Annotated in this window: 421 protein-coding genes, 2 tRNA genes, 1 other RNA gene and 1 pseudogene (1 of these 425 cut by a window edge); 240 read left to right on the forward strand and 185 right to left on the reverse strand. The window is 65.1% G+C overall.

The features are described from left to right. Nucleotides 1–26: 26 nt before the first annotated feature. Nucleotides 27–824, reverse strand: coding sequence for an RHS repeat-associated core domain-containing protein (locus HU735_RS27365; protein ID WP_346655342.1), 798 nt, complete (start codon nt 822–824; stop codon nt 27–29). Nucleotides 825–1,155: 331 nt separating this feature from the next. Then, the gene (locus HU735_RS00210) at nt 1,156–1,593 is read right to left on the reverse strand and encodes a hypothetical protein (protein ID WP_186711969.1); all 438 of its coding nucleotides are present in this window, start codon (nt 1,591–1,593) and stop codon (nt 1,156–1,158) included. Here HU735_RS00210 and trmL point away from each other — a divergent pair. Beyond that, nucleotides 1,592–2,047: a tRNA (uridine(34)/cytosine(34)/5-carboxymethylaminomethyluridine(34)-2'-O)-methyltransferase TrmL gene (gene trmL, locus HU735_RS00215; protein ID WP_050707297.1), complete on the forward strand. Its 456-nt coding sequence runs from the start codon at nt 1,592–1,594 to the stop codon at nt 2,045–2,047. The two genes, HU735_RS00210 and trmL, sit on opposite strands and share 2 nt — an antisense overlap. A 122-nt stretch (nt 2,048–2,169) precedes the next feature. On the opposite strand, the gene secB is transcribed toward trmL, so the two are convergent. Genes secB through HU735_RS00230 form a run of 3 tightly spaced genes read right to left on the reverse strand, consistent with a single transcriptional unit; the run spans nt 2,170 to nt 3,361 of the window. Continuing rightward, a complete protein-coding gene (secB, locus tag HU735_RS00220) occupies nt 2,170–2,652 on the reverse strand; it encodes a protein-export chaperone SecB (RefSeq protein WP_050707298.1) in 483 nt (160 codons plus the stop codon). A 39-nt stretch (nt 2,653–2,691) separates the two neighbouring features. Continuing rightward, a complete protein-coding gene (gene grxC, locus HU735_RS00225; RefSeq protein ID WP_003249204.1) occupies nt 2,692–2,946 on the reverse strand; it encodes a glutaredoxin 3 in 255 nt (84 codons plus the stop codon). A 1-nt stretch (nt 2,947) separates the two neighbouring features. Next, nucleotides 2,948–3,361, reverse strand: coding sequence for a rhodanese-like domain-containing protein (locus HU735_RS00230; protein WP_028688411.1), 414 nt, complete (start codon nt 3,359–3,361; stop codon nt 2,948–2,950). A gap of 206 nt (nt 3,362–3,567) precedes the next feature. Here HU735_RS00230 and gpmI point away from each other — a divergent pair, with 206 nt between their 5' ends. From gpmI to HU735_RS00255, 5 genes are all read left to right on the forward strand, one after another. Continuing rightward, nucleotides 3,568–5,103 (forward strand): 2,3-bisphosphoglycerate-independent phosphoglycerate mutase, encoded by a 1,536-nt coding sequence (gene gpmI / locus HU735_RS00235; protein ID WP_186711970.1) that lies wholly within the window; start codon nt 3,568–3,570, stop codon nt 5,101–5,103. Nucleotides 5,104–5,289: 186 nt separating this feature from the next. After that, entirely contained in the window at nt 5,290–6,588 is a 1,299-nt protein-coding gene (locus HU735_RS00240; protein ID WP_186711971.1) for a murein hydrolase activator EnvC, read from the forward strand. 87 nt (nt 6,589–6,675) lie between these two features. Next, a complete protein-coding gene (locus tag HU735_RS00245; RefSeq protein WP_062572581.1) occupies nt 6,676–8,004 on the forward strand; it encodes a S41 family peptidase in 1,329 nt (442 codons plus the stop codon). A gap of 9 nt (nt 8,005–8,013) precedes the next feature. Further along, nucleotides 8,014–8,778, forward strand: coding sequence for a divergent polysaccharide deacetylase family protein (locus tag HU735_RS00250; protein WP_186711972.1), 765 nt, complete (start codon nt 8,014–8,016; stop codon nt 8,776–8,778). A gap of 202 nt (nt 8,779–8,980) precedes the next feature. Next, complete coding sequence (locus HU735_RS00255; protein WP_186711973.1) at nt 8,981–10,375, forward strand: serine protease; 1,395 nt, start codon at nt 8,981–8,983, stop codon at nt 10,373–10,375. Between the two features lie 37 nt (nt 10,376–10,412). Here the strand turns inward: HU735_RS00255 and HU735_RS00260 are convergent, their stop codons facing one another. Beyond that, a complete protein-coding gene (locus HU735_RS00260; RefSeq protein WP_186711974.1) occupies nt 10,413–15,065 on the reverse strand; it encodes a DUF6543 domain-containing protein in 4,653 nt (1,550 codons plus the stop codon). Between the two features lie 134 nt (nt 15,066–15,199). Beyond that, nucleotides 15,200–17,146: a BCCT family transporter gene (locus tag HU735_RS00265; RefSeq protein WP_256206037.1), complete on the reverse strand. Its 1,947-nt coding sequence runs from the start codon at nt 17,144–17,146 to the stop codon at nt 15,200–15,202. Between the two features lie 535 nt (nt 17,147–17,681). On the opposite strand from HU735_RS00265, the gene betI reads away from it, so the two are divergent. The 7 genes from betI to trxC all read left to right on the forward strand — a co-directional run bounded on the left by betI (nt 17,682) and on the right by trxC (nt 29,020). Continuing rightward, a complete protein-coding gene (betI, locus tag HU735_RS00270) occupies nt 17,682–18,338 on the forward strand; it encodes a transcriptional regulator BetI (protein ID WP_110735256.1) in 657 nt (218 codons plus the stop codon). A gap of 38 nt (nt 18,339–18,376) precedes the next feature. Then, nucleotides 18,377–19,849 carry a betaine-aldehyde dehydrogenase gene (gene betB / locus HU735_RS00275; protein WP_186711975.1) on the forward strand — a complete coding sequence of 491 codons (1,473 nt, stop codon included), beginning with the start codon at nt 18,377–18,379 and terminating at the stop codon, nt 19,847–19,849. Nucleotides 19,850–19,925: 76 nt separating this feature from the next. Further along, nucleotides 19,926–21,623, forward strand: a complete 1,698-nt coding sequence (gene betA / locus HU735_RS00280) for a choline dehydrogenase (protein ID WP_186711976.1) — start codon at nt 19,926–19,928, stop codon at nt 21,621–21,623. A gap of 254 nt (nt 21,624–21,877) precedes the next feature. Continuing rightward, on the forward strand, nt 21,878–23,620 hold the full coding sequence (locus HU735_RS00285; protein WP_186711977.1) for a potassium/proton antiporter: 1,743 nt from the start codon (nt 21,878–21,880) through the stop codon (nt 23,618–23,620). A 35-nt stretch (nt 23,621–23,655) separates the two neighbouring features. Beyond that, nucleotides 23,656–26,949 carry a mechanosensitive channel MscK gene (gene mscK / locus HU735_RS00290; protein ID WP_186711978.1) on the forward strand — a complete coding sequence of 1,098 codons (3,294 nt, stop codon included), beginning with the start codon at nt 23,656–23,658 and terminating at the stop codon, nt 26,947–26,949. Between the two features lie 120 nt (nt 26,950–27,069). Further along, nucleotides 27,070–28,530: a protein adenylyltransferase SelO gene (locus HU735_RS00295; protein WP_186711979.1), complete on the forward strand. Its 1,461-nt coding sequence runs from the start codon at nt 27,070–27,072 to the stop codon at nt 28,528–28,530. A gap of 55 nt (nt 28,531–28,585) precedes the next feature. Further along, nucleotides 28,586–29,020, forward strand: a complete 435-nt coding sequence (gene trxC / locus HU735_RS00300; RefSeq protein WP_186711980.1) for a thioredoxin TrxC — start codon at nt 28,586–28,588, stop codon at nt 29,018–29,020. On the opposite strand, the gene HU735_RS00305 is transcribed toward trxC, so the two are convergent. Further along, the gene (locus tag HU735_RS00305) at nt 29,017–29,790 is read right to left on the reverse strand and encodes a ParA family protein (protein WP_186711981.1); all 774 of its coding nucleotides are present in this window, start codon (nt 29,788–29,790) and stop codon (nt 29,017–29,019) included. The genes trxC and HU735_RS00305 overlap by 4 nt on opposite strands. A gap of 317 nt (nt 29,791–30,107) precedes the next feature. On the opposite strand from HU735_RS00305, the gene HU735_RS00310 reads away from it, so the two are divergent. Genes HU735_RS00310 through HU735_RS00410 form a run of 21 tightly spaced genes read left to right on the forward strand, consistent with a single transcriptional unit; the run spans nt 30,108 to nt 48,523 of the window. After that, the gene (locus HU735_RS00310) at nt 30,108–30,830 is read left to right on the forward strand and encodes a beta-ketoacyl synthase chain length factor (protein ID WP_346655343.1); all 723 of its coding nucleotides are present in this window, start codon (nt 30,108–30,110) and stop codon (nt 30,828–30,830) included. Continuing rightward, nucleotides 30,806–31,624 carry a lysophospholipid acyltransferase family protein gene (locus HU735_RS00315; protein WP_186711982.1) on the forward strand — a complete coding sequence of 273 codons (819 nt, stop codon included), beginning with the start codon at nt 30,806–30,808 and terminating at the stop codon, nt 31,622–31,624. Before HU735_RS00310 ends, HU735_RS00315 begins: the two co-directional genes overlap by 25 nt. Further along, nucleotides 31,593–31,865 carry a phosphopantetheine-binding protein gene (locus tag HU735_RS00320; protein WP_186711983.1) on the forward strand — a complete coding sequence of 91 codons (273 nt, stop codon included), beginning with the start codon at nt 31,593–31,595 and terminating at the stop codon, nt 31,863–31,865. The genes HU735_RS00315 and HU735_RS00320 overlap by 32 nt, the downstream gene beginning before the upstream one ends. A gap of 9 nt (nt 31,866–31,874) precedes the next feature. Continuing rightward, complete coding sequence (locus HU735_RS00325) at nt 31,875–32,129, forward strand: acyl carrier protein (protein ID WP_050707319.1); 255 nt, start codon at nt 31,875–31,877, stop codon at nt 32,127–32,129. Then, a complete protein-coding gene (locus tag HU735_RS00330) occupies nt 32,126–32,671 on the forward strand; it encodes a hypothetical protein (RefSeq protein ID WP_186711984.1) in 546 nt (181 codons plus the stop codon). Before HU735_RS00325 ends, HU735_RS00330 begins: the two co-directional genes overlap by 4 nt. After that, nucleotides 32,668–34,338, forward strand: coding sequence for an acyl-CoA synthetase family protein (locus HU735_RS00335; protein ID WP_186711985.1), 1,671 nt, complete (start codon nt 32,668–32,670; stop codon nt 34,336–34,338). The genes HU735_RS00330 and HU735_RS00335 overlap by 4 nt, the downstream gene beginning before the upstream one ends. Then, on the forward strand, nt 34,331–35,065 hold the full coding sequence (locus HU735_RS00340; RefSeq protein WP_186711986.1) for a glycosyltransferase: 735 nt from the start codon (nt 34,331–34,333) through the stop codon (nt 35,063–35,065). The genes HU735_RS00335 and HU735_RS00340 overlap by 8 nt, the downstream gene beginning before the upstream one ends. After that, nucleotides 35,062–36,000 carry a glycosyl transferase gene (locus HU735_RS00345; RefSeq protein ID WP_050707323.1) on the forward strand — a complete coding sequence of 313 codons (939 nt, stop codon included), beginning with the start codon at nt 35,062–35,064 and terminating at the stop codon, nt 35,998–36,000. The genes HU735_RS00340 and HU735_RS00345 overlap by 4 nt, the downstream gene beginning before the upstream one ends. Further along, the gene (locus HU735_RS00350) at nt 35,981–37,525 is read left to right on the forward strand and encodes an aromatic amino acid ammonia-lyase (RefSeq protein ID WP_186711987.1); all 1,545 of its coding nucleotides are present in this window, start codon (nt 35,981–35,983) and stop codon (nt 37,523–37,525) included. The genes HU735_RS00345 and HU735_RS00350 overlap by 20 nt, the downstream gene beginning before the upstream one ends. After that, complete coding sequence (locus HU735_RS00355) at nt 37,518–37,943, forward strand: acyl-CoA thioesterase (protein ID WP_186711988.1); 426 nt, start codon at nt 37,518–37,520, stop codon at nt 37,941–37,943. Before HU735_RS00350 ends, HU735_RS00355 begins: the two co-directional genes overlap by 8 nt. Then, nucleotides 37,940–38,548, forward strand: a complete 609-nt coding sequence (locus HU735_RS00360) for an outer membrane lipoprotein carrier protein LolA (protein ID WP_186711989.1) — start codon at nt 37,940–37,942, stop codon at nt 38,546–38,548. Before HU735_RS00355 ends, HU735_RS00360 begins: the two co-directional genes overlap by 4 nt. Next, the gene (locus tag HU735_RS00365) at nt 38,538–40,853 is read left to right on the forward strand and encodes a hypothetical protein (RefSeq protein ID WP_186711990.1); all 2,316 of its coding nucleotides are present in this window, start codon (nt 38,538–38,540) and stop codon (nt 40,851–40,853) included. Before HU735_RS00360 ends, HU735_RS00365 begins: the two co-directional genes overlap by 11 nt. A 2-nt stretch (nt 40,854–40,855) precedes the next feature. After that, nucleotides 40,856–42,013, forward strand: coding sequence for a sodium:proton antiporter (locus tag HU735_RS00370; RefSeq protein WP_186711991.1), 1,158 nt, complete (start codon nt 40,856–40,858; stop codon nt 42,011–42,013). Further along, nucleotides 42,000–43,247 carry an NAD(P)/FAD-dependent oxidoreductase gene (locus HU735_RS00375; RefSeq protein WP_186711992.1) on the forward strand — a complete coding sequence of 416 codons (1,248 nt, stop codon included), beginning with the start codon at nt 42,000–42,002 and terminating at the stop codon, nt 43,245–43,247. Before HU735_RS00370 ends, HU735_RS00375 begins: the two co-directional genes overlap by 14 nt. Then, a complete protein-coding gene (locus HU735_RS00380; RefSeq protein WP_186711993.1) occupies nt 43,244–43,975 on the forward strand; it encodes a class I SAM-dependent methyltransferase in 732 nt (243 codons plus the stop codon). The genes HU735_RS00375 and HU735_RS00380 overlap by 4 nt, the downstream gene beginning before the upstream one ends. Continuing rightward, a complete protein-coding gene (locus HU735_RS00385) occupies nt 43,972–44,457 on the forward strand; it encodes a hypothetical protein (RefSeq protein ID WP_186711994.1) in 486 nt (161 codons plus the stop codon). Before HU735_RS00380 ends, HU735_RS00385 begins: the two co-directional genes overlap by 4 nt. Then, nucleotides 44,454–45,647 (forward strand): beta-ketoacyl-[acyl-carrier-protein] synthase family protein, encoded by a 1,194-nt coding sequence (locus tag HU735_RS00390; protein ID WP_186711995.1) that lies wholly within the window; start codon nt 44,454–44,456, stop codon nt 45,645–45,647. Before HU735_RS00385 ends, HU735_RS00390 begins: the two co-directional genes overlap by 4 nt. Continuing rightward, on the forward strand, nt 45,644–46,114 hold the full coding sequence (locus HU735_RS00395; protein WP_050707332.1) for a hotdog family protein: 471 nt from the start codon (nt 45,644–45,646) through the stop codon (nt 46,112–46,114). The genes HU735_RS00390 and HU735_RS00395 overlap by 4 nt, the downstream gene beginning before the upstream one ends. Further along, the gene (fabG, locus tag HU735_RS00400) at nt 46,107–46,835 is read left to right on the forward strand and encodes a 3-oxoacyl-ACP reductase FabG (protein ID WP_186711996.1); all 729 of its coding nucleotides are present in this window, start codon (nt 46,107–46,109) and stop codon (nt 46,833–46,835) included. Before HU735_RS00395 ends, fabG begins: the two co-directional genes overlap by 8 nt. After that, nucleotides 46,835–48,061, forward strand: coding sequence for a beta-ketoacyl-ACP synthase (locus tag HU735_RS00405; RefSeq protein WP_186711997.1), 1,227 nt, complete (start codon nt 46,835–46,837; stop codon nt 48,059–48,061). The genes fabG and HU735_RS00405 overlap by 1 nt, the downstream gene beginning before the upstream one ends. Before the next feature lie 27 nt (nt 48,062–48,088). Continuing rightward, complete coding sequence (locus tag HU735_RS00410; RefSeq protein WP_050707335.1) at nt 48,089–48,523, forward strand: hypothetical protein; 435 nt, start codon at nt 48,089–48,091, stop codon at nt 48,521–48,523. 40 nt (nt 48,524–48,563) lie between these two features. Here HU735_RS00410 and HU735_RS00415 read toward each other — a convergent pair whose 3' ends face one another. Beyond that, complete coding sequence (locus HU735_RS00415; RefSeq protein ID WP_186711998.1) at nt 48,564–49,469, reverse strand: LysR family transcriptional regulator; 906 nt, start codon at nt 49,467–49,469, stop codon at nt 48,564–48,566. A gap of 122 nt (nt 49,470–49,591) precedes the next feature. On the opposite strand from HU735_RS00415, the gene HU735_RS00420 reads away from it, so the two are divergent. Then, nucleotides 49,592–50,833 (forward strand): MFS transporter, encoded by a 1,242-nt coding sequence (locus HU735_RS00420; protein WP_186711999.1) that lies wholly within the window; start codon nt 49,592–49,594, stop codon nt 50,831–50,833. A gap of 115 nt (nt 50,834–50,948) precedes the next feature. Here HU735_RS00420 and HU735_RS00425 read toward each other — a convergent pair whose 3' ends face one another. The 11 genes from HU735_RS00425 to pilM form a co-directional block, all read right to left on the reverse strand. Beyond that, complete coding sequence (locus HU735_RS00425; RefSeq protein ID WP_186712000.1) at nt 50,949–51,296, reverse strand: NirD/YgiW/YdeI family stress tolerance protein; 348 nt, start codon at nt 51,294–51,296, stop codon at nt 50,949–50,951. 115 nt (nt 51,297–51,411) lie between these two features. Continuing rightward, nucleotides 51,412–52,476 carry a uroporphyrinogen decarboxylase gene (gene hemE / locus HU735_RS00430; RefSeq protein ID WP_186712001.1) on the reverse strand — a complete coding sequence of 355 codons (1,065 nt, stop codon included), beginning with the start codon at nt 52,474–52,476 and terminating at the stop codon, nt 51,412–51,414. 193 nt (nt 52,477–52,669) lie between these two features. Further along, complete coding sequence (locus tag HU735_RS00435) at nt 52,670–54,088, reverse strand: FAD-dependent oxidoreductase (RefSeq protein WP_050707339.1); 1,419 nt, start codon at nt 54,086–54,088, stop codon at nt 52,670–52,672. 106 nt (nt 54,089–54,194) lie between these two features. After that, entirely contained in the window at nt 54,195–58,640 is a 4,446-nt protein-coding gene (gene gltB, locus HU735_RS00440; protein WP_186712002.1) for a glutamate synthase large subunit, read from the reverse strand. Between the two features lie 374 nt (nt 58,641–59,014). After that, nucleotides 59,015–60,637, reverse strand: coding sequence for an AAA family ATPase (locus HU735_RS00445; protein ID WP_186712003.1), 1,623 nt, complete (start codon nt 60,635–60,637; stop codon nt 59,015–59,017). Nucleotides 60,638–60,652: 15 nt separating this feature from the next. Further along, nucleotides 60,653–61,750: a 3-dehydroquinate synthase gene (gene aroB / locus HU735_RS00450; protein ID WP_186712004.1), complete on the reverse strand. Its 1,098-nt coding sequence runs from the start codon at nt 61,748–61,750 to the stop codon at nt 60,653–60,655. A gap of 95 nt (nt 61,751–61,845) precedes the next feature. Further along, a complete protein-coding gene (aroK, locus tag HU735_RS00455) occupies nt 61,846–62,364 on the reverse strand; it encodes a shikimate kinase AroK (protein WP_186712005.1) in 519 nt (172 codons plus the stop codon). 4 nt (nt 62,365–62,368) lie between these two features. After that, a complete protein-coding gene (gene pilQ, locus HU735_RS00460) occupies nt 62,369–63,592 on the reverse strand; it encodes a type IV pilus secretin PilQ (RefSeq protein ID WP_186712320.1) in 1,224 nt (407 codons plus the stop codon). Beyond that, entirely contained in the window at nt 63,549–64,562 is a 1,014-nt protein-coding gene (locus tag HU735_RS00465; protein WP_186712006.1) for a pilus assembly protein PilP, read from the reverse strand. The genes pilQ and HU735_RS00465 overlap by 44 nt, the downstream gene beginning before the upstream one ends. Then, complete coding sequence (locus tag HU735_RS00470; protein ID WP_186712007.1) at nt 64,559–65,026, reverse strand: PilN domain-containing protein; 468 nt, start codon at nt 65,024–65,026, stop codon at nt 64,559–64,561. Before HU735_RS00470 ends, HU735_RS00465 begins: the two co-directional genes overlap by 4 nt. A 68-nt stretch (nt 65,027–65,094) precedes the next feature. Continuing rightward, the gene (gene pilM / locus HU735_RS00475) at nt 65,095–65,991 is read right to left on the reverse strand and encodes a pilus assembly protein PilM (RefSeq protein WP_186712008.1); all 897 of its coding nucleotides are present in this window, start codon (nt 65,989–65,991) and stop codon (nt 65,095–65,097) included. Between the two features lie 166 nt (nt 65,992–66,157). On the opposite strand from pilM, the gene HU735_RS00480 reads away from it, so the two are divergent. Continuing rightward, nucleotides 66,158–68,611 carry a penicillin-binding protein 1A gene (locus HU735_RS00480; RefSeq protein ID WP_186712009.1) on the forward strand — a complete coding sequence of 818 codons (2,454 nt, stop codon included), beginning with the start codon at nt 66,158–66,160 and terminating at the stop codon, nt 68,609–68,611. Between the two features lie 188 nt (nt 68,612–68,799). Here HU735_RS00480 and HU735_RS00485 read toward each other — a convergent pair whose 3' ends face one another. The 3 genes from HU735_RS00485 to rpmE all read right to left on the reverse strand — a co-directional run bounded on the left by HU735_RS00485 (nt 68,800) and on the right by rpmE (nt 71,287). Then, entirely contained in the window at nt 68,800–70,068 is a 1,269-nt protein-coding gene (locus tag HU735_RS00485; RefSeq protein WP_186712010.1) for a malic enzyme-like NAD(P)-binding protein, read from the reverse strand. 179 nt (nt 70,069–70,247) lie between these two features. Then, nucleotides 70,248–71,069 carry a thermonuclease family protein gene (locus tag HU735_RS00490; RefSeq protein WP_186712011.1) on the reverse strand — a complete coding sequence of 274 codons (822 nt, stop codon included), beginning with the start codon at nt 71,067–71,069 and terminating at the stop codon, nt 70,248–70,250. Between the two features lie 2 nt (nt 71,070–71,071). Then, nucleotides 71,072–71,287, reverse strand: a complete 216-nt coding sequence (gene rpmE, locus HU735_RS00495; protein ID WP_011531746.1) for a 50S ribosomal protein L31 — start codon at nt 71,285–71,287, stop codon at nt 71,072–71,074. Nucleotides 71,288–71,456: 169 nt separating this feature from the next. Between rpmE and HU735_RS00500 the strand changes: the two genes are divergently transcribed. From HU735_RS00500 to HU735_RS00510, 3 genes are all read left to right on the forward strand, one after another. After that, nucleotides 71,457–73,676 (forward strand): primosomal protein N', encoded by a 2,220-nt coding sequence (locus tag HU735_RS00500; RefSeq protein ID WP_186712012.1) that lies wholly within the window; start codon nt 71,457–71,459, stop codon nt 73,674–73,676. 140 nt (nt 73,677–73,816) lie between these two features. Further along, nucleotides 73,817–75,553 (forward strand): arginine--tRNA ligase, encoded by a 1,737-nt coding sequence (gene argS, locus HU735_RS00505; RefSeq protein WP_186712013.1) that lies wholly within the window; start codon nt 73,817–73,819, stop codon nt 75,551–75,553. A 1-nt stretch (nt 75,554) separates the two neighbouring features. Beyond that, nucleotides 75,555–76,253 carry an SPOR domain-containing protein gene (locus tag HU735_RS00510; RefSeq protein WP_186712014.1) on the forward strand — a complete coding sequence of 233 codons (699 nt, stop codon included), beginning with the start codon at nt 75,555–75,557 and terminating at the stop codon, nt 76,251–76,253. A gap of 39 nt (nt 76,254–76,292) precedes the next feature. On the opposite strand, the gene HU735_RS00515 is transcribed toward HU735_RS00510, so the two are convergent. Beyond that, nucleotides 76,293–76,718: a TM2 domain-containing protein gene (locus tag HU735_RS00515; protein ID WP_023630210.1), complete on the reverse strand. Its 426-nt coding sequence runs from the start codon at nt 76,716–76,718 to the stop codon at nt 76,293–76,295. Between the two features lie 158 nt (nt 76,719–76,876). On the opposite strand from HU735_RS00515, the gene HU735_RS00520 reads away from it, so the two are divergent. After that, nucleotides 76,877–77,527, forward strand: coding sequence for an NlpC/P60 family protein (locus HU735_RS00520; RefSeq protein ID WP_186712015.1), 651 nt, complete (start codon nt 76,877–76,879; stop codon nt 77,525–77,527). A 183-nt stretch (nt 77,528–77,710) separates the two neighbouring features. On the opposite strand, the gene HU735_RS00525 is transcribed toward HU735_RS00520, so the two are convergent. Further along, complete coding sequence (locus HU735_RS00525; protein ID WP_186712016.1) at nt 77,711–78,706, reverse strand: PilT/PilU family type 4a pilus ATPase; 996 nt, start codon at nt 78,704–78,706, stop codon at nt 77,711–77,713. A 65-nt stretch (nt 78,707–78,771) separates the two neighbouring features. Here HU735_RS00525 and HU735_RS00530 point away from each other — a divergent pair, with 65 nt between their 5' ends. The 9 genes from HU735_RS00530 (at nt 78,772) to HU735_RS00570 (ending at nt 85,336) form a co-directional block, all read left to right on the forward strand. Next, on the forward strand, nt 78,772–79,458 hold the full coding sequence (locus HU735_RS00530; protein WP_186712017.1) for a YggS family pyridoxal phosphate-dependent enzyme: 687 nt from the start codon (nt 78,772–78,774) through the stop codon (nt 79,456–79,458). A 38-nt stretch (nt 79,459–79,496) separates the two neighbouring features. After that, nucleotides 79,497–80,315 carry a pyrroline-5-carboxylate reductase gene (gene proC / locus HU735_RS00535; RefSeq protein ID WP_238349726.1) on the forward strand — a complete coding sequence of 273 codons (819 nt, stop codon included), beginning with the start codon at nt 79,497–79,499 and terminating at the stop codon, nt 80,313–80,315. A 10-nt stretch (nt 80,316–80,325) separates the two neighbouring features. After that, nucleotides 80,326–80,916, forward strand: coding sequence for a YggT family protein (locus tag HU735_RS00540; protein WP_050707358.1), 591 nt, complete (start codon nt 80,326–80,328; stop codon nt 80,914–80,916). Between the two features lie 88 nt (nt 80,917–81,004). Continuing rightward, nucleotides 81,005–82,144, forward strand: a complete 1,140-nt coding sequence (locus HU735_RS00545) for a homoserine O-acetyltransferase (RefSeq protein ID WP_186712018.1) — start codon at nt 81,005–81,007, stop codon at nt 82,142–82,144. A 7-nt stretch (nt 82,145–82,151) separates the two neighbouring features. Then, complete coding sequence (gene metW, locus HU735_RS00550; protein WP_011531735.1) at nt 82,152–82,772, forward strand: methionine biosynthesis protein MetW; 621 nt, start codon at nt 82,152–82,154, stop codon at nt 82,770–82,772. 25 nt (nt 82,773–82,797) lie between these two features. Next, nucleotides 82,798–83,232 (forward strand): DUF4426 domain-containing protein, encoded by a 435-nt coding sequence (locus tag HU735_RS00555; RefSeq protein ID WP_186712019.1) that lies wholly within the window; start codon nt 82,798–82,800, stop codon nt 83,230–83,232. Then, the gene (gene rdgB, locus HU735_RS00560; protein ID WP_186712020.1) at nt 83,229–83,825 is read left to right on the forward strand and encodes an RdgB/HAM1 family non-canonical purine NTP pyrophosphatase; all 597 of its coding nucleotides are present in this window, start codon (nt 83,229–83,231) and stop codon (nt 83,823–83,825) included. The genes HU735_RS00555 and rdgB overlap by 4 nt, the downstream gene beginning before the upstream one ends. Beyond that, nucleotides 83,822–85,000, forward strand: a complete 1,179-nt coding sequence (gene hemW, locus HU735_RS00565; RefSeq protein ID WP_186712021.1) for a radical SAM family heme chaperone HemW — start codon at nt 83,822–83,824, stop codon at nt 84,998–85,000. Before rdgB ends, hemW begins: the two co-directional genes overlap by 4 nt. A 9-nt stretch (nt 85,001–85,009) precedes the next feature. Beyond that, on the forward strand, nt 85,010–85,336 hold the full coding sequence (locus tag HU735_RS00570; protein WP_011531731.1) for a DUF3392 family protein: 327 nt from the start codon (nt 85,010–85,012) through the stop codon (nt 85,334–85,336). 1,291 nt (nt 85,337–86,627) lie between these two features. Here the strand turns inward: HU735_RS00570 and trmB are convergent. The 4 genes from trmB to HU735_RS00590 form a co-directional block, all read right to left on the reverse strand. Further along, nucleotides 86,628–87,350: a tRNA (guanosine(46)-N7)-methyltransferase TrmB gene (gene trmB / locus HU735_RS00575; RefSeq protein WP_028689129.1), complete on the reverse strand. Its 723-nt coding sequence runs from the start codon at nt 87,348–87,350 to the stop codon at nt 86,628–86,630. Nucleotides 87,351–87,359: 9 nt separating this feature from the next. After that, nucleotides 87,360–88,172, reverse strand: a complete 813-nt coding sequence (locus tag HU735_RS00580) for a thiazole synthase (RefSeq protein ID WP_028689130.1) — start codon at nt 88,170–88,172, stop codon at nt 87,360–87,362. Nucleotides 88,173–88,224: 52 nt separating this feature from the next. Beyond that, the gene (gene thiS, locus HU735_RS00585) at nt 88,225–88,425 is read right to left on the reverse strand and encodes a sulfur carrier protein ThiS (RefSeq protein ID WP_050707401.1); all 201 of its coding nucleotides are present in this window, start codon (nt 88,423–88,425) and stop codon (nt 88,225–88,227) included. A 102-nt stretch (nt 88,426–88,527) separates the two neighbouring features. Continuing rightward, the gene (locus HU735_RS00590; protein ID WP_186712022.1) at nt 88,528–88,899 is read right to left on the reverse strand and encodes a DUF423 domain-containing protein; all 372 of its coding nucleotides are present in this window, start codon (nt 88,897–88,899) and stop codon (nt 88,528–88,530) included. Between the two features lie 64 nt (nt 88,900–88,963). Here HU735_RS00590 and mtgA point away from each other — a divergent pair, with 64 nt between their 5' ends. Continuing rightward, the gene (gene mtgA / locus HU735_RS00595; RefSeq protein WP_186712023.1) at nt 88,964–89,674 is read left to right on the forward strand and encodes a monofunctional biosynthetic peptidoglycan transglycosylase; all 711 of its coding nucleotides are present in this window, start codon (nt 88,964–88,966) and stop codon (nt 89,672–89,674) included. A 165-nt stretch (nt 89,675–89,839) separates the two neighbouring features. Here mtgA and rpoH read toward each other — a convergent pair whose 3' ends face one another. The 4 genes from rpoH to ftsY form a co-directional block, all read right to left on the reverse strand. After that, the gene (gene rpoH, locus HU735_RS00600) at nt 89,840–90,694 is read right to left on the reverse strand and encodes an RNA polymerase sigma factor RpoH (protein ID WP_050707365.1); all 855 of its coding nucleotides are present in this window, start codon (nt 90,692–90,694) and stop codon (nt 89,840–89,842) included. 111 nt (nt 90,695–90,805) lie between these two features. Continuing rightward, complete coding sequence (gene ftsX / locus HU735_RS00605) at nt 90,806–91,834, reverse strand: permease-like cell division protein FtsX (protein WP_186712024.1); 1,029 nt, start codon at nt 91,832–91,834, stop codon at nt 90,806–90,808. Beyond that, complete coding sequence (gene ftsE, locus HU735_RS00610; RefSeq protein ID WP_011531723.1) at nt 91,831–92,502, reverse strand: cell division ATP-binding protein FtsE; 672 nt, start codon at nt 92,500–92,502, stop codon at nt 91,831–91,833. Before ftsE ends, ftsX begins: the two co-directional genes overlap by 4 nt. After that, complete coding sequence (ftsY, locus tag HU735_RS00615; protein ID WP_186712025.1) at nt 92,499–94,091, reverse strand: signal recognition particle-docking protein FtsY; 1,593 nt, start codon at nt 94,089–94,091, stop codon at nt 92,499–92,501. Before ftsY ends, ftsE begins: the two co-directional genes overlap by 4 nt. Before the next feature lie 234 nt (nt 94,092–94,325). Between ftsY and HU735_RS00620 the strand changes: the two genes are divergently transcribed. From HU735_RS00620 to HU735_RS00650, 6 genes and pseudogenes are all read left to right on the forward strand, one after another. After that, nucleotides 94,326–95,681 (forward strand): pitrilysin family protein, encoded by a 1,356-nt coding sequence (locus HU735_RS00620; protein ID WP_186712026.1) that lies wholly within the window; start codon nt 94,326–94,328, stop codon nt 95,679–95,681. After that, entirely contained in the window at nt 95,674–97,167 is a 1,494-nt protein-coding gene (locus tag HU735_RS00625) for a pitrilysin family protein (protein ID WP_186712027.1), read from the forward strand. The genes HU735_RS00620 and HU735_RS00625 overlap by 8 nt, the downstream gene beginning before the upstream one ends. Further along, entirely contained in the window at nt 97,167–97,769 is a 603-nt protein-coding gene (gene rsmD, locus HU735_RS00630; RefSeq protein WP_186712028.1) for a 16S rRNA (guanine(966)-N(2))-methyltransferase RsmD, read from the forward strand. Before HU735_RS00625 ends, rsmD begins: the two co-directional genes overlap by 1 nt. Before the next feature lie 84 nt (nt 97,770–97,853). Then, on the forward strand, nt 97,854–99,191 hold the full coding sequence (locus HU735_RS00635) for a pitrilysin family protein (protein ID WP_186712029.1): 1,338 nt from the start codon (nt 97,854–97,856) through the stop codon (nt 99,189–99,191). Nucleotides 99,192–99,388: 197 nt separating this feature from the next. Then, nucleotides 99,389–100,592, forward strand: a pseudogene (locus HU735_RS27370) (pitrilysin family protein). 60 nt (nt 100,593–100,652) lie between these two features. Next, nucleotides 100,653–101,645 (forward strand): hydrolase, encoded by a 993-nt coding sequence (locus HU735_RS00650; protein ID WP_186712032.1) that lies wholly within the window; start codon nt 100,653–100,655, stop codon nt 101,643–101,645. Nucleotides 101,646–101,694: 49 nt separating this feature from the next. Here HU735_RS00650 and HU735_RS00655 read toward each other — a convergent pair whose 3' ends face one another. Together HU735_RS00655 and HU735_RS00660 are read right to left on the reverse strand one after the other, a co-directional pair. Then, on the reverse strand, nt 101,695–102,549 hold the full coding sequence (locus tag HU735_RS00655; RefSeq protein WP_186712033.1) for a sulfurtransferase: 855 nt from the start codon (nt 102,547–102,549) through the stop codon (nt 101,695–101,697). A 35-nt stretch (nt 102,550–102,584) separates the two neighbouring features. Further along, on the reverse strand, nt 102,585–103,250 hold the full coding sequence (locus HU735_RS00660) for a TetR/AcrR family transcriptional regulator (RefSeq protein ID WP_050707373.1): 666 nt from the start codon (nt 103,248–103,250) through the stop codon (nt 102,585–102,587). Nucleotides 103,251–103,394: 144 nt separating this feature from the next. On the opposite strand from HU735_RS00660, the gene HU735_RS00665 reads away from it, so the two are divergent. From HU735_RS00665 to ggt, 6 genes are all read left to right on the forward strand, one after another. Then, nucleotides 103,395–104,825 (forward strand): coniferyl aldehyde dehydrogenase, encoded by a 1,431-nt coding sequence (locus HU735_RS00665; protein WP_186712034.1) that lies wholly within the window; start codon nt 103,395–103,397, stop codon nt 104,823–104,825. 12 nt (nt 104,826–104,837) lie between these two features. Continuing rightward, nucleotides 104,838–105,323 (forward strand): twin-arginine translocation pathway signal protein, encoded by a 486-nt coding sequence (locus HU735_RS00670; protein ID WP_186712035.1) that lies wholly within the window; start codon nt 104,838–104,840, stop codon nt 105,321–105,323. 23 nt (nt 105,324–105,346) lie between these two features. Next, complete coding sequence (locus HU735_RS00675) at nt 105,347–106,945, forward strand: GMC family oxidoreductase (RefSeq protein ID WP_186712036.1); 1,599 nt, start codon at nt 105,347–105,349, stop codon at nt 106,943–106,945. A gap of 111 nt (nt 106,946–107,056) precedes the next feature. Then, the gene (gene coaD, locus HU735_RS00680) at nt 107,057–107,536 is read left to right on the forward strand and encodes a pantetheine-phosphate adenylyltransferase (RefSeq protein WP_028689146.1); all 480 of its coding nucleotides are present in this window, start codon (nt 107,057–107,059) and stop codon (nt 107,534–107,536) included. A gap of 109 nt (nt 107,537–107,645) precedes the next feature. Then, the gene (locus HU735_RS00685; RefSeq protein ID WP_011531711.1) at nt 107,646–107,897 is read left to right on the forward strand and encodes a YfhL family 4Fe-4S dicluster ferredoxin; all 252 of its coding nucleotides are present in this window, start codon (nt 107,646–107,648) and stop codon (nt 107,895–107,897) included. Then, nucleotides 107,897–109,579 (forward strand): gamma-glutamyltransferase, encoded by a 1,683-nt coding sequence (ggt, locus tag HU735_RS00690; protein ID WP_186712037.1) that lies wholly within the window; start codon nt 107,897–107,899, stop codon nt 109,577–109,579. The genes HU735_RS00685 and ggt overlap by 1 nt, the downstream gene beginning before the upstream one ends. Before the next feature lie 27 nt (nt 109,580–109,606). Here the strand turns inward: ggt and mutM are convergent, their stop codons facing one another. Together mutM and HU735_RS00700 are read right to left on the reverse strand one after the other, a co-directional pair. Then, nucleotides 109,607–110,419: a bifunctional DNA-formamidopyrimidine glycosylase/DNA-(apurinic or apyrimidinic site) lyase gene (gene mutM / locus HU735_RS00695; protein WP_186712038.1), complete on the reverse strand. Its 813-nt coding sequence runs from the start codon at nt 110,417–110,419 to the stop codon at nt 109,607–109,609. Between the two features lie 3 nt (nt 110,420–110,422). Continuing rightward, on the reverse strand, nt 110,423–111,241 hold the full coding sequence (locus HU735_RS00700) for an HDOD domain-containing protein (protein WP_186712322.1): 819 nt from the start codon (nt 111,239–111,241) through the stop codon (nt 110,423–110,425). Nucleotides 111,242–111,493: 252 nt separating this feature from the next. On the opposite strand from HU735_RS00700, the gene HU735_RS00705 reads away from it, so the two are divergent. Beyond that, complete coding sequence (locus HU735_RS00705; protein ID WP_050707380.1) at nt 111,494–112,690, forward strand: class I SAM-dependent rRNA methyltransferase; 1,197 nt, start codon at nt 111,494–111,496, stop codon at nt 112,688–112,690. A 70-nt stretch (nt 112,691–112,760) separates the two neighbouring features. Here HU735_RS00705 and HU735_RS00710 read toward each other — a convergent pair whose 3' ends face one another. Then, a complete protein-coding gene (locus HU735_RS00710; protein WP_186712039.1) occupies nt 112,761–114,437 on the reverse strand; it encodes a DUF4153 domain-containing protein in 1,677 nt (558 codons plus the stop codon). 316 nt (nt 114,438–114,753) lie between these two features. Here HU735_RS00710 and ilvD point away from each other — a divergent pair, with 316 nt between their 5' ends. Beyond that, nucleotides 114,754–116,595 (forward strand): dihydroxy-acid dehydratase, encoded by a 1,842-nt coding sequence (ilvD, locus tag HU735_RS00715; RefSeq protein ID WP_186712040.1) that lies wholly within the window; start codon nt 114,754–114,756, stop codon nt 116,593–116,595. Between the two features lie 80 nt (nt 116,596–116,675). Here the strand turns inward: ilvD and HU735_RS00720 are convergent, their stop codons facing one another. From HU735_RS00720 to serA, 4 genes are all read right to left on the reverse strand, one after another. Beyond that, nucleotides 116,676–117,698 carry a putative 2-aminoethylphosphonate ABC transporter substrate-binding protein gene (locus HU735_RS00720; RefSeq protein ID WP_050707383.1) on the reverse strand — a complete coding sequence of 341 codons (1,023 nt, stop codon included), beginning with the start codon at nt 117,696–117,698 and terminating at the stop codon, nt 116,676–116,678. 30 nt (nt 117,699–117,728) lie between these two features. Beyond that, nucleotides 117,729–119,453 carry a putative 2-aminoethylphosphonate ABC transporter permease subunit gene (locus HU735_RS00725; protein WP_186712041.1) on the reverse strand — a complete coding sequence of 575 codons (1,725 nt, stop codon included), beginning with the start codon at nt 119,451–119,453 and terminating at the stop codon, nt 117,729–117,731. Nucleotide 119,454: 1 nt separating this feature from the next. Next, nucleotides 119,455–120,513: a putative 2-aminoethylphosphonate ABC transporter ATP-binding protein gene (locus HU735_RS00730; protein WP_186712042.1), complete on the reverse strand. Its 1,059-nt coding sequence runs from the start codon at nt 120,511–120,513 to the stop codon at nt 119,455–119,457. A gap of 183 nt (nt 120,514–120,696) precedes the next feature. Then, the gene (gene serA, locus HU735_RS00735; protein WP_050707386.1) at nt 120,697–121,926 is read right to left on the reverse strand and encodes a phosphoglycerate dehydrogenase; all 1,230 of its coding nucleotides are present in this window, start codon (nt 121,924–121,926) and stop codon (nt 120,697–120,699) included. A gap of 170 nt (nt 121,927–122,096) precedes the next feature. Between serA and HU735_RS00740 the strand changes: the two genes are divergently transcribed. The 4 genes from HU735_RS00740 to HU735_RS00755 all read left to right on the forward strand — a co-directional run bounded on the left by HU735_RS00740 (nt 122,097) and on the right by HU735_RS00755 (nt 126,248). Next, nucleotides 122,097–123,494 (forward strand): FAD-binding oxidoreductase, encoded by a 1,398-nt coding sequence (locus HU735_RS00740; protein ID WP_186712043.1) that lies wholly within the window; start codon nt 122,097–122,099, stop codon nt 123,492–123,494. 25 nt (nt 123,495–123,519) lie between these two features. Further along, nucleotides 123,520–124,185, forward strand: coding sequence for a fumarylacetoacetate hydrolase family protein (locus tag HU735_RS00745; protein ID WP_050707388.1), 666 nt, complete (start codon nt 123,520–123,522; stop codon nt 124,183–124,185). Between the two features lie 150 nt (nt 124,186–124,335). After that, entirely contained in the window at nt 124,336–125,256 is a 921-nt protein-coding gene (locus HU735_RS00750) for an SdiA-regulated domain-containing protein (RefSeq protein ID WP_186712044.1), read from the forward strand. A gap of 86 nt (nt 125,257–125,342) precedes the next feature. Then, a complete protein-coding gene (locus HU735_RS00755) occupies nt 125,343–126,248 on the forward strand; it encodes an SdiA-regulated domain-containing protein (protein ID WP_186712045.1) in 906 nt (301 codons plus the stop codon). Nucleotides 126,249–126,319: 71 nt separating this feature from the next. Here the strand turns inward: HU735_RS00755 and rpiA are convergent, their stop codons facing one another. Next, nucleotides 126,320–126,994: a ribose-5-phosphate isomerase RpiA gene (gene rpiA / locus HU735_RS00760; protein ID WP_011536226.1), complete on the reverse strand. Its 675-nt coding sequence runs from the start codon at nt 126,992–126,994 to the stop codon at nt 126,320–126,322. Between the two features lie 133 nt (nt 126,995–127,127). On the opposite strand from rpiA, the gene ilvA reads away from it, so the two are divergent. Together ilvA and HU735_RS00770 are read left to right on the forward strand one after the other, a co-directional pair. Continuing rightward, nucleotides 127,128–128,642: a threonine ammonia-lyase, biosynthetic gene (gene ilvA / locus HU735_RS00765; protein WP_028688495.1), complete on the forward strand. Its 1,515-nt coding sequence runs from the start codon at nt 127,128–127,130 to the stop codon at nt 128,640–128,642. Between the two features lie 72 nt (nt 128,643–128,714). Next, nucleotides 128,715–129,140, forward strand: coding sequence for a DUF2269 domain-containing protein (locus tag HU735_RS00770; RefSeq protein WP_186712046.1), 426 nt, complete (start codon nt 128,715–128,717; stop codon nt 129,138–129,140). Nucleotides 129,141–129,260: 120 nt separating this feature from the next. Here the strand turns inward: HU735_RS00770 and HU735_RS00775 are convergent, their stop codons facing one another. Then, on the reverse strand, nt 129,261–129,917 hold the full coding sequence (locus tag HU735_RS00775; protein ID WP_186712047.1) for an HAD family hydrolase: 657 nt from the start codon (nt 129,915–129,917) through the stop codon (nt 129,261–129,263). A 141-nt stretch (nt 129,918–130,058) separates the two neighbouring features. On the opposite strand from HU735_RS00775, the gene HU735_RS00780 reads away from it, so the two are divergent. The 3 genes from HU735_RS00780 to HU735_RS00790 all read left to right on the forward strand — a co-directional run bounded on the left by HU735_RS00780 (nt 130,059) and on the right by HU735_RS00790 (nt 133,415). Further along, nucleotides 130,059–130,538 (forward strand): RNA pyrophosphohydrolase, encoded by a 480-nt coding sequence (locus tag HU735_RS00780; protein WP_028688498.1) that lies wholly within the window; start codon nt 130,059–130,061, stop codon nt 130,536–130,538. A 22-nt stretch (nt 130,539–130,560) separates the two neighbouring features. Next, the gene (gene ptsP / locus HU735_RS00785) at nt 130,561–132,834 is read left to right on the forward strand and encodes a phosphoenolpyruvate--protein phosphotransferase (RefSeq protein ID WP_186712048.1); all 2,274 of its coding nucleotides are present in this window, start codon (nt 130,561–130,563) and stop codon (nt 132,832–132,834) included. 137 nt (nt 132,835–132,971) lie between these two features. Further along, nucleotides 132,972–133,415 (forward strand): hypothetical protein, encoded by a 444-nt coding sequence (locus tag HU735_RS00790; protein ID WP_050703401.1) that lies wholly within the window; start codon nt 132,972–132,974, stop codon nt 133,413–133,415. Between the two features lie 81 nt (nt 133,416–133,496). Here HU735_RS00790 and gabP read toward each other — a convergent pair whose 3' ends face one another. After that, a complete protein-coding gene (gene gabP / locus HU735_RS00795; RefSeq protein ID WP_186712049.1) occupies nt 133,497–134,882 on the reverse strand; it encodes a GABA permease in 1,386 nt (461 codons plus the stop codon). Between the two features lie 606 nt (nt 134,883–135,488). Between gabP and HU735_RS00800 the strand changes: the two genes are divergently transcribed. The 5 genes from HU735_RS00800 (at nt 135,489) to HU735_RS00820 (ending at nt 139,796) form a co-directional block, all read left to right on the forward strand. Continuing rightward, the gene (locus HU735_RS00800) at nt 135,489–136,262 is read left to right on the forward strand and encodes an ABC transporter ATP-binding protein (protein ID WP_050703399.1); all 774 of its coding nucleotides are present in this window, start codon (nt 135,489–135,491) and stop codon (nt 136,260–136,262) included. A gap of 11 nt (nt 136,263–136,273) precedes the next feature. Beyond that, entirely contained in the window at nt 136,274–137,035 is a 762-nt protein-coding gene (locus HU735_RS00805; RefSeq protein WP_186712050.1) for an ABC transporter substrate-binding protein, read from the forward strand. 57 nt (nt 137,036–137,092) lie between these two features. Further along, a complete protein-coding gene (locus HU735_RS00810; RefSeq protein ID WP_186712051.1) occupies nt 137,093–137,785 on the forward strand; it encodes an ABC transporter permease in 693 nt (230 codons plus the stop codon). Next, complete coding sequence (locus HU735_RS00815; protein WP_028688474.1) at nt 137,786–138,475, forward strand: ABC transporter permease; 690 nt, start codon at nt 137,786–137,788, stop codon at nt 138,473–138,475. Between the two features lie 94 nt (nt 138,476–138,569). After that, nucleotides 138,570–139,796, forward strand: a complete 1,227-nt coding sequence (locus HU735_RS00820) for a methyltransferase (RefSeq protein WP_186712052.1) — start codon at nt 138,570–138,572, stop codon at nt 139,794–139,796. A gap of 225 nt (nt 139,797–140,021) precedes the next feature. On the opposite strand, the gene mdtI is transcribed toward HU735_RS00820, so the two are convergent. Next, nucleotides 140,022–140,339: a multidrug/spermidine efflux SMR transporter subunit MdtI gene (gene mdtI / locus HU735_RS00825; protein ID WP_186712053.1), complete on the reverse strand. Its 318-nt coding sequence runs from the start codon at nt 140,337–140,339 to the stop codon at nt 140,022–140,024. Further along, nucleotides 140,333–140,692: a multidrug/spermidine efflux SMR transporter subunit MdtJ gene (locus HU735_RS00830; RefSeq protein ID WP_028688477.1), complete on the reverse strand. Its 360-nt coding sequence runs from the start codon at nt 140,690–140,692 to the stop codon at nt 140,333–140,335. Before HU735_RS00830 ends, mdtI begins: the two co-directional genes overlap by 7 nt. Nucleotides 140,693–141,219: 527 nt before the next feature. Here HU735_RS00830 and HU735_RS00835 point away from each other — a divergent pair. From HU735_RS00835 to HU735_RS00875, 9 genes are all read left to right on the forward strand, one after another. Further along, nucleotides 141,220–141,798, forward strand: coding sequence for a hypothetical protein (locus HU735_RS00835; RefSeq protein ID WP_186712054.1), 579 nt, complete (start codon nt 141,220–141,222; stop codon nt 141,796–141,798). Between the two features lie 9 nt (nt 141,799–141,807). Further along, nucleotides 141,808–142,014, forward strand: a complete 207-nt coding sequence (locus HU735_RS00840) for a helix-turn-helix transcriptional regulator (RefSeq protein ID WP_023629980.1) — start codon at nt 141,808–141,810, stop codon at nt 142,012–142,014. A gap of 18 nt (nt 142,015–142,032) precedes the next feature. Next, nucleotides 142,033–142,419 carry a hypothetical protein gene (locus tag HU735_RS00845; RefSeq protein ID WP_050703393.1) on the forward strand — a complete coding sequence of 129 codons (387 nt, stop codon included), beginning with the start codon at nt 142,033–142,035 and terminating at the stop codon, nt 142,417–142,419. Between the two features lie 22 nt (nt 142,420–142,441). Next, nucleotides 142,442–142,693, forward strand: a complete 252-nt coding sequence (locus HU735_RS00850; RefSeq protein ID WP_186712055.1) for a hypothetical protein — start codon at nt 142,442–142,444, stop codon at nt 142,691–142,693. Nucleotides 142,694–142,791: 98 nt separating this feature from the next. Then, nucleotides 142,792–142,867: transfer RNA gene (locus HU735_RS00855), tRNA-Thr, on the forward strand. Nucleotides 142,868–143,022: 155 nt separating this feature from the next. Continuing rightward, nucleotides 143,023–144,168, forward strand: coding sequence for a copper-containing nitrite reductase (gene nirK, locus HU735_RS00860; protein WP_186712056.1), 1,146 nt, complete (start codon nt 143,023–143,025; stop codon nt 144,166–144,168). A 77-nt stretch (nt 144,169–144,245) separates the two neighbouring features. Then, nucleotides 144,246–144,458, forward strand: a complete 213-nt coding sequence (locus HU735_RS00865; protein WP_186712057.1) for a DUF3079 domain-containing protein — start codon at nt 144,246–144,248, stop codon at nt 144,456–144,458. 79 nt (nt 144,459–144,537) lie between these two features. Beyond that, on the forward strand, nt 144,538–144,786 hold the full coding sequence (locus HU735_RS00870) for a type II toxin-antitoxin system Phd/YefM family antitoxin (protein WP_186712058.1): 249 nt from the start codon (nt 144,538–144,540) through the stop codon (nt 144,784–144,786). Nucleotides 144,787–144,796: 10 nt separating this feature from the next. Next, complete coding sequence (locus tag HU735_RS00875) at nt 144,797–145,144, forward strand: type II toxin-antitoxin system RelE/ParE family toxin (RefSeq protein ID WP_186712059.1); 348 nt, start codon at nt 144,797–144,799, stop codon at nt 145,142–145,144. A gap of 202 nt (nt 145,145–145,346) precedes the next feature. Here HU735_RS00875 and HU735_RS00880 read toward each other — a convergent pair whose 3' ends face one another. From HU735_RS00880 to HU735_RS00895, 4 genes are all read right to left on the reverse strand, one after another. Further along, nucleotides 145,347–145,760: a type II toxin-antitoxin system HicB family antitoxin gene (locus tag HU735_RS00880; RefSeq protein ID WP_050703389.1), complete on the reverse strand. Its 414-nt coding sequence runs from the start codon at nt 145,758–145,760 to the stop codon at nt 145,347–145,349. Between the two features lie 17 nt (nt 145,761–145,777). After that, nucleotides 145,778–145,969 (reverse strand): type II toxin-antitoxin system HicA family toxin, encoded by a 192-nt coding sequence (locus HU735_RS00885; protein ID WP_186712060.1) that lies wholly within the window; start codon nt 145,967–145,969, stop codon nt 145,778–145,780. A gap of 176 nt (nt 145,970–146,145) precedes the next feature. Continuing rightward, nucleotides 146,146–146,691 carry a phosphonate degradation HD-domain oxygenase gene (locus tag HU735_RS00890; protein ID WP_186712061.1) on the reverse strand — a complete coding sequence of 182 codons (546 nt, stop codon included), beginning with the start codon at nt 146,689–146,691 and terminating at the stop codon, nt 146,146–146,148. Between the two features lie 72 nt (nt 146,692–146,763). Beyond that, the gene (locus tag HU735_RS00895; RefSeq protein ID WP_186712062.1) at nt 146,764–147,822 is read right to left on the reverse strand and encodes a haloacid dehalogenase-like hydrolase; all 1,059 of its coding nucleotides are present in this window, start codon (nt 147,820–147,822) and stop codon (nt 146,764–146,766) included. A 244-nt stretch (nt 147,823–148,066) separates the two neighbouring features. On the opposite strand from HU735_RS00895, the gene HU735_RS00900 reads away from it, so the two are divergent. Next, nucleotides 148,067–149,458: an L-cystine transporter gene (locus HU735_RS00900; RefSeq protein WP_186712063.1), complete on the forward strand. Its 1,392-nt coding sequence runs from the start codon at nt 148,067–148,069 to the stop codon at nt 149,456–149,458. A 40-nt stretch (nt 149,459–149,498) separates the two neighbouring features. Here the strand turns inward: HU735_RS00900 and HU735_RS00905 are convergent, their stop codons facing one another. The 4 genes from HU735_RS00905 to HU735_RS00920 form a co-directional block, all read right to left on the reverse strand. Continuing rightward, a complete protein-coding gene (locus tag HU735_RS00905) occupies nt 149,499–151,886 on the reverse strand; it encodes a TonB-dependent receptor (RefSeq protein ID WP_186712064.1) in 2,388 nt (795 codons plus the stop codon). Between the two features lie 123 nt (nt 151,887–152,009). Continuing rightward, the gene (locus HU735_RS00910; protein ID WP_238349727.1) at nt 152,010–152,993 is read right to left on the reverse strand and encodes a FecR family protein; all 984 of its coding nucleotides are present in this window, start codon (nt 152,991–152,993) and stop codon (nt 152,010–152,012) included. Further along, nucleotides 152,990–153,523, reverse strand: a complete 534-nt coding sequence (locus HU735_RS00915; protein WP_186712065.1) for a sigma-70 family RNA polymerase sigma factor — start codon at nt 153,521–153,523, stop codon at nt 152,990–152,992. The genes HU735_RS00910 and HU735_RS00915 overlap by 4 nt, the downstream gene beginning before the upstream one ends. Nucleotides 153,524–153,670: 147 nt before the next feature. Next, nucleotides 153,671–154,189 (reverse strand): dihydrofolate reductase, encoded by a 519-nt coding sequence (locus tag HU735_RS00920; protein WP_186712066.1) that lies wholly within the window; start codon nt 154,187–154,189, stop codon nt 153,671–153,673. A gap of 54 nt (nt 154,190–154,243) precedes the next feature. On the opposite strand from HU735_RS00920, the gene HU735_RS00925 reads away from it, so the two are divergent. Then, nucleotides 154,244–155,635, forward strand: coding sequence for a DUF2868 domain-containing protein (locus HU735_RS00925; RefSeq protein WP_186712067.1), 1,392 nt, complete (start codon nt 154,244–154,246; stop codon nt 155,633–155,635). Continuing rightward, nucleotides 155,628–156,992 carry a GTPase/DUF3482 domain-containing protein gene (locus tag HU735_RS00930; RefSeq protein ID WP_186712068.1) on the forward strand — a complete coding sequence of 455 codons (1,365 nt, stop codon included), beginning with the start codon at nt 155,628–155,630 and terminating at the stop codon, nt 156,990–156,992. Before HU735_RS00925 ends, HU735_RS00930 begins: the two co-directional genes overlap by 8 nt. Before the next feature lie 31 nt (nt 156,993–157,023). Here HU735_RS00930 and HU735_RS00935 read toward each other — a convergent pair whose 3' ends face one another. The 15 genes from HU735_RS00935 to tagH form a co-directional block, all read right to left on the reverse strand. Continuing rightward, entirely contained in the window at nt 157,024–157,437 is a 414-nt protein-coding gene (locus tag HU735_RS00935; RefSeq protein WP_186712069.1) for a hypothetical protein, read from the reverse strand. A 4-nt stretch (nt 157,438–157,441) separates the two neighbouring features. After that, nucleotides 157,442–157,855, reverse strand: a complete 414-nt coding sequence (locus tag HU735_RS00940) for a hypothetical protein (protein ID WP_186712070.1) — start codon at nt 157,853–157,855, stop codon at nt 157,442–157,444. A gap of 2 nt (nt 157,856–157,857) precedes the next feature. Then, the gene (locus HU735_RS00945) at nt 157,858–158,760 is read right to left on the reverse strand and encodes an NAD synthetase (RefSeq protein ID WP_186712071.1); all 903 of its coding nucleotides are present in this window, start codon (nt 158,758–158,760) and stop codon (nt 157,858–157,860) included. A 118-nt stretch (nt 158,761–158,878) separates the two neighbouring features. Next, nucleotides 158,879–159,808, reverse strand: a complete 930-nt coding sequence (gene tagQ, locus HU735_RS00950; RefSeq protein ID WP_110735426.1) for a type VI secretion system-associated lipoprotein TagQ — start codon at nt 159,806–159,808, stop codon at nt 158,879–158,881. A 78-nt stretch (nt 159,809–159,886) separates the two neighbouring features. Further along, nucleotides 159,887–161,653, reverse strand: a complete 1,767-nt coding sequence (locus tag HU735_RS00955) for an SUMF1/EgtB/PvdO family nonheme iron enzyme (protein ID WP_186712072.1) — start codon at nt 161,651–161,653, stop codon at nt 159,887–159,889. After that, a complete protein-coding gene (locus HU735_RS00960) occupies nt 161,646–162,848 on the reverse strand; it encodes an FtsX-like permease family protein (RefSeq protein WP_186712073.1) in 1,203 nt (400 codons plus the stop codon). Before HU735_RS00960 ends, HU735_RS00955 begins: the two co-directional genes overlap by 8 nt. Continuing rightward, nucleotides 162,848–163,552 carry an ATP-binding cassette domain-containing protein gene (locus HU735_RS00965; protein ID WP_186712074.1) on the reverse strand — a complete coding sequence of 235 codons (705 nt, stop codon included), beginning with the start codon at nt 163,550–163,552 and terminating at the stop codon, nt 162,848–162,850. Before HU735_RS00965 ends, HU735_RS00960 begins: the two co-directional genes overlap by 1 nt. Beyond that, on the reverse strand, nt 163,552–166,554 hold the full coding sequence (locus HU735_RS00970; protein WP_186712075.1) for a serine/threonine-protein kinase: 3,003 nt from the start codon (nt 166,552–166,554) through the stop codon (nt 163,552–163,554). The genes HU735_RS00965 and HU735_RS00970 overlap by 1 nt, the downstream gene beginning before the upstream one ends. 7 nt (nt 166,555–166,561) lie before the next feature. Beyond that, nucleotides 166,562–167,281, reverse strand: a complete 720-nt coding sequence (locus HU735_RS00975) for a protein phosphatase 2C domain-containing protein (protein WP_050703375.1) — start codon at nt 167,279–167,281, stop codon at nt 166,562–166,564. Next, nucleotides 167,278–167,934: a type VI secretion system-associated protein TagF gene (gene tagF / locus HU735_RS00980; protein ID WP_186712076.1), complete on the reverse strand. Its 657-nt coding sequence runs from the start codon at nt 167,932–167,934 to the stop codon at nt 167,278–167,280. Before tagF ends, HU735_RS00975 begins: the two co-directional genes overlap by 4 nt. Beyond that, complete coding sequence (tssM, locus tag HU735_RS00985) at nt 167,931–171,437, reverse strand: type VI secretion system membrane subunit TssM (RefSeq protein ID WP_186712077.1); 3,507 nt, start codon at nt 171,435–171,437, stop codon at nt 167,931–167,933. The genes tagF and tssM overlap by 4 nt, the downstream gene beginning before the upstream one ends. Next, nucleotides 171,434–172,750, reverse strand: a complete 1,317-nt coding sequence (locus HU735_RS00990; protein ID WP_050703372.1) for a DotU family type VI secretion system protein — start codon at nt 172,748–172,750, stop codon at nt 171,434–171,436. The genes tssM and HU735_RS00990 overlap by 4 nt, the downstream gene beginning before the upstream one ends. Nucleotides 172,751–172,756: 6 nt before the next feature. Further along, nucleotides 172,757–174,091, reverse strand: coding sequence for a type VI secretion system baseplate subunit TssK (gene tssK, locus HU735_RS00995; protein ID WP_186712078.1), 1,335 nt, complete (start codon nt 174,089–174,091; stop codon nt 172,757–172,759). A 15-nt stretch (nt 174,092–174,106) separates the two neighbouring features. Beyond that, the gene (gene tssJ / locus HU735_RS01000; RefSeq protein WP_186712079.1) at nt 174,107–174,607 is read right to left on the reverse strand and encodes a type VI secretion system lipoprotein TssJ; all 501 of its coding nucleotides are present in this window, start codon (nt 174,605–174,607) and stop codon (nt 174,107–174,109) included. Nucleotides 174,608–174,656: 49 nt separating this feature from the next. Further along, nucleotides 174,657–176,036 carry a type VI secretion system-associated FHA domain protein TagH gene (tagH, locus tag HU735_RS01005; RefSeq protein WP_186712080.1) on the reverse strand — a complete coding sequence of 460 codons (1,380 nt, stop codon included), beginning with the start codon at nt 176,034–176,036 and terminating at the stop codon, nt 174,657–174,659. Between the two features lie 397 nt (nt 176,037–176,433). Here tagH and tssA point away from each other — a divergent pair, with 397 nt between their 5' ends. The 18 genes from tssA to HU735_RS01095 all read left to right on the forward strand — a co-directional run bounded on the left by tssA (nt 176,434) and on the right by HU735_RS01095 (nt 199,758). Further along, nucleotides 176,434–177,468: a type VI secretion system protein TssA gene (gene tssA / locus HU735_RS01010; RefSeq protein ID WP_186712081.1), complete on the forward strand. Its 1,035-nt coding sequence runs from the start codon at nt 176,434–176,436 to the stop codon at nt 177,466–177,468. Between the two features lie 73 nt (nt 177,469–177,541). Then, on the forward strand, nt 177,542–178,057 hold the full coding sequence (tssB, locus tag HU735_RS01015; RefSeq protein ID WP_050703367.1) for a type VI secretion system contractile sheath small subunit: 516 nt from the start codon (nt 177,542–177,544) through the stop codon (nt 178,055–178,057). A gap of 11 nt (nt 178,058–178,068) precedes the next feature. Further along, nucleotides 178,069–179,562 (forward strand): type VI secretion system contractile sheath large subunit, encoded by a 1,494-nt coding sequence (tssC, locus tag HU735_RS01020; RefSeq protein WP_046857484.1) that lies wholly within the window; start codon nt 178,069–178,071, stop codon nt 179,560–179,562. A gap of 148 nt (nt 179,563–179,710) precedes the next feature. Then, nucleotides 179,711–180,199: a type VI secretion system tube protein Hcp gene (locus tag HU735_RS01025; RefSeq protein ID WP_050703365.1), complete on the forward strand. Its 489-nt coding sequence runs from the start codon at nt 179,711–179,713 to the stop codon at nt 180,197–180,199. Between the two features lie 72 nt (nt 180,200–180,271). Further along, the gene (locus tag HU735_RS01030) at nt 180,272–180,706 is read left to right on the forward strand and encodes a type VI secretion system amidase effector protein Tae4 (RefSeq protein ID WP_028689174.1); all 435 of its coding nucleotides are present in this window, start codon (nt 180,272–180,274) and stop codon (nt 180,704–180,706) included. Further along, the gene (locus tag HU735_RS26970) at nt 180,703–181,113 is read left to right on the forward strand and encodes a hypothetical protein (protein WP_186712082.1); all 411 of its coding nucleotides are present in this window, start codon (nt 180,703–180,705) and stop codon (nt 181,111–181,113) included. Before HU735_RS01030 ends, HU735_RS26970 begins: the two co-directional genes overlap by 4 nt. Beyond that, nucleotides 181,107–181,622, forward strand: a complete 516-nt coding sequence (tssE, locus tag HU735_RS01040; RefSeq protein ID WP_038707176.1) for a type VI secretion system baseplate subunit TssE — start codon at nt 181,107–181,109, stop codon at nt 181,620–181,622. Before HU735_RS26970 ends, tssE begins: the two co-directional genes overlap by 7 nt. Beyond that, nucleotides 181,619–183,481, forward strand: coding sequence for a type VI secretion system baseplate subunit TssF (gene tssF / locus HU735_RS01045; protein ID WP_186712083.1), 1,863 nt, complete (start codon nt 181,619–181,621; stop codon nt 183,479–183,481). Before tssE ends, tssF begins: the two co-directional genes overlap by 4 nt. Further along, on the forward strand, nt 183,445–184,494 hold the full coding sequence (tssG, locus tag HU735_RS01050; RefSeq protein WP_186712324.1) for a type VI secretion system baseplate subunit TssG: 1,050 nt from the start codon (nt 183,445–183,447) through the stop codon (nt 184,492–184,494). Before tssF ends, tssG begins: the two co-directional genes overlap by 37 nt. Further along, nucleotides 184,487–187,162, forward strand: coding sequence for a type VI secretion system ATPase TssH (gene tssH, locus HU735_RS01055; RefSeq protein WP_186712084.1), 2,676 nt, complete (start codon nt 184,487–184,489; stop codon nt 187,160–187,162). Before tssG ends, tssH begins: the two co-directional genes overlap by 8 nt. Nucleotides 187,163–187,173: 11 nt before the next feature. Then, nucleotides 187,174–189,111: a type VI secretion system tip protein VgrG gene (locus HU735_RS01060; protein ID WP_186712085.1), complete on the forward strand. Its 1,938-nt coding sequence runs from the start codon at nt 187,174–187,176 to the stop codon at nt 189,109–189,111. A gap of 12 nt (nt 189,112–189,123) precedes the next feature. Beyond that, nucleotides 189,124–189,558: a DcrB-related protein gene (locus HU735_RS01065; RefSeq protein ID WP_050703360.1), complete on the forward strand. Its 435-nt coding sequence runs from the start codon at nt 189,124–189,126 to the stop codon at nt 189,556–189,558. 8 nt (nt 189,559–189,566) lie between these two features. Then, a complete protein-coding gene (locus HU735_RS01070; RefSeq protein WP_186712086.1) occupies nt 189,567–193,973 on the forward strand; it encodes an RHS repeat-associated core domain-containing protein in 4,407 nt (1,468 codons plus the stop codon). A 2-nt stretch (nt 193,974–193,975) separates the two neighbouring features. Next, entirely contained in the window at nt 193,976–194,761 is a 786-nt protein-coding gene (locus HU735_RS01075) for a hypothetical protein (RefSeq protein ID WP_186712087.1), read from the forward strand. A gap of 4 nt (nt 194,762–194,765) precedes the next feature. Next, entirely contained in the window at nt 194,766–195,488 is a 723-nt protein-coding gene (locus HU735_RS01080; RefSeq protein ID WP_186712088.1) for a hypothetical protein, read from the forward strand. A 69-nt stretch (nt 195,489–195,557) separates the two neighbouring features. Further along, a complete protein-coding gene (locus HU735_RS01085) occupies nt 195,558–196,700 on the forward strand; it encodes an ankyrin repeat domain-containing protein (RefSeq protein WP_186712089.1) in 1,143 nt (380 codons plus the stop codon). 471 nt (nt 196,701–197,171) lie between these two features. Then, complete coding sequence (locus HU735_RS01090; RefSeq protein ID WP_186712090.1) at nt 197,172–197,957, forward strand: hypothetical protein; 786 nt, start codon at nt 197,172–197,174, stop codon at nt 197,955–197,957. A gap of 136 nt (nt 197,958–198,093) precedes the next feature. After that, nucleotides 198,094–199,758, forward strand: a complete 1,665-nt coding sequence (locus HU735_RS01095) for an FMN-binding glutamate synthase family protein (protein WP_186712091.1) — start codon at nt 198,094–198,096, stop codon at nt 199,756–199,758. Nucleotides 199,759–199,788: 30 nt separating this feature from the next. Here HU735_RS01095 and HU735_RS01100 read toward each other — a convergent pair whose 3' ends face one another. Then, complete coding sequence (locus tag HU735_RS01100) at nt 199,789–201,111, reverse strand: OprD family porin (protein ID WP_186712092.1); 1,323 nt, start codon at nt 201,109–201,111, stop codon at nt 199,789–199,791. 655 nt (nt 201,112–201,766) lie between these two features. On the opposite strand from HU735_RS01100, the gene HU735_RS01105 reads away from it, so the two are divergent. After that, nucleotides 201,767–203,857 carry a TonB-dependent siderophore receptor gene (locus HU735_RS01105; protein WP_186712093.1) on the forward strand — a complete coding sequence of 697 codons (2,091 nt, stop codon included), beginning with the start codon at nt 201,767–201,769 and terminating at the stop codon, nt 203,855–203,857. A 167-nt stretch (nt 203,858–204,024) separates the two neighbouring features. Here the strand turns inward: HU735_RS01105 and HU735_RS26975 are convergent, their stop codons facing one another. The 3 genes from HU735_RS26975 to HU735_RS01115 form a co-directional block, all read right to left on the reverse strand. Next, nucleotides 204,025–204,222, reverse strand: coding sequence for a hypothetical protein (locus tag HU735_RS26975; RefSeq protein ID WP_232854837.1), 198 nt, complete (start codon nt 204,220–204,222; stop codon nt 204,025–204,027). Nucleotides 204,223–204,405: 183 nt separating this feature from the next. After that, nucleotides 204,406–205,512, reverse strand: a complete 1,107-nt coding sequence (gene aguA / locus HU735_RS01110; protein ID WP_050703352.1) for an agmatine deiminase — start codon at nt 205,510–205,512, stop codon at nt 204,406–204,408. Between the two features lie 204 nt (nt 205,513–205,716). Then, nucleotides 205,717–208,617 carry an aminotransferase gene (locus HU735_RS01115; RefSeq protein WP_186712094.1) on the reverse strand — a complete coding sequence of 967 codons (2,901 nt, stop codon included), beginning with the start codon at nt 208,615–208,617 and terminating at the stop codon, nt 205,717–205,719. A gap of 188 nt (nt 208,618–208,805) precedes the next feature. Here HU735_RS01115 and rfbB point away from each other — a divergent pair, with 188 nt between their 5' ends. From rfbB to HU735_RS01150, 7 genes are read left to right on the forward strand one after another with little or no spacing between them, the layout of a single operon-like run. Next, nucleotides 208,806–209,888, forward strand: a complete 1,083-nt coding sequence (gene rfbB / locus HU735_RS01120; RefSeq protein ID WP_186712095.1) for a dTDP-glucose 4,6-dehydratase — start codon at nt 208,806–208,808, stop codon at nt 209,886–209,888. Next, nucleotides 209,885–210,760, forward strand: coding sequence for a glucose-1-phosphate thymidylyltransferase RfbA (gene rfbA / locus HU735_RS01125; protein ID WP_186712096.1), 876 nt, complete (start codon nt 209,885–209,887; stop codon nt 210,758–210,760). Before rfbB ends, rfbA begins: the two co-directional genes overlap by 4 nt. Continuing rightward, complete coding sequence (gene rfbC / locus HU735_RS01130) at nt 210,757–211,302, forward strand: dTDP-4-dehydrorhamnose 3,5-epimerase (protein WP_186712097.1); 546 nt, start codon at nt 210,757–210,759, stop codon at nt 211,300–211,302. The genes rfbA and rfbC overlap by 4 nt, the downstream gene beginning before the upstream one ends. Next, nucleotides 211,299–212,159 carry a dTDP-4-dehydrorhamnose reductase gene (rfbD, locus tag HU735_RS01135; protein ID WP_186712098.1) on the forward strand — a complete coding sequence of 287 codons (861 nt, stop codon included), beginning with the start codon at nt 211,299–211,301 and terminating at the stop codon, nt 212,157–212,159. The genes rfbC and rfbD overlap by 4 nt, the downstream gene beginning before the upstream one ends. Nucleotides 212,160–212,198: 39 nt before the next feature. Next, entirely contained in the window at nt 212,199–214,013 is a 1,815-nt protein-coding gene (locus HU735_RS01140; protein ID WP_186712099.1) for an ATP-binding protein, read from the forward strand. Then, on the forward strand, nt 214,010–215,416 hold the full coding sequence (locus HU735_RS01145; protein ID WP_050703347.1) for a sigma-54 dependent transcriptional regulator: 1,407 nt from the start codon (nt 214,010–214,012) through the stop codon (nt 215,414–215,416). Before HU735_RS01140 ends, HU735_RS01145 begins: the two co-directional genes overlap by 4 nt. Beyond that, entirely contained in the window at nt 215,413–215,868 is a 456-nt protein-coding gene (locus HU735_RS01150; protein ID WP_186712100.1) for a YiiD C-terminal domain-containing protein, read from the forward strand. Before HU735_RS01145 ends, HU735_RS01150 begins: the two co-directional genes overlap by 4 nt. Here HU735_RS01150 and HU735_RS01155 read toward each other — a convergent pair. From HU735_RS01155 to nudE, 4 genes are read right to left on the reverse strand one after another with little or no spacing between them, the layout of a single operon-like run. Beyond that, on the reverse strand, nt 215,857–216,549 hold the full coding sequence (locus tag HU735_RS01155) for a hypothetical protein (protein ID WP_186712101.1): 693 nt from the start codon (nt 216,547–216,549) through the stop codon (nt 215,857–215,859). The two genes, HU735_RS01150 and HU735_RS01155, sit on opposite strands and share 12 nt — an antisense overlap. Then, the gene (locus tag HU735_RS01160; protein WP_186712102.1) at nt 216,485–217,156 is read right to left on the reverse strand and encodes a biosynthetic peptidoglycan transglycosylase; all 672 of its coding nucleotides are present in this window, start codon (nt 217,154–217,156) and stop codon (nt 216,485–216,487) included. Before HU735_RS01160 ends, HU735_RS01155 begins: the two co-directional genes overlap by 65 nt. A 15-nt stretch (nt 217,157–217,171) precedes the next feature. After that, a complete protein-coding gene (cysQ, locus tag HU735_RS01165; RefSeq protein ID WP_186712103.1) occupies nt 217,172–217,984 on the reverse strand; it encodes a 3'(2'),5'-bisphosphate nucleotidase CysQ in 813 nt (270 codons plus the stop codon). Next, entirely contained in the window at nt 217,981–218,547 is a 567-nt protein-coding gene (gene nudE, locus HU735_RS01170) for an ADP compounds hydrolase NudE (protein ID WP_050703344.1), read from the reverse strand. The genes cysQ and nudE overlap by 4 nt, the downstream gene beginning before the upstream one ends. Before the next feature lie 64 nt (nt 218,548–218,611). Between nudE and yrfG the strand changes: the two genes are divergently transcribed. After that, entirely contained in the window at nt 218,612–219,274 is a 663-nt protein-coding gene (yrfG, locus tag HU735_RS01175) for a GMP/IMP nucleotidase (RefSeq protein WP_186712104.1), read from the forward strand. 65 nt (nt 219,275–219,339) lie between these two features. On the opposite strand, the gene lysM is transcribed toward yrfG, so the two are convergent. Then, the gene (lysM, locus tag HU735_RS01180; protein ID WP_186712105.1) at nt 219,340–219,780 is read right to left on the reverse strand and encodes a peptidoglycan-binding protein LysM; all 441 of its coding nucleotides are present in this window, start codon (nt 219,778–219,780) and stop codon (nt 219,340–219,342) included. A gap of 175 nt (nt 219,781–219,955) precedes the next feature. On the opposite strand from lysM, the gene fdhD reads away from it, so the two are divergent. From fdhD to HU735_RS01205, 5 genes are all read left to right on the forward strand, one after another. Then, nucleotides 219,956–220,783, forward strand: coding sequence for a formate dehydrogenase accessory sulfurtransferase FdhD (gene fdhD / locus HU735_RS01185; protein WP_186712106.1), 828 nt, complete (start codon nt 219,956–219,958; stop codon nt 220,781–220,783). A gap of 8 nt (nt 220,784–220,791) precedes the next feature. After that, nucleotides 220,792–223,137, forward strand: coding sequence for an FdhF/YdeP family oxidoreductase (locus tag HU735_RS01190; protein ID WP_186712107.1), 2,346 nt, complete (start codon nt 220,792–220,794; stop codon nt 223,135–223,137). Nucleotides 223,138–223,381: 244 nt separating this feature from the next. Further along, on the forward strand, nt 223,382–223,861 hold the full coding sequence (locus HU735_RS01195; RefSeq protein WP_050703337.1) for a glycine zipper domain-containing protein: 480 nt from the start codon (nt 223,382–223,384) through the stop codon (nt 223,859–223,861). A 209-nt stretch (nt 223,862–224,070) separates the two neighbouring features. Beyond that, on the forward strand, nt 224,071–224,880 hold the full coding sequence (locus HU735_RS01200) for a CheR family methyltransferase (RefSeq protein WP_186712108.1): 810 nt from the start codon (nt 224,071–224,073) through the stop codon (nt 224,878–224,880). 118 nt (nt 224,881–224,998) lie between these two features. After that, nucleotides 224,999–225,655 (forward strand): response regulator transcription factor, encoded by a 657-nt coding sequence (locus HU735_RS01205; protein WP_186712109.1) that lies wholly within the window; start codon nt 224,999–225,001, stop codon nt 225,653–225,655. Here HU735_RS01205 and HU735_RS01210 read toward each other — a convergent pair. Continuing rightward, nucleotides 225,645–226,079 carry a thioesterase family protein gene (locus tag HU735_RS01210; protein WP_186712110.1) on the reverse strand — a complete coding sequence of 145 codons (435 nt, stop codon included), beginning with the start codon at nt 226,077–226,079 and terminating at the stop codon, nt 225,645–225,647. The two genes, HU735_RS01205 and HU735_RS01210, sit on opposite strands and share 11 nt — an antisense overlap. 105 nt (nt 226,080–226,184) lie before the next feature. On the opposite strand from HU735_RS01210, the gene HU735_RS01215 reads away from it, so the two are divergent. Next, on the forward strand, nt 226,185–226,649 hold the full coding sequence (locus HU735_RS01215; RefSeq protein WP_189656852.1) for a hypothetical protein: 465 nt from the start codon (nt 226,185–226,187) through the stop codon (nt 226,647–226,649). After that, nucleotides 226,649–226,921 carry a type II toxin-antitoxin system RelE/ParE family toxin gene (locus HU735_RS01220; RefSeq protein ID WP_186712111.1) on the forward strand — a complete coding sequence of 91 codons (273 nt, stop codon included), beginning with the start codon at nt 226,649–226,651 and terminating at the stop codon, nt 226,919–226,921. The genes HU735_RS01215 and HU735_RS01220 overlap by 1 nt, the downstream gene beginning before the upstream one ends. A 57-nt stretch (nt 226,922–226,978) precedes the next feature. On the opposite strand, the gene HU735_RS01225 is transcribed toward HU735_RS01220, so the two are convergent. Together HU735_RS01225 and hslO are read right to left on the reverse strand one after the other, a co-directional pair. Next, complete coding sequence (locus tag HU735_RS01225) at nt 226,979–228,520, reverse strand: phosphoenolpyruvate carboxykinase (RefSeq protein WP_186712112.1); 1,542 nt, start codon at nt 228,518–228,520, stop codon at nt 226,979–226,981. Between the two features lie 179 nt (nt 228,521–228,699). Next, entirely contained in the window at nt 228,700–229,602 is a 903-nt protein-coding gene (hslO, locus tag HU735_RS01230) for an Hsp33 family molecular chaperone HslO (protein WP_186712113.1), read from the reverse strand. A 109-nt stretch (nt 229,603–229,711) separates the two neighbouring features. On the opposite strand from hslO, the gene HU735_RS01235 reads away from it, so the two are divergent. Next, nucleotides 229,712–230,512 (forward strand): phosphatase PAP2 family protein, encoded by an 801-nt coding sequence (locus HU735_RS01235; protein WP_186712114.1) that lies wholly within the window; start codon nt 229,712–229,714, stop codon nt 230,510–230,512. 34 nt (nt 230,513–230,546) lie between these two features. Here HU735_RS01235 and HU735_RS01240 read toward each other — a convergent pair whose 3' ends face one another. The 5 genes from HU735_RS01240 to HU735_RS01260 are packed head-to-tail and all read right to left on the reverse strand — an operon-like array spanning nt 230,547 to nt 235,359. Beyond that, nucleotides 230,547–231,764: a 2-octaprenyl-3-methyl-6-methoxy-1,4-benzoquinol hydroxylase gene (locus HU735_RS01240; RefSeq protein ID WP_177330811.1), complete on the reverse strand. Its 1,218-nt coding sequence runs from the start codon at nt 231,762–231,764 to the stop codon at nt 230,547–230,549. Nucleotides 231,765–231,773: 9 nt separating this feature from the next. Then, on the reverse strand, nt 231,774–232,256 hold the full coding sequence (locus HU735_RS01245; RefSeq protein ID WP_186712115.1) for a DUF4442 domain-containing protein: 483 nt from the start codon (nt 232,254–232,256) through the stop codon (nt 231,774–231,776). Next, nucleotides 232,253–233,452 carry a 2-octaprenyl-6-methoxyphenyl hydroxylase gene (gene ubiH / locus HU735_RS01250; RefSeq protein WP_186712116.1) on the reverse strand — a complete coding sequence of 400 codons (1,200 nt, stop codon included), beginning with the start codon at nt 233,450–233,452 and terminating at the stop codon, nt 232,253–232,255. Before ubiH ends, HU735_RS01245 begins: the two co-directional genes overlap by 4 nt. Next, on the reverse strand, nt 233,449–234,783 hold the full coding sequence (gene pepP / locus HU735_RS01255; RefSeq protein WP_186712117.1) for a Xaa-Pro aminopeptidase: 1,335 nt from the start codon (nt 234,781–234,783) through the stop codon (nt 233,449–233,451). Before pepP ends, ubiH begins: the two co-directional genes overlap by 4 nt. Nucleotides 234,784–234,804: 21 nt before the next feature. Beyond that, nucleotides 234,805–235,359 carry a YecA family protein gene (locus HU735_RS01260; RefSeq protein WP_050703324.1) on the reverse strand — a complete coding sequence of 185 codons (555 nt, stop codon included), beginning with the start codon at nt 235,357–235,359 and terminating at the stop codon, nt 234,805–234,807. A gap of 146 nt (nt 235,360–235,505) precedes the next feature. Here HU735_RS01260 and HU735_RS01265 point away from each other — a divergent pair, with 146 nt between their 5' ends. The 4 genes from HU735_RS01265 to HU735_RS01280 all read left to right on the forward strand — a co-directional run bounded on the left by HU735_RS01265 (nt 235,506) and on the right by HU735_RS01280 (nt 236,926). Continuing rightward, nucleotides 235,506–235,715 (forward strand): TIGR02449 family protein, encoded by a 210-nt coding sequence (locus tag HU735_RS01265; RefSeq protein WP_023631616.1) that lies wholly within the window; start codon nt 235,506–235,508, stop codon nt 235,713–235,715. After that, nucleotides 235,712–236,029 carry a cell division protein ZapA gene (locus HU735_RS01270; RefSeq protein ID WP_028688562.1) on the forward strand — a complete coding sequence of 106 codons (318 nt, stop codon included), beginning with the start codon at nt 235,712–235,714 and terminating at the stop codon, nt 236,027–236,029. Before HU735_RS01265 ends, HU735_RS01270 begins: the two co-directional genes overlap by 4 nt. Before the next feature lie 17 nt (nt 236,030–236,046). Beyond that, a non-coding RNA gene (gene ssrS / locus HU735_RS01275) (6S RNA) lies at nt 236,047–236,226 on the forward strand. Between the two features lie 61 nt (nt 236,227–236,287). Further along, nucleotides 236,288–236,926 carry a 5-formyltetrahydrofolate cyclo-ligase gene (locus HU735_RS01280; protein ID WP_186712118.1) on the forward strand — a complete coding sequence of 213 codons (639 nt, stop codon included), beginning with the start codon at nt 236,288–236,290 and terminating at the stop codon, nt 236,924–236,926. Between the two features lie 16 nt (nt 236,927–236,942). Here the strand turns inward: HU735_RS01280 and HU735_RS01285 are convergent, their stop codons facing one another. Continuing rightward, entirely contained in the window at nt 236,943–237,098 is a 156-nt protein-coding gene (locus HU735_RS01285; RefSeq protein WP_011536298.1) for a hypothetical protein, read from the reverse strand. A gap of 176 nt (nt 237,099–237,274) precedes the next feature. Here HU735_RS01285 and HU735_RS01290 point away from each other — a divergent pair, with 176 nt between their 5' ends. The 4 genes from HU735_RS01290 to HU735_RS01305 all read left to right on the forward strand — a co-directional run bounded on the left by HU735_RS01290 (nt 237,275) and on the right by HU735_RS01305 (nt 242,608). After that, nucleotides 237,275–237,724, forward strand: a complete 450-nt coding sequence (locus tag HU735_RS01290) for an EVE domain-containing protein (RefSeq protein ID WP_186712119.1) — start codon at nt 237,275–237,277, stop codon at nt 237,722–237,724. Between the two features lie 93 nt (nt 237,725–237,817). Further along, entirely contained in the window at nt 237,818–238,777 is a 960-nt protein-coding gene (locus HU735_RS01295; RefSeq protein WP_050703321.1) for an HlyD family efflux transporter periplasmic adaptor subunit, read from the forward strand. Further along, the gene (rbbA, locus tag HU735_RS01300) at nt 238,774–241,497 is read left to right on the forward strand and encodes a ribosome-associated ATPase/putative transporter RbbA (protein WP_186712120.1); all 2,724 of its coding nucleotides are present in this window, start codon (nt 238,774–238,776) and stop codon (nt 241,495–241,497) included. The genes HU735_RS01295 and rbbA overlap by 4 nt, the downstream gene beginning before the upstream one ends. 1 nt (nt 241,498) lies before the next feature. Continuing rightward, complete coding sequence (locus tag HU735_RS01305; RefSeq protein ID WP_186712121.1) at nt 241,499–242,608, forward strand: ABC transporter permease; 1,110 nt, start codon at nt 241,499–241,501, stop codon at nt 242,606–242,608. Here HU735_RS01305 and HU735_RS01310 read toward each other — a convergent pair whose 3' ends face one another. Next, nucleotides 242,609–243,010 (reverse strand): flagellar basal body-associated FliL family protein, encoded by a 402-nt coding sequence (locus HU735_RS01310; protein WP_186712122.1) that lies wholly within the window; start codon nt 243,008–243,010, stop codon nt 242,609–242,611. 157 nt (nt 243,011–243,167) lie between these two features. Here HU735_RS01310 and HU735_RS01315 point away from each other — a divergent pair, with 157 nt between their 5' ends. The 7 genes from HU735_RS01315 to HU735_RS01345 all read left to right on the forward strand — a co-directional run bounded on the left by HU735_RS01315 (nt 243,168) and on the right by HU735_RS01345 (nt 250,887). Then, nucleotides 243,168–244,145: an NADPH:quinone oxidoreductase family protein gene (locus HU735_RS01315; RefSeq protein WP_186712123.1), complete on the forward strand. Its 978-nt coding sequence runs from the start codon at nt 243,168–243,170 to the stop codon at nt 244,143–244,145. A 307-nt stretch (nt 244,146–244,452) separates the two neighbouring features. After that, complete coding sequence (locus HU735_RS01320) at nt 244,453–245,694, forward strand: SfnB family sulfur acquisition oxidoreductase (protein WP_186712124.1); 1,242 nt, start codon at nt 244,453–244,455, stop codon at nt 245,692–245,694. A gap of 82 nt (nt 245,695–245,776) precedes the next feature. Then, entirely contained in the window at nt 245,777–246,958 is a 1,182-nt protein-coding gene (locus tag HU735_RS01325) for an SfnB family sulfur acquisition oxidoreductase (protein ID WP_186712125.1), read from the forward strand. Beyond that, on the forward strand, nt 246,958–248,349 hold the full coding sequence (locus tag HU735_RS01330; RefSeq protein ID WP_186712126.1) for an LLM class flavin-dependent oxidoreductase: 1,392 nt from the start codon (nt 246,958–246,960) through the stop codon (nt 248,347–248,349). Before HU735_RS01325 ends, HU735_RS01330 begins: the two co-directional genes overlap by 1 nt. Further along, nucleotides 248,342–249,142 (forward strand): MetQ/NlpA family ABC transporter substrate-binding protein, encoded by an 801-nt coding sequence (locus HU735_RS01335; RefSeq protein ID WP_050703313.1) that lies wholly within the window; start codon nt 248,342–248,344, stop codon nt 249,140–249,142. Before HU735_RS01330 ends, HU735_RS01335 begins: the two co-directional genes overlap by 8 nt. Before the next feature lies 1 nt (nt 249,143). Continuing rightward, nucleotides 249,144–250,253, forward strand: a complete 1,110-nt coding sequence (locus tag HU735_RS01340; RefSeq protein ID WP_186712127.1) for a methionine ABC transporter ATP-binding protein — start codon at nt 249,144–249,146, stop codon at nt 250,251–250,253. Next, nucleotides 250,243–250,887, forward strand: coding sequence for a methionine ABC transporter permease (locus HU735_RS01345; protein ID WP_125466000.1), 645 nt, complete (start codon nt 250,243–250,245; stop codon nt 250,885–250,887). The genes HU735_RS01340 and HU735_RS01345 overlap by 11 nt, the downstream gene beginning before the upstream one ends. Nucleotides 250,888–250,953: 66 nt before the next feature. On the opposite strand, the gene dibA is transcribed toward HU735_RS01345, so the two are convergent. After that, a complete protein-coding gene (gene dibA, locus HU735_RS01350; RefSeq protein ID WP_186712128.1) occupies nt 250,954–252,849 on the reverse strand; it encodes a phosphodiesterase DibA in 1,896 nt (631 codons plus the stop codon). 150 nt (nt 252,850–252,999) lie between these two features. Here dibA and desA point away from each other — a divergent pair, with 150 nt between their 5' ends. The 3 genes from desA (at nt 253,000) to HU735_RS01365 (ending at nt 255,916) form a co-directional block, all read left to right on the forward strand. Next, nucleotides 253,000–254,184, forward strand: a complete 1,185-nt coding sequence (desA, locus tag HU735_RS01355; protein ID WP_050703307.1) for a delta-9 fatty acid desaturase DesA — start codon at nt 253,000–253,002, stop codon at nt 254,182–254,184. Between the two features lie 140 nt (nt 254,185–254,324). Continuing rightward, the gene (locus HU735_RS01360; protein WP_186712129.1) at nt 254,325–255,314 is read left to right on the forward strand and encodes a sensor domain-containing diguanylate cyclase; all 990 of its coding nucleotides are present in this window, start codon (nt 254,325–254,327) and stop codon (nt 255,312–255,314) included. Between the two features lie 149 nt (nt 255,315–255,463). Then, on the forward strand, nt 255,464–255,916 hold the full coding sequence (locus HU735_RS01365) for a type II toxin-antitoxin system PemK/MazF family toxin (protein WP_186712130.1): 453 nt from the start codon (nt 255,464–255,466) through the stop codon (nt 255,914–255,916). 113 nt (nt 255,917–256,029) lie between these two features. Here HU735_RS01365 and HU735_RS01370 read toward each other — a convergent pair whose 3' ends face one another. The 5 genes from HU735_RS01370 to HU735_RS01390 form a co-directional block, all read right to left on the reverse strand. Further along, a complete protein-coding gene (locus HU735_RS01370; protein WP_238349728.1) occupies nt 256,030–257,355 on the reverse strand; it encodes a response regulator in 1,326 nt (441 codons plus the stop codon). A gap of 137 nt (nt 257,356–257,492) precedes the next feature. Next, nucleotides 257,493–258,770: a 4-aminobutyrate--2-oxoglutarate transaminase gene (gene gabT, locus HU735_RS01375; protein ID WP_050703304.1), complete on the reverse strand. Its 1,278-nt coding sequence runs from the start codon at nt 258,768–258,770 to the stop codon at nt 257,493–257,495. 183 nt (nt 258,771–258,953) lie between these two features. Then, a complete protein-coding gene (gene gabD, locus HU735_RS01380) occupies nt 258,954–260,396 on the reverse strand; it encodes an NADP-dependent succinate-semialdehyde dehydrogenase (protein ID WP_028688580.1) in 1,443 nt (480 codons plus the stop codon). A 300-nt stretch (nt 260,397–260,696) separates the two neighbouring features. Continuing rightward, nucleotides 260,697–262,370 carry an aryl-sulfate sulfotransferase gene (locus HU735_RS01385; RefSeq protein ID WP_186712131.1) on the reverse strand — a complete coding sequence of 558 codons (1,674 nt, stop codon included), beginning with the start codon at nt 262,368–262,370 and terminating at the stop codon, nt 260,697–260,699. A 17-nt stretch (nt 262,371–262,387) separates the two neighbouring features. Further along, on the reverse strand, nt 262,388–264,724 hold the full coding sequence (locus HU735_RS01390; RefSeq protein ID WP_186712132.1) for a TonB-dependent receptor: 2,337 nt from the start codon (nt 264,722–264,724) through the stop codon (nt 262,388–262,390). Between the two features lie 192 nt (nt 264,725–264,916). On the opposite strand from HU735_RS01390, the gene HU735_RS01395 reads away from it, so the two are divergent. Beyond that, complete coding sequence (locus HU735_RS01395) at nt 264,917–265,831, forward strand: LysR family transcriptional regulator (RefSeq protein ID WP_186712133.1); 915 nt, start codon at nt 264,917–264,919, stop codon at nt 265,829–265,831. A 46-nt stretch (nt 265,832–265,877) separates the two neighbouring features. Here the strand turns inward: HU735_RS01395 and HU735_RS01400 are convergent, their stop codons facing one another. Together HU735_RS01400 and HU735_RS01405 are read right to left on the reverse strand one after the other, a co-directional pair. Then, nucleotides 265,878–266,783, reverse strand: a complete 906-nt coding sequence (locus tag HU735_RS01400; protein WP_062359903.1) for a TauD/TfdA family dioxygenase — start codon at nt 266,781–266,783, stop codon at nt 265,878–265,880. 28 nt (nt 266,784–266,811) lie between these two features. After that, entirely contained in the window at nt 266,812–267,852 is a 1,041-nt protein-coding gene (locus tag HU735_RS01405) for an ABC transporter substrate-binding protein (RefSeq protein ID WP_186712134.1), read from the reverse strand. A gap of 299 nt (nt 267,853–268,151) precedes the next feature. Here HU735_RS01405 and HU735_RS01410 point away from each other — a divergent pair, with 299 nt between their 5' ends. The 3 genes from HU735_RS01410 to HU735_RS01420 all read left to right on the forward strand — a co-directional run bounded on the left by HU735_RS01410 (nt 268,152) and on the right by HU735_RS01420 (nt 270,758). Further along, nucleotides 268,152–269,735: an ABC transporter permease gene (locus HU735_RS01410; protein ID WP_186712135.1), complete on the forward strand. Its 1,584-nt coding sequence runs from the start codon at nt 268,152–268,154 to the stop codon at nt 269,733–269,735. Continuing rightward, complete coding sequence (locus tag HU735_RS01415) at nt 269,732–270,595, forward strand: ABC transporter ATP-binding protein (protein ID WP_186712136.1); 864 nt, start codon at nt 269,732–269,734, stop codon at nt 270,593–270,595. The genes HU735_RS01410 and HU735_RS01415 overlap by 4 nt, the downstream gene beginning before the upstream one ends. Nucleotides 270,596–270,681: 86 nt before the next feature. Beyond that, nucleotides 270,682–270,758: transfer RNA gene (locus tag HU735_RS01420), tRNA-Arg, on the forward strand. Nucleotides 270,759–270,850: 92 nt separating this feature from the next. Here the strand turns inward: HU735_RS01420 and HU735_RS01425 are convergent. Then, nucleotides 270,851–272,695 (reverse strand): DUF3857 and transglutaminase domain-containing protein, encoded by a 1,845-nt coding sequence (locus tag HU735_RS01425; RefSeq protein WP_186712137.1) that lies wholly within the window; start codon nt 272,693–272,695, stop codon nt 270,851–270,853. Nucleotides 272,696–272,922: 227 nt separating this feature from the next. On the opposite strand from HU735_RS01425, the gene HU735_RS01430 reads away from it, so the two are divergent. Both HU735_RS01430 and HU735_RS01435 read left to right on the forward strand, forming a co-directional pair. Next, entirely contained in the window at nt 272,923–274,653 is a 1,731-nt protein-coding gene (locus HU735_RS01430) for a dipeptidase (protein WP_186712138.1), read from the forward strand. 146 nt (nt 274,654–274,799) lie between these two features. Continuing rightward, nucleotides 274,800–275,237, forward strand: a complete 438-nt coding sequence (locus HU735_RS01435; RefSeq protein ID WP_050703295.1) for a CBS domain-containing protein — start codon at nt 274,800–274,802, stop codon at nt 275,235–275,237. A 6-nt stretch (nt 275,238–275,243) separates the two neighbouring features. Here the strand turns inward: HU735_RS01435 and HU735_RS01440 are convergent, their stop codons facing one another. The 3 genes from HU735_RS01440 to HU735_RS01450 form a co-directional block, all read right to left on the reverse strand. After that, entirely contained in the window at nt 275,244–275,882 is a 639-nt protein-coding gene (locus HU735_RS01440) for a hypothetical protein (protein WP_028688591.1), read from the reverse strand. A 70-nt stretch (nt 275,883–275,952) separates the two neighbouring features. Next, nucleotides 275,953–276,195 (reverse strand): DUF2789 domain-containing protein, encoded by a 243-nt coding sequence (locus tag HU735_RS01445; protein ID WP_028688592.1) that lies wholly within the window; start codon nt 276,193–276,195, stop codon nt 275,953–275,955. 60 nt (nt 276,196–276,255) lie between these two features. Further along, complete coding sequence (locus HU735_RS01450) at nt 276,256–276,714, reverse strand: YbaK/EbsC family protein (RefSeq protein ID WP_028688593.1); 459 nt, start codon at nt 276,712–276,714, stop codon at nt 276,256–276,258. 96 nt (nt 276,715–276,810) lie between these two features. Here HU735_RS01450 and HU735_RS01455 point away from each other — a divergent pair, with 96 nt between their 5' ends. Both HU735_RS01455 and HU735_RS01460 read left to right on the forward strand, forming a co-directional pair. Next, the gene (locus tag HU735_RS01455; RefSeq protein WP_186712139.1) at nt 276,811–278,154 is read left to right on the forward strand and encodes a nodulation protein NfeD; all 1,344 of its coding nucleotides are present in this window, start codon (nt 276,811–276,813) and stop codon (nt 278,152–278,154) included. Between the two features lie 3 nt (nt 278,155–278,157). Next, complete coding sequence (locus HU735_RS01460) at nt 278,158–278,910, forward strand: slipin family protein (RefSeq protein WP_186712140.1); 753 nt, start codon at nt 278,158–278,160, stop codon at nt 278,908–278,910. Between the two features lie 57 nt (nt 278,911–278,967). Here the strand turns inward: HU735_RS01460 and HU735_RS01465 are convergent, their stop codons facing one another. From HU735_RS01465 to HU735_RS01475, 3 genes are all read right to left on the reverse strand, one after another. Continuing rightward, nucleotides 278,968–279,600 carry a LysE family transporter gene (locus tag HU735_RS01465; RefSeq protein ID WP_186712141.1) on the reverse strand — a complete coding sequence of 211 codons (633 nt, stop codon included), beginning with the start codon at nt 279,598–279,600 and terminating at the stop codon, nt 278,968–278,970. Nucleotides 279,601–279,777: 177 nt separating this feature from the next. Next, nucleotides 279,778–280,365, reverse strand: a complete 588-nt coding sequence (locus HU735_RS01470) for a mechanosensitive ion channel family protein (RefSeq protein ID WP_186712142.1) — start codon at nt 280,363–280,365, stop codon at nt 279,778–279,780. Further along, on the reverse strand, nt 280,365–282,275 hold the full coding sequence (locus HU735_RS01475) for an ATP-binding cassette domain-containing protein (RefSeq protein WP_186712143.1): 1,911 nt from the start codon (nt 282,273–282,275) through the stop codon (nt 280,365–280,367). Before HU735_RS01475 ends, HU735_RS01470 begins: the two co-directional genes overlap by 1 nt. Before the next feature lie 50 nt (nt 282,276–282,325). Between HU735_RS01475 and HU735_RS01480 the strand changes: the two genes are divergently transcribed. Further along, the gene (locus tag HU735_RS01480; protein ID WP_186712144.1) at nt 282,326–282,805 is read left to right on the forward strand and encodes a TIGR02444 family protein; all 480 of its coding nucleotides are present in this window, start codon (nt 282,326–282,328) and stop codon (nt 282,803–282,805) included. Here HU735_RS01480 and HU735_RS01485 read toward each other — a convergent pair. Continuing rightward, nucleotides 282,781–283,863, reverse strand: a complete 1,083-nt coding sequence (locus tag HU735_RS01485; RefSeq protein ID WP_186712145.1) for an AlgP family protein — start codon at nt 283,861–283,863, stop codon at nt 282,781–282,783. The two genes, HU735_RS01480 and HU735_RS01485, sit on opposite strands and share 25 nt — an antisense overlap. Before the next feature lie 224 nt (nt 283,864–284,087). On the opposite strand from HU735_RS01485, the gene HU735_RS01490 reads away from it, so the two are divergent. Then, a complete protein-coding gene (locus HU735_RS01490; RefSeq protein WP_186712146.1) occupies nt 284,088–284,753 on the forward strand; it encodes an FKBP-type peptidyl-prolyl cis-trans isomerase in 666 nt (221 codons plus the stop codon). 1 nt (nt 284,754) lies between these two features. On the opposite strand, the gene HU735_RS01495 is transcribed toward HU735_RS01490, so the two are convergent. From HU735_RS01495 to HU735_RS01525, 7 genes are all read right to left on the reverse strand, one after another. Next, nucleotides 284,755–285,225 (reverse strand): Rsd/AlgQ family anti-sigma factor, encoded by a 471-nt coding sequence (locus tag HU735_RS01495; RefSeq protein WP_050703285.1) that lies wholly within the window; start codon nt 285,223–285,225, stop codon nt 284,755–284,757. 230 nt (nt 285,226–285,455) lie between these two features. Further along, the gene (locus HU735_RS01500) at nt 285,456–285,953 is read right to left on the reverse strand and encodes a disulfide bond formation protein B (protein ID WP_186712147.1); all 498 of its coding nucleotides are present in this window, start codon (nt 285,951–285,953) and stop codon (nt 285,456–285,458) included. 481 nt (nt 285,954–286,434) lie between these two features. After that, a complete protein-coding gene (locus tag HU735_RS01505; protein ID WP_186712148.1) occupies nt 286,435–287,673 on the reverse strand; it encodes a heme biosynthesis protein HemY in 1,239 nt (412 codons plus the stop codon). After that, nucleotides 287,670–288,770 carry a uroporphyrinogen-III C-methyltransferase gene (locus tag HU735_RS01510; protein ID WP_186712149.1) on the reverse strand — a complete coding sequence of 367 codons (1,101 nt, stop codon included), beginning with the start codon at nt 288,768–288,770 and terminating at the stop codon, nt 287,670–287,672. Before HU735_RS01510 ends, HU735_RS01505 begins: the two co-directional genes overlap by 4 nt. Nucleotides 288,771–288,816: 46 nt before the next feature. Next, complete coding sequence (locus HU735_RS01515) at nt 288,817–289,584, reverse strand: uroporphyrinogen-III synthase (RefSeq protein WP_186712150.1); 768 nt, start codon at nt 289,582–289,584, stop codon at nt 288,817–288,819. After that, on the reverse strand, nt 289,581–290,522 hold the full coding sequence (gene hemC / locus HU735_RS01520) for a hydroxymethylbilane synthase (protein ID WP_186712151.1): 942 nt from the start codon (nt 290,520–290,522) through the stop codon (nt 289,581–289,583). Before hemC ends, HU735_RS01515 begins: the two co-directional genes overlap by 4 nt. A 200-nt stretch (nt 290,523–290,722) precedes the next feature. Continuing rightward, nucleotides 290,723–291,472 (reverse strand): LytTR family DNA-binding domain-containing protein, encoded by a 750-nt coding sequence (locus HU735_RS01525; protein WP_050703278.1) that lies wholly within the window; start codon nt 291,470–291,472, stop codon nt 290,723–290,725. Between the two features lie 297 nt (nt 291,473–291,769). Here HU735_RS01525 and argH point away from each other — a divergent pair, with 297 nt between their 5' ends. Next, on the forward strand, nt 291,770–293,164 hold the full coding sequence (gene argH / locus HU735_RS01530) for an argininosuccinate lyase (protein WP_186712152.1): 1,395 nt from the start codon (nt 291,770–291,772) through the stop codon (nt 293,162–293,164). A 56-nt stretch (nt 293,165–293,220) separates the two neighbouring features. Here argH and HU735_RS01535 read toward each other — a convergent pair whose 3' ends face one another. Next, complete coding sequence (locus tag HU735_RS01535) at nt 293,221–293,880, reverse strand: glutathione S-transferase (protein ID WP_186712153.1); 660 nt, start codon at nt 293,878–293,880, stop codon at nt 293,221–293,223. A 146-nt stretch (nt 293,881–294,026) separates the two neighbouring features. Here HU735_RS01535 and HU735_RS01540 point away from each other — a divergent pair, with 146 nt between their 5' ends. The 3 genes from HU735_RS01540 to HU735_RS01550 all read left to right on the forward strand — a co-directional run bounded on the left by HU735_RS01540 (nt 294,027) and on the right by HU735_RS01550 (nt 297,651). Next, nucleotides 294,027–294,329 (forward strand): hypothetical protein, encoded by a 303-nt coding sequence (locus HU735_RS01540; RefSeq protein WP_186712154.1) that lies wholly within the window; start codon nt 294,027–294,029, stop codon nt 294,327–294,329. 51 nt (nt 294,330–294,380) lie between these two features. Continuing rightward, nucleotides 294,381–294,626, forward strand: a complete 246-nt coding sequence (locus HU735_RS01545; RefSeq protein ID WP_110697049.1) for a TIGR02647 family protein — start codon at nt 294,381–294,383, stop codon at nt 294,624–294,626. A gap of 160 nt (nt 294,627–294,786) precedes the next feature. Continuing rightward, nucleotides 294,787–297,651: a class I adenylate cyclase gene (locus tag HU735_RS01550; RefSeq protein ID WP_186712155.1), complete on the forward strand. Its 2,865-nt coding sequence runs from the start codon at nt 294,787–294,789 to the stop codon at nt 297,649–297,651. Nucleotides 297,652–297,687: 36 nt separating this feature from the next. Here the strand turns inward: HU735_RS01550 and rnk are convergent, their stop codons facing one another. From rnk to cyaY, 3 genes are all read right to left on the reverse strand, one after another. Then, nucleotides 297,688–298,098: a nucleoside diphosphate kinase regulator gene (gene rnk, locus HU735_RS01555; protein WP_186712156.1), complete on the reverse strand. Its 411-nt coding sequence runs from the start codon at nt 298,096–298,098 to the stop codon at nt 297,688–297,690. A gap of 156 nt (nt 298,099–298,254) precedes the next feature. Beyond that, nucleotides 298,255–298,473 (reverse strand): DUF1289 domain-containing protein, encoded by a 219-nt coding sequence (locus HU735_RS01560; protein ID WP_186712157.1) that lies wholly within the window; start codon nt 298,471–298,473, stop codon nt 298,255–298,257. A 1-nt stretch (nt 298,474) separates the two neighbouring features. After that, nucleotides 298,475–298,807 (reverse strand): iron donor protein CyaY, encoded by a 333-nt coding sequence (gene cyaY / locus HU735_RS01565; protein WP_028688616.1) that lies wholly within the window; start codon nt 298,805–298,807, stop codon nt 298,475–298,477. A 207-nt stretch (nt 298,808–299,014) separates the two neighbouring features. On the opposite strand from cyaY, the gene HU735_RS01570 reads away from it, so the two are divergent. From HU735_RS01570 to HU735_RS01595, 6 genes are read left to right on the forward strand one after another with little or no spacing between them, the layout of a single operon-like run. After that, nucleotides 299,015–299,221, forward strand: coding sequence for a lipoprotein (locus HU735_RS01570; protein ID WP_050703271.1), 207 nt, complete (start codon nt 299,015–299,017; stop codon nt 299,219–299,221). Between the two features lie 9 nt (nt 299,222–299,230). Next, a complete protein-coding gene (lysA, locus tag HU735_RS01575; protein ID WP_186712158.1) occupies nt 299,231–300,478 on the forward strand; it encodes a diaminopimelate decarboxylase in 1,248 nt (415 codons plus the stop codon). A gap of 4 nt (nt 300,479–300,482) precedes the next feature. Further along, on the forward strand, nt 300,483–301,313 hold the full coding sequence (gene dapF, locus HU735_RS01580; protein ID WP_186712159.1) for a diaminopimelate epimerase: 831 nt from the start codon (nt 300,483–300,485) through the stop codon (nt 301,311–301,313). 13 nt (nt 301,314–301,326) lie between these two features. After that, nucleotides 301,327–302,037, forward strand: coding sequence for a DUF484 family protein (locus tag HU735_RS01585; RefSeq protein WP_028688619.1), 711 nt, complete (start codon nt 301,327–301,329; stop codon nt 302,035–302,037). After that, entirely contained in the window at nt 302,037–302,936 is a 900-nt protein-coding gene (gene xerC, locus HU735_RS01590) for a tyrosine recombinase XerC (protein WP_186712160.1), read from the forward strand. The genes HU735_RS01585 and xerC overlap by 1 nt, the downstream gene beginning before the upstream one ends. Beyond that, entirely contained in the window at nt 302,933–303,628 is a 696-nt protein-coding gene (locus HU735_RS01595) for an HAD family hydrolase (RefSeq protein WP_186712161.1), read from the forward strand. Before xerC ends, HU735_RS01595 begins: the two co-directional genes overlap by 4 nt. Before the next feature lie 115 nt (nt 303,629–303,743). On the opposite strand, the gene HU735_RS01600 is transcribed toward HU735_RS01595, so the two are convergent. The 5 genes from HU735_RS01600 to glnK all read right to left on the reverse strand — a co-directional run bounded on the left by HU735_RS01600 (nt 303,744) and on the right by glnK (nt 307,500). After that, the gene (locus tag HU735_RS01600) at nt 303,744–304,193 is read right to left on the reverse strand and encodes a hypothetical protein (protein ID WP_186712162.1); all 450 of its coding nucleotides are present in this window, start codon (nt 304,191–304,193) and stop codon (nt 303,744–303,746) included. Then, nucleotides 304,183–304,866 (reverse strand): hypothetical protein, encoded by a 684-nt coding sequence (locus HU735_RS01605; RefSeq protein WP_186712163.1) that lies wholly within the window; start codon nt 304,864–304,866, stop codon nt 304,183–304,185. The genes HU735_RS01600 and HU735_RS01605 overlap by 11 nt, the downstream gene beginning before the upstream one ends. Before the next feature lie 152 nt (nt 304,867–305,018). Continuing rightward, a complete protein-coding gene (sutA, locus tag HU735_RS01610; RefSeq protein ID WP_110734080.1) occupies nt 305,019–305,348 on the reverse strand; it encodes a transcriptional regulator SutA in 330 nt (109 codons plus the stop codon). A gap of 431 nt (nt 305,349–305,779) precedes the next feature. Then, the gene (locus HU735_RS01615; RefSeq protein WP_186712164.1) at nt 305,780–307,114 is read right to left on the reverse strand and encodes an ammonium transporter; all 1,335 of its coding nucleotides are present in this window, start codon (nt 307,112–307,114) and stop codon (nt 305,780–305,782) included. A gap of 47 nt (nt 307,115–307,161) precedes the next feature. Further along, nucleotides 307,162–307,500 carry a P-II family nitrogen regulator gene (gene glnK / locus HU735_RS01620; RefSeq protein ID WP_002555808.1) on the reverse strand — a complete coding sequence of 113 codons (339 nt, stop codon included), beginning with the start codon at nt 307,498–307,500 and terminating at the stop codon, nt 307,162–307,164. 406 nt (nt 307,501–307,906) lie between these two features. Between glnK and HU735_RS01625 the strand changes: the two genes are divergently transcribed. The 8 genes from HU735_RS01625 (at nt 307,907) to HU735_RS01660 (ending at nt 317,155) form a co-directional block, all read left to right on the forward strand. Then, complete coding sequence (locus tag HU735_RS01625) at nt 307,907–308,170, forward strand: accessory factor UbiK family protein (RefSeq protein ID WP_186712165.1); 264 nt, start codon at nt 307,907–307,909, stop codon at nt 308,168–308,170. A gap of 3 nt (nt 308,171–308,173) precedes the next feature. Further along, on the forward strand, nt 308,174–308,527 hold the full coding sequence (locus HU735_RS01630) for a gamma-glutamylcyclotransferase family protein (RefSeq protein WP_186712166.1): 354 nt from the start codon (nt 308,174–308,176) through the stop codon (nt 308,525–308,527). 41 nt (nt 308,528–308,568) lie between these two features. Further along, nucleotides 308,569–308,997, forward strand: coding sequence for a TOBE domain-containing protein (locus tag HU735_RS01635; RefSeq protein ID WP_186712167.1), 429 nt, complete (start codon nt 308,569–308,571; stop codon nt 308,995–308,997). A gap of 799 nt (nt 308,998–309,796) precedes the next feature. Then, entirely contained in the window at nt 309,797–312,508 is a 2,712-nt protein-coding gene (gene mgtA, locus HU735_RS01640) for a magnesium-translocating P-type ATPase (RefSeq protein ID WP_186712168.1), read from the forward strand. A 10-nt stretch (nt 312,509–312,518) separates the two neighbouring features. Next, nucleotides 312,519–312,878, forward strand: a complete 360-nt coding sequence (locus HU735_RS01645) for a DUF2493 domain-containing protein (RefSeq protein ID WP_028688625.1) — start codon at nt 312,519–312,521, stop codon at nt 312,876–312,878. Nucleotides 312,879–313,139: 261 nt separating this feature from the next. Beyond that, the gene (locus tag HU735_RS01650; protein WP_186712326.1) at nt 313,140–313,622 is read left to right on the forward strand and encodes a sigma-70 family RNA polymerase sigma factor; all 483 of its coding nucleotides are present in this window, start codon (nt 313,140–313,142) and stop codon (nt 313,620–313,622) included. Then, nucleotides 313,619–314,560, forward strand: a complete 942-nt coding sequence (locus tag HU735_RS01655; RefSeq protein WP_186712169.1) for a FecR domain-containing protein — start codon at nt 313,619–313,621, stop codon at nt 314,558–314,560. Before HU735_RS01650 ends, HU735_RS01655 begins: the two co-directional genes overlap by 4 nt. 81 nt (nt 314,561–314,641) lie before the next feature. After that, nucleotides 314,642–317,155 (forward strand): TonB-dependent siderophore receptor, encoded by a 2,514-nt coding sequence (locus HU735_RS01660; protein WP_186712170.1) that lies wholly within the window; start codon nt 314,642–314,644, stop codon nt 317,153–317,155. Between the two features lie 271 nt (nt 317,156–317,426). On the opposite strand, the gene HU735_RS01665 is transcribed toward HU735_RS01660, so the two are convergent. Beyond that, a complete protein-coding gene (locus HU735_RS01665) occupies nt 317,427–317,693 on the reverse strand; it encodes a type II toxin-antitoxin system RelB/DinJ family antitoxin (RefSeq protein ID WP_186662005.1) in 267 nt (88 codons plus the stop codon). Nucleotides 317,694–317,892: 199 nt separating this feature from the next. Here HU735_RS01665 and HU735_RS01670 point away from each other — a divergent pair, with 199 nt between their 5' ends. The 4 genes from HU735_RS01670 (at nt 317,893) to HU735_RS01685 (ending at nt 322,851) form a co-directional block, all read left to right on the forward strand. Continuing rightward, nucleotides 317,893–319,380, forward strand: coding sequence for a YifB family Mg chelatase-like AAA ATPase (locus tag HU735_RS01670; RefSeq protein WP_186712171.1), 1,488 nt, complete (start codon nt 317,893–317,895; stop codon nt 319,378–319,380). A gap of 152 nt (nt 319,381–319,532) precedes the next feature. Next, nucleotides 319,533–319,784: a DUF2790 domain-containing protein gene (locus HU735_RS01675; RefSeq protein ID WP_084941019.1), complete on the forward strand. Its 252-nt coding sequence runs from the start codon at nt 319,533–319,535 to the stop codon at nt 319,782–319,784. 31 nt (nt 319,785–319,815) lie between these two features. Continuing rightward, nucleotides 319,816–320,832, forward strand: coding sequence for an alpha/beta hydrolase (locus HU735_RS01680; protein WP_186712172.1), 1,017 nt, complete (start codon nt 319,816–319,818; stop codon nt 320,830–320,832). Between the two features lie 231 nt (nt 320,833–321,063). Then, on the forward strand, nt 321,064–322,851 hold the full coding sequence (locus HU735_RS01685; protein ID WP_186712173.1) for a monovalent cation:proton antiporter-2 (CPA2) family protein: 1,788 nt from the start codon (nt 321,064–321,066) through the stop codon (nt 322,849–322,851). Nucleotides 322,852–322,854: 3 nt separating this feature from the next. On the opposite strand, the gene HU735_RS01690 is transcribed toward HU735_RS01685, so the two are convergent. Then, entirely contained in the window at nt 322,855–323,133 is a 279-nt protein-coding gene (locus HU735_RS01690) for a HigA family addiction module antitoxin (RefSeq protein ID WP_186712174.1), read from the reverse strand. Nucleotides 323,134–323,698: 565 nt separating this feature from the next. On the opposite strand from HU735_RS01690, the gene HU735_RS01695 reads away from it, so the two are divergent. Both HU735_RS01695 and HU735_RS01700 read left to right on the forward strand, forming a co-directional pair. After that, the gene (locus tag HU735_RS01695; protein WP_028688634.1) at nt 323,699–323,983 is read left to right on the forward strand and encodes a DUF3077 domain-containing protein; all 285 of its coding nucleotides are present in this window, start codon (nt 323,699–323,701) and stop codon (nt 323,981–323,983) included. Nucleotides 323,984–324,073: 90 nt separating this feature from the next. After that, nucleotides 324,074–324,985 (forward strand): LysR substrate-binding domain-containing protein, encoded by a 912-nt coding sequence (locus HU735_RS01700; RefSeq protein WP_050703240.1) that lies wholly within the window; start codon nt 324,074–324,076, stop codon nt 324,983–324,985. A gap of 93 nt (nt 324,986–325,078) precedes the next feature. On the opposite strand, the gene HU735_RS01705 is transcribed toward HU735_RS01700, so the two are convergent. From HU735_RS01705 to ycaC, 3 genes are all read right to left on the reverse strand, one after another. Next, nucleotides 325,079–327,049, reverse strand: coding sequence for an amidohydrolase (locus tag HU735_RS01705; protein WP_186712175.1), 1,971 nt, complete (start codon nt 327,047–327,049; stop codon nt 325,079–325,081). Nucleotides 327,050–327,115: 66 nt separating this feature from the next. Next, nucleotides 327,116–327,682 carry an antibiotic biosynthesis monooxygenase gene (locus HU735_RS01710; RefSeq protein ID WP_082120339.1) on the reverse strand — a complete coding sequence of 189 codons (567 nt, stop codon included), beginning with the start codon at nt 327,680–327,682 and terminating at the stop codon, nt 327,116–327,118. A gap of 118 nt (nt 327,683–327,800) precedes the next feature. Further along, nucleotides 327,801–328,430: an isochorismate family cysteine hydrolase YcaC gene (gene ycaC / locus HU735_RS01715; RefSeq protein WP_110735958.1), complete on the reverse strand. Its 630-nt coding sequence runs from the start codon at nt 328,428–328,430 to the stop codon at nt 327,801–327,803. A gap of 258 nt (nt 328,431–328,688) precedes the next feature. Here ycaC and HU735_RS01720 point away from each other — a divergent pair, with 258 nt between their 5' ends. Next, on the forward strand, nt 328,689–330,116 hold the full coding sequence (locus HU735_RS01720; RefSeq protein WP_186712176.1) for a mechanosensitive ion channel family protein: 1,428 nt from the start codon (nt 328,689–328,691) through the stop codon (nt 330,114–330,116). A gap of 98 nt (nt 330,117–330,214) precedes the next feature. Here the strand turns inward: HU735_RS01720 and HU735_RS01725 are convergent, their stop codons facing one another. Both HU735_RS01725 and HU735_RS01730 read right to left on the reverse strand, forming a co-directional pair. After that, nucleotides 330,215–331,501: an FAD-binding oxidoreductase gene (locus HU735_RS01725; RefSeq protein WP_186712177.1), complete on the reverse strand. Its 1,287-nt coding sequence runs from the start codon at nt 331,499–331,501 to the stop codon at nt 330,215–330,217. 132 nt (nt 331,502–331,633) lie between these two features. Beyond that, nucleotides 331,634–333,124, reverse strand: coding sequence for an aldehyde dehydrogenase family protein (locus HU735_RS01730; protein WP_186712178.1), 1,491 nt, complete (start codon nt 333,122–333,124; stop codon nt 331,634–331,636). Between the two features lie 135 nt (nt 333,125–333,259). On the opposite strand from HU735_RS01730, the gene HU735_RS01735 reads away from it, so the two are divergent. Continuing rightward, nucleotides 333,260–334,159, forward strand: coding sequence for a LysR family transcriptional regulator (locus tag HU735_RS01735; RefSeq protein ID WP_186712179.1), 900 nt, complete (start codon nt 333,260–333,262; stop codon nt 334,157–334,159). Between the two features lie 173 nt (nt 334,160–334,332). Further along, complete coding sequence (locus HU735_RS01740) at nt 334,333–335,718, forward strand: VOC family protein (RefSeq protein ID WP_186712180.1); 1,386 nt, start codon at nt 334,333–334,335, stop codon at nt 335,716–335,718. A 108-nt stretch (nt 335,719–335,826) separates the two neighbouring features. Here HU735_RS01740 and HU735_RS01745 read toward each other — a convergent pair whose 3' ends face one another. Both HU735_RS01745 and HU735_RS01750 read right to left on the reverse strand, forming a co-directional pair. Continuing rightward, nucleotides 335,827–337,806, reverse strand: coding sequence for a methyl-accepting chemotaxis protein (locus HU735_RS01745; protein ID WP_186712181.1), 1,980 nt, complete (start codon nt 337,804–337,806; stop codon nt 335,827–335,829). A 213-nt stretch (nt 337,807–338,019) separates the two neighbouring features. Continuing rightward, complete coding sequence (locus tag HU735_RS01750; protein WP_050703227.1) at nt 338,020–338,949, reverse strand: LysR substrate-binding domain-containing protein; 930 nt, start codon at nt 338,947–338,949, stop codon at nt 338,020–338,022. Between the two features lie 157 nt (nt 338,950–339,106). Between HU735_RS01750 and HU735_RS01755 the strand changes: the two genes are divergently transcribed. From HU735_RS01755 to HU735_RS01780, 6 genes are all read left to right on the forward strand, one after another. Continuing rightward, on the forward strand, nt 339,107–340,495 hold the full coding sequence (locus HU735_RS01755) for a NorM family multidrug efflux MATE transporter (RefSeq protein WP_050703226.1): 1,389 nt from the start codon (nt 339,107–339,109) through the stop codon (nt 340,493–340,495). Between the two features lie 393 nt (nt 340,496–340,888). After that, nucleotides 340,889–341,101, forward strand: a complete 213-nt coding sequence (locus tag HU735_RS01760; protein WP_011531561.1) for a DUF1127 domain-containing protein — start codon at nt 340,889–340,891, stop codon at nt 341,099–341,101. A 297-nt stretch (nt 341,102–341,398) separates the two neighbouring features. Further along, a complete protein-coding gene (locus HU735_RS01765; protein ID WP_050703225.1) occupies nt 341,399–341,716 on the forward strand; it encodes a DUF2388 domain-containing protein in 318 nt (105 codons plus the stop codon). 81 nt (nt 341,717–341,797) lie between these two features. Further along, complete coding sequence (locus HU735_RS01770; protein WP_186712182.1) at nt 341,798–342,091, forward strand: DUF2388 domain-containing protein; 294 nt, start codon at nt 341,798–341,800, stop codon at nt 342,089–342,091. A 36-nt stretch (nt 342,092–342,127) separates the two neighbouring features. Continuing rightward, nucleotides 342,128–342,448 (forward strand): DUF2388 domain-containing protein, encoded by a 321-nt coding sequence (locus tag HU735_RS01775; RefSeq protein WP_011531558.1) that lies wholly within the window; start codon nt 342,128–342,130, stop codon nt 342,446–342,448. Continuing rightward, nucleotides 342,445–344,403, forward strand: a complete 1,959-nt coding sequence (locus HU735_RS01780; protein ID WP_186712183.1) for a DUF4105 domain-containing protein — start codon at nt 342,445–342,447, stop codon at nt 344,401–344,403. Before HU735_RS01775 ends, HU735_RS01780 begins: the two co-directional genes overlap by 4 nt. Before the next feature lie 40 nt (nt 344,404–344,443). Here HU735_RS01780 and HU735_RS01785 read toward each other — a convergent pair whose 3' ends face one another. Beyond that, on the reverse strand, nt 344,444–344,845 hold the full coding sequence (locus HU735_RS01785) for a GFA family protein (protein WP_028688651.1): 402 nt from the start codon (nt 344,843–344,845) through the stop codon (nt 344,444–344,446). A gap of 267 nt (nt 344,846–345,112) precedes the next feature. Here HU735_RS01785 and HU735_RS01790 point away from each other — a divergent pair, with 267 nt between their 5' ends. The 9 genes from HU735_RS01790 to HU735_RS01830 all read left to right on the forward strand — a co-directional run bounded on the left by HU735_RS01790 (nt 345,113) and on the right by HU735_RS01830 (nt 355,256). Beyond that, nucleotides 345,113–346,420, forward strand: a complete 1,308-nt coding sequence (locus HU735_RS01790) for a CitMHS family transporter (RefSeq protein ID WP_186712184.1) — start codon at nt 345,113–345,115, stop codon at nt 346,418–346,420. 72 nt (nt 346,421–346,492) lie between these two features. Then, nucleotides 346,493–347,263, forward strand: coding sequence for a TerC family protein (locus HU735_RS01795; RefSeq protein ID WP_186712185.1), 771 nt, complete (start codon nt 346,493–346,495; stop codon nt 347,261–347,263). Nucleotides 347,264–347,488: 225 nt separating this feature from the next. Continuing rightward, nucleotides 347,489–349,147 carry a Na/Pi cotransporter family protein gene (locus HU735_RS01800; protein WP_186712186.1) on the forward strand — a complete coding sequence of 553 codons (1,659 nt, stop codon included), beginning with the start codon at nt 347,489–347,491 and terminating at the stop codon, nt 349,145–349,147. A gap of 31 nt (nt 349,148–349,178) precedes the next feature. Further along, nucleotides 349,179–350,585, forward strand: a complete 1,407-nt coding sequence (locus HU735_RS01805; protein WP_186712187.1) for a pitrilysin family protein — start codon at nt 349,179–349,181, stop codon at nt 350,583–350,585. 122 nt (nt 350,586–350,707) lie between these two features. Continuing rightward, nucleotides 350,708–351,727, forward strand: coding sequence for a DUF5924 family protein (locus HU735_RS01810; RefSeq protein ID WP_186712188.1), 1,020 nt, complete (start codon nt 350,708–350,710; stop codon nt 351,725–351,727). Nucleotides 351,728–351,787: 60 nt separating this feature from the next. Beyond that, the gene (locus tag HU735_RS01815) at nt 351,788–352,921 is read left to right on the forward strand and encodes an MlaE family lipid ABC transporter permease subunit (protein ID WP_050703217.1); all 1,134 of its coding nucleotides are present in this window, start codon (nt 351,788–351,790) and stop codon (nt 352,919–352,921) included. Then, on the forward strand, nt 352,915–353,703 hold the full coding sequence (locus tag HU735_RS01820; RefSeq protein WP_181427802.1) for an ABC transporter ATP-binding protein: 789 nt from the start codon (nt 352,915–352,917) through the stop codon (nt 353,701–353,703). The genes HU735_RS01815 and HU735_RS01820 overlap by 7 nt, the downstream gene beginning before the upstream one ends. 3 nt (nt 353,704–353,706) lie before the next feature. Further along, complete coding sequence (locus HU735_RS01825; RefSeq protein WP_186712189.1) at nt 353,707–354,645, forward strand: MlaD family protein; 939 nt, start codon at nt 353,707–353,709, stop codon at nt 354,643–354,645. Continuing rightward, nucleotides 354,642–355,256, forward strand: coding sequence for an ABC-type transport auxiliary lipoprotein family protein (locus HU735_RS01830; protein ID WP_050703214.1), 615 nt, complete (start codon nt 354,642–354,644; stop codon nt 355,254–355,256). The genes HU735_RS01825 and HU735_RS01830 overlap by 4 nt, the downstream gene beginning before the upstream one ends. Here the strand turns inward: HU735_RS01830 and HU735_RS01835 are convergent. From HU735_RS01835 to HU735_RS01855, 5 genes are all read right to left on the reverse strand, one after another. Continuing rightward, nucleotides 355,238–356,467 carry a spore maturation protein gene (locus HU735_RS01835; protein ID WP_186712190.1) on the reverse strand — a complete coding sequence of 410 codons (1,230 nt, stop codon included), beginning with the start codon at nt 356,465–356,467 and terminating at the stop codon, nt 355,238–355,240. The genes HU735_RS01830 and HU735_RS01835 overlap by 19 nt on opposite strands. Nucleotides 356,468–356,604: 137 nt before the next feature. Next, nucleotides 356,605–357,939, reverse strand: coding sequence for a glutamate/aspartate:proton symporter GltP (gene gltP / locus HU735_RS01840; RefSeq protein ID WP_050703212.1), 1,335 nt, complete (start codon nt 357,937–357,939; stop codon nt 356,605–356,607). 730 nt (nt 357,940–358,669) lie between these two features. Further along, nucleotides 358,670–359,140, reverse strand: coding sequence for an inhibitor of vertebrate lysozyme family protein (locus HU735_RS01845; protein WP_186712191.1), 471 nt, complete (start codon nt 359,138–359,140; stop codon nt 358,670–358,672). Between the two features lie 5 nt (nt 359,141–359,145). Then, nucleotides 359,146–359,307: a DUF1328 domain-containing protein gene (locus HU735_RS01850; protein WP_008092060.1), complete on the reverse strand. Its 162-nt coding sequence runs from the start codon at nt 359,305–359,307 to the stop codon at nt 359,146–359,148. 39 nt (nt 359,308–359,346) lie between these two features. Then, on the reverse strand, nt 359,347–359,631 hold the full coding sequence (locus HU735_RS01855; protein WP_186712192.1) for a hypothetical protein: 285 nt from the start codon (nt 359,629–359,631) through the stop codon (nt 359,347–359,349). A gap of 390 nt (nt 359,632–360,021) precedes the next feature. On the opposite strand from HU735_RS01855, the gene algB reads away from it, so the two are divergent. Then, nucleotides 360,022–361,368 (forward strand): sigma-54-dependent response regulator transcription factor AlgB, encoded by a 1,347-nt coding sequence (algB, locus tag HU735_RS01860; RefSeq protein WP_186712193.1) that lies wholly within the window; start codon nt 360,022–360,024, stop codon nt 361,366–361,368. After that, nucleotides 361,365–363,143: a KinB sensor domain-containing domain gene (locus HU735_RS01865; RefSeq protein ID WP_186712194.1), complete on the forward strand. Its 1,779-nt coding sequence runs from the start codon at nt 361,365–361,367 to the stop codon at nt 363,141–363,143. Before algB ends, HU735_RS01865 begins: the two co-directional genes overlap by 4 nt. Nucleotides 363,144–363,201: 58 nt before the next feature. Here HU735_RS01865 and HU735_RS01870 read toward each other — a convergent pair whose 3' ends face one another. The 7 genes from HU735_RS01870 to HU735_RS01900 form a co-directional block, all read right to left on the reverse strand. Then, nucleotides 363,202–364,821 carry an EAL domain-containing protein gene (locus tag HU735_RS01870; RefSeq protein ID WP_186712195.1) on the reverse strand — a complete coding sequence of 540 codons (1,620 nt, stop codon included), beginning with the start codon at nt 364,819–364,821 and terminating at the stop codon, nt 363,202–363,204. 245 nt (nt 364,822–365,066) lie between these two features. After that, nucleotides 365,067–365,843: an N-acetylmuramoyl-L-alanine amidase gene (locus HU735_RS01875; RefSeq protein ID WP_186712196.1), complete on the reverse strand. Its 777-nt coding sequence runs from the start codon at nt 365,841–365,843 to the stop codon at nt 365,067–365,069. Between the two features lie 80 nt (nt 365,844–365,923). Further along, complete coding sequence (locus HU735_RS01880) at nt 365,924–367,930, reverse strand: GGDEF domain-containing protein (protein WP_186712197.1); 2,007 nt, start codon at nt 367,928–367,930, stop codon at nt 365,924–365,926. A gap of 96 nt (nt 367,931–368,026) precedes the next feature. After that, entirely contained in the window at nt 368,027–368,878 is an 852-nt protein-coding gene (locus HU735_RS01885) for an endonuclease/exonuclease/phosphatase family protein (RefSeq protein ID WP_050703204.1), read from the reverse strand. A 12-nt stretch (nt 368,879–368,890) separates the two neighbouring features. Continuing rightward, on the reverse strand, nt 368,891–369,526 hold the full coding sequence (gene dsbA / locus HU735_RS01890) for a thiol:disulfide interchange protein DsbA (protein WP_050703203.1): 636 nt from the start codon (nt 369,524–369,526) through the stop codon (nt 368,891–368,893). A gap of 165 nt (nt 369,527–369,691) precedes the next feature. After that, nucleotides 369,692–370,309, reverse strand: coding sequence for a c-type cytochrome (locus HU735_RS01895; RefSeq protein WP_186712198.1), 618 nt, complete (start codon nt 370,307–370,309; stop codon nt 369,692–369,694). Nucleotides 370,310–370,340: 31 nt separating this feature from the next. Then, nucleotides 370,341–370,643: a c-type cytochrome gene (locus HU735_RS01900; protein ID WP_050703202.1), complete on the reverse strand. Its 303-nt coding sequence runs from the start codon at nt 370,641–370,643 to the stop codon at nt 370,341–370,343. Nucleotides 370,644–370,851: 208 nt separating this feature from the next. Between HU735_RS01900 and yihA the strand changes: the two genes are divergently transcribed. Continuing rightward, on the forward strand, nt 370,852–371,484 hold the full coding sequence (gene yihA, locus HU735_RS01905; RefSeq protein WP_110736025.1) for a ribosome biogenesis GTP-binding protein YihA/YsxC: 633 nt from the start codon (nt 370,852–370,854) through the stop codon (nt 371,482–371,484). Between the two features lie 439 nt (nt 371,485–371,923). On the opposite strand, the gene polA is transcribed toward yihA, so the two are convergent. Further along, nucleotides 371,924–374,674 carry a DNA polymerase I gene (gene polA / locus HU735_RS01910; RefSeq protein ID WP_186712199.1) on the reverse strand — a complete coding sequence of 917 codons (2,751 nt, stop codon included), beginning with the start codon at nt 374,672–374,674 and terminating at the stop codon, nt 371,924–371,926. Between the two features lie 74 nt (nt 374,675–374,748). Between polA and HU735_RS01915 the strand changes: the two genes are divergently transcribed. Beyond that, on the forward strand, nt 374,749–375,036 hold the full coding sequence (locus tag HU735_RS01915; protein WP_050703199.1) for a DUF2782 domain-containing protein: 288 nt from the start codon (nt 374,749–374,751) through the stop codon (nt 375,034–375,036). A gap of 71 nt (nt 375,037–375,107) precedes the next feature. Next, nucleotides 375,108–376,058, forward strand: a complete 951-nt coding sequence (locus HU735_RS01920; RefSeq protein WP_186712200.1) for a homoserine kinase — start codon at nt 375,108–375,110, stop codon at nt 376,056–376,058. 104 nt (nt 376,059–376,162) lie between these two features. Here HU735_RS01920 and HU735_RS01925 read toward each other — a convergent pair whose 3' ends face one another. Beyond that, complete coding sequence (locus tag HU735_RS01925) at nt 376,163–377,119, reverse strand: zinc ABC transporter substrate-binding protein (protein WP_186712201.1); 957 nt, start codon at nt 377,117–377,119, stop codon at nt 376,163–376,165. An 18-nt stretch (nt 377,120–377,137) separates the two neighbouring features. On the opposite strand from HU735_RS01925, the gene zur reads away from it, so the two are divergent. From zur to HU735_RS01945, 4 genes are all read left to right on the forward strand, one after another. Further along, the gene (zur, locus tag HU735_RS01930) at nt 377,138–377,623 is read left to right on the forward strand and encodes a zinc uptake transcriptional repressor Zur (protein WP_050703196.1); all 486 of its coding nucleotides are present in this window, start codon (nt 377,138–377,140) and stop codon (nt 377,621–377,623) included. Beyond that, entirely contained in the window at nt 377,620–378,393 is a 774-nt protein-coding gene (gene znuC, locus HU735_RS01935) for a zinc ABC transporter ATP-binding protein ZnuC (RefSeq protein WP_186712202.1), read from the forward strand. The genes zur and znuC overlap by 4 nt, the downstream gene beginning before the upstream one ends. Beyond that, nucleotides 378,386–379,168, forward strand: a complete 783-nt coding sequence (gene znuB, locus HU735_RS01940; protein WP_050703194.1) for a zinc ABC transporter permease subunit ZnuB — start codon at nt 378,386–378,388, stop codon at nt 379,166–379,168. The genes znuC and znuB overlap by 8 nt, the downstream gene beginning before the upstream one ends. Nucleotides 379,169–379,297: 129 nt before the next feature. Next, a complete protein-coding gene (locus HU735_RS01945) occupies nt 379,298–380,005 on the forward strand; it encodes a PA5502 family lipoprotein (protein ID WP_186712203.1) in 708 nt (235 codons plus the stop codon). Between the two features lie 137 nt (nt 380,006–380,142). On the opposite strand, the gene katE is transcribed toward HU735_RS01945, so the two are convergent. After that, on the reverse strand, nt 380,143–382,287 hold the full coding sequence (gene katE, locus HU735_RS01950; RefSeq protein WP_186712204.1) for a catalase HPII: 2,145 nt from the start codon (nt 382,285–382,287) through the stop codon (nt 380,143–380,145). A gap of 211 nt (nt 382,288–382,498) precedes the next feature. Between katE and HU735_RS01955 the strand changes: the two genes are divergently transcribed. The 3 genes from HU735_RS01955 to HU735_RS01965 all read left to right on the forward strand — a co-directional run bounded on the left by HU735_RS01955 (nt 382,499) and on the right by HU735_RS01965 (nt 385,012). Then, nucleotides 382,499–383,506 carry a methionine ABC transporter ATP-binding protein gene (locus HU735_RS01955; RefSeq protein ID WP_050703191.1) on the forward strand — a complete coding sequence of 336 codons (1,008 nt, stop codon included), beginning with the start codon at nt 382,499–382,501 and terminating at the stop codon, nt 383,504–383,506. Continuing rightward, complete coding sequence (locus HU735_RS01960) at nt 383,506–384,177, forward strand: methionine ABC transporter permease (RefSeq protein ID WP_050703190.1); 672 nt, start codon at nt 383,506–383,508, stop codon at nt 384,175–384,177. The genes HU735_RS01955 and HU735_RS01960 overlap by 1 nt, the downstream gene beginning before the upstream one ends. 64 nt (nt 384,178–384,241) lie before the next feature. Next, entirely contained in the window at nt 384,242–385,012 is a 771-nt protein-coding gene (locus HU735_RS01965; protein ID WP_050703189.1) for a MetQ/NlpA family ABC transporter substrate-binding protein, read from the forward strand. Between the two features lie 137 nt (nt 385,013–385,149). Here the strand turns inward: HU735_RS01965 and HU735_RS01970 are convergent, their stop codons facing one another. The 5 genes from HU735_RS01970 to HU735_RS01990 are packed head-to-tail and all read right to left on the reverse strand — an operon-like array spanning nt 385,150 to nt 389,033. Beyond that, nucleotides 385,150–385,782, reverse strand: a complete 633-nt coding sequence (locus HU735_RS01970; protein ID WP_028688687.1) for an SCO family protein — start codon at nt 385,780–385,782, stop codon at nt 385,150–385,152. Next, entirely contained in the window at nt 385,779–386,678 is a 900-nt protein-coding gene (cyoE, locus tag HU735_RS01975) for a heme o synthase (protein ID WP_186712205.1), read from the reverse strand. The genes HU735_RS01970 and cyoE overlap by 4 nt, the downstream gene beginning before the upstream one ends. After that, nucleotides 386,663–387,736, reverse strand: a complete 1,074-nt coding sequence (locus HU735_RS01980) for a COX15/CtaA family protein (protein ID WP_186712206.1) — start codon at nt 387,734–387,736, stop codon at nt 386,663–386,665. The genes cyoE and HU735_RS01980 overlap by 16 nt, the downstream gene beginning before the upstream one ends. Before the next feature lie 9 nt (nt 387,737–387,745). After that, nucleotides 387,746–388,324, reverse strand: a complete 579-nt coding sequence (locus tag HU735_RS01985) for a hypothetical protein (RefSeq protein WP_050703186.1) — start codon at nt 388,322–388,324, stop codon at nt 387,746–387,748. Further along, a complete protein-coding gene (locus HU735_RS01990) occupies nt 388,290–389,033 on the reverse strand; it encodes an SURF1 family protein (RefSeq protein WP_186712207.1) in 744 nt (247 codons plus the stop codon). Before HU735_RS01990 ends, HU735_RS01985 begins: the two co-directional genes overlap by 35 nt. Before the next feature lie 63 nt (nt 389,034–389,096). Between HU735_RS01990 and HU735_RS01995 the strand changes: the two genes are divergently transcribed. Continuing rightward, a complete protein-coding gene (locus tag HU735_RS01995; RefSeq protein ID WP_023628968.1) occupies nt 389,097–389,300 on the forward strand; it encodes a twin transmembrane helix small protein in 204 nt (67 codons plus the stop codon). Between the two features lie 84 nt (nt 389,301–389,384). On the opposite strand, the gene HU735_RS02000 is transcribed toward HU735_RS01995, so the two are convergent. From HU735_RS02000 to coxB, 4 genes are read right to left on the reverse strand one after another with little or no spacing between them, the layout of a single operon-like run. Then, nucleotides 389,385–390,272, reverse strand: coding sequence for a cytochrome c oxidase subunit 3 (locus tag HU735_RS02000; RefSeq protein ID WP_050703184.1), 888 nt, complete (start codon nt 390,270–390,272; stop codon nt 389,385–389,387). Between the two features lie 16 nt (nt 390,273–390,288). Beyond that, on the reverse strand, nt 390,289–390,846 hold the full coding sequence (locus HU735_RS02005; protein WP_050703183.1) for a cytochrome c oxidase assembly protein: 558 nt from the start codon (nt 390,844–390,846) through the stop codon (nt 390,289–390,291). Nucleotides 390,847–390,856: 10 nt separating this feature from the next. Further along, entirely contained in the window at nt 390,857–392,446 is a 1,590-nt protein-coding gene (ctaD, locus tag HU735_RS02010) for a cytochrome c oxidase subunit I (RefSeq protein WP_050703182.1), read from the reverse strand. Nucleotides 392,447–392,477: 31 nt separating this feature from the next. Continuing rightward, nucleotides 392,478–393,605, reverse strand: a complete 1,128-nt coding sequence (coxB, locus tag HU735_RS02015; protein WP_186712208.1) for a cytochrome c oxidase subunit II — start codon at nt 393,603–393,605, stop codon at nt 392,478–392,480. 381 nt (nt 393,606–393,986) lie between these two features. Here coxB and HU735_RS02020 point away from each other — a divergent pair, with 381 nt between their 5' ends. After that, nucleotides 393,987–394,628, forward strand: a complete 642-nt coding sequence (locus HU735_RS02020; RefSeq protein WP_186712209.1) for a hypothetical protein — start codon at nt 393,987–393,989, stop codon at nt 394,626–394,628. A gap of 99 nt (nt 394,629–394,727) precedes the next feature. Here the strand turns inward: HU735_RS02020 and HU735_RS02025 are convergent, their stop codons facing one another. The 5 genes from HU735_RS02025 to prlC all read right to left on the reverse strand — a co-directional run bounded on the left by HU735_RS02025 (nt 394,728) and on the right by prlC (nt 400,965). Next, nucleotides 394,728–396,260, reverse strand: coding sequence for a SulP family inorganic anion transporter (locus HU735_RS02025; protein ID WP_186712210.1), 1,533 nt, complete (start codon nt 396,258–396,260; stop codon nt 394,728–394,730). Nucleotides 396,261–396,451: 191 nt separating this feature from the next. Further along, the gene (locus HU735_RS02030; protein ID WP_050703179.1) at nt 396,452–397,171 is read right to left on the reverse strand and encodes a carbonic anhydrase; all 720 of its coding nucleotides are present in this window, start codon (nt 397,169–397,171) and stop codon (nt 396,452–396,454) included. Nucleotides 397,172–397,468: 297 nt separating this feature from the next. Then, nucleotides 397,469–398,527: a PA0069 family radical SAM protein gene (locus tag HU735_RS02035; RefSeq protein WP_186712327.1), complete on the reverse strand. Its 1,059-nt coding sequence runs from the start codon at nt 398,525–398,527 to the stop codon at nt 397,469–397,471. Nucleotides 398,528–398,635: 108 nt separating this feature from the next. Then, the gene (locus HU735_RS02040; protein ID WP_050703177.1) at nt 398,636–398,917 is read right to left on the reverse strand and encodes a YheV family putative zinc ribbon protein; all 282 of its coding nucleotides are present in this window, start codon (nt 398,915–398,917) and stop codon (nt 398,636–398,638) included. After that, the gene (gene prlC, locus HU735_RS02045) at nt 398,914–400,965 is read right to left on the reverse strand and encodes an oligopeptidase A (RefSeq protein WP_346655344.1); all 2,052 of its coding nucleotides are present in this window, start codon (nt 400,963–400,965) and stop codon (nt 398,914–398,916) included. Before prlC ends, HU735_RS02040 begins: the two co-directional genes overlap by 4 nt. 102 nt (nt 400,966–401,067) lie before the next feature. Here prlC and HU735_RS02050 point away from each other — a divergent pair, with 102 nt between their 5' ends. Together HU735_RS02050 and HU735_RS02055 are read left to right on the forward strand one after the other, a co-directional pair. Continuing rightward, nucleotides 401,068–401,616: a gamma carbonic anhydrase family protein gene (locus tag HU735_RS02050; RefSeq protein ID WP_186712212.1), complete on the forward strand. Its 549-nt coding sequence runs from the start codon at nt 401,068–401,070 to the stop codon at nt 401,614–401,616. A gap of 102 nt (nt 401,617–401,718) precedes the next feature. Continuing rightward, complete coding sequence (locus HU735_RS02055; protein WP_186712213.1) at nt 401,719–402,366, forward strand: HAD family hydrolase; 648 nt, start codon at nt 401,719–401,721, stop codon at nt 402,364–402,366. Nucleotides 402,367–402,368: 2 nt separating this feature from the next. On the opposite strand, the gene HU735_RS02060 is transcribed toward HU735_RS02055, so the two are convergent. Then, nucleotides 402,369–403,499 (reverse strand): aminopeptidase, encoded by a 1,131-nt coding sequence (locus tag HU735_RS02060; RefSeq protein WP_186712214.1) that lies wholly within the window; start codon nt 403,497–403,499, stop codon nt 402,369–402,371. Nucleotides 403,500–403,587: 88 nt separating this feature from the next. On the opposite strand from HU735_RS02060, the gene HU735_RS02065 reads away from it, so the two are divergent. Then, complete coding sequence (locus tag HU735_RS02065) at nt 403,588–404,007, forward strand: hypothetical protein (RefSeq protein WP_186712215.1); 420 nt, start codon at nt 403,588–403,590, stop codon at nt 404,005–404,007. Nucleotides 404,008–404,062: 55 nt separating this feature from the next. After that, nucleotides 404,063–404,476, forward strand: a complete 414-nt coding sequence (locus tag HU735_RS02070; RefSeq protein ID WP_186712216.1) for a hypothetical protein — start codon at nt 404,063–404,065, stop codon at nt 404,474–404,476. A gap of 40 nt (nt 404,477–404,516) precedes the next feature. On the opposite strand, the gene HU735_RS02075 is transcribed toward HU735_RS02070, so the two are convergent. Further along, nucleotides 404,517–404,750 carry a DUF1161 domain-containing protein gene (locus HU735_RS02075; RefSeq protein ID WP_186712217.1) on the reverse strand — a complete coding sequence of 78 codons (234 nt, stop codon included), beginning with the start codon at nt 404,748–404,750 and terminating at the stop codon, nt 404,517–404,519. A 166-nt stretch (nt 404,751–404,916) separates the two neighbouring features. Here HU735_RS02075 and HU735_RS02080 point away from each other — a divergent pair, with 166 nt between their 5' ends. Beyond that, nucleotides 404,917–405,921: an LLM class flavin-dependent oxidoreductase gene (locus tag HU735_RS02080; protein WP_186712218.1), complete on the forward strand. Its 1,005-nt coding sequence runs from the start codon at nt 404,917–404,919 to the stop codon at nt 405,919–405,921. Between the two features lie 72 nt (nt 405,922–405,993). Here the strand turns inward: HU735_RS02080 and HU735_RS02085 are convergent, their stop codons facing one another. Both HU735_RS02085 and HU735_RS02090 read right to left on the reverse strand, forming a co-directional pair. Further along, on the reverse strand, nt 405,994–406,215 hold the full coding sequence (locus tag HU735_RS02085) for a DUF1161 domain-containing protein (protein ID WP_110736077.1): 222 nt from the start codon (nt 406,213–406,215) through the stop codon (nt 405,994–405,996). 102 nt (nt 406,216–406,317) lie between these two features. Then, nucleotides 406,318–406,533, reverse strand: a complete 216-nt coding sequence (locus tag HU735_RS02090) for a dodecin (protein WP_011531496.1) — start codon at nt 406,531–406,533, stop codon at nt 406,318–406,320. Between the two features lie 150 nt (nt 406,534–406,683). Here HU735_RS02090 and HU735_RS02095 point away from each other — a divergent pair, with 150 nt between their 5' ends. Then, on the forward strand, nt 406,684–407,007 hold the full coding sequence (locus tag HU735_RS02095; RefSeq protein ID WP_186712219.1) for a DUF883 family protein: 324 nt from the start codon (nt 406,684–406,686) through the stop codon (nt 407,005–407,007). Here the strand turns inward: HU735_RS02095 and HU735_RS02100 are convergent. Continuing rightward, nucleotides 407,004–407,900 (reverse strand): LysR family transcriptional regulator, encoded by an 897-nt coding sequence (locus HU735_RS02100; protein ID WP_186712220.1) that lies wholly within the window; start codon nt 407,898–407,900, stop codon nt 407,004–407,006. The two genes, HU735_RS02095 and HU735_RS02100, sit on opposite strands and share 4 nt — an antisense overlap. Nucleotides 407,901–408,010: 110 nt before the next feature. Here HU735_RS02100 and trpB point away from each other — a divergent pair, with 110 nt between their 5' ends. After that, on the forward strand, nt 408,011–409,228 hold the full coding sequence (gene trpB / locus HU735_RS02105; RefSeq protein WP_011531493.1) for a tryptophan synthase subunit beta: 1,218 nt from the start codon (nt 408,011–408,013) through the stop codon (nt 409,226–409,228). After that, nucleotides 409,225–410,034 (forward strand): tryptophan synthase subunit alpha, encoded by an 810-nt coding sequence (trpA, locus tag HU735_RS02110; protein ID WP_186712221.1) that lies wholly within the window; start codon nt 409,225–409,227, stop codon nt 410,032–410,034. Before trpB ends, trpA begins: the two co-directional genes overlap by 4 nt. Nucleotides 410,035–410,132: 98 nt before the next feature. Here trpA and HU735_RS02115 read toward each other — a convergent pair whose 3' ends face one another. Both HU735_RS02115 and HU735_RS02120 read right to left on the reverse strand, forming a co-directional pair. Then, a complete protein-coding gene (locus HU735_RS02115; protein WP_028688720.1) occupies nt 410,133–410,465 on the reverse strand; it encodes a DOPA 4,5-dioxygenase family protein in 333 nt (110 codons plus the stop codon). Nucleotides 410,466–410,503: 38 nt separating this feature from the next. Further along, nucleotides 410,504–411,412, reverse strand: a complete 909-nt coding sequence (locus tag HU735_RS02120; RefSeq protein ID WP_186712222.1) for a LysR family transcriptional regulator — start codon at nt 411,410–411,412, stop codon at nt 410,504–410,506. 109 nt (nt 411,413–411,521) lie between these two features. Here HU735_RS02120 and betC point away from each other — a divergent pair, with 109 nt between their 5' ends. The 3 genes from betC to HU735_RS02135 all read left to right on the forward strand — a co-directional run bounded on the left by betC (nt 411,522) and on the right by HU735_RS02135 (nt 415,706). Then, nucleotides 411,522–413,039, forward strand: a complete 1,518-nt coding sequence (gene betC / locus HU735_RS02125) for a choline-sulfatase (protein ID WP_186712223.1) — start codon at nt 411,522–411,524, stop codon at nt 413,037–413,039. 14 nt (nt 413,040–413,053) lie between these two features. Then, nucleotides 413,054–413,977, forward strand: coding sequence for a choline ABC transporter substrate-binding protein (gene choX / locus HU735_RS02130; protein WP_186712224.1), 924 nt, complete (start codon nt 413,054–413,056; stop codon nt 413,975–413,977). A 163-nt stretch (nt 413,978–414,140) separates the two neighbouring features. Beyond that, nucleotides 414,141–415,706, forward strand: coding sequence for a SulP family inorganic anion transporter (locus tag HU735_RS02135; protein WP_186712225.1), 1,566 nt, complete (start codon nt 414,141–414,143; stop codon nt 415,704–415,706). Between the two features lie 39 nt (nt 415,707–415,745). On the opposite strand, the gene aroE is transcribed toward HU735_RS02135, so the two are convergent. After that, complete coding sequence (gene aroE / locus HU735_RS02140; protein WP_186712226.1) at nt 415,746–416,570, reverse strand: shikimate dehydrogenase; 825 nt, start codon at nt 416,568–416,570, stop codon at nt 415,746–415,748. Between the two features lie 25 nt (nt 416,571–416,595). Further along, the gene (hemF, locus tag HU735_RS02145) at nt 416,596–417,507 is read right to left on the reverse strand and encodes an oxygen-dependent coproporphyrinogen oxidase (RefSeq protein ID WP_011531485.1); all 912 of its coding nucleotides are present in this window, start codon (nt 417,505–417,507) and stop codon (nt 416,596–416,598) included. A 132-nt stretch (nt 417,508–417,639) separates the two neighbouring features. On the opposite strand from hemF, the gene HU735_RS02150 reads away from it, so the two are divergent. Further along, nucleotides 417,640–418,617 (forward strand): NADPH:quinone reductase, encoded by a 978-nt coding sequence (locus HU735_RS02150; protein ID WP_186712227.1) that lies wholly within the window; start codon nt 417,640–417,642, stop codon nt 418,615–418,617. A gap of 81 nt (nt 418,618–418,698) precedes the next feature. On the opposite strand, the gene HU735_RS02155 is transcribed toward HU735_RS02150, so the two are convergent. From HU735_RS02155 to dprA, 5 genes are all read right to left on the reverse strand, one after another. Next, a complete protein-coding gene (locus HU735_RS02155; RefSeq protein ID WP_082337593.1) occupies nt 418,699–419,004 on the reverse strand; it encodes a Txe/YoeB family addiction module toxin in 306 nt (101 codons plus the stop codon). Then, the gene (locus HU735_RS02160; protein WP_046853585.1) at nt 418,970–419,254 is read right to left on the reverse strand and encodes a type II toxin-antitoxin system prevent-host-death family antitoxin; all 285 of its coding nucleotides are present in this window, start codon (nt 419,252–419,254) and stop codon (nt 418,970–418,972) included. The genes HU735_RS02155 and HU735_RS02160 overlap by 35 nt, the downstream gene beginning before the upstream one ends. 279 nt (nt 419,255–419,533) lie before the next feature. Continuing rightward, complete coding sequence (locus tag HU735_RS02165; RefSeq protein ID WP_186712228.1) at nt 419,534–419,845, reverse strand: hypothetical protein; 312 nt, start codon at nt 419,843–419,845, stop codon at nt 419,534–419,536. A 466-nt stretch (nt 419,846–420,311) separates the two neighbouring features. Then, entirely contained in the window at nt 420,312–420,869 is a 558-nt protein-coding gene (locus HU735_RS02170; RefSeq protein WP_028690052.1) for an L-threonylcarbamoyladenylate synthase, read from the reverse strand. A gap of 39 nt (nt 420,870–420,908) precedes the next feature. Beyond that, entirely contained in the window at nt 420,909–422,006 is a 1,098-nt protein-coding gene (dprA, locus tag HU735_RS02175) for a DNA-processing protein DprA (RefSeq protein WP_186712229.1), read from the reverse strand. A 208-nt stretch (nt 422,007–422,214) separates the two neighbouring features. On the opposite strand from dprA, the gene def reads away from it, so the two are divergent. The 5 genes from def (at nt 422,215) to HU735_RS02200 (ending at nt 426,743) form a co-directional block, all read left to right on the forward strand. Further along, nucleotides 422,215–422,721: a peptide deformylase gene (def, locus tag HU735_RS02180; RefSeq protein ID WP_028690050.1), complete on the forward strand. Its 507-nt coding sequence runs from the start codon at nt 422,215–422,217 to the stop codon at nt 422,719–422,721. Between the two features lie 62 nt (nt 422,722–422,783). After that, entirely contained in the window at nt 422,784–423,716 is a 933-nt protein-coding gene (fmt, locus tag HU735_RS02185) for a methionyl-tRNA formyltransferase (RefSeq protein WP_186712230.1), read from the forward strand. Continuing rightward, nucleotides 423,713–425,023 (forward strand): 16S rRNA (cytosine(967)-C(5))-methyltransferase RsmB, encoded by a 1,311-nt coding sequence (gene rsmB / locus HU735_RS02190; RefSeq protein ID WP_186712231.1) that lies wholly within the window; start codon nt 423,713–423,715, stop codon nt 425,021–425,023. The genes fmt and rsmB overlap by 4 nt, the downstream gene beginning before the upstream one ends. A gap of 26 nt (nt 425,024–425,049) precedes the next feature. Continuing rightward, on the forward strand, nt 425,050–426,423 hold the full coding sequence (trkA, locus tag HU735_RS02195; protein ID WP_186712232.1) for a Trk system potassium transporter TrkA: 1,374 nt from the start codon (nt 425,050–425,052) through the stop codon (nt 426,421–426,423). Nucleotides 426,424–426,434: 11 nt separating this feature from the next. Further along, a complete protein-coding gene (locus HU735_RS02200; RefSeq protein ID WP_186712233.1) occupies nt 426,435–426,743 on the forward strand; it encodes a tetratricopeptide repeat protein in 309 nt (102 codons plus the stop codon). 115 nt (nt 426,744–426,858) lie between these two features. Here the strand turns inward: HU735_RS02200 and HU735_RS02205 are convergent, their stop codons facing one another. Together HU735_RS02205 and HU735_RS02210 are read right to left on the reverse strand one after the other, a co-directional pair. Then, on the reverse strand, nt 426,859–427,746 hold the full coding sequence (locus HU735_RS02205) for a lysophospholipid acyltransferase (protein ID WP_186712234.1): 888 nt from the start codon (nt 427,744–427,746) through the stop codon (nt 426,859–426,861). Between the two features lie 41 nt (nt 427,747–427,787). Next, nucleotides 427,788–428,339, reverse strand: a complete 552-nt coding sequence (locus HU735_RS02210; RefSeq protein ID WP_186712235.1) for a DNA-3-methyladenine glycosylase I — start codon at nt 428,337–428,339, stop codon at nt 427,788–427,790. An 83-nt stretch (nt 428,340–428,422) separates the two neighbouring features. Between HU735_RS02210 and glyQ the strand changes: the two genes are divergently transcribed. The 4 genes from glyQ (at nt 428,423) to HU735_RS02230 (ending at nt 432,789) form a co-directional block, all read left to right on the forward strand. Beyond that, nucleotides 428,423–429,370, forward strand: a complete 948-nt coding sequence (gene glyQ / locus HU735_RS02215) for a glycine--tRNA ligase subunit alpha (protein ID WP_011531473.1) — start codon at nt 428,423–428,425, stop codon at nt 429,368–429,370. Beyond that, entirely contained in the window at nt 429,367–431,421 is a 2,055-nt protein-coding gene (gene glyS, locus HU735_RS02220; protein ID WP_186712236.1) for a glycine--tRNA ligase subunit beta, read from the forward strand. Before glyQ ends, glyS begins: the two co-directional genes overlap by 4 nt. A gap of 4 nt (nt 431,422–431,425) precedes the next feature. Further along, nucleotides 431,426–431,953, forward strand: a complete 528-nt coding sequence (gene gmhB, locus HU735_RS02225; RefSeq protein ID WP_062572332.1) for a D-glycero-beta-D-manno-heptose 1,7-bisphosphate 7-phosphatase — start codon at nt 431,426–431,428, stop codon at nt 431,951–431,953. 65 nt (nt 431,954–432,018) lie between these two features. After that, nucleotides 432,019–432,789: a lysophospholipid acyltransferase family protein gene (locus tag HU735_RS02230; protein WP_028690041.1), complete on the forward strand. Its 771-nt coding sequence runs from the start codon at nt 432,019–432,021 to the stop codon at nt 432,787–432,789. 293 nt (nt 432,790–433,082) lie between these two features. Here HU735_RS02230 and HU735_RS02235 read toward each other — a convergent pair whose 3' ends face one another. Both HU735_RS02235 and HU735_RS02240 read right to left on the reverse strand, forming a co-directional pair. Then, entirely contained in the window at nt 433,083–434,702 is a 1,620-nt protein-coding gene (locus HU735_RS02235; RefSeq protein ID WP_186712237.1) for an MFS transporter, read from the reverse strand. A gap of 97 nt (nt 434,703–434,799) precedes the next feature. Beyond that, nucleotides 434,800–436,449 (reverse strand): GMC family oxidoreductase, encoded by a 1,650-nt coding sequence (locus HU735_RS02240; protein ID WP_186712238.1) that lies wholly within the window; start codon nt 436,447–436,449, stop codon nt 434,800–434,802. Between the two features lie 297 nt (nt 436,450–436,746). On the opposite strand from HU735_RS02240, the gene HU735_RS02245 reads away from it, so the two are divergent. Continuing rightward, nucleotides 436,747–437,634 carry a LysR family transcriptional regulator gene (locus HU735_RS02245; RefSeq protein ID WP_050707612.1) on the forward strand — a complete coding sequence of 296 codons (888 nt, stop codon included), beginning with the start codon at nt 436,747–436,749 and terminating at the stop codon, nt 437,632–437,634. On the opposite strand, the gene HU735_RS02250 is transcribed toward HU735_RS02245, so the two are convergent. The 3 genes from HU735_RS02250 to HU735_RS02260 are packed head-to-tail and all read right to left on the reverse strand — an operon-like array spanning nt 437,623 to nt 440,644. Further along, nucleotides 437,623–438,441: a sulfite exporter TauE/SafE family protein gene (locus HU735_RS02250; protein WP_186712239.1), complete on the reverse strand. Its 819-nt coding sequence runs from the start codon at nt 438,439–438,441 to the stop codon at nt 437,623–437,625. The two genes, HU735_RS02245 and HU735_RS02250, sit on opposite strands and share 12 nt — an antisense overlap. Further along, on the reverse strand, nt 438,438–439,718 hold the full coding sequence (locus tag HU735_RS02255; RefSeq protein WP_186712240.1) for an FAD/NAD(P)-binding oxidoreductase: 1,281 nt from the start codon (nt 439,716–439,718) through the stop codon (nt 438,438–438,440). The genes HU735_RS02250 and HU735_RS02255 overlap by 4 nt, the downstream gene beginning before the upstream one ends. Before the next feature lie 41 nt (nt 439,719–439,759). Then, nucleotides 439,760–440,644 carry an MBL fold metallo-hydrolase gene (locus HU735_RS02260; protein WP_186712241.1) on the reverse strand — a complete coding sequence of 295 codons (885 nt, stop codon included), beginning with the start codon at nt 440,642–440,644 and terminating at the stop codon, nt 439,760–439,762. A 247-nt stretch (nt 440,645–440,891) separates the two neighbouring features. Here HU735_RS02260 and HU735_RS02265 point away from each other — a divergent pair, with 247 nt between their 5' ends. Further along, a complete protein-coding gene (locus HU735_RS02265; RefSeq protein ID WP_186712242.1) occupies nt 440,892–442,190 on the forward strand; it encodes a sigma 54-interacting transcriptional regulator in 1,299 nt (432 codons plus the stop codon). Between the two features lie 104 nt (nt 442,191–442,294). Next, nucleotides 442,295–442,963 carry a hypothetical protein gene (locus tag HU735_RS02270; protein WP_186712243.1) on the forward strand — a complete coding sequence of 223 codons (669 nt, stop codon included), beginning with the start codon at nt 442,295–442,297 and terminating at the stop codon, nt 442,961–442,963. An 82-nt stretch (nt 442,964–443,045) separates the two neighbouring features. On the opposite strand, the gene gyrB is transcribed toward HU735_RS02270, so the two are convergent. From gyrB to dnaA, 4 genes are read right to left on the reverse strand one after another with little or no spacing between them, the layout of a single operon-like run. Next, nucleotides 443,046–445,466, reverse strand: a complete 2,421-nt coding sequence (gene gyrB / locus HU735_RS02275) for a DNA topoisomerase (ATP-hydrolyzing) subunit B (RefSeq protein ID WP_186712244.1) — start codon at nt 445,464–445,466, stop codon at nt 443,046–443,048. Between the two features lie 4 nt (nt 445,467–445,470). Continuing rightward, the gene (gene recF / locus HU735_RS02280; protein ID WP_186712245.1) at nt 445,471–446,574 is read right to left on the reverse strand and encodes a DNA replication/repair protein RecF; all 1,104 of its coding nucleotides are present in this window, start codon (nt 446,572–446,574) and stop codon (nt 445,471–445,473) included. 15 nt (nt 446,575–446,589) lie between these two features. Beyond that, complete coding sequence (gene dnaN, locus HU735_RS02285; RefSeq protein WP_050707605.1) at nt 446,590–447,693, reverse strand: DNA polymerase III subunit beta; 1,104 nt, start codon at nt 447,691–447,693, stop codon at nt 446,590–446,592. 40 nt (nt 447,694–447,733) lie between these two features. Further along, nucleotides 447,734–449,260, reverse strand: a complete 1,527-nt coding sequence (gene dnaA / locus HU735_RS02290; RefSeq protein WP_186712246.1) for a chromosomal replication initiator protein DnaA — start codon at nt 449,258–449,260, stop codon at nt 447,734–447,736. 581 nt (nt 449,261–449,841) lie between these two features. Here dnaA and rpmH point away from each other — a divergent pair. The 7 genes from rpmH to rsmG all read left to right on the forward strand — a co-directional run. Continuing rightward, nucleotides 449,842–449,976, forward strand: a complete 135-nt coding sequence (gene rpmH / locus HU735_RS02295; RefSeq protein ID WP_003253163.1) for a 50S ribosomal protein L34 — start codon at nt 449,842–449,844, stop codon at nt 449,974–449,976. Nucleotides 449,977–449,989: 13 nt separating this feature from the next. Then, a complete protein-coding gene (gene rnpA, locus HU735_RS02300) occupies nt 449,990–450,391 on the forward strand; it encodes a ribonuclease P protein component (RefSeq protein WP_011536515.1) in 402 nt (133 codons plus the stop codon). Next, on the forward strand, nt 450,384–450,629 hold the full coding sequence (yidD, locus tag HU735_RS02305) for a membrane protein insertion efficiency factor YidD (protein WP_011536514.1): 246 nt from the start codon (nt 450,384–450,386) through the stop codon (nt 450,627–450,629). Before rnpA ends, yidD begins: the two co-directional genes overlap by 8 nt. A 2-nt stretch (nt 450,630–450,631) precedes the next feature. Beyond that, nucleotides 450,632–452,314 carry a membrane protein insertase YidC gene (yidC, locus tag HU735_RS02310; RefSeq protein WP_186712247.1) on the forward strand — a complete coding sequence of 561 codons (1,683 nt, stop codon included), beginning with the start codon at nt 450,632–450,634 and terminating at the stop codon, nt 452,312–452,314. A gap of 87 nt (nt 452,315–452,401) precedes the next feature. Continuing rightward, a complete protein-coding gene (gene mnmE, locus HU735_RS02315) occupies nt 452,402–453,772 on the forward strand; it encodes a tRNA uridine-5-carboxymethylaminomethyl(34) synthesis GTPase MnmE (RefSeq protein ID WP_186712248.1) in 1,371 nt (456 codons plus the stop codon). Between the two features lie 527 nt (nt 453,773–454,299). Continuing rightward, nucleotides 454,300–456,192, forward strand: coding sequence for a tRNA uridine-5-carboxymethylaminomethyl(34) synthesis enzyme MnmG (gene mnmG / locus HU735_RS02320; protein ID WP_186712249.1), 1,893 nt, complete (start codon nt 454,300–454,302; stop codon nt 456,190–456,192). Beyond that, nucleotides 456,189–456,804, forward strand: the 5' portion of a protein-coding gene (rsmG, locus tag HU735_RS02325) for a 16S rRNA (guanine(527)-N(7))-methyltransferase RsmG (RefSeq protein WP_062360051.1). It continues 35 nt past the right edge of the window; the window shows 616 of its 651 coding nt (coding positions 1–616); its start codon is at nt 456,189–456,191; its stop codon lies beyond the right edge, outside the window. The genes mnmG and rsmG overlap by 4 nt, the downstream gene beginning before the upstream one ends.

Here is a 456,804-nt window from a genome sequence, read left to right on the forward strand (position 1 = left end):
AAACCTGTAGAGGCCATTTCCGCGCATTAGACTAAAGGCTCATTCGCAGATTCCCTTTGTTCCCTTACATGGTCTTCGACTGCCCAAGCGACCTTTTTTCTACGCTCGGCGTAGTCATACCTCAAACCGCCTGCAACCTCGTTTATAGCCACATTGGAAAAAAGAATAGTTACTTCAGCCACTTCTTTCATTCCAGCCGCTACATATGCTGAGCCTAGATCCTCTACATTCTCTGAGGGAATAACCCCGTCTAAGCCATCTGCGATTTTTTTAACGTTTTTCTTGGCTATCCCTACCGATACAATGCCTATCCCCACCCCCGCAGCAGCTGCAGCGGCATGCCTCTTTGAAGTGGGCCCCGGTAGTTTTATTTCCTTCACACCAGCTTTAATCGCTTGCCGTCTGTCCCAAGTGTAATTAGCCATGTTGAACAAGGCCATGCCATGGTCAATGATCTTCGGCCCAAACAATGCCCCAAACATAACCTTAAGAGTCTCAAACGAAGTGCCGCGCGGATCTGCATAGTTGACTGGATTGCCTTGACAGTACATATATGCATTCACCCCACCTTTACCAAATGGACTCAAATGGTCAGGGGAGGAAAATCGCATCAACGCCGGGTTGTATCCACGATGACCATTACCCAACAGATACCAATTCAGCTCTGACTCACATATCTGACCAGTAAACCCGGTCTTGGCATTATCATCACGCCCTGGGCGCCAACCGAAGGGTGTATAGCAGGTAGTTTTCCGTTGATCGGATACCAGAGACTGTAAAGCGCTTCTTGACCAGTCAGTCGCCAGCAACATTTGCGTAGCCATTGCGCCACTCCACCTTTGAGAGTCGGTATGAAACATACCAAAGCGGTGCGGACTATGACCCTGACAGAAATGCCAGGTGCGCCCGGCTGGTCATGGGCAGGCCCTGGAAAACATTCGCCCCCAGCACCGGACAACTACAAGTAATCGCTTGCCCTTGCACCGATGCAGTGCCTAACGCACCGCCATAACGCAAATTTGCCCTCAAAAACCCTCGAAAAATGACCAAAACACCGCATTCCCGGGCCTACTAAACCTGGCACGCTTCCTGCTAAGTACCCAGTACCTCCAGTTTTGGGGACCTCGGTACAGGCAGGCCGGGAAATCCCCTCTTTTATTCGTGCAGCCTCACCTGCACCCGCCAGCGCCCCGCCTCCTCCGTCGCGTTCCACTCGCCGCGCAGGGGGCGGGCGGCAACCACGGTCAGCACCAGCCCCTCTTCGCTTTTCTGCAGGCGCCAGCCCACCGGCTTGCCCTGCAGGCTCAGCTGGCCACGCTGGACCTTGCCCTGGGCCTCGAACACGATGGCCACGGTGCCCTGGACGTTCTCGCCATGCAGCCTGGGCTCTTCGTTGAACCACAGGTCCAGGCCATCCTGCACCACCTGCACCTGCTCGAGCACCCGTTCCTCCGGGGTGGTCAGGCGCCCGATCATCATGCCGACCATCAGCCCGACGATGGCCAGCGACAGGATCACCCGCGGGAAGGCCTTCGAACGCGGGTCGGGTTCGGGGGTAGAATGCCCGTCATCTTCATGCTTGGAGCCGTGCATGTTTCACGTCATCCTTTTTCAACCAGAAATTCCGCCGAATACCGGCAACATCATCCGCCTGTGCGCCAACAGCGGCTGCGACCTGCACCTGATCGAGCCGATCGGCTTCGAACTGGACGACAAGCGCCTGCGTCGGGCAGGGCTGGACTACCACGAGTATGCCACGCTCAAGCGTCACCAAAGCCTGGCCGACTGCCTGGAAAGCCTGAATCAGCCAAGGCTGTTCGCCTTCACCACCAAGGGCTCGCACCCGTTCCATGAGGTCGAGTACCAGCCAGGCGACGCTTTCCTGTTCGGGCCTGAAAGCCGTGGCCTGCCGGCCGAGGTGCTGGACAGCCTGGCCCCCGAGCAGCGCTTGCGCCTGCCGATGCGGCCGGGGTGCCGGAGCCTGAACCTGTCCAATACCGTGGCGGTGACGGTGTACGAGGCGTGGCGGCAGCAGGGGTTTGCCTGAAAGGGCCTATCGCGGGGCCCCCACGCCTGAAGAGGTTTCGTGGGAGCGGGCTTGCCCCGCGATGCCTGACACACCGACGAACAAAAAAGGGCGACCGAAGTCGCCCTTTTTTGTTACAGCGATTACTGCACGGTCGGCACTTCGCCGGCTTCCTGCATGCGCTGCATTTCTTGCGCGTACAGGGCGTCGAAGTTGACCGGCGACAGCATCAGCGCCGGGAACGAGCCACGGGTCACCAGGCTGTCCAGGGTCTCGCGGGCGTACGGGAACAGGATGTTCGGGCAGAACGCGCCGAGGGTATGGCTCATCGAGGAGGCGTCCAGATTGGCGATCAGGAAGATGCCGGCCTGCTGCACTTCGGCGATGAAGGCCACTTCGTCACCGTTCTTGACGGTCACCGACAGGGTCAGCACGACTTCGTGGAAGTCGCCTTCCAGGGCTTTCTGGCGGGTGTTCAGGTCCAGCGAGACGCTCGGCTCCCACTGCTGGCGGAAGATCTGCGGGCTTTTCGGGGCCTCGAACGACAGATCGCGCACGTAGATGCGCTGCAGGGAAAATTGTGGGGCGTTGGCGTCAGTGGCGCCGTTGGTCTGTTGCTCGGTCATGGCAGATCCTTTTCCTAATGTTCTTGAATGCAGTGCGAATCAGGCCGCCAGCAGCGCGTCGAGCTTGCCCGCGCGCTCCAGGGCATAGAGGTCATCGCATCCACCGACGTGCGTGCTGCCGATCCAGATCTGCGGCACCGAGGTACGGCCGGCCTTCTGGCTCATTTCGGCGCGAACCTGGGGCTTGCCGTCGACCTTGATCTCCTCGAACGCCACGCCCTTGCTCTCGAGCAGGTACTTGGCGCGCATGCAGTAGGGGCAGTAGTCGCTGGAATAGACGATGACGGGCTTCATATCACTTCACCAGGGGCAGGTTATCGGCTTTCCAGCTGGAAACGCCACCGCTGAGCTTGGCGGCGGTGTAACCAGCCTTGAGCAGTTCGCGGCACAGGGTGCCGGACTGCTGGCCCATCGCGTCGACGACGATCAGGGTCTTCTCTTTGTGTTTTTCCAGCTCGCTCATGCGGCCGGCGACTTTGTCCTGGGGAATGTTCAGCGCACCGACGATATGCCCGGCCGAGTATTCCTTGGCGGTACGGATATCGATCACCACGGCCTTGTCGGCGTTGACCAGGGCGGTCAGCTGGCCGTTGCTCAGGCTCTGGCCGCCACGGCGGACTTCGTTGATCAGCAGCAGGACCAGCAGGACGACGAAAATGGCCACCAGGATGTAGTGATCTGTCGCGAATTGAATCAGGTGAGCAACCATCAGGGGTGTTCCAGGCGATTGAAAATGGCGGCCAGTATACACAGCGCCCCATGACCGCCAAAGCCCACTGGGCTTGCGGCAAACGCGTCTTCATGTTGCATGCCTGACCGCGCCTGTCGGGCAAGGGGAGGAATATTCGCCGTCGCTGGCGGATTTGCCCTAAAATGCGTGTCTTTATCATCTTTGAACAACCGTGAGTTTGATTGATGACGAGTACGCCTAAACCCCTGGTCCTGATCATCCTGGATGGCTTCGGTCACAGCGAAAGCCCCGAATACAACGCCATCTTCGCTGCCAACACACCGGTCTACGACCGCCTGCGCGCCACCCAGCCGCATGGCCTGATCTCCGGTTCCGGCATGGACGTGGGGCTGCCCGACGGGCAGATGGGCAACTCCGAAGTCGGTCACATGAACCTCGGCGCCGGCCGCGTGGTGTACCAGGACTTCACCCGGGTGACCAAGGCCATCCGTGACGGCGAGTTCTTCGAGAACCCCGTGCTCGGCGGCGCGGTGGACAAGGCCGTCGGCGCCGGCAAGGCCGTGCACATCCTCGGCCTGCTCTCCGACGGCGGCGTGCACAGCCACCAGGATCACCTGATCGCCATGGCCGAGCTGGCCGCGCAGCGTGGCGCCGAGAAGATCTACCTGCACGCCTTCCTCGACGGCCGCGACACCCCGCCGCGCAGCGCCCAGTCGTCGATCGAACTGCTCGACGCCACCTTCGCCCGCCTCGGCAAGGGCCGCATCGCCAGCCTGATCGGCCGCTACTACGCCATGGACCGCGACAACCGCTGGGACCGCGTCAGCGCCGCCTACAACCTGATCGTCGACAGCGCCGCCGAATACACCGCCGACAGCGCCCTTGCCGGCCTGCAAGCCGCCTACGCCCGCGAGGAGAACGACGAGTTCGTCAAAGCCACGCGCATTGGTGAAGCCGTCAAGGTCGAGGATGGCGACGCGGTCATCTTCATGAACTTCCGCGCCGACCGCGCCCGCGAGCTGTCCCGTGCGTTCGTCGAAGCGGACTTCAACGAATTCCCACGCGCACGCCTGCCCAAGCTGGCGGCGTACATCGGCCTGACCCAGTACTCGGCGAAAATTCCGGCGCCAGCCGCCTTTGCCCCGTCCAGCCTGGACAATGTCCTGGGCGAATACCTGGCGAAAAACGGCAAGACCCAACTGCGTATCGCCGAGACCGAGAAGTACGCCCATGTCACCTTCTTCTTCTCCGGCGGTCGTGAAGAGCCGTTCGAAGGCGAAGAACGCATCCTGATCCCGTCGCCGAAGGTCGCCACCTACGACCTGCAGCCGGAAATGAACGCTCCCGAGGTCACCGACCGCATCGTCGAGGCCATCGAGCAGCAGCGTTATGACGTGATCGTGGTCAACTATGCCAACGGCGACATGGTCGGCCATACCGGCGTGTTCGAAGCGGCGGTCAAGGCCGTCGAGGCCCTGGACGTCTGCGTCGGCCGTATCGTCGAGGCCCTGGACAAGGTCGGCGGCGAAGCGCTGATCACCGCCGACCACGGCAACGTCGAGCAGATGGAAGACGAGTGCACCGGCCAGGCGCACACCGCCCATACCAGCGAGCCGGTACCGTTCATCTATGTCGGCAAGCGTCAGGTCAAGGTCCGCGAAGGCGGCGTGCTGGCCGATGTGGCGCCAACCATGCTCAAGCTGCTGGGGCTGGAGAAGCCGGTCGAGATGACCGGCACCTCGATCCTGGTCGACCTGTAATCACTGCGTAGGAGCGGGCTTGCCCCGCGAATTCGATCGCGGGGCAAGCCCGCTCCCACGCGTGTTGCGACGACATTTACCCATGATTTCCAGACCAACGCCCCGCCGCCCACGCCGCGGGGCGTTTTTTTTGCAGGCCCGCAAGGGCATACTAGGCCAGTCTCCATCCCCGGTACGCCAAACCCCATGCTCCGCGCCCTCTTCTTACTAGCCCTGTCATGCCTGCTCACCCCGGCCTTCGCCGACGAGCGCGCGCAGACCCAGCAGCAGCTGGACGCCACCCGCCAGGACATCGCCGAGCTGAAGAAGATGCTGGGCAAGCTCCAGGAGGAGAAAGCCGGCGTGCAGAAAGACCTCAAGTCCACCGAGACCGACATCGGCACCCTCGAGAAACAGGTGGAGGCACTGCAGCAAGAACTAAAAAAGACCGAGGGCGAGCTGGAGCGCCTTGATCACGAGAAAAAAAAACTCCAGAGCGCCCGCGTTGAACAGCAACGCCTGATTGCCATCCAGGCCCGTTCGGCCTACCAGAACAATGGCCGCGAAGAATATCTGAAGCTGCTGCTGAACCAGCAGAACCCCGAGAAGTTCGCCCGCACCCTCACCTATTACGACTACCTCAGCAAGGCGCGCATGGACCAGTTGCGCGCCTTCAACGAGACGCTGCGCCAGTTGGCCAACGTCGAGCAGGACATCGCCCGCCAGCAGGAACAGCTGCTGACCCAACGCGCCGACCTCGACGGCCGCCGCCAGGCGCTGGTGGCCGAGCGCGACAAGCGCCAGCAGGTGCTGGCCAAGCTCAACAGCGACATGAAAGAGCGCGACCAGAAGCTGCAGAGCCGCGAGCAGGACCAGGCCGACCTGGGCAAGGTGCTCAAGACCATCGAGGAAACCCTGGCCCGCCAGGCCCGCGAGGCCGAGGAAGCACGCCAGCGCGCCCTGCTGGCCAGGCAGGAAGAAGAGAAACGCCGCAAGGAGCAGGCCCTGGCCGCCGCGGCCCGTGCCCAGGAGCCTGAGGAGGCGCCGAAAAAGGCCCGCACCACCCTTGGCCCGGTGGTTTCCAGCGATGGCGCCAGCTACGGCGGCGCTTTTTCTGCGGCCCGGGGCAAACTTCCATGGCCGGTCAATGGTCGATTGCTGGCACGCTTCGGCGATACCCGCGGCGGCGATGCCCGGGCCAAGTGGGACGGGGTGATGATCGGCGCCAGCGCCGGCACCCAGGTGCGCGCCGTGCACGGCGGGCGCGTGGTGTTCGCCGACTGGTTGCGCGGCGCAGGACTTCTGGTCATTCTCGATCATGGCAATGGCTACCTGAGCCTGTACGGCCACAACCAGAGCCTGCTCAAGAGCGCCGGCGACATCGTCAAGGCCGGTGATGCCATCTCCACCGTCGGCGACAGCGGTGGCCAGGACAACGCCGGTCTGTACTTCGCGATTCGCCAGCAGGGCCGGCCCACCGACCCTGCGCAATGGTGCCGAGGCTAGATAATGCTACTTTTACGGCGCTGCCCAAGAAATGGCGGCGCCGATGCTCCCGACGGGAGCACCAACAGGATCAGGAGTTCGTTCGACATGCTGCACTCGCCTCGCCTCACCCAGCTGGCCCTGACCATTGCCCTGGTCATCGGCGCGCCCCTGGCCGTTGCTGCCGAGCCGGCCAAGCCAGCGGCCAAGCCGGCCGCGGTGCCGGCCACCGAGGTGACCGCCAAGGCGCCCCTGCCGCTGGAAGAACTGCGCACCTTCGCCGAGGTCATGGACCGCATCAAGGCCGCCTATGTGGAGCCTGTCGACGACAAGACCCTGCTGGAGAACGCCATCAAGGGCATGCTCAGCAACCTTGACCCGCACTCGGCCTACCTTGGCCCCGAGGACTTCCAGGAACTGCAGGAAAGCACCAGCGGCGAGTTCGGCGGCCTGGGCATCGAAGTGGGCATGGAAGACGGCTTCGTCAAGGTGGTCTCGCCCATCGACGACACCCCGGCCTCCCGCGCCGGCATCGAGGCCGGTGACTTGATCGTCAAGATCAACGGCGCGCCGACCCGTGGCCAGACCATGACCGAGGCCGTGGACAAGATGCGCGGCAAGATCGGCGAGAAGATCACCCTGACCCTGGTGCGCGACGGCGGCACGCCGTTCGACGTGACGCTGGCCCGCGCGGTGATCCAGGTCAAGAGCGTCAAGAGCCAGCTGCTGGAGAACGACTACGGCTACATCCGCATCACCCAGTTCCAGGTCAAGACCGGCGACGAGGTGGGCAAGGCCCTGGCCAAGCTGCGCAAGGACAACGGCAAGAAACTGCGCGGCGTGGTCCTGGACCTTCGCAACAACCCCGGCGGCGTGCTGCAGTCGGCGGTGGAAGTGGCCGACCACTTCTTGACCAAGGGCCTGATCGTCTACACCAAGGGCCGCATCGCCAACTCCGAGCTGCGCTACTCCGCCGACCCGGCCGACGCCAGCGAAGGCGTGCCGCTGGTAGTGCTGATCAATGGCGGCAGCGCCTCGGCCTCGGAAATCGTCGCCGGCGCCCTGCAGGACCAGAAGCGCGCCGTGCTGATGGGTACCGACAGCTTCGGCAAGGGCTCGGTGCAGACCGTGCTGCCGCTGGCCAACGACCGTGCGCTGAAGCTCACCACCGCGCTGTACTTCACCCCCAACGGCCGCTCGATCCAGGCCCAGGGTATCGTCCCGGACATCGAGGTGCGTCCGGCCAAGCTCACCGCCGAGGCCGACAACGACAACTTCAAGGAAGCCGACCTGCAGGGCCACCTGGGCAACGGCAACGGCGGCGCCGACCGTCCGAGCGGCAGCAGCAAGCGCAAGGATCGCCCACAGGACAACGACTTCCAGCTCAGCCAGGCCCTCAGCCTGCTCAAGGGCCTGAACATCACCAAGGGCGACTGACCGGATCCCATGCGTTACCTGCTGTTCACGCTGTTCTGCCTGATGCTCGGCACCGCCCAGGCGGCGCCGGGCAAGGCCTACCTGAGCATCATCATCGACGACCTGGGGCAGAGCAGCGAGCGTGACAGCCGCACCCTCGCCCTGCCTGGGCCGGTGACCATGGCAATCATGCCCGACACCCCGCACGCCACCGACTTCGCCCGCCAGGCCCACAAGGCCGGGCGCACGGTGATCCTGCACATGCCCATGGACCCGGCCACCGGCCCCTACGCCTGGCACCCCGGTACGCCGATCGAGGAGCTGGCCCGGCGCCTGGACGCCGCCTTGGCCAAGGTGCCCTTCGCCGCCGGCATCAACAACCACATGGGCAGCCGCATGACCGCCCAGCGTGAACCAATGCGCTGGCTGATGGAGGAACTGCAACGCCGCCACCTGTTCTTCGTCGACAGCCGCACCAGCGCCGCCACCGTAGCGGCGGCCGAGGCCCAGGCGGTTGGCCTGGCCCATGTTTCAAGGGATGTATTCCTCGATGACGTGCGCACCACGGAGGCGATAAGCGGACAGCTTCAGCTAGGCATCGCCCAGGCCCGCAAGCAAGGCTCTGCGGTGCTGATCGGCCACCCCTATCCGCAGACGCTGGAGGTGCTGGCTCGTGAAATCCCCCGACTCAAGGCCCAGGGCATCGAGTTGATCGGTCTGCCGCAGATGATCGCCGAACGCGGCAACCAGGCCATGCCCGCCCATGGCCACCAGGGCCGCTACAGCAATCGCTGAAGCGTCGCCCGATCCAGACCAACGTGGGAGCGGGCTAGCCCCGCGATCACCGGCGAAGCCGGTGCTGGCAGGGCATCGCGGGCCAAGCCCGCTCCCTCGCTGGTGATACCCATGCCGCCTATCACGCATATCCATAAGCACCACCTGACGCCCCATCCCCCTAGGCACGCTCGCATCGGTCATCCCTACAGGAGCTCAACCGATGCCAACGTTAACCACCACTCTCCTTGCCCTGGCCATGCCCTGGGCCATAACCACAACACTCGCAGACACCACCGATACGCCGACACTGCTGGACAATGCCCACGGCGAGCACACCCACTGGAGTGGCATCGGCCGTCTGAACCTGGCGAATGGCGACCAATGCATCGCCACACTGATCGATAGCGGCGGCACCGAACCCACCAAGACAGGTCCCGCCTACCTGCTGACCAGCGGCCACTGCCTGGACACCCGCAATGGCCGGATCATCCACGATCAGCCGGCCCAGGGCACCATCACCTTCAACTACTTCGCCGACACCCCGGACACACGCCCAGGTTTCGCACTCAAGCGCACGCTCTGGAGCAGCATGCAGGGCAGCGACCTGGCGCTGGTGGAACTGGACGCCAGCCTCGCCCAGGTGATGGCCGCAGGTATCCAGCCGCTGACAATGGGTCCCAGCTCAGCCCCAGGCAGCGCGGTCGTGATGGTAGGTGAGGCCAGCAACCCAGACTCAGGACTGCGCGCGGCCCAGTGCACAGAGCGGGACCAGGCCAGTGTGACCGAGTTTCCCTGGGTTTGGCGCGACCTCAAGGTGAACGACTGCCCAAGCAGCGGAAAAGGCGCCTCGGGCAGCGCGGTGATCGACCAGGCGAGCGGACGCCTGGTCAGCATCGTCAACAGCGTGCCCTTCGGTGCAACACAGAACAACTACGCCATCCCGGTCCAGCGTGTGCTCGGGTGCTTTCACCAGGGCTACGCCGACCTGAGCCTCGAACAATGCGCCCTGCTACCCGGCTTCCAGATCACCCAGCAAGGACCGGCCCGCCTGCTCAGGCGACTTGGCAACGACTTATCGGCCGCCACCTGGGACCTGACCCTCAAGATCGATACCCCGCGCTACCGCTACAAGCAGGTGCGCGACGCGCTCGAGTGCGAGGACGCGGTTGGCTACAGCGGCACGATCTCCGCCAGCGAACGGCGCATCGACGACCCGATCGGCAGCGAGCCTGGCCGCTACTACCTGTGCCTGGTCGGCGTGCAATCGCCTGAGCAGCGTCCCTTCCCGGCGCTGCTGGCCAACGCCCTGAGCTTGCCCGTCGAAGTGATTCCGGCGGGACTTCCAGAGGTCCGCTACACCCTTGATCGTCACGAGCAGGGCCACGTCATGCTCAATTGGCAATCCGAGCAGCCGTACCTGAGCCATTACCTGGTGAAGTACGGCGCCGCGGACCGGATGGACTGCGACAACGCCTTCGGTTACCGCCGCGCCCTGCTACCTGCCCAGGTCATCCAGGCCTCCCGGCTGCCAGCCATGCTCTGCAGCCGCGCCATCGACCTCGACGGGCAGGTGGCGTCGACTCACCGCGAGCTGTTGTCCGCACAGGAGCAGTGACCCAGAGCCCTGCCTGTGCGCGGGCAGGGCCAGGCCATCAGCTCAGGGGGATGATTCCCGCCACATCGGCCGAGGTCAGCCGCCCCCTGTGCACCCGCTCGCCACTGACCGTTTCGTACTGCCGCCCCATGAAGCGCTGGCTCCAGACCTTCAGATGCCCATGGGTGAACGCATCCAACGGTGCGGACTGTGATGCCAGATGGAAATGCGCCGCCCAGAGGCTACGGCCCTTCGCTGCTCCAGGGGCATCCAGACGAGTGATCCTGAACTCGTCGAAGGGACTGGTAGCAACCGACGTGTCTCGCCTGACGTAATCCACCTTGATCAGCCCCTGATCATGGAGGAAGCGCAACCCCTGTGCGGTCGGGTAGCGGGTCTTGCCATTCAGCTCAGTCAGCAGGCGAATACGCTGTACCTCGAGATCGGTCACAGCGGCGCTCAGAGGTGCGGTCCGCACCTCACTCACGCCCTGCTCGGCCAGCACGGCAGCCGTTTCCTGCAATTTGTCGATCTGGCGCTTCAACAAGCGCTCCAGAGCCTGGCCGTTGACGTCATCCCTCACATAGGCCTCGGCGATGGCGAGCACATCCTCGTTATCCTGGAGCAATGACGACAAGAGCCCTTCGATATCCTCCGCCTCGCCCTCGACTGGCGATACCTCGGCTGTCTCCTCACGCTGGTGCCATTCACCATCCGTCAGTTCAAACACCTGTAGCGCTTTCTTGCTGAGCGGGTCCTGAACCTCCCACGCCGCCTGTCCCTCCACCTGCGTGGCAACGACCAACAGACCGTCGTTATTGCGCAACGCCCGCTGGGGAACCGCCGCCCTCGGATAAGGCACTCTCCTGGGCGCTGTCAGTGCCCCATCCTGCTCGGCGAGCGCATCCACCAGCCGGCGCCCGGCATCATCCTTGAGCAACTGCATGTGGGTCCGGTAACGCTGGAGCCTGTCAACCTCGACCAAGGCACCGCCCGTGCGTTCCAGGTGCAGCGCATTGATGATCGCTGCCGCATAGGCATCCCAGGCTTGCTGGAGAATGCTGATCCTGTCGGCTACGCCCAGGTTCGACATCAGTGACTCACCGTGAGCGGTGGCCGCCCCTCGAAGCGTGTCGGCCGCCAGGTCTTCCCGGTACCTGAACAACTGGCGCTGACCGCCATCCAGGTGCAACGCGAGGTCGGCCAGGTTCAAGGCGTGGTGAAAGCGCAGGTCGATGGTGGTGAAACTGCGCTTGGCGATCACTTGGCCAACCGTCCACTGCATGCCGCCCAGGCCGAGATTCAGTTCGTCCGGCACGCTGGCAAGCAGCTCGTCCAGAGCACCTTGGGCGACGAGCATGCGCTCCTGAATCTCTATGACCTTTGCAAGCTCTGCACGAAATTGCCTGTACTGCTCTCGCACATGCGCTCCCACGCCTCCGTCGAACTGCGCGGCCAATTCATTCATCCGCGGAAAATTCGCCAGGTGCTGCAACTCACTGAGAATGAAATCGCTGTTACGGATCAGCCCGGCGACCAGCGTGCCCCTTTGCAACTGGATCGTCTGCGCAAATCCCTCACGGCGATAGCTGCCGTACTTGGGCTCGAGCATGGACTGCAGGATGTCGCACTGTTCACGATCGAGCAGCACCATCCGCTCGGCCTGAGCGACGGCTTGCAGGCGCTGTTGGTCCTGCTCCATGTCGAGCGCGGCATATCGCTGCTCGTAGGAGGCCATGATCCTGTCGGAGCTGGCCATGTCGAATGTGTCGTCCTGGTGCTGCTCGGCCTCCAGCCGACGACGCGCTTCGTCATCCTTCAGCCTACCCAAGTGCCTGATCCGCTCTTCGGCCTTGATAACTTCACCTGTGAGCCGATGGAATTCCTTCATTTCGAAATTGGCCTTGGCGGTCAGCCCATCGATGGTCAATTTCAACTTGGCAAACTGAAACCCCAGACGTTCCATCGGCATGCCAGCACCTAAGCGCAAGCGGGTGTCGATTCGCCAGGCACCGTGTTCAAACAACAGCCACGGCCCCAGCTTCTGGGTCGTATCGATGACCCTGACTTCTCCACCGGCCAGTTGCACGGCGAACACCTCACCGAGCATGGCCACATACCGATGTCCTCCGACCTCGTACAAACCTGCGTCCGACGGCACCACCCCCTCCAATACAATGCTCGATCGCATCGCCATCAAGATCTTGCGCTGCTCCGGAGCCAGTTTGTTGAAACCCTGGTTGCTCCGCCAGGACAGGTCGACCGCCAAACTTTGCGAAGTGACAAACGGCCCCGGTACGCCAATCTTGCCTTGCTTCGGCTCGACCCTGGCTGCCGCATGGCCACCCTCCTGCGCCGGTCGCCCGTCGAACTCCTTGGCGTCGAGCGCAGAAATCGTCCCCATCACTTCTGCGCGTGGCAGCCGAGCATGCAGCAACGTCATGCCCAGGTTGAGAAGCAGATCGACGGTGGCCGCCTCCCGCTCGAACTCACTGCCCTGTTCCACGGCCTGCCCATCGCCCTGCAAGCTGGCAAGGGTCTGCACCAGCCAGGCCACCGTGGCCACTGGCCCCCGGACCAGCAAGGTGGCCACGTCAAACAGCAGCCAGGCGCCTTTTCCGAGGGTCGCCCAACGCTGCTCGGCATTGGATGTGCTCTGGCGATCGGCAAGGGTCACCAGCAACGCCCGGTTCGCTGCGTAGAGTTTCTCGTCGATATCACTCAACCAAAGGCGCGCGTCGAATCGAGCCGGCCCTGGCCGCTCGGGCAATTGATAAGGGTCGATACCGACTTGGGTAATGTGTGGCTCGGCAAATCCACCGTTGTCATAGACCGGGCGAACCTCCGGGTCCATCCAGGTCAGGATGCTCTGCTGCAACGTATCCGATGTGCGAATCGCCGCCATCATCGCGTCGATATCGGCATACTGACGCAGCGGATCGGCCTGGTAGAGCGGGCGGTAGAGCAGCACCAGTGAAGGCGCCGTGGAAAACAGCACGTACATCCCCTGCACCAGATCGTAGCGAACCGACGACTGCTGCCGCTTGAAGGCGAGCGGTATCAACCCGCCGGATTGCGTCGCCGCGTCGAAGCTACCTTTGCACAGGTCAAGGACGCACCGCAGGCCTGCTTCGGTAATCTTGCGATCGAGTTTTGCCTGCAGGGCGGTGAACCGCAGGGACTGACGCCATTCCCGGGCGAGACGCCGGGTACGTTCGGAGCGGCTCGCCGGATCGTCCAGTGCATTGACCACGTATGCTGGATAACGGCCACCGATGTCGACAGCCTGCACGAGCCTCTTCAGGTACGCGGCGTTCATCCAGGACGTGATCAATTGATCGTTGGCGTGCCTGATACGCGTGATGGTGGCATCGCCCAGGGCGCCGAGATTGGCAATGGCGAACTCGGTCAGGGTCATCTCGCCCGCCGGCACCAAAGGTTCTCCACCACCGCTGCCAACGCCTGCACCACCCGGCATGCCTTTGCCGACCTGCAGCTCCAGGACCAGCTCATCGGGGAAATAGTTGGCCTCCACCGGATAGTCCTCGAGCATCTGCTTGCGCAGTTGCTGACGAGCATAGGCCCCCAGGTCGAGTATGCCCTCCAGGGCCGCCACACCTTCTGCGTCAGCCTGGTCCAGGGCCAGGTCCAACAACCCCGACTGACAGGCGAAGCTGTCGCTCGCCGACGCAAGGCCTATGCCTGGCGGCACCGCAGGCGAACTGTCCTCTTCGACGAAGTAGCCGTCCACGAACCACTGCGCAGGGTCGCTCAGATCCGCGAACAGGTCTTCCAGCCGGGCCAGGGTCAATCCCTGCAAGCGCAGTTGCCCGATACGCTCGAGCATATGCCCGAGCAGCAATGCGCTTAACTGGGCGAAAACATTGCCTTCGAGCTCGTGACGATCCCAGGTCATGGCGGTGAACCGGTAACGCAATGCAAGCTCGTCACGCAACGCCAGGGCGAAATCATCCAGCGCCGCGAAAGCCCTGACCTGGCTCGACGGCGCGCACCACAGCACGACCTCACGCTCATCCCACTCTCCCGCCAACAGCAAACCAGGCTGCATCAGCGGGTACTGCTGTCCATCCGCGGTCAGCTTCGCTTCCACGACGAACACCGAAGGTTGTTCATCACCCCCGCGGATCAATCCTCGGACACAGGCTTGCTGCTGGTCGTCCAGCCCATGCAGGGGCAGATTGCGCAACAACGCCATTTTCAGCACCAGCTGGAACCAGCTGTCGCGGCTTTTGCCTGAACTGCCCGGCTCGCGCCAGTAGTCGACCTGAGCCTGACAGAAGTGCTTGATCAGTTGTGGCAGCAAGGCGTTGAGTGCCGGAGAAATACCCGTGAGGCGACGCGTGTCCAGTGCATTGTGCGAGCCGGGGAAACGGTGCAGCCCCGCCAGGCCGAGGTTGTGATGGCGCCCGTCGAGAGCCTCCAGGTCCAACGGTGTGCCGTCGAGCATCGCCTGCAACACGACATCCACCAACGGGGCGGTGGTCCAGTACTCGGTCTCGGGATCGGGGCTGTCCAGGATCAGCGGATCGGCTGATTCCAACGCTGGCTCGACGAAAGCCAGCCAGGGCAGCTCCGTCAGCAGTACTTGCAGCAGTTGCCGGCTGACAACCTGACGCAGGGTCGGGCGGTCTGCGAACTGCCTGGCAACGGCGCGCTTGAAGTCGAAGATCTGGGTCGAGGTATTGCTCATGCAAGGGCTCCGCTCATGGATGAGCCACCACCATGCCCCCGCCCCCGCACGGAGCAGGCACTACATATTGCCCACCCGAAACGACAAGGGGCCCGACGCTTGCGCGCCGGGCCCCTCGCTCACTTCAGCCGTGATCAGCTGTACACACGCCCCAGCAGCTGGCGGTGGCTTTCGAACTGATCGAGCACGTCACGCACGATCTGCTCGCGGGTGAAGCCCATCAGGTCGTACTCCTGGCTGCCGTCGTGCAGGTACACCTCGGCACGGTAGAAGCGCTGGCGCACTTCCGGCTCGCCCTCGACCGGCGCCTCGCTCGGCGCGGCCATGTAGCCGTCCAGGCTGGCTTCGTAGACGAACGGGTTGCCCTCTTCCATCATCACCCGCAGGCCCATCATGTTGCGCGACTGGCCAACACGGGTCTCGACCTCGAAGCCCAGGGTGCGCAGCTGCTCGGCGGCCTCTTTCAGCGCCGGGCTGACCTGCTTGTCCATGAAGCGTTGCACCACGGCCTGGGTCGGTTGCAGGTCCAGCTGGCTCAGGCGCTCGCTGAAGCCGCGACGGCCACGGGCGGCCAGTTCGGCGCGCTCGCTCTCGACCGCGACGTCCTGCTTCATGGCCTTCATCAGGCCGAACATGAACAGCACCAGGACCACCGAGAACGGCAGGCCGGCCAGCACCACCATGGTCTGCATGGCTTCGAAGTTACCGGCGAACAGCAGGCCGATGGTGACCAGGGTGATGACCACCGACCAGAACACCACCATCCAGTGCGGGGCGTCTTCGTCGACCTTGCCGCCTTTACACGACAGGTTGGCCATCATCACCGCGCCGGAGTCGGCCGGGGTCAGGAACAGCACGAAGCCGACGAACACCGCCACACCGATGACGATCTTGGCGGCCGGGAAGAATTCCAGCAGCTGGTAGATCGACATCGACGGTTGTTCGAGCGCCGTCTTGCCCAGCTCCACGGCGCCCTGGTTGATCACCAGGTCCAGCGCGGTGTTGCCGAAGATCGACAGCCAGGCCAGGGTGAAGCCCAGCGGGATCAGCAGCACGCCGCTGACCAGCTGGCGCACGGTACGGCCCTTGGAGATACGGGCGATGAACATGCCGACGAACGGGCCCCAGGAGATCCACCAGGCCCAGTAGAACACGGTCCACAGGCCCAGCCAGCGCTCGGACTTGTCGTTGTCGCCTTCATAGACGTAGAGGTCGAAGGTCTTGAGCACGACACCGTTGAGGTAGTCACCGATGTTCTGCACGAAGCCGTTGAGCAGGTGCAGGGTGTTGCCGGCCAGCAGCACGAAGATCAGCAGGCCGCTGAACAGCAGGATGTTCAGGTTGGACAGGCGACGGATGCCGTTCTCCACACCCGACACCGCGGCCACGGTGGCAACGCCGGCCATGACCAGGATCACCACCAGCAGGTTGGTCTTGCTGTGGTCCATGCCGAACAGGTACTCGAGGCCCGAAGCCACCTGCATCGAACCGATACCGAGGTTGGTCACCAGGCCCAGCAGGGTCACGAACATGCCGAAGATGTCCACGGCATGACCCGCGCCACCCTTGACCCAACGCTCACCGACCAGCGGGTACAGCGCCGAACGCAGTGCCAGCGGCTGGTTGTGACGGTAGGCGAAGTAACCCACGGCAAGACCGACCAGGGCGTAGATCGCCCAACCGTGCAGGCCCCAGTGCAGGAAGGTCAGCTGCAGGCCCTGGCGCGCGGCCTCGAGGCTGGCAGGGGTGCCCTCGGGTGGGTTGAAGTAGTGGTCCAGCGGCTCGGAGGCGCCGAAGTACAGCAGCGAGATACCGATGCCCGAGGAGAACAGCATGCCGGCCCAGGCGCCGTAGCTGAAGTCGGGGGTGTCGTCCTTGCCGCCAAGCTTGAGCTTGCCGTAGTCGGAGAAGGCCAGGTAGACGACGAACAGCAGGTAACCGCAGATCACCAGCATGTAGTACCAGCCGAAGGTACGGGTCAGCCATTTCTGGGCGACGCCCAGCGCCTGGCCAGCGGCTTCGGGGACAGCGATCAGCAGGGCAGTCAGAACGAGGATCATCAGCGCCGAGGTGTAGAACACCACGCGGTTGACCCGTACCCGCTCGGCGGGGGGGGTTGTCAGGGAGGCAGAACTCATTGCACGAATGCTCCGGGCAGTGCGGCAGTGGAGGCTAAACAGTTATGTCCCGCGCAATTGGTGCAATAGCCCTACTGCGCAAGGTGTTATAAAAGGCACCTGGAAACCGTGATCCCGAATCGAAACGCTGCAAAAAAAACAGACCGGCCGCCTGTCGCCTTGCCACGCACTCAGCAGAAGGTGCGCGCATTCGCCACAGACCACCTGGCCCGCTCCAAGGGCCGACCGCGCAGTCCGTGACCGCTCGGCAGAATCTGTCCTTTGCATCGCTCATGCCCGTCAACGCCTTGTATTCCGGGGGTTACACGATTTCCTGGGGTGTCGATTCGTGCCCCTTTGACGGCCTGAAAAACTGTCAATGGCACAAATTGTCGCAGAGCTTATTCTTTATTGATTGAACGTTCAATCAAAACAAAATAGACTGGCCTCGCCGAGGCAGCCGCTCGTCGTCTGCCCGCAGGCCTGAGGAGATAGCAAGATGCCCAAGGTCGGTATGCAACCCATCCGCCGCCAGCAGTTGATCGAAGCCACATTGCAGGCGGTCGATCAGGTCGGACTGGGCGATGCCAGCATTGCGCTGATTGCCCGTTTGGCCGGTGTGTCGAACGGCATCATCAGTCACTACTTTCAGGACAAGAACGGCCTGATCGCAGCGACGATGCGCTACATCATGAACATGCTCAACGAGGGTGTGATCGCGCGTCGTCAGGCACTCACGGACGACAGCCCGCGTGCCCACCTGAAGGTGATCATCGAAGGCAACTTCGATGCGAGCCAGGTGAATGGCCCGGCAATGAAAACCTGGTTGGCCTTCTGGGCCTCCAGCATGCACCAGCCGTCTTTGCACAGGTTGCAGCGGATCAACGATCACCGTCTGTATTCCAACCTGTGCTGTCAGTTCCGCCGCGTCCTGCCGCTCTACCATGCGCGCAAGGCTGCCCGCGGGCTGGCAGCCCTGATCGACGGCCTGTGGTTGCGTGGCGCCCTGTCGGGGGATGCATTCGACACCGACCAGGCGATACGCATCGCTTACGAATACATGGATCTACAACTGGCGAAACAGCAGTCCCTGGGCACAACCGACCAGGCCTCTGAACAGCCGCGCGCAGCGACCAGCCAACCGGCAGGAGCGTGACGCGGCAGCCAACCACACACTGCACTTGCGAGGACACTATGGCCCGTTTCGGAACGCAAAAACTCTACATTGATGGCGCTTACGTCGACGCTGGCAGCGACGCCACCTTCGAAGCCATCAACCCGGCCACCGGCGAAGTCCTCGCCCATGTGCAGCGCGCGACCCAGGCCGACGTCGAAAAAGCCGTCGAAAGCGCCGAGCGCGGCCAGAAAGTCTGGGCGGCGATGACCGCCATGCAGCGTTCGCGCATCCTGCGCTGCGCCGTCGACATCCTGCGCGAGCGCAACGACGAGCTGGCCATGCTGGAAACCCTGGACACCGGCAAGTCGTACTCCGAGACCCGCTACGTCGACATCGTCACCGGCGCCGACGTGCTGGAATACTACGCAGGCCTGGTACCGGCCATCGAAGGCGAGCAGATCCCGCTGCGCGAATCGTCCTTCGTCTACACCCGCCGCGAGCCGCTGGGCGTGACCGTCGGTATCGGCGCCTGGAACTACCCGATCCAGATCGCCCTGTGGAAATCCGCCCCGGCCCTGGCCGCCGGCAACGCGATGATCTTCAAGCCGTCGGAAGTCACCTCGCTGACCACCCTGAAACTGGCTGAGATCTTCACCGAAGCCGGCCTGCCGAACGGCGTGTTCAACGTCCTGACCGGCAGCGGCCGCGAAGTCGGCACCTGGCTGACCGAGCACCCGCGCATCGAGAAAGTCTCCTTCACCGGCGGCACCACCACCGGCAAGAAAGTCATGGCCAGCGCCTCCAGCTCCTCGCTGAAGGAAGTGACCATGGAACTGGGCGGCAAGTCGCCGCTGATCATCTGCGACGACGCCGACCTGGACAAGGCCGCCGACATCGCCATGATGGCCAACTTCTACAGCTCCGGTCAGGTCTGCACCAACGGCACCCGCGTGTTCATCCCTGCCGCGATGAAAGCCGCCTTCGAAGCCAAGATCGCCGAGCGCGTTGCCCGCATCCGTGCCGGCAACCCGGAAGACGAGAACACCAACTTCGGCCCGCTGGTCAGCTTCCAGCACATGGAAAGCGTGCTGTCGTACATCGCCAAGGGTAAAGAAGAAGGCGCCCGCGTACTGTGCGGCGGTGAGCGTCTGCTGGACGGCGACTTCGCCAAGGGCGCGTTCGTGGCCCCGACCGTGTTCACCGACTGCAGCGACGACATGACCATCGTCAAGGAAGAGATCTTCGGCCCGGTGATGAGCATCCTCAGCTACGAGACCGAGGAAGAAGTCATCCGTCGCGCCAACGACACCGAATACGGCCTGGCCGCCGGCGTCTGCACCAACGACATCAGCCGCGCCCACCGCATCATCCACAAGCTCGAAGCGGGCATCTGCTGGATCAACGCCTGGGGTGAGTCGCCGGCCGAAATGCCGGTTGGCGGTTACAAGCAGTCGGGCGTCGGCCGTGAGAACGGTGTCAGCTCGCTGGCTCAATACACTCGCATCAAGTCGGTCCAGGTCGAGCTGGGCGGCTACAACTCGGTTTTCTAAACCCCGTTTAGCCACGCCCGTGCCTTCGCGCACGGGCATTTGCGCTCCCTGACCACCGCCAACGAGGGTACTTTTCATGTCCCAAGAATTCGATTACATCATCGTCGGTGCCGGCTCGGCCGGTAACACCCTGGCCACCCGCCTGACCGAAGACGCCAGCGTCACCGTTCTGCTGCTGGAAGCCGGTGGCCCCGACTACCGCTTCGACTTCCGCACCCAGATGCCAGCCGCCCTGGCCTTCCCGCTGCAGGGTCGCCGCTACAACTGGGCCTACGAGACCGATCCGGAGCCGCACATGGACGGTCGCCGCATGGAATGTGGCCGCGGCAAGGGCCTGGGTGGCTCGTCGCTGATCAACGGCATGTGCTACATCCGTGGCAACGCCATGGACTTCGACGGCTGGGCGGAACTGCCAGGCCTGGAAGACTGGACCTACCTGGACTGCCTGCCGTACTTCCGTAAAGCCGAAACCCGCGACATCGGCCCGAACGACTACCACGGCGGCGAAGGCCCGGTCAGCGTGGCCACGCCGAAAGCCGGCAACAACCCGCTGTTCCACGCCATGGTCGAGGCCGGCGTGCAGGCCGGCTACCCGCGCACCGAAGACCTCAACGGCTACCAGCAGGAAGGCTTCGGCCCGATGGACCGTTCGGTCACCAAGAACGGCCGTCGCTCCAGCACCGCCCGCGGCTACCTGGACCAGGCCAAGAAGCGCCCGAACCTGACCATCGTCACCCACGCCCTGAGCGACCGCGTGCTGTTCGACAACAAGCGTGCCGTTGGTGTGACCTACCTGGTGGGTGACAGCGAAGAGCGCGTCGAAGCCCGTGCCCGCAAGGAAGTCATCGTTTCCTCCGGTGCCATCGCCTCGCCGCAGCTGCTGCAGCGTTCCGGCGTCGGCCCGCGCGCCCTGCTGGAAAGCCTCGACATCCCGGTGGTCCACGACCTGCCGGGCGTCGGCGAGAACCTGCAGGACCACCTGGAACTGTACCTGCAGTACGCCTGCACCCAACCGGTGTCGCTGTACCCGTCGCTGCTGTGGTGGAACCAGCCGAAAATCGGCGCCGAGTGGCTGTTCAACGGCACCGGCATCGGCGCCAGCAACCAGTTCGAGGCCGGCGGTTTCATCCGCACCCGTCCTGAGTTCAAGTGGCCGAACATCCAGTACCACTTCCTGCCGGTCGCGATTAACTACAACGGCTCCAACGGCGTGAAAGAGCACGGCTTCCAGGCGCACATGGGCTCCATGCGCTCGCCGGCCCGTGGTCGCATCCAGGCCAAGTCGAAGAACCCGCGCCAGCACCCGAGCATCCTGTTCAACTACATGTCCACCGAGCAGGACTGGCAGGAATTCCGCGACGGCATCCGCCTGACCCGTGAAATCATGGCCCAGCCGGCGCTGGACGCGTTCCGTGGTCGCGAGATCAGCCCAGGCGCCCACGTGCAGACCGATGAAGAGCTGGACAAGTTCATCCGCGAGCACGCCGAAACCGCCTTCCACCCGTCCTGCTCGTGCAAGATGGGCACCGACGACATGGCAGTGGTCGACGGCGAAGGTCGCGTGCACGGCATGCAGGGCCTGCGTGTGGTCGACGCCTCGATCATGCCGCTGATCATCACCGGCAACCTGAACGCCACCACGATCATGATCGCCGAGAAGATCTCGGACAAGATCCGTGGCCGCAAGCCGCTGCCGCGCAGCACCGCCAAGTACTACGTGGCGGGCGATGCACCAGTGAAGGGCAAGCCGATGCGTGAAGTGAAGCAGGCCTGACCGGCACCTGTGGGAGCGGGCCTTGCCCCGCGATAGCGTAGGATCTGGCGACGCCACTGTCCTGACGGGCGCCATCGCGGGGCAAGCCCACCCACAGCTTCACGCAACACCTGAAAAGGCACCTCTCGAGGTGCCTTTTTTCATATGCAGAAACGCTTTACAGCCTGCCAATTCATCAGGTTAGAATCGATTGGCACGTGACCTGCTAGTTCATGCTGCAAGTCTTATTTCCCGCTGTCCCGGAGTACCTGCCTTTGGATGCGAGCACCATAAACAGTCTGTTCCTGATCGGCGCGCTGCTGGTCGGGGCCAGTATCCTGGTCAGCTCGCTGTCATCGCGCCTGGGCATCCCCATTCTGGTCATCATCCTCGCGGTCGGCATGCTCGCCGGGGTCGATGGTGGCGGCATCATCTTCAACAACTACCCGACCGCCTACCTGGTGGGCAACCTGGCGCTCGCCGTGATCCTGCTCGACGGCGGCCTGCGCACCCGGGTGGCGAGCTTCCGCGTGGCGCTGTGGCCGGCCCTGTCGCTGGCCACGGTCGGCGTCTTGATCACCACCGGCCTGACCGGCATGGTCGCCGCCTGGCTGTTCGACCTGAGCCTGATCCAGGGCCTGCTGATCGGCGCCATCGTCGGCTCCACCGATGCCGCGGCAGTGTTCTCGCTGCTCGGCGGCAAGGGCCTGAACGAACGGGTCACCGCCACCCTGGAGATCGAGTCGGGCAGCAACGACCCGATGGCGGTGTTCCTCACCGTCACCCTGATCGACATGATCGCCAGCGGCCAGACCGGCCTGCACTGGAGCCTGCTCACCCACCTGCTGCGCGAGTTCGGCATCGGCGGGCTGATGGGCCTGGGCGGCGGCTGGCTGATGCTGCAACTGGTCAACCGCATCAACCTGGCCAGCGGCCTGTACCCGATCCTGGTGGTGGCCGGCGGCCTGGCGGTGTTCTCCCTGACCAACGCCCTGCACGGCAGCGGCTTCCTCGCCGTGTACCTGTGCGGCCTGGTGCTGGGCAACCGGCCGATCCGCAGCCGCCACGGCATCCTGCACATGCTCGACGGCATGGCCTGGCTGGCGCAGATCGGCATGTTCCTGGTGCTCGGCCTGCTGGTCACGCCCCATGACCTGCTGCCCATCGCCCTGCCGGCCCTGGGCCTGGCGCTGTGGATGATCCTGGTGGCCCGGCCGCTGTCGGTGGTGGCCGCCCTGCTGCCGTTCAAGGCCTTCCATGGCCGCGAGAAAGGCTTTATCAGCTGGGTCGGTCTGCGTGGCGCGGTGCCGATCATCCTGGCGGTGTTCCCGCTGATGGCGGGGCTGCCCCAGGCCCAGCTGTTCTTCAACCTGGCCTTCTTCATCGTGCTGGTGTCGCTGCTGGTGCAGGGCACCAGCCTGCCGTGGATGGCCAAGCTGCTGAAGGTCACGGTACCGCCGGACCCGGCGCCGATTTCCCGCTCCGCGCTCGAAGTGCACGTCACCAGCGAGTGGGAGCTGTTCGTCTACCGCCTGGGCGCCGAGAAATGGTGCATCGGTGCCGCCCTGCGCGAGCTGAAGATGCCCGAGGGCACGCGCATCGCCGCGCTGTTTCGCGGCGAGCAACTGCTGCACCCGTCGGGCAGCACCGTGCTGGAAGTCGGCGACATGCTCTGCGTGATCGGCCACGAACATAACCTGCCGGCGCTGGGCAAGCTGTTCAGCCAGGCACCGCAGCGTGGCCTGGACCTGCGTTTCTTCGGCGATTTCGTCCTCGAAGGCGATGCCGAGCTGGGCGCGGTGGCCGCGCTGTACGGCCTGAAACTCGATGGCCTGGACGCGAAAATGCCGCTGGCGCAGTTCATCCGACAGAAGGTCGGAGGCGCTCCAGTAGTAGGTGACCAGATCGAATGGCACGGCACGATCTGGACCGTCGCGGTCATGGACGGGAACAAGATCCAGAAAGTGGGCGTCAGATTCCCCGAAGGTACCCGCCCCGGACCCGGGCTGTTCCTCTAAACTCCGATTTGCCGCGTAACACAAGAACTCTGCCTATGTCCCTGCGTGACCATTGCCGCGCAGCCCTGCTGGGGCTGTGCCTGACCTTCTCGTTCGCCGCCGGCGCGGTGGAAATCCCGACCACCCCGGGCATCCAGAGCAGCCTGAGCAAGATCGCCGAGCGCAAGCTGCCGGAAACCGAGCAGAAAGCCGTGCAGCAGGTGCTGGAGCAGACCCTGGCGCTGCTCAACGCCCGCGACGACAGCGAAAAGAAGCTCGAAGCCCTCAAGCAGCAGCTGGCTAGCGCGCCCCAAGAGATCCGCGACAGCCAGCGCGAGCTGATCAAGCTAAAGGCCAGCCCCGCGCTGCCGGTGGCGCAGCGCTATGCCAACCTGACGGTGCCGCAGCTCGAGCAGATGCTCAGCGAGCGCAGCACCCAGCAGGGTGACCTGCAGAAGGCGCTGTCCGAAGCCAACAGCCTGATCATCAATTCACAGACCCGCCCTGAACGCGCCCAGGCCGAGATCAGCAGCAACCAGGTGCGCGTCCAGCAGATCAACAACAGCCTCAAGAGCGGCAAGGACAACGGCAAGTCGATCAACGCCGACCAGCGCAACCAGCTCAACGCCGAACTGGCCTCGCTCAACGCCCTGACCCTGCTGCGCCGCCAGGAGCTGGCCGGCAACAGCGTGCTGCAGGACCTGGGCAATGCCCGCCACGACCTGCTGATCGAGCGTGCCACCCGCCTGGAACAGGAAATCCAGGACCTGCAGACGCTGATCAACGAAAAGCGCCTGGCCCAGTCGCAACAGACCGTCACCCGCCAGTCGATCGAGGCGCAGAAGGCCGGCGGCAGCAACCTGCTGGCCACCGAAAGCACCGCCAACCTGCAGCTGTCCGACTACCTGCTGCGCAGCACCGACCGTCTCAACGAGGTAACCCAGCAGAACCTGCGCACCAAGCAGCAGCTCGACAGCCTCACCCAGGCCGACCAGGCCCTGGACGAGCAGATCAACGTACTCAAGGGCAGCCTGCTGCTGTCGAAGATCCTCTACAAACAGAAGCAGGCCCTGCCGCACCTGAAGGTCGACCGCGACCTGGCCGACCAGATCGCCGATATCCGCCTCTACCAGTTCGAGGTCAACCAGCAGCGCGAACAGATGAGCAGCCCGTCCAACTACGTGGACAAGCTGCTGGCCAGCCAGCCCGAGGAAGACGTCACCCCGCAACTGCGCAAGGCCCTGCTGGAAGTGGCGATCACCCGCGGCGACCTGCTCGAGCGACTGAACCGCGAACTGTCGGCGCTGCTCAACGAGTGCATCACCCTGCAGCTGAACCAGAAGCAGCTGCTGAGCACCGCCCAGAACCTGCGCACCACGCTGGAAGAGCAGATGTTCTGGATCCCCAGCAACAAGCCGCTGGACTGGCAGTGGCTGCGCGAAGTGCCCGAGCGCCTGACCTACCAGGTGGCCAGCCTGCCGTGGGGCGCCGGCATCAAGGAGCTGGGCGACGGCCTGGTGCAGCAGCCGCTGCTGTTCCTGCCGCTGATCCTGGTGATCGGCGCCCTGCTGTGGCGGCGCAAGGCGCTGTACCGACGGCTGGGCAAGGTCCACCAGGACATTGGCCACTTCAAGCGCGACAGCCAATGGCACACGCCCCAGGCGATCCTGATCAACATCCTCCTGGCCCTGCCGGTGGCCCTGGCCCTGACCCTGGGCAGCTACGCCCTGCAACTCGACGCCCGTGGGCAGAACGCCAACCTCGGCGCCGCCTTGTGGCAAATCGCCCAGGCCTGGCTGGTGTTCTACACCGCCTACCGCATCCTCGCCCCGGGCGGCGTGGCCGAGATCCACTTCCGCTGGCACAAGCCGCAGGTCGAGTTCCTGCGCGGCTGGGTACGCCGGCTCGGTACCGTGGTACTGGCCCTAGTTGGCGTGGTGGCGGTGGCCGAGCACCAGCCGTCGGCCCTGGCCGACGACGTGCTGGGCATCGGCGTGGTACTGACCTGCTATGCGCTGATGGCCTGGCTGCTCAGCCGCCTGCTGCTGAGCAGCCCGGCGCACCAGAACACCTCGCTGTTCCGCAAGGCCGTCGGGGTGGCCTTCACCGCCCTGCCCATCGCGCTGTTCGTGGCGGTGTGCTTCGGCTATTACTACACCGCCCTCAAGCTCACCGACCGGCTGATCTACACCCTCTACCTGCTGCTGTTCTGGCTGGTGATCGAGGCCGCGTTCGTGCGTGGCCTGTCGGTGGCGGCGCGGCGCCTGGCCTACCAGCGCGCCCTGAGCAAGCGCCAGGCGGCCAAGGAAGGGCTCGACGGTGAGGTGGTGGTCGAGGAGCCGACCCTGGACATCGAGCAGGTCAACCAGCAGTCCCTGCGCCTGATCCGCCTGGCCCTGCTCGGCGGCTTCATCGGCGGGCTGTACTGGGTATGGGCGGACCTGATCACGGTGTTCGCCTACCTCAACAACATCACCCTCTACGAGTACAGCAGCGGCACCGGCGCGGCGGCCAGCATGGTGCCGATCAGCCTCGGCGACCTGCTCGGCGCCATGGTCATCGCCGGCATCGCCGTGGCCCTGGCCAGCAACCTGCCGGGCCTGCTCGAAGTGCTGGTGCTGTCGCGCCTGAACCTTGCCCAGGGCAGCGCCTACGCCATCACCACGCTGCTGTCCTACGTGATCGCCGGTGTCGGCATCGTCAGCACCCTGGCCACCCTCGGGGTCAGCTGGGACAAGCTGCAATGGCTGGTGGCGGCACTGTCGCTGGGCCTGGGCTTCGGCATGCAGGAGATCTTCGCCAACTTCATCTCCGGCATCATGATCCTGTTCGAGCGCCCGGTGCGCATCGGCGACACCATCACCATCGGCAACCTGTCCGGCACGGTGAGCAAGATCCGCATCCGCGCCACCACCATCACCGACTTCGACCGCAAGGACATCATCGTCCCCAACAAGACCTTCATCACCGGCCAGCTGATCAACTGGTCGCTGACCGACACGGTCACCCGGGTGACGCTGAAGCTGGGCATCGACTACGGCTCGGACCTGGACCTGGTGCGCGACCTGCTGCTCAAGGGCGCCCACGAGAACCCGCGGGTGCTCAAGGACCCGGAGCCGCTGGTGTACTTCCTCAACTTCGGCGAAAGCTCGCTGGACCACGAGCTGCGCATGCACGTGCGCGACCTGGGCGACCGCAACCCGACGCTGGACGAACTGAACCGCTATATCAACCGCGAGTTCAAGGCGCACAACATCAAGATCTCGGTGCGCCAGGTGGAGGTGTTCCTGATGGATAAGCAGCAATTGATCCCGATGGAACGCAAGCCGGACAGCACGCCGCCGAGTTGAGTGGACGCCAAGGGGCATGCACCCTGACAATGTCCTACCGCATCGCGGGGCAAACCCGCTTCCACACTGCTGCGTGGGAGCGGGCTTGCCCCGCGATCATTCCAATCGCGGAGCCGGCCTGTGAGAACCCTTGACCACCTGACCTTCGACAACCGCTTCGCCCAACTCGGCGATGCCTTCTCCACCCAGGTCCTGCCCGACCCGATCGCCGATCCACGCCTGGTCGTCGCCAGCCAATCGGCCATGGCCCTGCTCGACCTCGACCCGGCCCAGGCCGAACTGCCGGTGTTCGCCGAGCTGTTCAGCGGCCACAAGCTCTGGGAAGAGGCCGACCCACGGGCAATGGTGTATTCCGGCCACCAGTTCGGCTCGTACAACCCGCGCCTGGGTGATGGTCGTGGCCTGCTGCTGGGCGAAGTCCTCAACGAGGCCGGCGAGCACTGGGACCTGCACCTCAAGGGCGCCGGCCAGACGCCTTATTCGCGCATGGGCGACGGTCGCGCCGTGCTGCGCTCGTCGATCCGCGAATTCCTCGCCTCCGAGACCCTGCACGCCCTGGGCATTCCCAGCAGCCGCGCATTGTGCGTGATCGGCTCGAGCACCCCGGTATGGCGCGAGACCCGCGAGAGCGCCGCCATGCTCCTGCGCATGGCCCAAAGCCACGTGCGCTTCGGCCACTTCGAATACTTCTACTACACCAAGCAACCGGAACAACAGCGGGTGCTGATCGACCACGTGCTGGAGCAGCACTACCCCGAGTGCCGCGACGCCGAGCAGCCCTACCTGGCCATGTTCCGCACCATCGTCGAGCGCAACGCCGAGCTGATCGCCCGCTGGCAGGCCTATGGCTTCTGCCACGGGGTGATGAACACCGACAACATGTCGATCCTCGGCATCACCTTCGACTTCGGCCCCTACGCCTTCCTCGACGACTTCGACGCCAACTTCATCTGCAACCATTCCGATGACCGGGGCCGCTACAGCTACGCCAACCAGGTGCCGATCGCCCACTGGAACCTCAGCGCGCTGGCCCAGGCCCTGACCACGGTGATCGAGGTCGAGCCGCTGAAGGAGGCACTGGGGCTGTTCCTGCCGCTGTACCAGGCGCACTACCTGGACCTGATGCGCCGCCGCCTGGGCCTGACCACTGCCGAGGACGACGACATGGCACTGGTCGAGCGCCTGCTGCAGTGCATGCAGCGGGGCGGCGTGGACTACACCCTGTTCTTCCGCCACCTGGGCGAGCAGCCCGTGGCCGAGGCCCTGCAGCTGGTACGGGAAGATTTCATCGACCTGGCCGGTTTCGACGCCTGGGGCGCCGAGTACCAGGCGCGCTGCGCGCGCGAAGCGGGCAATGCAGAAGGGCGCCGCGAGCGCATGCATGCGGTCAACCCGCTCTATGTGCTGCGCAACTACCTGGCGCAGAAGGCCATCGAAGCCGCCGAGGCGGGCGATTACAGTGAAGTGCGGCGGCTGCACCAGGTGCTGGGCAAGCCGTTCGAGGAGCAGCCCGGGATGCAGGCCTATGCCGAGCGTCCGCCGGAGTGGGGCAAGCACCTGGAGATCAGCTGTTCGTCATGAACCCCGGGGCGGCCCTTTCGCGGCACAGCAGCCCCAGCAATATCAAGGAGATAAAATGTCCGAACCCCTGGTAATCCCCTGCCCCCACTGCAACGGCCTCAGCCGCCTGCCCGCCGAGCGCCTGGGCGACAGCCCCAAATGCGGCCGCTGCAAGCAGGACGTGCTGCTCGCTCAGCCCTTCGAACTGAATGAGGGTGCCTACGCCGCCCAGATCAAGGGCGACCTGCCGCTGCTGCTGGATGTCTGGGCCGACTGGTGCGGCCCCTGCAAGAGCTTCGCCCCGGTGTTCGAACAGGCCGCGCGCCAGCTCGCTGGTCGCTGCCGCCTGGCCAAGCTAGACAGCGAGGCCAACCGCAATCTCGCCGGCCAGCTCGGCATCCGCTCGATCCCCAGCCTGATCCTGTTCAGGAACGGCCGCGAAGTGGCTCGCCAAGCCGGCGCGTTTCCACTGCAGTCGCTGCTGGAATGGCTACGGACTCAGGGGATCTAGGCGCTGCGCTCAAGCAGATCGTGCAGTTCAACGAACTGCTGGGTCAGCTTGTGCCGTGGCTCCAGGTGGATCAGCGGCAGGCTGGCATGGTGGGATTCGCGCATCTTCACCGAACTGCCCAGGTACACCGGCAGCACCGGCAGGCCTTCAGCGAGCAGCTCGTCGAGCATCTGCTGGGGCAGGCTGGCCCGTGACTGGAACTGGTTGACCACGATGCCCTCGACCACCAGCTCGTCGTTGTGGTCTTCCTTGAGTTCGTCGATCTCGGCCAGCAGGCCGTACAGCGCCTGGCGCGAGAAGCTGTCGCAATCGAAGGGAATCAGCACGCGATCGGCAGCGATCAGTGCGGAAACTGCATAGAAATTCAACGCTGGCGGCGTGTCGATGTAGATCCGCTCGTAGTCTTCGTCCAGCTCGTCGAGCAGTTTGCGCAGCTTGTTGATCTTGTGCTTGGCCTCGAGCTTGGGCTGCAGGTCGGCCAGCTCCGAGGTGGCGGTCACCACGTGGAGGTTGTCGAAGGGGGTTTCATAGATGTCGACCTTGTTCTTCTTGGCGAACGGCCCACTGGACAGCGACTGCTTGAAGAAGTCGGCGATACCCATGGGGATGTCGTCGCCGGTCAGGCCGGTGAGGTACTGGGTCGAGTTGGCCTGGGCATCCAGGTCGATCAGCAGGGTCCGATAGCCTTCACTGGCACTGACCGCCGCAAGATTGCAGGCAATGCTCGACTTGCCCACGCCACCTTTCTGATTGAACACCACGCGCCGCATGACAGACCTCCGTGTATCAACGAATGCCCGAGTATGTGGCGCCGCACCGCTAATGGCCAGCACTTCGCTCAAGTTGGGCGGCCAGCGACCGACAACCTGTCACTGACCAGCCGTCGGAAAACACTTACGCAGCAGATCCGATTCGATACTTCTGCGCAAATGCAATGTCTGACTGACAGGAATGTAACGACTAATTGCTACACACCTCCGTCACCGGGATAATGCGCGCCACTCGGCAAAGCGCCACCCTGCAAGGTCTGTGTTCCGAGTCATCCCCAAGGCAAGGAAGTCCCACAGGGCGGGAAGTAACAAGCACCGTGATCACCTTTGATATCAGCCAATGGCGCGCCTGGGCGCCCGGCCTGCAGACGCCCGACGACTGGCAGTCCTGGGCCGACCATGACCTGCACCCATGCGCCGCGGAGCAGGTGCCGGACGTCTCGTTCCTGCCCGCCATGCAACGCCGCCGCCTGAGCCCGCTCGCACGCATGGCGTTCGCCGTGGGCTGGCCACTGGCCGAGGGTTGCGAACCGATGCCACTGGTGTTCGTCTCGCGCCACGGCGAAACGCCGCGCACCTTGTCGATCCTCAGCGACCTGGCCGCACAGCAGCCGCTGTCACCCACCCAGTTCAGTCTCTCGGTGCACAATGCCGTGATCGGCCTGTGGTCGATCCTGCGCGGCGAGACGTGCGAGATGACCGCCCTGGCCGCGGCCGGCGACGGTTTCGAGCAAGGCCTGCTGGAAGCCGCGGCCTTGCTGCGCGAAGGGGCGCCGGCGGTGCTGCTGATCATCGCCGAGGAACAACCGCCGTCGGTCTACGGCCCCTGGATCGACGATGTGCCGTTTGGCTACGCGCTGGCATTGCGCCTCACGCCTGGGCGACAATGGCAGCTGGCACTAGGCCACCCCTCATCGCCCGATGCTCCCCGCCCCGCGCTGCCCCACGCCTTGAGCTGGCTGCAAGCCACGCTGGGTGGTGCCCGAACCCTTTCCCATACCTGGAACCGCCGCACATGGAACTGGCAACGACAGCCATAGAGCGCCCCCGGGACGCCTACCTGTGGCGCCTGCTGGCAACCGCCCTGAGCTTTGGCCTGTTCGGCCTGGGTGGCCTGTGCCTGCGTCTTTTGGTATTCCCCCTGCTCGCCTGCCTGCCGGGTGACCCCGCGCGCCACCGCCAGCGCGCCCGGCGCACCATCGGCTGGCTGTTCTGGCGCTTCATCCGTTTCATGCAGGTGGCCGGCGTGCTCACCTACGAGATCAAGGGCGCCGAGCGCCTGGGCCGCCCCGGGCAGATGATCATCGCCAACCACCCCTCTTTGATCGACGTGGTGTTCCTCATCGGCCTGGTGCGCCAGGCCAACTGCGTGGTCAAGCACAGCCTGTTCGCCAACCCGTTCACCCGCGGCCCGGTGAGCGAGGCCCAGTACATCGGCAACGACGGCAGCATGGACATGCTCGACAGCGCCGTCGCCGCCTTGCAGCAAGGCCAGCCGCTGATCATCTTCCCCGAAGGCACGCGCACCGCGCCCGGCCATGTCCCCGCCTTTCATCGCGGCGCCGCGGCCATCGCCCTCAGGGGTGCGAAGATCATCACGCCCGTGACCATCCGGGTCAGCCCCACCACCCTGACCAAGAACGAGCCCTGGTACCGCATTCCCTGGCGCCGCGTGCATTTCTGCTTCAGCGTCGGCGCCGACATCGACCCCCAGGCTTTCGCCGCCATGGGCCCGGCGCCGATCGCGTCGCGCCGACTCAACGATTTCCTGCACCAGCACTATACAAAGGAGCTCGCCGCCGATGAGCGATCCACAGCAAGACCTGAACCGTGACCTCAAGCAACTGATCATCGACGCCCTGGGCCTGGAAGACATCAGCGTGCAGGACATCGACGACCAGCAGACCCTGTTCGGTGAAGGCCTGGGCCTGGACTCGGTGGACGCCCTCGAGCTCGGCCTGGCGATCCAGAAGCGCTATGGCATCAAGATCGACGCCGATGCCAAGGACACCCGCAACCATTTCAGCAACGTCGCCACCCTCGCGGCGTTCGTCACCGCTCGTCAGGCAGCCTGAGACCGCACCATGCAAACCCGTGAAGACATCTTCAACATCCTGCGCGACGCCCTGGTCGAGCTGTTCGAACTGGAATCCGAGCGCGTGACCCTGGACGCCAACCTGTACCAGGACCTGGAAATCGACAGCATCGATGCCGTCGACCTGATCGACCACATCAAGCGCCAGACCGGCAAGAAGATCGCCGCCGACGACTTCAAGTCGGTACGCACCGTCGGTGACGTGGTCGAGGCGGTGCACCGCCTGGTCAACCCGGCGGCATGAAACGCCTGATCGGCCTCGGCCTGCTGCTGGCCGGGCTGCTGTACCCCTTCGCGGTGCACTTCGGCATGGCCCATTTCGCCCCCTGGCAATTCGGCCTGCTGCTCGGCGGCCTGTGGCTGGCCCGTGCCCTGACCACGCCGCGCCGCCCAGGCAGCCTGTGGATGGCGCTGGCGGCGCTGGCGTTCTGCGCCCTGCTGGGGCTGTCCGACAGTCCGCATCTGCTGCGCTGGTACCCGGTGCTGATCAGCGCCTTCATGCTGGCCCTGTTCGGCACCAGCCTGCTGCGCGGCATGCCGGTGGCCGAACGCCTGGCGCGCCTGCGCGACCCCGATCTGCCGCCCCATGCGGTGCGCTACACGCGGCGGGTGACGCAGGTGTGGTGCCTGTTCTTCCTGGTCAATGGCCTGGTCGCCGCGGGCCTGACCCTGTGGGCGCCGCTGGCCTGGTGGACCCTGTACAACGGCCTGATCGCCTATGCCGCGATGGGCCTGCTGTTCGCCGTCGAATGGCTGATAAGACAACGTGTGCGAGGACGCTCATGAACTGGATCAACCTCGAACACCTGCTGCGCCCGCTGGACGCACCGCGCCGGGTGACCCACGCACCATCCCTGGACCACGCCCAGCTCAGCCTGCAGGCCCTGCGCCTGGCCGGCGGCCTGCGTGAGCGCGGGATCCGCCGCCTGGCCGTGCACCTGGAAGACGCCGCGTCGCTGGCCATCGCCCTGCTCGGCGCCTGGCGCGCTGGCGCCGAAGTGCTGCTGCCCGCCGACCTGCAGCCCGCCACCCGGGAACGCTGGCAGGCCCAGGTCGACCTGTGGCTGACCACCGACCAGCAGCTCGACGACCTGCTGGGAGAGGCCCTCGCCCCCTCCGATCTCGACCTCGACACCTGCCGCATCAGCCTGTGCACCTCCGGCTCCAGCGGCGAGCCCAAGCGCATCGACAAGCAGCTGCGCCAGCTGGCCAACGAGGTCAATGCCCTGGAGCAGCTCTGGGGCAAGGACCTCGGCACGGCCTGGATCATCGGCAGTGTCGCCACCCAGCACATCTATGGCCTGCTGTTCCGCGTCCTCTGGCCACTGTGTGCCGGGCGCGGCTTCGAGCGCCGCCAACTGCCATTTCCCGAAGACCTGCAACGCGCCAGCCGCGAGCACCCGGCGTTCGCCTGGGTGGCCAGCCCGGCACTGCTCAAGCGCATGGGCGACAACCTCGACTGGCCGGCCCTGGGCCCGGTGCGCAGGGTGTTCTCCTCCGGCGGCGAACTGCCGTCGGTCGCCGCCGAAAGCCTGCAACAGCGCCTGGGACAATGGCCCACCGAGATCCTCGGCAGCTCCGAGACCGGCGGTATCGCCTGGCGCCAGGGCGAGCCGCTGTGGCAACCCTTTGCCGACGTGCAGTTGAGCCAGGATGACCAGGGCGCCCTGCGCATCGCTTCGCCCTACCTGCCCGCCGGTCACGTCGAACAGAGCGCCGACGCCGCCGAGTTCAGCGACGACGGGCGCTTCCGCCTGCTCGGTAGACTGGACCGCATCGTCAAGCTCGAGGAAAAGCGCATCTCGCTGCCCATGCTCGAACAGGCCCTGTGCGCCCATGCCTGGGTCGCCGAAGCACGCCTGGGGGTGATCGAGGAAGGCCGCGCCTACCTCGGCGCCCTGGTAGCCCTGACCCCGGCCGGGCTGCACGCCCTGCGCAACCAGGGCCGCCGCGCCGTGATCGACGGCCTGCGCCAGCACCTGGCCGGCCATTGCGAGGCGCTGGCCCTGCCACGGCGCTGGCGCCTGGCCCGGCAGTTGCCGCTCAACTCCCAGGGCAAGCTGCCCCAGGCCGAGCTGCAGGCCCTGCTGCTGGCCCCGCGCAGCATGGCACCAGAGGTGCTGGCGCAGACGCAGCAAGGCGAAGAACTGCATCTGCGCCTGGCCATCCCCCTGGACCTCGCTTGCTTCCCCGGGCACTTCCCACAAACGCCCGTGCTCCCGGGTGTGGTCCAGATCGATTGGGCAATCGCCCTGGCTGCCTCGCGCCTGCAACTGGCCCAGCGCTTCGCCGGCATGGAAGTGCTCAAGTTCCAGCAACTGGTGCGCCCGGGCGACGAACTGCTGCTGACCCTGCGTTTCGACGCCACGCGCGGCAAGCTCTACTTCGCCTACACCTGCTCCGGACAACCCTGCTCCAGTGGCCGCATCGTGCTGGAGGCAGCCTGTGCATAAGCCTTGCGCGGTGATCCCGGTGTACAACCACGAGCAGGCGCTGCCCAAGGTGGTCGACGACCTGCTGCGCGCCGGCCTGCCTTGCGTGCTGGTCGACGACGCCAGCCACGCGGCCTGCGCCCGGGTACTGGGCCAGCTGGCCGAGCGCGACGACGTTCACCTGGTCACCCTGGCAGTCAACCAGGGCAAGGGCGGCGCGGTGATGGCCGGCCTGCGCGAAGCTGCGCGACTGGGCTTCAGCCACGCCCTGCAAGTGGACGCCGATGGCCAGCACGACCTGGCCGATGTCAGCCTCTTCCTGACCCAGTCGCAGGCTTATCCACAGGCGCTGGTGTGCGGTTATCCACAGTACGATGCCAGCGTGCCCAAGGGCCGCCTGTATGCCCGCTACCTGACCCACGTGTGGGTGTGGATCAACAGCCTGTCGCTGCGCATCCCCGATTCGATGTGCGGATTTCGTGTCTACCCGCTGCCCGCGACCCTGGCGCTGATCGACAGCGTCAGCCTCGGCCGGCGCATGGATTTCGACCCGGAGATCCTGGTGCGCCTGGCGTGGCGCAACCAGCCGATGCGCTGGTTGCCGACCAAGGTCCACTATCCCCAGGACGGCCTGTCGCACTTTCGCCTGCTCCACGACAACGCACTGATCTCGAAGATGCACGCCAAGCTGTTCTTCGGCATGCTCGTGCGCGCCCCGCTGATCCTCTGGCGCAGGTGGCACGCATGAGCGAGCGTCCGCAACACTGGGCCGAGCACCAGGAACGCGGCAGCTTCTGGCTGATGAAGCTCACCGCCACCCTGGCCCGCCTGCTCGGGCGGCGCGTGCTCAGCCCGCTGATCCATGTGATCGTCGCCTATTTCTTCGTCTTCGGCGGCCGCGCCCGGCGCAGCGCCTGGCAGTACCAGCAGCGCCTGCACCGCTGGAGCGCCGGCCAGGTCCAGGCGCCCGGCCAGTGGCGCGTGTTCCGCCAGTTCATGTCATTTGCCGAAGCCCTGCTGGACAAGCTCGACGTATGGAACGGTCGGCTGGCGCTTTCGCAGATCGACATCGTCGACCCGGCCAACCTGCGCCAGCAGTTGCGCGGCGAACGCGGGCAAATGCTGGTGGGCGCGCACCTGGGCAACCTGGAAGTGTGCCGGGCCCTGGCCGAGATCGGCGAAAAAGTGACCATGAACGTGCTGGTGCATACCCGCCATGCCGAACACTTCAACCGCCTGCTGGGCGAAGCCGGCGCCAGCCACCTGCGGCTGATCCAGGTCAGCGAGCTGGACCCGGCAGTGATGCTGCAACTGTCCGAGCGTCTCGAGCGTGGCGAGTGGCTGGCGATTGCCGGCGACCGCGTGCCGCTGCATGGCGGTCGCACCGTGGAGGTGGACTTCCTCGGCCACCCGGCGGCGTTCCCCCAGGGGCCGTGGCTGCTGGCCGGGCTGCTCGGCTGCCCGCTCAACCTGCTGTTCTGCCTCAAGCTTCAGGGCCGCTACCAGGTCACCCTCGAGCCGTTCGTCGAGCGCCTGCAGTGGCGCCGTGGCCAACGCGACGCGGTGATCGCCGAATGGACCGCCCGCTACGCCGAACGCCTGGGCCACTACTGCGCCCAGGCACCGCTGCAATGGTTCAATTTCTACCCCTTCTGGAAGACCGATGACGATGCATCCGCATGAGCCTGTAACCTTCGGCGAAGCGCCGCTGGCGATCGAAGACGTCCTGGCCCTGGCCGAGCGCCGCGCGCCGTCGCGCCTGCAGGCTGACGCCGCCTACCGCGAGCGCATTGCCCGTGGCGCGCGCTTCCTCGACACCTTGCTGGACAAGGAAGGGGTGATCTACGGCGTGACCACCGGCTACGGCGACTCCTGCGTGGTGGCCGTGCCGCTGGAGCGCGTCGAGGCCCTGCCCCGCCACCTCTACACCTTCCACGGCTGCGGCCTGGGCCGGCTGCTCGACGCGCCGGCGACCCGCGCCGTGCTGGCGGCGCGCCTGCGCTCGCTGAGCCATGGCGTGTCCGGCGTGCGCCTGGAGCTGCTGGAACGCCTGCAGGCGTTCATCGAGCACGACATCCTGCCGCTGATCCCGGAAGAAGGCTCGGTTGGCGCCAGCGGCGACCTGACACCGCTTTCCTACGTGGCCGCGGCCCTGTCGGGCGAGCGCGAAGTCATGTACCAGGGCGAGCGCCGCAGCAGCGCCGACGTGCACCGCGAACTCGGCTGGCAGCCCCTGGTGCTGCGCCCCAAGGAAGCGCTGGCGCTGATGAACGGTACCGCGGTAATGACCGGCCTGGCCTGCCTGGCCTTCGCCCGCGCCGACTACCTGCTCAAGCTGGCCACGCGCATCACCGCGCTCAATGTCGTCGCCCTGCAGGGCAACCCCGAGCACTTCGACGAGCGCCTGTTCGCCGCCAAGCCACACCCGGGGCAGACCCAGGTCGCCGCCTGGCTGCGCCAGGACCTGGCCATCGAAGCCCCGCTGCCGCCGCTGCATCGCCTGCAGGACCGCTACTCGCTGCGCTGCGCGCCCCATGTGCTGGGCGTGCTGGCCGATAGCCTGGGCTGGCTGCGCGGGTTCATCGAAACCGAGCTCAACAGCGCCAACGACAACCCGATCATCGACGGTGATGCCGAGCGCGTGCTGCACGGCGGGCATTTCTATGGCGGGCACATCGCCTTCGCCATGGACAGCCTGAAGAACCTGGTGGCCAACGTCGCCGACCTGCTCGACCGCCAGCTCGCCCTGCTGGTGGACGTGCGCTACAACCACGGCCTGCCGAGCAACCTCTCGGGCGCCCCCGCCGAGCGCGCCATGCTCAACCACGGTTTCAAGGCCGTGCAGATTGGCGCCAGCGCCTGGACCGCCGAGGCGCTCAAGCAGACCATGCCCGCCAGCGTGTTCTCCCGCTCCACCGAATGCCACAACCAGGACAAGGTGAGCATGGGCACCATCGCCGCCCGCGACGCCCTGCGCGTGCTGGAGCTGACCGAACAGGTTGCCGCCGCCACCCTGCTGGCCGCCAACCAGGGGGTCTGGCTGCGCCAGCGCCTGGCCGACGCGCACGCTTTGCCGCCGGCCCTGGCGCAGATGCACGCAGCCTTGCTGGAGGACTTCGCCCCAGTCATCGAGGACCGCGCCCTGGAGCAGGACCTGCGCCTGTGCCTGGCCCGTATCGGCCAGCGCCACTGGAGGCTGCATGCGTAATCCCGGGGTGTTCCACGTCGACAGCGAGATCGTCGTGCCATTCTTCGACGTCGACAGCATGCACATCGTCTGGCACGGCCACTATGTGAAGTACCTGGAAGTCGCCCGCTGCGCGCTGCTCGACCGCCTGGAGCACGACTATCTGCGGATGCAGGCCAGCGGCTATGCGTGGCCTGTGATCGATCTGCAGCTGCGCTACATCCGCGGCGCCACCTTCGGCCAGCGCCTGACCGTGCGCGCCAGCCTGGTGGAATGGGAAAACCGCCTGAAGATCCACTACCTGATCAGTGACGCCGCCAGCGGCGAGCGTATGACCCGCGCCAGCACCGTGCAGGTGGCCGTGCACATCGAAAGCGGCGAAATGCAGCTGGCCTCGCCCCAGGCGATGCTCGATGCCGTCGCCAAGGTGCTGCCATGAGCGCCGCACGCTCCCACAGGGTCCTGATAACTATCGTTCTGCTGCTTATCAGCCCCCTGACCCTGGCTTTCACCCTCGACGACCTGCAAAAGCAGCTCAGCGAACCCGCCGTGGTCAGCGGCCCGTTCATCCAGGAAAAGCACCTGCGCGCCCTGCCCCAGCCGCTGACCAGCAAGGGCCGCTTCGTCCTGGCCCGCGACCACGGCCTGCTCTGGCTGCTGCAGTCCCCGTTGCGCCAGGACTACCGAATCGACGCCCAAGGCATCGCCCGCCGCGACCCGAGCGGCTGGCAAACCCTGCCCGCGCGCAGTGCCGGCGCCGAGCAGAACCGCCTGTTCTTCGCCGTGCTGCAAGGCGACAGCAGCGGCCTGCAACGCGATTTCGAACTGGCGCTTTCAGGCGACGCCGCGCACTGGCAATTGCGCCTGACCCCACGTTCGCTGCTGCTCAAGCAAGTCTTCACCCGCATCGACATCACCGGCGGGCGCTACGTCGAGCGCATCGAGCTGAGCGAAACCCAGGGCGACAGCACCGTGCTGCGCATGCCCGAAAGCCGTGGCGCCAGCGCCCTCAGCGACGCGGAGCGCAGCGATTTTGCCAACTGAACGCCTGCTGCCGCGTCTGTTCGCGGGCCTGCTGCTGATCATGCTTGCCGTGGCCGGCTGGCAATGGCATCGCGGCGCGCCGCTGTCGGCCGACCTGATGACCCTGGTGCCCGGCGCCACCCAGGACCCGCTGGTCAAGCAGGCCGAGCAGCGCATGCAGGAGCCGCTCAACCGCGAGCTGCTGGTGCTGGTCGGCCATTCCCAACGCGAGCAGGCCGTCGCCCTGGCCCAACGCCTGGCCGGGCAATGGCAGGCCAGCGGCCTGTTCGAGAAGGTGCAATGGAGCCTGCAGACCGACCTGCAAGCGCTACGCAGCCAGTTGCTGCAGGGCCGCGTGGCCATGCTCTCGACCCACGACCGGCAACTGCTGGCCGAGCAGCCCGACACCTTTGTCGAGCAACGCCTGCAAAGCCTGTTCGACCCCTTCGCCGGCTTCAGCCTGGTGGCAAGCCAGGATGACTGGCTCGGCCTGACCGGCCGCATCCAGCAGAGCCAGCCCAAGCCGGTCAACGTGCAGCTGGACACCGCCAGCGGCGCCCTGGTGGCCGAAGCCGACGGCCAGCAGTGGGTGCTGCTGCGCGCCCGCACCCTGGGCAACGCCTTCGACATGCACCTGCCCTTGCAGGTGGCCGACCTGCTGGCCCGCGCCCGCGACGACGCCGGCCAGCAAGGTGCCCGACTGCTGGCGGCCAGCGGCCTGCTGCATGCCGCGGCCGGCCAGCAACAGGCCAGCCGCGAGATCACCTGGGTCGGCGGCGGCGCCACCGCGGGCATCCTGCTGCTGTTGCTGCTTGCCTTCCGTCGCTGGCGTGTGCTGCTGGCCTTCGTGCCGGTGCTGGTGGGCATGCTGTTCGGCTCGGTGGTGTGCGTGGCGTTGTTCGGGCAGATGCACGTGATGACCTTGGTACTCGGCTCCAGCCTGATTGGCGTGGCCGTGGACTACCCGTTGCACTACCTGTCCAAGAGCTGGAGCCTGCAACCCTGGCGCAGTTGGCCGGCCGTGCGCCTGACCCTGCCAGGGCTGAGCCTGAGCCTGGCGACCAGCTGCATTGGCTACCTGGCCCTGGCCTTCACGCCGTTCCCCGCGCTGACCCAGATCGCCGCGTTCTCGGCCGCCGGCCTGGTCGGCGCCTACCTCAGCGCCGTGTGCCTGCTGCCGGCGTTGCTCGGCGGTGTCGAGCTGCGCCCGGCGCAGTGGCCACTGCGCGTCGCGCAATGGCTGACCGAACTGCGCGCCGGCCTGCTGCGCCGTGTCCCCAGCGCCGCGCTGCTGGCCCTGCTGGTGCTGTTCTGCGCTGCCGGACTGTGGCGCCTGGACAGCCGCAACGACGTGCGCCAGTGGGTCGGCAGCCCGCCGCACCTGCTGGAAGAAGCCCAGGCCGTGGCACGCATCACCGGCTACCAACCCACCAGCCAGTTCTACCTGGTGCGCGGCGCCGATCCACAGCAACTGCTGGAACGCCTGGCGGCGCTGTCGGAAAAACTCGACGAGCTGGTCGACCTGGGCAAGCTCAAGGGCTACATGTCCCTCGATCGGCTGGTCGCCAGCCCCGTCGAGCAGGCGCGCACGCTGCAGGCGCTGGATCGCCTGCCCGGACACTGGCAAGCGCTGCTGGCCCAGGGCGTTCCGCAAACCGCGCTGCTGGCCGAACTCAAGCAATTGCACCAGCTGCCGATCCAGTCCATCGACGATGTCCTCGCCGGCCCCATGGGCGAAGCCTGGCGCCCCTTGTGGCTGGGCCAGGTGGATCAGGGCGTGGCCGCCATCGTCAGCCTCCAGGGGCTGAACGATACCGCCTTGCTGCGCCTGCAGTCCGAGGGTCTGCCTGGCGTGCAATTGGTGGACCGGCTGGGTGAGCTGAACCAACTGTTCGCCGCCACCCAGGTCAGCGCCGCCGAGCTCAAGCTGCTGTCGTGCGTGTTGATCCTGGTACTGCTGGTGCTGCCGTTCGGCCTGCGCGGTGCCTTGCGCATCGTCGCCCTGCCGCTGCTCGCCGCGCTGTGCAGCCTGGCCCTGCTGGGCTGGCTCGGGCAGCCGCTGACGCTGTTCAGTCTATTCGGCCTGCTGCTGGTGACCGCCATCGGCGTCGACTACGCGATCCTCATGCACGAGCGCGTCGGCGGTGAGGCGGTGAGCCTGCTGGGCACCCTGCTGGCAGCGCTGACCACCTGGCTGTCGTTCGGCCTGCTGGCACTGTCGAGCACCCCGGCGGTGAGCAATTTCGGCCTGGCAGTAAGCCTGGGCCTGGCAATGAGCTTCATCCTGGCCCCCTGGGCCGCGTCGCGCGAAGGAGCGCACAGCTGATCATGAGCGTGTTGTTGTTCTGGGCCCTGGCCCTGTTGCTGTTCGCCCTGGCCTGCGCGCTGGGCAAGCGCATGGGGCTGATCCCGATCGTCAGCCAGCTGCTGCTGGCGACCCTGGTACTGCCACTGCTGATGCTGCTGTGGGTCGAGCCGCACTGGCAGCTCGACGGCGCCGCGCTGGTCGCGCCGAGCTGGTTGAAGACCCTCTACGGCTGCAGTTTCGCTTTGCTGCTCGGGCACATCCTCGCTGACGTCGCCGAGCTGCGCGTGGACCGCGAGGCTTTGAAGCTCGCCGTGCCCAGCTTCCTGGTGCCCTTTACCTGCGGCCTGGCCTGCGCGCTGTGGCTGCTGGACCAGGGCGGCCTTACCGCGCTGGCCCTGGGCCTGGTGTTCGCCATCACCGCGATCCCGGTGCTGTACCTGTACCTGCGCGCCATCAACTATCCACCCGCGGCCAGCCGACGGCTGCTGCAGGCGGCGATCCTCATCGACCTGGCCTGCTGGCTGCTGCTGGGTCTCGGCCAGGGCAGCCTGCAACCGGGCAGCCTGGCCTGGCCGCTGCTGGCGGCGGCCCTGCCCGTGCCGCTGCACATCGCCGGCCTGCGGGCCCCCAGGGTATATGGCGCGCTGTTCCTGGCGCTGCTGTTCGTCGCCGAGCACTACCGGCTCAATGCCCTGGTCTTCGGCATCGGCTACCTGGCTTGCCTGGCCTGGCTCAAGGTCCCGGTGCGCATGCCGCTGTCCGAGGCCTGGAGCCGCCGCCTGCAGCAAGGCGTGGCGGTCCCGCTGATCCTGACCTACGGCGTGGTGCAGATCGACGTGCACCATGCCCTGCAAGGCTTCGATGCGCTGCAACTGGCCGCCCTGCTGGCCCTGCCGATCGCCAGCAAGCTGCTGGGCAACTGGCTGGGCCTGTGCTGGGCCGCGCCATCGTTCCCCGGCGCGAGCAAATGGCGCGAGAGCCTGCTGCTGAACATTCGCGGCCTGAGCGAAATCGTCTTTCTCAACCTGCTGCTGCAGCAGGGCCTGATCGGCCCGGAGCTGTACTTCGCCCTGATGCTGATGAGCCTGGTTGCCACCCTGATGCCGGCGATGGCCGGCCTGCACCGGATTCCCCTGAATACTGTCCCGACGCCAAGGAGGCCTCATGCCGAACTGTGAACTGCAACAACGCCAGGTGCTGGTGATCGGCGCAGGGCCTTCCGGCGCCATCGCCGCCGCCCTGCTCAAGCGCAAGGGCCACGATGTACTGGTAATCGAGCGCCAGCGTTTCCCGCGCTTCTCCATTGGCGAGAGCCTGCTGTCCCACTGCCTGGACTTCGTCGAGGAGGCCGGGATGCTCGAAGCCGTCGAGGCCGCGGGCTTCCAGCACAAGAACGGCGCCGCCTTCGCCTGGGGCGAGGAATACAGCGCGTTCGACTTCGGCCTGACCTTCTCCCAGGGCAAACCAAGTACCTTCCAGGTGCAACGTGCGCAGTTCGACCAGTTGCTTGCCGACCAGGCCCAGGCCCAGGGCGTGGAGATCCGCTACGAGCACGAGATCGTCAGCGTCGACATGGGCGGTGACTGCCCGCGCGTGCGGGTGCGCCGCCCCGAGGGTGACGAATACGAGGTGGAAAGCGCCTTCGTGCTCGACGCCAGCGGCTACGGCCGCGTGCTGCCACGCCTGCTGGAGCTGGAAGCACCGTCGAACTTCCCGGTGCGCCAGGCGGTGTTCACCCATATCGAAGACCGCATCGACCACCCCGGCTTCGACCGCGACAAGATCCTCATCACCACCCACCCCGAGCACCGTGACATCTGGTTCTGGACCATCCCGTTCAGCAACGGTCGCACCTCCCTGGGCGTGGTCGCCGCCGCCGAGCGCTTCGCCGAGGCGCCGGCCGACCTGGACGCCTGCCTCAAGTACTTCGTGGCACAGACCCCGAGCCTGTCCAAGGTGCTGGCCAATGCCGTCTGGGATACCCCGGCCCGCACCATCGGTGGCTACTCGGCCAACGTCAGCACCCTGCACGGCCCGGGTTTCGCCCTGCTGGGCAACGCCGCCGAATTCCTCGATCCGGTATTTTCCTCGGGGGTGACCATTGCCATGCGCTCGGCGAGCATGGCCGCCAACCTGCTGCACCGTCAGCTGGAGGGCGAGGCGGTGGACTGGCAGGCCGAGTTCGCCACGCCGCTCAAGCGCGGCGTCGACACCTTCCGCGCCTATGTCGAAGGCTGGTACGACGGCAGCTTCCAGGACGTGATCTACCACCCCGGCAGCTCGCCGGAGATCCGCGCCATGATCAGCTCGATCCTCGCCGGCTATGCCTGGGACCTGCGCAATCCGTTCGTCGCGGAACCCAAGCGCCGCCTGCGCACCCTGGCCGAGCTGTGCGCGAGGACGCCGGCATGAGCCAGCAACCTTACCTGAGCGACACCTACGTCGAAGAGACCCGCATCGGCTTCTGGTTCCTGCGCAGCCACACCTGGCAGCACCATGTGCTGCGCGTGGCCATCAATGACCTGCGCCGGCTGTTCGACGGCGAGCCACCCCAGGCGCCGGTGCTGCTCGATGCCGGCTGCGGCCAGGGCAAGTCGTTCAAGCACCTGCTGCAGGTGTTCGCCCCGTCGCGCCTGCTGGGCACCGACGCCGACCCGCACAGCCTGGCGCTGAGCGCCGCCGAGGCGCAGCGGCTGGGTGTCGAGGTGGAGCTGCACGGCAGCGATTGCGCGGCGCTGCAGTTCCCCGACGCCAGCGTTGACATCCTGTTCTGCCACCAGACTTTCCACCACCTGGTGGAACAGGAGAAAGCCCTGGCTGAGTTCTACCGTGTACTCAAGCCAGGCGGCTACCTGCTGTTCGCCGAGTCCACCGAGGCCTACATCGACACCTGGGTGATCCGCTGGCTGTTCCGCCACCCCATGCACGTGCAGAAAAGCGCCGAGGGCTACCTGCAGATGCTGCGCGACCAGGGCTTCGAGTTCGCCGCGCGCAACGTGTCCTACCCTTATCTGTGGTGGAGCCGCTCAAAGGACTTCGGCCTGCTCGAACGCCTGGGACTGCGCAAGCCGCCACCGGTTGGCCAGCGCGAGGAAACCCTGGTCAACGTGGTGGCGCGCAAGCCCCTGGAGCAACCATGAAACACCTGCTGGCGCTGTGCCTGTGCCTGTTGCTCGGCGCCTGCGCCGTGCGCCCGCCCCTGCCCGAGGCGCTACCCACGCTGACACTGCCGCGCCAGTTGCACGTGCAACGCGAGCAGGACGGCCAACGCCAGGACTGGCTGCTGGTGATCCAGAACGAAAATCACCGTCTGCGCTGGTCGCTGCTCGACCTGCTGGGCATCCCCCAGGCCCGCCAGTTGCTCGATGGCAGGCAATGGCAGGCCGACGGCCTGCTGCCGCCCAACCCGGCGGCACGCGAACTGTTCGCCGCCGTGCTGTTCGCCCTGACGCCGTCCGAGCAACTGCAGCGTCTTTATCCACAGGCCCGCCAACAGGAACAGCAACGCTGGCTGGGCGACCGCTGGCAGGTCAACTATCGGGCCAGCGAGCATTTCACCTTGAACCTGGGCCAGGGCCTGCGTTATGAAGTCAGCCCATTGCCCAGCGAGAACACACCATGACCGCCTATCTCAACGCCCTGGGCCTGGTCTGCGCCCTTGGCCGCGGCCAGGCCGAGGTGGCCGCTCGCCTGTTCGCCGGTGACTGCTCCGGCATGCTGCCCCAGGAGGGCTGGGTGCAGGACCGACGTCCTGTGGTGGGCGCGGTCAGTGGCGAACTGCCCGCCGTGCCCCTGCCTGAACAGCACAGCCGCAACAACCAGCTGCTCTACTGCGCGGCCTTGCAGATCGAAACAGCGATCCGCCAGGCAATTTCCGATTTCGGTCCGCAGCGGGTGGGCGTGGTGCTGGGCACCAGCACCTCGGGGATTGCCGAGGCCAGCGCCGACATTGCCCACTACCTGCACGAAGGCGTGCTGCCCCACAGCTACCGCTACGACCAGCAGGCACTGAGCGCGCCCGCCGAATTCCTGGCCGACTGGCTGCAACTGAGCGGCCCGGCCTACGTGATCTCCACCGCCTGCACCTCCAGTGGCCGGGCGCTGCTGAGCGCACGCCGCCTGCTCGACCTGGGCCTGTGCGACGCCGTGCTGTGCGGGGGCGTCGACAGCCTGTGCAGGCTGACCCTCAACGGTTTCAGCGCCCTGGACGCGGTCAGCGAACAACGCTGCAACCCGTTCTCGGTAAACCGCAACGGCATCAACATCGGCGAAGGCGCCGCACTGTTCGTCATGAGCCGAACTCGCCCGGCACAGGGGCCTGCCATCGCCCTGCTTGGCGCCGGCGCCAGTTCCGACGCCCACCATATCTCGGCACCCGACCCCACCGGCAACGGCGCCTTGCAAGCCATGGCCAAGGCCCTGGACAATGCCGGCCTGGCCGCGGCGCAGATCGACTACCTGAACCTGCACGGCACCGCCACCCAGCACAACGACGCCATGGAAAGCCTGGCCGTGCATGCCCTGTTCGGCGCCAGCACAGCGTGCTCATCCAGCAAGCCGATGACCGGCCACACCCTGGGCGCGGCCGGGGCGCTGGAGGCGGCCTTCTGCTGGCTGGCCCTGAGCGAACACAACCCGCACGGGCGGCTGCCACCCCATGTCTGGGACGGCCAGCGCGACCCGCAACTGGCGGAGCTGGCCCTGGCAGACGCCGGCCAGCAGTTGCCCCAGGGCCGCCCGCGCCGACTGATGAGCAATTCGTTCGCCTTCGGCGGCAACAACGTGAGCCTGATTCTCGGAGACACCCCATGATTGCCTGGCCATTGGCCGAACTGCTGCCGCATGCCGGCGACATGATCCTGATCGATCAGGTCGACAGCTGCGACGAGGAGCAGATCCACACCCGCGTGACCGTCCGCCCCGGCGGGCTGTTCAACCGCGAGGACGGCAGCCTGCCGGCCTGGCTGGGCCTGGAGCTGATGGCCCAGAGCGTGGCCGCCTACGCCGGCTGCCGCGCGCGCCGCCTGGGCCAGCCAGTGGAGCTGGGCTTCCTGCTCGGCACCCGCAAGTACGAATGCGATGTCGAACATTTCCCCGCCGGCGCCGAGCTGCGCATCCACGCGCTGCGCTCGCTGGAGGACGACAACGGCATGGGTGTGTTCGAATGTCACCTGCGCGGCCCCGGCATCAACGCCAGTGCCCGCCTGAATGTCTACCGCCCGCCGCAAGTGGCCAGCTACCTGGCCGAGGCGGGCCCTGAGGAGTCACCCCATGACTGACACCATCCTGGTCACCGGCTCCAGCCGGGGCATCGGCCGGGCCATCGCCCTGCGCCTGGCGCGCGCCGGCTTCGACCTGGTCCTGCACTGCCGCAGCGGCCGCGCCGAAGCCGACACCGTCGCCGCCGAGGTCCAGGCCCTGGGCCAGCAGGCGCGGGTGCTGCAGTTCGATGTCGCCGACCGCGAAGCCTGCAAGGCCATCCTGGAAGCCGATGTGGAGACCCACGGTGCCTACTACGGCGTGGTATGCAACGCCGGCCTGACCCGCGACGGCGCCTTCCCGGCGCTGACCGAGGACGATTGGGACCAGGTCATGCGTACCAACCTGGACGGTTTCTACAATGTCCTGCACCCACTGACGATGCCGATGATCCGCCGCCGCGCACCGGGCCGCATCGTCTGTATCACCTCGGTGTCCGGCCTGATCGGCAACCGTGGCCAAGTCAACTACAGCGCCTCCAAGGCCGGTCTGATCGGTGCCGCCAAGGCCCTGGCGATCGAGCTGGGCAAGCGCCGGATCACGGTCAACTGCGTGGCCCCCGGGCTGATCGATACCGCCATGCTCGACGAACACGTGCCGGTGGACGAGCTGCTGAAGATGATCCCCGCCGGGCGCATGGGCACGCCGGAGGAAGTGGCCGGCGCGGTGAATTTCCTGATGTCGCCCGAGGCGGCCTACATCACCCGCCAGGTGCTGGCGGTCAACGGAGGGCTGTGCTGATGCGCCGCGTCGTCGTCACCGGCATGGCCGGCATCACCGCCCTGGGCAACGACTGGGCGAGCATCGCCGGGCATTTCGCCCAGCAACGCAGCGGCATCCGGCGCATGGACGAGTGGGACCGCTTTGAAGAGCTCAACACCCGCCTGGCCGGCCCCATCGATGACTTCAAGGTGCCCGGCCACTGGACCCGCAAGCAGTTGCGCAGCATGGGCCGGGTGTCGCGCCTGGCGGTCGCCGCCGCCGAACGCGCCCTGGCCGACGCCGGCCTGCTGGACGATGCGAGCATCCGCGACGGGCGCATGGGCGTGGCCTGCGGCTCGTCCACCGGCAGCACCGACGAGATCAAGGCCTTTGGCAACATGCTGCTCAACTCGGTGGCAGACGGCCTCAATGCCAACTCCTACGTACGCATGATGCCCCACACCACGGCGGCCAACATCAGCATCTTCTTCGGCCTCACCGGGCGCCTGATTCCCACCTCCAGCGCCTGCACCAGCGGCAGCCAGGGCATCGGCTACGCCTACGAGGCGATCAAGTACGGGCGCCTGCCGATGATGCTCGCCGGCGGCGCCGAAGAACTGTGCCCCACCGAGGCCATGGTGTTCGACGCGCTCTACGCCACCAGCCTGAAGAACGACACCCCGCACCTGAGCCCGCGCCCCTACGACATCGACCGCGATGGCCTGGTGATCGGCGAAGGCGGCGGCATGCTGGTGCTCGAGGAGCTGGAACACGCCCTGGCCCGTGGCGCACGGATCCACGCCGAGATCGTCGGCTTCGGCAGCAACGCCGATGGCCAGCACACCACCCGTCCGGAGCAGGCCACCATGCGCCGGGCCATGGAACTGGCGCTGGAGGACGCGGGCCTTGCCTGCGAGGCGATCGGCTACGTCAACGGCCACGGTACCGCCACCGAGCAGGGCGACATCGCCGAGACCCAGGCCACCAGCAGCCTGTTCGGCCCACGCATGCCGATCAGCTCGCAGAAGAGCTTCCTCGGCCATACCCTGGGCGCCTGCGGCGCGCTGGAGTCGTGGTTCAGCATCGAGATGATGAACAGCGACCGCTATGTGCCCACCCTCAACCTCGACCACGTCGACCCGCGCTGCGGCGAGCTGGACTACCTGCGCGGCGAGTTCCGCGCGATGAACAATGAGCATGTGATGAACAACAACTTCGCCTTCGGCGGGGTCAACACGTCGTTGATCTTCCGTCGCTGGCCCTGACACCCCCACCCTACTGGAGAGAATGGAATGTCCCCATTGATCCGTGCCGCGGCCCTGGGCCTGGCACTGACCGGCCTGGCCGGCTGCACCTCGAAACCCGTGCTCAACCCGGCCGAGCAACTGACCGCCGGGCACAACTACAGCCAGGCACAGGTCCAGCAGGCGATCCTCAAGGCCGTCGCCGAGCGCGGCTGGACCGCGCGCAACGTCGGCGCCAGCGTGATCCAGGCCGATATCACCGTGCGCAACACCTTCTTCGCGGCGGTCGATATCCACTACAGCCCCAGCCAGTTCCGCATCGCCTACCGCGACAGCCGTGAGCTGGGCTACAAGGACGGCCAGATCCACCGCAACTACAACCGCTGGGTCTACAACCTCGACCGCAGCATCCTGCGTGAGCTGAACGCCCTGAACACCCAGCGCATCCTGCAGCAGCAAGGCAACGCCAGCGTCTCCAACTGAACCTGCGCCTGGGCACCGGGGCCGCCAGCGGCACCGGCGCTCAGGGGCGGGCTTGGCTGCCTGCCTGGCCTGTCAGCAGCGCGGCAAATGCCCTGGCCATTGCCGATCCGCCGCGCTCGCGCTGCACCAGCCACACTGCCGTGACCGCCTCTTCGTCCAGCAAGGTGCGGTACACCACCCCGTCGATGCGCATGCGCTGGAACGACGCTGGCAATACCGAAACCCCGAGCCCCGCCGAAACCAGCCCGATGATGGTCATCGCCTCGCCCGCCTCCTGGGCGAAATGCGGGCTGAAACCCGCCTGGCGCGCCAGGCTCAGCAACTGCGCATGCAAGCCGCTGCCATAGCTGCGTGGAAAGAACACGAATGGCTCGTGGGCCAGCGCCTGCATGTAAAGCCCCTGCTCGCTGCCCTTGGCCAGCGGATGGGAGGCGTTGATCACCGCGACCAAGGGTTCGCGCAACAGCTCGGTGGCCACCAACCCCTCCGGTAACGGCATCGGCCGCATCAGGCCCACTTCGATGGATTCGTCGAACACCCCTTCGGCCACCTCACGGCTGCTCATTTCCTTGAGGTTCAGGTGCACCGCCGGGAACTGCTGGCGGAACGTGTACAGGGCCTTGGGAATCTTCGAGGTGAAAGGCGCCGAGGAGGTGAAACCGATCTTCATCTCGCCCAATTCCCCCAACTGCGCCCGCCGCGCCACGTCGGCGGCTTTCTCCACCTGGGCCAGCACCTGGCGCGCTTCCTCGAGGAACAGGCGCCCGGCCTCGCTCAACTCGACCCGGCGGTTGGTGCGCTCGAACAGGCGCGCCCCCAGCTCCTGCTCCAGGGCCTGGATCTGCTGGCTCAACGGGGGCTGGGAGATACCCAGCTGCTGGGCGGCACGACCAAAATGCAGCTCCTCGGCCACGGCAATGAAATAGCGCAGGTGACGCAGCTCCATGATCGACTCCAAACAGGTCGTAAAACGTCTTAAACAGGTCGAACAATATATTGGATCTAATCATTAGCCAGCTATATGCTTTTTCCATCGCAGCACCGGCCCCAGTGCCCGAGGTACCCTCCGTGAGATCCGCCGTAGTCCCCCTGCCTGCCGAACCCGAGCCTGTCGTCAACGATATCTGGATCGAGAAAGGCTCCCCCGCCTTCATGAAGACCGTGCTGGCCCTGTTCAGCGGTGGCTTCGCCACCTTCGCCCTGCTGTACTGCGTGCAGCCGATGATGCCGCTGCTGTCCCAGGAATTTTCCATCAACGCCGCGCAGAGCAGCCTGGTGCTGTCGGTGTCCACCGCCATGCTGGCGTTCGGGCTGCTGGTCACCGGGCCGATCTCCGACCGTATCGGGCGCAAGCCGGTGATGGTCTTCGCCCTGCTCTGCGCCGCCCTGTCGACCCTGGCCAGCGCGGTGATGCCGAGCTGGGAACTGGTGCTGGCGACGCGCGCCCTGGTGGGCCTGTCGTTGAGCGGCCTGGCGGCGGTGGCGATGACTTACCTGAGCGAAGAAATCCACCCGCAGCACATCGGCCTGGCCATGGGCCTGTACATTGGCGGCAACGCCATTGGCGGCATGAGCGGGCGCCTGATCACCGGCGTGCTGATCGACTTCGTCAGCTGGCACACGGCGATGCTCGCCATCGGCGGCCTGGCCCTGGTAGCGGCGCTGGTGTTCTGGAAGGTGCTGCCCGACTCGCGCAACTTCCGGCCCCAAACGCTGAATCCGCGCAGCCTGCTCGACGGCTTCGTCATGCACTTCAGGGATGCCGGGCTGCCTTGGCTGTTCCTCGAGGCCTTCCTGCTGATGGGCGCCTTCGTCACCCTGTTCAACTACATCGGCTACCGCCTGCTGGCCGGGCCCTATCACATGAACCAGGCGCTGGTCGGGTTGCTGTCGGTGGTGTACCTGTCGGGGATCTACAGCTCGGCGCAGGTCGGCGCCCTGGCCGACAAGCTGGGCCGGCGCAAGGTGTTCTGGGCCAGCATCGTGGTAATGGCCGGTGGCCTGCTGATGACCCTGGCCAACCCGCTGGCGATGATCATTGTCGGCATGCTGGTGTTTACCTTCGGCTTCTTCGGCGCGCACTCGGTGGCCAGCAGCTGGATCGGACGCCGGGCGCTCAAGGCCAAGGGGCAGGCTTCGTCGTTGTACCTGTTCTGTTACTACGCGGGGTCGAGCGTGGCGGGGACGGCGGGCGGGGTGTTCTGGCACCAGTGGGGCTGGAACGGCATCGGGCTGTTCATCGGCAGCCTGCTGGCGGTGGCGTTGCTGGTGGCGGTGCATCTGAGCAAGCTGCCACCGAAAACGGCCTGATATCGTGGGAGCGGGCTTGCCCCGCGATGGCGTCCTATCAGGCAACGAGGCTTGCACTGGCTGGCGCTATCGCGGGGCAAGCCCGCTCCCACGCATTGAAGCGTGAAGCTTCGGATCAGTTGATGATCTCGACGATATCCACATCCACCTCACGGCTCATCAGGTGTTTCTCCACCTCGCCGGTCAGCTTGACCTTGGTCTTGTCGTTGAACGGCGTCGGCGGCAGGTCTTCGTCGTCGATCTCGACGGTGATGGTGCCGGTGTTGTCCTTGAACTCGTACTTGTCGTCGCTGTTGATCTTCTTGGTCACGTAGCCCTGCAGCACCACCGGGGTGTCGTCGGCGGCATCGTTGGCGGCGGCGACCGTGGTCACGGCCTGGGCACCGGGGCCGGTGTAGCCGGCGGCCAGGGCGGCGGTGCTGAACAGCGGGGCGAGGATCAGGGGCAGGTAACGGGCTTTCATGGTGATCGGGTCCTGTTTGCGTTTTGATGGCCCCAGATTACCGACGATCGCTGAATTGAAACTTAATACAACAAAAAGCCCGGCACTTGGCCGGGCTTCTCGCGTTGCACACCGATTACTGGTGGTACTGCGCCGACAGCTCATGCACGGCGTTGATGAACACGCCGGCGTGCTCCGGATCAACCTCGGGGGTGATGCCATGCCCCAGGTTGAACACATGGCCGCTGCCCTTACCATAGCTGGCGAGGATGCGCGCCACTTCCTTGCGGATCGCCTCGGGCTTGGCGTACAGCACGGTCGGGTCCATGTTGCCCTGCAGCGCCACCTTGTCGCCGACGCGGCGGCGGGCGTCGCCGATTTCGCAGGTCCAGTCCAGGCCCAGGGCATCGGCACCGGCCTCGGCGATGCTTTCCAGCCACAGGCCGCCGTTCTTGGTGAACAGGATCACCGGTATCTTGCGCCCTTCGTGCTCGCGGATCAGGCCGCTGACGATCTTGCGCATGTAGGCCAGGGAGAACTCCTGGTAGGCCGCCGCCGACAGGTTGCCGCCCCAGGTGTCGAAGATCTGCACGGCCTGGGCGCCGGCCAGGATCTGGCCATTGAGGTAGCTGGTGACCGACTGCGCCAGCTTGTCCAGCAGCAGGTGCAGGGCTTGCGGGTTGTCGTAGGCCATGGCCTTGGTCTTGCGGAAGTCCTTCGACGAGCCGCCTTCGACCATGTAGGTGGCCAGGGTCCACGGGCTGCCGGAGAAGCCGATCAGCGGCACGCGGCCGTTGAGCTCGCGGCGGATGGTGCTGACCGCGTCCATCACATAGCCCAGGTCCTTTTGCGGGTCGGGAATCGGCAGCGCCTCGATGTCCGCCAGGGTGCTGATGACCTTCTTGAAACGCGGGCCTTCGCCGGTCTCGAAGTACAGGCCCTGGCCCATGGCGTCGGGAATGGTGAGGATGTCCGAGAAGAGGATCGCCGCGTCCAGCGGGTAGCGGTCCAGCGGCTGCAAGGTGACCTCGCAGGCGAACTGCGGGTTCATGCACAGGCTCATGAAGTCGCCGGCCTTGGCGCGGCTGGCGCGGTACTCCGGCAGGTAGCGGCCGGCCTGGCGCATCATCCATACCGGGGTGACGTCTACGGGTTGCTTGAGCAGTGCACGCAGGAAACGATCGTTCTTCAGGGCAGTCATGTCGGCATCCGGAAAAAAAGTGCGGGCATTTTCTCAGACGCGGACGCAAAAGGCACGGCCATGGCCATGCGTTTTGTCTATTGGGTGCCGTGGATCAAGCATTTTTGTATACAAAAAGCATCGCGGGGCAAGCCCGCTCCCACGCTATACATGTTCTAGCGTGGGAGCGGGCTTACCCCGCGAATAGACCGGATCAGACTTCGAGATAATCCAGGATGCCTTCGGCAGCGGTGCGGCCTTCGAAGATCGCCGTCACCACCAGATCCGACCCCCGCACCATGTCGCCACCGGCAAACACTTTCGGATTGCTGGTCTGGTGCTTGAACTTGCCCTTCTCCGGCGCCACCACGCGGCCCTGGCTGTCCAGCTGGATACCATGCTGCTCGAACCACGGCGCCGGGCTCGGGCGGAAGCCGAAGGCGATCACCACGGCATCGGCCGGCAGGATCTCCTCGGAGCCCGGGATCGGCTCGGGGCTGCGGCGGCCACGGGCATCCGGCTCGCCGAGACGGGTCTCGACCACCTTCACGCCTTCGACCTTGTCCTCGCCGACGATGGCGATGGGCTGGCGGTTGTAGAGGAACTTCACGCCCTCTTCCTTGGCGTTCTTCACCTCTTTGCGCGAACCCGGCATGTTGGCTTCGTCACGACGATAGGCGCAGGTCACCGCCTTGGCGCCCTGGCGGATCGAGGTGCGGTTGCAGTCCATCGCGGTGTCGCCACCGCCCAGGACCACGACCTTCTTGCCCTGCATGTCGACGAAGTCTTCCGGCGACTTCTCGAAGCCGAGGTTGCGGTTGACGTTGGCGATCAGGAAGTCCAGCGCGTCATGCACGCCCGGCAGGTCCTCGCCCGGGAAGCCGCCCTTCATGTAGGTGTAAGTGCCCATGCCCATGAACACCGCATCGTACTCGGCGAGCAGCTGCTCCATGCTGATGTCCTTGCCCACCTCGGTGTTCAGGCGGAACTCGATGCCCATGCCGGTGAAGACTTCGCGGCGATTGCTCAACACGGTCTTTTCCAGCTTGAACTCGGGGATGCCGAAGGTCAGCAGGCCGCCGATCTCGGGGTTCTTGTCGAACACCACCGGGGTCACGCCCGCGCGCACCAGCACGTCGGCGCAGCCCAGGCCAGCAGGGCCGGCACCGATGATGGCAACGCGCTTGCCAGTGGGCTTGACCTTGGACATGTCCGGGCGCCAGCCCATGGCGAAGGCGGTGTCGGTGATGTACTTCTCCACCGAGCCGATGGTCACCGCGCCGAAGCCGTCGTTCAGGGTGCAGGCCCCTTCGCACAGACGGTCCTGCGGGCACACGCGGCCGCACACTTCCGGCAGGGTGTTGGTCTGGTGCGACAGTTCAGCCGCGGCCAGGATGTTGCCTTCGGAGACCAGCTTCAACCAGTTGGGAATGAAGTTGTGCACCGGGCACTTCCATTCGCAATACGGGTTGCCGCAGCCCAGGCAGCGGTGCGCCTGCTCCACGGACTGCTGCGGCTTGAAGGGTTCGTAGATCTCGACGAACTCCTTCTTGCGCTGGCGCAGCAATTTTTTCTTCGGGTCCTTGCGGCCCACTTCGATGAACTGGAAGTCGTTGCTCAGACGTTCAGCCATTTTTCAAAACCTCTTTACCGCAGTTGCAGGCCTTGGACCGCAAGCTGCAAGACAATCACTTGAGCAGGACGGGCCCCGCGCACGGGGCCGTCACTTGCAGCTGTTCTTACTGCGGGTTGGCACGGGTGCTGGACAGCAGTTGCTTGAGGTTGGCCGCCTTCGGCTTGACCAGCCAGAAGCGCCGCACGTAGTCGTCCAGGTTCTCGGAGAGCTCACGCCCCCACTCGCTGCCGGTTTCTTCCACGTACTCGCCCAGGACCCGCGCCAGATGGCTGCGGTAAGCCTCCATCGCCTCACCACTGATTCGCTGGATTTCCACCAGCTCGTGGTTGAGCTTGTCGACGAAGCTATTGTCCATGTCGAGCACGTAGGCGAAGCCGCCCGTCATGCCAGAACCGAAGTTGTAACCGGTCTTGCCCAGGACGCAGACAAAGCCGCCGGTCATGTATTCACAGCAGTGATCGCCGGTGCCCTCGACCACAGCGTGGGCACCGGAGTTACGCACAGCGAAGCGCTCGCCCGCGGTGCCGGCGGCGAACAGCTTGCCGCCGGTGGCACCGTACAGGCAGGTGTTGCCGACAATGGCGCTGTGCTGGGTTTCGAACGGGCTGCCGGCTGGCGGCACGATGGTCAGCTTGCCACCGGTCATGCCTTTGCCGACGTAGTCGTTGGCGTCGCCTTCCAGGTGCAGGTTCAGGCCACCGGCGTTCCAAACGCCGAAGCTCTGGCCGGCGGTGCCCTTGAAGCGGAAGGTGATCGGCGCCGCGGCCATGCCCTGGTTGCCGTGCAGCCTGGCGATCTCGCCGGAGATGCGCGCACCGATGGAACGGTCGCAGTTGCAGATGTCGAGGCTGAACTCGCCACCGGCCTGGTCGCGGATCGCCGGCAGGGCCATGGCGACCATCTTCTCGGCCAGCTCGCCCTTGTCGAACGGCGGGTTCCTGTCCACTTCGCAGAACTGCGGCTTGTCGGCCGGGATGTGCGAGCTACCCAGCAGCGGCGACAGGTCGAGGTGATGCTGGCGCTCGGTGTCGCCCGGCAGCACGTCGAGCAGGTCGGTGCGGCCGATCAGCTCGCCCAGGCTGCGCACGCCCAGCTTGGCCAGCCACTCACGGGTCTCTTCGGCGACGAAGGTGAAGAAGTTGATCACCATGTCGACGGTGCCGATGTAGTGGTCCTTGCGCAGCTTGTCGTTCTGGGTGGCCACGCCCGTGGCGCAGTTGTTCAGGTGACAGATGCGCAGGTACTTGCAGCCCAGGGCGATCATCGGCGCGGTGCCGAAGCCGAAGCTCTCGGCGCCGAGGATGGCGGCCTTGATCACGTCCAGGCCGGTTTTCAGGCCGCCGTCGGTCTGCACCCGCACCTTGCCGCGCAGGTCGTTGCCGCGCAGGGTCTGGTGGGTTTCGGCCAGGCCCAGCTCCCACGGCGCGCCGGCGTACTTGATCGAGGTCAGCGGCGAAGCACCGGTGCCACCGTCGTAGCCGGAGATGGTGATCAGGTCGGCGTAGGCCTTGGCCACGCCGGCGGCGATGGTGCCGACGCCGGCTTCCGCCACCAGCTTGACCGACACCAGGGCCTGCGGGTTGACCTGCTTGAGGTCGTAGATCAGCTGGGCCAGGTCTTCGATCGAATAGATGTCATGGTGCGGCGGCGGCGAGATCAGGGTCACGCCCGGCACCGCGTAGCGCAGCCGCGCGATCAGGCCGTTGACCTTGCCGCCCGGCAGCTGGCCGCCCTCGCCGGGCTTGGCGCCCTGGGCCACCTTGATCTGCAGCACCTCGGCATTGACCAGGTACTCAGGGGTCACGCCGAAGCGGCCGGTGGCCACCTGCTTGATCTTCGAGCTCTTGATGGTGCCGTAGCGGGCCGGGTCTTCACCGCCCTCGCCGGAGTTGGAGCGCGCGCCCAGGCGGTTCATGGCCTCGGCCAGGGCCTCGTGGGCCTCCGGCGACAGCGCGCCCAGGGAGATGCCGGCGGAGTCGAAGCGCTTGAGGATGTCCTCCAGCGGCTCGACCTGCTCCAGCGCCAGCGGCTGCTCGGCGACCTTGACCTTGAGCAGGTCGCGGATCATCGACACCGGCCGCTGGTCGACCAGCGTGGTGTATTCCTTGAACTTGGCGTAGTCGCCCTGCTGCACGGCGGCCTGCAGGGTGTTGACCACATCCGGGTTGTAGGCGTGGTATTCGCCGCCGTGGACGAACTTGAGCAGACCACCCTGCTGGATCGGCTTGCGCGCGCTCCAGGCCTCGGCGGCCAGCAGCTTCTGGTCGCCTTCGAGGTCGACGAAACGCGCGCCCTTGATGCGGCTCGACACACCCTTGAAGCTCAGGCCGACCACTTCCTCGGCCAGGCCCACGGCTTCGAACAGCTGGGCGCCACGGTACGAGGCGATGGTGGAGATGCCCATCTTCGACAGGATCTTCAGCAGGCCCTTGGAGATGCCCTTGCGGTAGTACTTGAAGACTTCGTCCAGGTCCCCCAGCACTTCGCCGGTGCGGATCAGGTCGGCCAGCACTTCGTAGGCCAGGTACGGGTAGACGGCCGAGGCACCGAAGCCCAGCAGCACGGCGAAGTGGTGCGGGTCACGGGCGGTGGCGGTCTCGACCAGGATGTTGCTGTCGCAGCGCAGGCCCTGTTCGGTCAGGCGGTGGTGCACCGCGCCAACGGCCAGCGAGGCGTGCACCGGCAGCTTGCCCGGGGCGATGTAGCGGTCGCTCAGCACCAGCTGGGTCTTGCCACCGCGCACGGCCTCTTCGGCCTGGTCGGCGATGTTGCGGATGGCCGCTTCCAGGCCGACACTCTCTTCATAGTTGAGGTCGATCAGCTGGCGGTCGAAGCCTTCGCGCTCCAGGTTCATCAGCGAACGCCACTTGGCGGGCGAGATGACCGGCGAGCTGAGGATCACCCGCGAGGCATGCTCGGGGGACTCCTGGAAGATGTTGCGCTCGGCGCCCAGGCAGATTTCCAGGGACATGACGATCGCCTCGCGCAGCGGGTCGATCGGCGGGTTGGTCACCTGGGCGAACTGCTGGCGGAAGAAATCGTACGGCGAGCGCACGCGCTGCGACAGCACGGCCATCGGTGTGTCGTCGCCCATCGAGCCGACCGCTTCCTGGCCTTGTTCGCCGAGCGGACGCAGCACTTGGTCACGCTCCTCGAAGGTGACCTGGAACATCTTCATGTACTGCTTGAGCTGGTCGGCGTCGTAGCTGGCCACGCCCTGGTCGTCGCTCAGCGTCGCCTGGATGCGCGTGGCGTGCTGGCGCAGCCAGCGCTTGTACGGGTGGCGCGACTTCAGGCGGTTGTCGATGGCGTCGGTGTCGAGGATCTGCCCGGTCTCGGTGTCCACGGCGAGGATCTGGCCCGGGCCGACACGGCCCTTGGCCAGGACTTCCTCCGGCTGGTAGCCCCATACGCCGATTTCCGAGGCGATGGTGATGTAGCCGTTGGTGGTGGTCACCCAGCGCGCCGGGCGCAGGCCGTTGCGGTCGAGCAGGCACACCGCGTGGCGGCCTTCGGTCATGACGATGCCGGCCGGGCCGTCCCACGGCTCCATGTGCATGGAGTTGTATTCGTAGAAGGCGCGCAGGTCGGCGTCCATGGTCTCGACGTTCTGCCAGGCTGGCGGCACCAGCATGCGCACGCCACGGAACAGGTCGATGCCGCCGGTGACCATCAGCTCGAGCATGTTGTCCATGCTCGAGGAGTCGGAGCCGACACGGTTGACCAGCGGGCCGAGCTCTTCGAGGTCGGGGATCAGGTCGTTGGCGAACTTGGTGCGACGGGCCATGGCCCAGTTGCGGTTGCCGGTGATGGTGTTGATCTCGCCGTTGTGGGCGAGGAAGCGGAAGGGCTGGGCCAGCGGCCACTTCGGCAGGGTGTTGGTGGAGAAGCGCTGGTGGAACACGCAGATCGCGGTCTGCAGGCGCTCGTCGCCCAGGTCCGGATAGAACGCCGCGAGATCGCGCGGCATCATCAGGCCTTTGTAGATGATGGTCTTGTGCGAGAAGCTGCAGATGTAGTGGTCGGCGTCGTGGGCGTTGGCCACGGACGAGCGGCGACGGGCACTGAACAGCTTGATGGCGAATTCCTGGTCACTCAGGCCTTCTCCGCCGATGAACACCTGCTCGATCTGCGGCAGGCGCTCCAGGGCCAGGCGGCCGAGGACGCTGGTGTCGATCGGCACCTTGCGCCAGCCGACCAGCTTGAGGCCGGCGTTGACGATCTCGCGGTCCATGTTGGCGCGGGCAGCCTGGGCTTTGACCGGGTCCTGGTTGAAGAACACCATGCCGACGGCGTACTGCCTGGGCAGCTCGACGGCGAAGTGCTCCTGGGCCACGGCACGCAGGAATTGATCAGGCTTCTGCATGAGCAGACCACAACCGTCGCCGGTCTTGCCGTCGGCGTTGATGCCGCCGCGGTGGGTCATGCAGGTCAGCGCCTGCATGGCGGTTTGCAGAAGGTGGTGACTCGGCTGCCCCGTCATATGGGCGATCAGGCCGAAACCACAGTTGTCCTTGAATTCTTCGGGATGGTACAGACCTGTTTTCATAGACACTTTCTCACCAGGTTCACCTCTCAACCGGAGGCAAATCTCTTTTTTAACAACCACTTACCATCCACGCCGATCAAACGCCAGCTTTTTTGCGGTGGTCATGGAAAACCATTGTTGCACAGCGACAGCGACGCCCACAAATTTTCATGTCTCACCATTGAAAATTTATGTCGCAATTTTGAATGTTTTTACGCCATGCGCCGTGATAGCGGCTTGGCTAGAGTCTGAAGCGTTTCAGCCATGACTGCAACACAGGGCTTGTGGCCGGCAGTCTGGGACAGAAAAGCCTGCCGCGCTCGGGCGCAGCAGGCTGATCGAAAGCTAGAAGTCGCTCAGCAACTGGGCGGCGGGGTGGTGCCGCCCGGAAGGTATCAGCGGGCCGTGGCCAGCTCTTGTTGGACGCTGCCGACGGTACGTGGCCAAGGTTTACCAGCCTGGACCTTGGCTGGCAAGTTCTTGATTGCCGCAGCAGCGGCATCGCGGCTGGCGAAGTTGCCGTAGGTGACGACGAACAGCGGCTTGCCCTGCAGGTTTTTCTTGAAGTAGCGATAGTCGCCACCCTGGGCCTTGACGAACGACTGGGCCGACGCCTCGGAGCTGGTGCCGAAGATCTGCACCACGTAATTGTTCGGTTTCTGACCGGCATACCAGCTGCTGTTGCCGGTACCGCCTGCGGCTGGTTTCTCGGCAGGCTTGCTGGCGGGCTTGGCGCTGGCGACCTGGGTCGGTGCCGGAGCCGGCTTGGCAGGTGCAACCGGTTTTACCGGCTGGGTTGCTACAGGCTTCGGCGCAGGCGCAACCGGCTGTACTGGAGCGGTGGTCACCGGCTGGGCAGGGGCCGGTGCCGGGCTGGCGGTGGCACCTTGCGGCGGCGCGATGGTGGTCACGGTCGGCGGCACGGCGGCCGACGGCGCGGCAGGCTGCAGGGCGGTATCACCCGCAGGCCCACCCTCTTCGCCCTCGCCCATGCCGGCGGCCTGGGCCAGCGGCTCGCGCATCACCGGCTGCGACTGGCCGACCAGCGGCAGCGGCATCGGCTGCGAGGAACCGGAGAACTCGATAGCGGGCGCGCCACCGTTGCCGCCCTGCCCCAGTGGCAGTTGCGCCTGGGCGGCCGGTGCTTCGGTCGGAGCCTTGTCGCCCTTCTTGGGCATCAGGACCGCCGCACCAACGGCGACCACGACCACAGCGGACAACGCGAGCACGTGTTTCTTAGGCATTTTGAACCCCATGGATGGTCGCTTGACCGTGGTACGGCTGGCGATCATGGCTTCGATCAAGGTATCGCGGGCGACCTGGTTGATGTTCCCAGGCCAACCGTCGGAGTTTTCGTGGATGTCGACGATCTGCTCGGCGCTGAACACCTCGATGCCCCGGCCTGCGCCTTCCAGGCGCTGTTCCAGGTACTCGCGGGTCTCTTCCTCGCTGTACGGGGCCAACTCGATGACATGGAAGCGTTCGCCATCGGTATTGAGTTCTTCCAGCCCGGCAATCAGCGAAGGTTCGCCGAACAGGAACACATGCGGACGCCCTTCGGCCACGCCTGCCGCCAACTCCAGCAACGCTTGGAGTGCCGACTCGTCGAGTTGTTCCGCATCGTCCACCAGCAGATAGACTTCCTGGCCAGTCAGCGCCAGCTGCACCACCTGCGACAGGATCGCCTGCACCTCCGGCTGCGCCACGTTCAGCGACTGCGCCACCTGGCCCAGCACGCTGGCCGCGTCACTGGCGCCACGCGCGGACACCACCACGCTCTGCACCGACTGCTTGTTGGTGCTGGCCACCAGGGCCTGGCGCAGCAGGGTCTTGCCGCTGCCCACCGGGCCGCTGACCACCAGCATCAGCTGGCTGTAGCGCGCCAGGTGGTGCAGCTGGCCGAGCACGGGTTTGCGCTGGGCGGGGAAGAACTTGAAGCCGGGCACTCGCGGTGCGAACGGATCGTGGCTCAACTGGTAATGGTCGAGGAACGCCTCATCGGCATGCAGACTGGTCATTGCGTTGTCACAACCTCAAAGCTGGGCCACGATCGCGCGGTAATCCGCCGCCAGGGTGGCCTGTAGAATCTCTGTCGAATAGTCGTCGGTGACGACGGCCTCGCCCAGCTGGCGCAGCAGCACCAGGCGCAGGCGCCCGTCGAGCACTTTCTTGTCGACCGCCATGTGCTCCATGAAATGCGCCGGGGTCATTTCCTGTGGTGGCACCACCGGCAATCCTGCGTCCTGCAGCAGGCGAATTCCGCGATCACGCGCCGGCTGGTCGATCCAGCCCAGGCGCATGGACATTTCCAGGGCCATGACCGTGCCCGCCGCCACGGCTTCGCCGTGCAGCCAGACGCCATAGCCCATGTGTGTTTCGATGGCATGGCCGAAGGTATGACCAAGGTTGAGCGTGGCACGCACGCCCGATTCGCGCTCATCGGCGCCGACCACGGCGGCCTTGGCCGCGCAGGAGCGGCGGATGGCCTCGGTCAGTGCGACGGAATCCAGGGCGCGCAGCGCCTGCATATTGTCTTCGAGCCAGGCGAGGAACGGCTTGTCGCAGATCAGGCCGTACTTGATGACTTCGGCCAGGCCCGCGGACAGCTCGCGCTCGGGCAGGGTCTTCAGGCTGGTGGTGTCGATCAGCACCGCGTTGGGCTGATAGAAGGCACCGACCATGTTCTTGCCCAGCGGGTGGTTGATGCCGGTCTTGCCGCCCACCGACGAGTCCACCTGGGACAGCAGCGTGGTCGGTACCTGGATGAAGTCGACGCCGCGCTGGTAGCAGGCCGCGGCAAAGCCAGCCATGTCGCCGATCACGCCGCCACCGAGGGCGACCACGGTGGTGCGACGGTCATGGCGGGCGGTGAGCAGGGCGTCGAAGATCAGTTGCAGGGTTTCCCAGTTCTTGTGGGCCTCGCCGTCGGGCAACACCACGGGCAGCACCGAGTAGGCGCCCAGGGTCTTGCTCAGGCGTTCGAGGTACAGGGGCGCGACGGTCTCGTTGGAGACGATGGCGACCTGCCGCCCGGCAATGTGCGGCGCCAGCAGCTCGGGCTGGTCCAGCAGGCCTTCGCCAATGTAGATCGGGTAGCTACGTTCGCCCAGGTCGACCTTTAGTGTCTGCATGTATCCCCACAATATGCTTGGACGCGGCGGCGGTGCGGCCCCGCGCGGTGACGTTCAGCCCCGTCTCGGCGTTGGTCGCCGAGGATAGACCCCGCTCAGCGGGGCGGCAACTTCTGCAGACGCTCGAGGATGTCGAGCACCACCATGCGCGGTGGCCGTTCGTCGGTTTCCACCACCAGGTCAGCGATTTCGCGATAAAGCGGGTCGCGCGTTTCCAGCAGGGCGCGCAACGTGGCCTCCGGGTTGGCGGTGCGCAACAGCGGCCGGTTGCGGTCACGTGAGGTACGTCCCACCTGCTGCTCCACCGAGGCGTGCAGGTAGACCACCCGTCCGCCGGCACGCAGCGCCGCACGGTTGGCGTCGCGCATCACCGCACCGCCGCCGGTGGCCAGGACCACGCCATCGAGCGCGCTGAGCTCGGCGATCATCGCCTGCTCGCGGTCACGAAAGCCCGGTTCGCCTTCCTTGTCGAAGATCCACGGGATGTTGGCGCCGGTTCGCAGTTCGATTTCCTTGTCGGAATCCTTGAACAGCAGGCGCAGCTCTTTGGCCAACAGGCGCCCGATGGTGCTTTTACCAGCGCCCATGGGCCCCACAAGTATCAAATTTCGCACAGAATCAACGACTCACAGCAATCGCCTGGTCACTCATGATACGCGGAGTCAGGAAGACCAGCAGCTCGGATTTTTTCTCTTGTAATGCATCGCGTCGAAACAGCCGCCCAACATACGGCAGATCGCCAAAAAATGGCACCTTGTCGACCACTTTGTTCTGCGACGTCGAGTACACGCCACCAATCACAATGGTCTGCCCATCGGTCACCCGCACCTTGGCGTTGACCTCGTTCTTGCGGATCGGCGGCACATCGTTGAGGGCATTGATGAAGTCCGGCTCATCCTTGGTCACCCGCACCGCCATGATCACCTTGCCGTCCGGCGTGATCTGCGGGGTCACCTCCAACGACAGGGACGCCTCACGGAAGGAGACCGACGTGGCGCCGCTGCGGGTGGTTTCCTGGTAAGGCACTTCGGTGCCCTTGAGTATGCGCGCGGTTTCCTTGTCGGCCGTGACCACCTTGGGCTGGGAGATGATCTCGCCATTGCCGCTTTTTTCCATGGCGCTGAGCTCCAGGTCGAGCAGGATATCGCTGCGCAGCAGCCCCACCCCGAGTCCGGCAGCGGCGCGTTCGACGCCGAGATCGACGAACAGGTCGTTGCCCAACTGGCGATCCGTGCCATACAGAGGGCCACCCCAGCGCACGCCCAGGGCCTTTTCGTAATCGACATTGGCCTCGACGATCCGCGCCTCGATCATGACCTGGCGCACCGGCTCGTCCAACTGCGCGACCAGCCTGCGCAGTTCGGCAAGCCGGGCGGCAGGCTGGGTGGCAACCAGGGTATTGGTGCGGGTGTCCACACTGAGGCTGCCACGCCCGGCCAGGGCACCGTCATCGGCCAGGCTCGACAACAGCAGCTCCGCCAGCTCGCCGGCCTTGGCATGGAAGACAGGGATCAACTCACGCTGCAGTGGCTCTAGCAATACCTCCTGACGCATGTCCTGGGCTTGCCCGGCGAGCTCGGCCACGGGAGCGACCAGCAGCACATTCCCCTCCTGGCGCCTGCCCAGCCCCTTGCTGCGCAGCACCAGGTCAAGCGCCTGATCCCAGGGCACGTCCTCCAGACGCAGGGTTATCCGCCCCTGCACCGAGTCGCCCGCCACCAGGTTGATGCCCGCGTGGTCGGCCATGACCTGAAGCACCGAACGCAATTCGATGTCCTGGAAATTGAGCGACATCGGCTCACCCTGAAACGTCCCGGCCTGCGCCATCTGCAGCCCCAGCATCAATAGCGGGCCGCTCCACCATCGCCTCGGTCTCATCCCTGACCTCTCCTTGCTCACGCGTTCCAAGAACCAGATACCTGGGTCGCGCCTGCCAGCGACCATCGATGTAGATCCGCTCGTGGACCTCCACCCGATCGACCTCGATGGCCACCACGACACCCCCTTCGAGCCCCAGCCGCTCGCCTTCGGCGATCCGATACAGGCGACCCGCGGAGCGCAGCAATGCCTGTCGCCGCCCTGCCTGGGAGAGGCTGCCGACCATCTCCAGCCGTGCCAAAGGAATATGCGACGGCCCACCGCCCTCTTTCGGGAGCGACCAGGCCCGGAACGGATCGAATGCCGTCCTCGACAAGCCTGCCTGGGCCGGTTCATCCGCCAATGACGCCGGAACCGGCAGCTCTTCCCCAGGGTGGTAGGCATGCAGTCGTAACAGAGCATCAACTCGCCCGGCACCCTCATCCTTCAGGGCCAGCCTGAGCCGTTCCACGCTCAACAGACGCAATTGCCGCAGCCATTGCTCCAGCCACAGGCGCAGCGCCGGATACTGTCCCGACACCGTGATTTCCAGCGGTTGCACTCGATACACTGAAGCCTGTTGGGCCTCCTGCACCTCGACTCGCTCGAATACCAGGCCATGCTCATGCCCCGATAACGCCAGCTGGTCGAGCAGCTCGCTCATGCCCTCTCCCGCGGCCAGCCGCCATCGCGCCGCCTGCAAAAGCGTCCGCGTATGCTCGAGCGCCTGCTGCTCGACACCCAGTTCGACGAGGCGCGTCCTGCGTTCCTCCAGCTCGTTCTGTAGCTGAAGCTGCAACCGGACAGACTCGGCATGCCCCTGAACCGGGTCACGCAGACGAACCAGGTAGCCAACGCAAGCAACCATGAGCACGAGCGCCAGGCACACCATGGCCCTCACCACTCCCGACCGGCCAGCCAGCGCCTGCCAGTCAAGGGGCCAGAGGCGGTTCACGACTCGCCCGCCAGCAATCGCGCCGCCAGCAGGAACTCGTCCCCCTGGACATGGCGCCTGAGGTGAACGAGCTCGAGGTTCCGCACCATGCCCACTTGCTCCAGATCGCGCATGAACCGGGCGACCACCGACGCAGAGACTGCCAGACCGCCCAGGCGCAAACGCCCTGCCTCGACATCCACCTCCGTCAAGCGAGCCCCTTCTGGCAGGGCCTGTTCAAGGGCGAGGAACAGGCCAGGCATCTGCGACCGCCCGGCCTCCAGAGCGGACACTGCGGCATACTCGGCCTGCAGCGCCTCCCGCCTGCCGCGCAGCTGATCGACCTCCCTCAAGGTGGCATCGAGCCGCTCAAGCTCCGCCTGATGCGAGGCGACGACCAGTGATTGCCTGGCCAGACGCGACCGCGCCATCTGATCGAGCCATATGACCCCACACAGTGCCACTACCAGGGCGACAACCAGCATGATCTGAAATCGTCGCACAACCCTGGCCCTACGCTGCTCGCGCCAAGGCATCAGGTTCAGTCTCGCCATCATGCCCGGCCTCCCATGGCCAGCCCGCAGGCCAGGACCATCGAAGCTGCGCGCAGGCCATCCCTCTCCAGCAGGCCGGCCAGAGGGAGTGGGCAACCCACCTGGCATTTCACACCCAAGTGCTCTCGCAAATACGCCGCCCGGTCCTCATCAGCAGCGCAGCCGAACAGGACAACTTCCTCTACGGGCGCCCGTTCACCCAACCGCCAGAGATCATCGACAGCCTCACTCCATTGCGCCGGCGAGCCCAGGGCGATCCGCTGTCGTTGCGGCGCGGGACTGCCGTGCCAGCGGTGCATGACCACTTCGCCCGGCTCCAATTGCAGCAGTACCGCTCCACGAGCCGGCACCTCAGGCAGCAACGCTCGCCGTAGCGCGAAGCTGTCTACCTCCACGGCCTCAAGCTGCAATCCGGCCCTGGCGAACACCCGCTCCAGCGGATCAAGCTGACTTTGACGGCAGGCCACTACCAGTACCTCGAACTGTCCAGGATCGTCGGCGCATGCACCCTGCACCCAGAAGTCCAGGGCCAGATCCTCCAGCGGGAAGGGAAAGAGTTGCTCGGCCTGTGCCAGCACGGCGGCCTCGGCATCAAGGTCGGCCAGCCCGACAGGTAACCGGCACACCTTGCAGATGACCTGGGAGGCGGGCAATGCCAAGGCGACCCGGAACTGCCTTGTCCGACATTGAACATGGGCCCGACGCAATCCCAGGACCAGCCGCTCGGTTTCGTCGGACTCGGCGCAGCCGCTTGGCGCAGGCTCGAAGCGCTCCCGCGCCCACCCCTGCACACGCCAACCGCCGCGCTGACGGTGCAGATGCAGCATTCGTATGGAATCGGAGGCAATTTCCACCCCCAGCAGTGAACCGGCGTCCCTACCAAAGCGTCCAAGCATGGCTGTTCCTTCCTGGTCATCGGCAGCCCGCGCCGTTGCGGCGCGAGCGGTCGTCCCGCGCCCCGGGCGGTCACCCGGTGGGACGAAAAATGCTTATAATGGCCAGCGTTTTTCTGTCCGCCGGCCCCGCGCGCAATCCACTCCTCAACCTGGACACCCAAAAGCCTTGATACGTCTGCTGAAGTTCTTCTGGTGGTCTCTCGTCGCCGTCATCTGCGCGCTCGTGCTCGGTGTGAGCGGTGCGTTTCTGTATCTTAGCCCCAGCCTGCCCTCGGTCGACTCGCTCAGAAGCGTCCAGTTGCAAATCCCCCTGAGGGTGTACAGCAGCGACGGTAAGCTGATTGCCGAGTTCGGCGAAATGCGGCGCTCGCCGATCAAGTTCCAGGAAATTCCCCCACAGTTCATCCAGGCGCTTCTGTCCGCCGAAGACGACAATTTCCTCAACCATTACGGGGTCGATCCGAGCAGCCTGATGCGCGCGGCATCGCAGCTGCTCAAGTCCGGACACATCCAGACCGGCGGCAGCACCATCACCATGCAGGTGGCGAAGAACTTCTTCCTCACCAGCGAGCGCAGTTTCTCGCGCAAGACCAACGAGATCCTGCTGGCCCTGCAGATCGAGCGCGAGCTGACCAAGGACGAGATCCTCGAGCTCTACGTCAACAAGATCTACCTGGGCAACCGCGCCTACGGCATCGATGCCGCGGCGCAGGTGTACTACGGCAAGTCGATCCGCGACGTGAGCCTGGCGCAGATGGCGATGATCGCCGGCCTGCCCAAGGCGCCATCGCGCTTCAACCCGCTGGCCAACCCGGTACGCGCCAAGGAGCGCCGCGACTGGATCCTCGGGCGCATGTACAAGCTCGGCAAGATCGACGAAGCCAGCTACCAGGCGGCCCTGGCCGAACCGCTGAACGCCAGCTACCACGTGCCGACCCCGGAAGTGAACGCCCCCTACGTCGCCGAGATGGCCCGCGCCGAGATGGTCGGCCGTTACGGCAGCGACGCCTATACCGAAGGCTTCCGCGTCACCACCACGGTACCGAGCGACATGCAGCAGATGGCCAACAGCGCGGTGCTCAACGGCCTCAGCGAGTACGACGAGCGCCACGGTTACCGCGGCCCCGAGGCACGCTTCCCGGGCAAGACCCGTGCGGCCTGGCTGCAGGAACTGGGCAAGCAGCGCACCCTCGGCGGCCTGGAGCCGGCCATCGTCACCCAGGTCGAGAAGACCGGCCTGAAGGTGATGACCCGCGGCGGCCTGGAAGAGAATGTGGCCTGGGACACCATGAAGTGGGCGCGCCCGTACCTCAACAGCAACTCGCAGGGGCGCTCCCCGCAATCGCCGGCCGATGTAGCCCAGGTCGGCGACCTGGTGCGCCTGCAGCGCCTGGAGGACGGCAAGATCAAGTTCAGCCAGGTGCCCGGCGCCCAGAGCGCCCTGGTCACCCTCGACCCTTACAACGGCGCCATCCGCGCCCTGGTCGGCGGCTTCTCCTTCGAGCAGAGCAACTACAACCGCGCCATGCAGGCCAAGCGCCAGCCGGGCTCGAGCTTCAAGCCCTTCGTCTACAGCGCTGCGCTGGACAACGGCTACACCGCCGCCAGCCTGGTCAACGACGCGCCGATCGTGTTCGTCGACGAGTACCTGGACAAGGTCTGGCGCCCGAAGAACGACACCAACACCTTCCTTGGCCCGATTCGCATGCGCGAGGCGTTGTACAAGTCGCGCAACCTGGTTTCGATCCGCCTGCTGCAGGCCATGGGCGTGGACCGCACCATCGACTACATCGCCAAATTCGGCTTCAACAAGCAGGACCTGCCGCGCAACCTGTCGCTGGCACTGGGCACCGCGACCCTGACACCGATGGAGATCGCCACCGGCTGGAGCACCTTCGCCAACGGCGGCTACAAGATCAGCCCCTATCTGATCGAGCGCGTCGAAAGCCGCAACGGCGAAACCCTGTTCACCGCCAACCCGGCACGGGTGCCCCAGGGCAGCCAGGACCAGGCCGGCCTCGCCGCCCCCGAACAGGCGATCAGCGTCGCGCCGATGCCGGGCGAAGCACCGTCGGCCCTTGGCCAGGTCGCCCCGGCACCACAGGTACCCGCCGTGGCCGAGCAGATCATCGACGGCCGCACCTCGTACATTCTCACCAGCATGCTGCAGGATGTGATCAAGCGCGGCACCGGCCGTCGCGCCCTGGCCCTCGGCCGTGCGGACCTGGCGGGCAAGACTGGTACCACCAACGAGTCCAAGGACGCCTGGTTCTCGGGCTACAACGCCGACTACGTCACCACCGTCTGGGTCGGCTTCGACCAGCCGGAAACCCTGGGCCGACGCGAGTACGGCGGCACCGTGGCGCTGCCGATCTGGATGAGTTTCATGGGTGCGGCGCTGAAGGACAAGCCTGAGCACGCGCCGGCCGAACCTGAAGGCATTCTCAGCCTGCGCGTCGACCCGGTCAGCGGCCGCGCCGCCACGCCGAGCACGCCGAATGCCTACTTCGAGCTGTTCAAGGCCGAGGACTCGCCACCTTCGGTGGACGAGCTGGGCAATGGCGCCGCACCTGGCAGCCCGCTGCCGGCGGATGAAGCGGCGCCGATGGATCTGTTCTGACCAGGTAAAAGACAAACCTCAAAGGCAACTTCGATTCTGTGGGAGCGGGTTTACCCGCGAAGGCTTCAGCGAAGCCAACGATGCTTTCGCGGGTAAACCCGCTCCCACAATGGCTTCGGTGAATCCAAAAGCAAACAAAAAGCCCCAGCTCTCACGAGCCGGGGCTTTTTCATGACACTACGACCGGATCAGCCGTTGAACACGTCATCCACGCTTTTCAGCGGGTAGTGCTTCGGATACGGCAGGGTGGCCACGCCGGATTCGATGGCGGCCTTGGCCACGGCATCGGAAACCACGGTGATCAGACGGGCATCCAGCGGCTTCGGAATGATGTACTCGCGACCGAATTCCAGGGCCTGTACGCCGTAGGCGTCGCAGACTTCCTTCGGTACCGGCTGCTTGGCCAGGTCCTTCAGGGCGATGGCGGCGGCGATCTTCATCTCTTCGTTGATGCGCTTGGCGCGAACGTCCAGGGCACCGCGGAAGATGAACGGGAAGCCCAGTACGTTGTTGACCTGGTTCGGGTAGTCGGAACGACCGGTGGCCATGATCACGTCGCTGCGGGTGGCGTGAGCCAGCTCCGGGGCGATTTCCGGATCCGGGTTCGAGCAGGCGAACACGATCGGGTTGGCGGCCATCGACTTCAGGCCTTCGGCGCTCAGCAGGTTCGGACCGGACAGGCCGACGAACACATCGGCGCCGTTCAGGGCGTCAGCCAGGGTGCGCTTGTCGGTGGCGTGGGCGAACTGGGCCTTGTACTGGTTCAGGTCGTCGCGGCCAGCGTGGATCACGCCGCTGCGGTCGATCATGAAGATGTTCTCGACCTTGGCGCCCATGCTCACCAGCAGCTTCATGCAGGAGATGGCGGCGGCACCGGCGCCCAGGCAGACGATCTTCGCCTCCTCGAGCTTCTTGCCGGCGATTTCCAGGGCGTTGATCATGCCGGCGGCGGTAACGATGGCGGTACCGTGCTGGTCATCGTGGAAGACGGGAATGTCGCACTGCTCGATCAGGGTGCGCTCGATCTCGAAGCACTCAGGTGCCTTGATATCTTCCAGGTTGATGCCGCCGAAGGTGATGGAGATGCGGCGAACGGTGTCGATGAAGGCCTGCGGGCTCTCCGACTCGACTTCGATATCGAACACGTCGATACCGGCGAAACGCTTGAACAGAACACCCTTGCCTTCCATTACCGGCTTGGAGGCCAGCGGGCCGAGGTCGCCCAGACCGAGGATGGCGGTGCCATCGGAGATCACCGCAACCAGGTTGCCCTTGCCGGTGTACTTGTAGGCCAGCTCCGGATCACGGCCGATCTCGCGCACGGGCTCGGCGACGCCTGGGCTGTAGGCCAGGGCGAGGTCACGGGCGGTGGCGGTGGGCTTGGAGAGCTCGACGCTCAGTTTCCCCGGACGGGGCTGGGCGTGGTATTCGAGAGCGGCGGTTTTCAGGTCTGACATGATGGGCATTCCGCTGTTTACTGTTCTGACGGACCGCCGAGGATACGCAAAGAGCCGGGGGGCGACAAGACTGCCCGGTCACTATGTGTCAAGGCCTTTGGCCTACGACTTTACGCTATAACCCACGGGGCTTACGGAAGTCAGTGTGTACAATCCAATAGCAAAATGTCTACAACTATTTACCCCGGGACAACCGCCAGCATGCTCGGATCGGTCAATGGCAACAGCCAGCGTCGCTGCCCGGGCTTGAGCCCTCCCTTGCGGGATCGATCCAGCACCCAGCCACGCGCCTCGACCTGGCGCCCCTTGAGGTTAGCGAAGAAGCTGGCGGGGAAGCGCTGCTGCAGACGAGCGGGGACCTGCAGCACCACGGCATCGTCGAGCTCCAGCCAGATACCGCCACGGTTGCGCTCGATCCCCTTGATCTGGCCGCCGATCACGGCAAAACCGGACTGCCTGACCTCCCCCGCACGTACCACCGGCGACTGGCGCCACAGCCCGGCTCCGGCGTTGCGCGCCTGCTGCTCGGCCTGTTGCTGACACCCCGACAAGGCCACGTTGGGGGCGATGGCGACCCGGTAGCCGAGGCCTTCACTGAGCAGTTGTGCTTCGAGATTGTCGCCAGTACGGCTATAGATGTGCGCCAGGGTACGACCGTACTTGTCCTTGGGTTCCACGCCCGGGACCAGGCCGACGCGACCATCGCTGGCCTCGACCAGCGCCTGCAGACGCCGTTTCGCAGCCTCGGCGTAGGGCTCGCTGGTGCGCCCCTTGCGGCCGATCTCGGGCGCATTGATGCCGATCAGCCGCACATTGCGGCCATCACCCAGGCGCAAGGTGTCGCCGTCGACCACCTGGTGCACCGTCACCTGCTGCGGCTGCTCGGGCAACGGACAGAAGGCCAGGGCCGGAAAATGCCAGATCGCGCCCACAAAAAAGGCGCCCACGAGGGGCGCCTTCTTTTGCAGCAACGCGAACCTCGAGAGATTCGCCATGCGCATGATTACTTCTTGGTACCGAACATACCGAAGCGATCGGCGAACTTCTGTACGCGACCACCGGTGTCCAGGACTTTCTGCTTACCGGTGTAGAACGGGTGGCACAGGTTGCAAACGTCGATCGCCAGGACGCTGCCCAGGGTCGAACGGGTTTCAAACTTGTTGCCGCAGCTGCAGGTGACTGCAACTACTTCGTAGTTCGGATGAATATCTGCTTTCATGGTCACTTCCTCGAGCTGCGTGCCGCCACCCAACACCTATTGTTGAATACCGCACGTAATTAGGCGGCGAATAATACCAGAGCGCGGGCGCAGCGCAAGTTGTCGCTTGCACCGACCGTCGTCTGCTAGGCTCGCCTGATTTGTGAAACGCCCTCCAGAGACCTTCCGCGTGTCCGACGTCATCCTGCGCCTTGCCCTGCCTTCGCCCCTGCGTCGCCTGTTCGACTACCGGGCGCCCGCGAGCATGGCGCGCCAGGCACTGACGCCCGGCATGCGTATCCGTGTGCCGTTCGGCCGCCGCGAGATGATCGGCGTGCTGGTGGAGGTCGCCACGCACAGCGAAGTCCCCGCCGACAAGCTCAAGCCGGCCAGCGCCCTGCTCGACCCGGTTTCGCCCGTGCCGCCCGCCTTGTTCAAGCTGTGCCTGTGGACGGCGCAGTACTACCAGCACAGCCTGGGCGACACCTTGAGCTGGGCACTGCCGACCCTGCTGCGCCAGGGCGAGCCGGCCGAGGTGCGTCAGGAGCGCTTCTGGCACGTCGCCCCCGGGGCACGCCTGGAGGACCCGCGCATCGCCCGCGCCCCGCGCCAGCGCGATGCCCTCAAGACCCTGTCGCAGCACCCCCACGGCGTTGCCCACAGCCTGTTGAGCAAGCTCGGCCTGAACAAGGACAGCCTCGACCTGCTGCTGGCCAAGGAGCTGGTGAACGTCGAGGTCCGCCGTCACCTGCCCACCGCACGCCACGAACACTGGCTGGCCCAGCCGGAGCTGCCGCTCAACGAGGAGCAACGCGCGGCGTTCGAGGCGGTGCGCGCAGGCTTCGGCGCCTTTTACGCCTACCTGCTGGCCGGGGTCACCGGCAGCGGCAAGACCGAGGTGTACCTGCAGCTGATCCGCGAAACCCTCGAGGCCGGCAAGCAGGCGCTGATCCTGATCCCCGAGATCAACCTCGGCCCGCAGACCCTGCAACGCTTCGAGCAGCGCTTCAACGCCCGCATCGCCCTGCTGCACTCGGCGGTGGGCGACCGCGAGCGCCTGGATGCCTGGCTGGCGGCCCGCGATGGCGACGCCGACATCATCATCGGCACCCGCTCGGCGCTGTTCACGCCAATGAAGAACCCGGGCCTGATCATCATCGACGAGGAGCACGACGGCTCCTATAAACAGCAGGAAGGCCTGCGCTACCATGCCCGCGACCTGGCCGTGGTCCGCGCCCACCAGGAGAACATCCCGATCCTGCTGGGCTCGGCCACGCCGTCACTGGAAAGCCTGCACAACGCCCACAGCGGGCGCTACGGCCTGCTGCGCATGAACCAGCGTGCCGGCGGCGCCAAGGCACCGCGTTTCCTGCGCCTGGACGTACGCAGCCTGCCGTTGGACAGCGGCATCAGCGGCCCGCTGCAACAGGCCATCCGCCAGACCCTGGAGGCTGGCCAGCAGGTGCTGGTGTTCCTCAACCGCCGCGGTTTCGCCCCGACGCTGCTGTGCCACGACTGCGGCTGGCTCTCCGAGTGCCCGCGCTGCGATGCGCGCATGACCGTGCACCAGCGTTCCGCCGTGCTGCGCTGCCACCATTGCGGCTACGACGAACGCCTGCCGTTGCAGTGCCCGCAGTGCGCCCACGTCGACCTGCGTCCGGTAGGGGCCGGCACCGAGCGTGCCGAAGAGCGGCTAAAGGTGCTGTTCCCCGATTACCCGATCCTGCGCGTGGACCGCGACAGCACCTCGCGCAAGGACGCCATGCACAACCTGTTCGCCACCATCCAGCGCGGTCAGCCGAGCATCCTGGTCGGCACCCAGATGCTGGCCAAGGGGCACCACTTCCCCCGCGTCACCCTGGTGGCGATTCTCGATGCCGACGGCGGACTGTTCTCCGGCGACTTTCGCGCCAGCGAGCGCATGGCCCAGCTGATCGTCCAGGTTGCCGGTCGCGCCGGGCGCGCCGAGGAACCGGGCAAGGTCATCGTGCAGACCCACCTGGCCGACCATCCGCTGCTGGTGCAACTGACCGAGCAGGGCTACTTCGCCTTCGCCGAGCAAGCCCTGAGCGAACGTCGCGCCGCCGGCCTGCCGCCGTTCGCCCACCTGGCCCTGCTGCGTGCGGATGCGCACAAGCCGGGCCAGGCCGAGAGTTTCCTCGACGAAGCCTGCGCCGCCGCCGAGCGGGTCATGGCCGAACAGGGCCTGCACGGCATCGAGCTGCTGGGGCCGGTCCCGGCACCCATGGAACGACGGGCGGGCCGCTTCCGCGCGCAACTATTGCTCCAGGCCAATGCCCGGGCTCAGTTGCATCGACTGATCAGTGCCTGGTTGCTAGTGTTGGAGCAGATGCCATCGGGGCGGCAGGTGCGCTGGTCGCTGGATGTCGATCCGGTCGACCTTTACTGACTGTTTCAGGGTTGTCGTGGGAGCGGACAATGGCTTGTGCCCCAAAAGGTTGGCAACCCGCCCCCGGCAACGGATAATGCCCAGTTTTTCCACCTGCGCATCGAAGCGCTCACCGCGCTTGCGGTCGAAAAGAGAATCCCATGAAAGACACCATTCGCCAGCTGATCCAGCAAGCCCTCACCCAACTCGTCGCCGACGGTGTGCTGCCTGAAGGGCTGACGCCGGCGATCCAGGTGGAAAACGCCCGGGACAAGACCCACGGCGACTTCGCCAGCAACATCGCCATGATGCTGGCCAAGCCGGCCGGCATGAAGCCCCGCGACCTGGCCGAAAAACTCATCGCCAGCCTGCCGGTCAGCCCCGACATCACCAAGGTCGAGATCGCCGGCCCCGGCTTCCTGAACTTCTTCCAGAACACCCAGGCCCTGGCCAACCGCCTCGACGCCGCCCTGGCCGATGAGCACCTGGGCGTGTGCAAGGCCGGCCCGGCCGAGAAGGTGGTGATCGACATGTCGGCGCCGAACCTGGCCAAGGAGATGCACGTCGGCCACCTGCGCTCGACCATCATCGGCGACAGCGTCGCGCGCGTGCTGGAATTCCTCGGCGATGACGTCATCCGCCAGAACCACGTGGGCGACTGGGGCACCCAGTTCGGCATGCTGCTGGCCTACCTGGAAGAAAACCCGATCACCAGCGACGAGCTGTCGGACCTGGAAAACTTCTACCGCGCCGCCAAGAAGCGCTTCGACGAGTCCGAAGCGTTCGCCACCCGCGCCCGCGGCCTGGTGGTCAAGCTGCAGGCCGGCGACCCTGAGTGCATGGCCCTGTGGACGCGCTTCAAGGACATCTCGCTGTCGCACTGCCAGAAGACCTACGAGCTGCTCAACGTCAAGCTGACCATGGCCGACGTGATGGGCGAGAGCGCCTACAACGCCGACCTGGCCAACGTGGTCGCCGACCTCAAGAGCAAGGGCCTGCTGGTCGAGGACCAGGGCGCCCAGTGCGTGTTCCTCGAGGAGTTCAAGAACGCCGAGGGCGATCCGCTGCCGGTGATCGTGCAGAAGGCCGACGGCGGCTACCTGTACGCCACCACCGACCTGGCCGCCGTGCGCTACCGCAGCAACACGCTGCAGGCCGACCGCGCCCTGTACTTCGTCGACCAGCGCCAGGCCCTGCACTTCAACCAGGTGTTCGAAGTGGCCCGCCGCGCCGGTTTCGTCGGCCACCCGATGAAGATGGAACACATGGGCTTCGGCACCATGAACGGCGCCGATGGCCGCCCGTTCAAGACCCGTGATGGCGGCACCGTCAAGCTGATCGACCTGCTCACCGAGGCCAAGGACCGCGCCTACGCGCTGGTCAAGGAGAAGAACCCGTCGCTGGCCGAGGACGAACTGCGCCACATCGGTGAGGTGGTCGGCATCGGCGCGGTCAAGTACGCCGACCTGTCCAAGCACCGCACCAGCGACTACAGCTTCAACTTCGAGCTGATGCTCAACTTCGAAGGCAACACCGCGCCGTACCTGCTGTACGCCTACACCCGCGTGGCCGGCGTGTTCCGCAAGCTCGGCAAGGGCTTTGACGAAGTCGACGGCAGCATCGTCCTGCAGGCAGCGCACGAGCAGGACCTGGCCGCGCGCCTGGCGCAGTTCGGCGAGATCCTCAACAACGTCGCCGAAAAAGGCACGCCGCACGTGCTGTGCAGCTACCTGTACGACCTCGCCGGCCTGTTCTCCAGCTTCTACGAGAACTGCCCGATCCTTTCCGCCGAAACCGCCGAACAGCAGCAGAGCCGCCTGCGCCTGGCTGCCCTGACCGGCCGCACCCTCAAGCAGGGCCTGGAACTGCTCGGCCTGGAAACCCTGGAGCGCATGTAAGTTGGCTGCAAAGAAGAAACCCGCACCCAAGCGCGGCGCCAGCCGCTCCCAGCCGCCTGCCAGCAAGCAGCCGATCCCGGGCTGGGTGTGGCTGGCGGTCGGCCTGACGGTCGGCGCCTTCATCGTCTTCCTGATGAAGCTCGAGCCGGGCGGCGACGACATCAAGCGCGCCAAGCCCGAGCAACAGAAGCCAGTTGCCGAGGCAAGCAAGACCACCACGCCGACACCACAGCAGCCGGTGAAGCCGAAGTACGACTTCTATACCCTGCTGCCGGAGTCGGAAGTGATCGTGCCGCCCGAGGCCGTGCCGGAGAAGACCCCGCCGGTACCGGCGCAGCCGCCCGTGCCGAGCACACCGGTCACCCCGGCAGAAGCGGCGAAGATCGACACCGCCCGCGCCCAGGCCGCGCTGCTGGGGCAGACGCCGCCACCAGCGCCACCGGTGATCAAGCCGGCGGCCACCACCCAGTTCTTCCTGCAGGCCGGCTCGTTCCGCAAGCAGGCGGACGCCGACAAGGTCCGCGCGCAGATCATCCTGCTCGGCCAGGCGGTCAGGGTGGAGTCGGGCACGGTCAAGGAAGAGACCTGGTACCGTGTGATGGTCGGCCCGTTCAGCAACCGTGAACAGCTGACCGTGGCGCAGAAGCAACTGGCCGGGGCAGGCTTCAGCAACCTGCTGCTGCAACAGCGGCGCCAGTAACGAAAAAGGCCTTGCCGCACTCAGCGACAAGGCCTTTTTTCATACCCGGCGACGCTCGGCGTTGACCTGGGAGATCTGGCTGTTGAGCGTCCAGAAGTCATACAGCACGCCCAGCAGGAACAGACCGCCGGTGAACAGGTAGATCAAGGCACTGATCCACTTGCCCTGGTACAGCCGGTGCACGCCGAAGATGCCCAGGAAGGTCAGCAGGATCCACGCCAGGTTGTAATCCACCCCGCCCGATTCGAAGCGCATGTCCGCCTCGCGGTCCATCGACGGGATCAGGAACAGGTCGATCAGCCAGCCGATACCCAGCAGCCCGAGGGTGAAGAACCAGATGGTCCCGGTGATCGGCTTGCCGTAGTAGAAACGGTGCGAGCCGGTGAAACCGAAGATCCACAGCAGATAGCCGAGGACCTTGCTGTGGGTGTCGTGCGAAGGGGCACCCTGTTGATAACCATTCATTCGAAGCCCTCGTGGGATAGCCGAAAATTTTCTAACGAAAAATGTGACTTTTTCGTTTTGACCCGACATATGGTACGTGGCTGAGCGACCAACGGATCAGAATTTGATCAAAAAGCTGTTATAAAGTTGCGCGCCAACACTTATAAAGAGCTTCATCTATGCCACCTTTCTTCAAGACATGGCTGACCCTCTGCCTTTTATTGCCCCTGGCCGCCCACGCCACCAACCGTGAGCAACGTCTTCCGAGCGGATTCACCGGTTACACGACCAACGCCGATACCACGGTGAAACGCGCCCCGATCCAGTACCGCAACACGACCAGCCTGCGCGCCCGCCCGGCCAACGCCGCCAAGCAGCACGCCGTGGGCATGCAAGCGGTGGCGATGTCGCCGAAGCAGAGCAGCGAAGTGCTCAGCCGTGCGGTGAACGTGCTCGGCACGCCCTATCGCTGGGGTGGCAGCAGCCCGAAGAAGGGCTTCGACTGCAGCGGCCTGGTCAAGTATGCGTTCAACGATGTGGCAGATGTCGACCTGCCGCGCACTTCCAACGCCATGGCCCAGGGCCAGGGCGTCAAGGTGGCCAAGGGCGACCTCAAGCCAGGCGACCTGATCTTCTTCAACATCAAGAGCCGTCGGGTCAACCACGTCGCCATCTACCTGGGCAACGACCGCTTCATCCACGCACCGCGCACCGGCAAGCGGGTGAGCATCGACAGCCTGGAGAAGCCTTACTGGCAGAAGCACTACGTGGTGGCCAAGCGCGTGCTGCCCAAGCAGCAGCAACAGGCGCTGAGCCTGGCCAAACGCTGAAACGCCCAGCAGTCCCTGCGGGAGATCGCAGGGAACCATGATTGCGCGACCAGCGCGCACCCTGTGGGAGCGGCTTTAGCCGCGAAGCAAGCGACGCGGTGGATGGCACCGACTTCGCCGGTGTTCTCGGCTAAAGCCGCTCCCACAGGGACTGCGGTGCACTTTCAGTCTCTGTGGACGTTCCTAACCCACTATCAAACCCCGCGCCTCCAGCGCCCGCAGCGCCCCCTCCATCGTGCACATACCCACCGCCGCACCGGCCTGCATCAGCGAATGAATCTGCGCCAGGCGCCCCTCGCGTATCAGGTTGCGCACCGCAGGCGTCGCCACCAGCACCTCCCGCGCCGCGACACGCCCGCCGCCTGACCGCCGAACCAGCAACTGCGCAACCACCAACCGCAGGGAGTCGGCCAGCATGCTGCGCACCAGCGGTTTTTCCTCCGCCGCGAACACCTCTACCAGTCGGTCGATGCTGCTCACCGCCGACCGCGTATGCACCGTGGCCAGCACCAGATGCCCGGTCTCCGCGGCGCGCAACGCCAGGCGAATGCTGTGCAGGTCGCGCAGCTCGCCGATCATGATCACGTCCGGGTCCTGACGCAGGGCACTGCGCAGGGCCTGGGCAAATTCACGGCTATGCAGGCCGACCTCACGCTGGCTGACCAGGCTTCGCTGGTTGGCATGGATGAACTCGATCGGCTCTTCAAGCGTGACGATATGCAATGCGTATTCGCGATTAAGCCCATCGATTAGTGCCGCCAAGGTACTCGACTTACCGCTGCCGGTGGCCCCACCCACCAGGACCAGGCCATCCCGATACCGGGAGATGATTTGAAACACTTCCGTCAGTTCAAGCGCCTCCAGACAGGGCACGCTTGCAGGGATCAAACGCACGCTGGCGCTCGGGCCATTGCGCTGGCGGAACAGGTTCAGCCGAAAGCGTCCCAGCCCGCCCAGACTCACCGCCAGGTCCAGCTCATCGCCGGCAGCCCACTGTCGCCGCTGCTCATCGTCTAGCAAGACAGCCATCCCATCTTCCAGCGCTCCTGCCGTCAGCAGCGGGAGGTCCAGGCGCTGCAACACCCCATCCACGCGCAGCAGCGGCCGCTCGCCCGCGGCCAGGTGCAGGTCGCTGGCACCGGCAGCCAGGGCCCGGCCCAACAGGTCGGTCACATCCATGAGACTCCCCAACGGCGATCAAGCAGGTAGAATGCCGCAGACCCCAAAGCCTTCGGCGACGAACCATGTCCACCCTAGCAGACAACATTGGCGCCATTGCCACCCGCATCGACAGCGCGGCCAGGGCCGCCGGACGCGACCCGGCCAGCATCCATCTGCTGGCAGTGAGCAAGACCAAGCCCGCCAGCGCGATTCGCGAGGCCTACGCCGCCGGGCTGCGCGATGTGGGCGAGAACTACCTTCAGGAAGCCCTGACAAAACAACAGGCGCTTTCCGACCTGCCCTTGATCTGGCACTTCATCGGCCCCATCCAGTCGAACAAGACCAAGGCCATCGCCGAGCATTTCGACTGGGTACATTCCGTGGACCGCCTGAAGATCGCCCAACGCCTCTCCGAGCAGCGCCCTGCCGGCCTGGCGCCGCTGAACGTCTGCCTGCAGGTGAACGTCAGCGGCGAGGACAGCAAGTCCGGCTGCGCGCCCGCCGAGCTGCCGGCCCTGGCCCAGGCGGTGAACGCCCTGCCCGGTCTGCGCCTGCGCGGACTGATGGCGATTCCGGAGCCGACCGAGGACCGCGCCAAGCAGGAAGCCGCCTTTGCCATCCTGCGCCAGCTCCAGGCGCAGCTGAACCTCGGCCTGGACACCCTGTCGATGGGCATGAGCCACGACCTGGAAGCCGCCATCGCCCAAGGTGCGACCTGGGTCCGCATCGGCACCGCCCTGTTCGGCGCCCGCGACTACGGACAGCCCTGAATCCATGCTTAACTCACTCTTTCCTTCAAGGACCTGACATGAGCAAGACTCGTATTGCCTTTATCGGCGCCGGCAACATGGCCGCCAGCCTGATCGGCGGCCTGCGTGCCCAGGGCCTGGACGCCGCGCAGATCCGCGCCAGCGACCCGGGTGCCGAGACCCGCGCGCGGATCCAGGCCGAGCACGGCATCGAAGCCTTCGAAAGCAACGCCCAGGCCATCGAGGGCGTGGACGTGATCGTGCTGGCGATCAAACCGCAGGTCATGAAGGCGGTCTGCGAAACACTGAAGCCGAACCTGAAGTCCGGCCAGCTGGTGGTGTCCATCGCCGCCGGCATCACCTGCGCCAGCCTGCAGACCTGGCTGGGCGCGATCCCGGTGGTGCGCTGCATGCCCAACACCCCGGCGCTGCTGCGCCAGGGCGTCAGCGGCCTGTACGCCACCGGGGAAGTGTCCGCCGAGCAGCGCCAGCAGGCTGAACAACTGCTGTCGGCCGTCGGCACCGCCTTGTGGCTGGACAAAGAACAACAGCTGGATGCCGTCACCGCCGTCTCCGGCAGCGGCCCGGCCTATTTCTTCCTGCTGATCGAAGCCATGACCGCCGCCGGCGAGAAACTCGGCCTGCCGCGTGAAACCGCCTCGCAACTCACCTTGCAGACCGCCCTGGGCGCCGCCCGCATGGCGGTTGCCAACGATGTCGACGCCGCCGAGCTGCGCCGCCGCGTGACCTCGCCGGCCGGCACCACGGAAGCGGCGATCAAGTCGTTCCAGGCCAGCGGTTTCGAGGCGATCGTCGAGCAGGCACTTCAGGCCGCGGCGAAGCGTTCCGCCGAACTGGCCGAACAACTGGGCAAATAAGGAGCCATTGATGAATGCATTGTCCGGCGCCGCGATCTTCGTGGTGCAAACCCTGGTCAGCCTGTACCTGGTGATCGTCCTGCTGCGCTTCGTGCTGCAACTGGTCAAGGCCGACTTCTACAACCCGCTGAGCCAGTTCGCCGTGCGCGCCACCCAGCCGCTGCTCAAGCCGCTGCGCCGGGTGGTCCCCAGCATCGCCGGCCTGGATACCTCCTCGCTGCTGCTGTCGATCCTGATCCAGGCGTTGCTGATGGCCTTCGTGCTGATGGTCACCTACGGTACCTTCGGCGACATCCTGCACCTGCTGATGTGGTCGATCCTGGGCATCACCTCGCTGTTCCTGAAGATCTTCTGGGTGGCGATGATCGTCATGGTCATCGTCTCGTGGGTCGCGCCGAACAGCCACAACCCGGCCGCCGAGCTGGCCTACCAGATCAGCGAGCCGGTGCTGGCGCCGTTCCGCCGCCTGGTGCCGAACCTCGGCGGCATGGACATTTCGCCGATCTTCGCCTTCATCGCCATCCAGGTGATCCAGTCGTTCCTGATGCCCCAGCTGGCGGCCTACGCCGGTATGCCGCAAGAGCTGTGGCGGATGATCTGACCCGCACTGCATCCAGCGGCAAGCCTTTGCTTGCCGCTGGGGGTAGCGCTCTTTAGACTTACGCCTCCGTCAAGCGTGAGCAGGGTCGATGTCCACTGTCCTTCCCGAAGATTCCGTCGGTCTGGTAACACCGCAGATTGCCCGGTTCGATGAACCGCTGGCCCTGGCTTGTGGCCGCTCCCTGGCCTCGTACGAGCTCATCTACGAAACCTATGGCACCCTCAACGCCGCCGCCAGCAATGCCGTGCTGATCTGCCATGCGTTGTCCGGCCATCACCATGCCGCCGGCTACCATGCCGCCACCGACCGCAAGCCGGGCTGGTGGGACAGCTGCATCGGCCCCGGCAAGCCGATCGACACCAACCGCTTCTTCGTGGTCAGCCTGAACAACCTCGGCGGCTGCAATGGCAGCACCGGCCCCAGCAGCCTCAACCCGGCCACCGGCAAGCCCTACGGCGCCGACTTCCCGGTGCTGACCGTGGAGGACTGGGTGCACAGCCAGGCGCGCCTGGCCGACCGCTTAGGTGTACAGACCTGGGCCGCCATCGTCGGTGGCAGCCTCGGCGGCATGCAGGCCCTGCAGTGGACCATCACCTACCCGGACCGTGTGCGCCACTGCGTGGATATCGCCTCGGCGCCCAGGCTGTCGGCGCAGAACATCGCCTTCAACGAAGTGGCGCGCCAGGCCATCCTCACCGACCCCGAGTTCCACGGCGGCTCGTTCCAGGACCAGGGCGTGATCCCCAAGCGCGGCCTGATGCTGGCGCGCATGGTCGGCCACATCACCTACCTGTCCGACGACTCGATGGGCGAGAAATTCGGCCGCGAGCTCAAGAGCGACAAGCTCAACTACGACTTCCACAGCGTCGAGTTCCAGGTCGAGAGCTACCTGCGCTACCAGGGCGAGGAGTTCTCCGGCCGCTTCGACGCCAACACCTACCTGCTGATGACCAAGGCGCTGGACTACTTCGACCCGGCCGCGGCCCATGGCGGCGACCTGGCGGCAACCCTGGCCCATGTCTCGGCGGACTACTGCATCATGTCGTTCACCACCGACTGGCGCTTCTCGCCGGCCCGCTCGCGGGAGATCGTCGACGCCCTGATGGCCGCGCGCAAGAACGTCTGCTACCTGGACATCGACTCGCCCTATGGCCACGACGCCTTCCTCATCCCGACGCCCCGCTACATGCAGGGCTTCGCGAACTACATGAACCGCATCGCCCTCTGAGGACCGCATGAGAGCCGACCTGGAAATCATCCAAGACTGGATCCCCGCCGGCAGCCGGGTCCTCGACCTGGGCTGCGGCAACGGCGAACTGCTGGCCTCCTTGCGCGAGCGCAAGAATGTCACCGGCTATGGCCTGGAGATCGACGCCGACAACATCGCCGCCTGCGTGGCCAAGGGCGTCAACGTCATCGAGCAGGACCTGGACAAGGGCCTGGGCAACTTCGCCAGCAACAGTTTCGACGTGGTGGTCATGACCCAGGCCCTGCAGGCCGTGGAATATCCCGACCGGATCCTCGACGAGATGCTGCGGGTGGGTCGCCAGTGCATCATCACCTTCCCCAACTTCGGCCACTGGCGCTGCCGCTGGTACCTGGCGACCAAGGGTCGCATGCCGGTTTCGGACTTCATGCCGTATACCTGGTACAACACGCCGAACATCCACTTCTGCACCTTCGAGGACTTCGAGAACCTGTGCCATGAGCGCCACGCCAAGGTCCTCGACCGCCTGGCCGTCGACCGTCTGCACCGTAACGGGTTGGGCGGGCGGCTATGGCCTAATCTTCTAGGTGAGATCGGTATCTATCGGGTCAGCAGCCCGGGCCTGCAGGAGCATCAGCTCGCGGTCTGACCCTCGCGAACGGAGGAATGGGATCATGCGTCGACTAGCACTGTTTCTGATCAGCCTGTGCCTGGCCTTGCCGGTACTGGCTGCCGATGCCGCCAAGCCGGAGCGCAAGGAAGTGTTCGGCGATGTGACGGTCCACTACAGCGCCTTCACCTCGAGCATGCTGCAACCGGATATCGCCGCCGCCACGGGCCTGACCCGCAGCAAGAACCAGGGCGTGCTCAACATCGCCGTGCTCAAGGCCGAGAAGCCTGCAACGGCGGTGGTCAGCGGCACGGTGAAGGACCTGACCGGGCGCAGCAACCCGCTGTCGTTCAAGCAGATCACCGATCAGGGCGCGGTCTACTACATCGCCCAGTTCAAGATCGACCAGGCCGAGACCGTCACCTTCGATATCAACGTCGAAACCGGTGGCGTCAGCCATAAACTCAGCTTCAACCAGGAAGTGTTCCCAGGCGAATGATGAATCTTACGCAACTCGTATTGGCCAGCCACAACGCCGGCAAGCTCAAGGAACTGCAGGCCATGCTCGGCGAGTCCGTGCACCTGCGTTCGATCGGCGAATTCAGCCAGGTGGAGCCGGAAGAGACCGGCCTGTCGTTCGTCGAGAACGCCATCCTCAAGGCGCGCAACGCCGCACGCATCTCCGGCCTGCCGGCCCTGGCCGACGACTCAGGCCTGGCGGTGGACTTCCTCGGCGGCGCGCCGGGCATCTACTCGGCGCGCTACGCCGACGGCAAGGGCGACACGGCGAACAACGCCAAGCTGCTCGAAGCGCTCAAGGACGTGCCTGCAGACCAGCGCGGCGCGCAGTTCGTCTGCGTCCTGGCCCTGGTGCGGCATGCCGACGATCCGCTGCCGATCCTCTGCGAAGGCCTGTGGCACGGCAGCATCCTGTTCGAGGCCAGCGGTGAGCACGGCTTCGGCTACGACCCGCTGTTCTGGGTCCCGGAGCGCAACTGCTCCAGCGCCGACCTCGCCCCGGTCGACAAGAACCAGCTCAGCCACCGCGCCCGCGCCATGGCCCTGCTGCGTCAACGTCTGGGCCTGGCATGACCGAAAAGCTGTTCGTGCAACCGGCGGGCCTGATCCTTCCCGAACTCCCGCCGCTGTCGCTGTACATCCATATTCCCTGGTGCGTGCGCAAGTGCCCGTACTGCGACTTCAACTCGCACCAGGCCGGTCCGGCGCTGCCGGAAGCCGAATACATCGACGCCCTGCTGGCCGATCTCGACCAGGAGCTGCCTGCCGTCCAGGGCCGCTCGATCAGCACGATCTTCTTCGGAGGCGGCACCCCCAGCCTGTTCAGCGCTGATGCGCTGGGTCGTCTGCTGCGCGGAGTCGAGCAACGCATCCCGTTCGCCCCGGACATCGAGATCACCCTCGAGGCCAACCCAGGCACCTTCGAGCAGGAGAAGTTCAAGGCCTACCGGCAGACCGGCATCAACCGCCTGTCCATCGGCGTGCAGAGTTTCCAGCCAGCCAAGCTCGAGAAGCTCGGGCGCATCCACAATGGTGCCGAAGCGGTGCGCGCCGCAGACATGGCCCGTGCGGCAGGCTTCGACAACTTCAACATGGACCTGATGCACGGCTTGCCGGACCAGTCGCTCGGCGACGCCCTGGGCGACCTGCGCCAGGCCATCGAACTGGCGCCGACGCACCTGTCCTGGTACCAGCTGACGGTAGAGCCGAACACGGTGTTCTGGAACCAGCCGCCCGAGCTGCCCGAGGACGATATCCTTTGGGATATCCAGGAAGCCGGCCAGGCGTTGATGGCCGAGCACGGTTACCGCCAGTACGAAGTCTCGGCCTACGCCCAGGCCGGTCGTGCCGCGCGGCACAACCTGAACTACTGGCGCTTCGGCGACTTCATCGGCATCGGTGCCGGTGCCCATGGCAAGCTGTCGTTCCCCGACGGACGCATCCTGCGCACCTGGAAGACCCGCCTGCCCAAGGACTACCTGAACCCGGCCAAGCCGTTCAAGGCGGGCGAGAAGCTGCTGCCGGCCGATGAGCTACCCTTCGAGTTCCTGATGAACGCCCTGCGCCTCACCGACGGGGTGGAAGCCGAACTGTTCAGCCTGCGCACCGGTCTGCCCCTGGCGCAACTGGCCGAAGCCCGCCGTGAAGCCGAACAAAAAGGCCTTTTGCGGGTCGAACCGGATCGGCTGGCAGCCACTCCGCGTGGCCAGCTGTTCCTCAACGACCTGCTGCAGTACTTCTTGAATTAAGGATGACCCATGGACCTGGTACTTGACCTGCTCTCGACCGTTTCCCGTTGGAGCCGCAGCAACCTGTCAGAAATCTCGCTGGCCCTGGTGGGCTGCCTGCTGGTGCTGTTCGGCACCGATATCAAGGGCTGGGTGGAAGGCCGCCTGGGTGGCCTGGCCGGCGCCCTGCGGGTGCCGTTCATGGCGCTGCTGGTGATGATCGGCAGCGGCGCGGCACTGATCTATGCGACGCCGTGGATCGTGAAGGGGCTGGGGCAGTTCAACAACTATGCGCTGGCACCAGTGCTGCTGGTGGTGCTGGTATTGATTGGCGTGGTGGCCGATCGGCGGGGCTGAGGGTTTGCTAAAAGCCGCCCTGGCGAGCCAGGACGGCTTCTCACCCGACTAACCCTTAGCGGGCATCGTCAAAGTGATCGCGCAGGAAGTCCCTGGCGGTCCTGAAAACGATCAGGATCCGAACCAGCGTCCAGACACGGCTCAGCGTATTCAGCAAACGCTTCATATGCCTTGGCCTCCGTGTTGGCTGGGCCAATCTTCCAGCGTCTGACCGGCACTTCGACGCCTTCGGAGATCATTGGGGGTGGTCTCCAGTGAAGTGGCCGGGTAGATGGCCCTTCGAAACTCTGCCGGCGCGGTTCGTAGGCCGCGTCGAAGGGGCCGAGACAGCAGAACGAATTCGCTTCCCGGCCCGCCACTGGAATTTCCCCCATGAGAGCGGGGCAATCTTACGACAGCGAAAGGTTCAAGGCTGTTACCTGCTCAGTCGCACTTGATGCCTGATATTTCCGTGATTGACGCACTCCACGAGTACTCCTAGTATCGCGTTTGTGGGTGGTCTCCAGTGACGCTTGAACTGCGCAGGCTGAGGATTCGTAACCCGAAGCCCGCATAAAAAAACCGCCTTTAGCTAGGCGGTTTTTTTTGGCTGCAGGCAGACCTGGCTGACGCCCTGCCGATGTCTTCCAAGGTGCTGGTGTTGATTGGCGGGGCGGCTGATCGGCGGGGCTGAGCACTTGCTAAAAGCCGCCCTGGCGAGCCAGGACGGCTTCTCACCCGACTAACCCTTAGCGGGCATCGTCAAAGTGATCGCGCAGGAAGTCCCTGACAGACCTGAACACAATCAGGATCCGAACCAGTTTCCAGACGCGGCTCAGCGTATTCAGCAAACGCTTCATATGCCTTGGCCTCCGTGTTGGCTGGGCCAATCTTCCAGCGTCTAACCGGCACTTCGACACCTTCGGAGAGCATGTGACTGTCTCCAGTGAAGTGGCCAGGTGGGTGGCCCTTCGATAAGTATCACCGGCGCGAGTCGTAGGTCACGTCGAAGGGGCCGAGAAAGCGTTTGGCTTCCAGGCCCGTCACCGGATGAAATCACATGCGAGCAAAACGATCTTACGTGAACCTCCCTACCAGAGCTGTTACCTGCCCTGTCACACGTAATGCCGGATATTTCCTTGGTTGACCTGTATTCGAGGCCATCCTAAGATCCAGTTGTGACTGTCTCCAGTGATGTTCGTGGGCTAGGCTTCGTAACCCGAGGCCCACATAAAAAAACCGCCCTTCTCAAGGCGGTTTTTTTGTACCTGCAATCTCGCAGGCTTGAAGGACAGCGCCGAACGAATCCGGCTCAGCTCACCTTCTCGAACTTCAGATCCCACACCCCATGCCCAAGGCGCTCACCACGGCGCTCGAACTTGGTGATCGGCCGTTCTTCCGGGCGTGGCACGTAGGCGCCATCAGCCGCCTGGTTGCGATAGCCGGGCGCTGCGCTCATCACTTCCAGCATGTATTCGGCATAGGGCTCCCAGTCGGTCGCCATGTGGAACACACCACCGGGCTTGAGCTTGCGGCGCACCAGCTCGGCAAACTCCAGCTGGACGATCCGGCGCTTGTGGTGACGCGCCTTGTGCCAAGGGTCCGGGAAGAACAGCATCAGGCGATCGAGGCTGTTGTCGGCCACGCAGCGGTTGAGCACTTCGATGGCATCACAGTCGTACACCCGCAGGTTCTTCAGGCCCTGGGTCAGCACGCCGTTGAGCAGTGCGCCGACACCCGGACGGTGCACTTCGACACCGATGAAGTCCAGCTCGGGCGAGGCGGCGGCCATTTCCAGCAGCGAGTGCCCCATGCCGAAGCCGATCTCCAGGGTACGCGGCGCCGAGCGGCCGAACACCTGGTCGTAGTCCACCGGGCTGTCGGTCAACGGCAGGATGAACAGCGGACCGCCCTGCTCCAGGCCGCGTTGCTGGCCTTCGGTCATGCGCCCGGCACGCATCACGAAACTCTTGATGCGGCGGTGCGGGCGGGCTTCGCCGTCTTCGGTGATCGGCGTTTCTTGCGATTCAGTCATCTGGGGCTCTTACTTGATCAGACCTTCCAGCGGCGAGGACGCGCTGGCATAGAGTTTCTTCGGCATGCGCCCGGCGAGATACGCCATGCGGCCGGCAAGGATGGCGTGCTTCATGGCCTCGGCCATCAGCACCGGCTGCTGGGCGTGGGCGATGGCCGAGTTCATCAGCACCGCCTCGCAGCCCATCTCCATGGCGATGGTGGCGTCGGAGGCGGTCCCCACGCCGGCATCGACCAGCACCGGCACCTTGGATTCCTCGAGGATGATCTGCAGGTTGTAGGGGTTGCAGATACCCAGGCCGGTGCCGATCAGGCCGGCCAGCGGCATGACGGCGATGCAGCCGGCTTCGGCCAGCTGGCGGGCGATGATCGGGTCATCGCTGGTGTAGACCATCACATCGAAACCGTCCTTGACCAGTACTTCGGCGGCCTTGAGGGTTTCGATCACGTTGGGGAACAGGGTCTTCTGGTCGGCCAGCACTTCCAGCTTCACCAGCGTCCGCTCCTCGTGGGACTTGTGGCCGTCGAGCAGTTCACGGGCCAGGCGGCAGGTACGCACCGCCTCGACCGCGTCGAAGCAGCCCGCGGTGTTCGGCAGGATGGTGTACTTGTCGGGCGACAGCACATCGAGCAGGTTCGGCTCGCCCGCGTTCTGGCCGAGGTTGGTGCGACGCACGGCCACGGTGACGATCTCGGCACCCGAGGCCTCGGTGGCCAGGCGGGTTTCTTCCATGTCACGGTACTTGCCGGTGCCGACCAGCAGGCGCGACTGGAAAGTGCGCCCGGCCAGGACGAAAGGCTTGTCGCTGCGAACGTTGCTCATCGATGTTCCTCAGGAAAGGTTACGGGGCTTTGGATGAATCGGCGGGATGCGCTCAACCACCGCCAATGGCATGAACCACTTCGACCTGGTCGCCTTCGCTCAATCGCGTGCTCTCGTGCTGGCTGCGCGGCACGATGTCCAGGTTCAGTTCCACCGCCACCCGGCGACCGGCCAGCTCCAGCCGGCCCAGCAGCGCCGCGACGCTCTCGCCCTCGGGCAGTTCGTAAGGTTCACCGTTCAATTGAATGCGCATGCGCACGGCCACCATTGTTCTTTGGGGCCCGCATTCTAGCCCCGATCCACCCCGCAACCCAAGGGCGATGCGCGCCATTAGTCGCGATTGTGGACCGTTCGGTCAGCCCAGGCGCCAGGCGGCCAGGCCCAGGCACAGCCAGCCAGCGAGGAAGCACAAGCCACCCAGCGGAGTGATCATGCCGAGCTTGCCCAGGCCGCTCAGGGTCAGTACGTAGAGGCTACCGGAGAACAGCACGATACCCACGGCGAACAGACCGCCGGCCCAGCCGACCAGGCGCCCCGGCAGGTGCGCCGAGAGCACCGCCACCGCGAGGATCGCCAGGGCGTGCACCAGCTGGTAGGTCACGCCGGTATGGAAGATCGCCAGGTAGTCGGCGCTGAGACGGCTCTTCAGGCCATGGGCGGCGAAGGCGCCGAGGGCGACGCCGGTAAAGCCGAAGAACGCGGCGAGCATCAGGAAGCTGCGAAGCATGGGACGACTCCTCGGGAGGGGTCTGTATAATGGCCCGTTCCAACGGTCCGGCCAAGCCATCACCATGCTGTCATCTCTCCTGCGCCGCCTCTCCCGCGCCCTGCTCTGGTTCGCAGCCGGCAGCGCCGCCGTGGTCCTGTTGCTGCGCTGGGTTCCACCGCCCGGCACCGCGCTGATGGTCGAGCGCAAGGTGGAGTCGTGGTTCAGCGGCGAGCCCATCGACCTGCAACGCGACTGGACGCCCTGGGAGGGCATCTCCGACGAGCTCAAGGTCGCGGTCATTGCCGGCGAGGACCAGAAGTTCGCCAGCCACTGGGGCTTCGACATCCCGGCGATCCAGGCGGCGCTGGCCTACAACGAGCGCGGCGGCAAGGTGCGTGGCGCCAGCACCCTGACCCAGCAGGTGGCCAAGAACCTGTTCCTGTGGTCAGGGCGCAGCTGGCTGCGCAAGGGGCTGGAGGCCTGGTTCACCGCGCTGATCGAGCTGTTCTGGTCCAAGGAGCGGATTCTCGAGGTCTATCTGAACAGCGCCGAATGGGGCAAGGGCGTGTTCGGAGCCCAGGCCGCGGCACGCTACCACTTCGGCGTGGACGCCAGCCGCCTGACGCGACAACAGGCCGCACAGCTCGCGGCGGTGCTGCCGAGCCCGATCAAGTGGAGTGCCAGCCGGCCAAGCGCGTATGTGGCGAGTCGGGCGGGCTGGATTCGCCGGCAGATGAGCCAGCTGGGCGGGCCGAGCTACCTGATGCAGCTGGATACTTCGCGCAGGCTTTGAGACCTGGCTTTCGTGGGAGCGGGGTTGCCCCGCGATAGCCGATTCATTCGCAACATCGCCATCGCGGGGCAAGCCCACTCCCACGCCCCGCCACATTCTCGGCGGACAAAAAAAGCCGCTGTCTCTTGCGAGAACAGCGGCTTTTTCACTCCAGCCAGGCGCCGATCAGATCGCGATCAGTGCCTTGACCTTGTTCATCGCGTTCTTCTCGAGCTGGCGAATTCGCTCGGCCGAAACGCTGTATTTCTCCGCCAGTTCATGCAGCGTGGCTTTTTCCTCGGCCAGCCAGCGCTGGTAGAGGATATCGCGACTGCGATCGTCCAGGCCTTGCAGCGCTTCATGCAGGTTGCTGGTGGAGTTGTCGCTCCAATCAGCGTCCTCCAACTGCACGGCCGGGTCGTAGCGGTGGTCTTCCAGGTAATGCGCGGGCGACTGGAAGGCGCTGTCGTCGTCGGCTTCGGCCGCCGGGTCGAAAGCCATGTCCTGGCCGCTCAGACGGCTTTCCATCTCGCGCACTTCACGGGGCTCGACGCCGAGGCTTTCGGCCACGCGATGCACTTCGTCGTTGTTCAGCCAGGCCAGACGCTTCTTCTGGCTGCGCAGGTTGAAGAACAGCTTGCGCTGGGCCTTGGTGGTGGCCACCTTGACGATGCGCCAGTTGCGCAGGATGAACTCGTGGATCTCGGCCTTGATCCAGTGCACCGCAAAGGACACCAGACGCACGCCCATTTCCGGGTTGAAACGCTTGACCGCCTTCATCAGGCCGACGTTGCCTTCCTGGATCAGGTCGGCCTGGGCCAACCCGTAGCCGGCGTAGCTACGGGCGATGTGTACGACGAAACGCAGGTGGGCCATCACCATTTGACGAGCGGCCTCGAGATCCTGCTCATAGTAGAGACGCTCGCCCAGATCACGCTCCTGCTCCGGCGACAGCAAGGGGATGCTGTTGACCGTGTGCACGTAGGCTTCCAGGTTTGCACCGGGAACCAGGGCATAGGCAGGTTGCAACGATGTGGTCATTCAAGTACCTCCGGCTTACAGACTCGTGCCTTGTGGGCACTGCCAGCATAGACAAGGAACCGTTGTACAAGTTCCAGGATGAAAAATTTGTCAATACTGGCCATGAAACATTTATCGCGGTGCCAGCTCGTTCAAGTGCCGAGCGACGGCGATCCATGCACCGATATACCCTAACAGCACCGCCCCGATCAAGAGTGAAAGGCCATCCGAGGCCGGCACGCCACCCAGGGCGAAATCACTGCCATACAGGCCGGACAGCCCGACCACCGCGTCATTCAGCCAGTTCAGGCCAAACGCCAGGATACCCCAGGCCAGCACGCCCGCACCCAGGCCGTACAGCGCGCCCATGTACAGGAAAGGCCGGCGCACGTAGCTGTCGGTACCGCCGACGAGCTTGATCACTTCGATCTCGACCCGGCGGTTTTCGATATGTAGACGAATTGTGTTACCGATTACTAACAGCAGAGCGGAAATCAGCATCACCGCCAGGCCGAAGACGAAGCGGTCACCCAGCTTGAGAATCGCCGCCAGACGCTCGACCCACACCAGGTCCAGCTGCGCCGCTTCCACCCGAGGCAGCTCGGACAGGCGCTGGCGCAAGGCTTCCAGGGCGGGTTTGTCGACCTCGGTCGGCGTTACCACCACCACGCCAGGCAGCGGATTGTCCGGCAACTCGCGCAGCGCCTCGCCCAGGCCCGACTGCTGCTGGAACTCTTCCAGCGCCTGCTCGCGGCTGACGTACTGAGCCTCGGCGACGCCCGGCATGCCCTTGATCTCGTCACGCAGGGCCTCGCCGTCACGGCTGCTGGCATCGAGCTTGAGGTAGAGCGAGATCTGCGCCGCGCGCTGCCAGGAACCACCGAGTTTCTCGACGTTCTTCAGCAGCAGCGACAGGCCCATGGGCATGCTCAGCGCCACGGCCATCACCAGGCAGGTGAAGAAACTGCCGATCGGTTGCTTGGCCAGGCGGCGCAGGCTGTCGGCCAGGCTGGCGCGATGGCTTTCCAGCCAGGCGTGCAGCAGGGTGCTGAAGTCCGGGCCATCGTCGTCGTGATCGCCACGCTTTTTCTTCGTCGGTTGCGGATCGGCGGCTTTCGGCGCCACGCGCTCGGAAACCTTTGGTGTACGTGTGGTGCTCATTGCCCGGCCTCCCCATCGCCGATCAAGCGGCCGCGTTGCAGCGTCAGCATGCGGTGGCGCATGCGCGCGATCAGCGCCAGGTCGTGACTGGCGATCAGTACCGTGGTGCCCAGGCGGTTGATGTCCTCGAACACGCCCATGATCTCGGCGGCCAGGCGCGGGTCGAGGTTACCGGTGGGCTCGTCCGCCAGCAGCAGGGCCGGTTGGTGGACGATGGCGCGGGCAATGCCCACGCGCTGCTGCTGGCCAGTGGACAGGTCGGCCGGGAACAGCTCGCCCTTGTCGCTCAGCGACACGCGCTCCAGCGCCGAATCCACGCGCTTGGCGATCTCGGCCTTGGACAGCCCGAGGATCTGCAGCGGCAGGGCGATGTTGTTGAACACCGTGCGATCGAACAGCAGCTGGTGGTTCTGGAACACCACGCCGATCTGCCGGCGCAGGAACGGGATCTGCGCGTTGCTGATCTGGCCCAGGTCCTGCCCGGCCAGCAGCAGCTTGCCGCTGGTCGGACGCTCCATGGCCAGCAGCAGGCGCAGCAGGGTGCTCTTGCCGGCGCCGGAGTGGCCGGTGACGAACAGGAACTCGCCACGACGCGCCCGGAAGCTCAGTTCGTGCAGGCCGACGTGGCCGTTGGGATAGCGCTTGGCTACCTGTTCGAATCGGATCATGAAGGTTCCCGCTCGGCGAACAGCGCCTTGACGAAGGGTTCGGCCTCGAAGGTGCGCAGGTCGTCGATACCCTCGCCCACACCGATGAAGCGGATCGGGATGTTGAACTGCTTGGCCAGGGCGAAGATGACGCCGCCCTTGGCGGTGCCGTCCAGCTTGGTCAGGGCCAGGCCGGTCAGCTCGACGCTCTGGTTGAAGTACTTGGCCTGGCTGATGGCGTTCTGCCCGGTACCGGCGTCGAGCACCAGCAGCACCTCGTGGGGCGCCTCGGCGTCGAGCTTGCCGATCACCCGACGGACCTTCTTCAGCTCTTCCATCAGGTTGTCCTTGGTGTGCAGGCGGCCGGCGGTGTCGGCGATCAGCACATCGACGCCCCGGGCCTTGGCGGCCTGCACCGCGTCGAAGATCACCGAGGCCGAGTCGGCGCCGGTGTGCTGGGCGATTACCGGGATCTGATTGCGCTCGCCCCACACCTGCAACTGCTCCACCGCTGCGGCGCGGAAGGTGTCGCCGGCGGCGAGCATGACCTTCTTGCCTTCGAGCTGCAGCTTCTTGGCCAGCTTGCCGATGGTGGTGGTCTTGCCGGCGCCGTTCACGCCGACTACCAGGATCACGTAGGGCTTGCTCTGCGCCTCGATCTTCAGCGGCTGCTCGACCGGACGCAGCAAGGCGGCCAGTTCGTCCTGCAGCGACTTGTACAGGGCGTCGGCGTCGGCCAGCTGTTTGCGGGCGACCTTCTGTGTCAGGTTCTGGACGATGGTCGAGGTGGCCTCGACGCCGACGTCGGCGGTCAGCAGGCGGGTCTCGATCTCGTCGAGCAGGTCGTCGTCGATGACCTTCTTGCCCAGGAACAGGCTGGCCATGCCTTCGCCAATGCTGGCGCTGGTCTTCGACAGGCCCTGCTTGAGGCGGGCGAAGAAGCCGGGTTTGGCGGGTTCGGCGGCGACTGGCGCAGGTTCCACGGCAGCCGGAGCGGGAGCGACAGACGCTACCGGCTCGGGCTCGGGCACAGGGGCTGGTTCGGCCACCACTACCTCAGGGGCATGGCGCTCAGGGATAGCGGGCGGGGCCTTGGGTTCGAGATCTGGCACCAGCGCCACCGGCTCTTCCGCGACTGGCAGCACCAAATTGCTTACTGGCGCAGGCGGTGTTGGCTCGGGCACAACCGTTGACAGGTCCGACGCATTCGCAGGCAAGCCCGCTCCCACAGGGGGCTGCGGCGCCTGAGGCACAGCGACAGGCTCAGGCTCGGCCACCAAGGCAGGCTCGGCCGGGACCTCTGCCGGCACAGACCGGGGTGCTTCGAGCACTACAGCGGGCTGCGGCGCCTGAGGCGCAGCGGCAGGCTCAGGTTCGGCCGCCTGGACAGGCTCGAGCGGGACTTCCACCGGCACAGGCTGGGGTGCCTCGGCCAGCGGAGCGGGCTGCTCGGCAGGAGGCTGCTGTACCACCGGCGCCTCGACGGGCGGTTGGGGGGCTTGCGGCTGTTCGGCGACAGGTTGCTCCGGCTTCTTGCGGAACCAGCTGAACAGGCCTTTCTTCTCGCCAGCCGCGGCCGGCGCTTTTTTGTCGTCGTTGGAACCAAACATGGAAGACGGCTATCTCAGGGTAGCGATGCGCCAGCAGTGGCGCATCGGGAATTCTTGAGTCACGCAGAACAGACTACTGTGAAGCCAGCGGGTTCATGCGCAACGTTTTGTCGTAAGGGCCTGTGGGCCAGAACGGCGACAGGCATGGTCGCCAGGCAACCGGATCAGTATCCTAGCACCTCCTGGCCCGCCGACGCTAAACCCAAGCGGGCCGCCGAACAGGTTGAACACCGTATGAATGCTCTAGCCCGCCGCGCCGCTGGCCTGTTGCTCGGCACGCTGTGCCTGCCGCTGGCGGCCTTCGCCGCCGATGTGCAACCCACCCACGAATTCATCCTCGACAACGGCCTGAAGGTGGTCGTGCGCGAGGACCACCGTGCGCCGGTGGTGGTTTCGCAGATCTGGTACAAGGTCGGCTCCAGCTACGAGACGCCGGGCCAGACCGGTCTGTCCCACGCCCTGGAGCACATGATGTTCAAGGGCAGCGCCAAGCTCGGCCCCGGCGAGGCCTCGCGCATCCTGCGCGATCTCGGCGCCGAGGAGAACGCCTTCACCAGCGACGACTACACCGCCTACTACCAGGTGCTGGCCCGTGACCGCCTGCCGGTGGCCTTCGAGCTGGAGGCGGACCGCCTGGCCAGCCTGCGCCTGCCGGCCGACGAGTTCAGCCGCGAAATCGAGGTGATCAAGGAAGAACGCCGCCTGCGCACCGACGACCAGCCCAACGCCAAGGCCTTCGAGCTGTTCCGCGCCATGGCCTACCCGGCCAGCGGCTACCACACCCCGACCATCGGCTGGATGGCCGACCTCGAACGCATGAAGGTCGAGGAACTGCGCCACTGGTACGAGTCCTGGTACGCGCCGAACAACGCCACCCTGGTGGTGGTCGGCGACGTCAAGCCCGACGAGGTGAAGGCCCTCGCGCAGAAGTACTTCGGCCCCATCCCCAAGCGCGCCGTGCCGCCGAGCAAGCTGCCGCTGGAGCTGGCCGAGCCGGGCCTGCGCCAGCTTACCCTGCACCTGCGCACGCAACTGCCCAGCCTGGTCTACGGCTTCAACGTACCGGCCCTGGCCACGGCCAAGGACCCGCGCGGCGTCAACGCCCTGCGCCTGATCTCGGCCCTGCTCGACGGCGGCTACAGCGCCCGCATGCCGGCGCGCCTGGAACGCGGCCAGGAACTGGTGGCCGGCGCCTCGTCCAGCTACAACGCCTTCACCCGCGGCGACAGCCTGTTCATGATCTCGGCCACGCCCAACGTGCAGAAGCAAAAGACCCTGGCCGAAGTGGAAAAAGGCATCTGGCAGTTGCTCGACGAGCTCAAGACCACGCCGCCGACCGCCGAGGAACTCGAACGCGTGCGCGCCCAGGTGATCGCCGGCCTGGTCTACGACCGCGACTCCATCAGCAGCCAGGCCACTACCATCGGCCAGCTGGAGACCGTCGGCCTGTCCTGGAAGCTGATCGACAGCGAGCTCGACGACCTCAAGCGCGTGACCCCGGAGGACATCCAGGCCGCCGCCCGCACCTATTTCACCCGCGAACGCCTGAGCGTTGCCCATGTACTGCCCGAGGAGTCCGCCCATGAGTGATCGCAGCGCACCGCGCTACACCCTGTTCGGCCTGGCGATCATCGTGCTGGTGGTGGCCGTCGCCGCGCTGCTGGCGCGCCCGGCCCAGTCCGACAACCAAGGCAAGGCAGACACCGCGGCCCGCCCGGCCAACACCCTGCAATCGCTGGCCGAACTGGACGGCAAGGCCCCCAGCCGGCGCCAGCTGAACATCCAGCACTGGTCCACCGCCGAAGGCGCCCGCGTGCTGTTCGTCGAGGCCCGCGAGCTGCCGATGTTCGACCTGCGCGTGACCTTCGCCGCCGGCAGCAGCCAGGACAGCGGCACCCCGGGCCTGGCCACCCTGACCAACGCCATGCTCAACGAGGGCGTGGCCGGCAAGGACGTTACCGCCATCGCCGAGGGCTTCGAAGGCCTGGGCGCCGACTTCGGCAACGGTTCGTACCGCGACATGGCCGTGGCGTCGCTGCGCAGCCTCAGCGCCAGCGACAAGCGCGAGCCGGCGCTGAAGCTGTTCACCGAGGTGGTGGGCCAGCCGACCTTCCCCGAGGATGCCCTCAAGCGCATCAAGAACCAGCTGCTGGCCGGTTTCGAGTACGAGAAGCAGAACCCGGGCAAGATCGCCGGCAAGACCCTGTTCGCCAACCTCTACGGCAAACACCCCTACGCCAGCCCCAGCGACGGCACCGCCGAAACCATCCCGGGCATTACCCTGGAACAGCTGCGCGGCTTCCACGCCAAGGCCTACTCGGCCGGCAACGCGGTGATCGCCCTGGTCGGCGACCTCAGCCGCGCAGAAGCCGAAGCCATTGCCGCCCAGGTCTCCGCCGGCCTGCCCAAGGGCCCGGCCCTGGCCAAGCCCGAGCAGCCGGTCGAACCCAAGCCGGGCGCGACCCATGTCGACTTCCCGTCCAAGCAGACCCACCTGATGCTGGCCGAGCTGGGCATCGACCGTAACGATCCGGACTGGCCGGCCCTGTCGCTGGGCAACCAGATCCTCGGTGGCGGCGCCTTCGGTACCCGCCTGATGAGCGAAGTGCGCGAGAAACGCGGCCTGACCTATGGCGTGTACTCGGTGTTCAGCCCGATGCAGGTGCGCGGCCCGTTCATGATCAACCTGCAGACCCGCGCCGAGCTTAGCGAAGGCACCCTCAAGCTGGTCCAGGACATCCTCGCCGACTACTTGAAAAATGGCCCGACTCAACAAGAACTGGACGACGCCAAGCGCGAACTGGCCGGCAGCTTCCCGCTGTCCAACGCCAGCAATGCCAGCATCGTCGGCCAGCTGGGCGCGATCGGCTTCTACAACCTGCCGCTGAGCTGGCTGGAAGACTTCATGCAGCAGTCCCAGGCGCTGACCGTCGAGCAGGTCAAGGCCGCCATGAACAACCATCTGGCGGCGGACAAGCTGGTGATCGTCACCGTCGGCCCTAAGGTGGCCCAGCAGCCCCTGCCAGCCCCCACTGACAAACCCGCCGAGCAGCCGCTCGGCGTACCGGAGCACTAATGGCAAGACCCAATACCCCAGCACGCCCGGCACCGGGCGCCAGCAAGGGCCCCGGCCAACTGCGCATCATCGCCGGCGAGTGGCGCAGCCGCCGCCTGGCCGTGCCGGAAGGCGATGGCCTGCGACCGACGCCTGACCGCGTGCGCGAGACCCTGTTCAACTGGCTGGCGCCGCACATCGAAGGCGCACTGGTGCTCGATGCCTTCACCGGCAGCGGCGCGCTGGTGCTGGAGGCCTTGTCTCGCGGCGCCGAGAACGCGGTTGCACTGGACAGCAACCCAGCGGCCATCGCCAATCTCAAGAACAACCTCGAGCTGCTGCGCTGCCCGCGTGGGCAGATCCTGCAGACCGACGCTCTGCGCTACCTGCAAGGCCCGGCCAAACAGCAGTTCGACGTGGTCTTCCTCGACCCGCCGTTCCACCAGGACCTGCTGGCCAACACCTGCAACCTGCTGGAGCAGGGCCAGTGGCTGCGCGAGCAGGCGTGGATCTACACCGAAAGCGAAGCCGTGCCCTCCTCGCTGCCGATGCCGGGCAACTGGCGCCTGCACCGCGAGAAGAAGACCGGCCAGGTGCACTACGCGTTGTGGCAGCGCAGTTGAGAAAGCCCTAACTATGTAGTGCTGGCAGACGCGCATTTTTGCTGAAGCTGCTCCGGTTCGCCACCAACCAGGAGCACTTCGGCCATGTCATCGCCTCCCCTTCTCGACGACGCAGTGGTCTCTGCCGGCCTAACAGCCATCGCAGCCGCACCATCGGCAGCGTTACAGCACTTCACGCTGGACAACGGTTTGACCGTCTACCTGCGAGAGGACCACCGCACCCCACTGGCAGCGGTTCAACTCTGGTACCACGTGGGTGCCAGCGATGAACCGGCGGGCCAAACCAACCTTTCGCACCTTCTGGAACACCTGATCTTCGATGGCAGCAGCAAACTCGCCAAAGGTCAGTACCTACAAGTGATCGCACGCCTGGGTGGCAAAGCCAATGGCACCACCACAGACGACGCGACGGCTTTCGATATTCAACTACCCGCGATACGCCTGCCGATCGCCCTCGAAATCATGGCTGATGCCATGACCACTGCAACCTTCGGCCAGCCTGAAATGGACCTGGCGATAAAAACGGTCGAAGACGAGCGCCGGCTGAAAATCGATAACGCACCCTTGCAGCAAGCAAGTCATCAGCACTTGAAGCTCGCACATGCGAGCAGTCCTTACGGCAACCCCACCTTCGGCCTCGCCAGTGACCTGAACAACCTGACGCTCGACACGCTGCGCAGTTGGTACGACCAATGGTACGCACCAGGTAACGCCACGCTCGTGGTAGTAGGCGCCGTCGACCTCACAACGCTCAAGCAGTACGTGGCCCGGTATTTTGCAGACCTGCCTGTAGCAGCCACAACGCCGCGCCCCGTCCCACGCCACGAAATACCGTTAAAGGCACGAAGCCAGGCTGTAAGCCTGCCTATGGGACGTGAGGGGTTGTTCATGTCATTCAACGTGCCAAGCCTGGCAACTGCGCCCCAGGTAACCACAGGCCCAGCACTGAAACTGCTCGGCGAGCTGCTCGGCAAAGGCTTCAGCTCAAGGCTGTACAGCCGTTTGGTGCGCGACAGGAACGTACTGAAGGGGGTTGTGCTCTCCTACGACCCGTTGCTTCGCGGCGACACCCTGCTGACGATTTCTGCGTACGTGAATACCGACAACTGCACCCCTCACGACGCTGCCGAAGAAATCTACAGATTGGTAGATGAACTGCGCCACACACCGCTCACTCAAGAAGAACTGGATCGCACAAAACTGCGCCTGCTTGCCCGCTACCTGTTCAACCAGGAAAGCATCACCTGGCAAGCCAGACTTATTGGACAAGCAGCCGCCTCAGGCCTGGGGCCTTCGTTGATCGACCAACAGGCCAACATCGTCCGACACCTCGACAGCGCAACCGTACGCCAAGTCGCATTCGACTACCTGAGCCGCGAGAGGCTGACTGTTACCTACCTGCAGCCCGGAGATCCAGCATGAATCAAGCAGCCAGTACCCTCTCCACGCCGCTGATCTGCAGCGGCCCTGCCACCGATGCAGCGGTCGCCGCCATGTCCGGTTTGAACGCTGCCCAAGGCATTGATCTGACGCAACTGCAACCGTTGGCGGTCAAGGTCCAGCAGTGGGTCACTCCCGAAGGTGCCCGGGTCAGCTTCACGCCGGCCCACGAACGGCCGATGTTCGACCTGGCGCTTCGCTTCCGTGCCGGTAGCGTGCTCGATGGCGACAACCCAGGCCTAGCCGCCCTTGTCTTGTACAGCCTCGACCAAGGTACCAAACAACTCGATAGCGCTCGGTTTGCCCAGTTTCTCGAAGGCCATGGCGCAATCATGAACAGAAGCATCAACCACGATGAAGCCGTGGTTACCCTGCGCTGCCTGAGCCTGCCCGCACTACGGGCCAGTGTTCTGTCGCTGTTCACGCAAATGCTCGCCCAACCGGCATTGCGCCCGGACGACGTTGCGCGCATTCGCGAGCGACTGGCCATCGCCCAGCGAGCACGAGCATGGTACCCCTCGACAAGAAAGTCGGACGCCACCATGGCCCACGTGTTCGCCGATCATCCCTATGCCATCCCTGTGACAGGCACGGCCGAAGGACTTGATGGCATTACGGACCAACAGCTGCGGGCCTTTCACCAGCGCGCCTACTCGGCCAACAACGTCGATATCGGCCTGGTGGGCGACCTGTCACCTGCAGAGGCGCACCAACTGGTTGCCGACCTCGTTCAGGCGCTACCGCAAAACTGGGCGGCACAGCTGCCAGACCCCTCTCCAGCGCCGAACGCACACACAACGTCTTGAAAGGGCAGGAACCTCGACCTCGGTCATGCTCACAGTGCCGGTCAACGTATCGCCAGGGAGCCCATGGCATCCCGCACTGGTCATGCTGGATGAAATTCTCGGGGGTGGCTTCGAATCGAGGCTGGCTCAGGAGCTGCGGGTCAAACGCGCCCTGACCTACGGCGCCAGCTCATCGCTGCAACCGTTCGATGCCGCCAACCTGCTGCAAATCGAGTGGGATATTGCTCCTGAGTATCGCGACGCCTCATGCATGCTGGTCGCAAACATGCTGGCATGCCTGGGTACGCATGGACCGACCCAGGTTGAATGCGACGTGGCCTCGAGCCAACTTGTCGGCAAGCTGCAGCATACCCTGGCAAGCAATGAGGACCTGGCCAAGTGCCTGGCGACGTTCAGCCATCAGGAGCTGCCTGCGGACCACCTGGCGACCTACTCCGACAAACTGGCAGCGCTGACCCCGGCAGACATCCGCGAGGCCACAAGGACACTGCTGGCCAAAGCCCCACAAGTAGTCATAAGCCTGGGCCCGGACGTAGAACAGTTGCCCTTGCCACCTCCGCCGGATGCCGACCAATAGCGCAGGTACAGCGGCGGTGTTTCATGGCACTCTAGGCAGGCACACCACGAGTCGCCCAGCATGCCCAGTCTCACCGCCACCTTCCGCCCGGCCACCGGCCTGTCCAACCCCCACCTGCAGACACTGTGGGGGCCTCTCTGGCGCAAGCTCCCGGACCTGCCGCGCAACCGCGAGCGCCTGTGGCTGGCCGACGGCGACTTCCTCGACCTCGACTGGCACGGACCACATCAGCCCGACACGCCGCTGGTGCTGGTGCTCCACGGCCTCACCGGCTCATCCAACTCGCCCTATGTCAAAGGCCTGCAACTGGCCTTGCAGGGGCGTGGCTGGGCCAGCGTCGCGGTGAACTGGCGCGGCTGCTCGGGCGAGCCCAACCTGCTGGCGCGCAGCTACCACTCCGGCGCCAGCGAAGACCTGGCCGAGACCATCCGCCACCTGCGAGCACAGCGGCCGCTGGCGCCGCTGTATGCCGTGGGCTACTCGCTGGGCGGCAATGTGCTGCTCAAATACCTGGGGGAAAGTGGCTCGGCCAGTCAACTTGAGGCGGCAGTGGCGGTGTCGGTGCCGTTTCGCCTGGACCAGTGCGCCGACCGCATCGGCCTGGGATTCTCGAAGATCTACCAGGCGCATTTCATGCGCGCGATGCTGGCATACGTGCAGGAAAAGCAGCGGCACTTTCGGGACAAGGGGCACCATGAAGGGCTGGCGACCCTCGAACGCCTGGGGCCGTTGCATGACCTGCGCACCTTCTGGGACTTCGATGGCAAGGTAACCGCGCCGCTCAATGGCTTCAGCGATGCCCATGACTACTACCGCCGGGCGTCCAGCCGCTACTACCTGGGGAAGAACCGCACGCCGACGCTGATCATCCATGCCAGCGATGATCCGTTCGTGTTCGGCCACAGCCTGCCGACTGCCGACGAACTGGCGCCACTGACGCAGTTCGAACTGCACAATCGCGGTGGCCATGTCGGGTTCGTCGAGGGCAGCCTGCGCAATCCGGGGTATTACCTGGAACGGCGGATTCCGCAATGGCTGATGGACGGGCGCTAGCCCTCATCCAGGAATATGGCTAAGGGCAAGCCCGCTCCAACGCTACGAATTACTCGCCAGTGGCCACGCCGCGCTGCGGATCGTTGATCCACTCACTCCACGACCCGGCATACAGCCGCCCCAGCGGATACCCCGCCAGCGCCAGGGCAAACAGGTTGTGACAGGCGGTCACGCCAGAGCCGCAATAAGCCACCAGGTCCTCCGGCGAACGGCCGGCCAGCTTCTCGGCAAAACGCTGCTTCAGCGTGTCGGCCGGCAGGAAACGCCCGTCGGCGCCGAGGTTGTCGGTGAACGCCGCGCACTGGGCGCCCGGAATGTGCCCGGCCACCGGGTCGATTGGCTCCACCTCGCCACGAAAACGCGGCAGCCCGCGGGCATCGATCAGGGTCAGCGCCGGATCGTCCAGGCGCTTGCCCAGGTGCGTGGCGTCGATCTGCAGCTTCATGTCCGGCTCACCACTGAACGTCCCCTCGCGGCGCACCGGCGAATCCAGGCTCAATGGCAAGTGGGCGGCGTGCCAGGCCTTGAGGCCGCCGTCGAGAATGAACACCGCCTCGCGTTTTCCCAGCCAGGCCAGTAGCCACCAGGCGCGCGCGGCATAGGCGCCGGGACCGTCGTCGTAGAGCACCACCTGGCTGTCGTTGTCCACGCCCCACTCGCGCAGACGCTCCACCAGCCGCTGCGGATCGGGCAACGGGTGACGCCCCGTGCGGCCCTTGACCACCGGCCCGCTCAGGTCACGCTCGAGGTCGGCGAAATGCGCCCCGGCGATATGCCCCTCGGCATAGCTGCGTTGGCCGTAGTCGACGTCCTCCAGGGCAAAGCGGCAATCGAGGATCACCAGGCCGGGCGCGTCCAGGCGTTCGGCCAGCTGTTGCGGGGTGATCAGTTGCGCAAGGGGCATGACAATCTCCTGATGAATGGCTCGAAGACCCCGGATCACTGCTCCAGGGCCTGGTTGAACGGAACGTGGAACTCATCGCACAACGCCTGCACCGCGGCACGCGAGCCTGGGGTGACATACCCCAGTTCCAGCACCACCACCTGATAGACGCCGCGCATGAACGCTTCTTCACCCAGGTGCGCGCAATGCTCGCGGGTGGTGCTGAGAAAACGCACCCAGGAGGTCAGCACGATCCACGCGTTGATGGTCAGCGACTCGATCTGCGGGCCGTCCATGCTCAGGATGCCGGCCTCGACGAAGCCCCGGTAGATCGCCTGCCCCTGCAGCAGGCAGCGCCGCGAGAAGCGCCGATAACGGGCCGCCAGTTCCGGGTCGCTGTCGAGCAGGTGCTCCAGGTCGCGGTGCAGGAAACGGTAGTTCCACATCGCCGCCAGCAGCGCCTTGAGGTAGAAGCGCTTGTCCTCGACGGTGGCGATGCGGCCCTGGGGCGGGCGCAGGAAGCTGTCGACCAGCTCTTCGTACTGGTTGAACAGCACGGCAATGATCGCCTGCTTGTTGGGGAAGTGGTAGTACAGGTTGCCGGGCGAGATCTCCATGTGCGCGGCTATGTGGTTGGTGCTGACGCAACGCTCGCCCTGCTGGTTGAACAGCTCCAGGCTGCTCTGCACGATGCGCTCTCGGGTCTTCATGCGCGGGGCCATGCTCAGCTCCAGTCTCCAGCTTGATTGATCGGGCCATCTTACGGCTTCCCGCAGGTCGGGTGCACCGCCGGCCAGGTGAAAAAGAGTGCACCATCGTACCAATTAGAGTATATGCTCTATTCACTTATCACCCCCGGAGCCGCCATGACCTCTCCTGCCGTCCTCCCCCCAGTGCAATCCGACCTCGACCTGCAAGCGACGTTCGACGCCCTGCGTCGGGCCTTCGCCGACAACCCGATGCCCCCGGCCGCGCAGCGTCGGCAGTGGCTGAAAAGCCTGCGCGAGGCGCTACTGGCCGAGCAGGAGACGCTGATTGCGACCATTGACGCCGATTTCAGCGGCCGCAGCCGCGACGAGACGCTGATCGCCGAGCTGATGCCGTCGGTCCTCGGCCTGCGCGACGCGGAAAAACAGCTGGGGCGCTGGATGCGCGCCTCGCGGCGCAAGGTCGGCCTGGCCTTCCAGCCCGCCAGCGCGCGGATCGAGTACCAGCCACTGGGGGTGGTGGGGATCATCGTGCCGTGGAACTACCCGCTGTTCCTCGCCATCGGCCCGCTAACCGGTGCCCTGGCCGCCGGCAACCGGGTGATGCTCAAGCTCAGCGAGTCCACGCCCGCCAGCGGGCAGGCCATCAAGGACCTGCTTGGGCGTGTATTCCCCAGCGACCTGGTCAGTGTAGTACTGGGCGAGGTGGAGGTCGGCCAGGCCTTCGCCCGCCTGCCGTTCGACCACCTGCTGTTCACCGGGGCCACCAGCGTCGGCCGCCATGTGATGCTGGCCGCCGCGCAGAACCTCACCCCAGTGACCCTGGAACTGGGCGGCAAGTCGCCGGCCATCGTCTCGACCGACGTGCCCCTGGACACCGCCGCCGAACGCATTGCCTTCGGCAAGACCCTCAATGCCGGGCAGACCTGCGTCGCCCCCGACTACGTGCTGGTGCCCCGCGAGCGCCTGGACGCCTTCGCCGACGCCTACCGGCGCGCCGTGCAGCGCTTCTACCCACGCCTGACCGACAACCCCGACTACAGCGCGATCATCAACGAGCGCCAGCTCGGTCGCCTCAATCGCCTGCTGGACGATGCCCGCGAGCAAGGCGCCCAGGTGGTCGACCTCTACCCCGACGAGCCCCGCCAAGGCCGCCATCTGCCGCCACACCTGCTGCTGCAGGTGCACGACGGCATGCAGGTGATGCAGGACGAGATCTTCGGCCCATTGCTGCCCCTGGTGCCCTACGACCGCCTGGACGACGCACTGGCCTACATCAACCAGCGTCCTCGGCCCCTGGCGCTCTACTACTTCGGCTACGACAAGGGTGAACAGGCACGGGTACTGCGCAACACCCACTCCGGTGGCGTTTGCCTCAACGACACCCTGCTGCATGTGGCCCAGGACGACCTGCCGTTCGGCGGCGTCGGCCCGTCCGGCATGGGCCACTACCATGGCCACGACGGCTTCCTGACCTTCAGCAAGGCCAAGGCCGTGCTGGCCAAGCAGCGTATCAATGCCGCCAAGACGATTTACCCGCCCTATGGCAAGGCCTTGCAGCGCCTGGTCTACAAGCTGTTCATCCGCTGAGCGCCGGCGCGTATGCATCGCCGCGACCTGTTCAGGTTCAGCTTCGGCGCCAGCCTGTTCCTGGGTGCCACCAGCCTGGTCGGCTGCTCGCCGCAGACGGCCTCGCCCGGTTATCAGGTCCTGCGCGATGACGACCTGCCTCTGTTGCAGGCCCTGGTACCCGTCGTGCTGGCGGGTACCCAGGCGTCCACCGAATGGGTGCTGCACAGCCTCGACCACAAGCTGGCGGCGCTGTCGCCCGCCATGCTCAAGCTGACCCGGCAACTGTTCGACGTGCTCACCCTGCCGCTTACCCGAGGGCCGCTGACCGGCATCTGGGGCGCCTGGGCCGACGCCACGCAGAACGAGCTGGAGCGCTTTCTCGAACGCTGGCGGGACAGCTCGCTGAACCTGCTGCGCCAGGGTCATGCCTCGCTGCTGCAACTGCTGCTCATGGCCTGGTACGAACGCCCCGAGGCCTGGGCGGCCTGCGGCTATCCAGGACCGCCGAAGATCTGACCCACTGACAAGAGCATCGCCAAATGCCCGTCCCCGACCCGTTTCGCCAAGGCCTCGCTCGAGGCTGGATCACCCACGATGGCTCGCGCCTGGAGCAGGACCTGAGCCTCGAAGCCGACGTCGCCGTGATCGGCAGCGGCGCGGGCGGCGCCACAACCGCCGAACGGCTGAGCGCGGCCGGGCTGAAGGTGCTGCTGATCGAGGAAGGCCCACTGAAGACCAGCAGCGACTTCCACCTACTTGAGCATGAGGCCTATGCCGATCTCTACCAGGAGGGCCTGGGCCGCCTGAGCAAGGATGGCGCCATCACCATCCTGCAGGGCCGGGCGGTAGGCGGCACCACCCTGGTCAACTGGACCTCGAGTTTCCGCACGCCGCCACAGACCCTGGAACACTGGGCCCGCGAACATGGGGTCAAGGGCCTGGACAGCGACAGCCTGAAACCCTGGTTCGAACGCATGGAGCAGCAACTGGGCATCAGCCCCTGGATGATGCCGCCCAATGCCAACAACGATGTGTTGCGTCGCGGCTGCGAAGCACTCGGCCTGCGCTGGGCGGTGATCCCGCGCAACGTGCGCGGCTGCTGGAACCTGGGCTACTGCGGCATGGGCTGCCCGGTCAACGCCAAACAGTCGATGCTGGTCACCAGCATTCCGGCCACCCTCGAGCAAGGCGGCGAATTGCTTTACCTGGCCCGCGCCGAGCGCTTCAGCCACGACGGCCAACGCATCGATCACCTGCAATGCCAGGCCCTGGACGCTCAGGGGATTCAGCCCACGGGCCGCCAGGTGCGGGTGCGCGCCCGTCATTACGTACTGGCCGGCGGCGGCATCAACAGCCCGGCGCTACTGCTGCGCTCAGACGCACCCGACCCCCACCAGCGCCTGGGCAAACGCACCTTCCTGCACCTGGTCAACTTCAGCGCCGCGCAGTTCGAGGCGAAGATCGACCCGTACTACGGCGCGCCGCAGTCGATCTACAGCGACCAGTTCCAGTGGCAGGACGGCGTCGCCGGCCCGGTCGGCTACAAGCTCGAGGTCCCGCCACTGCACCCGGCCCTCGCCAGTACCCTGCTCGGCGGCCATGGCCAGGACAATGCCCTGCGCATGGCCGAGCTGCCCCACACTCACGTGATGCTGGCGCTGCTGCGCGATGGTTTCCACCCGGACAGCCCCGGCGGCCAGGTGGAGTTGCGTGGCGATGGCTCGCCGGTGCTCGACTACCCGGTCAACGACTACCTGCGCGACGGGCTGCGCCGGGCTTGGCACAGCATGGCGCAGATCCAGTTCGCCGCCGGGGCTCGCCGAGTGCTGCCGGTGCATGGCGATGCCCGGTATGTCGATAACCCGGAACACGCCAAGGCATTGATCGACAACCTGTCCCTGGAACTGTTTCGCATGCGCCTGGGCAGCGCCCACGTCATGGGCGGCTGCGCCCTGGGCGAGGATCCGCGCCAGGCGGTGTGCGACAGCCTGGGCCGGCATCACCAGCTGGAAAACCTGTCGGTCCACGACGGTTCGCTGTTCCCCACCAGCATCGGCGCCAACCCGCAGCTGTCGGTCTATGCCCTGACCGCCCTGCTCAGCGAAGCGCTGGCCGGCCGCCTGGCACCCGGCGCATGACAGCCAATAGCCATGCTGTCTATAGTGCCATCGACCAGCCACGCGACTTGGCCGGGCGCAATCGCTGCGCTACCATCCGACTCCCCAACGCACTCCAGCCAGGATGACGCGATGAACCGAGTGTTGTACCCGGGTACTTTCGACCCCATTACCAAAGGCCATGGCGACCTGGTCGAGCGCGCCTCGCGCCTGTTCGACCACGTGATCATCGCCGTGGCGGCCAGCCCCAAGAAGAACCCCCTGTTCCCCCTGGAACAGCGGGTAGCGCTGGCCCGCGAGGTCACCAAGCACCTGCCCAATGTCGAAGTCATCGGCTTCTCCTCGCTACTGGCGCATTTCGCCAAGGAGCAGAACGCCAATGTCTTCCTACGCGGCCTGCGCGCGGTGTCCGACTTCGAGTACGAGTTCCAGCTGGCCAACATGAACCGCCAGCTGGCGCCGGACGTCGAGAGCCTGTTCCTCACGCCGTCCGAGCGCTATTCGTTCATTTCCTCGACGTTGGTCCGGGAAATCGCCGCGTTGGGCGGTGATATCAGCAAGTTCGTCCATCCTGCCGTGGCCGACGCGCTGACCGAGCGCTTCCGCAAGTAAGCCTCGCGGTCACGATGTCGCGCCCGCGTGCACTGCGGGCGCGAATCCGGCACAATTGTGCCCATCGCTTTGAAACATGCCCGGGCCCAACGCCCCGGCCGGAGTCCCCATGTCCCTGATCATCACCGACGATTGCATCAACTGCGACGTCTGCGAACCCGAGTGCCCGAACGCCGCCATCTCGCAAGGCGAAGAGATCTACGTGATCGACCCGAACCTGTGCACCCAGTGCGTCGGCCACTACGACGAGCCCCAGTGCCAGCAGGTCTGCCCGGTGGACTGCATCCCCTTGGATGAAGCCCACCCGGAAACCGAAGACGAACTGATGGCCAAGTACCGCCGGATCACTGGCAAGGCCTGATGCCGTTCGTCGCCGCGCTTCGCCACGCAGCCCTCGGCGCCCTCCTGGCGCTACTGGCCCATGGCGCCCTGGCCGCCGGGCCAGGCCAGGCGGCGATCGCCAGCCCGCACGCTGAAGCCACCGCGGCGGCAAGGCAGATCCTGCAGCAGGGCGGCAACGCCTTCGATGCCGCCGTGGCCATCGGCGCCACGCTGGCCGTTGTCGAACCCTATGGCTCCGGCCTTGGCGGTGGCGGGTTCTTCCTGCTGCGCGAGAGTGCTGACAGCCCACGCTATGCCTTCCTCGACGCCCGCGAGCGCGCCCCGGCCGCCGCCCGGGCCGACATGTACCTCAAGGACGGCCAGGTGCAGCCGGGCCTGTCGGTCAATGGCCCGTTGGCCGCGGCTATCCCCGGCCTGCCCCAGGCGCTGGCCGACCTGGCCGCGACCCACGGCAGGCTGCCGCTCAAGGACAGCCTGGCCCCGGCCATCCGCCTGGCCAACCAGGGCTTTGCCGTCGACCGCATCTACCGCGACCGCGCGACCATGCGCTTGAGTGCCCTGCGCGACAATGCCGAAAGCGCCCGGCTGTTCCTCGCTGGCAACGACGTACCGGCACTCGGCACGGTGATTCGCCAGCCGGAACTGGCCGCGACCCTGCTGGCGTTGGCCGAGCATGGGCGCGACGGTTTCTACCGTGGCCCGACGGCCCACCGGCTGGTCGATGGCGTGCGCCAGGCCGGCGGTGTCTGGACCCTTGATGACCTCGCCGGCTACCACACCGCCTGGCGCGAGCCGCTGCGTTATCCACTGGCCGAGCAGCGCGAGCTGATCAGCAGTCCACCGCCCTCGGCCGGTGGCGTGGCCCTGGCCCAGAGCCTGGCCATGCTCCAGCGCCTGCCCTGGCAGAGCGCCGAGCCCATGCAGCGCAGCCATTATGTGATCGAAGTGCTGCGCCGGGCCTACCGCGACCGCGGGCTGCTGGGCGATCCGGACTACGTGGCCAACCCCATCAATCGCCTGCTGGCGCGCCAGTACCTGACCGGCCTGGCCGACAGCATCGACGTGCACCAGGCCACCCCCAGCAGCGCCCTGCCCCCCTCACCGGCCTGGCGCGAGGGCGATCACACCACCCATTTCGCGGTGATCGACGCCGACGGCAATGCGGTGTCCGCCACGCTGTCGGTCAACCTGCCGTTCGGCGCGGCGTTCAGCGTGCCCGGCACCGGCGTGGTGCTGAACAACGAGATGGACGACTTTGCCGCCGATCCCTCCGGCAGCAACAGCTATGGCCTGGCCGGCAGCCAGGCCAACGCGGTGGCGGCGGGCAAGCGGCCCTTGTCGAGCATGAGCCCGACCTTCATCGAAAGCCCCAACCAGTTCGCCAGCTTCGGCACACCAGGCGGCAGCCGGATTCCGAGCATGGTGCTGCTGTCGGTGCTGGGCTTCCTCGAAGGGCGGCCGGTGGCCGAGTGGCCGGCGACGCCGCGCTACCATCATCAGTACCTGCCGGACGTGGTGGAGCATGAGCCGGGGACGTTCAGTGCCGGGCAGAAAGCCGAGCTTGAAGGGCGTGGGTATCGGCTGAAGGATGTCGGGCGCCAATACGGGAATCAGCAGGTGCTGTACTGGGACAAGGCTGGCGGGACCGTGGAGGCGGCCAGTGACCCCAGGGGTGTAGGGCAGGCGGCGGTAGTCGACTGATCCGGCCCCACGATAGGGCCTGAGGCATCAGCGCTGGCATTTTGGGCAGAACACGCTCGCCCGCTGCCCCAGCTTCACTTCACGCAACTCGGTGCCACACACCTTGCACGGCTGCCCACCGCGCCCATAGACGAACAATTCCTGCTGGAAATACCCCGGCTGGCCATCGCCACCGATGAAGTCGCGCAAAGTGGTCCCGCCCTGCTCGATGGCCGCCGCCAGCACCCGTTTGATCTCGATAGCCAGCTTCATGTAGCGCGCCCGGGAGATCCCGCCCGCCTCGCGGCGCGGGTCGATCCCGGCGGCGAACAGCGCTTCGGTGGCGTAGATGTTACCCACCCCCACCACCACCGCGTTGTCCATGATGAACGGTTTGACCGCCATCGACCGGCCACGGGACAGCTGGAACAACCGTTCGCCGTCGAACAGGTCGGTCAACGGCTCCGGCCCCAGGCGAATCAGCAGTTCGTGGTTGAGCGGATCGAGGCTCCAGAGCATGGCGCCGAAGCGGCGCGGGTCGGTGTAGCGCAGCATCAGCCCCGACTCGAGCTCGATATCCACATGTTCGTGCTTGGCCGCCGGCAAGCCCAGTTCGACCAGGCGCAGGTTGCCCGACATGCCCAGGTGGCTGATCAAGGTGCCGACCTCGGCGTTGATCAACAGGTACTTGGCGCGGCGCTCGACGCTGACGATGCGCTGCCCCGACAGGCGCACGTCGAGGTCTTCCGGGATCGGCCAGCGCAGGCGTCGGTCGCGCACCACCACGCGGCTGACCCGCTGCCCTTCCAGGTGGGGCGCGATGCCGCGCCGCGTCGTCTCGACCTCTGGCAGTTCCGGCATGGCTCAGTGCCCGCCCAATTCGCGGATGTTCTGCTTGAGCTGCTCGAAGTCGTATTCGGTCAGGCCGATGTAGTCCAGCACCAGCGGGCCAACCATGTTCCACTCGTGGTCGACGCTCTGGTTGCCCAGCACGCGGTAGGAGGCGCAGATGTGCTCGGACATCTTCAGCACTGCCAGCAGGTTCTTCAGCTGGGTCTGGGTATTGCGCGAGGACTCGTCGCGGAAAACCGCCAGGGCGTTGTGGTGGTTGGCGATGGCGGCGCTGATGTGCTCCGGCAGGCGCCAGGACTTGGCGGTGAAATAGCCGACCACCGAGTGATTGGTGTTGAACACACGGTTCTCGGTGTCCACCACGCGGACCTCGTCATTGGCCTTGGCGTAGGACTCCTCCAGCACTTCCATGTAGTTGGGGAAGCGCTTGTGCATCAGCGGCACGCCGCAGTCGTGGAACAGGCCCAGGGTGTAGGCCTCGTCCACCGCCTGGATGCCGGTGCGCTTGGCCAGGGTCAGGCAGGTCATGGCCACGTCCTGGGCGGTGTCCCAGAACGGGTTGAGGGTGACGATGGTCTCGTCGGTCATTTCACCCCTGATCGACTGGGCGTTGATCAGGTTGATGATCGAACGGCTGCCCAACAGGTTCACGGCGCGCTGGATCGAACCGATCTTGTTCGCCAGGCCGAACTGCGCCGAGTTGACCAGCTTCAGCAGGGCACCGGACAGACCCGGGTCCTGGCTGATCAGCTTGGCGATGGTCTCAAGGTCCGGGTCGGGCATGTACTGCTCGAACTGCAGGTCGACCATGATCTGCGGCTGCGGCGGGATGGTGATGCCCTGCAGGGCTTGCTGGATCTGTTCGGCGGTAAGTTCCTGGGACATTCGTGCATTCTCGCTGGGGACGGGGGATTCTAACCCTGTACGCCGGCAGGGTAACTATCAGTGGATCGTTGGATCCAAGAATTTCTTTAGCCTGCCGGAGCCGGCCGGCCCCAAGACGAGGCTCGCGCTTGGTCGCGCCCACCAGCGCAGCCGAGGCCAACACGGTATACTCCCGCTCTTTTTTCCCGGAGCGACGTCATGTCCCTGCCCAGCCTTCGCCTCAAAGCCAATGCCGACCGCCGCCTGCGCGCCGGCCACCTGTGGGTCTACAGCAATGAAGTCGACGTCGCCGCGACCCCGCTGCAGGGCCTGAAGGCCGGCCAGCAGGCCATCCTCGAAGCCGCCAACGGCAAGCCCCTGGGCGTGGTGGCCATGAGCCCGAACAACCTGATCTGCGCCCGCCTGCTGTCGCGCGACGTCAAGCTGCCGCTGGACAAGTCGCTGCTGGTGCACCGCCTGAACGTGGCCCTGTCGCTGCGCGAGCGCCTGTTCGACAAGCCGTGCTACCGCCTGGTCTACGGCGACTCCGACCTGCTGCCGGGCCTGGTGGTCGACCGCTTCTTCGACATCCTCGTGGTACAGCTGGCCTCGGCCACCATGGAAGCGCACAAGGACGACGTCATCGCCGCCCTGGTCCAGGTCCTCAAGCCAAGCGGCATCCTGTTCAAGAACGACTCCGCCGCCCGTGACGCCGAAGGCCTCGGCCGCTATGTCGAGACCGTCTACGGCGAAGTGCCGGACTGGGTCGCGCTGGAAGAGAACGGCGTGAAGTTCGAGGCCCCGGTGCGCGAAGGCCAGAAGACCGGCTGGTTCTACGACCACCGCATGAACCGCGCCCGCCTGGCCCCCTACGTCAAGGGCAAGCGCGTGCTCGACCTGTTCAGCTATATAGGCGGCTGGGGCGTGCAGGCCGGCGCATTCGGCGCCAGCGAAGTATTCTGCGTGGACGCCTCGGGCTTCGCCCTCGACGGTGTTGAGCGCAACGCCGCGCTGAACGGCATCAGCGAGAAGCTGACCTGCATCGAAGGCGACGTGTTCGAGGCCCTGCGCGAACTGAAGGCCGCCGAAGAGCGTTTCGACGTGATCATTGCCGACCCGCCCGCCTTCATCAAGCGCAAGAAGGACCTGAAGAACGGCGAGGCCGCCTACCGCCGCCTCAACGAACAGGCCATGCGCATGCTCACCAAGGACGGCATCCTGGTCAGCGCCTCGTGCTCGATGCACCTGCCCGAGGACGACCTGAACAACATCCTGCTGACCAGCGCCCGCCACCTGGACCGCAACCTGCAAATGCTCGAGCGCGGCGGCCAGGGCCCGGACCACCCGGTGCACCCGGCGATCGCCGAGACCCGCTACATCAAGAGCATCACCTGCCGGTTGCTGCCCAACAGCTAAGCGGTGCTTGCTCCGGGGCCGCTCTGCGGCCCCGGCTCCTTCAAACGCTCACTCTCATGCCCGCCAACCGCTACCGCCTGAAGTCCGGCACCAGTTCCTGGCCATCGATGCTGAGCGTCTTGTAACGCGGCGCCACCAGTTTCACCGCGCCCTCGCGAATGCCCTTGGCCAGGCCCTCGAGGTTTTCCATCTTGCCGCTCAGGCTGCCCACCTCACGCCACTCCCGCTCCTCCCAGGTGAACACGAACACACTCGATGCATAGGTGTGCCGGGGGATCATCAACACTTCATTGTGCCCATCACCATCCAGATCGACCGCCCACAAGTAGCATCCCTTGCCACCGCACTGGCTTTGAGCAAGCGTCGAATCGGCCAGTGACTCGCTGGTGGACTGCTCTGGCCCCAGCCACTCGAACTTCGGACCATACGTTTCGACCACCTCAGGCCGACGTACCTGCGCCATCAACGCCAGCAATTGCTCGCGGCGACCCGCATCGAACAGTTCATCCGTTTCCAACCGCTTCTCCAGTTGCTCGAAGGCGGCACGCCCAGGCTGACCGAGGTCGCGGTACAAGGTCCCGACATCGAACTCGGTGATCGGCGTGCGTCCACCGAGCAGGCGCTCGACCTGACTCTTCGCACTCAACACCTGCGGGTCGAGCAACGGTGTGTAGAACAGCACTATCAGCACCGCACTGAGCAAGGCGATCAACGGGTTGCTCAGCCGCAGGCTATTCAGCCAGGCCCGCCGTGAGCTCACCACCGCCCACACCGCCGCCAGGCCGTGCGCCAGCATCACACCCACCAACAAAATGGCCATGATCCGCGATGGGGTCAGGCCGTACTGGTCAATGCGCATCCAGCTGGCATAAGCCGCCAGGCCCACCAGTACCGGCAGGCAGAGCAGGCTGGCCTCGACCAAGCGTTTGAGCGGCGCAGGATAGGCATTGCCCTGATGGCCGTCCTGAAACACGCCATTGGCCAGGAACAGGTTGATACCTGCCAGCACCAACAGCAGAGCGGTCGAATAGCCCGTGTCCCACACGGGCTGCAGGCCGCTGAAGGGCAGTGTCAGGGTGAACACCACGGCGATCAGCGCACTCAACGGCAACAGGAAGCGACAGAGTGTCAACAGGATGCCGCGCAACAACCCAATGACCTTCTCGTTGTCCCGCCCCATGCGCATCCCCAGGGAGAACACCACCGGCAGCACCAGCCAGAGAAACACCGGGGACTCCACCACATCCGTGACCTGCGGTATGCCGAGCATGCCGAACAGCAACGCACACAACCACAGCAACTGCCAGAACAGGCCAGTCAACAGTTGCGCCAGGAAAAGGATGAACACGTTGTTCCAGGCATGCCGGAACAGGTCTTCATAGCGCGGCCGCCCATTTTCGCGGGTCGGCCAGGCAAGAATGAACGCGGTGCCGATATAGCCCAGCACGATGGCGGCCAGGAACCAGGTCTGCTGCAGCCAGCCCATGCGCTCGCTATCCAGGACCCAGGCACTGATCCCGCTGATCAGCAGGGTCAGGCCCAGCACCAGCCAGCCGGTACCACGCTGGCGCACCGCGTTGCCGAGCAGTTGCAGGTTCACGCCGGCCACGACCACTGCGGCGCACAGGGCTACCGACAGGTTGAAGCCAAGCAGCTCGCCTTGCCCCTTCACGGTGGTGAGCAGCACCAGGCCCTGGATCAGGCCGATGACGACGTAGAACAATAAGGAGCGACTTGGCGCTGGCATTGCAAATCCTTTTGGCCAGTAGAACAGGAAGCGCGCAAGTCTACCCAAACCCGCCCGGACCACGCCAAGGCCTTTACCTTGCGGGCTGGCGACAGCCAATTGTCACAACGCCATTCCCTCACGGGCGCGGCGGTGTAGAATCGAGCCATTCATCGCCAGACATCCCCGGCGGGTTTATGAGCTCTGGTCGAGCCTGCGGCGATCCCGCGCGGTCCTTCGACCCCCATCCGTGCCAGCGGCAACCGGCCCAGGCGTTCAGGACAAAAGAAGCTCACTCCCCTAGTTAGAGACCTGATTAAGCCGCCAGGAGCGCTCCATGCCTGATTATCGTTCCAAGACTTCCACCCAAGGCCGCAACATGGCCGGCGCCCGTGCCCTGTGGCGCGCCACCGGGATGAAGGACGAAGACTTCAAGAAACCGATCATCGCCATCGCCAACTCGTTCACCCAGTTCGTCCCGGGGCATGTGCACCTGAAGGACCTGGGCCAGCTGGTCGCCCGCGAGATCGAACGCGCCGGTGGCGTGGCGAAAGAGTTCAACACCATCGCCGTGGACGACGGCATCGCCATGGGCCATGACGGCATGCTGTACTCGCTGCCCAGCCGCGAGATCATCGCCGACGCCGTCGAGTACATGGTCAACGCCCACTGCGCCGATGCCATCGTCTGCATCTCCAACTGCGACAAGATCACCCCCGGCATGCTGATGGCCGCCCTGCGCCTGAACATCCCGGTGATCTTCGTCTCCGGCGGCCCGATGGAAGCCGGCAAGACCAAGCTGGCCAGCCACGGCCTGGACCTGGTCGACGCCATGGTCATCGCCGCCGACTCCTCGGCCTCGGACGAAAAAGTCGCCGAGTACGAGCGCAGCGCCTGCCCGACCTGCGGTTCGTGCTCCGGCATGTTCACCGCCAACTCGATGAACTGCCTGACCGAGGCCCTGGGTCTCGCCCTGCCGGGCAACGGCTCGACCCTGGCCACCCACTCGGACCGCGAGCAGCTGTTCCTCACCGCCGGGCGCACCATCGTCGAGCTGTGCAAGCGCTACTACGGCGAGAACGATACGTCGGTACTGCCGCGCAGCATCGCCAACTTCAAGGCGTTCGAGAACGCCATGATGCTCGACATCGCCATGGGCGGCTCGACCAACACCATCCTGCACCTGCTGGCCGCGGCACAGGAGGCGGAAGTCGACTTCGACTTGCGCGACATCGATCGCCTGTCGCGCAAGGTGCCGCAGCTGTGCAAGGTGGCGCCGAACATCCAGAAGTACCACATGGAAGACGTGCACCGCGCTGGCGGCATCTTCAGCATCCTCGGCTCGCTGGCCCGTGGCGGCCTGCTGCACACCGACCTGCCGACCGTGCACAGCCCAAGCATGGAAGAGGCCATCGCCAAGTGGGACATCACCCAGACCGATGACGAAGCCGTGCACACCTTCTTCAAGGCAGGCCCGGCCGGCATCCCGACGCAGACCGCCTTCAGCCAGTCGACCCGCTGGGAAACCCTGGACGACGACCGCGAGAACGGCTGCATCCGCAGCTTCGAGCACGCCTACTCGCAGGAAGGCGGCCTGGCCGTGCTGTACGGCAACATCGCCCTGGACGGCTGCGTGGTGAAGACCGCCGGCGTCGATGAGTCGATCCACGTGTTCGAAGGCACCGCGAAGATCTTCGAGAGCCAGGACAGCGCCGTGCGTGGCATCCTCGCCGACGAAGTGCAGGCCGGCGACATCGTCATCATCCGCTACGAAGGTCCGAAAGGTGGCCCAGGCATGCAAGAGATGCTGTACCCGACCTCGTACCTGAAGTCCAAGGGCCTGGGCAAGGCCTGCGCCCTGCTCACCGACGGTCGTTTCTCCGGCGGCACCTCGGGCCTGTCGATCGGCCACGCCTCGCCGGAAGCGGCAGCGGGCGGCGCCATCGGCCTGGTGCGCGATGGCGACAAGGTGCTGATCGACATCCCCAACCGTTCGATCAACCTGCTGGTCAGCGACGAAGAGCTGGCCGAACGTCGCGTCGAGCAGGACAAGAAGGGCTGGAAGCCGGCCGAGGTACGTCCACGCAAGGTGACCACCGCGCTCAAGGCTTACGCCCTGCTGGCCACCAGCGCCGACAAGGGTGCAGTGCGCAACAAGGCAATGCTCGAAGGGCTGTGAGGCTCTGATGGCATAAAAAACCGGCGCCTGGTGCGCCGGTTTTTTTATGCCCGTGAACGAAGCCGCAGGCCTTGCCTGACTTACTGTTGCGCAACCTTTTCCGACTTGCCGTCATAGCGCTTGCGCCACTCGCTGAGGATCTCGTCGCGGTTCTTCGAGGCCCAGGCGAAGTCGTTCTTGATCAGGCGCTGCTCGTAGTCCGCCGGCAACTCGGTCTGCGGCTTGGCGATGCCCGGCGCGGCGAGCACGGCGAAGTTCTCCTTGTACAGCTCCATGGCCGCGGGGCTGGCGGAGAAGTCGGCCAGGCGCCTGGCGGCATCGGCCTTCGGCGAGCCCTTGATCACTGCGGTGGCTTCGATCTCCCAACCCAGGCCTTCCTTGGGCAGCACGATATCCAGCGGCGCGCCCTGGCGCTTGAGCTGCACGGCCGGGTATTCGAACGAGATGCCGATCGGGAATTCACCGGCGGCCGCCAGCTTGCACGGCTTGGAGCCGGAATGAACGTACTGGCCGATGTTCTGGTGCAGCGCATCCATGTAGGCCCAGCCCTGCGGCTCGCCGAAGGTCTGCAGCCAGGCGCTCACATCCAGGAAGCCGGTGCCGGACGAGGCCGGGTTGGGCATGACGATCTTGCCCTTGTACTCAGGCTTGGTCAGGTCCTGCCAGCTCACCGGCTTGCTCAGGCCCTGCTTCTCGGCCTCGACGGTGTTGAAGCAGATGGTCGCGGCCCACACGTCCATGCCCACCCAGGCCGGCGGGTTGGCGGCGTCGCGATAGTTGGGCGAGATCTTGCCCAGGTCTTTCGGCGCATAGGCTTCGAGCATGCCGTTCTGGTCGAGGATAGCCAGGCTGGAGGCGGCCAGGCCCCACACCGCGTCGGCCTGCGGACGGTCCTTCTCGGCCAGCAGCTTGGCGGTGATGATGCCGGTGGAGTCGCGCACCCACTTGATCTCGATGTCGGGGTTGGCCTTTTCGAAAGCCTGCTTGTAGCTCTTGAGCTGCTCGGCCTCGAGGGCGGTGTAGACGGTCAGCTGGGTCGCGGCCGAGGCCTGCAGGCTGAAGACGGCGGATACGGCAGCGGCAAGTGCGAGGGGCTTGAACATGATGCGGTTCCTATCAGTGTGGGCAGTCGGTCAATGGCCTGGGGCGCGCTGGCGCCAGGCCTGGGAGCGGCGCAGCAGGCCGCGTGAGGCACCGGCCAGCAGCAAGGATGCGGCGGCGCTGGTGAGCAGGATCAGGGTCGACATGGCGGCGGCGCCGCCGACGTTGCCGGCGTCGTCCATGTTCAGCACGGCGACGGCGGCGAGGATGGTGTCGGGGCTGTACAGGAAGATCGCCGCCGACACGGTGGTCATCGCCGAGACGAACAGGTAGCGGATGATGTCCAGCAGCGCCGGCAGGCAGATCGGCACGGTGACCCGCATGAAATGCTTGTACAGCGGCGCCTTGAGCGACAGCGCGGCGGCCTCGAACTCGCCATCGAGCTGGCGCAGGGCGGTGGTGGCGGTCATCTGGGCGGTGGTCAGGTAGTGGGCGATGGTGCACACCACCAGCAGCGCCATGCTGCCGTAGAACACATGCAGCGGGTTGCCGTTGAGGTTGAAGAAGAACACGTAGCCCAGGCCCAGCACCAGGCCAGGCACCGCCATCGGGATGAAGCTCAGCAAGCGCAGCAGCTGGTTGAGCAGGCGCTGCTCCTGGGTCTTCTCCATCAGGTAGGCGCCGGTGAAGATCACCACGCTGCCGATCAGCGCGGTGCCGATGGCCATGGTCACGCTGTTGCGGTAGGCCAGCCAGCCGCCACCGGCGGTGTCCTCGAACATGTAGTGCTTGAGCGACAGCGACAGGTTGTACGGCCAGAACTTGACCAGCGACGAGTACACCGCCATGCCGATCACCGCCAGCAGTGCCGCGCACACCAGCAGCACGATGGCCAGGAAGCAGCCATCGCGCAGCCGCGACGGCTTGGGCTCGAACACCTGGGCGCGGCCGCTCATGGCCTCGCCCTGGCGACGGCGCAACCAGGCATCGACGGCGAAGCTGAGCAGGGCCGGCACCAGCAGCACCATGCCGATCAGCGCGCCACGACCGAACTGTTGCTGGCCGACCACGGCCTTGTAGGCTTCCAGAGCCAGCACCTGGTAATCCCCACCTACCACGACGGGCACGCCGAAGTCGGTGATGGTCAGGGTGAACACCAGGCAGAACGCGGCGAACACCGCCTGGCGCGTGGCCGGCCAGGTAATGCTGAAGAATGCCCGCGCCGGGCCGGCCCCCATGCTCGAGGCGGCGTCGAACAACCGCGCGTCGGCCAGCGAAAGCGCCGAAAGCAGGATCATCAGGGCGTGAGGGAAGGTGTAGATGGCCTCGCCGAGGACGATGCCCCAGAAGCCGTAGATATTGTCGCTGAGCAGCCCGCGCAGCAGGCCCTGGTTGCCGAACAGGTACACCAGGGCGATGGCCGGCAGCATCGACGGCGCCAGCAGCGGCAGCAGCGAGATGCCGCGCCACAGGCCCTTGACCGGGATCAGCGTGCGTTGCAGGGCATAGGCGAACAGATAGGCCAGTGGCACGACAATGGCGGCGACGGTGAAGGCCACCGACAGGCTGTTGCCGAGCAGCCAGTGGAAGTTCTCGCTGGCGAACAACTCACGGGCAGCCGGCAGGCCGCCGCCCTGCCCGGCTTCAGCGCTGAAACCGCGCCAGAAGATCGCCAGCAGCGGCATCAGCACCGCCAGCACCAGCAGGATCAGCAACAGGCTCTTGCCACCGACCACGAACAGACGGTCCCCCAGGGCGACACCATTGCGAGGTGCGGCCTTGGCGGCGGTGAGCGGCAGGGTCATGGGCGCGGCCATCTCAGGCAAACACCTGCAGGCTCTGCGGCGGCAGCGCCACCCAGATGTCCTGCGAACCCAGGCGCGGCATCGCCTCTGGCGCCAGCTCCGCGAGCAACGCGTGGCCCGGCAGGGCCTTGAACTCGAAGCTCATGCGGCAGCGGTTGCCGAGGAAGGTGATCTCGCGGACCTTCGCCGGGAACAGGTTTTCCTCGTGGACAACCGGGTTGACGGTGATCGCCTCGGGCCGGCAGAACAGCCGGCCGCTGCTGGCACCGGCGGCATTGGCCGCCAGGCGCATGTGCAGGCCGCCGACCTGGGCATGGCTGTCGCCGCTGCGCTGGAACGGCAGCCAGTTGCCTTGGCCGACGAATTCGGCGACGAACGGCGTGGCCGGCTGGTCGTAGATTTCCTGGGGCGTGGCGTACTGCTCGACCTGGCCGTTGTTCATCACGGCGATGCGGTCGGCCATCAGCATGGCCTCGTCCTGGTTATGGGTGACCATCAGCGTGGTGATACCCAGCTGGCGCTGCAACTGGCGCAGCTCGGTACACAGGTGCTCGCGCACACGGGCGTCCAGCGCCGACATCGGCTCGTCGAGCAGCAGCAGCGATGGCGACGGCGCCAGGGCGCGGGCCAGGGCCACGCGCTGTTGCTGGCCGCCGGACAGCTGGCCGGGGTACTTCTTCTCGCTGCCGGCAAGGCCGACCAGTTCGAGCATTTCACCGACCCGCTGACGCGAGGCCTCGCGGTTGCTGCCGGTCAGGCCGTAGGCGATGTTGGCTTCGACGGTGAGGTTGGGGAACAGGGCGTAGGACTGGAACAGGATGCCGTAGTCGCGGGCCTGGGGTGGCAGCTCGGAGATGTCACGGTCGCCGATGTACAGCGTGCCACGGTCCTGGCGCTCGAGCCCGGCGATGCAGCGCAGCAGGGTGGTCTTGCCACAGCCTGACGGGCCGAGCAGGCACACCAGCTCGCCGGCGGCGATGTCGAGGGAGACGTCGTTGAGTGCGGTGAAGGCGCCAAAGCGCTTGTGGATACCGCGCACTTTCATCTGTGCGCATGGAGTGGCGTTGTTCATGGCAAGGCCTCATCGAAGAGATGGGGCCATGCTAGGAAGGCTGTGAGACGGTTGTGTGGCGAGGGGGCAAAAACGAGTGATAGTGGTATTGGTGGATTTTTGTAGTGGCCATCCGGTTTTCAGGCGTTAGCCGAATAAAAAAGGGAGGCCACCAGGGCCTCCCTTTTCATGACGCAGTGAAACTCAGAACAGTACGCGCGAGCGGATGGTGCCCTTCACGTGCTGCAGTTTCTCCTGGGCCAGGTCCGAGTACTCGGCGTCGACGTCGATCACCACGTAGCCCACCTTCTCGTTGGTCTGCAGGAACTGACCGGAGATGTTGATGGCGTTTTCGGCGAACACCTTGTTGATCTCGCTGAGCACGCCCGGGATGTTTTCGTGGATGTGCAGCAGGCGGTGCTTGCCTGGGTGGGCCGGCAGGGCCACTTCCGGGAAGTTGACCGACGACACGGAGGTACCGTTGTCGCTGTACTTGACCAGTTTCTCGGCCACTTCCAGGCCGATGTTGGCCTGGGCCTCGGCGGTGGAACCACCGATGTGCGGGGTCAGGATCACGTTGTCCAGGCCGCGCAGCGGGCTTTCGAACTCTTCGTCGTTGGAGCGTGGCTCGACCGGGAACACATCGATGGCGGCGCCGATCAGGTGCTTGTCCTTGATCGCGGCGGCCAGGTGGTCCAGCTCGACCACGGTGCCGCGGGCGGCGTTGATCAGGATCGAGCCCTTCTTCATCGCGCGGATTTCCTTCTCGCCGATCATCCACTGGGTGGACGGCAGCTCAGGCACGTGCAGCGAGACGATGTCGGCCAGGCCCAGCAGCTCGTGCAGGCTGGTGACCTGTACCGCGTTGCCCAGCGGCAGCTTGGTCAGCGGGTCGAAGAAGTACACCTGCATGCCCAGGCTCTCGGCCAGGACCGACAGCTGGGTGCCGATCGAGCCGTAGCCGACGATACCCAGCTTCTTGCCACGGATTTCGAAGGAGTTGGCCGCGCTCTTGATCCAGCCGCCACGGTGGCAGGAAGCGTTCTTCTCGGGGATGCCACGCAGCAGCAGGATGGCTTCGGCCAGCACCAGCTCGGCCACCGAACGGGTGTTCGAGTAGGGGGCGTTGAACACGGCGATACCGCGCTCCCGGGCCGCTTCCAGGTCGACCTGGTTGGTGCCGATGCAGAAGCAGCCGACCGCGACCAGTTTCTTCGCGCAGTCGAAGATCTCTTCGGTCAGTTGGGTGCGCGAACGGATGCCGATGAAGTGGGCATCGGCGATCTTTTCCTTCAGCTCGGCTTCCGGCAGCGAACCAGTGAGGTATTCGATGTTGGTGTAGCCGGCAGCCTTGAGGGTATCGACCGCGTTCTGGTGCACACCTTCAAGAAGAAGGAACCTGATCTTGCTCTTGTCGAGAGAAGTCTTGCTCATCTGCGTAAACCTGTATCCCGGAGAAAAATGGCGAGGAGAGTGGAGCGGCGCGGCGTCGGCCTTAGCACGAACGGCGGGAGGGCTATGCTAGCATACGCGACACAACCTGAGCTTATCCCGACAGGTGAAGCGTGCTCAGGGTGACTATGAATAAGTCGAGAGTTCCAGCGATGACCCCGTCCGTGGTAATTGATGAGCTGATGACCCTGGTCGACCCTGGCAAGGTCCTCACCGACCCGGCCTCGCTCGAGGCCTACGGCAAGGACTGGACCAAGCACTACCCGCCGGCGCCGAGCGCCATCGTCTTCCCCAAGTCCGTCGAGCAGGTGCAGGCCATCGTGCGCTGGGCCAACCGGCACAAGGTCGCCCTGGTGCCGTCGGGCGGACGAACCGGGCTGTCGGGCGCCGCCGTGGCCGCCCATGGCGAGGTGGTGGTGGCCTTCGACTACATGAACCAGATCCTCGCCTTCAACGAATTCGACCGTACCGTGGTCTGCCAGCCGGGGGTCGTCACCCGCCAGTTGCAGCAGTTCGCCGAGGACCAGGGCCTTTATTACCCGGTGGACTTCGCCTCGAGCGGCTCCAGCCAGATCGGCGGCAATATCGGTACCAACGCCGGCGGGATCAAGGTGATTCGCTACGGCATGACCCGCAACTGGGTGGCCGGGCTGAAGGTGGTCACCGGTAAGGGCGAGCTGCTCGAGCTGAACAAGGACCTGATCAAGAACGCCACCGGCTACGACCTGCGCCAGCTGTTCATCGGCGCCGAAGGCACCCTGGGCTTCGTGGTCGAGGCGACCATGCGCCTGGACCGCGCGCCGCGCAACCTCACCGCCATGGTGCTGGGCACGCCCGATTTCGACGCGATCATGCCGGTGCTGCACGCCTTCCAGGGCAAACTCGACCTGACGGCCTTCGAGTTCTTCTCCGACAAGGGCCTGGCCAAGATCCTCGCCCGGGGCGATGTGCCCGCGCCGTTCGAAACCGACTGCCCGTTCTATGCCCTGCTGGAGTTCGAAGCCAGCACCGAGGAGGTGGCCAACGAGGCCCTGGCCACCTTCGAGCACTGCGTCGAGCAGGGCTGGGTGCTCGATGGCGTGATGAGCCAGAGCGAAACCCAGCTGAAGAACCTGTGGAAGCTGCGCGAGTACCTGTCCGAGACCATCTCGCACTGGACACCGTACAAGAACGACATCTCGGTCACCGTATCGAAGGTGCCGGCCTTCCTGCGCGATATCGACGCCATCGTCGGCGAGCACTACCCGGACTACGAAGTGGTCTGGTATGGCCATATCGGCGACGGCAACCTGCACCTGAACATCCTCAAGCCCGACCACATGAGCAAGGACGACTTCTTCGCCTCCTGCGCCAAGGTCAACAAGTGGGTGTTCGAGATCGTCGAGCGCTACAACGGCTCGATCTCCGCCGAGCATGGCGTGGGCATGACCAAGCGCGACTACCTGGGCTACAGCCGCTCACCGGAGGAGATCGCCTGCATGAAGGCGATCAAGGCGGTGTTCGACCCGAACGGCATCATGAATCCGGGTAAGATCTTCGCTCCCGAATAAAAAGCAGTATTCACAGGAGTCGGCCATGAGTTACCAGCACCAGTACGTAGACGGCACGCGCATCCACTTCCCGCTGGGCAAGGTGGTGTGCATCGGCCGCAACTACGCCGAGCATGCCAAGGAACTGGACAACCCCATCCCCAGCGAGCCGCTGTTGTTTATCAAGCCCGGCAGCTGCGTGGTGCCCCTGGAAGGCGGCTTCAAGATCCCGACCGAGCGCGGTTCGGTGCACTACGAGGCGGAGATCGCCGTGCTGCTGGGCAAACCCCTGTCCACCCACCCTTCCGAGGAAGAGGTGCTCGACGCCATCTCCGGCTTTGCCCCGGCGCTGGACCTGACCCTGCGCGATGTGCAGGCGAAACTGAAGGAAAAGGGCCTGCCCTGGGAGCTGGCCAAGTGCTTTGACGGCGCCTGCGTGCTGCCGCCGTTCGTGTCGGCCGGCACCTTCGAGGACCTGACCGACATCGGCATCCGCCTGACCATCAACGGCGAAGTGCGCCAGGACGGCAACAGCGCGCTGATGCTCAACCCGATCGTACCGATGATCCAGCACATGGCCACGCACTTCTCCCTGCAGGCCGGCGATGTCATCCTCACCGGCACCCCGGCGGGCGTGGGGCCGTTCAATGTCGGCGATGAGCTGGTTCTGGAACTTCCCGGCGCAAGCCGGTTCGAAGGCCGGGTGCTTTGACTCCGGGCGACGACGGTGCAATGCCGTCGTCGCTGACTGTTCCGGTAGGATTTGTCGTTTTTTTCACAATTGATCCGGATAATTCATCTATTAACTTCATTTGCCGACAGTGGCGACCACGCTGCCGCCGACTTTCAGGATCTCCACTCGATGACCAACCCTTCCAGCGCATCCCTTCCGCCAAAGCGACGCCTGATCACCCGCTGGTCGCTGTGGCTGCTTGCGCTGGCGATCATCGCCTATGGCCTGGTGGTGGCCATGCACTGGGATGACCGTGGCCTTTTGTGGATAAAGGAAGGCTTCGAAAGCCAGGCCGAGCGCCAGGAAAGCATCTGGCTGCCGGACTACGTGGCCGACATCGATGCCAAGCCGCTGCCGGGCATGGAACGTGACGAGGCGTCGGACCTGGCGTTCAATCCGCACACCCGCACCTTGTTCGCGGTCATGGGCAAGCACCCGTTCCTGGTCGAGCTCAACCTCGACGGTGACGTGCTGCGCAAGATGCCTCTGGTGGGCTGGTCCAATCCGGAAGGCGTGGCGGTACTCGAGAATGGCCAGATCGCCATTGTCGACGAGCGCAACCATGACCTGACGCTGGTCAAGGTGGATGCCGCCACGACGTCGCTGAACCGCGCCGACTACCAGCCCCATGACCTGGGCGATACCGAGGATGGCAACAAGGGCTTCGAAGCCATTGCCTGGGACCAGATCCGCCAGCGACTGATCATCGGCGCCGAGCGGCCACCGAAGATGTTCATCTGGAGCACCGATGGCCACGGCCCGCTCAAGGGTGAGAAGCAGGCGCTGCCCAGCGACGAACTGGACCTGCGCAACCTGTCCGCGCTGGGCATCGACCCGCGCACCGGGCATCTGCTGGCACTGTCGGCGGACTCCAACATGCTGCTCGAGCTGGATGAGAAAGGTGAGCAGGTCAGCTTCATGACCTTGTTGGGCGGTTTCAATGGCTTGGCTGATACCATCCCCCGGGCCGAAGGCGTGGCGATGGATGACCAGGGCAACCTGTACATCGTCAGCGAGCCCAACCTGTTCTATCGCTTCAGGAAGCACTGATCGATCAGAAACTTCTGATGGTGGCATTAAGCTTTGCTTCAGTTGATAGTGGTTAGATACGTGCTCCTTTCGCCGAGTCCGACCGCATGCGCCGCCACCTTCGCCTGATCTTCGCCTTCATCGTGCTTGTTGCCCTGCTCGTCCTGGGCGCCGCCGGGCATGAGTTCCGCCTGTTCGAACGGGGCTGGTTCAACCTCAAGACCTGGTGGCAGCCGGCCGAGCAGAGCATCGGCCTGGACCGCTACCAGGTGGCGATCGAAGCGCAGCCCATCGTCGGGCTGGACGACGACATTTCAGCGCTAACCTACGACCCCGACCGCAAGAGCCTGTTCACCGTCACCAATGCCCGCTCGGAACTGATCGAACTGTCGCTGGACGGCCGCATCCTGCGCCGCGTGCCGTTGACCGGCTTCGGCGACCCCGAGGCGGTGGAATATGTGGGGCCGAACAGCTACGTGATCACCGACGAGCGCCAGCAGCGGCTGATTCGCGTGCGCCTGGACGACGACACCCTGTTCCTCGACGCCAACGATGCCGAGCAGCTGTCACTGGGCATCGGCCTCAATGGCAACAAGGGTTTCGAGGGACTGGCCTACGACTCGGCGGGCAAGCGCCTGTTCGTGGCCAAGGAGCGGGACCCGATGATGATCTACGAGGTGCATGGCTTTCCCCATGACAATCCCGACAAACCCTATGCCGTGCATGTGGTGCAGGATCGCAAGCGTGACCGGCGGCTGTTCGTGAGGGACCTGTCGAGCCTGCAGTTCGACGAACGCAGCGGGCACCTGCTGGCGCTGTCGGACGAGTCGCGACTGGTGCTGGAGCTGGATGTGAAGGGCAGGCCACTTAGCACGCTGTCGCTGCGCAAGGGATTCCAGGGTTTGAAACAGACCGTGCCGCAGGCGGAGGGTATTGCGATGGACGACGCCGGGACCATCTACCTGGTCAGCGAGCCGAACCTGTTCTATGTGTTCAAGCAGCCGGCTGATTGATTGCCTGGGCTGACGCTATCGCGGGGCAAGCCCGCTCCCACCGTGGGAGCGGGCTTGCCCCGCGATGAGGCTTACTCGGCCTTGAGGGTCTTCACGCCTTCAGCGGTGCCCAGCAACAGCACATCCGCCGGACGCGCCGCGAACAGGCCATTGGTGACCACGCCGACGATGGCGTTGATCTGGCTCTCCAGCTCCACCGGGTTGGTGATCTGCAGGTTGTGCACATCCAGGATGACGTTGCCGTTGTCGGTCACCACACCTTCACGGTAGACCGGGTCGCCGCCCAGCTTGACCAGCTGGCGCGCCACATGGCTGCGGGCCATCGGAATCACCTCGACCGGCAGCGGGAAGGCGCCCAGCACCGGCACCAGCTTGCTGGCGTCGGCGATGCAGATGAAGGTCTTGGCCACCGCCGCGACGATCTTCTCGCGGGTCAGGGCCGCGCCGCCGCCCTTGATCAGGTTCAGGTGGGCGTCGCTCTCGTCGGCGCCGTCGACATAGAACTCCAGCTCGCTGACGCTGTTCAGCTCGTAGACCGGGATGCCATGGCCCTTCAGGCGCTGGGCGGTGGCCTCGGAGCTGGCGACGGCGCCGTCGAAGGCGGTCTTGTGCTGGGCCAGGGCGTCGATGAAGAAGTTGGCAGTCGAACCGGTACCGACGCCGACGACGCTTTTCTCATCCAGTTTCGGCAGGATGAGATCGACGGCGGCCTGGGCGACGGCCTGTTTGAGTTGGTCCTGGGTCATGCGGGCTCCGGGAGGGGCTGGGCGGATTTCAAAGTTGCCTAGTATAACGGCTCCCGCGGCTTTGCTGTGGTCGCCCGACGTGACGCTGCGGTAGACTCCCAGCCCTTGTCCCGCGGCCCAGTGATGCTTTCCGATGCTCGAACAGTACGTCAAGAAGATCCTCACCTCGCGCGTCTACGACGTTGCCGTCGAAACCCCGTTGCATAGCGCCGGGCAGCTGAGCAAGCGCCTGGGCAACACGGTGCTGCTCAAGCGCGAGGACCTGCAGCCGGTGTTCTCGTTCAAGATCCGCGGGGCCTACAACAAACTCGCGCAACTGAGCGCCGAGGAACTGGCCCGCGGCGTGGTCACCGCCTCCGCCGGCAACCACGCCCAGGGCCTGGCCCTGGCGGCGCGGGAGCTGGGGATCAAGGCGACCATCGTCATGCCCAAGACCACCCCGGAGATCAAGATCGAAGGCGTGCGCTCCCGGGGCGGCAAGGTGGTGCTGCACGGTGACACCTTCCCCGAGGCGCTGGCCTACTCGCTGAAGCTGGTGGAGGAGAAGGGCTTCGTCTACATCCACCCCTACGACGATCCGCACACCATTGCCGGGCAAGGCACGGTGGCCATGGAAATCCTGCGCCAGCACCCGGGCCAGCTGGACGCGATCTTCGTGCCGGTCGGCGGGGGCGGGCTGATCGCCGGCATCGCCGCCTACGTGAAGTACCTGCGCCCCGAGATCAAGGTGATCGGCGTCGAGCCGGACGACTCCAACTGCCTGCAGGCCGCCATGGCCGCGGGTGAGCGCGTGGTGCTGCCGCAGGTCGGGCTGTTCGCCGATGGCGTGGCGGTGGCGCAGATCGGCCAGCACACCTTCGACATCTGCCGTCACCATGTAGACGAGGTGATCACCGTCAGCACCGACGAGATCTGCGCGGCGATCAAGGATATCTACGACGATACCCGCTCGATCACCGAACCTGCTGGCGCATTGGGCGTGGCCGGCATCAAGAAGTACGTCGAACTAAAGGGCGTTGCCGGGCAGACCCTGGTGGCCATCGACTCGGGTGCCAACGTCAACTTCGACCGCCTGCGCCATGTGGCCGAGCGCGCCGAGCTGGGCGAGAAGCGCGAGGCGATCATCGCCGTGACCATCCCGGAACGCCCGGGCAGCTTCAAGGCCTTCTGCGAGGCCATCGGCAAGCGTCAGATCACCGAATTCAATTACCGCAAGCACACCTCGGATGAAGCGCATATCTTCGTCGGTGTGCAGACCCACCCGGAAACCGACCCTCGTGCGGCGCTGGTCCAGCAGTTGACCGAGCAAGGCTTCCCGGTCACCGACCTGACCGACAACGAGCTGGCCAAGCTGCACATCCGCCACATGGTCGGTGGCCACTCGGCTGGGGCCAGCGACGAAATGGTGCTGCGCTTCGAGTTCCCCGAGCGCCCGGGCGCGCTGTTCAACTTCCTCAACAAGCTGGGCGGGCGCTGGAACATCTCGATGTTCCACTACCGCAACCACGGCGCCGCCGATGGCCGCGTGGTCGCGGGCCTGCAGGTACCAGAGGAGGAGCGCCACCTGGTGCCGGCGGCGCTGGCCAAGATCGGCTATCCGTACTGGGACGAGACCGAGAATCCGGCCTACCAGCTATTCTTGGGCTGAACACGCCAAACGGACCTCGTGGGAGCGGGCTAGCCCCGCGATGAAGCCGCCAGCAAGAAGGACGATCACGAAATGGAACACCTGACCACCCTGAAGACCCTGCATATCCTCGCCACCGCCCTGTTGCTGCTGGGCGGCCTGGGCCTGGCGATCTGGACTGTCCGCGCCCGCCGCCAGGGCGATGCCGAGGCCTACGGCAAGCTGTTGCGCCGACCGCTGGTGTTCGTCTGGCTGCTGATGGGGTTGTGCCTGGTGAGCATGCCGTTCACCGGCTGGTGGCTGGTGCACCTGGTCGGCTGGCCGCTGGGGCAGACCTGGGTGCTGGCGTCCAGCGTCATCTATACGCTGGGCGCGTTTGCCGTGTGGTGGCTGGTGGTGCGGTTGAACCGGATGCGCAAGGCTGAAACCGTGGGGTTGAAGTTCACCTTGGCATTGGCGCTGTTCAGTGGTGTCTGCTTCCTGTCCATCGCGGGCCTGATGGGCGCCAAGCCGATCTGAAGCATCGCGGGGCAAGCCCGCTCCCACGCCAGATCGAGTTGCGCCCAAGATATTGGACATTGATCCAACGCCCGGAAGCAGTTCAGATCGTGGGAGCGGGCTTGCCCCGCGATCAGGCCTTCAATCGCGCAACGAAATGACCGGCCACCCCCGCCGCTCGGCCTCAGCCCGCAGCTTAGGATCCGGATCCACCGCCACCGGGTTCGCCACCACCTCCAGCAACGGCACATCGTTCAGCGAGTCACTGTAGAAGTAGCTGTCCTCCAGGTCGAACCCGTTCTCCAGCATCCAGCGCGCAAGCCGCGTCACCTTGCCTTCACGGAAACAGGGTATATCGGTGCTACGCCCGGTGTAGCGACCCTCGCGCACCTCGCACTCGGTCGCCAGCAAGGTACGCACGCCCAGGCGGCGGGCGATGGGCGCGGTGACGAAGCGGTTGGTGGCGGTGATGATCACCAGCTGGTCGCCCGCCTCGCGGTGCTGCTGCAGCAACGCCAGGGCCCTGGGCAGGATGATCGGCTCGATGCAGTCACGCATGAACTCGCGGTGCCACTGCTCCAGCTGCGCGGGCTCGCTGACCGCGAGGATTTCCATGGAGAAGGCCAGGTAGGCCTGCATGTCCAGGGTGCCGTTGAGGTAGTCCTGGTAGAAGGCATCGTTGCGTTGCTTGTAGGCGACCGGGTCGAGAATGCCCCGCTCGCACAGGTAGTCACCCCAGGCGTGGTCGCTGTCGCCACCGAGGAGGGTATTGTCCAGGTCGAATAAAGCCAGGCGCATCGCGGTCACTCGCATCAGCCACGGAAGAGTCCCGCAGAATACGGAGTTTTCACCTCGCTGCACATAAGCTTGGCGGGCGCGTTGCTGCGCGCTCGGGCTTTGTGGAACAATGCGTTGACATGCGTTTGCGAGGTTGCTGCCGTGATCGACCCGGATGGTTTTCGCCCCAATGTCGGGATCATTCTCACGAATGATGCCGGGCAGGTGCTATGGGCTCGGCGGATCAACCAGGATGCCTGGCAGTTTCCCCAGGGTGGCATCAACCCTGACGAGACGCCGGAAGATGCCCTGTACCGCGAGCTGAACGAAGAAGTGGGCCTGGAACGCCAGGACGTGGAAATTCTTGCCTGCACCCGTGGCTGGTTGCGTTATCGTTTACCCCAGCGCCTGGTGCGCACCCATAGCCAGCCGCTGTGTATCGGCCAGAAACAGAAGTGGTTCCTGCTGCGCCTTGTGAGCAACGAGCAACGGGTGCGCATGGACCTCACCGGCAAACCGGAATTCGATGGCTGGCGCTGGGTCAGCTACTGGTATCCGCTGGGCCAGGTGGTGACATTCAAGCGCGAGGTATACCGCCGCGCCCTGAAAGAGCTAGCCCCGCGCCTGCTGACGCGCGACTGACGACGGAGTCCGACCCCGAGCCATGCTCAATACGCTGCGCAAGATCGTCCAGGAAGTGAACTCCGCCAAAGATCTCAAGACGGCGTTGGGTATCATTGTCTTGCGCGTCAAGGAGGCGATGGGCAGCCAGGTCTGCTCGGTCTACCTGCTCGACCCGGACAGCAACCGCTTCGTGCTGATGGCCACCGAGGGCCTGAACAAGCGCTCCATCGGCAAGGTCAGCATGGCCCCCAACGAGGGCCTGGTCGGCCTGGTCGGCACCCGCGAGGAGCCGCTGAACCTCGAGAACGCCGCCGACCACCCCCGCTACCGCTACTTCGCCGAAACTGGCGAAGAGAAATTCGCCTCCTTCCTCGGCGCGCCGATCATCCACCACCGCCGCGTGGTGGGGGTACTGGTCATCCAGCAGAAGGAGCGCCGCCAGTTCGACGAAGGCGAAGAGGCCTTCCTGGTCACCATGAGCGCCCAGCTCGCCGGGGTTATCGCCCACGCCGAGGCGACCGGTTCGATCCGCGGCCTGGGCCGCCAGGGCAAGGGTATCCAGGAGGCCCGCTTCGTCGGCGTGCCAGGCTCCCCGGGCGCCGCTGTCGGCCGCTCGGTGGTGATGCTGCCGCCCGCCGACCTCGAGGTGGTGCCGGACCGCACCGTCGAGGACATCGACAACGAACTCAAGCTGTTCAGCAACGCCCTTGAAGGCGTGCGCGAGGACATGCGCAAGCTGTCGGCCAAGCTCGCCACCCAGCTGCGCCCCGAAGAGCGCGCATTGTTCGACGTGTACCTGATGATGCTCGAGGACGCCGCCCTCGGTGGCGAGGTGGTCGAGGTCATCAAGACCGGCCAGTGGGCCCAGGGCGCCCTGCGCCAGGTAGTCGGCGAGCACGTCAACCGCTTCGAGCTGATGGACGACGACTACCTGCGCGAGCGCGCCTCGGACGTCAAGGACCTGGGCCGGCGCCTGCTGGCCTACCTGCAGGAAGCCCGTTCGCAGTCGCTGGTCTACCAGGACAACACCATCCTGGTCAGCGAGGAGCTGACCCCGGCCATGCTCGGCGAGGTGCCGGAGGGCAAGCTGGTGGGCCTGGTCTCGGTACTGGGCTCGGGCAACTCCCATGTGGCGATTCTAGCCCGTGCCATGGGCATCCCGACCGTCATGGGCGTGGTCGACCTGCCGTACTCGAAGGCCGACGGCATCGAGATGATCGTCGACGGCTACAAGGGCGAGGTGTTCACCAACCCCGGCGAGGTGCTGCGCAAGCAGTACAGCGACGTGGTCGAGGAGGAGCGCCAGCTGGCCCGTGGCCTCGACGCCCTGCGCGAGCTGCCGTGCATCACCCCGGACGGCCATCGCATGCCGCTGTGGGTCAACACCGGCCTGCTCGCCGATGTGGCCCGCGCCCAGCAGCGCGGCGCCGAGGGCGTCGGCCTGTACCGCACCGAAGTGCCGTTCATGATCAACCAGCGCTTCCCCAGCGAGAAGGAACAGCTGGCGATCTACCGCGAACAGCTGCAGGCGTTCCACCCGCTGCCGGTGACCATGCGCAGCCTCGACATCGGCGGCGACAAGTCGCTGTCGTACTTCCCGATCAAGGAAGAAAACCCGTTCCTCGGCTGGCGCGGCATCCGCGTCACCCTCGACCACCCGGAAATCTTCCTGGTGCAGACCCGCGCCATGCTCAAGGCCAGCGAGGGCCTGAACAACCTGCGCATCCTGCTGCCGATGATTTCCGGCATCCACGAGTTGGAAGAAGCCCAGCACCTGATCCACCGTGCCTGGGGCGAGGTGCGCGACGAAGGCACCGACGTGCCGATGCCGCCGGTGGGGGTGATGGTGGAGATTCCCGCCGCCGTGTATCAGACCCGAGAACTGGCGCGCCAGGTCGACTTCCTCTCGGTCGGTTCCAACGACCTGACCCAGTACCTGCTGGCGGTCGACCGCAACAACCCGCGGGTCGCCGACCTGTACGACTACCTGCACCCGGCGGTGCTGCAGGCGTTGCAGACCGTGGTCAGCGTCGCCCATGAGGAAGGCAAGCCGGTGAGCATCTGCGGCGAGATGGCCGGTGACCCGGCCGCGGCGATCCTGCTGATGGCCATGGGCTTCGACAGCCTGTCGATGAACGCCACCAACCTGCCGAAGGTGAAGTGGATGCTGCGCCAGATCAACCTGGGCAAAGCCAAGGAACTGCTGGCCGACGCCATGAGCCATGACAACCCGCAGGTTATCCACAGCTCGCTGCAACTGGCGCTGAAGAACCTTGGCCTGGCGCGGATGATCGGGCCGAACAAGACCCTCTGACGTCCTGGGCCCGCTTTGCGGGCCTTGTATTGCGAAAAGGGCGCAGAGCCCCCCGGCGATCTCGAATACCTGCTTGGGTTTCCCTGGCAACTACGCTTCAATACGCGCCTTTACCAGTCGTCCAAGGATCCGCCCCCATGGCCACCAACACCAAACAACAGAAACGCGCCAAACGCGCCGCCACCAAGGCCAAGCAGAACCGCATGGTACGCAGCGGCCAGGCGGTCAAGGCCAGCGCCGGTGACAGCGCCAGTGTCGAGCAGGTGTTCAACAAGGCCATGGAGTCGGGCAGCTACAACAGCCTGTTCGAAAAGATGAAGGAAGCCCAGGAAAACGGCCTGGTGCCGATGATCTCGGTATTCCTGGTCGATCCGCTGCTGGCGCTGGTGCTCAAGGGCCACAAGGAAGAACACGCCACCGACTACATCGTCCTGGTGTTCACCGCCTACCGCAAATGGCTCGACGGCGCCGACGAGGACGCAACCATGGCCTGGCTGGAGAGCGACGAGTTCCAGGACGCCTATGTCACCGCCTCGGAGGTCGTGGCCAGGCAGCAGCAACAGCAGAAACAGTTCGGCTGAGTCGCTCCCACAATCCGCACCAGGCAAACAAAAAGGCCGCGCCCCTCACAGGACGCGGCCTTTGCATTTCATGCCAGCGGATCAGCTATCCAGCGCCACCCGCGCAGCAGCGCCGCGCTTGCGATGCAGCAACAGGCCTGCCGCCACCACACCAATGCTCAGGATCGCCGTGGCGATGATCTCGGCACGGTGGTCTTCACGCAGGGCCATCACCACCAGGATGGCGATGATGAAGGCGATGGTCGCCCAGGTCAGGCCCGGGAACATCCACATCTTGAACGAGATCTTCTCGCCCTTGGCCTCACGCTGGGCACGCATGCGCAGTTGCGACACGGCGATCACCAGGTACACCAGCAGGGCGATGGCGCCGGAGCTGGCCAGCAGGAACTCGAACACCGCGGCCGGGGCCAGGAAGTTGGCGAACACGCACAGGAAGGCGGCGGCGGTGGACAGCAGCACGGCCCAGTGCGGGGTGCCCGCCTTGGTGGTGCGCTGGGCGATGGCCGGGGCGTCGCCACGCTTGCTCAGGGAGAACAGCATGCGCGAGGAGGTGTACAGCGCCGAGTTCAGGCAGCTGGTCACGGCAATCAGCACGACGATGTCGACGATCAGCTTGGCATTCGGCACGCCGATCAGGCTGAGGACGGTCTGGTAGGAGCCTTTCTCGGCCAGGGCCGGATCGTTCCACGGCACCATGGCCACGACCAAGAAAATCGACACCAGGTAGAACAGGCAGATACGCCAGATCACCGAGTTGGTGGCCTTGCTGATCTGCTTGCCCGGGTCTTTCGACTCGGCGGCTGCGATGGTGACGATCTCGGTACCCATGAACGAGAACATGGTGGTCAGCATCGCGGCCAGCACCGCGCCCAGGCCGTTGGGCATGAAGCCCTGGGTATCGAACAGGTGGCTGATGCCGCTGACCTGGCTGCTCGGCACCATGCCGAACATGGCCGCGCAACCGACGACGATGAAGCCGATGATCGCCAGCACCTTGAGCAGGGCGAACCAGAACTCGAACTCACCGTAGTTCTTCACGCTGAACAGGTTGGTGACGGTCAGCGCCAGGGTGATGATCAGGGAGAACGCCCACAGGTCCACCGACGGGAACCAGGCATGCAGGATGGCGGCGGCGGCGTTGGCCTCCAGCGGGATCACCAGGACCCAGAACCACCAGTACAGCCAGCCGATGGTGAAACCGGCCCAGCGCCCGATGGCGCGGTCGGCGTAGGTGGAGAAGGAACCGGTGTCAGGCGAGGCAACCGCCATTTCGCCGAGCATGCGCATCACCAGCACCACCAGGGTACCGGCAGCGGCGTAGGCCAGCAGCACGGCAGGGCCGGCGGCAGCGATGGCATGACCGGAGCCGACGAACAGGCCGGCGCCGATCACGCCGGCAATCGACAGCATGGTCACATGCCGTTGCTTGAGCCCCTGAGCGAGGTCATTGGAATTGTTACCGCTCATAAAACTACCTTTGTAAGGAGGTGGACTACACGAATGACTGGCCAGCGCGCCGGGGTGTGAGTGGGCGTCGCTGCATTCAGTAGTTTCGGGATGGCAATAAGCGGGCCAGCTGAGAATGGCTTTCGTCTGAAATGTTTCTGTAACCAATAACGACGCGGCTTGCAGGGCATTGTGCCAAGCTTTGACCGAAAGGTCGTCAAATCCCCATGCCAAGTTGGGATTACTGAAATACCCACTTACAAACGCACCAAAGGTGCCCCTCGGTAACACCTGGGCACACATTCAGGGCAGGGCAAAGCGCAACCTCAAGGCGCAACCGCGCACTCGCATAACCCGCGACACAGTGCCACCCAGCCAAAAACGGCTTCCCAGACCGGAACAAAGCTGGCACCATCGCGCCTTTTTTCATCAAAGCTCCGGTGCTGGGCAAAACGCCATTGCGGATATCCTGGCGACAGTCCACTGCAGCGATGCGACAAACTGTCCCACCAGCGACCCGAGCTCCCCGCGACCCGGTTGGCCGCCGTTGCGCCGCTATGCTAGCGTGGCGCTCGCCAGGAAGGCCGCCAACAGCTGGGAACGCACCCGAACACATGAGGACCGCACATGGCCCAGGCCACGCCCGCGCTGGAAATCCGCAACCTGCACAAACGCTATGGCGAGCAGGAAATTCTCAAGGGCATTTCGCTGACCGCGCGCGACGGTGACGTGATCTCCATCCTCGGCTCGTCCGGCTCTGGCAAGTCCACCCTGCTGCGCTGCATCAACCTGCTGGAGAACCCGCACCAGGGCGAAATCATCGTCGCCGGCGAGACCCTCAAGCTCAAGGCGCAGAAGAACGGCGACCTGATCGCCGCCGACAACCGCCAGATCAACCGCCTGCGCAGCGAGATCGGCTTTGTCTTCCAGAATTTCAACCTGTGGCCGCACATGTCGATCCTCGACAACATCATCGAGGCGCCGCGCCGCGTGCTCGGCCAGAGCAAGGCCGAGGCCACCGAGCACGCCGAGGCGCTGCTGAACAAGGTCGGCATCTTCGACAAGCGCCACAGCTACCCCGCACAGCTTTCCGGTGGCCAGCAACAGCGCGCCGCCATCGCCCGTACCCTGGCCATGAAGCCCAAGGTCATCCTGTTCGACGAGCCGACCTCGGCGCTCGATCCGGAAATGGTCCAGGAAGTGCTTAACGTCATCCGCGCATTGGCCGAAGAAGGCCGTACCATGCTGCTGGTGACGCACGAGATGAACTTTGCCCGCCAGGTGTCCAGTGAAGTGGTCTTCCTGCACCAGGGCCTGGTCGAAGAGCAGGGATCGCCGCAGCAGGTCTTCGAGAACCCGACCTCGGCGCGTTGCAAGCAATTCATGTCCAGCCACCGCTAACGGAGCACTACATGCAGACCTATAAGAAGTTCCTCCTGGCAGCTGCTGCCACGCTGGTGATGTCGGCCAACGCCATGGCCGCCGAGAAACTGCGCATGGGTATCGAAGCCGCCTACCCACCGTTCAACAACAAGGATGCCAGCGGCCAGGTCGTCGGCTTCGACAAGGACATCGGCGACGCCCTGTGCGCCAAGATGAAGGTCGAGTGCGAAGTGGTCACTTCCGACTGGGACGGCATCATCCCGGCGTTGAACGCCAAGAAGTTCGACTTCATCGTCTCGTCGTTGTCGATCACCGACGAGCGCAAGCAAGCCGTCGACTTCACCGATCCCTACTACTCGAACAAGCAGCAGTTCATCGCGCCGAAGAACGTCGACTTCAAGACCGACCGCGCCTCGCTCAAGGGCAAGACCATCGGTACCCAGCGCGCCACCCAGGCCGCAACCTGGCTGGATGACAACGGCGGCATGGACGGCGAGTTCAAGGTCAACCTCTACGACGGCCAGGAAAACGCCTACCTGGACCTGACCTCCGGCCGTGTCGACGCCATCCTCGCCGACAAGTACGCCAACTACGACTGGCTGAAATCCGAAGCCGGCAAGAACTACGAGTTCAAGGGCGATCCGGTCAACGAAAGCGACAAGGTCGGCATCGCCGTACGCAAGGGCGACAACGAACTGCGTAACAAGCTCAATGCCGCGCTGAAGGAAATCGTCGCCGACGGCACCTACAAGAAGATCAACGACAAGTACTTCCCGTTCAGCATCTATTGATTCGCCCCGACAGGCATCGCCGCCATGGCGGTGCCTGTCCCTTGAACAAACTTACCCATGACTATCGACCTGCACGGATTCGGCCCGGCCATGATGGCCGGTACCCTGATGACCGTAAAACTGGCGCTCTGCGCCTTGCTGCTGGGGCTGGCCCTGGGCCTGCTCGGCGCCTTGGCCAAGACTTCGTCGGTCAAGCCGCTGCAATGGCTTGGCGGCACCTATTCCACGTTGGTGCGCGGCGTACCTGAATTGCTTTGGGTGCTGCTCATCTACTTCGGCACCGTCGGGCTGATGAACAGCCTTGGCGCCGCCCTGAACATACCGGGCCTTGAGCTCAGCGCCTTCGCGGCTGGCGTCATCGCCCTCGGCCTGTGCTTCGGCGCCTATGCCACGGAAGTGTTCCGCGGCGCGATCCTGGCCATTCCCAAGGGGCACCGTGAAGCGGGCCTGGCGCTGGGCCTGTCCAAGGGCCGCATCCTCTCGCGGATCATCCTCCCGCAGATGTGGCGCATCGCCCTGCCGGGCCTGGGCAACCTGTTCATGATCCTGATGAAGGACACCGCGCTGGTGTCGGTGATCGGCCTTGAAGAAATCATGCGCCACGCGCAGATCGGCGTGACCGTGACCAAGGAGCCGTTCACCTTCTACGCGGTTGCCGCCTGCATCTACCTGGGCCTGACCATCATCGCGATGATCGGCATGCACTTCCTGGAAAAGCGCGCCGCTCGCGGCTTCGTGAGGGCCGAGTAAATGAACTGGGAAGTCATCATCAAGTGGCTGCCACGCCTGGCCCAGGGCGCGACCCTGACCCTGGAGCTGGTGGCCATCGCCGTCATCGCCGGCCTGATCCTGGCCATTCCGCTGGGGGTGGCGCGCTCTTCGCGGCACTGGTACGTGCGCGCCCTGCCCTACGGCTACATCTTCTTCTTCCGCGGCACGCCGCTGCTGGTGCAGCTGTTCCTGGTCTACTACGGCCTGGCCCAGTTCGAAGTGGTGCGCAACAGTTCGCTGTGGCCGTACCTGCGCGATCCGTTCTGGTGCACGGTGCTGACCATGACCCTGCACACTGCCGCCTATATCGCCGAGATCCTGCGCGGCGCCCTGCAGGCGATCCCCAAGGGCGAGATCGAGGCAGCCCGGGCACTGGGCATGTCGCGGGGCAAGACGCTGTTCTACATCATGCTGCCGCGCGCCACGCGCATCGGCCTGCCGGCCTACAGCAACGAAGTGATCCTGATGCTCAAGGCCAGCGCCCTGGCCAGCACCGTGACGCTGCTGGAGCTGACCGGCATGGCGCGGACCATCATTGCCCGGACCTACCTGCCGGTGGAGATCTTCTTTGCCGCCGGGGTGTTCTACCTGGTGATCTCGTTCGTGCTGGTGCAGGGCTTCAAGGTGCTGGAGCGCTGGCTGCGCGTGGATGCCTGCCAGGGACGTTGACCCCGGGGCCGCACGCGGCCCCCTCTCTGTAGGAGCGGCCTTGTGCCGCGATGGGCTGCACAGCAGCCCCTCTCGCTAGCGCCCCGGTGCTCGAATGACCACATCCCCCATCCTGCAAACCGACCAGCTCTTCGAGCGCTTCCAGGCCCTCGACCGCTTCCTCACACAGCACCAGCCCCTGTGGCACCCACGCCCGTTCACCCACCTGCACCTGGCGTGGGAAGACGAGCACTCGGCACTGTCCCATTGGCTGCGCCAACGCACTCTCGAGCAAGCCGAATCCCCCGACGATACACCTGAGGCCCCAGCCCCCTTCCCACAACTGGCCGCCGAAGCCGCGCAGCTGTCCGCCGTCGGCGAGCTGCCCGACGCCGGCCTGCATCCCGCCGGCCACCGCCTCGATGTCGGTGTGCCCGGCCGCAAGTGGCAGCAGATCGAGGCCTTCAGCCGTCGCCTGGCGTTCAGCCAACCCGCCCGGCACTGGCTCGACTGGTGTTCCGGCAAAGGCCACCTGGGCCGTCGCCTGTTGCAGACCGACCAGCAACTGACCTGCCTGGAGTACGACGCTGAACTGGTCAGCGCCGGCAAGGCCCTGAGCGAGCATCACCACCTGCCCGCCACCCACGTGCACCAGGACGTCATGGCCGCCGACAGCGCCCGCCACCTGGACGCCGACAAGAGCGCGGTCGCCCTGCACGCCTGCGGCGACCTGCATGTTCGGCTCATGCAGCTGGCAAGCCAGCAGGGTTGCCGGCAGATCGCCGTTGCGCCCTGCTGCTACAACCGCATCCAGGGCAAGGCCTATCAGCCGCTCTCCAGCGCCGCCCGGGCCTCGGCGCTGGCGTTGACCCAGGAAGACCTGGGCCTGCCGTTGAGCGAGGCGGTCACCTCCAGCCTGCGCACCCGCCGCCAGCGCGACACCTCAATGGCCCGCCGCCTGGGCTTCGACCTCTTGCAGCGCCAGCAACGTGGCATCGACGACTACCTGCCCACGCCATCGCTGCCGGTCAGCTGGCTGGCAAAGCCCTTCGAGCAGTACTGCCGCGACTTGGCCGAACTCAAGCAGGTCACGATCAACGGCAACCCCGACTGGGCCGCCCTGGAAGCCGCCGGCCAGCGACGCCTGGCCGAGGTACGCAACCTCGAGCGGGTACGCAATCTCTTCCGCCGCCCCCTGGAAATGTGGCTAGTGCTCGACCGTGCCCTGTTCCTTCAGGAGCAGGGGTATGCGGTTCGGGTCGGCGTGTTCTGCGATTACCCGCTGACGCCGCGCAATCTGCTGCTGCTGGGCGAGCGTGACACAGCGCCGCAGCGCGGTTGACAGCCTGTGGATAACTCTGTGAACAAGCTTGTGATGAAAATCACCAAATCTTGGATCCAGAGGCTATTTGCGCTGCTTTGCTTATTCCACGGCTGGCGTCAACGCCAGTAAATACAAGCCTTTGCGCAAAGACCGATGGTAGCGCCGGCCGGCATGCCTTTCGCGCAAGCGATCAATGCCCATTGTGCATAAACCATTCGGCCAAGCGCTTTGGCAGGGGTCTTGTCAAGCCAGTTTGAGCAAGCTCATGCCTACCAGCAGCAGCACCAGACCGAGCCAGCCGCGCCCGGCCAGTCGCTGACCGAACAGGGCCCAGCCCATGGCCACGGTGGCGAGAATCCCAAAGCCACCCCAGATCGCGTAGGCCAGCGACAGGTCGATGTCCTTGACCGCCTGGGCCAGCGCAGTGAACGCCGCCAGCACACACAGGATCGAGGCCACGCCCAGGCCCTTGCGGCGGAAACCGTCGGAATACTTAAGCAGCAGGTTGGCCAGAACTTCCAGCACGATGGCCAGGCCCAGCCAGGCAAATGGAATCAGCATGGCACGGCCTCCCCTTCACGTTCGACAGCCTTGGCCCGGGTGCCGGCCTTGACCAGCAGGATGCCGGCGATCATCACCGCCAGGCCCAGGGCCTTGGTCCAGCCCAGGCTTTCGCCGAGCCAGAGCACGCTGATCAAGGTGATCAGCACGATACCGAACCCTTCCCACAGCGCGTAGGCGACACCCACCGGCACGCGCTTGACCGCCAGGGCCAGGAAGAAATACGACAGACAGATCATGACGTACATGACGGCATGCCCCAGCACGGGGAAATGGGTGGCGGCGAGTTTCATCGACGCCGTGCCGATCACCTCGAAGGTGATGGCGACGATCAGGTAGATCCAGGAACGCATGATGCCCTCCCATGGGCGACAGCAGCCGAGCGCACAGGCATCGGCACCAGACAGAGACGTTTACGGCTGTAAAGGGAGGGTGGCGCTAGAGGTCGCCGGTCCAGTGACGCTCACGGGAAACCAGGCGGGAGGAAGAGAGGAGCTTGAAAGCTTTACTGTTCAACATAATGAACACAAGATTAGCTGAGCTGATCGATTAAGTCAAAACGATAGGCTGAGACTAAATATTTCTCGCGAAAAATTGCGCGTCTCCAGATTTATCCCCTTAAAGCCTGCTGAAAGCTTCGTAAATTATATTCCCCACACTCGTTCCTATGGAGATGACCCTACGACTGCCCTAAAGCGTAGGCAGGTATCCTCAGCGTGGGAGCGGGCTGGCCCCGCGATCACCGGCAAGGCCGGTGCCATGCCTACTCCCTCCTCCTGCGACAAAGCGTCGCCACAGTCCAAAACACAAAATTAATTATTGTTTTACGATAATTATTCAAGAATAATCCGCCCCGTTCATCACTGTACGGAGGCACCCCATGAACAGTAGATCCGTGGCCTATGCGCGTTCGCGCCTACGCACCATCGGCACATTTGCCGCCTACCTGGCCTGGACGACCGCGATCGTCGAGTTGGCGGCCATCCCGTTGCTCTGCATCTTCGACTTCCCTGAAATGCTCAACGGCTACCTGCAGGCCTATGGCGACCAGATGCCCCTGCTGCTGGAACCCGGCTACATGGCATCTCCCCTGGCCATCGGCCTGGTACTGGCCGTGGACATGATCCCGACGATGATTTCCGTCATCGCCCTCTGCCTGACCGGCCTGTTCTTCCACCGGCTGTCCCGTGGCCAGACCTGGACCTCGGATAATATCAAGCTGCTGTGGTGGGTCGGCCTGCTGTGCATCTTCACCCCGTTGCTGTGGCCGGTGACCTACACCTTGCAAGGCCTGGCCCTGGCCATCGACCTGCCGGCCGGCGAAAGGAGCTTCAGCTTCTCGATCGGTGTATCATCGCAGGCTGTCTACGAGATCATGAAAGGCATCCTGCTGTGTGCCTTCTCGCTGCTCATGCGTGACGCCAAGACCATCAGCGATGAACACAACTGTTATGTCTGACTGCTTCCTATGCCGATAATCATCCGCCTCGACGTCGTCATGGCCCGGAACAAGATGCGTTCCAAGGACCTGGCGGAAATCATCGGTATCACGGAAGCGAACCTGTCGCTGCTGAAGAACGGCAAGATCAAGGGTTTCAAGATCGAGACCCTGGAGAAGCTGTGTCGCGCCCTGAACTGCCAGCCCGGCGATCTGCTGGAGTTCAGCGACGAATGATCAAGGACTGCAACACCCATGGCACTTTTCCACAACAGTTTGGCCGCCCTCGTGCTGGCCTGCCTGGCCTTGGCCCTGGCCGGCTGCGGCCCGAGCTACACCTATAGATACTCGCCACCGCCCAGCGCGCATGGCATGAATTGCATCAACAGCTGTTCGACGCAGCGCAACCACTGCCAGCAGATGGCGCGCCTGCAGGAGAACAGCGAACGTGCGTTGCACCAGGCCGAGATGAGGGCCTACCAGTACTGCCAGAACGGCAAGAGCAAGAAGGAAGCGCGTCACAGTTGCTACTACCCGAGCTACCCCTCCTACACGGGGAGCAGCTACAGTTGCGGCAATGACTACGATTCCTGCTACATGGCCTGCGGCGGCACCATCCAGCGCATCCTGAACAAAGACTGATCCCGGAACGGACTCGAACATCGTGAAACACGCCAAACCCTTCGCCCTGCTGACCCTCGCCCTGGCCATGACCGGCTGCGCCAGCGGCACGCCCTCGAGCAAGCCCGCCCCGCTGAACTGGAACATGCCCGGCATGCAACTGGGCGGCGACCGCGGCCTGCCCCTGCACAACGCCGACGGCACCTGCCGCAAGCGCGGCTGCGACAACGGCAAGCTGTTCTTCAACCCGGGCCAGCCCGAGCCGAGCGTCAACTCGATCCACCGCGGCTGGTAGGAAAATTCTCCTTTGTGCGCGGTGACTTAGGGGAATGTGCGATGGATGCAACGAAGTGGTTTACAGCGGCAAATCCATCGCTATAATGACGCCCCTGTGCCGGTATAGCTCAGATGGTAGAGCAACTGACTTGTAATCAGTAGGTCCCGGGTTCGATTCCTGGTGCCGGCACCATCCTCAAAAGCCTCGACGAACGTCGGGGCTTTTTCGTTTCAGCCCCTGCGACACATTGCCCACCCTCTCCACTTCTTGTTCTCCCTCAATAAACCCTACATTCAAAGCGGCTATTCCTGTGCCCGACGGCTTTCGTCGACTTAAGGAGAAGTCCCATGAACGAGCAACAAGGCGTGTCCCTGACCCGGCGTGGCATGCTGGCCGGTTCCGTGATGCTGGGCGTCGGCGCCTCGGCGCTGGGCAGTGGCCTGGCAAAGGCCACGACCGCAGTGCCGGGCCAGGACCCGGCGGTTGACCTGGCAAAACTGCAGCGCGTCAGCGTCGAGCTGGTGGCGCCGCCTCAAGTCCACCCTCACACCCAGCGTGCCGAGGGCAAGCCGCGGATCGTCGAGTTCCGCATGGTCATCGAAGAGAAGGAGCTGGCCATCGACACCGCCGGCGCCTACATCCACGCCATGACTTTCAACGGCTCGGTTCCTGGCCCGCTGATGGTGGTGCACGAGGGCGACTACGTGGAGCTCACCCTGGTCAACCCGTCCAGCAACAGCATGATGCACAACATCGACTTCCACGCATCCACCGGCGCCCTCGGCGGCGGCGAGCTGACCCACGTGAAGCCCGGCGAGCAAGTGATATTACGCTTCAAGGCCGACCGTGCCGGGGTGTTCGTGTATCACTGCGCGCCGGGTGGGGCGATGATTCCCTGGCATGTGGTGTGCGGCATGAACGGCGCGATCATGGTCCTGCCCCGCGACGGCCTGAAGGACCCCGAGGGCCGGCCGTTGCACTACGACAAGGTCTGGTACATCGGCGAGCAGGACTACTACATCCCCCGCGACAAGGACGGCAAGTACAAGCGCTACGCCAACCCCATGGCCAGCTTCGGCGACATGAGCCAGCTGATGAAGGGGTTGGTGCCCAGCCATGTGGTGTTCAACGGCAGCGTCGGCGCCCTGACCGGCAAGCAGGCGCTCACCGCCAAGGTCGGCGAGACCGTGCTGATCGTTCACTCCCAGGCCAACCGCGACACGCGCCCGCACCTGATCGGCGGCCACGGCGACTATGTCTGGGCCTCGGGCAAGTTCGCCAACCCGCCGCAACGCAACCTGGAAACCTGGTTCATCCCCGGCGGCGCGGCGGGCGCGGCGCTGTACACCTTCCGCCAGCCCGGGTTGTACACCTACCTCAACCACAACCTGATCGAAGCGGTGATGCTCGGCGCCGCCGCGCATGTACAGGTCGAGGGCCAGTGGAACGACGACCTGATGAAACAGGTTCAGGCGCCCGGGCCGATCAGCTAGCGGCATTGACTCCGATCAAGCCCCTTGGCCATGCGCGGCATAGCCTGAGCGCAGGCATTCACTTCATGGAGGGAGACATGGCCAAGCGATTTCCCAACAACCCCAGCCATCCCGAGCGGATCTGCTGGGGCTGCGACCTGTACTGCCCGGCCAAGGCGCTGGCATGCGGCAACGGCGCGGACCGGACCATGCATCCGGTGGAGTTGTTCGGGGAGGATTGGAACCAACTGGATGATCACCTCGACAGGCCAGTCGACAGCCATGTGGATCGCCCATTGAATACTGGCTGACGCTGCTTGCCAGACCTACGGTCTTGATTCAGTCTGAATTTGGACTACGATGCATCCCACTGCACTCGAGGACACTCAGATGAGAGTCGAAACTATCAGCTACCTGAAGCGCCATGCCGCAGACCTCGACCTGGAAGAGCCCATGGTGGTCACCCAGAATGGCACACCCGCGTATGTGATTGAATCCTATGCAGATCGCAAGCGTCGCGACGAAGCCATCGCCCTGGTCAAGCTTCTGGCCATGGGCTCACGCGAGTACGCTCAAGGCAAACACAGCTCTGCGGGCGATCTCAAGGCGCGTCTTGCCAGGAAGTTCGCCGAGGACTAAGCGATAACGCATGGCCAAGCCAAGTATTCGTTTCACCGACTCCGCGTCACAAAGCCTTGAGGACCAGGTTCATCATCTGGCGGTCTACAACGGCGCCGCAGCAGCACTTGACACGATCACCAACCTGATCGATGCCATTGAGCACAAGCTCTCGATGGCCCCCGCCGCCTATCCCATCAGTCCTCAGGCCAGCGAGCTGGGCGTGGCGCACTACCGGGAACTGAATCTTGCGGGTTACCGTGTGTTCTACGAGATCGTCGAGGACGGGCGAGTGGTGGCCGTGGAGCTGGTCGTGAGGCAGAAGCAAAGCATCGAGCAGGCGCTTGTCCGTTACTGCCTCATCTATCCCCTGGCCTGACACATGTAGTCACTTGATCGCCAGTTGAAGCTGTCACAGGTGTCGCCGGTCAATGGGTACTTGGCCAAGGCGTTGCAGATCACATAGTCCGACCAGTTCGGGTTGGGGCTGAGCATCACCTAGATTATCGCGGCCAATCCTGGCAGCGAGCTGCTGCTGGAGTACCGACAGTGTGCGACTGCCCTTGGATGCAAGCCGCTGATCACTTGCAATCCCCCTGCAAAATCCTCAGCGCCGCCTCGGCCAGGAAACCCGAGCGACTCTTGTGCTCCGGGTGGTTCTGCACGTACGAGTCGATGCGGGTGAGCAGGTACGCCGGTAGCGTGATGTTAAGTTTCTCGGCCTTGCCCAGGTAACGGGTGATGTCGATATCGATCAGCGCCCAGGTACAGCCGGCATAGGACGGATTGGCCGCGTGTACGCTGACCAGGCTGGCCTTGGGGATCTCCTGCTGGTCCTGGGCCAGCAGTTCGAGGTGGCCTTCGATGGCTTCGCGGGCCATCGCGATGGCGTTGTCGAGGTCTTCGCCGGCCGAGAAACAGCCCGGGATGTCAGGGACTTCCACACCCCAGGCGTGTTGATCGTCACCGGGGAGAATCGCAATGGGGAACAACATGGTGATGGGTCTCCTCGTCAGCTGGCATAGCCGATCCGCGCCTGGCGCAGGATGCTGGCCGCAGTGGCCGGCAGCAGGTCTTTCTTCGGGTGCGGGATGGTGACCAGGCCTGCCTTTTCGGGATGCTTGAAGTGATGGTGGCTGCCTTTCGAACGCACCAGGTACCAACCATCCGCTTCGATCACTGAAATCATTTCACGGCTGTTCATGAACCCATTCCTTGGGCCGGCCGCTTGGTGGTTAGTATAACCACCAAGCGGCATTTATCAACACCATACCCACTATTGCGACGAGTGGGCTGCCAGGAAGGGAAGTATGGTAAGAGGCACAGCATGAGTACTTGGAGAAGTGATGCGGGATCTTGCGATGAGGGATAATGAATCGATCAAAGTACCGCCAGCGCCTTTTTCTTCAGTACCTCCAGGTCCATCACCGGCACCCCGGTCAGCTTCGCCATCTCGTCCCACTCGCGCAGGCGCAGACTCACCCGGAATAGAGGGTCGGCCTCGAACGCATCGGCTTCGCTGTCGCTCATCACCCCGCCCTGATACGCCAGCGTGCGCCGGCTGGCCTCGCTCAGGCGATCGTAGTAACCGGGCTGGCGCAAGGTCAGGTAGCGCTTGGCCTCGACGTGATACTGCACCAGCCGCGCCAGGCGCTCGCTGAAGCCGCAGCGGCGCAGGTACTCGGCACCGATACGTTCATGGCTGACGATGCCATAGCCGCCCATGTCCTCGCCCTCGCACAGGTGGCCGATGTCGTGGAAGAAGGCGGCAAGGACCACTTCGTCGTCGTAGCCCTCCTCCATCGCCAGCTGGGCGGCCTGGGACATATGCTCGATCTGGGTGATGGCTTCACCGATGTAGTCGGCACTGCCGTGGCGCTCGTAGAGGGCGAAGGTGTCGCTGATGATCTGGGTGGGCGTGGACATTGTGCCTAATCCTGACTGACCTGGCCTGTCGCTATCGCGGGGCAAGCCCCGCGACAGGACCATGACGACTTGTTACTGAATCTGCTCCGGGGTCACGATCACCCAGTTCTTGTCCGCGGTAACCGGCAACCCTTCCCTGGCCTGGGCCGCCGCGTTCTTCGCGATCATGCCGTTGAGCTGATCCATGTACTTGGCCTTGCGGTTTATCCACAGGTGGATGCCGCCCTTGCCCACATCCACGCCATGGAACTGCATGTAGCCATCGCTGGTCGGGGTGTCGCCGCCTACCAGCACCGGTTTCTTCCACTCATCGATATAAGTCAGGATCGCCGCCTGCTTGCCAGCCATCCAGGTGGCCGGGGTCCACAGGTAAGGCGTCAGTTCCAGGCCTTCATTGGCCTTGGGATCGTACTGCCCGGCAGTGATCTGCTTGCGCGCCGTGGTCAGCTGGCCACTGGCGCGGTCCTTGAGCAGCAGGCTCACGCCGATCACGTTCTGCGGTTTGACGTTGTAACCGTACTTGGGATCGGAGGCGACCATGCGCACCAGCTCTTCGGAGGCCGCGGAAATCACGTAGACCTCGATGCCGTTCTCCATCAGCTTGTTGTACAGCTCGGCCTGGCCGGTGAACACTTTCGGCGGTTGCACCTCGATGGTCTTGACCTGATCCCCCTCGAAATACGTACTGGGGATCGGCTTGCCCGAGGCCATCAGCTCGTCGACCTGCTGCTTCAGCTCCTTGAGGGTGAAGCCCGAGAACACCTGGGCCACCCAGGGGTAGCAGACCATGTCGTCGAGCTCGCACAGGCGGTAGTAGTAGCTGAACAGGCTCTCCTTGTGCTCGGCGGTGTCCTTGAACGGGATCAACTTGAGCGAGGGGTCGAGCTTGTCACGGCTCAGCAGGCCCTTGTTTTCCATGAACGGCAGCAGCGCTTCCTCGAGGTCGAAGCGGTAGCTGGTGTTGTCCATGTCGAATACCGCGTAATTACCCTTGTTGGCATTGGCGGCAATCATCGCATCGAGCTTCTGCGCGGCCGCGGCCGGCCAGTGCTTGAGCTCGGTGGCCGCCCAGCTGCTGGCGCTCAGCAACAGGGCCAGGCCGCCGGCAAGGATTCTCGGAGCAGACATCATGTGCGGTTCTCCAAAAGACGTGGCCGCTCAACCCTAGACCTGAATTGTGACAAACAGGCATGCGTGAGCGACCCCGAGACAACCGCAAACGCCATGTTCATTGCCAAAAACGACCAGGCGTTATTCCATAAACGACTATGCAAATTACTTTTAGGTATAAATTCGTTTGTTTTCAGGCTGTTAGCATTTCCGTTCGTAATCGCTCACAGAGGCGATGCCTCTTCCGCCTTTTCCTGGAGCTTCAATGAACCTGCCGCTGTCACTCAACCTGCTGGCGTTCCTGGCCCTGTTGCTGGGCCTGGCGCAAACCCGCCGCACCGACTGGAGCCTGGCCAAGAAAGTGCTGCTGGGCCTGGTGCTGGGCGTGGTGTTCGGCCTGGTCCTGCACACGATCTATGGCGCCGGCCACCCGGTGCTCAAGGCCACCCTCGGCTGGCTCGACCTGGTCGGCAACGGCTATGTCGGCCTGCTGCAGATGATCGTCATGCCGCTGATCTTCGCCTCGATCCTCAGCGCCGTGGCGCGCCTGCACAACGCCTCGAGCCTGGGCCGGATCAGCGTGCTGAGCATTGGCGCCCTGCTGCTGACCACCGCCATCGCCGCGCTGATCGGCATCGTCCTGACCAACCTGTTCGGCCTGAACGCCGAGGGGCTGGTCGCCGGCGCCCAGGAAAGCGCCCGCCTGCAGGCCATCCACAACGACTACGCGGGCAAGGTCGCCGACCTCAACATCCCGCAGCTGCTGTTGTCGTTCATCCCGACCAACCCGGTGGGCGACCTGGCCCGAGCCAAGCCGACCTCGATCATCAGCGTGGTGATCTTCGCCGTGTTCCTGGGCCTGGCCGCGCTGCAACTGATCAAGGACGACAAGGACAAGGGCGAGCGCGCCCTGTCGGCCATCGACGTGCTGCAGGCCTGGGTGATGCGCCTGGTGCGCCTGGTGATGAAACTCACCCCTTATGGTGTGCTGGCCTTGATGACCAAGGTGGTGGCCAGCTCCAACCTCGAGGATATCCTCAAGCTGGGCAGCTTCGTGGTGGTGTCGTACATCGGCCTGGGCCTGATGTTCGTGGTCCACGGGGTGATCCTGGCGCTGACCGGCGTCAGCCCGCTGCGCTTCCTGCGCAAGGTGTGGCCGGTGCTGACCTTCGCCTTTACCAGCCGCTCCAGCGCCGCCAGCATTCCGCTGAACATCGAGGCGCAGACGCAACGCCTGGGTGTGCCGCAGTCGATCGCCAGCTTCAGCGCCTCGTTCGGCGCGACCATCGGCCAGAACGGCTGCGCCGGGCTGTACCCGGCGATGCTCGCGGTGATGGTTGCCCCGGCCGTGGGTATCGATACTTTCGACCCGCTGTGGATCGCCACCCTGGTGGCCATCGTCACCCTGAGTTCGGCCGGTGTGGCCGGCGTGGGTGGCGGCGCGACCTTCGCCGCGCTGATCGTGCTGCCGGCCATGGGCCTGCCAGTGGAGCTGGTGGCCTTGCTGATCTCGGTGGAGCCGCTGATCGACATGGGGCGTACGGCGCTGAACGTGAATGGTTCGATGATGGCGGGGGTGGTTACCAGCCAGTTGCTCAAGCAGACCGATCAGCAGGTGCTGAGCGGGGATGAGCATGCTGAGTTGAGTCATTCCTGATAGATCGCTGGGGCTGCTGCGCAGCCCCGGCGATTCAGGCTCAGTACGTCGCCCGCATCGACAACGTGAAGTTGCGCGGCTCGCCATAGAAGTTCGAGCCCCAGGCACTGTCCACACGCTCGTAGTACACCCGGTCGAACAGGTTGTTGGCGGTCAGCGTCGCCGACAGGTGCTTGTTGAAGCGATACCCCACCTGCGCCGTGGCCACGCTATAGCCGCCCTGGACGAAGTCCACGCCATTGCGCGTGTAGTAGGTGGAACTGACCACCCGCACGCCGCCACCGACACTGAACCCTTCCAGCGGCCCATCGGCGAACGCATAGCGCGTCCACACGTTGAAGTTGTGCTTGGGCGTGATGCTGATGCCCTGGTAATCGGCCTGACGCCCCGACTCCAGCCGCGTGAAGGCGTAGCCGGTGCTGACGCTCCAGTTGTCGGTCAGGTTGCCGGACAGCTCGGTTTCCCAACCCTGGCTGCGCACCTTGGCCTGGGCCTCGTAGAACGGCGTCTGGCCGATCTGCTGGGCGCGGTTCTCGTCGTAGATGCGAAACACCGACACGCTGCCGTTCAGGCGACCGTCGAAGAACTCCCGCTTCAGGCCCAATTCATACTGCTTGCCCTCGCGCGGCTCCACCGTGCTGTTGCCGCCAGCCATCTGCGTCTGTGGCTTGTAAACGGTCGTGTAACTGGCATACGCCGACAGCTCTGGAGTGAGCTTGGCGACCAGCGCACCGTAGGGGATCACCTTGCGGCGCACGCTGCTGTGAGGGTCGGAGAATTCGTTGAAGAACGGGTTGGCGTTGTGGCCGTCGCTGTCGAACCAGATCACCCGGCTGCCGAGGATCACGTCCAGCCAGTCGTTGGCGCTGACCTTGGTGCGCGCATACAGCCCGTACTGGTTCGACTTGGACGCGTTGCCGTTGTCCATCACGTAGTCGATTCTGGGAATATTGATACTGCCCGGGTCGAACACGTTGATATCGAAGTACTCCCGGCCACCGTAGCGAAAATCCTTGTCCACATGCTGATAGTCGGCGCCCACCGTCAGCTCATGGGTACGCCCGAACGCCTCGAACGGCCGCGTCACGAAGCTGTCCAGGCCCAGGGTCTTGATATGGGTGTAGTAGTTGTAGGCCACCGCCGAACTGGCGCCGGTCTCGGGATTCACCGAACCGTCGGTCCAGGTGAAGTCGCGCGTCGGCGTCTCGGCGTCGCGGTAGGTCAGCGAGGTCTTGAACTGGCCACCGTCGTCCAGCGCATGGTCGACCTCGAAGAAGCTTTCCCAGACCCGCTCGTCCAGTTCGTTCCACTTGGCGTCGACGAACGTCGAGCGCTTGACGTCGAGCAGCTTGCCGCTGTCGTAGGCCGGCAGGCCGAACGCGGGCACCGACTTGTTGCGCTGGTAGGCGCCGCCCAGGGTCAGGGTGGTGGCCGGCGACAGGTCGTATTCCAGGCGCCCGTACATCATCGGGCGCTCGTTCTGGGCATGGTCGACGAAGGCCTGGTTGTTCTCGTAGGCGGTGACGAAGCGCCCGCGCAGGCTGCCGTCGCTGTTCAGCGGCCCGGTGACATCCACCGTGGAGTGGTAGCGGTCATAGGTGCCCGCCGACAGCTCGCCGGACAGGGCGAACTGCCCCAGCGCCCGCTTGCGCACCAGGTTGATGGTGCCGCCGGGCTCGCCCGCGCCCTGGTACAGGCCGGACGGCCCGCGCAGCACTTCGACGCGGTCGTACATGGCCAGGTCGAAGGCCGTGGCCATGTCGCCCTGCCCGGTGGGCTGGGTGACGCCATCGACCTGCACCATGTCGACCGGGAAGCCGCGCATGTACACGTCGTTGAGGTTGGAGCCGGTGTTGTAGCTCTTGATCGTGGTGCCGGTTACCTGGCGCATGGCGTCCTGCAGACTGTTCATGTTCTGGTCGTCCAGGCGCTTGCGGGTCATCACCGAGACCGACTGCGGGATGTCCTTGAGCTTCTGCTCACCCTTGCCGATGGTCAGCGAACCGGTGGTGTAAGAGTTGGTGCCTTCGGTGGTGGCGCCCAACTGGCTGCTGTCGATCTTCACCGCGCCCAGTTGCATCGCGCTGTCGCCCGCGGCGCGCCGGCGCTCCAGGGTGACGCTGTCACCGTCGATGTAGGCGGCGCTCAGGCCGGTGCCCTGGAGCAGGCGGGCCAGCGCCTGGTCCTGTGGATAACTGCCGCTCAGACCCGCCGAGCGCAGGCCCTGGGTGAACTCGCCCGGCACCAGTACCTGGATCCGGGTGACCGCACTGAAGGCCGCCAGGGCCGAGTCCAGCGACTGCGCCGGAATGTCGAAACGGTAGACCTGCGCCTGGACGGCGGCCTGGGCTTGTCCAGGACCGGCCAGCGCGGCGCTGCCAAGCGCGATGGCCAGGCCGAGCGCGGCCCGAGTGGCGGTGGTTTTCATCAGTGGGGCTCCCCGAGATCGTTCAAGTCGTCGACTGGCGCGGCACTGTCTGAGAGTGCTTATTATTTGCGCCTACTAAATCAAGGACGTCGGTCGAGCGGGAATCCCCGAAAATATTTTCAGTCAGCCTTCACGAAGGATGCGCAGGTAGGCCGTGTACTGGTCGGCGCGCACGCCCAGGGTGTGGGTCAACGCCTTGAGCACGGCGTCCGGCTTGTCGATGTCGAACACCCCGGAAACCTTGCGCTGGCGCAGGCCATCGCCCAGCACCAGGGTCTGTCCGGGCCAGTAACGGTTGAGCTCGGCGACCACCTCGCCTAAAGGCTGCTGGCTGAACACCAGTTGCCGCTCGCGCCAGGCGAAGGCACGGCCAGGCTCGAAGCCATGCACAGCACCCGGCCCACTGGCCGCGTATTCCACCGCCTGTCCAGGTTCGAGGAACACGCCCTGGCCGGTGCCAGCACGAACCTCGACCTTGCCCTGGGCCAGCTGCACGCGGGTCTGCCCATGCACCTCGGCGACGCTGAACCGCGTGCCGACCACCCGCACCCAGCCCTCGCCGGCCCGCACCACAAACGGCCGGGCCGGGTCGCGAGTCACCTCGAACCAGGCCTCGCCGCGCAGCAGCCGGACACGCCGCTCATCCGCGCCCAGCTCGACCTGCAAGGCGCTGTCGGTGTTGAGTTGGATCCGCGAGCCATCCTCCAGCTGCAAGCTGCGCGTTTCCCCCGTGGTGGTGGCGTAGTCAGCGCGCCAGCGGTCGAGCCAGGGCGTCTGGCCGATCAGCACACCCAACAACAGCACGGCCGCTGCAGCACTCGCCACCCTGGGCCAGATGCGCCGCCGGGGGGCGCGCCAAGCGGCCTGCTGCTGCTCGCGCAGACGCCTGGCCGGGCCTTGCAAGGCGCCCAGTAGATCGAGCACTTCCTCCCAGGCCTTGGCATGGGACCGCCCCTGCGCCCGCCAGACGGCGAACGCCTGGCGTTCGGCCAGGGTGACGTCCTCGGCATGCAGGCGGTAATACCAGGCCGTGGCTTCGGCGAACAGGCGCTCGCTTTCGGGCAGGTCGCTCATGGGATCGGTCGCATTCTCGGGGTGACGGCTCATGGACGTTGCTCCCTCGCGTCACCGGCCAGCCGTGCCTGGATGAAGGCACGGCAATCGAGCAAGGCCCGCCGCAGCTGGTACTCGACGCTGCGCGGCGTGACCTGCAGGCGCTCGCCGATCTCGCGGTAGGTGCAACCGTCAACATGATAGAGCAGGAAGATGTGCCGGGTCGCCTCGGGCAGCGACTGGATCGCCGCCTGCATCAGCGCCTGCTCCTGCTGCGCGGCCAGCTGGTCGTCGGCGCCGGGGGCTTCGCTGGCCAGCTCCTCGCTGGGCTCGCCGCCATCCAGGCGCTCACGGCGAATGGCCTGGCGCTGATGATCGCGCACCAGGTTGCTGGCAATCGTGAAGAGGAAGGCCGGGAGGTTGTCGATCTGCTTGTCGGCAGGCAGTCGCGCCAGACGCAGGAAGGACTCCTGGGTCAGGTCAGCGGCTACCTGGGTGCTGCCGGTGCGCCGTGCGACGAATGCCTCGAGGGCCTTCTTGTGCTCGGTGAACAACCGGGCGATCTGCTTGTTCCACGAAGACACGGCACATCCTGGCTCTGAGTCTCAAGAGGAGCGAACGCTAGCAGAAGATGATATTTGTTCGCAATTGTAACGACCGCGCTGCAACACGCCACAGAACCTGTAGGAGCGGGCTTGCCCCGCAAAGGGCTGCGCAGCAGCCCCAGGTTTTCAGACCTTGTCCCAGACTTCGAAGTGATAAACCGGCCCCTGCCCCTCGGCAGGTTGCGGCTCACTCGAGCTCAGTTGCCACTGTCCGCGATCGAACGCTGGGAACCAGGCATCACCCTCCGGCGACAGCTCAACCCGGGTCAGGTACATGCGCTTCACCAGCCCTTTCTCCAACGCCTGCCCATACAGCTGCGCGCCACCGATCAGCATCAGCTCGCCGACGCCCTGCTCCCGCGCCCACTGCTCGGCGCGCACCAGTGCCTCTTCCAGCGAAGCGAACACCTCGGCCCCGGCCAGTTGCAGGCCCGGCTGACGGCTGACGACGATATTCAACCGCCCCGGCAACGGCCGGCCCAGCGAATCCCAGGTCTTGCGGCCCATGATGATCGGCTTGCCCAGGGTGGTGGCCTTGAAGTACTTGAAATCCCCCGGCAGGTGCCAGGGCATGGAGTTGTCGATGCCGATCACACGGTTCTCGGCGAGCGCCGCGATCAGGCTGAGGGGGAGTGATGTGTTCATGCCGGCGAGGATAGCATCGGGCACGTGGGTTATGCTTGCGCCCTGACCTGTGCAATGGAAGAGCTTGTGACGGCACCGACTCCACTCGACAAGCGCTGGCTAACCGAAGCGGTACGCCTGCGCGAGGAACACGCCGGGCCCCTTGAGGACCAGGAAGCCAACCGTCGCGCCCGCCAGCAAGGTGGCGACCTGGCCACGCGCATCGAGGCCCGCGCCCTGTGGCTGGCCGAACGCGACGGCATGGACACGGCACTGCGCCACTGGAAGCAGGGCGCGCGCCTGGCATTGCTGGCGCTGATGCTCCTGGCCGTGCTCAGCGGCGCCGGCCTGGGCCTGGCGGCCCTGGGCGACGGGCAGCGCCCGGTGAACGTATTCTGGGCCCTGGGCAGCTTGCTTGGGCTTAACCTCATACTGCTCTTCGGCTGGGCGGTGGGCTTCTTTTTCGCCGGCGAGCAAGGCGCGGCGCTGGGCCGCCTGTGGCTGTGGCTGAGCGAGCGCCTGGCCCGCGACGCCAAGGCCGCGCAACTGGCCCCGGCGCTGCTGGTGCTGCTGCAGCGCCAGCGCCTGAACCGCTGGTTGCTCGGCTTGCTGGTACATGGCTTGTGGCTGCTGGCGATGCTCGCCGCGCTGGGCATGCTCCTGGCCCTGCTGGCGACCCGGCGCTACGGGTTCGTCTGGGAAACCACGCTGCTCGCCGCAGAACCGTTCATCACCCTGACCCAGGCCCTTGGCGCCCTGCCCTCGCTGCTCGGTTTCGCCGTGCCGGACGAGGCGATGATCCGCGCCAGCGGCGACACCCTGCCGGCACTCGACCTGGCGCGCCAGGTCTGGGCCAGCTGGCTGCTCGGGGTGCTGCTGGTCTACGGCCTGCTGCCGCGCCTGGCACTGGCCGCGCTGTGCCTGTGGCGCTGGCGCCAGGGCCGCGAGCGCCTGGCGCTGGACCTCGACCTGCCCGGCTACGCCCAGTTGCGCGACGCGCTGATGCCGCGCAGCGAACGCATCGGCGTGCAGGACCCCGCCCCCCACACCCTGCCGCGCTTCGAAGCCGGCCAGTTGGAGAGCGGCAGTAGCGGCGCCTTGCTGGTCGGCCTGGAGCTGGACGACCAGCGCCCATGGCCTCCCGCCCTGCCCCGGTCGGTCACCCACGCCGGCGTGCTCGACAGCCGCGAGTCACGCAACAAGCTGCTCGAGCAACTGAGCCGCTTCCCCCCGGCGCGCCTGGCAATCGCCTGCGACCCGCGCCGCTCGCCGGATCGCGGCAGCCTGGCGTTGCTCGCCGAGCTGGCGCGCAATGCCGGCGCCACCCGGATCTGGCTGCTGCAGGCGCAACCGGGCCAGGCCCTGGACGCGGCACGCCTGGGCGACTGGCACGAAGCCCTCGACCGCCTGGGCCTGGCCCACGCCGACACTTCGCCCGTGACCTGGCTGGAGCATGGCCATGACTGAGCCGCTGAAACTGGCCGTGGTCGGCCACACCAACGTCGGCAAGACCTCGCTGCTGCGCACCCTCACCCGCGACGTCGGCTTCGGCGAGGTCTCGCACCGCCCCAGCACCACCCGGCACGTGGAAGGCGCACGCCTGTCGGTGGACGGCGAACCGTTGCTGGAGCTGTACGACACCCCAGGCCTGGAAGACGCCATCGCCCTGCTCGACTACCTGGAGCGCCTCGAACGCCCGGGCGAGCGCCTGGACGGCCCCGCCCGCCTGGAACGCTTCCTCCAGGGCAGCGAGGCGCGCCAGCGTTTCGAACAGGAAGCCAAGGTGCTGCGTCAGCTGCTGGCGAGCAACGCCGGCCTGTATGTGATCGACGCCCGCGAACCGGTGCTGGCCAAGTACCGCGACGAACTGGAGGTATTGGCCGGTTGCGGCAAGCCGCTGCTGCCGGTGCTCAACTTCGTCGCCAGCAGCCAGCACCGCGAACCGGAATGGCGCGAGGCCCTGGCGCGCCTGGGCCTGCATGCGCTGGTGCGTTTCGACAGCGTGGCTCCACCCGAGGACGGCGAGCGCCGCCTCTACGAAAGCCTCGCGCTGCTGCTGGAAGATGCCCGCCCGGCGCTGCAACGGCTGATCGACGACCAGCAGGCCCAGCGCCTGGCCCGCCGCCACAGCGGCAAGCGCCTGATCGCCGAGCTGCTGCTCGATTGCGCCGCCTGCCGGCGCAGCGTCGAGGCGGAGCCTGCCGCCGAGGCACGGGCCATCGAAGCCCTACGCCAGGATGTGCGCCAGCGCGAACAGCGCTGTGTCGAGGCGCTGCTCAAGCTGTATGCGTTCCGCCGCGAGGACGCCAATGCCGGTGACCTGCCGCTGCTCGACGGCCGCTGGGGCGACGACCTGTTCAACCCGGAGACCCTGAAGCTGCTCGGTGTGCGCCTGGGCAGTGGCGTGGCGGCCGGTGCCGCGGCGGGCGCGGGCGTGGACCTGCTGGTGGGCGGCCTGACCCTGGGCGCCGCCGCGCTCGCCGGCGCCATCGCCGGCGGCGCCTTGCAGACCGCGCGCAACTACGGCTTGCGGCTGATGGGCAAGCTCAAGGGCCAGCGTGAATTGACGGTGGATGACGCCGTGCTGCGCCTGCTGGCACTGCGTCAGCAGCAGTTGATCACAGCCCTGGAAGGACGAGGACACGCGGCGCAGGACAGCATTCGCCTGACGCCCGCGGACGACAAGGGCTGGCGCGAGGGCAAGCTGCCCGAGGCACTGCGCAAGGCCCGTGCGCATCCGCAGTGGTCCACGCTCAATACCGGGGCGCGAGTCAGCCAGGCCGAGCGACAGGAGCAGGTGGAAGCCCTGGTGGCAGAGCTGTAGCGCCGTTCGCGGCGCGAACCCGCGATGATGGCTAGTGATTAGCCTTACGCCTCTGCTCCCGGTACTGCGCCAGGAGAACGCGCATTTCTCTGTATCTATTGCTATTGAGCAACAGCAAAGCAACCAGGGCTGCCAGAAGGCTGCTCGTGTAGATGAACATGTTGGGTCGGTACCCAAAAGTCGGCAGCGCGATCACCAGACTGGCCAGACACATCCCCGCCACGAGCCACGTCCCCCATGCCCGCCCTCGAACCACAGCGCCATGGGCCAACATGAAGACTGCCAGCATCAGGAACAGGCTCGAAGCGAAGACTCCGTCCCTTGGACAGCTCCGACAGTACGTGCTCCACACCAACGCAAACGTCCAGGCCAAGGCAATGATCGACGAGAAGTAGGCGCCGATGAATACACCGAAGTAACGCTTCAGAAACGGCTTGAGCGTCATTGCACTAACGCCGCACCCTGCGCAGTTCCACCAACCGCTGCCGCATCTCCCGATGCCGCTGGCTGTTGAACACCAGCAGCGCGAGTAATGGCAGCGCCAGCAGGATCGCCAGCAAGACAGCATTCACACCACTACCGAGCAAGCTCAACGCCATCAGCAAAGCCACAGTCGGTACAGGGAGCACCACCCATACGGCCCAAGTGAAGCCCCGGACCATCGCGAAATGCCCGGCGCACAGCAGCAAGACCAGCACTGCACTGGATATCATGGTGAACGACGGATTGTCTGGATGATTGCGCCAGTGACTGTCAATCCACAGGGTCGCTGACAACGCCGCCGATATGAGGCAAATGAAAAAGCCCAGCAAGAACGTCGGAAAGTAACGTCGCATGAAGGTCTGGAACGCTGCAGGCTTCATCGTTACTCGACCTCCTCATAAAGCCCCACGGCGATGCTCTGTACCGTGGCACTGCCAGCCAGGCCGAAGGTAGCGCCGAGCGAGTCACGCATCAGGGTCTTCGTGGCGTGGCTGATCTCGGTCGGGGTGTAGCGCTTGGTCATGGTCCCTGCCGCCTGCCGCAACTTGATCTGCTTGGCCGTCAGGCTCGGATGCCTGATAGACAGCAGCTCGTCGGTCAGCGCCTTGCGCTGCTGACGGCTGAGACTCCTGGACAACTCCAGCCAGCTACGCCCGGTCGCGGCCTTGTGCACCTGCAGGTACTTCAACGTGCTCAGGCCCGACGCGCCGACACCCAGCAGCGAGACGCCATCCAGCACCTTCGAGGCGGCCTGGTACCACTCGCTTTCATCGAGGGCATCGTTGGCCGCCGGATTGGTCACTTCGCGTACCGTGCGCATCACACCGATACCGCACTGAATGCTGCTGGCGGTGGCTGCGGCGCCACCGATGTAGGTCAGCACCAGGCTGGTGCCACCGGAAAAGGGCGCGGCAATAGTGCCACTGAACACCACGAACCAGCCGATCACCGCGCCTGCACAAGAGAGCGTCGTGTTGACCGCCTCCTTGACCACCCGCGACTCGCGCGGATTGTGCTGCAATTGCTGGGTGTACTGGTCAGGGGTCTGGTATTTCTTGATCTCGCGCAGGATCACGCGCTTGGGACGGATGCTGCAGATCGGCTGGAACTCACGCAGGGTGACGACGTTGTAGTCGGCGTCGATGTACACCACACCAGCACCGACGATACGCGGATCAGCGTCGATGGCCGCGAACATCTGCGGCAGGTTGATCCGCCCCTGGATGCGCTGGCGTGCGAGGAACTGGGAGTTGTTGGCCAGGGAGTTGACCAGAAAATCTGTCACGGGGTGGTTTCCTTACACAAATAGCAGCACACCTGTGGGAGCGGGTTCACCCGCGAATACGATGGCGCATGCACCAAAGGATTCGCGGATGAACCCGCTCCCACAAACGCTCAAAGCATCACACGTTCGGGCACGGCACCGGCGCCCAGTCACCCATGTCCGGGTTGCGGCACATGGCGTTGACCTGGTCGGTACCGGCCTTGGCCACTTGCTGGGCCTCGGCTTTCTTGCCGTTGGCATTCTGCAGGGTCTTCTCGGTGGCCACGGCTTCCTGCGGCACGTCCTTGGTCACCTTCTTGGCCGGCTGGACCTTCTTCACCTCCTTCTTCTTGCCGGTGGTCGCCACTTTCGGCGGCTCGGCCACGGCGACCACGTCGGTGCGTGCGACGCCGACCTGCTTGAGGTCCTGCTCGTAGGCCTGGGTGTAGTTGTTCAGGTTTTCACCCAGACGCCCGTTCACAGTGGTCAGCAGGTTGTTCGACTCCTGCAGGCCAGCGACGATCTCGGCCAGGCGCTTGCGCCCCTCGGTGTCGTTGATGCGGCCAGACTTGCGGTTCTGGATCAGGCTGGCGAACTCGCGCTGGTAGCAGGACTGCGACGACTTGGCGTAGGCCGTGGTGCGGTCCAGGTCGGCGGCGCTCTTGTCGATATCGGTGGCGTACGAGGCGATGCGCTGCTTGTCGTCGCTGATCTGCTTCTGACGCTCGGTGTAGTAGCCGGCCGCGCCACCGACCAGGGCGCCACCGGCGGCGCCGATGGCGGCATTGCGGCCGCGGTTTTCCTTGTCGACCAGGGCGCCGGTCAGGGCACCACCGACCGCGCCGAGCAGCGCGCCGGTGGCGACCGAGCGGGTCATGTCACCGTCGGTGGAGCGCAGGTGCTGCACCGGCTCGTAGCAGTTGGGGTAGTACTCGACCTTGGTCGTGGCGCCGACCTTGGACACGGGCGAGCTGGCGCAGCCGCTCAACAGCACGGTGCTGAACCCGGCTGCCAGCAGCAGCGCGGTACGGGCCTGGGATGCAGTGATCAGGGGTTTGCGGGTGAACATGGTCTGGTTTCTCTTCTTGGGTTTCTCGGTATCCGGGGGCTTCGTGCCTCCCGGGAGTCCTTTCTGTCGAAGCTGTCCTTAGGGTCGCGGGGCGGCCGATGCCAGCAGCTCCTTGAGGATCGTCGCCGGATCGGCCCGCCGGTTCTGGCGGTACTCCCCGACGTGGCGGACGAACAGGGTGGCGCGGGTCACCAGGCTGTTGCCCAGGACCGGCTTGCGATTGAGTTCTTCCTTGACCCGCTGGAACTGCGCCTGGATCACCGCGTCGGTGTAGCGCGTGCCGCTGGACAGGTTGTCGATGTAGATCGCCACGGCGCCGTCGAGGGCGGCGCGGCCATTGGCGATGGCGGCGCCGTACATGCGCGCGCTGGTCTGGTCGCCCGAGGCCTCGGCTTTGGCCTGGGTGGCCTGCAGGTTGGTCAGGCGGATGTTGTAGTTATTGACGGTCTCGGCCACCAGGGCGGCGGACTGGATCAGGTTGCCAGCGGCCTCTTCACGCTGGCGGGCGATCAGCGAGACGTTGCGCTTGAGCTCTTCGTTGACCAGGCCGAGCTCGGCCTGCTGGCGCGGGTCGGTGGCGGCGGCGATGATGCTGTCCAGGCGCTTGGTCGGGTCCTGGGCGGCGTCGATGTCGTCGGTCAGGCCGGCCAGTCGGCCTTCCTTTTGCCACTGCTCGAACAGTTCCTGGTAACGCGAACGCGGCGCCGACAGGGCGCCGATGGCCACGCGAAAGCCGGTGGTCTCGTTGCGCTGCTCGGAGCCGTCGGCGCCGAACAGCGGATACTCGCGGCGCATGCCGGTGAACAGGGTGCCCTCGCCCTCGAGGTAGTTGCCACCCTTGACCACGAAGCCACCGTAGGCGCCCTGCAGGCGCCCGGCGTTGACCAGCTGGAACGACTCCTGGACCATCTCGGCGGCGTTGCCGATCACGTCGAACAACCCCAGCGGGTTGGGCTGCTTGGTGCCGATCGGCATCAGCCGCGCCGCCTGCCCGGTGCCACCGGCAACCTGGTTGAACACCGCGAAGTCGGCCAGCGGCCCTTCACTGTCGGCGCCTTCGACCTTGCGCGGGAACAACCGTCCTTCCAGTTCCTGGCGGCTGACCGCCGAGCCGCCACGGGCGGCGAACTCCCACTCCACTTCGGTGGGCAGGCGCACGAAACCGGTGCCACCGTCCTCGGCCTTGCTGCCACGGCCACTGACCGGCAGCAGGTCGCGATGGTGCTTCATCAGCCAGGCGCTGTAGACGGCGGCGAAACGTTCGGCCTCAAAGCGCGACAGCTTGACCTTGGGCAGGCGCCCCGCCGCGTCGTTGTTCGCCTCACAGGCCGGCGCCGCGTCGCCGCCGGCCAGCGATGGCGCCTGGGCCATCACCTGGGCGTACTGGCGGGCAGTCACTTCATACTTGCCGATGAAGTACATCATCGGCGTGAGCGGGCTGCCTTTGTCGACCTTCGGCAGGCTCGGGCCGACCGCCTTCTGCCACTGCGGCGCCAAGTCCTGCAGGCTGAACTGGCCGTTGATGAAGTCGCGCCGGTAACCGGAGATGAACGACTGCTTGTAGCCGGCCTCGCCTTCGCTGAACGGGTAGCCGAGGTTGACCTCGCGGTCGTCGAGGCTGCCCTGGGCCAATACGTAGACGCTGCGCAGCACCAACTCGCCGCCGCAGGGCAGCGGCAGGCTGATATCGCCCGGCAACGGCTTGGGGTTGTCGAACTTGCTATCGGCCCCGGCCTGGGACTGCGCGGCCGGCTTGGCCTTGTCGTCGCCATCGGCCGGGGAGCAGGCCCCCAGGCTCAGCGCGGTGAGGATCAGGGCGGCAGCCCCGAGACGGCGATCAGACATCACGTATTCCTTGGCAGGCCTCGATGCGCGCCACCCGCCAGCCGCCCAGGGCGGCGGCGGCAGTGCTGGCCAGCAGCACGGCACACAACGCAACGAGGTAGTGCATGGGCAGCAGGTGGCTGGCGAACTCGCCGGGCACCTGCATGAAAAGTCGGTTCAGGCCGTGTTCGGCCAGCAGGTACAGCAGTCCCGCCACGGCGGCGGCCAAAAGGCCGCTGTAGAGCGCCTGGAGCACCACGAACAACAGCAGCGCGGCAGTACCGAAGCCCAGCAGGCGCAGCACCGCCAGTTCGCGCTGCTTGCGGTCCACCGCCGCCACCGCGCCCGCGGCGATGGCCGCCACGGCGCCGGCCACGGCCAGGCTGGCGATGATCCAGAACACCAGGTCGAGGTTGCGACCGAGCGACTGCACCTGGGCGATCTGAGCGGCCTGGGTCGAGACCAGCAGCTTGCGTTCGGCGAAGAACTGGCGCAGCGGCTCGACATCGGTCAGTTCGCGGGCATACAGGCGAAATGCCGGGTACACCCGCTGCTGCGCGCTTCCCTGCTCCTCGCCCTGCCAACCCAGTGTCGGCACCGCGCGACCATCGCGGTAATCCTCGACAGCCTCGAGCAACTGCAACGACGCGAACAGGCCATCGCGCTCGAACGCCGCCAGGGGCAACACGCTGGTGACCTGCAGACGCGTCTGCCGCCATTGCATCTGTCCGGCCTGTCGGCGGCTGAAACTGGCCTGCAGCTCGTCTCCGGCCCTGGCACCGAGCTTTTCCGCAGCGGTAAAGCTCAGCACCACCTGTTGCAGCCCCGTCGGGGGAACGACCTGCACCAACAAGGGGTCGCCCTCGGCGGTGGGCAGCATCTCAACCGTCAGGCCACGTCCGTGGGCGGGCAGGAGCAGTTCGGCGGTGGCGGCGATCTGCCGGGTCCGGGGGATGGCGAAGGCCACCCCCGGGCGTTGCGCCAGTTCCTCGATGAACTCGGCGCGAAAGCGTCCACCGCCCAGGGGAATAATCTCGCGCACCCCCGGATCACGCTGCAGGCGCTCGGTCAGGCTGCCGACCAGGCCGAACTTCAGGCCGAACAGCACCAGCAGCGGCGCGATCACCGCCACCAGCGCCAGCACGCCGCACGCCGACAGCCGCGCATCGTTGCGGTAGTCCTGCCAGGCCAGCCCGGCGATCAGCAGCGGGCGCATCAGGCAGCCCGCTCCAGCGTTGCCGTGACGCCACCGTCGACCTCACGCCGACAGGCCATGCGCAGCACCGTCAGCCCGGCCTGGCGGGCCAGGGCTTCGTCGTGGGTGGCGACCACGCAGGTCACCTGGCGCGCCTCGGCCTCGCGCAGCAACAGCTGCATCACCCGCTCGGCGTTGACCGGGTCCAGCGCGGCGGTTGGTTCGTCGGCCAGCAGCAGCGTCGGGGCATGGGCCAGGGCGCGGGCGCAGCTGACCCGCTGACGCTGGCCGAGGGACAGGGCGGCGGGCTTCTTGCTCAGTTGATCGTGCACATCCAGCGCTTCGGCCAGGCGCTCGACGCTGCCGTCATCGCCGAGCCCCAGCAGCTGGCGTGGCAGACGGATATTGCCGCGCACATCGAGAAAGCCCAGCAGCCCACCCGCCTGCAGCACATAACCAAGGTGGCGGCTGCGCCAGCTGGCCAGGCGATCAAGCTGCCGGCCGCGCCACAGCCCGGCGACATCCTCGTCGCCGAGGATGAAGCCCTCTGCCACATCCGGTGCCAGCACCAGCGCCAGCAGGTCGAGCAAGGTACTCTTGCCGCAGCCACTGGGGCCGACCAGCGCCACCCGTGCGCCCACGGCCAGGTGCAGCCGGTCGACCTGCAGGCTGTAGCGCTGGGCACCCTGCCCGCGCGTCTTGCGCACCCCGTCCAGGCGGATCATCACGGCAGCGTCGACAGCGGAACACGGTACAGGGCGTCACCCGGCTCGGCTTTTCCGAAGCGCACCCAGTTGGCCATGTCATTGTGGAAGGTCTCGTACAGACGGATCTTCGAGTCCAGCTCGTCGATGAAATCCTCCTGTTCGGCCACCGACAGCGACAGCCACAGGTCCTGGCTCATGCTCAGGGACTTGCTGCGGTACGGCAGGCCATCGAGGTACTCGCCGAGCACCCCGCCCTGGGCCAGGTTGGCGCCCTTGCGCAGGGCGCCGGGGTCGCGGCTCATGTAGGCACTGGCGCTGGCGATCTCGTTGAAGAAATCGCCCGGCGAGCTGCGGGTCTTGCGCGCGGCATCGACGATCAGCTTGAGCGACTGCTGCAGGTCGTTGAGTTGCAGCTTGGTGAGCATCACGCACACCTGCAGGGTGGGCAGCGTCGGGTTGGTCAGGTCGCGGTCGGCGGTCCAGGCGCTGACCAGCTGCGGCGCCTGGCTGGCGCCATGGCGGCCGAGGAAGTCCATGTGCATGGCATAGCCGATGGCCTGGGACTTGGCCGCCAGCCCCGAGGCCGAAGTCAGCAGCGGCACCGCCTGTGGTTGCTGGTTGCGCACCTGGTGCACCAGCTCGGCGAAGGTCGAGCCGATCTCGCGCACACGCTCGCCGAACACGCCGACCTCGCCCCCCGGCACGCCGACGTAGAGGTCGCCGATCTGCGGGTTGCTGTCGGCGGTGAGCACGCGGTACTGGCTTTCGGCCGCGCCGTGGTTCTTCACCCCGGCCGGGGTGCGCAGGTGCAGGGCGTAGATCTTGATCTGCTTGCTCAGCGCCGCCTGGCGCACTTCGGCCTCGTTCATCTGGGTGCTGCTGAACGGGTCGTTCTTGCGCAGTGCGCCGGCATCGCTGACCAGCAGGATGAGGCGCCCGCCATAGCCGGACCAGTCCATGCCCTCGACAGCCTGCATCACCCCGGCGAAGGCGTCCTCGTTGAACGAATGGCTGGAAACGCTGGTGGCCCTGACCTGCGAGGCGGCCTTGAGGAAGCGCGCAGGATCGCGGCCCTCCTCCAGGCTGACCAGGGTCTTGCTCAGGTACTCGAGGCCCGGGGTGCGCTTGACGTTGTTGCGGAAACCCACCAGGCCGAAGCTGACGCTGTCCAGCTCGCCCCGGGCCGCCAGTTGCTGCTGCAGCTCGCTGACCACCTGGCGCACCCGGTCGATATAGGGCTGCATGGACACCGAGGTGTCCACCACCAGGACGATACCGGTGCGGAAGCTGTTGTCGCCGACCGCCGCCACGCCGGCCGCCTTGGGCGCGCTGTCGCGGGTGCTGGCGCCGGGGTCGATCGAGGCGATGTTGAGCAGCTGTACCGGCTGGCCGCCGGCGTCGAAGCTTTCGCGGTAGTCGAAGATCGGCATCAGGTAGAACTGGTTCTGCGGCACGGCGCTGGCCGCCGGTTCCAGGGCCATCACCTGCGGCACCTGGTCGGGGTGGTTCTGTGCCTTGAGCAGGCTGTCGCGGGCCTGGGCGGTGTCGTCGAGCAAGTGCTGCACATCGTCCACCTGACGCATGAACATCACCGGCGAGCGGCCCGAGCGCTCGGTGAACTTGAGCACCAGGCTCTGTTTCCAGTCGCTGGTCTGCGCGGCCGGCAGCCAGCCCTCGCGCTGGCCGTCGCTGGCGGCGCCGACCTGGACCCAGGCCTGGCCGCCGACGTCCTTGCGCTGGTAGACGTAGAGCACGGAGAAGGCCGGCAGTTTCTCGCCCGAGGCATCGCCGGGCTGGGCCACTAGCTGGGCGTCGGGCTTGGTCAGCACACGCTGGAACAGGGTCTTCTTGCCGGGCATCAGCAGTGGGCGGCCATCATCTGAAGCGGCAACAGGCATGATCTTGGGTTCGGCGGGAGCTACGCTGTCGGCGGGCGTCTGCGCCACCGGTGCTTCTGGCGCGGGTGCGTCACTGCCGCCGAGCAGCCAGAAGAACGCGCCACCCAAACCCAGCGCCGCCGCGATCGCCACCGCCAGCACGGCCTTGGCCGGTATGTTCGATCCGGACTTCACGGCGGGAGCGGGCTTGGGTTCGGGCCGCCGGGCGGGCTCGCTCACGGGAGCGGCAACGGCCTGCGGAATGTCGATGGACACCGGTTGCGGGGTGGTCGGCGGCGGGATCGGCAGCGGACGCACCAATGTGCTGTCGTTGTCCTCGACCGGCGCCTGGACCGTCAGGCGGTCCAGCGCGGCCAGCAACGCCGCCGCGTCGGCGAAGCGCTCATTGGGATCCTTGGCCAGCAGGCCCCGCAGGATGTCCTGGTAGCGGCCATGCTCGATGGGCAGTTCCGGCAGCGGCTCGGTCAGGTGCGCCAGCGCCGTGGACAGCGCGTCGGTGCCGCTGTACGGCAGCTTGCCGACCAGGATCTCGTAGAGCACCACGCCCAGCGCATACAGGTCGGCGCGGCCGTCGATCTCCATGCCGCGCGCCTGCTCCGGACTCATGTAGCTCGGCGTGCCGACGGCGAAGCCGGCCTGGGTGAACTGGGTGCGGTCATCCAGCGACTTGGCGATGCCGAAGTCCGACAGCACCGCAGTGCCGTCGGCGCGGAACAGGATGTTGGCCGGCTTGACGTCGCGGTGCACCAGGCCCTGGGCATGGGCATAACCCAGCGCCTGGGCGATCTGGCGCACGTAGGCGAGGCCCTGCTCGGGCGTCAGCCCATCGGCGATGCGCTCCTTGAGCGTGCCGCTGGGCAGGTACTCCATGGCCATGTAGTACAGCTCGCCGACATTGCCAATGTCGTGGATGGTGGCGATGTTCGGGTGCGCCAGCCGCGCCAGGGTGCGCCCTTCGCGCAGGAAGCGCTCGCAGAAGGTCGGGTCGGCGGCCAGGCTCGCCGCCATGATTTTCAGCGCCACCTTGCGTTCCAGGGAACGCTGGGTGGCGAGGTACACGCTGGCCATGGCGCCTTGGCCGAGCTCGCGATCGATGTCGAATCCGGGGATCTGCATGTCCATGATGTCTTCAGTTCACCTTGACGACCACTGCGGTGATGTTGTCCGGCGCGCCACGGGTCAGCCCCAGGTGCACCAGGCTGCGGACCACCTCGTAGGGGTCGGCGTGGCCGAGCACTTCGGCGATCTCGTGGTCCTCGGCGGTCTTGTTCAGGCCATCGCTGCACAGCAGGTAGGTGTCGCCAGGCCGCACCTGCAGGGCCACGGCCTGCAGGTCGAGGTCATCCTCGACGCCGATGGCGCGGGTGACGATGTTGCCGCGCGGATGCACCCGCGCCTCGGCCTCGTTGAGCAGGCCACTGTCCTGCAGCTCCTGGACGTAGCTGTGGTCGTGGCTGAGGCGCTCGATGCGACCATCGCGCAGGCGGTACAGGCGACTGTCGCCGGCCCACAGGCCGATGGCCTGGTCGCCACGCGCCGCCAGCACCACCACCGTGCTGCCCATCATCGCCACGCCACGGCGCACGGTTTCCTCACGCACGATGCCATTGACCCAGGCCAGGCCGTCACGGACCTCGCCGCTGAAGTCGTCGAGCGAGTCGAGCATCGGCAGGCTGCGCAGGCTGTCCATGGCCAGGCTGCTGACATAGTCGCCCGCCGCATGCCCGCCCATGCCGTCGGCCACCGCCCACAGACCCGCCCAGGTCAACTCCAGGCAGGCGTCCTCGTTGATCTTGCGCACCATGCCGACATGGCTGTAACTGGCCGCTGTGTACTGCATGTCGGTCATTCGCTGCGCGCCTCGCTACCCAAGAGAAACCCGGCGAAGTCCTCGCTGCGCGGCAGGCCCGCGCAGCGCATCAACCCCGGGGCGATACGTTCGGAACCCCTGCCCCACCAAAGGCTCATGCCCTCACAGGCGCATTCGGCCAAGGCCAGTGCCCGTCCCTGCGGCGTGGTCGCATCCAACCGCTGCAACCCACCGACAGTCACCTGAGGTCCCTGTAGGAGCGGCCTCGCGCCGCGAAAAGGCTGCAAAGCAGCCTCGAATTCTTCAAAGGCAGCACCCGGCTCAAGCGTCGCCAACAACGCCACCTCCACCGCTTCGAACCACTCCTCGGCCCCCGCCACCACAGGCGCCAACAGCTGCCCCGGCTCCAGCACCTGGGCCACGGTCAGCGGAAAATACCGCCCGACCCGGTCGATGCTCGGCATCAGCACGCCGATGACCGCCTCGGGCCCGCACAACCCCGGCGCCAGGGCGAAACGCCACAACGGGCTGACCAGGTAGGCCTCGAGCCAACGCTCGCCCAGCGCCTGCTGGCTGGCCTGCATCCCCGCTGCCAGCCACTGGTCCCAGGGCTGGATGAAGCTGTGTGGCAAACCACGGCTGACGAAGTCGCCGCGGCTGGCCAGTTTTCCGTAGAAACCCACGTCGTTCACAGGTGCTCCGGCAGGCTGAAACCGCTGAGCACTCGGCTGCGGAACGGGTTGAAGGCGCTGCTGGCGCGCAGCTCGTAGGACACGCTGGCGCCATCGACGCGCAGGCGCAGGTTGAAGCGCTCCGGCGAGCTGCCGGCCACCAGGTCGGACTGGTCGAGCAGGCGGAACCAGGCCCAGGGGCCTTCCACGGTCAGGCCGGAACGGCCGGTGGCCGAGGGCGGCGAGATCGACAGGCGCACCACGCCGATGCTGTTGGGGTTCGGCCACTGCAACGCCACCGGCCGGCTCGGTCCGTGGTCGTAGCTGACCTGCTGGCCATCGAGGTCAAGCAGGAACTGGGTGATGGTCGCGTCCATCGCCACCGGCTTGAGCTCGAAACGCACGCCCGGCTGCACGCCGTTGCTGTTGCGGAAGAACGCGTCACGGATGCTCGCCGCGCGCTGGAAGGTGTACAGCACGTTGCTGTTGATCCCCAGCTTCTGCGCCGCGCCCGGCTGCCAGCTCCACGGCGTGCTCGAGGTATTGACGTAGGGTTGCAGGTACTTGCGGAAGTAGTTGTCCATCACCCCGCCGACGCCGAAGAACAGGCCGAAGTCCTCCAGGGTGGCGTCCCGCGTGCTGCCGGCCACCAGCGGGTAGCGGCCGCTGAGGGACTGGCGGTAGACGTTCACCACCTCGCTGGTCCAGGCGGCGTTGAGCTGGTTGCGCACGCCGCCCATGACGATGTTATGGGTCGAACCAAGCACCGCCCCCACCAGGTTCTGCACCACCTTGGGCTGGCGCGCGGCGCCCAGGGCGACACGCTGCGCGGCGGCCTGGGCCTGGTTCTTGGCCTCGCCCAGCAGCGCGTCGCCGCTGGCGCCGACCATGGCGCTGACCTGCACGTACAGGGCATTGAGGTCGGTGAGCAGGCCGTCGATGGCCGCAGGCTGTCCTTCGCCGGTTTCCACCAGCGCGGCCAGCTCGGCGAAGTGCGCGGTCACCGGGTCCACCTCACGGGCAGCCGGGTTGTCGCTGGGCAACGGCGCATCACCGAGCAGGCCGCCGAGGCGCTGGCGCAGCTGATCGACGCCGGCCTGCTCGGCCTTGGCCTGGACCTTGTCGAGGGTGGTCGGCTGCGCCAGGTTGGTCTCCTTGGCGACCGCCTGCAGCAGTTTCTTCATCGGCGAGGTCGGCCCGGACAGCACCCGCAGCACATCGGCGGCCTGGCCGACGCTGGTGATCGGCACGAAGTCCAGGTCCGCCAGCAGCGCATCCCAATGGCGGATGTAGTCCTGGTAGTACAGCTGCAGCACATCGTCGGCCAGGCGCTTGGCATCGCCCGACTCGCTGGCCTCGCGGCCCAGCACCCAGCGCTCCTCGGCCAGGGTCTCGCTGTGGGCCAGGCTGGCGGCGAGGAACGCCTTGCGGTAGCCCTCGACGGTGAAGATGCCCGGCAGCGGCTCGCTCAGCGGCTTGCCGTTCTTGAAGCGGAACACCAGCGCGGCGTCGCGGCCGGCGGCGTCGCTGACCCGGAAGTCGCCAACCCCGGCCGGCAGTTTCTGGCGTTTGACCCGGTCGTAGACGCGCTGGGCCACCGGCAGCTGTTGCAGCTGGCGGCGGGTGTCGTCGATCAGACGCTGGTCGAGACGGGCATTGGGCGGGCGCTTGTCGAACAGCGCCGCCAGGTGCTGCTCCAGGGCCTGACGCAGGTCCGGCGCCAGATCGCGAGGCAGGCTGCGCTCCCAGTCGAGGGTAACCCAGGCCTTGATGAACTCGGCGTCGTAGTGTTCGCCGTCGGCCAGCATCAGGTAGGCCTTGAGCCCCTCGTAGAGGTAGTCGGACGGGCCACCGGCATACAGCTGCTCTTCGATGCGGGTGACCAGGCGCGGGGCGAAGATGGCGATCAGCAGCTTGCGGTAGACGCTGTCCGACTCACCTTCGAGCATGTCGCCCTGGTACAACCCGAGGCCCTCGGCCCAGCCGGGCGGATCCTCGGCCAGGCGACGCACGCCGTTGAGCAACGGCAGCACGTCGACCACGTTGCGCTGGGCCGGGCTCAGCTCCTGCACGCTCTTGCCCAACGGTTTGAGGCGGCCGTCGACCTCGGCGATGTACTGCTGGTTGGCGCGGTAGCTCAGGGTCCACAGGGTGCCGACCACCAGCACCAGGGCCACGCTCAGCGCCAGGGCGCCGCGGGCGATCCACTTGCGCCGCTGCTCGACCTTGGGGTTGCTGCCGACCAGGCCGCGCTCGGCGAAGGCCACGGCACTGAACAGCTTCTCGATGAAGTAGCTGCGCCCGGTACCGTTCTGCCGCGCCAAATGGGCACGGTCCAGGCCCATGCTCTGGGCCATGCTGCCGATCAGGCGGTCGATGGGGCTGCCTTCCTGGGTGCCGCTGGTGAAGTACACGCCGCGCAGCAGGGCGCGGGCTTCGAAGGCGTTGGGCTTGAAGATGCCGTCGAGGAAGGTCTTGAGATTGCCGCGCAAGGCAGCGAACTGCTGGACGAAGCCGTAGACCAGATCGCGCCGCGCCGGGTCGCGTTCCTGTTGCAGGCGCTCCACCAGACGCTGGTTGAGACGCTGCTCGAGCAAGGCGAACTCGCTGCCGAACTGGGCCAGCGGGCCATCGCCGTGCTGGCCGTCATCCAGGGGGAAGGTCATGCCCCACACCTGGGCACGCTCTTCCTTGCTCAGGTTGTCGAAGAACTCCATGAAGCCCGGCACCAGGTCGAGCTTGGTCAGCATCAGGTAGATCGGGAAACGCACGCCCAGCTGGCTGTACAGTTCCTGGATACGGGTGCGGATCGCCGCCGCGTGGGCGGCGCGCTCGGCGTCGCTGCCCAGCAGCAGGTCGGACAGGCTGATGGCGATGAAGGCGCCGTCGATGGGCCGGCGCGAACGCTGGGTCTTGAGCAGGTCGAGGAAGCCCAGCCAGGCCGCCTTGTCCACCTGGGCATGGCTGTCCTGGGTGGTGTAGCGGCCGGCGGTGTCCAGCAGCACGGCCTGGTCGGTGAACCACCAGTCGCAGTTGCGCGTGCCGCCCACGCCACGAATGGCGCCCTCGCCCAGCTGCGCCGCCAACGGGAAGTGCAGGCCGGAATTGACCAGCGCGGTGGTTTTGCCCGAACCGGGCGGGCCGATGATCACGTACCACGGCAGCTCATACAGGTTGCGTCGCTCGTCACCGCCCAGGCGCGCTTTCTTCAGCAGCACCAGGGCCTCATCCATGCGCTGGCGCAGGGTCGCCAGCTCTTCGGCGGTGGCCACACCGGCAGGGTCCGGCGCGGTCTCGGCAGCCAGGCTCTGCATCACCTTGGCCGCCTGACGCCGGGCCTGGACGATGCGCCACACGCGGTAGGCGATCCACACCGCGAACAGCAGGACGATCAGCACCAGACGTGGCGCGACCGGCACCAGCGCATCGAGCAGCGGACCGAGGAACCAGATGATCAGGCTGAGGGCGAGCAGGCCCAGCACCGGGACCACCCAGTGAATGACAAAACTGAAAAACGCCTTCACTCGACGCCCTCCGCCAGAACGGTGATTTCAACCCGGCGATTCTTCGCCCGGCCCTGCGCGCTGTCGTTCGACGCCAGCGGCTCGGTGTCGCTCAGGCCCTGGGCGCTGAAACGCCCGGGCTGGCCGGTGCGGGCGGCGAGCAGGTTCTTCACCTCCTCGGCACGGGCCTGGGACAACGCCCAGTTGGACGGGAAGCGCAGCGTGGCGATGCGCTGGTTGTCGCTGTGGCCGGTGACCTTCACGTTGCCCTTGACCTTGGCGACGGCTTCGGCAATGCGCAGCATCAGCGGCTCGAAGTCACCCTTGATGCTGGCGCTGGCCGAGGCGAACAGCTCGTCGCCGCGGATGGTCACCACCGAGCGGTCCACCGCATCCTCCACGGCGACCCGCCCGGCCTTGATGTCCTCGGCCAGGAAACCAGCCAGGCGTGGACGTTCCACCGGCTTGGGCTGCACCACCGGGCGGTCCATGGCCTGCACCGGGATCTCGCCCAGGGCATGGATGCCACGGAACACCGGCTCGGCGTCGGCGGCCAGCTTCAGGCGCAGGCCGAACAGCACCAGTAACAGCAGCGCCAGGGCCAGGGCCAGGCCGACCCAGGGCGGCACGAACTGCGCCAGGCGGTCACGGGTCACGGTGACGCCGCGCCAGTGCGGCGACAGCTCGCGCTCGATATCGCCACGGGCACTGCGGATGGTCGCGGCAGTGCGCTCGCGCAGGGCCTCGAGCTGGGCACGGCCACCGTTCATCACCCGGTAGCGGCCTTCGAAACCGAGGCTGGTGCACAGGTACAACAGCTCCAGCAGATGCAGGCGCTCACGCGGGCTCTGCAGGCAGTGCTCCATCAGCTGGAACACCTTCTCGCCGCCCCAGGCCTCGTTGTGCACGGTGATCAGCAGGCTCTGCTTGCCCCAGTCACTGGCGCTGCCCCACGGCGTGCTGAGCACTGCCTCGTCGAGCGCGGTGCACAGTGCGTAGCGCGCCAGCAGCACCTCGTTGCGCGCGACTCCGGCGGCCTCGGCGCGCTCCTCGAACTGGCGCAGGTAGGCCAGCAGCTGCGCTCGCAGGCTGGCCGGCGCCGGGTGGGCGATGGTGTTGCGCAGGCGGGTGAGCAACGCCAGCAGCGGGCCGGCCGCCTGTTCCAGCGGGTTCAAACCCGCCGCCTGGCCCGGCGCCAGTGGTTCGGCCGGCACGTTCAGAGGCGGTGGCGGCGCCGCCTGCGCAGGTCCCGGCGCGGCCGGTTGCGGGCCTCGGCCACCGGGGCGCGGCATGAACTGGGTGCGGTCATTGGCGAGCGGATCGTCCGATTGCATCGCGGCTTATCCTCGAATGGCCCAGAAGGCCAGGTTCAGGCCGGGGAACTCGCCGGCGACGTAGAAGGCGAAACCACCGGAATGCTGCAGCTGCTTCCAGTGCTCACTACCCCGGTCGAGTTCGAAGTAGGTGGAGCCGGCATGGAACGGAATCTGCCGTGGCGCCACCGGCAGCGGCAGCAGGCCGATGCCCGGCAACTGCAGGTTGACCAGGTCACGGATGTGCTCCACCGCGCCGATCTTGCTCTGCTGGCCGAAGCGGCTGCGCAGGGTCTCGCTGGGCACGTCGGCGCGCACCACCAGGACGAAGCTGGCGCTGTCGAGCAGGCTGCGGTCGGCCAGCATGCCGACATGGATGCCGTAGGCCTTCTCGACCAGCGGGATGGCCACGGCCTTGCTGTCGATCAGCATCGACAGGGCCTCGCGCAGGGCCACCAGCACCGGGGCGAAGGTGGCCGCCAGATCATCGTGCTGGTACACCGGATATGCCTCGGGGCGGCGACCTTCACGGGTGAAGGTGGCGAACTCGCCGGCCAGGGCCACCAGCTCGCTGTACAGCCGCTCGGGGTGCAGCGGCGTCAGCTGGTTGAGGTGTTCGACCAGTGGCTGGGCGCGGTTGACCAGTTGCAGCAGCATGAAATCGGCGATCTCCGAGGCACCGCCGTTGGCCGAGGCCACCACGCGCCCGGCCAGGGCCTCGCCGCGCTGGTGCAGCAGGCCGAGCAGCTCGCCACGGAAACCCGACAGCAGGTTGCTGGCGGTCACGTCGAGCAGTGGCGGGATGTAACCGTCATCCAGCACCAGGGCACGGTCGGCGCGCTTTTCCCGGATGCGCACCACGCCCAGCGCGGCATAGTCGCTCAGACCGTCTTCGGCGCGCAGCAACCGCAGGGCGCGACTGCCCAGGGCCAACGGCGCGCGGTTCTCGAACGGGGCGTTGTCGTCACGGACTTCGCTGATACGGCTGACATAGCGCGCGCCGTCAGGCGTTTCACCGTCGTCGACGGTATCGCGGGCACCGGCGCGCTTGAGCGGCAGGCCCAGGTAGATCACGCCGTTGCGCAGGTCGTCGGGAATTTCCAGCGGCGCGGGCGGCAGGTCGTCACGCGGGATGTCGAACGGCGTGCCGTCCGGCAGCAGGCCACGGCCGCTGAGGATCGCCAGCTTGCCCTGGGCCAGCAGGCCCTGGTCGACCAGCAGTTCGGAAAAACCCCAGGCGGCGGCGCTGAGCGGCCGGTTGCGGGCGTCGACGAAGTTTTCCAGGTAGCGGTCGTGCTGCTGGAAGTGCTGGGTGGTGATGAACATCCCTTCCGACCAGACCACGCGATTGTTCCAGGACATGGGTTCTCCGATTGCCTAGCGGGCAGGCTCAGGTTGTGGGGTGGCCACGGCGCTGCGCACGGCGCGCACATCGAGGCTGATCTGATAGTCACGGGGTGGCACCGGCAGCACGCTGCGCCACTGGGCCTGGTCGACCTCGCGGTAGCCGACCACCAGGCCGACCTGGCGCGTGGCCGGGTCGAGCGGACGCTCCAGGCGCAGCTGCTCGCCGGGTTGGAGCAGGACTTCGTCCTGGTCGATCAGGTCGGCGGCCAGGGTGGCCTGGGCACGCTCGGCCAGGGCGAAATAGTCGGCGCGGGCGAAGGCGGCGCTGTTCTTCAACTCGTAGATGCGTACCCGCACCGGCGCGGGCGTGCCGCCGGCGCCGGGGTTGAGCCCGGCCGCGGCGCTGAAATACAGGGTGATGCCCGTGGCCGCCGGCGCCGCGTCGGTAACGGCGGGCTCGACCGGGCTGTCCTTGCTGCAGGCACTGAGCAGCACCATGGCCAGGGCTGCGATCAGTCTTGTTGCACTCATCCTCGTCCTCATGACGTCCTGTGTTCTTCCTGTGCTCCGGGCGTTGGCCTCAGGAGCGTTGAATGCGTTGGCTATGGGCCTCGTAGGCGCGACTGAACTCGCGACCGAACAGGTCCTGGAAGTCGTCTTCGGCTTCCCGGGAAATCTGGCTGTAGAGCTCGGTGAACTGCTGCCAGCAGTGGGCCTGGCGCGAACCGCCGAACAGCTTGGCCAACCCGGCTGCGGGTGCCAGGCGCTGCTCCAGGCGGGCAGGCTCGAAGCGCTCGAGCAGGTGCTTGATGGCCGCCTCGACACCCGCCATCACCGCCAGCTGGTGGGCGCGCAGGTCGTCGAAACTGTCGCGCACCGCCTGGTCCGGGGCCATGAACGCCTGGTTGCCCTCGCGCAGCAGCAACAGCAGCGCTTCGTCGGCGTTGGGGGCGAACTTCAGCGGGTTGTTGCGCACCGGGGCGATGGTGGTCTGCTGCATGCGGAACTCGCCCTTCAGGCTGCTGCGCGCGCGCAGCACATCGATCAGGCCTTCGACCATCAGGCGGTAGCTGCGCCCGACCGCCTCCATCTGCGCGGCGGCATCGGCCGCGTCGATGCGCAGGTGCTCGATGCCCGCGCCACGCAGGAAGGCCTGCAGCAAGGCATCGCCGGCACCAGCCGGGGCGGGTGCAGGTGCCGACACGGCGGTGGGTGGCGGCGCAGGCGTGACGACCGGTGCCACCGGCGCTACCGGCTCTGGCAGGGGTGGCGCGATGACAGGCGCAGGCTGGGGAGCAACGACGGAGGTTTCGTCGAACAAGTTCCAGTCGTCGGGGATCATGCCGGGTGCGGCGGGCATGGCGGCCTGCACCGGCGCGAGCGCGGGCGGCGGCGCCACCGGCGTGGGTGGGCGGAAGTCATGCTGTTGGGCGGGGACATGATCCGGCTGGCTGGCCGGGGGCACGCAGGAAGGGCCGAGAAAATCGAACAGGTCCGGCAGGGTGTCGTGGCTCGAGGCCCCCTGCAGGAACGCGGCCGGCGCGCCGACGATGGGCGCGCTCGGGGCGGCCACCTGGTTGGCCATCAGGGCTTCGAAACTGTGGGCTTGCGGCTGCCCGGCAACCGGGATCGACAGGCCTGCGTCGATGCGCGCCTGGATCTCGTAATCGCCAATTCGAATAACTTCACCGTCCATCAACGGTTCGCTGTTACCGCGACGCAGGCGAATACCCGCATGCACCAGTTCCACGCCGTTGGTGCTGTTATCGGTCAAGTAATAGCGGCCATCCTTGAACTGGATCACACAATGTTTCGAAGAAACAAGGCGTTCCGGATCTGGAAGTACCCAGTCATTATCCGCCGCACGACCTACGCTGATGGCACCGTTTTCCAGCAACTTCTCCGGGCATTGCCCAGGGGTGATCTTGTGATAACTGGTAATGGTCAGGCAAAGTGCCATCACGCCTCCTTGCATATATATGAAACACTCACACATCCATTTGAGTGGATTCGCGAGCCCGACCTCGCTTTCCGGCTAAACCCTTGTAAATACTGGGCCTCACACCGAAATTCGCTTCCCGGAAAGGTCGTATTAAACCCTATCGGCAAGGCACTTTGATGGCACCTGACCAATGGACACGAATACCTGCCAACTGGTTCACAGTCACCCTTCGCGGCGCGTAGCTTACCTTGACAGCAATTTGGAAATAAACCATAAATGCGCAACTTAAGAGTGCCAAAGTGATATCACGGTGATATCAACTTCGCATTCTTTGACAAGTTTGTGCGCCAATTCACATTTGCAACTTGGCGCAAACGACGCCCTCACCAAGGGCCGATATGGAGATCGATTTCTGGTGAACTCACCGCAGCTGCTCGCCGCTGTTTCCGCAGACTTTCCGTGCGGCGACGACCTCGAATACGATGCCGATTTCCTGCAACTGGAACGTGACGCCCAGGGCCGCCCCGAGCGCGTGATGGGCGACGCCGTGCAAGCGGCCGAGCCGCCGCAGTGGCGTGACATCGAGCAGTCCTGCACCAGCCTGCTGCAACGCAGCAAGGACCTGCGCATCACCCACTTCCTGGTCCAGGCCAACCTGGCCCTGCATGGCCTGCCGGGCCTGGCCGCGAGCCTCGAGCTGATCCGCGACCTGCTGGGCGAATACTGGCTGCACCTGCACCCGCAGCTGGACGCCGCCGACGACAACGACCCCACCGTGCGGGTCAATGCCCTGGCCGGGCTCACCTGCGACACCAACATCGCCCTGCTGCGCGACGCCGTGCTGGTGCGTTCGCGCACCTTTGGCCCGGTCACCCTGCGCGCCGCCCTGCATGCGGCGGGCGTGCAGCACTTCGCCAGCGAGCAGCTGAGCGCCGAGGAACTGGCCGCCGCCCTGCGCGACGCCGACCCCGAGCAGCTCGCGCAATGCCACCAGGCCCTGCAACTGGCCCGCGAGTCCCTGGACACCATCGAGAGCCGGGTCAACGACCAGGTCGGTTCGGCCAGCGGCGTCGACCTGTCCGCCCTGCGCCAGCCGCTTCGCCAGGTCCAGCAGGTGCTGGCCGACTACAGCCCGGAAGGCTCGGCGCCGGTCAGCGCGAGCATGGACGAAGTGACGGCGCACGGCGTCCCTGACGACCCGCAGCCCGCCGCCGTCGCCGCGCCACGTGTCGCCGCGCGCCCCGGCGAGGTGAACAGCCGCGACGACGTGCTGCAGAGCCTCGAGCGCCTGCTCCAGTACTACGCCCGCCACGAGCCCTCCAGCCCGCTGCCGGTGCTGCTGCGCCGGGCGAAGAAGCTGGTCGACGCCGACTTCGCGACCATCGTCCGCGACCTGATCCCCGATGGCATGTCGCAATTCGAGAACCTGCGTGGCCCGGAACACGACTGACGTCGTTCCGGCCGCCTAAACACCGACGCCCGCAACAAGCAGAGCCGCCGTACCGGCGACCAGGAGGAACAACGTGGCGAAAGACAGCTCCCAGAAATTCATCGCGCGCAACCGTGCGCCGCGGGTACAGATCGAATATGACGTCGAGCTGTACGGCGCCGAGAAGAAGGTCCAGCTGCCCTTCGTCATGGGCGTGCTCTCGGACCTCGCCGGCAAGCCCGCCGAGCCGCTGCCGGCCGTGGCCGACCGCAAGTTCCTGGAGATCGACGTCGACAACTTCGACTCGCGCCTGAAGGCCATGAAGCCCCGCGTGGCGTTCAACGTGCCCAACGAGCTGACCGGTGAAGGCAACCTGAGCCTGGACATCACCTTCGAGAGCATGGACGACTTCAGCCCCGCCGCCGTGGCGCGCAAGGTCGATGCCCTGAACCAGCTGCTCGAGGCCCGCACCCAGCTGGCCAACCTGCTGACCTACATGGACGGCAAGACCGGCGCCGAGGACATCATCCTCAAGGCCATCAAGGACCCGGCCCTGCTCCAGGCCCTGGCCAGCGCGCCGAAACCTGCCGACAACGAGCCGAAGGCCTGAGGAGACCGACCATGAACGATCCGTTGCGCGACAGCCAGGCCCCCCAGGCGGCCACCCAGGACCCGAGCGAGTTCGCCAGCCTCCTGCTGCAGGAATTCAAGCCCAAGACCGAGCGGGCCAAGGAAGCCGTCGAGAGCGCCGTGCGCACCCTCGCCGAGCAGGCCCTGGCACAGACCAGCCTGGTCTCCAACGATGCCATCGGCTCGATCGAGCAGATCATCGCCGCCATCGACGCCAAGCTCACCGCCCAGGTCAACCAGATCATCCACCACGATGACTTCCAGAAGCTGGAAAGCGCCTGGCGCGGCTTGCACTACCTGGTCAACAACACCGAGAGCGACGAGCAGCTGAAGATCCGCGTGCTCAACATCTCGAAGAACGACCTGCACAAGACCCTGAAGAAGTTCAAGGGCACCGCCTGGGACCAGAGCCCGGTGTTCAAGAAGCTCTACGAAGAGGAATACGGCCAGTTCGGTGGCGAGCCCTACGGCTGCCTGGTGGGCGACTACTACTTCGACCAGTCGCCACCCGATGTCGAGCTGCTGGGCGAAGTGTCCAAGGTCTGCGCCTCGATGCACGCGCCGTTCATCTCCGCCGCCTCGCCGACGGTGATGGGCATGGGCTCGTGGCAGGAGCTGTCCAACCCGCGCGACCTGACCAAGATCTTCACCACCCCGGAATACGCCGGCTGGCGCTCGCTGCGTGAATCGGAAGACTCGCGCTACATCGGCCTGACCATGCCGCGCTTCCTGGCGCGCCTGCCCTACGGCGCCAAGACCGACCCGGTGGAGGCCTTTGCCTTCGAGGAAGACACCGACGGCGCCGACAGCAGCAAGTACACCTGGGCCAACGCCGCCTACGCCATGGCGGTGAACATCAACCGTTCGTTCAAGCACTACGGCTGGTGCTCGCGCATCCGCGGCGTGGAGTCCGGCGGTGAAGTCGAGGGCCTGCCGGCGCACACATTCCCCACCGACGACGGTGGCGTTGACATGAAGTGCCCGACCGAAATCGCCATCTCGGATCGCCGCGAGGCGGAGCTGGCCAAGAACGGCTTCATGCCGCTGCTGCACAAGAAGAACACCGACTTCGCCGCCTTCATCGGCGCGCAGTCGCTGCAGAAGCCGGCCGAGTACGACGACCCGGACGCCACCGCCAACGCCAACCTGGCCGCGCGCCTGCCGTACCTGTTCGCCACCTGCCGCTTCGCCCATTACCTGAAGTGCATCGTTCGCGACAAGATCGGCTCGTTCAAGGAAAAGGACGAGATGCAGCGCTGGCTGCAGGACTGGATCCTCAACTACGTCGACGGCGACCCGGCGCACTCCACCGAGACCACCAAGGCCCAGCACCCGCTGGCGGCCGCCGAAGTGGTGGTCGAGGAAGTCGAAGGCAACCCGGGTTACTACAACTCGCGCTTCTACCTGCGCCCGCACTACCAGCTCGAAGGGCTGACCGTGTCGCTGCGCCTGGTGTCGAAGCTGCCTTCGGCCAAAGGGGCCTAAGCCTGAACGGGGCCGCTACGCGCCCCATCGCGGGACAAGCCCGCTCCTACAAAGGCTGCACAAATCCTGTAGGAGCGGGCTTGTCCCGCGATGGGCTGCACAGCAGCCCCAATAGCACCGCCAACCGACTGGAAATCCCGAGGACATCATGGCTGTAGATATTTTCATCAAGATCGGCGACATCAAGGGCGAGTCCCACGACAAGGCCCACAAGGACGAAATCGACGTGCTCAACTGGAGCTGGGGCATGTCCCAGTCCGGCAACATGCACATGGGCAGCGGCGGCGGTTCGGGCAAGGTCAACATCCAGGACCTGTCGATCACCAAGTACATCGACAAGTCCAGCCCCAACCTGATGGCCCACTGCTCCAGCGGCAAGCACATCGACAAGGTCAAGCTGACCGTGCGCAAGGCCGGCGGTGAAAGCCAGGTCGAGTACCTGATCATCAACCTCGAAGAGGTGATCGTCAGCTCGCTGAGCACCGGCGGCTCGGGCAGCGACGACCGCCTGACCGAGAACGTGACCCTGAACTTCGCCAAGGTCACCGTCGACTACCAGCCGCAGAAGGCCGACGGCACCAAGGAAGGCGGCCCGATCAAGTACGGCTGGAACATCCGCTCCAACGTCAAGATGTGACCGACCACGCCCGTGCCGCCCCAGGCGGCGCGGGCGCCCTTCTCCACGCCTCACCCGCCCACGGTGAACATCATGGCCAAGCCTTCTTTCATCAACCTGTGGAATGCCTATCCGAAAGTGTCCTCGCCCTGCGATGGTCCGTGGGACAACCAGTGCGCCATCCGCATGAGCATCGCGCTCAACGGCGAGATGAGCCTCAAGGTCAACAAATCGACCTATACCGAACCCAAGTGCGCCCATGGCCATGCCCGTGGCGCCGAATCCCTGGCCAACTGGCTGGAGCGCCAGCTGGGACGCCCGCAGCGCATCGGCGGCAGCGCCCAGGAGCGCGACAAGCTCAAGGCCAAGACCGGGATCATCTTCTACAAGGACTGCTTCGCCCGCACCGGGCAAAGCCAGGAAAACCGCACGGGCGACCATATCGACCTGTGGAACCGCGGCCTGACCAAAGGCTTCTCCGATCAGAACTACCAGTCGAAGCAGGTCTGGTTCTGGGAGCTGACATGAAGCGCGTGGCCTTGGCCGGCGCCCTGCTGCTGGCCCTGAGCGCCTGCGCCGACGCCGAACTGCTGGACCAGGCGAACCTGGGCGGGCAGACCGTGAAGCTGACCGAGAACGCCGGTCAGTGCGTGCTCGATCGCGGCGAACAGCGCCTGGCGCTGGACATGCCATGGCCCTGCGGCCTGAGCCCCGATCGCGCCGGCAAGGCCCGGGTCGAGCAGTTCGACGGTGTGCCGATCGTGCTGGTGACCCATGTACAGCCACACCCGACGCTCAAGGGCGAATGCCTGAAGACCTCGCGCGCCGTGCGCCTGACCCCGGCCGGCCTGGAAGCCTCCACGCCAGCGCCGAGCGCGTCCTGCGACACCGGTTTCGAAGACCAGAAAATGTTCACAGGGATGTTCCAGTGGTAGCCGAGATCGCCACCCGCGACCGCCTGCAGCCCTCGCTGCTGGATCGCCTGACCGACGACGACCCGGGCAACCCGCAGGAAGCCCCCGACAAGCGCGTGCTCAGCCTGCAGCAGCTCAAGGCCTCGGTGCTGCGCGACCTGGCCTGGCTGCTCAACACCACCTCGCTGCTCGACACCGGCGCCACGCTGAATTCCCCGGCCGGCGCCTCGGTGATCAACTACGGCCTGCCGGCCCTGGCCGGCAACAGCGCGTCGAACATCGACCTCAACGCGCTCGAGCGCATCATCCACCAGGCCATCGCCACCTACGAGCCGCGCATCCTCGCCCATACCCTGAAGGTGCGCGCCCAGGCCGCGCCGGGCGAGATGAACGCCAACGCCCTGAGCTTCGAGATCGAAGGTGACCTGTGGGCCCAGCCGGCGGCCCTGCCGCTGCTGTTGCAGACCGACGTGGACCTGGAGTCCGGGCACGTGCGCGTGGCCCCCGCCGACCGCCGGAGACGCGCATGAACCCGCGCCTGCTCGAACTGTACAACCAGGAACTGCAGCACATCCGCGAGGGTGCCGCCGAGTTCGCCAAGGAATACCCGAAGATCGCCGGGCGCCTGACGCTGTCCGGGATCGAATGCGCCGATCCCTATGTCGAGCGCCTGCTGGAAGGCTTCGCCTACCTCACCGCGCGGGTGCAGCTGAAACTCGACGCCGAGTACCCGACCTTCACCCACAACCTGCTGGAAATCGCCTACCCGCACTACCTGGCGCCGACCCCGTCGATGACCGTGGTGCAACTGCAGACCGACCCCGACGAGGGCTCGCTGGCCGCTGGTTTCCAACTGCCCCGCGACAGCGTGCTGCGCGCCAACCTTGGCCGCAACTCGCAGACACCGTGCGAATTCCGCAGCACCCAGGATGTGACCCTGTGGCCGCTGCAGGTGGCCCGCGCCGAATACTTCGGCAACCCCGGCGCCGTGCTCGGGCGCCTGGCCGCCAGCGAACCGAAGGCCCGTGCCGGCCTGCGCCTGAGCTTGCGCAGCGGCGCGGAAATCCCCTTCAACAGCCTGCCGCTGACGCACCTGCCGCTGTACCTCAATGGCGCCGACGAAACCCCATTCCGCTTGTACGAGCAACTGCTGGGCAGCGCCTGCGCGGTGTTCGTGCGCCAGCCCGGGGCCGACTGGGTCGAGCGCATCCCGGTCGAGCAGGCCTTGCTGCCGTGCGGCTTCGACGACCGCGAAGCGGCGTTGCCGGTGGTCCCCCAGGCGTTCCAGGGCTATCGCCTGTTGCAGGAGTACTTCGCCCTGCCGCAGCGTTTCCTGTTCGTCGATTTCGCCGGACTGGAGCGCGCGGTCAAACGTTGCGATGGCCAGGAACTGGAGCTGCTGGTGCTGTTCGAGCGCTTCGACCCCGCACTGGAAAGCAGCGTGGGCAGCGCGCAGTTCGTGCCGTTCTGCACCCCGGCGATCAACCTGTTCCCGCGCCGGGTCGACCGTATCCACCTGACCGACCGGGTCCACGAGCACCATGTGATCGCCGACCGCACCCGGCCCACCGATTTCGAGATCCACTCATTGCAGCAGGTCAGCGGCCACGGCTCCGGGCCGGACCAGGCGTTCCTGCCGTTCTATGCCGTGCGCGACCCGTCGCGCTACGGCCGCGACCAGGCCTACTACATCGTCCGCCGCGAGCCACGGGTGCTGTCCAGCGAGCAGCGACGCAACGGCACGCGCTCCAGCTACATGGGCAGCGAGACCTTCGTCAGCCTGGTCGACGGCCACCAGGCGCCGTACCGCCACGACCTGCGCCAGTTGGGCATCAGCGCGCTGTGCAGCAACCGCGACCTGCCGCTGTTCATGAACGTCGGCGACGGGCGCAGCGACTTCAGCCTGGCCGACAGCGCGCCGGTGTCCGCCGTGCGCTGCCTGGCCGGCCCCAGTCGACCGAAGGCCAGCCATGCCCACGACAACCGGGCCTGGCGCCTGATCAGCCAACTGTCGCTGAACTACCTGTCCCTGGCCGAACAGGGCCAGGGCGCCGCCGCCCTGCGCGAACTGCTGCGCCTGTACGGCGACCAGCAGGACAGTGCCCTGCAACTGCAGATCGACGGCCTGCGCGAGGTCAGCTGCAAGCCCTGCACCCGGCGTCTGCCGATGCCCGGGCCGATCGTCTTCGGCCGCGGCCTGGAGATCACCCTGACGTTCGACGAAAACGCCTTCCGCGGCACCGGCGTGTTTCTCCTGGGCGCAGTATTCGAGCGTTTCCTGACCCGCTACGTGTCGATCAACAGCTTCACCGAAACCGTGCTGCGCACCAGCGAACGTGGCGAGATCATGCGCTGGAACGCCAAGCCCGGGCGCAGGCCGACCCTGTGAGCACGCTACAGGCCATGCAGGCGCAGCCCTGGGAGTACGATTTCTTCCAGGCCTTGCGCCGCCTCGAGGCGGAAAACCCCGAGCTGCCGCGCTTCGGCCATTCGCTGCGCCTGGCCGACGAACCGGTGCGCCTGGGCCAGCGCCTGGATTGCAGCTTCGCCCCGGCGACGCTGGCCTCGGTCACGGCCAACGACGATCAGCCGGCGCGCCTGGAGCAATTCTTCTTCGGCCTCGGCGGCCCCAATGGTCCGCTGCCGCTACACCTGACCGAGTACATGCGCGAGCGCCAGCGCAACCACGCCGACCCGACCAGCAAGCGCTTCCTCGACATCTTCCACCACCGCCTGCTGAGCCTGTTCTACCGCGCCTGGGCCGAGGCCCGGCCGACCGTCAGCCACGACCGCCCCGGCGACGACTACTGGGCCGCGCGCCTGGCAGCCCTCAGCGGCCGCGGCCAGCCGGAACTGCAAGGCCAGGGGCCGCTGGCCGACAGCGCCAAGCTGCACTGGTCCGGCCACCTGGCGGCGCAGACCCGCTACCCGGACGGCCTGTGCAGCATCCTGTCGAGCTATTTCGGCGTGCCGGTAAAGCTCGAGGAGTACGTCGGCCAGTGGCTGGAGCTGCCCGAGCGCAGCCAGCTCGGCGTACGCGCCAACCGCCTGGGCGTCGACCTGTGCCTGGGCCGCTACGTCTGGGACCGCCAGCACAAGTTCCGCCTGTGCCTGGGCCCGCTGACCCTCGACCAGTACCACGCCCTGCTCCCCGGCGGGCAGGCGTTCGTCGAGCTGGCGGCCTGGGTCGCCGAGTACCTGGGCCAGGAACTGGACTGGGACCTCAACCTCATCCTCGCGCAGGGCCAGGTGCCCGCGCTGCAACTCAATGCCGGTCAGCGCCTGGGGTTCGACACCTGGCTCGGCCGCCCCTCGCACGATGCACGCGACCTGAAGCTGGCCCGGTACTACGCCGACCAGCCAGTCGCCGCCCCCCTCACAAGGAGTCAGGACCATGGGTGAAATCAGCCGCGCCGCGCTGTTCGGCAAACTCAACAGCGTCGCCTACAAGGCCATCGAGGCCGCCACGGTGTTCTGCAAGCTGCGGGGCAACCCCTATGTCGAGCTGGCGCACTGGCTGCACCAGCTGCTGCAACTGCAGGACAGCGACCTGCACCGCATCATCCGCCAGTTCAATGTCGAGCCGGCGCGCCTGGCCCGCGACCTGACCGACGCCCTGGACCGCCTGCCACGGGGCTCGACCTCGATCACCGACCTGTCCTCCCAGGTGGAAGAGGCCGTCGAGCGCGGCTGGGTCTACGGCAGCCTGATGTTCGGCGAAAGCCAGGTGCGCACCGGCTACCTGCTGGTCGGCATCCTCAAGACCCCGAGCCTGCGCAACGCGCTGCTGGGACTGTCCAGCGAGTTCGCCAAGCTGAAGATCGAAGCCCTGAGCGAGCGTTTCGACGAATACGTTGGCGACTCGCCGGAAAACAACCTGGCCGCCAGCGACGGTTTCAGCGCCGCCGCGCCGGGCGAGGCCAGTGGCGCCGTGGCCCCGGCGGCGATGGGCAAGCAGGAGGCGCTCAAGCGCTTCACCGTCGACCTCACCGAGCAGGCCCGCAGCGGCAAGCTCGACCCCATCGTCGGCCGTGACGAGGAGATCCGCCAGCTGGTCGACATCCTCATGCGCCGCCGCCAGAACAACCCGATCCTCACCGGCGAGGCCGGCGTCGGCAAGACCGCCGTGGTCGAAGGCTTCGCCCTGCGCATCGTCGCCGGCGACGTGCCGCCGGCACTGAAGGACGTCGAGCTGCGCAGCCTGGACGTCGGCCTGCTGCAGGCCGGCGCCAGCATGAAGGGCGAGTTCGAACAGCGCCTGCGCCAGGTGATCGAGGACGTGCAAGCCTCGCCCAAGCCGATCATCCTGTTCATCGACGAAGCCCACACCCTGGTCGGCGCCGGCGGCGCGGCTGGCACCGGTGACGCCGCCAACCTGCTCAAGCCGGCCCTGGCCCGTGGCAGCCTGCGCACCGTGGCCGCGACCACCTGGGCCGAGTACAAGAAACACATCGAGAAGGACCCGGCCCTGACCCGCCGCTTCCAGGTAGTCCAGGTCGACGAGCCGAGCGAGGCCAAGGCACTGCTGATGATGCGCGGCGTGGCCTCGACCATGGAGAAGCACCACCAGGTGCAGATCCTCGACGAAGCGTTGGAAGCCGCCGTGAAGCTGTCGCACCGCTACATCCCGGCGCGCCAGCTGCCGGACAAGTCGGTGAGCCTGCTCGACACCGCCTGCGCCCGCGTCGCCATCAGCCTGCACGCGGTGCCGGCCGAGGTGGACGACAGCCGTCGGCGCATCGAGGCGCTGGAGGTGGAACTGCAGATCATTGCCCGCGAAGCCGCCATCGGCGTCAAGACCGAGCAGCGCCAGGCCCAGGCCGACAACCTGCTGACCGAGGAACGCGAGCGCCTGGCCGCCCTCGAGAGCCGCTGGGCCGAAGAGAAAGCCCTGGTCGACGAGCTGCTGGCCACCCGCGCGCAACTACGTGAACAGGTCGGCGTGGTCGATCAGGAAGTGGACGTGCAGGGCAGCCATGAACTGCGCGAAAAACTCGTCGACCTGCAGCAGCGTCTGAGCCAGCTGCAAGGCGAAAGCCCGCTGATCCTGCCGACCGTGGACTACCAGGCGGTGGCCTCGGTGGTCGCCGACTGGACCGGCATCCCGGTGGGCCGCATGGCGCGCAACGAGATCGAGACCGTGCTCAACCTCGACAGCCACCTGGCCAAGCGCATCATCGGCCAGGACCACGCGCTGAAGATGATCGCCAAGCGCATCCAGACCTCCCGCGCCGGCCTCGACAACCCGAACAAGCCGATCGGCGTGTTCATGCTCGCCGGCACCTCCGGGGTGGGCAAGACCGAGACCGCGCTGGCCCTGGCCGAGGCCATGTACGGCGGCGAACAGAACCTGATCACCATCAACATGAGCGAGTTCCAGGAAGCCCACACCGTCTCCACCCTCAAGGGCGCGCCACCCGGCTACGTCGGCTACGGCGAGGGCGGCGTGCTGACCGAAGCGGTGCGCCGTCGCCCGTACAGCGTGGTGCTGCTGGACGAGGTGGAGAAAGCCCACCCCGACGTGCACGAGATCTTCTTCCAGGTGTTCGACAAGGGCGTGATGGAAGACGGCGAAGGTCGCCAGATCGATTTTCGCAACACCCTGATCCTGCTCACCACCAACGCCGGCACCGAGCTGATCGCCAACATCTGCAAGGACCCGCAGGCCCTGCCCAACCCTGAGGCCGTGGCCACCTCGCTGCGCAAGCCGCTGCTGGAGATCTTCCCGCCGGCGCTGCTCGGCCGCCTGGTGACCATCCCCTACTACCCGCTCAGCGACGCCATGCTCAAGGCCATCACCCGCCTGCAGCTGGAGCGCATCCGCAAGCGCGTGGAAGGCACCCACAAAGTCGGCTTCGCCTACGACGACGGCGTGGTCGAACTGATCGTCTCGCGCTGCACCGAGACCGAAAGCGGTGGCCGCATGATCGACGCCATCCTCACCAACGGCCTGCTGCCGGACATGAGCCGCGAGTTCCTGACCCGCCTGCTCGAGGGCAAGCAGCTGGCCAGCGTCAGCATCAGCCGCCGCGACAACGACCTGCACTATGACTTCGGCGCCGCCGACTGACAGGACCGACCATGCTGTTCAAGCAGTTCACGCGCCTGGCGCAGATCAACAGCCCCCTGGGGCCGGACAAGCTGATCCTTGCCGAGATGGGCGGCAGCGAGGAGCTCGGCCGCCTGTTCGACTACGAGCTGCAGCTGACCAGCGACGACCCGGCCATCGACCTCAACCAGCTGCTGGGCAAGCCCATGAGCCTGAGCGTGCAGCAGAGCGTCGGCAGCTCGCGGCACTTCCACGGCATCGTCGCCCGCTGCAGCCAGTCGGTGGACCAGGGTCAGTTCGCCGCCTACCGGGTCACCCTGCGTCCGTGGCTGTGGCTGCTGACGCGCACCAGCGACTGCCGGATCTTCCAGCACCTGAGCGCGCCGCAGATCATCAAGCAGGTGTTTCGCGACCTGGGCTTCTCGGATTTCGAGGACCTGCTCAGCCGCAACTACCGCGAGCGCGAGTACTGCGTGCAGTACCGCGAGACCAGCTTCGACTTCGTCAGCCGCCTGATGGAGGAGGAAGGCATCTACTACTTCTTCCGCCACGAACAGGAGCGCCACGTGCTGGTGCTGGCCGACGCCTACGGCGCGCACCAGAAGGCGCCGGGCTACGAGACCGTGCCCTACTACCCGCCGGACGGCCAGCACCGCGAGCGCGACCATATCAACGACTGGCACCTGGCCCAGGAAGTCCAGCCGGGCTCCCTGGAGCTCAACGACTATGACTTCCAGCGCCCCAGCGCGCGCATCGACGTGCGCTCGGCCATGCCGCGCCCGCACCAGGCCGGCGACTACCCGCTGTACGACTACCCCGGTGCCTACGAGCAGACCCAGGACGGCGAGCACTACGCCCGCACCCGCCTGGAGTCGCTGCAGAGCCTGCACGAGCGGGTCGAGCTGCGCGGCAATGCCCGGGGCCTGGGCAGTGGGCACCTGTTCAGCCTGAGCAACTTCAGCCGCCAGGATCAGAACCGCGAGTACCTGATCGTCGCCGCCCGCTACTACGTGCACCAGGAGCGCCTGGAAAGCGGTGGCGGCAGCGGCGCGGCGCAGTTCGAGAGCAACCTCAGTTGCATCGACGCGCAGCAGAGCTACCGCCCGGTGGGCAGCACCCTGCGGCCGATCGTCAAGGGGCCGCAGACCGCCGTGGTGGTCGGCCCGTCCGGCGAGGAGATCTGGACCGACCAGTACGGCCGGGTCAAGGTGCACTTCCACTGGGACCGCCACGACCAGTCCAACGAGAACAGCTCGTGCTGGATCCGCGTATCGCAAGCCACGGCGGGCAAGAACTGGGGCTCGATCCAGGTGCCGCGGATCGGCCAGGAGGTCATCGTCAGCTTCCTCGAAGGCGACCCCGACCGGCCGATCATCACCGGGCGGGTGTACAACGCCGAACAGGCGGTGCCCTACGACCTGCCCGGCAGCGCCACGCAAAGCGGCATGAAGAGCCGTTCGAGCAAGGGCGGCAGCCCGGCCAACTTCAATGAAATCCGCATGGAGGACAAGAAGGGCGCCGAACAGCTGTACGTGCACGCCGAGCGCAACATGGACACCGTGGTCGAGCAGAGCGAGACGCTGTCGGTGGGCATCAACCGCAACCAGACCGTCGGCATGCTCGAGACCATCACCATCGGCCAGGACCGCATCCGCGCCGTGCGCCGCGACGACATGCTGCTGGTCGGCGCCAGCAAGACCGACAGCGTCAGCACCAGCTACCTGATCGAAGTCGGCGAGAACCTGCGCCTGGTCTGCGGCAAGAGCGTGATCGAGCTCAACGCCAGCGGGCAGATCAACATCAGCTGCGAGCAGTTCAGCTTCCACGCCAACGCCGACGCCGAGATCAACACCGGCGGCACCCTTGACCTGAACGTGGGCAGCGGCGCGCAGACCGCCCCGAACAACCAGGGCGTGAAAACGGCCATCGACGGCGCGGTGAAGGCCCTCTTCCCCGCCGCCGGCAAGTAACGAGACCGAACCATGAGCTACCGCCTCAACGAATTCCGCTTCGCCCTGCCCGACGCGCAGGTGCGCGACACCAGTATCAACATCCTGCGCTTCGAGGCCCTGGGCACCTCGCTGATCGTCAGCCGCAGCCTGCTAGAAGAGGGCGAGACCCTGCAGAGCAACTTCGACGGCCAGCTGCAGCGCCTGCAGCAGCAGGTCAAGGACCTGCAGTTCCAGCCGGCCCGCGCCACCCAGGTGGGCGCGGCCCAGCCGATCGAGGCGATCGAGCTGAGCAGCCAGTTCAGCAAGGGCCAGGAGAAGGTCTACCAGTACCAGCTGGCGCTGGTGCTGCCGGGTACGCGCAAGATGTTCGCCCTGAGCTACGTCAAGCCGACCCCGCTGGGCGAGGCCGAGGCGACGCACTGGGCGGCGCTCAAGCAGTCCCTCGCCTTCGACAACCTGGGCTGACGTAGCGGATGTCCGACGCACTCTGGGCTGCCCGCGAAGGCGATGCGCTGCTGCACACCTCGGTGATGGCCGACATCATCGGCGGCGTGCTGGAAGTGGCCGCCAACGTCGCCATCGGCGCCCTGGCCACCGCCGCGGTGGCCGCGGCACTGGGCATTACCGTGGTCACCGGCGGCCTGGGCTGCTTCGTGCTCGGCGCGGTGGTGGGCCTGGTGGTCGGCGTGGTCATGGCCAAGACCGGCGCGGACACCGGGCTCAGTCGATTATGCGAGGGCATCGGCAACGCCCTGTTCCCGCCGACCGTGCAGGCCACCATCGTCAGTGGCTCGCCCAACACCAAGACCAACGGCAAGCGCGCCGCGCGCGCGGCCGGGGTGGTGACCGCCCCCTCGGCCCCGGCCAGTGGCGGGGGCGGTGGCGAGCAGGCCGAGGAACAGGAAGAGACCTTCCTCGACATGGCCAAGGGCTTCTTCTCGCAGATGTGGCGGCCGACCGTCGCCAGCCCCGCGCCCAACACTCAGGAAGCCCCCGACGACAAGGTGCTGTGCACCAAGCACCCGCCAATGCCGCCGCAGTACCTGGCCGAGGGCTCGAGCAAGGTGCTGATCAACGGCCACCCGGCCTGTCGCAGCGGCGATCGCAGCACCTGCGAGGCGGTGATCGTCGATGGCGGGCTGGTGTCGAACAACGTGCGCATCGGCGGCGGGCCGATCGTGGTGCGCGAGATCCGCAGCGGCAAGACGCCGGGGATCGGCCTGGCGATTACGGCGTTGATGATGTTGCGCGGGCGCGGGGGGAAGTTTTATAGCAAGTTTGGGTGCATGCTCGTCGGAGGCGTGGTCAGTTTTGCCAGCAGCCAGGTGACCGCCGCCCTGACTTCGGCCATCGTCGGCTCGCCAAACCCTGTACACGCGCCTACTGGCGCGAAGATCCTGAGCGACGAACACGACCTCGACTTCACCCTCCAGGCCATGATCCCACTGGACTGGCAGCGCTACTACAACAGTCGCGACGAACGTCGCGAGGGTCTGTTCGGTGCCGGCTGGAGCGTCCCCTATGAAGTGTCTGTGAGGGTCGAGCACGACCGCCTGCTGTATACAGACGAGCAAGCTCGCGTCATCGACATGGGCATGATCGCCCTCGGCGACGCCGTCTTCAGCGCTGGCGAAGGCATCAGCGTGCGACGCGCCCTTGATGGCGAGCTGCTGATCGAAGACATCAGCAGCGGCCTCTATCGTTTGTTCGAACCCAGTCCACAGGACGCCAACCACCTCCGTCTGGCGAAACTGGGAGATCGCAACGACAACCGCATCCACCTGGACTATGACGATCTCGGGCGCCTGATGTGGCTGCGCGACACCTTTGACCGCGTGCGGATCAAGCTGCACTACAGCGGCGCTTGGCCACGTCGAATCAGCCATATCGAACGGGTGTTCGTCGATGACGATGCTGAAACGCTCGCCAGCTATCGCTACGACGCCGCTGGCGATCTGGCCGAGGTCCACGATGCACTGGGGCAATTGCAGCGTCGATTCATGTATGACGAAGGTCGGCGCATGGTCGGGCATCAAACAGCCAATGGCCTGCTTTGCCATTACCAGTGGCAGAAACTGGACGACTGGCGGGTGATCCGGCACTGGACCAACGCCGGCGACGAGTATCACTTCGAATACGATATCGAGGCTGGCATCACCTGCATCACCGACCCGCTGCTACGCACCAGTGTGCGGCGCTGGAACGCGCAGTTCCAGATCATCGAGTCAAGCAACGCGCTGGACCAGACCTGGCGCTTCCACTGGAACGATGAACGCCAGCTGCTTGCCGCAACCGATCCTGAAGGCGGTGAATGGCGCTTCAGCTACGACGAATCCGGCAACCTGTGCGAAACCATCGATCCGTTGGGACGCAGTGAATCGACCCAGTGGCTCGAGCATTGGGCGTTGCCTCGCAGTGAAACCAATGCCGCCGGGGCAACCTGGACCTATCGCTACGACCAGCACGGCAACTGTATTCGCGAAACCGACCCCTTGGGCGAGGTGACGCGCTACCGCCATGACGAACATGGCCTACCGCTGGAAACCATCGACGCCACGGGCAAGCGCCAACGTCAGCGCTGGAACGAACAAGGTCTGCTGATCGAGCAGGTGGACTGCTCAGGCTACGCCACACGGTTGCGCTACGACCGGCGCGGCCATTTGCAGAGTCTGACCAACGCCCTCGGCCAGACCAGCCACTTCCAACACGATGCCTTGGGACGTCGGATAAGCCAGGAGCTGGCGGATGGGCGCATTGTCCAGTACCGGTACACCGCCTCGGGCCTGCTCGAATGCTTCATCGATCCACTCGGCAACGCCGAGCATTTTCGCTATGACCTGAATGGCCAGCTCATCGAGCAGCGGGACAACCTCGGCCGTCCGACACTGTTTACCTATGACCGTTGCACACGGCTGGTGGCACTGACCAACAGCAACGGTGAGTCCTATCGTTTTAACTGGGATGAGGCGAACCGCCTGGCCGCGCATGAAAATCTGGATGGCAGTCGCAAGGCCTACCAGTACGATGGACTCGGCCAGATCATCGCCATGGACTTCATTCCGGCGCCGGGCGCCGGAGAGGCGCCGATCCATCACCGCCTTCGACGTGACGCCGCCGGCAGGCTGGTTGCGTTGCTTACCGAGGACGACAGCACTACCTACAGTCTCGATCCGATGGACCGGTTGATGGAGGTGATCAGCGAGGATCGTCAGGGGAATGTGCAACGCGTCGCGTTCGAGCATGATGCCTGCGGACGCCGCACTGCCGAAAGCAACAGTGCCGGAAGGCTGGAGCACACCTACGACGCACTGGACAATCGCTTGCAGACGCGGCTGCCCGATGGCCGCCAACTGAACCGCCTGGTGTATGGCTCGGGACACCTCCATCAGATCAACATCGACGGACAGGTGATCTGCGATTTCGAGCGCGATCGCCTGCACCGTGAGGTCTCGCGAACCCAGGGACGGCTGCTGACCCGTAGCCAATATGACCTCAGTGGCCGGCCGAGCGCCCGTCTGCGCTGGGACACCGACCACAACGAACACCTGCCCGCGCCCTGGCAGCAGCGCTTCGACTTCGATGATCGCGACAATCTGGTGCGCTACCTGCGCCAGCAACCCGATCATCAACATCAGCTGCTGATGCATTACGACGCAACGGATCGCCTGCTTGCCAACCAGGGACCGCTGCCAGGCCAAAACGAACAGTACCGCTATGACGCGGCGGCAAACCGTGTGCCCGACGCTGGGCAAGTCGCCCGTCATGACCAGTTGCTACAGCTGGAAGATCGCCACTACCGCTATGACGGTTTCGGACGCCTCTCGGAAAAACGCAGCACGCTGTATGGCGAACAGCATATGAGCTACGACCAGCATCATCGCCTTGTTCAGGTGCGCTCTGTGCGCGGCGGGCGCGAACGCATCGTCAAGCTGCACTATGACCCTCTCGGGCGCCGCATCGGCAAGACCGAGCACGACAATCAGGGCAATCTGCTGGGCAGCACCGACTTTGGCTGGGACGGTCTCAAATTGCTGCAAGAGCGCTGCAACGGCCATCTCACTTTGTATGTCCATGAACCGGGCTATAGAGTCCTGGCACGTGTCGACGGTCAAGGTGCGCATCAACGCACGCTCCATTACCACAACGCCTTCAACGGTCTGCCCGAGCAACTGACCGACAGTGACGGCACGCTGGCTTGGGAGGGCGAATGCTCCGCCTGGGGCATGACCTTGCGCGAGTGGAGGACTGACGACTTCATCGAACAGCAGAACCTGCGCTTTCAAGGTCAGTACCTGGACCGTGAGACAGGCCTGCACTACAACCTGTTCCGCTACTATGACCCACAGAGCGGCCGCTTCACTCAGCCCGACCCTATTGGCCTGGAAGGCGGCATCAACCTGTACCGCTACGCGCCGAACCCTGTCGGCGGGATAGATCCGCACGGGTTGGACTGGAGCTATTTCCTTTCCGACGAGAAAGGCAACCCGTATTACAACGGGCGAGCCTCGGACAACGATACGCTCGAAGGCGTGGTACGCCGACATATGGAAACCAAGGGCGCAGACGGCCCACGCCTCAAGGAAGGTGACCGCATCAACCGCGTGACACCGATTGGGACCGACTACGACACGATACGCGGCATCGAGGACTCAGGGATCCGCGAGCGAGAAGTGCTCGGCAGGAAGAACCCGAACGTGCGAGGCAACAAGATCTACGGCATCTCCGACGCCAAGGCGAAAACAGACCCTGGCCTCGAGCGAATAGCGCTCGCCAACGACTTCCTGAAGGCACGCGGTGTCAGCAAAGTCACGCAACTGCCCGTGCTCGACAGCCGTGGCGCCCTGCCCCCCAAGGCCAACAAAAGCTCCTGCGGGAAATGAACATGACTGCAACTCCTGAACAACTTTGCAAGATCCTCAAGGCCCAGCATCCCAGCGAGCCACCAAGCTCGGCGCTGGTAGCCACAGGCCTGGCGACCGAGACCCGCAGAATGAGCCATGACCAGGTGCTTACCTGGCTGTTCAAGGAGCGAGAGACCGTGGTGAAGAAAGAGGTGGTCGCCAACTTTCTCACCGGTGTCGAGCGCAACCAGGCCTACCTGCGCGCGGCCCTGTCGGCCTATGCTTGCGCGACACACCTGCCGCAACACGCCTTCACGGCGCAGGACCAACTGAACTGTCAGGTCTGCAGTTTCTTCAAGGAGCGCGAAGTCAACTTCATTGCCCTCAACAGGGTGCGTTTTCTGATCGGCGCAGCGCTTTTCGGCAGCCCCTCCAATATCGCGTTCCAGTTGCAGGAGCATAACGTCGGGCCGAAAGAAGGGCCGGGTGACCTGGACCTGATGGTGTCGATTCTGGACCTGATCCGTAACGTGCCTGCCGTGACCAAACCCAAGGACCTGCTCAAACTGCTGCGTAAACTACCCGGTATCAAGATGAGCGAAGAAGAAGGCCGGGGGTTCCTCGACCTGCTGGGACACTGCGGAATACTGCAGACGCCAGAGCATCCAGGCCTGCTGTACCGCTACACCAACCTCGGCCTGGCGCCACGTAGCGCGCGCTCGTCGGATTGGAGCTACCCGATGGACTTCTGGCGCGGTGAGCATGGTCTCAATCAGGATGCCCTGGACTATTGGTTCAGTGACTATCCAGAGCTGCTCAAGGTTTAAGTCCTTGGCAGCCAATCTGCTCGCTGGGCGCCGCATGGGCAATACAACTGTTGCGCGGCCCCCTCATGGCAATGGCTCCATGAAAGACGTTGCGACCAGAACAGCAAGAGCCGTGAAGCCTGATATGAACATCTATTTTGTCAGCAACGCACAAACACCCTGGGGCGATTGGGGTGAAGTACTAGCCTACGGCATGATCGCCTGGGACGAAGACACCGACATTGACAGCATCGAGCGTACCGGTCCCTACACACCGCCCGCCTACATCCGCTCTGGCCTGCTGGTACTGACCGAGCCGACAAAGGAGGCGTTGGAGAAATCTGGCCTGAAAGGTATCAGCCGCTTCGAGCATCTGGAAAAGACCCATATTGTCGAACTCGACTGGCAGCAATGGGACGCAGCCAAGGACATCAGCGTCTACCTGGAGCTGGAAGGCGAGCCCGAATCGATCATCGAGTCACGCCCCCATGACCCTCAACTGTCAGCACGCATGCCGGCGTTCTGGTGCGCCTACGTCGCTGGCAAGCTCGCCTTACGCATGGACGAGAGTGAAAAGAGCAACGATCCCTCTCATTACCTGCAGGTAGTCCGTGCTGATGAGCGCGTCGACTTCTTCAAGGCCGATGTGCACGGCGGCTATTTCGTCAGTGAACGGGCAAAGAACTGGCTCGAGCAGCACTGCCCGGAAGCATTCCAGTTCGCCTTGATCCCCCTCCCGCGCAAGTGATATTTCCGTGGGACTGACAAGGGTCTTACTTAACCTGAACCAGACCCTCGGACGGGAAACCGCTATTTGATGATCGGTTGGCAACAACTCTACGAAAAGCATGAGACCAAGCTCGACCGCCTCTACGACGATGTAGAAGAAGGCAAGCTGGAGCGGCTACGTGCGTTCGCACAGAAATACCCCGAACTGCTGGTGCTGCCCCGCTATGGCGAGGCCGACGAGGAGGGGCTGCTGCACATGGCCGCCCGAGCCGGACAGGCGGCGAGCTGTGGCCTGCTCCTGGAGCTGGGCCTGGCGCCGAACCAGCCGTATGTAGACGAGGGTCATGCCAGTGCTCTTGAACTGGCAGCCAGCGAAGGGCACCTTGAAACCTGCGTTTGCCTGCTCGATGCCGGTGCCTGGGTCGACGGCCTGCCACTCAGCGTCTGCCCACCGCTATACGCAGCGGCCCAGTCGGGCCACATCGAGGTCGTTGCACTGCTGCTGACACAAGGCGCACAGGTCAATCGCCTGCACCGACGCGCCAATGACAGCGCACTGGACGCTGCGCGCGAATGGGGGCATCAGCGCACGGTCGATCTGCTGCTCGAACACGGCGCACGCAGCATCAACGATGTCGAGGGCGCCGATGCCGAAGGCGCCGGTCAGGCCATTGTCACCTTCGTGCACAATACCGCTGGGTGGGCCCTGCCCACCGCGTTCTGCCCTCCCAGTGAAGACCCTCGCAGCAAGCTGCATGTCAGCCTGATCGATAGCAAGACCGACTACAAGCTGCTGTTCACCACCGGCCTGTACCAGGTTGCCCCGATGACCGAGTTGCTCCTCTGCCTGCCAGGTGACTGGGCACTGCCCCAGGCCGGATTGCCGGTGCCAGACGCCTGGTGTTTTCCAGTAGGAATGCTGGCACGCCTCGCCGCCAGAACCTTCGAGCACGGCCCTGTGGCCGAGGGCATGCTGTTCCAGCGTGACGATCCACAGTTTGCCGACCTGCACTGGCCTTGCGCGGTGGATGCGCTGTTGGCGGTGGACAAGCCCTGGAACAAGCATGGTGATGGCGAGCGGATTCCCGAAAGTGAGAAGGTCACCCTGCTGACCCTGGCACCGGTGAGGTTCACCGGCAAGGGTACTCCGACCGCCAAGGCCCTGGCCGCGCTCATCGAGCGTAAACGCAAGGCGAGCTGGAAGGTCCTGGCGCTGGAGACGCCGGCTTGAAGCAGCACTGCTCGCACACGCTGGCAGCAGGAGCCAGCAGTGGGCACGTAACGTCGCGTGTCTGGAAGTGACCTGATGGAAACCATCGCATTCAATGTCGACATCCACTGGCGAGACGAAGCCGAGGGCGGGAAAGCCCGACTGCCTCTCGACCAGACCTACTATGTCACTACCAGCCCACTGAGCGGACCGGACGGGACACCGGTTACCTGGAGCCTGGTACTTCAGGTCAGTTACAACCGCACAGTTAAAGGACATCGAGTAGGCGCAGGCAGTGTCCGGTTCCTTGTACCAAACGCGCCCAAAGATCTACTCCACTCCGGCAGAAGGCTCGAGGTATTTGAAGGGCGACGCCCTGTTGGATGGCTGGAGATACAAGCGCGCCATGAACGAGGCCATCGCACTGACAGTAATGGCTCTCCAGCAAGCGCCATCGACAAAGACCAAGGCAAGTAGCTGCGGAGGATGAACATGTATGAGAACACTGCCGAACTACGCAAGGCCCTGAAGGCCCAGAACCCTCTGGAATCACCCAGCGAGAGATTACTTGCAACAGGCCTGGCGACCGGGCGCTGTCATCAAGGACACGACCAGGTGCTTAACTGGCTGTTCACCGAGCACACCAACGCACGTAAAAGCGAGATCGTCGGCAACTTTCTTGTGGGTGTCGAACGTAATGAAGCGAGTCTGCGCGCGGCACTGTCGGCCTTCGCATGCGCCACACACCTGCCCAAACATCCCTTTACGGTGCACGATCAACTGACCTGCCAGGTTTGCAGCGCGTTCGAGCAGATCGATGTCAACTTCATGCAACTGAACCGGGTTCGTTTTTTCGTCGGTGCCGTATTAGGTGGCGATATCCTGCACATCGCGTTCATGCTGCAAGAACACAACGCTGCGCCGAAGCTACGACCGGAAAACTTCGACTTGATGGTCTCTATCATCGATCTTATCCGTAATGTTCCGGCCCCAACGAAACCCAAGGAACTGCTCAAGCTGCTGCGCAAACTGCCCGGTATCAAGATGAGCGAAGAAGAGGGCCGGGGTTTCCTCGACCTGCTTGGACACTGCGGGATACTGCAGACGCCGGAGCATCCAGGCCTGCTGTACCGCTACACCAACCTCGGTCTGGCACCACGCAGCGCACGCTCGTCGGACTGGAGCTACCCGATGGACTTCTGGCGCGGTGAGCATGGCCTCAACCAGGACGCCCTGTACTATTGGTTCGGCGACTATCCCGAGTTGCTCAAGACGTAGCCGATATCGGTCATCTCCTTAGGCAATACGCCGAATTCAACCCGCGTGTAGGTAAGAGTGTTTTACCGAAACCCCAGGTTTTCCCCCCGCAGCCTTTGCCTATCCTAGGCCGGGTCATCCCGCCTGCGATGGACCCATGAAAGACTCGCTCCCCAGCCGCTATGCCTGCCTGTTTCTGTGCCTGGTCTTCACGATCGCCAGCGTCCCGTTCCTGCTTGCGCACACCTGGCTCTGGCCCTTCACCGTCATCAGCGCCCTGCTCAGCCTGGTCGGCCTCAACGACCTGCGCCAACGCCACCACGCCGTGCGCCGCAACTATCCGATCCTGGGCAACATCCGCTACCTGATCGAGACCATCCGCCCGGAAATCCGCCAGTACCTGATCGAGGGCGATGACGACAAGCTGCCGTTCTCCCGCGCCCAGCGTTCGCTGGTCTACGCCCGGGCCAAGAACGAAAGCGCCGAGAAAGCCTTCGGCACCCTGAACGATGCCTACAAGCCGGGCTTCGAGTTCATCAGCCATTCGATGCTGCCGGTGCCGATGCCCGACCCGGCCTCGTTCCGCATCCGCATCGGCGGCCCGCAGTGCCGCCAGCCGTACTCGGCGTCGATCTTCAATATCTCGGCCATGAGCTTCGGCGCCCTCAGCGCCAACGCCATCGCCGCGCTGAACAAGGGTGCGCGCCTGGGACGCTTCGCCCATGACACCGGCGAGGGCAGCATCAGCCCCTACCACCGCGAACACGGCGGCGACCTGATCTGGGAAATCGGCAGCGGTTATTTCGGCTGCCGTACCGAGGACGGCCACTTCGACCCCGATCGCTTCGCCGAGCAGGCCCGTTCGGCCCAGGTGAAGATGATCGAGATCAAGCTCAGCCAGGGCGCCAAGCCGGGCCATGGCGGGATTTTGCCGGGGCACAAGGTCAGCGCCGAGATCGCCGCCACCCGCGGCGTGCGCGAGGGCGAGGACTGCATCTCGCCGGCCGCCCACAGTGCCTTCAGCACACCGCGGGAGCTGCTGCAGTTCGTCGCCCGTCTGCGCGAGCTGTCCGGCGGCAAGCCGGTGGGTTTCAAGTTCTGCCTGGGCCACCCGTGGGAGTTCATGGGCATCGCCAAGGCCATGCTGGCCACCGGCATCACCCCGGACTTCATCGTCGTCGACGGCAAGGAAGGCGGCACTGGCGCGGCGCCCCGGGAGTTCTCCGACAACATGGGCGTGCCGCTGCGCGAGGGCCTGATGTTCGTGCACAACACCCTGGTGGGGCTGAACCTGCGCGAGCGCATCCGCATCGGTGCGGCGGGCAAACTGGTCAGCGCCTTCGACATCGCCAGTGTGCTGGCCATTGGCGCGGACTGGGTGAACTCGGCGCGGGGCTTCATGTTCGCCATCGGCTGCATCCAGTCGCAGAGCTGCCACACCAACAAGTGCCCCACCGGGGTGGCGACCCAGGACCCGCTGCGCCAGCGCGCGCTGGTGGTGCCGGAGAAAGCCGAGCGGGTCGCCAGCTTCCACCGCAATACCTTGCATGCCTTGGCCGAGATGCTTGCCGCCGCCGGCCTGGACCATCCCAGCGAACTCAAGCCCAAGCACCTGGCGCGGCGTATCAGCGCCAGCGAGATCAGCCTGTTTTCCCAGCTGCACACCTTCCTCAAGCCGGGCGAGCTGCTCAGCGGCGCGATCGACAGCGAGTTCTATGCGCGGATGTGGCGGATGGCCCGCAGTGACAGCTTCGCGCCGGAGACGGGGGAGATCGAGGTGGCGGCGGCCAGCGTGCGCCGGAAAGAAACAGCCCCGGCATAGGCCGGGGCTGCGGGTGACGCAAGATCAGGATCAGAAGATGCTGATCGGGTACTCGACGAATACGCGGACTTCGTTGCCGTCGTCGGTGTAGTTGTCGGCATAACGAACGGCGTTGTTGGTACGCAGGAAGGAACTACGCAGCTTGATCGACAGATCCTTGGCCGGGCCTTCCTGAACCACGTAGCGAACCTGGTTGAAGATTTCGCGCTCTTTACCTTCACCGTAACCATCAGGCTTGCCGACGGTGCGAGTGTTGATGTTGTCACCCACCACGTAGGCGAGCTTGTAGGTCAGGCCAGGGATACCAAAGGCACCGAAGTCCAGGCCGTAACCCAACTGCCAGGAGCGCTCGTCCTCGGCGTTGAAATCGGACCAGTAGGAGTTCGCCAGGTAGATGGTCGAACCACCATCACCCACGCCACCCGCGTTCTGATACCAGCCATACTGATAGCCGGTGCTGCCGGTGCTGCGCTGGTGCGCCAGGGTGAACGAGTGCGGGCCGTAGGCGTAGGTCGCCGCCAGGCTCCAGATGGTGTTGGAGTCGCCGTTGAGATTGGCCGCACGCACGTACTTGTTGTCGATGTCCGACTTGTAGCCGTTGAAGTCCAGGGTCAGGGACTGGTCGCTGGCGATCGGGAAGACGTAATTCAGGCCCAGGTAGTGCTTCTTCATCACGTCTTCGTTGTCGGCGGTGTACAGCGACGCGGTGAAGTTATCGGTGAACTTGTAGCTGCCGCCGAGCACGTTGATCGACTTCAGGCCGCCGCCATCGCGACGTTCGGCACTCTTGCGCGCTTCCTGGGTGAAGCGACCGGCATTCAGCTCCAGGCCTTTGATTTCCTTGGAGGTAATCAACGTACCGGTGAAGCTTTCCGGCAGCAGACGACCATCGTCGTACTGCAGCACTGGCAGGGTAGGCATCTGGTCACCGTATTTGAGCACGGTGTTGGAGATGCGGAACTTCACGGCTGCGCCTGCGCGGGCCAGGTCATGCGGCCCACTGGCGTTGCCATCGGCGTTCGTGGAGTTGTGCGGTTTGAAGAAATCGACACCCGCACCACCGTTGTGACCCTTGCCGCCATCCAGACGCACGGCGTACAGGCCGAAGGCATCGACACCAACACCTACGGTGCCCTGGGTGAAACCGGAGGAGAAGTTGGCGATGAAGCCTTGGCCCCACTCGATCTGGTCGTCGGTACCGTGCTTCTTGTCACGGTTGATGTAAGCGTTGCGCAGCAGGACGTTGGCGTGGCTGTCCTCGATGAAGCCCTTGCTTTCGGCCTGCTCATTGGCCTGTGCCTGGGTCGCGGCGATCATCGCCAGGGCGACCAGGCTGATCCTGGTTTTCAACATGTTATTTTCCTTATTTCGTATTCAAAAACGCTCTGCATTAGAACGCCAGGAACCAACGCCCCTTCGTAGGTTCGACGCTATGCGGATCCAAGCCGAAAGGCCCGCCAATGGTCTGCAACGGGCCTTGCAGCCGCATGGCCAGATCATGGCCAGCAGGCGTAGAGCCCGAATCCTAGCCCTGCCTGCTTATACATGTCAAAAAAACGTGAAATGCAGGTTGATATAACCAAAAACAAGGTCAGCGCTGGGGTATTTCCATGCATATCTGCCTTGGGTCAGCGCAAATTTGTCTCTTTTGTGGAAAACGGGCGAAATCCATAAAAACGTCATACGGCCATGCTCCCGCAGGCCTCCCGATACCCTGTCGGAAATTGCACTGAGCAGCGTGGGAGCGGCGGTGCGACTTGCCCCGCAATAGGGTCGGCAATGCCCTCAACAGCGTCCAGCCAGGGCGCCATCGCGGGACAAGCCCGCTCCTACAGGTCATCCCCGTGCGCATCTGTATGAATATCAAGACAATTCAAAATCAATCCGAATAGATAGCAACATTTTGAAACATATGTAAAGACAACCCTTTACAAATGTCGATGCAACAGTAAATAGCAAGCATTACCATTCGCGCCCAATTTCTCACTCCCTTCCTTGGACGCCTTCGATGCCTGCCCCCTGCCGCCTTTCCCCCCTGACCCTGGGCCTGTCGCTGCTGTTCAGCGCCGGCCTGGCCAGTGCCGCCACCACGACCCTGCCGGAAACCTCGGTGACCGCCGACAGCACCCGCGAAGAGGACAACCCGCGGGTCAAGGACGTGACCACCGCGACCCGCACCTCGACCCCGGCGCGCTATGTGCCGCAGGCCATCGACTCGGTGAAGACCCGCAACGTGCTGGACTACGGCAGCAGCAACCTGGGCAAGGCGCTGGAAGGTATCCCCAACGTCAGCAGCGGCGCCGACACCCGCTTCGACAGCCTGCGCATCCGCGGCTTCGACGCCAGCAACGACTTCTATCTGGACGGCATCCGCGACGACAGCCAGTACACCCGCGACCTGCACAACATCGAGCGGGTCGAGGTGCTCAAGGGCCCGGCGGCGGTGCTCTATGGCCGTGGCAGCCAGGGCGGCATCGTCAACCGGGTGAGCAAGGCGCCGGAGCACGGCCGCCGCTCGACCATCGAGGCCCAGGGCGGCAGCCAGGACCTGCGCAGCCTGTACGCCGACCTCAGCGCCGACCCCAGCGACACCCTCAGCCTGCGCCTGAACCTGGGCAACGAGGACAAGAACAGCTTCCGCGACGGCATCGACGGCAACCACCGCCAACTGTTCGCCCCGTCCATGAGCTGGCAGATCACCCCCGAGCTGAACTGGCTGGTGCAGTACGAGTACAGCCGCTACGACCGCACCCCCGATCGCGGCATCCCCGGCAACCCGCTCACTGGGCGCCCGGCCGACGTCAGCCGCAAGACCACCTACGGCGACACCCAGCGCGACTACATCAATGACCGCGCCGAGTCGCTGCGCTCGCGCCTGAACTACGAGCTGAACGACCAGTGGCAACTGCGCCACACCCTCAGCCTGTTCACCCTGGAAAGCGACTTCGACAACACCTACCTGACCGCCTACCGCCCCGCCGCGGGGTTGGTGGACCGCCAGCGCTGGCAGCAGGACCTGAGCACCCGCAACCTCTACAACACCATCGAACTGGAAGGCCATGTCGAGACATTCAGTCTCGAGCACACCCTGCTGGTAGGCCTGGAAATGGGCGAACAGCGCCGCAACTCGCTGCTGCACCAGGGCGTCGGCGTGCCTTCGGTACCCGTGCAGGGCTCGACGGCCAGCCAGCAGCACAACGGCACGATGCGGGTGTCCAGCAACAACCACACCGACGTCGAGAGCACCGGTATCTACCTGCAGGACCAGATCCGCCTCAACGACCAGTGGCAGCTGCTGGCCGGCGTGCGCTTCGACCAGTTCGAGGTGGACACCACCAACAAGCTGCGCGACATCTCGGAAAAACAGAAGGACAACAGTTTCAGCCCGCGCATCGGCGTGGTGTACACGCCTTGGCAGGACCACTCCTTCTATGCGTCCTGGAGCAAGACCTACTCTCCGGTCGGTGGCGGCCTGATCGGCATCACCCCAGGCGCTGCCGGCAACACCAACCAGACCGACCCGGAACAGACCCGGCAGAAGGAGATCGGGGTCAAGAGCGAGTGGTTCGACGAGCGTCTGAGCACCACCCTCGCGATCTACGAACTGGAACTTTACAACCGCCGTACCCGCGACCCGATCAACCCCGAGCTGATCCAGCTCAGCGGCCTGCAACGCTCGCGCGGCATCGAGCTGACCGCTACCGGCAACGTGGTGGGCAACTGGTATGTGCGCGGCGGCATCGGCCTGCAGGACGCGACCATCGTCAAGGACAACAACGGCCAACAGGGCAACCGCATCAACGACGTGGCCAAGCGCAACGCCAGCCTGTTCGTCACCTGGAAACCGGAGCTGGGCTGGTATGCCGAAACCGGCCTGACCCTGGTCGGCGACCGCTACGCCGACAACCAGAACACCGTGATCCTGCCGGGCTATGGCCGCTGGGACGCGCTGGCGGGCTACCGCACCCATGACTGGGATGTACGCGCGGCGCTGAGCAACATCACCGACAAGACCTACTACAGCTCGGCCACCAGCGCGGCGCAGATCCAGGTGGGCGATCCGCGTAGCCTGGTGGTGACCGGGACCTACAGCTTCTGATCACCAGAGGCCATACGCGGTCCCTGTAGGAGCGGCCTTGCGGCCCTTTTGCGACACAAGGCCGCTCCTACAGGGGGAATGCGAATCCCGGCCGGACAGCATGCCCCCAAACGAAAACGCCACCGCAAATGCGGTGGCGTTTTTTTCTGCGACGGGTTCCTTCCCGGTCAATGCCAGACAGCCAGCAGAGCTTCGAGCTCTTCCTCGCTGATCAGGCCTTGAGGGTATCGCCCATCCAGCAGGCGGCGTGGGTCGGTCGTCCTGACCCGATTGTCTCCGTGACGTTTCAACCACTGAGCCAGGATTCTGAGCGATCGGTGGCTGGCTGCCGCTGGGGGCAAAGCCGACTCACTTGCTGCGTTCATTTCCTCACGTACTCCCCGGGCCTAGTGAGCGGCTAAGGTACTTCAGGCGCGTTACAGAATGGCGTAGGTCCATTCGTCTGAAGCACGAGGAAAAATCAATACAATTGCTGTGCCATGCCGCCCGACCGACTATCGCGAGCATAAAAAACCCGTCATCCGACGGGTTTTTCATTCATTGGCCGATCAACGTTTTACCGGTGCCGGCTGCTGCTGGGTCAGGCAGTGGATGTTGCCACCACCAAGCAGCAGCTCACGTCCCGGGATCATCACTACTTCGTGGTCCGGGAAGACCTTGGCCAGGATCGCTCTGGCCTGGGCATCGGCCGGGTCGTCGAAGCTCGGGGCGATGATGCCGCCATTGACGATCAGGAAGTTCACGTAGGAACCGGCCAGGCGCACAGAAGGGTCGCGCTCCTGGCTGCCCACCACATGGTCGACGCCGTCGCATTCCGCCTGGGTGGCATACAGCGGCCCCGGGATCGGCATCTTGTGCACCACGAACTCGCGCCCTTTGGCGTCACGGGTGTTTTTCAGCACCTCGTAGGCGGCGTGGCAACGCGCGTAGTTGGGGTCATTGGAATCATCGGTCCAGGCCAGTAACACTTCGCCGGGGCTGACGTAACAGCAGAAGTTGTCGACGTGGCCATCGGTCTCGTCGTTGTACAGGCCGTCCGGCAGCCAGACGATGGTCTCGACCGCCAGGTGCTCGCGCAGGATCTCCTCGATCTGCTCGCGGTTCAGGTGCGGGTTACGGTTGCGGTTGAGCAGGCACTCCTCGGTGGTGATCAGGGTGCCTTCACCGTCGACGTGGATCGAGCCGCCCTCGAGCACGAAGCCTTCGGTGTGGTAGCGCTGCACGCGCTCCATCTCCATAACCTTGGCGGCCAGCTCTTCGTCGCGGTTCCAGGGGGCGTACAGGCCGCCATCGAAGCCGCCCCAGGCATTGAAGCCCCAGTCCACGCCACGTACCTCGCCGTGATCGTTGATGACGAAGGTCGGCCCGGTATCACGCACCCAGGCGTCGTCGTTGCTGATTTCGACCACGCGAATGTTGGGCAGGTCGAGCTGGCGACGGGCATTCTCGTACTGGCCGGCGGACACCGCCACGGTGACCGGCTCGAAACGGGCGATGGCCTTGGCCAGGGTCACGTGCGCGGCCTGCGCCGGCTTGCCACCCAGGCGCCAGTTGTCCGGGCGCTCCGGCCAGACCATCCACACCTGGGTCTGCGGGGCCCACTCGGCGGGCATGTGGAAACCGTCGGCGCGGGGAGTCGAGTTGAGGGTCTTCATGGGTAACCTCTGCGAAGGCCCGGTGCCAGGGGCGCCAGGTCGGTGATCGAGAAAGGTGCAGGCTCGCCAGTATAGGCAGCGTGATGATGGACCGATATTACAACCGATAAATATCGACTTTAAATAGATAAAGACAAAATATTTAGGCATAAAAAAGCCTGGCAAACCGATAACAATCGATTTGCCAGGCCTGGATGCCGTGATTCAAAGCCCTTCGTCGAGGATCCGCTCCACGCTGTCGACAAAGTAGTCCACGCTGGCCCGCGTGGTGCACATCGGCGGCTTGATCTTGAGGATGTTCAGGTAGTCGCCGGTAGGCTGCATGAAGATCCCCAGGTCGCGCAGGCGATCGCACAGGATCATGGTCTCCTCGGTGGCCGGTTCCAGGGTCTGGCGATCGCGTACCAGTTCCAGCCCCAGGTAGAACCCGGAACCGTGGGCGGCACCAGCTAGCGGATGTTTATCGACCAACGCCTGCAGGCGCGCCTTGAAGTGGCGGCCGACGTCACGGGCGTTGTCCCACAGTCCTTCGTCGCGCATCACATCCAGCACCGCCATGCCGATACGGCAACTGACCGGGCTGCCCCCGGCCGAGGAGAAGAAATAGCCCTCGGCCTCCAGCGCCTCGGCGATCTCGCGCCGGGTGATCACCGCGCCCAGCGGCTGGCCGTTGCCCATGCCCTTGGCCATGGTGATGATGTCCGGCACCACGCCCTGCTCCTCGAAACCCCAGAAATACTCGCCCAGGCGCCCGTAGCCGACCTGCACCTCGTCGGCGATGCACACCCCGCCGCGCTGGCGCACCTTGGCATAGGCCTCGCGCAGGTAGCCCGGCGGCAACGAGATGCCCCCGGCGTTGCCGTACACCGGCTCGCAGATCATGCCGGCCAGCTGGCGGCCACGGGCGTCGAGGTCGGCCAGCTTGGCATCGACATCACGCAGGTAGTCGGCGGCGCTGTCGGCGCCCCGGTAGCGCCCGCGGAACGTGTTCGGCGCCTCCACCGGGTGCACCCAGTCCGGGCGGGTCTCCAGGGCCTGGGGGTTGTCGGCGATGGAGGTGGAGATCGCGTCGGTGGCCACCGACCAACCGTGGTAGGCCTCCAGCACGCTCAGCAGGTCGCGCCCGCCGCTGTAGGCCCAGGCCAGGCGGATCGCCAGGTCGTTGGCCTCGGTGCCGCTGTTGACCAGGAACACCCGGTCGAAGCCTTCCGGGGCTACCTCCAGCAGTCGCTCGGAGAACTCGGCGATGGCCGCGTAGTGGAAGCGCGAGTTGGTGTTGAGCAGCGACCACTGGCGCGCCGACTCGGCGACCATGCGCGGATGGCCATGGCCAAGCACCGCGACGTTGTTGAGCATGTCCAGGTACGAACGGCCCTGCATGTCGATCAGGTAGTTGCGCCAGCCGCGCTCGATGTGTGGCGGCTGGGCGTAGTAATGCTTCTGCGAGCGGGCGAAGCTGGCATCGCGACGGGCCAGCAGGGCCTGCGGGTCGGCCAGCGGTTCGGCATCGCAGTCAAAGCCCAGCAGGGTGCGCGGTGACGGGCACAGGGCCAGCCAGGCGGAGGCGTGGGACGGGGTGGCGAAGAACGGTGGGCGGGTATCGGCATCCAGGCACAACTGCACGCTGAGGAAGCCACAGGTCGCCCCCAGCGCCTGCCCCTTGAGCAGCGTCTGGCCATCGGCCGGCGTCTCTTCCAGGCCAGCGAGCCACAGGCTCCAGTGTGTGGTTCGCAGGCAGCCGCGGCCCTCTCCGGTGTGCAGCCAGACACCAGCCTCGGGGGCTTGCAGCGGGCTGCCTGGCAACAGGTTCAGCTCCACGCCCAAGGCACAGGTGGCCGGCTCTTCTGGCCGATCGATATGGGTTTGCGACAGGCGGTACTGCCCATGGAGGCTGCACGCCGGACCCGGCTGGGCGGCGAGCAAGCGCTGGTCGAAGCCCGGCTGCTCCCAGTTGCCTGCCTCGCAGAGGGGGCTGAGCACGCCCAGGTCGACCCGGGCGACCGGCTGCCCGGCAAGACTCGGCAGCAACGCGGCGCAACCGCTGATGTCCGGCATCACGGGCACCTGGCCCGCCGCCTGCAGGATCGCCGCCTCCATCATCGCGGCGGGTACGGAGCAGGCAGTGTCGAAGATCTCCCATTCATGGGCAATGTTGTCGCGGGTGTACTGGTTGCCCGGGTCGATCGCCAGCTGCTGCTCGCTACTGAGCACCAGCACCGCGGCGCGATTCAGCACCAGCGGCCACAAGGCGCGCAGCTCAACCTCCTGCAACGGGTTCGCCGCGTGATAGGCGCTGACCGCTGGCAGGATGCGCAACGGGTCGCCCTCGGCGTGGTGCAGCAGGGCCGCGCAGGTCACCGACAGGTCGGCGATACGCCAGGTGCGCAGCAGGTCGCCGAAGTCGATGACGCCCTGCACCTGCCACTGCCGCTGATCGTCGCGGGCCCAGACCACGTTGTCGTCGGTGATGTCCAGGTGCACGGCCTGAACCGGTAACTGCTCGACCAACGGTTGCAGGCGAGCGGCCGCCAACCGTGCGACCTGTGCCACCTGCTCGCGACGCTGGGCATCCTGCAACACCGGCAACAGGTGCTGGATCAGCGCTTGAGCGTGCCGCGGGTCCCACTGCAGGGTGCGCTCCAGCCCCGGGTGATCGAAGTCGGCCAAGGCCCTGTCGACTTCGGCACAGAGCGCTCCCATCCCGGCCATCAGCCGCGGCGCCATGTGCTTGAGGCGGGTCAGCGGCTGACCGTCGATATAATCGAGCACGCGCACGCGTAGAGCCTGGCCGTCGATATCCAGCGCCAACAGATCCTGGCCGTCGATGGCCCTCCGGACCGCAGGTACCGGCAATGCGCGTTCGCGCAAATGACCCAACGCGGCATGCTGGGCCTCCAGCTCCACCTTGGCGTAGCTGCCGTGACAGACCTTGAGCACATAACGCGCACCGCGGCCATCGACCTGGAAGTTCAGGTCCTGCTGGCTGCCCAGCGACTGCAGGTCACCCTCAAGATCGTAATGCGCCCGCAGCAAGGCATGGGCCCGGGCCTCGCTGAGCGAAGGAGCCGGCAAGCTGGAACGCTGGATCAGGGTGGAAAGCGGCATGGCGAAAAACCTCGTTTTTTCTTGTATGACGCCACCAGGCAGGCAAATTGGCAAGCTGGCAGCGTACAATTGGCGTTTCGTCGCGCCAGACCCGCAACCCGGCGCATTCAACTTGCCTCCCGCCTTGTCAGCCGACAAGCTGTGAGCCCGCTAGCCACCGTCATTATTGGAAGGAAAGGGAATCCGACATGCGTATTCTCATTACCGGGGGAGCCGGTTTCATCGGATCCGCCCTGGTACGCCACCTCATCAGCAATACCGAGCATGAAGTCCTCAATCTCGACAAGCTGACTTATGCAGGCAACCTGGAATCACTGTCGAGCATCGCCAGCAATTCGCGCTATGAGTTCGCCCAGGTCGATATCGTCGACCAGGCCGCCGTCAGTGCGGTGCTCGCCCGGTTCCAGCCACACGCCATCATGCACCTGGCAGCGGAATCGCATGTGGATCGCTCCATCGACGGTCCTTCGGACTTCATCCAGACCAACATCGTTGGCACCTACAGCCTGCTGGAGGCCGCCCGGGGTTACTGGAATACGCTGGGCGAGGAGGAGCGCAAGGCATTCCGCTTCCATCACATTTCCACCGATGAGGTCTACGGTGACCTTCACGGGGTCGACGACCTGTTCACCGAAACCACGCCCTACGCCCCCAGTTCGCCCTATTCGGCGAGCAAAGCGGCCTCCGACCACCTGGTCCGCGCCTGGCACCGTACCTACGGATTGCCGGTGCTGCTGACCAACTGCTCCAACAACTACGGGCCGTTCCATTTCCCTGAAAAGCTCATCCCGCTGGTCATTCTCAACGCCCTCGAAGGCAAGCCGCTGCCGGTCTATGGCGATGGCCTGCAAGTGCGTGACTGGTTGTTCGTCGAGGATCACGCCCGCGCGCTGTTCAAGGTGGTGAGCGAAGGCGAGGTCGGCGAAACCTACAATATCGGTGGCCACAACGAGCAGAAGAACATCGATGTGGTGCGCGGCATCTGTGCCCTGCTCGAGGAACTGGCCCCGCAACACCCAGCGGGAATTGCGAACTACGCTGACCTGATCACCTTCGTCAAGGACCGCCCGGGCCACGACCAGCGCTATGCCATCGACGCCAGCAAGATCGAACGCGAGCTGGGCTGGGTTCCCGAGGAAACCTTCGAGACAGGCCTGCGCAAGACCGTCCAGTGGTACCTGGACAACCTTGAGTGGTGCCGCCACGTCCAGGATGGCAGCTATCAGCGTGAACGACTGGGCAACAACGATTACAAGGATTCGATCGCATGACCAAGGGCATCATCCTCGCCGGCGGCTCCGGCACTCGCCTGCACCCGATCACACTGGCCACCTCCAAGCAGCTGCTGCCCATCTACGACAAGCCGATGATCTACTATCCGGTCTCTGTCCTGATGCTGGCGGGTATCCGCGATATCCTCCTGATCTCCACGCCCGCCGACCTCCCACAGTACCGCCAGCTGTTCGGTGACGGCAGCCAGTTCGGCATCAACCTCAGCTATGCCGAGCAACCGTCGCCCGACGGCCTGGCCCAGGCCTTCCTGATTGGCGAGGAGTTCATCGGCAACGACTCGGTATGCCTGATCCTGGGCGACAACATCTTCCATGGCCAAGGCTTCAGCGAACAGCTCCAGCGCGCGGTCAAGCACCAGGCCGGCGCCACGGTGTTCGGCTACTGGGTCAAGGATCCCGAGCGCTTCGGCGTGGTCGAGTTCGACGGCAATGGCCGGGCCTTGTCGATTGAAGAAAAGCCAGCCAAACCAAGGTCCAGCTACGCGGTTACCGGCCTGTACTTCTACGACAACGATGTGGTGAAGATTGCCAAGGGGGTCAAACCCTCCCCACGCGGCGAACTGGAGATCACCGACATCAACAACGCCTACCTGAAGCGTGGCGACCTGCGCGTGGAACGCCTGGGGCGCGGCCTTGCATGGCTCGACACCGGCACCCACGACAGTCTCCTGGAAGCTTCCCAGTATGTGCGGACCATCGAGCACCTGCAGGGACTGAAAATCGCTTGCCTGGAAGAGATCGCCTATCAGAAAGGCTGGATCAGCCGTCAAGAATTGCAGAAGAAGGCCGAAGAACTTAAGAAGACGGGGTACGGACAGTACCTCAGTAAATTGATAGAAGAGACCCCATGAATATCATCGCCACGGCCATCCCGGATGTTCTGATCATCGAACCGAAGATTTTTGGTGATAGCCGTGGCTTCTTCTTCGAAAGCTTCAACGCACGGGATTTTGCCGACAAGGCTGGTGTTGACGTGAACTTCGTGCAGGACAACCACTCACGCTCGCAAAAGGGCGTGCTGCGCGGCCTGCACTACCAGATCGACAATCCCCAGGGGAAACTGGTGCGGGTCATGCAGGGCGAGGTCCTCGACGTCGCCGTGGACCTGCGTCAAAGCTCACCTACCTGTGGAAAGTGGGTCGCGACGCGGCTGAGCGCCGTGGAGCACCGTCAATTCTGGATACCACCAGGATTTGCCCATGGCTTCCTGGTGCTGAGCGAGTCGGCCGACTTCCTCTATAAAACTACCGATTACTACACCCCGAGCGCCGAACGCTGCATCCGCTGGGATGACCCTCAGCTGGCGATCGACTGGGGCCTGCTGGAAGCACCGATCCTGTCCGCCAAGGACCAGGCCGGCAAATTGTTCAAGGATGCGGAGCTGTTCCCGTGAAAATCCTTGTCTGCGGTCACAATGGCCAGGTTGCCCAGGCGTTGCAGGGCGCCCTGGCCGGACTGGGCGAGGTGTGCCTGGTTGGCCGCGACCAGTTCGACATGGCCCGACCGGAACAGCTGCGCGAACCACTGCGCCGACAGCCCCCCGACCTGATCATCAATGCGGCAGCACACACTGCGGTGGATCAGGCCGAGAACGAGCCGGAACTGGCCTTCGCCATCAATGCCGAGGCGCCAGGGATATTGGCCGAGGAAGCCGCACGCCTTGGCGTGCCACTGATCCACTACTCCACCGACTATGTCTTCGACGGCAGCAAGGCCACGCCATACGACGAGGACGACGCGCCCAGCCCCCTGGGAGTCTACGGACGCAGCAAGCTGGCCGGAGAACAGGCGATCCGCGCAGCAGGCGCAGAACACCTGATCCTGCGCACCAGCTGGGTCTATTCGCTGCATGGGCGCAATTTCCTGCTGACCATGCAGCGCCTGCTTCAGGAACGCGCTCAACTGAAAGTGGTGGACGACCAGATCGGCGCCCCGACCTGGGCAGCCACAATTGCCGCCAGTACGCGTGCATTGATCGAGCGCTGGCAGAACGGCCAGGCCGGCGCCTGGGGCACCTACCACCTGACCGCCCAGGGTGAAACCTCCTGGTTCGGCTTCGCCCAGGCCATCGGCGAACAGCTCAAGATCCGTGGCATGCCCTGCGCCGAACTGCTGCCGATCCCTTCCAGCGACTACCCGACACCGGCAAAGCGACCGCTCAACTCGCGCCTGGACTGCTCGCGCCTTGCCCGCGAATGGCAGGTCAGCCAGCCGCACTGGCACGATGCACTCATCGACTGCCTCAAGTAGCGCATAATTGCGCCAGATCCTACTGGCGCCCTTATCGCAATGATCCCAAGACCCACGCCTCCCCGCCGCCCCCGCTGGCGCAGCCTGGCCCTGCTGGCGCTGTGCCTGGCCCCGCTGCTGTGGCCGCTGCACCACCTGGCCGAACGCTACTACCAGGACGAGCTGGCTTCGCAGAACCGCCAGACCCTCGACCTCTACGTCGCCAACCTGCTGGGCACCCTGCACCGTTACGAGACCCTGCCGCAGATCCTCGGCGACCTGCCGGCGCTGCGTGGCGTGCTGGCCGACCCCTTCCGCCTCGAGGCGGTGACCAATGCCAACCGCCTGCTCAAGCACATCACCCAGCAGACCGGCGCCGAGGTGATGTACCTGATGGATGTCAGCGGCAACACCCTGGCTGCTTCCAACTGGGACAAGCAGGACAGTTTCGTCGGCCGCAACTTCTCTTTCCGCCCCTACTTCATCGAAGCGATGGAGGGCCGCCTGGGGCGCTTCTTCGGCCAGGGCACCACCTCGGCCAAGCGCGGCTACTTCTTCGCCGCCGCCGTGCACGACCGCGACAAGGTGATCGGCGTGCTGGTGGTCAAGGTCGACCTCGACCATACCGAGACCCTCTGGGGCCGCACCCCGGAACAACTGCTGCTGACCGACCAGAACGGCGTGGTGGTGCTCACCTCGCGCCCGGACTGGCGGTTCCGCGCCACCCGCGAGCTGACCGCGGCCGAGCGCCAGGCCATCGTCGCCATCCAGCCCTACCCGACCCAGGCGCCGCAGCCGCTGACCCTCGACCAGGCAGCCTGGCTGATCCAGACCCGCGACATCAAGGAAACCGGCTGGCAGGTGAGCATCCTCGCTCCGCGCCTGCTGGTCGACCGCTCGGTGCAGACGGTCATGGCCATCGGCGGCGGCGCGCTGCTGGTGACCATGCTCCTGGCCGGCCTGGTGATGCAACGCCGCCGCCACTACATCGACCGCATCGACTTCGAGGCCCGTGCCCGCCAGGAGCTGGAAAAGCGCGTGGTCGAGCGCACCGCCGACCTCGAAGGCCTCAACACCCGGCTCAAAAGTGCCGTGCTCGAGCGCGAAAGCGCCCAGCAGGAGCTGGTGCGCGCCCAGGACGAGCTGGTCCAGGCCGGCAAGCTGTCGGTGCTCGGCACCATGTCGGCGAGCATCAGCCACGAGCTGAACCAGCCGCTGGCGGCCATCCGCAGCTACGCCGAGAACGCCGAGATCCTGCTCGATCACCAGCGCACCGAGGACGTGCGCGGCAACCTCAAGCTGATCGGCGAGCTGACCGGGCGCATGGCCTCGATCATCGCCCACCTGCGCGCCTTCGCCCGCCGCGACCAGCACGCCCCGGAAAGCGTGGCCCTGCAACCGGCCCTGGACGACGCCCTCGCGCTGCTGGCCAAGCGCCGCCGGGCCATGGCGGTGGAGCTGGTGCGCGACCTGCCCGAAGCCACCCTTTGGGTGCAGGCCGGCGAGACCCGCCTGCGCCAGGTGCTGGGCAACCTGCTGGCCAACGCCCTCGATGCCCTCACCGAGAAGGCCAACCCGCGCCGGCTGTGGCTGAGTGCCGAACGCCAGGATGACTGCGTCTACCTGTACATCCGCGACAATGGCCCCGGCTTCAGCCGCCAGGCCCTGGAGCACGCCAAGGAGCCGTTCTTCACCACCAAGACCCGCACCCAGGGCCTGGGACTGGGGCTGGCCATCTGCGAAAGCCTGATGCATGCGCTGGGCGGCGAGCTGCTGCTGGGCAACCACCCGGAAGGCGGCGCCCTGCTGACGCTGAAACTGCGCGTGGCCAAGCCCGGCGCCAACCTGCAATCTTCGGAGGACACCTCGGCATGACCGAGACACTGATCGACAGCCGCGCCCAGGTGCTCCTGGTCGACGACGACCCACACCTGCGCCAGGCCCTGAGCCAGACCCTGGACCTGGCCGGGCTCAAGGTGGTGGCCCTGGCCGACGCCCAGGGCCTGGCCGGGCGCATCGAGGAAGACTGGCCGGGGGTGGTGGTCAGCGACATCCGCATGCCCGGCATCGATGGCCTGCAACTGCTGGAACAACTGCATGCCCGCGACAGCGAGCTGCCGGTGCTGCTGATCACCGGCCACGGCGATGTGCCGCTGGCGGTGCAGGCCATGCGCGCCGGGGCCTACGACTTCCTCGAAAAGCCCTTCGCCAGCGACGCCCTGCTCGACAGCGTGCGCCGCGCCCTGGCCCTGCGCCGCCTGGTGCTGGACAACCGCAGCCTGCGCCTGGCCCTGAGCGACCGCCAGCAGCTGGCCACGCGTCTGGTCGGCCAGTCGCCGGGCATGCAGCGCCTGCGCGAGCAGATCGGAGCCCTCGCCGGGACTCGCGCCGACGTGCTGATCCTCGGTGAGACCGGTGCCGGCAAGGAGGTGGTGGCCCGCGCCCTGCATGACTTGTCGAGCCGCCGCGACGGCCCGTTCGTGGCGATCAACGCCGGCGCCCTGGCCGAGTCGGTAGTCGAGAGCGAGCTGTTCGGCCACGAGCCCGGGGCCTTCACCGGGGCGCAGAAACGCCGGATCGGCAAGTTCGAGTTCGCCAACGGCGGCACGCTGTTCCTCGACGAGATCGAGAGCATGAGCCTGGACGTGCAGGTCAAGCTGCTGCGCCTGCTGCAGGAACGGGTGGTCGAACGCCTGGGCGGCAACCAGCTGATTCCGCTGGATATCCGCATCATCGCCGCGACCAAGGAAGACCTGCGCCAGGCCGCCGACCAGGGACGTTTCCGCGCCGACCTGTACTACCGCCTGAATGTCGCGCCGCTGCGCATCCCCGCGTTGCGCGAGCGCGGCGACGACATCCTCGTGCTGTTCCAGCACTTTGCCGACGCCGCCAGCGAGCGCCACGGCCTGCCGCCCCACAGCCTGCAACCGGCGCAGCGCGCCGTGCTCCTGCGCCACGACTGGCCGGGCAACGTGCGCGAGCTGCAGAACGCCGCCGAACGCTTCGCCCTGGGCCTGGAGCTGGCCCTCGATGGCCAGGTGCCTGCGGCGGCCCATGACATCCAGGTGCCCGTGCCGACCGGCAACCTCAGCGAGCAGGTCGAGCAGTTCGAGCGCTCGTTGATCGCCGCCGAACTGGGTCAACCGCACAACTCGATGCGCAGCCTCGCCGAAGCCCTCGGCATCCCGCGCAAGACCCTGCACGACAAGCTGCGCAAGCACGGCCTGAGCTTCGACGGCGGTGGCGGGCACGACGACCAGGAGGACAACCGTCCATGAGCACCGACAGCCAGTACCTGCAATCGGTATTGCACAGTGATATTCCGCTGACCCGCGAGATGGGGATGGAAGTCCTCGATTGGCAGCGGCACTGCCTGCGCCTGAAGCTGCCGCTGGCTCCCAACGTCAACCACAAGAGCACCATGTTCGGCGGCAGCCTGTACTGCGGCGCGGTGCTGGTGGGCTGGGGCTGGCTGCACCTGCGCCTGCGCGAGCTGGGGATCGATGACGGACATATCGTCATCCAGGAAGGGCAGATCAGTTATCCGCTGCCGGTCACCGGTACGGCGGTGGCACAGTGCCCGGCGCCGGACGAGAAAACCTGGGAGCGGTTCCTGACGATGTACCAGCGTCGCGGGCGGGCGCGGTTGACGCTGGAGACGGTGGTGAGCAACGAGGGTAACGACGAACCTGCGGTGAGGTTCAGTGGCCAGTACGTGCTACATAGGTAGCTTGACCTTCAACTCCGATAAATTTGTAGCAACACGATCGACAAGATCGTCCCAGCTCCTGTAAAGTCTTGCGTTCAAACTAGTGAACTGAGGAACACCCGGGGTTACTTTCAACTTTTCCCCTGCCCGATACATTGTATCTTTTATCTTTAAAATTGTTGGTGTATAGTCCTTGAGCGATGGAGCCTGAAAAGTATTTATATAACCAAGTCTTATAAGATTATCCAAACGCTTACAAAAATCCACCCGATGCACCTTTGCCTTCGCTGCGCTTTCTATCCTTCCTGACTCAAATGCCTTCTTAAAATCCTGTAACTCATCCCCACACCGGTCAAAAAGACCTTTATCAACAATACTCAAATCAAAATCAGAAGAGTCACCAAACGTATTCCCAAATTTGTGAGGCGCCATTGAAAAACCTATTCGACCACTACCTTGCAGAGTAACATCAACACTACTGACGCCTAAAACACTAGCAATCCAAAAACGCATTTCATCATAAACACCTGCTTGCTCCTTGAAAGCAAATGGTATCCCTTCGCTTAGCCATAATCTAGCCAGCGACTCAAAATCATATTTAGATGAAGTTTCTATTATACTTTTGAACTCATGAGACTCAGGATGATGCGCTAGCTTCCTCAACTTCGGGTTTGACTGGTCGAATGGCTGCCAAGAAGTCATAATACCCCATCTCCTTATGTTTAGCATAAAGCCTAATAATATGAAGCTCTCTATTGAGTATCTTAGCTCTTTTACGCTCACTCATCTTCAATGGCTCTGGATATTTTAATCTAGCGACCACCATTGCGGCTTCTTTAATAGATAAAATATCTCCATGCAGCCCAAGGCGCTTACAAACCGCAGAATACCCTACCACTCCAGTCCCAAAGTAAGCTACACTCAAGTACACGGGCGGAAACACACTTCTTTCTAGCCGTGCAGAAATCAAGCATGACAACACAATTTCCTTAAATTTTCTCCTTAATGTACGTTCATAACTAGAATTTAAGACACGCACGAGCTGCTGAATTATGGTACTACCACCTTCAGTGCCAATACCCAGCATCTTTTTTACGCAAGCTCTGACTATTGACACAACATCAAAACCAGGATGCTTATATGCTCTATGATCCTCGGCCGAGACTAAAGCGCATTGAACCATAAACGAAGGCCGGCATACTTCACAATCTAACCCCTCATGTATTTTCAAAATATCCTGAGAAAGCCGATCTGCCTCACTACCATACAGTCGTTCAAAAAGCAGCCTGACCAAAAAACCCAGAAACATCCTACATCTCCATAATCATTTTCTTATCAATTTCTCCCAATCGAAACCATGAGGAAAAGCTAGAAAATACGGATTCAAATTATCAATAACAGGACTGTACCTCAACCTCTCCCCCAGCATATTAACAACAGCACCTCCCGCCCCCTCTAACACTCCCTGAGCGGCAGCCGTATCCCATTGACAAGTAGGTGCTAAGCGCGGGTAAAAGTCAGCCTTTCCCTCGGCTAGCAAGCAGAATTTGAGCGAACTGCCGATACTGGCTAATTTCAACTCGCCCACGACACTGCTGAGCCCTGCCAAAAGCGCATCCTGTTCCGAGCTGGAATGTCGGCGGCTTGCAACCACAGTGAAGCAGCCATCTAGCGGAGGTCCATTGCGCACCCGAATCATCCGCGCCTCTTCATCGAGCTCCAATTTCCAGGCACCTAATGCACGGCCACCGAAGTAACAATAGCCATTGGTCGGCATCGCCACCACCCCGAACACCACCTCGCCGTTCTCGATCAGCGCGATATTGACGGTGAACTCCTCGCTGCCAGCGATGAATTCCTTGGTGCCATCCAGCGGGTCGACCAGCCACCAGCGCTGCCAGCCTTGGCGGGTGGCCAGCGGAATCTCGCAGTCTTCCTCGGACAGCACCGGGATCTGCGGTGCCAGCGCCTGCAACCCATCCGCGATCACTCGATGAGCCGCCAGGTCGGCAGCGGTCACCGGCGAATCGTCGGCCTTGCTGGTCACCGCCACATCGGCGCGCCAGAACGGCAGGATCGCCTCGCCGGCCAAGCGGGCGAGGGTCACCACATCCTGCATCAATTGCCGATCGCTCATACGCTCAGCACCCCACGCTGGATCAACAGGTCACGGGCCAGGTACAACGCCGCCAGCGCCCGGCCTTCGGTGAACTGTGGGTGCATGGCCAGCGCCGAAAGCTCACGCAGGTTGACCTTGTCGACCCGCATCGGCTCGGGCTCGTCGCCCTCCAGGCGTTCTTCGTACAGGTCCGAGGCCAGCACCACCTGGATCTTCTGGCTCATGTAGCCGGGCGACAGCGACAGCTCGGTCAGGTGCTCCAGTTGGCGTGCGCCGAACCCGGCCTCTTCCTTGAGCTCCCGGTCGGCGGCAGCCAGCACGTCCTCGCCCGGCTCGATCAGCCCCTTGGGCAGGGAAAGCTCGTACTCATCGGTGCCGCCGCAGTACTCCTCGACCAGCACCGCGTGCTCGGCATCGAGCATGGCCACGATCATCACCGCGCCATAACCGTTGCCACGACCGACCAATCGCTCGTAAGTGCGCTCGGTGCCGTTGGAAAAGCGCAACTGCACGGCTTCGACCCGGAACAGGCGGCTGCTGGCGACGATTTCGCGGCTGAGGACGGTGGGTTTCTGGCGCATGGGGCGGCTCCTTGGCGTGAACGGGTTACTATACCGTGGCTTGCCGACTGATCGAGAATTTCCCATGCCCGTTCTTCCCTGGTCCGCCATCGATACCGTCCTGCTGGACATGGACGGCACCCTGCTCGACCTGCACTACGACAACCGCTTCTGGCTGGACCACCTGCCCCAGCGCTACGCCGAGCTGCATGGCGTGAGCCGGGCCATGGCCGAGCTCGAGCTGCGCCCGCTGTTCGAGCAGCATGCCGGCACGCTCAACTGGTACTGCCTGGACTTCTGGAGCCGCGAACTGCGCCTGCCGATCCGCGAGCTGAAACAGGAGATCGCCGACCTCATCGCCCTCAAGCCAGATGCCGACACCTTTCTCGCGGCCGTGCGCAAGGCGGGCAAGCGGGTGGTGATGATCACCAATGCGCACCGCGATTCGCTGTCGCTGAAACTGGAGCGGGTGGAACTGGCGCCGTACTTCGAACGGCTGATCAGCTCGCATGACTATGGGTATCCGAAAGAGAGCCCGCAGTTCTGGGATGCGTTGCAGGCGGATATCGGCTTCGAACCGGCGCGCAGCCTGTTCATCGATGACACCCTGGCGATTCTGCGCAGTGCCCGGCGGTTCGGGGTGGGGCATCTGCTGGCGGTGCGCCAGCCGGATAGCCGGGCTGAACCTCGGGATACCCAGGAGTTTGCGGCGGTGGAGGATTATCGGGATTTGTTGACTGGGCTGTAGGCCCTATCGCGGGGCAAGCCCGCTCCCACGAGTGCTTCGTAGTGGGAGCGGGCCTCGCGATGACGTCAGTCGGGAATACGCAGCACCTGCCCCCGATAGATCTTGTCCGGATGCTTGAGCATCGGCTTGTTCGCCTCGAAGATCTTGTTGTACTTGTTGGCGTCGCCATAGACCCGCTTGGAGATGGCACTCAGCGTGTCGCCTTTCTCGACCTCAACGAACCGGGCCGCCTGGGCCACCGGCCCGGTAACGGTGATCTGGTCATCCACCGACGCCACCCCCGCAATATTGCCAGCCGCCAGGATGATCTTCTCCTTCTCCTCCTGGCTGGCAACCTCGCCCTTGAGAATGACCTTGTCGCCCTCTACAGTGGCCGAGATGTTCGGGTTGCCCAGGCCAACGTCCTGGACGTGTTTCTTCAACTGTTCCTCGGCATTGGCATTACCCGGCGTCAGCAGGTCGATCAATTCCTCGCCGGCTTCCTTCACGAAACTGAACAGGCTCATGTGGCGCTCCTTTGATGGTGAATCCATGGAAGCAGGAGTCTAGGCCAGGATCACCCATCCCGCCCCGCTGCGACCAATCGACGCGCTCTATCACGACATAGACGCTAGCGATTAGACGCCATCGGCACAGGGGCCTAGGCTTGTGGGGTCAAACTGCCAGCCGGTATTCGCCCCGATGAACAGCAAGCCACCGGTCTGCGCGGCGTCCACGCCTTTTGCCCTGCCCGCCGCCAGCAACACCTACGACTACGTCCAGCTCACCGACACGGCCCCCGACAGCACGCCGCTGGCCGAGGAAGTGGCGCTGGCCATCGTCTACAACGGCCTGAACCAGGCGGTGATGCTGGTCAGCCCGACCGACCTGGAAGACTTCGCCGTCGGCTTCAGCGTGGGCAGCGGCATCGTCGCCGGTACCGAGGAAATCTACGACGTGAAGCTCTCCGGCAGCGGCTCGGCGCTGTATGCCGACCTGGAGATCTCCAGCCGTGCTTTCTGGAACCTGAAGAACCAGCGCCGCCAGCTGGCCGGCACCAGCGGCTGCGGCCTGTGCGGCGTCGAGGCCCTGGAGCAGGCATTGCCCGAGCTGGACGTGCTGCCCGGCGCGCCGCTGCCGCCCGCGCACTGGCTGAAGGACCTGCGTCAGCGCATCGATGCCTTCCAGCCCCTCGGCCAGCATTGCGGCGCGGTGCACGCGGCGCTGTTCATGGACCGCGACGGCCAGTTGCTACTGGGCCGCGAAGACATCGGCCGGCACAACGCCCTGGACAAGCTGATCGGCGCCCTGCTGCGCCAGCGCATCGACACCACCGGCGGCCTGGCCATCGTCACCAGCCGCTGCAGCCTGGAACTGATCCAGAAAGTCCTGCGCGCCGGCATCCAGACCCTGGTCAGCCTCTCCGCGCCCACGGGCCTGGCCCTGCAATGGGCGCGCAAACACAACCTCAACCTTATCCATCTGCCCAAACACAGCGCACCGCGGGTGTTCAGCCCAGCGGCGGAGTAGCAACAGCCGTGACCTCCTACGAAAAACTGCCAGACAACGCCCCCGCCTCCACCCCTCGCTACAAGCCCTACCCCGGCCCCGCCGGCGGTTGGGGGGCGCTGCGCAGCGTGGCCAAGGCCTGGGTGGGCAGCCACAACGCCCTGAAGAACATCCGCGCCCTGCTCAAGACCAACCAGAACGGCGGTTTCGACTGCCCCGGCTGCGCCTGGGGCGACTCGCCCGAAAGCGGCATGGTCAAGTTCTGCGAGAACGGCGCCAAGGCGGTCAACTGGGAGGCCACCAAGCGTCGCGTCGATGCGGCGTTCTTCGCCCGCTACAGCGTCAGCGCGCTGCTCGAGCAGAGCGACTACTGGCTCGAATACCAGGGACGCCTGACCGAGCCGATGGTCTACGACCCGGTCACCGACCGTTACCGGCCGATCGACTGGGACGCGGCCTTCGCCCTGATCGCCCGCCATCTGAACAACCTGTCCAGCCCTGACCAGGCGGAGTTCTACACCTCCGGCCGGGCCAGCAACGAGGCGGCGTACCTGTACCAGCTGTTCGTGCGCGCCTACGGCACCAACAACTTCCCCGACTGCTCGAACATGTGTCACGAGGCCAGCGGCGTGGCCCTGGGCCAGAGCGTGGGGGTGGGCAAAGGCACGGTCACCTACGACGACTTCGAGCACGCCGACGCGATCTTCGTCTGGGGCCAGAACCCCGGCACCAACCACCCGCGCATGCTCGACCCGCTGCGTGACGCGGTGAAGCGCGGCGCCCAGGTGGTCTGCGTCAACCCGCTCAAAGAGCGTGGCCTGGAACGTTTCCAGCATCCGCAGAACCCGCTGGAGATGCTGACCAACACCGATCGCCCGACCAACACGGCGTTCTTCCGACCGGCCCTGGGCGGCGATATGGCGCTGCTACGCGGCATGGCCAAGTTCCTGCTGCAGTGGGAGCGCGAAGCCCAGGCCAAAGGCGAGCCGGCGATCTTCGACCACGCCTTCATCGCCGAGCACGGCCATGGCGTGGACGAGTACCTGGCGGTGGTCGATGCCACTCCATGGGAGCAGATCCAGGCACAATCGGGCCTGACCCTGGCCGATATCGAGCTGTCGGCGCGCATGTACTGCAAGGGCAAGCGGGTGATCATGTGCTGGGCCATGGGCATCACCCAGCATCGCCACTCGGTGCCGACCATCCAGGAAATCGTCAACCTGATGCTGCTGCGCGGCAACCTGGGGGTGCCGGGCGCCGGCCTGTGCCCGGTGCGCGGCCACAGCAACGTGCAGGGTGACCGCACCATGGGCATCAACGAACGCCCGCCGGTGTTCCTGCTCGATGCCCTCGAAAAACGCTTCGGCTTCCCGGTGCCACGCCACAACGGCCACAACACCGTCGAGGCGATCCACGCCATGCTCGAAGGCCGGGCCAAGGTGTTCATCGGCTTGGGCGGCAACTTTGCCCAGGCCACGCCAGACACCGAGCGCACAGCACAAGCACTGCGCAACTGCGAGCTGACCGTGCATATCAGCACCAAGCTCAACCGCAGCCACCTCGTCCACGGCAAGCAGGCGCTGATCCTGCCGTGCCTGGGCCGCACCGATATCGACCTGCAGGGCGAAGGCCCGCAGGCGGTGACGGTGGAGGACTCGTTCAGCATGGTCCACGCCTCCAACGGCCAGCTCAAGCCGTTGTCCCGACAGATGCGCTCGGAGCCGGCCGTGGTCGCCGGCATCGCCGCCGCTACCTTGGGTAAGCAACCGGTGGACTGGCACTGGTTGGTGGCCGACTACGACCGCATCCGCGACCTGATCGCCGACACCATCCCCGGCTTTGCCGACTTCAATGAACGCCTGCGCCTGCCCGGCGGCTTCTACCTGGGCAACAGCGCCGGCAGCCGCCAGTGGAAGACCGCCAGCGGCCGCGCCAACTTCAAGGCCAACCTGCTGCCCGACAGCCTGCTCGACGAGCGCGTGCGCGCCAGCGGCCAGTTGCCGGACCTGATCATGCAGTCGATGCGTTCGCACGATCAGTACAACACCACCATCTATGGCATGGACGACCGCTACCGCGGCGTGCGCGGCCAGCGCGACGTGCTGTTCGTCAACGAAGCCGACATCGTTCGCCTGGGCTTCCAACCGGGGCAGAAGGTCGACATCGTGTCGCTGTGGGGCGATGAGCATGTGCGCCGGGTGCATGGCTTCACCCTGCTGGCGTTCGACATTCCCGCCGGCCAGGCGGCGGCGTACTACCCCGAGGTAAACCCGCTGGTGCCGCTGGAAAGCATCGGCGATGGCAGCCATACGCCGACGTCGAAGTTCATCGCCATCAAGCTGGAGCGGGCGCGGGACGACCGACGCATCATCTGATGCCCTGCGCCGCTCCTACAGGGGGCAAGCGCAGATCCCGACAATTGCCCACAAAAAAGCCCTGTTCCGCAACGGTTCAGGGCTTTGTCATAAATAGCTCAGACAACCGAAAATCGCGAAAGTTTCATACATAATTCAATAACTTAGAGAATTGTGTACAACTCGTGCTACTCGTCGGATTCCGATTGCCAGGCGCCTCGGCGAGCCTCAAATTCCGCTTCGTCATCCCTCTGAGGCTCTCTTGATGAAGAAGTACTCCTCGATTCTGTTGTTGTCTTTTGGTCTGCTCAGCGGCGTTGCCATGGCAGGCGGCACCACCGAAGCCGGCATTGGCGGCGCATTGGGTGGGGTACTGGGCTCCGTGGTGGGCAACTCCATCGGCGGTAGCACCGGCGGCGCCATCGGTGCCGGCCTGGGCGGCGCGGCCGGCGGCGCCCTGGGTGCCGACAAGCGCCAACGCGGCGAAGCCGCCATCGGTGGCGCGCTGGGCGCCGCGGGCGGCAACGTGGTGGGTCGCTCCGTGGGCGGCACCACCGGCAGCTACATCGGCGCGGCCGCCGGTGGTGGCGCCGGTGGTGCACTGGGCAACTACATGGGCAACAAGGCCGACGAAGACGAACGCCACGAGCGTCGCTACCGTCGCGACTACGACGATCGCCGCTATTACGACCGTGGCCACCACTACGGCCATCGCAAGCACAAGCGCCACTGGCGCCATGACTGATCGTCTGGCTTACGCCTGAGGCCTAAGGCCCTGCCCTCATCGGCAGGGCCTTTTCGTTTGCATACCCGCCAGAGGATTAGGGGCTGCCCCGATATGGAGGCCACTAGCCACTAGTTATCATCGCTGTTTCGATCAAGCACAGGACGCAGGGAATGCGCACGATCATCACCGACCCCGTCTGTCTGCCTCGGGCCAGGAGAGGCTGAAGGATGCCCGGTCGTCGCCCGCCACTGCTCGGCGAAGCCAGCTTTGCGTCGATTCGCCAGCGGGTCGTACAGGCCACCGGCGTGCAACTGGCCGACGACCGCCGCGCCGTGGTCGCGGCGCGCCTGCACAAACGCCTGAAGGCCTTGGGCCTGGCGGATTTCGAGCGTTACCTTGCCTTTCTCGACAGCCCCCTGGGCGTGAACGAACACGAGCACCTGCTGCGCCTGCTGGTCGCCCGTGACAGCTACTTCTTTCGCGAGCATCGCCACTTCGAATGCCTGGCCCGCTGGCTGGCCGAGCTCGACCACCCCGCACGCCTGTGGAGCGCCGCCTGCGCCACCGGGGAGGAAGCCTGGAGCCTGGCCATGGTCGCCGCCGAAAACGCCCGCCATCCCGGCTGGCAGGTGCTGGCCAGCGACTTCGACCCAAAACTGCTGGAGACCGCCGCTGCCGGCATCTACGACATCGCCCAGGCACGCTACTTCCCCGAAGGCTGGCTGGCCCGCCACTGCCTGTGCGGCATCGACGAGATGGCCGGCCGGCTGCGGGTCACGGCGGCCCTGCGTGAACAGGTGCGCTTCGAGGCGCTCAACCTGATCCAGCCCCTGCCCGAACAGCTCGGCAGCTTCGACGTCATCCTGTTGCGCAACCTGTTGTCGAACCTGGCGCCACGGTACAAGAACGAGGTATTCCAGCGTCTGCTGGCACACCTGCGCCCCGGTGGCCTGTTGATCATCGGTCACAGCGAGAGCGTCCACGCCCTGGGCCTGCCCCTGCGTCCACTACTGCCGTCGGTGTTCGAACGCCTATGATAAGAGGCACTGCCGCGCCCATCGGCAGACAAGGACTGATCGCGCAACCGCGCGGCAGTGCGCTTTCGGATCGAGCAGGCCTGCCGCCCCCCTTCCCTTGCGAAACAGGCCCTTATCCATGCCCTGCCGAATCCTGCTTGCCGATCACTCGCCGCTCTTCCGCGCCGGCCTGCGTGCCCTGCTTGAACAGAAGAAAGACTTCGTCGTGGTGGGCGACACCGGCGATGCCATGACGGCTGTGAGCCTTGCGGAAAAACTCAAGCCGGACATCGTGGTACTCGACATGAGCGGCGAGCTGGACAGCCAGCAGGCCCTGCAGGAACTGTTCATCCGCGCCCCCGCCTGCCGGGTGCTGATGTTCTCGCCACGCTCGGAGCTCGAGCATGTGATGAGCTGCCTGCAGCTGGGCGCCCATGGCTTCCTGCTCAAGAACGCCACGGTGAGCGAACTGGAGCAGGCCCTGCAGACCCTGCGCGGTGGCGGTCAGTTCCTGTCGTCGGCGGTACTGCCGATGGTCATCGGCCAGGCCCTGAAGCACAGCCGCAAGCGCGTCGTCAGCCAGGTCCAGACACCGCCGCTGACCACCCGCCAGCTGGAGATCCTGCGCCTGATCGCCCGTGGCGAAACCACCCGCTCCATCGCCGACGGCCTGGGCCTGAGCATCAAGACCGTCGAGGCTCACCGCTCGCAGATCATGCACCGCCTGCAGATCCACGACGTGCCCGGCCTGGTGCTGTTCGCCGTGCGCGAGGGGATCATTCGCCTCAACGATTGAGCGACAGTCCGGCGAGGATCAGCTGCAGCGTTTCCGGCAGCGCCACCGGACGGCCCGAGGCCCGCTCGATGAACACCTGCACCACACTCCCCGCCGCGCAGGCCTCGGCCTCGCCCGGGCGGAACAGCGCCAGGCGGAACTCCACGGTGCTGCCCGCCAGGCGCGTCACGCCCAGGCCCACCTCGAGCACGTCGGGAAAGCCCGGCAAAGCGAAGAAGTCCGCCGCCGAGCTGACGACGAAGCCGGCCAGCTCACCGTCGCGCAGGTCCAGTTCGGCCTGTTCGACCAGGAAGGCCTGGATGGCTGTTTCGAAGAAGGCATGCACGGTGGCGCCAGCGAGGTGACCGTTGTGGTCGTTGTCCTGCGGGCGGGTGAGGATGGGGTGGAAATGGGAGAAGGCGGAGCGTTGGGGGGATTCTGTCATGAGTACAACCTGTTTTCCTTTGCATGTCAGCGAAGCTTCCCACATCGACTTGGGAACGCCTATAGTCGCAATCAACAGTAGATTGCATAAGATGGTACGCGTCCCATGAAGCCGAGACATACACCCGTGCCGACCCTGCAACTGGATCATGCCCACCTCAGCCGCCTGGCTGAACGCCGTCGAATCAACGCCACACACATCGTTGGACAACCCGGAGGCTGGGCAGTCCAGGTGGATGTCGACGATCAGGAGCACGTACTCACCGCACAGCGTAGCGGCAACGTCCGGCTGTTCAAGAAGCTCGAGACACTGGTCAGCTACCTGCATGATCTGGGTATCGACCATTTCGAAGTCGACAGCTCGATCTGGGATCCGCGACAGACCGCCACCTACCAGCGGCCGGATCGCGCCCAGGCACTCAAAAGGGCCCATGAGGCGGCAGCCTACGACGCCTGGTTCAGCGAACAGGTCGACGCCAGCCGTCGCGATCCATCCCCCACGCTGGATGACGAAGAAGTCGAGAAGTTCTTTGCCGCCCGCCGAGCCGAGCTGAGAGCCAAAAACCGCTGATGCGCCTTGTCTGGTCGGCAATGGCTCGCAACGATCGCCTGCGCATCATGACCGTCGTTGCGCAAGACAACCCGGCAGCGGCAGTAGCGCTGGATGAGGCCTTCAGGGACAAGGCCAGACGCGCCGCTCGCAACCCGCGCCTGTACAAGCCCGGCAGATGCATCGAAACACACGAAATCGTGGTAACGCCCAACTACGTGATGATCTACCAGGTACAGGAGGACGAAGTCGAAATCCTCCGGATCCTGCATGCACGGCAACAATGGCCTTGATCTCAAAAACGAAAAAGCCGCCCCGAAGGGCGGCTTTTCATCCGAACCGGCTGCAGCTTACAGCTGCGGACCAGCGGCCTTGATGGCGTCGGAAACGTCGAACTTCTTGAAGTTCTCGGTGAACAGCGTGGCCAGGCCCTTGGCGGCTTCGTCGTAGGCAGCCTTGTCAGCCCAGGTGTTGCGCGGGTTGAGCAGCTCGGTCTCGACGCCCGGAACAGCCTTCGGCACGTCCAGGTTGATGATGTCCAGGTGCTCGGTCTCGGCACCGACCAGAGCGCCGCTCTGGATGGCAGCGATCACGCCACGGGTGGTCGGGATGCTGAAGCGCTTGCCGACGCCGTAGCCACCACCGGTCCAGCCGGTGTTGACAAGGTAGACCTTGGAACCGAACGCCTTGATACGCTTGATCAGCAGTTCGGCGTATACGCCGGCCGGACGCGGGAAGAACGGTGCGCCGAAGCAGGTGGAGAAGGTCGACTTGATGCCGCCGCCCGAACCCATTTCGGTGGAACCGACCAGCGCGGTGTAGCCGGACAGGAAGTGATAGGCCGCCTGCTCGTTGTTCAGGATCGACACCGGAGGCAGTACGCCGGTCAGGTCGCAGGTCAGGAAGATGACCGCGTTCGGCTCGCCGCCCAGGTTCTCTGCCGAGACCTTCTCGACGTGCGCCAGTGGATAGGCGGCACGACTGTTCTGGGTCAGGCTCACGTCGGCATAGTCGGCGTGCTTGTTGGCGTCGATCACGACGTTTTCCAGCACCGCGCCGTGCTTGATGGCTTTCCAGATGACCGGTTCGTTCTTCTCGGAGAGGTCGATGCACTTGGCATAGCAACCGCCTTCGATGTTGAACACCACGCCCTCACCCCAGCCGTGCTCGTCGTCACCGATCAGGTAACGGCTTTCGTCGGCCGACAGGGTGGTCTTGCCGGTGCCGGACAGGCCGAAGAACAGGGTGACATCACCCTCTTCGCCGATGTTGGCGGCGCAGTGCATCGGCAGCACGTCGGCGGCCGGCAGCAGGAAGTTCTGCACCGAGAACATGGCTTTCTTCATTTCACCGGCGTAACGCATGCCGGCGATCAGCACCTTCTTCTGGGCGAAGTTGATGATCACGCAGCCATCGGAGTTGGTGCCGTCACGCTCAGGCACGCACTCGAAGTTGGCGACGTTGAGGATCTGCCACTCACCACGGCCAGCCGGGTTGTACTGCTCGGGGTTGATGAACAGGCAACGGCCGAACAGGTTCTGCCAGGCGGTCTGGGTGGTCATCTTGACCGGCAGGTAGTGCTCGGCCGCAGCGCCTACGTGAACGTAGGAAACGAAGTGATCCTGGGCGTTGTTGAACGCCTCGACGCGGTCCCACAGGGCATCGAACTTGTCGGCCGGGAACTTGCGGTTGATCGGGCCCCAGCCAATCTGGTCCTGGGTGGACGGTTCTTCGACGATGAAACGGTCAGCCGGCGAACGGCCGGTGCGGTGACCGGTTTCCACCACCAGCGCGCCAGTATCGGCCAGCACGCCTTCACCGCGGGACAGCGCTTCTTTTACCAGCTCATCGACGCTCAGGTCGGTGTACACGGTGTTGTTGGCTTGCGTCATGAGATACCCCATCCGGCCCGAGGCCGAGTGCTCCAAACGTTTTGTAGTCGTCTCGAAAAAACTACTACAGCGAAAAAAGTGGCCGGATTATGCCAGAAACGCCCAAAAAAAGTAGGCCCCTCCTGTCAGAACTGCGTTTTTGCGCAATTCGACAGGAGATTATCTTGTAGTGAACCGTTTCAGTGCTGAGTTTCTGACGGTGCCTCGGTGCCGCCACCGGCAAACAATTGCGCGACATCGCTCGCATCGAAGAGATAGCGCTCGTTGCAGAACTGGCAATCGATCTCGACCTGGCCGCCGCACTCGGCCACCAGCGCCTTGGCATCCTGCTCGCCGAGGCTGACCAGGGCGTTGCCGGAGCGCTCGCGCGAGCAGCTGCAACGGAAGCGTAGCGGCTGGATATCGAACAGGCGAACCGCGTCCTCGTGGTACAGGCGGTGCAGCACGGTTTCATTGTCCAGGCCGAGCAGTTCCTCGGTCTTCACGGTGTTTGCCAGGGCCTTGACGTGGGCCCAGCTTTCCTCGCGCTCCTCGCTGTCCTTGTGGATCTCGGCCGGCAGCTGCTGCACCAGCAGGCCACGGGCGCGGGCGCCATCGGCGGCCAGGGAGATGCAGGTATTCACCTGCTGCGACATGACGAAGTAGTTGGTGAAGCACTCCGACAGATCCTTGCCGTCCAGCTCGACGGTGCCCTGGTAACGCTGGCCGTTGACCGGAATGATGGTCAGCACCAGATGACCGCCCGGCATCAGGTCGGCAAGGCCGGCATCCGCCTGGATCTGCTCGGCCTCGTAGCGCGCCAGGCCACGGATGTCGTGCTCGCTGGTGTACTCGATGGCCAGCAGCGGCACCGGGCCCTGGGACTGCGCCTGGAGCACCAGCAACCCGTCGAACTTCAGGGTGCCGACCAGCAGCGCGGCGGCGGCCATGAGCTCACCCAGCAGATGCTGTACCGGCTGCGGATAGTCGTGCTTGGCCAGCACCTCGGCGTAGCTGCGTTCCAGCGCGACCATCTCGCCGCGGGCGTCGCGGTCGTCGAACAGGAAGCGTTGGGTGAAATCGGTATCTGGCAAGTCGCTCATGGTTGTCTGGCTTTCTAAAAATGATTACAAAATAATTACAGGAGACCGAAAGGTCCGTCGTAGAGCGCTCTACGAGGCGCTCAAATCCTGCTGGATATCGAGGTATTTTATGGACAATCGACCACTGTTCCAAGCAAGGTGGTCCTGGGGACCCTTGGCAGCCTGCACCCTGCTACCCATCGCACTACTGTGTTTCTGGTTGTGGCCCGTTGGCCAGATCCTGTGCCTGACTTTCGACGAGTGGCTGTTCCACAGCCTCAATGCACCCCTGGCCGACAACCTGGTCTGGCGGTCGATCTGGGCGGTCGGCAGCCTGCGTCCCTTCGACATCCTGGTCGGCCTGATCATGCTGTCGCTGCTGATCCGCGGCGATTGGGTATTCAAGGCCACCCAGGTACGCCAGGCGTTCTTCGGCTTCCTGGTCACCCTACTCCTCTTAGTGGTGATTCGCGCGCTGTTTTCCAAGTGGGTCAGCGCAATGGGCTGGCAACACAACAGCCCGTCGATGGTGTTCGACAACGCCGTGCACCTGAGCGACTTCTATCCGCACATGGAAGCGAAGTGGGAATTGAAGGACCGTTCCAGCCAGAGCTTCCCGGGTGACCACGCCTCGGTGCTGCTGATCTGGGCGCTGTTCATGAGCCTGTTCAGCCGCCGCCTGGTACAGCACCTGGTGATCTGGGCACTGGCCTTGCTGTTCATGCTGCCGCGCCTGGTGGCCGGCGCCCATTGGGGGCAGGACGACTACATCGGCGGCCTGCTGATGGCGCTGCTGGCGCTGGGCTGGAGTTGCCACACGCCCCTGGCGGCCAAGGCCAGCGCGGCGCTGGTGCGCTGGACGGCGCCGCTGTTCGACCTGCTCGGCAAGCTGCCGTTGGTCGGGCGCATGAGCGTGATGCGCACCGCCTGATCCATTGCCGGGGCCGCCTGGCGGCCCCCGGCACTCACGCTCTGGCCAGCTCCGGCAGGTCCCCGGACAACCCCAGCGCCTGGCGCACGAACAGCGCCTTGGCCTCGGGCATCTGCTCCACCAGCTTCAAGCCGCTGTTGCGCAGCCAGCGCAGGGGCAGCGGATTGGCCTGGAACAGGCGCTCGAAGCCCTCCATCGCCGCCATCAACGCCAGGTTGTGCGGCATGCGTCGCCGCTCGAAGCGGCTCAGCACCTTCACATCGGCCAGGCGCTCGCCACGCTCGCAGGCGCGGACCAGCTCCTCGGCCAGCACCGCGGCGTCGAGAAAGCCCAGGTTGACCCCCTGCCCGGCCAACGGGTGGATGGTATGGGCCGCATCGCCGATCAGCGCCAAGCCCTCCTCAACGTAGCGTTTGGCATGGCGCTGGCGCAGCGGCACGCAGACCCGCGGATCCGCCTCCAGCACATCGCCCAGACGCCCCTCGAAAGCCCGTTCCAGCGCTTGGCGGAAGGTCGCGTCATCCATCGCCATGGCCTGCTCGGCCTGCTCCGGGGTGGTCGACCAGACGATCGAACACCAGTCCTGGCGGCCATCGCGGCTCAGCGGCAGGAACGCCAGCGGGCCTTCGTCGGTGAAACGCTGCCAGGCCGTTGCCCGGTGCGCCTCGCTGCAGCGCACGCTGGTGACGATGGCATGATGCAGGTAATCCCACTCACGGGTCGCGCAGCCGGCCAGGCGGCGTACCGCCGAGTTCGCGCCATCGGCGGCGATCACCAGTGGCGCGCGCAGCTTGCGGCCATCGGCCAGGGTCAGCAGCCACTCATCGCCGGAGCGGCGCAGCTGCTCCAGGCGAGCGTTGGCCAGCAGCCCGACATCGCTATCGTGCAGACGCTCCAGCAGGCCATCCTGGACCACGCGGTTCTCGACGATATGACCCAGCACCTCGGCATGCACGCTGGCCGCGGAGAAATGGATCTCGCCGGTGCCGCTGCCGTCCCAGACATGCATGTCCGAGTACGGCGAGACGCGCCGCCGGGCGATACCGTCCCAGGCCCCGAGGCGCTCGAGAATGCGCTGGCTGGCCGCCGACAGGGCACTGACCCGCGGCTCGAAAGGTGCCTCGCCGTCAAACGGCTTGACCGTCATCGGCCCGCCGTCAAGCAGGAGCACCTCCAGGCCACTGTGGCGCAGGGCCAGGGCCAGGGCGCTGCCGACCATACCGGCACCGACAATCAACAGATCTGCGCGCATTTCCATGCCTTACGCCTGCCTCGCTTGCGGCTTGAGCCGCACGTATAGGGTTTTGTCGACCCGCGCCACCAGCTCGCCGGCACCGTCGCGGATCTCCACCTGCAACCGGGGCAGGTATTTCTTGCCGCTGGCGGTCTGCTGGCGGATCTCGTCCAGCAGCGCGTCGTCGACGTGGAATTCGGCATACACCGGGCCCTTGCCCGGCGAGATGAAATCGATGCTGGCGGCCTTGTCCCAGACGATGTATTCACGGCCCAGCTGCTCGATCAGCAGCAGCATGTAGAACGGGTCGACCATCGCGTACAGGCTGCCGCCGAACTGGGTGCCGACGTAGTTGCGATTCCACCGCGTCAGCTTCATGCGCACCTTGACGCTGCGCATGTCCGGGCTGATTTCCTGGATGTGGATACCGGCGCCCAGGTAGGGCGGGTAGAAGTTCAGCAGCCAGCGCAGCATCCGCGCCCGCCGTGCGAGCCTGTGCGCATCGCTCATGGGCGGCCTCGCGGATCGGGGCGGGTGCCCAGGCCCATGGCCTGGCGGGCAAACCAGCTTTTCGCCGGCGGCAGCAGGTCCAGGCCGAGCAGGCCAAGGTTGCGCCCGGCAGCCAGCAGCGGCTGGCTGCTGCCAAACAGGCGGGTGACCTGGTCGGAGAAGCCGATGGTCAGGGCCTGGTCGAGGCGCTGGCGCTGGTGATAGGCCTGCAGCGTGGCCAGGTCACCCGGCAGCGCCGGGCCGGCCAGCAGGGCGTCCGCCAGCGACTGCACGTCGCGCAGCGACAGGTTGAAGCCCTGGCCGGCGATCGGGTGCAGGCTGTGGGCGGCGTTGCCCAGCACCACCAGGTGCGGGCGTACCTGCTCCTCGGCCTCGACCAGCGACAGCGGATAGAGATGGCGGGCACCGACCTGGCGCAGGGCGCCGAGGCGGTAGCCGAAGGCCTCCTGCAGCTCGCGCAGGAAGCTGCGCTCGTCGAGCTCGGCCAGGCGCCTGGCGTCCATCCCCTGGCGGGTCCAGACCAGCGCGCAGCGGTTGTCCGCCAGCGGCAGCAAGGCCATCGGGCCTTGCTCGGTGAAGCGTTCGAAAGCCTGGCCAGCGTGGGCTTCGCCCGGGGTAATATTGGCGATCAACGCGCTCTGGTCATAGGGCGTATTGCGCACATGGATGCCCAGTTGCTCGCGCAGGCCCGAACGACCGCCGTCGGCCAGCACCGCCAGGTCGCATTCCAGTGAAGTGTCGTCGTCCAGCTGCAGGCGATAACCGCCGGCGATGGCCTGCATCGCCTGCACCTGCGCCGGGCAGCGCCAGCTGATCACCTCGTTGTCGATGGCCTGCCACAGGCACTGGCCGAGCCAGGCGTTCTCGACCACGTAGCCGAGAGCCGGCACGCCTTCTTCCAGGGCGTCCAGGCGGGTACCGCCGAAGCGGCCGCGGTCGGACACCTGGATCTGCCGGATCGGCTCGGCGCGGCGGCTGATGGTCTGCCACAACCCCAGGCGCTCGTAGATCTGCCGGGTGCCGTAGGACAGCGCCGAGGAACGTGCGTCATAGCTGGGCTGGAAGCTGTCGCCGGGCGCGAATGGCTCGATCAGCAGGATCTTCCAGCCACGGGCCTTGGCCGCGGCCTGCAGCGTCAGGGCCAGGCTCGCACCCACCAGGCCGCCACCGATGATCGCCAGGTTGACCCGGTTCATGCGACGTCCTTGCGGGCGTCGCACATCAGCGCCTCGATCTCGGCGACCGTGCGCGGCACGCCTGAAGTCAGGATTTCACAACCTTGTCTGGTCACCACCACGTCATCCTCGATCCTTACCCCGATGCCGCGCCACTTCTTCGCCACCGCCTGGTTGTCGACGGCGATGTAGATGCCGGGTTCGACGGTCAGCGCCATGCCCGGTTCGAGCACGCGCCACTGGCCACCGACCTTGTATTCGCCCACGTCGTGCACATCCATGCCCAGCCAGTGTCCGGCACGGTGCATGTAGAAGGCACGGTAGGCCTCGCTGTCGATCAATGCCTGTACCTCGCCCTTGAGCAGCCCCAGCACCACCAGCCCTTCGGTGATCACCCGCACGGTCGCCTCGTGGGCGTGATTCCAGTGCTTGCCCGGGGCGATCTCGGCGAACGCCGCGGCCTGGGCCGCGAGCACCAGCTCGTAGATGGCTTTCTGTTCCGGCGAGAACCGCCCGTTGACCGGGAAGGTGCGGGTGATATCGCTGGCGTAGCAGTCGATCTCGCAACCGGCGTCGATCAGGACCAGGTCGCCGTTCTTGAGCGGCGCGTCGTTCTGCTGGTAGTGCAGGATGCAGCCATTGCGCCCGGCGGCGACGATCGAGCCGTAGGCCGGCATCTTCGCCCCGCCCTTGCGGAACTCGTAGTCCAGCTCGGCTTCCAGGCTGTACTCGTGCAGCCCGGCACGGCAGGCCTGCATGGCGCGCACGTGGGCCCGGGCGGAAATCGCCGCGGCCTCGCGCATGACCTTCACTTCCGCCGCCGATTTATACAGGCGCATGTCGTGCAGCAGATGATCCAGGGCAACGAACTCGTTCGGCGGCTGGGCGCCGAGGCGGGCCTTGGAGCGGATGACGTTGATCCACTCCATCAGCCGGCGGTCGAACTCGGGGTTGCTGCCCATGTTGCTGTAGACCCGCTCGCGCCCTTCGATCAGGCCCGGCAGGATCTCGTCGATATCGCTGATGGGGAAGGCGTCGTCGGCGCCGAAATCGCCCACCGCGCCCTCCTGGCCGGCGCGCAGGCCGTCCCACTGCTCGCGCTCGGGGTTGCGCTCGCGGCAGAACAATACGTACTCGCCATGCTCGCGCCCCGGAATCAGGGCGATCACCGCCTCGGGCTCGGGGAAGCCGCTCAGGTACTGGAAATCGCTGTCCTGGCGGTAGACATGCTCGACGTCGCGGTTGCGGATGGCAACCGCGGCCGCCGGCAGGATGGCGATGCTGTTGGGGACCATCTGCGCCATCAGCGCCTTGCGCCGACGGGCGTACTCCGCCTTGGGTATGTGGCTCATGGGCAAACGACCCCGTTCAGATCAGTGCAGCGATGGCTTTGGCGCGGGTGCTTGCGGCTTGGCCAGCTCCGTGTACAGCAGCAGCGGGGCGACGCGCAGGTACTCCATGACCTCCATGTAGTCGCTCTCGCCGTCCTCGGACTCTTCCAGCGCTTCCTGGACCTGGGAAATGGCCACCAGGTCCTGGAGCACTTCCTTGGCATCGGTGGACAGGTCCTTGCCACCGGCGTTCAGGCCGAAGCCGGTGATGAAGCCCTGGCACCACTGGCCCAGCGCGGTGGCGCGGTCGCTGAGTGCGGCATCATCGGAAGGCAGCAGCAGGACGATGGCGACGTCCTCGCCGGTCAGCTCAGCCTTGACCATCTCTTGCAGGCCGACCAGGGCGTTGCGCACCGAGTCGCCGGGCTCGGTCTCGAGCAACTGGGCGGCGTCGGCCAGCCAGGCATCGGCATCGAAGCCGGCGCCGGCGCAGCTGCGGCCGATCAGCAGGCCATGCAGCTCGGCGGGGGTGACGGGGTGGCCATTGCTCGAAAGCAACATGGCGAAGGCGATGTAGGGCGATTGGGTATTGGGCATGGGCAGCTAGGCGCCAGACGGCGCAATGACTAGAATGGAGACCTTGTATCCTAGCACCGGCAGGCGCGCCAAGACCATCGGCACTGGCCGTCGCGCCCTTGGGGCAGGCATGATCGCCAGGCGAGTGAAGGAATCGAGTGCAACCCATGCAAGAGAACGACCTGCAAGCGCTGATGAGCCGGTTCGAGTTGCTGATCGAACGGGTCGAGCAACTAAAGCGGCAAAACGCACTCTTAGTAGCTCAGGAACGATCCTGGCGCGAGGAGCGCGCCCACCTGATCGAAAAGAACGAGATCGCCAAACGCAAGATCGAATCGATGATCCTGCGCCTCAAGGCCCTGGAGCAAGACTCATGAGTTCAAGCAATAGCGTCACCGTCCAGATCCTCGACAAGGAATACTCGATCATCTGCCCGCCCGAGGAGCGCAACAACCTGGTCGGCGCCGCCCGTTACCTGGACGGCAAGATGCGCGAGATCCGCAGCAGCGGCAAGGTGATCGGCGCCGACCGCATCGCCGTGATGGCCGCGCTGAACATCACCCACGAGCTGCTGCACCGCCAGGAACGCCCCGAAGTGACCAGCGGCGGTACCACCCGCGAGCAGGTGCGTGACCTGCTGGAGCGGGTCGACCAGGCCCTGTCCGACGATCCGGTTAGCAAAAACGACTGAGATTGGTATACTGGCGCCACTCCCTGGGGGATGCGCCAGTCGGTTATGTCCCTGAGCCGATACGCACAACCACGGGGGTTGCACGCTGGGGCAGGTGTGCATGTCCGCCCGACGGAAAGCCTTAACGCCCCCTGCAATCTCCACCTTGAACTTTCGGGTTCAAGGGCTACACCGATAGCGGTCTTGTCGGGGAGCCTGCATTCAGAACTGCCCGCCTCCAACGGCGGGCTTTTCGTTTCTTCTGGGATCGCCCGTGCCATGACCGACACCGCGCCGCTTACCCGCCCCCAGCTTACCCGCCCCCAGCTTACCCGCCCCCAGCTTCGCCGCCTCCTGCGCAACGCCCGCCGCGCCCTCACGCCTGCCCAGCAACGCCAGGCCGCCGAAGGCCTGTATCGCCAACTGGCGCAGGATCCGCTGTTCCGCCGTGCCCGGCATATCGCCCTGTACCTGCCCAATGACGGCGAAATCGACCCGCGCCTGCTGCTGCGCGAAGCGCACAAGCGCGGCAAGCGCGTCTACCTGCCGGTGCTGCACGCCTGGCCACGCACGCGCATGGTGTTCCAGCGCTTCGAGGCCGGCGAGGCACTGCGCCCCAACCGCTTTCGCATCCTGGAGCCGGTGATCGAACGCAAGCGGCAACGGCCGATCTGGGCGCTGGACCTGATCCTGCTGCCGCTGGTCGGTTTCGACGAGGTAGGGGGGCGCCTGGGCATGGGCGGTGGCTTCTATGACCGCAGCCTGGCCTACCAGGGCCGGCGCAAGGCGTGGAAAAAACCGCTGCTGCTGGGGCTGGCGCACGAATGCCAGAAAGTGGAGCGGCTCAACCAGGCGAGCTGGGATGTACCGTTGCAAGGCACGGTCTCGGACCGTGGTTGGTACCTGGCACCCAAGTGAGGTGCGCGAAGGGGGATCAGCGGTGCTGTTGCTGCGCCGGATCAACAGGCGCCTGCTGGTAGGCGGCATCCAGCTTGCGTTCCCACAAGCCTTGCGCGTAACCGGTGGTGACCACGCCCAGCCCGAAAATGAAGGCCAGGATCCAGAGCAGGTCCGGTTTACGTTGTTTCATTGATCGTCCCCCAAGAACAACTGTCCAGGCTCGGCGGCTTTCTTGATGGCGGCCGGAGCGTATAGCTTAAAATCGGCGCATTTTCCGACAACATGAGTCGCCAGGCAAACGTTGACGCCAACCGACTGTCGGTTTCATGCAACGAGTTATTTCAAACTCTTTCAGGAGCAGCATCCATGGCCTACTGGCTGATGAAATCCGAGCCCGACGAGCTCTCCATCGAAGCCTTGGCACACCTGGGCAGCGCCCGCTGGGACGGGGTGCGCAACTACCAGGCGCGCAATTTCCTGCGGGCCATGAGCGTCGGCGACGAATTCTTCTTCTACCACTCCAGCTGCCCGCAACCGGGTATCGCCGGCATCGCCCGAATCAGCGCCGCCGCCTACCCGGATCCGACCGCCCTGGATCCGCACAGCCACTACCACGACGCCAAGGCCAGCGCCGAGAAGAACCCGTGGAGCGCGGTGGATGTCGAGCATGTGCAGACCTTCCGCCAAGTGCTCGGCCTGGGCCTGCTCAAGCAGCAGGCGGCGCTCGAGGAACTGCCTCTGGTGCAGAAGGGCAGCCGCCTGTCGGTGATGCCGGTGACCGCAGAACAATGGGCGGCGATCCTCGCGCTGAGCTGATTGTGCGGCTATTGTCAGGGGTTTGACCAATATCAACGCGCAAGGAAGCGCGTCGCGCCAGGATAAGGCGTGCCAGCCGCAGGATGCAGACCGATGAATCGAAAAGCCCCCAGAATCTTCGCCTCCGCCCTGGTATTGCTGTTGCTGGCGGCAGGCGGGCTGGGCTACTGGAAGTCCCTTCACGACCGCCTGCCCGAAGGCCTGAGCATGGGCAACGGGCGCCTCGAGTCCACCGAGGTGCAGATCGCCAGCAAGATCCCCGGGCGCCTGGCCGAGGTGCTGGTCGACGAAGGCGACAAGGTCACCCGCGGCCAGTTGCTGGCGCGCATCGACACCCGCACGATGGAGGCTCAGCGCAGCCAGGCCGAGGCCGAAGTGCTGCGCGCCCGCGAGAACTACGCCGCCGCCCAGGCCAGCGTACAGCTGCGCCAGAGCGAACTGTTGCTGGCCAGCCAGGAGCTCAAGCGGGTACGCGAGATCTACCAGCGCAAGTTCGCCAGCCAGCAGCTGCTCGACCAGCAGCAGGCCCGCTACGACACCGCCACCGCGGCCGTGGTCGCGGCCCGAGCCCAGCTGGCGGCGATCAAGGCCGCCATCGGCGCCGCCGAGGCCCAGGTCGCCCAGCTCACCAGCGAAATCGACGACAGCAGCCTGCGCGCGCCCATCGACGGCATCATCCAGCTGCGCTTGGCCGAACCCGGCGAAGTGCTCGGCGCCGGTGGCCGGGTGCTGATGCTGATCGACCCCAGCGACCAGTACATGAACCTCTACCTGCCCGCCGCCACCACCGGCCGCCTGACCGTCGGCGACCAGGCGCGGATCGTGCTCGACGCCCTGCCGGACAAGGCCCTGCCGGCCAAGGTGGCGTTCGTCGCGGCCAAGGCGCAGTTCACCCCGAAACAGGTCGAGACCCGTGATGAGCGGCAAAAATTGGTGTTCCGGGTCAAGCTGCGCCTGACCGAACCGAGCGCCGTGCCCCAGGCCAAGCCGGGCATGCCCGGCGCCGGGTACGTGCGCACTGCCGACGTGGGTTGGCCGGCCAACCTGCAATGAACGCGGCGATCGCCCTGCGGGCCGAGGGTGTCAGCCATCGCTATGGCGACCTGCAGGCCCTGCACAGCCTCGCGCTCAGCCTGCCAGCCGGGACCCGCTGCGGCTTGATCGGCCCGGACGGCGCCGGCAAGTCGACCCTGCTCGGGCTGATCGCCGGGGTCAAGCGCCTGCAACAGGGCGAGCTGCAGGTGCTCGGTGGCTCGATCCGCCAGCGCCGCCACCGCACCGCGCTGTATCCCAAGGTCGCCTTCATGCCCCAGGGCCTGGGCAACAACCTGTATCCGGAGCTGTCGATCCGCGAGAACATCCGTTTCTTCGCCACCCTGTTCGGCCTGGGCCGCGCCGAATGCGAGCAACGCATGACCAGCCTGCTGCGCGCCACCGACCTGGAGCGCTTCGCCGAACGCCCGGCCGGCAAGCTCTCGGGCGGCATGAAGCAGAAGCTCGGGTTGTGCTGCGCGCTGATCCACGAGCCGGACCTGCTGATCCTCGACGAGCCGACCACCGGCGTCGACCCGCTGTCACGGCGGCGCTTCTGGGAGCTGGTCGAGCAGGTGCGCGCCCAGCGCCCGCAACTGACCCTGCTGGTGGCCACCGCCTACATGGAGGAAGCCGAGCAGTTCGAGCATTGCCTGATGCTCGACGCTGGCCGCCTGCTGGCCGCCGGCCTCAGCCGCGAACTGGCGGCGGCCACGCCCAGCGGCAAGCTGGACGACGCCTTCACCCACTTCCAGGGTGCCGGCCGACCACAGCCCGAGCCCCTGCGCATCCCGCCACGCCAGGCCGACGACGGGCCGATCGCCATCGAGGCCCACGACCTGACCCTGCGCTTCGGCGACTTCACCGCGGTGAACAAGGTCAGCTTCGCCATCGGCCGCGGCGAGATCTTCGGTTTCCTCGGCTCCAACGGCTGCGGCAAGACCACCACCATGAAGGTGCTCACCGGCCTGATGCCGGCCAGCGAGGGCAGCGCCAGCCTGCTCGGCCGACCGGTGGATGCCGGCGACCTGGCCACGCGCAAGCGGGTCGGCTTCATGTCCCAGAGCTATTCGCTGTATGGCGAGCTGAGTGCCCGACAGAACCTCGAACTGCACGCCCGCCTGTTCGACCTGGCCAAGGCCGACAGCGCGCCGCGCATCGCCGAGCTCATCGAGCGCTTCGACCTCGGCGCCATCGCCGACCAGCCGTCCGGCGCCCTGCCCCTGGGCCTGCGCCAGCGCCTGTCGCTGGCCGTGGCGGTATTGCACCGCCCGGAAGTGCTGATCCTCGACGAGCCGACCTCGGGCGTCGACCCGGCGGCCCGCGACGACTTCTGGCGTCTGCTGGTGGAGTTGTCCCGCGAGCAGGGCGTGACCATCTTCCTGTCCACCCACTTCATGAACGAGGCCCTGCGCTGCGACCGCATCTCGCTGATGCACGCCGGCCGGGTGCTGGCCTGCGACACCCCGCAGGCCCTGCAGCGCCAGTTCGGCGGCGAAACCCTGGAAGACGCCTTCGTGCGCTGCCTCGAACAGGCCCAGGACGCGCCCATCCAGGCGCAGGCCGATGCAGGGCTGGAACAGGCCGCCGCCCCGGCGCCTGCCTTGCGCCAGGCCTTCAGCCTGCGCCGCCTGCTGGCGGTGGCCAGCCGCGAAGGCAAGGAACTGCTGCGCGACAAGGTGCGCCTGGCCTTCGCCCTGCTTGGCGCGCTGTTCATGATGGTGATCTTTGGCTACGGCATCTCGCTGGATGTGGAGAACCTCGCCTTCGCCGTGTACGACCAGGACCAGAGCCCGCAAAGCCGCGCCTACCTCGAGGCCTTCAGGGGTTCGCGCTATTTCGCCGAGCAGGCGCCGATCCGCGATGCCCGCCAGTTGCACCAGCGCCTGCAACGCTCGGAAATCAAGCTGGCCCTGGAAATCCCGCCGGGCTTCGGTCGCGACCTGCATGCCGGGCGCCAGCCGGTGGTGGCCGCCTGGCTCGATGGCGGCATGCCGTTCCGCGCCGAGACCAGCCGCAACTATGTCGAAGCCGTGCACCAGGCCAACCTGGAGCAGTTGGCCGCCCTCGGCCCGCACCCGGTGGCGCGCCAGCAGCCGGTACGCCTGGAAACGCGCTTTCGCTACAACCAGGATGTGGTCAGCGTGAACGCCATCGGCCCCGGCGTCATGGCGCTGATCCTGGCCTTCATCCCGGCCATGCTCACTGCGCTGGGCATCGTCCGGGAAAAGGAACTGGGCTCGATCACCAACTTCTACGCAACGCCCCTGACCCGCCTGGAATTCCTGCTCGGCAAGCAGGTGCCCTACCTCGCGGTAAGCCTGGTCAACCTGGCACTGCTGGTGGCGATGAACCGCTGGCTGTTCGGCGTGCCGCTCAAGGGCAGCCCGCTGGCCCTGGCCTGCGGCGGCCTGGCCTACCTGCTGGCGACCACCAGCCTGGGCCTGCTGATCTCGGCGTTCACCCGCACGCAGATCGCGGCGATCCTCGGCACCATGATCATCACCAGCCTGCCGACCATCCAGTTCTCCGGCCTGATCGTGCCGCGCTCGTCGCTGGACGGCGCGGCGGCGCTGATGGGCCAGCTGTTCCCGGCCGGCTACTTCCTCGACATCGCCGTCGGCACCTTCACCAAGGCCCTGGGCCTGCGCGAACTGTGGCCGCAGTGTCTGACGCTGCTGGGCTTCTTCGCCGCCTTCACCGGGCTGAGCCTGGCCATGCTGAAAAAACAGGAGGCCTGAGATGAGCCGCCTCTCCCACACCCTGCGCCTGGGCCTGAAGGAACTCACCAGCCTGCGCCACGACAGCGTGTTGCTGCTGTTCCTGCTGTACGCCTTCAGCGTGGCGATCTACATGCCCGCCGCAGGCTCGGTGATCGGCGTGCACAACGCCAGTGTCGCGGTGGTCGACGAAGACCACGGCGCCGTTTCGCGCAAGCTCGCCGAGTCGCTGCAGCCGCCCGAATTCCAGCCTGCCGTGGCACTGTCCGCAGATGGCCTGGACCAGGCCATGGACAGCGGGCAATACACCTTCGTGATCAACGTGCCGGTGAACTTCCAGGCCGACCTGCTGGCCGGACGCTCGCCGGAACTGCAGGTCAACGTCGATGCCACGGCCATGAGCCAGGCCTTCATGGGGGCCGGCTACATCGGCCGGATCTTCGAGCGCGAACTGCTGGAGTACGCAGGCCGCGGCACCAGCAGCCCGGCCCTGCTCAACCCGAAAGCGCTGTTCAACCCCAACCTGGAAGGCGGTTGGTTCCTGGCGGTGATCCAGATCGTCAACAACATCACCATCCTGGCCATCGTCCTCACCGGCACCGCGCTGCTGCGCGAGCGTGAGCACGGCACCCTCGATCACCTGCTGGTACTGCCGCTGACCGCGCTGGAAATCATGCTGGCGAAGATCGCCAGCAACGCCCTGGTGGTGGTGGCCTGTACCTGGATTTCGCTGGAAGTGGTGGTCAAGGGCGCCCTGGGCGTGCCGCTGGCGGGCTCCATGGGGCTGTTCCTGGGGGTGACCGCGCTGTACCTGTTCGCCAGCACGGCGCTGGGCATCTTCCTCGCCACCCTGGCGCGCTCGACGCCGCAGTTCGGCCTGCTGGCGATCCCGGTGATCATCCCGATGCTGCTGCTCTCGGGCGGCAGCACGCCGCTGGACAGCATGCCGCAGTGGCTGCAGTGGGTCATGCAGGGCTCGCCCTCGACCCACTTCGTCAGCCTCGGCGCGGCGATCCTGTTCCGCGACGCCGGGCTGAACGTGGTGTGGCCGGACGTAGCGGCCCTGGCCGCGATCGGCCTGGTGTTCTTCGGCGTGGCCCTGGCGCGTTTTCGCCGCAGCCTCGCCGCCTGATCACTGCACGATCAGGTTGTTGAACAGCAGGTCCTCGACGATTGGCTTGCCCTCTTCGGACTCCATCACCTGCTGCACCTGCTTCAGGGCTTCCTGGCGCAGTTTTTCCTTGGCCTCGACGTTGCTCATGCTGTCCACGCCCTGCTGGGTGAACAGCGCCACCAGCTGGTTGCGGATCAGCGGCTCGTGGTGCTTGACCGCGGTGGCGGCGGCATCGCCGGTCACGCGCAGGGCGACATCGGCCTTGAACACGCGCAGCTTGGGGCCGCCGTCAAGGGCGTAGTTGCCGACGAAGGGCGGGCTGAGGCTGATGTAGGCGACCTTGGGCTCGCCTTCCTTTTCCTCGGCCATCGCCGCCACTGGCAGCATCAGGGCCAGCACCATCAAGATCCACGCTTTCACGAATTCGCTCCTCAATACAGTTGGCGCCAGCTTACCCAGCGCGCCGGCCAAACCCAAGCCCGGGCTTATGCCGGCTCATCAGGGCCGGCCATGCTCGTTGACCCTCGGGACGGCCCTCCTACACTTATCGGCCACCACACGCAAAGGAATAGCCCTGATGAAAGCCTTGTTGTGCAAAGCCCTGGGCCCGGCGCGGGACCTGGTCCTGGAAGAGGTCGCCAGCCCCACGCCGAAGAAGAACGAGATCCTCCTCGACGTGCACGCCGCCGGGGTCAACTTCCCCGACACCCTGATCATCGAGGGCAAGTACCAGTTCCAGCCGCCGCTGCCGTTCGCCCCGGGTGGCGAGGCGGCCGGCGTGGTGGCCGCGGTCGGCGAGAAGGCCGGCGCATTCAAGGTCGGCGACCGGGTCATGGCCCTGACCGGCTGGGGCGCCTTCGCCGAGCAGGTGGCGGTGCCGTTCTACAACGTGCTGCCGATACCGGCGGGCATGGATTTCACCACCGCCGCCGCGTTCGGCATGACCTACGGCACCTCGATGCACGCCCTGACCCAGCGCGGCCAGCTCAAGGCCGGCGAAACCCTGCTGGTGCTCGGCGCCTCGGGCGGCGTGGGGCTGGCCGCGGTGGAGATCGGCAAGGCCCTGGGCGCGCGGGTGATCGCCGCAGCCAGCAGCGCCGAGAAACTGGCGATCGCCCAGGCGGCCGGGGCCGACGAACTGATCGACTACAGCCAGGCCAGCCTCAAGGACGAGATCAAGCGCCTGACCGGCGGCCAGGGCGTGGACGTGATCTACGACCCGGTCGGCGGCGCGCTGTTCGACCAGGCCGTGCGCGGGCTGGCATGGAACGGGCGGTTGCTGGTGGTGGGCTTTGCCAGCGGCACGATCCCGCAACTGCCGGTGAACCTGACCCTGCTCAAGGGCGCGGCGGTGCTCGGGGTGTTCTGGGGCGCCTTCGCCCAGCGCCAGCCGGAAGACAACGCGGCCAACTTCCGCCAGCTGTTCGCCTGGCACGCCGAAGGCAAGTTGAAGCCGCTGGTGTCGCAGACCTTTGCACTGGCCGAGGGTGGCGCGGCAATCGAGCGCCTGGCGCAGCGCCAGGCGGTGGGCAAGCTGGTGGTGACGATCCGGTAACGCCATACAACGTGGGAGCGGGCTTGCCCCGCGAACACCGGCGAAGCCGGTGCCATTCACCGCATCGCCTGAATCGCGGGGCTAGCCCGCTCCCACGACAGGTACACTTCTATCCATATTCCTAAACGGTAGTTCATAAACTTTTTCTAAACGAATAGGGTATATCGACCGGACCACCGGACCAGCAAACGTCTGTCGCCATCAGCTGAGGCGACGCTTTCAACTTTGTGAGGTTAGGAATGGTCAGGATCACAATCACCCCAGTGCATAACGCCAGGGCATTGAGTGCAGCCAAGGAGCGGTACTGATGTCCAGCCAACCAACTACCCGATTCCACAGCGATCTCGACAGCTCGCCGCTGCTGCTGCCGGCCACGGTGCTGCGCAACGACGAAGAGGCCCTGCAGGCCGCCCGCGAACTGGCCGAGGTGGCCCGTCAGCAGGCCGCCAAACGTGACCAGCAGCGCAAGCTGCCATGGGCCGAGATCGAACAGTTCACCCGCAGCGGCCTGGGCAGCATCAGCGTGCCCAAGGCCTTCGGCGGCCCCGAGGTGTCCTTCGCCACCATCGCCGAAGTGTTCCGCCTGATCAGTGCCGCCGACCCGGCGCTGGGGCAGATTCCGCAGAACCAGTTCGGCATCCTGCAACTGGTCCGCCTGACCGCCACCCAGGCCCAGCAGGAACTGATCTTCCGCTCGGTGCTCGACGGCTGGCGCATCGGCAATGCCGGCCCCGAGCGCGGAACCAAGGACACCTTGACGCTCAAGGCGCGCCTTACCCGTGATGGCGACGGCTATCGCATCAGCGGCGAGAAGTTCTATTCCACCGGCGCCCTGTACGCCCACTGGGTGGCGGTCAAGGCGCTGGACGACGATGGCCGCCAGCGCCTGGCGTTCGTCCGTCGCGGCAGCCCGGGGCTGCGCATCGTCGACGACTGGTCCGGCTTCGGCCAGCGCACCACCGCCAGCGGCACCGTGCTGCTCGACCAGGTGCCGGTGGACGCCGACCTGGTGGTGGACAACTGGCGCCTGCGTGAGGAGCCCAGCATCCAGGGCGCCGCCTCGCAGCTGATCCAGGCGGCGATCGACGCCGGCATCGCCGAGGCGGCCATCGAGGACACGATCCAGTTCGTTCGGGAGAAGTCCCGGCCGTGGATCGAAGCCAAGGTCGAACGCAACAGCGACGATCCCTATGTGATCGCCGACATCGGTCGCCTGAAGCTCGAACTGCACGCCGCCGAGGCCCTGCTGCGCAAGGCCGCCAAGGTGCTCGACGAGGTGAGCGCCGGCGTGATCGATGCTGCCGCCGCGGCCCGTGCCTCGATTGCCGTGGCCGAAGCCAAGGTGCTCACCACCGAGATCTCGCTGCAGGCCAGCGAGAAGCTGTTCGAGCTGGCCGGCAGCCGCGCCAGCCTGGCCGAGTTCAACCTCGACCGGCATTGGCGCAACGCCCGGGTCCACACCCTGCACGACCCGGTGCGCTGGAAGTACCACGCCGTCGGCGCCTACCACCTCAACGGCACCCTGCCTGCCCGCCATTCCTGGATCTGATATCGGCCCATCGCGGGGCAAGCCCGCTCCCACACATGCCTGTGGGGGCGGGCGTGCTCCGCGATGGGACCTGGAGAGCACAATGACTGCATCCATCATCACCACCGACGCCCAGGCCCTGGCCGTCGCCGACGAACTCGCCCAACACCTGCGCCAGGACAGCGCCCTGCGCGACCGCGAGCGCCGCCTGCCCCATGCCGAACTCGAACGCTTCGTGCAGTCCGGCCTGTGGGGCATCAGCGTGCCCAAGGCCTTCGGCGGCGCCGGGGTGTCCAACGTCACCCTGGCCAAGGTCATCGCCCGCATTGCCCAGGCCGACGCCTCGCTCGGGCAGATCCCGCAGAACCACTTCTACGCCCTGGAAGTGCTGCGGGTGAACGGCAGCCCCGAACAGCAGCGACGTCTCTACGCCGAAGTGCTCGCCGGCCGCCGTTTCGGCAACGCGCTGGCCGAGCTCGGCACCAAGAACGCCCACGAACGCACCACCCGCCTGAGCCGCGACGGCGACCATTTCCGCATCGACGGCCGCAAGTTCTACTGCACCGGCGCGATCTACGCCCAGCGCATCCCGACCCTGGTGATCGACGAGCAGGATGTGTCGCACCTGGCCTTCGTGCCCGCCGACAGCCAGGGCATCGAGGTGATCGACGACTGGAGCGGCTTCGGCCAGCGCACCACCGGCAGCGGCTCGGTGGTGTTCAACCACGTGGCGGTCCGCGCCGAGGACGTGGTGCCATTCCAGAGCGCCTTCGAACGCCCGACCACGGTCGGCCCGCTGGCGCAGATCCTCCATGCCGCCATCGATACCGGCATCGCCCGCGCCGCCTACGAGGATGCCCTGCACTTCGTGCGCACCCGCAGCCGACCGTGGATCGACTCCGGCCTCGACAAGGCCAGCGACGACCCGCTGACCCTGAAGAGCTTCGGCCACCTGGCGATCCGCCTGCACGCCACCGAGGCGCTGCTCGAGCGCGCCGGGGAAATCCTCGACATCGCCCAGGCCGACAGCAACGCCGAGACCCTGGCCGCCGCCTCCATCGCCGTGGCCGAGGCCCGGGCGATCAGCACCGAGATCTCCCTGGCCGCCGGCACCACGCTGTTCGAGCTGGCCGGTAGCCAGGCCACCCTGGCCGAGCACAACCTCGACCGCCACTGGCGCAACGCCCGGGTACACACCCTGCACGACCCGGTGCGCTGGAAGTACCACGCCATCGGCAACTACTACCTCAACGACGAGAAACCGCCGCGCCGGGGGACCATCTGATGGCGAAGCAGATCCTGCTCAATGCCTTCAACATGAACTGCATCGGGCACATCAACCACGGCCTGTGGACCCACCCGCGGGACACCTCCACGCGCTACAAGACCCTCGAGTACTGGACCGACCTGGCCCGCCTGCTCGAACGCGGGCTGTTCGACGGTCTGTTCATCGCCGATATCGTCGGCACCTACGACGTCTATGGCCAGTCGGTCGACGTGACGCTCAAGGAGTCGATCCAGCTGCCGGTCAACGACCCGTTGCTGCTGGTCTCGGCCATGGCGGCGGTGACCAGGCACCTGGGCTTCGGCCTCACCGCCAACCTGACCTACGAGGCGCCCTACCTGTTCGCCCGGCGCCTTTCCACCCTCGACCACCTGAGCAACGGCCGGGTCGGCTGGAACATCGTCACTGGCTACCTCGACAGCGCCGCCCGGGCCATGGGCCTGGAGCAGCAACCCGAGCACGACCGCCGCTACGACCAGGCCGACGAGTACCTGCAGGTGCTGTACAAGCTGCTCGAAGGCAGCTGGGCCGACGATGCCGTGGTCGCCGACCGCGAGCAGCGGGTCTATGCCCGCCCCGACAGGGTGCGCAAGGTCGAGCACCACGGCGAGTTCTACAAGGTCGAGGGCTACCACCTGTGCGAGCCTTCACCGCAGCGCACGCCGGTGCTGTTCCAGGCCGGCAGCTCGCCACGCGGGCTGGCCTTCGCCGGCAACCATGCCGAGTGCGTGTTCATCAGCGGCCAGGACAAGGCCGCCACCCGCGCCCAGGTCGACAAGGTGCGCGCCGCGGCCAAGGCGGCCGGGCGTGACCCACAGGCGGTCAAGGTGTTCATGGGCATCACCGTGATCGTCGCGCCGACCGAGGCACAGGCACAGGCCAAGCACGCCGAGTACCTGCGCTACGCCAGCGCCGAGGCCGGGGTCGCGCACTTCGCCAGTTCCACCGGTATCGACTTCTCGCGCTACGAACTGGACGAGCCCATCGGCTTCGCCAAGGGCAACGCCATCCAGTCCGCCACCCGCCAGTTGCAGGAAAGCGCCTGGACCCGCCGCCGCCTGCTCGAGCAGCACGCCCTGGGCGGTCGCTACGTGACCCTGGTCGGCGACGCCGAGCAGGTGGCCGAGCAACTGATCGCCTGGATCGACGAAACCGGCCTGGACGGCTTCAACCTGACCCGCACCGTCACCCCGGAAAGCTACGAGGACTTCATCGAACTGGTGGTCCCCGCCCTGCAACGCCGCGGTCGCTACAAGACCGCCTACGCCGAGGGCACCCTGCGCGAGAAGCTGTTTGCCAGCAGCGAGCCGCGCCTGCCCGCCGGACACCCCGGCGCCCGCTACCGCAACACCCCCGAACCTGCCCCGACTGGAGCCCTGCACCATGCTTGAGAAACTGTTCCGGCCCGTCGCGGCCATTGCCTTGGGCCTCGGCCTGTCCGCCGCCGCCTTGGCCGCCGAACCGCTGAAGATCGGCACCACCGCCGCCTTCGCCATCCCCCTGGAGGCGGCGGTGGAAGAGGCCCATAAACAAGGCCTGGAAGTGAAGCTGATCGAGTTCAGCGACTGGATCGCGCCCAATGTCAGCCTCAACAGCGGCGATATCGACGTGAACTACTTCCAGCACATCCCGTTCCTGGAAAACGCCAAGGCCGCCGCCGGCTTCGACCTGGTGCCCTACGCGCCGGGGATCATCAACAACGTCGGCCTGTACTCGAAGAAGTACAAAAGCTTCGCCGAGCTGCCCGAGGGCGCCAGCGTGGCCATTGCCAACGACCCGATCAACAGTGGCCGTGGCCTGCAATTGCTGGCCAAGGCCGGGCTGATCACCCTCAAGCCAGGCGTGGGCTACAAGGCCACCGAGGACGACATCGTCGCCAACCCGAAGAAGATCCGAATTCTCCAGGTCGAAGCCGTGCAACTGGTACGCGCCTATGACGACGCCGACCTGGTCCAGGGCTACCCGGCCTACATCCGCCTGGCCAACAGCTTCGACGCCACCTCGGCGCTGCTGTTCGACGGCCTGGAGAACAAGGAGTACGTGATCCAGTTCGTCATCCGCCCGCAGGAGAAGAACGACCCGCGCCTGGCCAAGTTCATCGATATCTATCAACACTCGCCGGTCGTGCGCGCCGCCCTGGACAAGGCCCATGGCAAGCTCTACCAGGCCGGCTGGGAAGGCTGACATGGCCCAGGCCAGCGCCCTCAGGGCGCCCGTCCCGCCCGCTGAACCGCTCAAGGCCGAGGAAACCGCCCTGCGCCCGGAGGTGAACCAGGCGCACATCCGCTTCATCGGCCTGGGCAAGACCTATCCGGGCCAGGGCCAGCCGGCGCTGCAAGGCATCGACCTGAACATCCGCCGGGGCGAGATCTTCGGCATCATCGGCCGCAGCGGCGCCGGCAAGTCCTCGCTGCTGCGCACCATCAATCGCCTGGAGCAACCCAGCCAGGGCCGGGTGCTGATCGACCAGGTGGATATCGCGCCGTTCGACGAGGACCGCCTGGTGGCCTTGCGCCGGCGCATCGGCATGATCTTCCAGCACTTCAACCTGATGTCGGCCAAGACCGTGTGGCAGAACGTCGAGCTGCCGCTGAAGGTGGCCGGGGTAGCCAAGGCCGAGCGCCAGCGCAAGGTGCGCGAGCTGCTGGAACTGGTCGGCCTGGCGGAGAAGCATCATGTCTACCCGGCGCAGCTGTCCGGCGGGCAGAAGCAGCGCGTCGGCATCGCCCGGGCTCTGGTGCATGACCCCAAGATCCTGCTGTGCGACGAGGCCACCTCGGCGCTGGACCCGGAAACCACCGCCTCGATCCTCGAACTGCTGCGCGACATCAACCGGCGCCTGGGCCTGACCGTGGTGCTGATCACCCACGAGATGGCGGTGATCCGCGACATCTGCCAGCGCGTGGTGGTGCTCGAACGTGGCGAGATCGTCGAGCAGGGCGAGGTCTGGCAGGTGTTCGGCGCGCCGCGCCACGACGTCACCCGCATCCTGCTCGCACCGCTGCAGACCAAGCTGCCGGCAGCCTTGCAGGCCAGCCTGCGCGCCCAGCCGGTCAGCCGCGACGCGGCCGTGGTGCTCAGGCTCGACCTGGTCGGTGAGCCGGAGCTGAGCGCCCTGTTCAACGACCTGGGCGGGCGCGTGCGGCTGCTCCAGGGCGGCGTCGAGAGCATCGGCGAGCAGGCCCTGGGGCAGTTGATCCTGTCCGTGCGCGGCTCGCCATTGGACACCCACCAATTGCTCGAACGCGCCCGCCGCTGGGCCGCGGATGTGGAGGTACTCGGCCATGTGGATTGATCGCCTGCTGCAAGGCCTGCTCGACACCCTGCTGATGGTCGGCGTGTCCTCGCTGGTCGCGCTGCTCGTCGGGGTGCCGATGGCGGTGCTGCTGGTCACCAGCGACAAGGGCGGGATCTTCGAGGCCCCGGCGCTGAACCGGGTGCTGGGCGCCATCGTCAACCTGTTCCGCTCGATCCCGTTCCTGATCCTGATGGTCGCGCTGATCCCCTTCACCCGCCTGGTGGTCGGCACCACCTATGGCGTGTGGGCAGCCGTGGTGCCGCTGACCATCGCCGCCACGCCGTTCTTCGCGCGGATCGCCGAGGTCAGCCTGCGCGAGGTCGACCACGGCCTGATCGAAGCCGCCCAGGCCATGGGCTGCCGGCGCTGGCACATTGTCTGGCACGTACTGTTGCCCGAGGCCCTGCCGGGCATCGTCGGCGGCTTCACCATCACCCTGGTGACGCTGATCAACTCCTCGGCCATGGCCGGGGCGATCGGCGCCGGGGGTCTGGGGGATATCGCATATCGGTACGGATACCAACGCTTCGACAGCCAGATCATGCTGACCGTGATCGTGATGCTGGTGGCATTGGTGGCGGTGATCCAGCTGGGCGGGGACCGTTTGGCTAAAGGTTTGAACAAGCGTTGAGCCCATCGCGGGGCAAGCCCGCTCCCACGACCCACCGTGGGAGCGGGCTTGCCCCGCGATACGATCTCAGCCCCAGTGCAGCTCCGCCGCCGGCACCGGCCGCCCGAACCAGTACCCCTGCCCCAGCTGGCATTGCTGCTCCAGCAGGAACCGCGCCTGCTCCGCCTGCTCGACCCCTTCGGCGTGCACCTGCATGCCCATGCTCCGCGCCAGGGCGATGATCACCCGCACGATGGCGATGTCGTCCTCGTCATGGGGCAGGCCCGCGACGAAGCCCTGGTCGATCTTGAGCTTCTGCACGGGCATTCGCTTGAGTCGCAGCAATGACGAATACCCCGTGCCGAAGTCGTCGATGGCCAGTGTCACGCCCAGCTCGCGCAGGCGGTGAAGCTGCTCCAGGGCAACCTCAGGGTCTTCCATCACCGCGCTCTCGGTCACTTCGAGCTCGAGCAGCGCTGGGTCCAGCCCGGTGTCGTGCAATGCATCGGCCACCTGCCGGTACAGGTCGCGCTGGCTGAACAGGCGGCTGGAAATGTTCACCGCGACGAATGCCAACTGCCGCCCCTCGGTCTGCCACTGCACCATCTGCCGGCAGGCCTGGTGCAGCACCCAGGCGTCGATCTCGGCGATCAGCCCGGTGCGCTCGGCGATGGGGATGAACTCCCCGGGCGGGACCAGGCCGCGCTGCGGATGCTGCCAGCGTACCAGTGCCTCGACGCCGATCATCCGGGCGGTGAACAGGTCGTGCACCGGCTGGAAGAACACCCGCAGCTCCTGCTGCTCCAGCGCCCGGCGCAACTCGCCGGCGGTCTCGACCCGCTGCTGGGCATGGGCGGTGAGCTCCTCGGTGTACAGCGCGTAGCAGGCTCGGCCGTTGCTCTTGGCCTTGAACAGCGCCGAGTCGGCGTTGCGCAGCAACTGCTCGGCGCTCAGCGCATCGCTGGGGAACAGGCTGATGCCGATGCTGACGCTGATGAACAGGCGGTTGCCTTCGAAGCAGAACGGTTCCTTCAAACGCTCGATGATCGATTGCGCCAGCTTGCCGGCCTGGCCGACCTGCTGGCAGTTCTCGGCCAGCACACCGAACTCGTCGCCGCCCAGCCGGGCCAGGGTCACGCCGCTGCCCAGCACCTCGCGCAGACGCTCGCCGACCAGCTTGAGCAACTGGTCGCCGATGGTGTGGCCGAGGCCGTCGTTGATGCTCTGGAAATGGTCAAGGTCGAGCAGCAGCAGGGCGCAGCCGCGCTTGTTGGCCTGGGCCGCGGCCATGGCCTGCATGGCGCGGTCATTGAACAGCAGGCGGTTGGGCAGGCCGGTCAGCGGGTCATGATGGACGAGATAGGCCAGTTCTTCCTCGGTGTGCTTGATCGCGCTGATGTCGCTGAAGACCGCGACGTAATGGCTGAGCGCGCCGCTGTCATCGCGAATGGCGCAGATCGTCTGCCATTGCGGGTAGATCTCGCCGCTTTTGCGGCGGTTCCAGATCTCCCCGCTCCACTCGCCCTGCTCCGCCAGGGCGGCGTAGATCTGCTGGTAGAACGGTGCGCCATGCCGACCGGACTTGAACTTGCTCGGGCGCTGGCCGATGACTTCTTCCTGCTGGTAGCCGGTGATGCGCATGAAGGCCCGGTTGACGTGCACGATCAGGCCGTTGCGGTCGGTCACCAGCACACCCTCCAGGGTGCTGTCGAACACCGCCGCGGCCATGCGCAGGCGCTCGCGGTCTTCACTGCGCAGGCGGGCGCCGATGCCGATGAAATTCAGCAGGCGGGCACGGGAGACGAAGATCAACAAGGCGCTGAGCAGCACCCAGACCACCACGTTGATCTGCCGGCCCACGGTCAGCGCCAACGGGTCGTCGGTCATGCCACGCAGAACCAGCTCGGACAGCACCAGCCAGAGGATCGAAAGCACCACGTAGAGCCCGGCCATGCGCAAGGCGTCGCGAACGGAAACTGACATGTCGGGTGGAGGAGCCCATGAAAAAGGAAGGGGCATTATAAGGGCTGAAACACCCTGTGACCTCCTATCTAAAAGGGCGACTGGTTTTATTTCCCCGCCCAGGGATAATGCGAGCGCTGTTCCCCTGAGTTTTCGAGGGTCTTTCCCGTTATGTGGTACTACGGTCTACTCGACTTGTCGGCCTGGCAACTGGTCGCCGTCACCCTGCTGATGACCCACCTGACCATCGTCAGCGTCACCATCTACCTGCACCGCTACTCGGCGCACCGCGCCCTGGAGCTGAATGCGGGGCTCAAGCATTTCTTCCGTTTCTGGCTGTGGCTCACCACCGCGCAGAACACCCGCGAGTGGACCGCCATCCATCGCAAGCACCACGCCAAGTGCGAAACCCCGGACGACCCCCACAGCCCGGTGCACAAGGGCCTGGGCACCGTGCTGCGCAAGGGCGCCGAGCTGTACCGTGAAGAGGCGCGCAACGAGGAAACGCTGCGCATCTACGGCAAGAACTGCCCGGACGACTGGATCGAGCGCAACCTCTACACCCGCTACAAGCTCGGCGGCATCGCCCTGATGGCGGTCATCGACCTGCTGCTGTTCGGCACCATCGGCATCACCATCTGGGCGATCCAGATGATGTGGATCCCGTTCTGGGCCGCCGGCGTGGTCAACGGCCTGGGCCATGCCGTGGGCTACCGCAACTTCGAGTGCCGCGACGCCGCCACCAACCTGGTGCCGTGGGGCATCATCATTGGCGGCGAAGAGCTGCACAACAACCACCACACCTACCCCAACTCGGCGAAGCTGTCGGTGCGCCGCTGGGAATTCGACATGGGCTGGATGTGGATCCGCCTGCTGAGCCTGCTGCGCCTGGCCAAGGTGCAGCGCGTCGCCCCCATCGCCCATCGCGTGGAGGGCAAGGCGTCGCTGGACATGGACACCGCCATGGCCATCCTCAACAACCGCTTCCAGATCATGGCCCAGTACCGCAAGCTGGTGATCGGCCCGCTGGTCAAGCAAGAGCTGGACAAGGTCGACGCCTCGGTGCGCCACCGTTTCCGCCGTGCCAAGCGCCTGCTCTCGCGGGAAACCAGCCTGCTACAGGACCGCCACCACGTGCGCATCGAGTCGATGCTGGCCCACAGCCAGGCACTCAAGACCATCTACGAAAAGCGCCTGGCGCTGCAGCAGATCTGGGCGCGCACCAGCGCCAACGGCCACGACATGCTCGCCGCGATGAAGGATTGGGTACATGAGGCCGAGGCCAGTGGCATCCACTCGCTACGTGACTTCGCCGCCCAACTCAAGACCTACTCGCTGCGCCCCAACGGCGCCTGAGCACCGTTGATCGGCATGCCCCGTAGCGGGGCATGCCGACCGGAACTTCCCCCCCGCAAATCGACTCAAACCCGGCATATCGCCCGCGTGGCGGGCCGGACCGTGGCCGCACGCCCATCGTCGAGAAACGTTCCGTGCTCATGGCCAAAGACCTCCCACCCACACCTGCCGGCACTCCCCGCCCAGAAGCCGCCCAGACCCTGCTGGCCCTGCTCCACGCCCAAGGCGAAGTGGCTCGCCTGAGCGAACGCGAGCAGCTGTACAGCTCGCTGCTCGACAGCGTCAACGCCGTGCTCTGGGCCTTTGACTGGGAAACCCGCCAGGTGCTCTACGTCAGCCCTGCCTACGAGCGCATTTTCGGCCGCCCGGCCAGCCTGGTACTGGCCGACTACAACGAATGGCGCGACGCCATCTACCCGGACGACCTGGAATACGCCGAGCGCAGCCTGGCCCAGGTACTGGTCAAGGGCACCGTCGAGGACCGCGAGTACCGCATCCTCAATGCCGCCGGCGAGGTGCGCTGGCTCAGCGACAAGTGCTACATCAACCAGCAGCGCGAGGGCGACCAGCGGGTGATCATCGTCGGCATCGCCGAGGACATCACCGAAAAGAAACAGCTCGAAGGCGAGCTGCAACGCCTGGCCACCACCGATGTGCTCACCCAGAGCAGCAACCGCCGGCACTTCTTCGAATGCGCCCAGCAGGTCTTCGACAGCGCCCGCGAGGACGGCACGCCGATGGCTTTCCTGCTGCTGGACATCGACGATTTCAAGCATATCAACGACACCTACGGCCACCAGGAAGGCGACCAGGTGCTACAGCGCATCGCCGACAGCGGCAAGGCCGTGCTGCGCCGTGGCGATCAGTTCGGGCGTATCGGTGGCGAGGAGTTTGCGGCAGTGTTCCCCGGCTGCACCGCACAGGTGGCCGAACAGATTGCCGAGCGTCTGCAGCGGGAGATCCAGCGGTTGAGCTTCAGCCATGGGGAGCAGACCTACGGTGTGACGGTGAGCCAGGGGCTGACCGGGCTGACCGACGAAGACGACACCCTCGACAGCCTGTTCGCCCGGGCCGATGCGGCGATGTACAGGGCCAAGCGTCAGGGCAAAAACCAAATTGTCCGCGGATGATCCTTACCTGCAGAGCGGTGAATAGCCTGACAGAGGCTCTCTTCTACCGCCCAGGACCCAGGTACGAACTTTCTCTTTTGCCTGTGCGGCCACGTTTCTAGAATCTGAGGATGTCATCCTGAATCCCTGGAACTGTACCAGGGTGGTGTATGGCAATCAGATTCGAGCCTAGGATCGGGCAGCTGCTGGAATGCAACTTCGGTGATTATCGTCTTGGTCAGGGCGGTACCTGCTCAAGCCGCTTTGACTTCCGATTGCGACCGGAGATGGTCAAGCACCGCCTTGTCGTGGTGATCAACAGCAAGATCAATTCGAACGCCTGCATTGTCGTGCCACTGTCTACCACGAAAGATATACACAAGTCTGGTCGAGGTTGGCATGTCCACCTTCCTGCCGACCTGATTCAAGACCTTCCATACTTCAAGCAGCAAGAGCGCTGGGCCAAAGCAGATCTGGTCGCACAGGTAAGTCGTGAGCGCCTGTTCAAACCACGCGCTCTGAACCGGGGGTACCTGGATCAGGTTCTGGACCGTGAGATCATCGAGCGGATTCAGCGCGCCATGGTGAAAGTCATGAATGCTGGAAGTCTGCTCAAAAATTGACAGATTCCACCGTTTTACCTATCGTGAAGCGCGTAGCCCTTAGAGGCACTCTGCGTCTTATCCCCCTTGAGGGACCTGCAAAAAACCCAGCCCACGCTGGGTTTTTTGCCGTCTCAAATCTGTTTTTCCTCTCCAGCGCCTTCATCTGCGGTCGCCATTGGCACGACCTCCAATTCGCTTTCGGCAGCCAGTGCCTCCTGACGCTCGGCCTCCTCCCGCGCCTGCGCCTCAGGGTCCACCTTGCGCAACCGCGTCAGCTCCGGCAACCCAAGCTTGAGCAGGCGCGCCGTCTTGCTGCTGGCGACCTTCTCCAGCCCTTCGCTGGGCTTGAGCCGCGACAGCTGTCCGGCCAGGTTCATCGCCAGGATTTCCCGGGAGTAGACGCCGCCGCCCAGCTGGTACACCGCGGCGATCAACTCGCGCAGGTCCAGCGGCAGGCGCCAGCGGGTGCGCAGCGCCGAGCCGAACGGCGCGCCGAACTCGTTGAGCGACAGCTCCACCTGGTCCTCGTCCAGCTCGCCACCGGCCAGGCGCCACTCCTGCAAGGTGCGCAGCACCGCCAGGTCACCCAGGCAGTGCAGCAGCCCCGCGCAGTAGCAGCGCGCTTCGTCCACCTCGAGCATGCGCGCCAGGGTGCGGCCGTACTCGGCGGTGTGCAGCGACAGGTTCCAGTAATGGGTGGCGTGCCGCGTCAGCAGCGGGTCGCTCAAACGGGCGCTGCGCTTGAGCGTAAGCCCGAGGATGAGGTTCATGCTCTGGGTGCTGCCGAGCTTGTTCAGCGCCTGCAGCAGGGTCTGTACCGGCGCTTCGCGGTGCAGGGCGGCACTGTTGGCGGCGGCGATGAGCACGCCGGTGATCTGCGGGTCGTTGCGCACCTCTTCCTCGAGCACCTTGAGGTTGAGGCCGTGGGGATTGAGGGCCCGCTTGACCGCCACCTGCACATCGGCGAACAAAGGGCCGCCATCGGCGGTGGCCCGGCGCTGCTCCAGGTAGGCCGGCAGCTGCGCGCCCGGCTGCAGCGGCGGCACAGGACAGGCGATCTGCTCGCCCACTGCCAGCAGCAGGTTCTCCAGGCGCTTGCGCAGGTTGTCCAGGTCGAGCGGTTTGCTCAGGTAGGCGGTCGGGTGCAACGGCAGCGCCTCGCGCACACTGGCGCTGTCGGTGCGGTCACTCATGAGGATGAACGGCAAGCCGGGCTTGTCGCCCTTGGCGCGTACCTTGCGCAGCAAATCGAGACCGTCGAACCCTGAGAGTTCACGGGCGGCGATGATCAGGTCGGGTTTGGCCGCCAGCGCGCTCAGCGCCTCGGAACCATCGGCACAGACCTGCAGGCGGGCGTCGCAGCGCACGCTGAGCAGCATTTCGCTGAGCATGTCGCGCACCCAGGGATCGCCTTCGGCAATCAGCACGCAGGGGGGGACGGGGTCGACAGCGCTCATGGGCTATTCTCCAGGCTATGACGCGCGATCCATCGCAGCTTCCACGGAATCCTCGTACAACCTTAGCGCCTGATGCCGGCAAACGGCACAAAAAAAACCCGCCGAGGCGGGTTTTTTTCTGAAGCGTGTCACATTTTTCAGGCCAGTTCGGCGAAGCACTCTTCGATGATGGCCAGGCCTTTGTCCAGCAGCGCGTCTTCGGCGGTCAGCGGAACCAGGATCCGCAGGACGTTGCCGTAGGTGCCGCAGGACAGCAGGATCAGGCCCTTGTCACGAGCCTTGGCGACCACCTGGGCAACAGCGGCGGCGTTCGGGGTGTGGGTGCCTTTCTCGAAGACTTCCACGGCGATCATCGAGCCCAGACCACGGACATCGCCGATGATCGGGTGCTTCTTCTGGATTTCACGCAGGCCGGCGGTCAGGCGCTCGCCGACTGCCTTGCTGCGGTCCAGCAGTTTCTCTTCCTCGAACACTTCGATCACGGCCAGGGCCGCGGCGCAGGCGATCGGCGAACCGGCATAGGTGCCGCCCAGGCCGCCCGGGGCGATGGCGTCCATGTACTCGGCCTTGCCGCACACACCGGCCAGCGGGAAGCCGCCGGCGATCGACTTGGCGAAGGTGGTCAGGTCAGGCGCGACGCCCATCTGCTCCATGGCGAAGAAGGTGCCGGTACGGCCGGCGCCAGTCTGCACTTCGTCGGCGATCAGCAGGATGCCGTGCTGGTCGCACAGGGCGCGCAGGCGCTTCATCAGCTCTTTCGGCGCTGGCAGGAAACCGCCTTCGCCTTGTACCGGCTCGAGGATGATCGCGGCGATGTCGCGCGGCTCGGCGTCGTTCTTGAAGATGCGCTCGACCGAAGCGATGGCGTCGTCGACGCTGATGCCGTGCAGTTCGCTCGGGAACAGCGCGCGGAAGATGCCGCCTGGCATCAGGCCCATGCCGGCGGAGTACGGTACGACCTTGCCGGTCAGGCCCAGGGTCATCATGGTGCGGCCGTGGTAGCCGCCGGTGAAGGCGATCACGCCGGCACGGCCGGTGGCGGCACGGGCGATCTTCACGGCGTTTTCAACGGCTTCGGAGCCGGTGGTGACCAGCAGGGTCTTCTTGTCGAAGTTGCCTGGGACCAGCTTGTTGATCTTCTCGCACAGCTCGACGTAAGGCTCGTAGGCCAGCACCTGGAAGCAGGTGTGGCTGACCTTGGTCAGCTGCTCTTGCACGGCGGCGACCACTTTCGGGTGCAGGTGGCCGGTGTTCAGTACCGCGATGCCGCCGGCGAAGTCGATCAGTTCGCGGCCTTCGACGTCGATCACCGTCGAGTTCTTCGCGGTATCGACGAAGATCGGGTGGATCTGGCCGACGCCACGTGGGACGGCGGCGACACGGCGTTGCATCAGGGATTCGTTGGTCTTGCTCATAGTGCCCTCAATTGCGCCGGTTCTGCGGCGCTTTTATTCGGGGGTGGCTGGATGCAGGCGTGCACAGTATTCGTTGATCGACTGCCACACATGCCCTGGCCACCAGGTACCGCTATGTCAAAAAGGCCAGCGAGACGTCGCTCTCGCGCCCCGCTGGCAGAGGTAAAAGCTTTTACCTGGCGATCAGACGCTGATGCACAGGTATTTGATCTCGAGGTAGTCCTCGATACCGTACTTGGAACCTTCACGGCCCAGGCCCGAGGCCTTGATGCCGCCGAACGGCGCCACTTCGTTGGAGATCAGGCCGGTGTTGATACCCACCATGCCGTATTCCAGGGCCTCGGCGACGCGGAACACGCGGCTCATGTCGCGGGCGTAGAAGTACGAGGCCAGGCCGAACTCGGTGTCGTTGGACATGGCGATGACTTCGGCCTCGTCCTTGAAGCGGAACAGCGGCGCCAGCGGGCCGAAGGTCTCTTCCTTGGCAACGGCGGCGGTCTTCGGCACGTCGACCAGGATGGTCGGCTCGAAGAAGTTGCCTTCGATGATCTTGCCACCGGACAGCACCTTGGCGCCCTTGGCGACGGCGTCCTCGATGTGCTCCTGGACCTTGGCGACAGCCTTGCCGTCGATCAGCGGGCCAGTGGTGGTGCCTTCTTCCAGGCCGTTACCGATCTTCAGCTTGGCGACAGCAGCCTTGAGCTTCTCGGCGAAGGCGTCGTAGACACCGTCCTGCACGTAGATACGGTTGGCGCAGACGCAGGTCTGACCGTTGTTACGGTACTTGGAGATGATCGCGCCCTCGACCGCCTTGTCCAGGTCGGCGTCGTCGAACACGATGAACGGCGCGTTGCCGCCCAGTTCCAGGGAAACTTTCTTGATGTCCTTGGCGCATTCTTCCATCAGCTGGCGACCGATTTCGGTCGAGCCGGTGAAGGACAGCTTGCGTACCAGCGAGTTGCCGGTCAGTTCGCTACCGACTTCGCCGGCGCTGCCGGTGATCACGCTCAGCACGCCAGCCGGGATGCCGGCACGGGTGGCCAGTTCGACCAGGGCCAGGGCGGAGTACGGGGTCTGCGAAGCGGGCTTGAGCACCATGGTGCAACCGGCGGCCAGGGCCGGGCCGGCTTTGCGGGTGATCATCGCGGCCGGGAAGTTCCACGGGGTGATGGCGGCGGTGACGCCGATCGGCTGCTTGATGACGATCAGGCGCTTGTCCGGCTGGTGGCCAGGGATGACGTCGCCGTACACACGCTTGGCTTCTTCGGCGAACCACTCGATGAACGAGGCGGCATAGGCGATCTCGCCCTTGGCCTCGGCCAGTGGCTTGCCCTGCTCGGTGGTCATCAGGCGGGCCAGGTCGTCCTGGTGCTCGATCATCAGCTCGAACCAGCGACGCAGCTTGCCGGCACGCTCTTTGGCAGTCAGTGCGCGCCAGGCCGGCAGGGCCTTGTCGGCGGCCTCGATGGCGCGGCGGGTCTCGGCGGCGCCCATCTTCGGCACGGTACCGATCACCTCACCGGTGGCCGGGTTGGTCACCTTGATGGTCTGACCGCTGTCCGCATCCAGCCATTCACCGTTGATGAAGGCCTGCTGGCGGAACAACTGAGCGTCTTTGAGCTGCATGTCGGCTTCCCTTTACTGCGAATTATTGATTGTTGAAAAGGCGCCCCCGAGAAGGGGGCGGCCGTCACAAATTCGTGCACCAGGGTGTTCGACGCCTGGGTGCCGAGCGTTTGAAATCTCAAACGGAATGCTAAGCGGGGGTTGGGGTGTTGGACAATAGGCTGTTCGAAAAAAAGAACGAATGGTCGGAATTCAGATCAGTGGAAATGCATCGCGGGGCAAGCCCGCTCCCACCCAGCCCTTGCGCGGACTGCGTGGGAGCGGGCTTGCCCCGCGATAGTTCCGTGGAAGGTTAGCCCATCAGAACGCCTTGTCGAGGTCGACCACCAGCGCGCGGTAACCCACGCTGCCCGGCTGGCGACTGTGCACTTTCAGCTCCACCGCCACCTCCTGGGTGCCGCGACGCACTTCATTGAGCACGCTGGTCGTCAGCTTCTCGGGCGTCAGGAAATTCACCGAAGCCGAGTAGATGAACTGGGTATCAGTCTCCGCCCGGTACGCCACTACCGAGGTGATCGGGCTGTACCACTCGTCACCGCGCTCCTTGCCGTACTGCCACACCTGCTCGACCGTGCCCTTGGCCTCGTCGATGCGGTATTCCACCGCCCGGCTGTAGTTTCCGCTCAGTTTCGTCGGCCCGAAGTCCCGGCCCCAGCCGTTGTCGAACACGTTCAGCGTGCCACGCCCGGTCAGCCAGGCGGTGTGCTGGGTCCAGGACCACTCGAAGCCCTCGCCCACCGGTTTGAGCACTTTGTCCTGCAAACGTGCCGGCCAGCCTTGCGGCGCAGCGAGAATCCACTTCACCTGCTTGTCGCGACCGATCTTTACCACGCCCTGGTGTCGTGCTGAAACGATGATGCTGTCGTCATCGGCATCGTAGTCGATGGCATTGACGTGGGCCCAGTTGCGCCCGGTACCGACGCCGGGCGTATCGCCGAACGGCAGGTCGCCTTCAGCCAATTCGTTGGCCAGCCGGTCATCCTGTTTTTGCACACCGTCCGGCAGCTGGATCGCGGCCTTGCCCAGGGTTTCCAGCAGCTCGCCGCGGTACGGGTCGAGGATCTGGTTCAGGTCCCAGAAGTCCAGCACGTCGCCGGCTTCGTTGACTTCGATGATATGGTCGCGGATCGAGCGCACGCGCTTGCCGTCCGGGCGACGGTAGTCGCTGGTGCCGACCCGCAGCAGGTAGCTGCCGTTCACCGTTTCGCGGATCTCGTGGGAGAAATCGGCGAACTTGTCCGGCAGGTTGCGCTGCCACACCTTGCGCCCCAGCAGGTCGTACTTGGAGTAGGTCTGGCCCTGGCCCCAGATCAGCTTGCCGTCGCGGGTCTGGTGGAAGCCCATGGTGCCGCCCAGGCCGTCGCGGTGGTTGGAATCGTGGATCTGCTCGATGTCCAGGTACCAGCGCACGTCACCGTTGCTGTCGGCGATCCAGTTGTTGCCCACCGAGTCCCACTCGGCGGCGCCACCCAGGCCGTTCCACTTGAAAGCACGCCCACCGGGGATCTCGGCCAGCAGGTGGTTGAACAGGTACAGGCGCTGCTCGAAACCGGGCGCGACCTTGACCGGCTCCACCTCGGGCAGCGCGGCAGTCTGCTTCGCCACCACCGGCAGGCGCACCGCCGGGGCGTAGATTTGGTAACGCTCGCGGATGCGTTCGCCATCGAGCTTGTAGCTCACCTCGACCTGGTTGACGTGGTCGGGGTACAGGCCGAACACCGGGATGCCGCCGTAGGTCCACAGCGAGCGGTCGGACACGTCGTAGACGATATCGACACCGCGCTCGCCGCGGCCCAGCACCCGCACATGGGCGGCACTCAGGGTGCGTCCGCCGTCACGAATGATCGCGGTCAGCGGCGCCAAGCGGTACGGGTTGACCACCACGTCGCCGAGCAGGGCTTGGTCGCGGTCGGGCACCTTGGCGGTGAGGCAGGCGCCTTCGGGCAGGTCGTGCGGTTGGGTCTTGGCATTCATGGCAAAGCTCCTTGTGCTCAGAAGTCGTAACGGGCGGTGGCGCCCACGGTGCGCGGGGTGCCCAGCACGCCGGCATAGCCGCCGTTGGCGGAGTTCCACAGGCTGGTGAAGTAGGTCTTGTCGCCGGCGTTCTTCACCCACAGCGATAGGTCGAGCACGCCGTCGCCCTGGTCCAGGCGCACGCCGGTGGACAGGTTGACGATGCCGTAGCTGGGGATCTGGCCGTAGTCGGAATCGTCGATGGTGCCGACGGCCTTGGAGCGGAACGCATAGCTGGCGGTGACGTAGGGCTCGATGCGTTCGCTGAGCTGCCACTTGTACTGGCCGTTGAGGTTGGCGATGTACTTGGAAGCACCAACCACCTGGTGACCGGACAGGTCGCAGGTGGCCGCAGGGTTGGCCAGGCTCACCTCGGGTGGGCACGGCGCATCCTTGTAGTCGGTGTAGCGCACGTCGTTCCATGAACCGTTGAAGTTCACCGTCAGGCCTCGGATCGGCAGGGCCGTGGCTTCGAACTCCAGGCCGCGAGAACGCACGCTGCCGGCGTTGGCCAGGTACTGCACACGGTTGGCTTCGTCGTATACGTTGGCCTGGTAGCCGTGAACTTCAGTCCAGAACAAGTTGGTGTTCAGTTGCAGGCGGTTGTCGAACAGGGTGCTCTTGAGCCCGAGTTCGGCGTTGTTGGCCCGCTCGGTACCCACCAGCAGCGAATCGGTGCCCAAGCGTGGGGCGGCACCGACGGTCAGGTTGACACCCCCGGACTTCTCGCCGTGGGACAGGCTGGCATAGCCCAGCACGTCGTCGCTGAAGCGGTAGCTCAGGCTGAGCAGCCCGGAAGGTGAGAAGCTGTACTGGTTGAGGTCACCTGAATCGTAGGCGCCCACCCGGCCCTGACGGGCGGCGGCCGCCGCACCGGTGACGGGCGCGCCACCGGACGGCGCATCGCGGGTAACCCAGGCGCTTTTCTCCTCGTAGGTGCCACGCACCCCGGCGGTGAAGTCCAGGCGTTCGGTCAGGTGCCAGGTACCCTGGGCGAACAGGGCGTAGCTGTCGGTGTCGATGTGGCCATTGCCGATGGTGTTCACGTTGGCCAGGGCGCCGGCCGGGGTCAGGTTCCAGACATCGGCCTGCGGCCCGTAGTAAGTGAACGATTTATTGTCCAGGTCCTGCTTGAAGTAGTACGCGCCCAGTACGTAATCGAAGAAGCCGCCGGTGGGTGAGGCCAGCCGAATCTCCTGCGAGTACTGCTTGTCCCGCACCGAAACCCCGGCACTGTAGAACACCGGCACGTTGAGGCCGTCGTCGTTGCGCGGAGTGAAATCCCACCAGCGGTAGGCGCTGATCGAGGTGAGGGTGAAGTCGTTGGGCAGGGTCCAGTTGGCCTCCACCGAGGTGCCGCCCTGGAACACCTTGACCATCTGGTCGGCGTCGAAGTTGACCTTGCGGTCCTTGCCCGACACCAGGGTGGCGCCGGCCTGGGCGGCCAGGCTTTCGTAGCGGTTCACGCCATTGATGGTCGGGCCGGTGCTGTAGAGGCTGAGGATGCCGTTATCGGAATCTTCTTCGTTGTACTCGCCGATCCAGCGCAGGTTGAAGGTTTCGCTGGGCTTGAACAGCAACTGGGTACGAAAGCCCTGGCGCTTGCCGCCATTGAGGTCGTGGCCGTTGTAGATGTTCTTAACATAGCCGTCGTCCTCGGTGTGGTAGGCGCTGATGCGCCCGGCGAGGGTGTCGGTCAGGGGGCCGGAGAAGCTGCCCTGGGTCTGCCAGTAGCCATCCTCGCCCAGCGACGACTGCACGCTGCCCTCCTGGTGGAAGGTCGGCTTGCGGGTGGTGATGTTGAGCACCCCGGCGGTGGTGTTCTTGCCGAACAGCGTGCCTTGCGGCCCGCGCAGCACCTCCAGCTGCTCGACATCGAGCAGGTCGAACACCGCCATCCCCGGGCGCCCCAGGTAGACGTTGTCCAGATAAACGCCGACGCTGCCTTCCAGGCCATCACTGGCCGGGTTGTTGCCCAGCCCACGGATGGAGATGCTCGACTGCCTGGCGTGCACATAGGCGACGTTGGTGCTCGGCACCAGCTGTTGCAGGTCCTGCACGCGATAGATGCGCTGGGTCTCCAGGGTCTCGCTGCCCAGCACGCTGATCGGCGTGGGCACGCTCTGGGCGGTCTCCTCACGGCGCCGGGCATTGACGGTGACGGTGCCAAGCTTGGCTTCCTGCTCGACGGCCGGTGCAGCCGGGCGCGGTTCTTCGGCGAAGCTGTTGCCGGCGGCGGCCAGCAGCACGCCAGCGGCCAAGGGTTGCAGAGCGAATACCGACGCGCGCGCCGGCCAACGGGAAAGTCGGGACATGCAGATGCTCCTTGGAGGCACAGGCCCTGGCGAGCATTTCCGTTGGCGGAACCGAATCGCGATCAGATGGGCTTTATTCTTTTAAGAGATATAAATATTTATATTTCATATTTTGTGGAATAAGTAACTCCCTTTATAAGGTTCCCAACCCTTCCCAGCAATTGCATTCCACCGAAAGTTTCCATGTAGAAAATGCATATCGACCTGCGCCAGCTCCGCCACTTCATCGCCCTTGTCGAGCACCGCAGCTTCGTTGCCGCCGCGGCGGCGGTGAACCTCTCGCAATCGGCCTTCAGCCGCAGCATCCAGACGCTGGAACACAACGTCGGCTGCCGCCTGGTCGACCGCGCCAGCAAGGAACTGGCGCCGACCCGCCAGGGCCTGCTGGTGCTGGAGCATTCGCGGCGGCTGGTGCATGGGGCGCACAACCTGGTCAACGAGATCAACCAGTTCAATGGCGCCACCACCGGCGTGGTGCGCTTCGGTTCGGGGCCGGCGCCTGCCGGCGGGCTGGTGCCCCGGGCGGTGGCGCGGTTCGTCGCCGAGTATCCGGCGGCGCGCACCTGCTTCCAGGTGGACAACTGGCAGGCGCTGAACCGGCGGCTGATCGCCGAGGAGATCGAGTTCTTCGTCGCCGACACCCGCCAGTTCGAGGCCGACCCGGACTACCAGGTGCACAAGCTCAGGCCACAGCGCTGGCACTTCTGCTGCCGCCGGGGGCATCCATTGACCGAGCTGGCCGAGGTAAGGGCGCGGGACCTGTTCGATTACCCGCTGGCCACCACGTTTCGCCCGCCGAACATCCGCAAGATCCTCAGTGACCTGAGCGGGCGGCAGGACTTTCTGCCCAGCGTGGAGTGCGAGCATGGTTATGCGCTGCTCAATGTCGTGCTGCACTCGGACACCATCGGCATTGCCTGCAGCGCGAACTTGCGGCCTTTTGAAGGAGATCGGGGGCTGGTCGCGCTGAAGCTGGTGGACCTGGCGCCGGAGCAGGAAGAGGCGTTCTACACCCGTTATGGGGTGGTGAGCCGGGTGGGGTATGGGTTGTCGGCGCTGGCGCAGGGGTTGGTGAGGCAGTTGGTGGCCTGCGATACCGAGTTGTAGCGAACAGGGGCTGCCGCGAAAGGGCCGCAAAGCGGCCCCAACGATCTCAGCCTTTACGCGTGGTCCGGCTCAACTGCCCATCAACGCCCACCGGCACCTCGCCAGCCAGGGTCACGCGGCGCACGATGCGCGGCTGGGTACCGTAGTCATCCACCGCATAGTGCTGCGTCGCGCGGTTGTCCCAGATCGCCACGTCCCCCGCCTGCCAGCGCCAGCGCACGGTGTTTTCCAGGCGTGTCACATGCCCCTGCAGCAGCGCGAACAGATGCTGCGAGTCCGCCAGCGAGTAACCCTTGATGCGCTTGACGAAATGCCCCAGCTGCAACGCCCGCTCGCCGCTGATCGGATGCACCCGCACCACCGGGTGCTCGGTCTCGTACACCGTCGAGGTGAACACCTTGCGGTAGCGCTCAAGCTTCGCCGGATCGACATCCGGCTTCACGCTGGCATAGTCGTACTCGTTGCTGTGCACCGCCCACAGCTTGTCGGCCAGTTCGCGCAGCGGCTCGGGCAGTTCCTGGTAGGCCGCGGCGGTGTTGGCCCACACCGTGTCGCCACCGGCAGCCGGAGCCACCACGCTGCGCAGGATCGAGGCCTTGGGGTAGGCGTCAACGAAGGTCACATCGGTGTGCCAGGAGTTGGCCCGCTGCCCCTCGGCGCCATCGAGCTGCAGCAGGTAGCTGGTGCCATCGACCACCGGTACCGTGGGGTGGGCGATCGGTTCGCCGAGCAACTGAGCGAAGGCCTCCTGGCCCACGTCGTCCAGGTGCTCCTGGGCCCGGAAGAAGATCACCTTGTGGCGCACCAATGCCGCCTGGATGGCATCGATGGTGGCCGGATCGAGGTCGGCGGACAGCTTGATGCCGCGGATCTCGGCGCCGATGCGCCCGGCAACGGGGTGGATGTCGAGTTCGAGGGTTTGCGGCGCGGTGGCCAGTGCGGCGTTGCTCATGGTCGTGCTCCTCACGGTTGTTGTCGGGTCAGCGGGCGGCCTGGACGGCCTGGTCCTGGCGCTGGGCGGCATCGATGAAACGGGGTTCGATCCAGTCGGCCACCTGGAAGCCACGGCGGATCAGGCGCTCCTGGACGGCCAGGTCCACGCCCTGTTGCAGCAGGCCGACGAAGCCGGCATCCAGGCGTGGGTCGAAGTAGTTGGCGAGGTTCTCCTCGGCCAGGTCGTCGCGCAGGATCGCCTTCGGCCAGTTGGCGGTGTTCGCCACCAGGTCCACATAGGCTTCGCGGTTGCGTTCGTCGCGCAGCCACTTCACCGCCTGCTCCTGGGCGTTGACCACCCGCTGTACCAGGTCGGGGTGCTGGCGAATGAACTCGCCGGTACCCAGCAGCACCGCCTGGGTGCTGCCGGCGCCTTTCAGGTCCCGGGAGTTGACCGGCAGCTCGACCAGCCCACGCTCGCGCAGCGACAGCAGGTTGGACAGGCCCCAGGTGGCGTCGATCTGCTTGGCGGCCAGGGCGGCGTTGGCCGCGTTGAAATCGAGGTTGATGACTTTCAGCTCACGTTCGGACAGCCCCTGGCTGGCCAGGGCACTGGCGAACGACAGCTGGTTGGCGGTGCCACGGAACACCGCCACACGCTTGCCCTTGAGGTCCTGCAGGCTGTGGATGCCCGAGCCCGGAACCACGCCGAGGTAGCTCTTCACCCCACGCACCCCGGCCGACAGCACGCGGGTGTCGAGGCCGTTGGCCTTGCCGATGATCGCGGCCAGGTCGCCCAGGTAGGCGAAGTCCGCCTGGCCGTTGGCCAGGGCCTCGTTGACCACGGGGCCGGCGCCCTTGAAGAAGCGCCAGTCGATACGGATGCCGTCCTTGGCAAACTCTTTCTCCAGCAGTTGCTGGTCGCGCAGCACATCCACCACGCCGCCGGCGCTGGGCTTGCTGCCGGCGCTGAGGTCGGGCACGGCGATACGGATCACATCCGGCTGGGCGGCATGCGCTGCCACGGGCACGGCACTCAACAAGGCAGCGAGCAACGGGCTGAGCAGATGGCGGAAGGCGGTTTTCATGACAAGGCTCCTTGGCAGGCTGCCACCGGCGATGGCCGGCGCTATGGGCCAGAAGCTAGGCAGGTCCGGTTAGAACCTACAAAGATCAAAACTTCATTTTTTTGTAACCAGAAGACATAAACCAGGCGTCATGCGGGCCTGCGGCTGGCTTGCAGGAAACGCATGGAAAATATGAGGAAAACGCAACGGAGCGGGGCTTTCGCATGCACGGTGCGCATGCTCTTATCTCTTGAATGCTATTTGTGTGAATTTTTAATTCCATAAATGAATAAACAAGGAACGGTTTGGGAGATGCCTCGATGAGCGAAGTCTTGAGCGCAAGTCTGCGGCGCCTGTGGGGGCCGTTACGCGGCCCTTTCGCGGCACAAGGCCGCTCCTACATACCGTGGATCGTGCCGTTGGCGGTGGCGACCTTGTGGGTCGTCGCCAGCCGTGAGCACTGGATGAGCGAACAGATCCTGCCCGCCCCCGCGCTGGTCTGGCAGAGCGCGCTGGAGTTCGGCTCGGGCGAGCTCTGGGGCCACCTGTGGATAAGTCTGCAGCGCCTGGTCTGGGGGCTGCTGGCAGGGATCGTCAGCGGCCTGCTGCTGGGGACCTGGCTGGGCGGATCGCGACGGGCGCAGACCCTGGTGCTGCCCACCTTCGTCGCCCTGGCGCAGATCCCGACCCTGGCCTGGATCCCGCTGTTCATGCTGTTCTTCGGCATCGGCGAGCTGCTCAAGCTGGTGGTGCTGGTCAAGGCCGTGGTGGTGCCGGTCACGCTGCATACCCTGGTCGGCGTGCGCGACGCCCAGCCCAAGCTGCGCGAGGCCGCCGCCGTCCTGCGCCTGCCCCCTCACCTGCTGTTCCTGCGCCTGCTGCTGCCCGCCGCGCTGCCGGCGTTTCTCGCCGGTGTGCGGCTGGCCCTGGCCACTGGCTGGACCTCGCTGCTGGCCGTGGAGCTGCTGGCCTCCAGCGAAGGCATCGGCTACCTGATGGTCTGGGGGCGGCAACTGTTCATGCTCGACCTGGTGTTCCTCTGCATCCTGTTGATCGGCCTGGTCGGCGCGCTGATGGATCGCGGCTTCACGCGCCTGGAACGCGGCCTGTTGCACTGGCCGCAACCGGCCACGGGCGAGCAGCTGCGCGGCCAGGTGCCACGTGGCTGGCAAAGCCTGCTGCTGCCTGCGGGGCTGTTGCTGCTGTGGCAGGCCGCCAACAGCCTTGGCTGGGTCGACGCCAACATCCTCACCTCGCCACTGGAGGTGCTGCGCAGCCTGCACGCAGGCCTGCTCGACGGCTCGTTGCCCGAGGCCCTGCGCCTGAGCCTGCAACGCAGCCTGGCCGGGCTGCTGCTCGGCGGTGGCACGGGCTTCGTGCTGGGCCTGCTGCTGGGCCTGTCAGCCAATGCCGAGCGGCTGCTCGGCCCGAGTCTGTCGGCGTTGCGCCAGGTGGCGCTGTTCGCCTGGGTGCCGCTGCTGACCGCCTGGTTCGGCCTGGGCGAAGGCGCCAAGCTGGTGTTCGTCGCGCTGGCGGCGTTCTTCCCGCTGCTGATCGCCACCCAGCGCGGCATCGCCAGCCTTGCGCCACAGCTGGGCGAAGCGGCCCAGGCCCTGCGCCTGGACCTGCCGCACCGGCTGCGTCTGCTGGTGCTGCCCGGCGCCGCCCCGGCAATCTTCGCCGGGCTGCGCCTGGCGCTGATCTACGCCTGGCTCGGCACCATCGGCGCCGAGTACTTCATGCCCTCGGACGGCGGCATCGCCAGCCTGATGATCGGCGCCCAGCAATTGTTCCGCATGGACCAGGTGATGGCCGCCATGGTCCTGATCGGCCTGGTCGGCGCCCTGCTCGGCCACCTCGGCCAACGCCTCGAATCGCGCGCCACGCGCTGGAGATCCGCATGAACGCCTTCATCACCCCGGCCCTGCACGCGGCCAACCAACCCGACGCCACGCCACCGCTGGTCAGTTTCGAGGGGGTCGGCAAGACCTTCAGCGTCGATGGCCAGCCGTTCGAGGCGATCCGCCACTTCGACCTGTCAATCAACGAAGGCGAGTTCATCGCCATCGTCGGCTCCTCCGGCTGCGGCAAGTCCACCCTGCTGCGCCTGCTGGTGGGGCTGGACACCGACTACAGCGGCACGATCCGGGTCGACGGCCAGCCGGTCGACGGCATCGGCGGCGAACGCGGCATCGTGTTCCAGGAGCACCGCCTGTTCCCATGGCTGACGGTGGCGCAGAACATTGGCCTGGGGCTGGTCAACGAGACACTCACCCAGGGCGAGCGCGCCCGGCGCGTGCACGAGTACGTGCAACTGGTGGGCCTGGTCGGCTTCGAATCGGCCTATCCGCACCAGCTGTCCGGCGGCATGGCCCAGCGCGTGGCCATCGCCCGAGGCCTGGTGGCCAGCCCACGGATCCTGCTGCTGGACGAGCCCTTCGGCGCCCTCGACGCGCTGACCCGCCAACAGCTGCAGGACGAACTGCTGGCGATTCGCGAACGCTCGGGGATCACCATCCTGCTGGTCACCCACGATGCCGAGGAGGCGACCTACCTGGCCGACCGGGTGGTGGTGCTGGAGCCGAGGCCGGGGCGGATCAAAGCGGTGGTGGAAATCGACCTGCCGCACCCGCGCCAGCGCACCGGGGTGGCATTGCATGGCTTGCGCGAAAAGGTCCTGCACCAGATCACCGGGGATGGCGGGTATCTCAAGCCTGCGGGACAGCGGGTGGAGGGGCTGCGGCCGGAGCTGATCGCACTGTGACCAGCACCCGCTGTCCCCCCGGGAAAAAACTCCACAGATCAAGGCCATGGACGCCACCGACACAGATGGGTATCATGCGGCCCGTTGCACTCGTAGCTCAGCTGGATAGAGTACTGCCCTCCGAAGGCAGGGGTCGTGGGTTCGAATCCCGCCGAGTGCGCCATGATATCAGCCGTCACCCGTGTGTTTTCACCGGTGCCGGCAAGCAAAAGCCCCGCTCAGATCACTCTGGCGGGGCTTTTTCGTTTCCAGGCCTCAGCCCTGCACGATGATCTGGCCCTGCAGGTCCCGGACCATGGTCTCGATGACCGGCTTCATCGCCTTGAACTCCTCAGGCGTGCACACCGCCTTCGGGTGCTTGAACTGCATGCGACGCTCGACCACCACGGCGTTGCCGTCCCGGGTGTAACGGGCGCTGTAGTCGAAACTGCCTTCCTTCACGGCAACGGCCTTGGGCGTCGCCAGGACGGTGACCCCGGCAGGGAACTCGAAGCGCGACTGCTCCAGGGTTTCGTTGGAGATGCAGACGAAGCCCTGGGTGCGTTCGTTCTCGGTGGCAAAGCCATAGACTGTCTGCGCGATGCCGCCCACCAGGCTGCTCAGGGCTGGCACGCCCACCGGGCCGGGCAGGTTCACCAGGTTCTCGGTATGGCCCTGGACCTGGCTGCGAAAGTGCTCCGGCGCTGTCGACGGCTGGATCAGGATCTTGCCGCTGCCCCGTTGCCCATAGGCATTGAGCACCTGCTCGACGATGCGATCGAGGTCCGTCGGTTTCATCGTCTTGGCGCCATAGCGGTTGACCTCGCTGGCCCAGCCTTCGATGGTCGAGTCGCCGGTGAAGTCCGCGGCCCCCGTGTCCTTGACCTTGAACAGCATTTCACCGACCTGCTTGCCGAACTGGGTGGCCGGGGTCTTGCCGAACACGCCGGTGGCGGTCAGCAGCGTGGGCTTGTCCAGGTCCATCAGCGGCAGGTAACCGGCGGCCACCGACGGGTCGGTCGAGTCCAGGTACAAGTCGAGGCTCGGCACATAGGTCAGCACATGGTTGAGCACGCCGAGTGTCGGCACCTTCGGCAGCTGGTAGGCATTGCCGAGGTTGATCAGCGCCGGCGAGCTCTCGATACCCGCCGCCTTGAGCAGCGCCTCGAGCAGGGCCACATGGTCCTTGCAGTCGCCATAGCGGCTGTCGAGCACGCTCTGCGCCGCGTGCGGAACCACGCCGCCGGCACCGACATAGACCGCCACGTAGCGGATGTTCTCACGCACCCAGTCGCTGAGCTTGAGCGCCTTGGCCCGGGCGTCGGGCAGGTTCGCCGTCAATTGTTCGGCCAACGCGGCGATGGCCGGTGTCACTTGCACGTCGGCGCGCGCCTGGTAGCTGGCGGCAAGCCCTGCGTAGTCCTTGAAGGTCGAGACCGCGAGGTACTGGCCGTAGTCCAGGTAGGACACGGCGCTCGCCTCGATCCTGGCCCTGTCGGCGGGCACGAAGTCCCAGCGGTAGACCTTGCGGCCCTTGCCGGCCTTGGGCGTGGACGCCTTGAAGCCACGAGCATCAGCGTACAGCGGCAGATCCGCCGGCAGGTCGTAGATCAGCGAGAACTGCTCCACGGGGTGGAAATCCGGACCTGTGAGGTCCTCGAAGTGGCCGGGGAACAGCGCAGTGCTGCGATGGCGCTTGTAACGCAGCACCAGGCGGTCGCCGACGGCCACTTCCGGGAAGATCACCACCTTGACCCGGGAGTCCTGGAACATCGGCGCGTAGGTGGACGCCTGCTCCTGCTGCTCCTTGATCTGCGAGGCATCGACCATCACCTTGCGCCCATCGGGCTTCTGGGTGAAGGCTTCGTCGACCTCCAGGGTTTCGTACGAGCGGTTGTAGCTCAGCGGCTGCTGGGCCTTGGCCTGGATGGCCCGCTCTTCGTTGATGCGCGAGACCGACTCGACCGCCACCTGGAAGCTGCCGTCGGCCTGCACGGTGAAGGTCTGCACGACCTTTTCCAGGGTGACGGAGTGGTCGGTGCCATCGTCCCGGGCCTGGGCAGGCGCGATGCAGGCCAGGGTGAATGCCAGCACCCCGGCCAGGGGTGCAAGGTAAGACATGAACATGAGGATCCTTCTCTTGTGACGCGAGGGTTATTACAAAAAACGCTAATGATACGCATTTTTGCCATAAACCTGCAGGCCGCGCCGTAGATGAAAGCTCGCACGTTTGTGCAGAAAAGCACATTGCCACCTCTCCCGTGCCGGTGGTCATTGGTGATAGCGTGGGCATCTTCCGTTTGCGTAAACGGTCAACCTCCACCCCTTGCAAAGGAATGCGCACCCCCATGCCATTTACCAAGCTATCCGCCGCATCGCTCCTGCTGGCCAGCGTGGCCATGTTCTCAATCCCGGCCCAGGCCAACCTCTCCCAGCAGCAGTCCGCCGCCATCATCAAGGCCTACGACGGCAGCGACCCGGCCGACTTCAAGCAGTTCCTCGGCAAGCTGGCCGGCAGCGACCTGGCCAAGGCCGACAAGCTGGATGACACCCTCAAGCTGTACCTGGCCGGCAAGCCGCTGAGCGCCGAGCAGCAGGACGAGATCAACCGCCTGCTGGGCCTGTACACCCGCATCAAGTACGGCAAGGCCGCCAAGGAAACCCTGCGCGAGCTGGTGGAGATCCCGACCTATCGCAAAGAGGGCGTGGCGCAGCACGAGAACCCGGAATTTCTCAAGATCGCCGACAAGATCAAGGCCCTGGCCGAGGGCTTCGGCCTGACGTTCCGCAACATCGACAACCGCGTCTACGAGATCACCCTCGGTGAAGGCAAGGAAGTGATCGGCATCCACGCCCACGCTGACGTGGTACCGGTCACTCCGGAAAACTGGAAGCTCAAGGACGGCACCAAGCTCGACCCATTCAAGGTCACCCTGGTGGGCGACCGCATGTATGGCCGCGGCACCGAGGACGACAAGAACGGCATCGTCGTCGCGCTGTACGCGCTGAAGGTGGCCAAGGACGAGAAGCTGCCGCTGGCGCGCCAGTTCAAGCTGCTGGTGGACACCACCGAGGAAACCACCGGCGACGCCATCCCCTACTATTTCGAACGCAACGCCACCCCCGACTACAACCTGGCGCTGGACGGCGGCTACCCGGTGGTGATCGCCGAGAAAGGCTATGGCACCGTCATGGCTACCTTCGCCAAGCGTGCCGGTGACGGCAAAGGCGCCGAGGTGGTCAACCTCACCGGCGGCCTGGCCACCAACCAGATTCCCGGCAGCTCGGTGGCGACATTGACCGGCGACAAGCCGGCCGACCTTGCCAAGGCGCTGAACAAGGCCGGCGCGGCCTACGTCAAACGCCATGGCGGCGACTTCAGCATCGACGCCAAGGTCGACGGCAAGCAGGTGCTGCTGACCGTGACCGGCGTATCGGCGCACTCCTCCGAGCCCGAGTCCGGGGTCAACCCGGTGGCGCGCATGCTCGACTTCCTCAACGGCCTTGGCAAGGACGTGCCGCTCAAGCACAACCACATCACCGACGCCGCCCGCTACGCCGCCGACAACTGGGGGCTGGACTACCTGGGCAACAAGCTCGGCGTCGGCTTCAAGGACGACTTCATGGGCCCGCTGACCACCTCGCTGACCTTCGTCGGCCTGGATGACAAGGCGCTGAAGCTGGCGGTGAACCTGCGCATTCCCAAGGGCAAGTCGCTCGACACCCTGAAGGGCGAGATCGCCGGCAAGCTCGATGGCTGGAAAGCCAAGAGCAAGACCCAGGTGGCCTTCGACTACACCCTCGACGCGCCGATGTACCGCAACCCCGAAGGCGAATGGGTCAAGGCCCTGCTGGCCGTGGCCAGCGAGAACCTGGGCATGAAGCACGAGTACGGCACCTCCGCCGGCGCCACCTCGGTGCACGACCTGCCCAACGGCGTGCAGTTCGGCCTGGCCATGCCGGACGTGAAGTACACCGGGCACAACGACAACGAGTTCAAGACCGTGGAGCAGTTCATGCTCGACCTGCAGATCGTCAGCGAGATGGTGGCGCGGATCGGGCAGATGCCGAAGCTCTGATGACCCACTTGGGGCCGCGTTGCGGCCCCTTGCCGCAATGACGTTTTTCAATCACCTCGATGCCGTTTCCTGCATTGCCGTGCAGAGCGCCGTGCCGGATGCTTTATTTACTCCGACACGTCGCGTTTCCACCCACAGAGGCCCGTATGAAGAACGTCGAACAAATCCTCAAAGCCAAGTCCCAGCACCACACCGTCTACACCATCAACCCTGACGACTCGGTGCTGGATGCCTTGAGGCTGCTGGCGGAGAAGAACGTCGGTGCACTGCCGGTGGTGGAGAACGACCAGGTGGTGGGAATCGTCAGCGAACGCGACTACGCCCGCAAGCTGGTGCTCAAGGGTCGCTCTTCGGCGGCCACGCCGGTACGCGACATCATGAGTTCTCCGGTGGTCACGGTGGAGCCCAAGCAGAACCTCGAGTACTGCATGAACCTGATGACCAACCGCCACCTGCGCCACCTTCCGGTGGTTCACGAAGGCAAGCTGCTCGGGTTGCTGTCGATCGGCGACCTGGTCAAGGAAACCATCGCCGAACAGGCCAACCTGATCCTGCAACTGGAGCAGTACATCCGCGGTGAATGACCCTGCTCAGTGATAGGCGCGCTCCAGCTCGTCCAGCTGATGGTCGAAGCTGCGCAGGCGCGCCGACCAGGTGTACACCAGCACTTCCAGATCCCTGTTGAGCACGGCGGTGTTGCCGCCGTCACGGGCCGGCGCGTCGCACAGGTCCAGCTGGTAGCGCTCGCGGGCCATGGCCGTGGCCACGCTGGACAGGTCGCGGGCATTGGCCAGCCAGTGATGGTGGTGGTCGTGCACTTCCCGGTCGAGTTCCCGGCACTGGCGCTTGAGGGCGTCCAGGCTCTGCTCCAGCGGCGTGCCCTTGAGCTCGCCCATCACCTCCTCGAAGGTGCGCCCGGAGTGCCAGTAGCTGCCCCAGAAATAACGGTCGAACACCGTCTCGACCCGGCGCAGGGCGACCTTGGTGTTCCAGATGGTCAGCAACGTTCGTCCCTGGGCGACTTCGCGCCTGTTCAGGTGCAGCTGCTGCCAGGCGATCCACGCCAGGCCGCACAACGCCACCGCCGCGGTCACGGCGGCGGCGGCATAGAGAAACTGCACGGCCTGGTTCATCGTGTGGGTGTGCCGGATACCGTAGAAGTAGCCGGCGGTCAGGGTGCCCAGGATCGTCACGGTGCACCAGAAACCTGGTGCGTAGGGATCTTTCATTGCGCCATCCCCTCTTGTTTTACCTGAGCATAGCAACGCCCCGATCACCCATCAGGTGCCGCTCGGCGCTTTATTGGCGGGGACGGCGCAGCGCTTCGTTGAGTTGGTCGAACAGCTCCGCCCAATCGGCATCTTCAAGGATGCTGTCCCTGAGGAACGAACGCTGGGACTCGTTCCAGAACGGCGCATCCACCAGCTTCACATCCCCCTTGAGCGGCGAATGACTGGTGATGAACTGGTCGATGCCCAGCGCATCGTCCGGCAGGCCCAGTTGCTTGAACAGTTCGGAAAACTTGTGGATCGGCGCTTCCATGATTCACTCCTATGGCCGGGCCGGTCGTCCACGACGCCAGCCCGGCGTGGGTTGCGAGCATCAGCTCAGTTCGCGCACTTCGGCGTGCGGCACCAGTTTCAAGTATTGCTCCATGCTCATGTGGATAAGGTGATCGTGGTCACCTGCCTCGAGATAGACATCACCCTGGCGGGTAAGGGTCCGGTCGAGCAGCATGGGAATGTTGTAGGCGTCGCCCAGGGCCGGGATGGCGCCGCGCTCGCAATCGCCGAACAGGCTCGGCAGGTTGCTTTCGCGGGTCAACTGCCAGGCGCCGGTCATGCGCACCTCGGTCATGTCCAGGTGCCGGTTGGCCGGCAGCACGGCCATGATGTAGTTGCCATGGCGGTCATCGAGCATCACCGACTTGGCGACCCGCTCGGCGGGTACGCCGGCCGTGCGCGCCGACTCCAGACTGGTGGCCGAATGGGGATGGGGAATGATGTCGTAGTCGCAGTTGGCCTGGTCCAGGCGCTGCTGAAGGGTCTTGGCCATACGCATGATGCACCTCCGGTTTTGCCCCCACCCTCAAGTTTAGGCCGTGGCCCGGCAGCCACGGCTAAACTTCAAGGACAGGTCCGCATGAGGTGACGACAGGTGATCGCCCGGCGCTGGCGCATGCTGCTGTTGTTGCTGATCCTGGGCTTCGCTCCGGGCGGCTTGGCCGCGCCCGGCGCCAACGTGTGGCTGCTGAGCGTCGACGACGCCATCGGCCCGGCCAGTGCCGACTACCTGTTGCGCGGGCTGGACCAGGCGCAGGCGCAAGGCGCGCAACTGGTGGTGATCCGCCTCGACACCCCCGGCGGGCTCGACAGCGCCATGCGCCAGATCATCAAGGCCATCCTCGCAAGCACGGTGCCGGTGGCCACCTACGTCGCCCCGGGCGGTGCCAGGGCGGCCAGCGCCGGCACCTACATCCTCTACGCCAGCCACGTGGCGGCCATGGCCCCGGGCACCAACCTGGGCGCGGCGACGCCGGTACAGATCGGTGTCCCCGGCACGGAGGAAAAGCCCGCCGCGAACAGCGAGCAGGACACCCTCGCCCGCAAACAGGTCAACGATGCCGCGGCCTACATCCGCGGCCTGGCGCAATTGCGCGGGCGCAACGCCGACTGGGCGGAAAAGGCCGTGCGCGAGGCGGTCAGCCTGTCGGCCAGCGAAGCGCAACGGTTGAAGGTGATCGACCTGGTCGCCGTTGACCTGCCCGACCTGCTGCGCCAGCTCGATGGCCGGACGCTGACCGTCGCCGGCCAGGCCCTGCCCCTGCAGACCGCCGGCGCCAATGTGGTGGAGCACCTGCCGGACTGGCGCACCCGCCTGCTGGCGGTGATCACCAACCCCAGCGTGGCGCTGATCCTGATCATGATCGGCGTGTACGGCCTGTTGGTCGAATTCATGAACCCCGGCTCCGGGGTCGGCGGCGTGGTCGGCGGCATCTGCCTGCTGCTGGCGCTGTACGCCCTGCAATTGCTGCCGGTGAGCCACGCCGGGGTGGCGTTGATCCTGCTCGGGGTGGCGTTCATGGTCGCCGAGGCGTTCCTGCCCAGTTTCGGGGTGATCGGCTTCGGCGGCATCGTCGCCTTCGTGGTCGGTGCGGTGATCCTGATGGACACCGACGCCCCTGGCTTTGGCATTCCGCTGACGCTGATCGTCAGCCTGGCGGTGCTGTCGGCGCTGTTGCTCGGCGGCGTGCTGGGCATGGCGCTGAAGGCGCGCAGGCGAGCCCTGGTCAGTGGCGATGCCGGGCTGGTGGGCAGCCTGGCGACGGTGACCCAGGTGCGCGCGGACAACCCGTTCTGTGGCTCGGTACAGGCCCAGGGCGAACAGTGGCAGGCGCAGTGCGCGACACCGCTGCAGCCGGGCCAGCACGTGCGGGTGACGGCCCGTCATGGTGTGACGCTGGAGGTCAGCGCCACTGCGCCCACGGCGCAAGGAGAGTAGACGATGTTCATGCAATTCGGATTCAGCGCCGTGCTGGTGCTGCTGGGCATACTGCTGCTGTCGGCCCTGCGCATCCTGCGCGAGTACGAGCGCGGCGTGGTGTTCCAGCTCGGGCGCTTCTGGCAGGTCAAGGGCCCGGGACTGATCATCCTGATTCCCGGCATCCAGCAGATGGTCCGCGTCGACCTGCGCACCGTGGTGCTCGACGTGCCGCCCCAGGACGTGATCACCCGCGACAACGTCTCGGTCAAGGTCAACGCCGTGCTGTACTTTCGCGTGCTCGACCCACAGAAGGCGATCATCCAGGTCGAAGACTTCCTCACCGCCACCAGCCAGCTGGCCCAGACCACCCTGCGCGCCGTGCTCGGCAAGCACGAGCTGGACGAACTGCTGGCCGAGCGCGAGCAGCTGAACTCGGACATCCGCGAGGTGCTGGACGCGCAGACCGACGCCTGGGGCATCAAGGTGGCCAACGTCGAGATCAAGCACGTCGACCTCAACGAGTCGATGGTCCGCGCCATCGCCCGCCAGGCCGAGGCCGAGCGCGAACGACGGGCCAAGGTGATCCATGCCGAAGGCGAGCTGCAGGCGTCGGAGAAACTGATGCAGGCGGCGCAGATGCTAGGCAAGGAGCCGGGGGCGATGCAGCTGCGCTACATGCAGACGCTGGGGTCGATTGCCGGGGACAAGAGCTCGACCATCGTGTTTCCGCTGCCGGTGGATCTGCTCAAGGGGCTGGTGGACAAGCAGCGCTGAAAACAATCGCGGGGCCAGTCGCATCGGCGCACCGCGATGATCATCGGCCGGTCGAAATCAGAGCGGCGCCCGGCGCAGAGTGGCGAGGAACGTCGCCGCACCAATGAACAGTCCGGCAAAGGTGCGGTTCAGGCGCTTCTGCTGCTTCGGTGTACGCAACAGGCGCAGCACCCGCGAAGCCAGCCCGGTGTAGCCCGCCATCACCAGCAGGTCGACGCTGATCATGGTCACGGTGATCGCCACATACTGCGGCAGCAGCGCCTCGTGCGGGTTGATGAACTGCGGCAGCACCGCCAGCATGAACACCAGCGCCTTGGGGTTGCTGACGTTGACCAGGAAGCCGCGGAACACCAGGCTCAGCGGCTTGCCGATCGGCCGCACGCCGGACTCGTCGCTCATGTCCATCGGCAGGGCGCGCCATTGCTTGTAGGCGAGGTAGACCAGGTAGGCGACACCGAACCACTTGATGACCTGGAAGGCGGTGGCCGACGCGGCGAGGATGGCGCCGACACCGGCGGCGATGATGGCGATCTGCACGATCAGGCCCAGTTGCAGGCCCAGGGCGTTCCAGTAACCACGCCAGAAACCGTACTGCAGCCCGCTGGACATCGAGGCGATTGCCCCGGCACCCGGCGACAGGCTGATCACCCAGCACGCGGCAAAGAAGGCCAACCACGTTTCCATCGACATCGCACACCTCGCTCGAACAGCTTTTGCAAACCGTTAAGCTAAGGTGTTGGCGAAAAAATAACCAGTGGTTTTTCTGCTTGAAACGATCGCGGGGCAAGACCGCTCCCACGCCTGCCATCCAAAAGGACCAGGGCGTGGGAGCGGGCTTGCCCCGCGATTACAATGAGCAGCGCCCTGTCAGTCGCTCTCGACAGGCGCCTCGTGCAAGGCCACTGAAGCCTCGGCACCACGCCAACGGCGCACGGCCTTCTGGAAGAACTGGCTATTCGGCACCTGCACCAGCGCCCCGCCCGCCTCCGGCGTTTCCATCAGCGTGGTGTACAGCAGGTTGATGGCGATCACCCGGCCTTTCACCCCCGGCTTGTCGAGGGTGTCGACCAGCTCGACCACATCGCCGATGCGAAACGGCCCGACGGTGAAGATCAGCACCGCGCACAGCAGGTTGGACAGCACGCTCCAGATGGCGAAGAACGCCACCGCCGCCACCGCGACGAAGCCCGACAATGCCGTCCACAGCACCGTGGCGGACACCCCCATGCGCTCGAGCACGAACAGCAACGCGCTGCCCATGATCAGCCAGCGCAGGGCACCGCGCACCGGCACCATCAGCTCGTGCGGCAACGGGTAGCGCTCGCCCAGGCTGCGCAGGCCGCGGGCGACCATGCGCTGCAGGATGAACGCGGCGATCAGGATCAGCAGGATCTGCAGCCCCAGCCAGAACGTGTCCATCCACTGCCCCGGCAGCAGCGAACGCAGCTCCTCCATCAGGACAGCGCCTCGAGCTCGGCCTGCATGCTTTCCAGCGTTTCCAGGGCTTCCATCCAGGCTTCCTCAAGCTCGCCTTCGCGTTGCTTGAGCTTGGTCTGGCGGGCCAGCAAGTCGCGCAGCTCATCCTTGCGCGAGGCCTCGTACAGACCACTGTCGCCCAACGCTGCTTCGATCTCGGCCAGTTGCTGGTGCACCTGGTTGAGTTCGGTCTCCAGCTTGTCGGCCGCCTTCTTGTGCGGCGCCAACTGCTGGCGCAAGGCTGCGGCGGCCTGGCGCTGGGCCTTCTTGTCGGTCTTGTCCGGGTTCGCGGGCGTGCTGCTCACCGGCGCGTTGCGCTGGCGGTACTCGACCAGCCAGCGGCTGTAGTCGTCCAGGTCGCCGTCGAAGGTGTCGACCTTGCCATCGGCCACCAGCAGGAAGTCGTTGGTGGTGCTCTTGAGCAGGTGACGGTCGTGGGACACCACCACCACGGCACCGGCGAACTCCTGCAGGGCCATGGTCAGCGCCAGGCGCATCTCCAGGTCGAGGTGGTTGGTCGGTTCGTCAAGCAGCAGCAGGTTCGGCCGCTCCCAGGCGATCAGCGCCAGGGCCAGGCGGGCCTTTTCGCCACCGGAGAAATTCACCACCGGCTCGTCGACACGGTTGCCGTGGAAGTCGAAGCCGCCGAGGAAGTCGCGCAGGGTTTGCTCGCGCTCACCCGGGGCGATGCGCTGCAGGTGCAGCAGCGGGCTGGCCTTGTCGTCCAGCGAGTCGAGCTGGTGCTGGGCGAAGTAGCCGACGGCGAGGTTCTCGCCACGCACCAGGCGCCCGGACAACGGCTGCAGTTCGCCGGCGAGGTTCTTGATCAGGGTCGACTTGCCGGCACCGTTGGGACCGAGCAGGCCGATCCGCGCACCCGGCGCCAGTTGCAGCTTGACCTTCTCGAGGATGGCCTTGTCGTCATAGCCCAGGCGGCCTTCGGACAGGTCGAGCAAGGGGCTGGAGATCTTCTCCGACTCGCGGAACACGAAGTCGAACGGCGAGTCGACGTGGGCCGCCGACAGCTCCTCCATGCGCTCCAGGGCCTTGATCCGGCTCTGCGCCTGGCGGGCCTTGGTGGCCTGGGCCTTGAAGCGGGCGATGTACTTTTCCATGTGCGCGCGCTGCGCCTGCTGCTTCTCGTAGGCCTGCTGCTGTTGCGCCAGGCGTTCGGCGCGGGTGCGCTCGAAGGCGCTGTAGCCGCCCTTGTAGAGATTGAGCTTGCGCTGTTCGACATGCAGCACATGGTCGACCACGGCATCGAGGAAGTCGCGGTCGTGGGAGATCAGCAGCAGCGTGCCCGGGTAGCCCTTGAGCCACTCTTCCAGCCAGAGGATGGCATCGAGGTCCAGGTGGTTGGTGGGCTCGTCGAGCAGCAGCAGGTCGGACGGGCACATCAGTGCCTGGGCCAGGTTCAGGCGCATCCGCCAGCCACCGGAGAAGTCACCGACGCGGCGGCCCATCTGCTCGTTGGTGAAGCCCAGGCCGGCCAGCAGCTTGCGCGCGCGGGCATCGGCGGTGTAGCCGTCGGCGCTGTCCAGTTCACTGTGCAGGCGCGCCAAGGCGGTGCCGTCGTGGGCCTGCTCGGCGGCGGCCAGCTCCGCCTGGACCTTGCGCAGGCGGGCATCGCCGTCGAGCACATAGTCCACGGCGATGCGGTCGAGGGTGTCGACCTCCTGGCGCATGTGGGCAATGCGCCAGTCGCCGGGCAGCAGGCAATCGCCGGCATCGGGCGACAGCTCACCGCGCAGCAGGGCGAACAGGCTGGATTTGCCGGCGCCGTTGGCGCCGATCAGGCCGGCCTTGTGACCGGTGTGCAGGGTCATCTCGGCGCCTTCTAGCAGGCGCTGGGGACCACGCTGTAAAGTGAGGTTCGATAGTCTGATCATGATGGTCGCGGAGTCTACCAGCTTCGCCGATCACTGGCGCGAGTGAAACCATGCACACCGACCTGTGGAATCACGCCCTGGCCTTGTATGCCCAGCCAGGCGTCGAGGCCGCCAGCCTGGCCCTCCAGGAACTGGGCGGCGATGTCTGCCTGCTGCTTTGCGGCACCTGGCTGCAGGCCCGCGGCGTGGCCGCCGATGAACCGCGGATCGCCGCCCTGCAGGCCCTGGCCGGCCCCTGGCAACGCGATGTGGTGACGCCGCTGCGCGCGCTACGCCGGCAATGGCGCGAGCAGGCGCTGGCCGACCCGCAACTGAGCGTGATGCGTGAGCAGGTGAAGGCGCTGGAGTTGCAGGCTGAACGCACCTTGCTGGAGCGTCTGGAGGCGTTGGCGCAAGAGTGGCCTGCGCAAGCGGGCGCCGCGCAGGACTGGCTGACCCGGCTGGCGCCGGACCAGGCCCGGGACCACGACGCGCTGCATCAGCTGCGCGCCGCGGCCCGTGAGCTTCAGGACGCCGAAGTCGGCGACTGAGCCGGTGTGGTGGTTGCCGCAGGCGTGGCCGCGCTGGTCGCAGGCGCCGGGGTGGCGCTGGCGGTCGGCGTGGCAGCCTTGCTTTCGGCTGGTTTGCTGGCTACAGGCTTGGCCGGAGCTTTGGCGGCGGCTGGCTTGGCTGCTGGCTTGGCTGCAGGTTTGGCGGCGGGCTTGGCCGCTGCTGGCTTGGCCGGGGCCTTGGCGGAGGCAGGTTTGGCCGCTGGTTTGGCTGCTGGTTTCGCTGCAGCGGTCTTCGCCGGGGCCTTGGCAGCAGCTGGTTTGGCCGCTGGCTTGGCGGCAGGTTTCGCGGCGGCGGTCTTCGCCGGTGCCTTGGCAGCAGCAGGCTTGGCCACTGGCTTGGCGGCAGGTTTCGCGGCGGCGGTCTTCGCCGGGGCCTTGGCGGCAGCAGGCTTGGCCGCTGGCTTGGCCGCAGGTTTCGCGGCGGCGGTCTTCGCCGGGGCCTTGGCGGCAGCAGGCTTGGCCGCTGGCTTGGCGGCAGGTTTCGCTGCAGCGGTCTTCGCGGGAGCCTTGGCAGCAGCCGGTTTGGCCGCTGGCTTGGCGGCAGGTTTCGCGGCTGCAGTCCTCGCCGGTGCCTTGGCGGCAGCAGGCTTGGCCGCTGGTTTGCCAGCAGGTTTCGCGGCCGCTTTCGGTGCCGCAGTACGCGAGTCCAGGGCCTTGGCGGCCGCCTCACGCACTTTGCCAACACCCTGGGCCAGTTTCAGGCTTTCCTGGGCATCACGCTTGAGTTGCTGGATGTAAGTTCGGGTCTGGGCCTGGCGATCCTTGAGCGAATCGAGCAAGTGTTCAAGTTCACCCGCGGCTTTTTGCGCCTTGCCCTGAGCCTTGGCTTTACCGGCCTTGGCGGCGTCCTGCAACTTCAGGCGAGCGTTATGCAGTTTCTCCTGGGCCTTGCCACGTTGTTTTTCCAACTTGGCCAACAGTTTCTCGGCATCCGCCAGCGCTTGGGAGCAGGCATCTTCCAAATGTTCGAGCAAGCTCCCCGAAAGTTGCTGGAGCAGGTGCAACGGCGTACTGACTGCTTTCTTCTTGGCCGACATGGTTTACCTCCTGGCTGACGAGAGTGCGGCTCATACTATGCTTCTGCTGCTACCGCCGCTAGGGCATGTTGACAGTCTCAGTAGCGCCGCGTTGCATGCCTGGGCAAAGTTGTTGTCTTGCAGCTGGAAACAAGTGTAGTTGCCCATTAGTGCACTGCCGATATTTACACATCTTCGCCCAACAACGCTGGCATACTTTGCGCTCTTTACCGCAGGAACCGTCCATGCCTCGTTATCTGATTCTGGGCCTGTGCCTGGTGATGCCGCTCTCCCTCGCCAACGCCGAAACCGCCCCCGCCAACGACAGCGACCTGGCCTACAGCCTCGGTGCCAGCCTGGGCGAGCGCCTGCGCCAGGAAGTCCCCGGCCTGCAGCTCGACGCCTTGGTCGAAGGCCTGCGCCAGGCCTACCAGGGCCAGCCGCCACGCATTGCCAAATCACGCATGCAGGCGATCCTCGAGCAGCACGAGACGCAAGCCAACGCCGCCGCCGAACAGGCCCAGGTGGACAAACTGGTGGAAGCGGAAAAACGCTTCATTGCCGGTGAGCGGGCCAAGGCCGGGGTCCGCGAGCTGCCCGAGGGCATCCTCTACAGCGAACTCGCCAGCGGCAACGGCGCGCAACCCAAGGCCAGCGGTCGCGTGCAGGTGCGCTATGTGGGGAAACTGCCGGATGGCACGGTGTTCGACCAGAACCTGCAACCGCAATGGTTCAAGCTGGACTCGGTGATCGAGGGCTGGCAGGTGGCGCTGCCACGCATGAAAGCGGGGGCGAAGTGGCGGCTGGTGATCCCGTCGGCGCAAGCCTACGGCGCCGACGGTGCGGGTGACCTGATCGCACCCTATACCCCACTGGTGTTCGAGATCGAACTGCTGGACGTGGCCGACTGAATCAGGCCTGCAGCGCGTCCTCTTCCTTGTGCGCGGTATGTAGCACTTCGATGAGGCAGTCCTCCAGCTCGAAGCGCTCTCGCAACAGGCCGCCCAGCTTGCCCAGCTTATCCGCGAAGCGCTCGGGGTCGGTGCACTCGCCCTTCTCACAATGGTCGTTGAAAGCCAGCGCGATCTGGGTGCTGTCATCGATACGCGGGTTGATCTGTGTGGCAAGCTCCAGGGCCTTGGTATCGCCAAAGGCCTTGGCTTCGCTGACCAGCTGCTCGCTGACTTCGAAGTGCCAGGCCGAGACATAGTCGACCAGGAGCGCGCAAAAATCGCGGTTCTTGTCCTTGTCGGCAAAGGCCGGCTTGGCATCGCGCAAGGCGCGGAAGGCATGCACCAGCTCCTGGCGCTCCTCCAGCCAACGATCGATCAGCTTGTGAACACCGCCCCAGCGTTCCTGGGCGTTCTGGCAACTATCGAGCATGGCGATCTCTTCCCTTCTGGGTAGATGCCGCTGCACCTCGCGACACAACACCGTGGCACAAAGGTGACATCAGCAAACGGCATCGAGCAGTTGTATTTTCGGTAAGCGTGCTGGGAGATTATTCCCGCGCGACCTGCCCTTCAAGGTACGCAGCAGACAAAGTTCATACAAGCGTTTAATCCCGTTGCCGGCCACCGCTGGTCGCGCAACACCCGGTGCATTGCCGTGGATCAACCCGCCGCGTCCTGGCGCAATCGATACAGCACCAGCCACGACAACGGCACCGCCGCCAGCAACAGGAACGCCAGCAGGCTCCATTCCGGCAGGGTCAGGTCGAGAAAGCTCCAGTTGACCGACACGCAGTCCGGGCTGCCCAGCAGGAACGCCTGCAGGATCTCGTGCCACGGGCGTTCGACCAGGTGCGCCAGGGGCAGGTGGCAACCGCTGACCGGCAGCGGCTCGGCCTGCAGCCAGACATGCCGCCCCGCCAGCAAGGCGCCCGCCGACGCGAACAGCAGCGCCAGCCAGGCATGCCAGCGACGGGCGCCGGCGTGGAGCGTGGCGACCAGGCAGGCCAGCGCAAAAAGGCCCAGCATCAGGCGCTGGCTGAAACACAACGCGCAGGGGTCCAGGCCGACCACGTTCTCGAGACGGAACGATGCGACCAGCACCGCCACGGCGGCCAGGAAGGCGGGAAGGAACGAGCTGCGCAAGCAGGCCAGCGACATGGGCAGAAGTGATCCGAAAATGAAGGAAGTGGTTTGAAACGGTAGAGGAAAGGGGCGCTTTGTATCAAGGCGCTACAGTGCAGACAAGTCGCTGAATGGCTAGGGAATCATTTTCGTGAAACGTGGGAATCTTCCGACGCGGACGAAGGACGATTCGACGCCCTCTACGTAGAGGGCGTCTTGAGTCATCGCTCATCAGAGAATGCAACGCGTCGCTGGCAAAACATCGCACCTGCACAAGCAAGTATGCCCGCGATGCGCGACAGGTCCATCCCTTTCAAGGTCTTTGCGTTTTTTCGGATATGGCCGCTTCAATTCAAGATTGCCGGGGCTGCTTTGCAGTCCATTCGCGGCACAAGGCCGCTCCTACAGGATGGCGCGATCACCTGTAGGAGCGGCCTTGTGCCGCGAAAGGGTCGCAAAGCGACCCCGGCAAGTCCAAGTCGAACGCCTCTTCTCAACACCTTGAAAGGGTTGGGCCTCAGGCCCGAACACCCTCCGGCAGCGGCAACGCTAGCAGGCGCTCATCCAGCAGCCCCAGGCCCTCCTGGAACAACTGATTGCTGCGCTCGGTCTCGCCGAGCCCGGCCAGCAAGCGTGCCAGCTCGGCGCAGGTTTCCGGATTGCGCTCCATGCGCAGACTGCTCTCCAGATAATCCCGTGCCTTGCCCCACAAGCAGTTCTGCAGACTCAGCCGGCCGAGGGTGAGCAGCAGGCTCGGGTCCTGTGGATGCTCCTTCAGCCAGCCTTCGGCCGTTTGCAGCTGGCGCGCCGGGTCATCACCGCGCACCAACCCGTAAAGGCGCGCCAGATGGCTTTCGTAGCCGCGCTTGAGCGCGCCGCGAAGCACCTGCTCGGCCTCGCCCTGGGCACCGACCTGACGCAGTTGCTCGGCATAGGCCGACACCAGCTGCGGCTCCTGGCGCTGGGCATTGGTCAGCTGCTGCCAGGCGCGCTCGAGCGCCTGGCGTGCTGTCTGCGAATCCTCGCCACGGGTCGCCGCCAGGCCCAGGTTCTGGCCCCATGCACGCTGCTCCAGGTCAGCCAGTTCTGCCGCCGGTAGCACCTTGTGCTTGCGCAGGTCCGGCAGCAGGCGAATCAGCGCCGGCCAGTCACCGCGTTCCAGGTGCAGGCGCTGCAACAGGCGCAGCACCTGGGCATTGTGCGGGTGGCGCTCCTGCATCGCTTGCAGGGCCTCCAGTGCGCCCTCGCTCTCGCCCCGGTCCATCTGCAACTGGGCATGGGTCAGGGCAACGGCGAGCTCGGCCTGGGGCTGGCGCTCCAGGGCGCGTTCGAGCAGGTTGTCGCGCTCCTCGACCCGTCCCAGCTCGTTGGCGGCGCGCGCGGCGCCGAGGTAGTAGAGCAGCGGCTGGCGATCGGACTCGGCGGCCCGCTGCAAGTGGCGCTGGGCACTGGCCCAACGCCCCTCGGCCAGGTCCAGTTGGCCTTGCTCGACAGCGATGCGGGTGCGGCGGCTGCGGTTGCGCCGCGACCACGGGTTGACCACCCCGGACGAGGTCAGCACCAGGCCGACCAGGTAGCGCAGCAGCAACAGCAGCACGATGATGCCGACCAGCGCGCCGAGCGCCGCCCACAGCCCCGACTGGTAGCGGAAGCCGCCGTAGGCGATCAGCACGTAGCCGCTGTGTTTGGCGATCGCAATGCCCAGCGCTGCGGCGACGACGATCGCCAGCACCGCCAGCAGGTAGACACGCTTCATGGCTTGGCCCCTTCGGCGGCGGCCGGCAGGTGGCGACGCTGGATGTAGGCCTGCACCGCGGCCAGGCTCTCGCTCAGGTCAGGCGTGACCACCGACACCGGCTGTTCGGCCAACTGGTTGAGGTTGTCGAGCATCGCCTTGCTTTGCGGGTTGTCCGGGTTGAAGTTGGCCAGCAACACGCTGCGCGCATCGTCCAGGGCCTGGGCATAGACCTTGGCCTCGCCGTTGAGGGCCGCCCACTGCGCCTGCTCGATGGTCAGGCTCAGGGCCAGGCGCAGCTGGTTGAGCGATTGCCCGGACAGCAGCGGGCGGACGTTGTCGTCGGCATTGAACTCGATCTGGAAGTACTTGGAGATCTCCGCCCACCACTGCGACCAGCGGCTGGCGCCGTCGCCATCGGCGGTCAGCGCGCCCATGGCGTCGGCCTTGCTGTCGAATTCCGGCGACTGGGCACTGAGCTGCTGCACCAGCTCACGCTGCGCGGCGAGCTTGAGGAACAGCCCGGTGCGATCCGGCTGCTCGGTGCTGGACAGCGTCGCCAAGCTGCGGGCCAACTGCTCGCGGGCAGCGAAGGCGCCAGGGTCGCTCTGCTCGCGGAGGATTTCATCGGCACCTTCGACCAGCGCCTTGGCGCTGGTGATGTCCTGCAGCGCCGACAGGCGCAGGGTGGCCAGGCGCAGCAGGTGCTCGGCCTCGGCCAGGCGCCATTCCTTTCGACTCTCGCCGAGCACGGTCTCCAGGCGCTGGCTCAGGCGCTGCTGGTCGCCCTGCAGTTGCGCCACCAGGCGCCGACGGTCTTCCAGTTCACTGGCCGCCGGCAGGCTGGCCAACTGCGCGCTGAGCTGCTGCTCGCGCTGCTGCAGCGCGTCGGCGCGTTGGTTGAGGGCTTGCAGGTGTTCGCCCTGGCCTTGCTCGCTGCCTTGCAGCTGGCGGACCTGCCAGACGCCCCAGCCGCCGACCGCGACGCCGGCGGCGCCCAGCAGCAGGGCCAGCAGCGCCAGGCCGTTGCCGGAGCGTCGGGCGGGCTTGGCGGTGGCGGATTGCGGCGCCTCGGGCGCCACGGGCTGTTCGGTGTTGGACAAGACAGTTTCGCTCACGTATCCATCCTTTGCATGGTGGCGCATCGCTCTCTAGCTTAGCGCCTTAAGGGGCAGGCGCAGCGGTTCGCTGCACGGCTGCCAGCAAGGCCGCGGCGCTGGCGCCACGGCAATCCACAATGTCTTTCGCCCCGAGCGCTCGGGCCTGCTCGGCCACCCGGGGGCTGGGCACGAACAGCGGCAAGCGGGAAAACCGCGGCCAATCCGCACCTGCCAGTCGATGCAAGTGTTCCAGACCCTGCCCACTGCTGACCACCAGGCCATTGAGGCGTTCCCCATCGATGCGCTGGGCGAGGGTCGTGGCGGGGTAGTGCGGCAGGCAGCGGCGATACAATTCCAGATAATCGACACTAGCACCTTGCTCGGCAAGACGCTCGGCCAGCAGTTCACGACCTCCGACGCCGCGAACGATAAGGACGCGGGGTGCCGGCGCAGCGATAGCGTCGCGCAGGGCGGGCAGTGCAAGCAAGGCTTCGCTGTCATCGCCGGCCGCCGGAAAGGCCACCTGCAAGCGGTGCTCCTGAAGGATCCGCGCGGTCGCCTCGCCCACCGTGAACCAGCCGGCGGACGGCGGCGTCACCCCCACCTGGGCGAGCTGTTCCAGCAGCAGGCGGGCCGCCGGCTTGCTGACCACGATGATGGCCTGGTCCTCGGCGATCGCCCGCAGGCGCTGCACCTGCGCAGGGTCCGGCGCGATTGCCTCGATCACCAGCAACGGCAGGCTGGCGCTGGCGATGCCCGCGTCGGCCAGGGTCTGCGCCAGCGCCGCACAGTCCTCTTCAGGCCGGGTCAGCAGCAGGCGCCAGGGGCTCACGGATGGCCGGCCTCGCCATAGACTTCCTTGAGAATCGCCTCGGCGCCCTGCCCGAGCAGGTCCTCGGCGACCTGCTCGCCCAAACGCTCGGCATCGGTGCGCGGCGCCCGGGCCTCGGCCACCAGCAAGGTGCCACCGGAAGGCTGGCCGACCAGGCCACGCAGCCACAACTGGTCGCCTTCGAGCACGGCGTAGCAGGCGATCGGGACCTGGCAGCCACCATTCAAGCGCTTGTTCAGCGCACGCTCGGCCACCACCCTGTCGGCGGTGTCGGCATGATGCAGCGGCGCCAGCAAGGCATGGATCTCGGCGTCGGCGCTGCGACATTCGATACCCACCGCGCCCTGGCCGCCCGCCGGCAGGCTGTCATCGACGCTGATGGAGGCGCTGATACGGTTCTCGAAGCCGAGGCGGATCAGGCCGGCGGCGGCGAGGATGATGGCGTCGTACTCGCCGGCATCGAGCTTGGCCAGGCGGGTGTTGACGTTGCCGCGCAGGAAGCGGATTTCGAGGTCGGGTCGGCGCGCCAGCAACTGGGCCTGGCGGCGCAGGCTGGAAGTGCCGACGATGCTGCCGGCCGGCAAGGCCTCGAGGCTGGCGAAGGTGTTTGAAACGAAGGCGTCGCGCGGGTCTTCACGCTCGCAGATGCAGTAGAGGCCCAGGCCCTCGGGGAAGTCCATAGGGACGTCCTTCATCGAGTGCACGGCGATGTCGGCCTCGTTGTCGAGCAGGGCGGTTTCCAGCTCCTTGACGAACAGGCCCTTGCCGCCGATCTTCGCCAGCGGCGCGTCGAGCAGCTTGTCGCCACGGCTGACCATTGGCACCAGGGTCACCAGCAGGCCGGGATGCGCCTGTTCCAGGCGGGCTTTGACGTATTCGGCCTGCCACAGGGCCAAGGCACTTTTACGGGTGGCAATGCGGATTTCGCGAGTGGACATGAAACGCACCGATCCAGAGAAATACCGCCGATGATAACAGCTCCTCCGGTTGTGCCCGCAGATTCAGATCAGCAATCACGCTCCCTGCACAGTCGATACTGGTCGCGATTTGCGTGGGAGCGGGCTTGGCCCTCGATTGCGATGGCGGATCTTGCACTGCTATCGCGGGGCAAGCCCGCTCCCACGTTCCCTGAGGCCATTCAGTGCAAGGACTGCATCATCTTGCGCACCCCCGCCACATGGCGGCGGCTGACGGTCAGGGCGTCGCCTTCCAGGCCCTTGAGATAGAGCTGGAAATGCCCCAGCGGCGTGCGCTGCAGCCGTTCGATGCGCTCGCGGGCAACCAGCGCGTTGCGGTGGATGCGCACGAAACGCTCGCCAAACTCGTCCTCCAGGGCCTTGAGCGGCTCATCGAGCAGCACCTCGCCTGCTTCATGGCGCAGGGTGACGTACTTGTGGTCGGCGATGAAGTAGATGACCTGGGGAATGGGGATCAACTCGATGCCCTTGCGGGTACGGGCACTGATATGGCTGCGCGGGCCGCCACCGGCGTCGCCGGCGGGGCGGGTCAATGCCGCCAGCTGAGCACGGTTGGGTTTTTCCGCCCGACGCAGGGCATCGCGCAGGGCCTGCGGCTGGATGGGCTTCTCGACATGGCTCAGGGTGCTGTCCCTGAAGGCTTCGCTGCCGTATTCATCGTCGCCGGTGCAGAACACCACCGCTGGCGGCGACTCGCGCTCGCACAGCCGGGCGGCGACCTGCAGGCCATCGAGGCCCGGCATGCCGATATCCAGCAGCACGACGTCGGGCTTGAGGCTTTCGATCAGGGTCAGGGCCTCCTCGCCGTTGGTGGCGCTGGGCTCCATCACGGTGTACCCCTCCAGCTCGCCAAGCAGCCGGCTCAGGCGCTCGCGGGCCTGGGGTTCATCATCAACGATCAGGACATTCATAATTGCGCTGGATTCCTGAGTGAGTCTCGCACGGGTATAGCGTAGACAAGTGTGGGGCGACCGAAACGCGGTCACGCTACAGACCGGTGCGAAGGCCAAAGATTCACTGGTCTGGCAGATTCAGCACCAGTCCTTTGTCCAACTGTAGACGCTCCGTGGAACACTGCCGTTCAATCGTTGAATATGCCGCACCCCCTTGTAACCGGACGATTCTCGCGACCAGCGCCCTGCGGCGGCGGGCGCAACCCTGCTATGATCGGCGCACTTTTTCCGTTCACGCCTTCAACGAGTGAATCCATGAGCACCGACAAGACCAATCAGTCCTGGGGCGGCCGCTTCAGTGAGCCCGTCGACGCCTTCGTCGCCCGCTTCACCGCCTCGGTCGATTTCGACAAGCGCCTGTACCGCCACGACATCATGGGTTCGATCGCCCACGCCACCATGCTGGCGCAGGTCGGCGTCCTCACCGATGCCGAGCGCGACACCATCATCGATGGCCTGAAGACCATCCAGGGCGAAATCGAGGCCGGCACCTTCGACTGGCGCGTCGACCTCGAAGACGTGCACATGAACATCGAGGCGCGCCTGACCGACCGCATCGGCATCACCGGCAAGAAGCTGCACACCGGCCGCAGCCGCAACGACCAGGTGGCCACCGACATCCGCCTGTGGCTGCGCGACGAGATCGACCTGATCCTGGCCGAGATCACCCGCCTGCAGCAGGGCCTGCTGGAGCAGGCCGAGCGTGAGGCCGAGACCATCATGCCCGGCTTCACCCACCTGCAGACCGCGCAGCCGGTGACCTTCGGCCACCACCTGCTGGCCTGGTTCGAGATGCTCAGCCGCGACTACGAGCGCCTGGTGGACTGCCGCAAGCGCGCCAACCGCATGCCCCTGGGCAGCGCCGCCCTGGCCGGCACCACCTACCCGATCGACCGCGAGCTGACCTGCAAGCTGCTGGGCTTCGAGGCCGTGGGCGGCAACTCGCTGGACAGCGTCTCGGACCGCGACTTCGCCATCGAATTCTGCTCGGCGGCAAGCATCGCGATGATGCACCTGTCGCGCTTCTCCGAAGAACTGGTGCTGTGGACCAGCGCCCAGTTCCAGTTCGTCGACCTGCCCGATCGTTTCTGCACCGGCAGCTCGATCATGCCGCAGAAGAAGAACCCGGACGTGCCGGAGCTGGTGCGTGGCAAGAGCGGCCGCGTGTTCGGCGCCCTGACCGGCCTGCTGACCCTGATGAAAGGCCAGCCGCTGGCCTACAACAAGGACAACCAGGAGGATAAAGAGCCGCTGTTCGACGCCGCCGACACCCTGCGCGACTCGCTGCGCGCCTTTGCCGACATGATCCCGGCGATCAAGCCCAAGCACGCGATCATGCGCGAAGCGGCCCTGCGCGGTTTCTCCACCGCCACGGACCTCGCCGACTACCTGGTACGCCGCGGCCTGCCGTTCCGTGATTGCCACGAGATCGTCGGCCATGCGGTGAAGTACGGCGTCGATACCGGCAAGGACCTGGCCGAGATGAGCCTGGACGAGCTGAGTCAGTTCAGCGACCAGATCGAGCAGGATGTGTTCGCCGTGCTGACCCTGGAAGGTTCGGTCAACGCCCGCAACCACTTCGGCGGCACCGCGCCGGCCCAGGTGCGTGCAGCCGTTGCACGCGGCAAGGCCTTACTGGCTTCGCGCTGATAACGCCATCGCGGGGCAAGTCGGGACGCCGGCTTGCCCCGCGATCGTTTGTGGCCTCAGCGCTTGCTCTTGATCATTTCGAGGAACGCCGGCATCGCCGCGTCCTTGTCTGCCACGATCCGCGCCATGTGCGGGTTCTCTCGCAGTTTCTCCAGCAACGCCGCCGCCTGCGGGAAGTCCGCCAGGAAATCGACGTTCAGCACCTTCTTGCCCACCGCGCAGGCCAGGTCGACCGAGAAGCAGAACATCAGGTCGGCGATGGTCAGTTGCTCACCGGCCACGTAAGGCTGGAACCGCCCGTTGCGCTTGAGGGTGGCAAAGCCCGCCAGCAGGTCCGCCCGCGCCCGCTCCTTGATCAGCGGCTCCACCGCCGCGCCGAAGAACGCCTCGGCGTAGCAGGTACGCGCCGGCAACTCGATGTACAGCTCGATCTCCCGCAGCAGCTCACGCACCTTGGCCTGGCCGAAGGCATCGGCCGGCAGCAGCGCCTTGCCCGGCTGGGTCTGCTCGATGTAGTCGAGGATGACCCCGGTTTCGCTGATGAAACCGTGCTCGGTCTCAAGCACCGGCACCTTGCCGCGAGGGCTGATGGCCAGGGCTTGAGGCAACTGACCGCCGAAGAACGGTACCTCCTCGAAGGGCACGCCTTTCTCCAGCAAGGCCAGCTTGACCATGTTGTAGTAGTTGCTGACCGCGAATCCATGAAGCTTGAGCATTGAGACAGCCTCCAAGGCCGTATGGGGTTGGCCCGGCTGTTATAGCCCCCTGCCCGTCCCTTGGCCAGTGCCATGCTCGGCGCTGATGGCCGGGCATTGCCAACGCAGACATGGCACACTGTGCGCTTCACCACAGGAGTACCGCCATGAGCGAGCACGACGAGATCGACGGCAACGACGAAGAAGCCTTCACCGAGGCCACCCTCACCCAGGCCATCGAGAACCAGATCGAAAGCGGCGAACCCGCGGCGGCCAAGGCCACCTTCAACAAGCTGACCTTGGTCGGCTTCGAGCGCGAGGACATCCTCAACCTCATGGCCCACGTGCTGGCCATCGAAATCGACGCCATGCTCGACGAAGACCGCCCGTTCAACACCGAATGGTATGAAACCGCCCTGCGCGCCCTGCCGGAGCTGCCACCTGAGGCGGATCAAGGCGACATCGAATAAGCCCGTCTACACTCCTGACTTCCATCCTTGTCTCGAAGTCAGGAGTTGCCCATGTCCTTCACCCCGGAACTGATCGCCGAACTGGAAGTGCTTGCCCTGTTCAACCTGGACAGCCACCAGGAAGGCATCAAGGTTGGCAGCAGCGCCTCCCCGGCCCTGATCGCCGCCGCCCAGCGTCTGTACGACAAAGAGCTCACCGACCAGCCTGATGGTGGCTACCTCACCAGCCTGGGCAACGACGCCGCCGAAAGCGTCCAACTGCTCCTGACCATCCTCAAGACCCCGCAGCCCGCCTGATTTCACCTAGCCCGCCCTCACCCCGTGGGAGCGGGCTTGCCCCGCGATGAGCCCCCAGACGAACGTTGTAAAACTGACGTCAAAAAGCCACCAACCCCTTATCCGACCGCTCCACTCAGGCTAAACTCGCCAGTGCTCCCCCTGCCTGCCTGAGTGCGCAATGAACCACCCCCATGAAATCCGCCCCGATCTCGACCAAGGCATCGACCGCAAGGAGCTGTCCAAGCTGCGCGCGCGCTTCCTGAAGATCAACCAGGGCCGCCTGGCACGGGCCATGGAGGGGCTGTCCACGCGCCAGCAGCAGGTCCTCACCCTGTTGCCACTGTTCTTCCACGTCAATCACCCGCTGTTGCCGGGCTATGTCTCGGGCACCACCCCCGCTGGCGTGTCCGGTTTCGAGCCCGACAGCGACCTGCTGGCCGAGGCCCAGCGCCTGACCCGCTCGTTCACCTACAAGCCGCGCCACGGCAAGCCGCCACAACCGATCCACGGCCTGTTCCTGATGGGCAGCCTGGGCACCCTGGCCCAGGCCGAGCAGAGCGACATGGACCTGTGGGTCTGCCACGCCCCCGACCTGGACGAACAGGCCCTGGCCGACCTGCGGCGCAAATGCCAGCTGCTCGAGGCCTGGGCCGCCAGCCAGGGCGCCGAGGCGCACCTGTTCCTGATCGAGCCCCGCGGTTTCGTCCAGGGCGAGCGCGACAGCCAGCTCAGCTCCGACGACTGCGGCACCACCCAGCATTACCTGCTGCTCGACGAGTTCTACCGCACCGCCATCTGGCTGGCTGGGCGCACACCGCTGTGGTGGCTGGTGCCGGTGTACCAGGAGCATAACTACCGGGACTTCACCCAGACCCTGCTGGCCAAGCGTTTCATCCGCATCACCGACGCCCTGGACCTCGGCAACCTGGCGCACATACCGCCTGGCGAGTATGTCGGCGCCGGGCTGTGGCAGCTGTTCAAGGGCATCGACTCGCCCTACAAGTCGCTGCTCAAGCTGCTGCTCACCGAGGCCTACGCCAGCGAACACCCGCAGGTGCGCTGCCTGAGCCTGGACTACAAGCAGGCCGTGTTCGCCAACCAGCTGGACCTGGACGAGCTCGACCCCTACGTCATGGTCTACCGGCGCATCGAACGCTACCTGCTCCAGCGCGGCGAATCGGCGCGCCTGGAACTGGTGCGGCGCAGCCTGTACCTGAAAGTGAACAAGAAGCTCAGCGACCTGGGCCGCACCCGCAACGGCGGCTGGCAGCGCCAGCTGCTCGGGCGCCTGACCGAGGAATGGGGCTGGGACGAGCGCCAGCTGGCGCTGCTCGACAGCCGCAGCCAGTGGAAAGTGCGCCAGGTGGCGGTCGAGCGCCGCGAGCTGGTGGCAGAGCTGAACCACAGCTACCGCTTCCTGACCCAGTTCGCCCGCCTGCAGAACGCCAACAGCCGCGCCGACCAGCGCGACCTCAACGTCCTCGGCCGGCGCCTGTACGCCGCCTTCGAGCGTCGGGCCGGCAAGATCGAGGTGATCAACCCGGGCATCGCCCCGGACCTGGCCGAAGACACCCTCACCCTGGTGCACTCGCCCAACCGCAAGGAACCCGGCACCCATCACTGGGGCCTGTACAACGGCAACCTCGGCGTGCACGAGTGGGAGCATTTCAGCCCGATCAAGCGCTGCCGCGAGCTGCTCGAACTGCTCACCTGGGCCCATCGCAACGGCGTGATCGACAGCGGCACACGCCTGGCCCTGCACCCTGGCGCCAGCGACCTGAGCGAGTTCGAGCTGTTCAACCTGATCGGCAGCCTGCAGCAGAGCATCCCCCTGCCGCTGGAGACAGTCAGCGAGGTGCGTCTGCTGCAACCGAGCGTGGCCGACGAAATTCTCCTGCTGGTGAATGTCGGGGTCGATCCGCTGCGCCATCACCGCGACCTGAACATCCTGATGACCACCGAGCGCACCGACTCGCTGAGCTACGCCGGGGTGCGCGAGAACCTGGTGCTGACCCTCGACCAGATCACCCTCAACAGCTGGAACGAGGTGCTGGTGCAGCGCTACGACGGCGAGCATGCGCTGGTGCGCTGCCTGCGCGACTTCCTCAACAGCCTGGGCCAGCGCAGCCACCGCCCACGGGTGCGGGTACGCTGCTACTGCCACAACCGCGCCCAGGCCATCAGCCAGCGGGTCGAGGACATCTTCGACACCGTGCAGCTGCTGCTCGACCAGGGTCTGAATCACCGCTACCTGCTGCAGGTGGCCCAGCACACCCACATCCTCGACCTGCAGCCCGGGCAGGTGACCCTGGCCAGCCTCGCCGACCACGACGCGGTGCTGATGGCCCTCGGCGAGGAGCGCAGCCGCTACAGCCCGCTGCACCTGGACGCCCATGCCCTGCAGGACCACGACCTGCCGCTGGTCCTGGCCCAGGGCCGCCCCGGCTGCATCCAGGTGTTCTACCGGCTGTTCGAAGGCTGGGCCGACCTGTACGTGCTCGACGAGCACAACGCGCTGTGGCAGCAACGGCTGCCGCTGCAGGACGAGCAGCACCTGCTGCTGCCGCTGCAACGCTTCCTGCAGTCAATGCTGATGCGCCGCGACGCCCAGCTGCCCCTGGACAGCCTGCCGCTGACGTCGCTGGACATCCTCTACTACCAGTTGCTGCCCTCCGGCCTCGGCAAGGCCCGCAGCCTGGAGCCGCGACAGACGCCAATGGACAGCCAGAACCAGGCCTACTACGAAGTTCAGGCGATCCTCCAGGCGGGTACCGGCGACGGGGTGCATGCCACGCTCTACTGCGACCAGCAGGAGTTTTCCGAACTGGAGCATGGCGACCAGCTGTATGCCGTGGTCGCCCGGCAGATCCTGGGCCAGCGCCGCAGCAGCGGCCGTTACCGCTGCTACATCACCGACCTCGACCTGTCCGAGCTACTGGAGGACGAGCAGGGGTCCACCAGCCTGTACCTGCGCTACAAGCGCGAGCTGGAGCAGGCGCTCAACGATGGGCTGGAACAGCTGCAGGCGCGGCTGGAGCCCTGACTCTCTCGGCGTTCACGGATCCCTGTAGGAGCGGCCTCAGAGATCGAAATCCCCTGCCGCCTCCGGCTGGTACTCGACCGCCAGCAGCTCCAGCTTGAGGGTCTTGCCACCCGGCGCCGGCCAGTCGATCTGGTCGCCCACCGAAAGGCCCAGCAAGGCACAACCGATCGGCGCGAGGATCGAGACATTGCCTTCGGTGCCGGCATCCTTCGGATACACCAGGGTCAGGTGATAGTCCTTGCCGCTGGCGATCTCGCGGCAGTGCACCCGCGAGTTCATGGTCACCACGCCGGCTGGCACCTCCTCATGCCCGACCACCTGCTCGGCACGGTCCAGCTCGTCCTGCAGGGCGAGCACACCCGGGGTGCTTTCATCGAGGTCGTCGAGCAGGCGCTCGAGACGCTGCACGTCCAAGCGGGTGAGGGTGAGGGAAGGCTTGGTGCTCATGATCCAGTCAGACTCCTTTGAACAGGCAATTTTCAACAGGCAGATAAAGCAAAACCCCGCCCAAGGGCGGGGTTTGCGAAAGGCTGTGGCGTCATCGACGCAGACCCTGACACTACCACAGCGGGGCAAATACTCAAGCCCACACCTTCGTTGTGCCTATGCCGATGCCCGCGTTTTCAGGGCCAGCGCCTCGCGGCAGATCTGCCGGCGCCGCTCGTCATCAGCCGAGCGCCACTCGCGGATATGCTCGACATGGCGGTGGCAGCCGGTGCAGACCTTGTACTCATCCAGCCGACATATGCTGATACAAGGTGATGGCACCGCCGGGCTCACGTTGCTGTAGAGCGGCTTGGGTGGCCGGGGCAGGTCGCTCATCTCAGATCTCGTCGAAGTCCAGCTTCTCGCCGGCGCGCTCCCAGACGATGCGCTCGAGCATCTCGCCCAGCAGTTCTTCGCTCTTCTCGCAGACCCACTTGCCGCTCTCTTCGTCGTAGTCGAAGTGGAAGCCGCCGGACTTGTCCGCCAGCCACAGCTGGCGCAGCGGCTCCTGGCGGCTGAAGATCAGCTGGCTGCCGTTGTCGAACTTGACGGTGAGAACGCCGGCGGAGTTCTCCATGTCCAGGTCCATGCCGCTTTCATCGAACAGGTCTTCCAGGGCCTGTTGGGTCGCATCGACCAGGTCGTGGAAACGCGCTTCGCTCAAACTCATTGCAGGGACCTCGAAAAATGGCTGTACACACGCAAGCCGGGCACGATAAGGGCGAACGCCTCAAGCTACAAGCTAATCGCTGTAAGAAAAAGCCGCATGTCCTTCGGTCGCCCACGCCCGCCGAGCGGGGGCGCCCCTTGCATAGGCAATCAGGTGGGCGCTCGGTATACTCGGCCGCAATACTGCATATTTCCAAGGATTTCACCCATGAAACGCCTGATTTCCTCCCTCGCGGCGCTGGTCGCGGTTGCCTGCCTCGTTTCGGCCTGCGGTCAGAAAGGCCCCCTGTACCTGCCTGAAGACGGCAAGGACGGCAAAGGCCCGCGCAAATCGCACCAGCATGCCAAGCCTGTCCAGCCGCAACCAGTGCTGGTGCAGCCGCAAGAGCAGCCAGAAGAGTCGCCCGCGCAGTAAGGAAATCCCATGGACGCATTCAACTACCGCGGCGGCGAGCTGTTCGCGGAAGGGGTGGCCCTGACGGCGATCGCCGAACGCTTCGGCACGCCCACCTACGTGTACTCGCGCGCCCATATCGAGGCCCAGTACCGCAGCTATACCGACGCCTTGCACGGGGTCGAGCACCTGGTCTGCTTCGCGGTCAAGGCCAACTCCAACCTGGGCGTGCTGAACCTGCTGGCGCGCCTCGGCGCGGGCTTCGATATCGTCTCCGGCGGTGAGCTGGAGCGCGTCCTGGCCGCCGGTGGCCGTGCCGATCGCGTGGTGTTCTCCGGGGTCGGCAAGACCCGTGAAGACATGCGCCGCGCCCTGGAAGTGGGCGTGCACTGCTTCAATGTCGAGTCCACCGACGAGCTCGAGCGCCTCCAGGTCGTTGCCGCCGAAATGGGCAAGACGGCCCCGGTTTCGCTACGCGTGAACCCGGACGTCGACGCTGGCACCCATCCGTACATCTCCACCGGCCTCAAAGAGAACAAATTCGGCATCGCCATCGCCGACGCCGAGGCGATCTACGTGCGTGCCGCGCAGCTGCCGAACCTCGACGTGGTCGGCGTCGACTGCCACATTGGCTCGCAGCTGACCACCGTCGAGCCCTTCCTCGACGCCCTCGACCGCCTGCTGGTACTGGTCGATCGCCTGGCCGAGTGCGGTATCCACCTGCGCCATCTGGACCTCGGCGGCGGTGTCGGCGTGCGCTACCGCGACGAACAGCCACCGCTGCTGGCCGACTACATCGCGGCCATTCGCGAGCGCGTCGGCGAGCGCGACCTGGCCCTGGTGTTCGAGCCGGGCCGCTACATCGTCGCCAACGGCGGCGTGCTGCTGACCCGCGTGGAATACTTGAAGCACACCGAGCACAAGGATTTCGCCATCATCGACGCTGCCATGAACGACCTGATCCGTCCCGCCTTGTACCAGGCCTGGATGGACGTCAGCGCGGTCAAGCCCCGCGAAGGTGAAGGCCGGGCCTACGACCTGGTCGGCCCGATCTGCGAGACCGGCGACTTCCTGGGCAAGGACCGCGTACTGGACCTGGCCGAGGGCGACCTGCTGGCCGTCCGCTCCGCGGGCGCCTATGGTTTCGTCATGAGCTCCAACTACAACACCCGTGGCCGCTGCGCCGAAGTACTGGTCGATGGCGACCAGGCCTTCGAAGTGCGTCGCCGCGAGACCGTCGCCGAATTGTTCGCCGGCGAAAGCCTGCTGCCGGAGTGAGCCCATGCTGCTGCGTTTCACCAAGATGCACGGGCTGGGCAATGACTTCATGGTCCTCGACCTGGTCAGCCAGCACGCGCACATCCAACCCAAGCACGCCAAGCAATGGGGCGATCGCAACACCGGCATCGGCTTCGACCAGCTGCTGATTGTCGAGGCGCCGAACAACCCGGATGTGGACTTCCGCTACCGGATCTTCAACGCCGACGGCTCCGAGGTCGAGCAGTGCGGCAACGGCGCGCGCTGCTTCGCCCGCTTCGTGCTGGACAAGCGCCTGACCGCCAAGAAGCGCATCCGCGTCGAGACCAAGGGCGGCATCATCGAGCTCGATGTGCGCAACGACGGCCAGATCTGCGTCGACATGGGTCCTCCACGCTTCGCCCCGGCCGAGATCCCGTTCATCGCCGACGAGCAGGCCAGCAGCTATGCGCTGGAAGTTGATGACCAGGTGCACCAGATTGCCGCGGTGTCCATGGGCAACCCGCATTCGGTGCTGCGCGTCGATGACGTGCGCAGTGCGCCGGTCCATGAGCTGGGGCCGAAGATCGAGCATCACCCGCGCTTCCCGCAACGGGTCAATGCCGGCTTCATCCAGGTGGTCGACCGCCATCGCGCCAACCTGCGAGTGTGGGAGCGTGGTGCGGGTGAGACCCAGGCCTGCGGCACCGGCGCTTGCGCCGCGGCCGTGGCGGCGATCAGCCAGGGCTGGATGGACTCACCGGTGACCATCGACCTGCCGGGAGGCCGCCTGAACATCGAGTGGGCGGGCCCAGGCAAGCCGGTGCTGATGACCGGCCCTGCCGTCCGCGTGTTCGAAGGACAAGTTCGTCTCTAAGCGAGTATCCGCCATGACCGACCAGCCTAACGTTGCATCCCCGCAGGCCCGTGAGCTTGATGCCGAAGCGGTGGTCGCCTACCTGCGCGCCCACCCGACCTTCTTCGCCGAGCACGACGAGCTGCTGCTCGAACAGCGCATCCCCCACCAGCGCGGCGACAGCGTGTCGCTGGTGGAGCGCCAGCTCAAGCTGCTGCGCGACCGCAACATCGAGATGCGCCATCGCCTGTCGCAGCTGATGGATGTGGCCCGCGACAACGACCGGCTGTTCGACAAGACCCGCCGGCTGATCCTCGACCTGCTCGACGCCGGCACCCTCGAAGAGGTGGTGATGGCGGTCGAGGACAGCCTGCGCCAGGAATTCCAGGTGCCCTTTGTCAGCCTGATCCTGTTCGGCGAAAACGCAGCCCCCGTGGGCCGCTGGGTCTCCGGTGCCGAGGCGCAACAGGCCATCGGTGGCCTGATCGGCGGCGGCAAGACCATCAGCGGCAGCCTGCGCGAGCATGAGCTGGCCTTCCTGTTCGGCGATGCCCAGCACAAGGAAGTCGGTTCCAGCGCCGTGGCCACCCTCGAGTACCAGGGCCTGCACGGCGTGCTGGCGATCGGCAGCCGCGACCCGCAGCACTACAAGAGCAGCGTCGGCACCCTGTTCCTCAGCTACATCGCCGAAGTGCTCGGCCGCGTGGTGCCGCGCTTCACCCAGACGCTGCGCTCGGTGCGCTGATGGAACGCCAGCTGGAGGCTTATTGCGCTCACCTGCGCAACGAGCGCCAGGTGTCCGAGCACACCCTGCTGGCCTACCGTCGCGACCTCGAGAAAGTCATCGAATTCTGCAACACCCAGGGCATCGCCGGCTGGGGCGCCCTGCAGGTCCAGCAGCTGCGCCAGCTGGTCGCCCGCCAGAACCACCACGGCCAGTCCTCGCGCAGCCTGGCGCGCCTGCTCTCGGCGGTGCGCGGCCTGTACCGCTACCTCAACCGCGAAGGCCATTGCCAGCACGACCCGGCCAACGGCCTGGCGCCGCCCAAGGGTGAGCGGCGCCTGCCCAAGGTGCTGGACACCGACCGCGCCCTGCAACTGCTCGATGGCGGCGTCGACGACGAATTCATCGCCCGCCGCGACCAGGCGATCCTCGAACTGTTCTACTCGTCCGGCCTGCGCCTGTCGGAGCTGACCGGGCTCGACCTCGAACACCTGGACCTGGCCGCCGGGCTGGTGCAGGTGCACGGCAAGGGCGGCAAGAGCCGCGTGCTGCCGGTCGGCCGCAAGGCCCGCGAAGCGATGCAGGCATGGCTCAAGCTACGCGGCATCGCCGGCCCGCGGGACGGCGCGGTGTTCCTCAGCCGCCAGGGCAAGCGCCTCGGCCCCCGCGCCATCCAGCTGCGGGTCAAGGCCGCCGGCGAGCGCGAGCTCGGCCAGCACCTGCACCCGCACATGCTTCGCCATTCCTTCGCCAGCCACCTGCTGGAATCGTCCCAGGACCTGCGCGCGGTGCAGGAGATGCTCGGCCACGCCGACATCAGCACCACGCAGATCTACACCCACCTGGACTTCCAGCACCTGGCCGCGGTGTACGACAGCGCCCATCCTCGGGCCAAACGCAGCAAGGACACGGACTCATGAGCATCAAGCTGATCACCTTCGACCTGGACGACACCCTCTGGGACACCGCGCCGGTCATCGCCAGCGCCGAAGTCGTCCTGCGCGACTGGCTCGAAGCCAACGCGCCGATCCTCGGCGGCGTGCCGGTGGAGCACCTGTTCGCCATCCGCGAGCGTTTGGTGCAGGCCGAACCGGGCCTCAAGCACCGCATCAGCGCCCTGCGCCGGCGGGTGCTGTTCCACGCCCTGGAAGAGGTCGGCTACAGCGAGAAGCACGCCCAGGAGCTGGCCAACGAAGGCTTCGAGGTGTTCCTGCATGCCCGGCACCAGGTGGAGGTGTTCCCCGAGGTGCAGCCGGTGCTGGAGATCCTGCGCCACCACTACACCCTCGGCGTGGTCACCAATGGCAATGCCGACGTACGCCGCCTGGGGCTGGCGGACTACTTCCGCTTCGCCCTGTGCGCCGAGGACCTGGGCATCGGCAAACCGGACCCGGCACCGTTCCGCGAAGCGCTGAAGCGCGGCGAGGTGGACGCGCAGGAGGCGGTGCACGTCGGCGACCACCCGGGCGACGACATCGCCGGCGCCCAGCGCGCCGGCTTGCGCGCGGTGTGGTTCAACCCACAGCACAAGCCCTGGAGTGGCGAGCAGGCACCGGATGCCGAGATCCAGCGGCTGTCGCAGTTGCCCGACGTGCTCGCGCGCTGGCGCTGACCGAGCTGCGCTATCCCTGTAGGAGCGGCCCTTTCGCGACACAAGGCCGCTCCTACAGAGACCGTGCCAACCTGACAGGCACAATAAAACCGCAGCGACAGCGGGGAATCGATGCTTAGGCCCGCCTATGCGCACCTTGAGGACGCATAGCCCACCACAAGGTGCCACCCTTGATGACCTCAGAGATAACAATCAATCCAAGCATCAGCCAGATATTGTAGTCAGGCATCAGGCTTGCCCAGATTGACAGAACCGAAAGTGACGGCGTCATCGAAAGCAGCCGAAATGGTATCTGCGCAATCCCTAGAGAAGCCCCAAACCTGAGTCCAAGCAGCAGTAGAAATGCACTGAACACGATCGAGATCTGAAGCACCAGACTCATGACTGCGATCAGGCTTGCTACTACACCCTGCTCAGCCAACAAACCAACCATTATCTTGGCATCGGTGATGAACGGGACACGTCCAAGACGGATACTACCGATCAGATAGTAGAGAATGTAGAACGCATCCAGAACACCCCAAACCCGAAGCATCCAGTGTTGAATTCTGCGTTTATCGGGCATCATGCCTTTCTGGATGCTCGTAGGTCTCATGCGGTAGCACTGGTTGCCAGTACCATGACTTGCCACTGATCTGCCATTTATCGTCACCTTCCAGATACCGCTGAGTCACGGCACGCAGCTTCCCGTAAGGGTGGACCACCGACCTGGATGCCAGGTGATCATCATGACTGTCCAGTGGTACCCACTGCTGAGTCACGACACGGGTAGTGTTATCGAAGTCCTTGCCTTCGGAACCGAATACCCTCCCTTCATCTCCAAGCGAGCCGAGACGGTTCTGCAACATGGCAAACGTGTTCTTCAGACCGTCATAGTCGATGTCGATTGTCCGCCATTTCCCTGGACCCTTCTCTATCTCTGATTGACTGGGCGCTACCTCTGATACTGGAAAGCACTGGGTTGTGCCCCAATAGCCATCAATGCGCATCGGGTTGAAAGGCTCACTGGTCAGAAACAGCCAACTGCCATCCTTGATTTTCTCCAGGGCCTTTTCAAGGTCCTTTTCGGAGTAGCGTTGTCCAAAACGGATACCTCCAGCTTCCAGAAATTCCGTTTTCCCCCAAAGGTACCCGTCGTACAGGAGCGCATGCTTCACTTTCGACACAGCAAAGAATGGGTCCTCCACCCTCTTGAGATCTTCCTTGCTTAGCTCACTGCGACGAATCAGTTTGTCCATAACCGGCATCTCCCTTGGCTTAAGGGGTGATGCTTACCCGGATTACCTCAGGCTCTCTAGCAGACCCGTCCTCTTTGCTTGTATGAAAATTCGCACTTACAGCGCCCACAAAAAAGCCCGCAGCGACGGCGGGCTTTTTTGCGTTCAGCCACTCAGATAGGGCGGCTGCCGTACTTGTTGTCCGGCTTCTTGGGCGGATCGGCGACCACGTTGGCCTCCACTTCCTGCACCTTGCCACCGCGCGACAGGAATTCTTCCATCGCCTTGGCCAGCGCATCGCGCTCTTTCTGCTTGGCTTCCATGCTCGGCATCTCGTCTACCGAGACCGCCGCCTTGGACTTGCCCTTAGCCGCCGGAGCCGGGCTGCTGTCGTCGTCGCCGGAGTCTTCCGCGCCGTCGTCAGCGGCCGCTTCAAGGCCTTCATCAGCCTCGTCTTCGTCGCCTACTTCGAGGTCATCATTTTCCAGATCGTCGTCGCTCATGTTCTACCTCATGACTTGCGAAAAGCAGGTTAGTTATAGACCGGTGCAGCCGTAGACCGGCAGCCACCAGTGAAAATTCAACTGGCCGTGGATTGGCCACTGCCCTAGGTGTCCACCCCCTCATGGGGGGCCCGGCACCCTGCAGGCCCTGCTCCTGGCAAGGCCTGACAAAAATTTTTGAGCCCTTGCTGGCCACAGGCTATTGGCAAGCCTAGCAAAGGGTAGCGAAGTGTGTGGACTACTCGTCCAGCTTCCTTCGGCGCGCATTCTAGCGCGCTCGCAGAAAAAGCAAAGCACCAGAAACACCCGATGGCTTGTAAGTTTTAACCCCAGGTCGCGATCAGCGCAGGGAAACCGTTTGCCCCAGGCCAAACGGTAAATTGCAGGCAAAAAAATGCCCGGCGAACCGGGCAAGTTTTCCAGCATCGCGGTTACAGGTTGTAGCCGCGCTCGTTGTGTTGAGCCAGGTCGAGGCCGACCGACTCTTCTTCTTCGCTGACCCGCAGGCCCATCACCAGGTCGAGGACCTTGAGGATCACGTAGGTGACGATGGCGGTGTAGACCACGGTGAAAATCACGCCCTTGGCCTGGATCCAGAACTGCGCGGCGATGTCGGTGACCGCGCCGAAGCCGCCCAGGGCAGGTGCCGCGAACACACCGGTGAGCAGGGCGCCGATGATGCCGCCGATGCCGTGCACGCCGAAGGCGTCCAGGGAGTCGTCATAGCCCAGCTTGCGCTTGAGGCTGGTGGCGCAGAAGTAGCAGACCACGCCGGACACCAGGCCGATCACCAGGGCACCCATCGGGCCGACGGTGCCGGCGGCCGGGGTGATGGCGACCAGGCCGGCGACCACGCCCGAGGCGATGCCCAGGGCGCTTGGCTTGCCGTGGAAGATCCACTCGGCGAACATCCAGCCCAGGGCGGCGGCGGCAGTGGCGATCTGGGTCACCAGCATGGCCATGCCGGCGGTGCCGTTGGCCGCGGCGGCGGAACCGGCGTTGAAGCCGAACCAGCCGACCCACAGCATGGCCGCGCCCATCAGGGTGTAGCCCAGGTTGTGCGGGGCCATCGGCGTGGTCGGGTAGCCCTTGCGCTTACCCAGCACCAGGCAGCAGACCAGGCCGGCGATACCGGCGTTGATGTGCACCACGGTGCCGCCGGCGAAGTCCAGCACGCCCCAGTCCCACATCAGCGCGCCGTCACCGCTCCAGACCATGTGCGCGATCGGCGCATAGACCAGGGTGAACCACACGCCCATGAAGATCAGCATCGCCGAGAACTTCATGCGTTCGGCGAAGGCACCGACGATCAGCGCCGGGGTGATGATGGCGAAGGTCATCTGGAAGGTGATGAACACCGCCTCGGGGAACAGCGCGGTGGCCGAGGTCAGGCCCGACGGCGTGACGCCGTTGAGGAAGGCCTTGGAGAAGCCACCGATGAAGGAATTGAAGTTGAGCACGCCCTTTTCCATACCGGCGGTATCGAAAGCCAGGCTGTAGCCGTAGATGACCCACAGGATGCTGATCAACCCGGTGATGGCGAAACACTGCATCATCACCGACAGCACGTTCTTCGAGCGCACCATGCCGCCGTAGAACAGGGCCAGGCCCGGGATGGTCATGAACAGGACCAGTGCCGTCGAGGTGAGCATCCAGGCGGTGTCGCCGGAGTTCAGCACGGGGGCGGCAGTTTCCTCGGCCAGGGCCAGCCCTGGCATTACGAGGGACAATAGGGCTCCTAGCCCTGCGATCTTGCGCAGAGTCATGTTGTTTTCTCCTGGGGCGTTGGGTTTGGTGAGGCTTGGTTTGGCGCTTAGATCGCGTCGGTATCGGTTTCGCCGGTACGGATGCGGATCGCCTGCTCCAGATTGACCACGAAGATCTTGCCGTCGCCGATCTTGCCGGTGTTGGCCGCCTTGGTGATGGCTTCGATCACCCGATCGAGGTCCTTGTCGTCGATGGCGACATCGATCTTCACCTTGGGCAGGAAATCGACCACATATTCAGCGCCGCGATACAGCTCGGTGTGACCCTTCTGCCGGCCGAAGCCTTTGACTTCGGTCACGGTGATGCCCTGCACGCCGATTTCCGACAGCGACTCGCGCACGTCGTCCAGCTTGAACGGCTTGATGATGGCAGTGACTAGCTTCATGAAACTCTCTCCCGATTTGGTGGACTTGCCCCAGGAAAACAAACCCGTCTCAAGTCTAAGCGCAGCGCCTGGCTTTGTAACGCGTCGTCGGCTCCATCCTCCCCGCCGACGCACGATCCGGCTGTGACGAAGAACCTTCCGGCTCCGCCTGCGCACTGCCTGGTCACGAGGGACTGCATCAGTGCATGGCTCAGTCAGGTCTTTGCAGAAACCTTGCCAGTTGGCGCAATTCACGGGAAAACAGGTAGTTGCGTGAACCGGCAGGGATTGGCCAATCGCCAGCAGGGAAAAAGCGCACAAAATCGGTGCGCGACCTTTGGCCGCCCTGCGCGAAAAGCGTGCAGCGCAAGTGGCCCGGAGCCCCGTGCTACACTGCTGCCCTTTCAAGAATCAGCGGATACCAGACATGCTCGCGCCCAAAGCCTTCCTCGATGCCCTGAGCGACCAGGCCTCGCGCCTGTTCAGCGGTGACACCGCCGCGCCCCGCGCCGAACTGGAAAGCCAGTTCAAGGTGCTGATGCAGGGTGCCTTCAGCAAGCTCGACCTGGTCAGCCGCGAGGAGTTCGACAGCCAGATGGTGGTGCTGACCCGCACCCGCGCCCGCCTCGAAGCCCTCGAGCGGCAGTTCGCCGAGCTGGAAGCACGGATCGCCCCGCCTACTCAGGAATAAGCCATGCAGCCGTCCAGCGATTACCCGGTACTGCTGTTCTCCTACGGCACCTTGCAGGACAAGGCCGTGCAACTGGCCAACTTCGGCCGTGAGCTGACCGGCCAGGCCGACCGCATGCCGGGCTATCGCCAGGACTGGGTGCAGATCACCGACCCTGAAGTGCTGGCCACCAGCGGCAAGAGCCATCACCCCATCGTCTCCCCCAGCGAGCGGGCCGAAGACAGCGTCGCCGGCATGGTCTTCCAGATCAGCGAACAAGAGCTGGCCGCCGCCGACCGCTACGAAGTGTCGGACTACAAGCGTATCGCCGTCGGCCTCGCTTCGGGGCTGACCGCCTGGGTTTACGTACGCGCCTGAATGCCTCGGGCGTGGTGATTGATCACACGGAGTGCTTCCCTATGAAAGTCAGTGCACGCAATGTCTTCGAAGGTACCGTCAGCGCCGTCCAGCCTGGCGCGGTGAATGCCGAGGTCGAACTGACCCTCGGCGGCGGCGAGAAACTGGTGGCGGTGGTCACCATGGCCAGCCTGCACAACCTCAACATCAATGTCGGCAATCAGGCCGTGGCGCTGGTCAAGGCGCCCTGGGTGGTGCTGATGACCGATGCCGCCGGCTACAGGCTGTCCGCGCGCAACAGCCTGGAAGGCGAAGTGCTGCGGGTCGGCGACGGCGCGGTGAATGCCGAGGTGGTGCTGAAGCTCTCGGGCGGCACCGAGGTGTATGCCATCGTAACCCGCGAAGCGGTGCAGGAGCTCGGCCTGAAGCCGGGCGTGAAGGCCACCGCGCTGATCAAGGCCTCGCACATCATCCTGGGCGCCAAGCCCTGAAAGCCGGGTTGAGAGCATTACCAGCGTGGGAGCGGGCTTGTCCCGCGATTGCACTTGAGCACCACGCTGGATTAATTCACCTTGCACCAGATGAAACATATTTAAGTTACGCCTTCCCGGTTGACTTCCCCGCTATGCTTTGCATAAAGTTCACCCGCCCCAAAAAGCGGGCCTTTATTTCAACTCACGAAGAATTCAATGGACACAGTATCTAGTCGCTGTCTGGCAGCCTTTAGCCGCCAGGCACTTGAACCGGAACTCCGGGCCCGCCCCTAGGTCGGGCAAGCCGCGCCAGAGCCTGTTGCTCCGCCGTAGCTTGCCGCCCCGGGTGCCCGCCCGGTCGGAGGCAAGCTCATGAACCTCGATATCGCCACCCCTCGCCTGCGCACCTGTGCGCACAAGGCCCCGCACCGTCCTGTCCTCGGCTGGGGCCTGTCCTCGTCCCTGGAACCGCCCAGTCGATAGCGCACCCGTTACTGCCTGCAGTGACGCGCGCGATGCTGTCCGTTTGCTGAACTGACGCCATATAAATCGTCAGAAACTTCCGAACTTCAAATAATTAAAGTTCGTTGGATTTCTATTGCCCGCCATTTAGCAAAGGGATTAACCGACCATGGAATCAGCCAGTCGAAAGTTCGCTGCCGATCTAATTTCCGGCATTCGCCAGCGAACACGTAAACGTCGGAAAAACCACGTTTTTCATTGTTTGAATCATTGCGACACGGGACACGTTCACTCACCTTCCCCACCGTGAGTCGACTGTGTGTCGTGCCGCCTCCTGCGGCAGGAGCACAGCCAAATGACCGTAAAAGACCGCAACACCCGCAGCAAAGCCGGCGAAGATACCCGCCTCTCCATGCGCGCCGCCCGCGAGGCACGCAACGGCCTGGCCGTGACCCTGGCCAACCTCGACGCCAGCGAGCTGGGCCTGACCGAGCACGAAGCCGCCAAGCGCCTGCAGCGCGACGGCGCCAATCAGGTTGCCCATGACAAGCCGCAACCGGCCCTGGTGCAACTGCTCAAGGCCCTGCACAACCCCTTCATCTACGTGCTGCTCACCCTCGCCGGCATCAGCTTCATCACCGACTACTGGCTGCCGGTACGCGCAGGCGATCTGGAAGAAGCGGACCTGACCAAGGTCATCATCATCATGACCATGGTCAGCCTCAGCAGCCTGCTGCGCTTCTGGCAGGAGTACCGCTCGGGCAAGGCCGCCGATGCGCTCAAGGCCATGGTCCGTACCACCGCCACCGTGCTGCGCCGCGAGCGCCACGACCAGCCGGCGCGCCTGCGCGAAGTGCCGATGAACGAACTGGTGGCCGGCGATATCGTGCAACTGGCCGCTGGCGACATGATCCCCGCCGATATCCGCCTGATCGAGTCCCGCGACCTGTTCATCAGCCAGGCGGTGCTGACCGGCGAAGCGCTGCCGGTGGAGAAGTACGACACCCTCGGCCATGTCGCGCAGAAGTCCGCCGGAGGCAGCGCCAACGATGAAAGCGGCCTGCTGGATCTGCCCAACATCGGCTTCATGGGCACCAACGTGGTCAGCGGCCGCGCCCGCGCCGTGGTGGTGGCCACCGGCAAGCGCACCTACTTCGGTTCGCTGGCCAAGGCCATTGTCGGCTCGCGCAGCCAGACCGCCTTCGACCGTGGCGTGAACAGCGTCAGCCGCCTGTTGATCCGCTTCATGCTGGTGATGGTGCCGGTGGTGTTCATGCTCAACGGCGTGGTCAAGGGCGACTGGAGCGACGCCTTCCTGTTCGCCCTGGCCGTGGCCGTGGGCCTGACCCCGGAAATGCTGCCGATGATCGTCAGCGCCAACCTGGCCAAGGGCGCCGTGGCCATGGCCCGGCGCAAGGTGGTGGTCAAACGCCTGAACGCCATCCAGAACTTCGGTTCGATGGACGTGCTGTGCACCGACAAGACCGGAACTTTGACTCAGGACCGCATCATCCTCGAGCACCACGTCGATGCCAGCGGCCACAAGGACCCGCGCCTGCTGGAACTGGCCTGGCTCAACAGCCACCACCAGAGCGGCGTGAAGAACCTGATGGACCAGGCCGTGCTGCGTTTTGCCAGCGAAGACCAGCGTTTCCAGCCACCCTATGCCTACGCCAAGGTCGACGAGCTGCCCTTCGACTTCATCCGCCGGCGCCTGTCGGTGATCGTCAAGGATGCCCTGGGCGATCACCTGCTGGTGAGCAAGGGCGCCGTCGAGGAAATGCTGGCCATCGCCACCCATGTCGAGGAAGGCGGCCAGCGGATCGCCCTGGATGACGGGCGACGCCAGCAACTGCTGGCCACCGCCAGCGCCTACAACCAGGAAGGCTTCCGCGTTCTGCTGGTCGGCACCCGTGACATTCCGGCCGTCGCCGGCAAGCCCCAGTACCACACCGATGACGAGCGCGAGCTGGTGATCCGCGGCTTCCTGACCTTCCTCGACCCGCCCAAGGAGACCGCCGGCCCGGCCATCGCCGCCCTGCGCGAGATGGGGGTGAAGGTCAAGGTGCTGACCGGCGACAACCCGGTGGTCACCTGCAAGGTCTGCCGCGAAGTGGGGCTGGAACCCGGCCAGCCGCTGCTCGGCCAGGACATCGAGCGCCTGGACGACACCCAGCTCAAGGCGCTGGTCGAGGAGCGCACGGTGTTCGCCAAGCTCACCCCGTTACAGAAGTCGCGGGTGCTCAAGGCGCTGCAGGCCAACGGCCACACCGTGGGCTTCCTCGGCGACGGCATCAACGACGCCCCGGCGCTGCGCGATGCCGACGTGGGCATCTCGGTGGACAGCGGTACCGACATCGCCAAGGAATCGGCCGACATCATCCTTCTGGAAAAGAGCCTGATGGTGCTGGAAGAAGGCGTGCTCAAGGGCCGCGAAACCTTCGGCAACATCATGAAGTACCTGTGCATGACCGCCAGCTCCAACTTCGGCAACGTGTTCTCGGTGCTGGTGGCCAGCGCGTTCATCCCGTTCATGCCGATGCTGGCGATCCACCTGCTGCTGCAGAACCTGATGTACGACTTCTCCCAGCTGTCGCTGCCGTGGGATCGCATGGACAAGGAATTCCTGCGCGAGCCACGCAAGTGGGATGCCCGCAACATCGGCCGCTTCATGCTGTGGATCGGCCCCACTTCGTCGATCTTCGACATCACCACCTTCGCCCTGATGTGGTACGTGTTCGCCGCCAACAGCGTGGAAATGCAGGCACTGTTCCAGTCCGGCTGGTTCATCGAGGGGCTGCTGTCGCAAACGCTGGTGGTGCACATGCTGCGTACCCGCAAGGTGCCGTTCTTCCAGAGCACCGCGGCGCTGCCGGTGATCCTGGCCACCGGCCTGGTGATGTGCCTGGGCATCTACATCCCGTTCTCGCCGCTGGGGGCGATGGTCGGGCTGGTGCCGCTGCCATGGGAATACTTCCCATGGCTGGCCGCCACCCTGCTGGGCTACTGCCTGGTGGCCCAGGGCATGAAGACCCTGTACATCCGCCGCTTCGGCCAGTGGTTCTGAGGGGGTGGGCATGCGCGTACTGATCTGCGCGGGGCGCAACTACGCCGACAGCCAACGCTGCCGCCAGGCGCTGGACGCCCTCCAGCGCCAGCAACCGATCCGGGTGCTGATCCACGGCGGCAGCCAGCACCTGGGCGGCGAGATCGAAGGCTGGGCCCGCGAGCAGGGCGCCGACATCGTGCGCTACCCGCCCAACTGGCAGCTGCACGGCAAGCTGGCCGAGCGCCTGCGCAACGTCTTCATGCTGCGTGACAGCCGACCCGACCTGGTGCTGGCGCTGCCGGGCGGCGACGACACCGAGGAGCTGCTGGCACGGGCGCGGGGTTCGGGGATTCCGGTGATCTGCGGCAGGCAGCCACGGTCACACTGACCTGACAATCGGCACCCTCTCGCTCTGGGGGCCAGGACTGTACACGTGGGAGCGGGCTTGCCCCGCGAACACCGGCAATGCCGGTGCCATGCAACGCGGTGATTGCTTCGCGGGACAAGCCCACAATGGACTGACTACCTCTTGAGCACACGCCTGCAAACCCCGTAGGATTGAGAGCGATTCCCATCTGCATCTCGCTCATTCCTTTTGCAGGAGAGGCTCGTCGTGCCCTCACCCTCACTTCCGCCGCCGCGCCAGGCCATGGATGCGCTGTACCAGGATCACCACGCCTGGCTGCTGGGCTGGCTGCGGCGACGCCTGCAACATGCCGACAACGCCGCCGACCTGGCCCACGACACTTTCGTGCAACTGCTCGGCAGGCCGGAGCTGATCCCGACGCTACGCCAACCGCGAGCCTGGCTCAGCAGCGTGGCCAAAGGATTGATGATCGACCGCCAGCGCCGGCACAAGCTGGAGACCGCGTACCTGCAGGCCCTGGCCAGCCTGCCGGAACCCGAGGCGCCCTCGGCCGAGCGCCAGCTGATCCTGCTTCAGACGCTGATGCAGATCGACGCCATGCTCGATGGCCTGCCGGCGAAGGTGCGCATGGCCTTCCTGCTGTCGCGCCTGGAAGGCATGAGCTACCAGGAAATCGCCCATCACCTGGGGATCAGCCTGAGCAGTGTCGAGAAGTACATGGTCAAGGCCATCCGCCACTGCTATCTGGCAAGGCTGGAACCATGAGCGACCAGGTGCTCGATCAGGCCATCGGCTGGCTGGTCAGGCTCGAGTCGGCGCAGCATGCGTCGGCACTGTGTGCCGCCTGCCTGGCCTGGCGCCAGAGCGACCCGCGCCATGAAGCCACCTGGCAGGCCCTGCAGGAAGCCCAGGCCTGCTTCAGCCAGGCCCGCGAGCTGCCCGAGGGCGTTGCCCTGCGTGCGTTGACGGCGCCCGAGCGGGCGGATCGCCGGCACGCCCTCAAGCTGCTCACCCTTGGCCTGCTGGGGCTGGGCCTGAGCGGCACGGCACTGCAACACTCGCCCTGGCGCGTGAGCCTGGCCGACCACAGCACCCGGACCGCAGAGCGTCGCCGTCTCCAGCTGGCCGATGGCAGCGAGCTGCAGCTCAACAGCCGCAGTGCGGTCAACGTGCGCTTCAGCGCGACCGAACGCCGGGTCGATCTGCTCGAAGGGCAGGTCTATGTCCGCGCGCAGGGCGACACCCAGCAACGCCCCCTGTGCGTGACCAGCGCCGAGGCCAGCCTGTGGACGTTCGAAGCGGCGTTCGATGTCTGCCAGGCGCGCGGCAACACGCGCCTGGCCATCGACCAGGGCCAGGTCGCGATCCAGGTGCCCGGGCGAGCCCAGCAACTGGCCAAGGCCGGCGAGCAGTACCGCATCGACCACCATGGCGCGCAGCCCCTGGCCAATCCCCAGGCCCAGGGCTCGGCCTGGACCCGTGGCCTGCTGATCGCCAACGACATGCCCCTGGCCGAACTGGCCGATACCCTGGCCCGCCAGCGCGAAGGCTGGGTCGGCTGCGACCCGGCGGTGGCCAGCCTGCGTGTTTCCGGGGTGTTCCAGCTCGACGATACCGACAATGCCCTGCGCAGCCTGGCCCACACCTGGCCGGTGCGCCTGCAATGGCGCACCGCGTTGTGGGTGCGCATCCTTCCGGCGTAAAGAAAATCGATTCTCGTTTACGGGTTTTCTCCGCTCCTTCGACAAACAGGAAAAACACCTGCCAATTCCCAGGAGCTTTCGATGGATCTGCTGTCCCGCTACCGCCCCACCTTGCTCGCCCAGGCCCTGCTACTTGGCGCCGGCATCGGCCTGGCCCACCCCGTGCTGGCCGAACAGCCGCTGCGCCGTTACGACCTGCCCGCCGCGCCACTGGCCGAAGCCCTCAACCGCTTCGCCGAGCAGGCCGGCATCAGCCTGCCGTACGACCCGCAGCTGGTGCAGGGCAAGCAGGCCAGGCCAGTGCGCGGCCAGTTGCCCACCGACATGGCGTTGTATCTGATGCTCGAAGGCACCGGGCTCAAGGCCGTGCAGGCCGCCGACGGCAACTGGGCGCTGCAGCTCGCCGCCAGCGGTGGCGACGCCCTGGAGCTCGGCAGCACGCAGGTTCAGGGGCAAGGCATGGGCCAGGCCACCGAGGGCACGCGCTCCTACACCACCGGGCTGGTGAGCGTCGGTTCGAAGACCCCGACAAGCCTGAAGGACACCCCGCAGTCGGTATCGGTGGTCAGCCGCCAGCTGATCGAGGACCGGCGCATGGTCAGCCTTGACGACGCGATGAAATTCACTCCCGGCATCACCCTGCGCAACGTCAATTTCAACACCCAGGAATTCATCTCCCGTGGCTTTGCGATCGACAACCTGCAGATCGACGGCACGGCACCGATGGACATCGGCAACGGCCTGGGCACCTTCTACAGCCAGCGCAAGTACGACCTGGCCGCCTATGACCATGTCGAAGTGCTGCGCGGCGCCAGCGGCCTGCTCGGCGGCACCGGCAACCCGGGCGGCATCGTCAACCTGGTGCGCAAGCGCCCGCTCGATCACTACCAGCTCAAGCTCGAAGCCTCGGCGGGCTCGTGGGACAACTACCGCAGCGAAGTGGATGTCACAGGTCCCCTGGCCTTCGACGGCAAGCTGCGCGGGCGGATGGTGGCCGCCTACCAGGACCGCCAGTACTTCTTCGACAACCGCAGCACCGAACGGCCGTTTTTCTATGGTGTGCTCGAGGCCGACGTCAGCGACGACACCATGCTCACTTTCGGCGGCAGCTACGACAAGGTCCATGAAAACGGCGCGGGCGACGGCCTGCCGCGCTACAGCACCGGCGGCGACCTGAAACTGCCGCGGCACACCTGGTACACCACCAACAGCGCCTGGAACGACAGCTACACCCGCGAGCTGTTCGCCAAGCTCGACCATCGCTTCTCCGATGACTGGAAGCTCAACACCTCCTACACCTATTCGTACAACGAAGGCTCCACCGAAGGCGTGATCCCCTACGGCTCCGTTGACGAGAACAGCAACACCGGCCCTTACTGGTGGGGCAGCTATGTCTCCAGCTGGAGCAAGCAGTCGGTGTTCGACGTCAACCTCTCCGGCACCTTCGACGCCTTCGGCCGCCAACACGAACTGCTGGTGGGTGGCGACTACCAGGAGGTCACCAGCCGCTGGCGCGCGGCCCAGGGCAAGGTCGGCCTGGGCGGCATGATCGACCTGTGGGACCCGCAGTCGACACCGTTGCCGACCGAGGCCACCAACCATGCCTTCTACCGCGACTACTACCCCAACAAACGCAAGCAGTACGGCCTCTACTCCACCCTGCGCCTGCAGTTGGCCGACCCGCTCAAGCTGGTGATCGGCGCCCGCGCCCAGCGCTATACCTTCGAGCAGGCCTACGCCACGCGCAACCGCGACGGCTCCGGGGACTGGGCTCGCCAGGACCAGGTCTCGCACCGCGAGCCGACCACCCTGGTGCCATTCGGTGGCCTGATCTACGCGCTCGACGACCAGTGGTCGACCTACGTCAGCTACGCCGAGATCTACAAACCCCAGGCGCAGAAACTCAAGGGCCCGGAAAAGTCCGGCACCTCCCTCGACCCGATGACCGGCAAGACCTACGAGACCGGGATCAAGGGCGAACTGTTCGATGGCGCGCTGAACCTCAGCGCCGCGCTGTTCTACACCAAGCGTGAACACCAGGCGATCAAGGACCCCGCCTACCCCAACACACCGTTCAGCTACAGCGCCTCCTGCTGCTTCATCGGTCAGGGCAAGGTGGTCAGCAAGGGTATCGACCTGGAGGCCACCGGCGAAATCCTGCCGGGCTGGGATGTGATCGCCGGCTATACCCTCAACCTGATGGACGACCAGAGCGAGGACACGCTGTACACCACCGTCACGCCCAAGCACCTGTTCAAGCTCTGGTCGGTCTACACCCTGCCGGGCGACTGGTCGGCGTGGCGCGTCGGCGCCGGGGTAACCGCCCAGAGCGCCAGCTATGTGGAAGGCAAGGCCTACCGCTTCGACGCCAACTGGAACACCGTGGGTGAAACCCCGTTCGATTTCAGCCAGAGCGGCTACGCGGTCTACGACGCCATGGTCGAGTACAAGGTCGACGATCACTGGACCCTGGCCCTGAACGGCAACAACCTGTTCGACCGCAAGTACTACGCCAGCGTCGGCACGTCCGAGTACGGCAACTACTACGGCGAGCCGCGCAACTTCGTGCTGACCTTGCGCGGCGTGTTTGACTGAGGTCGCAACCTGCTTCATGAAACCAGGCAAGTCGGCGTGTCGGTGCACGCTGACGTCCGGCACGGCAGGTGCCGACATTGTCCGCCACCTGGAAAAGCAGCTCCCGCTGCCGCCCAGGCATTGTGATGGTCAGCTGGTAGGGGCGCCCGGTCGCTGGTGCTGCCTCGTCAGTTACGACTGGTGGTTAATCTACCAATGCGACATCAGAGCCGGCGCCATCACCTTGGAACAGACCGGCCCACACAGCTACCTGTTCGAATAGACCCTTGGCTCAAATACCCAGGTCCTTGAACAACGCCTCGGCGTTGTCATGCGTCTGCACGGTACGCTCACGGTCCTGGGCTTCCATTACCTGGCGGGCTCGCTCGTTTAGCGACAAAGCCTTCACTTCGAACGGCAGCGCCTTGGTCTGTACGACCTGGACCAGCATCATGCGGATGGCCTGGGAAACGGTGATGCCCATTTCCTCCAAGATTCTTGTCGCGTTGGTCTTCAGCTCGCTATCGATGCGCGTGCGAACGACTTCGGTATGGGCCATGAGACTCCCCTTAAGCACTTTGTAGCTACGTTGTGACCACATTCTAGACCTTAGCCTCGCCCTGTCCAGATACAACACTCAGAAAGGCGCGCTGACCCGGAAAAACCTCGACGCACTCTTCTCGTCCACCCGCCCAAGCGCACCACTAAGCTTTGCCAGGCCGCAGGACGCGGCCATCACCTGCAAACACGGAGTGCCCATGTCCCTCGCCCTCGTCCACAGCCGCGCCCAGGTGGGCGTGCAGGCCCCCGCTGTCAGCGTCGAAACCCACCTGGCCAACGGCCTGCCCACGCTCACCCTGGTCGGCCTGCCGGAAACCACGGTCAAGGAGAGCAAGGACCGGGTCCGTAGCGCCATCATCAACTCCGGGCTGGACTACCCGGCCCGGCGCATCACCCAGAGCCTCGCCCCCGCCGACCTGCCCAAGGACGGCGGCCGCTACGACCTGGCCATCGCCCTGGGCATCCTCGCCGCCAATGGCCAGGTGCCGGTGGCCACCCTCGACGATATCGAGTGCCTGGGTGAGCTGGCCCTGTCGGGCGCCTTGCGCCCGGTACAGGGCGTGCTGCCTGCGGCATTGGCGGCCCGGGATGCGGGCCGGGCGTTGGTGGTGCCTCGGGAGAATGCCGAGGAGGCCAGCCTGGCCAGCGGCCTGGTGGTGTATGCGATGGGGCACCTGCGCGAGCTGGTGGCCCACCTGAACGGCCAGCCAGCGCTGTCTCCCTTCGCGGCCAATGGCCTGCTGCTGGAACAACGCCCCTATCCGGATCTCAGTGAAGTCCAGGGCCAGATCGCGGCCAAGCGCGCCCTGCTGGTAGCCGCGGCCGGTGCACATAACCTGTTGTTCACAGGTCCCCCGGGAACCGGCAAAACCTTGCTTGCCAGTCGTCTGCCCGGGCTGCTGCCGCCGCTGGACGAGCGTGAAGCGCTGGAGGTGGCGGCGATCCGCTCGGTCAGTGGCCATGCACCGCTCGACAGCTGGCCGCAGAGACCCTTTCGTCACCCCCATCATTCCGCATCCGGCCCAGCATTGGTGGGCGGTGGCAGCCGGCCGCAACCCGGCGAGATCACCCTGGCGCACCATGGCGTGCTGTTTCTCGACGAACTGCCCGAGTTCGAACGGCGCGTGCTGGAGGTGCTGCGCGAGCCGCTGGAGTCCGGCGAGATCGTGGTGGCCCGGGCCAAGGACCGGGTGCGTTTTCCGGCGCGCTTCCAGTTGGTGGCGGCCATGAACCCCTGTCCCTGCGGCTACCTGGGCGATCCCACCGGCCGCTGCCGGTGCAGCAGCGAGCAGGTCCAGCGCTACCGCAATAAGCTGTCCGGCCCGCTGCTCGACCGCATCGACCTGCACCTGACGGTGGCCCGGGAAAGTACCGTGCTGACCCACCAGCCCAGTGGCGAGACCAGCGCCAGCGTTGGCCAGAAGGTGGCCGAGGCACGGGCGCTGCAGCAGCGTCGGCAGGGCTGCGCCAACGCCTTCCTCGACCTCAAGGGGCTGCGCCGGCATTGCCCGCTGGAACCGGTTGACCAGGCCTGGCTGGAGCAGGCCTGCGAACGGCTGACGCTGTCGTTGCGGGCGGCGCACCGGCTGCTGAAGGTGGCCCGCACGCTGGCGGACCTGGAGGGCGCGCAATCCATCGCCAGGGCGCACTTGGCGGAAGCGTTGCAGTACCGACCCAGCGCCTGAGGCTGCCCGCCCGCTTCCACAGAAGCTTGCCAAGACGCACTCAATCAGCGTCATAGCGGAAATATATTTTGCACGCTAAATATTAGCGCGCAATATTCACCTCAAGCAGCAAGCAGTCGCCAACCCCACTCAGCAGAACCCGGAGAACGATCATGACCCTTCGCAAAGCCTTCGCCCTCACCGTCACCACCCTGGCCCTCGGCACCAGCGCCGGTAGCTTCGCCAGCGAAGCCACCCCGTACCGCTACGGCATGGATCTGGACATCGCCAAGGTCATCAGCATCGATGCACCCACCAGCGCCCAGGGCCAGGCCAGCACCGCCACCCTGACCTACCGCGACAGCAGCGGCCAGCTGCGCGCCGTGAGCTACGTGCAACCCACCGTCCTCGCCAACCAGAACTGAGCCACGGCTCGAACCCTAAAGGAGCTAGAACATGAAACTGTCCCACACCCTGACCGCCGGCCTGCTGGCCCTCGCCGTGAACAGCGCCTTCGCCGCCGGCAGCCCCGGCGTCGAGCACACCACCCAGGGCTTCCTCGAGGCCCTGGCCACTGGTGGCGGCAAGCCGCTTGAAACCCTCTCGCCCAAGGATGCCCGTGCGGTGCTGAGCGGTGCCCAGGCCGGGGTGAAGGTCGATGTGTCGGGGATCCGCGTCGAACGCCGGACCATCCAGGCCGATGGCCAGCCGCTGGAGATCCGCGTGGTGCGGCCCGAAGGCACCACGGGTGAACTGCCAGTGTTCATGTTCTTCCACGGCGGCGGCTGGGTGCTGGGCGACTACCCCACCCACGAACGCCTGATCCGTGACCTGGTGGTGGGCTCCGGCGCCGCAGCGGTGTACGTCGACTACACGCCATCGCCGGAAGCCAAGTTCCCCACCGCGATCAACCAGGCCTATGCCGCCACCCGCTGGGTCGCCGAGCACGGCAAGGAGATCAGCGTGGACGGCAGCCGCCTGGCGGTGGCCGGCAACAGCGTCGGCGGCAACATGGCCGCGGTGGTGGCACTGAAGGCCAAGGAGGCCGGTACGCCGAAGCTGCGCTTCCAGGCCCTGCTGTGGCCGGTGACCGACGCCAACTTCAACAACGCGTCGTATAACCAGTTCGCCGAAGGCCATTTCCTGACCCGCAACATGATGCAGTGGTTCTGGAACAACTACACCACCGACCCGCGCCAGCGCGACGACATCCATGCCTCGCCGCTGCGCGCCAGCCTCGAGCAGTTGAAAGGCCTGCCGCCGGCCCTGGTGCAGACCGCCGAGATGGACGTGCTGCGCGACGAAGGCGAAGCCTATGCCCGCAAGCTGGACGCCGCCGGGGTACCGGTGACCGCCGTGCGCTACAACGGCCTGATCCATGACTACGGCCTGCTCAATGTGCTGAGCACCGTGCCCAGTGTGCGCAGTGCCATGGACCAGGCGGCGCAGGCCTTGAAAACCCATCTGCAATAAGTGGCCAATCACCATCGCGGGGCAAGCTCGCTCCCACGCAAGGTAGCAGACCTTCGTGGGAGCGGGCTTGCCCCGCGATTGATTCAACAAAGGTTCCACTTTCAGAACGATGCTTCCCGCAAGTCCGGGATTGTCCTGTTTCCCTCCCCACCCGAAAATGCCCGCCTCTTTCATCGATGGCATAAGCTGTTGCATCAAACGCTGCCGCACGCAGTTCAAGGAGTCCGAGCAATGCCACACGAAGGCAGCCTTCTACAAACCGCCGTCATCTTCCTCCTCGCCGCCGTGGTCGCCGTGCCCCTGGCCAAGCGCCTGCAACTGGGCGCCGTGCTCGGCTACTTGCTAGCCGGCGTGGCCATCGGCCCGCAGGCCCTGGGGCTGATCCGCGACACAGAGAGCGTCGCGCACATCTCCGAGCTGGGCGTTGTCCTGCTGCTGTTCATCATCGGCCTGGAGCTGTCGCCCCGGCGCCTGTGGCTGATGCGCAAGTCGGTGTTCGGCGTGGGTACCGCGCAGGTGGTCCTGACCGGCGCGGCGCTCGGCGCCATCGCCCTGTTCGGCTTCAGCCAAAGCCTGCCGGCTGCCATCGTCCTCGGCCTGGGCCTGGCGCTGTCGTCCACCGCCCTGGGCCTGCAGAGCCTGGCCGAGAGCAAGCAGCTCAACGCGCCCCACGGCCGCCTGGCCTTCGCCATCCTGCTGTTCCAGGACATCGCCGCGATTCCGCTGATCGCCCTGGTGCCGCTGCTGGCCGCCAGCGGCCCGGACACTAGCCAAGGCGACAGCTTCGAGCATGGCCTGAAGGTGTTCGCCAGCATCGCCATCGTCATTGTCGGCGGCCGCTACCTGCTGCGCCCGCTGTTTCGCACCGTCGCCCGCACCGGCCTGCCGGAGGTGTCCACCGCCACCGCGTTGCTGGTGGTGATTGGCACTGCCTGGCTGATGGAGGAAGCCGGTATTTCCATGGCCCTGGGCGCCTTCCTCGCCGGCCTGTTGCTGGCCGACTCCGAGTACCGCCACGAGCTGGAAGCGCAGATCGAACCGTTCAAGGGCCTGCTGCTGGGGCTGTTCTTCATCAGCGTCGGCATGGGCGCCAACCTGCGTCTGCTGCTGGAGATGCCGCTGGTGCTGCTGGGCATGACCGTGCTGTTGATCGCGGTGAAACTGCTGCTGCTGATCGGCGTCGGCCGCATCGCCGGGGGCCTCAACAGCGCCAGCGCCCTGCGCCTGGGCATGGTGCTGGCGGCCGGTGGCGAATTTGCCTTCGTGGTGTTCAAACTGGGCAAGGACCAGGGCCTGTTCGACACCCTGACCTACGACCTGCTGCTGATGACCATCACCTTGTCGATGGCCCTTACCCCGCTGCTGATGATCGGCTGCGCCCGCGCCCTCAAGCGTCCGCAACCCGCCCGGGAAGTGCCCGAGCAGTACACGCAGATCGACGCCGGCACGCCACGGGTGGTGATCGTCGGCATGGGCCGCATGGGCCAGATCGTGGCGCGCATCCTGCGGGCGCAGAAGATCCCCTTCGTCGCCCTGGAAACCTCGGTGGACACCATCGAGATGACGCGCATGTTCGAGCAGGTGCCGGTGTTCTACGGCGATCCGTCGCGCACCGAGGTGCTGCATGCGGCCAAGGTCGGCGATGCGGAGTACGTGATCATCACCATCGACGACCCCGAGGCCGCCACCCGCACTGCGGAGCGGGTCAAGCGCCTGTACCCGCACCTGAAAGTCATCGCCCGGGCGCGCAACCGCCAGCATGTGCACAAGCTGATGGACGTGGGCGCCGAGCCGATTCGCGAGACCTTCCATTCCAGCCTGGAAATGAGCCGGCGGGCGCTGGTCGGGCTGGGCCTGACGGAAGCGCAGGCGGCGGATCGGATCGCCCGCTTCACCGAGCATGACGAGCAGGTGCTGGAGGCCCAGGGGCATGTGCGCGACGACCGGGCCAAGGTGATGCAGACGGCCAAGGAGGCGCGGGTGGAGCTGGAGCGGTTGTTTGCGTCGGATGAGGATTGACGCTCAGGCGAACGCCAGCCGCTCGATGGGTGGATGCTCGCGGTGCGCGGCCTGCCACAGGTCGTAAGCCGCCTGCTCGGCCAGATACTGCCGAGCACTGCCAAGACCGGCCAGTTCGAGGCGATAGGCCAGGTCGGCTGAAATGGCTGCATGGCCGTTGAGCACTATGGATAACTGACCACGTGAATAGCCAAGGTGGCGGGCCAGGGAGGAGACGTTCATGCCGATGGCGGGCAGTACGTCTTCGCGCAAGGCTTCGCCGGGGTGGGGTGGGTTGTGCATAGTTGTCACTTCGTCTTGAAATCTTGGGGCCGCTTTGCGGCCCCCAGTTCAAACGGCAGATCGAGGTCTCACCCTACGCTGATGATCCAGCCACCAACGGGGTTCCTTCACCAGTTCTCGCCACTGGATAGCAACTGGTTTCGCGCTCGCCTGAAACCATACAACAGCGGCAGTGCAGATCAATCGAGAAGCTTCCGACAAGCTCGAAGGAACGTGTTCAAAAAACGCTCGAATCTGCTGAGTTCAGCCATGTCCTACGTGATCTGAAAACCTTTCCTACTGAGCAGCCTACAGCCCAAGAAATACCCTACAAAGTCTGTCGATACCCTTCTGATTGTCCGTGGAAATCATGCCCTCTAGGCTGACCGGGTCGCTGTCGGTTCAGCGATCGGGCGTGGAAACCCGGCTGGTTGGTTATCGGATTATCTGTCGTCACGGCAGCTGTACGCGGGAGGCCGCAAGGCCTGCCGGGGTTCTCCGATAACCTGGTTTTCCACCCCGTGTACAGCCGCCACCCTTCGCGTGGAAACGGACGGTGCCGGTCAATTTCTATCGGAGTTTGACCATGAAAAAAATCGTCCCCGACCCACCCCTCCCCGACACCCGCCACCACCCCTTCGGCAAATGCGACGCCGGCCACCCACCGCTGTTCGCGGTCAACCCCAATATCAACGCCCACGACGCTCTGGTGCATGTCGCCGAGTACCTGCGCAGTGCCTACAACGTCGGCTACAAGGCGCTGGAGCATATGGATGAAACCGGCAGGAGCCTGTTGTGGGCCAGCCTGCATGGCATCGAGATGGCCGAAGGCCTGACGGAAGCGATGCTGGAGGGAATCGAGTCGTCCTGAGCGATATTGGCTTGAAGGGAGTTGGATGAGGGCCACCATCGCCCGGTAGACTGCGAACCATTGTCCCCGGCGCGCTGCGGAGATCGCCCCTTGGAAGACCTCAACTCCCTCTACTACTTCACCCAGGTGGTCGAGCACGGTGGCTTCGCCCCGGCCGGGCGTGCGCTGGACATGCCCAAGTCCAAGCTCAGCCGGCGCATCGCCGACCTGGAGGAGCGCCTCGGCGTGCGCCTGCTGCACCGCACCAGCCGGCACTGCTCGCTGACCGAGATCGGCCAGGCCTACTACAACCGTTGCCTGGCCATGCGCGTGGAAGCCGAGGGCGCCGCCGAGATCATCGAGCGCAACCGCAGCGAACCACGCGGGCTGGTGCGCATCAGCTGCCCGACCACTCTGCTCAACTCCTGGGTCGGGCCGATGCTGACCCGCTACATGCTCAAGTATCCGCAGGTGGAGCTGTTCATCGAGAGCACCAACCGCCGCGTCGACCTGCTGCATGAGGGCTTTGACGTAGCGCTGCGGGTGCGCTTCCCGCCGCTGGAGAACACCGACATGGTGATGAAGGTGCTGAGCAACAGCACCCAGTGCCTGGTCGGCCACCCGTCGTTTCTCGAACAGCTTGCGCAAGGCTTTGATCCGCAGCAGCTCAGCGAGCTACCCAGCGTCCATTGGGGCGGCGCCCAGCGTGAATACCAGTGGGAGCTGTTCCAGGGTGAGGACATGAGCCGCAGCCTGGTGATCCCGCACAAACCACGGATGGTCACCGACGACCTGTTCGCGCTGCGGCATTTCGTGGTGGCGGGCGTGGGGATCGCGCACCTGCCCAGGGTGGCAGTGCGCGAGGACCTGGCGGCGGGGCGGTTGGTGGAGATGCTGCCAGGCTGGCATCCGCGTTGCGGCATCGTGCATGCGATCTTCCCGTCGCGGCGGGGATTGCTGCCGTCGGTGCGGTCGTTGATCGATCATCTGGCGGAGGAGTTCGCCATCAGCGACATGGCGTAGTACGCCATCGCGGGGCAAGTCGGGCCGCCGCATCGCCGCTCCCACGAAGCCCTGTAGTCTCGGTGGGAGCGGGCTTGCCCCGCGATCAGGCCATCAGAACGCGAAGCAGGAACAACCCAACGCACCCCAGAAGCCCTGGTAATCGCTCACCGGCACACTGGAATGCCGCGCCTTCTCATGACTGTGGGCATGCACCCCGCACGGCCCGACGCACTGGTGCAGCGCCGCCGCCATCGGCGCACCGGCGCGCCAGTGCCCCGGCACCTTGGCCACCGGCGACCACTCCGGCAACACCGGCACCTGCGCAGGGCCCAGCTTGTCGAACTCGGCGGCGCCGTACACCACCTTGCCGTCGACGATGGTCAGCACCGACTCGATGCCCTTGATCGCCTCTTCATCAACGCTGAAGAAATCCAGCGACAGCGCCGCCAGGTCGGCCAGCTGACCGACCTTGATCTGCCCCTTCTTGCCCTGCTCGCTGGAGAACCAGGCGCTGCCATGGGTGAACAGCTGCAGCGCGGTCTCGCGGCTCAGACCCTCCGGATACAGTTCCAGCCCGCCGACGGTCTTGCCGCTGACCATCCAGTACAGCGAAGTCCACGGGTTGTAGCTGGACACCCGGGTAGCATCGGTCCCCGCCCCCACCGGCACGCCCATGTCGAGCATGCGCTTGATCGGCGGGGTGTGTTCGGCGGCCTTGGCGCCATAGCGGTCGACGAAGTACTCACCCTGGAAGGCCATGCGGTCCTGGATGGCGATGCCACCGCCCAGTGCCCGGACCCGCTCGATGTTCTGCGGGGTGATGGTCTCGGCATGGTCGAAGAACCACGGCAGGCCATTGAACGGGATGTCGCGGTTGACCTTCTCGAACACGTCGAGCATGCGCGAGATCGACTCGTCGTAGGTGGCGTGCAGGCGGAACGGCCAGCGCTGCTCGACCAGGTGGCGCACCACCGGCTCCAGCTCCTGCTCCATGGTCTGCGGCAAGTCCGGGCGTGGCTCGAGGAAGTCCTCGAAGTCGGCGGCGGAGAACACCAGCATCTCGCCGGCGCCGTTGTGGCGCAAAAAGTCGTTGCCATCGCCCGGCTTTACCTTCTGCGTCCAGTTCTTGAAGTCAGCCAGTTCTTCCTTGGGCTTCTGGGTGAACAGGTTGTAGGCAATGCGCACGGTCAGCTGGTCGTTGTTGGCCAGCTCCTGGATCACCTGGTAGTCATCCGGGTAGTTCTGGTAGCCGCCACCGGCATCGATGGCGCTGGTCAGGCCGAGGCGGTTGAGCTCGCGCATGAACTGGCGGGTGGAGTTGACCTGGTACTCCAGCGGCAGCTTCGGCCCCTTGGCCAGGGTGGCGTAGAGAATGGTGGCGTTGGGCCGGGCGATAAGCATGCCGGTGGGATTGCCGAACTTGTCGCGCTGGATCTCGCCGCCGGGGGGATTGGGCGTGTCCTTGGTGTAGCCCACCGCCCTGAGCGCGGCACGGTTGAGCAGGGCGCGGTCGTAGAGGTGCAGCAGGAACACCGGAGTGTCCGGCGCGGCCTGGTTGATCTCTTCCAGCGTGGGCATGCGTTTCTCGGCGAACTGGAACTCGTTCCAGCCGCCGACCACGCGCACCCACTGCGGGGTCGGCGTGCGCTCGGCCTGGTCCTTGAGCATGCGCAGGGCGTCGGCCAGCGACGGCACGCCTTCCCAGCGCAGTTCGAGGTTGTAGTTCAGGCCACCGCGGATCAGGTGCAGGTGCGAGTCGTTGAGGCCGGGGATCACCGTGCGCTGCTTGAGATCGATGATCTGCGTGGTGGCACCCTTGTGGGCCATGGCTTCGGCGTCGCTGCCCACGGCGAGGAACTTGCCGGCCTTGATGGCGACGGCGCTGGCGGTGGGCTTCTCGCGGTCAACGGTGTGCAACTTGCCATTGAACAAGATGAGGTCGGCGGACATGGGATCTCCTGAAAGGGCGGCATGGGCGGAATCGGTGAACGGCAATGCGCTCCACAGCGCGCCGGCGGCACCGAGCACGGTGCTGGTGGCGAGGAACTTGCGGCGGCTCTGGTCGGTAGGGTCCTGGCTCATGGTGCTCTCCGTCCGGGTGGGTGATCGGCAGGCGGTTGAAGGCTAGCAATGGATCACGGCGGGCGCTCAGCGGCGCAACCAGCCGGCACAGCGGCGCGTCACCCAGGGCATGATGTAGAACACCACGGGCAGGATGACGAACAGGTTGGTGATCAAGTTGCCGGTGATCTGGCCACCCAGCAGCGGATAGCGGGCAAACAGCGGCGCCAGCAGCTGGGGAATGACCAGGGTCATCGGGCAGATCACCAGGTAGGTCAGCAGGGCCTGCTTCCAGCGCGGCGGTTGCGCGGCGCCGACGCTGGGCGGGGTGAACCAGAACTCCGGGTCATCGTGCACCTGGGTTTGGTCGCCGTCTTCCAGCAGTGGCAGCACTTCACTGATCAGCGCCTGGCGCTCGGCAGAGTTGACCCAGGCCTGCAGCAGGCCGGCATCGGCGAAGCGCACCACGGTGGTGAAGTGGCGGCCGCCGTCGTCCGGGCGGATGACATTGACGTCCAGATGACCGGGCTGTTGCCGAGCGGTGGTCACGGCGCGCTTGAGCCAGGTTTCGTAGTGCGCCAGCGCCTGGGCACGGACCTTGTGCTGGATCACCAGCGTGACGACGCTGCGGTTGCCTTCGGTTGCGGTGTTCATCGCTGACATTCCCTGGAGATGAGCTGGCCTGCATCCACTGTGCAACAGCAGACGAGCGCTGGATTGGATGGATGTGCTGCCTTGCCTGGCACCTCGCGGGTGCCAGGCTGGCGGCGGCTTACTTGCCGGCGGTCAGGGCGTTGTAGCTGGTGATCAGGTTGCGGTAGTCCGGGATGTGGTTGGAGAACAGCGCCGCCAGCCCTTCGACGTCGTTGCGCCAGTCGCGGTGCAGCTCACAGGCCACGCCGAACCAGGTCATCAGCTGGGCGCCGGCCTGGCTCATGCGGTCGTGGGCGGCGTCGCGGGTCATTTCGTTGAAAGTACCGGAGGCATCGGTCACCACGAACACCTCGAACTCTTCTTCCAGGGCCGCCAGCGCCGGGAAGGCCACGCACACTTCGGTCACCACGCCAGCGATGATCAGCTGTTTCTTGCCGGTGGCCTTCACTGCCTTGACGAAGTCTTCGTTGTCCCAGGCGTTGATCTGGCCGGGGCGGGCGATGTACGGGGCATCCGGGAACAGTTCCTTGAGTTCCGGCACCAGCGGGCCGTTGGGGCCTTGCTCGAAGCTGGTGGTGAGGATGGTCGGCAGGTTGAAGTACTTGGCCAGGTCAGCCAGGGCCAGGACGTTGTTCTTGAAGCGGTCCGGCTCGATGTCGCGGACCAGGGACAGCAGGCCGGCCTGGTGGTCGACCAGCAGTACGGCGGCGTCATCTTTGTTCAGGCGGTTGTATTTGAAGTTGTTCATTGCCGGTGCTCCTTGGGTTTCGATCTTCAGTGGGTTGGGTGTTTCGCGTTGATGGGAGAAGATTAAAACCTGGACCTTTGTGGCGGTAGATAGTGAAATTTGGCTGTAGCGTTCTATTTTACGAACGATGAATTGGCGTTGCCTGTTCTGGCCTTTTCGTGGGGCAAGCCCGCGATTGCGATACCCGCAGACAGTCATTGCCCGCCACCCCAACCTGCTCTATTACTACCCACAGCCCTCCCCCGCACCGAGACCACCATGCTGGCGTTCATCCAGTCATACCCGCTGTTGCTCGGCACCTTGCTGATCCTGCTCGACCTGCTGCTCTGGCAGCTGATTCCGCTGCACCACCGGGCCTGGCGCATCGCCACGCGGCTGGTGTGTTTCCTGGTGTTCAGCACGGTGCTGCTGACGGCGGGCATGAGCCCGCTGCAACCCCCGCCCTGGGCCGACGATGTCTCGCGCAACCTGATGGCCACGGTGCTGGCGATCGGCTGGTGGCTGTTCGGCGCACGCACGGTGACGGTGGTGTTCGGCCTGTTGCTGGTGGCACGCGGCAGCCACGGCGGGCGCCTGCTGCAGGATGTGGTCGGGGCGCTGATCTTCCTGGTCGCGGCGGTGGCGGCGGCGGCCTATGTGATGCAACTGCCGGTCAAGGGCCTGCTGGCCACCTCCGGGGTGATGGCCATCGTCATCGGCCTGGCGTTGCAGAGCACCCTGGCCGACGTGTTCTCCGGCATCGTGCTGAACACCACGCGGCCCTACCAGATCGGCGACGCGATCTCGATCGACGGCACCGAGGGCAAGGTGGTCGACATCGATTGGCGGGCCACCCGCCTGATCACCGGCAACAGCAGCCTGGCGGTGATCCCCAACTCGGTGGCGGCCAAGGCCAAGATCCTCAATTTCAGCCGCCCGGCCGAGGTGCATGGAGTGTCGATCAGCGTGGTGGTGCCGGCCAAGGTGCGTCCGCAGCGGGTGTTCGATGCGCTGGAAAAGACCCTGCAGGGCACCAGCATCCTGCTCGACAAGCCGGCGCCCAAGGTCACGGTGAAGGCTTCGAGCCTGGAGTCGGTGGAGTACGAGGCCAGCGGCTTCATCGCCGAGATGTCGCGCAAGACCGAGGTGCGCAACCAGCTGTTCGACCTGGCCCACCGCCACCTGGAGGCCAGCGGCGTGACCTGGAACACCGAGCTTGGCGCCCCCGTGCGCAGTCGCCAGCGCGAACTGCTGGAGGAAGTGCGGGTGTTCCGCTCACTGAGCAACGAAGAGCGCGATGCCCTGAGCCAGCGCATGACCACGGTGGAATACCTGGCCGACCAGGTCATCCTCGGCATCGGCGAGCGCTCGGAGCATGTGCTGCTGATCAGCCGTGGCGTGGTGCTGGCCTCGGTGCGCGATGGCGAGCGGTTGATCGAAGGCGGGCGCATGGGGCCTGGGGAGGTGCTGGGGCTGGAGGGGCTGGTGGATGACGAGGCGTCGCCGGTCGAGTTCCGCGCCCTGAGCGGCTGCATGCTCTATCGCATCGACAAGGAACAGGTGCGCGGTTGCCTGGCCGAGAGCGGGGATGTGAAGTCGGCGCTGACCAAGCTGCAGCGGTTCCGCCGGCAGAAGCGCGAGTCACTGCTGCTGCAGAAGCCGGCGGTGGTGAAGAAAGGTGGGTTCCTGAGCTGGTTGCACAAATGACCTGACCATCTGCGCCGCCTTCTTCGCGGGTAACCCGCTCCCACAGGGTTTGCACGTCCCCTGTGGGAGCGGGTTTACCCGCGAAGAAGGCGGCGCGATTACAGCACCACACGCAGACACTGCCCTGCGTGATAAAGCGAAAAACCCGACTCGTAGAACGCCGTGCGCAACGACGGCGCACTCACCGGCCTCATCGGCGAGAACGGAATCGGCAGGCTGTCCGGGTCATCCTTGAGCAGGAACTCGGCAAACGCCCGACCGATCACCGTGCCGGTGGTATTGCCGCGTCCGTTGTAGCCGGTCACCGCCACCAGCCCCGGCGCCGGCTCGAACAGGCGCATCAGGTGATCCGGGGTGAAGTCGATGCAGCCGGTCCAGTGCATCTCCCACTCGACCTTGCCCAGCTCCGGGTAGTAGTGGCTCTGGATACGGTCGGCCCAGCTGCGCACGAACCACGCCGGCTTGTTGTCGACCCGGCCGAGGCTGCCGAGCAGCAGCCGGCCCTGGTCGTCGCGGCGGATGCTGCTGAGCACGGTACGGGTGTCCCACGAGCCCTGGCCATGGGGCAGGACCTTGTCGGCGGCGGCGCCGTGCAGGGGCTTGGAGGCGACCTGGTAGTAATAGCCGCGGAAGAACTGCTTCTGCAGGTTACTCCAGTCGCCTTCGGTGTAGGCGCCGGTAGAGATCACCACCTTGTCGGCACGCACCGCGCCGCGCGCGGTCTTCACTCGCCAGACGTCGCCGTCACGCTTCAGGCCCTCGACCGAGGACTGCTGGAACAGCTTGCCGCCCAGCCGGTTCACGGCGGCGGCCAGGCCTTGTGTATAGCCCATGGGGTTGATGGTGCCGGCGCGGCGGTCGAGCAGCGCGGCGGAAATCTTGTCGGTACCGCAGTATTCCTGGCATTGCGCGCCGGTCAGCAGCTCGACGTCGGCGCCGCGCCGGGTCCATTGCTGGTGGCGGGCCTCGAGGTCGGCGATGCCGGTGGCGTTGTGCGCCATGTGCAAGGTGCCCTGGTTCCGGGCCTGACAGTCGATGCCCAGGCGCTCGATCATGGCGAACACTTCACCCGGGGCCTCACCGAGCACCTTGTTCAGGCGGCTGCCCTGCTTGTGGCCGAGGGTGGCCTCGACGTCGTCGGGGCGGATCCAGGTGCCGGCGTTGACCAGGCCGACGTTGCGCCCGGAGCCGCCGTGGCCGATCTTCCAGGCTTCCAGCAGGATCACCGACTTGCCCTGCTCCAGCAGGTGGATCGCCGCCGACAGGCCGGTGATGCCGCCGCCGATCACGCAGACATCGGCCTTGTGCTCGCCGGCCAGGGCCTGGGCGGCGACGGTCGGCTGGGTGACGTGTTCCCACAGACATTCTTGACGCAGTTCGGACATGGCCCGGCTCCAGCGATATTATTCTTGTTGCAGGTAAAAGCTGCGTGAAGCGGCCTTCGTGGGAGCGGGCTTGCCCCGCGATGGCGTCGCCTGATCGTACGCTATCGCGGGGCAAGCCCGCTCCCACGAGGTTCAATCGAAGACGATGCCTTGGGCCAGCGGCAACTCACGCGAATAGTTCACGGTATTGGTCTGCCGGCGCATGTAGCCCTTCCACGCATCCGACCCGGACTCTCGCCCGCCCCCGGTCTCCTTCTCGCCCCCGAACGCCCCGCCGATCTCCGCACCGCTGGTGCCGATGTTGACGTTGGCGATCCCGCAATCGCTGCCCGAGGCGCTCTGGAAGCGCTCGGCCTCGCGGATGTCGGTGGTGAAGATGCACGACGACAGGCCTTGCGGCACCTCGTTGTTCAGGCGCAGGGCCTCTTCGAAGTCGTCGTAGGCCAGCACGTAAAGGATCGGCGCGAAGGTCTCGTGGCGCACCACGTCGCTCTGGGCCGGCATCTCGGCGATGGCCGGCGACACGTAGTAGGCGTTCGGATACTGCTCGGCCAGCTGGCGCTCGCCACCGAACACCTGGCCGCCCTCGTCGCGGGCCTTGGCCAGCGCGCCCTGCATGGCATCGAACGACTGCTTGTCGATCAGCGGGCCGACCAGGTTGTCCTTGCGCGGGTCACCGATGCGCACCTTGCCGTAGGCGGCTTTGACGCGGGCGACCACTTCGTCCTTGATCGAACGGTGAACGATAAGACGGCGCAGGGTGGTGCAGCGCTGGCCGGCGGTGCCGACGGCGGAGAACAGGATGCCGCGCACGGCTAGGTCGAGGTCGGCGCTCGGGGCCAGGATCATGGCGTTGTTGCCGCCCAGCTCGAGGATGCTGCGCCCGAATCGCGCCGCGACACGCGGGCCGACTTCACGGCCCATGCGGGTGCTGCCGGTGGCGCTGACCAGCGGCACGCGTGGGTCGTCGACCAGGGCTTCGCCGGCTTCGCGGCCACCGATCACCAGTTGCGCCAGGCCAGCCGGCGCATCGCCGAAAGCTTTCACGGCCTTGTCGAACAGTGCCTGGCAAGCCAGGGCGGTCAGCGGAGTCTTCTCGGACGGCTTCCACACCACGGCGTTGCCGGCCACCAGCGCCAGCGCGGTGTTCCACGCCCATACCGCCACCGGGAAGTTGAAGGCGCTGATCACCCCGACCACGCCCAGCGGGTGCCAGGTTTCACGCATGTGGTGGCCCGGGCGCTCGGAGGCGATGGTCAGGCCGTACAGCTGGCGCGACAGGCCGACGGCGAAGTCGCAGATATCGATCATTTCCTGTACTTCGCCCAGGCCTTCCTGAGTGATCTTGCCGGCTTCGATGGAGACCAGCTCGCCGAGGTCGGCCTTGTGCTCGCGCAGCACCTCGCCAAACAGGCGCACCAGCTCGCCACGACGCGGGGCCGGCACGCTGCGCCAGGTTTCGAAGGCCTGTTGCGCCTGGTCGATGCGGGCAATGGTGTCAGCCTTGCAGAGCAGCTTCACCGAAGCGATGCGGCTGCCGTCGATCGGGGTGTGAACAGGGTAGTCGCCCTGGGTGTGAGCCGCGGCGGCAACGCCAAGACGCTCGAGCAATGCAGCAACCATCGTGCTTCTCCTTTCATCGGGTGAAGGGGTAAAAATGATGTGGGTCAGTATTAATCCGATTACACAGGTGCAACAAACGACCTTTATTCCGCATATCATTCCGTCAGGTAATGATTTCAGCCGCCGAGACCGCTTATGTCCAAACGCCTGGTTCCGTCCATGACCGCCCTGCAGTGCTTCGAGGCCGCAGCCCGCCACCTGAGCTTCACCCGCGCCGCCGAGGAGCTGCACCTGACCCAGAGCGCGGTGAGCAAGCAGGTGGCGCAGCTCGAGGAGATGCTGCGTCACCACCTGTTCCTGCGCATCCGCCGACGCCTGCAACTGACCCCCGCCGGCAGCCTGTACCTGGCCGAGGTGAACAAGATCCTCACCCAGGTGGACATGTCCAGCCGCTATGTCCTGAGCTATGGCTCGCAGACCGAAGTATTGAAGGTAGCCACTCAACCGAGTTTCGGCGTGCGCTGGCTGATTCCGCACCTCAAAGGCTTCGGCAAGCGCCACCCGAACATCCACCTGGATATCCGCAACGAGATGGAGCCGTTCTCCCTGCTGCAGGGGTCGGCCGACGTGGTGTTCTTCTATGGCCAGGGCACCTGGCCCGGGGCGACCTGCGTCGAGCTGTTCGGCGAAGAGGTGGTGCCGGTGTGCGCGCCGGAACTGTTGCAAGGCCGCACGCTGCCTGACGCGGGCGCGGTGGCGGAGCTGGTATTGCTGCAGAGCACCTCGCGCCCGGAGGCCTGGCACGCGTGGTTCCTGGAGCAGGGGCTGCACACCGACAACAGCTACCACGGGCCGCGCTTCGACACCTTCTACATGGCCTTGAGCGCGGCGCAGGCGGGGTGCGGGGTGGCGCTGGTGCCGCGGTACCTGGTGGCCCGGGAGCTGGCCGAGGGCAGCCTGGTGCTGGCCTGGGACCATGCGATGAAGAGCAATGGCGCGCATTACCTGGCGTATGCCGAGCATGCGGCGGAAGTGCCGAAGGTGCGGGCGTTGGTGGAGTGGGTTGCCGAGCAGATCCAGCGGCGCGACCACTGACGCCATCGCGGGGCAAGCCCGCTCCCACACAGTTCGTGGGAGCGGGCTTGCCCCGCGATAGGGTCGTCAAGGTCGATCAAAAATGGAATGAAACCCGCACTTTTTTTCGCTTGTACGCCAGCTCCATTCCCAGTTTTCATGTAAGTGTCCTCCACTCACCCAGGAAGCTTGCGATGCCCGCCCATGATTTCGTCAGCCCCGACAGCATCCGCGCGCAGTTCTCTGCCGCCATGTCGCTCATGTACAAGCAGGAAGTCCCCCTGTACGGCACGCTGCTCGAGCTGGTGAGCGAGACCAACCAGCAGGTCATGGCCGCACAGCCCAAGGTGGCCGAGGCCTTGCGCTGGACCGGCGAGATCGAACGCCTCGACCAGGAACGCCACGGCGCCATCCGCGTGGGCACCGCCGAGGAACTGGCCACCATCGCCCGCCTGTTCGCGGTGATGGGCATGCAGCCGGTCGGCTACTACGACCTGAGCTCGGCCGGCGTGCCGGTGCACTCCACCGCGTTTCGCGCCGTGCACGAACAGTCGCTGCACATCAGCCCATTCCGCGTGTTCACCTCGCTGCTGCGCCTGGAGCTGATCGACAACCCGCAACTGCGCGCACTGGCCCAGAGCATCCTGGAGAAACGGCAGATCTTCACCCCCCGCGTACTCGAGCTGATCGCCCAATGCGAACGCGACGGCGGCCTGGACGCAAGCGATGCCGAGACCTTCGTCCAGGAGGCCTTGCACACCTTCCGCTGGCACCAGGACGCCACGGTCAGCGCCGAGCAGTACCAGCAGTTGCACGACCAGCACCGGCTGATCGCCGATGTGGTGGCGTTCAAAGGCCCGCATATCAACCACCTGACCCCGCGCACCCTGGACATCGACGCGATCCAGCTCGGCATGCCGGCCAAGGGTATTCCGCCCAAGGCCGTGGTCGAGGGGCCGCCCTCCCGGCGCCAGCCGATCCTGCTGCGCCAGACCAGCTTCAAGGCCTTGCAGGAGAAGGTCGCCTTCAGTGATGCCCAGGGCAGCCACACGGCGCGTTTCGGCGAGATCGAACAGCGCGGCGCGGCGCTGACGCCCAAGGGGCGCCAGCTGTACGACCGTCTGCTGGATGCGACCCGTGAAGCCTTGGGCGGCGCGCCGGCGGAGGCCAATGCCGAGCGTTACAGGGCGCTGCTCGCGGAGCACTTCGCCGAGTTTCCGGATGACCTGGGGCAGATGCGCGAGCAGGGGCTGGCGTACTTCCGCTACTTCGCCACCGAGAAAGGCTTGGCCGAGCGCGGGCAACAGGATCGCCCGACCACCCTGCAGGGGTTGATCGACGCCGGGCACGTGCATTTCGAGGCCTTGGTGTACGAGGATTTCCTGCCGGTGAGCGCGGCGGGGATCTTCCAGTCCAACCTGGGGGATGATGGGCAGGCCGACTATGGCAGCAACGCCAACCGCGAGGCCTTCGAGCAGGCGCTGGGGTTGCAGGTGCAGGATGAACTGGCGCTGTATGCGCAGAGCGAGCGCCGGTCGTTGCAGGCGTGTGCGCAGGCGTTGGGTCTGGGCACGATGTAGGACTTCGCAAAGCCGGGGCCGCTCTGCGGCCCTTTCGCCGGCAAGCCGGCTCCCACAGGATAACGCGTACCCTTGCCGGCGAAAGGGCTGCAAGGCAGCCCCAGTGCACTATCGGTGAGTGCGGAACCGATCCACTTCCTGGCGCAACTGCCCCGCCAGCCCTTCCAGCTCGCGGGCCGTCATGGCCAGTTCATTGGCCACATCGCGCTGCTCGCTGTTGGCCTGGGCGATGCTTTGCAGGTTGCGGCTGAGCACCGTCGCGGTGCTGCTCTGCTCCTGGGTCGCGGTGCTGATCACGGCGAACTGCTCGCCCGCCACCCTGCTCTGCTCGTCGATGCGGGCCAGGGCCTCGGCCACCTTGTCGTTGCGCGCCAGGCCTTCCTGCATCAGCTGGTTGCCCTGCTCCAGGGTGCTGATGGCATGGCCGGTCTGCTGCTGGATGCTGGCGATCATGCCCGAGATCTCGTCGGTGGCCTGGCGGGTGCGCGCGGCCAGGCCACGAACCTCGTCGGCGACCACGGCGAATCCACGGCCCTGCTCGCCGGCCCGCGCCGCCTCGATAGCGGCGTTCAACGCCAGCAGGTTGGTCTGCTCGGCAATCGAGGTAATCACGCCGACAATCCCGCCGATCTCCTGCGAGCGGGCGCCCAGAGTGTCCATCACACTGGCGGTGCCGCCCAGTGCCTCGGCGATCTGCCGCAGGGAAACCGAGGCTTCGTCCATGGCGCTGCGGCCGATGCGGGTCTGCTGGGCATTGTCGCGGGCCATGCGCTCGGTACCGGCCATGTTGTCGGCGATGTTCATCGAAGTGGCGCTGAACTCCTCCACCGCGCCGGCCATGCTGGTGATCTCGCCGGACTGCTGGTCCATGCCCTCGCAGGCGCCGGACGACAGGCCCGACAACGAGCGGGCACGGCCACTGACCTGGTCGGAGGCGGCGCGAATATGCTCGACCATGGTCGCCAGGGCCTCGCCCATCTGGTTGAAGCTGCGGGCCAGCTGGCCGATTTCATCCTGGCTGGTGACGCTCAGGCGGGCATTCAGGTCGCCGGCGCCAAGGGCTTCGGCCTGGCGCACCAGGTCGCCCAGCGGGCGCAGCTTGCGCCGCAGCAGCCAGAGGGTGGCGGCCACGGCCAGCAGCATCGCCAGCACGCTGCCAATGGCCAGGCGCAGGCCGACGCTCCAGGTCACTTCGCGGATCTCGCCTTCGGGCATGCTTGCCACCACGGTCCACGGCCCCTCGGCGAACGGCTCGGTGACGCTGAACAACGGCTCGCCGGCGCCGGCCCAGAACTGCCCTGCTCCCGGCTGGATCGCCTTGACCGCCTGGGCTGCCGCCTCGCCGTCACGCACCTCGGCCGGCGGCACCAGCCACTTGCCCTGCTCGTCCAGCAACGCCAGCGAACCGGTCTGGCCGATGCGGAAGCGCTTGAGGTTGGCGAGCTGGGCGTTCTGCGCGTCGGTGTAGTCGAAGCCGACAAACAGCACCGCGATCACCCGACCACCGCCGTCACGCACCGGCACGTAGCGAGTCATGTAGTTGCGCTCGAACAGCACGGCGCGGCCGACGTAGGTCTGCCCGGCCATCAGCTTGGCGTAGGCCGGATGCTGGCGATCGAGCTGGGTGCCGATGGCGCGGCTGCCGTCCTGCTTGGTCAGGCTGGTGCTGATGCGCACGAAGTCGTCACCGCTGCGCACGAACAGGGTCGCGACCCCGGCGGTCATCTGCTGGAACTCGTCGACCTGGCGGAAATCGTTGTTCAGCAGGTGGTCGCCCAGGTACAGCGCCGGTGTCGCGGCACCGGCGACGTTGACCGTCTCACCGGCGTGCAGCGCCAGCCCCGAGGCGAATCGGCGCTCGAACAGGCCGCTCAGGCGCTGGGTGTTGTCCTTGAGCGAGCCGTGGAAGGTGTCGAGCTGGTCGGCCAGCAGCCGCGCCTCGCTGGCCAGGTGGGCCTGGCGGGTGGTGAGGTTGGCGTCGTCCAGCGAACGCAGGGCGAACAGGGTGCTACCGGTGATCACCAGCGCCAGCACGATGGCGAGGGCGATCCCGAGCTGCGAGGCGATTCGGGCACGCGGTTGAGACATGGCAAGGCTCCTGGCAAGAGGCCGGGATCGTCCTGATCACGCTGACCGCCCGCTGCATATCGACGGGGAATCGCGCCCTCTTCCGGGACGCTGGTGCAAGTTGATCGGCGTCTGTAGGAAATACTTGAGTACGGGACCGGGATATTCGCAAACGTTTTCTTGCCGCTGTGTCCCGTGGCTCTGCGTGGGAGCGGGCTTGCCCCGCGATGATCATCAACCTTGCGCCGACAGCACCTGTACCGCCGGCAGGTCCATCGCCGCCGCCTCCTCCTGCAGGAATACACTCAACCTGCGCAGCCGCTCCCCCCCCGGCCGGGTCCGCGGCCACACCAGGTAGTAGTCCATGCCACTGGCCACCGCGGTCGGCCAGGGCAGGCTCAGCCGGCGCTGGGCCACGTCCTCGGCCACCATCAGCAGGTCGCCCATGGAGATCCCGTAGCCCCGTGCCGCGGCGATCATGCCCAGCTCCAGGGTGTCGAACACCTGCCCGCCCTTGAGCGAGACCTTGTCGGTCAGCCCCATGCGCGCCAGCCAGGCACGCCAGTCACGCTTGTCCGGCGTGGGGTGCAGCAGTTCGATGCCCGCCAGGCGCCGCTCGTCCCACGGCGCATCGTCGAGCAGGTCCGGCGCGCCCACCGGGATCAACAGCTCGGAGAACAGCCGACGCACCTCCCAGTCCGCCGGGAAGCTGCCATCGCTGAGCAGCACCGCGCAGTCGAACGGCTCCTGGTTGAAGTCGACATGATCGACATCCATCCAGGCGCTGGTCAGCTGCACCTCGTTGCCCGGCTGCAGGTGGCGAAAACGGCTCAGGCGCGCCAGCAGCCAGCGCATGGTCAGGGTCGAGGGCGCCTTCATGCGCAGGATGTCGTCCTCGCCGCGCAAGGCCTCGCAGGCCCGCTCCAGCGAAGCGAAGCCGTCCCGCACACCGGGCAGCAGCATGCGCGCGGCTTCGGTCAGTTGCAGGCTGCGTCCGCTGCGCACGAACAGGCGACAGGCGAAATGTTCCTCGAGGGTGCGGATATGCCGGCTCACCGCGCTCTGGGTGATCGACAGCTCTTCACCGGCACGGGTGAAGGAGCTCAGCCGGGCGGCGGCTTCAAATGCGCGCAGCGCATAGAGCGGAGGCAGTTGGCGGGTCATGACACACCTGTCAGGCGGGGCGTAGGTCGGGTACAGAGGATCATACAGACATGAGTCAGACTCATGGCAATGATCGCATTTATCCTTTTGTGCAAAGCTGACCGAGGCCTCAGAATCGACGGCTCGCTTCCCCGAATCATCCAGAAGGACCGCCCCCATGCATGTCGCGCCCACCACTGAACTCAAGGCTTTGCTGCGCCTGGCCGGGCCGCTGATCGCCTCGCAGTTGGCGCACATGCTGATGGTGCTCACCGACACCCTGATGATGGCCCGCATCAGCCCGCAGGCCCTGGCCGGTGGCGGCCTGGGCGCGGCGAGCTATTCGTTCGTGTCGATCTTCTGCCTGGGCGTGATCGCCGCGGTCGGCACGCTGGTGGCGATCCGCAAGGGCGCCAACGACACCGAGGGCGTCACCCGCCTGGCCCAGAGCGGCCTGTGGCTGGCTTGGGGCCTGGCGCTGGTCTCGGCGCTGGTGATGTGGAACCTCAAGCCGGTGCTGCTGTTGTTCGGCCAAAAGCCGGAGAACGTCGACTCGGCGATGCAACTACTCACCCTGCTGCCGCTCGCCCTCCCCGGCTACATGACCTTCATGGCCCTGCGCGGCTTCACCAGCGCCCTGGGTCACTCGACCCCGGTGATGGTCATCAGCCTGGTGGGCACGGTGTTCAACTACCTGTTCAACCATGCGCTCATCGAGGGCATGTTCGGCCTGCCCAAGCTGGGGCTGATGGGCATCGGCCTGGTCACCGCGGTGGTGACCCTGGGCATGGCCATCGCCCTTGCGCTTTATATTCGCTGGCACAAGGCCTATGCCGCCTACCCGCTGCGCAAGGGGCTGTCGCGCCCTTCCCTGCCGGCCCTGCGCGAGCTGTGGCGGCTGGGCCTGCCGATCGGTGGTACCTATATGGTCGAAGTGGGCCTGTTCGCCTTCGCCGCCCTGTGCATGGGCGTGCTGGGCAGCACGGAACTGGCGGCGCACCAGATCGCCCTGCAGATCGTCTCGACCGCGTTCATGGTCCCGACCGGCCTTTCGTACGCGGTGACCATGCGCGTCGGCCTCTACTATGGTGCCGGCAACCTGTTGGCGGCGCGCAGCGCCGGGCGCGTGGGGATCGGCTTCGGTGCCTCGCTGATGTTCGCCTTCGCCGCACTGTTCTGGTTGTTGCCGGACGCCCTGGTCGGATTATTCATCGACCGTAACGACCCGGCCTTCGCGGCGATCTTCATGCTGGCGGTACAGTTGGTGATGGTGGCGGCGTGGTTCGAGCTGTTCGATGGCGTGCAGACCATCGCCATGGGCTCGATCCGTGGCTTGAAGGACGCCAAGACCACCTTCCTGATCGGCCTGGTGTGCTACTGGCTGGTGGGGGCGCCGAGCGCGTGGCTGTTCGCCTTCAACCTCGGCGGCGGCGCGCAGGGAATCTGGTGGGGGCTGGCGCTGGGCCTGGCCTGCGCGGCGGTGGCGCTGACGTTTGGCTTTGAATGGCGGATGAAGCGGTTACTGGGCAAGGCCGAGCGGGCGCGGGGGGCGGCGGTATCGGTTTGAGGGGGTTGGGGATCGCGTAATGGCGGACAAGTGCCTGGCGATGGTTCAGCAGCGCCCTTGAGATCGAGCGCCGCGCGGGCGGCGCTCGATTTCATAGGCGCTGCAACTCTGTCGTCGAACACTTCAAGCCAAAACATATCTAAAACTGTACTACTGTACCGCCTAAAACATCACTTCCTGCTTACCATTTCCCCACCAACACCACAAAATCGCACCAAACCAGTGCGCACCAGTACAGTTCCCTCAATAACCAGTGCAACAGTCCCTTCCAACAGTTAACTGCCCCCTCACAATACACCTGAACTGTACCTACTGTTCTGGACGAGAGAAGAGGAAGATGGGCACCAGTTAAATCACTCCCTAATGCCGCCACAAGCGGAAGGATGACACATCATGGAACGTACCCTCAGTTCCGACCTGGTTTTCGAAAACGCCCAAGCTTCCAACGCCGCCCTGCCGCTGCGCGTCCTGTCCACCCTGGTACTGTGGCAGCGCCGCATGGCCAGCCGCCGCCAACTGGCGCGCCTGGACTCCCGCCTGCTGGCCGACGCCGGTATCAGCGAGTCGCAGCGCTACGAAGAGCTGAGCAAGCCTTTCTGGCGCTAAGCGCCGGACGCCGGCCCAGGCCGGCACCGCGAATTCACAAAAACCCGTTGCAGGAAACTGCAGCGGGTTTTTTGTTTCAAGGCCCGGAATAGAGCGCTTGCATAGCCAACCATAACAGTTCTATAAATTCTCATATCAGTAGGTACAGTTACTATTTGTGATCTTTTCTCGAGCCAAACGCCCGAACCAGCGCGTGTTACGCTTGTCTTACGCGCCTGGCAGAGAAAAGTACCGTGACGAGCCAAGCGAGCGTCCGATAAGCAGAACCATCCAGACCCAGTGCAGGAGTCCCCGACCATGTCCCGTTATCACCTGTTTGGCGCCGCCTTGCTGTTGTCGCTCGCCGGCGCAGCCAATGCCACCAGCTTCGTCGTCACCACCGACGCCGTGGTGGGCGCGGTAGCCGCCTCCACCGACGCCACCTCCGACATCTCCTCCTCGTTCCGCGACGACAAGATCGTCAAGGCCGCCCGTGACGATGCCGCCAGCTTCGTCGGCAGCGACGGCGCCATTCGCGGCGCCAAGCTGGAGAGCGCGTTCGTGCACATTCGCCAGCAACTGCCGGACCTGCAGGCCAGCGACGCGCAGCTGGCCCGCGCCATCCTCGCCATCTGAGCCCCGCACCGCCCGGATTCACTGGCCCGCCCAGTGGATCCGGGGTAGCCTTCGCAGCCCGAGATCATCGCCAGACCGCCCATGCGTTACCTGTTGCCTTCACTGTTCGCCCTGGCCTGCATGAGCAGCGCCCAAGCCATGGATACCACCACCCAGAGCCTGGTCATCAGCGGCTACGTCACCAGCCAGGTCACCGCCGCGCCGTTCGACCGCAAGCTGGTCGCCGCCGCCCGTGACGACGCCGCCGCCTTCGTCGCCAGCGACGGCCGGATCCGTGGCGCGCGCCTGCAGGCGGCGCTGGACATGCTGCACCAGAACGTCGTCCGTCACTCCGTCGGTGATCGTGAACTGGCCGAAGCGATTCTCGTCCAATAACTACATTCGACTCCCCTGTATTTCCGGAGATGCTCCATGCGTAAACCGCTGATCGCCGCCACCCTCGGCATGCTGCTGCTCGCCGACCTGGCCCAGGCCCACACCCTGGTGGCCACCAGCAACATCATCGTCCGCGCCTTCGGCCGTTCGATCGATTTCACCTCCGACACCACCACCTCGATCCGCGACTCGAAAGTGGTGCGTGAAGCCCACGACGACGCCGCCAGCTTCGTCGCCAGCAACGGCGACATCCGCGGCGCCCAGCTCGAAGCCGCCTTCGACACCCTGCGTGCCCGCGTCCCCGAGGCCCGTGACGCCAGCGACCAAGTGCTGGCCGAAGCCATCCTCGCCCTGTGAAGCGCGTGCGTGCCTGGCTGCTGGGCTGCGCCCTGACGCTGCTCGGCACGCCCGCCCTGGCCGACCTGCAGCTGGTACTGCAGCGCGACGGCCTCGCCCCTGCGCAACAGCAGGCGACCCAGACGTTGCTCGACGAAGCCATGGCCAAGCTTCCACCGCGCTTCAAGCAGCAACTGGACCGGCAGATCCTGGTCGGCTGGACCGAACGCATGCCCGAGGACGCCTACGGCCAGGCCTCTCCGGTGGCCAGCCTGGACCTCAACCGGCGCCTGCTGCCGGGCCTGGTCGACGGCAGCGCCGCCCGCGAGAAGACCAACCGTCCCCACGGCACGGTCCGCGAGGAACTGCTGGCCACCGTGCTCCACGAACTCACCCATATCTATGACCGCGCGCGCCTGTGGCCAGACGCCGAGCGCCAGCTGATCAGCCGCTGCAAGCGCCAGCAGGGCGCCCTGGGCAAGGTCGGGCTGCCGCAGGACTGCCGTGGCCAGGCCGAACGCCGCTTTACCCTGAGCGACGACCCGCGCCTGCTGGACTTGGCCGGCTGGCCGCAGTACGTCGGCCGGCGTGGTGAGCGCGAGCAGCACAACGGCCAGCTGGTGCGCAGCCCGGATCCCTACGAGCTGAGCAGCCCGAAGGAGTTCATCGCGGTCAACATGGAGTACTTCCTCCTCGACCCGAGCTACGGCTGCCGTCGCCCGGCGCTCAACCAGTACCTGCGCGACCACTTCGGCTGGGCGCCGCGACAGGATGCCTGCGCCAAGGGCCTGCCATTCCTCAACGCCGGCAACGACTTCGCCCGCCAGCCGTTGGGCGAGATCGACCCGGAGCGGGTCTACGAGGTGGACTACCTGCTGGCCGAAGCCAACCAGAACTGGGTCAGCCGCTGGGGCCACAGCATGCTGCGCCTGGTGATCTGCGCCCCGGGTCGCCCGCGCGGGCCGGCCTGCCGCCTGGACCTGGACCAGAGCCTGGTGCTGTCGTACCGCGCCTTCGTCAACGACGTGCAGCTGTCCAGCTGGGACGGCCTGACCGGCGCCTACCCCTCGCGGCTGTTCGTGCTGCCGCTGGGGCAGGTGATCGACGAATACACCAAGACCGAGCTGCGCAGCCTGGCCTCGGTGCCGCTCAAGCTCAGCCGCGGCGAGATCGAGAACCTGGTGCGCCAGGCCGCCGAGATGCACTGGAGCTACGACGGCAACTACTACTTCCTGTCCAACAACTGCGCGGTGGAGTCGCTCAAGCTGCTGCGCAGCGGTACCGGCAACCCGCGCCTGAACGACCTCGACAGCATCATGCCCAACGGCTTGCTGGAGGTGCTGAAGGGTAGGGGACTGGCCGATACCCACGTGCTCGACGACCCCCTCGAGGCCCTGCGCCTGGGTTATCGCTTCGACTCCTACCGTGATCGCTACCAGGCGATGTTCGAAGTGCTGCGCAAGCAGTTGCCGATCAAGCAGACGAGCGTGGAAGACTGGCTGGCGCTGGACGCCGAGCAGCGCCGCCAATGGTTCGACCGCGCCGACCTGCGCACCAGCGCGGCCTTGCTGCTGCTCGAGCAGGCCGGCCTGCGCCGCCAGCTGCTGCTGGCCCAGGACGAGGTCAAGCAGCGTTACCTGAACGGCCGGGCGCTCAAGGACGGCAGCTTCGACAAGGCCAACGAAACCTTGCAGGCGATGCTGGCCAATAGCGGCTTCTTAAGTCGCCCGGCGGAGTTGCTGGGGGCAGGGGGCTACGGTCTGCCGCAGCCCGCGGAGCGCAAGCAACTGGAACAGGTGAGCAGCGAGCGCCAGGCGCAGCTGCTGCGCCTGAGCACCGACCTGGACCAGCAGGTGAGGGCGCTGCTGGGGCCGGAGCGGGGCAGGGAGATCAAAGCCGTGGAAGCCAATATCAAGCAGGTGGGCGAGCATCTGCGGGCGTTGCACAAGGCGGCCGGGGGATTGCAACTGCCCTAGCGCTTGCCGGCGATAGGGCCGGAAGAGGCAGCGCAATGCCCTACAGGCTTTCCTCGTCCTCCTCCGGCAACCCCTGATCCACCTGCAACCACGGCAGCCGACTCCCCACCCAGATATGCCGATTGGCCGGCACCCGCTCGGGATGATCCAGCGTCGCCACCGTCACATCAATCGTTTCAGGGCTATGCGCCGTCACCAGCGCCACATGCGCCCCGCAGTTGCCACAGAAATACCGGCTGCAGCTCTGCGGCGCCATGTAGCGCTGGGGCGAGCCCGCCAGCCACTGGAAACCCGCGAGGGGCAGGGTGACCCAGGTCACCAGCGTGCCGCCGCTGACCCGCCGGCAGATCGAGCAATGGCAATGGGCGACATCGCCCAGATCGGCCTGCAGCCGGTAGCGCAACGCCCCGCAATGACACCCGCCTTCCACGACATCCACCATCGAACGACCTCCCGTCGCCTGACCGCAGGCGAAAGCTGGCTGAAAGCTTGCCCACATAGGATAGCGCCACCACCGGCAGCAGACCGGTCAGCCAGGGCACCCGGAAACTTCCGCGCCCGGCCCAATCAACAACAACAATGGTGATTCTGATGTTTTCCTGTGCCCGCCTTTTCGCAGTCCCCCTCCGCCTGCTCCTCGCGCAGCGCCTGACGCGCTGATCCGCCCGAATCGTCCTTCCTTTCGCCGCGCCACGCCTGGAGTACCGCCATGCTGACCTTCCTCGGCTTCGCCATGGTCATCACCTTCATGTACCTGATCATGACCAAGCGCCTGTCGGCCTTGATCGCCTTGATCCTGGTACCGATCCTGTTCGCCCTGTTCGGTGGTTTTTCCGCCAAGATCGGCCCGATGATGCTCGAAGGCATCAGCAAGCTCGCGCCCACCGGCGTGATGCTGATGTTCGCCATTCTCTATTTCGCCCTGATGATCGACTCCGGCCTGTTCGACCCGGCCGTGCGCAGGATCCTCAAGCTGGTCAAGGGCGACCCGCTGAAAGTCTCGGTCGGCACCGCGGTGCTGGCCCTGGTGGTGTCCCTCGACGGTGACGGCGCCACCACCTACATGATCTGCTGCGCCGCCATGCTGCCGCTGTACAGCCGCCTGGGCATGAGCCCGCGGATCATGGCTGGCCTGATCATCCTCGCCGGCGGGGTGATGAACATGACTCCGTGGGGCGGCCCCACCGCCCGCGCCGCCAGTGCCCTGCACGTGGACCCGTCGGATATCTTCGTGCCGATGATCCCGGCCATGGCCTTCGGCGTGGCGGCGATCCTGGCCATCGCCTACTGGTACGGCAAGCGCGAGCGCGCCCGCCTGGGCGAGTTGCACTTGCCGACCGACGACATCGACCACAGCGAAATCAGCGTGTCGCAGTTCCCGGAGGCCCGTCGTCCAAAACTGATCTGGTTCAACGGCGCCCTGACCGCGGCGCTGATGGTCGCGCTGATCGCCGGCGTGCTGCCGCTGCCGGTGCTGTTCATGATCGCCTTCAGCATCGCCATGATCGTCAACTACCCGTGCCTGCAGCAGCAGAAGGACCGCATCGCCGCCCACGCCTCCAGCGTGCTGGCCGTCAGCGGGCTGATCTTCGCCGCCGGCATCTTCACCGGCATCCTGTCAGGCACCGGCATGGTCGACGCCATGTCCAAGAGCCTGCTGGCGGTGATCCCGGAGGCGTTCGGCCCGTACATGGCGGTGATCACCGCCATCGTCAGCATGCCGTTCACCTTCTTCATGTCCAACGATGCCTTCTACTACGGCGTGCTGCCGGTGCTGTCGGAGTTCGCCAGCCACTACGGCGTCACCCCGGTGGAAATGGCCCGCGCGTCGATCGTCGGACAGCCGGTACACCTGCTCAGCCCGCTGGTACCCTCGACCTACCTGCTGGTGGCCCTGGCCGGCATCGAGTTCGGCGACCACCAGCGCTTCACCCTCAAGTGGGCAGTGCTGGTGTGCCTGTGCATAATGTTCGGCGCGCTGGCCCTGGGAACATTCCCGCTGTTCAGCACACTCTGATTCAAACGCATCACTCCACCGCAAAGCGCCCATCTCCCGGGCGCTTTGCCTTTACCGCTCGAAGGAATACACATGGAATGGCTGACCAGCCCGGAAATCTGGGTTGCCTTTTTAACCCTCACGGCCCTTGAGATCGTGCTCGGGATCGACAACATCATCATGATCTCGATCCTGGTCAGCCGCATGCCCAAGCACATGCAGCCGCGCACGCGGATCTTCGGCCTGGCCCTGGCCATGGTCACGCGGATCATGCTGCTGCTGTCGATCACCTGGGTCATGCGCCTGACCGACGACCTGTTCCATGTGCTCGGCCAGGGCATTTCCGGCCGCGACCTGATCCTGTTCTTCGGCGGCCTGTTCCTGCTGTGGAAAAGCTCCCAGGAGATCTACCACGGCCTGGAAGGCGAAGACGAAAGCGCGGACGAGCCGAAAGGCGCGGGCGGCAAGTTCTTCTACACCATCATCCAGATCGCCATCATCGACATCGTGTTCTCCCTGGACTCGGTGATCACCGCTGTGGGCATGGTCTCCCACGTACCGGTGATGATCGCCGCGATCATCGTCGCGGTGCTGGTGATGATGCTCTGCGCCGGCACCATCAGCGACTTCATCGACAAGCACCCGTCGCTGAAGATGCTCGCACTTTCGTTCCTGATCGTCGTCGGTACCGTGTTGATCGCCGAGTCTTTCGATGTTCACGTGCCGAAGGGCTACGTCTACTTCGCCATGGCCTTCTCGCTGGCGGTCGAAGCGATCAACATCCGCATGCGCACGGCGCTGGCGCGCAAGAAGGGCAAGGAGCACGATCCGGTGAAACTGCGCAAGGACATTCCGGGTCAGTAAGACCTGGAAGCGCAGAAAGACAAAGGGCCCTTCGGGGCCCTTTTTGCGTTCTGGCCTGTAGTAGCGCATGTTTCAATTAGGTTTCACCCATGCCAAGCTGGCGCCAGCCAGGCAAAACAACTAAAGCTTCAGTGAGCACTGAAAAAACCAGCCCACCCCCGGGCCAGGCTCACCGCCGCACCCATTGGCCCCGCCCAGGGGCATAGAAGAAAAGGGGGCCCGACCATGCTGACCCTGCTCAACCTGCTCTCCGCCGTGGCGCTGCTGGTGTGGGGCACCCATATCGTGCGTACCGGCATCCTGCGGGTGTACGGCTCGAACCTGCGTCGGGTGCTCGGCCAGAACATGAACAAGCGTCCGCTGGCGTTCATTGCCGGGATCCTGGTCACCGCCATGGTGCAGAGCAGCAACGCCACGGCCATGCTGGTCACCTCGTTCGTCGGCCAGGGCCTGATGGCCATGACCCCGGCCCTGGCGATCATGCTCGGCGCCGACGTGGGCACCGCGCTGATGGCGCGGGTGTTGACCTTCGACCTGTCCTGGCTGTCGCCGCTGCTGATCTTCCTCGGGGTGATCTTCTTCCTCTCGCGCAAGCAGACCCGTGCCGGCCAGCTGGGCCGGGTCGGCATCGGCCTGGGCCTGATCATCCTGGCGCTGCAGCTGATCGTCCACGCCGCCGCGCCGATCACCCATGCCCAAGGGGTCAAGGTGTTGTTCGCCTCGCTGACCGGCGACATCCTGCTCGACGCCCTGATCGGCGCGCTGTTCGCCATGATCTCCTACTCAAGCCTCGCCGCCGTGCTGCTCACCGCCACCCTGGCCGGGGCCGAGGTGATCAGCCTGCCGGTGGCCATCGGCCTGGTGATCGGCGCCAACATCGGCAGCGGCCTGCTCGCCTTCCTCACCACCAGCCTGCAGAACAGCGCCGGGCGCCGGGTGGCGCTGGGCAGCCTGCTGTACAAGATCGTCGGCCTGTTGCTGATCATCCCGGTGCTGCACCCTCTGGTGGAGTGGATGGACAGCCTGAGCTTCAGCCCGCAGGAGCTGGTGATCGGCTTCCACCTGCTCTACAACACCTTGCGCTGCCTGCTGATGCTGCCGACGGTCAAACCCATGGGCCGGGTGTGCAACTACCTGCTGCCCGAGCGCGACAATGGCAACGGCCACCACCAGCCCCGCCACCTCGACCCGACCGCGCTGAACACCCCCAGCCTGGCGCTGGCCAACGCCGTGCGCGAGACCCTGCGCCTGGGCGATATCGTCGACAGCCTGCTCGAAGCCATGCTCGGCGCCTTGCGCGGCACCCAGACCGCCATGCCGCAGCAGGTGCGGGCCCTGGGCGAGGACGCCGAGGCCCTGTACAACGCCATCAAGCTGTACCTGGCGCAGATGCCCCGCGAGGATCTTGGCGAGCAGGACAACCGGCGCTGGGCGGAGATCATCGAGCTGGCGATCAACCTCAAGCTGGCCAGCGACCTGATCGAGCGCATGCTGCGCAAGGTCCAGCAGCAGAAGACCTCGCAGCGCCGGGAGTTCTCCCAGGTCGGCCTGGAGGAACTGACCGGCCTGCAGGAGCAGCTTCTGGCCAACCTGCGCCTGGGCCTGACAGTGTTCCTCAGCGCCGACCCGCAGAGCGCGCACCAGCTGCTGCGCGAGAAACGCCGCTTCCGCGCCCAGGAGCGGCGCCTGGCCCATGCCCATGTCAGCCGCCTGCAACGTAAAGTGGTGCAGAGTATCGAGACCAGTTCGCTACACTTGGAGCTGATTGCCGACATGAAGCGTTTGAACTCTTTGTTCTGCAGCAGTGCCTATGTGGTACTGGGCGGCACCGACACCGGCGGGCTGATGCTCGACAGCGTGCCGGACGAAGCCCGCCAGCCTTGAGCCCAGACACCCCGGAGACCGAAGCTCGCCTATGCGTTGCCTGTTGTTCGCCTGCCTGCTGATCCTCAGCCTGCCCACGCTCGCCCTCGACCGCTCGCGGGTCGAGGGCTACCTGCTGCCCAACGGCCTGCAGGTGCTCCTCAAGTCCGGCTACGAGCGCGACCATGTGTCGATCCGCCTGGTGGTCGGCGTCGGCCTGGACGACTTCGACTGCGACCAGCGCGAGCTGCCGCACCTGCTCGAGCACCTGCTGTTCAGCGGGATCGACGAGACGGGCGAGGGCGGCCTGGAGGAGCGCATGCAGGCCCTGGGCGGGGAGTGGAACGCCTTCACCAGCAGTGCCGACACCACCTTCGTCATCGAGGCCCCGGCACGCAACCAGCGCAAGGTCCTCGACCTGCTGCTGGCGATCATTCGCGACACCCGCATCGACGAAAAGGCGCTGGCCACGGCGAAAAAGATCATCGAACGCGAGGACGGCGGCCACTACGGCCGCCTGCAGCGCTGGCTCGACCGCCAGGACATCGGCCACCCGGCCAGCGACCAGCTGGCCACCGAGCTGGGCCTGAAGTGCCCCGAGCGCTCCAGCCTCGACGACATGACCCTGGAGCAAGTCCGGCAACTGCGTGAGCACTGGTACGTGGCCAACAACATGTCGCTGATCGTCGTCGGCGGCCTCGACCGCCTGCTGCCGGCCTACCTGGAGCGCACCTTCGGCGAGCTGCCGGCCACCGAACCCGGGGAGCGCCGTAACCTGGAGAGCATCAGCCAGCAGGCCGAACAGCGCCGCGACCTGACCCGCGGCTGGCTGGGCGACAACATCAAGCTGCACTGGCTGTTCATCGAGCCGACGCTGGAGGAGGGCCACGACCAGACCCTCGAGCTGCTTTCGCGCTACCTGGATTGGGCGCTGTACGACCAGCTGCGCCTGCGCCACGGTCTGTCCTATGGCCCGTCGGTGCAACGCGAGAGCTTCGGCGACAGCGGGATGCTCAGCCTCAATGCCGATCTCGAGCGCCAGGACCTCGACGAGGCGCTGAAGGTGCTCGGGGAGCTGTTCGACCACCTGCGCAAGCACGGCCTGGACCCGGACACCTTCGCCCGGATCAAGGAGGCGGCAATTGCCCGGGAAAGCTGGACCACCCAGGGCAACGCGGCGCTCGCCGACTATTACTGGGGGGCGCTCAACGCCTACGAGGACGGGCGTTTCACCGATCCGGTGCGGCAACTGCGTCAGGTCAGCCTCAAGCAGGCCGACGCGGCACTGCGCGAACTACTCAAGGAACCGGGGTACCTGCGCATCGAGAAGCCGTTGCTAGGGTATGACGAACTGTATGGGCTGGTGGCACTGGTGCTGGGGCTGATCCTGGCCGCGGGGCTGATCCGCCGGCGCCGCGTGGTGGCCAATCGCCCCAGTGGTGCTACACGGGAGCCGTGATTCGGCGGTATCCTGTCGGCCAACAGCGTCTGCGTGGGAGCGGGCTTGCCCCGCGATGAGGTCATCGCGGGACCAGCCCGCTCCCACGACGCCTCGAACACGCCTTTTCCTGTTGTAAACCCATGCCCCCGATCCCCAGCTTCATCCTGCGCATCATCGAGCTGCTCAAACGCTATCCCGGCATCATCGCGCTCTACGGTTTCCTCTCGGGGATCGGCAGCTTCATCCTGGTCGACCGCCAGGCCGGCCTGGCCAGCTGGATCGCCATCGTCATGCTGGTCAGCTGGATCTGGCTGATGCTGGAGAACACCCTCACCGAGTTGTTCGCCCGCACCTTCAAGCGCGAGATCCCGCAGCCGCTGCTGCGCTTCGCGACGCAGATGATCCATCAGGAAAGCCTGTTCTTCGTCCTGCCGTTCTTCTTCATCACCACCACCTGGAACAGCGGCCAACTGATCTTCACCGGCCTGCTCGGCGCCGCCGGGCTGATCTCGATCGTCGACCCGCTGTACCACAAGTGGCTGGCGCCACGCCGCTGGCTGTTCCTCGCGCTGCACACCCTGACGCTGTTCGCCGCGATGCTCACGGCGCTGCCGATCATCCTGCACCTGACCACCGCGCAGAGCTTCAAGCTGGCGCTGATCGCCGCCATGGCGCTGTCGTTCCCGAGCCTGGCCAGCAGCTTCCCGATCAACAACTGGCGCCGCGGCGTGGCCCTGGTGCTGGTGACCCTGGCGGTCGGCGGCGGCGGCTGGCTGCTGCGCTCCTGGGTGCCGCCGGCCACGCTGTGGATGACCGACGTGGCGATCAGCACCGAAGTGCTCAACCGCCAGCCGGGCGCCTCGCTGGACGAAGTGGCCGCCAGCCGCATCCGCAGCGGTGGGCTGTACGCCTATACCGCCATCAACGCGCCCCGTGGCCTGAACGAGCGCATATACCATGTGTGGCAGCTCGACGGTAAGGAAGTGGACCGTATCGCCCTGGATATCCATGGCGGGCGCAAGGAGGGCTACCGCGCCTGGACCCACAAGCAGAACTTCCCGCCCAATCCGGTGGGCAAGTGGCAGGTGAGGGTGCTGACCGAGGACGGGCAGGTGATCGGGGTGTTGCGGTTCAAGGTGGTGGACGATACTGCTCGCTGAATAATCCTGTAGGAGCGTCCCGCTGCGCTATGATCAGCCTCTATGCCCTCAGTCAGACGCATGGAGCCTATGACCGTCCCGAGCGCCACCCTGGACACCACCGAGCAGCCCTCGCGCCTGCGCATCGTCGGCGACTGGACCCTGGCCCACTACGCCAGCCTCAAGCGCGAGTGCGAGCGCCTGGGCAGCCAGTACGGCGATGACACCCAGGTCGATCTCAGCCAACTGGGCCGCCTGGACACCGCCGGCGCCTCGCTGCTGGCCGAGCTGCTCGGCTCCGAACGCCTGTCGCGCTGCACCGACGAACTCCCCGATGCCAGCCGCGCGCTGCTGAAGAACGTCTACTGCTCGGTGCAGGACTACTGCATCCCGGTCAAGGAGCCGGAGCAACCAGTGCTGCTCCTGCTGCTGGCGCGCATCGGTCGCGCCGTCGACCAGCTGTGGCAGGATACCAACCAGGTGCTGGGCTTCATCGGCCTGATCCTGCAGACCCTGTTCCTGCGCCTGTTCCAGCCGCACCGCTGGCGCGTCACGCCGGTGGTCGCGCACCTCGAGCAGACCGGCCTGGACGCCGCGCCCATCGTCGCCTTGCTGACCTTCCTGGTGGGCGCGGTGGTGGCCTTCCTCGGCGCCACGGTGCTGGCCGACTTCGGCGCGACCATCTTCACCGTCGACCTGGTGGCGTTCTCCTTCCTGCGTGAATTCGCCGTGCTGCTGACCGCCATCCTCATGGCCGGCCGCACCGCCAGCGCGTTCACCGCGCAGATCGGCTCGATGAAGGCCAACGAGGAGATCGACGCCATCCGCACCCTGGGCCTGAACCCCATCGAACTGCTGGTGGTGCCGCGGGTGCTGGCGCTGCTGATCGCGCTGCCGCTGCTGACCTTCGTCGCCATGCTCTGCGGCATGATCGGCGGCGCGGTGGTCTGCGCCCTGACCCTGGACATCTCGCCGGCCATGTTCCTCTCGCTGCTGCAGAGCGACATCGGCGTGCAGCACTTCCTGGTGGGCCTGGCCAAGGCGCCGTTCTTCGCCTTCCTGATCGCCGCCATCGGTTGCCTGGAAGGCTTCAAGGTCAGCGGCAGCGCCGAGTCGGTGGGCGCCCATACCACGTCTGCCGTGGTGCAATCGATCTTCGTGGTGATCGTGCTGGATGCGGTGGCCGCGCTGTTCTTCATGGAGATGGGCTGGTGACTGAAGCCGTGATCGAAGCCCGCGGCCTGTGCAACCGCTTCGGCAGCCAGAGCGTGCACGAGAACCTCGACCTGGACCTGTACCGCGGCGAGATCCTCGCCGTGGTCGGCGGCTCGGGCAGCGGCAAGTCGGTGCTGTTGCGCAGCATCGTCGGCCTGCGCCGGCCCAACGAAGGCACGGTCAAGGTGTTCGGCCAGGACCTGGCCACCCTCGACGAAACCCAGCGCTCGCTGGTCGAACGCCGCTTCGGCGTGCTGTTCCAGAAAGGCGCGCTGTTCTCCTCGCTGACCGTCACCGAGAACGTCGCCCTGCCGCTGATCGAGCATGCCGGGCTGTCGCGGGCCGACGCCGAGCACCTGGCCGGGGTCAAGCTGGCCTTGGCTGGACTGCCGATCAGCGCCGCCGACAAATACCCGGCGTCGCTGTCCGGCGGCATGATCAAGCGCGCCGCCCTGGCCCGCGCCCTGGCCCTGGACCCGGACATCCTGTTCCTCGACGAGCCTACCGCCGGCCTCGACCCGATCGGCGCCGCCGCCTTCGACCAGTTGATCCTGACCCTGCGCGACGCCCTGGGGTTGTCGGTGTTCCTCATCACCCACGACCTGGACACCCTCTACACCATCACCGACCGGGTAGCGGTGCTGTCGCAGAAGAAGGTGCTGGTGGCAGGGCCCCTGGCCGAGGTCGAGCAGACCGACGACCCATGGATTCACGAATACTTTCACGGCCCGCGTGGCCGGGCGGCCGAAGACGCCGCCCTGCGCGCCCGCCAGGAGCGCTGAACGATGGAAACCCGAGCTCATCATGTCCTGATCGGCCTGGTCACCGTGCTGGTGGTGGCCGGCGCCATGCTGTTCGGCCTGTGGCTGACCAAGTCCAGCGTCGACACCGCCTTCAAGGACTACGAAGTGGTGTTCAACGAGGCGGTCTCGGGCCTGTCCCGTGGCAGCCCGGTGCAGTACAACGGCATCAAGGTCGGCGACGTCAGCAGCCTGCGCCTGGACCCGAAGGACCCGCGCCGGGTGCTGGCACAGGTGCGCCTGAACGGCGACACGCCGGTCAAGGAAGACACCCAGGCCAAGCTGACCCTGGCCGGGGTGACCGGCAACGCGTTCATCCAGCTCAGCGGCGGCACCCCACAGAGCCCCGAGCTCAAGGGCAAGGGCGGCAAGCTGCCGGTGATCGTCGCCTCGCCCTCGCCGATCTCGCGCCTGCTCAACGACAGCAGTGACCTGGTGACCAACATCAACCTGCTGCTGCACAACGCCAACCTGATGTTCTCCGAAAGCAACATCGAGCGATTGAGCAACACTCTGGCCAACCTGGAGCAGACCACCGGCGCCTTCGCCAGCCAGAAAGGCGGCATCGCCGATGCCATCGAGCAACTGGCCCAGGTCGGCAAGCAGGCCAACGCCACCCTGGCCGAGACCCAGGCGCTGATGCGCAACGCCAACGGCCTGCTCGGCACCCAGGGCAAGCAGGCCATCGGCAGCGCCGAGCAGGCCATGCAGTCGCTGGCCGAAAGCACCGCCACCATCAACAGCCTGCTGCAGGACAACCGCCAGTCCCTGGACGACGGTGCCCAGGGGCTGAACCAGATCGCCCCGGCGATCCGCGAACTGCGTGAGACCCTCAACTCGCTCAAGGGCATCTCCCGGCGCCTGGAAGCCGACCCCAGCGGCTACCTGCTGGGCCGCGACAACAACAAGGAGTTCCAGCCATGATCCCGTCGCTGCGCCTGGCCTTCGCCGCCGCCACGCTGAGCCTGGTTTCGGCCTGTTCGATCCTGCCACAGAGCGAGCCTGTGGATATCTATCGCCTGCCGGTGAACCAGGCGGCCCGCGCCGCAGCGCCGCTGGACTGGTCGCTGCGCCTGAACAAACCACTGGCCAGCGAAGCCCTGGCCGGGCCGCGTATCGCGGTGATTCCCCAGGGCGATGTGATCAGCAGCTACAAGGGCGCACGCTGGAGCGACCCGACGCCGATGCTGGTGCGCAACCGCCTGCTCGACGGTTTCCAGCGCGACGGCCGGGTGCAGCGCCTGAGCGCCGATGACAGCAACCTGCAGGCGGACTACGAGCTGGGCGGCGAGCTACAGGCCTTCCAGAGCGAATACCGCCCGGGTGGGGCGGTGGAGGTGGTGATCCGCTACGACGCGCGGCTGGTGCAGGGCCGCAGCCAGCGCATCCTCGCGAGCAAACGCTTCGAGGTGCGCCAGGCGCTGGGCGAACAGCAGGTGCCGGCGGTGGTCGCCGGCTTCGGCGCGGCCAGCGATCAGCTGGCGCGCCAGGTGATCGACTGGACCGTCAGCCAGGCTCAGGCGAAGAACCAGTAGCAGACGAAGATCGCCGCGATCACCCCGGCCAGCTCGGCCAGCAGGGCGCAGCCGACGGCGTGGCGCACGCGCTGGATGCCCACCGCGCCGAAGTACACCGCCAGCACGTAGAAGGTGGTCTCGGTGCTGCCCTGGATGGTCGCCGCCACCAGCGCCGGGAAGCTGTCCACGCCTTGGGTCTGCATGGTCTCGATCAGCATGGCCCGCGCCGCGCTGCCGGAGAACGGCTTGACCAGCGCGGTGGGCAGGCCCTCGACGAAGCGGGTGTCCAGGCCCATCCAGGTCACCGCGTGGCGGATGCCGTCCAAGGCCAGTTCCAGGGCGCCCGAAGCGCGCAGCACACCGACCGCCACCAGCATCGCCACCAGGTAGGGCAGCAGCCCCTTGGCCACGTCGAAACCTTCCTTGGCGCCCTCGACGAAGGCCTCGTACACCTGCACCCTTCGTAACGCGCCGATCACCAGGAACAGCATGATCACGCCGAACAGCGTCAGGTTGCCGAGGATCGACGACAGGCTGGCCAACGCGGCCGCCGACAGCGTGCCGAGGAAGGCCATGAAACCGCCCAGCAGCAGGGCGCCGGGGATCAGGTAAGCGAGCACCACCGGGTCCCACAGGCGCAGGCGCTGCATCACCGCCACCGACAGCAGGCCGACCAGGGTCGAACAGCTGGTGGCCAGCAGGATCGGCAGGAACACCATGGTCGGATCGGGCGCGCCTTGCTGGGCGCGGTACATGAAGATGGTCACCGGCAGCAGGGTCAGCGACGAGGCGTTGAGCACCAGGAACAGGATCTGCGCGTTGCTTGCCGTGGTGCTGCTGGGGTTGAGCTCCTGCAGCGAGCGCATGGCCTTCAGGCCGATGGGCGTGGCGGCGTTGTCCAGGCCCAGGCCGTTGGCGGCGAAGTTCATGGTGATCAGGCCCAGGGCAGGGTGGCCGGGCGGCACTTCCGGCATCAGCCGGGCGAACAGCGGGCCGAGGACCTTGGCCAGCCATTCGACGATGCCGGCCTTCTCGGCGATCTTGAGGAAACCCAGCCACAGGGTCAGGGTACCGAACAGCAGGACCATGACCTCCACCGACAGCTTGGCCATGGCGAAGATGCTCTCGACCATTGCGGCGAAGATGCCGGCGTTGCCGCCCACCAGCCATTGGGCCAGGGCGGAGATGGCCGCCACCAGGAAAAAGCCGAGCCAGAGGCCGTTGAGCATCCGTGTGTTCCCCCTTGAAAAATGCCCGAATGATAGCGCATGCCGGTGCCTGGCTGGAGGCCGCTTCTACAGGGGGAGCGGTCGCCTACAAAACAAAAAGCCCCGACAAGTCGGGGCTCTTCGCTCAGCTCAGTGGCTTACTGGTTGACGGTCTTGCCCGCCACCACAGCCTCTTTCTTGCCTTTTTCCAGCACCAGCGACTGGTAGTACGCCGCGCCTTTCTCGGCGTCGTACATACCCTGCCACTTGGCGATGACCACTGCAGCCAGGGCGTTGCCCACCACGTTCAGCGCGGTACGGGCCATGTCCATGATGCGGTCGACACCGGCGATGAAGGCCAGGCCTTCCAGCGGAATGCCCACGCTGCCCAGGGTGGCCAGCAGTACCACGAAGGACACGCCCGGCACGCCGGCGATACCCTTGGAGGTGACCATCAGGGTCAGCACCAGCAGCAGCTGCTGGCTCCAGGACAGGTCGATGCCGTACAGCTGGGCGATGAAGATCGCCGCGATGCTCTGGTACAGGGTCGAACCGTCGAGGTTGAACGAATAGCCGGTCGGTACCACGAACGAGCAGATCGACTTCGGCGCGCCGTATTTCTCCATCTTCTCGATCACGCGCGGCAGCACGGTCTCGGAGCTGGAGGTGGAGTAGGCGAGGATCAGCTCGTCCTTCATGATGCGCATGATCTTGATGATCGAGAAGCCGAACACGCGCGCCACCAGGCCCAGCACCATGAAGGCGAAGAAGGCGATGGCGAAGTACACCAGCAGCACCAGCTTGGCCAGCGGCAGCAGGGAAGCGAAGCCGAAGTTGGCGACGGTGGCGGCGATCAGGGCGAACACGCCGATCGGGGCGTAGTTCATGATCATGTGGGTGACCTTGAACATGGTCTCCGACACGCCCTGGAAGGTACGCACCAGCGGCTCGCGCAGGTCGGCGTTGAGGCTCGACAGGCCCATGCCGAACATCACCGAGAAGAAGATGATCGGCAGCATCTCGCCACGCATCAGCGCCGCGAAGATATTCGACGGGATCAGGTTGAGCAGGGTCTCGATGAACGCGTGCTCATGCTGCACCTCGGCCGCGGTAGCCTGGTACTTGGAAATGTCGACGGTGCCCAGGGTGCTCATGTCGATGCCGGCGCCCGGGTGGAACACGTTGGCCAGGACCAGGCCGACGACGATGGCGATGGTGGTCACCACCTCGAAGTAGATGATGGTCTTCAGGCCGATGCTGCCCAGTTTCTTCGCGTCGCCAACCCCGGCGATGCCCACGATCAGCGACGAAATCACGATCGGGACGACGATCATCTTGATCAGGCGAATGAAGATGTCACCGGCCGGCTGGAGGACGTTGCTGATCCACCATGCCTTTTCTGCACTGAAATGATTCAGTAGCGCGCCGACTGCAACGCCCAGCAACAGACCGATGACGATCTGCCAGGCGAGGCTCAGTTTTGCCTTCTTCATGTCATTACCCTTTGTTGTAGTGGTCACGGGTACCGGCCGAAAAGGCCCATGCCAGAGCGGCTAAAAGCCATTCCGGTCGCGCCTGGTCAATCCGACAACCCACTTGTAAGGACACCGCGAGCGAGCATTGCTGGCGCTCGGGCCGAGGAAAAAGGCGGCAACTATTGCGATGCGGGGAGGGGCAGTCTAATGCCGGAAACGACTACCCTATGCCGAATCGGCATGAGACCGGGAGCCGAAATCGGACATCGTCAAGCCCTTGATTTTCAACGTTCGGATTTCCGAACAAGACCAAAGTGCCAATTTTAGGCCGATTTGACGGGATGACAGAAAGGTGTGAGATGGCGTGTTCGACAATCCGAATGGCTGAAATGCCACGCGAGCTGACCTGTCGGACAGGCAAAAAAATTTAGATATACGGTAGCGACAAAATGTGTCTGAAGTAAAAAGTCGCTCGTATTAAAGGAAGGAGTCTTACAGGCGCTTCGGAAGCCAGATCGGTCACATCGTCCTGTTCGGACCCAACCGACCTGCAACTTCCGATGCCACCCTCTCCTGACCCGGCCCATGACGGAGGCACTCCCTGTACCCCTAGGCCACTGCGACCCTGCAACAGTCAGAGCGGCCCGGCCCCCTGGTCATGCGCCACCCCTCCTCGGGGCGGCGCATCATAGAAGCCTGAAAGATAAAAAGGTTCAGCTTCTATAGCGTTACAGTGCGCGACCGCTGGTCAGTACCAGTTCGGGTCACGCTTGAGCTGCTCCTGCAGCAGGGCCTTCATGCCCTCGTCCGGCTTGCCCAGCCAACGGTAGTCGGCATGGCGGGTGGGCGACTTGTCGGCGGGCAGGCCTTCGGGCACTTCCACGAGCATGCCGTAGGCGTCCTCCTTGTCCCAGCTGAAGGCCACGATCAGGCGCTTGTAGGTGCAGTTGCCCTCGGACTCGCACAACGGGCCAACTAGGTACCGGTCGCCGTCCTCGGTCACCGCCGACATCTGCTGCGCCGAACTGCCGCTCAGGTTGATCACCCACTCGGGCAGGCGTTCCTCGTTCTTGAGGGTCTTCTGCCAGGTTTTTTGGTATTCGGGGTCCGAGCCGAGCAACTGGTTTGCCCGGACCTGACCATCATTGGCCGCCAGCGCCGTCGCGCCGCTGCCCAGCAGCAGCGCGACGACCAGGGCCTTGGGGAGCATCCTGCTCATGGTCATCAACCTCTGCCGCGGCCGAAGAAGAAAGAGGCGACGAACAGCACCAGGAAGACAATGAACAGGATCTTCGCGATACCGGTCGCGGCGCCAGCGATACCACCAAAGCCCAGGACCGCAGCGATGATGGCGATGATTAGGAAGGTGATTGCCCAACTAAGCATGATGTTTCTCCTTTTCTTGTGCGAAATCGGTCGATGGCGTCAGAACACCCAACGCTCCTCGGGCTGGACGCGCTCGAGCACGGCAGGCGCGGTGTCGGCACTGGGCAGCGGCTCGGCGGCCTTGACCAGGGTGGTGGCATGGGTTGCCCGCATTTGCGTCAACAGCGCGGTCTGCACCGCCACCTGCTCGGCCAGCCGGGCGGTCTGCCAGCTGTGGTAGAAGAGGCCCGCCGCCAGGGTGAGCAGCAGGGCCATGCCGAGGAACAACAGCTGGTGCAGGGGGACTACAGCGCTCTGCGTACGATTGTCTTGGGGGCGATTCATGCCGGCTCCTCCTGCTGTGCTTGTTATCCATTCTGCAAAGGTCATTGCAGCCTGCATGCCAGCCTTCGCAAACTGAATAAATCCTTTTAAATCAGATAGATACGAAATATCCCCACCTTGCCGGGGGACGTATCCTGCACGATGCCCCGCAATCGGGTCGTGCGTTTTGCACGACCCAGCCCTCGGCCACGCGATAGCGATGCCTCGAATCCAGCCCCTCGGATCGGGTTAGCAGCCGATTTCCCGTTCTCAACTTCATATTTATCAGCCACTTAGCCATCATGAAGGCATACAGCTAGCATGCATGGAGCGGAATCAATCAGAATCGACCATGCAACTTGCCCGATTTTTCCGACACTAATTGAGATCAATCCCAAAGGAGCGCAGGAAATGGAATCAGCCCAGGACAACCAAGGCCGCATTCTGCTGGTGGACGACGAGTCCGCCATCCTGCGCACATTCCGCTATTGCCTCGAGGACGAGGGCTACAGCGTGGCCACCGCCAACAGCGCCGCCCAGGCCGAGGCCCTGTTGCAGCGCCAGGTGTTCGACCTGTGTTTCCTCGACCTGCGCCTGGGCGAGGACAATGGCCTGGACGTGCTGGCGCAGATGCGCATCCAGGCACCGTGGATGCGGGTGGTGATCGTCACCGCCCATTCGGCCATCGACACTGCGGTGGATGCCATCCAGGCCGGCGCCGCCGACTACCTGGTCAAGCCCTGCAGCCCCGACCAGCTGCGCCTGGCCACCGCCAAGCAGTTGGAGGTGCGCCAGCTATCGGCGCGCCTGGAAGCCCTCGAAGGCGAGGTGCGCAAACCCAAGGATGGCCTGGACTCCCATAGCCCGGCGATGATGGCGGTGCTGGAAACCGCGCGCCAGGTGGCGACCACCGACGCCAACATCCTCATCCTCGGCGAGTCGGGTACCGGCAAGGGTGAGCTGGCCCGTGCCATCCATGGCTGGAGCAAGCGGTCGCGCAAGGCCTGCGTGACCATCAACTGCCCCTCGCTGAATGCCGAGCTGATGGAGAGCGAGCTGTTCGGCCACACCCGCGGCGCCTTCACCGGCGCCAGCGAAAGCACCTTGGGGCGGGTCAGCCAGGCCGATGGCGGCACGCTTTTTCTCGACGAGATCGGCGATTTTCCGCTGACCTTGCAGCCAAAACTGCTGCGCTTCATCCAGGACAAGGAGTACGAGCGGGTCGGCGACCCGGTCACCCGCCGGGCGGACGTGCGGATCCTCGCGGCCACCAACCTCAACCTCGACGAGATGGTCCGCGAGAACCGCTTCCGTGAAGACCTGCTGTATCGGTTGAACGTCATCACCCTGCACCTGCCGCCGCTGCGCGAGCGCAGCGAGGACATCCTGACCCTGGCCGACCGGTTCCTGGCCCGCTTCGTCAAGGAGTACTCGCGCCCGGCCCGTGGCTTCAGCGACGAAGCCCGGGCCGCGCTGCTCAACTACCGCTGGCCGGGCAATATCCGCGAGCTGCGCAACGTGATCGAACGGGCCAGCATCATTTGCCCGCAGGAGCGGGTGGAGATCACCCACCTGGGCATGGCCGAGCAACCCGCCAGCAACGCGCCCAGGGTCGGCGCGGCGCTGAGCCTGGATGAACTGGAGCGCGCCCATATCGGCGCGGTGCTGGCTGCCAGCGACACCCTCGACCAGGCGGCCAAGACCCTGGGTATCGACGCCTCCACCCTGTACCGCAAGCGCAAGCAGTACAACCTATGAAATGGCCGATGAAGCTGCGCACGCGGCTGTTCCTCAGCATCTCGGCGTTGGTCACGGTAGCGCTGCTGGGCCTGATGCTGGGGCTGTTCAGCGTGCTGCAGATGGCAGCCCTGCAGCAGCGCGTGGTGCAGGACACCACCCACACCCTGGAGCTGGGCCTGAAGCTGCGCCAGAACCTGGGTGAGCAGTTGAACCTGATCCTCGACGAGGACACCGCCCCGGCCAGCCTGGTGACCTTGCAGGACCAGTTCCAGGCACTGCTCAAGCAGGGGCTGGAGCAGGGCGGCGAGCGCACGGGTTTCAGCAAGGCTGCCAGCAACTACCAGGCGTTCGTCCAGGCCTACCGGCAGAGCACCACACCTGCCCGCAGCATGGGCGTTGACCAACCCCTCGGCGCCGCCTTCAACCAGGTCCGCGCCGACCTGCTGGACTCCCACCGCCAGGCCCTGGAGCACATCGCCCGCAGCGAGGAGAAGTCACGCGACCGCGCCCTGCTGATCAGCGGCCTGCTGGGGCTGATGGGCCTCACCGTGCTGGTACTCGGGTTCATCACCGCGCACAACATCGCCCGCCGCTTCGGCCAGCCGATCGAGGCGCTGGCCAAGGCCGCCGACCAGGTCGGCCAGGGCAATTTCGACGTCACCCTGCCGGTGACCCAGGCCACCGAACTCAACCAGCTGACCCGCCGCTTCGGCCTGATGGCCGATGCCCTGCGCAAACACCAGGCCACCAACATCGACGAACTGCAGGCCGGCCAGCAACGGCTGCAGGCAGTGCTCGACAGCATCGACGACGGCCTGCTGATCATCGATCGCCAGGGCCGCCTGGAACACCTCAACCCGGTGGCCCAGCGCCAGCTCGGCTGGGACCCTAGCCGGCTCGGCGCAAGCCTGGCCGAGGCCCTGCAGCGCCCGGAACTTGAAAAACAGCTGCGCCAGGTGCTGCGCGGCGGCAGCCTGGACCGCCCGCCGGACGACCTGAGCCTGGAGGTAGATGAGGAAACCCGCCTGCTGACCTACAGCCTGACCCCGGTCAGCCACCCCGAGGGGCCGATCCTCGGCGCGGTGATGGTGCTGCACGACGTGACCGAGCAACGCGCCTTCGAGCGGGTGCGCAGCGAGTTCGTGCTGCGCGCCTCCCACGAGTTGCGCACGCCGGTCACCGGCATGCACATGGCGTTCGGCCTGCTGCGCGAGCGGGTCAGTTTCCCGCCAGAAGCGCGCGAGAACGACCTGCTCGAGACCATCGCCGAGGAGATGCAGCGCCTCACCCAGCTGATCAACGACCTGCTCAACTTCTCGCGCTATCAAAGCGGCCTGCAGAAGCTGGAACTGGCCCCCTGTGCCCTCGACGAACTGTTCGAGCGCGCCCAGGCACGCTTTGCCGAACAGGCCTCGGGCAAGCAGATCGAGCTGATACGCGAGCTGGAACCGCCGCTGCCGCGCATCCAGGCCGACGTCGCGCAACTCGACCGGGTGCTCGACAACCTGCTGCACAACGCCATCCGCCATACCGGCAGCGGCGGGCGCATCCGCCTGCACGCGCGACGCCACGCCGAGCGGGTGATCATCAGCGTCGAGGACAACGGCGAAGGCATCGCCTACGGCCAGCAAGGGCGGATCTTCGAGCCGTTCGTGCAGGTCGGGCGCAAGAAGGGCGGGGCCGGCCTGGGCCTGGCGCTGTGCAAGGAGATCGTCCAGCTGCATGGCGGGCGGATGGGGGTGTTCTCGCGACCAGGGCAGGGCACGCAGTTCTACATGGCACTACCGGTCTGACACTTTTTTGCTGGGGGTGGGCTTGCCCCGCGATGTGGCCGGCACAAGCAATCCACCCTCAAGGCTCATCATCGATCCGCCGCCCAGCCACCCGCCGCCCCCGGGTAATCAGCTCGGCAAATTGACGCGCGTTCAACGGATGGGCAAACAACCAGCCCTGCCCATAGTTGACCCCCTCGCTGTTGAGCAGTACCGCCTGGTCCTCTGACTCGATGCCCTCGGCGATCACCCGCAGGTGCAGGTCGTGGGCCATGCGGATGATGTGCGGCGCCACGCCGCTGCTGGCGGCGTCATGGCCCAGGGCGTCGATGAACGACTTGTCGATCTTCAGGCAGTCCACCGGCAACGTCTGCAAGTAGGCCAGGCTGCAATAGCCGGTGCCGAAGTCATCGATCAACACCTGGTGCCCCACGGCACGCAAGGCCTGCAGGTTGTCCCGCGCCACCACCACGTCGATCAGCCCGCGCTCGGTCACCTCGAAGGCGATCTGCCGGGGCGCCACCCGATGATGGGCCAGCAGCCGCGCCGCCACCCGGCCGATACGCGGCGCCATGACATCGCAGGCCGCCAGGTTGACCGAGATGTACAACTGGCGATTGGCCCGCAGCAATTGCCCCAGCTGCTCGAGCACCCGCTGCAGGACGAAATCGGTGATCTGGCGAATCTGCCCGGTGTTCTCCGCCAGGGGAATGAACAGGTCCGGGCTGGTCAGGCTGCCGTCCGGGCGGCGCCAGCGCACCAGCGCCTCGGCCCCGACGCAGCGGCGGCTGTCCAGCTCGAAGATCGGCTGGTACAACACCTGCAGTTCGCCCCGGCGCAAGGCCTGTTGCAGTTCCGAACTCATCGAGCGGCGTTGCAGGATCAGTTGCAGCACCAGCCAGCCGATGCACGCCGCCAGCACCAGGCTGCCGGGGAACAACAACCAGAGCAGGCCGTTGAGTTTCAGCGGCAGGCTGGCGCGAGGGGCGATCAGCACCAGCTGGTAGTCCGGCGACTTGGTGGACATGCGATAGACCAGCCGGTCGGGCAGCTCGATCAGCGACTTGCCCTGCGGCGGCGGCCAATCGGCGATCGGTGGCCAGGGTTGCGCCGGCCCCAGTACCGGGATGGCCCGCGTGCCCCGGTCCAGCACTACCAGCAGGCTGCCGCCCGGGGGCAGGTCGACCACGTCCGTGAGGTGGCCACGGGAGGTCGACACCACGAAGCGGCCCCGGCCCAGCATCAGCGCCGCGAGGTTCTCGTTGGGCTCGGTAGTGGTGTTGAGCCAGTAGCTGTAGGTCGGGCCCTGGATGTCAGGGCTGCGCAAGGGTTCGATAGTCCGCTCGCCGCCGCGGTTCGAACAGGCCAGCGTGCCTTCCACATAGGACGCCTCGTAGATGAACCGCGACTTCAGCGCCACCTGCTGCAGTTGCGCCAGCATCTGCGGGTCGCAGCCGCGCAGGGGTTGCGCCTGAAGCTGGTCCACGCCCTCGCGCAACTGACCGAAGACCTGCTCCAGGCGCTCCAGGAAACGCTCGCCCTGGGCGTTCATCTGCGCGCTTTCGCTCTGCTTCATCTGCTGCAAGGCCACGTTGACGCTGATCGCCAGCAACAGCACGGCACTGGCCAACGCCGCGAGCGCGGCCAACAGCCAGGGTCGGTGTAAAAATTGACGCACCGAAGCGAGGAGGTCAAACATGCGTGGCATCCAGTTGAATACCAAAGGTATAGCAACTGAATCGATGCTTGGCGTGGCCGCTGGGCGTGTGGAACGGTCCTATCGAGGATCGCCCAGCGATTTATGGTGCGCTGTTACACAGGAAGAAAAGGTGCAGGCTCTATCAGCGTGGGAGCGGGCTTGCCCCGCGATCACCGGCGAAGCCGGTGCCATGCACCGCATCGCGGGGCAAGCCCGCTCCCACGCTGAACATTCAAAAAACCGTATTAGCGCTTGCGGTTGAGCACCTGCAACATCGCCGCGGTCTGCGCATCCGGAACACCGTCGAAGCGCTGCGGACGGAAGCGCATCTGGAAGGCGGCAATCACATGGCGGGTGGACACATCCAGCTCGCCGGTCTGGTCGATGGCGTAGCCAAAGCGCGCCAGCTGCTGCTGGTACCAGGTGACGCTCGGCGGATTGACCTCGAAATAGGCCTGCTGTCGTGCCACCGAGGCGGCGTCCGGCCAGATACCCAGCCCGGCGTCGGCCAGGCGCTTCCAGGGGAATAGCGGGCCGGGATCGAGCTTGCGCAACGGCGCGATATCGCTATGGCCGATGATGTGGCGCGGATCGATGTTGTTGCGCTTGACGATATCCTTGAGCAACGCGATCAACGCCTGCACCTGCGCTTCGCTGTAAGGGTGCCAGACCCGACCGGTCGGCGTGTCGGTATACCCCTCGTTGACGATCTCGATGCCGATGGAGCTGGAGTTGAGCCAGGTGCGACCCTGCCACTGGCTGTCCCCGGCATGCCAGGCGCGGCGGTTCTCGTCCACCAGCTGATAGACCGTGGCCGGGCCGTCACCGATCAGGTAGTGGCTGCTGACTTCGCCATGGGTCAACAGGGCGAGTGAACGCTCTAGTGAAGCATTGGTGTAATGCACTACCACGAACTGGATACGGCTGTCCTGGTTGGCCGAAGGATGGCTGCGGTCAATGCGCAGGCCACTGGAACAACCTGCCAGGGCCAGCAGGAGCAGGGCGGTGAAGAGTCTTTTCATTGCAAGGGGCACGTGATGGAGTCAGCGGCGACAATGCTACAGTATAACGTGCCCATCACGATTGCTCACCCTGAACCCGACTAGCCCTGCTCCACCCGATTGCGCCCCAGCTCCTTGGCCCGGTACAACGCCTCGTCGGCGCGCTTGAGCACCTGATCGCCGCGCTCGCCGGAGCGGAAGGCGCTGATGCCGATGGAAGTGGTAATGACCACCCGCTCGCCCTTGAAGTGGAACGGGCAGGCCTCGATGGCCGCCCGCAGCGCCTCGGCCACCTGCGCCGCCGCGGGCGGCGAGGTCTGCGGCAGCAGCAGGACAAATTCCTCGCCACCGAAACGGGCGATGAAGTCGCGCCCGCGCAAGCGCTTGCGTAGCTGGTCGGCAACGATCTTCAGCACCTTGTCGCCCGCCAGGTGGCCATAACCGTCGTTGATACGCTTGAAATGGTCGAGGTCGAGGATGGCCATGGCCAGGTGGCCGCCGTTTTCCTGCCAGTCGAGCACCTCGCGCTCGACCTGCTCGCTCCAGGCCGCACGGTTGGGCAGGCCGGTAAGCGGATCGATCATGGCTTTCTGGCGCTGCTCCTCGAGGTGCTCGCGATAACCGAGGGCCTCCTGCTCCATGCTCGCCACGCGCTCGGCCAGGCCTTGCAGGCGGCTGGCCAGCTCGTGCTCGCGACGGTCACGCTCATGCTGGTGATCGTCCATGGTCACCAGCAGGCCTTCGAGGCGGTTCTCCAGGATGTGCTTGAGGCTGTCGACATCGACGGCGCCCTGCACGCTGCTTTGCAGGCCATCGACCTGCTCGCGCAGCTGGCTGTCCAGCTCGCGGGCGGCGGAACTGTTGTCGGCATGGCCGGCGCTGGCTTCGTGCAGGTGACTCTGGAAGGTCTCCAGGCGCTCGTTGAGCTGCTGCAGGTAGGCTTCGAACTCGTGCTGGCCACTGTCGGTGATCGCCAGCATGAGCACGGCCAGATCATCCAGGACTGGAATCAGCTCGTACCAGTTCAGCCCCCGTGAAACCCGCTCACGCATCTCCAGGGCCTGGGCCTTGTGGCGCTCCGGCAGGCTGAGGTCATCGAGCAGGCCGATCAGGGTCTGCTCGATATGGGCGGCAACCTGGCTGTACGGTGGCTCGACCGCGTCGGGGAGAGCATAAGGGCCATCTTCGCCGATAACCTCATCTGTCGCAGGTTCCAGCTTATCCGGTACGGGTTGCACGTCCTCGACAAGCGCCACGGGCTCAGCAACCGCCACGTCAACGGGCTCCACCTCGGCTTGAGGTTCGGCTTTCGGTTCGACAACGGGCACTGGCGTGGTTTCAACCAACGCTGGACCGGGCAGTTCAATTTCCGGCTCGGGTTCCGGTTCGGGCAATTCGGCAGGCGCGGTGTGCTCCTGCGCAGGCTCAGGCGCGACAGGCGGCACAGGCGGCACAGGTGCAAGAGCATGCAGTTCATCGGCATCCCTGGCCTGCGCCTCAGGCGCGATGACGGGAGACTCCTGCGCCGCAGGCACAGGTACTTCGACGGCCACAGGCGCAGGCACCAGCTCGCCCGGGGCCTCGTCACGGCCACCGAACAGGCGCTGCAGGAAGCCCGGGCGGGCCTCGTCCTCGGGCTTTTGCACCGCGCTCAGGGCGCGCCCCTGCAAGCCACTGAGCTCACCCAGCAAGGGCGGCAGTTCGCGGGACTGGCTGACCCCACCGTCGAGCTTCTTCGCCAGCTTTTTCAGCGGCCGCGACACCTCGCCCGGCAACGGCAGGGTCTGCAGCTGGGTGACCAGCGCGGTCAGCGCCTCGCTGACCTGGTTCATGCGGGTCTCACGGCGCTGCTCGGAGTCGAGCACGGCTTTTTCCAGGCGGGGAATCAGCCCGGCGAGGCCGGCGTCCATATTGTCGCTGCGGATGACCTCGCGCATTTCCTTCATGCACTGGTCAACGGTCTTGTCGCTACCTTCAGCCGCCAGGGTGCTGCGCACCAGGCCACGGCGCAGCAGGTCGAGGCGGGCTTCCCAGCGCCGCTCGAGCTTTTCCTGCTGCTCGATGCTCTTGAGGTATTTTTCTTTCCAGCGCTCGGCTTCTTCGGTCATGCCTGGATCCGCAACGGGTAGTGGCATCTAGTCCTGCAATCACTGGATTTCGGCGGAAAAGCCCAACACTTGAGTGCAGGATTCGCCCAGACAGGACTAACTCAGGACCGGCAGCGTATCCACTGTCAGGGCATCAGGCAATCGGATCTCGACGGCAACCGGAAGGTGGTCGGAAATAGGCTGCGCCAGCACCTCGACACGTTCGAGCGTCAGGCTTGGGCTGAGCAGGATGTGGTCCAGGCAGCGCTGGGGGCGCCAACTGGGGAAGGTAGCCTCGACCTGGGGCGCGATCAGGCCAAGATCGCGCAGTGGCGAGTGGTCGATCAGGTCGTTGGCATGGGTGTTCATGTCACCCATGAGGATCTGGTGGCGATAGCCACCGATCAGCTCGCGAATGTAGGCCAACTGGCGGGCGCGGGTCTTGGCGCCAAGGGCCAGGTGCATCATCACCACGATCAGCGCATCCTCGCCTTCGCCAAAGCGCACCAGGATCGCCCCGCGGCCGGACGGGCCGGGCAGGGGGTGGTCTTCCAGATGCTGGGGCTTGAGGCGGCTGAGCACGCCGTTGCTGTGCTGGGCGAAACGCCCGAGGTTGCGGTTGAGCTGCTGGTACCAGTAGGGGAAGGCACCCAGATGGGCCAGGTGCTCGACCTGGTTGACGAAGCCGGAACGCAGGCTGCCGCCATCGGCTTCCTGCAGGGCCACCAGGTCGAAGTCGCCGAGCAGGTCGCCGATCTTCTGCAGGTTGCCGGCGCGCCCGTTGTGCGGCAGCAGGTGCTGCCAGCTGCGGGTGACATAGTGCCGATAACGCTCGGTGCTGATGCCGACCTGGATGTTGAAGCTGAGCAGCCGCAGGCGACCATCTTCCGGCAGACCGGTGGCCCGCAGGTGATGCTCGTTGACCTGCGGCTGGGGCAGGCCAATGCCTCGCGTGGCACGCAAGCGCATGGCGGTCGCCGCTTACTTAGCGGCGCGCTCCTTGGCGATCAGTTGGTCAGCGACGTTCAGCACGCCTTCCGGACCTTGGGCGGTGCCCAGGTCGAAGCGGTACTTGCCGTTGACGACCATGCTCGGGACGCCGGTGATCTCGTACTTCTTGGCCAGTTCCTTGGCCTGGTTGACCTGGCCCTTGATGGCGAAGGAGTTGAAGGTGGCGAGGAACTTGTCCTTGTCCACGCCCTGGGTGGCCAGGAAGTCGGCCATTTCCTCAGGCTTGGTCAAGCGCATGCGCTTGTTCTGGATGGCATCGAATACCGCGTTGTGGACGTTGTGCTCCACACCCATGGCTTCCAGGGTCAGGAACATCTGGCCGTGGGCATCCCATGGACCACCGAACATGGCCGGTACGCGCTTGAAGTTGACGTCCTTGGGCAGCTTGTCGACCCAAGGGTTGATGACCGGCTCGAAGTGGTAGCAGTGCGGGCAGCCATACCAGAACAGCTCGACGACTTCGATCTTGCCGGGTACCGAAACCGGGACCGGGTTGCTCAGCTCGATATATTCCTTGCCGGCGGTGGCAGGCTCCGCGGCCTGCACGGCGGCCATACCGAATACGCTGGCGGCGACCAGCGCGGCGCTGAGAATCAGTTTACGCATGCTTTACTCCTGAGCAGTCTTTGGTCGCCTCGACGCGACCCGTGTAGGACAGGCCGGGAAGGGCTCGAGTTCTGTAGTGTAACGGCTATGGACAGAAAAAAGGGCAGCCTGGGCTGCCCTTTTCATCTTTAGCGCTGGTGCATTAACCGAGTGTTAACGCGTATTTCAGTGCAGGCCCTGGATGTAGCTGGACAGTGCTTCGATGTCCTTGTTGCTCAGCTTGCCGGCGATGGTGCGCATGGTCATGGCGTCGCCGTCGTTGGTGCGGTTGCCTTCGCGGAAGTCGGTCAGCTGCTTGCCGACGTACTGCGCGTGCTGGCCGCTCAGGTGCGGGAATTTCGCCAGGGCGATGCCCGCGCCGTTGGGCGAGTGGCAGCCGGTGCAGGCGGGCATGCCTTTCTCGAGGTTGCCGCCATTGAACAGGGCACGGCCACGCTCGACCAGTTTCGGGTCGGCGGCGCCCACGCTGCCTTTCTGGCTGGCGAAATAGGCGGCGATATCGGCCAGGTCCTGGTCGTTGAAGTTGGCCAGCATGCCGGTCATCTCCAGCACGGTACGCTTGCCGTCCTTGATGTCATGCAGCTGCTTGTTCAGGTAGGGCTCACCTTGGCCGGCGAGTTTCGGGAAGTTCGGTGCCAGGCTGTTGCCGTCAGGGTTGTGGCAGGCCCCACAGACAGCTGTTTTGGCCTGACCGGCAGCAGCATCGCCTTTGATGGGTCCCGCAGCAGTTGCCGCACCTGCGACCCCCATGGTCAACAGCAGACTCACGAATAGTTTGTTCATCAGCTAATCCAACACGGCTAAGGGTGAAATGTTATGTATCGGGACTGCCGCTCATCCAAAGGATGACCAAACGGTAGTCCTCGGCACTGCAGTCCATGCACAATCCACGCGGCGGCATAGCCTTGAAACCCTGTGTAACATGCACCACCAGTTGCTCCATGCCTCGCGCCAGCCTTGGCTCCCAGGCCGCCCGGTCACCGCTTTTGGGTGCCTGGGGCAGTTGTCCGGCGTGACAGGCCGCGCACGTGCGGTTGTACAACGCCTCGGGATCCTGTGTAGCCTGTGCGCTGAAAAACGGCAGGAACATACCGACAGCAAGCAGCCATTTCGCCATGCGAAACGACCTGACAGGGTTGGGGGCCGCGCTGCGTTCTGTTGCGCGAGCTATTGTTCGACACCCCATGCTCAATTGCCTTCGCTGGGCGAATGAGCACACAAAAACTGGGGCATTATATACTTCCGCCAGCCAAACGGAAACGACACCGCTTGCCAGGCCTGGTCCTACGCCTCCAGCGCTGGGCAACACCCACATCGGAAATCCCATGCAAGTCAAGAACCCCATCCTCGGCCTCTGCCAGAAAGCCAAATTCGCCCTCAGCGCCGCCAAGGTCGAACAATGCCCTGAAGACCAGGGTTACGAGGTGGCTTTCGCCGGCCGTTCCAACGCCGGTAAATCCAGCGCCCTCAACACCCTGACCCACGCCAGCCTGGCGCGCACCTCGAAGACCCCCGGGCGCACCCAGCTGCTGAATTTCTTCAGTCTGGACGATGAACGGCGTTTGGTCGACCTGCCGGGCTACGGTTATGCAAAAGTGCCGATTCCGCTCAAGCAGCACTGGCAGAAACACCTGGAAGCCTACCTGGGCAGCCGCGAGTGCCTGCGCGGGGTGATCCTGATGATGGACACCCGCCACCCGATGACCGACTTCGACAAGATGATGCTCGACTGGGCCAAGGCCAGCGGCATGCCCATGCACATCCTGCTGACCAAGGCCGACAAGCTGACCCATGGCGCCGGCAAGAACACCCTGCTCAAGGTGCAGGCGGAAATCCGCAAGGGCTGGGGCGATGCGGCGACCATCCAGCTGTTCTCGGCGCCCAAGCGCCAGGGGCTGGAAGAGGCCTACCGGGTGCTGGCGGACTGGATGGAGCTGGAAGACAAGCCGGTGGCCTGAGGCGATCCCCGTCTATGTAGGAGCGGCCTTGTGCCGCGAAAGGGGCGCGTAGCGGCCCCAGGATTTCAGCTTCGCAGCATGATTGTGGGGCTGCTGTGCAGCCCTTTCGCGGCACAAGGCCGCTCCTACACACGGGCTGTGTTGGACCCTGAATTCCGGGCAAAAAAAACCCCGGACTTCGTATGGGGAGGGGGAAGTTCGGGGTCCAAGTCCGGACCGCTAGGGCGGGGTCCAGATATCTGCCAACACTTAACACAACATAGGAGCATCGAAAGGCTTCACCAGCCATTCAGTACCTCTGAGTGGCGGTTCACCGGTTTAGTTCCGAGCCCCTCGAAACTATTTGCGATAGTTTCATGAAACTCCCGATCTAAGGCCCGAGGCCAGCACCGGATCCGCGACACTACGCCGCAGATCCTACACAGCTTTCACGCGGCGTTTAGTGAGCTTCGTCCCAATTCGAGCCAACGCCCACTTCCACCAGCAGCGGCACATCGAGTTCCGCGGCACCGCTCATGTAGCCACGAATTTCATCTTTCACCTGCTCGACCAGGTCCTCGCGCACCTCGAGCACCAGTTCGTCGTGTACCTGCAGGATCACTCGCGCATCCAGCTTGCTGTCGGTCAGCCAGTTGTCCACCGCCACCATGGCACGCTTGATGATGTCCGCCGCGGTGCCCTGCATCGGGGCGTTGATCGCGGTACGCTCGGCGCCTTTGCGCAGGGCCGGGTTCTTGGCGTTGATATCCGGCAGGTACAGGCGACGGCCGAATAGGGTCTCGACGAAGCCCTGCTCGGCGGCCTGGGCGCGGGTGCGCTCCATGTAGGCCAGCACGCCGGGATAACGGGCGAAATAGCGGTCGATGTAGTCCTGGGACTGCTTGCGGTCGACGCCGATCTGCTTGGCCAGGCCGAACGCGCTCATGCCATAGATCAGGCCGAAATTGATCGCCTTGGCGCTGCGACGCTGGTCAGTGGTGACGTCCGCCAGTGCCACGCCGAACACTTCGGCGGCGGTGGCGCGGTGCACGTCCAGGTCGTTGCGGAAGGCATGCAGCAGGCCTTCGTCCTTGGCCAGGTGGGCCATGATGCGCAGCTCGATCTGCGAATAGTCCGCCGCCAGCAGCCTGTAGCCTGGGCTGGCGACGAAGGCCTGGCGAATGCGTCGGCCTTCGGCGGTGCGCACCGGGATGTTCTGCAGGTTCGGGTCGCTGGACGACAGCCGGCCGGTGGCGGCCACGGCCTGCTGGTAGGAGGTGTGGATTCGCCCGGTGCGCGGGTTGATCTGCCCCGGCAGCTTGTCGGTGTAGGTGCTCTTGAGCTTGCTCAGGCTGCGGTACTGCATGAGCACCTTGGGCAGCGGGTAGCCCTGCTCAGCCAGGTCATCCAGGACCGCCTCGGCGGTGGACGGCTGGCCCTTGGCGGTCTTGCTCAGCACCGGCATGCCCAGCTTGTCGTAGAGGATCGCGCCCAGCTGCTTGGGCGAGCCCAGGTTGAATTCCTCGCCGGCCAGGGCGTATGCCTCACGTTCCAGCTCGACCAGCTTCGCCCCCAGCTCGCCGCTCTGCACGCCGAGCAGCGCGGCGTCGACCAACGCGCCCTGGCGCTCGATCTTCGCCAGCACCGGCACCAGCGGCATCTCGATGTCCATCAGCACCGGCAGCACGCTCGGCGTCTTGGCCAGGCGCGCCTGCAACGCGTGGTGCAAGCGCAGGGTGATGTCGGCGTCCTCGGCCGCGTAGGGGCCGGCCTTTTCCAGGGGGATCTGGTTGAAGGTCAGTTGCTTGGCGCCCTTGCCGGCGATGTCCTCGAAACCGATGGTGGTGTGGTCCAGGTACTTCTGCGCCAGGCTGTCCATGTCGTGACGGGTGGCGGTGGAGTCGAGCACATACGACTCGAGCATGGTGTCGTAGGCCACGCCGCGCATCAGGATCGCCGGGCTGCCGTTGGCCAGGATGTTGATGTCGTACTTGGCGTTCTGGCCGATCTTGCCCTTGGCCGGGTCTTCCAGCAGGGGCTTCAGGGCCAGCAGCACGGCGTCACGGTCGAGCTGGGCGGGGGCGCCTTCGTAATCGTGGGCCAGCGGCACGTAGGCGGCCTCGTGGGGCTCGACGGCGAACGACAGGCCGACCAGTTGCGCCTGCTGCGCGTCGAGGCCGGTGGTCTCGGTGTCGAAGGCGAACAGTGGCGCCTGGCGCAGCTTCTCCAACCAGGCGTCGAAACGCGCCTGGTCGAGGATGGTCTCGTACTTCGGCTCGACCTTCTCGGCCACAGGCTCAACGTCGGCAGCAACGCTGTCACCGGCCTTGGGCGCGCTGCGCTGGACTTCGGCCACCCAGCTCTTGAACTCCATCTCGGTGTACAGCGCCAGCAGCGCCTCGCGGTCCGGCTCGCCGCAGACCAGGGCTTCTACTTCGACATCCAGCTCGACATCGCACTTGATGGTCGCCAGCTCGTAGGACAGGAAAGCCGCGTCGCGGTGCTCCTCGAGCTTGGCCGGCAGGGTCTTGGCGCCACGGATGGCCAGGGCCGGCACCTTGTCGAGGTTGTCGTACAGGTCGCGCAGGCCACCACCGATGCCGGTCAGCAGGCCGACCGCGGTCTTCTCGCCAACGCCCGGCACGCCGGGGATGTTGTCGACCTTGTCGCCCATCAGGGCGAGAAAATCGATGATGTGCTCGGGACCTACGCCGAACTTCTCGTGCACGCCGGCGATATCCAGCACGCTGCCGGTCATGGTGTTAACCAGGGTGACGTGGCCGTCCACCAGCTGGGCCATGTCCTTGTCGCCGGTCGAGATGATCACCGGGCGGCCGGCAGCGGCGGCACTGCGGGCCAAGGTGCCGATAACGTCGTCAGCCTCCACGCCTTCGACGCACAGCAGCGGGTAGCCGAGGGCGCGGACGCTGGCGTGCAGCGGCTCGACCTGCACCCGCAAATCGTCAGGCATGCTCGGGCGGTTGGCCTTGTATTCGGCGAACATGGCGTCGCGGAAGGTCCCGCCCTTGGCGTCGAAAACCACCGCGAACAGGCTGTCCGGGTACTGCTTGCGCAGGCTCTTGAGCATGTTCAGCACGCCCTTGACCGCGCCGGTGGGCAGGCCCTTGGAGGTGGTCAGCGGCGGCAGCGCGTGAAAGGCGCGGTAGAGGTAGGACGAACCGTCCACCAGGACGAGGGGCGCTTGGCTCATGAGGAGAATCAACCTTTTCGACGGGTCCGGCGCTAGAATAGCCGGATCAATGACGACAAAAGGACTAGGTTATCATGCGCACACCCATTCGCCTGTTACTGCTCGGTCTGCTGGCCACCATGCCAGTCGTCACCCTGGCGGCGGACGAAGCCCCATCGGCCGATCCCGATGTAACCATTCGCACGGAAGGCGACAAGACCATCCAGGAGTACCGTCAAAACGGCTTCCTGTATGCGATCAAGGTCACGCCGAAGAACGGCAAGCCTTATTTCCTGGTACGCGCCGATGGCTCCGAAGGCAATTTCATTCGTTCCGACCAGCCGGACATGCTGATTCCGTCCTGGAAGATCTTCGAGTGGTAAGCTAGTAACGCGTATCGTTCTTATCAACCAGGCACTTCCGGCGGAAGTGCCCGCATGGGCAATTCTTCAACATGTCAGTCTTCACCCCTGTGTCCCGGCCTGAGCTGGAAACCTTTCTGGCGCCGTACGAGCTGGGTCGCCTGCTCGATTTCCAGGGCATCGCCGCCGGTACCGAGAACAGCAATTTCTTCGTCAGCCTGGAAAAGGGGGAGTTCGTCCTCACACTGATCGAGCGCGGGCCGGCTGAAGACATGCCGTTCTTCATCGAGCTGCTCGACGTGCTGCACGCTGCCGACATGCCGGTGCCCTACGCCCTGCGCGACCGCGACGGCAACGGCCTGCGCGAGCTGTGCGGCAAGCCGGCGCTGTTGCAGCCACGGCTGTCGGGCAAGCACATCAAGGCCCCGAACAACCAGCACTGCGCCCAGGTCGGCGAGCTGTTGGCGCATATCCACCTGGCCACCCGCGAGCGCATCATCGAGCGCCGCACCGACCGTGGCCTGGACTGGATGCTCGAATCGGGCGCCGAGTTGCTGCCGGGCCTGAACCTGGAACAGGCCGGGCTGCTGCAGCCGGCACTGGCGGAAATCACCGCGCACAAGGCGCAGATCCTCGCCCTGCCCAAGGCCAACCTGCACGCCGACCTGTTCCGCGACAACGTGATGTTCGAAGGCACCCACCTGACCGGGCTGATCGACTTCTACAACGCCTGTTCCGGGCCGATGCTGTACGACATTGCCATCACCGTGAACGACTGGTGCCTGGACGAGCAGGGCGGCATCGACCTGCCACGCGCCCAGGCCCTGCTGGGCGCCTATGCGGCGCTGCGGCCGTTCACCGCCGCCGAGGCCGAGCTGTGGCCGGTGATGCTGCGGGTGGCTTGCGTGCGCTTCTGGCTGTCGCGCCTGATCGCGTCGCAGGCGTTCGCCGGGATGGACGTGATGATCCATGACCCGAGTGAGTTCGAAGTGCGCCTGGCGCAGCGCCAGCAGGTGGCGTTGAAGCTGCCGTTCGCGCTCTGATAGGCAATAGCAGCATTTGTGGGAGCGGGCTTGCCCCGCGATTGCGCCGGGCCTGCCAGCGCTATCGCGGGGCAAGCCCGCTCCCACCTGATCCGCCTACAGCCTCAGAGTTGTTCCAGGCAACCGGTCAGGTCGCTGCCCAGCTTCTCCAGCAAACGCTCATAGCCCCTGGCATCCACCGCATCGCTGCCCCCCAGCGCATCCAGCTCCGCCAGGCGCACCGGCAAACCAGCGGTCAGCGTCTCGGCCAGGCGCGGGCGCAGCGGCGGCTCGCTGAATACACAGGTCTTGCCCACCGCCTGCAGGCGCTTGCGCATGGCGGCGACGTGCTGCGCGCCCGGCTGCACTTCCGAGGCGACGCTGAACACCCCGGTATGCTTCAGGCCATAGGCGGCCTCGAAGTAGTCGAAGGCTTCGTGGAACACGAAGTACGGCTTGCCGGCGATCCCCGCCACCCGCTGCTTGATCCGCCCATCCAGGGCATCCATGCGCTCGACGAACAGCTTGAGGTTGGCCTGGTAGCGCGGCGCATTGGCCGGATCCGCTGCCGCCAGGTCACCGGCCATCTTCGTCGCGATCACCCGGGCATTCACCGACGACAGCCACAGGTGCGCATCGAGGCTGCCCGGACGGTGGTCATGGTCGTGATCGTCGTGGTCTTCCTCGTCATGCGAGTGGCTGTCCTCGCCGAAGTGGCGCAGTTGCAGGCCCGACAGCGACTGCACGGCCACGGTCGGCTTGGCGCGGCTCTTCAGCACACGGGGCAGGAAGCCTTCCATGTCCGGGCCGATCCAGTACAGCAGGTCGGCATCGGCGACCTTGCGCACGTCGGAGGGGCGCAGCGCGTAGTTGTGCGGGGAAGCACCCGGCGGCAGCAGCACATCGGGGCTGCCGACGCCGTCCTGGACGGCGGCGGCAATCTGCTGCAGGGGCTTGATGCTGGTCAGCACGCGCACGTCGGCGTGGGCCGAAAAAGCGATGAAAGCGACAAAGAGGGCAAGGAATCGGGACACGGTGGATACTCGGGTCGTCAGAAACAGGTAACATAATAACGTCTCCATCCTGAACCGTCGCTGCCCATGTCCATCACGCCGCTGGCCCACCGTCCCCACGATCATTCCCACTGCGTCCACAGTGCGCTGGCCGAGGCCGACGCGCTGTGCAACCGTCAGGGCCTGCGCCTGACCGCCCTGCGCCGCCGCGTGCTGGAGCTGGTGTGGCAGAGCCACAAGCCGCTGGGCGCCTACGACATCCTCGCCGTGCTCAGCGAGCAGGACGGCCGCCGCGCCGCGCCGCCCACCGTCTATCGGGCGCTGGACTTCCTGCTGGAGAACGGCTTGGTGCACCGCATCGCCTCGCTCAATGCCTTCATCGGCTGCAGTCATCCCGAGCATGCGCACCAGGGCCAGTTCCTGATCTGCCGCGAATGCCATGTGGCCATCGAGCTCGAGCAGAACAGCATCAGCGACGCCATCGTCAGCAGCGCCAAGGCCGTGGGCTTCGCCGTCGAGACGCAGACGGTCGAAGTGGTCGGCCTGTGCGGCAACTGCCGGGGCAAGGCATGAGCGACGCCCTGATCCGCCTCGAGCAGGTCGGCGTCAGCTTCGGCGGCGAGGCGGTGCTCGACAGCATCGACCTGGCCGTCGCGCCCGGGCAGATCGTCACCTTGATCGGGCCCAACGGCGCCGGCAAGACCACCCTGGTGCGCGCCGTGCTCGGCCTGCTCAAGCCGCACCAAGGCAAGGTGTGGCGCAAGCCGAAACTGCGTATCGGCTACATGCCGCAGAAGATCCAGGTAGACGCCACGCTGCCGCTGTCGGTGCTGCGCTTCCTGCGCCTGGTGCCCGGTGTAGACCGCGCGGCAGCCTTGTCCGCGCTGCAGGAAGTCGGCGCCGAGCAGGTGATCGACAGCCCGATCCAGACCATCTCCGGCGGCGAAATGCAGCGCGTGCTGCTGGCCCGCGCCCTGCTGCGCGAGCCCGAGCTGCTGGTGCTGGACGAGCCGGTGCAGGGCGTCGACGTGGTCGGCCAGACCGAGCTGTACAACCTGATCACCCGCCTGCGCGACCGCCATGGCTGCGGCGTGTTGATGGTCTCCCACGACCTGCACCTGGTGATGAGCGCCACCGACCAGGTGGTCTGCCTCAACCGCCATGTGTGCTGCTCGGGCCACCCGGAGCAGGTCAGCAACGACCCGGCCTTCGTCGAGCTGTTCGGCCAGAACGCGCCGAGCCTGGCCATCTACCACCACCATCACGATCACAGCCACGACCTGCACGGCTCGGTGATCGCCCCCGGCGCCCATGTCCACGGAGAGCACTGCAAGCATGGCTGATTTTCTTCTCTACGCCCTGCTTGCCGGCCTGTCGCTGGCGCTCGTCGCCGGTCCGCTGGGCTCCTTCGTGGTCTGGCGGCGCATGGCCTACTTCGGCGACACCCTGTCCCACGCCGCGCTGCTTGGCGTGGCGCTGGGCTTCGCCCTGGACGTCAGCCCGGCGCTGGCGGTAACCGTCGGCTGCCTGTTGCTGGCGATCCTGCTGGTGACCCTGCAACAGCGCCAGCCACTGGCCTCGGACACCCTGCTCGGCATCCTCGCCCCCAGCACCCTGTCGCTGGGCCTGGTGGTGCTGAGCTTCATGCACGATGTGCGCATCGACCTGATGGCCTACCTGTTCGGCGACCTGCTGGCGATCAGCACCACCGACCTGGCCTGGATCCTCGGCGGCAGCGCGCTGGTGCTGGTGCTGCTGGCGATGTTCTGGCGGCCGCTGCTGGCGGTTACCGTGCATGAGGAGCTGGCGATGGTCGAGGGCCTGCCGGTGGCCGGCCTGCGCCTGGCGCTGATGCTGCTGATCGCCGTGGTGATCGCGGTGGCGATGAAGATCGTCGGCGTGCTGCTGATCACCTCGCTGCTGATCATCCCGGCCGCCGCGGCACAGCGTCACGCCCGCTCGCCGGAACAGATGGCCGTGGGCGCCAGCCTGCTGGGGGTTACCGCGGTCTGCGGCGGCCTGGCGCTGTCCTGGTTCAAGGACACCCCGGCCGGGCCTTCGATCGTGGTCTGTGCGGCGGTGCTATTCTTGCTGAGCCTGGCGTTGCCGAAACGCTGAGATTCCAGGGCGCCTGCTGACGCGCCCTGCAACCTTTTCATCGCTTGAAGGTCTGACAAGACCAGTTTTCGAGCGTGCGCACCTGGGTGTAGACTTGCTCGCTTTTTGCGCAAATAGAGAGTCGCAGGAATGAAGCCGTTCGCCTCACGTTATCTGCTTGTTGCCGCGTTTTCCCTGTTCCTGGCCGCCTGCTCCAGCAAGCCGGCCGAGCAGCCGGTCGCGCCTGCCCAGCCGGATGCCTGGCAGCAGCTGGAACAAAGCATCGCCAGCAACGAACTGGCCACCGCCGAGGACCAGCTGGCCGCGCTGCAGGCCCAGGTGCCGGGCGATGCGCGCCTCGAACCGCACCAGCGCCAGCTGGCCGAGGCCTACCTGCAACGCAGCCGCATCGTCCTGCAAAAGGGCGATGTGAATGCCGCCGCCACCGCGCTGGCCCGCGCCCGGGCGCTGATGCCCCAGGCCCCGGCCCTGACTGGCGGCGATGCCATGGCCCAAGCGCGCAAGGCCGAGCTGGAAAAGGCCGAGGCGGCGCTGAAGGCGGCCGAGTCCAAGCCCAAGGCCCGGGTCATCGACCCGACCGCGCCCAGCACCGTGGTGGCGTTGAAGACCACCGACAGCCGGGCGATGCGTCGCCAGTTGGATGACATCGCCGCCGACGTGGTGAATTACCAGTGCGAGGTGGTGTTCCAGGTGCCGCGCACCCAGGACGCGCCGTGGCTCAAGACCCTGCTGGAGAAGCGCGTGCGCAAGCTCGACAGTGGTTTCGAGCTTGAGCAGAAACATGAGATCCAGCGTTCACTGCCGGCGCAGGTGGTGCTGATCCCTCATCAGCAGTGATCAATCTCGGGGCAAGCCCGCTCCTACAGGGGTTATGCGATCCCTGTAGGAGCGGCCTTGTGTCGCGAAAGGGCTGCAAAGCAGCCCCGGCAATTCCAAGCCGAGCACCAACTATCGACACTTGAAAGGGCTGATTCTTACGCAGGTATCGCCTCGGCAGCCGCCTCCCGCGCCCACACTCGATGCCCCTCTAGCGCCTTGAAGAACCCATCGAACGCCTTCTGCCCATCCCCCAACAACAGCCCCACATCCTCCTTCAGCCCCAGCTTGTTCAGCAGCAGCTTGCCTTCACTGCTTACCCCAATCGGCTTGAGATGCTTATAGGCTTCCAGCAGGAAATGCCTGGCCACGCCGCTTTTCTCCAGCGCCTCCAGCGACACCTTGCCCGCCGGCACCCACACGCCATCGAACATCACCGACGGCATGCCTTCCATGGAGGCATCCACCGGCAGTGGCGTGCCATCGGCAGCCTTGACCGGCGCCGAGGTCGGGCCCAACAGCACGGGACGTGCGCGCTTGGCCTCCAGCGCCTTCACAACCTTGTCGACGCTGCCAGCATCCACGCCATCGGCCACCAGAATGGCGACCTTGCGCCCACTGATGCCGATTCCACCGGGATGGTTCATCTGGCTCAAGGCCTTTGACTGCGCGGGCTTGCTGCCTTTTACCTTGACCGTGCCGGCCTTGGGTGCCGGCAGCCCGAGGTTGGCCGCCACCGCCGCCGCCAGCTTGAGGTCGATGTTGGCGAGGATCTCGTTCACCTCCCGGGCGCGAATCGCCTCGCGCTCCACCTTGCCCAACTCGAAGCTGTAGGCCTTGATGATGTGCTGCTGCTCCGTCGGGCTCATGCTCTGGAAGAACAATCGGGCCTGGGAAAAATGATCGCCGAACGATTCGCTGCGCTGGCGGATCTTGTGGGCATCGATACGCTCCCCATAGCTCTCGAAGCCACCATCCCGCGCGGCGGGTGGCGTCTCTTGCGGCCAGCCGCCATCGATGGAGTTGGGCTCGTAGGCGGCGCGCCCCTTGTCGAGAGTCATGCGGTGCATGGCATCGCGCTGGCTGCTGTGGTTGGGGGCGATGGGACGGTTGATCGGTATCTCATGGAAGTTCGGCCCGCCCAGGCGGCTGATCTGGGTATCGGTGTAGGAGAACAGCCGGCCCTGCAGCAGCGGGTCGTTGCTGAAGTCGATGCCCGGAACGATATGCCCCGGGCAGAAGGCGATCTGTTCGACCTCGGCGAAGAAGTTGTCGGGGTTGCGGTCGAGCACCATCCTGCCCAGCGGTGTCACTGGCACCAGCTCTTCGGGGATGAGCTTGGTCGGGTCGAGCAAGTCGAAGTCGAACTTGTGCTCATCGGCCTCAGGGACGATCTGCACGCCCAGCTCCCACTCCGGGTAATGGCCGGTCTCGATGGCCTCCCACAGGTCGCGGCGGTGGTAGTCGGTGTCCTTGCCCGCCAGCTTCTGCGCCTCGTCCCACAGCACCGAGTGCACGCCCTGGCGCGGTTTCCAGTGAAACTTGACGAAACTGGCGACACCCTCGGCGTTGACCAGGCGGAAGGTATGCACGCCAAAGCCTTCCATCATCCGCAGGCTGCGCGGGATGGCGCGGTCAGACATGGCCCACATGACCATGTGCGCCGATTCCGGCACCAGCGAGACGAAGTCCCAGAAGGTGTCGTGGGCCGAGCCGCCGGTGGGCATCTCGTTGTGCGGCTCGGGTTTCACTGCATGGACGAAGTCGGGAAACTTGATAGCGTCCTGGATGAAGAACACCGGCATGTTGTTGCCGACCAGGTCGAAGTTGCCTTCATCGGTGTAGAACTTCACCGCGAAGCCCCGCACGTCACGCACCGTGTCGCCCGAGCCGCGCGGCCCCTGCACGGTGGAAAACCGCACGAACACCGGGGTGAGCTTTTCGGGATCCTGCAGGAAACCGGCCTTGGTCAGTTCGGCATGGCAGCCGTAGCTCTGGAAGTATCCATGGGCGCCGGTCCCGCGAGCATGGACGATACGCTCGGGTATGCGCTCATGGTCGAAGTGGGTGATCTTCTCGCGCATGATGAAGTCTTCGAGCAGCGAAGGCCCGCGGGCGCCGGCCTTGAGGCTGTTCTGGTTGTCGGCGATCCTCACGCCCTGGTTGGTGCGCAGCGCCTGGCCGCTGGCGTCGCTGCGAAAGGCTTCCAGGCTCTGCAACTTGGCGTTGGTGTTGGCCTTGTCGGGGGTTTCGGTGCCCGCGACCGGGCTCGGCTGCGGCGCCTGGGGCTTCTTGCTGGGCATCTTCGGCTCTCCTCATCAGTACTTGGGCTTGTTCAAGTAGATGACTGGGAGGCCGTCGGATGCGTTCAATCGGATTGCCGACCGTCGCGATATGCCGATTGGATTGGAGCATTGCGAAATTAATGCTAAGAACAGGCAGGGGAAAAGGCTAAAATGCGCGACCCCGGCTAACCGCTGACCCAAATTCCATGCGCCCCACAAGGTTCGCTCAGTGATCGAGTTTCAAAATGTCCACAAGACCTACCGCGTCGCCGGTAGGGATATCCCGGCCCTGAACCCGACCAGCCTGACCATCGAAGATGGCCAGGTGTTCGGCCTGATCGGCCACTCCGGTGCCGGCAAGAGCACCATGCTGCGTCTGATCAACCGCCTCGAGGAGCCGTCCGGCGGCAAGATCGTGGTCGACGGCGAGGACGTCACCGCCTTCGACGCCAACCAGCTGCGCCGCTTCCGCCAGCAGGTCGGGATGATCTTCCAGCACTTCAACCTGCTGGCGTCCAAGACCGTCGCCGACAACGTCGCCCTGCCGCTGGTGCTGGCCGGGGAGTTGCCGCGTGGCGAGATCGACAAGCGCGTCACCGAGCTGCTGGCCCGCGTCGGCCTGTCCGAGCACGCCAAGAAGTACCCGGCACAGCTGTCGGGCGGACAGAAGCAGCGCGTCGGCATCGCCCGCGCCCTGTCCACCAACCCGAAGATCCTGCTGTGCGACGAGGCCACCAGCGCCCTCGACCCGCAGACCACCGCCTCGGTGCTGCAACTGCTGGCCGAGATCAACCGCGAACTGAAGCTGACCATCGTGCTGATCACCCACGAGATGGACGTGATCCGCCGGGTCTGCGACCGCGTGGCGGTGATGGACGCCGGGCAGATCGTCGAGCAAGGCCCGGTGGCCGACGTGTTCCTGCACCCGCAGCACGCCACCACCCGGCGTTTCGTCCAGGAGGACGAGCAGGTCGACGAGAACGAGCAACGCGACGACTTCGCCCATGTGCCGGGCCGCATCGTGCGCCTGACGTTCCAGGGCTGCGCCACCTACGCGCCGCTGCTGGGCACCGTGGCCCGCGAAACCGGTGTCGACTACAGCATCCTGGCCGGACGCATCGACCGCATCAAGGACATTCCCTATGGCCAGCTGACCCTCGCCTTGATCGGCGGAGACATGGACGCGGCATTCGCCCGCTTCACTGCAGCTGACGTACATATGGAGGTACTGCGTTGATGGACGCCCTGAATTTCTTCGCCAACGTCGACTGGGCCGAAATCTGGCTGGCCAGCATCGACACCATGATCATGCTGTTCGGCTCGCTGTTCTTCACCGTGCTGCTGGGCCTGCCGCTGGGCGTGCTGCTGTTCCTCTGCGGGCCGCGGCAGATGTTCGAGCAGAAGGGCGTCTACGCGCTGCTGTCGCTGGTAGTGAACATCCTGCGCTCGCTGCCGTTCATCATCCTGCTGATCGTGATGATCCCGATCACGGTCCTGATCACCGGCACCTCGCTGGGTGTCGCGGGGGCCATTCCTCCGCTGGTGGTGGGGGCCACGCCGTTCTTCGCGCGCCTGGTGGAAACCGCCCTGCGCGAGGTGGATCGCGGCATCATCGAAGCCACCCAGTCGATGGGCGCCACCACCCGCCAGATCATCACCAACGCCTTGCTGCCGGAGGCCCGTCCGGGCATCTTCGCGGCGATCACCGTCACCGCCATCACCCTGGTCTCGTACACCGCCATGGCCGGCGTGGTGGGCGCGGGCGGCCTGGGCGACCTGGCCATCCGCTTCGGCTACCAGCGTTTCCAGACCGACGTGATGGTGGTCACCGTGGTCCTGCTGCTGATCCTGGTGCAGGTGCTGCAGAGCGTCGGCGACAAGCTGGTCGTGCATTTTTCCCGTAAGTAACCCCAATGGGGTCGGCCTGGCCGACCCGTTCGGGGGCCGTCGCGGCCCTCACAAGGAGTGATCAATGAAGAAGCTGCTTGCTGTTGTCGCCGCCGTCGCGGCCTTCTCGGCCCACGCCGAGACCCTGACCGTCGCCGCCACCCCGGTGCCGCACGCCGAGATCCTCAAGTTCGTCCAGCCGCAGTTGGCCAAAGAGGGCGTGGAGCTGAAGGTCAAGGAATTCACCGACTACATCCAGCCGAACGTGCAGGTCGCGGAAAAGCGCCTGGACGCCAACTTCTTCCAGCACCAGCCGTACCTGGATGAGTTCAACAAGGCCAAGGGCACCCAGCTGGTCAGCGTTGCCGGCGTGCACCTGGAGCCGCTGGGCGCCTACTCGAGCAAGTACAAGAAGCTCGACGAACTGCCATCCGGCGCCACCGTGGTCATCCCCAACGACGCCACCAACGGCGGCCGTGCCCTGCTGCTGCTGGACAAGGCTGGCGTGATCAAGCTCAAGGACAGCAAGAACATCCTGTCGACCGTGAAGGACATCACCGGCAACGACAAGAAGCTGAAATTCCGCGAGCTGGAAGCGGCCACCATCCCGCGCGTGCTGACCCAGGTCGACCTGGCGCTGATCAACACCAACTATGCACTGGAAGCCAAGCTGAATCCGGAGAAGGACGCCCTGGTGATCGAAGGCAGCGATTCGCCTTACGTGAACATCCTGGTGGCCCGTCCGGACAACAAGGACGCCGATGCCATGAAGAAGCTGGCTGCGGCCCTGCATTCGCCTGAGGTGAAGCAGTTCATCACCGAGAAGTACAAGGGCGCGGTGATTCCGGCGTTCTAAGCTGATATCCCCGGGGCCGCTTTGCGGCCCATCGCGGCAGGCCCGAGGAACGAACACCAATCGCGGGGCCAGCCCGCTCCCACGCCAGATTGCGTTCTGGTGTGGGAGCGGGCTGGCCCCGCGATTCATTTCAACGGTCAGTCGCGCTTGACCAGCCCCGGCAACTGCGCCACCAGCTTCTGGTTGTTGAACGGCGCACGGATGAACCCGCGCTGGCGCCCGTCCGGGCCGACCACCGCCAGGTTGCCACTGTGATCCACGGTGTAGCCCGGCTTGCTGGTATCGGCCGGAATGAACGGAATGCTCAAGGCATTGGCCAGCTTCTGGGTGTCCTCGATCGACCCTGCCACCCCGACGAAGTCCTTGTCGAAGTAACCCAGGTACTGCTTGAGCTGGTTCGGCGTGTCGCGGTTCGGGTCGACGCTCACCAGCACCACCTGCAAACGCTCCAGCGCCTCCTTGGGCAGCTCGCTCTTCACCTGGCGCAGCTGGGCCAGGGTGGTCGGGCAGATGTCCGGGCAATAGGTGTAGCCGAAGAACAGCAACGACCACTTGCCCTTGAGCTGGTCAAGTACCAGCGGCTGGCCGTTCTGGTCGGTCATGGTCACGTCGGGCACGGTGCGGCTCTGCGGCAGCAGGATGATGCCGGCATCAATCAGCTCGGTGGGGTTCAACTGACCACGGTCGTTGAGCACCTTGTTGACGGTCAGGCCCATGATCAGCGCGACCAGGGCAACGAGGATGAAGACGGTTTTCTGGGTTCGGGTCATAGGTTCAGCAACAGGTAGTGGTCTACGAGCAACGCGATGAACAGGGCGAACAGGTAGCCGATAGAGTACTTGAACGTCTTGATCGCCGCGTGCGGCCGGGTGCCACGGTACAACACCCAGGCCCAGTGCAGGAAGCGCAGGCCCAGCCCCAGGGCACAGGCCAGGTACAGCGGTCCGCTCATGTGGATGACATACGGCAACAGGCTCACCGCCAGCAATATCAAGGTGTAGAGCAGGATGTGCAGGGCCGTGTAGTGCTCGCCGTGGGTAACGGGGAGCATGGGAATATCAGCTTTTGCGTACTCCTCCTTGCGATGAATCGCCAGGGCCCAGAAGTGCGGTGGCGTCCAGGCGAAGATGATCAGCACCAGCAGCAGTGGTTCGGCGCCCAGGTGCCCGCTGACCGCCACCCAGCCCAGCAACGGTGGGGCCGCTCCTGCCAGGCCGCCGATCACGATGTTCTGCGGCGTGGCACGCTTGAGAAAGCCGGTATAGAGCACCGCGTAACCGAGCAGCGAGGCCAGGGTGAGCCAGGCGGTGAGGGGGTTGGTGAACGCCAACAGCAGGGCCATCCCCGCCACGGCCAGCAGCAAGGCGAACAGCAACGCCGGCAGGGGCGCGACCCGGCCCTGGGCCAGCGGGCGCTTGTGGGTGCGGGCCATCAGCGCATCGACGCGGCGGTCGACCACGTGGTTGACCGCCGCCGCGGCCCCCGCGCACAAGCCTATCCCCAGGTTGCCGAACACCAGGACGCTCCAGGCCACCCCCGCGCGGGTGGCGAGAAACATGCCCACCAGCGAGGTGATCAACATCAGCACCACCACCTTCGGTTTGGTCAGCTCCATGTAGTCGCGCCATCCGGCGCGCTGGCGTTCCGTGCTCAGAAGCGTCGCCACGAATCGTTCCTCATGTGATGGGAAAGGTGCACGCCGGTCACCGGCGTCAGGCGCCAGCCGTGGCCCACACGGACCTTGTCGACCACGCGAATGCGGTAGTTGACCAGCACCATGCACAGCAGCAGCAGGGCGCCGCCGGCGTTGTGCGCGACGGCCACGCCCAGGGGCAGGTGGAACAGCACGTTGCTGATGCCCAGGCCCAGTTGCAGCGCCAGCGCCAGCAACACCAGGCGGGCCAGGCCACCGAGACCGTGGCGGTGCAGTTTCCAGCTCAGGGTCAGCAACACCAGCATGACCAGCATCGCGCCCAGGCGATGGCTGATATGAATCGCGGTGCGCGCGTCACTGTCCAGTTGCCCGCCGAGGTAATTGGGGCCGACGTGCTGGGTCAGGTGGAAGCCGTTGCTGAAGTCCGCCGCCGGCCACCACTGGCCGTGGCAGGTGGGCAGGTCGATGCAGGCCACCGCCGCGTAGTTGGCGCTGACCCAGCCCCCCAGGGCGATCTGGCCGATGACCACCAACAGCGCCAGCGCGGCGATCCGGCGCAGGCTCAGCGGCAGTTTCGGCAATGGCGCAAAGGCCCGGGATAGACGCAGGGACAGCAGGAAAAGCAGGCTCACCGTGGTGAACCCGCCGAGCAGGTGCGCGGTGACTACCTGGGGCCAAAGCTTCAAGGTAACCGTCCACATGCCGAACGCCGCCTGGGCCAGTACCACCCCCAGCAGCAATACCGGCAGGCGGTAGGGCTGGCCGTCGCGGGCATGCCGGCGCACGGCCTGGAAGGCGAGCAGGGCGATCACCAGCGCCAGGGTGCCGGCGAAATAGCGATGGACCATCTCGGCCCAGCCCTTGGCTTCTTCCACCGGGTGCTCGGGGAAGTGCAGCTCGGCATGGGCCAGCTGGGCATCGGTCTTGGGCACGCCGATGAAGCCGTAGCACCCCGGCCAGTCGGGGCAGCCGAGACCGGCATGGGTCAGCCGGGTATAGGCGCCGAGCAGCACCACCAGCAGCGCCAGCAGGGTGGCGAACACAGCGAGACGGAATCCGGGTCTGGCCATGGCGGCCTCCTAGCCGATGTTGGACAGCTTGAGCAGGTGGCGCAGGTCGTCCAGCACATGCTTGCCGTTGACCTTGGCGTCGTAGCGCAGCACCAGGTTGCCGTGGGGGTCGACGATCCACAGCTGCGGGCCCACTTCGCCGACCTTCTGCACATAGCGTTGGGCGTCCAGCGGGTAGCGCTGCAACTGCGGGTATTCGCGGCCCAGCAGTGCCTGGTAGTCGGCAGCCAGTGGCTGGGCCGCCGCCAGGGCATGGCTGGCACGGCTGGCGTCGCGGCCCAGGCCGACCTGGATCTGCCGGGCCAGGTACACCAGTTGCCGGCACTCCTCGGCGCAGGCCTCGGGGGCGCTGACCAGCAGCTGCCAGCGCTCGTCCCGGGCATCGATGCCGATGTCCGCGCGGCCCTCGCCGTTGCCGATCATCACGCCGTGATAGCTGCGCCCCTCCGGCACCCAGAACTTGAGCTTGTACATGAAGGTGGCAAGGATCATCGGCCCGAGCACGACGAACAGGATCAGCAACAGTTGCAGACGACCCCGCGGCTTGCGGCGGTCAGGCACGTCCAGTGGACTCGTGGCGGCGGCCATGGTGGTTCTCCTTGTCGTTGTGATGCCAGCCGAAATACAGGTAGAGCAGCACCAGCGTGGTGGCCAGGGCGAACCACTGCACGGCGTAGCCCTGGTGCTTTTCCGGGCCCATGGCGACCACCGGCCAGTCCAGGCGGTAGGCGGCCGGGCCGGGCTGCAGGCGCAGTTCCTGGGCGAAGCCTTCGCGGCCCAACTGCTGCCAGAGCCCGGCCGGGTCGATTGCCGTCAGCAGTTGCGGCCAGCGGCCGTCCGGGTTGTCCGGGTGCAGCTGGAAGGTCTTGCCCGGCGCCACGTAGACCGTGGCGTCCAGCGCCAGGGCCTGGTCCGGGGTGTCGAAACGCACCGGCACCCGGCGATCGGGCCAGGGCAGCCAGCCGCGGTTGACCAACAGCCACAACCCGCTGGCCTGGTCGTGGAAGGGTTGCAGCAGCTCGACGCCGGCCTTGCCGTCGCGCATCTGGTTGTCCAGCAGCAGGCTGTGCGCGGCGTCGAAGCGGCCATACAGGTGCACCGGGTAGAACGCCGGGGCCGGCAGTTGGCGCAGCTGTTCGACAGCTACCGGCGCCTCGATCTGGCGCTCGGTGTAGGCGGCGAGCAGGTCGCGCTTTTCGTCGGCGCGGCGCAACTGCCAGCAGCCGAGCGCGATCAGCCCCGGCAGCAGCGCGAGCACCACCAGGGTCGGCAGCAGGCCGGGGCGAAACGGCTTCATCGGGGCCTCGTCAGGTCGAGCGCTATACTTGTACCCATCACCGCATCCCCCTGGAGTTACGCCATGCTCAAGGCCGCGATAGTCCTGATGCTGCTGGCCACCATCGCCAGCCTGTTCAGTGGCCTGGTGTTCCTGGTCAAGGACGACGACCAGTCGACCCGCCTGCTCAAGGCCCTTACCGTGCGTGTCGCCCTCGCCACCCTGACCATCGCGCTGGTGGCCTGGGGGCTGATCAGCGGGCAACTGGTGTCGCACGCGCCCTTCTGAGATCACTGAACTTTTCCTCGTGGGAGCGGGCTTGCCCCGCGATTGCAATCGCGGGGCAAGCCCGCTCCCACGAGATGCAAGGCCCTAAAGCACATACACAAAGATGAACAACCCCACCCACACCACATCCACGAAGTGCCAGTACCAGCTCGCCGCCTCGAAACCGAAGTGCTTGTCCGGCTCGAAGTGCCCGCGCATCACCCGGCAGAACATCACGAACAGGATCAGTGTCCCCAGCGTCACGTGGGCGCCGTGAAAGCCGGTGAGCATGAAGAACGTCGCGCCATAGATCCCCGAGCCCAGGGTCAACCCCAGCTTGTTGTAGGCCTCGTGGTACTCGTAGGCCTGCAGCGCGAGAAACCCCAGTCCCAGCAAGATGGTCAACCCCAACCACAGTTTCAGCGGACCGCGATGGCCCTTGCGCAGGGCATGGTGGGCGATGGTCACGGTCACGCTGGAGCTCACCAGCAGGATGGTGTTGATCAGCGGCAGGTGCCACGGGTCGATGACTTCCTTCGGTGGCGGGAACAGTTTCGGGTCCGGCGTGTGCAGCAGCGGCCAGACGAACTCGAAGTTGGGCCACAGCATGTGCGCCACGCCCTTGGCTCCATCGCCCCCCAGCCATGGCCCGGCCAGCACCCGCACGTAGAACAGCGCGCCGAAGAAGGCCAGGAAGAACATCACCTCGGAGAAGATGAACCAGCTCATGCCCCAGCGGAACGAGCGGTCCATCTGCGCGCTGTACAGCCCGGCATGGCTCTCCTTGATCACCGCGCCGAACCAGCCGAACAGCATGTACGCCAGGAACAGCCCGCCGACGAAGAAGATCAGTGGCCCGTGGGATTCCGGGTGGCCGGCCTTGAGGTCGTTGAACCAGGTGCCCAGGCCGAACACGGTGATGAACATGCCGATCGTGGCGATGATCGGCCACTTGCTCTGCGCCGGGACGTAGTAGTGCTCGTGGCTTGCCATGCTTGATCTCCTTCCCTCAACGGGCGGCCTCGGTCGCGGCATGGGCGACCGGCGGGTGGCGAGCGGTGATGTCGAACAGGGTGTAGGCCAGGGTCAGGTGCTTCACCGACTCCGGCAGGTCGCGGTCGACGATGAAGCGCACCGGCATTTCGATGCGCTCGCCCGGCTGCAGCACCTGCTGGGTGAAGCAGAAGCACTCGGTCTTGTGGAAGTACGCCGCGGCCTCGGCCGGGGTGATGCTGGGGATGGCCTGGGCACTCATGGGCTGGTTGGTCGGGTTGCGGGCGATGAAGATCATCTGGTTCACCGCGCCTGGGTTGACCTCGATCTGGTCGGCGGTGGAATGAAATTCCCAGCTCATGTCACCGGCGTTGGTGGACATGAACTGCACCCGCACCGAACGCGACGGGTCGCTCACCTGGGTGCCCGCGTATTGCCCGCCGGTCTTGCCGTTGATGCCGAAGGCCTTGCACATCACGTCGTAGATCGGCACCAGGGCGAAACCGAAGGCGAACATCACCACGGTCAGCATCAGCAGGCGGCTGACCAGGCGTTTGAGCGACAGGCCGTCCATGGGCGGGCTCCTACTTCACTTCCGGCGGGGTCTGGAAGGTGTGGTAGGGCGCCGGCGACGGGACCGACCACTCCAGGCCCTCGGCGCCGTCCCAGGGCTTGGCCGCTGCCGGCGCGCCGCCGCGGATGCACTTGATGACGATGAACAGGAAGAAGATCTGCGTGGCGCCGAACATGAAGGCACCGACCGACGAGACCATGTTGAAGTCGGCGAACTGCAGGTTGTAGTCCGGGATGCGTCGCGGCATGCCGGCCAGGCCGACGAAGTGCATGGGGAAGAAAGCCAGGTTCATGCCGACGAACGACAGCCAGAAGTGCAGCTTGCCGAGGGTTTCGTCGTACATGTGGCCGGTCCACTTCGGCAGCCAGTAGTAGGCCGAGGCAAAGATGCCGAAAATCGCCCCGGGCACCAGCACGTAGTGGAAGTGGGCGACCACGAAGTAGGTGTCGTGGTACTGGAAGTCCGCCGGCGCAATAGCCAGCATCAAACCGGAGAAACCACCGATGGTGAACAGGATGACGAAGGCGATGGCGAACAGCATCGGTGTCTCGAAGGTCAGCGAGCCTTCCCACATGGTGCTGACCCAGTTGAACACCTTCACCCCGGTGGGCACGGCGATCAGCATGGTCGCGTACATGAAGAACAGCTCGCCCACCACCGGGATGCCGACCACGAACATGTGGTGTGCCCAGACGATGAACGACAGGAAGGCAATCGCCCCGGTGGCGTAGACCATCGAGGTGTAGCCGAACAGCGGCTTGCGCGAGAACGCCGGGATGATCGAGCTGACCGCGCCGAAGGCCGGCAGGATCATGATGTACACCTCGGGGTGACCGAAGAACCAGAACACGTGCTGGAACAAGACCGGATCGCCACCGCCGGCGGCGCTGAAGAAGCTGGTGCCGAAATGGATGTCCATCAGCATCATGGTCACCACGCCGGCCAGCACCGGCATCACCGCGATCAGCAGGAACGCGGTGATCAGCCAGGTCCAGACGAACAGCGGCATCTTCATCAGGGTCATGCCCGGGGCGCGCAGGTTGAGGATGGTGGCGATCACGTTGATCGCGCCCATGATCGAGCTGATGCCCATCAGGTGGATGGCGAAGATGAAGAAGGTCACGCTGGCCGGGGCGTAGGTGGTCGACAGCGGGGCGTAGAAGGTCCAGCCGAAATTCGGCCCGCCGCCGGGGCTGAACAGGGTCGAGACCAGCAGCAGGAACGCCGCCGGCAACAGCCAGAAGCTGAAGTTGTTCATCCGCGGCAGGGCCATGTCCGGCGCGCCGATCATCAGCGGGATCATCCAGTTGGCCAGGCCGACGAAGGCCGGCATCACCGCGCCGAACACCATGATCAGCCCGTGCATGGTGGTCATCTGGTTGAAGAACGCCGGCTCCACGATCTGCAGCCCGGGCTGGAACAGCTCGGCGCGGATCACCATGGCGAACGAGCCGCCGAGCAGGAACATGCTGAAGGCGAACCACAGGTACATCGTGCCGATGTCCTTGTGGTTGGTGGTCAGCACCCAGCGCATCAGGCCCTTGGCCGGGCCGTGGGCGTGTTCATGACCGTGGGCGTGGTCGTCGATCACTGCACTCATGTCCTGTCTCCTGCAACCCTAAGGCACCGGTTCATTTGCTTTCCGCCTGCTTGAGCGCCAGCACGTCCTTCGGCGTGACCATGTCGCCCTTGTTGTTGCCCCAGGCATTGCGCTCGTAGGTGACCACGGCGGCGATATCGACTTCCGAGAGTTGCTTGCCGAACGCCGCCATGGCGGTGCCGGGCTTGCCGTGGAAGACGATGCCCAGGTGGGCTTCCTTGGGCCCGGTGGCGATCTTCGAGCCCTTGAGCGCCGGGAACATCGGCGGCAGGCCCTGGCCTTCGGCCTGGTGACAGGCCACGCAGGTGGTGTGGTAGACCTTGTCGCCGCGGGCGACCAGCTCTTCGAGGGTCCAGTCCTTGCTGGTCAGTTCCTTGAGCTTGGCCGCCTCGGCCTTGCGCTCGCCAAGCCAGGTGTCGTAGTCGGCCTTGGACTTCACCTCGACCACCACCGGCATGAAGCCGTGGTCCTTGCCGCACAGCTCGGTGCACTGGCCACGGTAGATGCCCGGCTTCTCGACCCGGGTCCAGGCCTCGTTGACGAAGCCGGGGATGGCGTCGCGCTTGACCGCGAAAGCCGGCACCCACCAGGAATGGATGACGTCGGCGGCGGTCACCAGGAAGCGCACCTTGGCGCCCACCGGCAGCACCAGCGGCTGGTCGACCTCGAGCAGGTAGTGCTCATCCTTCGGCGATTTGTTGTGGATCTGCTCGGCGGGAGTGGCCAGGTTGCTGAAGAACTCGACGTCCTGGCCCAGGTACTTGTAGTGCCACTTCCACTGGTAGCCGGTGACCTGGATGTCGATATCCGAGTCGCTGGCGTCGTAGATGTCGATCAGGGTCTTGGTGGCCGGGATGGCCATGACTACCAGGATCAGGAAGGGAACCACGGTCCAGAGAATCTCGACCCAGGTGTGCTCGTGAAAGTGCGCGGCCTGCTGCCCGGTCGAGCGGCGGTGGATGACCATCGACCAGAACATCGCGCCGAACACCACGATGCCGATGATCACGCAGATCCAGAAGATGGTCATGTGCAGGTCGAACACTGCGTGGGAGACTTCCGTCGCCCCGGGCGCCATGTTCACCGTCCATGCTGCCTGTGCCTGACCGAAAACCGACCACAGCAACAGGCCCATCCAGACATGTGGATGTCGCATCATTGCGGGTTCCCCTTATCGTTCTTGTAGTCCCGGAGGCGTGGACGACCTGCTACGACAAAGGGGGGAACGGTGGCCAAGACTGCCTGGCTTCGACGACCGAGCCCCCTGCTTAAGGCAGTCGGGCCTCATCAACGAATCACGTTTCACCCGGAGTATAGACACCGACCAATGGTGCGCAACGCAGGGTTTGAAATGATCTTCACGTAACCAAACGTTTGCGCTGAAAGCCGCATGAATACTGGGCCGGGGCACAATAATGGCACTTTGATATAGCCAATTTCCTACACGTATCTCAGCGATATAACAAATGCGTCTTAGCGATTCTCGTAAGCAAGCTAACTTAGTGTCTTCCGTTTGTAACGCCATGTCCCTGGAGTTGTCATGAACATCGCTGCTGTACGCGAGCAGATCGAAAACGCCCATCAACATGAGAGCCGCACAGGCCAACTGAAAGCCCGCCTCGAACTGCAACTGCCACACCTGCATCCGTCGATCCAACTGCCTGAGCAGGATGCCCAGGGTACCTTGGCGCGCTTTGTCGGCGCCTACATCAACGAGGTTCCGGAACTGCTCGAGGCCGCGCACAACGTGGCGCTCGAAGCAGGCATCGAGACGCAGATCAAGCCGGTACTGAAGATTGCCGAGGCCTACTTCCTGCAGCCACCGAGCGTGATGGCGGGGCAGGTCGGGCTGGACTGCCTGCTGGACGAGGCCTACCTGGCGCATCGCCTGGTCGAGGAGGTCAACGACCTGTATATCCGCCATTTCCAGCAACCGCTGATTCCGGTGGATACCACGGTCGCCAACCTGATCGCCCATCAGCTGATCGGCGAGACGTTTGCCAACCAGCTGGATGAGGTGGTGCATCATTCGGTGGATGAGATGCTCGATGACGAGAGTTTCGCCGCCGAGTCGGTGGAAGCCTACCGCGACAAGCTGTCGAGCCCGGCAACTGGTGCTGCGTGGAAACGCTGGCCGTGCCTTTCGCGCCAACTTGGTGTGGAGTTGGGGCAGTCAGCCTGAATTGACCTGATCCGACCCTATCGCGGGGCAAGCCCGCTCCCACGAGCTCGATCATCGTGGGAGCGGGCTTGCCCCGCGATAGGTCGCTATAGACTTACGCTAAGCCCCAACCCCCGCCGTAGTCCGCAACCGTCCCTCGACCCGCCGCTTCAAACGCCGCTGCTCCAGCACCAGCCGCGAGCCCTTGGCCGCGCCACTGCGCCCCCAGTCCTCCAGCAGTTCCAGGCAGGAATGGTCGATATAGCTCAGGTTGCCCAGCGGCACATGCAATGTCGTTCCCTCCGGCACGGTATCCAGCACCTGGGTCAGCGCCGGCACCTTGAGGAAGGTCGCCGCGCCGCTCAGGCGCAGTTCCATGTGCCCCGGCGTACCCGACGTCACCAGGTTGATCTTCAACCGCGCCGCCTTCAGCGCCAGCTTCAGCAGGGTCAGGGCAAAGCCCAGCAGCACGCCGGTCAACAGGTCGGTGAAGATGATCGCCAATGCAGTCGCCGCATAGGTGAACATCGGCATCCGCCCATAACGGCCCAGCCCACGGAACGCCTTGAAGTCCACCAACTTGACCCCGGTATAGACCAACACCCCGGCCAGGCTGGCCACAGGTATCTGCTGCAACACGCTGCTCAGCGCCACCACGAAGGCCAGCAGCCAGAGCCCATGGAAGATCGCCGAGGCCCGTGTCTGCGCGCCGGCCTGGACGTTGGCCGAGCTGCGCACGATCACCCCGGTCATCGGCAGCGCACCGAGCACCCCGCAGAGCATGTTGCCGATGCCCTGCGCCGACAGCTCACGGTCGAAGTCCGAACGCTGGCCGCTGTGCATGCGGTCGACGGCGGCGGCGGACAGCAAGGTCTCGGCGCTGGCGATGAAGGCCAGGGCGAAGGCCGCCACCAGCAGGGTCGGGTCGGCCAACTTGAGCAGGTCATCCGGACGCAGCCAGTCGATGGCTTCGGACAGATCGGCCGGCACCTGAACGCGGTTGACCGGCAGCGCCAGCCACAGGCTGACAGCGGTCATCGCCGCCACCCCGAGCAGGGCGCCGGGAATAAAGCGCAGGCGCTGCGGGCGCAGGCGCTCCCAGCCCCACATGATGGCGATCGTGCCCAGCCCAAGCGCGCCGGCCTGCCAGCCGTTGCCCGCGCTTTCCAGCGGCAGGGCCGAAGCCAGCGTCGCCGGGAAGCCCAGCAGGTTGTCCACGCCCGAGGGCTGTGGCGCCGTATCGAACATCACATGCACCTGGGACAACACGATCAGCACGCCGATCCCGGCGAGCATGCCGTACACCACCGCCGGCGCCGTGACCCGGAACCAACAGCCCAGCCGCAGGCGCCCGGCCAGCAGTTGCAGCAGACCGGCCAGCAACAGGATCGGCCCGAGCATGGCCATGCCATGCTGGCGCACCAGTTCGAACACCAGCACCGCCAGCCCCGCCGCCGGGCCGCTGACCTGCAAAGGCGAGCCGGCGAGAAAGCCCACCACGATACCGCCGATGATCCCGGTGATCAGTCCTTTGGCCGGTGGCATGCCCGAGGCGATGGCAATGCCCATGCACAACGGCAGGGCGACCAGGAAAACCACCACCGAAGCCAGCAACTCGCGCGGCAGGGCCGCCTTTATCTGTGTCATGTTCACCATGTAGCTCCTTTGTCGATTCACGGCCATTCCGCTGGCCGCTAGCACGGGGAACCCTGAATGACGCGCAGGCGCAGGCCGCCAGCGGGTCTGCCGGCAAGGCATTCAGGGAGATTCAAGGCAGGCGAAGGCCGCGCCGCACCCATCGGGTGCAGCCGGCAATCAAGGCTTTTTCAGCGTGTTCGGGTCGCTTAGTAGCGGCCTCTCGGTGTGGCAGAGGGGATCGGCTGACCTGCGGTCAGCGGCAGGAAGCGATCGCTGGCGGCGTCGTAGGCTTCGATCTGGCTGGTCTCGATGTCATACAGCCAGCCATGGATGTGCAACTGGCCCGCAGCCAGGCGCGAGGCCACCGATGGGTGGGTGCGCAGGTGGTGCAGCTGGGCGATGACGTTTTCCTTGGTCACCAACTGCATGCTTTCGTGCGGGGTGTCGCAGGAGCAATTGTCTTCGACCACGGTACGCGCCACCTCGGCGTGGCGCAGCCAGGCCGCGACAGTCGGCATCTTGTCCAACGAGTGCGGGTTGAGCACCGCGCGCATGGCGCCGCAGTCGGAGTGGCCGCAAACGATGATGTGATGCACGCCCAGGGCCAGCACCGCGTATTCGATGGCGCTCGACACACCGCCGTTCATCTGGCCATACGGCGGCACGACGTTGCCGACGTTACGGGTGACGAACAGGTCGCCCGGCGAGCTCTGGGTGATCAGTTCAGGCACGATGCGCGAGTCGGCGCAGGTGATGAACATGGCGCGCGGCTTCTGCGCGGTGGCCAGTTTCTTGAACAGCTCTTGCTGCTCGGGGAAGACTTCGGTGTGGAACCGCAGGAAGCCGTCGACGATATGCTTGAGGGCGGCATCGGCGCTTTCGGCGGGTGCGGCCGGGACAACCTTGGATGGGTCCTTGACGGGCATGATTCATCCTCTTGACGGTTTGAAAGTGAATTCCATGTTACCGGGGAAAGATTGGGGTGACGCGGGGATTTAGATGACGCGCACGGGTAAATAATCACAGTCACTGCTGACTCATGACTCACGCTAGCGTAGGAAACTTAACTGAAACTTAATTGCGCAGGCTCTAGAACGGGCGTTCTAGATGGGCGAGGGGAGTGCTGGATAATAGCAAAAAAGCATCAGATGCCAAGCTTCATGAGTGAAATTGTTGGGTTGTCTTAGTTGTACTTATAGCTCCTGATCCGAGAAATTACGCTGCTAGAACAACGCCATCTGTGCGCCCGGGACGCAGAAGGCGGTGCAATCGAGCTGCAGTTCCTCACGCCCCTCGAACCCCAGCCGCCTGGCCGCCTTGCGAAAGCGCTGGGCCAACAGCTCGGCGAACACTCCCTCGCCGCGCATCCGGGCGCCGAAACGGCTGTCATACAACTCGCCCCCCCGGCTCTGGCGGATCAGGCTCAGCACATGCGCGGCCCGCTGCGGGTAATGATCGTGCAGCCACTGCTCGAACAACGGCGCCACCTCCAGCGGCAGGCGCAGCATCATGTACGCCGCGCTCTGCGCGCCGGCCTCCTTCGCCGCCTCCAGCAGGTGCTCCAGCTCGCTGTCGTTGATCATCGGGATCATCGGCGAACACAGCACGCCCACCGGAACGCCGGCCTCGCGCAGTACGCGGATCGCCCGCAAACGCGCCTTGGGGGCGGCCGCGCGGGGTTCGAGGGTGCGCTTGAGCTCATCGTCGAGGGTGGTGAGGCTGATCATCACCCGCACCAGGCGTCGACTGGCCAGTTCGCTGATCAGATCAAGGTCGCGCAGTATCAGCGAGCCCTTGGTGACGATAGTCACCGGGTGGCGGTAGCGCAGCAGCACTTCGAGCAGGCGTCGGGTGAGCTGGTGCTCACGCTCGATGGGCTGGTAGGGGTCGGTGTTGGAACCCAGGTTGATTGGCGCACAGACGTAACCGGGCTTGCTCAATTGCTGTTCAAGTACCTCGGCGGCATTGGTCTTGGCGATCAGCCTGGTTTCGAAATCGAGGCCGGGAGAGAGGTCCCAGTAGGCGTGGCTGGCGCGGGCATAGCAATAGATGCAGCCGTGCTCGCAACCGCGGTAGGGGTTGATGGAACGGTCGAAGGGCAGGTCGGGGGAGGTGTTGCGGGCGATGATGGTCTTGGCCGTCTCGATCCGCACCTCGGTGCCCTGGGTGAGTGGGACTTCCTGGTACCAGCCATCGTCCTCGGCTACTGAAACGCTCGGGGCGAAGCGGTTGTGGGGATTGTCGGCGGTGCCGCGGCCACGAATGGGGACTGGTTTCATGATGAGAACCCGGATTACTGTATTTATATACAGTAATCCTGGTTCAGCTGGATAGCTACAACCGATTATCGCGGGGCAAGCCCGCTCCCACGCATGCCGCGTGATCCACCTTCAATCCTGCGGCTTCTTCAGCTTCGGATTGGGGAAGAACTGCACGGTCTGCACCTTGGCCGGCGCCGCCTTGGGCGCCAGGTGGTTGACCCGTGTGCCCAGCTCCGAGGGTACCGACAGGCCCTGTTCGTTCAGGGTGTCGGTGAACCCACAGGCCACGCACTCGCGGTGCGGCACGCCGTCCTCGTTCCACATCATCAGCTTGTCCATCTCACTGCACGCCGGGCATACCGCCCCGGCGATGAAACGTCGCTTGCTCTTGCTCACGGCTACCTCGCTCATGCCGCCGCGTCCTCGGTGAGGCCACTGTGGCGCAGCAATGCATCGATGGAAGGCTCACGGCCTCGGAAGTCGACGAACAGCACTATCGGTTCGCGGGAACCGCCACGGGCCAGGATGGCTTCGCGGAAGGCACGGCCGGTCTCGGCGTTCAACACACCTTCTTCCTCGAAGCGCGAGAAGGCGTCGGCCGACAGCACTTCGGCCCACTTGTAACTGTAGTAACCCGCCGCGTAACCGCCGGCGAAGATGTGCGCGAAGCTGTTGGGGAAGCGGTTGTACGCCGGCGGGCGCATCACCGAGACCTCGTCGCGCACGCCTTCGAGCACCTGCAGCACGCTGCGGCCGTCGCCGTGGGTGGCGTGCAGCTCGAAGTCGAACAGCGAGAACTCCAGCTGGCGCACCATCATCATGCCGGACTGGAAGTTCTTCGCGGCCAGCATCTTGTCCAGCAAGTCCTGGGGCAGGGGCTCGCCGGTTTCGTAATGGCCGGAGATCAACGCCAGGCCTTCCGGCTCCCAGCACCAGTTTTCCATGAACTGGCTGGGCAGTTCCACCGCGTCCCAAGCCACGCCGTTGATGCCGGACACGCCGGCATGCTCGATGCGGGTCAGCAGGTGGTGCAGGCCATGGCCGAACTCGTGGAACAAGGTGGTGACTTCGTCGTGGGTCAGCAGCGCAGGCTTGCCGGGCGTGGCCGGGGTGAAGTTGCACACCAGGTTGGCCACCGGGCTCTGCAGCGAGCCCGCGGCGGTGCGGCGGTGATCGCGGGCACCGTCCATCCAGGCGCCGCCTCGCTTGTTGGCACGGGCATAGAGGTCGAAGAAGAAACGGCCGACGTGCTGGCCGTTTTCCTTGATCTCGAACAGGCGCACGTCCGGGTGCCAGCTGTCGAAGCCCTTGAGCTCGGCGATCTCGATGCCGTACAGGCGCTGGACGATGGCGAACAGGCCGGACAGCACCTTGTCGATCGGGAAGTAGGCACGCAGGGCTTCCTGCGACACGCTGTAGCGCTGTTCGCGCAGCTTCTCGCCGAAGTAGCCGGCGTCCCAGCTGGCCAGCTCAGGGGTGCCCTGCTCGGCGGCGTAGGCCTTGAGCTGCTCCAGGTCCTGGGCGGCGAACGGCTTGGATCGCTTGGCCAGGTCACGCAGGAAGCTCAGCACCTGGTCGCTGGACTCAGCCATCTTGGTGGCCAGGCTCAGCTCGGCGAAGTTCGGGTAGCCCAGCAGCTTGGCCAGCTCCTGGCGCAGGTCGAGGATTTCTTCCATCACCGGGCCGTTGTCGAACTGGCCGGCGTTCGGGCCCTGGTCGGAGGCGCGGGTGCAGTAGGCGGCGTACAGCTCTTCGCGCAGGGCGCGGTCGTCGGCGTAGGTCATCACCGCGTAGTAGCTGGGGAATTCCAGGGTGATCAGCCAGCCGTCGAGGCCCTTGGCCTGGGCGGCGGCGGCCATCTGCGCCTTGGCCGAATCGGTCAGGCCGGCGAGGGCGGCCTCGTCGGTGACGTGCTTGGTCCAGGCCTGGGTGGCGTCGAGCAACTGGTTGGAGAAGCGGCTGCCCAACTCGCTGAGCTTGCTCTGCACTTCGGCGTAGCGCTGCTGCTTGTCGGCCGGCAGGTCGATGCCCGACAGGCGGAAGTCGCGCAGGGCGTGGTCGATGATGGTCTTCTGCGCCACGTCGAAGCCGGCGGCCTCGGGGCTGGCGGCCAGGGCTTCATAGGCTTCGAACAGGGCACGGTTCTGGCCCAGTTCGGTGGAATAGGCGCTCAGGGCCGGCAGGCACGACTCGTAGGCCTCGCGCAGTTCCTGGCTGTTGCACACCGCATTGAGGTGGCTGACCGGGCTCCAGGCGGCGCCCAGGCGGTCGTTGAGTTCGTCCATGGCCAGCACCAGGCCGGCCCAGGTTGGGTTCTTGCCCTGCTTTTCGAGGATCTCGGCGATGGCCTTGCGGTTGTCGGCGAGGATCTGCTCGATCGCCGGCAGCACATGCTCGGCGCGGATTGCCGAGAAGGGCGGCAGATCATGGGACTGCAGCAGCGGGTTGTTCGCACTCACGGTTCGGGTACCTTGGCAGGAGAAACACGGGACCATCTTAATTACAATCGACGCCGACCGCAGCAGGCAGCCTGCCTATCGGCATTGCAGAGGAACACTATCATGGCCCTCCGGACCTTCCAGCAACACACGCCGAAAGTGGGAGCACGGGCCTTCGTCGACCGCTCGGCGGTGGTCATCGGCGACGTCGAGATCGGCGAGGACAGCTCGATCTGGCCGCTGACCGTGGTACGCGGCGACATGCACCGCATCCGTATCGGCGCGCGCACCAGCGTGCAGGACGGCAGCGTGCTGCACATCACCCACGCCGGGCCGTTCAACCCTGACGGTTTTCCGCTGATCATCGGTGACGAGGTGACCATCGGTCACAAAGTCATGCTGCATGGCTGTACCCTGGGCAACCGCATCCTGGTCGGCATGGGCAGCACCCTCATGGACGGCGCCATCGTCGAGGACGAGGTGATCATCGGCGCCGGCAGCCTGGTGCCGCCGGGCAAGCGCCTGGTCAGCGGCTACCTGTACATGGGCAGCCCAGTGAAGCAGGTGCGCCTGCTGAGCGAACAGGAACACGCGTTCTTCCCCTACAGCGCCGGCAACTACGTGAAGCTCAAGGACCAGCACCTGGCCGAAGGCTACGACCAACCGGAATGACCCCATCGCGGGTAAACCCGCTCCCACAGAGCCTGTGCGCAGCCTGTGGGAGCGGGTTTACCCGCGAAGCAGTCGACCCAGAATTTGAGCGGAACCCACTACATGCACCAGCAGAACATCCTTTTCGACCTCGACGGCACCCTGACCGACCCGCGCTCAGGGATCACCCGCTCGATCCAGTACGCCCTGGCCAAGCTGGGCATCGACGAGCCGGACCTGACCCGCCTCGAGCACTTCATCGGCCCACCCCTGTTGCAGGCCTTCATGCAGTTCTATGGCTTCGACGAGGCCAAGGCCTGGGACGCGGTGAACTTCTACCGCGAGCGCTTCAAGGTCACCGGGCTTTACGAGAACCTGGTGTTCGACGGCGTGCCGCAGTTGCTGCAGGCGCTCAACGGCCAGGGCCGCACCCTGTATATCGCCACTTCCAAGCCATGGGTGTATGCCCGCGAGATCGCCCGGCATTTCGAGTTCGACCAGCACTTCAAGGTGATCTACGGCAGCGAGCTGGACGGCACCCGCACCAACAAGGTCGAGCTGATTCGCCACCTGCTGGACGAAGAAGGGCTGGACCCGGCGCAGACACTGATGATCGGCGACCGCAAGCATGACCTGATCGGTGCACGCAGCAATGGGTTACAGGCGCTAGCGGTGGGATATGGGTTCGGTAGCCGGGAGGAACTCGAGGGCGAGGCGCCTGCGTTCCATTTCGAGACGCTGGCTGAGTTGCACCAGGCCTTTACGCGCTGACCTCATTCGCGGGGCAAGCCCGCTCCCACGCCATGATCAGATGCCAGCGTGGGAGCGGGCTTGCCCCGCGATGGCATCAGACGCTCCAACTGTGCCTTGCGCCTATCAATGGGCATCTGACCCAATTCTTCGACTCGCTGGTAAAACCGCAGCCAATCCCCACCAACATCCTTGAACAACTGCGAAAACGCCGGAACCCACTGGTCATAAAGCCCAAAAGGCAGCAGCTTGGCATTGTTCAACGGCGCAAAGATCCAGGCATCGAACCGCCGATCCCCGCCCCAGTCCCGATCCCGTACCTCGCGGTATTCCCGGCGCAACCGCTCGAACTCGGCCTGCTTGGCCACCCGCTTGCCCACCTCATCCAGCGGCCCGGTATAAATCACCTGCAACCGCTCGCGACTGGCCAGTACCAAGCGGGTGAACTGCTCGCGTTGCCTGGCGCCAGCCTCCTCGATGGCTGCCAACCCACGCGCGGCACGCCATTGCCGCGTGCCCTCCTGTTCGACGAACGAGGCGAACGACTCGTTGAACTCGGTATCGTCCTGCACGTAGAAGCGCTGATGGGCCAGCTCATGAAAGATCACCGTGGCCAGACGCTCATCGCCCCAGCCGGCCATGGTCGACAGGATCGGGTCGTCGAACCAGCCCAGGGTGGAGTAAGCCTCCACACCTCCCACATAGACATCCAGGCCTTCCTGGCGCATCAATGCCGCCGCGCCGCGGGCCGCGCCCTGCCGGTAATACCCTCGATAGGCCACGCAGCCGGCGATGGGGAAGCAATGGGTCACCGGTTGCAACGACAATTCAGGGGTGGCAAACACATTCCACACCACATACGGTCGACCCAGGTCGGCGTAGACCCGGTAACTGCCGTTGTCCGGCAACTTCAACTGCGTGCTGGCGAACACCCGGGCCTTTTCGGCGAACAACAGGCGCTGGCGCAACACCGGGCTGGTGGCCGGATCCTCGATCACCCGGTCCACCGGCTGGCGCGCCCGCAACAGCTGCCACTGGCCTTCAGCCAACTGGCCGTAATAGCCCACGCTGGAGCAACCGCTCAGCAGGACGCCCAGCGCCACGGGAACCAACCGGGTGAAAACGCGGTCGAGAACCCGACGGCTGCAGCGCATGAAAAGAAAAAGTCCAAACATCGAGGCTGTCTATCTCGCTCGTCGGCCGAATGCGACCAAGACTATCTCGCCAAGGGGAAGCTTCGCCATGCGTACTCTGCTGTTTGCCGCCGGCACGCTCGTGCTGTTGTCCGGTTGTGCCTCCTTCCTGCCCCGCGCCGACCCAAACCAGGCCTGGATCGACCTGGCCCCCGGAGACAACGACTCGCTGCACGCCCTGCAGGTCGATGAGCGCGACTGGGCCGACACCCGCTATTTCCAGGTGCAGCCCGGCAATCACGAGCTGACCGTGCGCTACCAGTTCGCCGTGACGCCCAGCAATATCGGCCCGGTGGACGAGCCGCTATGGCGCGACTGCCAGCTCAATCTCAGCTACAAGAACTTCACCGCCGGGCAGCGCTACCAGATGCAGGCGGGCAGCATCGGTTTCCGCCCCTGGATCAAGCTCTACGACCAGCAGCAGAAATTGATCGGCCAGGGCGAGCCGGCAGGCTGCCAGCGCACCTGAACCCCGCGAACGGCGCTATGCTTGTAACCTGTGAACCGCGAGCGGGAGTTTCACCATGCGCCAGCCCATGATGCTGATGGCCCTCAGTGCACTGGGGGCGTGCGCCAGCCCCTTGCCGCCCGTAGACCCAGGCAAGGCCTGGGTCGATCTCTACACCATCACCCCCGGCAGAACCATCATGGCCGACCGTCTGGACGGCCAGCGCCTGGACGACGGCCGCTACTTCCAGGTGACGCCCGGCAAGCATGAGCTGGTGGTGCGCTTCGACTACGAGATCTATTCCGGCGGTTTCAGCACCGACCCTACCGAGCGAACCTGCTACCTCACCGTACGCTACAACGACTTCAAGGCCGGCCAGCGTTATCGCCTGGAGGCGCGGGCCCCGGCGATGCAGCCGCAGGTGCTGCTGTACGATGCCGACCGCAAGGTGGTGGTCAACGAGCCGAGCAACGTGACCTGCATTCCTTGAGCGCACCATGGGGCCGCCTGGCGGCCCCCGGTTTCGAGACTTACCTGTCGTTCTTCTGGTAGATGATCTTCTTCGTGCCGCCCTCGCAGCTACCGACGACCATGTTCTGGTCCCGGACTTCGCTGTTAGGCACGATTTCCAGCGTGTAGGAGGTCACCCCGCGCGCCTGGATCTTCGCTTCGATCTCGGCCTTCAGTTCCTCGCACGGCTTGGGCGCGGCCAGTGCGGCGGTGGCCAGCAGGGAAACCAGCACACCCATTGCTACGCGGATCATGGAACGGCTCCTGAAACAGGGCAGACTCGCTGCCAACGCTGTTTAGACTACAGGAAACCGCCGCCGTTGCGCCGCCCTGCAAAAGCCCTTCGCCCATTGAATCCTTCGAAAGTGCCCATACAGAGGTTCAAAGGCCCTTGGCCAACCACCTGATGCGGAGGCTCCAATGACGCACCTGCGAGACCTGAAGATTTCCACCCTCGACCTGGTGCCTGTGCGCGCCGATGGCGGCCCGGCGCAGTCGCTGCGCAACTCGCTGGACCTGGCCCGGCACGTCGAGCGCTTCGGCTACAACCGCTTCTGGGTCGCCGAACACCACAACATGGACGGCATCGCCAGTTCGGCCACCTCCGTGCTGATCGGCTACCTGGCCGGCGGCACCTCGACCATCCGCATCGGCTCCGGCGGGGTGATGCTGCCCAACCATGCGCCGCTGGTGATCGCCGAGCAGTTCGGCACCCTGGCCAGCCTGTACCCGGGGCGTATCGACCTGGGCCTGGGGCGCGCTCCGGGCTCCGACCAGATGACCGCCCGCGCCCTGCGCCGTGAACGCTCCGGCAGTGCCGACGACTTCCCCGACGATGTCGAGGAACTGTCGCGTTACCTTGGGCCGCGTACAGATGATCAAAAAGTGATCGCCGTGCCCGGCCATGACACCGAGGTGCCGATGTGGCTGCTCGGTTCCAGCCTGTTCAGCGCCCAGCTGGCCGGCATGCGCGGCATGCCCTACGCCTTCGCCTCGCACTTCGCGCCGCGCTACATGCACGAGGCGATCCGCATCTACCGCGACCATTTCAAGCCGTCCACCACGCTGGACAAGCCCTACGTGATGCTCGGCATCCCGATGGTGGTGGCCGAGACCGACGAAAAGGCCGAGTACCTGGCGACATCGGTGTACCAGCGCATCCTTGCGCTGATCCGTGGCCAGAGCCTGATGCAGCGCCCGCCGGTCGAAAGCATGAATGGGCTGTGGCTGCCCCATGAGCGCGATGCGGTGAGCAGCTTCCTGGGCCTGGCGATGATCGGCAGCCCGCAGAAGGTGCGGGCGAAGGTGGAGGTGCTGCTGGAACAGACCGGGGCGGATGAGCTGATCTTCACCAGCGATCTGTATGAGCATGCCGACCGGATCAGGTCCTATGAGCTGATGGCGCAGGCCCTGAAGGCCGATTAAGGCCATCGCGGGGCAAGCCCGTTCTCACAGGATACGTTCCGTGGGAGCGGGCTTGCCCCGCGATAGGGCCAGTCAACCGCGGCGGTAGACAATCTCCTTGGTCCCGCCCTCGCAGGTGCCGACCACCTTGCCCGCTGGATCGCCCTTGTTGACGATCTCCAGCGTATAGCCCTTCACACCCTTGGCATCCAGCTTCGCCGCAATCTCCGCCTTGAGCTCCTCGCACGGCTTGCCCGCCGCCAGCGCGCCACCGGCCAACGCCATCAGCCCCACGGCCAGAATCAACTTCTTCATCGATCGCTTTCCTTGTACAGATCAAAGACGAAAAGGGCGCGAAGCTCGCGCCCTGCAACCTTATTACCCGATCAGGCCGGGCAAGCCTAGCCCAGCTTCGTTTCAGCTGTTGGCGATGCGGAAGCCCACTTTCAGCGTCACCTGGAAGTGCGCGGCCTTGTTGTCGCGGATATGTCCGCGGGTATCGACCACCTCGAACCATTCCAGGTGCTTGATGCTCTTGCCGGCCTCAGCCAGGGCATTGTTGATCGCTTCTTCGATGCTGGTGGGGGAGGATCCGACCAGCTCGATCTTCTTGTAGGTGTGATGATCCGACATGAGTGCTCTCCTTGGTTGGGTAGTCCGTTGAGCCTAGCAGCGCAAGCCCGGTTTACCTGCGAGCGATCGCCGCAGGAGAAAGTTCGACTGCACTTTCCCACCGCCGCGCAGTCGCACTTCTTACAGCCCATACCGCGAAGGAGAGTCAACATGCCACGCAATTCCCTGCGCCAAGCCTCCCTGGAAAGCATGGAAGCCGAGATCGAGAGCCTGCTCAAGACGCTGGAGCACCTCAAGCACGATGCCTCGGAGGAGTCGCACAAGACCATGAAGGCGCTGCGCGGCAATGCCGAGAACGCCCTCAGGCATTCGCGCAGTCTGCTCGGTGACGCCTACGAGGAAGTGAAGACCCGCACTCGCCAGACTGGTGTCGCCACCCGCGACTATGCCCAGGAACACCCTTGGACCACCGCGGGCGTGGCAGTCGGCGCCCTCGGCCTGCTGGCTGCCTACCTGATGTGCCGGCGTAACTAACCGACCTGCTGCTGCAGCTCTCGGCGCAGCCATTGCGCCAGCTGCTCGGCGCGCCCATCCGCGGCGCGCCGGGGCACCCACAGGGCCAACGCGGCGCGGGTCGGGGAGAAGCCCCATGGCGCAGCCAGCCGCCCGGCCTCCAGGTCGTCCGCCACCAGCGGCTGTGGCGCGATGGCCACGCCAAGGCCGGCCACCGCCGCCTCCAGCAGGTAGTACAAATGCTCGAATGCCTGGCCGTAACTCAGCGCGCCGGACTCGATGCCATGCTGCTGCGCCCAGGTCGGCCAGGCCTGTGGCCGCGAGGTCGTGTGCAACACCGCCTCTCGTTGCAAAGCCACGGCTGGCGCGGCTTTCAAACGATCGAAGCCTTCGAAGTGCGGGCTCATCACCGGACCGATCCGCTCTTGGGCGAGCACATGCACCTGCATGTCTGCCGGCCAAGGCGGTTCGGCATAGACCAGCAGGGCATCCAGCCCCGGGCGGCGGGGATCGAGATCGCCTTCGCCAGCGGACAAGTGCAGGCGCAGTTCCGGCAGGTCGGCCTTCAAGCGCCCCAGGCGCGGGATGAACCAGCGCGCCAGCAGGCTGCCGGAACAGCCGAGCACGAAGGGCGCTTCGTCGGCATCGCGGGAAAGCTCGGCGCAGACACTGCGCAAGCGGTCGAACGCCTCGAAGCTGGCATCACGCAGGCGCACCCCGGCATCTGTGAGTTTGACGCCACGCCCGTCCTTCGCGAACAGGGCCACGCCCAGATGCTCCTCGAGCACCTTGATCTGTCGGCTGACGGCGCCATGGGTAACGTGAAGTGCCTCGGCAGCCTGGCTGACACTGTTCAACCGGGCGGTCGCCTCGAAGGCCCGCAGGGCGTTGAGGGGGGGAAGGTCCTGGGCCATTTTACTTGTGAGTTTTCCTGACAGGTTTGCGCAATCTTATCGGTTTTCAGCCGGCCGCGTCGTGGTTAGAGTAAAGCCCATCACTCATCCATTACGCCCTGGAGCGCCCCATGACCCAGACCCAATACCGCGCCGGCCCCGATGCCAACGGCCTGTTCGGCTCGTTCGGCGGCCGCTACGTGGCCGAAACCCTGATGCCCCTGGTGCTGGACCTGGCCCGTGAATACGAAGCCGCCAAGGCCGACCCCAAGTTCCTCGAAGAACTGGCCTACTTCCAGCGCGACTACATCGGCCGCCCCAACCCGCTGTACTTCGCCGAGCGCCTGACCGAGCACTGCGGCGGCGCGAAGATTTTCTTCAAGCGTGAAGAGCTCAACCACACCGGCGCGCACAAGGTGAACAACTGCATCGGCCAGGTGCTGCTGGCCAAGCGCATGGGCAAGAAACGTCTGATCGCCGAGACCGGCGCCGGCATGCACGGCGTGGCCACCGCCACCGTCGCCGCGCGCTTCGGCCTGCCTTGCGTGATCTACATGGGCGCCACCGACATCGAGCGCCAACAGGCCAACGTGTTCCGCATGAAGCTGCTGGGCGCCGAGATCGTCCCGGTGACCGCCGGCACCGGCACCCTCAAGGACGCCATGAACGAGGCCCTGCGCGACTGGGTCACCAACGTCGAGGACACCTTCTACCTGATCGGCACCGTGGCAGGCCCGCACCCGTACCCGGCGATGGTCCGCGACTTCCAGTCGATCATCGGCAAGGAAACCCGTGCCCAGCTGCAGGAGAAGGAAGGGCGCCTGCCCGACAGCCTGATCGCCTGTGTCGGCGGCGGCTCCAACGCCATGGGCCTGTTCCACGACTTCCTCGATGATGCCAGCGTACAGATCATCGGCGTCGAAGCCGGCGGCCACGGCGTGCACACCGACAAGCACGCGGCCAGCCTCAACGGCGGCGTACCGGGCGTGCTGCACGGCAACCGCACCTACCTGCTGCAGGACGACGACGGCCAGATCACCGACGCCCACTCGATCTCAGCAGGCCTGGACTACCCCGGCATCGGCCCGGAGCACGCCTACCTGCACGAAGTGAAGCGCGTAGAGTACGTCAGTATCACCGACGACGAGGCCCTGGACGCCTTCCACGCCACCTGCCGCCTGGAGGGCATCATCCCGGCGCTGGAAAGCTCCCACGCCCTGGCCGAGGCGATCAAGCGCGCGCCGAAACTGCCCAAGGACCACCTGATGGTGATCTGCCTGTCCGGTCGCGGCGACAAGGACATGCAAACCGTGATGAACCACATGGCCGCCCAGGAGAAACAGGCATGAGCCGTCTCGAACAACGCTTCGCCGAACTCAAGGCCGAAGGCCGTTCCGCCCTGGTCACCTTCGTCACCGCCGGCGATCCGGGCTACGATGCCTCGCTGGAGATCCTCAAGGGCCTGCCGGCCGCCGGTGCCGACGTGATCGAGCTGGGCATGCCGTTCACCGACCCGATGGCCGACGGCGTGGCCATCCAGCTCGCCACCCTGCGCGCCCTGGAAGCCGGTCAGACCCTGGCCAAGACCCTGCAGATGGTTCGCGAATTCCGTGTGGATAACCAGACCACGCCGATCGTGCTGATGGGGTACTACAACCCGATCCACCGCTTCGGTGTGGCGCAGTTCGTCGCCGAGGCGAAGGAAGCCGGCGTCGATGGCCTGATCATCGTCGACCTGCCACCGGAACACGACGCCGAGCTGGCCACCCCGGCCCAGGCCGCGGGCATCGACTTCATCCGCCTGACCACCCCGACCACCGACGATGCGCGCCTGCCGCGCGTGCTGGAGCGCAGCTCCGGGTTCGTCTACTACGTGTCGGTGGCGGGTGTGACTGGTGCGGGTTCGGCGACCACCGAGCATGTGACCGAGGCCATTGCGCGCCTGCGTCGGCATACCGATCTGCCGATCAGCGTTGGCTTTGGTATCCGCACGCCTGAACAGGCCGCCGCCATTGCCCGTCTGGCTGATGGCGTGGTGGTCGGTTCGGCGCTGGTCGACAAGATCGCCCAGGCCAAGGATGCCGGCCAGGCGGTGAAGGATGTGCTGAGCCTGTGCTCGGCGCTGGCCGAAGGCGTGCGCGCTGCCCGCAACTGATCCGCGCAGCAGGTGTATTTGTGGGAGCGGGCTTGCCCCGCGATAACGATGGTGGACTCACCGCCGCTGTCGCGGGCCAAGCCCGCTCCCACGTTGCATCAAGCACCAAATATCGACAGATCCAACGGCCTGATCGCCCCCATCCAGATCGCATGATCGCGATGATCCGCCAGCTCATCGCCAGTTTCCGGGTGCAGGAACACCACCAGCCCCTTGCGATACAGCGCCAGCCACGGCAATACCACACCCACCACCTCCGGCCCGAAGGCCAGCTGACAGCTCCAGTCCGGGTGCGGCCCGACCGGTTTCTGATGCATGCGTCCCATGGTCACGGGAAACAGCCGCGTTGCTTCCTCGCACAGCTCACGGGCCTGTTCCATGGTCGATGCGTCGTAGTACACGTGGGCGTGATAGCCCTTGATCCTTTGCACGATGGCTCCTGATTACAGTAATACGAACATCTTGAAGTCTACGCCATCCCTGTAGGAGCGGCCTTCTCCAGCCAATCCACGAACCGCTGGATCAGCGCCCCGCGCCGTTTGCGCGGCGGCAGCACCACGTAATACCCGCGCTCCGACCGCAAACTGCCTTCCATAGGCCGACACAACAACCCTTGCTCGACCAGCCCATCAACCAGGTGCGCCCAGCCAATCGCCACCCCTTGCCCGGCAATCGCGGCCTGGATCAGCAGCGTGTAGTTATCAAACCGCAGCTGCCCTGACGGAGGGGGACTGTCCACACCAAGACCACGAAATACCCCCGCCCAATCGAACCAGCGACTGGCCTGCTCACCCTTCAAATGAAGCAAAGGCAATCGTTGCAAAGCCACGGCTGACAAGGGTTTGCCATGAGTCAGCCGTGGGCTGCAGACTGGGAAGACCTCCTCGTCGAACAACCAGCGACTCTCGCCCTGATGGAAGCGCCCATCGCCAAACAGCACCGCCACATCGATGTCCGGGCGCAGCATCCCCTGGCTGCGCTCGCCGGTCACCAGGCTTACATCCACCTGTGGATAAGCCTCGTGGAAACGCTGCAGACGCGGCATCAACCAGAACGCGGCAAACGCGAAGTCAGTGGCCACCTGCAACACCTCGCGCTGACCACGCCCGCTGGCCAAGGCAACACCATCGTCCATGGCCTGCAACCCTTGATGCACCTGTTCGAACAGCAGCTGGCCCGCTTCGGTCAGCTCGATACCCCGGTAGATACGGTCGAACAACCGCGTTCCCAACTGCGCCTCCAGGCGCTTCACCTGCTGGCTCACCGCCGGCTGCGTGGTGCCCAGCTCCACGGCGGCAGCGGTAAAACCGCGCAGACGTGCGGCGGCCTCGAACACGCGCAAGGCATCGAGGGACAGGTCGGCAAGGTGCTCAAACATAAGCTTGGCTAATCCCAGTCATTGCCCGGCATGGGCTTTACCCACGTTATCCACAGCACCATGCTGGATTGCAAGCGTTCACCATAACTCTCGACGATGGAAGGGCACCATGAAGCAACCCAACATCCTGTTCATCATGGCCGACCAGATGGCCGCGCCGCTGTTGCCGATCTACACCCCATCGCCGATCAGGATGTCCAACCTGGCGCGCCTCGCCGAGCAGGCCGTGGTGTTCGACTCCGCCTACTGCAACAGCCCGCTGTGCGCCCCCTCGCGCTTCACCCTGGTCAGCGGCCAGTTGCCCAGCCGCATCGGCGCCTACGACAACGCCGCCGACTTCCCCGCCGACATTCCGACTTACGCCCACTACCTGCGCCGCCTCGGCTACCGCACCGCGCTGTCGGGCAAGATGCACTTCTGCGGCCCGGACCAGCTGCACGGCTACGAAGAACGCCTGACCAGCGACATCTACCCGGCCGACTACGGCTGGGCGGTGAACTGGGACGCGCCTGACCAGCGCCCGAGCTGGTACCACAACATGTCCTCGGTGCTGCAGGCCGGGCCGTGCGTGCGCACCAACCAGCTGGATTTCGATGAAGAGGTGGTGTTCAAGGCACGCCAGTACCTCTACGACCATGTGCGCGAAGACGATGGCCGGCCTTTCTGCCTGACCGTGTCGATGACCCACCCCCACGACCCGTACACCATCCCCAAACGCTACTGGGATCTCTACGAGGCTGTGGATATCCCGCAGCCCCGCGACATGATCGCCCAGAGCCAGCAAGACCCGCACTCGCAACGCCTGCTCAAGGTCTACGACCTGTGGGACAAGCCGCTACCCGTGGACAAGATCCGCGATGCCCGCCGCGCCTACTTCGGTGCCTGCAGCTACATCGACGACAATATCGGCCTGCTTGTGCAGACGCTGGAAGACTGCGGCCTGGCCGACGACACCCTGATCGTCTTCTCCGGCGACCATGGCGACATGCTTGGCGAGCGCGGGCTCTGGTACAAGATGCACTGGTTCGAGATGTCGGCGCGGGTACCGCTGCTGATCCACGCACCCAAGCACTTCAAACCTGCGCGCATCAGCGCCAGCGTTTCCACCTGCGACCTGCTGCCGACGCTTGTCGAACTGGCCGGCGGCGCTGTGGATAAAGACCTGCACCTGGACGGCCGCTCACTGCTCGGCCACCTGCAAGGGCAGGGCGGTCATGACGAGGTGATCGGCGAATACATGGCCGAAGGTACCGTCGGCCCGCTGATGATGATCCGCCGTGGCGCCTACAAGTTCGTGTACAGCGAGGACGACCCCTGTTTACTCTACGACCTGAGCCGCGACCCGCACGAGCGGGAGAACCTCACCGGCAGCCCCGACCACCAGGCGCTGCTGCAGGCATTTGTCGATGAAGCGAAACTGCGCTGGGATATCCCCAGCCTGCGCCAGCAGGTGCTGGCCAGCCAGCGCCGCCGCCGCCTGGTGGCCGAAGCGCTGTCCATCGGCACGCTGAAAAGCTGGGACCACCAACCCCTGGTGGACGCCAGCCAACAGTACATGCGCAACCACATCGATCTCGACGACCTCGAGCGCAAGGCACGTTATCCACAGCCCGCACCCCTGGATTGAGAAGAGAGGCCGCCATGCAGAAGTTCTCCACCGCCGTGCTCGCCCTGGCCCTGAGCCTGGGCACGGCCCACGCCGCCGACGGCGACGCGCAATGCAGCACCGTGAAACTGGCCGACCCTGGCTGGAGCGATATCGCCAGCACCAATGCCGTGGCCCGCCTGCTCCTGGAAAGCCTGGGCTACCAGGTGAAGATCGACAGCCTGGCCGTGCCGATCATCTACGGCGGCCTGAAGGATGGCCGGGTGGATGCCTTCCTCGGCAACTGGATGCCGGCGCAGCAGGGCTTTCATGACAAGTTCATCGCCAATGGCGACGTGCAACAGCTGGCGCGCAACCTGGAGGGCACCGAATTCACCCTGGCGGTACCCGATTATGTCTGGGAGGCCGGCGTGAAGGACTTCGCCGACCTGCACAAGTACGCCGACAGGTTCGACAAGAAGCTCTACGGCATCGGCTCCGGCGCACCGGCCAATCTGTCGCTGAAGGAGATCATCGACAAGAACGACTTCGCGCTTGGGCAGTGGAAGCTGGTCGAGTCCAGCGAACAGGCGATGCTGGCCCAGGTGGATCGGGCGGTGAAGAAGCAGCAGTTCATCACCTTCCTGGGCTGGACTCCGCACCCGATGAACGTGAAGTTGAAGATGCATTACCTCACGGGGGGCGAAAAATGGTTTGGCAGCAAAGGCGATGTGTACACGCTGACCCGCAAGGGATATCCACAGGCGTGCCCGAATGCGGCGAAGCTGCTGGGCAACCTGACGTTCACGCTGGACATGGAGAACAGCATCATGGCCGAGGTTGTGGATAAGAAGGTGAGCTTCGATGAAGCGGCCAGGGGGTGGGTGAAGGCTCATCCACAGGTGCTGGATGCCTGGCTTGCAGGGGTGACCACCAAAGCTGGTGGGGATGCAGCAGAAACGGTCAAAGCCAAACTCTGATTTTTGTCTGTTAGGCTGCTGGGGCCGCTTTGCGGCCCTTTCCGGCCGGTCCGACGCCTCGGCAAGGCCGCTCCTACAGGAGTTCGCGCTTTTCTGTAGGAGCGGCCTTGTGTCGCGAAACGAGGGCAACGCCCTCGCCTGCGATACTGAACAGGAATGACGCATGCCTCGTCTCCACCACCTGCTGCCCTTCCTCACCTGGCTCCCCCGCCAGTCAGGCCGCAGCCTGCGCCAGGACCTGCTGGTGGGCCTGAGCGGCGCCATCCTCGCCCTGCCGCAATCGATCGCCTACGCCCTGATCGCCGGCCTGCCCGCCGAGTACGGCCTGTACGCCGCCATCGTGCCGGTGCTGGTGGCCTGCCTGTGGGGCTCGTCCTGGCACCTGATCTGCGGCCCCACCGCCGCCATTTCCATCGTCCTCTATACCAGCATCAGCCCGCTGGCCGTGGTCGGCAGCGACGACTACGTGACCTTGGTGCTGCTGCTGACCTTCCTCGGCGGCATCTTCCAACTCTTGCTCGGGCTGCTGCGCTTCGGCGCGCTGGTCAACTTCGTCTCCCATTCGGTGGTGCTGGGCTTCACCCTCGGCGCCGCCGTCGTCATCGCCCTGGGGCAGTTGCCCAACCTGCTGGGCCTGGATCTGCCGAGCCAGGCCACGGCTCTGAAGACCGTGCAGGAATTGGCCGGCCATGCTGGCGAGGTGGACATTCCATCGCTGGTACTCGGACTGAGCACCCTGGCGATTGGCGTGGTGTTGAAGCTGTGGCGCCCACGCTGGCCTGGCCTGTTGATAAGTCTGCTGCTGGTGAGCCTGGCGGCCTGGCTGTTGCCCGGCGTGTTCGGCCATGTGCCGCGCGTGCCCGCTTTCGTCGGGCAGTTGCCACCGCTCAGCCCACTGCCGTTACTCGATGTGGAACTGATCCTGCGCCTGCTGCCCAGTGCCGTGGCTGTCGGCATGCTTGGGCTGGTCACCAGCCTGTCCATCGCCCGTTCCCTGTCCGCACGCTCCGAGCAACTGATCGACGCCAACCAGGAGATTCGCGCCCAGGGCTTGTCGAACATCATCGGGGCGTTCTTCTCCGGCTACCTGTCCTCCGGCTCCTTTACCCGCTCCGGGCTCAGCTACGACGCAGGCGCCTGCTCGCCGTTGGCCGGGGTGTTCTCGGCGCTGTGGGTGGCGCTGTTCGCGGTGGCGGGGGCCGGGCTGATCGCCCATCTGCCGATCCCGGCAATGGCGGGCAGCATCCTGCTGATCTGCTGGGGGCTAGTGGACCATCGCGGCATCCGCGCGCTGTTCCGGGTCAGCCGTTCGGAGTTCCTGGTCATGGCGCTGACCGCCGCCGCGACCCTGCTGCTGGAGCTGCAGACGGCGATCTACGCCGGGGTGCTGGCATCGCTGTTCTTCTACCTCAAGCGCACCTCGAGGCCGCGAGTACAGCAGAGCCGGGAAGGGGAGGCGGACGTGTTGCGGGTGGGCGGGTCGATCTTCTTCGGCGCGGCGCATTACCTGCAGCTGCGCTTGCAGCGCTGCGAGGGGCCGAATGTGGTGATCGATGCACGGCAGGTGAACTTCATCGACTATTCGGGTGTGGATATGTTGCACCGCGAGGCGCGGCGGTTGCTACGCCTTGGCGGCAGCCTGACGCTGCACCGGGCACGACCGCAGGTAGTCGAGGAGTTACAGAAGCTGGAGGGAGTGGAGCAGTGTCCGATCCGGTTCGATGATTGACCTTCCAGATCCTGGGGCTGCTTTGCAGCCCCAGCAATCTCAGCTACGAGCGAGTTGTCGGCGCAGTTCATCCAAGACCGGCCCAGTCTCCGGCCGCACCCCACGCCAGATGAAGAACGCCTCCGCCGCCTGCTCGGCCAGCATCCCCAGCCCATCCAGCACCTTGGCCGCCCCCAGCTTGCTGGCCCACTGGCAGAACGGCGTCGGTTCCTTGCCATACATCATGTCGTAGCAGACAGTGCTGCCGGCCTCGACCAGGCTGTTGGCAATCGGCGGCAGCTCACCGGACAGGCTCGCAGAAGTAGCGTTGATGATCACGTCCACCGGCTCCTGCAACCAACTGAAACCACTGGCCACCACCGGCCCAAGTTCATCGAACTCCCGCGCCAGCTGCTCGGCTTTCTCGACGGTGCGGTTGGCGATCACCAGCGACTGTGGCTTGTGTGCCAGGATCGGCTCCAGCACACCGCGAACCGCACCGCCGGCGCCAAGGATAAGGATACGCTTGCCAGCCAAGACCACCCCGGCGTTCACCGTCAGGTCCCGCACCAGCCCGGCGCCGTCGGTGTTGTCGCCTTGCAAGGTACCGTCGGCCAGCTTGGTCAGGGTGTTCACCGCGCCAGCACGCTGGGCGCGCGGGGTGAGGCTGTCGCACAGGCGATAGGCCTCTTCCTTGAACGGCACGGTGACGTTGGCGCCGCTGCCTTGCTTGAAGAAGCCTGTGGCGCAGTCGCTGAACTCGTCCAGAGGCGCCAGCAGGGTGGCGTACTCCAGGTCCTGGCCGGTCTGGTCGGCGAACAGGCGGTGGATCAGCGGCGACTTGCTGTGGCCAATGGGGTTGCCGAATACGACGTACTGGTCCATGGGAGCTCCTCGGTTATCCACAGGCTTACTGGGCGAGCCAGTCGCGGTCCTGCAGGAAGTAGTCGGTCAGGCGCGCTTCCTCGCTGCCAGGCTCCGCTTTCCAATCGTAGCCCCAGCGTACCTGCGGCGGCAGCGACATCAGGATCGACTCGGTGCGACCACCGGACTGCAAACCGAACAGCGTGCCACGGTCGTAGACCAGGTTGAACTCGACGTAGCGGCCACGGCGGTATTCCTGGAATTCACGTTGCTTGGCAGTGTACGGCGTGTCCTTGCGGCGCTGGATAATCGGCAGGTAGGCGTCGACGTAGGCGTCGCCGATGGCGCGCATGAAGGCAAAGCAGGTGTCGAAGTCCCACTCGTTCAGGTCGTCGAAGAACAGGCCGCCGATGCCGCGCGGTTCGCCACGGTGCTTGAGGTGGAAGTAGCGGTCACACCAGGCCTTGTAGCGCGGGTAGACATCCGCACCGAACGGCGCGCAGGCCTGTTCGGCGACGCGGTGCCAGTGCACGCAGTCTTCCTCGTTGCCGTAGTACGGGGTCAGGTCGAAGCCGCCGCCGAACCACCACACCGCCTCTTCACCCTCTTTTTCAGCGATGAAGAAACGCACGTTGGCGTGGGAAGTTGGTACGTGCGGGTTGTGCGGGTGGATCACCAGCGACACACCCAGGGCCTCGAAGCCACGACCCGCCAGTTCCGGGCGGTGGGCACTGGCCGACGGCGGCAGGCCGGCGCCGAACACGTGGGAGAAATTCACCCCGCCTTTCTCGATCACCTTGCCCTCGCCGATCACCCGCGTGCGACCGCCGCCACCGGCATCGCGCACCCAGGCATCCTCGACGAAGCGGGCGCCGCCGTCTTCGGTTTCGAGGGCAGAGCAGATGCGGTCTTGCAGGTCGAGCAGGTAGGCTTTTACGGCCTCGGTGCGGCTGGTCATCGGGTCACCTGGAAGGAGCGGGAAAATTCGCCGCGTAGCATACCACCGGCCGACGCCGCGTCGCAGTTGACGGCGGTCAAGCAAAGGCGTCCGATAGAAGGCCTTTGCGACCCTCGACGACAGGAGTGTGTGATGGCCAAGCGTATCCAGTTCAGCCAGCATGGCGGCCCGGAAGTCCTGCAACTGGTGGAATTCGACCCGGCACCGCCCGGCCCGCAGCAGGTGCGGGTGCGTAACCATGCAATCGGCTTGAATTTCATCGACACCTATTTCCGCAGCGGGCTGTATGCGCCGCCTGCGCTGCCTTCCGGGCTGGGCACCGAAGCGGCAGGCGTGGTCGAGGCGGTGGGCGAGGGCGTCAGCCGGATCAAGGTCGGCGACCGCGTGGCCTATGCCGGTGGGCCGCTGGGGGCCTACAGCGAGGTGCATACGCTGCCGGAGGCCAACCTGGTGAAGCTGCCGGAGGCGATCAGCTTCGAACAGGCGGCGGCGGTGATGCTCAAGGGGCTGACCACGCAGTATTTGCTCAAGCAGACCTATCCCGTGCAGCCAGGGGACTTCGTGCTGTTCCATGCTGCTGCCGGTGGTGTGGGGTCGCTGGCTTGCCAGTGGGCCAAAGCGTTGGGGGCGAAGCTGATCGGCACTGTCAGCTCGGCTGAGAAAGCCGAGCGGGCCAAGGCGCTCGGGGCCTGGGCGACCATCGACTACAGCCATGAAGACGTAGCCAAGCGCGTGCTGGAGCTGACCGACGGTCAAAAGTGCGCGGTGGTGTATGACGGCGTGGGCGCCGATACCTGGCTGACGTCGCTGGATTGCCTGCAGCCGCGGGGGTTGATGGTGAGCTTCGGCAATGCCTCCGGCGCGGTAACCGGGGTCAACTTGGGGATCCTGTCGCAGAAGGGGTCGTTGTATGTCACCCGGCCGACGCTGGGGAGCTACGCCAACAATGCCGAGAACACCCAGGCCATGGCCGATGATCTGTTCGCGATGATCGCCAGTGGCAAGCTGGTTGTGGATATCCAGCAGCGGTATCCGTTGGGTGAGGCGGCCAAGGCGCAGGCGGAGTTGTCGGCGCGGCGGACCGTTGGCTCGACTGTGCTTCTGCCTTGATGGCTCTATCGCGGGGCAAGCCCGCTCCCACGCCATATCAGAGACCCGCGTGGGAGTGGGCTTGCCCAGCGATGCGATTTCTCAGTCGTAGTGGAACCGACATTGAAGTACAGTCAACTGGCCACCTTCATAGAAGTAGACCAGACGGTGCTCTCGGGTGATGCGACGAGACCAGAACCCGGAAAGATCGCCCTTGAGCGGCTCAGGTTTACCAGTCCCTTTGAAGGGTGTACGGCAGCACTCGCGGATCAGCACATTGACCGTCTCGAAGATCGCCGAATCAGCTTCCCGCCAGTGGTGATAGTCTTCCCATCCCTCGGCAGTGAACGCAACGCTCACGGAATTCCGAGCCTCAGTCTTGTTGCGTTGCTTTGACTTCATGTTCATCGATGATCAGCTCTTGAGTAACTGGCTGACCCGACCGCAGCTGCTCGACTGATGAACGCAAGCGCCTTGCGTTGGCAGAAGACCCTAGCAAGTAAAGGGTCTCCTGCATGCCGTTGTAATCCTCCAGGGACAGCATGACCACCGGCTCGCCACGTTGGCGCGTGATGATCGCCGGCTCGTGGTCGCGGCATACGTCATCCATCGTTTGCTTCAGGTCGGCGCGAGCTTGGCTAAAAGTCAGTACATGCATTTGTCCAATCCTTCCCGGATTACAAAGGAGAGCTGAGCGAACATTGTACAAAGCTGGGTACAAATCTCAACGACCCGCCGTCGGCGTCTTCATCACTCGGGATGGAGTGCTGCGCAAAGCAAAGGGAGATTACCGGCCCAAACCTTCAGCGGGAACGTGATTGGATCGGTGTGACACGTAGGGTATTTCCCAGTTTCTATTTCATCGCGGGGCAAGTCCTCTCCCATGCCATGACCAGAGATCGGCGTGGGAGCGTGCTTGCCCCGCGATTGCGTCAGTTCAGCCGGCGGGCTTCTTCGCCGCTGGCGCCGACTCGATGCCATCGAGCATCGCCTCCACCAACCCCTCCGCCATTTCCAGCGAATGCAGGCTCGACCAGTACATGCCACGCCCCTCGTCGCGCAGGTGATCGAGGGCCTTGATGCCAGTGTCGTAGGCACAGCGCAGGTAGAGCGCGACGTGCACCAGGGCGTCGTGGGCTTCGATGTTGGGGTTTACGGTGAAGAGTGGGGGGTGGCCGGCGTCGCATCGGCCGAAGGGGTGGGTTGTGGTATTTGGGAGTGGTGGATCGGGAACAAGCTTTCTAGTCATGGGAATTCGCTCCTTAAAAAACCACCGGCCCCGCTACCACGCGAATTGGGTGGCGACTGTACGCGAGGTGGTAGACCCGGGCGATTCCCAAACCAGGCAGGCTCGAAAGCCTCCCACGCACAGCCGCCATGGACTGACATGGGGAATCGAATACCCGGGCTACCACACCCGATCGCCAAGTTATTCGGCGACGATTTGGAGCCTAGAGGCAAGCGTTCCCACTGAGAAGGTAATGGCAGTCGACAGGCTGCGTAGGATATTTCTCTGAATTCAGAATGGGCAGCCATCTGGGTGCAAATCAGAAAAATCGGCGGGAATTCTGGGGCCGCTTTGCGGCCCTTTCCGACCGGTCCGACGCCTCGGCAAGGCCGCTCCCACAGGTTACAGCGCCAAGCCTGAGAGCTGCGCTGTACCTGTAGGAGCGGCCTTGTGCCGCGAAACGAGGGCGAAGCCCTCGCCAGCGGTATCAGCCCGGGCGCACAACCTCACCGGTCGCCAGGTCGCGAATCAGGCTCGGGTTCTTCCGCCCACCCAACGCCCCACCCAGCACCATGTCCAGCTCGTTGTGGAAATACTGCTCCACCCGCAACCGGCTCTTGGCCGCCGGCCGCCCGGCCGGGTTGCACGAGGTGGAGATCAACGGCCCGACCAACGCGCACAACTCACGCACCTGTGGATGATCGCTGACCCGCAGCGCCACGGTGTCATGCTGCCCGGTCACCCACTCGGGCAGCAGGCCCTGGTGCGGCACCAGCCAGGTGTTCGGCCCAGGCCAGGTGGCGCTCATGCGATCGATCCAGTCCTGGGGGAAATCCTCGAACAGAAAGTCGAACTGGCGAATATTGTCGGCGACCAGGATCAGCCCTTTATCCACAGGCCGCGACTTGAGCGCCAGCAGGCGATACACCGCGTCCTCGTTCCACGGGTCGCAGCCCAGGCCCCAGACCGCTTCCGTCGGATAGGCGATCACCGCACCCGCCTTCACCTCGCGCGCGGCTTGTTGCACACGCCAACTGCTCACCATTTTCCGTCTCTCCGCATAATCGCCGTGCGCGCAGTGTACTTAGCCGGCACGGGCAAACCAACGCCCGGCTTCATTGCTCACCCGGCCTTCAAGCTCCAGCTCGGTCAGGCTGGCCAGTACCTGGGCCAGTGGCAGGCCGCTGCTGCTGGCCAGGCCCTCGGTAGTCTGGGGTGCGGCGTGGAGCAGGGCGATCAATGGATGAGCGGGTTTATCCACAACCGCAGGCGGCAGGTTCTGCCAACCGCGCAGGCTGTCGAGGATCTGCTCCACGCTTTCCACCAGCAGGGCGCCATCGCGGATCAGCTGGTGGCAGCCCTTGGCGCCGGGGTGATGAATGGACCCGGGAATCGCGTACACCTCCCGCCCCTGTTCGGCAGCAAGCCGTGCGGTGATCAACGAACCGCTGGCCAGGCTGGCCTCGACCACCAGCACACCCAGCGACAAGCCGCTGATGATCCGGTTGCGACGCGGGAAGTTGCCGGCCAGCGGCCCGGCATCCAGTGGGTACTCGGAAACCAGCGCGCTGCCACTGTCGAGCATTGCCCGTGCCAGGTCACGGTGGCGCTGTGGATAAAGTTTTTGCAACCCCGTGCCGAGCACCCCGATGGTGTGTCCGCCAGCCTTCAAGGCGGCCCGATGAGCGGCACCATCAACACCCAGCGCCAGCCCGCTGGTGATGGTGAAACCGGCCTGGGAAAGGCAACGGGAAAACGCGCCCGCCGTATCCAGCGCCGGAGGTGAAGCACGCCTGCTGCCCACGATCGCCAGTTGCGGTTGCTCAAGCAAATCAGGGTCACCCGCGACGAACAGCAGCGGCGGCGGATCGTCTATCTCGGCCAGCAACGCCGGGTAGCCAGGCCCGTCCCACATCAGTAAATGCTGGCCCGGATGCTCTAGCCAGCGCATTGCAGCCAATGCGCCGTCGCGCACTTGCGGGCTGCGCCGGGCGTCTATACTGGCAGCCTTCAGCCCCAACGCCTGCCAGGCACTGGCCGGCGCGCTAAGTGCCGACGAGGCACTGCCGAACGCTTCGATGAGGGTATGGAAACGACGCAAGCCAATCTCTGGAAGGCTATGAAGACGCAGCCGCGCCTCCAGTTCCGCAGGCGGACAAGGCGACGAACGGGATGGGTTCATGGTGGATCATCCTTGATCGACAGGGGGCCAGATACGTGGCACAACCTGTGGATAACTTTGTGAGTAACACTTTGAAAAGCTGTCCATGAAACGGCAGCTATCAAGCCCATAGAGACCCTAGCCAAGCTTCACAGGTGCCGAACGCCCCATTTCCCTTTATTATGTGTGCTCAGTTTTCAACCGACCGCACAGTGACTGCCTGACCGCCATGGCCATTTTGAACATTCTCGAATTCCCCGATCCGCGCCTGCGCACCATCGCCAAACCGGTGACGGAGTTCGACGACGCCTTGAGCCAGCTGATCGACGACATGTTCGAGACCATGTACGAGGCGCCCGGCATCGGCCTGGCCGCCACCCAGGTCAACGTGCACAAGCAGGTCGTGGTAATGGACCTGAGCGAAGACCGCAGCGAACCGCGCGTCTTCATCAACCCCACGGTCGAGGAGCTGACCCACGACATGGGCCAGTACCAGGAAGGCTGCCTGTCGGTGCCCGGCTTCTACGAGAACGTCGATCGCCCGCTGCGCGTGCGGGTCAAGGCCCAGGACCGCGACGGCAAGCCCTACGAACTGGAATGCGAAGGCCTGCTGGCCGTGTGCGTGCAGCACGAGTTCGATCACCTCAACGGCAAGCTGTTCGTCGACTACCTGTCCCAGCTCAAACGCGACCGGATCAAGAAGAAGCTGGAAAAGCAGCACCGCCAGCAAGCCTGATCCCCACCTTCCAGAAGGCTTGCTCCGGCAAGCCTTTTTCTTTTTGAAGAAGCGAGAACTCCATGCGCATCGTCTTCGCAGGCACTCCAGAGTTTGCCGCCGAACACCTCAAGGCCCTGCTCGACAGCCCGTACGAGATCGTGGCCGTCTACACCCAGCCCGACCGCCCGGCTGGCCGTGGCCAAAAGCTCATGCCAACCGCAGTCAAGGCGCTGGCTGTAGCCCATGACATCCCGGTGTACCAGCCGCAGACCCTGCGCAACGCCGAGGCGCAAGCCGAGCTCGCCGCGCTCAAGCCGGACCTGATGGTGGTGGTCGCCTACGGCCTGATCCTGCCGCAAGTGGTGCTGGATATTCCGCGCCTGGGCTGCATCAACAGCCACGCCTCCCTGCTGCCACGCTGGCGCGGTGCGGCGCCGATCCAGCGCGCCGTGGAGGCTGGTGACGCCGAGAGCGGCGTGACCGTGATGCGCATGGAAGCCGGCCTGGACACCGGCCCGATGCTGCTCAAGGTGGTTACCCCGATCAGCGCCGAGGACACCGGTGGCACCCTGCATGACCGTCTCGCCGAAATGGGTCCGCCTGCTGTAGTCCAGGCAATCGCCGGCCTGGCCGACGGTTCGTTGCAAGGTGAAGTCCAGGACGATGCCCTGGCCACTTATGCCCACAAGCTGAACAAGGACGAAGCCCGCATCGACTGGAGCCGCCCGGCCGTCGAACTGGAGCGCCTGATCCGTGCCTTCAACCCCTGGCCGGTGTGCCACAGCACCCTCGACGGCGAAAGCGTGAAGGTGCTGGCCGCCAACTTGTCCACAGGCAAGGGCGCCCCCGGCGAAATCCTCTCCGCCAGCAAGGACGGCCTGGTGGTCGCCTGCGGTGACGGCGCACTGAGCCTGACCCGCCTGCAACTGCCCGGCGGCAAGGCCCTGGCCTTCAGCGACCTGTTCAACAGCCGCCGCGAGAAGTTCGCCGGTGGCAAGGTGCTCGGCCAATGAACCCACGCCTGGCCGCCGCCCGTGCCCTCGCCGCCGTGCTCAGCGGCAAGGCCTCGCTGAACAGCTCGCTGCCGGCGCAACTGGACAAGGTCGAGGAGCGCGACCGCGGCCTGACCCAGGACCTGGCCTTCGGCACCGCCCGCTGGCAACCGCGCCTGGACCTGCTGGCCGCGCAACTGCTGCAGAAGCCGTTCAAGGCCGCCGACGCCGATGTGCAGGCGCTGCTGCTGGTCGGCCTGTACCAGCTGTTCTACACGCGCATCCCGGCCCACGCCGCCATCGGCGAGACCGTGGGTTGCGCCGACAAGCTCAAGAAGCCGTGGGCCAAGGGCCTGCTCAATGCCGTGCTGCGCCGCGCCCAGCGTGAAGGCGAGGAGCTGCTCGCCGGCATGGAACGCGACCCGGTGGTGCGTACCGCCCACCCGCGCTGGCTGCAGAAGTCGCTGAAAGCCTTCTGGCCGGAACAATGGGAAGCCATCTGCGCCGCCAACAACGCCCACCCGCCGATGATCCTGCGGATCAACCGCCGCCATCACAGCCGCGACGCCTACCTGGCGCTGTTGGCCGAGGCCGGCATCCAGGCCAGCGCCTGCCAGTACAGCCGCGACGGCATCGTCCTGGCCGAGGCCTGCGACGTGCGCGGCCTGCCGGGCTTCGCCGACGGCTGGGTGAGCGTGCAGGACGAAGCCGCGCAGCTGTCCGCCGACCTGCTCGAACTGGCCCCCGGCCAGCGCGTGCTCGACGCCTGCTGCGCCCCGGGCGGCAAGACCTGCCACCTGCTGGAAGCCGAGCCAGGCCTGGCCCACATGGTCGCCATCGACCTGGAAGCCAAGCGCCTGGCCCGCGTGCGCGAGAACCTCGACCGCCTCAAGCTCGATGCCGAGCTGATCGCCTGCGACGCCCGCGACACCGCCAGCTGGTGGGACGGCAAGCCGTTCCAGCGCATCCTGCTCGATGCGCCGTGCTCGGCCACCGGCGTGATCCGCCGCCACCCGGACATCAAGCTGACCCGCCAGGCCGAGGACATCCCGGCCCTGGCCGCGCTGCAAGGCGAGCTGCTCGACGCCCTGTGGCCGACCCTGGAAGTGGGCGGCATGCTGCTCTATGCCACCTGCTCGAGCCTGCCGACCGAGAACACCGAAGTGATCGACGCCTTCCTCGCCCGCACCCCCGGCGCCCGCGAGCTGGACCTGGCCACCGAGGCCGGCCTGCGCCAGCCCCATGGCCGCCAGTTGCTGGCCCAGGAAGGCGGCCACGACGGTTTCTACTATGCCAAGCTGATCAAGATTGCCGCCTCGCGCGGGTAAAGAACAAAAAGGGTAGGGAGTAGCGGATGAAGATCATCATCCTCGGCGCAGGCCAGGTAGGCGGTACGCTGGCAGAGCACTTGGCCAGCGAAGCCAACGACATCACCGTGGTCGACACCGACAGCGAGCGCCTGCGCGACCTGGGCGATCGCCTGGACATCCGCACCGTGCAGGGGCGCGCCTCACTGCCGACGGTGTTGCGCCAGGCCGGCGCCGACGACGCCGACATGCTGGTGGCGGTGACCAACAGCGACGAAACCAACATGGTCGCCTGCCAGGTGGCCTATTCGCTGTTCCACACCCCGACCAAGATCGCCCGGGTGCGCGAGTCGGCCTATCTGACCCGCGAAGAGCTGTTCGACAACGACCACATCCCGGTGGACGTGCTGATCAGCCCCGAACAGGTGGTGACCAACTACATCAAGCGCCTGATCGAACACCCGGGCTCGCTGCAGGTGATCGACTTCGCCGAAGGCAAGGCCCAGCTGGTGGCGGTCAGGGCTTACTACGGCGGCCCGCTGGTGGGCCAGCAACTGCGCCAGATCCGCGCCCACATGCCCAATGTCGACACCCGCGTGGCGGCGATCTTCCGCCGCGACCGGCCGATCACGCCCCAGGGCGACACGGTGATCGAGGCCGACGACGAGGTGTTCTTCATCGCCGCGAAGAAGGACATCCGCGCGGTGATGGGCGAGCTGCGGCGTATCGACGAGACCAACAAGCGCGTGGTCATCGCCGGCGGCGGGCAGATCGGCGAACGCCTGGCCGAGGCCATCGAGAGCCGCTACCAGGTAAAGATCATCGAGATGAACCCGGCGCGCTGCCGCTACCTCTCCGACACCCTCGAGAGCACGGTGGTGCTGCAGGGCAGCGCCTCCGACCGCGACCTGATGCTCGAAGAGAACATCGCCGACGCCGACATCTTCCTGGCCCTGACCAACGACGACGAAGCCAACATCATGTCGTCGCTTTTGGCCAAGCGCCTGGGCTCGCGCAAGGTGATGACCATCATCAACAACCCGGCCTACGTCGACCTGGTGCAGGGCGGCGAGATCGACATCGCCATCAGCCCGCAACTGGCCACCATCGGCACCTTGCTGGCCCACGTGCGCCGCGGCGATATCGTCAGCGTGCACTCGCTGCGCCGCGGCGCGGCCGAGGCCATCGAGGCGGTAGCCCATGGTGATTCGAAGTCGAGCAAGGTAGTGGGCAAGGCCATCGAGGACATCTCGCTGCCGCCGGGCACCACCATCGGCGCGATCATCCGCGACGAGGAAGTGCTGATCGCCCACGACGACACGGTGATCGAGTCGGGCGACCATGTGATCCTGTTCGTTGTGGATAAAAAGCATATTCGGGACGTGGAGAAGATGTTCCACGTGGGCCTGAGTTTCTTCTAGGAGGGAAGGACATGCGCGAATCGCTGGAAAAGATGCTGGCCAAGGGTGTGGATAACCCGCTGCTGAGGTTCGGGCTGGGCAAGGCCTGGCTGGACGAGGGCAATGGGGCTGAAGCGGCGGTGCACCTGGCTGCCTGTGTGAAGCAGGATCCGAAGTACTCGGCGGCGTGGAAGCTGCTGGGGAAGGCGTATCAGTTGAGCGGGGATCTGGACGGCGCGCGCAAGGCCTGGGAAGAGGGGATCGTTGCGGCGCAGGCCCATGGCGACAAGCAGGCCGAGAAAGAGATGACCGTGTTCCTGAAGAAATTGAACAAGATCTGAGATCGCCGGGGCTGCTTTGCAGCCCTTTCGCCGGCAAGCCGGCTCCCACAGGTGAGCGCTGCGTCATGTGGGAGCCGGCTTGCCGGCAAAAGGGGCGCAAAGCGCCCCCAGAATTTCAATACCAGCGCGCCTCGCCAGCCGGGCGCTTCTTGAAGCGCTTCATGCTCCACATGTACTGGCTCGGATACTCGCGCACATAACGCTCGACCACCTTGCTCATGGCCGCCGCCGATTCAGTTACATCGGTGCTGTACATCTCTTCCGGCGCCGCCTCCAGGAACACCTTGAAGCCCGAGCCATCCGGCAGCCGCAGGGCATGCAGGAACACCCCGACCGCCTTGCCGCCGGCCAGCATGTTCGGCACGAACTTGCTGGTCAGCGCCTGGGTCCCGAGGAACGGCACGAACACACCCGCCGACTCGGCCGGCTCCGGGTCGGCCGGAATCCCCACCTGACCACCCCGACGCACTTCCTTGATCACGCTGAGGATGCCTTCCTTGGTCGAAGGCGCCACGCGGTTGCCCATCTGCACGCGCTGTTCGCGCAGCAAGTCATCCACTGCCTTGAGCTTCGGCGGGCGGTAGAAGATGATCGGTTTGCACTGGTTGCAATAGAAGTGGTTGAGCACTTCCCAGTTGCCCAGGTGGCTGGTGATGCCCACCACGCCCTTGCCCGAGGCCAGGGCCTGTTCCAGCACTTCCAGGCCGTGCACTTCCTTGACCAGCTCCAGCGAGCGCTGCGGCGGCCAGATCCAGGCACAGGCGCTCTCGACGAACGACTTGCCGATGTCCTTCAACGCGCGGCCAACCAGCTGCTCGCGCTCGACCGGGTCCATCTCCGGGAAACACTTGGCCAGGTTGATCCGCACGACATTGCGCGAGCCATTGGGGACTTTCCACATCAGCCAGCCGATACCGGCGCCGACGCGCTGCACAGCGCCCCAGGGCAGCTTGGCAAACAGGCGCAGCACCCCGACCATCAGGGCGCCCTTGAACTTTTCCACAGGCGAATTCCTTATTTCAGCAAGGCGCGCATTGTACCCCGTCAGCGCACCAGCGCGGCGTAGCGATCACAGTCGGTGGTGTGGTCCATGACCATGCCGGTAGCCTGCATGAAGGCGTAGCAGATGGTCGGCCCGACAAAGGTGAAGCCGGCCTTCCGCAGGGCCTTGCTCATGGCCTTGGCCTCATCGGTGACCGCCGGCACGTCGCCGCGCCCCTGGAAATGGTTGATCTTCGGCGCACCGCCGACGAACGACCACAGCCATTCGGCGGGGTTATCCACAGCCAGCCAGGCCAGGGCATTGCGGCGCACGGCCTTGAGCTTGAGGCGGTTGCGAATGATGCCGGGGTCCAGCATCAGCTCCTCGATGCGCTCGTCGCTCAGGCGCGCCAGTTTCACCGGGTCGAAGCCGTCCAGCACCTGGCGATAGCGCTCGCGTTTCTTCAATACCGTGATCCACGACAACCCCGCCTGGAACCCTTCGAGCAAAAGCATCTCGAAGAGCAACGCCGGGTCGCGCTGCGGCGTTCCCCATTCGTGGTCGTGATAGGCCTGGTACAACGGATCGTCGGAACACCAAAAGCAGCGTGGCATAAGGCTCCAATAACGTAGAGGGCGAGGCGAATCGGGTATACTCCCGCTCTTTACATCCGCATCCCCAGATACAGGTGAATTTCGTGAGCCAGCCTACGCCAGCCGTGCGTACCTTCCAAGACCTGATCCTCGCCCTGCAGAACTACTGGGCCGAGCAAGGTTGTGTGGTGCTTCAGCCCTACGATATGGAAGTAGGCGCCGGCACTTTCCACACCGCTACCTTCCTGCGCGCCGTCGGCCCGGAGACCTGGAACGCCGCCTACGTGCAGCCCAGCCGTCGCCCCGCCGACGGGCGGTATGGCGAAAACCCCAACCGCCTGCAGCACTACTACCAGTTCCAGGTGGTGCTCAAGCCGAACCCGGCCAACTTCCAGGAGCTGTACCTCGGCTCGCTGAAAGCCATCGGCCTGGATCCGCTGGTTCACGACATCCGCTTCGTCGAAGACAACTGGGAATCGCCGACCCTCGGCGCCTGGGGCCTGGGTTGGGAAATCTGGCTGAACGGCATGGAGGTGACCCAGTTCACCTACTTCCAGCAGGTCGGCGGCATCGAGTGCTACCCGGTCACCGGTGAAATCACCTACGGCCTGGAGCGCCTGGCCATGTACCTGCAGGGCGTGGACTCGGTCTACGACCTGGTATGGGCCGACGGTCCGTTCGGCAAGGTCACCTACGGCGACGTGTTCCACCAGAACGAAGTGGAACAGTCGACCTACAACTTCGAGCACGCCAACGTCGAGAAGCTGTTCGAACTGTTCGACTTCTACGAAAGCGAAGCGAACCGCCTGATCAAGCTGGACCTGCCGCTGCCGACCTACGAAATGGTCCTGAAGGCCTCGCACACCTTCAACCTGCTGGACGCCCGCCGCGCCATCTCGGTGACCGAGCGCCAGCGCTACATCCTGCGTGTACGTACCCTGGCCCGGGACGTGGCGCAAAGCTATCTGCAAGCCCGCGCACGCCTGGGCTTCCCGATGGCCTCTCCTGAACTGCGTGACGAAGTGTTGGCTAAGCTGGAGGCTGCACAATGAGTGCTCAAGATTTCCTGGTTGAACTGGGCACCGAAGAGCTGCCACCGAAGGCCCTCGCCAGCTTGGGCGACGCGTTCCTCGCCGGCATCGAGAAAGGCCTGCAGGCCGCCGGCCTGAACTACACCGGCAAGCAGGTCTACGCCGCGCCGCGCCGCCTGGCCGTGCTGATCCGCCAGCTGGACGTGCAGCAGCCGGACCGCAGCATCAACATCGACGGCCCGCCCGTGCAGGCCGCGTTCAATGCCGAAGGCCAGCCGACCCAGGCCGCCCTGGGCTTCGCCAAGAAGTGCGGCGTGGAGCTGTCGGACATCGACCAGAGCGGCCCCAAGCTGCGCTTCTCCCAGCATATTCCGGGCAAGGCCACCGCCAGCCTGCTGCCGACCATCGTCGAGGATTCGCTCAACGACCTGCCGATCCCCAAGCGCATGCACTGGGGCGCCAGCCGTGAAGAGTTCGTGCGCCCGACCCAGTGGCTGGTGATGCTGCTGGGCGACCAGGTGGTCGACTGCACCATCCTGGCCCAGAAGGCTGGCCGTGAATCCCGTGGCCACCGCTTCCACCACCCGGAAAACGTACTCATCACCACCCCGGCCAACTACGTCGAGGACCTGCGCAAGGCCCACGTGCTGGCCGACTTCGCCGAGCGTCGCGAGCTGATCAGCAAGCGTACCGCCGAGCTTGCCATGCAGCAGGAAGGCACGGCCATCGTGCCGCCAGCGCTGCTGGACGAAGTGACCGCCCTGGTCGAGTGGCCGGTGCCGCTGGTGTGCTCGTTCGAGGAGCGTTTCCTCGAGGTGCCGCAGGAAGCCCTGATCACCACCATGCAGGACAACCAGAAGTACTTCTGCCTGCTGGACAGCGAAGGCAAGCTGCTGCCGCGCTTCATCACCGTGGCCAACGTCGAGAGCCGCGATCCGAAGCAGATCGTCGAAGGCAACGAGAAAGTCGTGCGCCCACGCCTGACCGACGCCGAGTTCTTCTTCAAGCAGGACAAGAAGCAGCCGCTGGAAAGCTTCAACGAGCGCCTGAAGAACGTGGTGTTCCAGGCTCAGCTGGGCACCGTGTTCGACAAGGCCGAGCGCGTTTCCAAGCTGGCCGCCTTCATTGCCCCGTACATCGGTGGCAGCGCCGCCAACGCTGGCCGTGCCGGCTTGCTGTCCAAGTGCGACCTGGCTTCGGAAATGGTCGGCGAATTCCCTGAAATGCAGGGCATCGCCGGCTACTACTACGCCCTCAACGATGGCGAGCCGCAAGACGTCGCCCTGGCGCTGAACGAGCAGTACATGCCGCGCGGCGCCGGCGCCGAGCTGCCGCAGACCCTCACCGGTGCCGCCGTGGCCATCGCCGACAAGCTCGACACCCTGGTCGGCATCTTCGGCATCGGCATGCTGCCCACCGGTAGCAAGGACCCGTACGCCCTGCGTCGTGCCGCCCTGGGCGTGCTGCGCATCCTGATCGAGAAGCAGCTGGACCTGGACCTGGCCGTCGCGGTCGAGTTCGCGGTCAAGCAGTTCGGTGCCAAGGTCAAGGCCGCCGGCCTGTCCGAGCAGGTGCTGGAGTTCGTCTTCGACCGCCTGCGCGCGCGCTACGAGGACGAAGGCATCGACGTCTCCACCTACCTGTCGGTGCGTGCCCTGAAGCCGGGTTCGGCGCTGGACTTCGACCAACGCGTGCAGGCCGTGCAGGCCTTCCGCAAGCTGCCGGAAGCCGAAGCCCTGGCCGCGGCGAACAAGCGCGTGTCGAACCTGCTGGGCAAGGCCGAAGGCGCCATCGCCGACCAGGTCGAGCCGAAGTACTTCGACAATGCCAACGAGTTCTCCCTGTACTCGGCCATCCAGCAGGCCGACCAGGCCGTGCAACCGATGGCGGCCGCGCGTCAGTACAGCGAGGCCCTGGCCCGCCTGGCCGCCCTGCGTGACCCGGTCGACGCCTTCTTCGAGGCGGTGATGGTCAACGCCGAGGACGCCAAGGTACGCGCCAACCGTTATGCCCTGCTCAGCCGCTTGCGCGGTCTGTTCCTGGGCGTGGCCGATATCTCGCTGCTGGGGTGAGTCGTTGAAACTGCTGATTCTTGATCGAGACGGAGTGATCAACCACGACTCCGACGCCTACATCAAGTCGCTGGAGGAGTGGATCCCCATTCCTGGCTCGATCGAGGCCATCGCGCAGTTGAGCAAGGCGGGCTGGACGGTGGCGGTTGCCACCAACCAGTCCGGCATTGCCCGCGGCTACTACCCGCTGGAAACCCTCGAGGCCATGCATGCGCGCCTGCGCGCGCTGGTGGCCGAGCAGGGCGGCGAGGTCGGCCTGATCGTGCATTGTCCGCACGGCCCGGACGAGGGTTGCGACTGCCGCAAGCCCAAGCCCGGCATGCTGCGGACAATCGCCGAGCACTACCAGGTGCCGCTGGCCGGCGTATGGTTCGTCGGTGACAGCAAAGGTGACCTGGAGGCGGCCCTGGCCGTCGATGCACAACCCGTGTTGGTAAAAACCGGCAAGGGCGAAAGGACCCTGGAAAAAGGTGTCCCGCAAACTACACTGATTTTCGACGATCTGGCTGCCATCGCCAGAGAACTTATTTAAATGAGTGCGCCAGGACCGGCGCACTTTTCATTAGGCGGGCACGCCCCGCAACGGTACATGCCACTATGTCGATCCTGCAGGCGATCAGAATCTTTCTTTTTTACCTGCTGTTGGGCACCAGTTCGCTGCTGTGGTGCTCGCTGAGCTTCTTCGTCGCGCCTTTCCTGCCGTTCCCCAAGCGCTACAAGTTCATCAACGTGTACTGGTGCCGCTGCGCACTGTTCCTGGTGCGGACGATCCTGCGGATCGACTACAAGGTCACCGGCGCCGAGAACGTGCCTGACGTACCTTGCGTGATCCTGTCGAACCACCAGAGCACCTGGGAGACATTCTTCCTCTCGGCTTACTTTTCGCCGCTGAGCCAGGTGCTCAAGCGCGAGTTGCTGTACGTGCCGTTCTTCGGCTGGGCCATGGCCATGCTGCGACCGATCGCCATCGACCGGAAGAACCCCAAGGAGGCCCTGCGCCAGGTTGCCAGCCAGGGCGACGAGCTGCTCAAGCAGGGCACCTGGGTGTTGATCTTCCCCGAAGGCACCCGTGTGCCGCATGGACAGATGGGCAAGTTTTCCCGCGGCGGCACCGCGCTGGCGGTGAATGCCGGCCTGCCGGTACTGCCGATCGCCCACAACGCCGGCAAGTTCTGGCCGCGTGAAGGCTGGGGCAAGCGCCCGGGCACCATCGAGGTGGTGATTGGCGAGCCGATGTACCCGGAGGGGACAGGCCCGCGTGCCATCGCCGAGCTCAACGACCGTGCCCAGGCATGGAACGAGGCGGCCCAACGCGCCATGGGTTCACTGCCGCCCGCGGCGGAAAAACCCGAGCAGCAGCCTGCCTGACGATCTGTGGATAACGTGTTAGCAATTTTTGGATTAAGCGTCTTCAAACATAGCTAAGTGATTGAATTAGCTATTTATTTCCATGTATGACGTTTTTTCGAAAATCGTGCATAAGTTTTTTCCCGCGATAAAAAAACCGGCTTTTACGCCGGTTTTTTTGTGCTCGTTTGATGGTGGCATAGCGAGTACGTGGGAGCGGCGGTTCGGCGCCCCGACTTGCCCCGCGATGGATGGCACCGGCTGCGCCGGTATCGCGGGACAAGCCCGCTCCCACGCAGTGTCATCTGTACTGCCTAGACCTTGTCGATATCCACATCCCGGGTCTCTTTCAGGCAGAAGATCCCCACCACCAGGCTCACCCCGGTGATCAACACCGGGTACCACAGCCCATAGAAGATATCCCCGGTGTACACCACCAACGCGAACGACACCGTCGGCAGGAAGCCGCCGAACCAGCCATTGCCGATGTGGTAGGGCAGGGACATCGAGGTGTAGCGGATGCGCGTCGGGAACAGCTCGACCATCACCGCCGCCAACGGCCCGTAGGTCATGGTGGCGATCAGGATCATGACAACGATCAGCACCACCACCATCACCTGGTTCACATGCGCAGGATCCGCCTTGGCTGGGTAACCAGCACTATCGATGGCACTGCGCATGGCCGTCTCGTCGAAGCCATTGATGGTCTTGGCGCCGATGCTGACGATCACCTCGCTGCCAGCGACATTCACCGAACTGTAGGGCAGGCCCTGCTTGACCAGGAACGTCTTGACCTTGTCGCACGGGCTGTCGAAGCGTGCCTTGCCCACCGGGTCGAACTGGAAGGTGCAGCCCTTGGGATCGGCGGTGACGACGATCGGCGCCTGGCGACTGGCGGCGTCGATCTGCGGATTGGCGTAATGGCTCAGGGCCTTGAACAGCGGGAAGTACAACACCGTCGCCAGCAAAAGGCCAAGCATCAGGATCGGCTTGCGCCCGACCCGGTCCGACAGCCAGCCGAAGAACACGAAGAACGGCGCACCGATCACCACGCTGATGATCAGCAGGGTGTTGGCTTGGGCCGGGTCCATCTTGAGCATCTGGGTCATGAAGAACAGCACGTAGAACTGCGCGGTGTAGAAGGTCACCGCCTGCCCGGCATTGATGCTGAACAGCGCCGTGAGCACCACCTTCAGGTTGGGCCACGAGGTGAACGACTCGCGGATCGGCGACTTGCTGACCTTGCCCTGGGCCTTCATTTTCACGAAGGCCGGCGACTCGTGCATGCTCATGCGGATCCAGGTGGAAATCGCCAGCAGCACGATCGACAGCAGGAACGGCAGGCGCCAGCCCCAGGTTTCGAACTGGTCGCCACTGATGTAGCGGCTGGCCAGGACCACGAGCAACGACAGCAGCAGGCCGAGGGTGGCGGTGGACTGGATGAAGCCGGTATGGAAACCGCGCTTGCCGGGTGGCGCGTGTTCGGCGACATAGGTGGCCGCGCCGCCGTATTCACCGCCCAGCGCCAGGCCCTGGAGCATGCGCAGCACCACCAGGATGATCGGCGCGGCGATGCCGATGCTGGCGTAGGTGGGCAACAGGCCCACGGCGAAGGTCGACAGGCCCATCAGCACGATGGTCACCAGGAAGGTGTACTTGCGCCCGATCATGTCGCCCAGCCGGCCGAACACCAGCGCGCCGAACGGGCGCACCAGGAAGCCGGCGGCAAAGGCCATCAGGGCGAAGATGAAGGCGGTGGTGTCGTTGACGCCAGCGAAGAACTGCTTGCTGATGACCGCGGCCAGCGCGCCATAGAGAAAAAAGTCATACCACTCGAACACCGTCCCGAGGGATGACGCGAAAATGATCTTGCGCTCTTCACGACGGCTTGGGCTGCTCGCCGCCGCCCCCTGTTCCTGGATGTAATCCGACATCGTTGCTGTCCTCGGCCCGCGGGCCACAGTGATTATTCTTGTTGTTCCACTGCCGGCGACTTGCGAACACAAGCCACCGCTGTTGCAAACACCCGGGTCAGGGCGTCGGTATCGCGCTGGCGTCGCTGAGGTTGGTCTGGGTATTGGCCCCCTTGAGGATCAGTTGTGCCGCCTTCTCGGCAATCATCAACGTGGGTGAACAGGTATTGCCGGAGACGATCTGCGGCATGATCGAGGCGTCGGCCACGCGCAGGCCGGGAATGCCATGCACGCGCAGCTGGTTATCCACGACGTCCAGCGCGCCACTGCCCATGCGGCAGGTGCCCACCGGGTGGAAGATGGTGGTGCCGATCTGGCCGGCGGCCTGGTGCAGGTCGTCCTCGCTCTGCAAGGCGGGGCCTGGCAAATACTCGAGAGGATCGAAGGCCGCCAGGGCAGGGGCCTGGACGATACGCCGGGTGAGGCGGATGGCCTCGGCGGCGACGCGCAGGTCCTCGGGGTCACTCAGGTAGTTGGGGTCGATCACTGGCGCGGCATTCATGTCCGCCGAGCGGATGTCGATCCGTCCACGGCTCGCCGGGCGCAGGTTGCACACCGAGGCGGTGAAGGCCGGGAAGCGATGCAGCGGTTCGCCGAAACGGTCCAGCGACAGCGGCTGCACGTGGTATTGCAGGTTGGCCGTTGCCTGCTCGGGGCCTGAACGGGCGAAGGCGCCCAGCTGGCTCGGCGCCATGGCCAACGGGCCGCTGCGGTCATAGGCATAGCGCAGGCCCATGCCCAGCTTGCCCCACAGGCTGTTGGCCATCTGGTTGAGGGTTCGGGTGTTGCGGACTTGGTAAATCAGGCGCAATTGCAGGTGATCCTGCAGGTTGCCGCCAACCCCGGGCATCTCATGGCGAACCCCGATACCCAAGCCTTCGAGCAGCTTGCGCGGGCCAATGCCGGAGCGTTGCAGGATGCCGGGCGAGCCCACAGAGCCCGCGCACAGGATGATCTCGCGGCGAGCGGCGAACGCGTGCCAGGCGCCTTGCCACAGGGCCTTCACCGCCCGGGCTCGGGTGTTGTCGAGCAGCACCTGGTCGACCTGTACGCCCATCAACACTGTCAGGTTGGGGCGCTTGAGGATGGGCCTGAGAAACGCCTTGGCCGAGTTCCAGCGCACGCCGCTGCGCTGATTGACCTGAAAGTATCCACAGCCGGCGTTGTCGCCCGTGTTGAAGTCTTCGACCTTGGCGATGCCACTCTGCTCAGCGGCATCGCGGAAGGCATCGAGGATCGGCCAGCTGTAGCGCTGCTGCTCGACCCGCCATTCCCCGTCCGCGCCGTGACTGTCGCTGGCGCCGGCGAAGTGGTTCTCGCTGGCCTTGAACAAGGGCAGCACATCCTTCCACGCCCAGCCGTCGTTGCCTTGCTCGGCCCAGCGGTCATAGTCGGCGGCCTGGCCACGCATGTAGATCATGCCGTTGATCGACGAGCAGCCGCCCAGCACCTTGCCCCGTGGATAACCCAGGCTGCGACCGTTCAGGCCAGGCTGGGCCTCGGTCTTCAGGCACCAATCGGTGCGTGGATTGCCGATGCAGTAGAGGTAACCGACGGGGATGTGAATCCAGGGATAGTTGTCGCGGCCCCCCGCCTCGAGCAGCAATACGCGGCACGAAGGGTCGGCGGACAAGCGGTTGGCCAGCAGGCAACCGGCGGGACCGGCACCCACGACCACATAGTCGTAGACAGGATCGGCTGATGGCATGTGCAACCTCGCGCCTGATTATTATTCTTGTCCCGATCCATCTTATTGATTAATTTCGCTGAGGAAACACGAGATTTCGCGCAGCCGTTGTGCGTTTTAGCACAGCGCCAATGCCCAGCACGAATTCCTGTGTAGGAGCGGCCTTGTGCCGCGATGGGCCGCATAGCGGCCCTGATAATGCAAACGCGGTGTACCTGAAATACCGCATGCATCAGTTGGGGCCGCTATGCGGCCCATCGCGGCACAAGGCCGCTCCTACACAGGGATCTGCGGCATCCGAAAGGCAAAAGGATCAGCATGTTCGACTGGAACGATCTGCGGTTTTTCCTCGAGTTGCAGCGCAGCGGCCGCCTGCTTACCGCCGCCAAGCGCCTCAACACCACCCACAGCACCGTGGCCCGGCATATCGAGAGCATCGAAAAGCACCTGGGCACCGCGCTGTTCGTCCAGCACGCCCAAGGCTACGAACTCACACCCTCCGGCCAGGCCCTGCTCAAGCACGCCGAAGCCATGGAGAACGTTGCCCTGCTGGCGCAGGAAGAAATCACCCAGGCCATCACGCCACTGGGCAAGATCCGCCTGGGGGTGACCGAAGGCATCGGCATCATGTTCTTCACCCCGCGCATGAAGGCCTTGTTCCAGCGCTACCCGGGGCTCGAAGTGGAGCTGGTGGCGGTGCCGCGGTTCGTCAGCATCCTCAACCGCGAAGCCGAGATCAGCATCCACCTGGAACGCCCCAACGCCGACCTGCTGATCACCCGCAAGCTCACCGATTACCGCCTTGCCCTGTACGCCAGCCAGGACTACCTGGACCGCGCACCACCGCTGCACAGCCGCGAAGACCTGGCCCGGCACAGCTGGATCGGCTATGTCGACGACCTGCTGTTCAGCCAGGAGCTGCTGTTCCTCAACAGCTTCTGCCGGGCGCCCAACGTGGTGTTCCGCAGCACCAGCGTGATCGCCCAGCAGCATGCTGCCCAGGCCGGTCTGGGCATCGCCGTGCTGCCCAACTACATGGCCCGCCACGATCCGAAGCTGGTGCGCGTGCTGCCCAGCGAGACCATCCAGCGCAGCTACTGGATCTGCACCCGCCGCGAGCTGCACAAGTCTGTACGCCTGCGGGTGGTGTGGGACTACCTGCTGGCGCTGTGCGCCGCCGAGCAGGACGAGTTGCTAGCCGAGTAGCGCCTTACCGGCCAACAGTACCGCAGCGCCACAGCCCACCACGGCGAACAGCTGCTGCAGGCGCGGGCCGGCCAGCTTGCTCGCCAACGGCCGCGCCAGCAGCAGGCCCAGCACCGCCCCCACGGCGAACGGCGCCCCGACCCACCAGTGCATCACCCCCGCCACGCTGGCGCTGACCACGCTGCCGGTGGACACCAGGGCGATCACCGCCAGCGAGGTGGCGACGATGCTTTTCATGTTCAGGTTGGTATAGCGGTTCAGCGCCGGGATGATCACGAATCCACCACCGACGCCCAACAGGCCTGACAGCAGACCCGACAGCATCCCGGTAAATGCTAGCGCCCGGGCGCAGGGCAGGGTCCAGCGCAAGCGCCCCTGCAGCGGGTTGAGCACGCAGGGCATGATCTCCCGCTCCCCACAGGGCGACTCGCCACGCAGTTCACGCGCCGCCTTGCGCCAGATCCGCAGGCAGGCGTACACCAGCACCCCGGCGAACACCAAGGCCAACGGCGTGTTGGGCAAACGATGGGCGAGCATCAGGCCGAATGGCGCGCAGGCAATCCCGATCACCGCGATGAACGCGGCCGCCCGGTAGCGCACCAATCCCTGGCGCAGGCCGAGCACCGCACCAACCGACGCCGCCAACCCCACGGCCAGCAGGCCGATCGGCGCCGCCTCGACCATGCTCAGCCCCAGGCCGAACACCAGCAGCGGCACCGCCAGGATGCCACCGCCGGCGCCGGTCAGGGCAAGCACCGCGCCAATGATCGCGCCGAGCCCGGCGCCCAGCAGTTGGTGTTCGATCACTGCTGCGCCTCGACCACCAGAGGTTGCGGCCGGGCCAGCCATTCGCGGCCCTTGAGCATGGCCTTCCAGTACAGCGGCGGCAGGATCTGCGCCTTGAGCAACCAGGCCAGGCGGGTTGGCTTGCGGCCATCGAGCAGCCAGCGCGGGAAGCTCGGCGCCACCTTGCCGCCATAGGTGAACTCGGCCAGGACGATCTTGCCGCGCTCGACCGTCAAAGGACAGGAGCCGTAGCCATCGTACTGGGCCAGGGTCGACAGGCGACCGAGTGCCACCAGCACATTGTTGGCCACCACCGGCGCCTGCTTGCGGGCGGCGGCGGCGGTCTTGGCGTTGCTGGTATTGACCACGTCACCCAGCGCGTGGACATTGCCGAACTGGCGATGACGCAGGGTATGCGGGTCGACATCCACCCAGCCCGCCGCATCGGCCAGCGGGCTCTGGCGGATGAAGTCAGGCGCCACCTGGGGCGGCACCACATGCAGCATGTCGAAGGCCTCGACCCGGGTCTCGGTGCTGCCGTCGGGGAGGGTACGAATGAACGTGGCGCGCTTGTTCGGACCATCCACCGCCGTCAGGCGATGCTGGTAGTTCAGGTCCACGCCGTACTTGTCGATGTAGCTCATCAGTGCTGGCACATAGTCCGGTACGCCGAACAGCACCGCACCGGCATTGAAGAAGCTGGCCCTGACATTGCCCAGGTGCCCGTTTCGCAACCAGTGATCGCAGGACAGGTAAAGCGCCTTCTGCGGCGCACCGGCGCATTTGATCGGCATCGGCGGCTGGGTGAAGAGGGCGCGCCCCTGCTTGAGGTTCTGCACCAGTTGCCAGGTGTAGGGCGCCAGGTCGTAGCGGTAGTTGGAGGTGACGCCGTTGCGTCCGAGCGTCTCGCTCAAACCCTCGATGGCGTTCCAATCGAGTTTCAATCCCGGGCAGACCACCAGTTGCTCATAGCTGACCGCACGCCCGTCCTCGAGCACCACCAGTTGCCCCTGAGGGTCGAAGCCCTCCACCCGTGCCTTGATCCAGCGCACGCCACGGGGCAGGGTGGCCGCCATGGTCTGGGCGGTGCTCGGCGCCTTGAAAACACCGGCACCGACCATGGTCCAGCCAGGCTGGTAGTAGTGCACGTCGGCGGGGTCGATCAGGGCAATGTCCAGCGACGGGTCACGGGCGATCAGGCTGGAGGCGGTGGCGATACCGGCGGCACCGGCGCCGACGATCACCACCTTGTGGTGGTCGGCACGGGAGGAATCGACAGGGGACAGCAAGGCAGGCATGGCGGTGTTCCTTGGAAATCTCGTTATGGGTACGGCGTGGCTTACAGCTTGTTCAGCGGGATCTTCAGGTAGCTCACACCGTTGGCTTCAGGTTCGGGGAATTGCCCGCTGCGCATGTTGATCTGCACCGACGGCAGGATCAGCACGGGCATGTCGAGGGTCTTGTCACGGGCTTCGCGCATCTGCACGAAGCTGTCTTCGCTGACCCCTTCATGGATATGGATGTTGTCGGCGCGTTGCTCGGCCACGGTGGTGACGAAGCGCAGCTCACGGCCACCGGGCAGGTAGTCGTGGCACATGAACAGCCGGGTCTGGTCGGGGAAGGCGAGCAGGCGCCGGATCGACTGGTACAGGGTTCGCGCGCTGGCGCCCGGAAAGTCGCAACGGGCGGTGCCATAGTCGGGGGTGAACAAGGTGTCGCCGACGAACACGGCGGTCTCGCCCGCGTCCTCGACCATGTAGCTCATGCACGCCGGGGTATGCCCTGGGGTGTGTAGGGCACGGGCATGCAGGTTGCCGATGCGAAATCCCTCTTCATCTTCGAACAGGACGTCGAACTGGCTGCCGTCGCGGGCAAAACCCGGCTCGGCGTTGAACAAGGTGCCGAAGACTTTTTGCACCTGGGTGATCTGCGCACCGATCGCGATGCTGCCGCCAAGCCGCTCCTTGAGGTAGGCCGCCGCAGACAGATGGTCGGCGTGCACATGGGTGTCCAGAATCCATTGCACCTTTGCGCCCAGCGCTTCGACGCGGGCGATCAGCTTGTCCGCCGAATCGGTGCAGGTGCGCCCGGACTTGGGGTCGTAGTCCAGCACGCTGTCGATCAGCGCGCATTGGCGGGTCTCGCCATCCATGACCAGGTAGCTGATGGTCCAGGTCGCCTTGTCGAAGAATGCTTCGACGTGAAGGTTGTTGCCGATGATCATTGCACTCTCCAGTTATCCACCAAGCCTCCTTGAAGGCATAGGCAGTGAAGGGTGCTTTATCAAGATACATGCCAGCCTTTCAGATAGGACGCCGTCCCCTTGCAGGAGCGGCCTCGTGCCGCGATGGGCCGCGCAGCAGCCCCATTCCTGCCAAGCAAAGGTGACAGTTCCTGGCAGTCGACTGTCAGCCGATGGCAGTGTTTGGCAGTCCTTGCTACCCTCGCCAGGTCCTTCATCTGGTGCTGTCATGCTAGCCGCTTCCCATCCCGCGATCCTCGCGCTGGTGTCCTATCTCGAACACGATGTGCTGCCCAGCATCGTGCTGGATACCGACTACAACATCCTGGCTGCCAACGCGGCGTACCGTCGCCAGTTCGGCAACGAGGAGCACGCGCCGATCGGCGAAAAATGCCACCGGGTCTCGCACCACTATGCCGTGCCCTGCGACCAGGCCGGGGAACATTGCCCGCTGCGCAAGTCGCTGGACAGCAAGGTGCCCGAGCGTGTGCTGCACATCCATCACACCCCGCGAGGGCCGGAACATGTGGATGTGGAACTGCGCCCGATCCTCGATGACGAGGGCAGGGTGGTAGCCTTCGTCGAACGCCTGACCAGCGTCACCCTGGCATCGGCACAACCTCAACAACAAGGACTGGTTGGCCGGGCACCAGCCTTCAAGACCGCCGTGGCCAGTTTGCAACGTGCAGCCCCTGCGCAGATTCCGGTACTGCTCCAGGGCGAGTCGGGCACGGGCAAGGAGCTGTTCGCCCGCGCCTTGCACCTGGGCAGCCCCCGAGCCAATGGCCCCCTGGTGGTGGTGGATTGCACCGGGCTGACCGAGTCGTTGTTCGAGAGTGAACTGTTCGGCTATGAGAAGGGCGCCTTCACCGGCGCGACTCAACGCAAGATCGGCCTGGCCGAGGCTGCTCACGGTGGCACCCTGTTCCTTGATGAGATTGGTGAAGTACCGCTGGCGATGCAGGTGAAACTGCTGCGCCTGATCGAGTCCGGCAGCTTCCGCCCGGTCGGCAGCACGCGCACGGTCCATTCGGATTTTCGCCTGGTCTCGGCCACGCACAAGCCATTGAAGGAGATGGCCGCCGAAGGGACGTTCCGTGAAGACCTGTATTACCGTATCAGCGGATTCCCGATTCGCCTGCCGTCACTACGTGAGCGAGGCGAGGATTTACCGTTGCTCTGTGAGAGCCTGCTGCAACGCATGGCCGGAAAGCATGCGCCCAAGGTTACCGCCGAAGCACTCGAGTGCCTCAACCTGCATACCTTCCCAGGCAACATTCGTGAGCTCAGGAACATCCTGGAACGGGCCAGGCTGTTCGCCGATGACGGTTTTATTCGCCCAGAGCATCTGCCCGAAGACATCCATCCAGTGGCAGATCAGAGCCATTTCGGCCGTCGCGGACGCAATGAAATGGCCGAGCTGGCGCATGCCTTGGAGACCTTCAAAGGATCACGTAACGAGCTGGCGGCACATCTGGGCATGAGTGAGCGGACTCTCTATCGCCGTCTCAAATCACTAGGGCTTTGAGCGTTCCACGTGGAACATTCAACGAGAACGCTGCTGAATAGTATTGTTTTGATATCGCGGCTCAAGGAAGATTGCGAGCTTTGCCCTGGGTCACGGAGAGAACGTTGAAAAAGATCATCGGCTTGGCCTTAGTTGCAGCAGCTCTGCAGGGCTGCAGCTTCTATGAAAAAACCAACATTCGAAACGAGGCCGAGACGGCCAAGTACGACCCCGCTACTACAGCTCGCATTCGCGCCTTTACGTCTCCGGAGATCACCGGGTCCTATCAGGCCAATGCAACTTGTGAACAGTACCGCCCCCTCGAAACCAAGGAAGGCAATTCGCTCACTGTGACGTTCAAAGATCGCACCTCTACCAAGCAGTACATGCTTTGGAGAAGGGTCGATCTGTTGGGAATGGTCGAAGAAGACTACATCAACCGCACTATCGGTATTCCCGCTTCGACAACGACAGAAGAGCTGAAGAACGACCGGGTAGGTTACAACGAGCATGTGATCCCGGCTGGCAAACCCATCGTCCTGAGCTTGGGTTACCACGCTGTATCTGACCAAGGAAAAGCCTGGTGCTACCCAAAACCAGTCTACCTCGTACCACAAGCGGGGAAGGACTATGAAGTCAGATACATCACCGTAGACGAAAGCTTCATGTCCTCGTCTTGCAAAGTCTCAGTCAGCGAGCTGACTGGCAATGGTCCGGTGAAGACACCGCAGCCTGTGCGAATCGGAGTCTGTGTGCCGGACAAAGGCTACCTCTACAAATCCGTTGGGCCGTGATGTAAACAGCCGATCATCATCAGACGGGCAAAAAAAAGCCAATACTCGCGTATTGGCTTTTTTGATGGCGTCGCCCGAGTGATCAGAAGTCCAGGTTGGACACCGACAGCGCGTTGCTTTCGATGAAGTCGCGACGCGGCTCGACCGCATCACCCATCAGGGTGTTGAACAGCTGGTCGGCGGCAATGGCGTCCTCGATAGTCACCTTGAGCATGCGGCGCACGGTCGGGTCCATGGTGGTTTCCCACAGCTGGTCCGGGTTCATCTCACCCAGCCCTTTGTATCGCTGGATGGTGTGGCGCTTGGTGCTCTCGTTCATCAGCCAGTCGAGGGCTTCCTTGAACTCGGTGACCGCCTTGCGACGTTCGCCACGCTGAACATAGGCGCCGTCGCCCAGCAAGGTACCCAGCTTTTCACCCAGGGCAACCACTGTCTTGTAGTCATTGCTACCGAAGAAATCACGGTTGAAGGTGACATAACTGGCCAAACCATGGGAGGTCGTTTCAACGACAGGCAGCCAGAGGTTGCGCTCCTTGTCTTCGTGCAGGTCGGCCTTGTAAGCCAGACCAGAACGCTGGCTATTATCCAGACGCTGCTGGAACGCCTTCAGCCAACCATCCATCTGCGCCTTGTCAGCCAATTGCTCGAGGGAGACCTTTGGCAGGTAGATGAAGTGCTCGGTCAGCTCTTCCGGGTACAGGCGCGACAGACGCTTGAGGGTCTTCATCACCGCACGGAATTCGTTGACCAGCGCCTCGAGCTGCACGCCGGAAACGGCTGGCGCGGACTCGTCAAGGTGCAGGCTGGCATCTTCCAGGGCCGACTGGGTCATGTACTCTTCCATGGCCTCGTCGTCCTTGATGTACTGCTCCTGCTTGCCTTTCTTCACCTTGTACAGCGGCGGCTGGGCGATATAGATGTAGCCACGCTCGACCAGCTCCGGCAGCTGACGGAAGAAGAAGGTCAGCAGCAGGGTACGGATGTGCGAACCGTCGACGTCAGCATCGGTCATGATGATGATGTTGTGATAACGCAGCTTGTCGATGTTGTACTCTTCGCGGCCGATGCCACAACCCAGTGCGGTGATCAGCGTGCCGACCTCCTGGGAAGAGATCATCTTGTCGAAGCGCGCTTTCTCGACGTTGAGGATCTTGCCCTTGAGCGGCAGGATCGCCTGGGTGCGACGGTTGCGGCCTTGCTTGGCCGAACCACCCGCGGAGTCACCCTCCACCAGGTACAGTTCGGAAAGGGCAGGGTCCTTCTCCTGGCAGTCGGCCAGTTTGCCCGGCAGGCCGGCGATGTCCAGCGCGCCTTTGCGGCGGGTCATCTCACGGGCTTTACGCGCCGCTTCACGGGCACGGGCGGCGTCAATCATCTTGCCGACCACGGCCTTGGCTTCGTTGGGGTTCTCCAACAGGAAGTCGGCGAAGTACTTGTTCATCTCTTGTTCCACGGCGGTCTTCACCTCCGAGGAAACCAGCTTGTCCTTGGTCTGCGAGCTGAACTTCGGATCCGGTACCTTGACCGAGATGATCGCGGTCAAACCTTCACGGGCGTCGTCACCGGTAGTGGCGACCTTGTTCTTCTTCGCCAGGCCTTCCTGCTCGATGTAGCTGTTCAGGCTACGGGTCAGCGAGGAACGGAAGCCGACCAGGTGGGTACCACCGTCGCGCTGGGGAATGTTGTTGGTGAAGCACAGCAGGTTTTCGTTGAAGCTGTCGTTCCACTGCAGGGCGACTTCGACACCCACGCCATCGTCACGCTGGACGTTGAAGTGGAAGACCTGGGAGTTGACCGGGGTCTTGTTGGTGTTCAGGTATTCAACGAATGCACGCAGGCCGCCTTCGTACTTGAAGAACTCTTCCTTGCCGCTGCGCTCATCCTTCAGCAGGATGCCAACGCCCGAGTTCAGGAACGACAGCTCGCGGATACGCTTGGCGAGAATGTCCCAGCTGAAGTGGATGTTCTTGAAGGTTTCAGCCGAAGGCTTGAAGTGAATGTGGGTACCGGTGGTTTCGCTTTCACCGACGACCGCCATCGGCGCCTGTGGCACGCCATGGACGTAGGTCTGTTCCCAGATCTTGCCGCTACGACGAACGGTGAGCACCAGTTGCTCGGACAGGGCGTTCACCACCGAGACACCTACGCCGTGCAGACCGCCGGATACCTTGTAAGAGTTGTCGTCGAACTTACCGCCGGCGTGCAACACGGTCATGATGACCTCGGCCGCGGAAACACCTTCTTCTTTATGCACGTCGACCGGAATACCACGGCCATTGTCGCGGACGCTGATGGATTCGTCCGGGTGAATGATGACGGTGATGTCATCGCAGTGCCCGGCCAGGGCTTCGTCGATCGAGTTGTCGACCACCTCGAACACCATGTGGTGCAGGCCGCTGCCGTCATCGGTGTCGCCAATGTACATGCCGGGACGCTTGCGTACGGCATCCAGCCCTTTCAGCACCTTGATGCTGGAGGAGTCGTACGTTTGATTTTCGCTCATGCCTTCACTCCCGATGGTCGTGGGTCTGGGTGATACGGCCCTGTTCCACGTGGAACAAGGCGACTGGCGTTTCCGTCTGCCAGCCTTCCCTCAGAAATTCGTGGTCTACACAGGTGATGAACACCTGGCAGTTCAATTCTTCAAGCAAGCGGCACAGGGCGCGGCGGTGCTGCTCGTCCAACTCGGACGGCAAGTCATCCACCAGATAAATACACTGACCGCGACGAACCTGGCTGACCAGATGTCCCTGGGCGATGCGCAGGGCACAGACCACCAGCTTCTGCTGCCCTCGCGAGAGGATGTCGGCCGCGTTGTTCGCGCCCAAACGCAGGCGCAGATCGGCACGTTGTGGCCCGGCCTGGGTATGGCCCATCTGCTGATCGCGAAGGAGAGAGGTTGCGAGGACTTCGTTCAGTTCCCGGTCCTTGTCCCAACCTCGGTAGTAGCTCAGGGTCAGCCCGTCCAGTTCGACCAGCTCGCTCAGGGTACGCTCGAAGACAGGCTTCAAGGCCTTGATGTAGTTGCGACGGTATTCATCTATTTCCGCACTGGCGAGACATAACTCCCGATCCCAGGCGGCTTGCGAAACGGCATCAAGTGTACCATGCCGCAGCCATGAGTTCCGCTGCCGCAGGGCCTTCTGCAGGCGCTGCCAGGTCGCCATGAAACGAGGTTCCACGTGGAACACGCCCCAATCGAGGAACTGCCGGCGCACCTTGGGCGCACCTTCGAGCAGGCGGAAACTGTCCGGGTTGATCAGTTGCAGGGGCAGCATCTCGGCCAGTTGCGCGGCGCTGCGCGCATTCTGTCCGTCGATACGGATGGTGAAATCACCCTGACGCTCCCGAGAAACACCCAGGTTGCTGGTACCGCCTTCGGCCAGTTCAACCTGACCGAACACCGTGCAGATCGGCTGCTCGTACTGAATCACCGGGTTCAACCGGGTGCTTCGGAACGAGCGGGCGAGCCCCAGCAGGTGCACGGCTTCGAGCACGCTGGTCTTGCCGCTGCCGTTGGCGCCGTAAAGGATGTTGATGCGGGGGGAGGGTGAGAGGGTCACCGGGTGCAGGTTGCGCACCGCGGTGACCGAGAGACGTCGAAGGGACATGTCGCCTGCTTTGGGTTACAGACGCATCGGCATGACAACGTAGGACGAGTCGTCATTGCCGGCTTCCTGCAGCAGGGCGCTGCTGTTGGAGTCGGACAGAATCAGGCGAACCTGTTCGGTGGTCATGACGCCCAGCACATCCAGCAGGTAGCTGACGTTGAAACCGATCTCGAGCGAGCTGCCGTTGTAGTCGACGCTGATCTCTTCTTCCGCTTCTTCCTGCTCCGGGTTGTTGGCCTGGATCTTCAGCTGGCCGGCAGCCAGTTGCAGACGGATGCCGCGGTACTTCTCGTTGGACAGGATCGCGGTACGGCTGAACGCCTCGCGCAGCGCCTGACGATCACCGATCACCAGCTTGTCGCCGCCCTTGGGCAAGACGCGCTCGTAGTCCGGGAACTTGCCGTCGACCAGCTTCGAGGTGAAGGTGAACTCACCGGTGGTGGCGCGAATGTGATGCTGGCCCAGGACGATGCTGACCATGCCTTCCGGATCGGTGAGCAGGCGCGCCAGCTCGAGGATACCCTTGCGCGGCACGATGACCTGGTGACGCTCAGCCTGGCCGATCGGTGCCTGCATGGCGCACAGCGCCAGACGGTGGCCATCGGTGGCGACGGCGCGCAGGGTGTCGGTGGAGACTTCCAGCAGCATGCCGTTGAGGTAGTAGCGCACATCCTGCTGGGCCATGGCGAAGCTGGTGCGCTCGATCAGACGGCGCAGCTTGCTCTGTTCAAGGTTGCAGGTCAGCGAGCCCGGGCCTTCTTCCACGGTCGGGAAGTCATTGGCCGGCAGGGTGGACAGGGTGAAACGGCTGCGGCCAGCCTTGACCAACAGCTTCTGCTCGTCGACCTTGATGTCGATCAGGACATCGCTGGGCAGGCTCTTGCAGATGTCCATCAGCTTGCGCGCCGGAACGGTGATCTCGCCCGGCTCCGCAGGCTCTTCCAGCTGGACGCGGCCAACCAGTTCGACTTCCAGGTCGGTACCGGTCAACGACAGCTGCTGGCCTTGCACGACCAGCAGGACGTTGGACAGGACCGGCAAGGTCTGGCGGCGCTCGACGACGCCTGCGACCAGTTGCAGGGGTTTCAACAGGGCTTCGCGTTGAATGGTGAAATGCATGGTCTAGTCCCTTGCCTTCAATTAGCTGCGCAGACGGCCATCAGGTCGTCAGCGTGCGCAGCAGGTTCTTGTAGTCCTCGCGGATGTCCGCGTCGGATTCCTTCAATTCGTTGATCTTGCGGCAGGCGTGCAGCACGGTGGTGTGGTCGCGGCCGCCGAACATGTCGCCGATCTCCGGCAGACTGTGGTTGGTCAGCTCTTTCGACAACGCCATGGCCACTTGGCGAGGACGCGCCACGGAGCGCGAACGTCGCTTGGACAGCAGATCGGAGATCTTGATCTTGTAGTACTCGGCCACGGTGCGCTGGATGTTATCCACACTGACCAGCTTGTCCTGCAGCGCCAAAAGATCCTTGAGCGATTCACGGATCAGCTCGATGGTGATGTCGCGGCCCATGAAGTGCGAGTGAGCGATCACCCGCTTCAGGGCACCTTCGAGCTCACGCACGTTGGAGCGGATACGCTGGGCGATGAAGAACGCTGCATCATGCGGCAGATCGACCTTGGCCTGGTCGGCCTTCTTCATCAGGATCGCCACGCGGGTTTCCAGCTCCGGCGGCTCGACGGCCACCGTCAGGCCCCAGCCGAAGCGGGACTTCAGGCGCTCTTCCAGGCCTTCGATTTCCTTCGGGTAGCGGTCGCTGGTGAGGATCACCTGCTGGCCCCCCTCGAGCAGGGCGTTGAAGGTGTGGAAAAACTCTTCCTGGGAACGCTCCTTGCGGGCGAAGAACTGGATGTCGTCGATCAGCAACGCATCGACCGAACGGTAGAAGCGTTTGAATTCGTTGATCGCGTTCAGCTGCAGCGCCTTGACCATGTCGGCAACGAAGCGCTCCGAATGCAGGTAGACCACCTTGGCGTTCGGATTCTTCTTCAGCAGGTGGTTACCCACAGCGTGCATCAAGTGCGTCTTACCCAGGCCGACGCCACCATAAAGGAACAGTGGGTTGTAGCCGTGCTTGGGGTTGTCGGCAACCTGCCAGGCCGCGGCGCGAGCCAGTTGGTTCGACTTGCCTTCGACGAAGGTTTCGAAGGTGAAAGTGCGGTTCAGGTAGCTGGTGTGCTTCAGGGCACCCTCGACCTGCACCGTGCGCTGCTCGGTGCGACCGCTGGCAACCGGAGCGGTCGCGATCTCGGCCATGCTGTCGAAGCTGTCGCGCGAAGAGGGCTCCTCGACTTCGGCAACCTGTGCCGGCTCCACCACGGGTGCGCTGACAGGCTCGAGTACAGGCGCTGGCTGCTGCACCTGCGCCTGTTGCGCGAGGGTTGCCGCGACGGCGGCACTGACAGGGGCGTTGGGTGCGGCACGGGCTGCGGAGCTGCGACGGCTGCCTATTAATAAGGAAAGGGCAGGTGCAATACCGCTGCCCTGTTCACCCAGCAGTTCGAGCAGGCGGCCAAGGTACTTTTCATTGACCCAGTCGAGCACGAAGCGGTTGGGCGCATAGACGCGCAACTCGTCGCCTTCGGCTTCGACCTGTAGCGGACGGATCCAGGTGTTGAATTGCTGGGCAGGCAGCTCATCGCGCAGAAGCTCCACGCACTGCTGCCAAAGTTCCACTGACACGGATATCCCCTGAGTTGAAAGCCGGATGAGGCAAAAACAAACCGCCATTGTACCGGGCGGGCGGTCAGTTATCCACACGTGACGCCACCCACTATCATGGTAAATCCGCCAAAAAACGACTTGAACACCCTCCATGCACGGTTGATAAGCCCTGTGGATAACGTCACCTGTGGGCTATGCACAACCCTGGGTTCAGATCTGTGGATAAATCATCTGTGGATAAACTACCTGTTCCCGCACAGGTTTTCCTCATGTGGGACACAGACAGAACACCCCTTACCGACAAGGTTGTGATTTTCTGTACAGACCGTCACTCGTGGCCTGTAGTAGGTTATCCACAGAAGGTTATCCACCTAAGCTCTATAAGTTCTTCAGAAAAGCTTTTTATATGCCTCTTCTGTTTTTTTGATTTGCCCGCTTTCAGGTTAGCCAGGTCGATATGACGCCCATCGACCTGGCTCGACCTTCCATAAGGAAAGGCTGGTTGGAAATTGACCTATCGGCTTGCTTTCTCTAGAATCGCCGATCTCTTAAAAAGGGGGCCCTTCCGGCCCGTTGTCGACCAACCCAGGTAACACGCCATGAAACGTACTTTCCAACCAAGCACCATCAAGCGCGCCCGCACCCACGGTTTCCGTGCCCGTATGGCTACCAAGAACGGCCGTGCCGTTCTGTCGCGTCGCCGTGCCAAAGGCCGTAAGCGTCTGGCCATTTGATTTTTCGGCACAGGTGGTGAGTCAGGACTTCAGTCGGGACAAGCGACTGCTTACACCCCGGCATTTCAAAGCGGTCTTCGACTCCCCAACCGGCAAGGTTCCAGGGAAAAACCTGCTTATCCTTGCCCGCGAGAACGGCCTCGATCATCCACGCCTCGGCCTGGTGATCGGCAAGAAGAGCGTCAAGCTCGCCGTTCAACGCAATCGCCTGAAACGCCTGATGCGCGATTCGTTCCGGTTGAACCAGCAGATGCTGGCTGGACTGGATATCGTGATCGTTGCACGCAAGGGGTTGGGCGAAGTGGAAAACCCAGAATTGCACCAACACTTTGGCAAGCTCTGGAAGCGACTGGTCCGCAGTCGGCCCTCTCCAGCGGTCGCCGATTCCGCAGGGGTAGACAGTCACAATGCGTAAACTGGCCCTCGTTCCGATCCAGTTCTACCGTTACGCCATCAGTCCACTGATGGCCAGTCACTGTCGTTTCTATCCCAGCTGTTCCTGTTACGCCTATGAAGCCATCGAAAATCATGGCCTCTTGCGTGGTGGGTGGCTGGCCGTTCGTCGCCTGGGGCGTTGTCATCCGTGGAACGATGGCGGTTTCGATCCCGTTCCACCTGCTCCTTCCTCCCGAACTTCTTCGATAGCCGAGTAATCATGGATATTAAACGCACGATCCTGATCGTCGCCCTGGCAATCGTGTCCTATGTCATGGTCCTCAAGTGGAACCAGGACTATGGCCAGGCTGCCCTGCCGACTCAGAATGCTGCTGCCAGCAATGCTGCCCCGGCCCTGCCGGACACCGTGCCGGCCGGCAACTCCGGTGCAAGCGCCGATGTGCCGAGCGCCAATGCTGAATCCAGCCCTGCTGAACTGGCGCCGGTCGCCCTCAGCAAGGACCTGATCCGGATCAAGACCGATGTCCTGGACCTGGCTATCGACCCGGTCGGTGGTGACATCGTCCAGCTGAACCTGCCGAAGTACCCACGTCGCCAGGACCATCCGGACATTCCGTTCCAGCTGTTCGACAACGGCAGCGAGCGCGTATACCTGGCCCAGAGCGGCCTGACCGGCACCAACGGCCCGGACGCCCGCTCCACTGGTCGGCCGCTGTACGCCGCCGAACAGAAGAGCTTCCAGCTTGCCGACGGTCAGGACCAACTGTCCGTAGACCTGAAGTTCAGCGAGAACGGCGTCAACTACATCAAGCGCTTCAGCTTCAAGCGCGGTGAGTACGACCTGACCGTCAGCTACCTGATCGACAACCAGAGCGGCCAGGCCTGGAGCGGCAACATGTTTGCCCAGCTCAAGCGCGACGCCAGCTCCGATCCGTCGTCGAGCACTGCCACCGGTACGGCCACCTACCTGGGCGCCGCCCTGTGGACAGCTTCCGAGCCGTACAAGAAAGTGTCGATGAAAGACATCGACAAGGGCAATTTGAAAGAAAATGTGACCGGCGGCTGGGTCGCCTGGCTGCAGCACTACTTCGTGACCGCCTGGATCCCGAGCAAGTCGGACAACAACGCCGTCCAGACCCGCAAGGACAGCCAGGGCAACTACATCATCGGTTTCACCGGCCCTGCGCTTGACGTCCCTGCCGGCGGCAAGGTCGAAACCAGCGCCATGCTGTATGCAGGTCCGAAGATCCAGTCCAAGCTCAAGGAACTGTCCCCAGGCCTGGAACTGACCGTCGACTACGGCTTCCTGTGGTTCATCGCCCAGCCGATCTTCTGGCTGCTGCAACATATCCACAGCCTGCTCGGCAACTGGGGCTGGTCGATCATCGTCCTGACCATGCTTATCAAAGGCCTGTTCTTCCCGCTGTCGGCCGCCAGCTACCGCTCGATGGCGCGCATGCGTGCCGTGGCGCCGAAACTGGCTCAGCTCAAGGAACGCTTCGGCGACGATCGCCAGAAGATGTCCCAGGCGATGATGGAGCTGTACAAGAAAGAGAAGATCAACCCGCTGGGCGGCTGCCTGCCGATCCTGGTGCAGATGCCGGTGTTCCTGGCCCTGTACTGGGTACTGCTGGAAAGCGTGGAGATGCGCCAAGCCCCGTGGATGCTGTGGATCACCGACCTGTCGATCAAGGATCCGTTCTTCATCCTGCCGATCATCATGGGCGCCACCATGTTCATCCAGCAGCGTCTGAACCCGACCCCACCGGATCCGATGCAGGCCAAGGTGATGAAAATGATGCCGATCATCTTCACCTTCTTCTTCCTGTGGTTCCCGGCCGGTCTGGTGCTGTACTGGGTTGTGAACAACTGCCTGTCGATCGCGCAGCAGTGGTACATCACCCGCAGCATCGAGGCAGCGACCAAGAAAGCTGCCGCTTGACGGGCAAGCCTGTTTGCCTGTGAATAAAAACGCCCCCTAGTGGGGCGTTTTTGCTATCTGACGAATTCGTTGTAGAGGCTTTCGAGCATGAACACTGTGCGTGAAACCATCGCCGCCATCGCTACCGCCCAGGGCCGCGGCGGGGTCGGCATCGTCCGCTTGTCCGGGCCGCTGGCCAGCCAGGCCGGGCAGGCCATCACCGGCCGCACGCTGACCCCGCGCCATGCCCACTACGGCCCGTTCCGTGATGCCGAAGGCCTGGTCCTGGACGAAGGCATCGCGCTGTTCTTCCCCGGGCCGAACTCCTTCACCGGCGAAGACGTGCTGGAGCTGCAGGGCCACGGGGGGCCGGTGGTCATGGACATGCTGCTGCAGCGTTGCCTGCAACTGGGCTGCCGGTTGGCACGCCCGGGCGAGTTCAGCGAGCGTGCGTTCCTCAACGACAAGCTCGACCTGGCCCAGGCCGAAGCCATCGCCGACCTGATTGAAGCCAGCTCCACGCAGGCTGCCCGTAATGCCCTGCGTTCTCTCCAAGGGGCGTTCTCCAAGCGCGTGCATGGGCTGACCGAGGCGCTGATTGCCTTGCGCATCTACGTCGAAGCGGCTATCGATTTCCCTGAGGAAGAAATCGACTTCCTCGCCGACGGCCATGTGTTGCGCATGCTCGATGACGTGCGCAGCGAGTTGTCCACAGTGCAGCGTGAGGCCGGGCAGGGTGCCCTGTTGCGCGACGGCATGACGGTGGTCATCGCCGGGCGGCCTAACGCCGGCAAATCGAGCCTGCTCAACCAGCTGGCCGGACGCGAGGCCGCGATCGTCACCGATATCGCCGGCACCACCCGGGACATCCTGCGCGAACATATCCACATCGATGGCATGCCGCTGCATGTGGTCGACACCGCCGGTCTGCGCGATACCGATGACCATGTGGAAAAGATCGGGGTGGAAAGGGCGCTCAAGGCCATCGGCGAGGCCGATCGGGTGCTGCTGGTCGTCGACTCGACCGCGCCGGAGGCCAGTGATCCCTTTGCGCTGTGGCCAGAGTTCCTGGACCAACGGCCAGATGTGGCAAAGGTCACGCTCATCCGTAACAAGGCCGACTTGAGCGGTGAGCATGTCGGCATGGAGCAGAGTGAGGATGGGCACGTAACCATTACCCTGAGTGCCCGCGAAGACGACATGGGGCTGGATCTGCTGCGTGACCACCTCAAGGCCTGCATGGGGTATGAACAGACCGCGGAGAGCAGCTTCAGCGCCCGTCGCCGGCACCTGGAAGCGCTGCGCCACGCCAGCGAGCACCTGGAGCATGGTCGGGCGCAGCTGACCCTGGCGGGCGCCGGAGAGCTGCTGGCGGAGGATCTGCGCCAGGCTCAGCAGGCGCTGGGGGAAATCACCGGGGCGTTCAGTTCGGACGATCTGCTTGGCAGGATTTTCTCGAGCTTCTGCATCGGCAAATAGTCCACGGCCCTTCGATAACAAGGCCGCTCCTGTCTGGAGCGGCTTTTTTTTGCCTGTGATTCGGGCAGCGCGAGCGCCGGCTTGGCCTGCAGTACCTGTAAGGCAGCTGCGACGACGTCATCCACAGACAAGATTTCAGGCTCAGGAGCTCTGTGGAAAACTCGCCATCAGCTCCGTTGATAACTGGCCTTTTTTTTTGAGGACAAACCCGCCTGTGGGTAAACGATACTTTAATCCACAGGTTACACGCCGTTATCCAGAACCCCCAGGCCCACTACGCCACAGGGTTATGATTCCGGCAAAGCCACGCAGTGAAAGGGCTTAGATCACTTATCCACATGTGGATAGCTGCCTAAACATAAACATAAAAACAAAGCTTTTTTAAATTTTTCCTCTTTGTTTTCTTTTACCTGCCACTCATCCACAGCCTGCTCATTTTTTGCTCAGAAGGTTTCTTTGAAGGGCGGTAAGTCCCTATACTTGTCCGCTTACCTTCTCTATTCGCAAAAACAGGCACGAGGTGCGTGGTGGATTTCCCTTCCCGTTTTGAAGTGATCGTCATCGGCGGCGGCCATGCCGGTACCGAGGCTGCGCTTGCGTCCGCACGCATGGGTGTGAAAACCCTGCTGCTGACCCACAACGTGGAAACCCTCGGTCACATGAGTTGCAATCCGGCCATCGGCGGCATCGGCAAGAGCCACCTGGTCAAGGAAATCGATGCGCTCGGCGGCGCCATGGCGTTGGCCACCGACAAGAGCGGCATCCAGTTCCGCATCCTGAACAACCGCAAGGGGCCGGCCGTACGCGCCACCCGCGCGCAGGCCGACCGCGCCATCTACAAGGCGGTGGTGCGCGAAATCCTGGAAAACCAGCCGAACCTGTGGATATTCCAGCAGTCGTGCGATGACCTGATCGTCGAGCAGGACCAGGTCAAGGGCGTGGTCACGCAAATGGGTCTGCGCTTCTTCGCCGACTCCGTGGTCCTGACCAGCGGCACCTTCCTCGGCGGACTTATCCACATCGGTCTGCAGAACTACTCCGGTGGTCGCGCCGGTGATCCGCCCGCCAACGCCCTGGCCCAGCGCATGCGTGAACTGCCGCTGCGTGTCGGCCGGCTGAAGACCGGCACGCCGCCGCGCATCGATGGCCGTTCGGTGGACTTCTCGGTGATGACCGAGCAGCCGGGCGACACGCCGATCCCGGTGATGTCGTTCATGGGCGATGCGCAGATGCATCCACGCCAGGTCAGCTGCTGGATCACCCACACCAATGCCCGCACCCACGAGATCATCGCCTCGAACCTCGACCGTTCGCCGATGTACTCCGGCGTGATCGAAGGCATCGGCCCGCGCTACTGCCCGTCGATCGAGGACAAGATCCATCGCTTCGCCGACAAGGAAAGCCACCAGGTGTTCATCGAGCCGGAAGGCCTGACCACCCACGAGCTGTACCCCAACGGTATTTCCACGTCGCTGCCGTTCGACGTGCAGCTGGAGATCGTCCGTTCGATCCGCGGCATGGAAAACGCCCACATCGTCCGCCCGGGCTATGCCATCGAGTACGACTACTTCGATCCGCGCGACCTGAAGTACAGCCTCGAGACCAAGGTCATCGGCGGCCTGTTCTTCGCCGGCCAGATCAACGGCACTACCGGTTACGAAGAGGCCGGCGCCCAGGGCCTGCTGGCCGGGACCAACGCCGCGCTGCGCGCCCAGGGCCGTGAAAGCTGGTGCCCGCGCCGCGACGAGGCCTACATCGGCGTGCTGGTCGACGACCTGATCACCCTGGGGACCCAGGAGCCGTACCGCATGTTCACCTCGCGCGCCGAGTACCGGTTGATCCTGCGTGAAGACAACGCCGACCTGCGCCTGACCGAGAAAGGCCGCGAGCTGGGCCTGGTCGATGACCAGCGCTGGGCCGCGTTCTGCGCCAAGCGCGAAGGCATCGAGCGCGAGGAACAACGCCTGAAGAGCACCTGGGTTCGCCCGGGCACGCCGCAGGGCCAGGCCATTGTGGATAAGTTCGGCACGCCGCTGGCCCACGAATACAGCCTGCTCAACCTGCTCGCCCGTCCGGAAGTCGACTACGCTGGCTTGATCGAAGCAACCGGCGGTGAAGTGATCGATCCACAGGTTGCCGAACAGGTCGAGATCAAGACCAAGTACGCCGGCTACATCGACCGCCAACAGGACGAGATCGCCCGTCTGCGCGCCAGTGAAGACACGCGCCTGCCTGTGGATATCGACTACACCACGATTTCCGGCCTGTCCAAGGAGATCCAGGGCAAGCTCGGGCAGACCCGCCCGGAGACCCTGGGCCAGGCTTCGCGTATTCCGGGTGTTACCCCGGCGGCGATTTCCCTGTTGCTGATTCACTTGAAAAAACGCGGCGCAGGCCGCGAATTGGAGCAAAGCGCTTGAGTTCCCTGGTCACCCCGCAACACGCCGAAGAGTTGTCCACAGGTGCGCGCCAGCTCGGTGTCGAGCTGAGCGCGCAGCAGCACGAGTCGCTGCTGGGCTACCTGGCCCTGTTGATCAAATGGAACAAGGCCTACAACCTGACCGCGGTACGCGACCCGGACGAGATGGTCTCGCGCCACCTGCTCGACAGCCTGAGTGTCATGCCGTTTATCCACAATGACACCCAGCGCTGGCTGGATGTCGGCAGCGGCGGCGGCATGCCCGGCATTCCGCTGGCCATCCTGCATCCGCACAAGCAGGTGACGGTGCTGGACAGCAACGGCAAGAAGACCCGCTTCCTGACCCAGGTGAAGATGGAACTGAAACTGGACAACCTCACGGTTATCCACAGCCGGGTGGAAGAGGTCCAGCCCGAGCAGCCGTTCTGCGGGATCATTTCCCGGGCCTTCAGCAGCATGGAGAATTTCACCAACTGGACCCGCCACCTGGGTGACGCCCGCACGCAATGGCTTGCAATGAAGGGGCTGCATCCTGCCGACGAACTGGTAGCATTGCCCGCAGACTTCACAGTGGAAAGCGAGCAGGCCCTGACCGTTCCAGGTTGCCAGGGCC

Source organism: Pseudomonas sp. BW16M2 (assembly GCF_014268865.1).
Taxonomy (GTDB): domain Bacteria; phylum Pseudomonadota; class Gammaproteobacteria; order Pseudomonadales; family Pseudomonadaceae; genus Aquipseudomonas; species Aquipseudomonas peradeniyensis.

Coding starts and splice junctions, on each gene's coding strand:
- HU735_RS01805 (WP_186712187.1), top strand. CDS start 349,179: ATGCGTTGCCTGTTGTTCGCCTGCCTGCTGATCCTCAGCCTGCCCACG.
- tssJ (WP_186712079.1), bottom strand. CDS start 174,607: ATGAGTGCAACAAGACTGATCGCAGCCCTGGCCATGGTGCTGCTCAGT.
- HU735_RS01900 (WP_050703202.1), bottom strand. CDS start 370,643: ATGGCGAAATGGCTGCTTGCTGTCGGTATGTTCCTGCCGTTTTTCAGC.
- HU735_RS01755 (WP_050703226.1), top strand. CDS start 339,107: ATGCATGTCGCGCCCACCACTGAACTCAAGGCTTTGCTGCGCCTGGCC.
- HU735_RS01100 (WP_186712092.1), bottom strand. CDS start 201,111: ATGTTGAAAACCAGGATCAGCCTGGTCGCCCTGGCGATGATCGCCGCG.
- HU735_RS00520 (WP_186712015.1), top strand. CDS start 76,877: ATGCCACCTTTCTTCAAGACATGGCTGACCCTCTGCCTTTTATTGCCC.
- HU735_RS01895 (WP_186712198.1), bottom strand. CDS start 370,309: ATGAACAAACTATTCGTGAGTCTGCTGTTGACCATGGGGGTCGCAGGT.
- HU735_RS01695 (WP_028688634.1), top strand. CDS start 323,699: ATGAAAAAAATCGTCCCCGACCCACCCCTCCCCGACACCCGCCACCAC.
- HU735_RS00820 (WP_186712052.1), top strand. CDS start 138,570: ATGACCACATCCCCCATCCTGCAAACCGACCAGCTCTTCGAGCGCTTC.
- HU735_RS01400 (WP_062359903.1), bottom strand. CDS start 266,783: ATGAGCAACGCCGCACTGGCCACCGCGCCGCAAACCCTCGAACTCGAC.
- HU735_RS01875 (WP_186712196.1), bottom strand. CDS start 365,843: ATGAAAAGACTCTTCACCGCCCTGCTCCTGCTGGCCCTGGCAGGTTGT.
- mscK (WP_186711978.1), top strand. CDS start 23,656: ATGTCCCTGCGTGACCATTGCCGCGCAGCCCTGCTGGGGCTGTGCCTG.
- HU735_RS00685 (WP_011531711.1), top strand. CDS start 107,646: ATGTCCCTGATCATCACCGACGATTGCATCAACTGCGACGTCTGCGAA.
- HU735_RS00770 (WP_186712046.1), top strand. CDS start 128,715: ATGGAACACCTGACCACCCTGAAGACCCTGCATATCCTCGCCACCGCC.
- HU735_RS01410 (WP_186712135.1), top strand. CDS start 268,152: ATGAGCGAAGTCTTGAGCGCAAGTCTGCGGCGCCTGTGGGGGCCGTTA.
- HU735_RS01795 (WP_186712185.1), top strand. CDS start 346,493: ATGGAATGGCTGACCAGCCCGGAAATCTGGGTTGCCTTTTTAACCCTC.
- HU735_RS01800 (WP_186712186.1), top strand. CDS start 347,489: ATGCTGACCCTGCTCAACCTGCTCTCCGCCGTGGCGCTGCTGGTGTGG.
- choX (WP_186712224.1), top strand. CDS start 413,054: ATGCAGAAGTTCTCCACCGCCGTGCTCGCCCTGGCCCTGAGCCTGGGC.
- HU735_RS01085 (WP_186712089.1), top strand. CDS start 195,558: ATGATCGGTTGGCAACAACTCTACGAAAAGCATGAGACCAAGCTCGAC.
- ycaC (WP_110735958.1), bottom strand. CDS start 328,430: ATGAACAACTTCAAATACAACCGCCTGAACAAAGATGACGCCGCCGTA.
- tssK (WP_186712078.1), bottom strand. CDS start 174,091: ATGTCCTGGAACAATCGCGTGGTCTGGTCGGAAGGGATGTTCATCACC.
- HU735_RS01155 (WP_186712101.1), bottom strand. CDS start 216,549: ATGACTTCTTGGCAGCCATTCGACCAGTCAAACCCGAAGTTGAGGAAG.
- HU735_RS00530 (WP_186712017.1), top strand. CDS start 78,772: ATGTCCACCCTAGCAGACAACATTGGCGCCATTGCCACCCGCATCGAC.
- rfbA (WP_186712096.1), top strand. CDS start 209,885: ATGACCAAGGGCATCATCCTCGCCGGCGGCTCCGGCACTCGCCTGCAC.
- HU735_RS01370 (WP_238349728.1), bottom strand. CDS start 257,355: ATGAGCGCTGTCGACCCCGTCCCCCCCTGCGTGCTGATTGCCGAAGGC.
- HU735_RS00730 (WP_186712042.1), bottom strand. CDS start 120,513: ATGAACAACGCCACTCCATGCGCACAGATGAAAGTGCGCGGTATCCAC.
- HU735_RS00975 (WP_050703375.1), bottom strand. CDS start 167,281: ATGACCGACATGCAGTACACAGCGGCCAGTTACAGCCATGTCGGCATG.
- HU735_RS01535 (WP_186712153.1), bottom strand. CDS start 293,880: ATGCTCAAGCTTCATGGATTCGCGGTCAGCAACTACTACAACATGGTC.
- HU735_RS01070 (WP_186712086.1), top strand. CDS start 189,567: ATGTCCGACGCACTCTGGGCTGCCCGCGAAGGCGATGCGCTGCTGCAC.
- rsmB (WP_186712231.1), top strand. CDS start 423,713: ATGAACCCACGCCTGGCCGCCGCCCGTGCCCTCGCCGCCGTGCTCAGC.
- HU735_RS00355 (WP_186711988.1), top strand. CDS start 37,518: ATGCGTAATCCCGGGGTGTTCCACGTCGACAGCGAGATCGTCGTGCCA.
- coaD (WP_028689146.1), top strand. CDS start 107,057: ATGAACCGAGTGTTGTACCCGGGTACTTTCGACCCCATTACCAAAGGC.
- gltB (WP_186712002.1), bottom strand. CDS start 58,640: ATGAAAACAGGTCTGTACCATCCCGAAGAATTCAAGGACAACTGTGGT.
- HU735_RS00250 (WP_186711972.1), top strand. CDS start 8,014: ATGCGTTACCTGCTGTTCACGCTGTTCTGCCTGATGCTCGGCACCGCC.
- cyaY (WP_028688616.1), bottom strand. CDS start 298,807: ATGAGTTTGAGCGAAGCGCGTTTCCACGACCTGGTCGATGCGACCCAA.
- katE (WP_186712204.1), bottom strand. CDS start 382,287: ATGCCCAGCAAGAAGCCCCAGGCGCCGCAGCCGAGCCCGGTCGCGGGC.
- HU735_RS02155 (WP_082337593.1), bottom strand. CDS start 419,004: ATGAACATGAAGTCAAAGCAACGCAACAAGACTGAGGCTCGGAATTCC.
- HU735_RS02065 (WP_186712215.1), top strand. CDS start 403,588: ATGCGTACTCTGCTGTTTGCCGCCGGCACGCTCGTGCTGTTGTCCGGT.
- HU735_RS00435 (WP_050707339.1), bottom strand. CDS start 54,088: ATGGCTGAACGTCTGAGCAACGACTTCCAGTTCATCGAAGTGGGCCGC.
- HU735_RS01995 (WP_023628968.1), top strand. CDS start 389,097: ATGCTCAAGGCCGCGATAGTCCTGATGCTGCTGGCCACCATCGCCAGC.
- HU735_RS00925 (WP_186712067.1), top strand. CDS start 154,244: ATGGAAGAGCTTGTGACGGCACCGACTCCACTCGACAAGCGCTGGCTA.
- HU735_RS01395 (WP_186712133.1), top strand. CDS start 264,917: ATGCATATCGACCTGCGCCAGCTCCGCCACTTCATCGCCCTTGTCGAG.
- HU735_RS00845 (WP_050703393.1), top strand. CDS start 142,033: ATGGCACTTTTCCACAACAGTTTGGCCGCCCTCGTGCTGGCCTGCCTG.
- hemC (WP_186712151.1), bottom strand. CDS start 290,522: ATGTCCACTCGCGAAATCCGCATTGCCACCCGTAAAAGTGCCTTGGCC.
- HU735_RS01385 (WP_186712131.1), bottom strand. CDS start 262,370: ATGAATGCCAAGACCCAACCGCACGACCTGCCCGAAGGCGCCTGCCTC.
- HU735_RS00835 (WP_186712054.1), top strand. CDS start 141,220: ATGAACAGTAGATCCGTGGCCTATGCGCGTTCGCGCCTACGCACCATC.
- HU735_RS00525 (WP_186712016.1), bottom strand. CDS start 78,706: ATGGATGTGACCGACCTGTTGGGCCGGGCCCTGGCTGCCGGTGCCAGC.
- HU735_RS00895 (WP_186712062.1), bottom strand. CDS start 147,822: ATGATGTCTGCTCCGAGAATCCTTGCCGGCGGCCTGGCCCTGTTGCTG.
- HU735_RS00930 (WP_186712068.1), top strand. CDS start 155,628: ATGACTGAGCCGCTGAAACTGGCCGTGGTCGGCCACACCAACGTCGGC.
- betI (WP_110735256.1), top strand. CDS start 17,682: ATGCCCAAGGTCGGTATGCAACCCATCCGCCGCCAGCAGTTGATCGAA.
- HU735_RS01360 (WP_186712129.1), top strand. CDS start 254,325: ATGGCCAAAGACCTCCCACCCACACCTGCCGGCACTCCCCGCCCAGAA.
- HU735_RS00395 (WP_050707332.1), top strand. CDS start 45,644: ATGATTGCCTGGCCATTGGCCGAACTGCTGCCGCATGCCGGCGACATG.
- HU735_RS00335 (WP_186711985.1), top strand. CDS start 32,668: ATGAACTGGATCAACCTCGAACACCTGCTGCGCCCGCTGGACGCACCG.
- HU735_RS00360 (WP_186711989.1), top strand. CDS start 37,940: ATGAGCGCCGCACGCTCCCACAGGGTCCTGATAACTATCGTTCTGCTG.
- HU735_RS01885 (WP_050703204.1), bottom strand. CDS start 368,878: ATGCGCTTGCGTGCCACGCGAGGCATTGGCCTGCCCCAGCCGCAGGTC.
- cysQ (WP_186712103.1), bottom strand. CDS start 217,984: ATGAGCGATCGGCAATTGATGCAGGATGTGGTGACCCTCGCCCGCTTG.
- HU735_RS01030 (WP_028689174.1), top strand. CDS start 180,272: ATGGCCAAGCCTTCTTTCATCAACCTGTGGAATGCCTATCCGAAAGTG.
- hemE (WP_186712001.1), bottom strand. CDS start 52,476: ATGACTGCCCTGAAGAACGATCGTTTCCTGCGTGCACTGCTCAAGCAA.
- HU735_RS01095 (WP_186712091.1), top strand. CDS start 198,094: ATGAAAGACTCGCTCCCCAGCCGCTATGCCTGCCTGTTTCTGTGCCTG.
- trpA (WP_186712221.1), top strand. CDS start 409,225: ATGAGCCGTCTCGAACAACGCTTCGCCGAACTCAAGGCCGAAGGCCGT.
- HU735_RS02135 (WP_186712225.1), top strand. CDS start 414,141: ATGCCTCGTCTCCACCACCTGCTGCCCTTCCTCACCTGGCTCCCCCGC.
- HU735_RS01600 (WP_186712162.1), bottom strand. CDS start 304,193: ATGCCCGATAAACGCAGAATTCAACACTGGATGCTTCGGGTTTGGGGT.
- HU735_RS02120 (WP_186712222.1), bottom strand. CDS start 411,412: ATGTTTGAGCACCTTGCCGACCTGTCCCTCGATGCCTTGCGCGTGTTC.
- mgtA (WP_186712168.1), top strand. CDS start 309,797: ATGACCGTAAAAGACCGCAACACCCGCAGCAAAGCCGGCGAAGATACC.
- HU735_RS01745 (WP_186712181.1), bottom strand. CDS start 337,806: ATGTCTCAACCGCGTGCCCGAATCGCCTCGCAGCTCGGGATCGCCCTC.
- HU735_RS27365 (WP_346655342.1), bottom strand. CDS start 824: ATGGCTACGCAAATGTTGCTGGCGACTGACTGGTCAAGAAGCGCTTTA.
- HU735_RS00675 (WP_186712036.1), top strand. CDS start 105,347: ATGCCCGTCCCCGACCCGTTTCGCCAAGGCCTCGCTCGAGGCTGGATC.
- HU735_RS00305 (WP_186711981.1), bottom strand. CDS start 29,790: ATGCGGCGCGTGGTGTTCAATCAGAAAGGTGGCGTGGGCAAGTCGAGC.
- HU735_RS01290 (WP_186712119.1), top strand. CDS start 237,275: ATGGCCTACTGGCTGATGAAATCCGAGCCCGACGAGCTCTCCATCGAA.
- HU735_RS00260 (WP_186711974.1), bottom strand. CDS start 15,065: ATGAGCAATACCTCGACCCAGATCTTCGACTTCAAGCGCGCCGTTGCC.
- HU735_RS01635 (WP_186712167.1), top strand. CDS start 308,569: ATGAAAGTCAGTGCACGCAATGTCTTCGAAGGTACCGTCAGCGCCGTC.
- HU735_RS00790 (WP_050703401.1), top strand. CDS start 132,972: ATGGCCACCAACACCAAACAACAGAAACGCGCCAAACGCGCCGCCACC.
- HU735_RS01985 (WP_050703186.1), bottom strand. CDS start 388,324: ATGGCCGCCGCCACGAGTCCACTGGACGTGCCTGACCGCCGCAAGCCG.
- HU735_RS00385 (WP_186711994.1), top strand. CDS start 43,972: ATGAAACACCTGCTGGCGCTGTGCCTGTGCCTGTTGCTCGGCGCCTGC.
- dapF (WP_186712159.1), top strand. CDS start 300,483: ATGCTGCTGCGTTTCACCAAGATGCACGGGCTGGGCAATGACTTCATG.
- HU735_RS02170 (WP_028690052.1), bottom strand. CDS start 420,869: ATGGTGAGCAGTTGGCGTGTGCAACAAGCCGCGCGCGAGGTGAAGGCG.
- rpiA (WP_011536226.1), bottom strand. CDS start 126,994: ATGACCCAGGACCAACTCAAACAGGCCGTCGCCCAGGCCGCCGTCGAT.
- gabD (WP_028688580.1), bottom strand. CDS start 260,396: ATGCAGCTCAAAGACGCTCAGTTGTTCCGCCAGCAGGCCTTCATCAAC.
- yihA (WP_110736025.1), top strand. CDS start 370,852: ATGCAAGTCAAGAACCCCATCCTCGGCCTCTGCCAGAAAGCCAAATTC.
- HU735_RS02040 (WP_050703177.1), bottom strand. CDS start 398,917: ATGAGCGAGGTAGCCGTGAGCAAGAGCAAGCGACGTTTCATCGCCGGG.
- trpB (WP_011531493.1), top strand. CDS start 408,011: ATGACCCAGACCCAATACCGCGCCGGCCCCGATGCCAACGGCCTGTTC.
- HU735_RS01705 (WP_186712175.1), bottom strand. CDS start 327,049: ATGAGCCAGGACCCTACCGACCAGAGCCGCCGCAAGTTCCTCGCCACC.
- def (WP_028690050.1), top strand. CDS start 422,215: ATGGCCATTTTGAACATTCTCGAATTCCCCGATCCGCGCCTGCGCACC.
- HU735_RS00485 (WP_186712010.1), bottom strand. CDS start 70,068: ATGTCAGACCTGAAAACCGCCGCTCTCGAATACCACGCCCAGCCCCGT.
- rnk (WP_186712156.1), bottom strand. CDS start 298,098: ATGAGCACCAAGCCTTCCCTCACCCTCACCCGCTTGGACGTGCAGCGT.
- pilM (WP_186712008.1), bottom strand. CDS start 65,991: ATGCTTGGACGCTTTGGTAGGGACGCCGGTTCACTGCTGGGGGTGGAA.
- betC (WP_186712223.1), top strand. CDS start 411,522: ATGAAGCAACCCAACATCCTGTTCATCATGGCCGACCAGATGGCCGCG.
- HU735_RS01240 (WP_177330811.1), bottom strand. CDS start 231,764: ATGCGCGCAGATCTGTTGATTGTCGGTGCCGGTATGGTCGGCAGCGCC.
- HU735_RS00415 (WP_186711998.1), bottom strand. CDS start 49,469: ATGGAGCTGCGTCACCTGCGCTATTTCATTGCCGTGGCCGAGGAGCTG.
- HU735_RS00470 (WP_186712007.1), bottom strand. CDS start 65,026: ATGCTGGTTGTCGCCCTGGTAGTGGCACTGTGTGGGGTCATATGGCTC.
- HU735_RS01195 (WP_050703337.1), top strand. CDS start 223,382: ATGAAGAAGTACTCCTCGATTCTGTTGTTGTCTTTTGGTCTGCTCAGC.
- HU735_RS01540 (WP_186712154.1), top strand. CDS start 294,027: ATGAGCGAGCACGACGAGATCGACGGCAACGACGAAGAAGCCTTCACC.
- HU735_RS00905 (WP_186712064.1), bottom strand. CDS start 151,886: ATGAAAACCACCGCCACTCGGGCCGCGCTCGGCCTGGCCATCGCGCTT.
- HU735_RS01680 (WP_186712172.1), top strand. CDS start 319,816: ATGAAACTGTCCCACACCCTGACCGCCGGCCTGCTGGCCCTCGCCGTG.
- HU735_RS02020 (WP_186712209.1), top strand. CDS start 393,987: ATGAACATCGCTGCTGTACGCGAGCAGATCGAAAACGCCCATCAACAT.
- HU735_RS00425 (WP_186712000.1), bottom strand. CDS start 51,296: ATGAAAGCCCGTTACCTGCCCCTGATCCTCGCCCCGCTGTTCAGCACC.
- HU735_RS00840 (WP_023629980.1), top strand. CDS start 141,808: ATGCCGATAATCATCCGCCTCGACGTCGTCATGGCCCGGAACAAGATG.
- HU735_RS00405 (WP_186711997.1), top strand. CDS start 46,835: ATGCGCCGCGTCGTCGTCACCGGCATGGCCGGCATCACCGCCCTGGGC.
- HU735_RS01810 (WP_186712188.1), top strand. CDS start 350,708: ATGCCCCCGATCCCCAGCTTCATCCTGCGCATCATCGAGCTGCTCAAA.
- yidD (WP_011536514.1), top strand. CDS start 450,384: ATGCGTAAACTGGCCCTCGTTCCGATCCAGTTCTACCGTTACGCCATC.
- gpmI (WP_186711970.1), top strand. CDS start 3,568: ATGACGAGTACGCCTAAACCCCTGGTCCTGATCATCCTGGATGGCTTC.
- HU735_RS00890 (WP_186712061.1), bottom strand. CDS start 146,691: ATGTCCACGCCCACCCAGATCATCAGCGACACCTTCGCCCTCTACGAG.
- HU735_RS01845 (WP_186712191.1), bottom strand. CDS start 359,140: ATGAGCAGGATGCTCCCCAAGGCCCTGGTCGTCGCGCTGCTGCTGGGC.
- mdtI (WP_186712053.1), bottom strand. CDS start 140,339: ATGCTGATTCCATTTGCCTGGCTGGGCCTGGCCATCGTGCTGGAAGTT.
- HU735_RS02265 (WP_186712242.1), top strand. CDS start 440,892: ATGCTAGCCGCTTCCCATCCCGCGATCCTCGCGCTGGTGTCCTATCTC.
- HU735_RS01305 (WP_186712121.1), top strand. CDS start 241,499: ATGAGCCGCCTCTCCCACACCCTGCGCCTGGGCCTGAAGGAACTCACC.
- HU735_RS00315 (WP_186711982.1), top strand. CDS start 30,806: ATGGAACTGGCAACGACAGCCATAGAGCGCCCCCGGGACGCCTACCTG.
- HU735_RS02230 (WP_028690041.1), top strand. CDS start 432,019: ATGTCGATCCTGCAGGCGATCAGAATCTTTCTTTTTTACCTGCTGTTG.
- trkA (WP_186712232.1), top strand. CDS start 425,050: ATGAAGATCATCATCCTCGGCGCAGGCCAGGTAGGCGGTACGCTGGCA.
- HU735_RS01335 (WP_050703313.1), top strand. CDS start 248,342: ATGCTTGAGAAACTGTTCCGGCCCGTCGCGGCCATTGCCTTGGGCCTC.
- HU735_RS00670 (WP_186712035.1), top strand. CDS start 104,838: ATGCATCGCCGCGACCTGTTCAGGTTCAGCTTCGGCGCCAGCCTGTTC.
- HU735_RS00960 (WP_186712073.1), bottom strand. CDS start 162,848: ATGCGCCCGCTGCTGATCGCCGGGCTGGCCTGGCAGGACTACCGCAAC.
- HU735_RS00555 (WP_186712019.1), top strand. CDS start 82,798: ATGCGTCGACTAGCACTGTTTCTGATCAGCCTGTGCCTGGCCTTGCCG.
- HU735_RS02260 (WP_186712241.1), bottom strand. CDS start 440,644: ATGATCATCGGCAACAACCTTCACGTCGAAGCATTCTTCGACAAGGCG.
- HU735_RS01090 (WP_186712090.1), top strand. CDS start 197,172: ATGTATGAGAACACTGCCGAACTACGCAAGGCCCTGAAGGCCCAGAAC.
- HU735_RS02200 (WP_186712233.1), top strand. CDS start 426,435: ATGCGCGAATCGCTGGAAAAGATGCTGGCCAAGGGTGTGGATAACCCG.
- rbbA (WP_186712120.1), top strand. CDS start 238,774: ATGAACGCGGCGATCGCCCTGCGGGCCGAGGGTGTCAGCCATCGCTAT.
- HU735_RS01785 (WP_028688651.1), bottom strand. CDS start 344,845: ATGGTGGATGTCGTGGAAGGCGGGTGTCATTGCGGGGCGTTGCGCTAC.
- HU735_RS01440 (WP_028688591.1), bottom strand. CDS start 275,882: ATGAAAGATCCCTACGCACCAGGTTTCTGGTGCACCGTGACGATCCTG.
- coxB (WP_186712208.1), bottom strand. CDS start 393,605: ATGATGCGACATCCACATGTCTGGATGGGCCTGTTGCTGTGGTCGGTT.
- HU735_RS01830 (WP_050703214.1), top strand. CDS start 354,642: ATGATCCCGTCGCTGCGCCTGGCCTTCGCCGCCGCCACGCTGAGCCTG.
- betB (WP_186711975.1), top strand. CDS start 18,377: ATGGCCCGTTTCGGAACGCAAAAACTCTACATTGATGGCGCTTACGTC.
- HU735_RS01145 (WP_050703347.1), top strand. CDS start 214,010: ATGACCGAGACACTGATCGACAGCCGCGCCCAGGTGCTCCTGGTCGAC.
- HU735_RS01465 (WP_186712141.1), bottom strand. CDS start 279,600: ATGTCGATGGAAACGTGGTTGGCCTTCTTTGCCGCGTGCTGGGTGATC.
- HU735_RS01365 (WP_186712130.1), top strand. CDS start 255,464: ATGGCAATCAGATTCGAGCCTAGGATCGGGCAGCTGCTGGAATGCAAC.
- ftsX (WP_186712024.1), bottom strand. CDS start 91,834: ATGAGCACCACACGTACACCAAAGGTTTCCGAGCGCGTGGCGCCGAAA.
- HU735_RS00920 (WP_186712066.1), bottom strand. CDS start 154,189: ATGAACACATCACTCCCCCTCAGCCTGATCGCGGCGCTCGCCGAGAAC.
- tagH (WP_186712080.1), bottom strand. CDS start 176,036: ATGGCACTTTGCCTGACCATTACCAGTTATCACAAGATCACCCCTGGG.
- HU735_RS00330 (WP_186711984.1), top strand. CDS start 32,126: ATGAAACGCCTGATCGGCCTCGGCCTGCTGCTGGCCGGGCTGCTGTAC.
- znuB (WP_050703194.1), top strand. CDS start 378,386: ATGGCTGATTTTCTTCTCTACGCCCTGCTTGCCGGCCTGTCGCTGGCG.
- HU735_RS00635 (WP_186712029.1), top strand. CDS start 97,854: ATGTCATCGCCTCCCCTTCTCGACGACGCAGTGGTCTCTGCCGGCCTA.
- HU735_RS01595 (WP_186712161.1), top strand. CDS start 302,933: ATGAGCATCAAGCTGATCACCTTCGACCTGGACGACACCCTCTGGGAC.
- HU735_RS01970 (WP_028688687.1), bottom strand. CDS start 385,782: ATGACCCGAACCCAGAAAACCGTCTTCATCCTCGTTGCCCTGGTCGCG.
- HU735_RS02210 (WP_186712235.1), bottom strand. CDS start 428,339: ATGCCACGCTGCTTTTGGTGTTCCGACGATCCGTTGTACCAGGCCTAT.
- lysM (WP_186712105.1), bottom strand. CDS start 219,780: ATGAGCCTGTTCAGTTTCGTGAAGGAAGCCGGCGAGGAATTGATCGAC.
- betA (WP_186711976.1), top strand. CDS start 19,926: ATGTCCCAAGAATTCGATTACATCATCGTCGGTGCCGGCTCGGCCGGT.
- HU735_RS01205 (WP_186712109.1), top strand. CDS start 224,999: ATGCCCTGCCGAATCCTGCTTGCCGATCACTCGCCGCTCTTCCGCGCC.
- HU735_RS00655 (WP_186712033.1), bottom strand. CDS start 102,549: ATGCCCCTTGCGCAACTGATCACCCCGCAACAGCTGGCCGAACGCCTG.
- HU735_RS00885 (WP_186712060.1), bottom strand. CDS start 145,969: ATGAACAGCCGTGAAATGATTTCAGTGATCGAAGCGGATGGTTGGTAC.
- HU735_RS01075 (WP_186712087.1), top strand. CDS start 193,976: ATGACTGCAACTCCTGAACAACTTTGCAAGATCCTCAAGGCCCAGCAT.
- HU735_RS01280 (WP_186712118.1), top strand. CDS start 236,288: ATGACCGACACCGCGCCGCTTACCCGCCCCCAGCTTACCCGCCCCCAG.
- HU735_RS00965 (WP_186712074.1), bottom strand. CDS start 163,552: ATGATCCGCCTGGACGGGGTGCGCAAGACGCGCGGGCAGGGTGCCCAG.
- HU735_RS00665 (WP_186712034.1), top strand. CDS start 103,395: ATGACCTCTCCTGCCGTCCTCCCCCCAGTGCAATCCGACCTCGACCTG.
- HU735_RS01470 (WP_186712142.1), bottom strand. CDS start 280,365: ATGGAGGAGCTGCGTTCGCTGCTGCCGGGGCAGTGGATGGACACGTTC.
- HU735_RS01965 (WP_050703189.1), top strand. CDS start 384,242: ATGAAGAAGCTGCTTGCTGTTGTCGCCGCCGTCGCGGCCTTCTCGGCC.
- HU735_RS01160 (WP_186712102.1), bottom strand. CDS start 217,156: ATGTTTCTGGGTTTTTTGGTCAGGCTGCTTTTTGAACGACTGTATGGT.
- HU735_RS01315 (WP_186712123.1), top strand. CDS start 243,168: ATGAAAGCCTTGTTGTGCAAAGCCCTGGGCCCGGCGCGGGACCTGGTC.
- HU735_RS00875 (WP_186712059.1), top strand. CDS start 144,797: ATGGCCAAGCCAAGTATTCGTTTCACCGACTCCGCGTCACAAAGCCTT.
- proC (WP_238349726.1), top strand. CDS start 79,497: ATGAGCAAGACTCGTATTGCCTTTATCGGCGCCGGCAACATGGCCGCC.
- HU735_RS01945 (WP_186712203.1), top strand. CDS start 379,298: ATGAAGCCGTTCGCCTCACGTTATCTGCTTGTTGCCGCGTTTTCCCTG.
- hslO (WP_186712113.1), bottom strand. CDS start 229,602: ATGAGCGACTTGCCAGATACCGATTTCACCCAACGCTTCCTGTTCGAC.
- HU735_RS00230 (WP_028688411.1), bottom strand. CDS start 3,361: ATGGTTGCTCACCTGATTCAATTCGCGACAGATCACTACATCCTGGTG.
- HU735_RS01925 (WP_186712201.1), bottom strand. CDS start 377,119: ATGGAGACGTTATTATGTTACCTGTTTCTGACGACCCGAGTATCCACC.
- HU735_RS00775 (WP_186712047.1), bottom strand. CDS start 129,917: ATGCGCCTGGCTTTATTCGACCTGGACAATACCCTCCTCGGTGGCGAC.
- HU735_RS02240 (WP_186712238.1), bottom strand. CDS start 436,449: ATGCCATCAGCCGATCCTGTCTACGACTATGTGGTCGTGGGTGCCGGT.
- HU735_RS01720 (WP_186712176.1), top strand. CDS start 328,689: ATGCTGGCGTTCATCCAGTCATACCCGCTGTTGCTCGGCACCTTGCTG.
- HU735_RS02050 (WP_186712212.1), top strand. CDS start 401,068: ATGGCCCTCCGGACCTTCCAGCAACACACGCCGAAAGTGGGAGCACGG.
- HU735_RS01870 (WP_186712195.1), bottom strand. CDS start 364,821: ATGTTTGACCTCCTCGCTTCGGTGCGTCAATTTTTACACCGACCCTGG.
- HU735_RS26970 (WP_186712082.1), top strand. CDS start 180,703: ATGAAGCGCGTGGCCTTGGCCGGCGCCCTGCTGCTGGCCCTGAGCGCC.
- sutA (WP_110734080.1), bottom strand. CDS start 305,348: ATGAGCGACGACGATCTGGAAAATGATGACCTCGAAGTAGGCGACGAA.
- HU735_RS00705 (WP_050707380.1), top strand. CDS start 111,494: ATGTCCCTGCCCAGCCTTCGCCTCAAAGCCAATGCCGACCGCCGCCTG.
- HU735_RS01200 (WP_186712108.1), top strand. CDS start 224,071: ATGCCCGGTCGTCGCCCGCCACTGCTCGGCGAAGCCAGCTTTGCGTCG.
- HU735_RS01210 (WP_186712110.1), bottom strand. CDS start 226,079: ATGACAGAATCCCCCCAACGCTCCGCCTTCTCCCATTTCCACCCCATC.
- mnmE (WP_186712248.1), top strand. CDS start 452,402: ATGAACACTGTGCGTGAAACCATCGCCGCCATCGCTACCGCCCAGGGC.
- HU735_RS00445 (WP_186712003.1), bottom strand. CDS start 60,637: ATGACCAGTCTGCATGCCGATGAGGCGTTCCTCGACCATTACCAGTTG.
- HU735_RS02060 (WP_186712214.1), bottom strand. CDS start 403,499: ATGCGCTGCAGCCGTCGGGTTCTCGACCGCGTTTTCACCCGGTTGGTT.
- hemF (WP_011531485.1), bottom strand. CDS start 417,507: ATGACCAGCCGCACCGAGGCCGTAAAAGCCTACCTGCTCGACCTGCAA.
- HU735_RS00570 (WP_011531731.1), top strand. CDS start 85,010: ATGGACCTGGTACTTGACCTGCTCTCGACCGTTTCCCGTTGGAGCCGC.
- HU735_RS01325 (WP_186712125.1), top strand. CDS start 245,777: ATGACTGCATCCATCATCACCACCGACGCCCAGGCCCTGGCCGTCGCC.
- HU735_RS01490 (WP_186712146.1), top strand. CDS start 284,088: ATGCCTCGTTATCTGATTCTGGGCCTGTGCCTGGTGATGCCGCTCTCC.
- HU735_RS00255 (WP_186711973.1), top strand. CDS start 8,981: ATGCCAACGTTAACCACCACTCTCCTTGCCCTGGCCATGCCCTGGGCC.
- HU735_RS02070 (WP_186712216.1), top strand. CDS start 404,063: ATGCGCCAGCCCATGATGCTGATGGCCCTCAGTGCACTGGGGGCGTGC.
- HU735_RS01605 (WP_186712163.1), bottom strand. CDS start 304,866: ATGGACAAACTGATTCGTCGCAGTGAGCTAAGCAAGGAAGATCTCAAG.
- HU735_RS02095 (WP_186712219.1), top strand. CDS start 406,684: ATGCCACGCAATTCCCTGCGCCAAGCCTCCCTGGAAAGCATGGAAGCC.
- HU735_RS01675 (WP_084941019.1), top strand. CDS start 319,533: ATGACCCTTCGCAAAGCCTTCGCCCTCACCGTCACCACCCTGGCCCTC.
- yrfG (WP_186712104.1), top strand. CDS start 218,612: ATGCCCGTTCTTCCCTGGTCCGCCATCGATACCGTCCTGCTGGACATG.
- HU735_RS00545 (WP_186712018.1), top strand. CDS start 81,005: ATGTCCACTGTCCTTCCCGAAGATTCCGTCGGTCTGGTAACACCGCAG.
- rpmH (WP_003253163.1), top strand. CDS start 449,842: ATGAAACGTACTTTCCAACCAAGCACCATCAAGCGCGCCCGCACCCAC.
- HU735_RS01330 (WP_186712126.1), top strand. CDS start 246,958: ATGGCGAAGCAGATCCTGCTCAATGCCTTCAACATGAACTGCATCGGG.
- HU735_RS00240 (WP_186711971.1), top strand. CDS start 5,290: ATGCTCCGCGCCCTCTTCTTACTAGCCCTGTCATGCCTGCTCACCCCG.
- HU735_RS01390 (WP_186712132.1), bottom strand. CDS start 264,724: ATGTCCCGACTTTCCCGTTGGCCGGCGCGCGCGTCGGTATTCGCTCTG.
- ilvD (WP_186712040.1), top strand. CDS start 114,754: ATGCCTGATTATCGTTCCAAGACTTCCACCCAAGGCCGCAACATGGCC.
- gyrB (WP_186712244.1), bottom strand. CDS start 445,466: ATGAGCGAAAATCAAACGTACGACTCCTCCAGCATCAAGGTGCTGAAA.
- HU735_RS01265 (WP_023631616.1), top strand. CDS start 235,506: ATGCAAGAGAACGACCTGCAAGCGCTGATGAGCCGGTTCGAGTTGCTG.
- hemW (WP_186712021.1), top strand. CDS start 83,822: ATGACCGAAAAGCTGTTCGTGCAACCGGCGGGCCTGATCCTTCCCGAA.
- HU735_RS26975 (WP_232854837.1), bottom strand. CDS start 204,222: ATGAACGCAGCAAGTGAGTCGGCTTTGCCCCCAGCGGCAGCCAGCCAC.
- HU735_RS01345 (WP_125466000.1), top strand. CDS start 250,243: ATGTGGATTGATCGCCTGCTGCAAGGCCTGCTCGACACCCTGCTGATG.
- HU735_RS01560 (WP_186712157.1), bottom strand. CDS start 298,473: ATGAGCGACCTGCCCCGGCCACCCAAGCCGCTCTACAGCAACGTGAGC.
- rpmE (WP_011531746.1), bottom strand. CDS start 71,287: ATGAAAGCAGATATTCATCCGAACTACGAAGTAGTTGCAGTCACCTGC.
- HU735_RS00245 (WP_062572581.1), top strand. CDS start 6,676: ATGCTGCACTCGCCTCGCCTCACCCAGCTGGCCCTGACCATTGCCCTG.
- HU735_RS01405 (WP_186712134.1), bottom strand. CDS start 267,852: ATGAAAACCGCCTTCCGCCATCTGCTCAGCCCGTTGCTCGCTGCCTTG.
- HU735_RS01615 (WP_186712164.1), bottom strand. CDS start 307,114: ATGACTCTGCGCAAGATCGCAGGGCTAGGAGCCCTATTGTCCCTCGTA.
- HU735_RS00940 (WP_186712070.1), bottom strand. CDS start 157,855: ATGAAGCCTGCAGCGTTCCAGACCTTCATGCGACGTTACTTTCCGACG.
- ilvA (WP_028688495.1), top strand. CDS start 127,128: ATGCTCGAACAGTACGTCAAGAAGATCCTCACCTCGCGCGTCTACGAC.
- HU735_RS00210 (WP_186711969.1), bottom strand. CDS start 1,593: ATGCACGGCTCCAAGCATGAAGATGACGGGCATTCTACCCCCGAACCC.
- HU735_RS01450 (WP_028688593.1), bottom strand. CDS start 276,714: ATGCGTATGGCCAAGACCCTTCAGCAGCGCCTGGACCAGGCCAACTGC.
- HU735_RS01825 (WP_186712189.1), top strand. CDS start 353,707: ATGGAAACCCGAGCTCATCATGTCCTGATCGGCCTGGTCACCGTGCTG.
- zur (WP_050703196.1), top strand. CDS start 377,138: ATGTCCATCACGCCGCTGGCCCACCGTCCCCACGATCATTCCCACTGC.
- HU735_RS02160 (WP_046853585.1), bottom strand. CDS start 419,254: ATGCATGTACTGACTTTTAGCCAAGCTCGCGCCGACCTGAAGCAAACG.
- HU735_RS01865 (WP_186712194.1), top strand. CDS start 361,365: ATGAAATGGCCGATGAAGCTGCGCACGCGGCTGTTCCTCAGCATCTCG.
- HU735_RS01660 (WP_186712170.1), top strand. CDS start 314,642: ATGGATCTGCTGTCCCGCTACCGCCCCACCTTGCTCGCCCAGGCCCTG.
- grxC (WP_003249204.1), bottom strand. CDS start 2,946: ATGAAGCCCGTCATCGTCTATTCCAGCGACTACTGCCCCTACTGCATG.
- polA (WP_186712199.1), bottom strand. CDS start 374,674: ATGAGCCAAGCGCCCCTCGTCCTGGTGGACGGTTCGTCCTACCTCTAC.
- HU735_RS01645 (WP_028688625.1), top strand. CDS start 312,519: ATGCGCGTACTGATCTGCGCGGGGCGCAACTACGCCGACAGCCAACGC.
- glyS (WP_186712236.1), top strand. CDS start 429,367: ATGAGTGCTCAAGATTTCCTGGTTGAACTGGGCACCGAAGAGCTGCCA.
- HU735_RS01495 (WP_050703285.1), bottom strand. CDS start 285,225: ATGCTCGATAGTTGCCAGAACGCCCAGGAACGCTGGGGCGGTGTTCAC.
- dsbA (WP_050703203.1), bottom strand. CDS start 369,526: ATGCGTAAACTGATTCTCAGCGCCGCGCTGGTCGCCGCCAGCGTATTC.
- HU735_RS00900 (WP_186712063.1), top strand. CDS start 148,067: ATGAACCTGCCGCTGTCACTCAACCTGCTGGCGTTCCTGGCCCTGTTG.
- HU735_RS02055 (WP_186712213.1), top strand. CDS start 401,719: ATGCACCAGCAGAACATCCTTTTCGACCTCGACGGCACCCTGACCGAC.
- HU735_RS01725 (WP_186712177.1), bottom strand. CDS start 331,501: ATGTCCGAACTGCGTCAAGAATGTCTGTGGGAACACGTCACCCAGCCG.
- ftsE (WP_011531723.1), bottom strand. CDS start 92,502: ATGATCCGATTCGAACAGGTAGCCAAGCGCTATCCCAACGGCCACGTC.
- HU735_RS01285 (WP_011536298.1), bottom strand. CDS start 237,098: ATGAAACAACGTAAACCGGACCTGCTCTGGATCCTGGCCTTCATTTTC.
- argH (WP_186712152.1), top strand. CDS start 291,770: ATGAGCACCGACAAGACCAATCAGTCCTGGGGCGGCCGCTTCAGTGAG.
- yidC (WP_186712247.1), top strand. CDS start 450,632: ATGGATATTAAACGCACGATCCTGATCGTCGCCCTGGCAATCGTGTCC.
- HU735_RS01220 (WP_186712111.1), top strand. CDS start 226,649: ATGCGCCTTGTCTGGTCGGCAATGGCTCGCAACGATCGCCTGCGCATC.
- HU735_RS00320 (WP_186711983.1), top strand. CDS start 31,593: ATGAGCGATCCACAGCAAGACCTGAACCGTGACCTCAAGCAACTGATC.
- thiS (WP_050707401.1), bottom strand. CDS start 88,425: ATGCGCATTCAATTGAACGGTGAACCTTACGAACTGCCCGAGGGCGAG.
- HU735_RS00805 (WP_186712050.1), top strand. CDS start 136,274: ATGCAGACCTATAAGAAGTTCCTCCTGGCAGCTGCTGCCACGCTGGTG.
- HU735_RS01550 (WP_186712155.1), top strand. CDS start 294,787: ATGAACCACCCCCATGAAATCCGCCCCGATCTCGACCAAGGCATCGAC.
- HU735_RS01505 (WP_186712148.1), bottom strand. CDS start 287,673: ATGAAGCGTGTCTACCTGCTGGCGGTGCTGGCGATCGTCGTCGCCGCA.
- HU735_RS01525 (WP_050703278.1), bottom strand. CDS start 291,472: ATGAATGTCCTGATCGTTGATGATGAACCCCAGGCCCGCGAGCGCCTG.
- HU735_RS01665 (WP_186662005.1), bottom strand. CDS start 317,693: ATGGCCCATACCGAAGTCGTTCGCACGCGCATCGATAGCGAGCTGAAG.
- argS (WP_186712013.1), top strand. CDS start 73,817: ATGAAAGACACCATTCGCCAGCTGATCCAGCAAGCCCTCACCCAACTC.
- algB (WP_186712193.1), top strand. CDS start 360,022: ATGGAATCAGCCCAGGACAACCAAGGCCGCATTCTGCTGGTGGACGAC.
- HU735_RS00345 (WP_050707323.1), top strand. CDS start 35,062: ATGAGCGAGCGTCCGCAACACTGGGCCGAGCACCAGGAACGCGGCAGC.
- tssF (WP_186712083.1), top strand. CDS start 181,619: ATGAACCCGCGCCTGCTCGAACTGTACAACCAGGAACTGCAGCACATC.
- HU735_RS00865 (WP_186712057.1), top strand. CDS start 144,246: ATGGCCAAGCGATTTCCCAACAACCCCAGCCATCCCGAGCGGATCTGC.
- HU735_RS00410 (WP_050707335.1), top strand. CDS start 48,089: ATGTCCCCATTGATCCGTGCCGCGGCCCTGGGCCTGGCACTGACCGGC.
- fdhD (WP_186712106.1), top strand. CDS start 219,956: ATGAACAGCAAGCCACCGGTCTGCGCGGCGTCCACGCCTTTTGCCCTG.
- HU735_RS01735 (WP_186712179.1), top strand. CDS start 333,260: ATGTCCAAACGCCTGGTTCCGTCCATGACCGCCCTGCAGTGCTTCGAG.
- dprA (WP_186712229.1), bottom strand. CDS start 422,006: ATGAACCCATCCCGTTCGTCGCCTTGTCCGCCTGCGGAACTGGAGGCG.
- HU735_RS01915 (WP_050703199.1), top strand. CDS start 374,749: ATGCGCACACCCATTCGCCTGTTACTGCTCGGTCTGCTGGCCACCATG.
- HU735_RS01435 (WP_050703295.1), top strand. CDS start 274,800: ATGAAGAACGTCGAACAAATCCTCAAAGCCAAGTCCCAGCACCACACC.
- HU735_RS01415 (WP_186712136.1), top strand. CDS start 269,732: ATGAACGCCTTCATCACCCCGGCCCTGCACGCGGCCAACCAACCCGAC.
- HU735_RS01295 (WP_050703321.1), top strand. CDS start 237,818: ATGAATCGAAAAGCCCCCAGAATCTTCGCCTCCGCCCTGGTATTGCTG.
- HU735_RS01625 (WP_186712165.1), top strand. CDS start 307,907: ATGCTCGCGCCCAAAGCCTTCCTCGATGCCCTGAGCGACCAGGCCTCG.
- fmt (WP_186712230.1), top strand. CDS start 422,784: ATGCGCATCGTCTTCGCAGGCACTCCAGAGTTTGCCGCCGAACACCTC.
- HU735_RS01475 (WP_186712143.1), bottom strand. CDS start 282,275: ATGATCAGACTATCGAACCTCACTTTACAGCGTGGTCCCCAGCGCCTG.
- HU735_RS00750 (WP_186712044.1), top strand. CDS start 124,336: ATGACCAACCCTTCCAGCGCATCCCTTCCGCCAAAGCGACGCCTGATC.
- HU735_RS01430 (WP_186712138.1), top strand. CDS start 272,923: ATGCCATTTACCAAGCTATCCGCCGCATCGCTCCTGCTGGCCAGCGTG.
- HU735_RS02085 (WP_110736077.1), bottom strand. CDS start 406,215: ATGAAGAAGTTGATTCTGGCCGTGGGGCTGATGGCGTTGGCCGGTGGC.
- HU735_RS02150 (WP_186712227.1), top strand. CDS start 417,640: ATGGCCAAGCGTATCCAGTTCAGCCAGCATGGCGGCCCGGAAGTCCTG.
- HU735_RS01260 (WP_050703324.1), bottom strand. CDS start 235,359: ATGCCCAATACCCAATCGCCCTACATCGCCTTCGCCATGTTGCTTTCG.
- HU735_RS01340 (WP_186712127.1), top strand. CDS start 249,144: ATGGCCCAGGCCAGCGCCCTCAGGGCGCCCGTCCCGCCCGCTGAACCG.
- HU735_RS01245 (WP_186712115.1), bottom strand. CDS start 232,256: ATGAGCGATGCGCACAGGCTCGCACGGCGGGCGCGGATGCTGCGCTGG.
- HU735_RS02000 (WP_050703184.1), bottom strand. CDS start 390,272: ATGGCAAGCCACGAGCACTACTACGTCCCGGCGCAGAGCAAGTGGCCG.
- HU735_RS01750 (WP_050703227.1), bottom strand. CDS start 338,949: ATGACCCGCCAACTGCCTCCGCTCTATGCGCTGCGCGCATTTGAAGCC.
- HU735_RS00375 (WP_186711992.1), top strand. CDS start 42,000: ATGCCGAACTGTGAACTGCAACAACGCCAGGTGCTGGTGATCGGCGCA.
- HU735_RS01960 (WP_050703190.1), top strand. CDS start 383,506: ATGGACGCCCTGAATTTCTTCGCCAACGTCGACTGGGCCGAAATCTGG.
- HU735_RS02090 (WP_011531496.1), bottom strand. CDS start 406,533: ATGTCGGATCATCACACCTACAAGAAGATCGAGCTGGTCGGATCCTCC.
- pepP (WP_186712117.1), bottom strand. CDS start 234,783: ATGAGCCACATACCCAAGGCGGAGTACGCCCGTCGGCGCAAGGCGCTG.
- HU735_RS01850 (WP_008092060.1), bottom strand. CDS start 359,307: ATGCTTAGTTGGGCAATCACCTTCCTAATCATCGCCATCATCGCTGCG.
- aguA (WP_050703352.1), bottom strand. CDS start 205,512: ATGAAGACCCTCAACTCGACTCCCCGCGCCGACGGTTTCCACATGCCC.
- rsmD (WP_186712028.1), top strand. CDS start 97,167: ATGGCAAGACCCAATACCCCAGCACGCCCGGCACCGGGCGCCAGCAAG.
- HU735_RS01585 (WP_028688619.1), top strand. CDS start 301,327: ATGACCGACCAGCCTAACGTTGCATCCCCGCAGGCCCGTGAGCTTGAT.
- HU735_RS02235 (WP_186712237.1), bottom strand. CDS start 434,702: ATGTCGGATTACATCCAGGAACAGGGGGCGGCGGCGAGCAGCCCAAGC.
- aroE (WP_186712226.1), bottom strand. CDS start 416,570: ATGGACCAGTACGTCGTATTCGGCAACCCCATTGGCCACAGCAAGTCG.
- mtgA (WP_186712023.1), top strand. CDS start 88,964: ATGCTGTCATCTCTCCTGCGCCGCCTCTCCCGCGCCCTGCTCTGGTTC.
- desA (WP_050703307.1), top strand. CDS start 253,000: ATGTGGTACTACGGTCTACTCGACTTGTCGGCCTGGCAACTGGTCGCC.
- gabT (WP_050703304.1), bottom strand. CDS start 258,770: ATGAGCAAGACCAACGAATCCCTGATGCAACGCCGTGTCGCCGCCGTC.
- glnK (WP_002555808.1), bottom strand. CDS start 307,500: ATGAAGCTAGTCACTGCCATCATCAAGCCGTTCAAGCTGGACGACGTG.
- HU735_RS01215 (WP_189656852.1), top strand. CDS start 226,185: ATGAAGCCGAGACATACACCCGTGCCGACCCTGCAACTGGATCATGCC.
- dnaN (WP_050707605.1), bottom strand. CDS start 447,693: ATGCATTTCACCATTCAACGCGAAGCCCTGTTGAAACCCCTGCAACTG.
- trxC (WP_186711980.1), top strand. CDS start 28,586: ATGTCCGAACCCCTGGTAATCCCCTGCCCCCACTGCAACGGCCTCAGC.
- HU735_RS01765 (WP_050703225.1), top strand. CDS start 341,399: ATGTCCCGTTATCACCTGTTTGGCGCCGCCTTGCTGTTGTCGCTCGCC.
- HU735_RS01570 (WP_050703271.1), top strand. CDS start 299,015: ATGAAACGCCTGATTTCCTCCCTCGCGGCGCTGGTCGCGGTTGCCTGC.
- HU735_RS00810 (WP_186712051.1), top strand. CDS start 137,093: ATGACTATCGACCTGCACGGATTCGGCCCGGCCATGATGGCCGGTACC.
- HU735_RS00650 (WP_186712032.1), top strand. CDS start 100,653: ATGCCCAGTCTCACCGCCACCTTCCGCCCGGCCACCGGCCTGTCCAAC.
- HU735_RS01545 (WP_110697049.1), top strand. CDS start 294,381: ATGTCCTTCACCCCGGAACTGATCGCCGAACTGGAAGTGCTTGCCCTG.
- HU735_RS02080 (WP_186712218.1), top strand. CDS start 404,917: ATGACGCACCTGCGAGACCTGAAGATTTCCACCCTCGACCTGGTGCCT.
- HU735_RS00350 (WP_186711987.1), top strand. CDS start 35,981: ATGACGATGCATCCGCATGAGCCTGTAACCTTCGGCGAAGCGCCGCTG.
- HU735_RS00490 (WP_186712011.1), bottom strand. CDS start 71,069: ATGCGCATGGCGAATCTCTCGAGGTTCGCGTTGCTGCAAAAGAAGGCG.
- HU735_RS01710 (WP_082120339.1), bottom strand. CDS start 327,682: ATGAACACCGCAACCGAAGGCAACCGCAGCGTCGTCACGCTGGTGATC.
- ubiH (WP_186712116.1), bottom strand. CDS start 233,452: ATGAACCGGGTCAACCTGGCGATCATCGGTGGCGGCCTGGTGGGTGCG.
- HU735_RS00990 (WP_050703372.1), bottom strand. CDS start 172,750: ATGCAATCGGACGATCCGCTCGCCAATGACCGCACCCAGTTCATGCCG.
- HU735_RS00910 (WP_238349727.1), bottom strand. CDS start 152,993: ATGAGCCGTCACCCCGAGAATGCGACCGATCCCATGAGCGACCTGCCC.
- HU735_RS00380 (WP_186711993.1), top strand. CDS start 43,244: ATGAGCCAGCAACCTTACCTGAGCGACACCTACGTCGAAGAGACCCGC.
- HU735_RS00745 (WP_050707388.1), top strand. CDS start 123,520: ATGAGTTACCAGCACCAGTACGTAGACGGCACGCGCATCCACTTCCCG.
- HU735_RS01690 (WP_186712174.1), bottom strand. CDS start 323,133: ATGCACAACCCACCCCACCCCGGCGAAGCCTTGCGCGAAGACGTACTG.
- HU735_RS01880 (WP_186712197.1), bottom strand. CDS start 367,930: ATGACCGAAGAAGCCGAGCGCTGGAAAGAAAAATACCTCAAGAGCATC.
- HU735_RS01150 (WP_186712100.1), top strand. CDS start 215,413: ATGAGCACCGACAGCCAGTACCTGCAATCGGTATTGCACAGTGATATT.
- lysA (WP_186712158.1), top strand. CDS start 299,231: ATGGACGCATTCAACTACCGCGGCGGCGAGCTGTTCGCGGAAGGGGTG.
- ggt (WP_186712037.1), top strand. CDS start 107,897: ATGCCGTTCGTCGCCGCGCTTCGCCACGCAGCCCTCGGCGCCCTCCTG.
- HU735_RS00880 (WP_050703389.1), bottom strand. CDS start 145,760: ATGTTGTTCCCCATTGCGATTCTCCCCGGTGACGATCAACACGCCTGG.
- ctaD (WP_050703182.1), bottom strand. CDS start 392,446: ATGAGTGCAGTGATCGACGACCACGCCCACGGTCATGAACACGCCCAC.
- rpoH (WP_050707365.1), bottom strand. CDS start 90,694: ATGACCACATCGTTGCAACCTGCCTATGCCCTGGTTCCCGGTGCAAAC.
- HU735_RS00580 (WP_028689130.1), bottom strand. CDS start 88,172: ATGAGCAACGTTCGCAGCGACAAGCCTTTCGTCCTGGCCGGGCGCACT.
- nudE (WP_050703344.1), bottom strand. CDS start 218,547: ATGCGCCAGAAACCCACCGTCCTCAGCCGCGAAATCGTCGCCAGCAGC.
- rdgB (WP_186712020.1), top strand. CDS start 83,229: ATGATGAATCTTACGCAACTCGTATTGGCCAGCCACAACGCCGGCAAG.
- rfbB (WP_186712095.1), top strand. CDS start 208,806: ATGCGTATTCTCATTACCGGGGGAGCCGGTTTCATCGGATCCGCCCTG.
- HU735_RS01730 (WP_186712178.1), bottom strand. CDS start 333,124: ATGGTTGCTGCATTGCTCGAGCGTCTTGGCGTTGCCGCCGCGGCTCAC.
- HU735_RS01760 (WP_011531561.1), top strand. CDS start 340,889: ATGGAACGTACCCTCAGTTCCGACCTGGTTTTCGAAAACGCCCAAGCT.
- metW (WP_011531735.1), top strand. CDS start 82,152: ATGAGAGCCGACCTGGAAATCATCCAAGACTGGATCCCCGCCGGCAGC.
- dibA (WP_186712128.1), bottom strand. CDS start 252,849: ATGTCAGTTTCCGTTCGCGACGCCTTGCGCATGGCCGGGCTCTACGTG.
- ptsP (WP_186712048.1), top strand. CDS start 130,561: ATGCTCAATACGCTGCGCAAGATCGTCCAGGAAGTGAACTCCGCCAAA.
- tagQ (WP_110735426.1), bottom strand. CDS start 159,808: ATGTTCACCCGCAAACCCCTGATCACTGCATCCCAGGCCCGTACCGCG.
- HU735_RS00590 (WP_186712022.1), bottom strand. CDS start 88,899: ATGCTTCGCAGCTTCCTGATGCTCGCCGCGTTCTTCGGCTTTACCGGC.
- pilQ (WP_186712320.1), bottom strand. CDS start 63,592: ATGCTGGGGCTGCAGATGGCGCAGGCCGGGACGTTTCAGGGTGAGCCG.
- HU735_RS00970 (WP_186712075.1), bottom strand. CDS start 166,554: ATGGACATGCAGATCCCCGGATTCGACATCGATCGCGAGCTCGGCCAA.
- HU735_RS01740 (WP_186712180.1), top strand. CDS start 334,333: ATGCCCGCCCATGATTTCGTCAGCCCCGACAGCATCCGCGCGCAGTTC.
- serA (WP_050707386.1), bottom strand. CDS start 121,926: ATGAGCAAGACTTCTCTCGACAAGAGCAAGATCAGGTTCCTTCTTCTT.
- HU735_RS01835 (WP_186712190.1), bottom strand. CDS start 356,467: ATGCTCAACGGCCTCTGGCTCGGCTTTTTCCTGGTGGCGGCCATCTCC.
- gltP (WP_050703212.1), bottom strand. CDS start 357,939: ATGAAGAAGGCAAAACTGAGCCTCGCCTGGCAGATCGTCATCGGTCTG.
- HU735_RS01685 (WP_186712173.1), top strand. CDS start 321,064: ATGCCACACGAAGGCAGCCTTCTACAAACCGCCGTCATCTTCCTCCTC.
- HU735_RS02100 (WP_186712220.1), bottom strand. CDS start 407,900: ATGGCCCAGGACCTTCCCCCCCTCAACGCCCTGCGGGCCTTCGAGGCG.
- tssH (WP_186712084.1), top strand. CDS start 184,487: ATGGGTGAAATCAGCCGCGCCGCGCTGTTCGGCAAACTCAACAGCGTC.
- HU735_RS00515 (WP_023630210.1), bottom strand. CDS start 76,718: ATGAATGGTTATCAACAGGGTGCCCCTTCGCACGACACCCACAGCAAG.
- nirK (WP_186712056.1), top strand. CDS start 143,023: ATGAACGAGCAACAAGGCGTGTCCCTGACCCGGCGTGGCATGCTGGCC.
- HU735_RS01425 (WP_186712137.1), bottom strand. CDS start 272,695: ATGTCTTACCTTGCACCCCTGGCCGGGGTGCTGGCATTCACCCTGGCC.
- HU735_RS01105 (WP_186712093.1), top strand. CDS start 201,767: ATGCCTGCCCCCTGCCGCCTTTCCCCCCTGACCCTGGGCCTGTCGCTG.
- HU735_RS00815 (WP_028688474.1), top strand. CDS start 137,786: ATGAACTGGGAAGTCATCATCAAGTGGCTGCCACGCCTGGCCCAGGGC.
- trmB (WP_028689129.1), bottom strand. CDS start 87,350: ATGACTGAATCGCAAGAAACGCCGATCACCGAAGACGGCGAAGCCCGC.
- znuC (WP_186712202.1), top strand. CDS start 377,620: ATGAGCGACGCCCTGATCCGCCTCGAGCAGGTCGGCGTCAGCTTCGGC.
- HU735_RS00540 (WP_050707358.1), top strand. CDS start 80,326: ATGAATGCATTGTCCGGCGCCGCGATCTTCGTGGTGCAAACCCTGGTC.
- HU735_RS00740 (WP_186712043.1), top strand. CDS start 122,097: ATGACCCCGTCCGTGGTAATTGATGAGCTGATGACCCTGGTCGACCCT.
- HU735_RS01460 (WP_186712140.1), top strand. CDS start 278,158: ATGTTCATGCAATTCGGATTCAGCGCCGTGCTGGTGCTGCTGGGCATA.
- HU735_RS01320 (WP_186712124.1), top strand. CDS start 244,453: ATGTCCAGCCAACCAACTACCCGATTCCACAGCGATCTCGACAGCTCG.
- recF (WP_186712245.1), bottom strand. CDS start 446,574: ATGTCCCTTCGACGTCTCTCGGTCACCGCGGTGCGCAACCTGCACCCG.
- trmL (WP_050707297.1), top strand. CDS start 1,592: ATGTTTCACGTCATCCTTTTTCAACCAGAAATTCCGCCGAATACCGGC.
- rfbC (WP_186712097.1), top strand. CDS start 210,757: ATGAATATCATCGCCACGGCCATCCCGGATGTTCTGATCATCGAACCG.
- HU735_RS01115 (WP_186712094.1), bottom strand. CDS start 208,617: ATGCCGCTTTCCACCCTGATCCAGCGTTCCAGCTTGCCGGCTCCTTCG.
- HU735_RS01630 (WP_186712166.1), top strand. CDS start 308,174: ATGCAGCCGTCCAGCGATTACCCGGTACTGCTGTTCTCCTACGGCACC.
- HU735_RS00830 (WP_028688477.1), bottom strand. CDS start 140,692: ATGCGTTCCTGGATCTACCTGATCGTCGCCATCACCTTCGAGGTGATC.
- HU735_RS02255 (WP_186712240.1), bottom strand. CDS start 439,718: ATGCCTGCCTTGCTGTCCCCTGTCGATTCCTCCCGTGCCGACCACCAC.
- aroB (WP_186712004.1), bottom strand. CDS start 61,750: ATGCAGACACTAAAGGTCGACCTGGGCGAACGTAGCTACCCGATCTAC.
- tssC (WP_046857484.1), top strand. CDS start 178,069: ATGAACGATCCGTTGCGCGACAGCCAGGCCCCCCAGGCGGCCACCCAG.
- HU735_RS01815 (WP_050703217.1), top strand. CDS start 351,788: ATGGAGCCTATGACCGTCCCGAGCGCCACCCTGGACACCACCGAGCAG.
- HU735_RS00625 (WP_186712027.1), top strand. CDS start 95,674: ATGAGTGATCGCAGCGCACCGCGCTACACCCTGTTCGGCCTGGCGATC.
- HU735_RS01140 (WP_186712099.1), top strand. CDS start 212,199: ATGATCCCAAGACCCACGCCTCCCCGCCGCCCCCGCTGGCGCAGCCTG.
- HU735_RS02005 (WP_050703183.1), bottom strand. CDS start 390,846: ATGGACGGCCTGTCGCTCAAACGCCTGGTCAGCCGCCTGCTGATGCTG.
- ftsY (WP_186712025.1), bottom strand. CDS start 94,091: ATGTTTGGTTCCAACGACGACAAAAAAGCGCCGGCCGCGGCTGGCGAG.
- HU735_RS02245 (WP_050707612.1), top strand. CDS start 436,747: ATGTTCGACTGGAACGATCTGCGGTTTTTCCTCGAGTTGCAGCGCAGC.
- HU735_RS00870 (WP_186712058.1), top strand. CDS start 144,538: ATGAGAGTCGAAACTATCAGCTACCTGAAGCGCCATGCCGCAGACCTC.
- HU735_RS00620 (WP_186712026.1), top strand. CDS start 94,326: ATGAATGCTCTAGCCCGCCGCGCCGCTGGCCTGTTGCTCGGCACGCTG.
- HU735_RS02030 (WP_050703179.1), bottom strand. CDS start 397,171: ATGCCCGTCAAGGACCCATCCAAGGTTGTCCCGGCCGCACCCGCCGAA.
- HU735_RS00800 (WP_050703399.1), top strand. CDS start 135,489: ATGGCCCAGGCCACGCCCGCGCTGGAAATCCGCAACCTGCACAAACGC.
- HU735_RS01060 (WP_186712085.1), top strand. CDS start 187,174: ATGCTGTTCAAGCAGTTCACGCGCCTGGCGCAGATCAACAGCCCCCTG.
- HU735_RS01790 (WP_186712184.1), top strand. CDS start 345,113: ATGCTGACCTTCCTCGGCTTCGCCATGGTCATCACCTTCATGTACCTG.
- HU735_RS01670 (WP_186712171.1), top strand. CDS start 317,893: ATGTCCCTCGCCCTCGTCCACAGCCGCGCCCAGGTGGGCGTGCAGGCC.
- gabP (WP_186712049.1), bottom strand. CDS start 134,882: ATGAGCGGTAACAATTCCAATGACCTCGCTCAGGGGCTCAAGCAACGG.
- HU735_RS01225 (WP_186712112.1), bottom strand. CDS start 228,520: ATGACGCAAGCCAACAACACCGTGTACACCGACCTGAGCGTCGATGAG.
- HU735_RS01485 (WP_186712145.1), bottom strand. CDS start 283,863: ATGTCGGCCAAGAAGAAAGCAGTCAGTACGCCGTTGCACCTGCTCCAG.
- xerC (WP_186712160.1), top strand. CDS start 302,037: ATGGAACGCCAGCTGGAGGCTTATTGCGCTCACCTGCGCAACGAGCGC.
- HU735_RS00955 (WP_186712072.1), bottom strand. CDS start 161,653: ATGTCTGATCGCCGTCTCGGGGCTGCCGCCCTGATCCTCACCGCGCTG.
- mutM (WP_186712038.1), bottom strand. CDS start 110,419: ATGCCGGAACTGCCAGAGGTCGAGACGACGCGGCGCGGCATCGCGCCC.
- HU735_RS00720 (WP_050707383.1), bottom strand. CDS start 117,698: ATGTTCAAGCCCCTCGCACTTGCCGCTGCCGTATCCGCCGTCTTCAGC.
- HU735_RS01500 (WP_186712147.1), bottom strand. CDS start 285,953: ATGTCGCTGGCCTGCTTGCGCAGCTCGTTCCTTCCCGCCTTCCTGGCC.
- HU735_RS00755 (WP_186712045.1), top strand. CDS start 125,343: ATGCGCCGCCACCTTCGCCTGATCTTCGCCTTCATCGTGCTTGTTGCC.
- HU735_RS00325 (WP_050707319.1), top strand. CDS start 31,875: ATGCAAACCCGTGAAGACATCTTCAACATCCTGCGCGACGCCCTGGTC.
- HU735_RS01025 (WP_050703365.1), top strand. CDS start 179,711: ATGGCTGTAGATATTTTCATCAAGATCGGCGACATCAAGGGCGAGTCC.
- HU735_RS02075 (WP_186712217.1), bottom strand. CDS start 404,750: ATGATCCGCGTAGCAATGGGTGTGCTGGTTTCCCTGCTGGCCACCGCC.
- HU735_RS00370 (WP_186711991.1), top strand. CDS start 40,856: ATGAGCGTGTTGTTGTTCTGGGCCCTGGCCCTGTTGCTGTTCGCCCTG.
- HU735_RS01990 (WP_186712207.1), bottom strand. CDS start 389,033: ATGAAGCCGTTTCGCCCCGGCCTGCTGCCGACCCTGGTGGTGCTCGCG.
- fabG (WP_186711996.1), top strand. CDS start 46,107: ATGACTGACACCATCCTGGTCACCGGCTCCAGCCGGGGCATCGGCCGG.
- HU735_RS01445 (WP_028688592.1), bottom strand. CDS start 276,195: ATGGAAGCGCCGATCCACAAGTTTTCCGAACTGTTCAAGCAACTGGGC.
- HU735_RS00710 (WP_186712039.1), bottom strand. CDS start 114,437: ATGCCAGCGCCAAGTCGCTCCTTATTGTTCTACGTCGTCATCGGCCTG.
- HU735_RS01480 (WP_186712144.1), top strand. CDS start 282,326: ATGCACACCGACCTGTGGAATCACGCCCTGGCCTTGTATGCCCAGCCA.
- HU735_RS01235 (WP_186712114.1), top strand. CDS start 229,712: ATGGACAATCGACCACTGTTCCAAGCAAGGTGGTCCTGGGGACCCTTG.
- HU735_RS00935 (WP_186712069.1), bottom strand. CDS start 157,437: ATGACGCTCAAGCCGTTTCTGAAGCGTTACTTCGGTGTATTCATCGGC.
- HU735_RS01655 (WP_186712169.1), top strand. CDS start 313,619: ATGAGCGACCAGGTGCTCGATCAGGCCATCGGCTGGCTGGTCAGGCTC.
- secB (WP_050707298.1), bottom strand. CDS start 2,652: ATGACCGAGCAACAGACCAACGGCGCCACTGACGCCAACGCCCCACAA.
- HU735_RS01065 (WP_050703360.1), top strand. CDS start 189,124: ATGAGCTACCGCCTCAACGAATTCCGCTTCGCCCTGCCCGACGCGCAG.
- HU735_RS01980 (WP_186712206.1), bottom strand. CDS start 387,736: ATGGCCAGACCCGGATTCCGTCTCGCTGTGTTCGCCACCCTGCTGGCG.
- HU735_RS00390 (WP_186711995.1), top strand. CDS start 44,454: ATGACCGCCTATCTCAACGCCCTGGGCCTGGTCTGCGCCCTTGGCCGC.
- HU735_RS01770 (WP_186712182.1), top strand. CDS start 341,798: ATGCGTTACCTGTTGCCTTCACTGTTCGCCCTGGCCTGCATGAGCAGC.
- HU735_RS01920 (WP_186712200.1), top strand. CDS start 375,108: ATGTCAGTCTTCACCCCTGTGTCCCGGCCTGAGCTGGAAACCTTTCTG.
- HU735_RS01855 (WP_186712192.1), bottom strand. CDS start 359,631: ATGAATCGCCCCCAAGACAATCGTACGCAGAGCGCTGTAGTCCCCCTG.
- HU735_RS02165 (WP_186712228.1), bottom strand. CDS start 419,845: ATGACTAGAAAGCTTGTTCCCGATCCACCACTCCCAAATACCACAACC.
- HU735_RS01270 (WP_028688562.1), top strand. CDS start 235,712: ATGAGTTCAAGCAATAGCGTCACCGTCCAGATCCTCGACAAGGAATAC.
- HU735_RS01650 (WP_186712326.1), top strand. CDS start 313,140: ATGGATGCGCTGTACCAGGATCACCACGCCTGGCTGCTGGGCTGGCTG.
- HU735_RS00725 (WP_186712041.1), bottom strand. CDS start 119,453: ATGGCCGCGCCCATGACCCTGCCGCTCACCGCCGCCAAGGCCGCACCT.
- HU735_RS00660 (WP_050707373.1), bottom strand. CDS start 103,250: ATGGCCCCGCGCATGAAGACCCGAGAGCGCATCGTGCAGAGCAGCCTG.
- HU735_RS01775 (WP_011531558.1), top strand. CDS start 342,128: ATGCGTAAACCGCTGATCGCCGCCACCCTCGGCATGCTGCTGCTCGCC.